Origin of the sequence: Pseudomonas sp. M20, from assembly GCF_045037865.1 — a bacterium.
GTDB lineage: Bacteria > Pseudomonadota > Gammaproteobacteria > Pseudomonadales > Pseudomonadaceae > Aquipseudomonas.
In genome coordinates this window covers 1,038,090-1,499,462 of record NZ_CP173611.1, presented here as the reverse complement: position 1 = coordinate 1,499,462, position 461,373 = coordinate 1,038,090, and the positions used below count along the sequence as shown (strand labels likewise).

General features: G+C 58.9%; 402 protein-coding genes, 6 tRNA genes, 3 rRNA genes and 6 pseudogenes (2 of these 417 running past the window's edge). 198 read left to right on the top strand and 219 right to left on the bottom strand.

The window, feature by feature from the left end:
- From ACI514_RS06780 to ACI514_RS06770, 3 genes are all read left to right on the top strand, one after another.
- Positions 1-4,156 carry the 3' portion of an RHS repeat-associated core domain-containing protein gene (locus ACI514_RS06780; RefSeq protein WP_405123338.1) on the top strand. It extends 698 nt beyond the left edge of the window, so the window shows 4,156 of its 4,854 coding nt (coding positions 699-4,854); its start codon lies off the left edge, out of view; it ends in the stop codon at positions 4,154-4,156.
- Positions 4,153-4,539: a hypothetical protein gene (locus ACI514_RS06775; protein ID WP_405123337.1), complete on the top strand. Its 387-nt coding sequence runs from the start codon at positions 4,153-4,155 to the stop codon at positions 4,537-4,539. The genes ACI514_RS06780 and ACI514_RS06775 overlap by 4 nt, the downstream gene beginning before the upstream one ends.
- 557 nt (positions 4,540-5,096) lie before the next feature.
- Positions 5,097-5,426, top strand: coding sequence for a hypothetical protein (locus ACI514_RS06770; protein WP_405123336.1), 330 nt, complete (start codon positions 5,097-5,099; stop codon positions 5,424-5,426).
- Between the two features lie 513 nt (positions 5,427-5,939).
- Here the strand turns inward: ACI514_RS06770 and ACI514_RS06765 are convergent.
- The 3 genes and pseudogenes from ACI514_RS06765 to ACI514_RS06755 form a co-directional block, all read right to left on the bottom strand.
- Positions 5,940-6,941: pseudogene (locus ACI514_RS06765) on the bottom strand (chitinase); the annotation flags it as partial.
- Positions 6,942-6,984: 43 nt separating this feature from the next.
- A complete protein-coding gene (locus ACI514_RS06760; RefSeq protein WP_405123335.1) occupies positions 6,985-7,620 on the bottom strand; it encodes a lytic polysaccharide monooxygenase auxiliary activity family 9 protein in 636 nt (211 codons plus the stop codon).
- Between the two features lie 221 nt (positions 7,621-7,841).
- Positions 7,842-8,279 carry a hemerythrin domain-containing protein gene (locus ACI514_RS06755; protein ID WP_160058602.1) on the bottom strand — a complete coding sequence of 146 codons (438 nt, stop codon included), beginning with the start codon at positions 8,277-8,279 and terminating at the stop codon, positions 7,842-7,844.
- Positions 8,280-8,427: 148 nt separating this feature from the next.
- On the opposite strand from ACI514_RS06755, the gene ACI514_RS06750 reads away from it, so the two are divergent.
- Positions 8,428-8,853 carry a GNAT family N-acetyltransferase gene (locus ACI514_RS06750; RefSeq protein WP_160058603.1) on the top strand — a complete coding sequence of 142 codons (426 nt, stop codon included), beginning with the start codon at positions 8,428-8,430 and terminating at the stop codon, positions 8,851-8,853.
- Positions 8,854-8,969: 116 nt separating this feature from the next.
- Here the strand turns inward: ACI514_RS06750 and ACI514_RS06745 are convergent, their stop codons facing one another.
- Positions 8,970-9,320 (bottom strand): hypothetical protein, encoded by a 351-nt coding sequence (locus ACI514_RS06745; RefSeq protein WP_077573583.1) that lies wholly within the window; start codon positions 9,318-9,320, stop codon positions 8,970-8,972.
- Positions 9,321-9,454: 134 nt separating this feature from the next.
- Here ACI514_RS06745 and ACI514_RS06740 point away from each other — a divergent pair, with 134 nt between their 5' ends.
- The 8 genes from ACI514_RS06740 (at position 9,455) to ACI514_RS06705 (ending at position 14,153) form a co-directional block, all read left to right on the top strand.
- Entirely contained in the window at positions 9,455-9,784 is a 330-nt protein-coding gene (locus ACI514_RS06740; RefSeq protein ID WP_405123334.1) for a DUF6388 family protein, read from the top strand.
- Positions 9,785-9,809: 25 nt separating this feature from the next.
- Positions 9,810-10,514: a YoaK family protein gene (locus ACI514_RS06735; RefSeq protein ID WP_160058606.1), complete on the top strand. Its 705-nt coding sequence runs from the start codon at positions 9,810-9,812 to the stop codon at positions 10,512-10,514.
- A 172-nt stretch (positions 10,515-10,686) separates the two neighbouring features.
- Positions 10,687-11,079 carry a sulfurtransferase complex subunit TusD gene (gene tusD, locus ACI514_RS06730; protein ID WP_160058607.1) on the top strand — a complete coding sequence of 131 codons (393 nt, stop codon included), beginning with the start codon at positions 10,687-10,689 and terminating at the stop codon, positions 11,077-11,079.
- 1 nt (position 11,080) lies between these two features.
- A complete protein-coding gene (gene tusC, locus ACI514_RS06725) occupies positions 11,081-11,437 on the top strand; it encodes a sulfurtransferase complex subunit TusC (protein WP_160058608.1) in 357 nt (118 codons plus the stop codon).
- On the top strand, positions 11,437-11,730 hold the full coding sequence (gene tusB / locus ACI514_RS06720) for a sulfurtransferase complex subunit TusB (protein ID WP_160058609.1): 294 nt from the start codon (positions 11,437-11,439) through the stop codon (positions 11,728-11,730). The genes tusC and tusB overlap by 1 nt, the downstream gene beginning before the upstream one ends.
- On the top strand, positions 11,727-12,062 hold the full coding sequence (locus ACI514_RS06715) for a TusE/DsrC/DsvC family sulfur relay protein (RefSeq protein WP_160058610.1): 336 nt from the start codon (positions 11,727-11,729) through the stop codon (positions 12,060-12,062). Before tusB ends, ACI514_RS06715 begins: the two co-directional genes overlap by 4 nt.
- Complete coding sequence (locus tag ACI514_RS06710; RefSeq protein ID WP_160058611.1) at positions 12,059-13,060, top strand: glycosyl transferase family protein; 1,002 nt, start codon at positions 12,059-12,061, stop codon at positions 13,058-13,060. The genes ACI514_RS06715 and ACI514_RS06710 overlap by 4 nt, the downstream gene beginning before the upstream one ends.
- Before the next feature lie 91 nt (positions 13,061-13,151).
- Positions 13,152-14,153, top strand: a complete 1,002-nt coding sequence (locus ACI514_RS06705; RefSeq protein ID WP_405123333.1) for a glutathione S-transferase family protein — start codon at positions 13,152-13,154, stop codon at positions 14,151-14,153.
- 117 nt (positions 14,154-14,270) lie between these two features.
- On the opposite strand, the gene cysG is transcribed toward ACI514_RS06705, so the two are convergent.
- From cysG to ACI514_RS06675, 6 genes are all read right to left on the bottom strand, one after another.
- Positions 14,271-15,665, bottom strand: coding sequence for a siroheme synthase CysG (gene cysG / locus ACI514_RS06700; protein ID WP_405123332.1), 1,395 nt, complete (start codon positions 15,663-15,665; stop codon positions 14,271-14,273).
- On the bottom strand, positions 15,666-16,946 hold the full coding sequence (serS, locus tag ACI514_RS06695) for a serine--tRNA ligase (protein WP_007908080.1): 1,281 nt from the start codon (positions 16,944-16,946) through the stop codon (positions 15,666-15,668).
- Between the two features lie 15 nt (positions 16,947-16,961).
- A complete protein-coding gene (gene crcB, locus ACI514_RS06690) occupies positions 16,962-17,336 on the bottom strand; it encodes a fluoride efflux transporter CrcB (protein ID WP_160058614.1) in 375 nt (124 codons plus the stop codon).
- Positions 17,336-18,658 carry a replication-associated recombination protein A gene (locus tag ACI514_RS06685; protein ID WP_034155144.1) on the bottom strand — a complete coding sequence of 441 codons (1,323 nt, stop codon included), beginning with the start codon at positions 18,656-18,658 and terminating at the stop codon, positions 17,336-17,338. The genes crcB and ACI514_RS06685 overlap by 1 nt, the downstream gene beginning before the upstream one ends.
- Before the next feature lie 137 nt (positions 18,659-18,795).
- Positions 18,796-19,416 carry an outer membrane lipoprotein chaperone LolA gene (lolA, locus tag ACI514_RS06680; protein ID WP_405123331.1) on the bottom strand — a complete coding sequence of 207 codons (621 nt, stop codon included), beginning with the start codon at positions 19,414-19,416 and terminating at the stop codon, positions 18,796-18,798.
- Between the two features lie 67 nt (positions 19,417-19,483).
- Positions 19,484-21,892 (bottom strand): DNA translocase FtsK, encoded by a 2,409-nt coding sequence (locus tag ACI514_RS06675; RefSeq protein ID WP_123594191.1) that lies wholly within the window; start codon positions 21,890-21,892, stop codon positions 19,484-19,486.
- A 297-nt stretch (positions 21,893-22,189) separates the two neighbouring features.
- Between ACI514_RS06675 and trxB the strand changes: the two genes are divergently transcribed.
- From trxB to infA, 4 genes are all read left to right on the top strand, one after another.
- Complete coding sequence (gene trxB / locus ACI514_RS06670) at positions 22,190-23,149, top strand: thioredoxin-disulfide reductase (RefSeq protein ID WP_405123330.1); 960 nt, start codon at positions 22,190-22,192, stop codon at positions 23,147-23,149.
- 63 nt (positions 23,150-23,212) lie between these two features.
- A complete protein-coding gene (gene aat, locus ACI514_RS06665; protein ID WP_160058617.1) occupies positions 23,213-23,893 on the top strand; it encodes a leucyl/phenylalanyl-tRNA--protein transferase in 681 nt (226 codons plus the stop codon).
- Between the two features lie 57 nt (positions 23,894-23,950).
- A complete protein-coding gene (locus tag ACI514_RS06660) occupies positions 23,951-24,658 on the top strand; it encodes an arginyltransferase (protein ID WP_016987044.1) in 708 nt (235 codons plus the stop codon).
- A 112-nt stretch (positions 24,659-24,770) separates the two neighbouring features.
- Positions 24,771-24,989 carry a translation initiation factor IF-1 gene (infA, locus tag ACI514_RS06655; RefSeq protein ID WP_002553999.1) on the top strand — a complete coding sequence of 73 codons (219 nt, stop codon included), beginning with the start codon at positions 24,771-24,773 and terminating at the stop codon, positions 24,987-24,989.
- A 960-nt stretch (positions 24,990-25,949) separates the two neighbouring features.
- Here infA and clpA read toward each other — a convergent pair.
- Positions 25,950-28,220: an ATP-dependent Clp protease ATP-binding subunit ClpA gene (clpA, locus tag ACI514_RS06650; protein ID WP_007920210.1), complete on the bottom strand. Its 2,271-nt coding sequence runs from the start codon at positions 28,218-28,220 to the stop codon at positions 25,950-25,952.
- A gap of 30 nt (positions 28,221-28,250) precedes the next feature.
- Positions 28,251-28,634 carry an ATP-dependent Clp protease adapter ClpS gene (gene clpS / locus ACI514_RS06645; RefSeq protein WP_016987405.1) on the bottom strand — a complete coding sequence of 128 codons (384 nt, stop codon included), beginning with the start codon at positions 28,632-28,634 and terminating at the stop codon, positions 28,251-28,253.
- A 224-nt stretch (positions 28,635-28,858) separates the two neighbouring features.
- Here clpS and ACI514_RS06640 point away from each other — a divergent pair, with 224 nt between their 5' ends.
- The gene (locus tag ACI514_RS06640; RefSeq protein ID WP_405123329.1) at positions 28,859-29,164 is read left to right on the top strand and encodes a cold shock domain-containing protein; all 306 of its coding nucleotides are present in this window, start codon (positions 28,859-28,861) and stop codon (positions 29,162-29,164) included.
- Between the two features lie 86 nt (positions 29,165-29,250).
- Here ACI514_RS06640 and icd read toward each other — a convergent pair whose 3' ends face one another.
- Complete coding sequence (gene icd, locus ACI514_RS06635; RefSeq protein ID WP_007920207.1) at positions 29,251-30,507, bottom strand: NADP-dependent isocitrate dehydrogenase; 1,257 nt, start codon at positions 30,505-30,507, stop codon at positions 29,251-29,253.
- A gap of 481 nt (positions 30,508-30,988) precedes the next feature.
- Between icd and ACI514_RS06630 the strand changes: the two genes are divergently transcribed.
- The 24 genes and pseudogenes from ACI514_RS06630 to ACI514_RS06515 all read left to right on the top strand — a co-directional run bounded on the left by ACI514_RS06630 (position 30,989) and on the right by ACI514_RS06515 (position 59,195).
- On the top strand, positions 30,989-33,214 hold the full coding sequence (locus ACI514_RS06630) for an NADP-dependent isocitrate dehydrogenase (protein ID WP_405123328.1): 2,226 nt from the start codon (positions 30,989-30,991) through the stop codon (positions 33,212-33,214).
- 137 nt (positions 33,215-33,351) lie between these two features.
- Entirely contained in the window at positions 33,352-33,798 is a 447-nt protein-coding gene (locus ACI514_RS06625) for an NUDIX hydrolase (protein WP_160058620.1), read from the top strand.
- Between the two features lie 59 nt (positions 33,799-33,857).
- Entirely contained in the window at positions 33,858-34,982 is a 1,125-nt protein-coding gene (gene mnmA / locus ACI514_RS06620) for a tRNA 2-thiouridine(34) synthase MnmA (protein WP_405123327.1), read from the top strand.
- Positions 34,979-35,602 carry a high frequency lysogenization protein HflD gene (gene hflD, locus ACI514_RS06615; RefSeq protein ID WP_038362633.1) on the top strand — a complete coding sequence of 208 codons (624 nt, stop codon included), beginning with the start codon at positions 34,979-34,981 and terminating at the stop codon, positions 35,600-35,602. Before mnmA ends, hflD begins: the two co-directional genes overlap by 4 nt.
- 127 nt (positions 35,603-35,729) lie before the next feature.
- Entirely contained in the window at positions 35,730-37,100 is a 1,371-nt protein-coding gene (gene purB, locus ACI514_RS06610; protein ID WP_405123326.1) for an adenylosuccinate lyase, read from the top strand.
- Positions 37,101-37,186: 86 nt separating this feature from the next.
- Positions 37,187-38,356, top strand: a complete 1,170-nt coding sequence (locus ACI514_RS06605; RefSeq protein WP_160058623.1) for a cupin domain-containing protein — start codon at positions 37,187-37,189, stop codon at positions 38,354-38,356.
- Positions 38,349-38,774 carry a GNAT family N-acetyltransferase gene (locus ACI514_RS06600; RefSeq protein ID WP_034155132.1) on the top strand — a complete coding sequence of 142 codons (426 nt, stop codon included), beginning with the start codon at positions 38,349-38,351 and terminating at the stop codon, positions 38,772-38,774. The genes ACI514_RS06605 and ACI514_RS06600 overlap by 8 nt, the downstream gene beginning before the upstream one ends.
- A gap of 243 nt (positions 38,775-39,017) precedes the next feature.
- Positions 39,018-39,779, top strand: a complete 762-nt coding sequence (locus ACI514_RS06595; protein ID WP_405123325.1) for a secretin N-terminal domain-containing protein — start codon at positions 39,018-39,020, stop codon at positions 39,777-39,779.
- A gap of 474 nt (positions 39,780-40,253) precedes the next feature.
- Positions 40,254-41,579, top strand: coding sequence for an isocitrate lyase (gene aceA / locus ACI514_RS06590; protein WP_007920195.1), 1,326 nt, complete (start codon positions 40,254-40,256; stop codon positions 41,577-41,579).
- 637 nt (positions 41,580-42,216) lie between these two features.
- On the top strand, positions 42,217-42,630 hold the full coding sequence (locus tag ACI514_RS06585; RefSeq protein ID WP_003223812.1) for an NADH-quinone oxidoreductase subunit A: 414 nt from the start codon (positions 42,217-42,219) through the stop codon (positions 42,628-42,630).
- Positions 42,631-42,640: 10 nt separating this feature from the next.
- Positions 42,641-43,315: an NADH-quinone oxidoreductase subunit B family protein gene (locus tag ACI514_RS06580; RefSeq protein WP_053121628.1), complete on the top strand. Its 675-nt coding sequence runs from the start codon at positions 42,641-42,643 to the stop codon at positions 43,313-43,315.
- Positions 43,316-43,388: 73 nt separating this feature from the next.
- Positions 43,389-45,173, top strand: coding sequence for an NADH-quinone oxidoreductase subunit C/D (gene nuoC, locus ACI514_RS06575; protein ID WP_160058625.1), 1,785 nt, complete (start codon positions 43,389-43,391; stop codon positions 45,171-45,173).
- Positions 45,174-45,175: 2 nt separating this feature from the next.
- Positions 45,176-45,673 carry an NADH-quinone oxidoreductase subunit NuoE gene (gene nuoE, locus ACI514_RS06570; RefSeq protein WP_007920186.1) on the top strand — a complete coding sequence of 166 codons (498 nt, stop codon included), beginning with the start codon at positions 45,176-45,178 and terminating at the stop codon, positions 45,671-45,673.
- Positions 45,670-47,025, top strand: a complete 1,356-nt coding sequence (gene nuoF, locus ACI514_RS06565) for an NADH-quinone oxidoreductase subunit NuoF (protein ID WP_007920184.1) — start codon at positions 45,670-45,672, stop codon at positions 47,023-47,025. Before nuoE ends, nuoF begins: the two co-directional genes overlap by 4 nt.
- Before the next feature lie 136 nt (positions 47,026-47,161).
- Complete coding sequence (gene nuoG, locus ACI514_RS06560; protein ID WP_160058626.1) at positions 47,162-49,876, top strand: NADH-quinone oxidoreductase subunit NuoG; 2,715 nt, start codon at positions 47,162-47,164, stop codon at positions 49,874-49,876.
- Positions 49,873-50,880 carry an NADH-quinone oxidoreductase subunit NuoH gene (nuoH, locus tag ACI514_RS06555; protein WP_007920179.1) on the top strand — a complete coding sequence of 336 codons (1,008 nt, stop codon included), beginning with the start codon at positions 49,873-49,875 and terminating at the stop codon, positions 50,878-50,880. Before nuoG ends, nuoH begins: the two co-directional genes overlap by 4 nt.
- Positions 50,881-50,891: 11 nt before the next feature.
- Positions 50,892-51,440, top strand: coding sequence for an NADH-quinone oxidoreductase subunit NuoI (nuoI, locus tag ACI514_RS06550; RefSeq protein ID WP_007920177.1), 549 nt, complete (start codon positions 50,892-50,894; stop codon positions 51,438-51,440).
- Between the two features lie 9 nt (positions 51,441-51,449).
- Positions 51,450-51,950: an NADH-quinone oxidoreductase subunit J gene (gene nuoJ / locus ACI514_RS06545; RefSeq protein WP_007920176.1), complete on the top strand. Its 501-nt coding sequence runs from the start codon at positions 51,450-51,452 to the stop codon at positions 51,948-51,950.
- A 3-nt stretch (positions 51,951-51,953) separates the two neighbouring features.
- Positions 51,954-52,262, top strand: a complete 309-nt coding sequence (gene nuoK, locus ACI514_RS06540) for an NADH-quinone oxidoreductase subunit NuoK (protein WP_003223790.1) — start codon at positions 51,954-51,956, stop codon at positions 52,260-52,262.
- Positions 52,259-54,112 carry an NADH-quinone oxidoreductase subunit L gene (nuoL, locus tag ACI514_RS06535; protein WP_038362640.1) on the top strand — a complete coding sequence of 618 codons (1,854 nt, stop codon included), beginning with the start codon at positions 52,259-52,261 and terminating at the stop codon, positions 54,110-54,112. Before nuoK ends, nuoL begins: the two co-directional genes overlap by 4 nt.
- 39 nt (positions 54,113-54,151) lie before the next feature.
- The gene (nuoM, locus tag ACI514_RS06530; RefSeq protein WP_160058627.1) at positions 54,152-55,684 is read left to right on the top strand and encodes an NADH-quinone oxidoreductase subunit M; all 1,533 of its coding nucleotides are present in this window, start codon (positions 54,152-54,154) and stop codon (positions 55,682-55,684) included.
- Between the two features lie 7 nt (positions 55,685-55,691).
- A complete protein-coding gene (gene nuoN / locus ACI514_RS06525; protein WP_007920173.1) occupies positions 55,692-57,155 on the top strand; it encodes an NADH-quinone oxidoreductase subunit NuoN in 1,464 nt (487 codons plus the stop codon).
- Positions 57,156-57,344: 189 nt separating this feature from the next.
- Positions 57,345-57,440, top strand: a pseudogene (locus ACI514_RS06520) (transcriptional regulator); the annotation flags it as partial.
- A gap of 426 nt (positions 57,441-57,866) precedes the next feature.
- Positions 57,867-59,195 (top strand): OprD family porin, encoded by a 1,329-nt coding sequence (locus ACI514_RS06515; protein ID WP_405123324.1) that lies wholly within the window; start codon positions 57,867-57,869, stop codon positions 59,193-59,195.
- Between the two features lie 156 nt (positions 59,196-59,351).
- On the opposite strand, the gene ACI514_RS06510 is transcribed toward ACI514_RS06515, so the two are convergent.
- The 8 genes from ACI514_RS06510 to ACI514_RS06475 form a co-directional block, all read right to left on the bottom strand.
- Complete coding sequence (locus tag ACI514_RS06510) at positions 59,352-59,873, bottom strand: hypothetical protein (RefSeq protein WP_160058629.1); 522 nt, start codon at positions 59,871-59,873, stop codon at positions 59,352-59,354.
- Positions 59,831-60,121: a DUF1778 domain-containing protein gene (locus ACI514_RS06505; protein ID WP_041073246.1), complete on the bottom strand. Its 291-nt coding sequence runs from the start codon at positions 60,119-60,121 to the stop codon at positions 59,831-59,833. Before ACI514_RS06505 ends, ACI514_RS06510 begins: the two co-directional genes overlap by 43 nt.
- A 289-nt stretch (positions 60,122-60,410) precedes the next feature.
- The gene (locus ACI514_RS06500) at positions 60,411-60,791 is read right to left on the bottom strand and encodes a DUF6124 family protein (RefSeq protein WP_160058630.1); all 381 of its coding nucleotides are present in this window, start codon (positions 60,789-60,791) and stop codon (positions 60,411-60,413) included.
- A gap of 477 nt (positions 60,792-61,268) precedes the next feature.
- The gene (locus tag ACI514_RS06495; RefSeq protein WP_405123323.1) at positions 61,269-61,601 is read right to left on the bottom strand and encodes a DUF2790 domain-containing protein; all 333 of its coding nucleotides are present in this window, start codon (positions 61,599-61,601) and stop codon (positions 61,269-61,271) included.
- Positions 61,602-61,681: 80 nt separating this feature from the next.
- Positions 61,682-61,885, bottom strand: coding sequence for a co-regulatory protein PtrA N-terminal domain-containing protein (locus ACI514_RS06490; RefSeq protein WP_160058632.1), 204 nt, complete (start codon positions 61,883-61,885; stop codon positions 61,682-61,684).
- Positions 61,886-62,108: 223 nt separating this feature from the next.
- A complete protein-coding gene (locus ACI514_RS06485) occupies positions 62,109-65,258 on the bottom strand; it encodes a CusA/CzcA family heavy metal efflux RND transporter (RefSeq protein ID WP_405123322.1) in 3,150 nt (1,049 codons plus the stop codon).
- Between the two features lie 14 nt (positions 65,259-65,272).
- Positions 65,273-66,460 (bottom strand): efflux RND transporter periplasmic adaptor subunit, encoded by a 1,188-nt coding sequence (locus ACI514_RS06480; protein ID WP_405123321.1) that lies wholly within the window; start codon positions 66,458-66,460, stop codon positions 65,273-65,275.
- Positions 66,461-66,509: 49 nt separating this feature from the next.
- The gene (locus ACI514_RS06475) at positions 66,510-67,757 is read right to left on the bottom strand and encodes a TolC family protein (RefSeq protein WP_160058635.1); all 1,248 of its coding nucleotides are present in this window, start codon (positions 67,755-67,757) and stop codon (positions 66,510-66,512) included.
- A gap of 535 nt (positions 67,758-68,292) precedes the next feature.
- Here ACI514_RS06475 and ACI514_RS06470 point away from each other — a divergent pair.
- The 4 genes from ACI514_RS06470 (at position 68,293) to ACI514_RS06455 (ending at position 71,342) form a co-directional block, all read left to right on the top strand.
- Entirely contained in the window at positions 68,293-68,967 is a 675-nt protein-coding gene (locus ACI514_RS06470; RefSeq protein WP_007920164.1) for a heavy metal response regulator transcription factor, read from the top strand.
- Positions 68,964-70,397 carry a heavy metal sensor histidine kinase gene (locus tag ACI514_RS06465; protein WP_405123320.1) on the top strand — a complete coding sequence of 478 codons (1,434 nt, stop codon included), beginning with the start codon at positions 68,964-68,966 and terminating at the stop codon, positions 70,395-70,397. The genes ACI514_RS06470 and ACI514_RS06465 overlap by 4 nt, the downstream gene beginning before the upstream one ends.
- A 232-nt stretch (positions 70,398-70,629) precedes the next feature.
- Complete coding sequence (locus tag ACI514_RS06460) at positions 70,630-70,968, top strand: type II toxin-antitoxin system Phd/YefM family antitoxin (RefSeq protein ID WP_224790125.1); 339 nt, start codon at positions 70,630-70,632, stop codon at positions 70,966-70,968.
- Complete coding sequence (locus ACI514_RS06455) at positions 70,965-71,342, top strand: type II toxin-antitoxin system VapC family toxin (RefSeq protein ID WP_102901289.1); 378 nt, start codon at positions 70,965-70,967, stop codon at positions 71,340-71,342. The genes ACI514_RS06460 and ACI514_RS06455 overlap by 4 nt, the downstream gene beginning before the upstream one ends.
- Positions 71,343-71,576: 234 nt before the next feature.
- Here the strand turns inward: ACI514_RS06455 and ACI514_RS06450 are convergent, their stop codons facing one another.
- The 6 genes from ACI514_RS06450 to ACI514_RS06425 are packed head-to-tail and all read right to left on the bottom strand — an operon-like array spanning position 71,577 to position 77,526.
- On the bottom strand, positions 71,577-73,319 hold the full coding sequence (locus tag ACI514_RS06450) for an ABC transporter substrate-binding protein (RefSeq protein WP_123376407.1): 1,743 nt from the start codon (positions 73,317-73,319) through the stop codon (positions 71,577-71,579).
- Positions 73,320-73,366: 47 nt separating this feature from the next.
- The gene (locus ACI514_RS06445; RefSeq protein WP_007912485.1) at positions 73,367-73,639 is read right to left on the bottom strand and encodes a DUF2160 domain-containing protein; all 273 of its coding nucleotides are present in this window, start codon (positions 73,637-73,639) and stop codon (positions 73,367-73,369) included.
- 10 nt (positions 73,640-73,649) lie between these two features.
- Positions 73,650-74,450 (bottom strand): carbohydrate ABC transporter permease, encoded by an 801-nt coding sequence (locus ACI514_RS06440; RefSeq protein ID WP_090284391.1) that lies wholly within the window; start codon positions 74,448-74,450, stop codon positions 73,650-73,652.
- 9 nt (positions 74,451-74,459) lie between these two features.
- Complete coding sequence (locus ACI514_RS06435; RefSeq protein ID WP_007912484.1) at positions 74,460-75,326, bottom strand: carbohydrate ABC transporter permease; 867 nt, start codon at positions 75,324-75,326, stop codon at positions 74,460-74,462.
- Positions 75,323-76,432 carry an ABC transporter ATP-binding protein gene (locus ACI514_RS06430; RefSeq protein ID WP_137219214.1) on the bottom strand — a complete coding sequence of 370 codons (1,110 nt, stop codon included), beginning with the start codon at positions 76,430-76,432 and terminating at the stop codon, positions 75,323-75,325. Before ACI514_RS06430 ends, ACI514_RS06435 begins: the two co-directional genes overlap by 4 nt.
- A complete protein-coding gene (locus tag ACI514_RS06425) occupies positions 76,432-77,526 on the bottom strand; it encodes an ABC transporter ATP-binding protein (RefSeq protein WP_123450812.1) in 1,095 nt (364 codons plus the stop codon). The genes ACI514_RS06430 and ACI514_RS06425 overlap by 1 nt, the downstream gene beginning before the upstream one ends.
- 380 nt (positions 77,527-77,906) lie before the next feature.
- Here ACI514_RS06425 and ACI514_RS06420 point away from each other — a divergent pair, with 380 nt between their 5' ends.
- The gene (locus ACI514_RS06420) at positions 77,907-79,745 is read left to right on the top strand and encodes a sigma-54-dependent Fis family transcriptional regulator (RefSeq protein ID WP_405123319.1); all 1,839 of its coding nucleotides are present in this window, start codon (positions 77,907-77,909) and stop codon (positions 79,743-79,745) included.
- 175 nt (positions 79,746-79,920) lie between these two features.
- Here the strand turns inward: ACI514_RS06420 and ACI514_RS06415 are convergent, their stop codons facing one another.
- The 3 genes from ACI514_RS06415 to ACI514_RS06405 form a co-directional block, all read right to left on the bottom strand.
- The gene (locus tag ACI514_RS06415) at positions 79,921-81,138 is read right to left on the bottom strand and encodes an MFS transporter (RefSeq protein ID WP_405123318.1); all 1,218 of its coding nucleotides are present in this window, start codon (positions 81,136-81,138) and stop codon (positions 79,921-79,923) included.
- Between the two features lie 495 nt (positions 81,139-81,633).
- Complete coding sequence (gene cysS, locus ACI514_RS06410) at positions 81,634-83,016, bottom strand: cysteine--tRNA ligase (RefSeq protein WP_405123317.1); 1,383 nt, start codon at positions 83,014-83,016, stop codon at positions 81,634-81,636.
- Positions 83,017-83,037: 21 nt separating this feature from the next.
- Positions 83,038-84,735 carry a glutamine--tRNA ligase/YqeY domain fusion protein gene (locus ACI514_RS06405; protein WP_405123316.1) on the bottom strand — a complete coding sequence of 566 codons (1,698 nt, stop codon included), beginning with the start codon at positions 84,733-84,735 and terminating at the stop codon, positions 83,038-83,040.
- 250 nt (positions 84,736-84,985) lie between these two features.
- On the opposite strand from ACI514_RS06405, the gene ACI514_RS06400 reads away from it, so the two are divergent.
- Positions 84,986-85,492: a peptidylprolyl isomerase gene (locus ACI514_RS06400; protein WP_095118204.1), complete on the top strand. Its 507-nt coding sequence runs from the start codon at positions 84,986-84,988 to the stop codon at positions 85,490-85,492.
- Positions 85,489-86,235 (top strand): UDP-2,3-diacylglucosamine diphosphatase, encoded by a 747-nt coding sequence (gene lpxH / locus ACI514_RS06395; RefSeq protein ID WP_405123315.1) that lies wholly within the window; start codon positions 85,489-85,491, stop codon positions 86,233-86,235. The genes ACI514_RS06400 and lpxH overlap by 4 nt, the downstream gene beginning before the upstream one ends.
- A gap of 179 nt (positions 86,236-86,414) precedes the next feature.
- On the opposite strand, the gene ACI514_RS06390 is transcribed toward lpxH, so the two are convergent.
- The 5 genes from ACI514_RS06390 to ACI514_RS06370 form a co-directional block, all read right to left on the bottom strand.
- A complete protein-coding gene (locus tag ACI514_RS06390; RefSeq protein WP_016986555.1) occupies positions 86,415-87,944 on the bottom strand; it encodes a DHA2 family efflux MFS transporter permease subunit in 1,530 nt (509 codons plus the stop codon).
- 138 nt (positions 87,945-88,082) lie between these two features.
- Complete coding sequence (locus ACI514_RS06385; RefSeq protein WP_150774797.1) at positions 88,083-89,285, bottom strand: efflux RND transporter periplasmic adaptor subunit; 1,203 nt, start codon at positions 89,283-89,285, stop codon at positions 88,083-88,085.
- A 15-nt stretch (positions 89,286-89,300) separates the two neighbouring features.
- Positions 89,301-90,770: an efflux transporter outer membrane subunit gene (locus ACI514_RS06380; RefSeq protein ID WP_405123314.1), complete on the bottom strand. Its 1,470-nt coding sequence runs from the start codon at positions 90,768-90,770 to the stop codon at positions 89,301-89,303.
- Entirely contained in the window at positions 90,760-91,242 is a 483-nt protein-coding gene (locus tag ACI514_RS06375) for a MarR family winged helix-turn-helix transcriptional regulator (RefSeq protein ID WP_077573642.1), read from the bottom strand. The genes ACI514_RS06380 and ACI514_RS06375 overlap by 11 nt, the downstream gene beginning before the upstream one ends.
- Before the next feature lie 229 nt (positions 91,243-91,471).
- On the bottom strand, positions 91,472-92,791 hold the full coding sequence (locus tag ACI514_RS06370) for a hypothetical protein (RefSeq protein WP_405123313.1): 1,320 nt from the start codon (positions 92,789-92,791) through the stop codon (positions 91,472-91,474).
- A 179-nt stretch (positions 92,792-92,970) separates the two neighbouring features.
- Here ACI514_RS06370 and ACI514_RS06365 point away from each other — a divergent pair, with 179 nt between their 5' ends.
- From ACI514_RS06365 to ACI514_RS06330, 8 genes are all read left to right on the top strand, one after another.
- Positions 92,971-93,942 carry a fimbrial protein gene (locus ACI514_RS06365; protein ID WP_405123312.1) on the top strand — a complete coding sequence of 324 codons (972 nt, stop codon included), beginning with the start codon at positions 92,971-92,973 and terminating at the stop codon, positions 93,940-93,942.
- A gap of 54 nt (positions 93,943-93,996) precedes the next feature.
- On the top strand, positions 93,997-96,798 hold the full coding sequence (locus ACI514_RS06360) for an ATP-binding protein (protein WP_405123311.1): 2,802 nt from the start codon (positions 93,997-93,999) through the stop codon (positions 96,796-96,798).
- Positions 96,785-97,972 carry an EAL domain-containing protein gene (locus ACI514_RS06355; protein WP_405123310.1) on the top strand — a complete coding sequence of 396 codons (1,188 nt, stop codon included), beginning with the start codon at positions 96,785-96,787 and terminating at the stop codon, positions 97,970-97,972. Before ACI514_RS06360 ends, ACI514_RS06355 begins: the two co-directional genes overlap by 14 nt.
- An 86-nt stretch (positions 97,973-98,058) precedes the next feature.
- The gene (locus ACI514_RS06350; RefSeq protein ID WP_405123309.1) at positions 98,059-101,223 is read left to right on the top strand and encodes an ATP-binding protein; all 3,165 of its coding nucleotides are present in this window, start codon (positions 98,059-98,061) and stop codon (positions 101,221-101,223) included.
- A gap of 22 nt (positions 101,224-101,245) precedes the next feature.
- Positions 101,246-101,893: a response regulator gene (locus tag ACI514_RS06345; protein WP_405123308.1), complete on the top strand. Its 648-nt coding sequence runs from the start codon at positions 101,246-101,248 to the stop codon at positions 101,891-101,893.
- A gap of 110 nt (positions 101,894-102,003) precedes the next feature.
- On the top strand, positions 102,004-102,597 hold the full coding sequence (locus ACI514_RS06340) for a fimbrial protein (RefSeq protein ID WP_095189889.1): 594 nt from the start codon (positions 102,004-102,006) through the stop codon (positions 102,595-102,597).
- 72 nt (positions 102,598-102,669) lie between these two features.
- On the top strand, positions 102,670-103,419 hold the full coding sequence (locus ACI514_RS06335; RefSeq protein WP_405123307.1) for a molecular chaperone: 750 nt from the start codon (positions 102,670-102,672) through the stop codon (positions 103,417-103,419).
- Positions 103,420-103,503: 84 nt separating this feature from the next.
- Entirely contained in the window at positions 103,504-105,996 is a 2,493-nt protein-coding gene (locus tag ACI514_RS06330) for a fimbria/pilus outer membrane usher protein (RefSeq protein ID WP_405123306.1), read from the top strand.
- A gap of 130 nt (positions 105,997-106,126) precedes the next feature.
- Here the strand turns inward: ACI514_RS06330 and ACI514_RS06325 are convergent, their stop codons facing one another.
- The 3 genes from ACI514_RS06325 to ACI514_RS06315 all read right to left on the bottom strand — a co-directional run bounded on the left by ACI514_RS06325 (position 106,127) and on the right by ACI514_RS06315 (position 112,242).
- Positions 106,127-109,801, bottom strand: a complete 3,675-nt coding sequence (locus tag ACI514_RS06325; RefSeq protein WP_405123305.1) for a translocation/assembly module TamB domain-containing protein — start codon at positions 109,799-109,801, stop codon at positions 106,127-106,129.
- Positions 109,798-111,525 carry an autotransporter assembly complex family protein gene (locus ACI514_RS06320; protein ID WP_405123304.1) on the bottom strand — a complete coding sequence of 576 codons (1,728 nt, stop codon included), beginning with the start codon at positions 111,523-111,525 and terminating at the stop codon, positions 109,798-109,800. Before ACI514_RS06320 ends, ACI514_RS06325 begins: the two co-directional genes overlap by 4 nt.
- A gap of 66 nt (positions 111,526-111,591) precedes the next feature.
- Positions 111,592-112,242 carry a GNAT family N-acetyltransferase gene (locus ACI514_RS06315; RefSeq protein WP_405123303.1) on the bottom strand — a complete coding sequence of 217 codons (651 nt, stop codon included), beginning with the start codon at positions 112,240-112,242 and terminating at the stop codon, positions 111,592-111,594.
- A 302-nt stretch (positions 112,243-112,544) separates the two neighbouring features.
- Here ACI514_RS06315 and xthA point away from each other — a divergent pair, with 302 nt between their 5' ends.
- A complete protein-coding gene (xthA, locus tag ACI514_RS06310) occupies positions 112,545-113,357 on the top strand; it encodes an exodeoxyribonuclease III (RefSeq protein ID WP_105704880.1) in 813 nt (270 codons plus the stop codon).
- Between the two features lie 187 nt (positions 113,358-113,544).
- Positions 113,545-114,879 (top strand): substrate-binding domain-containing protein, encoded by a 1,335-nt coding sequence (locus ACI514_RS06305; RefSeq protein ID WP_405123302.1) that lies wholly within the window; start codon positions 113,545-113,547, stop codon positions 114,877-114,879.
- 130 nt (positions 114,880-115,009) lie between these two features.
- Here ACI514_RS06305 and ACI514_RS06300 read toward each other — a convergent pair whose 3' ends face one another.
- Complete coding sequence (locus ACI514_RS06300; RefSeq protein WP_405123301.1) at positions 115,010-116,239, bottom strand: acyl-CoA dehydrogenase; 1,230 nt, start codon at positions 116,237-116,239, stop codon at positions 115,010-115,012.
- A gap of 171 nt (positions 116,240-116,410) precedes the next feature.
- On the opposite strand from ACI514_RS06300, the gene ACI514_RS06295 reads away from it, so the two are divergent.
- The 3 genes from ACI514_RS06295 (at position 116,411) to ACI514_RS06285 (ending at position 118,845) form a co-directional block, all read left to right on the top strand.
- The gene (locus ACI514_RS06295; RefSeq protein ID WP_405123300.1) at positions 116,411-117,346 is read left to right on the top strand and encodes a LysR family transcriptional regulator; all 936 of its coding nucleotides are present in this window, start codon (positions 116,411-116,413) and stop codon (positions 117,344-117,346) included.
- A gap of 142 nt (positions 117,347-117,488) precedes the next feature.
- Complete coding sequence (locus ACI514_RS06290; RefSeq protein ID WP_160058652.1) at positions 117,489-117,890, top strand: MerR family DNA-binding transcriptional regulator; 402 nt, start codon at positions 117,489-117,491, stop codon at positions 117,888-117,890.
- A 55-nt stretch (positions 117,891-117,945) separates the two neighbouring features.
- Positions 117,946-118,845, top strand: coding sequence for a hydroxymethylglutaryl-CoA lyase (locus ACI514_RS06285; RefSeq protein WP_160058653.1), 900 nt, complete (start codon positions 117,946-117,948; stop codon positions 118,843-118,845).
- A 686-nt stretch (positions 118,846-119,531) separates the two neighbouring features.
- Here ACI514_RS06285 and ACI514_RS06280 read toward each other — a convergent pair.
- Complete coding sequence (locus tag ACI514_RS06280) at positions 119,532-121,229, bottom strand: AMP-binding protein (RefSeq protein ID WP_405123299.1); 1,698 nt, start codon at positions 121,227-121,229, stop codon at positions 119,532-119,534.
- A 296-nt stretch (positions 121,230-121,525) separates the two neighbouring features.
- On the opposite strand from ACI514_RS06280, the gene ACI514_RS06275 reads away from it, so the two are divergent.
- The 4 genes from ACI514_RS06275 (at position 121,526) to ACI514_RS06260 (ending at position 127,169) form a co-directional block, all read left to right on the top strand.
- Entirely contained in the window at positions 121,526-122,689 is a 1,164-nt protein-coding gene (locus tag ACI514_RS06275) for an isovaleryl-CoA dehydrogenase (protein ID WP_405123298.1), read from the top strand.
- Positions 122,690-122,786: 97 nt separating this feature from the next.
- Positions 122,787-124,391, top strand: a complete 1,605-nt coding sequence (locus ACI514_RS06270; protein ID WP_160058656.1) for a carboxyl transferase domain-containing protein — start codon at positions 122,787-122,789, stop codon at positions 124,389-124,391.
- A 13-nt stretch (positions 124,392-124,404) separates the two neighbouring features.
- Positions 124,405-125,220 carry a gamma-carboxygeranoyl-CoA hydratase gene (locus tag ACI514_RS06265; RefSeq protein ID WP_160058657.1) on the top strand — a complete coding sequence of 272 codons (816 nt, stop codon included), beginning with the start codon at positions 124,405-124,407 and terminating at the stop codon, positions 125,218-125,220.
- The gene (locus ACI514_RS06260; protein WP_405123297.1) at positions 125,220-127,169 is read left to right on the top strand and encodes an acetyl/propionyl/methylcrotonyl-CoA carboxylase subunit alpha; all 1,950 of its coding nucleotides are present in this window, start codon (positions 125,220-125,222) and stop codon (positions 127,167-127,169) included. The genes ACI514_RS06265 and ACI514_RS06260 overlap by 1 nt, the downstream gene beginning before the upstream one ends.
- Before the next feature lie 40 nt (positions 127,170-127,209).
- Here ACI514_RS06260 and ACI514_RS06255 read toward each other — a convergent pair whose 3' ends face one another.
- The gene (locus ACI514_RS06255) at positions 127,210-127,869 is read right to left on the bottom strand and encodes a LexA family protein (protein WP_405123296.1); all 660 of its coding nucleotides are present in this window, start codon (positions 127,867-127,869) and stop codon (positions 127,210-127,212) included.
- Between the two features lie 130 nt (positions 127,870-127,999).
- Between ACI514_RS06255 and ACI514_RS06250 the strand changes: the two genes are divergently transcribed.
- A complete protein-coding gene (locus tag ACI514_RS06250; RefSeq protein WP_160058660.1) occupies positions 128,000-128,338 on the top strand; it encodes a DUF6124 family protein in 339 nt (112 codons plus the stop codon).
- A 170-nt stretch (positions 128,339-128,508) separates the two neighbouring features.
- Here ACI514_RS06250 and ACI514_RS06245 read toward each other — a convergent pair whose 3' ends face one another.
- Positions 128,509-128,727: a hypothetical protein gene (locus ACI514_RS06245; protein ID WP_160058661.1), complete on the bottom strand. Its 219-nt coding sequence runs from the start codon at positions 128,725-128,727 to the stop codon at positions 128,509-128,511.
- Positions 128,728-128,823: 96 nt separating this feature from the next.
- Here ACI514_RS06245 and ACI514_RS06240 point away from each other — a divergent pair, with 96 nt between their 5' ends.
- Both ACI514_RS06240 and ACI514_RS06235 read left to right on the top strand, forming a co-directional pair.
- Positions 128,824-129,975, top strand: coding sequence for a M14-type cytosolic carboxypeptidase (locus tag ACI514_RS06240; protein WP_160058662.1), 1,152 nt, complete (start codon positions 128,824-128,826; stop codon positions 129,973-129,975).
- A 148-nt stretch (positions 129,976-130,123) separates the two neighbouring features.
- On the top strand, positions 130,124-131,317 hold the full coding sequence (locus ACI514_RS06235) for an MFS transporter (protein ID WP_405123295.1): 1,194 nt from the start codon (positions 130,124-130,126) through the stop codon (positions 131,315-131,317).
- On the opposite strand, the gene ACI514_RS06230 is transcribed toward ACI514_RS06235, so the two are convergent.
- Together ACI514_RS06230 and ACI514_RS06225 are read right to left on the bottom strand one after the other, a co-directional pair.
- The gene (locus ACI514_RS06230; protein WP_160058664.1) at positions 131,314-131,859 is read right to left on the bottom strand and encodes a cytochrome b; all 546 of its coding nucleotides are present in this window, start codon (positions 131,857-131,859) and stop codon (positions 131,314-131,316) included. The genes ACI514_RS06235 and ACI514_RS06230 overlap by 4 nt on opposite strands.
- Positions 131,856-132,962 (bottom strand): catalase family peroxidase, encoded by a 1,107-nt coding sequence (locus ACI514_RS06225; RefSeq protein ID WP_160058665.1) that lies wholly within the window; start codon positions 132,960-132,962, stop codon positions 131,856-131,858. The genes ACI514_RS06230 and ACI514_RS06225 overlap by 4 nt, the downstream gene beginning before the upstream one ends.
- Before the next feature lie 157 nt (positions 132,963-133,119).
- Here ACI514_RS06225 and ACI514_RS06220 point away from each other — a divergent pair, with 157 nt between their 5' ends.
- Positions 133,120-133,626 (top strand): sigma-70 family RNA polymerase sigma factor, encoded by a 507-nt coding sequence (locus tag ACI514_RS06220; protein WP_038362727.1) that lies wholly within the window; start codon positions 133,120-133,122, stop codon positions 133,624-133,626.
- The gene (locus tag ACI514_RS06215) at positions 133,623-134,378 is read left to right on the top strand and encodes an anti-sigma factor (RefSeq protein ID WP_160058666.1); all 756 of its coding nucleotides are present in this window, start codon (positions 133,623-133,625) and stop codon (positions 134,376-134,378) included. The genes ACI514_RS06220 and ACI514_RS06215 overlap by 4 nt, the downstream gene beginning before the upstream one ends.
- 120 nt (positions 134,379-134,498) lie before the next feature.
- On the opposite strand, the gene ACI514_RS06210 is transcribed toward ACI514_RS06215, so the two are convergent.
- The 7 genes from ACI514_RS06210 to ACI514_RS06180 all read right to left on the bottom strand — a co-directional run bounded on the left by ACI514_RS06210 (position 134,499) and on the right by ACI514_RS06180 (position 140,924).
- Positions 134,499-135,470, bottom strand: a complete 972-nt coding sequence (locus ACI514_RS06210) for a spore coat protein U domain-containing protein (RefSeq protein ID WP_405123294.1) — start codon at positions 135,468-135,470, stop codon at positions 134,499-134,501.
- Positions 135,467-137,824, bottom strand: a complete 2,358-nt coding sequence (locus ACI514_RS06205; RefSeq protein WP_405123293.1) for a fimbria/pilus outer membrane usher protein — start codon at positions 137,822-137,824, stop codon at positions 135,467-135,469. Before ACI514_RS06205 ends, ACI514_RS06210 begins: the two co-directional genes overlap by 4 nt.
- A gap of 79 nt (positions 137,825-137,903) precedes the next feature.
- Complete coding sequence (locus tag ACI514_RS06200) at positions 137,904-138,692, bottom strand: molecular chaperone (RefSeq protein WP_405123292.1); 789 nt, start codon at positions 138,690-138,692, stop codon at positions 137,904-137,906.
- A 33-nt stretch (positions 138,693-138,725) separates the two neighbouring features.
- On the bottom strand, positions 138,726-139,226 hold the full coding sequence (locus ACI514_RS06195; RefSeq protein WP_016983916.1) for a spore coat U domain-containing protein: 501 nt from the start codon (positions 139,224-139,226) through the stop codon (positions 138,726-138,728).
- A gap of 4 nt (positions 139,227-139,230) precedes the next feature.
- The gene (locus tag ACI514_RS06190) at positions 139,231-139,767 is read right to left on the bottom strand and encodes a spore coat U domain-containing protein (RefSeq protein ID WP_405123291.1); all 537 of its coding nucleotides are present in this window, start codon (positions 139,765-139,767) and stop codon (positions 139,231-139,233) included.
- Positions 139,768-139,787: 20 nt separating this feature from the next.
- A complete protein-coding gene (locus ACI514_RS06185) occupies positions 139,788-140,321 on the bottom strand; it encodes a spore coat U domain-containing protein (protein ID WP_160058672.1) in 534 nt (177 codons plus the stop codon).
- Between the two features lie 99 nt (positions 140,322-140,420).
- Positions 140,421-140,924 carry a spore coat U domain-containing protein gene (locus ACI514_RS06180; protein ID WP_405124202.1) on the bottom strand — a complete coding sequence of 168 codons (504 nt, stop codon included), beginning with the start codon at positions 140,922-140,924 and terminating at the stop codon, positions 140,421-140,423.
- A gap of 305 nt (positions 140,925-141,229) precedes the next feature.
- Here ACI514_RS06180 and zapE point away from each other — a divergent pair, with 305 nt between their 5' ends.
- Together zapE and ACI514_RS06170 are read left to right on the top strand one after the other, a co-directional pair.
- On the top strand, positions 141,230-142,360 hold the full coding sequence (zapE, locus tag ACI514_RS06175; RefSeq protein ID WP_405123290.1) for a cell division protein ZapE: 1,131 nt from the start codon (positions 141,230-141,232) through the stop codon (positions 142,358-142,360).
- Positions 142,361-142,575: 215 nt separating this feature from the next.
- Positions 142,576-143,889, top strand: a complete 1,314-nt coding sequence (locus tag ACI514_RS06170; RefSeq protein ID WP_405123289.1) for a leucine-rich repeat-containing protein kinase family protein — start codon at positions 142,576-142,578, stop codon at positions 143,887-143,889.
- 112 nt (positions 143,890-144,001) lie between these two features.
- On the opposite strand, the gene ACI514_RS06165 is transcribed toward ACI514_RS06170, so the two are convergent.
- Positions 144,002-144,706, bottom strand: coding sequence for a YebC/PmpR family DNA-binding transcriptional regulator (locus tag ACI514_RS06165; RefSeq protein WP_160058676.1), 705 nt, complete (start codon positions 144,704-144,706; stop codon positions 144,002-144,004).
- Between the two features lie 221 nt (positions 144,707-144,927).
- Here ACI514_RS06165 and ACI514_RS06160 point away from each other — a divergent pair, with 221 nt between their 5' ends.
- Positions 144,928-146,325, top strand: coding sequence for a type VI secretion system Vgr family protein (locus ACI514_RS06160; protein WP_160058677.1), 1,398 nt, complete (start codon positions 144,928-144,930; stop codon positions 146,323-146,325).
- Positions 146,326-146,351: 26 nt separating this feature from the next.
- Here ACI514_RS06160 and ACI514_RS06155 read toward each other — a convergent pair whose 3' ends face one another.
- Together ACI514_RS06155 and ACI514_RS06150 are read right to left on the bottom strand one after the other, a co-directional pair.
- Entirely contained in the window at positions 146,352-147,743 is a 1,392-nt protein-coding gene (locus ACI514_RS06155) for an FAD-dependent oxidoreductase (RefSeq protein WP_405123288.1), read from the bottom strand.
- A gap of 73 nt (positions 147,744-147,816) precedes the next feature.
- Positions 147,817-149,142 carry an MFS transporter gene (locus ACI514_RS06150; protein WP_095118172.1) on the bottom strand — a complete coding sequence of 442 codons (1,326 nt, stop codon included), beginning with the start codon at positions 149,140-149,142 and terminating at the stop codon, positions 147,817-147,819.
- Positions 149,143-149,423: 281 nt separating this feature from the next.
- Here ACI514_RS06150 and ACI514_RS06145 point away from each other — a divergent pair, with 281 nt between their 5' ends.
- A complete protein-coding gene (locus tag ACI514_RS06145) occupies positions 149,424-150,296 on the top strand; it encodes a LysR family transcriptional regulator (protein ID WP_160058679.1) in 873 nt (290 codons plus the stop codon).
- A gap of 97 nt (positions 150,297-150,393) precedes the next feature.
- On the opposite strand, the gene ACI514_RS06140 is transcribed toward ACI514_RS06145, so the two are convergent.
- Positions 150,394-151,254: a LysR substrate-binding domain-containing protein gene (locus tag ACI514_RS06140; protein WP_160058680.1), complete on the bottom strand. Its 861-nt coding sequence runs from the start codon at positions 151,252-151,254 to the stop codon at positions 150,394-150,396.
- A 112-nt stretch (positions 151,255-151,366) separates the two neighbouring features.
- On the opposite strand from ACI514_RS06140, the gene ACI514_RS06135 reads away from it, so the two are divergent.
- From ACI514_RS06135 to ACI514_RS06125, 3 genes are all read left to right on the top strand, one after another.
- Positions 151,367-152,476 carry a 2-aminoethylphosphonate--pyruvate transaminase gene (locus ACI514_RS06135; RefSeq protein WP_405123287.1) on the top strand — a complete coding sequence of 370 codons (1,110 nt, stop codon included), beginning with the start codon at positions 151,367-151,369 and terminating at the stop codon, positions 152,474-152,476.
- 144 nt (positions 152,477-152,620) lie between these two features.
- A complete protein-coding gene (gene phnX, locus ACI514_RS06130; RefSeq protein WP_405123286.1) occupies positions 152,621-153,448 on the top strand; it encodes a phosphonoacetaldehyde hydrolase in 828 nt (275 codons plus the stop codon).
- A 189-nt stretch (positions 153,449-153,637) separates the two neighbouring features.
- Complete coding sequence (locus tag ACI514_RS06125; RefSeq protein ID WP_038362764.1) at positions 153,638-154,186, top strand: cytochrome b; 549 nt, start codon at positions 153,638-153,640, stop codon at positions 154,184-154,186.
- A gap of 3 nt (positions 154,187-154,189) precedes the next feature.
- On the opposite strand, the gene ACI514_RS06120 is transcribed toward ACI514_RS06125, so the two are convergent.
- On the bottom strand, positions 154,190-155,116 hold the full coding sequence (locus ACI514_RS06120; protein ID WP_405123285.1) for a 1-aminocyclopropane-1-carboxylate deaminase/D-cysteine desulfhydrase: 927 nt from the start codon (positions 155,114-155,116) through the stop codon (positions 154,190-154,192).
- A gap of 225 nt (positions 155,117-155,341) precedes the next feature.
- Positions 155,342-157,381, bottom strand: coding sequence for an FAD-dependent oxidoreductase (locus ACI514_RS06115; protein ID WP_405123284.1), 2,040 nt, complete (start codon positions 157,379-157,381; stop codon positions 155,342-155,344).
- A gap of 208 nt (positions 157,382-157,589) precedes the next feature.
- Between ACI514_RS06115 and ACI514_RS06110 the strand changes: the two genes are divergently transcribed.
- Both ACI514_RS06110 and ACI514_RS06105 read left to right on the top strand, forming a co-directional pair.
- Complete coding sequence (locus tag ACI514_RS06110; protein ID WP_405123283.1) at positions 157,590-158,720, top strand: carbon-nitrogen hydrolase family protein; 1,131 nt, start codon at positions 157,590-157,592, stop codon at positions 158,718-158,720.
- 3 nt (positions 158,721-158,723) lie between these two features.
- Entirely contained in the window at positions 158,724-159,764 is a 1,041-nt protein-coding gene (locus ACI514_RS06105; RefSeq protein ID WP_160058686.1) for an AraC family transcriptional regulator, read from the top strand.
- A 386-nt stretch (positions 159,765-160,150) separates the two neighbouring features.
- Here the strand turns inward: ACI514_RS06105 and ACI514_RS06100 are convergent, their stop codons facing one another.
- Together ACI514_RS06100 and ACI514_RS06095 are read right to left on the bottom strand one after the other, a co-directional pair.
- Positions 160,151-161,005 carry a DUF2242 domain-containing protein gene (locus ACI514_RS06100; protein ID WP_016983898.1) on the bottom strand — a complete coding sequence of 285 codons (855 nt, stop codon included), beginning with the start codon at positions 161,003-161,005 and terminating at the stop codon, positions 160,151-160,153.
- Between the two features lie 92 nt (positions 161,006-161,097).
- The gene (locus ACI514_RS06095) at positions 161,098-161,997 is read right to left on the bottom strand and encodes a LysR family transcriptional regulator (RefSeq protein ID WP_160058687.1); all 900 of its coding nucleotides are present in this window, start codon (positions 161,995-161,997) and stop codon (positions 161,098-161,100) included.
- A 118-nt stretch (positions 161,998-162,115) separates the two neighbouring features.
- Here ACI514_RS06095 and ACI514_RS06090 point away from each other — a divergent pair, with 118 nt between their 5' ends.
- Complete coding sequence (locus tag ACI514_RS06090) at positions 162,116-163,321, top strand: MFS transporter (RefSeq protein ID WP_405123282.1); 1,206 nt, start codon at positions 162,116-162,118, stop codon at positions 163,319-163,321.
- A gap of 632 nt (positions 163,322-163,953) precedes the next feature.
- On the opposite strand, the gene ACI514_RS06085 is transcribed toward ACI514_RS06090, so the two are convergent.
- From ACI514_RS06085 to ACI514_RS06040, 10 genes are all read right to left on the bottom strand, one after another.
- A complete protein-coding gene (locus ACI514_RS06085; protein ID WP_160058689.1) occupies positions 163,954-165,825 on the bottom strand; it encodes a SurA N-terminal domain-containing protein in 1,872 nt (623 codons plus the stop codon).
- A 228-nt stretch (positions 165,826-166,053) separates the two neighbouring features.
- Positions 166,054-166,326 (bottom strand): HU family DNA-binding protein, encoded by a 273-nt coding sequence (locus tag ACI514_RS06080; RefSeq protein ID WP_003183171.1) that lies wholly within the window; start codon positions 166,324-166,326, stop codon positions 166,054-166,056.
- Between the two features lie 148 nt (positions 166,327-166,474).
- On the bottom strand, positions 166,475-168,871 hold the full coding sequence (lon, locus tag ACI514_RS06075) for an endopeptidase La (RefSeq protein WP_160058690.1): 2,397 nt from the start codon (positions 168,869-168,871) through the stop codon (positions 166,475-166,477).
- A 163-nt stretch (positions 168,872-169,034) separates the two neighbouring features.
- A complete protein-coding gene (gene clpX / locus ACI514_RS06070) occupies positions 169,035-170,318 on the bottom strand; it encodes an ATP-dependent Clp protease ATP-binding subunit ClpX (RefSeq protein WP_003223632.1) in 1,284 nt (427 codons plus the stop codon).
- A 112-nt stretch (positions 170,319-170,430) separates the two neighbouring features.
- Complete coding sequence (gene clpP, locus ACI514_RS06065; RefSeq protein WP_007951559.1) at positions 170,431-171,066, bottom strand: ATP-dependent Clp endopeptidase proteolytic subunit ClpP; 636 nt, start codon at positions 171,064-171,066, stop codon at positions 170,431-170,433.
- A 93-nt stretch (positions 171,067-171,159) separates the two neighbouring features.
- Positions 171,160-172,470 carry a trigger factor gene (gene tig, locus ACI514_RS06060; RefSeq protein WP_007917329.1) on the bottom strand — a complete coding sequence of 437 codons (1,311 nt, stop codon included), beginning with the start codon at positions 172,468-172,470 and terminating at the stop codon, positions 171,160-171,162.
- A 400-nt stretch (positions 172,471-172,870) separates the two neighbouring features.
- Positions 172,871-172,946 (bottom strand) — tRNA-His (locus ACI514_RS06055).
- A 77-nt stretch (positions 172,947-173,023) separates the two neighbouring features.
- Positions 173,024-173,108 (bottom strand) — tRNA-Leu (locus ACI514_RS06050).
- 56 nt (positions 173,109-173,164) lie between these two features.
- Positions 173,165-173,240 (bottom strand) — tRNA-His (locus tag ACI514_RS06045).
- A 32-nt stretch (positions 173,241-173,272) separates the two neighbouring features.
- Positions 173,273-173,349 (bottom strand) — tRNA-Arg (locus ACI514_RS06040).
- Positions 173,350-173,624: 275 nt separating this feature from the next.
- On the opposite strand from ACI514_RS06040, the gene folD reads away from it, so the two are divergent.
- Both folD and pbpG read left to right on the top strand, forming a co-directional pair.
- Positions 173,625-174,479, top strand: coding sequence for a bifunctional methylenetetrahydrofolate dehydrogenase/methenyltetrahydrofolate cyclohydrolase FolD (folD, locus tag ACI514_RS06035; protein WP_038362797.1), 855 nt, complete (start codon positions 173,625-173,627; stop codon positions 174,477-174,479).
- A 230-nt stretch (positions 174,480-174,709) separates the two neighbouring features.
- Entirely contained in the window at positions 174,710-175,648 is a 939-nt protein-coding gene (gene pbpG / locus ACI514_RS06030; RefSeq protein ID WP_150693856.1) for a D-alanyl-D-alanine endopeptidase, read from the top strand.
- Positions 175,649-175,701: 53 nt separating this feature from the next.
- Here the strand turns inward: pbpG and ACI514_RS06025 are convergent, their stop codons facing one another.
- From ACI514_RS06025 to ACI514_RS06015, 3 genes are all read right to left on the bottom strand, one after another.
- On the bottom strand, positions 175,702-175,908 hold the full coding sequence (locus ACI514_RS06025; protein WP_160058691.1) for a hypothetical protein: 207 nt from the start codon (positions 175,906-175,908) through the stop codon (positions 175,702-175,704).
- Positions 175,909-175,920: 12 nt separating this feature from the next.
- Positions 175,921-176,127: a DUF6021 family protein gene (locus tag ACI514_RS06020; RefSeq protein WP_077573693.1), complete on the bottom strand. Its 207-nt coding sequence runs from the start codon at positions 176,125-176,127 to the stop codon at positions 175,921-175,923.
- Positions 176,128-176,217: 90 nt separating this feature from the next.
- A complete protein-coding gene (locus tag ACI514_RS06015; RefSeq protein ID WP_160058692.1) occupies positions 176,218-176,889 on the bottom strand; it encodes a peptidase C39 family protein in 672 nt (223 codons plus the stop codon).
- 234 nt (positions 176,890-177,123) lie between these two features.
- Between ACI514_RS06015 and ACI514_RS06010 the strand changes: the two genes are divergently transcribed.
- Complete coding sequence (locus ACI514_RS06010; protein ID WP_174244461.1) at positions 177,124-177,300, top strand: hypothetical protein; 177 nt, start codon at positions 177,124-177,126, stop codon at positions 177,298-177,300.
- Positions 177,301-177,554: 254 nt separating this feature from the next.
- Here the strand turns inward: ACI514_RS06010 and ACI514_RS06005 are convergent, their stop codons facing one another.
- Together ACI514_RS06005 and ACI514_RS06000 are read right to left on the bottom strand one after the other, a co-directional pair.
- Positions 177,555-178,304, bottom strand: coding sequence for a TerC family protein (locus ACI514_RS06005; RefSeq protein WP_016986876.1), 750 nt, complete (start codon positions 178,302-178,304; stop codon positions 177,555-177,557).
- 29 nt (positions 178,305-178,333) lie between these two features.
- Positions 178,334-178,576 (bottom strand): hypothetical protein, encoded by a 243-nt coding sequence (locus ACI514_RS06000; protein ID WP_160058693.1) that lies wholly within the window; start codon positions 178,574-178,576, stop codon positions 178,334-178,336.
- A 133-nt stretch (positions 178,577-178,709) separates the two neighbouring features.
- On the opposite strand from ACI514_RS06000, the gene nhaR reads away from it, so the two are divergent.
- Positions 178,710-179,609, top strand: coding sequence for a transcriptional activator NhaR (nhaR, locus tag ACI514_RS05995; protein ID WP_160058694.1), 900 nt, complete (start codon positions 178,710-178,712; stop codon positions 179,607-179,609).
- Here the strand turns inward: nhaR and ACI514_RS05990 are convergent.
- On the bottom strand, positions 179,604-180,767 hold the full coding sequence (locus ACI514_RS05990) for an MFS transporter (RefSeq protein ID WP_405123280.1): 1,164 nt from the start codon (positions 180,765-180,767) through the stop codon (positions 179,604-179,606). The genes nhaR and ACI514_RS05990 overlap by 6 nt on opposite strands.
- A gap of 338 nt (positions 180,768-181,105) precedes the next feature.
- Between ACI514_RS05990 and sstT the strand changes: the two genes are divergently transcribed.
- A complete protein-coding gene (sstT, locus tag ACI514_RS05985) occupies positions 181,106-182,338 on the top strand; it encodes a serine/threonine transporter SstT (protein WP_160058695.1) in 1,233 nt (410 codons plus the stop codon).
- A gap of 241 nt (positions 182,339-182,579) precedes the next feature.
- Here sstT and ACI514_RS05980 read toward each other — a convergent pair whose 3' ends face one another.
- Positions 182,580-183,089 (bottom strand): DUF1993 family protein, encoded by a 510-nt coding sequence (locus ACI514_RS05980; RefSeq protein ID WP_034154670.1) that lies wholly within the window; start codon positions 183,087-183,089, stop codon positions 182,580-182,582.
- Positions 183,090-183,214: 125 nt separating this feature from the next.
- Here ACI514_RS05980 and ACI514_RS05975 point away from each other — a divergent pair, with 125 nt between their 5' ends.
- A complete protein-coding gene (locus ACI514_RS05975) occupies positions 183,215-183,862 on the top strand; it encodes a YceH family protein (RefSeq protein WP_160058696.1) in 648 nt (215 codons plus the stop codon).
- Between the two features lie 135 nt (positions 183,863-183,997).
- On the opposite strand, the gene ACI514_RS05970 is transcribed toward ACI514_RS05975, so the two are convergent.
- Positions 183,998-184,516 carry a cupin domain-containing protein gene (locus ACI514_RS05970; RefSeq protein ID WP_160058697.1) on the bottom strand — a complete coding sequence of 173 codons (519 nt, stop codon included), beginning with the start codon at positions 184,514-184,516 and terminating at the stop codon, positions 183,998-184,000.
- A gap of 222 nt (positions 184,517-184,738) precedes the next feature.
- The gene (locus ACI514_RS05965) at positions 184,739-185,557 is read right to left on the bottom strand and encodes a shikimate 5-dehydrogenase (protein WP_405123279.1); all 819 of its coding nucleotides are present in this window, start codon (positions 185,555-185,557) and stop codon (positions 184,739-184,741) included.
- A gap of 256 nt (positions 185,558-185,813) precedes the next feature.
- Between ACI514_RS05965 and ACI514_RS05960 the strand changes: the two genes are divergently transcribed.
- From ACI514_RS05960 to ACI514_RS05950, 3 genes are all read left to right on the top strand, one after another.
- Positions 185,814-186,173, top strand: a complete 360-nt coding sequence (locus tag ACI514_RS05960; protein ID WP_007917357.1) for a hypothetical protein — start codon at positions 185,814-185,816, stop codon at positions 186,171-186,173.
- Positions 186,174-186,403: 230 nt separating this feature from the next.
- Complete coding sequence (locus ACI514_RS05955; protein WP_016984641.1) at positions 186,404-186,598, top strand: hypothetical protein; 195 nt, start codon at positions 186,404-186,406, stop codon at positions 186,596-186,598.
- Positions 186,599-186,696: 98 nt separating this feature from the next.
- Complete coding sequence (locus ACI514_RS05950; protein WP_123450964.1) at positions 186,697-186,879, top strand: hypothetical protein; 183 nt, start codon at positions 186,697-186,699, stop codon at positions 186,877-186,879.
- On the opposite strand, the gene ACI514_RS05945 is transcribed toward ACI514_RS05950, so the two are convergent.
- Positions 186,876-187,937, bottom strand: coding sequence for an AI-2E family transporter (locus ACI514_RS05945; protein WP_160058699.1), 1,062 nt, complete (start codon positions 187,935-187,937; stop codon positions 186,876-186,878). The genes ACI514_RS05950 and ACI514_RS05945 overlap by 4 nt on opposite strands.
- A 155-nt stretch (positions 187,938-188,092) precedes the next feature.
- On the opposite strand from ACI514_RS05945, the gene yegQ reads away from it, so the two are divergent.
- Complete coding sequence (gene yegQ, locus ACI514_RS05940) at positions 188,093-189,424, top strand: tRNA 5-hydroxyuridine modification protein YegQ (RefSeq protein WP_405123278.1); 1,332 nt, start codon at positions 188,093-188,095, stop codon at positions 189,422-189,424.
- 282 nt (positions 189,425-189,706) lie between these two features.
- On the opposite strand, the gene ACI514_RS05935 is transcribed toward yegQ, so the two are convergent.
- Positions 189,707-190,573: a LysR family transcriptional regulator gene (locus ACI514_RS05935; protein ID WP_160058701.1), complete on the bottom strand. Its 867-nt coding sequence runs from the start codon at positions 190,571-190,573 to the stop codon at positions 189,707-189,709.
- Positions 190,574-190,674: 101 nt separating this feature from the next.
- On the opposite strand from ACI514_RS05935, the gene ACI514_RS05930 reads away from it, so the two are divergent.
- Positions 190,675-191,571: a DMT family transporter gene (locus tag ACI514_RS05930; protein ID WP_405123277.1), complete on the top strand. Its 897-nt coding sequence runs from the start codon at positions 190,675-190,677 to the stop codon at positions 191,569-191,571.
- A 125-nt stretch (positions 191,572-191,696) separates the two neighbouring features.
- Here the strand turns inward: ACI514_RS05930 and ACI514_RS05925 are convergent, their stop codons facing one another.
- Together ACI514_RS05925 and ACI514_RS05920 are read right to left on the bottom strand one after the other, a co-directional pair.
- On the bottom strand, positions 191,697-191,927 hold the full coding sequence (locus ACI514_RS05925) for a hypothetical protein (RefSeq protein ID WP_160058703.1): 231 nt from the start codon (positions 191,925-191,927) through the stop codon (positions 191,697-191,699).
- Between the two features lie 92 nt (positions 191,928-192,019).
- The gene (locus ACI514_RS05920; RefSeq protein WP_160058704.1) at positions 192,020-192,733 is read right to left on the bottom strand and encodes a FadR/GntR family transcriptional regulator; all 714 of its coding nucleotides are present in this window, start codon (positions 192,731-192,733) and stop codon (positions 192,020-192,022) included.
- A 345-nt stretch (positions 192,734-193,078) separates the two neighbouring features.
- Here ACI514_RS05920 and ACI514_RS05915 point away from each other — a divergent pair, with 345 nt between their 5' ends.
- Both ACI514_RS05915 and gudD read left to right on the top strand, forming a co-directional pair.
- Positions 193,079-194,425, top strand: a complete 1,347-nt coding sequence (locus ACI514_RS05915) for an MFS transporter (protein WP_160058705.1) — start codon at positions 193,079-193,081, stop codon at positions 194,423-194,425.
- Between the two features lie 40 nt (positions 194,426-194,465).
- Positions 194,466-195,809, top strand: coding sequence for a glucarate dehydratase (gene gudD, locus ACI514_RS05910; protein ID WP_405123276.1), 1,344 nt, complete (start codon positions 194,466-194,468; stop codon positions 195,807-195,809).
- A gap of 189 nt (positions 195,810-195,998) precedes the next feature.
- Here gudD and ACI514_RS05905 read toward each other — a convergent pair whose 3' ends face one another.
- Positions 195,999-196,871, bottom strand: coding sequence for a LysR family transcriptional regulator (locus tag ACI514_RS05905; RefSeq protein ID WP_405123275.1), 873 nt, complete (start codon positions 196,869-196,871; stop codon positions 195,999-196,001).
- A gap of 160 nt (positions 196,872-197,031) precedes the next feature.
- On the opposite strand from ACI514_RS05905, the gene ampC reads away from it, so the two are divergent.
- Positions 197,032-198,198 carry a class C beta-lactamase gene (gene ampC / locus ACI514_RS05900; protein ID WP_160058708.1) on the top strand — a complete coding sequence of 389 codons (1,167 nt, stop codon included), beginning with the start codon at positions 197,032-197,034 and terminating at the stop codon, positions 198,196-198,198.
- Positions 198,199-198,290: 92 nt separating this feature from the next.
- On the opposite strand, the gene ACI514_RS05895 is transcribed toward ampC, so the two are convergent.
- Positions 198,291-198,557 (bottom strand): hypothetical protein, encoded by a 267-nt coding sequence (locus tag ACI514_RS05895; RefSeq protein ID WP_160058709.1) that lies wholly within the window; start codon positions 198,555-198,557, stop codon positions 198,291-198,293.
- A 16-nt stretch (positions 198,558-198,573) separates the two neighbouring features.
- Entirely contained in the window at positions 198,574-198,864 is a 291-nt protein-coding gene (locus ACI514_RS05890; RefSeq protein ID WP_016984653.1) for a DUF6124 family protein, read from the bottom strand.
- Between the two features lie 421 nt (positions 198,865-199,285).
- Between ACI514_RS05890 and ACI514_RS05885 the strand changes: the two genes are divergently transcribed.
- Positions 199,286-200,506 (top strand): AAA family ATPase, encoded by a 1,221-nt coding sequence (locus ACI514_RS05885; protein ID WP_238785147.1) that lies wholly within the window; start codon positions 199,286-199,288, stop codon positions 200,504-200,506.
- Positions 200,507-200,682: 176 nt separating this feature from the next.
- Here ACI514_RS05885 and ACI514_RS05880 read toward each other — a convergent pair whose 3' ends face one another.
- Positions 200,683-201,246, bottom strand: coding sequence for a DUF4174 domain-containing protein (locus tag ACI514_RS05880; protein WP_095114544.1), 564 nt, complete (start codon positions 201,244-201,246; stop codon positions 200,683-200,685).
- 208 nt (positions 201,247-201,454) lie between these two features.
- Between ACI514_RS05880 and ACI514_RS05875 the strand changes: the two genes are divergently transcribed.
- Positions 201,455-201,919, top strand: coding sequence for a GNAT family N-acetyltransferase (locus ACI514_RS05875; protein WP_405123274.1), 465 nt, complete (start codon positions 201,455-201,457; stop codon positions 201,917-201,919).
- 54 nt (positions 201,920-201,973) lie between these two features.
- On the opposite strand, the gene ACI514_RS05870 is transcribed toward ACI514_RS05875, so the two are convergent.
- The 3 genes from ACI514_RS05870 to ACI514_RS05860 all read right to left on the bottom strand — a co-directional run bounded on the left by ACI514_RS05870 (position 201,974) and on the right by ACI514_RS05860 (position 205,133).
- A complete protein-coding gene (locus tag ACI514_RS05870; RefSeq protein WP_405123273.1) occupies positions 201,974-202,759 on the bottom strand; it encodes a sulfite exporter TauE/SafE family protein in 786 nt (261 codons plus the stop codon).
- Positions 202,760-202,992: 233 nt separating this feature from the next.
- Positions 202,993-204,207 (bottom strand): MFS transporter, encoded by a 1,215-nt coding sequence (locus ACI514_RS05865; protein WP_405123272.1) that lies wholly within the window; start codon positions 204,205-204,207, stop codon positions 202,993-202,995.
- A gap of 176 nt (positions 204,208-204,383) precedes the next feature.
- Positions 204,384-205,133: a hypothetical protein gene (locus ACI514_RS05860; protein WP_093433963.1), complete on the bottom strand. Its 750-nt coding sequence runs from the start codon at positions 205,131-205,133 to the stop codon at positions 204,384-204,386.
- A gap of 278 nt (positions 205,134-205,411) precedes the next feature.
- Here ACI514_RS05860 and ACI514_RS05855 point away from each other — a divergent pair, with 278 nt between their 5' ends.
- Entirely contained in the window at positions 205,412-206,560 is a 1,149-nt protein-coding gene (locus tag ACI514_RS05855) for an aldose epimerase family protein (protein ID WP_405123271.1), read from the top strand.
- Positions 206,561-206,674: 114 nt separating this feature from the next.
- On the opposite strand, the gene ACI514_RS05850 is transcribed toward ACI514_RS05855, so the two are convergent.
- From ACI514_RS05850 to ACI514_RS05825, 6 genes are all read right to left on the bottom strand, one after another.
- Positions 206,675-207,070 (bottom strand): hypothetical protein, encoded by a 396-nt coding sequence (locus ACI514_RS05850; RefSeq protein ID WP_064117687.1) that lies wholly within the window; start codon positions 207,068-207,070, stop codon positions 206,675-206,677.
- 80 nt (positions 207,071-207,150) lie between these two features.
- A complete protein-coding gene (locus ACI514_RS05845) occupies positions 207,151-207,414 on the bottom strand; it encodes a PAAR domain-containing protein (protein ID WP_007918680.1) in 264 nt (87 codons plus the stop codon).
- 198 nt (positions 207,415-207,612) lie between these two features.
- Entirely contained in the window at positions 207,613-207,930 is a 318-nt protein-coding gene (locus ACI514_RS05840) for a hypothetical protein (protein ID WP_095121164.1), read from the bottom strand.
- Positions 207,927-212,582, bottom strand: coding sequence for an RHS repeat-associated core domain-containing protein (locus tag ACI514_RS05835; protein ID WP_405123270.1), 4,656 nt, complete (start codon positions 212,580-212,582; stop codon positions 207,927-207,929). The genes ACI514_RS05840 and ACI514_RS05835 overlap by 4 nt, the downstream gene beginning before the upstream one ends.
- Positions 212,579-215,485 (bottom strand): type VI secretion system tip protein VgrG, encoded by a 2,907-nt coding sequence (locus ACI514_RS05830; protein WP_405123269.1) that lies wholly within the window; start codon positions 215,483-215,485, stop codon positions 212,579-212,581. Before ACI514_RS05830 ends, ACI514_RS05835 begins: the two co-directional genes overlap by 4 nt.
- A 126-nt stretch (positions 215,486-215,611) precedes the next feature.
- Positions 215,612-216,127 (bottom strand): Hcp family type VI secretion system effector, encoded by a 516-nt coding sequence (locus tag ACI514_RS05825; RefSeq protein WP_007949952.1) that lies wholly within the window; start codon positions 216,125-216,127, stop codon positions 215,612-215,614.
- 432 nt (positions 216,128-216,559) lie between these two features.
- Between ACI514_RS05825 and ACI514_RS05820 the strand changes: the two genes are divergently transcribed.
- Positions 216,560-217,381 carry an aldo/keto reductase gene (locus tag ACI514_RS05820; protein ID WP_405123268.1) on the top strand — a complete coding sequence of 274 codons (822 nt, stop codon included), beginning with the start codon at positions 216,560-216,562 and terminating at the stop codon, positions 217,379-217,381.
- A gap of 25 nt (positions 217,382-217,406) precedes the next feature.
- Positions 217,407-217,877 carry a DUF1810 domain-containing protein gene (locus ACI514_RS05815; protein ID WP_405123267.1) on the top strand — a complete coding sequence of 157 codons (471 nt, stop codon included), beginning with the start codon at positions 217,407-217,409 and terminating at the stop codon, positions 217,875-217,877.
- Here ACI514_RS05815 and ACI514_RS05810 read toward each other — a convergent pair.
- Positions 217,842-220,202: a DNA polymerase II gene (locus ACI514_RS05810; RefSeq protein WP_405123266.1), complete on the bottom strand. Its 2,361-nt coding sequence runs from the start codon at positions 220,200-220,202 to the stop codon at positions 217,842-217,844. The two genes, ACI514_RS05815 and ACI514_RS05810, sit on opposite strands and share 36 nt — an antisense overlap.
- A 198-nt stretch (positions 220,203-220,400) precedes the next feature.
- Between ACI514_RS05810 and ACI514_RS05805 the strand changes: the two genes are divergently transcribed.
- On the top strand, positions 220,401-220,841 hold the full coding sequence (locus tag ACI514_RS05805) for a CBS domain-containing protein (RefSeq protein WP_008084932.1): 441 nt from the start codon (positions 220,401-220,403) through the stop codon (positions 220,839-220,841).
- A 132-nt stretch (positions 220,842-220,973) separates the two neighbouring features.
- On the opposite strand, the gene ACI514_RS05800 is transcribed toward ACI514_RS05805, so the two are convergent.
- Positions 220,974-221,597 (bottom strand): glutathione S-transferase, encoded by a 624-nt coding sequence (locus tag ACI514_RS05800; protein WP_405123265.1) that lies wholly within the window; start codon positions 221,595-221,597, stop codon positions 220,974-220,976.
- A gap of 1,118 nt (positions 221,598-222,715) precedes the next feature.
- On the opposite strand from ACI514_RS05800, the gene ACI514_RS05795 reads away from it, so the two are divergent.
- From ACI514_RS05795 to ACI514_RS05740, 12 genes are all read left to right on the top strand, one after another.
- Positions 222,716-223,540 carry an energy transducer TonB gene (locus tag ACI514_RS05795; protein WP_405123264.1) on the top strand — a complete coding sequence of 275 codons (825 nt, stop codon included), beginning with the start codon at positions 222,716-222,718 and terminating at the stop codon, positions 223,538-223,540.
- Between the two features lie 67 nt (positions 223,541-223,607).
- Positions 223,608-224,294, top strand: coding sequence for a MotA/TolQ/ExbB proton channel family protein (locus ACI514_RS05790; RefSeq protein WP_371857975.1), 687 nt, complete (start codon positions 223,608-223,610; stop codon positions 224,292-224,294).
- The gene (locus ACI514_RS05785) at positions 224,294-224,695 is read left to right on the top strand and encodes a biopolymer transporter ExbD (protein WP_007918272.1); all 402 of its coding nucleotides are present in this window, start codon (positions 224,294-224,296) and stop codon (positions 224,693-224,695) included. Before ACI514_RS05790 ends, ACI514_RS05785 begins: the two co-directional genes overlap by 1 nt.
- Before the next feature lie 207 nt (positions 224,696-224,902).
- Positions 224,903-227,614, top strand: coding sequence for a TonB-dependent receptor (locus ACI514_RS05780; RefSeq protein WP_405123263.1), 2,712 nt, complete (start codon positions 224,903-224,905; stop codon positions 227,612-227,614).
- Between the two features lie 148 nt (positions 227,615-227,762).
- Positions 227,763-229,628, top strand: coding sequence for an extracellular solute-binding protein (locus ACI514_RS05775; protein ID WP_405123262.1), 1,866 nt, complete (start codon positions 227,763-227,765; stop codon positions 229,626-229,628).
- Between the two features lies 1 nt (position 229,629).
- Positions 229,630-230,694: a microcin C ABC transporter permease YejB gene (locus tag ACI514_RS05770; protein ID WP_405123261.1), complete on the top strand. Its 1,065-nt coding sequence runs from the start codon at positions 229,630-229,632 to the stop codon at positions 230,692-230,694.
- Positions 230,694-231,716 carry an ABC transporter permease gene (locus tag ACI514_RS05765; RefSeq protein ID WP_150731467.1) on the top strand — a complete coding sequence of 341 codons (1,023 nt, stop codon included), beginning with the start codon at positions 230,694-230,696 and terminating at the stop codon, positions 231,714-231,716. The genes ACI514_RS05770 and ACI514_RS05765 overlap by 1 nt, the downstream gene beginning before the upstream one ends.
- A gap of 1 nt (position 231,717) precedes the next feature.
- Positions 231,718-233,352 (top strand): ABC transporter ATP-binding protein, encoded by a 1,635-nt coding sequence (locus ACI514_RS05760; RefSeq protein ID WP_405123260.1) that lies wholly within the window; start codon positions 231,718-231,720, stop codon positions 233,350-233,352.
- 170 nt (positions 233,353-233,522) lie between these two features.
- Positions 233,523-234,044 (top strand): DUF3455 domain-containing protein, encoded by a 522-nt coding sequence (locus ACI514_RS05755; RefSeq protein WP_160058724.1) that lies wholly within the window; start codon positions 233,523-233,525, stop codon positions 234,042-234,044.
- Between the two features lie 163 nt (positions 234,045-234,207).
- Positions 234,208-234,741 carry a sigma-70 family RNA polymerase sigma factor gene (locus ACI514_RS05750; RefSeq protein WP_405123259.1) on the top strand — a complete coding sequence of 178 codons (534 nt, stop codon included), beginning with the start codon at positions 234,208-234,210 and terminating at the stop codon, positions 234,739-234,741.
- The gene (locus ACI514_RS05745; RefSeq protein WP_405123258.1) at positions 234,738-235,430 is read left to right on the top strand and encodes an anti-sigma factor domain-containing protein; all 693 of its coding nucleotides are present in this window, start codon (positions 234,738-234,740) and stop codon (positions 235,428-235,430) included. The genes ACI514_RS05750 and ACI514_RS05745 overlap by 4 nt, the downstream gene beginning before the upstream one ends.
- 132 nt (positions 235,431-235,562) lie before the next feature.
- The gene (locus ACI514_RS05740) at positions 235,563-236,003 is read left to right on the top strand and encodes a phage infection protein (RefSeq protein ID WP_160058727.1); all 441 of its coding nucleotides are present in this window, start codon (positions 235,563-235,565) and stop codon (positions 236,001-236,003) included.
- A gap of 70 nt (positions 236,004-236,073) precedes the next feature.
- On the opposite strand, the gene ACI514_RS05735 is transcribed toward ACI514_RS05740, so the two are convergent.
- Positions 236,074-237,165, bottom strand: coding sequence for a DUF1615 domain-containing protein (locus tag ACI514_RS05735; RefSeq protein WP_405123257.1), 1,092 nt, complete (start codon positions 237,163-237,165; stop codon positions 236,074-236,076).
- Between the two features lie 274 nt (positions 237,166-237,439).
- Here ACI514_RS05735 and ACI514_RS05730 point away from each other — a divergent pair, with 274 nt between their 5' ends.
- The 5 genes from ACI514_RS05730 (at position 237,440) to ACI514_RS05710 (ending at position 244,658) form a co-directional block, all read left to right on the top strand.
- Positions 237,440-239,644, top strand: a complete 2,205-nt coding sequence (locus tag ACI514_RS05730) for a TonB-dependent receptor (protein WP_405123256.1) — start codon at positions 237,440-237,442, stop codon at positions 239,642-239,644.
- Between the two features lie 345 nt (positions 239,645-239,989).
- Positions 239,990-241,519, top strand: a complete 1,530-nt coding sequence (locus ACI514_RS05725) for an FAD-dependent oxidoreductase (protein ID WP_160058730.1) — start codon at positions 239,990-239,992, stop codon at positions 241,517-241,519.
- A gap of 132 nt (positions 241,520-241,651) precedes the next feature.
- Positions 241,652-243,382 carry an NUDIX hydrolase gene (locus tag ACI514_RS05720; RefSeq protein WP_405123255.1) on the top strand — a complete coding sequence of 577 codons (1,731 nt, stop codon included), beginning with the start codon at positions 241,652-241,654 and terminating at the stop codon, positions 243,380-243,382.
- Positions 243,379-244,098: a hypothetical protein gene (locus tag ACI514_RS05715; RefSeq protein WP_160058732.1), complete on the top strand. Its 720-nt coding sequence runs from the start codon at positions 243,379-243,381 to the stop codon at positions 244,096-244,098. Before ACI514_RS05720 ends, ACI514_RS05715 begins: the two co-directional genes overlap by 4 nt.
- Positions 244,095-244,658 (top strand): dCTP deaminase domain-containing protein, encoded by a 564-nt coding sequence (locus ACI514_RS05710; protein WP_160058733.1) that lies wholly within the window; start codon positions 244,095-244,097, stop codon positions 244,656-244,658. Before ACI514_RS05715 ends, ACI514_RS05710 begins: the two co-directional genes overlap by 4 nt.
- A gap of 18 nt (positions 244,659-244,676) precedes the next feature.
- On the opposite strand, the gene hemB is transcribed toward ACI514_RS05710, so the two are convergent.
- Positions 244,677-245,651, bottom strand: coding sequence for a porphobilinogen synthase (gene hemB / locus ACI514_RS05705; protein ID WP_160058734.1), 975 nt, complete (start codon positions 245,649-245,651; stop codon positions 244,677-244,679).
- Positions 245,652-245,893: 242 nt separating this feature from the next.
- Positions 245,894-246,592, bottom strand: coding sequence for a glutathione binding-like protein (locus tag ACI514_RS05700; protein WP_160058735.1), 699 nt, complete (start codon positions 246,590-246,592; stop codon positions 245,894-245,896).
- A gap of 316 nt (positions 246,593-246,908) precedes the next feature.
- Between ACI514_RS05700 and ACI514_RS05695 the strand changes: the two genes are divergently transcribed.
- Complete coding sequence (locus ACI514_RS05695) at positions 246,909-247,583, top strand: hypothetical protein (RefSeq protein WP_016985322.1); 675 nt, start codon at positions 246,909-246,911, stop codon at positions 247,581-247,583.
- Between the two features lie 119 nt (positions 247,584-247,702).
- Here the strand turns inward: ACI514_RS05695 and mnmH are convergent, their stop codons facing one another.
- From mnmH to ACI514_RS05680, 3 genes are all read right to left on the bottom strand, one after another.
- Positions 247,703-248,806, bottom strand: coding sequence for a tRNA 2-selenouridine(34) synthase MnmH (gene mnmH, locus ACI514_RS05690; protein WP_405123254.1), 1,104 nt, complete (start codon positions 248,804-248,806; stop codon positions 247,703-247,705).
- Entirely contained in the window at positions 248,806-249,840 is a 1,035-nt protein-coding gene (gene selD, locus ACI514_RS05685; protein WP_150795782.1) for a selenide, water dikinase SelD, read from the bottom strand. Before selD ends, mnmH begins: the two co-directional genes overlap by 1 nt.
- Positions 249,841-250,078: 238 nt before the next feature.
- Positions 250,079-260,602 carry an autotransporter-associated beta strand repeat-containing protein gene (locus ACI514_RS05680; RefSeq protein WP_405123253.1) on the bottom strand — a complete coding sequence of 3,508 codons (10,524 nt, stop codon included), beginning with the start codon at positions 260,600-260,602 and terminating at the stop codon, positions 250,079-250,081.
- Between the two features lie 512 nt (positions 260,603-261,114).
- Here ACI514_RS05680 and ACI514_RS05675 point away from each other — a divergent pair.
- Both ACI514_RS05675 and ACI514_RS05670 read left to right on the top strand, forming a co-directional pair.
- On the top strand, positions 261,115-262,074 hold the full coding sequence (locus tag ACI514_RS05675) for a nucleoside-specific channel-forming protein Tsx (RefSeq protein WP_160058738.1): 960 nt from the start codon (positions 261,115-261,117) through the stop codon (positions 262,072-262,074).
- Positions 262,075-262,089: 15 nt separating this feature from the next.
- A complete protein-coding gene (locus ACI514_RS05670; RefSeq protein WP_405123252.1) occupies positions 262,090-263,112 on the top strand; it encodes a purine-nucleoside phosphorylase in 1,023 nt (340 codons plus the stop codon).
- A gap of 121 nt (positions 263,113-263,233) precedes the next feature.
- On the opposite strand, the gene ACI514_RS05665 is transcribed toward ACI514_RS05670, so the two are convergent.
- From ACI514_RS05665 to ACI514_RS05655, 3 genes are all read right to left on the bottom strand, one after another.
- A complete protein-coding gene (locus tag ACI514_RS05665; protein ID WP_405123251.1) occupies positions 263,234-264,190 on the bottom strand; it encodes a zinc-binding alcohol dehydrogenase family protein in 957 nt (318 codons plus the stop codon).
- A gap of 30 nt (positions 264,191-264,220) precedes the next feature.
- Positions 264,221-264,394, bottom strand: coding sequence for a DUF1427 family protein (locus ACI514_RS05660; protein WP_007969534.1), 174 nt, complete (start codon positions 264,392-264,394; stop codon positions 264,221-264,223).
- 221 nt (positions 264,395-264,615) lie between these two features.
- Positions 264,616-265,398 carry an AraC family transcriptional regulator gene (locus ACI514_RS05655; protein ID WP_405123250.1) on the bottom strand — a complete coding sequence of 261 codons (783 nt, stop codon included), beginning with the start codon at positions 265,396-265,398 and terminating at the stop codon, positions 264,616-264,618.
- A 136-nt stretch (positions 265,399-265,534) separates the two neighbouring features.
- Here ACI514_RS05655 and ACI514_RS05650 point away from each other — a divergent pair, with 136 nt between their 5' ends.
- Complete coding sequence (locus tag ACI514_RS05650) at positions 265,535-265,762, top strand: DUF6555 family protein (protein WP_034154602.1); 228 nt, start codon at positions 265,535-265,537, stop codon at positions 265,760-265,762.
- A 39-nt stretch (positions 265,763-265,801) separates the two neighbouring features.
- The gene (locus ACI514_RS05645; RefSeq protein WP_160058742.1) at positions 265,802-266,074 is read left to right on the top strand and encodes a hypothetical protein; all 273 of its coding nucleotides are present in this window, start codon (positions 265,802-265,804) and stop codon (positions 266,072-266,074) included.
- Positions 266,075-266,099: 25 nt separating this feature from the next.
- Here ACI514_RS05645 and ACI514_RS05640 read toward each other — a convergent pair whose 3' ends face one another.
- The 3 genes from ACI514_RS05640 to ACI514_RS05630 form a co-directional block, all read right to left on the bottom strand.
- Positions 266,100-266,258, bottom strand: a complete 159-nt coding sequence (locus ACI514_RS05640; protein ID WP_160058743.1) for a metallothionein — start codon at positions 266,256-266,258, stop codon at positions 266,100-266,102.
- Positions 266,259-267,195: 937 nt separating this feature from the next.
- The gene (locus ACI514_RS05635) at positions 267,196-267,648 is read right to left on the bottom strand and encodes a DMT family transporter (protein WP_095114263.1); all 453 of its coding nucleotides are present in this window, start codon (positions 267,646-267,648) and stop codon (positions 267,196-267,198) included.
- Positions 267,649-267,651: 3 nt separating this feature from the next.
- A complete protein-coding gene (locus ACI514_RS05630; RefSeq protein ID WP_016987941.1) occupies positions 267,652-268,137 on the bottom strand; it encodes a DMT family transporter in 486 nt (161 codons plus the stop codon).
- Positions 268,138-268,250: 113 nt separating this feature from the next.
- Between ACI514_RS05630 and ACI514_RS05625 the strand changes: the two genes are divergently transcribed.
- Positions 268,251-269,186: a LysR family transcriptional regulator gene (locus ACI514_RS05625; RefSeq protein WP_405123249.1), complete on the top strand. Its 936-nt coding sequence runs from the start codon at positions 268,251-268,253 to the stop codon at positions 269,184-269,186.
- Positions 269,187-269,393: 207 nt separating this feature from the next.
- On the opposite strand, the pseudogene ACI514_RS05620 reads toward ACI514_RS05625, so the two are convergent.
- The 4 genes and pseudogenes from ACI514_RS05620 to ACI514_RS05605 all read right to left on the bottom strand — a co-directional run.
- Positions 269,394-269,987, bottom strand: a pseudogene (locus tag ACI514_RS05620) (methyl-accepting chemotaxis protein); the annotation flags it as partial.
- Between the two features lie 312 nt (positions 269,988-270,299).
- Positions 270,300-271,076: pseudogene (locus ACI514_RS05615) on the bottom strand (cache domain-containing protein); the annotation flags it as partial.
- A 197-nt stretch (positions 271,077-271,273) separates the two neighbouring features.
- Positions 271,274-272,590, bottom strand: a complete 1,317-nt coding sequence (locus ACI514_RS05610) for a Na+/H+ antiporter family protein (protein WP_160058746.1) — start codon at positions 272,588-272,590, stop codon at positions 271,274-271,276.
- Complete coding sequence (locus ACI514_RS05605; RefSeq protein WP_160058747.1) at positions 272,587-272,784, bottom strand: hypothetical protein; 198 nt, start codon at positions 272,782-272,784, stop codon at positions 272,587-272,589. Before ACI514_RS05605 ends, ACI514_RS05610 begins: the two co-directional genes overlap by 4 nt.
- Positions 272,785-272,847: 63 nt before the next feature.
- Here ACI514_RS05605 and ACI514_RS05600 point away from each other — a divergent pair.
- Both ACI514_RS05600 and ACI514_RS05595 read left to right on the top strand, forming a co-directional pair.
- Positions 272,848-274,137: pseudogene (locus ACI514_RS05600) on the top strand (HAMP domain-containing protein); the annotation flags it as partial.
- A 102-nt stretch (positions 274,138-274,239) separates the two neighbouring features.
- Positions 274,240-274,995 carry a methyl-accepting chemotaxis protein gene (locus tag ACI514_RS05595; protein WP_405124201.1) on the top strand — a complete coding sequence of 252 codons (756 nt, stop codon included), beginning with the start codon at positions 274,240-274,242 and terminating at the stop codon, positions 274,993-274,995.
- A 251-nt stretch (positions 274,996-275,246) separates the two neighbouring features.
- Here the strand turns inward: ACI514_RS05595 and ACI514_RS05590 are convergent, their stop codons facing one another.
- From ACI514_RS05590 to ACI514_RS05575, 4 genes are read right to left on the bottom strand one after another with little or no spacing between them, the layout of a single operon-like run.
- Complete coding sequence (locus ACI514_RS05590; protein ID WP_160058749.1) at positions 275,247-276,560, bottom strand: sensor histidine kinase; 1,314 nt, start codon at positions 276,558-276,560, stop codon at positions 275,247-275,249.
- Positions 276,557-277,225 carry a response regulator transcription factor gene (locus ACI514_RS05585; protein WP_038362523.1) on the bottom strand — a complete coding sequence of 223 codons (669 nt, stop codon included), beginning with the start codon at positions 277,223-277,225 and terminating at the stop codon, positions 276,557-276,559. Before ACI514_RS05585 ends, ACI514_RS05590 begins: the two co-directional genes overlap by 4 nt.
- Before the next feature lie 3 nt (positions 277,226-277,228).
- The gene (locus tag ACI514_RS05580) at positions 277,229-277,540 is read right to left on the bottom strand and encodes a PepSY domain-containing protein (protein WP_160058751.1); all 312 of its coding nucleotides are present in this window, start codon (positions 277,538-277,540) and stop codon (positions 277,229-277,231) included.
- Complete coding sequence (locus ACI514_RS05575) at positions 277,540-277,848, bottom strand: PepSY domain-containing protein (RefSeq protein WP_160058752.1); 309 nt, start codon at positions 277,846-277,848, stop codon at positions 277,540-277,542. The genes ACI514_RS05580 and ACI514_RS05575 overlap by 1 nt, the downstream gene beginning before the upstream one ends.
- Positions 277,849-278,095: 247 nt before the next feature.
- On the opposite strand from ACI514_RS05575, the gene ACI514_RS05570 reads away from it, so the two are divergent.
- From ACI514_RS05570 to ACI514_RS05540, 7 genes are all read left to right on the top strand, one after another.
- Positions 278,096-279,175, top strand: coding sequence for a patatin-like phospholipase family protein (locus ACI514_RS05570; protein ID WP_007915589.1), 1,080 nt, complete (start codon positions 278,096-278,098; stop codon positions 279,173-279,175).
- 85 nt (positions 279,176-279,260) lie between these two features.
- Entirely contained in the window at positions 279,261-279,617 is a 357-nt protein-coding gene (queD, locus tag ACI514_RS05565) for a 6-carboxytetrahydropterin synthase QueD (RefSeq protein WP_007915588.1), read from the top strand.
- Between the two features lie 158 nt (positions 279,618-279,775).
- A complete protein-coding gene (locus ACI514_RS05560; RefSeq protein ID WP_405123248.1) occupies positions 279,776-280,588 on the top strand; it encodes an alpha/beta fold hydrolase in 813 nt (270 codons plus the stop codon).
- Between the two features lie 241 nt (positions 280,589-280,829).
- Positions 280,830-282,101, top strand: coding sequence for a cytosine permease (codB, locus tag ACI514_RS05555; protein WP_405123247.1), 1,272 nt, complete (start codon positions 280,830-280,832; stop codon positions 282,099-282,101).
- A gap of 15 nt (positions 282,102-282,116) precedes the next feature.
- Entirely contained in the window at positions 282,117-283,352 is a 1,236-nt protein-coding gene (gene codA / locus ACI514_RS05550; protein WP_400771170.1) for a cytosine deaminase, read from the top strand.
- 196 nt (positions 283,353-283,548) lie between these two features.
- A complete protein-coding gene (locus ACI514_RS05545; RefSeq protein WP_405123246.1) occupies positions 283,549-285,120 on the top strand; it encodes a glucan 1,4-alpha-maltotetraohydrolase domain-containing protein in 1,572 nt (523 codons plus the stop codon).
- Positions 285,121-285,277: 157 nt separating this feature from the next.
- Entirely contained in the window at positions 285,278-285,430 is a 153-nt protein-coding gene (locus ACI514_RS05540; protein ID WP_405123245.1) for a hypothetical protein, read from the top strand.
- Positions 285,431-285,657: 227 nt separating this feature from the next.
- Here ACI514_RS05540 and ACI514_RS05535 read toward each other — a convergent pair whose 3' ends face one another.
- Positions 285,658-286,638, bottom strand: a complete 981-nt coding sequence (locus tag ACI514_RS05535; RefSeq protein ID WP_405123244.1) for a diaminopimelate epimerase — start codon at positions 286,636-286,638, stop codon at positions 285,658-285,660.
- Positions 286,639-286,922: 284 nt separating this feature from the next.
- On the opposite strand from ACI514_RS05535, the gene ACI514_RS05530 reads away from it, so the two are divergent.
- Positions 286,923-288,074 carry an MFS transporter gene (locus ACI514_RS05530; RefSeq protein ID WP_405123243.1) on the top strand — a complete coding sequence of 384 codons (1,152 nt, stop codon included), beginning with the start codon at positions 286,923-286,925 and terminating at the stop codon, positions 288,072-288,074.
- Between the two features lie 85 nt (positions 288,075-288,159).
- On the opposite strand, the gene ACI514_RS05525 is transcribed toward ACI514_RS05530, so the two are convergent.
- The 7 genes from ACI514_RS05525 to ACI514_RS05495 form a co-directional block, all read right to left on the bottom strand.
- Positions 288,160-290,586 carry a TonB-dependent siderophore receptor gene (locus ACI514_RS05525; protein WP_405123242.1) on the bottom strand — a complete coding sequence of 809 codons (2,427 nt, stop codon included), beginning with the start codon at positions 290,584-290,586 and terminating at the stop codon, positions 288,160-288,162.
- Between the two features lie 98 nt (positions 290,587-290,684).
- The gene (locus tag ACI514_RS05520) at positions 290,685-291,668 is read right to left on the bottom strand and encodes a FecR family protein (RefSeq protein WP_160058762.1); all 984 of its coding nucleotides are present in this window, start codon (positions 291,666-291,668) and stop codon (positions 290,685-290,687) included.
- Between the two features lie 88 nt (positions 291,669-291,756).
- On the bottom strand, positions 291,757-292,248 hold the full coding sequence (locus tag ACI514_RS05515) for a sigma-70 family RNA polymerase sigma factor (protein ID WP_160058763.1): 492 nt from the start codon (positions 292,246-292,248) through the stop codon (positions 291,757-291,759).
- 104 nt (positions 292,249-292,352) lie between these two features.
- Complete coding sequence (locus tag ACI514_RS05510) at positions 292,353-292,730, bottom strand: c-type cytochrome (protein ID WP_160058764.1); 378 nt, start codon at positions 292,728-292,730, stop codon at positions 292,353-292,355.
- 193 nt (positions 292,731-292,923) lie between these two features.
- A complete protein-coding gene (locus ACI514_RS05505; protein ID WP_405123241.1) occupies positions 292,924-297,393 on the bottom strand; it encodes a hemagglutinin repeat-containing protein in 4,470 nt (1,489 codons plus the stop codon).
- A 97-nt stretch (positions 297,394-297,490) separates the two neighbouring features.
- Positions 297,491-299,218, bottom strand: a complete 1,728-nt coding sequence (locus ACI514_RS05500) for a ShlB/FhaC/HecB family hemolysin secretion/activation protein (RefSeq protein WP_405123240.1) — start codon at positions 299,216-299,218, stop codon at positions 297,491-297,493.
- A 108-nt stretch (positions 299,219-299,326) separates the two neighbouring features.
- Positions 299,327-300,460, bottom strand: a complete 1,134-nt coding sequence (locus tag ACI514_RS05495; protein WP_405123239.1) for an MFS transporter — start codon at positions 300,458-300,460, stop codon at positions 299,327-299,329.
- Positions 300,461-300,558: 98 nt separating this feature from the next.
- Here ACI514_RS05495 and ACI514_RS05490 point away from each other — a divergent pair, with 98 nt between their 5' ends.
- From ACI514_RS05490 to ACI514_RS05480, 3 genes are all read left to right on the top strand, one after another.
- A complete protein-coding gene (locus ACI514_RS05490; protein ID WP_160060115.1) occupies positions 300,559-301,323 on the top strand; it encodes a helix-turn-helix transcriptional regulator in 765 nt (254 codons plus the stop codon).
- 96 nt (positions 301,324-301,419) lie between these two features.
- Complete coding sequence (locus ACI514_RS05485) at positions 301,420-302,529, top strand: HlyD family secretion protein (protein ID WP_160058768.1); 1,110 nt, start codon at positions 301,420-301,422, stop codon at positions 302,527-302,529.
- Positions 302,526-304,118 carry a DHA2 family efflux MFS transporter permease subunit gene (locus ACI514_RS05480; protein WP_405123238.1) on the top strand — a complete coding sequence of 531 codons (1,593 nt, stop codon included), beginning with the start codon at positions 302,526-302,528 and terminating at the stop codon, positions 304,116-304,118. The genes ACI514_RS05485 and ACI514_RS05480 overlap by 4 nt, the downstream gene beginning before the upstream one ends.
- Before the next feature lie 138 nt (positions 304,119-304,256).
- Here the strand turns inward: ACI514_RS05480 and ACI514_RS05475 are convergent, their stop codons facing one another.
- Positions 304,257-304,697, bottom strand: coding sequence for a carboxymuconolactone decarboxylase family protein (locus tag ACI514_RS05475; protein WP_160058770.1), 441 nt, complete (start codon positions 304,695-304,697; stop codon positions 304,257-304,259).
- 188 nt (positions 304,698-304,885) lie between these two features.
- Between ACI514_RS05475 and ACI514_RS05470 the strand changes: the two genes are divergently transcribed.
- The gene (locus ACI514_RS05470; RefSeq protein WP_077573787.1) at positions 304,886-305,185 is read left to right on the top strand and encodes a hypothetical protein; all 300 of its coding nucleotides are present in this window, start codon (positions 304,886-304,888) and stop codon (positions 305,183-305,185) included.
- A gap of 186 nt (positions 305,186-305,371) precedes the next feature.
- Here ACI514_RS05470 and ACI514_RS05465 read toward each other — a convergent pair whose 3' ends face one another.
- The 3 genes from ACI514_RS05465 to ACI514_RS05455 form a co-directional block, all read right to left on the bottom strand.
- The gene (locus ACI514_RS05465; protein WP_405123237.1) at positions 305,372-306,943 is read right to left on the bottom strand and encodes a diguanylate cyclase; all 1,572 of its coding nucleotides are present in this window, start codon (positions 306,941-306,943) and stop codon (positions 305,372-305,374) included.
- 177 nt (positions 306,944-307,120) lie between these two features.
- Positions 307,121-307,894 (bottom strand): aldolase, encoded by a 774-nt coding sequence (locus ACI514_RS05460; RefSeq protein ID WP_405123236.1) that lies wholly within the window; start codon positions 307,892-307,894, stop codon positions 307,121-307,123.
- A 12-nt stretch (positions 307,895-307,906) separates the two neighbouring features.
- A complete protein-coding gene (locus tag ACI514_RS05455) occupies positions 307,907-308,611 on the bottom strand; it encodes a haloacid dehalogenase type II (protein WP_405123235.1) in 705 nt (234 codons plus the stop codon).
- Between the two features lie 109 nt (positions 308,612-308,720).
- Between ACI514_RS05455 and ACI514_RS05450 the strand changes: the two genes are divergently transcribed.
- Positions 308,721-309,578: a LysR substrate-binding domain-containing protein gene (locus tag ACI514_RS05450; protein WP_405123234.1), complete on the top strand. Its 858-nt coding sequence runs from the start codon at positions 308,721-308,723 to the stop codon at positions 309,576-309,578.
- Positions 309,579-309,595: 17 nt separating this feature from the next.
- Here ACI514_RS05450 and ACI514_RS05445 read toward each other — a convergent pair whose 3' ends face one another.
- The 4 genes from ACI514_RS05445 to ACI514_RS05430 all read right to left on the bottom strand — a co-directional run bounded on the left by ACI514_RS05445 (position 309,596) and on the right by ACI514_RS05430 (position 312,149).
- On the bottom strand, positions 309,596-310,120 hold the full coding sequence (locus ACI514_RS05445; protein WP_160058775.1) for a hypothetical protein: 525 nt from the start codon (positions 310,118-310,120) through the stop codon (positions 309,596-309,598).
- The gene (locus ACI514_RS05440; protein ID WP_405123233.1) at positions 310,113-310,847 is read right to left on the bottom strand and encodes an alpha/beta hydrolase; all 735 of its coding nucleotides are present in this window, start codon (positions 310,845-310,847) and stop codon (positions 310,113-310,115) included. The genes ACI514_RS05445 and ACI514_RS05440 overlap by 8 nt, the downstream gene beginning before the upstream one ends.
- 3 nt (positions 310,848-310,850) lie before the next feature.
- The gene (locus ACI514_RS05435) at positions 310,851-311,348 is read right to left on the bottom strand and encodes a PAAR domain-containing protein (RefSeq protein ID WP_150811783.1); all 498 of its coding nucleotides are present in this window, start codon (positions 311,346-311,348) and stop codon (positions 310,851-310,853) included.
- Positions 311,349-311,483: 135 nt separating this feature from the next.
- A complete protein-coding gene (locus ACI514_RS05430) occupies positions 311,484-312,149 on the bottom strand; it encodes a ribonuclease T2 (protein WP_160058777.1) in 666 nt (221 codons plus the stop codon).
- A 165-nt stretch (positions 312,150-312,314) separates the two neighbouring features.
- On the opposite strand from ACI514_RS05430, the gene ACI514_RS05425 reads away from it, so the two are divergent.
- Positions 312,315-312,785, top strand: coding sequence for a hypothetical protein (locus ACI514_RS05425; RefSeq protein WP_160058778.1), 471 nt, complete (start codon positions 312,315-312,317; stop codon positions 312,783-312,785).
- A gap of 6 nt (positions 312,786-312,791) precedes the next feature.
- On the opposite strand, the gene ACI514_RS05420 is transcribed toward ACI514_RS05425, so the two are convergent.
- Positions 312,792-313,646 (bottom strand): LysR family transcriptional regulator, encoded by an 855-nt coding sequence (locus ACI514_RS05420; RefSeq protein ID WP_405123232.1) that lies wholly within the window; start codon positions 313,644-313,646, stop codon positions 312,792-312,794.
- A gap of 99 nt (positions 313,647-313,745) precedes the next feature.
- Here ACI514_RS05420 and ACI514_RS05415 point away from each other — a divergent pair, with 99 nt between their 5' ends.
- Together ACI514_RS05415 and ACI514_RS05410 are read left to right on the top strand one after the other, a co-directional pair.
- Positions 313,746-314,393, top strand: coding sequence for an FMN-dependent NADH-azoreductase (locus tag ACI514_RS05415; RefSeq protein WP_160058780.1), 648 nt, complete (start codon positions 313,746-313,748; stop codon positions 314,391-314,393).
- A 58-nt stretch (positions 314,394-314,451) separates the two neighbouring features.
- Entirely contained in the window at positions 314,452-315,243 is a 792-nt protein-coding gene (locus tag ACI514_RS05410; RefSeq protein WP_405123231.1) for a transporter substrate-binding domain-containing protein, read from the top strand.
- A 3-nt stretch (positions 315,244-315,246) separates the two neighbouring features.
- Here ACI514_RS05410 and ACI514_RS05405 read toward each other — a convergent pair whose 3' ends face one another.
- Positions 315,247-315,456 (bottom strand): hypothetical protein, encoded by a 210-nt coding sequence (locus tag ACI514_RS05405; RefSeq protein WP_160058782.1) that lies wholly within the window; start codon positions 315,454-315,456, stop codon positions 315,247-315,249.
- 134 nt (positions 315,457-315,590) lie between these two features.
- Here ACI514_RS05405 and pseH point away from each other — a divergent pair, with 134 nt between their 5' ends.
- Positions 315,591-316,142, top strand: a complete 552-nt coding sequence (gene pseH, locus ACI514_RS05400) for a UDP-4-amino-4,6-dideoxy-N-acetyl-beta-L-altrosamine N-acetyltransferase (protein WP_405123230.1) — start codon at positions 315,591-315,593, stop codon at positions 316,140-316,142.
- A 6-nt stretch (positions 316,143-316,148) separates the two neighbouring features.
- Here pseH and ACI514_RS05395 read toward each other — a convergent pair whose 3' ends face one another.
- The 4 genes and pseudogenes from ACI514_RS05395 to ACI514_RS05380 form a co-directional block, all read right to left on the bottom strand.
- Entirely contained in the window at positions 316,149-316,928 is a 780-nt protein-coding gene (locus ACI514_RS05395; RefSeq protein WP_160058784.1) for an EAL domain-containing protein, read from the bottom strand.
- A 144-nt stretch (positions 316,929-317,072) separates the two neighbouring features.
- Positions 317,073-317,852: a methyl-accepting chemotaxis protein gene (locus ACI514_RS05390; RefSeq protein WP_405124200.1), complete on the bottom strand. Its 780-nt coding sequence runs from the start codon at positions 317,850-317,852 to the stop codon at positions 317,073-317,075.
- Positions 317,853-317,930: 78 nt separating this feature from the next.
- Positions 317,931-319,007: pseudogene (locus ACI514_RS05385) on the bottom strand (methyl-accepting chemotaxis protein); the annotation flags it as partial.
- A 413-nt stretch (positions 319,008-319,420) separates the two neighbouring features.
- Positions 319,421-319,921: an Lrp/AsnC family transcriptional regulator gene (locus tag ACI514_RS05380; protein ID WP_405123229.1), complete on the bottom strand. Its 501-nt coding sequence runs from the start codon at positions 319,919-319,921 to the stop codon at positions 319,421-319,423.
- A 119-nt stretch (positions 319,922-320,040) separates the two neighbouring features.
- Here ACI514_RS05380 and ACI514_RS05375 point away from each other — a divergent pair, with 119 nt between their 5' ends.
- From ACI514_RS05375 to ACI514_RS05365, 3 genes are all read left to right on the top strand, one after another.
- Positions 320,041-321,075, top strand: coding sequence for a histone deacetylase family protein (locus ACI514_RS05375; RefSeq protein WP_405123228.1), 1,035 nt, complete (start codon positions 320,041-320,043; stop codon positions 321,073-321,075).
- A gap of 50 nt (positions 321,076-321,125) precedes the next feature.
- A complete protein-coding gene (locus tag ACI514_RS05370; RefSeq protein WP_405123227.1) occupies positions 321,126-322,178 on the top strand; it encodes an ornithine cyclodeaminase in 1,053 nt (350 codons plus the stop codon).
- Between the two features lie 127 nt (positions 322,179-322,305).
- On the top strand, positions 322,306-323,721 hold the full coding sequence (locus ACI514_RS05365) for an amino acid permease (RefSeq protein ID WP_405123226.1): 1,416 nt from the start codon (positions 322,306-322,308) through the stop codon (positions 323,719-323,721).
- Between the two features lie 86 nt (positions 323,722-323,807).
- Here the strand turns inward: ACI514_RS05365 and ACI514_RS05360 are convergent, their stop codons facing one another.
- Entirely contained in the window at positions 323,808-324,170 is a 363-nt protein-coding gene (locus ACI514_RS05360; RefSeq protein ID WP_095050540.1) for a DUF6124 family protein, read from the bottom strand.
- Between the two features lie 719 nt (positions 324,171-324,889).
- Between ACI514_RS05360 and ACI514_RS05355 the strand changes: the two genes are divergently transcribed.
- The 7 genes from ACI514_RS05355 to ACI514_RS05325 all read left to right on the top strand — a co-directional run bounded on the left by ACI514_RS05355 (position 324,890) and on the right by ACI514_RS05325 (position 334,868).
- Positions 324,890-326,611, top strand: a complete 1,722-nt coding sequence (locus ACI514_RS05355; protein ID WP_405123225.1) for a DUF6119 family protein — start codon at positions 324,890-324,892, stop codon at positions 326,609-326,611.
- 158 nt (positions 326,612-326,769) lie between these two features.
- The gene (locus ACI514_RS05350) at positions 326,770-327,444 is read left to right on the top strand and encodes a hypothetical protein (RefSeq protein ID WP_405123224.1); all 675 of its coding nucleotides are present in this window, start codon (positions 326,770-326,772) and stop codon (positions 327,442-327,444) included.
- A gap of 1,129 nt (positions 327,445-328,573) precedes the next feature.
- Positions 328,574-328,789, top strand: coding sequence for a hypothetical protein (locus ACI514_RS05345; RefSeq protein ID WP_405123223.1), 216 nt, complete (start codon positions 328,574-328,576; stop codon positions 328,787-328,789).
- Positions 328,790-329,065: 276 nt separating this feature from the next.
- Positions 329,066-329,632 carry a hypothetical protein gene (locus tag ACI514_RS05340; protein ID WP_405123222.1) on the top strand — a complete coding sequence of 189 codons (567 nt, stop codon included), beginning with the start codon at positions 329,066-329,068 and terminating at the stop codon, positions 329,630-329,632.
- 1 nt (position 329,633) lies between these two features.
- Positions 329,634-331,769 carry a hypothetical protein gene (locus tag ACI514_RS05335; RefSeq protein WP_405123221.1) on the top strand — a complete coding sequence of 712 codons (2,136 nt, stop codon included), beginning with the start codon at positions 329,634-329,636 and terminating at the stop codon, positions 331,767-331,769.
- Positions 331,770-332,652: 883 nt separating this feature from the next.
- A complete protein-coding gene (locus ACI514_RS05330) occupies positions 332,653-333,804 on the top strand; it encodes a DNA cytosine methyltransferase (RefSeq protein ID WP_405123220.1) in 1,152 nt (383 codons plus the stop codon).
- Positions 333,805-334,034: 230 nt separating this feature from the next.
- Positions 334,035-334,868 carry an HNH endonuclease gene (locus ACI514_RS05325; protein ID WP_405123219.1) on the top strand — a complete coding sequence of 278 codons (834 nt, stop codon included), beginning with the start codon at positions 334,035-334,037 and terminating at the stop codon, positions 334,866-334,868.
- A 21-nt stretch (positions 334,869-334,889) separates the two neighbouring features.
- Here ACI514_RS05325 and ACI514_RS05320 read toward each other — a convergent pair whose 3' ends face one another.
- The 24 genes from ACI514_RS05320 to ACI514_RS05205 form a co-directional block, all read right to left on the bottom strand.
- Complete coding sequence (locus ACI514_RS05320; protein ID WP_405123218.1) at positions 334,890-335,861, bottom strand: hypothetical protein; 972 nt, start codon at positions 335,859-335,861, stop codon at positions 334,890-334,892.
- Positions 335,834-336,538, bottom strand: a complete 705-nt coding sequence (locus tag ACI514_RS05315; RefSeq protein ID WP_405123217.1) for a hypothetical protein — start codon at positions 336,536-336,538, stop codon at positions 335,834-335,836. Before ACI514_RS05315 ends, ACI514_RS05320 begins: the two co-directional genes overlap by 28 nt.
- The gene (locus ACI514_RS05310) at positions 336,535-337,083 is read right to left on the bottom strand and encodes a DNA-binding protein (protein WP_405123216.1); all 549 of its coding nucleotides are present in this window, start codon (positions 337,081-337,083) and stop codon (positions 336,535-336,537) included. Before ACI514_RS05310 ends, ACI514_RS05315 begins: the two co-directional genes overlap by 4 nt.
- Positions 337,080-338,003, bottom strand: coding sequence for a hypothetical protein (locus ACI514_RS05305; RefSeq protein ID WP_405123215.1), 924 nt, complete (start codon positions 338,001-338,003; stop codon positions 337,080-337,082). The genes ACI514_RS05310 and ACI514_RS05305 overlap by 4 nt, the downstream gene beginning before the upstream one ends.
- Entirely contained in the window at positions 338,000-338,707 is a 708-nt protein-coding gene (locus ACI514_RS05300; RefSeq protein ID WP_405123214.1) for a hypothetical protein, read from the bottom strand. The genes ACI514_RS05305 and ACI514_RS05300 overlap by 4 nt, the downstream gene beginning before the upstream one ends.
- An 8-nt stretch (positions 338,708-338,715) precedes the next feature.
- Entirely contained in the window at positions 338,716-340,410 is a 1,695-nt protein-coding gene (locus tag ACI514_RS05295) for a phage tail protein (protein WP_405123213.1), read from the bottom strand.
- Between the two features lie 9 nt (positions 340,411-340,419).
- Complete coding sequence (locus ACI514_RS05290) at positions 340,420-340,944, bottom strand: phage tail protein (protein WP_122698986.1); 525 nt, start codon at positions 340,942-340,944, stop codon at positions 340,420-340,422.
- A complete protein-coding gene (locus ACI514_RS05285) occupies positions 340,941-342,116 on the bottom strand; it encodes a baseplate J/gp47 family protein (RefSeq protein WP_405123212.1) in 1,176 nt (391 codons plus the stop codon). The genes ACI514_RS05290 and ACI514_RS05285 overlap by 4 nt, the downstream gene beginning before the upstream one ends.
- Entirely contained in the window at positions 342,113-342,430 is a 318-nt protein-coding gene (locus ACI514_RS05280) for a DUF2590 family protein (RefSeq protein WP_071173502.1), read from the bottom strand. Before ACI514_RS05280 ends, ACI514_RS05285 begins: the two co-directional genes overlap by 4 nt.
- Positions 342,427-344,412: a phage tail tape measure protein gene (locus ACI514_RS05275; RefSeq protein WP_405123211.1), complete on the bottom strand. Its 1,986-nt coding sequence runs from the start codon at positions 344,410-344,412 to the stop codon at positions 342,427-342,429. Before ACI514_RS05275 ends, ACI514_RS05280 begins: the two co-directional genes overlap by 4 nt.
- Before the next feature lie 5 nt (positions 344,413-344,417).
- Positions 344,418-344,558 (bottom strand): DUF6890 family protein, encoded by a 141-nt coding sequence (locus ACI514_RS05270; RefSeq protein ID WP_039013052.1) that lies wholly within the window; start codon positions 344,556-344,558, stop codon positions 344,418-344,420.
- A 23-nt stretch (positions 344,559-344,581) separates the two neighbouring features.
- On the bottom strand, positions 344,582-344,875 hold the full coding sequence (locus tag ACI514_RS05265) for a putative phage tail assembly chaperone (protein ID WP_039756535.1): 294 nt from the start codon (positions 344,873-344,875) through the stop codon (positions 344,582-344,584).
- Positions 344,872-345,399: a lysis system i-spanin subunit Rz gene (locus ACI514_RS05260; RefSeq protein ID WP_405123210.1), complete on the bottom strand. Its 528-nt coding sequence runs from the start codon at positions 345,397-345,399 to the stop codon at positions 344,872-344,874. Before ACI514_RS05260 ends, ACI514_RS05265 begins: the two co-directional genes overlap by 4 nt.
- A complete protein-coding gene (locus ACI514_RS05255) occupies positions 345,396-345,923 on the bottom strand; it encodes a lysozyme (protein WP_405123209.1) in 528 nt (175 codons plus the stop codon). Before ACI514_RS05255 ends, ACI514_RS05260 begins: the two co-directional genes overlap by 4 nt.
- On the bottom strand, positions 345,920-346,216 hold the full coding sequence (locus ACI514_RS05250) for a hypothetical protein (protein WP_039756531.1): 297 nt from the start codon (positions 346,214-346,216) through the stop codon (positions 345,920-345,922). Before ACI514_RS05250 ends, ACI514_RS05255 begins: the two co-directional genes overlap by 4 nt.
- Entirely contained in the window at positions 346,216-346,425 is a 210-nt protein-coding gene (locus ACI514_RS05245; RefSeq protein ID WP_039756528.1) for a TraR/DksA family transcriptional regulator, read from the bottom strand. Before ACI514_RS05245 ends, ACI514_RS05250 begins: the two co-directional genes overlap by 1 nt.
- A complete protein-coding gene (locus ACI514_RS05240; RefSeq protein ID WP_405123208.1) occupies positions 346,425-346,877 on the bottom strand; it encodes a phage protein in 453 nt (150 codons plus the stop codon). The genes ACI514_RS05245 and ACI514_RS05240 overlap by 1 nt, the downstream gene beginning before the upstream one ends.
- A gap of 6 nt (positions 346,878-346,883) precedes the next feature.
- Entirely contained in the window at positions 346,884-347,999 is a 1,116-nt protein-coding gene (locus ACI514_RS05235; RefSeq protein WP_405123207.1) for a DUF2586 domain-containing protein, read from the bottom strand.
- 11 nt (positions 348,000-348,010) lie between these two features.
- Positions 348,011-348,694, bottom strand: coding sequence for a phage virion morphogenesis protein (locus ACI514_RS05230; protein ID WP_071173509.1), 684 nt, complete (start codon positions 348,692-348,694; stop codon positions 348,011-348,013).
- Positions 348,681-349,133, bottom strand: a complete 453-nt coding sequence (locus tag ACI514_RS05225; RefSeq protein ID WP_405123206.1) for a phage tail protein — start codon at positions 349,131-349,133, stop codon at positions 348,681-348,683. The genes ACI514_RS05230 and ACI514_RS05225 overlap by 14 nt, the downstream gene beginning before the upstream one ends.
- Positions 349,130-349,591, bottom strand: a complete 462-nt coding sequence (locus ACI514_RS05220; protein ID WP_405124199.1) for a head completion/stabilization protein — start codon at positions 349,589-349,591, stop codon at positions 349,130-349,132. The genes ACI514_RS05225 and ACI514_RS05220 overlap by 4 nt, the downstream gene beginning before the upstream one ends.
- Before the next feature lie 97 nt (positions 349,592-349,688).
- Positions 349,689-350,411, bottom strand: coding sequence for a phage terminase small subunit (gpM, locus tag ACI514_RS05215; RefSeq protein WP_110645157.1), 723 nt, complete (start codon positions 350,409-350,411; stop codon positions 349,689-349,691).
- Complete coding sequence (locus tag ACI514_RS05210) at positions 350,408-351,427, bottom strand: phage major capsid protein, P2 family (protein WP_064392744.1); 1,020 nt, start codon at positions 351,425-351,427, stop codon at positions 350,408-350,410. The genes gpM and ACI514_RS05210 overlap by 4 nt, the downstream gene beginning before the upstream one ends.
- A gap of 1 nt (position 351,428) precedes the next feature.
- The gene (locus tag ACI514_RS05205; RefSeq protein WP_405123205.1) at positions 351,429-352,355 is read right to left on the bottom strand and encodes a GPO family capsid scaffolding protein; all 927 of its coding nucleotides are present in this window, start codon (positions 352,353-352,355) and stop codon (positions 351,429-351,431) included.
- A gap of 162 nt (positions 352,356-352,517) precedes the next feature.
- Between ACI514_RS05205 and ACI514_RS05200 the strand changes: the two genes are divergently transcribed.
- From ACI514_RS05200 to ACI514_RS05190, 3 genes are all read left to right on the top strand, one after another.
- Complete coding sequence (locus ACI514_RS05200; protein ID WP_405123204.1) at positions 352,518-354,557, top strand: terminase large subunit domain-containing protein; 2,040 nt, start codon at positions 352,518-352,520, stop codon at positions 354,555-354,557.
- On the top strand, positions 354,469-355,338 hold the full coding sequence (locus ACI514_RS05195) for a phage portal protein (RefSeq protein ID WP_405124198.1): 870 nt from the start codon (positions 354,469-354,471) through the stop codon (positions 355,336-355,338). Before ACI514_RS05200 ends, ACI514_RS05195 begins: the two co-directional genes overlap by 89 nt.
- 75 nt (positions 355,339-355,413) lie before the next feature.
- A complete protein-coding gene (locus ACI514_RS05190) occupies positions 355,414-355,671 on the top strand; it encodes an ogr/Delta-like zinc finger family protein (RefSeq protein WP_064392752.1) in 258 nt (85 codons plus the stop codon).
- Between the two features lie 55 nt (positions 355,672-355,726).
- On the opposite strand, the gene ACI514_RS05185 is transcribed toward ACI514_RS05190, so the two are convergent.
- Both ACI514_RS05185 and ACI514_RS05180 read right to left on the bottom strand, forming a co-directional pair.
- On the bottom strand, positions 355,727-355,912 hold the full coding sequence (locus ACI514_RS05185; protein ID WP_405123203.1) for a hypothetical protein: 186 nt from the start codon (positions 355,910-355,912) through the stop codon (positions 355,727-355,729).
- Between the two features lie 102 nt (positions 355,913-356,014).
- Positions 356,015-356,362 carry a helix-turn-helix domain-containing protein gene (locus ACI514_RS05180; RefSeq protein ID WP_177409285.1) on the bottom strand — a complete coding sequence of 116 codons (348 nt, stop codon included), beginning with the start codon at positions 356,360-356,362 and terminating at the stop codon, positions 356,015-356,017.
- Between the two features lie 92 nt (positions 356,363-356,454).
- Between ACI514_RS05180 and ACI514_RS05175 the strand changes: the two genes are divergently transcribed.
- The 8 genes from ACI514_RS05175 (at position 356,455) to ACI514_RS05140 (ending at position 361,576) form a co-directional block, all read left to right on the top strand.
- Complete coding sequence (locus tag ACI514_RS05175; RefSeq protein ID WP_095050509.1) at positions 356,455-356,655, top strand: DNA-binding protein; 201 nt, start codon at positions 356,455-356,457, stop codon at positions 356,653-356,655.
- A 29-nt stretch (positions 356,656-356,684) separates the two neighbouring features.
- The gene (locus ACI514_RS05170) at positions 356,685-357,158 is read left to right on the top strand and encodes a YmfL family putative regulatory protein (protein ID WP_405123202.1); all 474 of its coding nucleotides are present in this window, start codon (positions 356,685-356,687) and stop codon (positions 357,156-357,158) included.
- The gene (locus ACI514_RS05165) at positions 357,155-357,520 is read left to right on the top strand and encodes a hypothetical protein (protein ID WP_405123201.1); all 366 of its coding nucleotides are present in this window, start codon (positions 357,155-357,157) and stop codon (positions 357,518-357,520) included. Before ACI514_RS05170 ends, ACI514_RS05165 begins: the two co-directional genes overlap by 4 nt.
- Before the next feature lie 76 nt (positions 357,521-357,596).
- On the top strand, positions 357,597-357,830 hold the full coding sequence (locus tag ACI514_RS05160) for a hypothetical protein (protein WP_405123200.1): 234 nt from the start codon (positions 357,597-357,599) through the stop codon (positions 357,828-357,830).
- 2 nt (positions 357,831-357,832) lie between these two features.
- Entirely contained in the window at positions 357,833-360,631 is a 2,799-nt protein-coding gene (locus ACI514_RS05155) for a toprim domain-containing protein (protein ID WP_405123199.1), read from the top strand.
- Positions 360,632-360,647: 16 nt separating this feature from the next.
- Positions 360,648-360,941 (top strand): hypothetical protein, encoded by a 294-nt coding sequence (locus ACI514_RS05150; protein WP_141127440.1) that lies wholly within the window; start codon positions 360,648-360,650, stop codon positions 360,939-360,941.
- A 66-nt stretch (positions 360,942-361,007) separates the two neighbouring features.
- The gene (locus tag ACI514_RS05145; protein ID WP_405123198.1) at positions 361,008-361,304 is read left to right on the top strand and encodes a hypothetical protein; all 297 of its coding nucleotides are present in this window, start codon (positions 361,008-361,010) and stop codon (positions 361,302-361,304) included.
- Entirely contained in the window at positions 361,301-361,576 is a 276-nt protein-coding gene (locus ACI514_RS05140; RefSeq protein WP_064392767.1) for a pyocin activator PrtN family protein, read from the top strand. The genes ACI514_RS05145 and ACI514_RS05140 overlap by 4 nt, the downstream gene beginning before the upstream one ends.
- Position 361,577: 1 nt before the next feature.
- Here ACI514_RS05140 and ACI514_RS05135 read toward each other — a convergent pair whose 3' ends face one another.
- Positions 361,578-362,702, bottom strand: coding sequence for a tyrosine-type recombinase/integrase (locus ACI514_RS05135; protein ID WP_405124197.1), 1,125 nt, complete (start codon positions 362,700-362,702; stop codon positions 361,578-361,580).
- 102 nt (positions 362,703-362,804) lie between these two features.
- On the opposite strand from ACI514_RS05135, the gene dusA reads away from it, so the two are divergent.
- Together dusA and ACI514_RS05125 are read left to right on the top strand one after the other, a co-directional pair.
- Entirely contained in the window at positions 362,805-363,815 is a 1,011-nt protein-coding gene (gene dusA / locus ACI514_RS05130) for a tRNA dihydrouridine(20/20a) synthase DusA (RefSeq protein WP_405123197.1), read from the top strand.
- A gap of 27 nt (positions 363,816-363,842) precedes the next feature.
- On the top strand, positions 363,843-364,262 hold the full coding sequence (locus ACI514_RS05125) for a DUF2388 domain-containing protein (protein WP_405123196.1): 420 nt from the start codon (positions 363,843-363,845) through the stop codon (positions 364,260-364,262).
- Here ACI514_RS05125 and ACI514_RS05120 read toward each other — a convergent pair whose 3' ends face one another.
- Entirely contained in the window at positions 364,263-365,096 is an 834-nt protein-coding gene (locus tag ACI514_RS05120) for an undecaprenyl-diphosphate phosphatase (RefSeq protein ID WP_371042655.1), read from the bottom strand.
- A gap of 505 nt (positions 365,097-365,601) precedes the next feature.
- On the opposite strand from ACI514_RS05120, the gene ACI514_RS05115 reads away from it, so the two are divergent.
- The 3 genes from ACI514_RS05115 (at position 365,602) to ACI514_RS05105 (ending at position 369,039) form a co-directional block, all read left to right on the top strand.
- On the top strand, positions 365,602-366,342 hold the full coding sequence (locus ACI514_RS05115) for a winged helix-turn-helix domain-containing protein (RefSeq protein ID WP_160058793.1): 741 nt from the start codon (positions 365,602-365,604) through the stop codon (positions 366,340-366,342).
- 279 nt (positions 366,343-366,621) lie between these two features.
- Positions 366,622-367,254 (top strand): transcriptional regulator, encoded by a 633-nt coding sequence (locus ACI514_RS05110; RefSeq protein ID WP_405123195.1) that lies wholly within the window; start codon positions 366,622-366,624, stop codon positions 367,252-367,254.
- Positions 367,255-367,644: 390 nt separating this feature from the next.
- Positions 367,645-369,039 carry an undecaprenyl-phosphate glucose phosphotransferase gene (locus ACI514_RS05105; RefSeq protein WP_160058795.1) on the top strand — a complete coding sequence of 465 codons (1,395 nt, stop codon included), beginning with the start codon at positions 367,645-367,647 and terminating at the stop codon, positions 369,037-369,039.
- Positions 369,040-369,520: 481 nt separating this feature from the next.
- On the opposite strand, the gene ACI514_RS05100 is transcribed toward ACI514_RS05105, so the two are convergent.
- The 6 genes from ACI514_RS05100 to galE form a co-directional block, all read right to left on the bottom strand.
- The gene (locus ACI514_RS05100) at positions 369,521-371,599 is read right to left on the bottom strand and encodes a YjbH domain-containing protein (protein ID WP_405123194.1); all 2,079 of its coding nucleotides are present in this window, start codon (positions 371,597-371,599) and stop codon (positions 369,521-369,523) included.
- On the bottom strand, positions 371,596-372,354 hold the full coding sequence (locus ACI514_RS05095) for a capsule biosynthesis GfcC family protein (protein ID WP_405123193.1): 759 nt from the start codon (positions 372,352-372,354) through the stop codon (positions 371,596-371,598). Before ACI514_RS05095 ends, ACI514_RS05100 begins: the two co-directional genes overlap by 4 nt.
- Complete coding sequence (locus ACI514_RS05090) at positions 372,354-373,019, bottom strand: YjbF family lipoprotein (protein ID WP_405123192.1); 666 nt, start codon at positions 373,017-373,019, stop codon at positions 372,354-372,356. Before ACI514_RS05090 ends, ACI514_RS05095 begins: the two co-directional genes overlap by 1 nt.
- An 11-nt stretch (positions 373,020-373,030) precedes the next feature.
- Positions 373,031-374,092 carry a polysaccharide biosynthesis/export family protein gene (locus tag ACI514_RS05085; RefSeq protein WP_052178248.1) on the bottom strand — a complete coding sequence of 354 codons (1,062 nt, stop codon included), beginning with the start codon at positions 374,090-374,092 and terminating at the stop codon, positions 373,031-373,033.
- Between the two features lie 144 nt (positions 374,093-374,236).
- Positions 374,237-374,473, bottom strand: coding sequence for a hypothetical protein (locus ACI514_RS05080; protein ID WP_007910552.1), 237 nt, complete (start codon positions 374,471-374,473; stop codon positions 374,237-374,239).
- A gap of 230 nt (positions 374,474-374,703) precedes the next feature.
- Positions 374,704-375,720, bottom strand: a complete 1,017-nt coding sequence (gene galE / locus ACI514_RS05075) for a UDP-glucose 4-epimerase GalE (RefSeq protein ID WP_160058798.1) — start codon at positions 375,718-375,720, stop codon at positions 374,704-374,706.
- Positions 375,721-376,111: 391 nt separating this feature from the next.
- On the opposite strand from galE, the gene galU reads away from it, so the two are divergent.
- A complete protein-coding gene (gene galU / locus ACI514_RS05070; protein ID WP_007910549.1) occupies positions 376,112-376,945 on the top strand; it encodes a UTP--glucose-1-phosphate uridylyltransferase GalU in 834 nt (277 codons plus the stop codon).
- Between the two features lie 29 nt (positions 376,946-376,974).
- Complete coding sequence (locus ACI514_RS05065) at positions 376,975-377,379, top strand: mannose-1-phosphate guanylyltransferase (RefSeq protein WP_405123191.1); 405 nt, start codon at positions 376,975-376,977, stop codon at positions 377,377-377,379.
- A 109-nt stretch (positions 377,380-377,488) separates the two neighbouring features.
- Here ACI514_RS05065 and ACI514_RS05060 read toward each other — a convergent pair whose 3' ends face one another.
- The 8 genes from ACI514_RS05060 to ACI514_RS05025 all read right to left on the bottom strand — a co-directional run bounded on the left by ACI514_RS05060 (position 377,489) and on the right by ACI514_RS05025 (position 387,180).
- A complete protein-coding gene (locus ACI514_RS05060; protein ID WP_405123190.1) occupies positions 377,489-378,619 on the bottom strand; it encodes an SGNH/GDSL hydrolase family protein in 1,131 nt (376 codons plus the stop codon).
- Between the two features lie 219 nt (positions 378,620-378,838).
- A complete protein-coding gene (locus ACI514_RS05055; RefSeq protein ID WP_405123189.1) occupies positions 378,839-379,885 on the bottom strand; it encodes an acyltransferase family protein in 1,047 nt (348 codons plus the stop codon).
- A gap of 12 nt (positions 379,886-379,897) precedes the next feature.
- A complete protein-coding gene (locus ACI514_RS05050) occupies positions 379,898-381,001 on the bottom strand; it encodes a hypothetical protein (RefSeq protein ID WP_160058802.1) in 1,104 nt (367 codons plus the stop codon).
- Positions 380,992-382,224: a phosphoribosylaminoimidazole carboxylase gene (locus tag ACI514_RS05045; RefSeq protein WP_405123188.1), complete on the bottom strand. Its 1,233-nt coding sequence runs from the start codon at positions 382,222-382,224 to the stop codon at positions 380,992-380,994. Before ACI514_RS05045 ends, ACI514_RS05050 begins: the two co-directional genes overlap by 10 nt.
- Positions 382,221-383,333: a polysaccharide pyruvyl transferase family protein gene (locus tag ACI514_RS05040; protein WP_095121071.1), complete on the bottom strand. Its 1,113-nt coding sequence runs from the start codon at positions 383,331-383,333 to the stop codon at positions 382,221-382,223. Before ACI514_RS05040 ends, ACI514_RS05045 begins: the two co-directional genes overlap by 4 nt.
- 15 nt (positions 383,334-383,348) lie before the next feature.
- Positions 383,349-384,431 (bottom strand): glycosyltransferase, encoded by a 1,083-nt coding sequence (locus ACI514_RS05035; RefSeq protein WP_405123187.1) that lies wholly within the window; start codon positions 384,429-384,431, stop codon positions 383,349-383,351.
- Positions 384,432-384,471: 40 nt separating this feature from the next.
- Positions 384,472-386,700: a polysaccharide biosynthesis tyrosine autokinase gene (locus ACI514_RS05030; RefSeq protein ID WP_405123186.1), complete on the bottom strand. Its 2,229-nt coding sequence runs from the start codon at positions 386,698-386,700 to the stop codon at positions 384,472-384,474.
- Between the two features lie 39 nt (positions 386,701-386,739).
- Positions 386,740-387,180, bottom strand: a complete 441-nt coding sequence (locus ACI514_RS05025) for a low molecular weight protein-tyrosine-phosphatase (protein ID WP_064117874.1) — start codon at positions 387,178-387,180, stop codon at positions 386,740-386,742.
- 294 nt (positions 387,181-387,474) lie between these two features.
- On the opposite strand from ACI514_RS05025, the gene ACI514_RS05020 reads away from it, so the two are divergent.
- Positions 387,475-388,431, top strand: coding sequence for a cellulase family glycosylhydrolase (locus tag ACI514_RS05020; protein ID WP_405123185.1), 957 nt, complete (start codon positions 387,475-387,477; stop codon positions 388,429-388,431).
- 202 nt (positions 388,432-388,633) lie between these two features.
- Entirely contained in the window at positions 388,634-389,560 is a 927-nt protein-coding gene (gene tal, locus ACI514_RS05015; protein ID WP_160058807.1) for a transaldolase, read from the top strand.
- Positions 389,561-389,762: 202 nt separating this feature from the next.
- Here tal and rssC read toward each other — a convergent pair whose 3' ends face one another.
- Both rssC and rssB read right to left on the bottom strand, forming a co-directional pair.
- Positions 389,763-390,245 carry an anti-sigma factor antagonist RssC gene (gene rssC / locus ACI514_RS05010; protein WP_003226553.1) on the bottom strand — a complete coding sequence of 161 codons (483 nt, stop codon included), beginning with the start codon at positions 390,243-390,245 and terminating at the stop codon, positions 389,763-389,765.
- Positions 390,245-391,426, bottom strand: coding sequence for a two-component system response regulator RssB (rssB, locus tag ACI514_RS05005; RefSeq protein WP_150651528.1), 1,182 nt, complete (start codon positions 391,424-391,426; stop codon positions 390,245-390,247). The genes rssC and rssB overlap by 1 nt, the downstream gene beginning before the upstream one ends.
- Positions 391,427-391,701: 275 nt before the next feature.
- Between rssB and ACI514_RS05000 the strand changes: the two genes are divergently transcribed.
- Complete coding sequence (locus ACI514_RS05000; RefSeq protein WP_160058808.1) at positions 391,702-392,001, top strand: PilZ domain-containing protein; 300 nt, start codon at positions 391,702-391,704, stop codon at positions 391,999-392,001.
- A gap of 53 nt (positions 392,002-392,054) precedes the next feature.
- On the opposite strand, the gene ACI514_RS04995 is transcribed toward ACI514_RS05000, so the two are convergent.
- The gene (locus ACI514_RS04995) at positions 392,055-392,744 is read right to left on the bottom strand and encodes a VacJ family lipoprotein (protein ID WP_038362262.1); all 690 of its coding nucleotides are present in this window, start codon (positions 392,742-392,744) and stop codon (positions 392,055-392,057) included.
- Positions 392,745-392,942: 198 nt separating this feature from the next.
- On the opposite strand from ACI514_RS04995, the gene ACI514_RS04990 reads away from it, so the two are divergent.
- Both ACI514_RS04990 and ACI514_RS04985 read left to right on the top strand, forming a co-directional pair.
- Positions 392,943-393,563: an HAD family phosphatase gene (locus ACI514_RS04990; protein ID WP_405123184.1), complete on the top strand. Its 621-nt coding sequence runs from the start codon at positions 392,943-392,945 to the stop codon at positions 393,561-393,563.
- Positions 393,564-393,671: 108 nt separating this feature from the next.
- The gene (locus ACI514_RS04985; RefSeq protein ID WP_405123183.1) at positions 393,672-393,935 is read left to right on the top strand and encodes a DUF4404 family protein; all 264 of its coding nucleotides are present in this window, start codon (positions 393,672-393,674) and stop codon (positions 393,933-393,935) included.
- Positions 393,936-394,124: 189 nt separating this feature from the next.
- Here the strand turns inward: ACI514_RS04985 and queF are convergent, their stop codons facing one another.
- Complete coding sequence (gene queF, locus ACI514_RS04980) at positions 394,125-394,955, bottom strand: NADPH-dependent 7-cyano-7-deazaguanine reductase QueF (RefSeq protein ID WP_405123182.1); 831 nt, start codon at positions 394,953-394,955, stop codon at positions 394,125-394,127.
- Between the two features lie 61 nt (positions 394,956-395,016).
- Positions 395,017-395,550 carry a plastocyanin/azurin family copper-binding protein gene (locus ACI514_RS04975; protein WP_405123181.1) on the bottom strand — a complete coding sequence of 178 codons (534 nt, stop codon included), beginning with the start codon at positions 395,548-395,550 and terminating at the stop codon, positions 395,017-395,019.
- A gap of 163 nt (positions 395,551-395,713) precedes the next feature.
- On the opposite strand from ACI514_RS04975, the gene ACI514_RS04970 reads away from it, so the two are divergent.
- Together ACI514_RS04970 and ACI514_RS04965 are read left to right on the top strand one after the other, a co-directional pair.
- Complete coding sequence (locus ACI514_RS04970; protein WP_405123180.1) at positions 395,714-396,394, top strand: heavy metal response regulator transcription factor; 681 nt, start codon at positions 395,714-395,716, stop codon at positions 396,392-396,394.
- Positions 396,394-397,743: a heavy metal sensor histidine kinase gene (locus ACI514_RS04965; protein WP_405123179.1), complete on the top strand. Its 1,350-nt coding sequence runs from the start codon at positions 396,394-396,396 to the stop codon at positions 397,741-397,743. Before ACI514_RS04970 ends, ACI514_RS04965 begins: the two co-directional genes overlap by 1 nt.
- Before the next feature lie 108 nt (positions 397,744-397,851).
- Here the strand turns inward: ACI514_RS04965 and ACI514_RS04960 are convergent, their stop codons facing one another.
- The 3 genes from ACI514_RS04960 to ACI514_RS04950 all read right to left on the bottom strand — a co-directional run bounded on the left by ACI514_RS04960 (position 397,852) and on the right by ACI514_RS04950 (position 401,101).
- Positions 397,852-399,096 (bottom strand): lipoprotein-releasing ABC transporter permease subunit, encoded by a 1,245-nt coding sequence (locus ACI514_RS04960; RefSeq protein WP_102902248.1) that lies wholly within the window; start codon positions 399,094-399,096, stop codon positions 397,852-397,854.
- 63 nt (positions 399,097-399,159) lie between these two features.
- Entirely contained in the window at positions 399,160-399,843 is a 684-nt protein-coding gene (lolD, locus tag ACI514_RS04955) for a lipoprotein-releasing ABC transporter ATP-binding protein LolD (protein WP_405123178.1), read from the bottom strand.
- Positions 399,844-399,850: 7 nt separating this feature from the next.
- Positions 399,851-401,101 (bottom strand): lipoprotein-releasing ABC transporter permease subunit, encoded by a 1,251-nt coding sequence (locus ACI514_RS04950; RefSeq protein ID WP_034156426.1) that lies wholly within the window; start codon positions 401,099-401,101, stop codon positions 399,851-399,853.
- Between the two features lie 94 nt (positions 401,102-401,195).
- On the opposite strand from ACI514_RS04950, the gene ACI514_RS04945 reads away from it, so the two are divergent.
- Together ACI514_RS04945 and ACI514_RS04940 are read left to right on the top strand one after the other, a co-directional pair.
- Complete coding sequence (locus ACI514_RS04945) at positions 401,196-401,777, top strand: PilZ domain-containing protein (RefSeq protein ID WP_016986736.1); 582 nt, start codon at positions 401,196-401,198, stop codon at positions 401,775-401,777.
- Between the two features lie 14 nt (positions 401,778-401,791).
- The gene (locus ACI514_RS04940; protein WP_016986737.1) at positions 401,792-402,514 is read left to right on the top strand and encodes a glycerophosphodiester phosphodiesterase; all 723 of its coding nucleotides are present in this window, start codon (positions 401,792-401,794) and stop codon (positions 402,512-402,514) included.
- A gap of 42 nt (positions 402,515-402,556) precedes the next feature.
- Here ACI514_RS04940 and sthA read toward each other — a convergent pair whose 3' ends face one another.
- Positions 402,557-403,951, bottom strand: a complete 1,395-nt coding sequence (gene sthA / locus ACI514_RS04935; protein ID WP_007984277.1) for a Si-specific NAD(P)(+) transhydrogenase — start codon at positions 403,949-403,951, stop codon at positions 402,557-402,559.
- A 197-nt stretch (positions 403,952-404,148) separates the two neighbouring features.
- Positions 404,149-405,165, bottom strand: coding sequence for an FAD:protein FMN transferase (locus ACI514_RS04930; RefSeq protein ID WP_405123177.1), 1,017 nt, complete (start codon positions 405,163-405,165; stop codon positions 404,149-404,151).
- 90 nt (positions 405,166-405,255) lie between these two features.
- Between ACI514_RS04930 and ACI514_RS04925 the strand changes: the two genes are divergently transcribed.
- Positions 405,256-406,557, top strand: coding sequence for an MFS transporter (locus ACI514_RS04925; RefSeq protein WP_405123176.1), 1,302 nt, complete (start codon positions 405,256-405,258; stop codon positions 406,555-406,557).
- A gap of 170 nt (positions 406,558-406,727) precedes the next feature.
- Here the strand turns inward: ACI514_RS04925 and ACI514_RS04920 are convergent, their stop codons facing one another.
- The gene (locus ACI514_RS04920) at positions 406,728-408,191 is read right to left on the bottom strand and encodes a glyceraldehyde-3-phosphate dehydrogenase (RefSeq protein WP_016986741.1); all 1,464 of its coding nucleotides are present in this window, start codon (positions 408,189-408,191) and stop codon (positions 406,728-406,730) included.
- Between the two features lie 354 nt (positions 408,192-408,545).
- Here ACI514_RS04920 and mfd point away from each other — a divergent pair, with 354 nt between their 5' ends.
- Genes mfd through ACI514_RS04905 form a run of 3 tightly spaced genes read left to right on the top strand, consistent with a single transcriptional unit; the run spans position 408,546 to position 415,274 of the window.
- A complete protein-coding gene (gene mfd, locus ACI514_RS04915) occupies positions 408,546-411,995 on the top strand; it encodes a transcription-repair coupling factor (protein WP_160058817.1) in 3,450 nt (1,149 codons plus the stop codon).
- Between the two features lie 10 nt (positions 411,996-412,005).
- Complete coding sequence (locus tag ACI514_RS04910) at positions 412,006-412,572, top strand: CsiV family protein (protein WP_160058818.1); 567 nt, start codon at positions 412,006-412,008, stop codon at positions 412,570-412,572.
- 11 nt (positions 412,573-412,583) lie between these two features.
- Complete coding sequence (locus ACI514_RS04905; protein ID WP_405123175.1) at positions 412,584-415,274, top strand: DEAD/DEAH box helicase; 2,691 nt, start codon at positions 412,584-412,586, stop codon at positions 415,272-415,274.
- Positions 415,275-415,422: 148 nt separating this feature from the next.
- Here ACI514_RS04905 and ACI514_RS04900 read toward each other — a convergent pair whose 3' ends face one another.
- From ACI514_RS04900 to ACI514_RS04885, 4 genes are all read right to left on the bottom strand, one after another.
- The gene (locus tag ACI514_RS04900; protein WP_405123174.1) at positions 415,423-418,716 is read right to left on the bottom strand and encodes an SNF2-related protein; all 3,294 of its coding nucleotides are present in this window, start codon (positions 418,714-418,716) and stop codon (positions 415,423-415,425) included.
- Between the two features lie 9 nt (positions 418,717-418,725).
- Positions 418,726-419,463, bottom strand: coding sequence for an S-methyl-5'-thioinosine phosphorylase (locus ACI514_RS04895; protein WP_016986745.1), 738 nt, complete (start codon positions 419,461-419,463; stop codon positions 418,726-418,728).
- A gap of 12 nt (positions 419,464-419,475) precedes the next feature.
- On the bottom strand, positions 419,476-420,486 hold the full coding sequence (nagZ, locus tag ACI514_RS04890; RefSeq protein ID WP_405123173.1) for a beta-N-acetylhexosaminidase: 1,011 nt from the start codon (positions 420,484-420,486) through the stop codon (positions 419,476-419,478).
- Positions 420,487-420,644: 158 nt separating this feature from the next.
- Complete coding sequence (locus ACI514_RS04885) at positions 420,645-421,352, bottom strand: TetR/AcrR family transcriptional regulator (RefSeq protein ID WP_160058821.1); 708 nt, start codon at positions 421,350-421,352, stop codon at positions 420,645-420,647.
- 229 nt (positions 421,353-421,581) lie between these two features.
- Here ACI514_RS04885 and lexA point away from each other — a divergent pair, with 229 nt between their 5' ends.
- Together lexA and sulA are read left to right on the top strand one after the other, a co-directional pair.
- Positions 421,582-422,190, top strand: a complete 609-nt coding sequence (gene lexA / locus ACI514_RS04880) for a transcriptional repressor LexA (protein WP_003226590.1) — start codon at positions 421,582-421,584, stop codon at positions 422,188-422,190.
- Between the two features lie 10 nt (positions 422,191-422,200).
- Positions 422,201-422,674, top strand: a complete 474-nt coding sequence (sulA, locus tag ACI514_RS04875; RefSeq protein ID WP_116030904.1) for an SOS-induced cell division inhibitor SulA — start codon at positions 422,201-422,203, stop codon at positions 422,672-422,674.
- A gap of 94 nt (positions 422,675-422,768) precedes the next feature.
- Here the strand turns inward: sulA and ACI514_RS04870 are convergent, their stop codons facing one another.
- From ACI514_RS04870 to ACI514_RS04840, 7 genes are all read right to left on the bottom strand, one after another.
- On the bottom strand, positions 422,769-423,002 hold the full coding sequence (locus ACI514_RS04870) for a hypothetical protein (RefSeq protein WP_003226592.1): 234 nt from the start codon (positions 423,000-423,002) through the stop codon (positions 422,769-422,771).
- 106 nt (positions 423,003-423,108) lie between these two features.
- Positions 423,109-423,633 (bottom strand): DUF6586 family protein, encoded by a 525-nt coding sequence (locus ACI514_RS04865; RefSeq protein WP_007910470.1) that lies wholly within the window; start codon positions 423,631-423,633, stop codon positions 423,109-423,111.
- Between the two features lie 143 nt (positions 423,634-423,776).
- The gene (gene topA, locus ACI514_RS04860) at positions 423,777-426,407 is read right to left on the bottom strand and encodes a type I DNA topoisomerase (protein ID WP_127929155.1); all 2,631 of its coding nucleotides are present in this window, start codon (positions 426,405-426,407) and stop codon (positions 423,777-423,779) included.
- Between the two features lie 114 nt (positions 426,408-426,521).
- Complete coding sequence (locus tag ACI514_RS04855; protein ID WP_150651510.1) at positions 426,522-426,758, bottom strand: DUF1653 domain-containing protein; 237 nt, start codon at positions 426,756-426,758, stop codon at positions 426,522-426,524.
- Positions 426,759-426,856: 98 nt separating this feature from the next.
- Positions 426,857-428,032 (bottom strand): acetyl-CoA C-acyltransferase FadA, encoded by a 1,176-nt coding sequence (fadA, locus tag ACI514_RS04850; protein WP_007910465.1) that lies wholly within the window; start codon positions 428,030-428,032, stop codon positions 426,857-426,859.
- Between the two features lie 32 nt (positions 428,033-428,064).
- Positions 428,065-430,212 (bottom strand): fatty acid oxidation complex subunit alpha FadB, encoded by a 2,148-nt coding sequence (fadB, locus tag ACI514_RS04845; RefSeq protein WP_034156439.1) that lies wholly within the window; start codon positions 430,210-430,212, stop codon positions 428,065-428,067.
- A gap of 518 nt (positions 430,213-430,730) precedes the next feature.
- Positions 430,731-431,168, bottom strand: coding sequence for a hypothetical protein (locus ACI514_RS04840; protein ID WP_077573838.1), 438 nt, complete (start codon positions 431,166-431,168; stop codon positions 430,731-430,733).
- A gap of 103 nt (positions 431,169-431,271) precedes the next feature.
- Here ACI514_RS04840 and ACI514_RS04835 point away from each other — a divergent pair, with 103 nt between their 5' ends.
- Entirely contained in the window at positions 431,272-431,709 is a 438-nt protein-coding gene (locus ACI514_RS04835) for a universal stress protein (RefSeq protein WP_150708091.1), read from the top strand.
- Positions 431,710-431,881: 172 nt separating this feature from the next.
- On the opposite strand, the gene ACI514_RS04830 is transcribed toward ACI514_RS04835, so the two are convergent.
- Complete coding sequence (locus ACI514_RS04830) at positions 431,882-433,804, bottom strand: ATP-binding cassette domain-containing protein (RefSeq protein WP_160058823.1); 1,923 nt, start codon at positions 433,802-433,804, stop codon at positions 431,882-431,884.
- A gap of 214 nt (positions 433,805-434,018) precedes the next feature.
- Between ACI514_RS04830 and ACI514_RS04825 the strand changes: the two genes are divergently transcribed.
- Positions 434,019-435,947, top strand: a complete 1,929-nt coding sequence (locus tag ACI514_RS04825; RefSeq protein WP_160058824.1) for a transglycosylase SLT domain-containing protein — start codon at positions 434,019-434,021, stop codon at positions 435,945-435,947.
- Between the two features lie 82 nt (positions 435,948-436,029).
- Here the strand turns inward: ACI514_RS04825 and ACI514_RS04820 are convergent, their stop codons facing one another.
- Positions 436,030-437,835, bottom strand: coding sequence for an ABC transporter transmembrane domain-containing protein (locus ACI514_RS04820; protein WP_405123172.1), 1,806 nt, complete (start codon positions 437,833-437,835; stop codon positions 436,030-436,032).
- Between the two features lie 254 nt (positions 437,836-438,089).
- Between ACI514_RS04820 and ACI514_RS04815 the strand changes: the two genes are divergently transcribed.
- Positions 438,090-438,269: a PA1571 family protein gene (locus ACI514_RS04815; RefSeq protein ID WP_405123171.1), complete on the top strand. Its 180-nt coding sequence runs from the start codon at positions 438,090-438,092 to the stop codon at positions 438,267-438,269.
- 166 nt (positions 438,270-438,435) lie between these two features.
- Here ACI514_RS04815 and pdxB read toward each other — a convergent pair whose 3' ends face one another.
- Positions 438,436-439,578, bottom strand: coding sequence for a 4-phosphoerythronate dehydrogenase PdxB (pdxB, locus tag ACI514_RS04810; RefSeq protein WP_405123170.1), 1,143 nt, complete (start codon positions 439,576-439,578; stop codon positions 438,436-438,438).
- A 159-nt stretch (positions 439,579-439,737) separates the two neighbouring features.
- Here pdxB and ACI514_RS04805 point away from each other — a divergent pair, with 159 nt between their 5' ends.
- Entirely contained in the window at positions 439,738-441,147 is a 1,410-nt protein-coding gene (locus ACI514_RS04805) for an MATE family efflux transporter (protein ID WP_405123169.1), read from the top strand.
- 137 nt (positions 441,148-441,284) lie between these two features.
- On the opposite strand, the gene tusA is transcribed toward ACI514_RS04805, so the two are convergent.
- A complete protein-coding gene (tusA, locus tag ACI514_RS04800) occupies positions 441,285-441,536 on the bottom strand; it encodes a sulfurtransferase TusA (protein ID WP_025111044.1) in 252 nt (83 codons plus the stop codon).
- Positions 441,537-441,701: 165 nt separating this feature from the next.
- Complete coding sequence (rlmM, locus tag ACI514_RS04795; RefSeq protein ID WP_160058829.1) at positions 441,702-442,775, bottom strand: 23S rRNA (cytidine(2498)-2'-O)-methyltransferase RlmM; 1,074 nt, start codon at positions 442,773-442,775, stop codon at positions 441,702-441,704.
- A gap of 222 nt (positions 442,776-442,997) precedes the next feature.
- Here rlmM and acnA point away from each other — a divergent pair, with 222 nt between their 5' ends.
- Complete coding sequence (acnA, locus tag ACI514_RS04790) at positions 442,998-445,739, top strand: aconitate hydratase AcnA (protein ID WP_405123168.1); 2,742 nt, start codon at positions 442,998-443,000, stop codon at positions 445,737-445,739.
- Positions 445,740-446,064: 325 nt separating this feature from the next.
- Here acnA and ACI514_RS04785 read toward each other — a convergent pair whose 3' ends face one another.
- Together ACI514_RS04785 and ACI514_RS04780 are read right to left on the bottom strand one after the other, a co-directional pair.
- Complete coding sequence (locus ACI514_RS04785; RefSeq protein ID WP_405123167.1) at positions 446,065-446,880, bottom strand: aminoglycoside phosphotransferase family protein; 816 nt, start codon at positions 446,878-446,880, stop codon at positions 446,065-446,067.
- Positions 446,867-447,355 carry an SRPBCC family protein gene (locus ACI514_RS04780; RefSeq protein WP_160058831.1) on the bottom strand — a complete coding sequence of 163 codons (489 nt, stop codon included), beginning with the start codon at positions 447,353-447,355 and terminating at the stop codon, positions 446,867-446,869. The genes ACI514_RS04785 and ACI514_RS04780 overlap by 14 nt, the downstream gene beginning before the upstream one ends.
- A 195-nt stretch (positions 447,356-447,550) precedes the next feature.
- Here ACI514_RS04780 and ACI514_RS04775 point away from each other — a divergent pair, with 195 nt between their 5' ends.
- Both ACI514_RS04775 and ACI514_RS04770 read left to right on the top strand, forming a co-directional pair.
- A complete protein-coding gene (locus ACI514_RS04775; protein WP_160058832.1) occupies positions 447,551-448,471 on the top strand; it encodes an ADP-ribosylglycohydrolase family protein in 921 nt (306 codons plus the stop codon).
- 56 nt (positions 448,472-448,527) lie between these two features.
- Positions 448,528-448,932 (top strand): lysozyme inhibitor LprI family protein, encoded by a 405-nt coding sequence (locus tag ACI514_RS04770; protein WP_160058833.1) that lies wholly within the window; start codon positions 448,528-448,530, stop codon positions 448,930-448,932.
- A gap of 74 nt (positions 448,933-449,006) precedes the next feature.
- Here the strand turns inward: ACI514_RS04770 and ACI514_RS04765 are convergent, their stop codons facing one another.
- On the bottom strand, positions 449,007-449,192 hold the full coding sequence (locus ACI514_RS04765) for a hypothetical protein (RefSeq protein WP_405123166.1): 186 nt from the start codon (positions 449,190-449,192) through the stop codon (positions 449,007-449,009).
- A 23-nt stretch (positions 449,193-449,215) separates the two neighbouring features.
- A complete protein-coding gene (locus ACI514_RS04760; RefSeq protein ID WP_405123165.1) occupies positions 449,216-449,446 on the bottom strand; it encodes a MerR family transcriptional regulator in 231 nt (76 codons plus the stop codon).
- A gap of 113 nt (positions 449,447-449,559) precedes the next feature.
- On the opposite strand from ACI514_RS04760, the gene ACI514_RS04755 reads away from it, so the two are divergent.
- The 4 genes from ACI514_RS04755 to ACI514_RS04740 all read left to right on the top strand — a co-directional run bounded on the left by ACI514_RS04755 (position 449,560) and on the right by ACI514_RS04740 (position 452,083).
- Positions 449,560-450,198 (top strand): NAD(P)H-dependent oxidoreductase, encoded by a 639-nt coding sequence (locus ACI514_RS04755; RefSeq protein ID WP_160058835.1) that lies wholly within the window; start codon positions 449,560-449,562, stop codon positions 450,196-450,198.
- 306 nt (positions 450,199-450,504) lie between these two features.
- Positions 450,505-451,110 carry a hypothetical protein gene (locus ACI514_RS04750; RefSeq protein ID WP_160058836.1) on the top strand — a complete coding sequence of 202 codons (606 nt, stop codon included), beginning with the start codon at positions 450,505-450,507 and terminating at the stop codon, positions 451,108-451,110.
- A 9-nt stretch (positions 451,111-451,119) separates the two neighbouring features.
- A complete protein-coding gene (locus ACI514_RS04745) occupies positions 451,120-451,326 on the top strand; it encodes a helix-turn-helix transcriptional regulator (protein ID WP_007910409.1) in 207 nt (68 codons plus the stop codon).
- 85 nt (positions 451,327-451,411) lie between these two features.
- The gene (locus ACI514_RS04740; protein ID WP_405123164.1) at positions 451,412-452,083 is read left to right on the top strand and encodes a hypothetical protein; all 672 of its coding nucleotides are present in this window, start codon (positions 451,412-451,414) and stop codon (positions 452,081-452,083) included.
- Between the two features lie 66 nt (positions 452,084-452,149).
- Here the strand turns inward: ACI514_RS04740 and mrdA are convergent, their stop codons facing one another.
- From mrdA to ACI514_RS04710, 6 genes are all read right to left on the bottom strand, one after another.
- Positions 452,150-454,042 carry a penicillin-binding protein 2 gene (mrdA, locus tag ACI514_RS04735; protein ID WP_160058838.1) on the bottom strand — a complete coding sequence of 631 codons (1,893 nt, stop codon included), beginning with the start codon at positions 454,040-454,042 and terminating at the stop codon, positions 452,150-452,152.
- 222 nt (positions 454,043-454,264) lie between these two features.
- A 5S ribosomal RNA gene (gene rrf / locus ACI514_RS04730) occupies positions 454,265-454,380 on the bottom strand.
- Between the two features lie 156 nt (positions 454,381-454,536).
- Positions 454,537-457,430 (bottom strand): 23S ribosomal RNA (locus ACI514_RS04725).
- 247 nt (positions 457,431-457,677) lie between these two features.
- Positions 457,678-457,753: transfer RNA gene (locus ACI514_RS04720), tRNA-Ala, on the bottom strand.
- A gap of 30 nt (positions 457,754-457,783) precedes the next feature.
- Positions 457,784-457,860: transfer RNA gene (locus ACI514_RS04715), tRNA-Ile, on the bottom strand.
- 81 nt (positions 457,861-457,941) lie between these two features.
- Positions 457,942-459,478 (bottom strand): 16S ribosomal RNA (locus tag ACI514_RS04710).
- Together the 16S, 23S and 5S rRNA genes with 2 tRNA genes alongside form the textbook arrangement of a ribosomal RNA operon.
- 612 nt (positions 459,479-460,090) lie before the next feature.
- Here ACI514_RS04710 and rhtA point away from each other — a divergent pair.
- Positions 460,091-460,978 (top strand): threonine/homoserine exporter RhtA, encoded by an 888-nt coding sequence (rhtA, locus tag ACI514_RS04705; RefSeq protein ID WP_160058839.1) that lies wholly within the window; start codon positions 460,091-460,093, stop codon positions 460,976-460,978.
- 168 nt (positions 460,979-461,146) lie between these two features.
- Positions 461,147-461,373, top strand: partial view of a hypothetical protein gene (locus ACI514_RS04700; protein WP_095120409.1) — the 5' portion only. It continues 55 nt past the right edge of the window; 227 of the gene's 282 nt are visible here — the first part of the coding sequence; its start codon is at positions 461,147-461,149; the stop codon falls past the right edge of the window.

Genomic DNA, 461,373 nt, shown 5'->3' with positions numbered 1-461,373 from the left:
CCTGCTCGCCGACTTGCAGGCCAACAGTGAAAAACTGCTTGAGTACCTCAGCGAGGCTGAACTTGAAGCGCTGCTGCAAGCGTCCAGCGATGCCATTGCCAACGGCTTGCTGATCCTCAGTGACGAGCCTTTGCTGTTCATTCATCTGGCCGCGTTCACCAGTTGGCTGAAGATGCTGCCGCCGCAGTATGTAGCTGAAGTGGTAGCCGAGGTGCGGGTCGAACTGCTGATCAGTTTTCTGCTGATGGGGTTGTCGGGCGGCGTCGGCGTGCCGGTGCGCTTGAGCAACAAAGTGCTGGCGAAGATCAAGTCGCCTCGCGCTCGGGAATGGCTGGCGGCCTCTGCGTTGCGCTTGGCCGAACTGACGTCCTCCGCGGATTTGACGCGGCATGCCAGCGTTTTGAAGCCGCTGATGCTCAATGTGCGTGACGTTGAGTTGAAACCGACACCGTCGATACCGCTGAACATTCGTCAGGCCGATTCTGTGGTGTTGACGGTGCCGAATCCGGCGCCTGTTGTGCGGGACAAGTCTGGCGGTTCGAGCCGGATCGAGCGACATGAGCCGCATGACGACTCGCCGGATCAGGCGAAAAATCCCAACGGTGACAGCGCCGATTGTGTGCCGCGTACCTGCACCAACGGTTGCCCGGTGTCGATGGTCACCGGTGAAGAACTGCTGACCCTGACTGATGCTGTGCTCGATGGTGTATTGCCGTTTGAGTTCACGCGGTTGTATCGCAGCAGTGCCGCTGAGATCGATGTTGGGTTGGGTTTTGGCTGGAGCCATTCGCTGGCGCATCGGCTGGAGTTTTTCGCTGATGAGGTTGTTTGGGTCGATCACGAAAACCGCCGCACCCGTTTTCCGTTGCCGAGTATTGAACGGCCGGCGATTCACAACAGCCTGTCGCGGGCGGCGATCTTTCTGGGCGATGAACCGGAAGAGCTGATTCTCGCGCTGGCCGGGGACGCGGCGCGGTTTTATCACTTTCGCGCGGGACGGCTGACGGCGATCAGCGATGCCTATGGCAATCGTCTGACGGTGCAGCGCGATCGCTCTGACCGGGTGCAGCGCCTGGACAACGGCGCCGGGCGTTCGCTGCTGTTGCGCTATGACCGCGCGCAGTTGGTTGGTGTTGATTACCAGGTGATTCGCGACGGTGCCTGGAGTACCGAACAGGCACTGGTCAGTTACCGCTACGACGCTTACCAGCATCTGATCGAAGCGACCAACGCCGTCGGTGACAGCGAGCGTTACGACTACGACGACGCTCACGTGATCCTGCAGCGGCAACTGGCTGGGGGCGCGAGTTTCTTCTGGGAGTGGGAACGTTCGGGCAAGGCTTCTCGCTGTGTCAGGCATTGGGCCTCGTTTTCGCAGATGGACACGCGTTACGTCTGGAACGACGACGGCAGTGTCGCGGTGCATTACGTCGATGGCACCGAAGAAACGTACGTCCACGACGAGCGTGCGCGGCTGGTGCGTAAAGTCTCGGCGGATGGTGGCGAGCAGCTCAAGGCCTATGACTCATCGGGGCGGTTGATCGCCGAGCAGGATGCCTTGGGGGCGGTCACCGAATACCGCTACGACGAGGTCGGACGGCTGATCGCGCTGATTCCGCCGGACGAGGCGCCCACGTCCTACGAGTATCGCAACGGTTTCCTGTACCGGCGTTCACGCGGCGAGGCGGTGTGGATCTGCCGGCGCAATGCCGAGGGCGATGTCACCGAAGCGGTCGACCCCGATGGTCAGGTCACCCATTACTACTACGACACCTGGGGTCAGTTGCTGTCGATCCGTTATCCGGACAGCAGCCGCCATCGCTTGGTCTGGAACAACCTCGGCCAGTTGACCGAGGAAACCCTGCCCGACGGTGGCGTGCGGCGTTTTTCCTACGATGCACTGGGGCGCCGGACCACAACCGCAGACGAACACGGTGCGGTCACCCGCCAGCATTGGGACGCCGTTGGCCGACTGATTCAGACGACTTTTCCTACCGGCAGCACTCGCGCCTACAGCTACGGCGCCTACGGTCAGGTCATTGCCGAGCGCGATGAACTGGGGCGCATCACCCGTTATGAGTATGACGACGACCTGCACCTGGTTTCGCGGCGAATCAACCCCGACGGCACGCGAATTCAGTACCGCTACGACCATGCACAACTGCTGCTCACCGAAATCGAAAACGAGTCCGGGGAAAAGTATCGGCTGGATTACACGCCGACCGGGCTGATTCGCCAGGAAAGCGGTTTTGATGGCCGGCGCACGGCGTATGCCTATGACCTCAACGGCCATCTGCTGGAGAAAACCGAGTTCGGCGATGACGGCTCTTGTCTGCTCACCGCTTATGAGCGCGATGCCGCTGGCCGGCTGTTAGTCAAAACCCTGCCCGATGGGATCAAGGTCACCTACCAATACGATCGCCTCGGCCGACTGGTCAGCGTCGACGATGGCCAGAACCATCCGCTCGCCTTCGAGTACGACCGCCAGGACCGCTTGATCACCGAGCATCAGGGCTGGGGCACTCTGCGTTACCGCTACGACGCCTGCGGTCAGCTCAAGCGCCTGCGTCTACCGGACAACAGCGTGCTCGATTACCGCCACGCCAAGGGCGGCGCGCTGACCGACATCGACCTTAACGGCACGCCGCTGACCCGTCACGTCTATCAGTCCGGCCGCGAAAGGCAACGTCAGCAAGGTCTGCTGCTCAGCGAATATACCTACGACGACCAGGGACGATTACTCGCCCACGCCGTAGGCCATCAGCGCGATGCGTTGTATCGCCGCGATTATGCCTACAACGCCAACGGCAATCTCGCGCACATTGCCGACAGCCGCCACGGCCAGCGCACCTACGGCTACGACGCCCTCGACCGCCTCATCCGCGTACGCCACTCACGCGACGAACTGCCGGAATCCTTCGCCCACGACCCGGCCGGCAACCTGCTGATGCAGGACCGCCCCGGCCCGAGCCAGATCAAGGGCAACCGCCTGCTGATGCAGGGAGACCGCCACTATGACTACGACGCCTTCGGCAACCTGATCCGCGAACGTCGCGGCCGCGCGCAAACTCTCGTCACTGCATACCGCTACGACAGCCAGCACCGCCTGATCGGCCTGACCCGCCCCGACGGCCAGACCGCCAGTTACCGCTACGACGCCTTCGGCCGACGCATCCGCAAAACCGTCGGCGACGACACCACCGAGTTCTTCTGGCAAGGCGACCATCTCGTCGCCGAAAGCAGCGAACACGAATACCGCAGCTACGTCTACGAACCCGGCACCTTCCGCCCGCTCGCGCTGCTCGACGGCAAAGGCCCGAAAAAGGCCTGCCCGTTCTACTACCAACTCGATCATCTCGGCACCCCGCAGGAACTCACCGACTACAGCGGCGACATCGTCTGGTCCGCGCAATACGACGCCTACGGCAAAGTCGCCACGCTGACCCTGGCCGGCGACGACTACCTGAATCAGCCGCTGCGCTTTCAGGGGCAGTATTTCGACGGGGAAAGCGGCCTGCATTACAACCGGCACCGGTATTACGACCCGCGGCTGGGACGATATCTGACGCCGGATCCGATCAAGTTGGCGGGTGGGCTGAATCAGTACCAGTACGTGCCGAATCCGACGGGGTGGGTGGATCCTTTGGGGTTGAGCTCTAACTGCCCGCCGCCGAATAAGCCGGGGTGTGAGGTGCCGGGTGGGGTTGGTGGAGCTAAGGTAGATGAAGGAGAGCCCGAGCACCCTACGCCGAAAAGCAAACAAGAGTATCTGTACCGTGGAGACTTGAGAGACCCCTCGGATATCTTCGCGAATGGTTTCAAAAGCAAGGGAGATAGCATGGATCTGCTGCTTCATTCAATTGACAGCGACTTCCCACCAAGCGGCTTCATCAGTACTTCCCCCTCCAGAGATGTGGGAATAGAGTTCGCTACAGGTTTTTTCACAAGAACTGGCTTCCTTTACACCCTCAGAAAAGTCTCAGGACACGACCTAAAAAAAGAACTCGGTTCCAGTTACAAGTTTGGTAGAGAGCAAGAGATTGCTATCCCCCGAATAATCAAAAATGAAGACATCTTGGGCGCCACCATCATCACTGACGAAGGCAAAGAGTTCGGCTACTCCATCCCTAACCCACACAGGAAAATATACAAATGATTGCAAAATTCGAAATAACCATCAGCACTGGAAACACAACAAAAAAAACCGAACTAATTTGCGACGACGAGGCGATATCGATAACCGCAACCTTAGAAGACGATAGCCCCCGAACCTACATTGAAAGCAATTTTTACAAATGCTTCGGACTACTGCGTAAAGCCAACCCCCACATAACATTTTTTTGTAAGGGTGCGAAAATCAATGTTCACCCCTCAAGCATGTCCGCGCAAATGACTTTGGGCATGAAGGCATACGAACTAGAAGCAGGTAAGAAGCCGTCCCTTGCCGACTTAGTTTTCATATTTGATTATGAGGAACAACAATTGACTAACGACCCGGAGGAGCAGCGCGCTTTCTACTTGAACTGGATAAAATCTTAAACCGAGAAATAAACCCTGAAAGGATTGTGGGAGTTTTTGTCAATCAACAACAAAGGTCACGCATGAAAACGATATCTATTGAGATCGTTATAGATCTGAAGCGAGAAACAGGCAATATTGTGATAGAACGAAAAACAAAAAGACTTACCTTCACTATGAAAGACGGTAAAACCAGCACACGCAGTGCTGCCGACTTGTATATTTGCTTCGGCCTAATCAGGGCAGACTTCCTCGACATCAATTTTCTATGCAAAGGCGCCAAAATAAATGCTCACCCTTCGCGTATGACATCACAAATGTCCACTGGCTTGGTCGCATACGAACTCACTTATGGCCAGCCCACCCAAGAGTCTGACATTGTTCGCATCTTCGATTACGAGGACAACAATTTAACGAATGATCTTGAGATTCAAAAAGCCTTTTACTTTCGATGGATTAAATCTTTAAAGACTTAAAAGAGAAGTTCAACCCCGACACACATACCTGCACCGAATACTTAACACCTACCAAGAAATATACCACAGGCCTTTTTAACACGCCCCTAAGAGAGAGAAATAATGGAGTACAGAAAAATATCACTTATCGTCGATAGCGCTAGAGAAGAGACCACAATCTATTACGACTCGATAAAAAGCACTATAAATTTCTCCATGCAAAATGGCTTCACCAAGACCTACGAGTCGACTGACCTATATTTATGCCTAGCAAAAACAAGACAGGATCACCCTGATGCTATTTTTATGTGCAAGGGAGCAAAACTAAATGTAACGCCCTCAAGTATGTGTTCACAAATGAGTGGCGGCGTGATCGCTTACGAGCTTAAAAATGGTAAGCCCGCAACCTTTGAAGACATTGTCCAAATATTTGATTACGAAGAAAAAACTTAGCAAAAAGCCTGAAGAAGCAGCGAGAGTTTTACTACAAATGGTTAAACTCCCCTTTTGATCGTTCTGATTCACAAACAATACCGGAAGCTTTTGTAAAATAAGCAGCTCAAATCACGCCCCTTAATTTTGATAAATACATCGGTACCAAAATAAATTAAAACGCTCCGTCCCTCTCACCCTCATCCTTTTCATACTCCGTATCCGCCTCATCCGAATCACGCATAGGCACCGTCGCATCATCCATCAGCGACCCCGGATCCTTGCTCCCCGAATCATTGATAAACGACAGCCAACTCGGGACTATCTCTTCCTTGCCTTCAGTTTTCAGGTGTCACGGCAACCCTCATCATTTCCAAGGGATGCAAACGTTCAAAAATCCCCAACAGCCAATAGTTTCAGCGTCTGACCGAAAAATAAGAAAAGCCCGGCAGCGCTACCGGGCTTCTTTATTTGCAACTACCGAGCGATGAGCGAACGCGTGTCATCGATAGCCTGCTCGGCGAAAGAGACCCCGTGAATCAACGGCCCATAACGCCGACTGAATTCCCAGTTGTACGGCACGCCATCCTTGCTGGTGCCGTTGTCCCAGTTCACCGACCAGGTCATCAAGCCTTTGATCGGTATCCCCTTGATCGCCAGACGCTTGAGGACATTCCCGATCACGGTCTTATCGATCACATAACCGGTGGCCGCCGCATCGTTGTTGGCCGGCAGGCCGATGACGAACTTGTCCGCCGGAATTCTGGTAAAGCCGCGAGTACCGGTCACGAGGCTTTCGGTCAGGTAGAAAAGGAAATCCTCCTTCAGCGCATCGTTGTTCTGCGCAATCCACGCACCTGCGCCGTTGTTGGCTTCCGGCACCCAGACCCCATCACCACCCTGGTTGTAGAACTGCGGGGCGATGAAGTCGTAGTAGCCTTCCAGTGCCTGCAAATAGCTCACGTACTTGCCGGTGCTGGTCAGGTATGGAAACTCCGGGGCCATGCTGATGATGAAATGCTTGCCCTGGCCTGCGTAGTGATCCTTGACTCGTTTCAGCGCGGCCGGCAGGACGGTCTTGTTGGCAGCGAAATCAATCGCGCTCTGTTCAAGATCGATGTCCAGTCCGTCGAAGCCATAGGTTTCCACCAGACGGATGATTTCATTGGCCAGTGGCTGTTCCTGGCCGCTGCGCAACTCGATGTGCGCGTCGGCACCGCCGAGGGAAATCAGCACGGCCCGACCCTGACTGTTGAGCACGCCGACCTGGCGGCGGAACTCGGCATCGGACACGTTGAACGGCTTGAAGGTCGGAATGCCGCTGCCCTTCATGAAGGCTACTGCAACGACGTTGTACTCCTTGGGCACTTCCTCCAGCGAGAGGCTGGCAAAGCGACCCTGGCGATAACCATCGCTCGGCCCCGCTGGCCAGTTGTGCCAGAAGCCCATAAGGATTTTTTTGCCGGCAATGCTCGGCATCAGCGAGGCGGCATCGCTCGCCGGATTTTGCATTAAAGAAAAGTCGATGTTTGACATGTTCTAATCCTTCAGAACGTGTGGGTTTGACGACGATGCGCCGTTATTTGAAGTCGACGTCGAAGGCCTGATAGAAGGCGTTGCCGGTGTTGGCGACGATCCACATCAGCACGATCACGTGATGGCCTTTTTTGTTGGCTGGCAGTTTCACCGCGTGATTGACCTTGGCCTTCAGCTCATTCGGGTAGCTGTAATAAGGCACCTGAGTGTAGAAGTCCTCGAAGAACGGTTGCGCTTCAAGTTGCGCGCGGCTGATGCGTTGTTTCGGGTCCCAGCCATCCTTGGTGATCAGCCAGCGGTAACCACGGGTGGTGTGCGGCGCGGTGTATTCCCATTTGATTTCGAGGGTCTGCCCCGGGGTGACATTGAGCAGCGGCCAGGTGAACGGACGAGCGAGTTTTTTGCTCATTTCGTCATTGGTGAAGTTAACGCAATCACGGGCATCGCTCTTGCCACCGCTAAGAATGTAGCCATCGGCCGGTGGCGTGACACTGTCCGAATCACTCTGGTAAGGCGCCGGAAACGGCCCCGCTGCCAGTGCCGGGAAATTCTTCCCGCCTTCCATTTCGTTGACCTGCCAAGCGCCGAGCAATCCTTGCTCGATCGCTACCGCACCGCGGCTTGCAGGGGAAATGACACGACCGTGTCGCAGTTGGGTTTGGGTTTGTGGTTGATTCATTTTTTTCACTCCGTTGATTTAAGAACTCTCCATTCCGAGGAGAGGCCTTCAAGCTAACGGAGACGGATTTTTTGTCCATCGGCGGTTTTGTCGCAGTCGGCGGCTTCAAAACGTGAAAACACCGCAAATACTGGATGGATATACAGTCAATTACGATAACGCCCACCCGAGACGACGCCAAAAGATTACACGCCAATGCTGCAAAAACTGCCATTCAGTACTCATGGCAACTGTGCCTGGAACTCCTTTTCGTATTGTCCGGCGAGTTGTACTTTCTGTTTTTCGTTGAGCAATTTGCCGGCCATCTGGAAGAACTTCTGCTCTTCTTCTTTCAAATGATGATGAACCTTGTCCGACAGCTTCTTCGCGGTTGCCAACCACGCCGGACTGGACATCTCGGTCTCGTCGAGTTCTTCCATCATCTCGTCCATTTCATGGTGTTCCGAGATGGCATGGCGGCTCAGATCGACACCGTCATCAAGCTCCATCAACGGAATGTAGAAGTGACGCTCTTCGGCCGTTTCGTGGGCCTGCAATTCGGCTTTCAACAACTTATAAGCCTCAACCCGCTCCGGGGTGTCACCGCTGGTCTTGATCAGGTTTTCGGCGTAAGTACGCTGGCGGTCATGGCTTTCGCGAAGGGCTTCGAAAATATTCATGGGGGATCCTCATCAACCGCGTGCTGGAATGACGCTGTAAAGGCTAGACCCCGACGTGAGAGCGGCAGTTCCACCGGGTTGAGGCAGGGCTTGGAAGACAGGCGTCGGGCAGGATAGGCTGCGGATTCAAACCACAAGGAAGTCCTGCATGAACTTGCGCATCGAGCTCTCGCAACATTCCACAGAAGAAGAACGCCAGGCCATTCTGGCGCCCCTGCATGCCTATAACGTGGCCAAGGCCGGGATCGCGGTATCAGAGCCGCTCACCCTGCTGGTGCGCGATGATCACGACAAGATTCTGGGCGGACTTTATGGCCGACTGGTCTGCCAGTGGTTGTTCATTGATTTACTGTCAGTGCCTGAAGCAGGCCGGGGCCAGGGAATTGGCTCGAAGCTGATGCACATGGCCGAAGAGCTGGCGCGGGAAAAAGGCTGCATTGGCGCATGGCTCGACACGTTCGACTTTCAGGCGCCAGAGTTCTACAAGAAGCTGGGGTATAGCCAGTTTGGGGAAATCGTCGATTATCCGCCGGGGCACAAACGGCATTTTTTCCAGAAGCGACTTTTAGGTTGAATGTACCGGCCCCTTCGCGAGCAGGCTCGCTCCCACATTTGGAATGCATTCCACTGTAGGAGTGTGCCTGCTCCGGGCGGCGTTCCGACGATGCCGACAGCCGCGTCAACACATGATCAGAGGCAGGTCGCCAACGCCGCCAACCGGCGCTTGGCGACAAAGTCATCCTTCTGCGCGTAGTAATTCAGCGTCGTGCCGGAAGCTTCAGTGATCACGTCGACAAACGACTCCGCCGAACGGGTATACACCGTCGTCCCGCCCGATTTGCGCGGTTCCAGATATGCTGCCGCATCCACGCCGAACACCGCTTCGTCCTGCCAGCCGAACTGCACACACTGGGCGACGACTTTCTCGGCTTTGTCCGAAGTCAGTACTTTATAGGGGGCTTTGGTGCGAGCATCGTCCATCACCGAACCGGCGCAACCGGCCAGCAGCGTCGCTGCCAGCGCTACCATCAGAATTCGCATTGCATTCGCTCATTCAGAAAAAAGCGGACTGTATCATCGCAGCAGCAGAAATCGTTCTGCTTTACTGCATTTATAGCGCGACACGCGCAGGCCGCTGCGGCAACCTAAGCTCATCAGCCTCACAAGGAAACCCCATGGCGCCTTCCGACCAGCGACATGAAAATGCCCTGAAAATATTTCTCGACGCGCGCCCAGAACTGCGCGAGACCCTCGACCATCTCAACCCGTTACTGGCCCAGGCCAAAGGCGAAACTCAGGCGCAGTATCGCGAAGAACGACTGCATGAAGCGTTTGAGGCCGAGGCAGAAAGTCTCGGGTTGTTCGCCTGGGAGTTGACCTTGCAACTGACCGCTGATTCACCTGAGGAGTATCAGGCGCAGCGCTTGGACGTACATCGTGAAGTCGCGGAGATGGCCGGAATGGATTGGCTGGAATATTGCGATCTGTATGGCATAGAACCGTAACCGCCGCGAAAGGACACCGCCACTCATGCTCCCATCCGCCTCGACTCACCGCGCCAGCCCCGGCCATCTGCACACGCAAAAGTGGCGTGGACGGGTGGGTCTGGCGCTGGTTGCCAGCCTCTCGGTACTGGCCGGGATGACCGACGCCATCGGCTTTATGGCCAGCGGCGACTTCGTCTCGTTCATGAGCGGCAATACCACCCGACTCGCCGTGGCGATCAGCGATGGCGACGTCGGGTTGACCGCACGTCTGTTGATCCTCGTCGCGACTTTTATCGTCGGTAATGCCCTGGGAGTCGTTGTCGCACGTTTCGGTGGAAGACGAGCGCTGCCGCTGCTGCTGTGTATCGCCACCCTGCTGTGCGCGGCGGCTGTCTGGCCATTCGACACACAACTGCCAGCGCTGATGGCGGCAATCATTGCGATGGGCATGCTCAACGCGGCGGTCGAAGAAGTGAATGGCTTGCCGGTCGGGCTGACTTACGTGACTGGCGCGTTGTCGCGGTTCGGCCGTGGATTGGGTCGCTGGATGCTCGGCGAGCGGCGCAGCGGCTGGCGAGTGCAACTGGTGCCCTGGAGCGGGATGTTTATCGGCGCGATTCTGGGGGCGGTGCTGGAACATCATTTGGGACTGAAGGCGATGTTTGTCAGCGGGTTTCTGGCGGCGATGATCGGGCTGCTCTCGCTGAAAATCCCGCGGCGCTGGCAACTGGGCTATATGCCGCGCTAACCGAGGACAACAAAAGTCTCTCAAGGAGCGAGCCTGCTCGCGAAGGCGCCGGCACATACTTCATCTTCACCAGCTGACAGACCGCTATCGCGAGCAGGCGAAGGCCTACAAGGTTTCGCGGCTGTCGCGATAAAGCTTTATCATGGCCGCAGTTTTGCTGATCGAGTCCGTCATGAAGTTCGCCATCGCGCTGTTTTCCGCCGCCCATGCGCCCTCCTCGCGCCGCGCCCTGCTGTTTGCGCAGGCTGCGCTGGCCGGCGGGCATGAGATTGTCCGGCTGTTTTTCTATCAGGATGGCGTTTATAACGCTTCCGATGCGGTGGTCACGCCGCAGGACGAACTCGACCTGCCCAAACAATGGCGCACCTTCATCAGCGAACAGAAGCTGGACGGTGTGGTGTGCATAGCTGCGGCCCTGCGCCGTGGTGCGCTGAATGCTGAAGAAGCCAAGCGCTATCAGCGTGACGCCGTCTCCGTCAGTGCGCCGTGGGAATTGTCCGGTCTCGGCCAGTTGCATGACGCAGTACAAGATGCCGATCGCCTGATCTGCTTCGGAGGTGCGTGAGATGGCTAAATCCCTGTTGCTCATCAGCCGCCAATCGCCATGGTCTGGCCCCGGTGCCCGCGAAGCACTGGACATTGTGCTGGCCGGCGGCGCGTTCGATCTACCGATCGGTTTGCTGTTTCTCGATGACGGCGTGCTGCAACTCAGCGCCGGGCAAAACGCCAAGGCCCTGCAGCAGAAAGACCTCAGCGCCAACCTGCAGGCGCTGCCGATGTTTGGGGTCGAAGAGCTGTTCTATTGCGCCGACAGCGCCAGCACTCGCGGACTGAACAATCTGTCGCTGGACGAAGCGCAGCCGCTCGCCGCCGAGCAAATCATCGCCCTTATCGACCGTTACGACCAGGTGATCACCCTCTGATGTCGACTTTGCATGTGTTGTCTCACTCCCCTTTTGGCGACGATCGTCTGACCAGTTGCCTGCGCCTGATCGGCAGTACTGATGCCTTGCTGCTGTCCGGCGACGCGGTCTATGCATTGCAAGCGGGCACCGCACCGTTTAGCGCTTTGCAAAGCCGCCAGATCAAATTGTTCGTTCTGGTCGAAGATGCACAGGCGCGCGCCATCGCAGTGCCGGACTGGGTCGAGGCCATTGATTATCCGGCCTTCGTCGAACTGTCGATCCACCACGACAAGGTCAACAGCTGGCTATGAACTCCATGACCGTCGGCGCCCGCGCCATCGAACTGGACAAGGACGGCTTTCTCGTCGATCTGAGTGACTGGTCGGCTGATGTCGCCAGCGCCCTCGCCGCCGCCGAAGGCATCGATTTGACGCCCGAACACTGGGAAGTCCTCGAACTGCTGCGCAGCTTCTACGCCGAATTCCAGTTGTCCCCGGCCACCCGCCCGTTGATCAAGTACACCGCGTTGAAACTCGGCCCGGACAAAGGCAACAGCCTGCACCTGAACCGACTGTTCAAAGGCACCCCTGCCAAACTCGCCGCGAAACTGGCGGGCCTGCCCAAACCGACGAATTGCTTATGACCGACTTTCCAGCGCTGACCCTCGAAACACCTGCTGAACACCCGTTCGCTCAATTCGTGCGCATTCTCGGCAAGGGCAAACGCGGCGCGCGCGACCTGACCCGCGAGGAGGCCCGCGAAGCCATGGGCCTGGTGCTCGACGACAAGGTTGAGGACACCCAGCTCGGCGCGTTCCTGATGTTGCTGCGGCACAAGGAAGAAAGCGCCGAGGAGATGGCCGGTTTCACCGAAGCGCTGCGCGAACGCTTGCAGGCACCGGCGCTGAACGTCGATCTGGACTGGCCGACCTATGCCGGCAAGAAGCGCCATCTACCGTGGTATCTGCTGGCAGCCAAATGCCTGGCGCAAAATGGCATGCGCATCTTCATGCACGGCGGCGGCGCACACACGGCCGGGCGTCTGTACAGCGAGCAATTGCTCGTCGAGTTGAACATTCCGTTGTGCCGCACCTGGCAACAGGTCGGCACGGCACTGGACAACGGCGGGCTGGCGTTCATGCCGCTGGTGGACTGGGCTCCGCAACTGCAAAAGATGATCGACCTGCGCAACACCCTCGGCCTGCGTTCGCCGATTCATTCGCTGGCACGGATTCTCAATCCATTGGGCGCGCGTTGTGGGCTGCAGAGCATTTTCCATCCTGGCTATCAGGCAGTGCATCGCGATGCCAGTGGTTTGCTTGGCGACACGGCGATTGTGGTCAAGGGCGACGGCGGCGAAATCGAGATCAACCCGGATGCCGACAGTCACCTCTACGGCACCACCGGTGGCGAGAGCTGGGACGAGGAATGGCCTCAGTTGTCGGCGCAGCGCCACGTCAAACCCGCGACCTTGAACGTTGAACATCTGAAAGCCGTGTGGCGTGGCGAGGTGGTTGACAGTTACCCGCAAATGGCCCTGATTGCGACCATGGCGCTGGCCTTGCGCGGCCTAGGTCAAAACCGTGAGCAAGCTTTCACAACCGCCGAGCAGTACTGGGCCGCGCGGAACAAATCGATTTAACCGATCATTCACGCCCGATCTTTGCGCTTTTTGTTCGAACTCATCGGAATAGACTCGACTCCAAAGATTATTGGTTTACGGAGTCTTGATCATGGGTTTACTCGTCGATGGCCACTGGCAGGACAAGTGGTACGAAAGCAGCAAGGACGGCGCGTTCCAGCGTGAACAGGCAAAACGCCGCAACTGGGTCACCGCTGATGGCCAGCCTGGCCCGAGCGGTGAAGGCGGTTATGCCGCGGAAGCCGGACGCTATCACCTCTACGTTTCTCTCGCCTGTCCATGGGCGCATCGCACGCTGATCCTGCGCAAGCTCAAAGGTCTGGAAAATCTGATCGACGTTTCGGTGGTCAGTTGGTTGATGCTGGAGAACGGCTGGACCTTCGACAGAGCACTTGGCTCGACGGGCGACAAGCTTGATGGCTTTGAATTCATGCATCAGCGCTACACCGCCGACACTGCCGATTACACCGGGCGCGTCACCGTGCCGGTGCTGTGGGACAAGAAGCTCAAGCGCATCGTCAGTAATGAATCGGCGGAAATCATCCGCATGTTCAACAGCGCCTTTGATGATCTGACCGGCAATGATCTGGATTTCTACCCGGCGCCGTTACGTGGCGAGATCGATGCGCTGAACGAGCGGATTTATCCGGCCGTGAACAACGGCGTGTATCGCGCTGGTTTTGCGACTTCGCAACAGGCTTATGAGGAAGCGTTCGATGAGGTGTTTGCCGAACTCGATCACCTTGAGCGCGTTTTGGGCGCCAACCGTTATCTGAGCGGGGAATACCTGACTGAGGCGGACATCCGCCTGTTCACCACGATGATTCGTTTCGACGCGGTGTATCACGGGCACTTCAAGTGCAACCTGCGGCGGATTGCCGATTACCCGAATCTGTCGAACTGGCTGCGTGAGGTGTATCAGTTCCCGGGAATTGCCGAGACGGTGGATTTCCAGCACATCAAGAACCACTACTACGGCAGTCACAAGACGATCAACCCGACGGGTGTTGTGCCGAAGGGGCCGGCGCAGGATTTCACTGTGGCCCATGATCGAGCGCGGTTGAGCGGCAAAGGGGTTTGGCGAAAAGGTTGAGAGTTATAGGGTTTTGGAAGGCCTCTTCGCGAGCAAGCTCGCTCCCACACTGGATATGTGTCGTTCACAAATCCCCTGTGGGAGCGAGCTTGCTCGCGAATGGGGCGACTCGGTTTTTCAGACCTGCGCCTGAGCCCCTTCGAACCACGCCAGTTTCTCGCGCAGTTGCACCACTTCTCCCACGATCACCAGTGTCGGCGCATGCACTTCGTGCTCCGCCACCAGTCGTGGCAGATCGGCCAGCGTGCCGGTAAAGACGCGCTGATTGACCGTGGTGCCCTGCTGAATCAACGCCGCCGGAGTATCCGCTGAACGACCGTGCTTGATCAGTTGCTCGCAAATGACCGGCAAGCCGACCAGGCCCATGTAGAACACCAGCGTCTGCGCCGGCGCGACAAGGTCGGCCCATGGCAGATCGGTGGAACCGTCCTTCAAATGCCCGGTGACAAACCGCACCGACTGCGCATGATCGCGATGGGTCAGCGGAATCCCGGCATACGCCGCGCAACCGCTGGCCGCCGTAATTCCCGGCACCACCTGAAACGGAATGCCGTGAGCGGCCAGTTCTTCGATCTCTTCGCCACCACGGCCGAAGATGAACGGATCGCCGCCCTTCAACCGCACCACGCGCTTGCCGGCCTTGGCCAGATCGACCAGTTGCTGGTTGATCTGATCCTGCGGCACGGCGTGATCAGCACGACGCTTGCCAACGTAGACCCGCTCGGCATCACGACGGCACAGTTCAAGAATCGCTGGCGCGACCAAGCGGTCGTACAACACCACGTCGGCTTGCTGCATCAGACGCAACGCCTTGAAGGTCAGCAGATCCGGATCGCCCGGGCCCGCGCCAACCAGATACACCTCGCCGGTGGTGACCATGGCTTCGCCATCAATTTTGGCCTGCAACAGACGCTCGGCTTCAGCGCCCTGCCCGGCAAGCTGGCGATCAGCAATCGGCCCCTGAAACACGTCTTCCCAGAAACCACGACGCTGCTGCACATCCGGAAACAGGCTTTTCACCTGATTACGGAAACGCGCGGCGAGTCCGGCCAACTGACCGTAAGTCGAGGGAATCCATGTTTCGATCTTGGCCCGGATCAAACGCGCCAGCACCGGCGCATCGCCGCCGCTGGACACCGCAATGATCAGCGGCGAGCGATCGACGATCGCCGGGAAGATCACGCTGCACAAGGCCGGCGCGTCGACCACGTTGACCGGCACGCAACGCTTGTGAGCATCGGTGGAGACTTGTGCGTTCAGCATCTCATCGTCGGTAGCGGCAATAATCAGCCCGCAACCGTCGAGATCCGCTTCAACGTAACCGCGTAACAGGCATTCACCGCCAGAGGCGACGACCAGTTCACGCAGTTGCGATTCGATTTCAGGTGCGACCACCCGCAGCAGCGCACCGGCATCGGCCAGCAGGCGGGATTTGCGCAAGGCAATTTCCCCCCCACCGACGACCAACACACGACTGCCGCGCAGGTTGTGAAACAGCGGCAGATATTTCATTTAGCCGATGACCTCAAGGCCACCCATGTACGGTTTGAGCACGTCCGGCACCCGGATCGAACCGTCGGCCTGCTGGTAGTTTTCCAGCACGGCCACCAGAGTGCGGCCGACGGCCAGACCGGAACCGTTCAGGGTGTGCACCAGCTCAGGTTTACCGGTTTCCGGGTTACGGAAACGCGCTTGCATACGACGGGCCTGGAAGTCGCCACAGTTCGAGCACGACGAGATCTCGCGGTACTTGTCCTGGCTCGGGATCCACACTTCCAGATCGTAGGTCTTGACCGCGCTGAAGCCCATGTCGCCGGTGCACAGCGCCAGGGTGCGATAAGGCAGACCGAGCAGTTGCAGAACCTTTTCGGCGTTGGCGGTCAGACCTTCCAGCGCTTCCATCGAGGTCGACGGCTCGACGATCTGCACCATTTCAACTTTGTCGAACTGGTGCTGACGGATCATGCCGCGCGTGTCGCGACCCGACGCACCGGCTTCGCTGCGGAAGCACGGCGTGTGGGCGACGAACTTGATCGGCAGCAGTTTCGAATCGACGATTTCGCCAGCAACGATGTTGGTCAGCGACACTTCAGCGGTCGGGATCAGGTACAGATCGGCTTCGCCTTCGCGGGCGATCTTGAACAGGTCTTCTTCGAACTTCGGTAGTTGACCGGTGCCTTGCAGCGCCGGGGCCTGAACCAGATAAGGCGTGTACGCCTCTTCGTAGCCGTGCTCGTTGACGTGCAGATTGATCATGAACTGCGCCAGTGCGCGATGCAGACGCGCGATCGGGCCACGCAACAGGGCGAAACGCGCGCCGGAAAGTTTGGCGGCGGTTTCAAAGTCCAGCCAGCCGAACTTCTCGCCCAGCGCCACGTGGTCTTTCACTTCGAAGTCGAAAGCGGTCGGCGTGCCCCAGCGGCGCACTTCGACGTTGTCGTCTTCGTCTTTGCCGACCGGCACGGATTCGTGTGGCAGGTTCGGGATGCCGAGCAGGATCGAATCCAGTTCGGTCTGGATCGCATCCAGCTCGACTTTACCGGCACTCAGTTCGCCCGCCATGCGCTCGACGTCCGCCATCAACGGCGCGATGTCTTCGCCGCGCTGCTTGGCCTGACCGATGGATTTGGAACGCGCGTTACGCTCAGCCTGCAGTGCTTCGGTGCGGGTCTGGACGGTCTTGCGCTGTTCTTCCAGCGCTTCGATGCGCGCGGTATCCAGGGCAAAGCCACGGGAAGCCAGGCGGTCCGCTACGTCCTGAAGGTTGCTACGTAACAGTTTGGAATCGAGCATGTCGGTTTCTCGTTATCAAAGTTTGGTCAAAGACAGGCCAGCCCACGTCGCGAGCAGCCCGCCGAATACGCTGAGCGCCGCGTAGCCCAGGGCCAGCGGAACTTGCCCGCTTTCCAGCAGGCGCACCGTATCCAGTGAAAAGGATGAAAAAGTCGTCAGCCCCCCGAGGAAGCCAACCATCAACCCGGCACGTACCTCGATCGGCACCTCCGGGCGTATCAAAAACAGGCCGTACAACACGCCAATCAACAGACAGCCCACGATATTAACGGCCAGCGTCGCGGTATAGAAGTGCCGCGGCCAATTGGCGTTGATCCAATTGCCGGTGGCGAAGCGCAACAAGGTGCCGGCCATGCCGCCGACGGAGACCGCAATGATCAGTGGAACCATTATTTTCTCCGCTGCCGAGGGCTTAAACGGTCGAGTTGGGCGAGATGGTTGAGCTTCTCGCCGATCTTCAACTCCAGGCCGCGCGGCACCGGTTGGTAGAACGGGATTGGGTCGAGCTCTTCCGGGAAATAGTCTTCGCCGGCGGCGTAAGCGTCCGGCTCATCATGGGCGTAGCGGTACTCGTCGCCGTAGCCCAATTGTTTCATCAGTTTGGTCGGTGCGTTGCGCAAGTGCAGCGGTACTTCCAGCGAGCCGTTTTCTGCAGCGGCGCGCAAGGCGGTTTTGAAACCCATGTACACGGCGTTACTTTTCGGCGCGCAGGCCAGATAGGTGATGGCCTGCGCCACCGCCAGCTCGCCTTCCGGGCTGCCGAGACGTTCCTGCACTTCCCACGCCGCGAGGCAAAGACTGAGGGCGCGCGGGTCGGCGTTGCCGATGTCTTCGCTGGCCATGCGTACCACGCGTCGGGCCAGGTACAGCGGATCGCAACCACCGTCGATCATCCGCGCAAACCAGTACAGCGCGCCGTCAGGGTTGGAGCCACGCACCGATTTGTGCAGTGCAGATATCTGGTCGTAAAACGCTTCGCCACCCTTGTCGAAACGTCGACGGGTATCGCCGAGCAGACTTTGCAGCAACTCGGTGCCGATTTCGCTGTTGTCTTCAGCCAGATCCGAGGCGTTTTCCAGCAGATTGAGCAGACGCCGGCCATCGCCATCGGCGGCGGACAGCAACATCTGGAAGCCTTCGTCGTTCAGCGTCAGGTTGCGCTTGCCCAAACCACGTTCTTCGGTGAGCGCACGGTGCACCAGCTTACGCAGCGCCGCTTCATCGAGGCTTTTCAGCACGTAGACGCGGGCACGCGACAACAAGGCGTTGTTGAGTTCGAACGAAGGGTTTTCGGTGGTGGCGCCGATGAAGATCAGCGTGCCGTCTTCAACGTACGGCAGAAACGCATCCTGCTGAGACTTATTGAAACGATGCACTTCATCGACGAACAGAATCGTGCGCTTGCCGTACTGGCCGGCCTGCTGCTTGGCGATTTCAACGGCCTGACGGATTTCCTTGACCCCGGCGAGCACCGCCGAGACCGTTTCGAAATGCGCATCGGAGACTTCCGCGAGTAACCGCGCGAGGGTGGTTTTACCCACGCCCGGCGGCCCCCAGAAGATCATCGAATGCAGGGCACCCTGCTCCAGCGCCTCACGCAGAGGCTTGCCGCGAGCGAGCACGTGCTCCTGACCGACGTACTCATCCAGATTGGTCGCCCGCAAACGCGCGGCCAGTGGCTGGGCAATCGGTGCACTGCGAAACAGATCCATCACTACCTATGAAACCTCACTGGGGACAACAATCCCTGTGGGAGCGAGCCTGCTCGCGAATGCAATGGTCCATTCAACATTAATGGTGACTGATACACCGCATTCGCGAGCAGGCTCGCTCCCACAGGTTATTGCGTTTATTCCTGGATCACGTCGGCACCCTTGGGGATGTCGAACTTGAACTTGGACGGCGACACCGGCTCGTTGGCCTTGACCCCGGTAAACAGGATGTTGGTGCGCTGGCCGACGCTGTCGATCAGTTGCATATCGTTAAGCAGACCGTTGCGGAACGACAGACGCAGGCTGTCGAACAAGGTGTCCTTGGTTTTCGGCTTGAGGGTGAAGTCGATCACACCGCCCGCCTCTTTCGCGCTGATGGCGAAGCTCTGGCTGATCTTCGATACATCACCGGACAGCAGCAGCGCCGGGGTCTGGGTCAGACGCTCGTCGAGTTTCTTGATCGTGGCCTGTTCCAGATCCGGGTCCCACAGGGTGACTTTCTTGCCATCGGAAACCATGGTCTGCTCGGCTGGCGCATTGGTGTGCCAGTAGAACAGGCCCGGACGCTGCAGGGTCATGTCGCCGGTGGTTTCCTGCAACTGTGTGCCGCCGCCGTCGAGGGTCAGCTGCGAGAAGTTCGCGCTCAGGGTCTTGGATGTTTCCAGCAATTGGGTCAGACGCGCCACGTCCTTGTCATCGGCGTGGGCCGTGAGAGTGGTCAGCGCCAGTACTGGCAGCAGCATGCGGATAAGACGCATGGGAGTCCTCTTGAATACTCGTTGGGAGAGCGGCGGCACATCATTGTCCCGCCTCTTGCGTTTGCAATCAGTCGCGTACCGGGCCCGGGGCCAGGACTTCACGGGAACCGTTGGTGTTCATCGAGGTGACGACCCCGGCCATTTCCATGGCTTCGATCATCCGTGCGGCGCGGTTGTAGCCGATTTTCAGCTTGCGCTGTACCGCAGAAATCGAGGCACGACGGCTTTCGAGTACGAACTGTACCGCTTCGTCATACAGCGCGTCGGCTTCCGGATCATCGCCGTCGCCGCCACCGCTGCTACCTTCAAAACCGCTGCCGGCTTCTTCGACACCGTTGAGGATGTCATCGTTGTATTCCGGAGCGCCGCGCAGTTTCCACGCTTCGACCACACGGTGTACTTCATCGTCGGATACGAACGCACCGTGAACCCGGATCGGCAGGCTGGTGCCCGGCGGCATGTAGAGCATGTCACCGTGGCCGAGCAGTTGTTCAGCGCCGCCCTGGTCGATGATGGTTCGCGAGTCGATCTTGCTCGACACCTGGAACGCCATACGCGTCGGGATGTTGGCCTTGATCAGACCGGTGATCACGTCCACCGACGGCCGCTGGGTCGCAAGGATCAAGTGAATACCCGCCGCACGCGCCTTCTGCGCAATACGGGCGATCAGCTCTTCAACTTTCTTGCCGACGATCATCATCATGTCGGCGAATTCGTCGACCACCACGACGATGGTCGGCAGCTTCTGCAGCAGCGGCGCTTCATCGTGAATGCTTTCGCGCTTGTACAGCGGATCGCTCAACGGCTCGCCGGCGTCCTGCGCCTCCTTGACCTTGGCGTTGAAGCCAGACAGGTTGCGCACGCCCATTTTCGCCATCAGCTTGTAGCGGCGCTCCATCTCGGCGACGCTCCAGCGCAGGGCGTTGGCGGCGTCCTTCATGTCGGTCACGACCGGGCACAGCAGGTGCGGAATGCCTTCGTAAATCGACAGTTCCAGCATCTTCGGGTCGATCATGATCAGCTTGGCGTCTTCCGGGCCGGACTTGAACAGGATCGACAGGATCATCGCGTTCACACCCACCGACTTACCGGAACCGGTCGTACCGGCCACCAGCAGGTGCGGCATCTTCGCCAGGTCAGTAATCACTGGCTTACCGCCGATGTCGTGACCGAGTGCCAGGGTGACCGGCGATTTGAAGTTGTCGTACTCGGGCGTCGACAGCACTTCGGAGAAGCGCACGATCTGCCGGTCTTCGTTGGGAATCTCTATACCGACGGTGGTCTTGCCCGGAATCACTTCTACCACCCGCACACTGGTCACGGCCAGCGAACGCGCGAGGTCTTTCGCCAGGTTGGCGATGCGGCTGACTTTGACGCCGGCGGCAGGCTGAATTTCGTAACGGGTAATCACCGGACCCGGGTGAATCGAATCCACCGTGACTTCGACGCCGAACTCCTTGAGCTTGATCTCCAGCAAATGGCCGACCGCCGCCAGGGATTCCGGTGAGTAATTGAGTTGTTTCTTTTCCGCAGGATCAAGAATCGAGATCGGCGGCAAGGTGCCTTCCACGGCGCTGTCGACGAACAACGGCACCTGCTTCTCTTTCTGCACGCGTTTGCTTGGCTCAGGCGCTTTGGCCGGTGCAGGAGCGATGACTGGCGGAACCTGTTTCTCGCGATCGGACATGTGCTTGCTCAGGGCTTGCTCACGTTCGATCAGGCGTTCTTTGACTTTGGCTTGCTCACGTTTGTCGGTGACCGTCGGCGCGACCACGTCATGCACGCGATCGTCGACTTCACGCAGTTGCGCAACCAGTTGCTTGCGCTCGGTACGCGCCGCCCACCAGCGATTGAGCGCACCCTGGAACAGCTCGAACAGGTCGAGGGTGATCTTGCCGGTGATGTCCATCACTTTGAACCACGACAGGTCGGTGAACACCGTCAGGCCAAACAGGAACAACGCAATGAACAACAGCGTGCTGCCCTGAATGTTCAGCGCGTTCTTCGCCAGATTGCCGAGGCTCTCGCCCAGTGCACCACCGGCACCCGCCGGCAGACCCGAAGCCGCGTGAAAGTGCAGATGCGCCAGCGCAGCGCCGGACAGCACCAGAAACACCAGACCGATCAGGCGCCAGGAAAACAGCCAGCCGCTCCACTGCCACGGCTCATGACGCTGACGGAAGATCTGGTAGGCCTTGACCGCCAGCAACAACGGGAAGATGTAGGCGAAGTAACCCAGCACCATGAACAGGATGTCGGCGCTGTAGGAGCCCGCCGGGCCGCCGAAATTCTGTACGTCGTCGATCTTGCTGTTGTGGCTCCAGCCGGGATCGTCCTTGCCGTAGGTCAGCAAAGCCATCATCAGGAACAGGCACAAGGCGCCGATGGCGATCAGTGCACCTTCCTTGAGCCGGTAGTGCAATTGTTGACGCCAGAGCGGAACGACTGTTTTTGGTGCTTCGGTGGATTTCTTCAAAACGCTTCTTTTCCTGCGCCCGAGGCGCGTCCATCTATTGAATGACGATAAAAAACTGCCCAATCCAGGCAGGTAAAAAAGTGAACGAGCGCAACTGAGACTACTTTTAACACTGCGTCGCGCTTTTTATAAACACAGCGCACCGCGAATATTCTGTAACAGCCCGGCATTGTACGGGTTTGTGCGTCTGATGCCATGCTTCAAACCCCAAGACTGAGCATAGTCAAGCACACAGAACCCGCGACTCAATTTGAGCATGCATTACCTTTTGTGACAAAGGCTTATGAGGTGTATTTGATGAACGTAGCGAAGCATTCACGCCTGATCATCCTCGGCTCCGGTCCGGCCGGCTACAGTGCTGCCGTGTATGCCGCCCGCGCCAACCTCAAACCCGTGGTCATTACCGGCCTGCAGGCAGGTGGCCAGCTCACCACCACCGTTGAAGTCGACAACTGGCCCGGCGACGTCGAAGGCCTCACTGGCCCGGTGTTGATGGAGCGCATGCAGAAGCACGCCGAACGCTTTGCTACAGAGATCGTTTACGACCACATCCACACCGCCAAGTTGCAGCATCGCCCGTTCGAGCTTGTCGGCGACAGCGGCACTTACACCTGCGATGCGCTGATCATTGCCACCGGCGCCTCGGCGCAATACCTGGGGCTGCCCTCGGAAGAAGCCTTCGCTGGGAAAGGTGTTTCCGCCTGCGCGACCTGTGACGGCTTTTTCTATCGCAATCAGGTGGTGGCGGTAGTCGGCGGCGGCAATACGGCGGTTGAGGAAGCTCTGTACCTGTCGAACATCGCCAAGGAGGTGCACCTGATCCACCGCCGCGACAAGCTGCGCTCGGAGAAAATCCTTCAGGACAAACTGTTCGAGAAAGCCGCCAACGGCAACGTGCGCCTGCACTGGAACCAGAATCTCGACGAAGTGCTGGGCGATGCCAGCGGCGTCACCGGCGCGCGACTGCGCGACAGCCACACCGGCGAAACCGCTGAACTGGCGCTGGCCGGCGTATTCATTGCCATTGGTCACAAGCCCAACACTGATCTGTTTCAAGGACAGCTGCCAATGCGCGATGGGTACTTGCTGGTCAAGGGTGGCAGCGACGGTGACGCTACGTCCACCGAGATTCCCGGGGTGTTCGCCGCCGGCGACGTGGCCGACCACGTTTACCGCCAGGCGGTGACGTCAGCAGGTGCCGGCTGCATGGCCGCGCTCGATGCCGAGAAGTATCTGGACGACATTCCTGTCATTTAACGGCACACTTTATCGCGGGCTAAAAAGCCCGCACCGCCCTCCCCTTCTGCAAGCCTGGATGCCATGCTGACTTGGTTACAACGTAATTCCCTGACTTTTCCGCCCCTGGAAAAGGCCATGCGCGACCCTAACGGATTACTCGCCGCCGGTGGCGACCTGTCGGCTGATCGTTTGATCCAGGCTTACCGCCATGGCTGCTTTCCGTGGTTTTCCGAGGGCCAACCGATTCTCTGGTGGTCGCCGGATCCGCGCACTGTGTTGTTTCCCGACGAACTGCATGTCTCGCGCAGCCTCGGCAAATTGCTGCGCCAGGAACGCTATCAAGTGACCTTCGATCAGGACTTCGACGCCGTGATCCGCGCCTGCGCCGCGCCCAGGGATTACGCCGACGGCACCTGGATCACCGAAGCCATGCAGGACGCCTACATTGAACTGCATCGTCGCGGCTTCGCCCATTCCGTGGAAGTCTGGGATCAGGGCGAACTGGTCGGCGGCCTGTACGGCCTGGCGATGGGCCAACTGTTTTTCGGCGAATCGATGTTCAGCCGCGCCGACAACGCCTCCAAATTCGGCTTTGCCACCCTGGTGCGCCATCTGCAAGACTCGGGATTCGTGCTGATCGATTGCCAGATGCCGACCGATCATCTGCACAGCCTCGGCGCGCGGGCGATTCCTCGCCAGCAATTCGCCGACTATCTGGCAAATCACCTGGATCAACCCAATCGTGCCACCTGGGTTTGCTGAGCGACTTTTGCGCGCGTGGCTTACACTTAATTCACCAGCTTATCCCGAGGGTTGATCATGACCGAGTTGGCGCGCTTGAAGTTCTATGCCACTCAGCCTCACTCTTGCAGTTATCTGCCCGAGGAGCAGGCCACGACCCTGTTTCTCGATCCGAGTCAGCCCATGGATGTGCATGTCTACGCAGACCTGTCGGAAATGGGCTTTCGCCGCAGTGGCGATCATCTGTATCGCCCGCATTGCCAGAACTGCAATGCGTGCGTGCCTGCGCGCATTCCGGTGGCGCAGTTCACACCTAATCGTCAGCAGAAGCGGATTTTCAAGCGCAACGCGGATTTGCAGGTGCGCCCGGCCAAACCGCAGTTCAGCGAAGAATATTTCGATCTGTACCAGCGCTACATCGAACAACGCCACGCTGACGGCGATATGTACCCGCCGAGTCGTGATCAATTCTCGACTTTTCTGGTACGCGATCTGCCCTTCTCGCGTTTTTACGAGTTCCGACTCGACGGACGGTTGCTCGCCGTGGCGGTGACCGATTTGCTGCCGAACGGTTTGTCGGCGGTTTACACCTTTTACGAACCCGACGAAGAGCGCCGCAGTCTTGGCCGATTTGCCATCCTCTGGCAAATCGCCGAGGCACAGCGTCTCGGGCTTGAGGCGGTGTACCTTGGTTATTGGATCAAGAACTGCAAAAAGATGAACTACAAGACGCAATATCGGCCCATCGAATTGCTGATTAATCAGCGCTGGGTCATCCTCAACTAAACCCAAGCCGTAAACCCCTTGGCGTAAACCCCATTTTTCGGGCACAATGCACGCCGCTTTTGCCTGGCGCAGTTGCACCGGGCCATTCATTGGATACCGAGGGCTTTACTGCATGTCGAAAGAAGACAGCTTCGAAATGGAAGGCACTGTCGTCGACACCCTGCCCAACACCATGTTTCGTGTGGAGTTGGAAAATGGGCACGTCGTAACCGCGCATATTTCCGGCAAGATGCGCAAGAACTACATTCGTATTCTTACCGGTGACAAAGTGCGCGTCGAGCTGACGCCCTATGACTTGAGCAAAGGGCGCATTACTTACCGCGCTCGTTAATCAAGTCAATACAGAACGCCCGGTTTATGCCGGGCGTTTTTGTATCTGCGTTTTGGGGTTTGGGTTTGGGATTTGGGATTTGGGGGCATATCCGTTGCTGCGGTTATGGCTGCTTAGGGTTCCGCCCTTACGGCGGGTCACTTTTTCCAAACGCCGAAAAAGTAACCAAAAAGGCTCGCCCCGGCGTACGGCACTTCGCTGAGGCTCAGTGTTCCCTCGCTACGGTGTCCATCCGGGGGCATCGCCTACGGTTTGCTTCGCTGCACCTCCTCTCGATGAATGCGGCTTCGCCGCACGGCGCTGCGCGCCTACCCCCGGATGAACACCTACGCTCGGCCTGCCGAAGGGGCAATAAATCAAAAGCCACGTCAAAAGCCAAAGCCAGATCAAGAGCCCCTCACCCTAGCCCTCTCCCGGAGGGAGAGGGGACTGACCGAAGTGTTTGAGAGATGTACGCCGACGTGAAATACCGAGTTGAACGCAAATTTTGAGATGCCCACCATCGGCTCCCTCTCCCTCGGGAGAGGGCTGGGGTGAGGGGCAGCTCCAACGCAAATCCAAAGCCGACCACGCTGTGCCCCTCACCACTCAACAGGATGAGCGTTAGCTCGGCTGCAGCTTTTGATCTTTAAGGCGACATCGGAAGGCTGAGTGGAGGGATTGATCCGGGCGTGGGAGCGCAGCGACCGTTTGGCGCAGCCAAACACAGCGAGAGGAGGTGCAGCGCAGCAAACCGTAGGCGCTGCGCCCGGATCGATCCCGCAGCGAAGGAACCCCGAGCCCCAGCGAGCGGGCCGCACGTAGGAGCAAGCGTTTTTTGCTTACTTTTTTTGGCGTTTGAAAAAAAGTGAGTCGCCGTAAGGGCGAAACCGTAATAAGCCATCACCGCAGCAACGGATATTCACCAAAAAACCCAGACAACAAAAAGGCGCCCGAAGGCGCCCTCTTGATCCCAGGCCGTCAGGCCATTTCTGCGGTAGTCTCGAAGTCAAACGTCAACTCACCATCCTTGATGTCGATGTGCACCACACCGCCATGCTCGGCCAGCTCGCCAAACAGAATCTCCTCCGCCAACGGACGCTTGATCTTGTCCTGGATCAGACGCGCCATCGGACGTGCGCCCATCGCCGAGTCATAACCACCCGCCGCCAGCCAACTGCGCGCCGCGTCGGTGACCTCAAGCAGCACACGCTTGTCTTCTAGCTGCGCCTGAAGCTCGGTAAGGAACTTGTCCACCACGCTTTTGATGACCTCATGACTGAGGCGACCAAACTGGATAATGGTGTCCAGACGGTTGCGGAACTCCGGCGTGAAGCTCTTCTTGATCACTTCCATCGCATCAGACGAGTGGTCCTGATGGGTGAAACCGATCGAAGCACGCGCCGCCGTTTCGGCACCAGCGTTGGTGGTCATGATCACAATCACGTTGCGGAAGTCCGCCTTGCGCCCGTTGTTGTCGGTCAGCGTACCGTGGTCCATCACCTGCAGCAGCAGGTTGAAGACTTCCGGATGCGCCTTCTCGATTTCATCGAGGAGCAATACGCAGTGCGGCTGTTTGGTGATCGCTTCGGTCAACAGACCGCCCTGATCGAAACCAACATACCCAGGAGGCGCACCGATCAGACGAGATACGGTGTGACGCTCCATGTACTCGGACATGTCGAAGCGAACCAGTTCGATCCCCAACGCCTTGGCCAGTTGCCGCGCGGCCTCGGTTTTACCGACACCGGTCGGACCTGCGAACAAGAACGAACCGACTGGTTTGTCAGGCGATTTCAGGCCGGCACGCGATAGTTTGATCGCAGTCGACAGCGAATCGATCGCCGCGTCCTGACCAAACACCGTCAGTTTCAGGTCACGCTCCAGGTTACGCAGCAGCTCTTTGTCGGAGCTGGTGACGTGCTTAGGCGGAATCCGCGCGATTTTCGCGACGATGTCTTCGACGTGCGGCACTTCGATACGCTTGGCGCGCTTCTCGACCGGTTGCAGGCGCTGATACGCGCCCGCCTCGTCAATAACGTCAATGGCTTTATCCGGCATGTGTCGGTCATTGATATAGCGCGATGCCAGTTCAGCAGCGGCACGCAGCGCTTCGTCGCTGTATTCGATGTTGTGGTGTTGTTCGAAACGCCCTTTCAGGCCGCGCAGGATACCAATGGTGTCTTCCACCGATGGCTCGACGACATCGACCTTCTGGAAGCGGCGCGCCAAGGCACGATCCTTCTCGAAGATGCCGCGAAACTCCTGGAACGTGGTCGAACCGATGCAACGAATGTCGCCAGACGACAGCAGCGGCTTAAGCAGATTCGAAGCGTCCATGACCCCGCCCGACGCAGCACCCGCACCAATAATGGTGTGGATCTCGTCGATGAACAGAATGGCTTGCGGACGCTTTTTCAGTTCATTGAGCAGCGCTTTGAAACGCTTCTCGAAATCACCGCGATACTTGGTACCCGCGAGCAGAGCACCGAGATCAAGCGAATAAACAACACTGCCGGCCAGCAGATCCGGAACCTGATTGTCGACAATGCGCTTGGCCAGACCTTCGGCAATCGCGGTTTTACCCACGCCTGCTTCACCGACCAGCAGCGGATTGTTTTTGCGCCGACGCGCGAGAATCTGCGCGACACGCTCGACTTCCGACTCACGGCCGACCAGCGGATCTATTCGACCCTGACGCGCGAGTTCGTTGAGGTTGCTGGCATAAGCATCCAGAGGATTGCCTGAAGAAGAAGACTCACCGCCCTCGTCGTCCTGCATATCTTGTTCACCTTCAGAGTGATCGCCATGCCCCGGCACTTTGGAAATGCCGTGAGCGATGTAGTTGACGACATCGATGCGCGCAACGCTCTGCTGTTTCAGCAGGAACACTGCCTGACTCTCTTGCTCACTGAAGATGGCAACCAGCACGTTGGCGCCGGTTACTTCGCGTTTGCCCGAGCTCTGTACGTGGAAAACAGCACGTTGCAGTACACGCTGGAAGCCCAGTGTTGGCTGGGTTTCGCGATCTTCGTCATGAACGGGGATCAATGGCGTGGTGGAGTCGATGAACTCCTGCAGGTCATGCTTGAGTTTGTCGAGGTTTGCGCCGCAGGCACGCAAAACGGTGGCGGCAGCCTCATTGTCCAATAGGGCCAGCAAAAGGTGTTCGACGGTCATGAATTCATGACGTTTCGAACGAGCCTCCTTGAAGGCTAGATTGAGGGTGACTTCGAGCTCGCGGTTTAACATAGCTTCACCTCATACCCAAGTGGTCGGCGATTAACCGTCCTTCTCGATTTCACAGAGTAGCGGATGCTGGCTTTCCCTGGCGTACTGGTTGACCTGCATGGCCTTTGTCTCGGCGATGTCGCGGGTAAACACTCCACATACTGCCCGTCCTTCTGTGTGAACGGCCAGCATGACCTTGGTCGCCAGCTCGCGATTCAGGTTAAAAAACACCTCGAGCACTTCGACGACGAAATCCATCGGTGTGTAGTCATCATTAAACAAAACCACCTTGTACATCGGCGGCGCCTGTAACGCAGGCTTTGCTTCCTGAACAGCAACGCCTGCCGAATCGTCGTCGTGCTCCTCTGGAAGATCCTTTTGGAGAAGCGGGCGATCCTGATTGAATGTTAGTCGAATCTGGCTGATTGCATGCATGGAAAGAAAGGTTCGTCAGTTGTGCAAATACAGTGGTGGGGGCGGTTGTCCACGTTTTCAACTCCGACTGCCCGGTCACCTTGACTATCGGGAAAACGGTGTTACAACCAATAGAACCCACAGTGGGTAAAAAAGATCCGCGGAGTCAATTCTTTTAACGAATAAGATTGCGGATGAATTGGATGATACTCCAGCGATGGAGTCTGTTGCAGAGGGATTTGAGCATGGCTGTCGGCAAGGTGAAATGGTTCAACAATGCCAAGGGATTCGGCTTTATCAATACCGACGCCCGCGAAGGCCGCGATGAGGATGACAAAGAGATCGATTTCTTTGCGCACTACTCCGCCATTGAGATGGACGGGTATAAAACCCTCAAGGCTGGACAACTGGTGAGTTTTGAGATTGTTCAAGGCCCCAAGGGGCTGCATGCCCTAAAAATCACAAACGTCATCATTGAACCATCCAGCCCCGCTGAGAGTGCTGCTTTTGGCGCTGCCGCTGCCGCTGCCGCCGCAACTGCCAAAGCGTGAGCTGACTGATCTTCACCTGAATATCCCAAGCAATAAAAAACCGCCTGACTCAATGAAGAATCAGGCGGTTTTTATGTGCCCGCGTTTTACATATGCGAAATCAGCGCATCGCCAAAGCCCGAAGACGAAACCAGCTTGGCCCCGTCCATCAGACGTTCGAAGTCATAGGTCACAGTCTTGGCCGAAATAGCGCCGTTGGTGCCCTTGATGATCAGATCCGCCGCTTCGGTCCAGCCCATATGGCGGAGCATCATCTCAGCCGAGAGAATCAGCGAACCCGGGTTGACCTGATCCTTGCCGGCGTACTTCGGCGCAGTACCGTGGGTCGCTTCGAACATCGCCACGGTGTCGGACAGGTTGGCGCCCGGCGCGATGCCGATACCGCCCACTTCCGCAGCCAAAGCGTCGGAGAGGTAGTCGCCGTTGAGGTTCAGGGTCGCAATCACATCGTACTCGGCCGGGCGCAACAGGATCTGCTGGAGCATGGCGTCAGCGATAGCGTCCTTGACCACAACGTTCTTGCCGGTTTTCGGGTTCTTGAACTGCATCCACGGACCGCCGTCGAGCAGGGTCGCGCCGAATTCTTCGGCGGCCACTTCGTAGGCCCACTCTTTGAAGGCACCTTCGGTGAACTTCATGATGTTGCCTTTGTGCACGATGGTCAGCGAATCGCGGTCGTTATCGACCACATATTGCAAAGCCTTGCGTGCCAGACGCTTGGTGCCTTCCAGCGAAACCGGCTTGACGCCGATGCCGCAGTTTTCGTCGAAACGGATCTTGGTGACGCCCATTTCTTCTTTAAGGAATTTGATGACTTTGGTGGCTTCCGGCGAACCGGCCTTCCACTCGATGCCCGCGTAGATGTCTTCGGAGTTCTCGCGAAAAATGGTCATGTCCACATCGCCAGGCTTTTTCACCGGGCTCGGCACGCCTTCGAACCAGCGCACCGGGCGCAGGCAGACGTACAGGTCGAGTTGCTGACGCAGGGCCACGTTCAGCGAGCGGATGCCACCACCGACCGGGGTGGTCAGCGGGCCTTTGATGGAAACCACGTAATCCTTGACTGCATCGAGGGTTTCCTGAGGCAGCCAGGTGTCCTGATCGTAAACCTGAGTGGCTTTTTCCCCGGCGTAGACTTCCATCCAGGAAATCTTGCGTTTACCGCCGTATGCCTTTTGAACTGCAGCATCGACAACCTTGATCATCACCGGACTGATGTCGACACCAATGCCGTCACCTTCGATGAAGGGGATGATCGGGTTATCAGGAACATTGAGAGAATGGTCTGCATTGACGGTGATTTTGTCGCCGACGGCTGGAACCTGAATCTTCTTGTAACCCATGCTGAACTCCATTGTTTGGATTGAACATCTGGCTTGGTTCGAGCGTAACCCAGTTAAATCAACACGCAAACCCTCTGTTCGTGGCGCAGCTACATCTCGTTTCGTACAAGCCTGAAAGCAAAGGGAAAAGCGCCAAACTCAAGCATTCGCGACGACTCTACGCGCCACCCTGCCCTGCGACCTTTAGACCAATGGACGAGAATCGTTGCATATGAACCATCGGCAGATTGCCAGCTACCTATGTATAATGCCGCCCGCTGACCACAGGGTCACGACGGCTGGCCTCTCTAGAACGAGACTTTCCGCCTGATTGGTCGGGTTGTTACCGCAGCCTGACTGCTTGACGCTCTACTGATGCACCCAACATCACCGCGAAGAATCTCGACATTCGGTTCATGGATGACTTTGAACGAACGCGCTTACCCGGCGCCCCTCGAGTTTCTGCGCACGCTTTAGCAAAGAAGAGAGAGTTAATCCGAATATGCCCACCCGCTCGAAGATCATCTATACCTTCACCGACGAAGCTCCAGCCCTCGCCACCTATTCCCTGCTGCCGATCATCGAGGCGTACACCGCTTCGGCCGATATCGCCGTGGAAACCCGCGATATCTCTCTTGCAGCACGTATTCTGGCCAGCTTCCCCGAGCAACTGGGCGACAAAGCCGTAGCCGACCACCTCGCCGAACTGGGCGACCTGGCCGTTACGCCTGAAGCCAACATCATCAAGCTGCCGAACATCAGCGCTTCGGTGCCACAGCTGCAAGCCGCGATCAAAGAGCTGCAAGCTCAGGGTTACAACCTGCCGGACTACCCGGAAACCGTAACCAGCGACGCCGACAAAGACGCCAAGGCGCGTTACGACAAGGTCAAGGGCAGCGCCGTGAACCCGGTTCTGCGTGAAGGCAACTCCGACCGTCGCGCACCGCTGTCGGTGAAGAACTATGCGCGCAAGCACCCGCACAAAATGGGCGCCTGGGCCAAAGACTCCAAGTCCCACGTCGCTCACATGAGCACCGGCGATTTCTACGGCAGCGAAAAAGCTGCCCTGATCGACGCCGCTGACGCCGTGAAGATCGAGCTGATCGCCAAAGACGGCACCGCGACCGTTCTGAAAGAAAAAACCACCGTTCAGGCTGGCGAGATCCTCGACTGCGCCGTGATGAGCAAAAACGCCCTGCGCGCGTTCATCGCTGCTGAAATCGAAAGCGCCAAGGCGCAAGGCGTGCTGCTCTCGGTGCACCTGAAAGCGACCATGATGAAGGTCTCCGACCCGATCATGTTCGGCCAGATCGTTGCCGAGTTCTACAAAGACGCACTGACCAAGCACGCTGACGTGCTGGCCGAGATCGGCTTCAACCTGAACAACGGCATCGGCGATCTGTACGCGCGCATCAAAGCCTTGCCGGCTGAGCAGCAAGCACAGATCGAAGCTGACATGGCCGCCGTCTACGCTGCTCGCCCATCGCTGGCGATGGTCAACTCCGACAAAGGCATCACCAACCTGCACGTGCCGAGCGACGTTATCGTCGACGCCTCGATGCCAGCAATGATCCGTGACTCCGGCAAGATGTGGGGCACCGACGGTCAGCTGCACGACACCAAGGCTGTGATCCCGGATCGTTGCTACGCGACCATCTACCAGGCCGTGATCGAAGATTGCAAAGCCAATGGCGCTTTCGACCCGACCACCATGGGCAGCGTGCCAAACGTTGGCTTGATGGCGAAGAAAGCCGAAGAGTACGGCTCGCACGACAAGACTTTCCAGATCAAGGCTGATGGCGTGGTTCGCGTCACCGACAGCAAGGGCAACCTGCTGATGGAACAGGCTGTTGAAGCCGGCGACATCTTCCGCATGTGCCAGACCAAAGACGCGCCGATCCAGGATTGGGTCAAACTGGCCGTCAACCGTGCTCGCGCAAGCGCAACTCCAGCGATCTTCTGGCTGGACCCAATGCGCGCTCACGATGGCGTAGTGATCGAGAAGGTTCAGGCTTACCTGAAGGATCACGACACCACCGGTCTGGACATCCAGATCATGGCGCCGGTCGACGCGATGAAGTACACCCTGCAGCGCACCCGCGAAGGCAAGGACACCATTTCGGTGACCGGCAACGTACTGCGCGACTACCTGACCGACCTGTTCCCGATCATGGAACTGGGCACCAGCGCCAAGATGCTGTCGATCGTGCCGCTGATGAACGGCGGTGGCCTGTTCGAAACCGGCGCCGGCGGTTCGGCTCCTAAGCACGTGCAGCAACTGGTTGAAGAGAACTTCCTGCGCTGGGATTCGCTGGGCGAGTTCCTCGCACTGGCAGCATCCCTCGAGCATCTGGGTGTGAACTACAACAACCCGAAAGCGCTGGTGCTGTCGAAGACTCTGGATCAGGCCACTGGTCAGTTCCTCGACAACAACAAGTCGCCATCGCGCAAAGTCGGCAACATCGACAACCGCGGCAGCCACTTCTATCTGGCGATGTACTGGGCTCAGGCCCTGGCTGCCCAGACTGAAGACGCTGCACTGCAAGCGCAGTTCGCGACTCTGGCAAAAACCCTGACCGAGAACGAAGCAACCATCGTTGCCGAACTCAACGCCGTTCAGGGCAAGCCAGTCGACATCGGCGGTTACTACCACGCCAATGCCGAGCTGATCAGCAAGGCCATGCGCCCAAGCGCAACCCTCAACGCGGCGATTGCTGCGCTGGTTTAAGGTTGTAGCGCTGTAAACGAACCCCGGCCCTGTGCCGGGGTTTGTGTTTCCAGAGCTCACACAATTCCCCTGTGGGAGCGAGCCTGCTCGCTCCCACAGGGGGGATTGGATTTCAATTCTATATTTGAGGACATCCTATGGAATGGCTCCCCCACATCACCGTCGCCACTATCGTCGAGGACAACGGTCGCTTCCTGATGGTCGAGGAACACAAGGCCGGGCGCAATGTGCTCAACCAGCCCGCCGGACATCTCGACCCGGACGAAACCCTGATCGACGCCGCCGTACGCGAAACCCTCGAAGAAACCGGCTGGGACGTCGAACCCATCGGCGTTATCGGCATTTACCTGTACACCGCGCCGAGCAACGGCGTGACCTACCAACGCGTGTGTTTCAGCGCCAAAGCCATCAAACATCATCCGGATTACCAGCTCGACGACGGCATCGTCCGCGCCAAGTGGCTGACCCGTGACGAATTAATGACTCAGCGCGACAACTGGCGCAGTGAGCTGATCATCCGTTGCATCGACGATTATCTGGCCGGTCATCACTTCAGCCTCGAACTGATCCGCCCTTCTCTTTAGCCTTGAGGCCGCGAGCCTGCTAGAATCGCGTCCTTTTTCAAGACACTCATTGAATCCCTATGCGTGATCCAGCCCCTTCTGACACATCCAAGAAGCGCGTCATTGTCGGCATGTCCGGCGGCGTGGACTCTTCCGTTTCCGCTCTCCTGCTGATCGAGCAGGGCTATGAAGTGGAAGGCCTGTTCATGAAGAACTGGGAAGAAGACGACGGAACGGAATACTGCACCGCCATGGACGACCTGGCGGATGCCCAGGCTGTCTGCGACAAGATTGGCATCAAGCTGCACACCGCCAACTTCGCCGCCGAGTACTGGGACAACGTGTTCGAGCACTTCCTGGCCGAATACAAGGCCGGTCGCACGCCGAACCCGGACATCCTCTGCAACCGCGAGATCAAGTTCAAGGCGTTCCTCGACTACGCCATGATGCTCGGCGCCGACCTGATCGCCACCGGCCACTACGTGCGCCGCCGCGACATCGATGGCCGCACCGAACTGCTCAAAGGCCTCGATCCGAACAAGGATCAGAGCTACTTCCTGCACGCCGTAGGCGGCGAACAGATCGCCAAGACCCTGTTCCCGGTCGGTGAACTGGAAAAGCCGGAAGTGCGCGCAATTGCCGAGAAATACGAGCTGGCCACCGCGAAGAAGAAGGATTCCACCGGGATCTGCTTCATCGGCGAGCGTCGCTTCAGCGACTTCCTCAAGCAATACCTGCCGGCGCAACCGGGCGAAATCAAGACCACCGAAGGCGAGGTCATCGGCCGTCACCACGGTTTGATGTATCACACCATCGGTCAGCGCCAGGGCCTCGGCATCGGCGGCTTGAAAGACGCCGGCGACGAGCCGTGGTACGTGCTGCGCAAGGATCTCGACACCAACGAGTTGATCGTCGGCCAGGGCAACAACCATCCGTGGCTGTTCTCCGGCGCCCTGCTCGCTTCGGAAATCTATTGGGTCAACCCGATCAACCTGAGCCAGCCGCTGCACCTGACCGCCAAAGTGCGTTATCGCCAGAGCGATCAGGCCTGCACCCTGGAAAAAACCGCCAACGGCTACCGCGCCGTGTTCGACGAACCGCAACGCGCGGTGACGCCGGGCCAGTCCGTGGTGTTCTACGACGGTGAAATCTGCCTCGGTGGCGGCGTGATCGAAGTCGCCGAGCCATGGAGCGGCCAGGCATGAGCCCGACTCAGGAGCAACTGACGGCCCTCGGCGGGGTGTTTCTCGCCGCCGTGCTGGTCGACCGGATCGCCAAAACCGGCCAGACCAGCGAGGCCGGTCTGACCTGCATGCTCGGCAGTCTGCTGGTGCGCGACCCGAAGGACACGCTGGACGTGTACGGCGGCGATGACCTTAATCTGCGCGAGGGCTACCGCGCACTGATCGGCGCCCTCGAACGCGACCCGAGCACGTTGCAGCGCGAGCCGTTGCGTTATGCGCTGTCGATGCTGGGTTTGGAGCGTCAACTGGCCAAGCGCAACGACATGCTCGACACCATCGGCAAGCGCTTGCCGCAGATTCAGTCGCAAGTCGAGCATTTCGGCCCGGCCCACGAAAACGTGGTCGCGGCTTGCGGCGCCCTGTATCAGGACACCCTGAGCACCCTGCGCCAGCGCATTCAGGTGCATGGCGACATGCGCAATCTGCAACAGCCGAGCAATGCCTCGAAGATCCGTGCCCTGCTGCTCGCCGGCATTCGTTCAGCGCGCCTGTGGCGACAGCTCGGCGGCCATCGCTGGCAGTTGGTGATCAGCCGGCGCAAGCTGCTCAAAGAGCTGTATCCGTTGATGCGCAGCGAGTAATTCGCCCTGCAATAAAAGCTTTGTAGTCTGTAACGCGTAATACGCCGGTCAGTTGGCAACGGACCGGCGGATTTTTTCATGTATGATACGCGCCCCATTTCGTTGCCCGACTGTCCGAGAACACCCCATGCAGCTTTCTTCGCTCACTGCGGTTTCCCCTGTTGACGGCCGCTACGCCGGCAAAACCCAGGCCCTGCGCCCGATTTTCAGCGAGTACGGTCTGATCCGTGCCCGCGTTCTGGTTGAAGTGCGCTGGCTCCAGCGCCTGGCCGCCCACACTGGCATCCCAGAAGTGCCAGCCTTCTCCGCCGAGGCCAACGCCGTTCTCAATGAACTGGCTGAAAACTTCTCGCTGGAGCACGCCGAGCGCGTCAAAGAGATCGAGCGCACCACCAACCACGACGTCAAAGCGATCGAATACCTGCTCAAAGAGCAGGCGGCCAAGCTGCCGGAGCTGGCCAAGGTCAGCGAGTTCATCCACTTTGCCTGCACCAGCGAAGACATCAACAACCTGTCCCACGCCCTGATGCTGCGCGAAGGCCGTGACGACGTGATGCTGCCGCTGATGCGCCAGACCGCCAACGCGATCCGCGAACTGGCCATCCGTTTCGCTGATGTGCCAATGCTGTCGCGCACCCACGGTCAACCGGCCTCCCCGACTACTTTGGGTAAAGAGCTGGCGAACGTGGTTTACCGTCTCGAGCGTCAGATCGCTCAGGTCGCTGCCGTGCCGCTGCTGGGCAAGATCAACGGCGCCGTCGGCAACTACAACGCGCACCTGTCGGCCTACCCGCAGATCGACTGGGAAGCCAACGCCCGCGCCTTCATCGAAGACGAGCTGGGTCTGGGTTTCAACCCGTACACCACGCAGATCGAACCGCACGACTACATCGCCGAGCTGTTCGACGCGATCGCGCGCTTCAACACCATCCTGATCGACTTCGACCGTGATATCTGGGGCTACATCTCCCTGGGTTATTTCAAACAGCGCACCATCGCTGGCGAAATCGGTTCGTCGACCATGCCGCACAAGGTCAACCCGATCGACTTCGAAAACTCCGAAGGCAACCTCGGTATCGCCAACGCACTGTTCCAGCACCTGGCGAGCAAACTGCCGATCTCCCGCTGGCAGCGCGACCTGACCGACTCCACCGTCCTGCGCAACCTCGGTGTCGGCTTCGCCCACAGCGTGATCGCCTACGAAGCCAGCCTTAAAGGCATCAGCAAACTGGAGCTCAACGAGCAGAAGATTGCCGCTGACCTCGACGCTTGCTGGGAAGTGCTGGCTGAGCCGATCCAGACCGTGATGCGCCGCTACAACATCGAAAACCCGTACGAGAAGCTGAAAGAACTGACTCGCGGCAAGGGCATCAGCCCTGAAGCGTTGCAGACTTTCATCGACGGCCTGGACATGCCAGCGCAAGCGAAAGCCGAGCTCAAGCAACTGACCCCGGCCAACTACATCGGCAACGCTGTAGCGCAAGCCAAACGCATCTGATCGACCGCTTGATCCGTTTGAGACGCCCGGCCGCGCCGGGCGTTTTTATTCCCGTATGAAAAGTGCTTTTTTTCAATAGGTTACATATGAATCCCGATATTCCTCTTCAACTTCTGGGTGGCATCACGGCGCGCGAGTTCCTGCGCGACTACTGGCAGAAAAAGCCACTGCTGATCCGCCAGGCGATTCCTGACTTCGAAAGCCCGATCGACGCCGACGAACTGGCCGGCCTGGCTCTGGAAGAAGAAGTCGAGTCGCGCCTGGTGATCGAGCACGGCGAGCGTCCATGGGAACTGCGTCGGGGCCCGTTCGCTGAAGACGAATTCAGCAAGTTGCCGGAAAAAGAGTGGACCCTGCTGGTTCAAGCCGTCGACCAATTCGTACCGGAAGTCAGCGAGCTGCTGGAAAACTTCCGTTTCCTGCCGAGCTGGCGCGTCGACGACGTGATGATCAGCTTCGCCGCTCCGGGTGGCAGCGTCGGTCCGCACTTCGATAACTACGACGTGTTCCTGCTGCAAGGCCACGGCAAGCGCAACTGGAAAATCGGCCAGATGTGCGATTCCGAAAGCCCGCTGCTGCAACACGCCGATCTGCGCATCCTCGCTGAATTTCACGAGAGCGAAGAGTGGGTCCTGGAGCCGGGCGACATGCTCTACCTGCCGCCGCGTCTGGCCCATTGCGGTGTCGCGGTCGACAACTGCATGACTTACTCGGTTGGCTTCCGTGCGCCGAGCGCTTCCGAAGTACTGACCCACTTCACCGACTTCCTCAGCCAGTTCCTGACTGACGAAGAGCGCTACACCGATGCCGACGCACAGCCAGCAGCCGATCCACACCAGATTCAACACGATGCACTGGATCGCCTGAAAGCGCTGCTCGCCGAACACATGAGCGACGAGCGCCTGCTGCTGACCTGGTTCGGCCAGTACATGACCGAGCCGCGCTACCCGGAACTGGTGGCCGGCCCGGAAGAAATCGAAGAAGAAGACTTCCTCGCCGCCCTGCAGGATGGCGCCGTACTGATCCGCAACCCGAGCGCGCGCCTGGCCTGGTCGGAAGTCGATGACGACCTGCTGCTGTTCGCCAGCGGCCAGAGCCGTTATCTGCCGGGCAAGCTGCGCGAGCTGTTGAAGCTGATCTGCGCCGCCGACGCCCTGCACACCGACAACCTCGGTGAGTGGCTGAACGACGAAGACGCTTGTGGCCTGCTGTGCCAGCTGGTCAAGCAAGGGAGCCTGGGGTTCGCCGATGAATAAGATTCGCGTACGTGTCGCAGACTGGCAGAAGGACATCGCCGAGATCCGGCGCATTCGTGAAACGGTGTTCATCGCCGAACAATCGGTGCCACCTGAGTTGGAATGGGACGCGGACGACGCGACCGCCGTGCATTTTCTGGCGTTTGAAGGCGACTTTCCGATTGGTACTGCGCGCCTGTTGCCCGATGGGCACATTGGCCGGGTTTCAGTACTGAAAGACTGGCGCGGGATGAAGGTCGGTGATGCGCTGATGCAAGCGGTCATTGCTGAAGCTGAAGAACGTGGGTTGAAGCAGCAAATGCTCAGTGCTCAGGTGCAAGCCACGGCGTTTTATGAACGCTTGGGTTTCAGCCTGGTCAGCGAGGAATTCCTCGAAGCCGGGATTCCGCATGTCGATATGGTTCGGCATTCGGCATAAAACCGCGGCGCGGCCTTCGCGAGCAGGCTCGCTCCCACAGGGGATCTCCAGCGGACACGATATTTGTGTCAGACAGAGATTTAATGTGGGAGCGAGCCTGCTCGCGAAGAGGCCAGCAAGCACACCACAAAACGCCCCGACATCAACCGATGCCGGGGCGTTTTGCTGTCTACGATTCAACTTGCCCCACCCAAGGCCGACAAACTGGCAATATCAAGCCTTTCGAAAGCGGAGATAACGGACATGTCCCTACGCACCCTGCTCACCACCCTGCTGCTCGGCTGCAGTTTTTCGGTGATGGCAGCCACAGAAATCGTGCCTCTCAATTACCGCACCAGCACCGACATGCTGCCGATGGCGCAAGACTTCCTCGGCAAGGACGGTCAGGTCAGCGCCTACGGCAACCAACTGATCATCAAGGCCGAACCGGACAAGATTCAGGAACTCAAGGCACTGATTACCCAACTCGACACCGCGCCCAAGCGCCTGCTGATCAGCGTCGACACCAACGAAAACAATGGTCGGGGCGACGAGGGTTATTCGGTCAATGGCGCCCAGCCAAGTCAAACCCGCATCATCAGCCGCAGCACCATCAGCCGTGAAGGCGGCGTGCAACAGGTGCAAGCCACCGATGGCATGCCGGCGCTGATTCAAGTCGGGCAAAGTGTGCCAATCACCAATGTTCAGAGCGATTCCTACGGCGGTTACAACAGCCAGACGCAATACCGCAACGTCACCCAAGGTTTCTACGTCACCGCCAGCGTCACCGGCGACATCGTTCACCTGGCGATCAGTACCAACCGTGACCGCATGAGCCAGGAACGTCCCGATGTAGTGAACGTGCAAAGCACCGACACAACTGTCAGCGGGCGCCTCGGCGAGTGGATCACCCTCGCCGGCGTCAATCGCCAGACCCAGGCCGATAAACAGGGCCTGACCCGCAGCTACTCGACTCAAGGCCGGGATGACATGACCTTGCGAGTGAAAGTCGACGCATTGGACTAAAGCACCGAAAACTGACTGATTAGTCGTATTAGACGAAAGATGTAGTGCTTTAAAAAAAGCACTACAAAACGTTTGACGGGGTAAAAAAGCGAAGGCATGATGGCCTCGCTCCCGCTAATCAGAGGCCCTGGCAAGGGCCTTCGAAGCGATGTTCGCACCTACCCCGCGAACCGCTTCGTGTCTGTACCGCCCACAAGGTGTGTTTGACGAGGTTGCCGACTGGAACGAAGTTGTCCCGAGGGACGGAAGCGTATTTAGGTAACCCGGCTTCACACTGTAGAACGTATAGAGGCCCACGACGCCCGAATGCGCCCACAGTCCGCCACTACCTGCTCACTTCCCCTCGAGCCCATCGTTCATCCCGTCGCCTACCCCGCCGAATCCGACTTGACCACCTAAGCTTCTGGTCAGCGAGCGCAGGAATTTTCCACCGCAGAACAACTTTTCATAAAAGACGCGACGAGGTTTATCTCCATGGCACTGACACGCGAACAGCAAATTGCAGCCCTCGAAAAAGACTGGGCTGAAAACCCGCGCTGGAAAGGCGTGACACGCACTTACTCCGCTGCTGACGTCGTCCGTCTGCGTGGCTCGGTTCAACCTGAGCACACCTTTGCAAAAATGGGCGCCGACAAGCTGTGGAACCTGGTCACCCAGGGTGCCAAGCCGTCCTTCCGTCCTGAGAAAGATTTCGTCAACTGCATGGGCGCCCTGACTGGCGGCCAGGCTGTTCAGCAGGTTAAAGCCGGTATCCAGGCGATCTACCTGTCGGGCTGGCAAGTGGCTGCGGACAACAACTCCGCAGAATCCATGTACCCGGACCAGTCGCTGTACCCGGTGGATTCGGTTCCAACCGTGGTCAAGCGCATCAACAACTCGTTCCGTCGTGCTGACCAGATCCAGTGGAAAGCCGGCAAGAACCCGGGCGACGATGGCTACATCGACTACTTCGCGCCGATCGTGGCTGACGCCGAAGCCGGTTTCGGCGGCGTGCTGAACGCCTACGAGCTGATGAAGAGCATGATCGAAGCAGGCGCCGCCGGCGTTCACTTCGAAGACCAACTGGCTTCCGTGAAAAAATGCGGTCACATGGGCGGTAAAGTACTGGTTCCTACTCAGGAAGCCGTACAGAAGCTGACCGCTGCTCGTCTGGCTGCTGACGTTGCCGGTACCCCGACCATCATTCTGGCCCGTACCGACGCCAACGCTGCTGACCTGCTGACTTCCGATTGCGACCCGTACGACCAGCCGTTCGTGACTGGCGAGCGCACTCAGGAAGGTTTCTACAAGGTCCGCGCCGGCCTGGATCAAGCCATTGCTCGTGGCCTGGCTTACGCGCCATACGCCGACTTGATCTGGTGCGAAACCGCCAAGCCGGATCTGGACGAGGCTCGTCGTTTCGCCGAAGCGATCAAAAAGGAATACCCGGACCAACTGCTGTCGTACAACTGCTCGCCGTCCTTCAACTGGAAGAAAAACCTCGACGACGCGACCATCGCCAAGTTCCAGCGCGAACTGTCCGCCATGGGTTACAAGCACCAGTTCATCACCCTGGCCGGCATTCACAACATGTGGCACAGCATGTTCAACCTGGCGCATGACTACGCCCGCAACGACATGACTGCCTACGTGAAACTGCAGGAGCAGGAATTCGCTGACGCCGCCAAGGGTTACACCTTCGTGGCGCACCAGCAGGAAGTGGGCACCGGCTACTTCGACGACATGACCACCGTGATTCAAGGTGGCTCGTCCTCGGTAACCGCACTGACCGGTTCGACTGAAGAAGAACAGTTCCACTGATTCGGCTTCGCTGAGCAAACGGCCTCTGCGGATCGTATAGAAAGCTAACCGCAGAGCCGCAAAACTGACGCCCCGACTGGTTCGGGGCGTTTTTTTTGCCCCGATTTAATGAACACCAAAAATCCCTGTAGGAGTGAGCCTGCTCGCGATAGCCGTGGGTCAGTTTGCGCAGCGGTGACTGAACCACCGCTATCGCGAGCAGGCTCACTCCTACAGGGATCGGCGTCGTTCGGAGAAAACATTGATCCAGCGCGGTACATCCGTCAGAAAAATCCGCTAAAACGGGCGCCGTCGCTACTTGCAGTAACGCGCAAGTAAGACAACTTCCCAACTAACGACCCGCTCAACAGTTGCAAATACACTTCAAACGATATCAATTATCATTTAGCCACAACTATGTTCGTTACATTCCCTACAAAACATTATTTGCATAAACCCGCCTAATGCCCGCAACGCATGGGCTGCAGGGCATTGGAGATGCGCTATGTCCTTATTCCAATAAATAATTTCGCTATAGGAATTTTACTTGCAGGGTGTTTAGCCATAAAATCAGCGCGATTGATTGCTGCGACATATCGTCACTGCCTATTTCTTTATCAAGCTCAGAGACCTTTGCTCTCTGTTAAGGATTACCAGCATGCCCGAAGCGACAGGACTCATGGCCCACAACTGGGGCTTTGCCATTTTCCTTCTGGGTGTCGTCGGCCTGTGTGCCTTCATGCTTGGCGTCTCCAGCCTCCTCGGGTCAAAAGCCTGGGGTCGCAGCAAAAACGAACCGTTCGAGTCCGGCATGCTACCTACCGGTGGCGCCCGCTTGCGGCTCTCAGCCAAATTCTATCTGGTCGCGATGCTGTTCGTGATCTTCGATATCGAAGCCCTCTTTCTCTTTGCATGGTCTGTGTCCGTCCGCGAAAGCGGCTGGACCGGATTCGTCGAAGCTCTCGTTTTCATAGCAATTCTGTTGGCAGGTCTTGTCTACCTGTTCCGAGTGGGCGCCCTTGACTGGGCTCCGGAAGCTCGTCGCAAGCGGCAGGCGAAGCTGAAACAATGAGGCTTTGGCAATGCAATACAATCTCACCAGGATCGACCCCGATGCTCCTAACGAGCAGTATCCGATTGGCGAACGGGAAACCGTTTCCGATCCGTTAGAAGATCAAGTCCACAAAAACATTTTCATGGGCAAGCTGGAAGACGTGCTGAGTGGCGCGGTCAACTGGGGACGCAAGAACTCCCTGTGGCCGTACAACTTCGGCTTGTCGTGCTGCTACGTGGAAATGACCACCGCCTTCACGGCGCCCCACGACATCGCGCGCTTTGGCGCCGAAGTTATCCGGGCATCGCCGCGTCAGGCCGACTTCATGGTTATCGCCGGCACCTGCTTCATCAAGATGGCGCCGATCATCCAGCGTCTCTACGAGCAGATGCTCGAACCGAAGTGGGTTATCTCCATGGGTTCGTGCGCTAACTCCGGTGGCATGTACGACATCTACTCTGTGGTTCAAGGGGTGGACAAGTTCCTGCCCGTGGACGTCTACGTACCTGGCTGCCCTCCTCGTCCGGAAGCATTTCTGCAAGGCTTGATGCTGTTGCAGGAATCGATCGGCAAGGAGCGTCGTCCGCTTTCCTGGGTCGTTGGTGATCAAGGCGTTTATCGCGCCGACATGCCTTCGCAGAAGGAACAGCGCCGCGAACAGCGAATCGCAGTCACCAACCTGCGCAGCCCTGACGAAGTCTGATCCAGATCTGTTCTGAAAAAGAAACGAGAAGCTGGCTTCATTCTTTACGTTGACCGAAAGCGAAAAAATAACCATGACTACAGGCAGCGCTCTGTACATCCCGCCTTATAAGGCAGACGACCAGGATGTGGTCGTTGAATTGAACAACCGTTTTGGCGCCGAAGCGTTCACCGCTCAGCCGACCCGCACCGGCATGCCGGTGCTGTGGGTGGCGCGTGCCAGACTCGTCGAGGTCCTGACCTTCCTGCGTAACCTGCCCAAGCCGTACGTCATGCTCTATGACCTGCACGGCGTGGACGAGCGTCTGCGCACCAAGCGTCAAGGGCTGCCGAGCGACGCCGAGTTCACCGTGTTCTATCACCTCATGTCGCTGGAGCGTAATAGTGACGTGATGATCAAGGTCGCCTTGTCCGAGAGCGACCTCAGCTTGCCGACCGTCACCAGCATCTGGCCGAACGCCAACTGGTACGAGCGTGAAGTCTGGGACATGTTCGGTATCGACTTCAAAGGTCACCCGCACCTGTCGCGCATCATGATGCCGCCGACCTGGGAAGGTCACCCGTTGCGCAAGGACTTCCCGGCGCGCGCCACCGAATTCGATCCGTACAGCCTCAACCTCGCCAAGCAACAGCTCGAGGAAGAAGCCGCGCGTTTCCGTCCGGAAGACTGGGGCATGAAGCGTTCCGGCCCGAACGAGGACTACATGTTCCTCAACCTCGGCCCGAACCACCCTTCGGCGCACGGTGCATTCCGCATCATTCTGCAACTGGACGGTGAAGAGATCGTCGACTGCGTGCCGGACATCGGTTACCACCACCGTGGTGCCGAGAAGATGGCCGAGCGTCAGTCGTGGCACAGTTTCATCCCGTACACCGACCGTATCGACTACCTCGGCGGCGTGATGAACAACCTGCCGTACGTGCTCTCGGTCGAGAAGCTGGCCGGCATCAAAGTGCCTGAGAAGGTCGACGTCATCCGCATCATGATGGCCGAGTTCTTCCGAATCACCAGCCACCTGCTGTTCCTCGGGACTTACATCCAGGACGTTGGTGCGATGACCCCGGTGTTCTTCACCTTCACCGACCGCCAGAAGGCGTACACGGTGATTGAAGCCATTACCGGTTTCCGTCTGCACCCGGCCTGGTACCGCATCGGTGGTGTTGCCCACGACCTGCCGCGCGGCTGGGAAAAACTGGTGAAAGACTTCGTTGAATGGCTGCCAAAACGCCTCGACGAATACACCAAGGCTGCCCTGCAGAACAGCATCCTCAAGGGTCGTACCATCGGCGTCGCCCAGTACAACACCAAAGAAGCCCTGGAATGGGGTGTCACCGGTGCTGGCCTGCGTTCGACCGGTTGCGATTTCGACCTGCGTAAAGCGCGTCCGTACTCCGGCTACGAGAACTTCGAGTTCGAAGTGCCGCTGGCCGCCAATGGCGATGCCTACGACCGCTGCATGGTTCGCGTCGAAGAGATGCGCCAGAGCATCAAGATCATCGACCAATGCATGCGCAACATGCCGGAAGGCCCGTACAAGGCGGATCACCCGCTGACCACGCCGCCGCCGAAAGAGCGCACGCTGCAGCACATCGAAACCTTGATCACGCACTTCCTGCAAGTTTCGTGGGGCCCGGTGATGCCGGCCAACGAATCCTTCCAGATGATCGAAGCGACCAAGGGCATCAACAGTTATTACCTGACGAGCGACGGCGGCACCATGAGCTACCGTACCCGGATCCGCACTCCAAGCTTCCCGCATCTGCAACAGATCCCTTCGGTGATCAAAGGCAGCATGGTCGCGGACATGATTGCGTACCTGGGTAGTATCGATTTCGTTATGGCCGACGTGGACCGCTAAGCATGAACAGCACGCTTATCCAGACAGACCGTTTCACCCTCAGTGAAACCGAGCGCTCGGCCATCGAGCACGAGCTGCATCACTACGAAGACCCGCGCGCGGCGTCGATCGAAGCCCTGAAGATCGTTCAGAAAGAACGCGGCTGGGTGCCGGATGGCGCCTTGTACGCGATCGGCGAGATCCTTGGCATCCCGGCCAGCGACGTTGAAGGTGTGGCGACGTTCTATAGCCAGATTTTCCGTCAGCCGGTTGGCCGTCACATCATTCGCGTCTGCGACAGCATGGTCTGCTACATCGGCGGCCACGAGTCGGTGGTCAGCGAAATCCAGAACAATCTGGGCATCGGCCTGGGTCAGACCACCACCGACGGTCGTTTCACCCTGCTGCCTGTCTGCTGCCTCGGTAACTGCGACAAGGCACCGGCGCTGATGATCGACGACGACACCTTTGGTGATGTGCAGCCTGCTGGCGTCGCCAAACTGCTCGAGGGCTACGTATGACCCTGACATCTTTCGGTCCTGCCAACCGCATTCAGCGTTCGGCCGAGACTCACCCGCTGACCTGGCGTCTGCGCGATGACGGCGAAGCCGTGTGGCTCGACGAGTACCAGGCCAAGAACGGTTACGCTGCGGCGCGCAAAGCCTTCGCCGACATGGATCAGGACGCTATCGTCCAGACCGTGAAAGACGCCGGCCTCAAAGGTCGCGGCGGTGCAGGTTTCCCCACTGGCGTGAAGTGGGGCCTGATGCCCAAAGACGAATCCATCAACATCCGCTACCTGCTGTGCAACGCGGACGAGATGGAGCCGAACACCTGGAAAGACCGCATGCTGATGGAGCAACTGCCCCATCTGCTGATCGAAGGCATGCTGATCAGTGCGCGCGCACTGAAAACCTACCGTGGCTACATCTTCCTGCGTGGCGAATACACCACCGCCGCCAAGCACCTCAACCGTGCCGTGGAAGAAGCCAAGGCTGCTGGCCTGCTGGGCAAAAACATTCTGGGCAGCGGCTTCGATTTCGAGTTGTTCGTCCACACCGGCGCCGGGCGCTACATCTGCGGTGAAGAAACCGCGCTGATCAACTCCCTCGAAGGCCGCCGCGCCAACCCGCGCTCAAAGCCGCCCTTCCCTGCCGCCGTCGGCGTGTGGGGCAAGCCGACCTGCGTGAACAACGTCGAAACCCTGTGCAACGTGCCGGCGATCATTGCCGACGGTGTTGACTGGTACAAATCGTTGGCCCGCGAAGGCAGCGAAGACATGGGCACCAAGCTCATGGGCTTCTCCGGCAAAGTCAAAAACCCGGGCCTGTGGGAACTGCCATTCGGCGTCACCGGTCGCGAGTTGTTCGAAGACTACGCCGGCGGCATGCGCGACGGTTTCAAACTCAAGGCCTGGCAGCCAGGTGGCGCCGGTACCGGTTTCCTCCTGCCTGAACACCTCGACGCACAAATGTACGCCGGCGGCATCGCCAAAGTGGGCACCCGTATGGGTACCGGCCTGGCCATGGCGGTGGACGACAGCGTCAACATGGTCTCCTTGCTGCGCAACATGGAGCAGTTCTTCGCTCGCGAGTCGTGCGGTTTCTGCACCCCGTGCCGTGATGGTCTGCCATGGAGCGTCAAGCTCTTGATGGCCATCGAACAAGGCCGCGGTCAGCCAGGCGACATCGAGACCCTGCTGGGTCTGGTCAACTTCCTCGGCCCGGGCAAAACCTTCTGTGCCCACGCACCGGGTGCCGTGGAGCCGTTGGGCAGCGCCATCAAATACTTCCGTCCAGAGTTCGAAGCCGGTATCGCGCCAGTCAGCGCCGCCGTCCCGCCTCTGGCAAGGCCGATCGTAATCGGCGCGTAAACGCTTAAAAAGGCGAAGGGTCCGTGCCCTTCGCCTTTCGTCCGATGACGCCTTTCGGGGCTGACTGGATTCGGACGGATAACAAGATTCCATTAGCCACGCCCGCTGACACCGGGCCAACGAAGACCTTTGAACCATGGCCACTATCCACGTAGACGGCAAAGCGCTCGAAGTCGACGGGGCAGACAACCTGTTACAGGCATGTCTGTCGCTGGGCCTCGACATCCCTTATTTCTGCTGGCACCCCGCGCTTGGTAGCGTCGGGGCCTGCCGCCAGTGCGCGGTCAAGCAGTACACCGACGAGAACGACACCCGTGGTCGCATCGTCATGTCCTGCATGACCCCGGCCACCGACAACACCTGGATCTCCATCGAAGATGAAGAATCCAAGGCGTTCCGCGCCAGTGTTGTTGAATGGCTGATGACCAACCACCCGCACGACTGCCCTGTGTGCGAAGAAGGCGGTCATTGCCACCTGCAAGACATGACAGTGATGACCGGCCACAACGAGCGCCGTTATCGCTTCACCAAACGCACCCACCAGAACCAGCAACTGGGGCCGTTCATTTCCCACGAAATGAACCGCTGCATCGCTTGCTATCGCTGCGTGCGCTTCTACAAGGATTACGCTGGCGGCACCGACCTCGGTGTGTTCGGCGCCCACGACAACGTGTACTTCGGTCGCGTTGAAGACGGCACCCTCGAAAGCGAGTTCTCCGGCAACCTCACCGAGGTCTGCCCAACCGGTGTGTTCACCGACAAGACTCACTCCGAGCGTTACAACCGCAAGTGGGACATGCAATTCGCGCCGAGCATCTGCCACGGCTGCTCGAGCGGTTGCAACATCTCCCCGGGCGAGCGTTACGGTGAGCTGCGTCGCATCGAAAACCGTTTCAACGGTTCGGTGAACCAGTACTTCCTGTGCGACCGTGGCCGTTTCGGTTATGGCTACGTCAACCGCACCGACCGTCCACGTCAGCCGCTGCTGGCCGACGGCACCAAGCTCGGTCTGGATGCCGCGCTGGATAAAGCCGCTGACCTGCTGCGCGGTCGCAACATCGTCGGTATCGGTTCGCCGCGCGCCAGCCTCGAAAGCAACTATGCGTTGCGCGAACTGGTTGGCGCCGAGCACTTCTACTCGGGTATCGAAGCGTCCGAACTGGAGCGCATCCGTCTGGTCCTGCAAGTGCTGAAAGACAGCCCGTTGCCAGTGCCGAACATGCGCGACATCGAAGACCACGACGCGATTTTCGTCCTCGGTGAAGACCTGACCCAGACCGCCGCCCGTGTGGCGCTGTCCCTGCGTCAGTCGGTCAAAGGTAAAGCTGAAGACATGGCCGAAGCCATGCGCGTTCAGCCTTGGCTCGACGCTGCGGTGAAGAACATCGGTCAGCACGCGCTGAACCCGCTGTTCATCGCCAGCCTGGCTGAAACCAAGCTCGACGACATCGCTGAAGAATGCGTACACGCTGCTCCGGATGACTTGGCACGCATCGGTTTCGCCGTTGCTCACGCACTGGACGCCAGCGCGCCGGCCGTTGAAGGTCTGGACGCCGAAGCACTGGAACTGGCTCAGCGTATTGCTGACGCCCTGCTCGCTGCCAAACGTCCGCTGATCATCGCCGGTACTTCGCTGGGCTCCAAAGCCTTGATCGAAGCCGCCGCGAACATCGCCAAGGCGCTGAAGCTGCGCGAGAAGAACGGTTCGATCAGCCTGATCGTGCCGGAAGCCAACAGCCTTGGTCTGGCCATGCTCGGTGGCGAATCGGTGGATGCGGCGCTGCAAGCCGTCATCGACGGTAAGGCTGACGCGATCGTTGTGCTGGAAAACGATCTGTACACCCGCACCGCCAAAGACAAGGTCGATGCTGCACTGAACGCTGCGCAAGTGGTGATCGTTGCTGACCATCAGAAGACGGCTACCAGCGACCGCGCGCACCTGGTGCTGCCAGCCGCAAGCTTCGCTGAAGGCGACGGTACTTTGGTCAGCCAGGAAGGTCGCGCCCAGCGCTTCTTCCAGGTTTTCGACCCACAATACATGGATGCGAGCATCCTGGTTCACGAAGGCTGGCGCTGGCTGCACGCCCTGCGCGCGACCCTGCTGAACCAACCGATCGACTGGACGCAACTCGACCACGTCACCGCTGCCGTTGCTTCGAGCACCGAGCAACTGGCGCGTATCGTCGACGCTGCACCATCGGCGGCGTTCCGCATCAAGGGTCTGAAACTGGCGCGTGAGCCGCTGCGTTATTCCGGTCGCACCGCGATGCGCGCCGACATCAGCGTTCACGAACCACGCACCCCGCAAGACAAAGACACCGCGTTCGCCTTCTCCATGGAAGGTTACTCGGGCTCTGCCGAACCGCGTCAGCAGGTGCCATTTGCATGGTCGCCGGGCTGGAACTCGCCACAAGCGTGGAACAAGTTCCAGGACGAAGTCGGCGGTCACATCCGTGCTGGCGACCCGGGCACCCGCCTGATCGAAAGCACTGGCGATTCGCTGAACTGGTTCGCTGCAGCACCGCGCGCATTCAACCCGGCGCCGGGCACCTGGCAAGCCGTGCCGTTCTTCCACCTGTTCGGCAGCGAAGAAAACTCTTCGAAAGCCGCACCGGTTCAAGAGCGCATTCCGGCTCCGTACGTGGCTCTGGCCAAGTCGGAAGCGGATCGTCTGGGCGTCAATGACGGTGCCCTGCTGAGCCTGAACGTGGCCGGTCAGACCCTGCGTCTGCCGCTGCGTATCAATGAAGAACTGGGCGCAGGTCTGGTGGCATTGCCTGCGGGCATCGCCGGCATTCCACCGGCATTCGCCGGCGTATCCGTCGACGGTCTGCAGGAGGCAGCGCAATGACCTGGTTCACCCCTGAAGTGATCGATGTGATCCTCTCGGTCGTCAAAGCCATCGTGATTTTGCTGGCCGTTGTGGTGGCAGGCGCGTTGCTCAGCTTTGTCGAACGTCGCCTGCTGGGCTGGTGGCAGGACCGTTACGGTCCGAACCGCGTTGGCCCGTTTGGTATGTTCCAGATCGCCGCCGACATGCTGAAGATGTTCTTCAAGGAAGACTGGACCCCGCCTTTTGCCGACAAAGTGATCTTCACTTTGGCGCCGGTGGTGGCCATGTCCGCCCTGCTGATCGCCTTTGCGATCATCCCGATCACCCCGACCTGGGGTGTCGCGGATCTGAACATCGGCCTGCTGTTCTTCTTCGCCATGGCCGGTCTGTCGGTCTACGCGGTGTTGTTCGCCGGCTGGTCGAGTAACAACAAGTTCGCCCTGCTCGGCAGCTTGCGTGCGTCGGCGCAGACCGTGTCCTACGAAGTGTTCATGGGCCTGGCCCTGATGGGCATCGTGGTGCAGGTCGGCTCGTTCAACATGCGCGACATCGTCGAGTACCAGGCGCAGAACCTGTGGTTCATCATTCCGCAGTTCTTCGGCTTCTGTACCTTCTTCATCGCTGGCGTCGCCGTGACTCACCGTCACCCGTTCGACCAGCCGGAAGCGGAACAGGAACTGGCCGACGGTTACCACATTGAATACGCCGGTATGAAATGGGGCATGTTCTTCGTCGGTGAATACATCGGCATCATCCTGATCTCGGCGCTGCTGGTCACCCTGTTCTTCGGTGGCTGGCACGGTCCGTTCGGCATCTTGCCGCAACTGGCGTTCGTCTGGTTCGCACTGAAGACCGCGTTCTTCATCATGCTGTTCATCCTGCTGCGCGCTTCCATCCCGCGTCCGCGTTATGACCAGGTGATGGATTTCAGCTGGAAATTCTGCCTGCCACTGACCCTGATCAATTTGCTGGTGACCGCTGCGGTCGTGTTGTGGAACACGCCTGCAGTCGCGGTTCAGTGAGGATTTGACCCATGTTCAAATATATTGGCGACATCGTTAAGGGTACTGGTACCCAGTTGCGCAGCCTGGTCATGGTCTTCGGCCATGGCTTTCGCAAGCGCGACACCCTGCAATACCCGGAAGAAGCGGTCTACCTGCCACCACGCTACCGCGGTCGCATCGTCCTGACCCGTGACCCCGATGGCGAAGAGCGTTGCGTAGCCTGCAACCTGTGCGCCGTGGCTTGCCCGGTGGGTTGCATCTCGCTGCAGAAAGCTGAAACCGAAGACGGTCGCTGGTACCCGGACTTCTTCCGTATCAACTTCTCGCGCTGCATTTTCTGCGGTCTCTGCGAGGAAGCCTGTCCGACCACCGCGATCCAGCTGACACCGGATTTCGAGATGGCCGAGTTCAAACGTCAGGACCTGGTGTACGAGAAAGAAGATCTGCTGATCTCCGGCCCCGGCAAAAACCCTGATTACAACTTCTATCGTGTTGCAGGTATGGCAATCGCTGGCAAGCCGAAAGGCTCCGCGCAGAACGAAGCCGAACCGATCAACGTGAAGAGCTTGCTGCCTTAAGGAAGAACGATGGAATTCGCTTTCTATTTCGCATCGGGTATCGCTGTTGTGTCCACGCTTCGCGTAGTCACCAACACCAACCCTGTGCACGCCCTGCTCTACCTGATCATCTCGTTGATCGCCGTGGCCATGACCTTCTTCGCACTCGGCGCACCGTTCGCCGGCGTGCTGGAAGTGATCGCTTACGCCGGCGCCATCATGGTGCTGTTCGTGTTCGTGGTGATGATGCTGAACCTGGGTCCCGCCTCGGTTCAGCAAGAACGCGTCTGGCTCAAGCCCGGCATCTGGGCCGGTCCGGTGATTCTCGCCGCGCTGCTGCTGGCCGAACTGCTGTATGTGCTGTTCGCTCACCAGAGCGGCCAGGCCATCGGCCACACCACCGTAGACGCGAAAGCCGTGGGCATCAGCCTGTTCGGTCCGTACCTGCTGGTGGTCGAACTCGCCTCGATGCTGCTGCTTGCCGCAGCCGTCACGGCGTTCCATTTGGGCCGTAACGAGGCGAAGGAGTAAGACATGCCTGCTATCCCTCTCGAACATGGTCTGGCAGTTGCCGGCATCCTGTTCTGCCTTGGTCTGGTCGGCCTGATGGTCCGCCGCAACATTTTGTTCGTGTTGATGAGTCTGGAAGTGATGATGAACGCCTCTGCATTGGCGTTCATCGTTGCTGGCGCCCGTTGGGGCCAGCCGGATGGACAGATCATGTTCATCCTGGTGATCAGCCTTGCAGCCGCCGAGGCCAGTATTGGTCTGGCGATCCTGCTGCAACTGTATCGCCGCTTCCACACGCTCGATATCGACGCTGCCAGTGAGATGCGCGGATGAACCTGATCTTTCTGACTTTCGTATTCCCTCTGATCGGTTTCCTGCTGCTGTCGTTCTCCCGTGGACGCTGGTCGGAAAACCTCTCGGCGCTGATCGGCGTGGGTTCCATTGGCTTGTCGGCGATTGTCGCCGCCTACGTCATCTGGCAATTCAACGTCGCACCACCCGAAGGCGGTCACTACACCCTGGTGCTGTGGAAGTGGATGGCGGTCGAAGGCTTCAAGCCTGACTTCGCCCTCTACGTCGACGGCCTGTCGATCACCATGCTTGGCGTGGTCGTTGGCGTGGGTTTCCTGATCCACCTGTTCGCGTCCTGGTACATGCGCGGTGAAGCGGGCTACTCGCGCTTCTTCTCGTACACCAACCTGTTTATCGCCAGCATGCTGTTCCTGGTGCTCGGCGATAACCTGTTGTTCCTGTACTTCGGCTGGGAAGGCGTGGGCCTGTGCTCGTACCTGTTGATCGGTTTCTACTACAGCAACCGCAACAACGGTAACGCCGCACTCAAGGCTTTCATCGTGACCCGGATCGGCGACGTGTTCATGGCCATCGGCCTGTTCATCCTGTTCCAGCAAGTGGGCACGTTGAATATCCAGGAACTGCTGGTGCTGGCACCGCAGAAATTCCAGGTCGGCGACTTCTGGATCACGCTGGCAACGCTGATGCTGCTGGGTGGTGCGGTCGGTAAATCGGCACAACTGCCGCTGCAAACCTGGCTCGCGGACGCGATGGCCGGCCCGACCCCGGTGTCGGCACTGATCCACGCCGCAACCATGGTTACTGCCGGTGTTTACCTGATCGCCCGTACCCACGGTCTGTTCACCCTGGCGCCGGAAATCCTGCACTTGGTCGGCATCGTTGGTGGTGTGACGCTGGTGCTCGCTGGTTTCGCCGCTCTGGTTCAGACCGACATCAAACGTATCCTCGCCTACTCGACCATGAGCCAGATCGGCTACATGTTCCTGGCGCTGGGCGTTGGTGCATGGGATGGCGCGATTTTCCACCTGATGACCCACGCCTTCTTCAAGGCCTTGCTGTTCCTTGCTTCCGGTGCGGTGATCGTTGCCTGCCACCACGAGCAGAACATCTTCAAGATGGGCGGTCTGTGGAAAAAACTGCCACTGGCCTACGCCAGCTTCATCGTCGGCGGCGCGGCACTGGCTGCTCTGCCTCTGGTCACCGCCGGCTTCTACTCCAAGGACGAAATCCTTTGGGAAGCGTTCGCCAGCGGCAACCACGGTCTGCTTTACGCAGGTCTGGTCGGCGCGTTCATGACGTCGCTGTACACCTTCCGCCTGATCTTCATCACGTTCCACGGTGAAGCCAAGACCGAAGCCCACGCCGGTCACGGCATCGCTCACTGGCTGCCGTTGTCGGTGCTGATCGTATTGTCCACCGCCATTGGCGCGATGATCGTTCCGCCACTGCACGGCGTGCTGCCAGAAAGCGTTGGCCATGCCGGTGGCGAAGCCAAGCACAGTCTGGAAATCGCCTCGGGCGCCATCGCCCTGGCCGGTATCCTGCTGGCAGCGCTGCTGTTCCTCGGCAAGCGTCGCTTCGTCACGGCCATCGCCAACAGCGGCATCGGCCGTTTCCTTTCGGCCTGGTGGTTCGCTGCCTGGGGCTTCGACTGGATCTACGACAAACTGTTCGTCAAGCCTTACCTGGCGATCAGCCACGTACTGCGCAAAGACCCGCTCGACCAGACCATCGGTCTGATCCCGCGTATGGCCAAGGGTGGTCACACCGCCCTGAGCCGCACCGAGACCGGTCAACTGCGTTGGTACGCTGCTTCGATGGCTGCTGGTGCCGTGCTGGTCATTGGCGCCATCGTGCTGGTAGCGGTCTGATATGAACCTTGCGAATTTGCGAAAGGAAACGAGCCCGTCATGATTCTGCCTTGGCTAATCCTGATCCCCTTCATCGGCGGCCTGCTGTGCTGGATGGGTGAGCGCTTCGGCGCTACCCTCCCCCGCTGGATTGCGCTGTTGACCATGACCCTGGAACTCGCCCTCGGCCTCTGGCTGTGGGCCCACGGTGACTATTCATTTGCCCCGGCGCCTGGCGCCGATCCGACCTGGGCGCTTGAGTTCAAGCATGTCTGGATCCAGCGCTTCGGCATCAACGTGCACCTGGCCCTCGACGGCCTGTCGCTGTTGATGATCCTGCTGACCGGTCTGCTGGGTATCCTCTCGGTACTCTGCTCGTGGAAAGAGATTCAACGTCACGTTGGCTTCTTCCACCTGAACCTGATGTGGATCCTCGGCGGCGTGGTCGGCGTGTTCCTCGCCCTCGACCTGTTCATGTTCTTCTTCTTCTGGGAAATGATGCTGGTGCCGATGTACTTCCTCATCGCGCTCTGGGGTCACAGTTCTTCGGACGGCAAGAAAACCCGGATCTACGCAGCGACCAAGTTCTTCATCTTCACTCAGGCTTCCGGTCTGATCATGCTGGTGGCGATCCTCGGTCTGGTGCTGGTCAACTTCAACAACACTGGCGTGATTACCTTCAACTACGCCGACCTGTTGAAAACCAAGATGTCGATGACCACCGAGTACATCCTGATGCTCGGCTTCTTCATCGCCTTCGCGGTCAAGCTGCCGGTTGTACCGTTCCACTCGTGGTTGCCTGATGCCCACGCCCAGGCGCCGACTGCCGGTTCCGTCGACCTCGCCGGTATCTTGCTGAAAACCGCTGCCTACGGTCTGCTGCGTTTCGCCCTGCCATTGTTCCCGAACGCTTCGGCCGAGTTTGCGCCGATCGCCATGACCCTCGGTCTGGTCGGGATCTTCTACGGTGCGTTCCTCGCTTTCGCACAAACCGACATCAAGCGTCTGATCGCCTTCTCGTCCGTTTCCCACATGGGTTTCGTGTTGATCGGCATCTACTCCGGCAGCCAACTGGCCCTGCAAGGTGCAGTGATCCAGATGCTCGCGCACGGTGTGTCGGCGGCGGCACTGTTTATCCTCAGCGGTCAGTTGTACGAGCGTTTGCACACTCGTGACATGCGTGAGATGGGCGGTGTGTGGTCGCGTATCGCTTACCTGCCAGCAATCAGCCTGTTCTTTGCAGCCGCTTCGCTGGGTCTGCCAGGTACCGGTAACTTTGTCGGTGAGTTCCTGATCCTGATCGGCTCCTTCGCCAGCTGGCCGTGGATCACTGCGATTGCCACCTCCGGTCTGGTGTTCGGTTCGGTCTACTCGCTGATCATGATCCACCGTGCCTACTTCGGTCCGGCGAAATCGGATTCGATCCTGCACGGTATGGACGCTCGCGAACTGATCATGGTGCTGGGCCTTGCGGTGTTGCTGATCTACATCGGCGTCTACCCGCAACCGTTCCTCGACACTTCTGCCGCCACGATGCATGGCGTTCAGCAGTGGCTCGGCACCGCCTTCACTCAACTCGCTTCGGCCCGGTAAGAGCGCTATGGAATTCACGATTCAACACTTTATTGCGCTTGCGCCACTGTTGATCACCAGCCTCACCATTATCGTGGTGATGCTGGCAATCGCCTGGCGCCGCAACCACTCGCAGACTTTCCTGATCTCGGTCGCCGGTCTGAACCTGGCCTTGCTGTCGATCCTCCCAGCCCTGAAAGTCGCGCCTCTGGCCGTGACTCCACTGCTGCAAATCGACACGTTCGCTTGCCTGTACATGGCGCTGATCCTGGTCGCCACCCTCGCCTGTGTCACCCTCGCCCACGCCTATCTGGGCGATGGCGGTTCGGGTTACCCGGGCAACCGTGAAGAACTCTACCTGCTGATCCTGATGGCCGCCGCCGGTGGTCTGGTTCTGGTCAGCGCGCAGCACCTGGCCGGTTTGTTCATCGGTCTGGAACTGCTCTCGGTACCGGTCTACGGTCTGGTGGCTTACGCCTTCTTCAACAAGCGTTCGCTGGAAGCCGGCATCAAATACATGGTGCTGTCGGCCGCTGGCTCCGCGTTCCTGTTGTTCGGTATGGCGCTGCTGTACGCCGACTCGGGTTCGCTGAGCTTCGTCGGTATCGGTCAGGCTCTGGCTGCGACTGGCCTGCCTAGCTCGCTGGCGCAACTGGGTCTGGGCATGATGCTGATCGGTCTGGCGTTCAAGCTCTCGCTGGTACCGTTCCACCTGTGGACGCCGGATGTCTACGAAGGTGCTCCGGCACCGGTGGCGGCGTTCCTCGCGACCGCTTCCAAGGTTGCGGTGTTTGCAGTGATGGTGCGTCTGTTCCAGATCTCCCCTGCCGCCAGCAGTGGCGTACTGAGCGACGTGCTGACCGTCATCGCCATCGCCTCGATCCTGTTCGGTAACCTGCTGGCCCTGACCCAGAGCAACCTCAAGCGTCTGCTCGGTTACTCGTCCATCGCGCACTTCGGCTACCTGCTGATCGCGCTGGTGGCGAGCAAGGGTCTGGCGGTGGAAGCCATCGGCGTGTACCTGGTGACTTATGTGATCACCAGCCTCGGCGCCTTCGGCGTGATCACCCTGATGTCCTCGCCGTACAACGGCCGTGACGCGGATGCCCTGTACGAATACCGCGGCCTGTTCTGGCGCCGTCCGTACCTGACCGCCGTGCTGACCGTGATGATGCTGTCGCTGGCCGGTATCCCGCTGACTGCAGGCTTCATCGGCAAGTTCTACATCATCGCTACCGGTGTTGAATCGCATCAATGGTGGCTGGTCGGCTCGCTGGTGCTGGGCAGCGCCATCGGCGTCTTCTACTACCTGCGCGTGATGGTCACTCTCTACCTGATCGAGCCAAACCTGCGTCGCCACGACGCGCAGCTGCACTGGGAACAGAAGGCAGGCGGCGTGATGCTGCTGGCCATCGCCCTGGTCGCGTTCTTCCTGGGTGTGTACCCGCAGCCATTGCTGACACTGGTTCAGCAGGCGGGTCTGGCGGGCTGATAGCTTGGCTGGCTAGAAATGAAAACGGCACCTTCGGGTGCCGTTTTTGTTTTTGTGCGATCTTTTGACTTACTACGCTCCCCCCTTTTTAGGAATTTGCCTGCAAACCCGTGAGCAACGGCTGACATTCCGTAGAAGACATTTGTAGTTACATTTGAGGATCACCTATCAAGTGGAGATCCACGAACCATGAAGCGGGATATTTTTTCAGAGTTGATGGATGGCATTGGTGCGATAGCCAGAGAACGCCAAGGCAAAATCACATTGAAGAAGACGCGTGTAAAACGGATCGGCGACACGAAGGGCAAACTCATACTTCCCGCCGAAACTGATGCCTCTCTATCACACGGTTTGCTGGATACCTTCGAACGATAAAAAGCCACATCTGCACTCATGCGACCTATCAGACTCACTCAGACTACTGTGGGAGTGAGCCTGCTCGCGATGGCGTAGGCACTTTCAACATCTTGATTGGCTGACACTCCGCTTTCGTCGGAACGCCGCCCGGAGCAGGCTCGCTCCCACAGTTTTGTGTGGCGTTCACTCAATTCATATAACCACATGACGAAATTGTAATTCCCTCATCACCTTGGCGTTATCCGCAGCTTGCAACGATGTCACCCGGCGACCATGCCGGCGGGCCCTGCCCCGTCGAACAATAAAACCCACGCCGAAGCACGTTCCCGTTCTGCCGAACCCAAGGAGTGTTTGATGGTTAACCCTACAAAAATATCGATGGCCGCTTTAGCGGTGGTGGTGGTCGGCGCCGGGCCGTCCATGGTGTTTGCAGAAGACAAACCCGAGGGCTTTGTCGAAGGCAGTAGCCTGACGGTGCTCAACCGCAACTTTTACTTCAATCGTGATCATCGCAACGGCCAGTCCAGCCCCACCGGCAACGGTTATTCCGAAGCCTGGTCGCATGCGGTGATCAGCAAGTTCGAATCCGGTTTCACCCAGGGCACCGTCGGCGTCGGTGTTGATGCGTTTGCGATGATCGGGCTGAAGCTCGATACCGGTGACGGGCGAAACGGCGGGCGCAGTTCGTTTGATGTGTTGCCGGTTAACAGTGATGGCGAGGCGCGAGACGAATACACCAAGGTCGGTGGCGCCGCGAAAATTCGTGCGTTCGATACGGTGGTCAGGGTCGGTGATGTGTTCCCGGTCAATCCGATGGTGGCGGCCGGTGATTCGCGCTTGTTGCCGGAAAGCTTTCGCGGGGTGACAGCGAGCAACACCAGCATTGAAGGTCTGTCGGTGCAGGGCGGTCGATTGCATGCGATGAGCCAGCCGGCGTCCAGCGACATGCGCGAGAACTTCGCCACGTTCTACGCTGGCCCGGTCAATTCGCCGTGGATCGCTTACGGTGGCGGCGATTACGCATTGAACAAGAACCTCAGTTTCAGTCTGTATTCCAGCCGTCTCAAGGATGCGTGGAATCAGTACTACGCTGGCACTGCCTGGACTTATCCGCTCTCGGACGACCTGTCGCTGTTCGGTGGCCTGAACTATTACAAAGCCGTCGATGAAGGCAAACAACTGCTCGGCGAGTTCGACAACAACATCTGGAGCGGCCGTGTCGGCGTAAAACTCGGCGCCCATTCGGTCGCCCTCTCCCACCAACGCAATAACGGCAATGACGACTTCGATTACCTGCGCCAGTCCGACTCGATCTTCCTCGACAACTCGATCCAGTACAGCGATTTCAACTCGCCGAAAGAACGCTCGTGGATGGTGCGTTATGACCTCGACATGAGCACTTATGGCGTACCCGGTTTGTCGTTCATGACCCGTTACGCGCGCGGCACCGACGCCGACTATTCCAACGCCAACGCCGTGTACATGCGCCGCGATGCCGAGGGCAATCCGCTGACCGATCAGAAACGTTGGGAGCGCGACATCGAAGTCAAATACTTGGTGCAAAGCGGTTCGATGAAAGACCTGTCACTGCGCTTGCGCCAGGCGACGACACGCGCCACGGCGTTCGAGTCGGATCTGGATGAAGTGCGGGTGATTGTCGAGTATCCGTTGGCGATTCTTTGATTGCGCGGTTGATGCAAATTCACCTTTAGAAGCTCCTTGCTCCTTTGGTAAGAGGTGAATCTTTTGGCGTCCTTCGGGGCGCCTTTTTTTGCGCTGCGGTCGCGACATAATCAACCCGCTATCAAGACAACCTAGCGGGTAGCTGAAAGCCAAGCTTTAGCGTAGAGGCAGCATCAGGGTTATAGGGGAAATGTCGGGGCACGGAATGAATCCCGCGTACTTGATATAAAAGCTCGACAGCCGATCATTCAAGGGATGAACAATTATTGCGCTGGATCCGATCGACTGAGACGCGTTGAGGGCTCTTTCAATCGCATCTTGCAGTAAATCGACAGCGAAACCTTGGCCCTGAGCTTCGCGCGTTACCCCCATACGCCCCAATAGAGTTACCGGATGGACACTGGGCGAATTGCGTTGACTGCTCTTCGGCATGACGCTGGCACGGGCGACTGATCCGCTGGAGAGAGTGTAATAGGCCATCACATTCGACGTGCCTTTGAGGCAACTGACGTACACAACAGCCTGCTTGGTGGATTGGGCTTTTCGCGCCTTCCTCTGCAGGTAATGGTCAATGGTCACCTCACCAGAATCGAAAGCATTGAGCTCGTGTAGGTCGTTGAGCTTCTCGGGGGCGGTCAACTCCAACGTTTTGGACGTGCGAGCAGTTGGTGCAGGCATTCGTTACCTCGAGCCGGATTGGCTTCAATAGCCTGTTCGAATGCGTCAAATGCGCTGTCGTCGAGAAGGAACAGTCGTTTATCCAGAATCACCTCTTCAGCTTTTTGGCAGGCAGCTTCCAGGATAAAACTTGTGCGATCACGACCAGACATGGCGGCTGCCAAATCGATCAGATTACGTTTCTTTTCGTCCGCTCTCATGTTGATTGGAACGGGTTTGGATTTTTCAACGCTTTCAGTTGTGGACATTTGTTCTGTTTCCCATCTGGGTAGGTGATGTTGGAACTGGAGCCTCCTTATGGCGTTAGCACATCAGCTTTTGTTTACTTTTCATTTTCTGACTCCTTGAGTGGCCCGGAGAGGTTTAGGCCATGCTCTTAACGTGAGATCTAACGTTTGAGGTGCGAAGCCATGTGAGCAGCTTCGGAGTCGATTCTATACCGACCGTGTAGCTAATGCATATACGCGTATAGCTTTCAGATACACGGTCATTTTATTTAGTCTGGCGAGAAAGAGATCCTCGCCAAAGGACCTTTGCCTACGTCGTGACCTCCACGTTATCCAGCGCTTTGTTCACCGCCAGTTCACCGAGCATGACCACCTGCGCGATACCCAGCAGGGTCTTGCGATGGGTGCCGCCCAGCAATGCGGCGAAGTCACCGAGCATCACCGTGGCCGAGGCCAGGGATTCGCTGGCGTTGGCCAGTAGTGATTCGGTGTCGGCTTTGGGATTGACCAGGAACATCTGGTTGGGGATGTACGGTGCGGACATGATGGCGGCTGAGGGTTTGAGGTAGAAGTCGAGGGCGCGGTCGGCGGCTTCGTGGAGTTTTCGGGTGTCGACGGAGGCGTAGGGGGATGTTGAGTTGGCGTCGGGGATTGCGTCTGCTTCGGGGGGATTTGGGGTTGGCTTTTTCATAAGGTTCATCTTCTGTTCTGAAAGTGGAGCTGGCCCATTCGGTTCCAATCGAAAGGGTGGCAGCTGTACGCAGGTTGGAACCCGGGGAACAGAAAACCCGACAGACTCGAAGTCTCCCGCGCACAGCTGCCATAACGAACTGCATACCATCAAAGGTGTGCAAGCATACGTCATGAAAAGTGCTTTCGCTTTCTGTAAAGCCACGGGGTTCCAATCCCGATCGCTGAATTGGCAGCGACCCCCACAGGCTAGAGAGCTGACGTCCGACGGACAACCTGAAAACATTGTGGGAAGGTTCCGCACTTCCCACACAACCTTTAAACATCACGAATTGAAATACGCATCGTGATATTGAAATTCGACCCCTGTAGGAGCTGCCGAAGGCTGCGATCTTTTGATCTTGATCTTTAGAATCAAAGTCAAAAGATCGCAGCCTTCGGCAGCTCCTACACGGGGCCGCGTTCTGGCGTGGCGGATTCAGCTCCCGCCGTTCCGACACACGCCCATCACGCTGTACTTGATGGTGTTGAGCTGACCTTTGGAGTCCTCATATGTCATGGCGGTGGGCACCACTTTGCACGCAGGCTGCGGCTTCACCACACTCACCACTTTGACCACGTCCAGCTTCATTCCGTATTCGTAATCCTTCACCGCCGGCGGCGCTTTGCCCTGGTTGGCGGCGTACTGTTCCATGGCTTTGCTGTTGGCGCTGAGCGCGCGTTCAAAGGTGCGGTCACCACCGCCTTCGGCCAGCACATTCGCAGACATCGCCATTACGCCGACGAACGCGATCCACTTGAGCATGTTCATATCCATTTCCTTCCCGTCCGGGCTTGAAAAAAAAGCCCGGCATCGATGCGCGATGAAGGGCTTGTTCAGGTGCAGCAGGCTTACAGATCGCGGGTCTTGTCGTCCTTCTTGTCGTTGACGACCACCGGGTTGCCGGCGGCTTTTTCCTTGGCGACGAACAACTCCATGGAGCGGTCGTTGCTGGTCATCATCCGCTCGAATGTGCGGTCGCCACCGCCTTCGGCCAAGGCCACGGAAGAGATCGCCAACGCCACAACAAAAGTACCCATCTGTACGATTTTCATCTTTGATTCCTCGTTTAAGTAACTGACGGGATCAAGGTAACAATCCGAACCTATCGTCACGGTGGCGGGGAAATTACATATCCGTTATCTCCCGGACACACTTCTGAAGTCGAACACAAAACCTGTAGGAGTGAGCCTGCTCGCGATAGCGGTGGGTCAGTCAATGTAGATCTGCCTGATAGACCGCTATCGCGATCAGGCTCACTCCTACAGAGGGGATTACCTATTTAGTTGGAACGGTGTCTTCTTCCCGGCGATGGGCGAGTTGGTAGAGCGCCGGCAAGATCAGCAGCGTGAGGATCGTGGAGGACAGGATTCCGCCGATCACCACGGTTGCCAGTGGTCGCTGCACCTCCGCACCTGTGCCGGTCGCAAGCGCCATCGGAATAAAGCCCAGCGAAGCCACCAACGCCGTCATCAACACAGGTCGCAAACGCGTCAGCGCACCTTCGTGAATGGCATCCGAAAGCGACCGCCCCTCCTCGCGCAAATTACGAATAAACGCAATCATCACCAAGCCGTTCAACACCGCCACCCCGGACAACGCGATAAAACCGACCCCCGCCGAAATCGACAGCGGAATATCCCGCAACCACAACGCCATGACCCCACCGGTCAAGGCAAACGGAATCCCGGTAAACACCAGCAAGCCGTCCTTGAGGTTGTTGAACATCATGAACAACAAGCCGAACACCAGCAGCAGCGCCACTGGCACGACAATCTGCAAACGCTTGGCCGCCGATTGCAGTTGTTCAAACTGGCCGCCCCAACTGGTCCAGTAACCGGCCGGGACTTGCACATCACGCTCGATCACCTCACCGGCCTCGCTGACAAACGAACCAATGTCACGCCCACGCACGTTGGCGCTGACGATCACCAGACGCTTGCCGTTCTCACGGCTGACCTGATTCGGGCCGAGCACCAGGTCGAGGCTGGCGACGTCTTGCAGCGCGATGAAGCCGATCTGATTCGCAGCGCCACTCAGTGCCGGCACCGGGATCAGCAGTGCCGACAAGCCGTCGATGTCCTTGCGCATGGCATCGGACAACCGCACAACCATATCGAAACGCCGGTCGCCCTCATACAACGTCCCGGCCTGACGCCCGCCCACTGCCACGGCAATGGTGTCCTGCACATCACCGACGTTGAGCCCGTAGCGCGCGGCTTTATCGCGATCAATGTTGATAGTCAGCACCGGCAGCCCGGTAGTTTGCTCGACCTTCACTTCGGATGCGCCGTTGACCTTTTGCATGGCAGCAGCGATTTTCGCAGCGGTGGCATTGAGCACGTCCATGTCATCACCGAACACCTTCACCGCGACATCACTGCGCACGCCGGAAATCAGTTCGTTGAAGCGCAGTTGAATCGGCTGCGACAGTTCATAGTTGCTGCCCGGCAACGTCGCGGCGGAAGCTTGCAGTTCGGCCATCAGGGTTTCGCGGGACTTGCCTGGATCCGGCCACTGTTCCTTGGGTTTGAGCATCACGTAGCTGTCGGAGATATTCGGCGGCATCGGGTCGGAGGCGATTTCGGCGGTGCCGGTGCGAGCAAAAACACGTTCGACTTCCGGCACTTTCGCCAAAATCAACGTCTCCAACCGCTGCTGCATATCCACCGATTGCGTCAGGCTGGTACCCGGCACACGCAACGCTTGCAAAGCAAAATCACCTTCGCTGAGGCTCGGTACAAACTCGCTGCCCATGCGGCTAGTAAGCACGCCGCTAAGCACGATCACGCCCAACGCCGCGCCCACTGCGATTGCGCGATGGGACATGACCCAGGCCAGCGCCGGCGCATACACGCGACGTGCGCCACGCATCACCGCGCCCTCTTCTTCCTTGACCTTGCCCGTGACGAACAACGCAATCGCCGCTGGCACGAACGTGACGGAAAGCAACATCGCGCCAAGCAAAGCAATCACCACGGTAAACGCCATCGGGTGAAACATTTTCCCTTCGACGCCACTCAAGGCGAAAATCGGCAGGTACACGACCATGATGATCAACTGCCCGAAAATCAGTGGTCTCCGCGCCTCTTTCGCCGCGGCAAAGACTTCCTTGAAACGCTCGGCACGGGTCAGCAAACGGCCGTGATGCTGCTGCGCATGGGCCAGTCGACGCAGGGTGTTTTCAACGATCACCACCGCACCGTCGACGATGATGCCGAAGTCCAGCGCGCCGAGGCTCATCAAGTTGGCGCTGACCTTGTTGCTGAACATCCCGGTGAAGGTGAACAGCATCGACAGCGGAATCACCATCGCGGTAATCAGCGCCGCGCGGATGTTGCCGAGGAACAGAAACAGAATCGCGATCACCAGAATCGCGCCTTCGATGAGGTTCTTTTTCACCGTGGCAATGGCTTTGTCGACCAGGTGCGTGCGGTCGTACACAGGCACCGCGATCACGCCTTGCGGCAAGGATTTGTTGATCTGTTCGAGCTTGCTGGCGACCGCTTGCGAAACTGTGCGGCTGTTCTCGCCGATCAGCATGAACACCGTGCCGAGCACTACTTCGCGGCCGTTTTCCGTGGCCGCGCCACTGCGCAATTCGCGGCCGATTTCCACGCTGGCGACGTTCTTCACCCGGATCGGCGTGCCGTCAACGTTGGCCATGACAATGTTGGCGATGTCCTCGGTGCTCGCCACTTGGCCCGGCGCGCGAATCAGCAATTGCTCGCCGCTGCGCTCGATGTAACCGGCGCCGACGTTGGCGTTGTTGCGCTCCAGCGCGGTGACCAGATCGGTGAGGGTCAGCTTGTATCCGGCCAGGCGTTTCGGGTCCGGAGCGATCTGATATTCCTTGGCGAAACCGCCGATAGTGTTGATCTCGGCGACACCGGGCACGTTGCGCAATTGCGGCTTGATGATCCAGTCCTGAATCACCCGCAGGTCGGTCGGCGTGTAGGCTGTGCCGTCGTCCTTGAGTGCGCCCTCCTTGGCTTCCACTGTCCATAAAAAGATCTCGCCGAGGCCGGTGGAAATCGGCCCCATCACCGCTTCCGCGCCTTCGGGCAATTGCTCCTTGGCGATCTGCAAACGCTCGCTGACCAATTGGCGGGCGAAGAACAGGTCAGTGCCGTCCTTGAAGATCACCGTGACCTGCGACAGCCCCGAGCGCGACAGCGAACGGGTCTGCTCCAGTGCCGGCAAACCGGCCATCGCGGTTTCAATCGGAAAGGTGATGCGCTGCTCGGTTTCCAGCGGCGAGAACCCGGCGGCGCCGGTGTTGATTTGCACCTGGACGTTGGTGATGTCCGGCACGGCGTCGATCGGCAGTTTTTGATAACTGGCGATGCCGAGGCCGGCCATGAGCAGAACGGCGAGCAGCACAATGATGCGCTGCTCGATGGCAAACTGGATCAGGCGTTCGAACATGGGAGTCTTCCGGATCAGTGGCTGTGCTCGGCTGAGGCTTTGCCCAGTTCCGACTTGAGGACGAAGCTGCCGGCGCTGGCGACTTGCGCGCCCGGTTCCAGCCCTTGAGTGATTTCCACATGGCCGGCGGCGCGGCTGCCCAGCTCAACCGCGCGGGCTTCGAAGCCATCGTCGGTACGCACGAAAACCGTGGGTTTGTCCTCGACGGTCTGGATCGCGGATTCCGGCACGGCGACTCTCGCTTCGCGGCTGTCGGTCGCCACCAGCGCGGTGACGAACAGACCGGGGCGCCACGAGCCTTGGGGGTTTTCCAGAGTGACGCGAACGGTTGCCGTGCGGGTCTGTTCGCCGAGCAAGCTGCCGACGTAAGCCACGCTGCCGACCACTTCTGCGTTGAGTTCCGGGGCGCTGACGGTGACCGCTTTGCCTACTTGAACCTTGTTCAGATCCTTCGGTGAAACGCCGAACGTTACCCACACTCGCGACAGATCCGAGAGGGTGAACGCCGCTGTGCTTTCATCAACGACCTCGCCCGGCGTCAGGTGTTTTTCCACCACCACGCCATCGAACGGCGCGCGCAATTCGTAGCGATTGCCGCCGGTGGCGACCACGCTGCCGCTGAGCACGCTGATCTTTTGCCGCGCATTGCTCACGGCGATTTCCGCCTCTTGCAGTGCCTGGCGCGCCTGGAGGAAATCCTGCTCGGCGGAAATCTTGTCCTGCCAGAGCTTTTTCTCACGCTCGTAGGTGGTGCGCGCCAACGCCAGGCGACGCTGCGCGGCGGCTTGTTCGCTGCGTTGATCGGAGATCTGCTGACTGGCGATCACCGCCAGTAACTGACCCTTCTTCACCGTTTGCCCGAGGTTGATCGCCACCGTCTCGACCACGCCCGGAACGCGCGGTACAACGTGGGCGGTGCGGTCTTCGTCGAAGCGCACTTCGCCGGGGAACGGCAGGCCAAGACTGATGTTTTGCGGCTTTGCTTCGGCAAGTTGAATGCCGGCGGCAGTGATTTGCTCGGCACTCAATTCGATGTGGCCTTCTTCGGCATGTTCAGCCGCTGCACCTTCTTCGGCGTGATCGGCATGCTCAGAAGTCTCGTCGGCATGCGCGTCGATGCTTGCGTTACCTGACCACTGCGAGCCGATACCAATGCCCAGCGCCAACGTCGCCACCGCGACAATCATCAATTTTTTATCCATGGAAACTCCTCTGCGCCGAGCCATCGCGCAGTTGTCTGAAAAGTGAAATTCAACGGCCGACGCTGAGGTCGCCGAAGATCCGTTCGATGCGTACGCGGGCGTCGGTGGCTTCGCTGACGGCCTGGATGTACTGGCTACGAGCGCTGATCAATGTTCGTTGCGCATCGAGCACATCGAGGAAGCCGAACTTGCCCATTTCGAATCCGCGTGTGGCGCTGTCGACCGCACTTTGCGCGGCGGGCAGGATGGTCTGGTTGAACGCAGTGACTTCGCCGTTGGCGGTCTGCCATTGCTCAAGGCTGGTCTGGACTTCCGTGCGCAATCGCAGCTCGGTGGCGTTGCGCAGATCCCGCGCCTGATCGGTGCGGCGCGCGGCCGCGAGCACATTGCCCTGATTGCGGTTGAACAGCGGAATCGGCATCGACAGCCCGACGACGTTGACGCGTTCGCGCTCGGTTTCGCTGTATTGGCTGCCGATGCTCACGGTGAGGTCGGGAATGCGCTGGGACTTTTCCAGGCCCAACGATGCTTCACGCTGATCGATCTGCAGTTTGGCCAGACGCAGTTCGGCGGTCTCGTTCAAGCGCTCGAGCAATCGTGTCGGTGGAGGAACGGCCGGCATGCTTTGCGTGGGTGCCTGCACCTTGGCCGACGTCGGCAACGGTGCGCCCATGACCTGCGCCAACTGCTGATAGGCAGTGGCCTGATCGCGTTCGGCGCGGCTCAGCTCCAAGCGCACTTCCGAAAGTTGCACTTGTGCTCGAGTACCTTCGACCGGCGACGACTTACCCGCCTCGATTCGCCCCTGCGCCACACGCAAACCGTGCTCGGCCAATTGCAGGGATTGCCGGGACAGCTGCAAGCGTTGCTGCGCGGTTTGGGCGCTGTTGAACGCCTGAATCACATCGGCGCGCAATGCATTGCGTTTGCGCTCCAGTTCGATGCCGGCAGCATCCTGCGCACGGCTGGCGACATCGATGCGTGCGCCGCGTTTGCCGCCCAGTTCGATCGGCTGACTGAGCATGACCGTGGTGGTGCGTGAGTCACGGCGGGTGTCTTCGGCTTCCCACGACACTTCAGGGTTGGGGATCAGGCCGGCCTGTTGGCGGTCACCTTCGGCGATGCCGATTTCCCACTGCGCAGCGGCCAGTTCCGGGTTGCCGGTGAAGGCGCTTTGCAGGGCTTGGTCCAGCGTCAGGGTCGATGCGTTTGCAAGGCCGGCGCTGGCCAACAACACCAGGCCGCTGACTGTTTTTTTCAGGCGTGATTGCGCCGTCAGTTTTATTAAACCGGGCAATGGAAGACTTCCTTTATTCAAGAATCTCGGATGCCGCCACGGTAGGGTTTTGAACTTATCGACAAGGTGACTGGAACATTACAAATCCGTTATCCACGGTTTGCCGAAGTTGTTTTGTTCTAGGATGCGAAGTGCTGGCGGCGTTATCGAAATACATCGAAACAAATGCGCGTTAGTTATCTGCTGAATTGCACTTGTGTGAATCGAAGTCATGGGATTTTTGTGGCTCGCGCTGCGACCGACTGTCGCAGATCACTGGTTTAGAGCGTTTGATTGTTGACCCTGTAGCCGCTACAACCTTTATTGTGCCGCCTCCCCTCACCCCAGCCCTCTCCCGGAGGGAGAGGGAGCCGACCGAGGTGTCTGACACTTTCCATCGACCTGTTACATCAAATCGATTATGGATTCAGTGAGGTTTTTTCACGTCGGCGTAGTTCCGAAATATCCCACGCTCAGTCCCCTCTCCTTCTGGGAGAGGGTTAGGGTGAGGGGCCGCCTTAATTAAATACCCATTAAATAAAAGTGGTGAAAGATCATGCGAATCCTTGTCGTCGAGGACGAGCTTAAAGCTGCCGAATACTTGCATCAGGGTTTGACCGAAAGTGGCTATGTCGTTGACCACGCCGCCACCGGCGCCGATGGTTTGCACTTGGCGCAACAGCAGGCCTATGACCTGATTATTCTCGACGTGAACCTGCCGGAACTCGATGGTTGGGGCGTGCTGGAACAACTGCGTCGCACCCACTCCACACGGGTGATGATGCTCACCGCGCGCGGGCGTCTGGCCGACAAGATTCGTGGCCTCGATCTGGGCGCCGACGATTATCTGGTCAAGCCGTTCGAGTTTCCCGAACTGCTGGCGCGGGTGCGCACCTTGATGCGTCGTAGCGAAAACATCCCGGTGCCGCAGGTCCTGAAAGTCGCTGATCTGGAACTCGATCCGGGCCGCCATCGCGCGTTTCGCGGCGCGCAGCGTATTGACCTGACCACCAAGGAGTTCGCCCTGCTGCATTTGCTGATGCGCCAGTCCGGCGAAGTGCTGACGCGCACGCAGATCATCTCGCTGGTGTGGGACATGAATTTCGACTGCGACACCAACGTGGTCGAAGTGTCGATCCGCCGTTTGCGGGCGAAGATCGACGACCCGTTCGACAGCAAACTGATTCACACCCTGCGCGGTGTCGGCTATGTGCTGGAGGCACGGGAATGAAGCCCTCCAGCCTGTCGATGCGCCTTGGTTTGACGGTGAGTATTCTCGGCGCACTGTTGGTGGTGTTTCTGGCGATCCTCGCCTACTTCGCTCTGACCCATGAACTGAATGCGCTATCTCGAGACAGCCTGGAAAAGAAGATGGCGCAGGTGGAGCACAGCCTGTCGCTGTACATCGATGCCAATGAAATCAGTGGCAAGCCGCATATTCTGCTCGATCAGGTGATGGGCCATGACAACCTGACGTTGACGATTTATGACCGCTTGAACCTGCGCTCGCCGCTGCTTAAATCCGGCAGCGGTTTGACTGATCCACGGGTTGAATTGAAAGCAGTGCGGGCAACCACTGATCAATTGACTTACTCCGACAGCATTGATGCCGAAGGGGCGAAATTCCTCACCGTGTCCAAGCTGATTCGTCTCAAGGACGGCAACAGCGTGCCGGTGCTGCTGTCGATGGACAACGCCCATGATCAGGCGTTGCTCAGCGCGTATCTGCGCTCGACGCTGATTGCCTTGCCGTTGTTGCTGGTGTTTATCGGCCTGAGCGCGTGGGGCGCGGTGCAGCGTGGTTTGGCGCCGCTGCGCGAGTTTCGCAAAGTGGCGGCGATGGTCTCTACCCAGGATCTGGAACACAGGCTGTCGGTGGTAAACATGCCGCAGGAGTTGAGTGAACTGGCGCAGGGCATCAACTTCATGCTGCATCGGCTGGATGCCGGGGTGCAGCAGTTGTCGCAGTTCTCTGATGACTTGGCGCATGAGCTGCGTACGCCGATCAATAACCTGATGGGCAAGGCGCAGGTGACCCTTTCGCGCGAGCGCTCGGTGGATGAGTACAAAGATGTGTTGGTGTCATGCACCGAGGAACTGGAGCGCGTGGCGCGGATTGTTTCGGACATGCTGTTTCTGGCGCAGGTCAGTCATCCGTCGGCGCTGGCACCGTTTGAAGCGGTGGCGCTGGAGGTTGAAGTCGCGAAAGTGGCCGAGATGTTTTCGTTGTCGGCGCAGGATAAGAACATTCATTTGAATGTCGTTGGCAGTGCGACGGTGATGGGCGATCGGCTGATGATTCAGCGGGCGATTTCCAATCTGCTGTCCAACGCGCTGCGCCATTGCCCGAACGGAAAAACCGTGACGCTGCTGATTGAACAGAGTGCGACGCAGGCCTCCCTGCTGGTCAGCAACCCCGGCGCCGGGATTGAAGCGCAGCATTTGCCACATCTGTTCGACCGCTTCTACCGCGTCGACAGCAGCCGCTCGCGCTCGCAGGGCAGCACCGGGTTGGGACTGGCGATCGTGCGCTCGATCATGAGCCTGCATCAGGGTGTGGCGGAGGTTAAGAGCTTGCCGGGGGCGATGACCGTGTTCCGGCTCGGGTTTCCTGCGGTGCCGACAATGGCCCCTTCGCTTGCAGGCAAGCTCCCACAGTGATTTGCGGGGTACTCAGGTTTTGTGGGCACCACTGAAACCTGCAGGCCTTCGCCCGCTTGCGATGGCGGTGGGTCAGTCGACATTTTTGTACGATTTTTTACCGATTTGCTCCCGTCCCCACACAAACGCCGAAAGCTCTCGCCGCAACCTCCGTTTTGTCCTACAGCCAGTTTTGAGTAGATAGCTCTATGGTGGAGGCCTTGGCAGATGGAATACCGACGAGAGGCTAAAAATGAACAGGGATATCGTTTGCGAATGGGCTGAAGAAGTCTATGGTTTGGCAGCGTTGAAATATTCTGGCTATATTTGTCCAGAATACAGGGGTGAGCTGATGATCATCGTTCCGCTGGCTGAAGCCAAAAACAATTTATCCAAACTCGTCGATGATGCCGCTGCTGGCCAAGTCATCACGATTGCCAAGCATGGGCGGGCGATGGCTCGCCTCGTTCCCGTAGGAAAACCCAGCGCTCAGCGTATTGGCGCAATGAAAGGCAAACTGGTGTTGCCCGACGATTTCGACTCACCACTGCCCGATGACATGCTTGATACATTTGAGGGCACTCAAGCATGAGGCTTCTGCTCGACACGCACATTTTGCTCTGGACGCTCAGTGATGACGCCAGATTGTCCGGCAAAGCCAGAAAATTGATTGAGAACGCCGCCGAAATCTACATCAGCGCCGCCACTTTCTGGGAAATGGCAATCAAGGTCGGGCTCGGCAAGCTGAATGTTGATCTGGAAGAAGTCCGCCAATATTGTCTCGACAGTGGCTTTATCGAACTGCCAGTGACTGCAGAGCACGCCATCGCCGTGAAGGATCTTGAGCACCATCATCGCGATCCGTTTGACCGCATTATCATCGCCACAGCAATGACCGAGCCGATGAAGTTGCTCACGGCTGATGCTTTGGTTGCTCGTTACACAGATCTGGCTGTTCTGGTCTGATCAAGACACATCCAGTACCGGCACACATCAATGCTGGCGGCGGGTCGGTCGATATCTTTTTCGTCTGACACACCGCTATCGCGAGCAGGCTCACTCCTACAGGTTTTTGTGTCGTTCACAGATGCGGTGTACGCCGCGAACCTCTGTGGGAGTGAGCCTGCTCGCGATAGCAATCGCAGCGGCACCAACAAAAACGGCACCTTCCGGTGCCGTTCGCCTTTCACAGTTCCCCTATCACTTACGCGCATCCGCCCAGGATTTCAGCAGTTCGTTGTAGCTCACGGTCTCGCCTTTCGGCTTCTCGTTGGCCAGTTTCGGTTTCGGTGCGCCCGGTTGATCAAACCAGTACTGGGCATCGCGCTCCGGATTCATCTTCGGTGCACAAACAGCCTGGGCCTTGGAGCGTTCGAGGCGGGTCATTATCGCGTCCTGATCCTTGGCCAAACCATCGAGCGCCTGTTGCGGGGTCTTCTCGCCGCTAGCCGCTTCGGCGATGTGGCTCCACCATAGTTGCGCCAGACGCGGATAGTCCGGCACGTTGGTGCCGGTCGGGGTCCATTGCACGCGGGCCGGGCTGCGGTAGAACTCGACCAGACCACCGAGCTTCGGCGCCAGATCGGTCATCGCTTGCGAGTTGATGTCCGACTCGCGAATCGGCGTCAGGCCGACGATGGTTTTCTTCAACGAGACAGTTTTCGAGGTCACAAACTGCGCATACAGCCACGCTGCCAGTTTCTGTTTCTCAGGCGTGGACTTCATAAACGTCCACGAACCCACGTCCTGATACCCAAGCTTCATGCCCTCTTCCCAATACGGCCCGCGCGGCGATGGCGCCATGCGCCATTTCGGTGTGCCGTCGGCGTTGACCACCGGCAGGCCCGGTTTGGTCATGTCGGCGGTGAACGCGGTGTACCAGAAGATTTGCTGCGCAATGTTGCCCTGCGACGGCACCGGGCCGGACTCGGAGAAGGTCATGCCCGCCGCTTCCGGTGGCGCGTACTTCTTCAACCAGTCGACATATTTGGTGGTGGCGAACACCGCCGCCGGGCCGTTGGTGTCACCGCCTCGGGTCACGCTGGAGCCGACCGGGTGGCAGTCCTCGACGCGAATCCCCCACTCGTCCACCGGCAAGCCATTCGGAATGCCTTTGTCGCCGCCACCGGCCATGGAGAACCAGGCATCGGTGAAGCGCCAGCCCAGCGACGGGTCTTTCTTGCCGTAATCCATGTGCCCGTAAACGCGTTTACCGTCGATTTCCTTGACGTCTTCGCTGAAGAATTTGGCGATGTCTTCATAGGCTGACCAGTTCACCGGCACGCCCAATTCGTAGCCGTACTTTTCCTTGAACTTGGCTTTTAGATCGGCACGTTCGAACCAGTCAGCGCGGAACCAGTACAGGTTGGCGAATTGCTGGTCGGGCAGTTGATAGATCTTGCCGTCCGGCGCGGTGGTGAAGGAGATGCCGATAAAGTCCTTGATGTCGAGGGTTGGCGAGGTGAAGTTCTTGCCTTCGTTGGCCATCAGGTCGGTGATCGATTCGGTTTTTCCGTAGCGAAAGTGCGTACCGATCAGGTCCGAGTCATTGACCCACCCGTCATAAATATTCTTGTCGGACTGCATCACCGTCTGCATTTTCTCGACCACGTCGCCTTCTTGCAGCAGGTCGTGGGTGAGCTTGATCCCGGTGATTTCGCTGAACGCCTTGGCCAGTACTTTCGACTCGTATTCGTGGGTGGTCAGGGTCTCGGAAACGACCTTGATGTCCATGCCGCGAAACGGCTCGGCCGCTTTGATGAACCACTTCAACTCTTCGAGTTGCTGCTCGGCCGTCAGGGTCGACGGTTTGAATTCACTGCCGATCCATTTTTTCGCCGCGTCTTCGTAGGCATCCGCCCACGCGGCGGCGCTCAAACCGCTGAGTGCCAGCATGGCTGCCAATGAAATGCTATGTCGCAGCTTATTGTTTTTGTCGAACATAGAGACCTCCTGTTTAAGTTGTGGAGCCGCGTTGCCGAACGACTCGACTAGCCCCAACGCATCACAGCCAACAGCCACACCAGGGACAACGCGGACGCTACCCAGATGCTCCAGTCGGTGGCGCCGATCACCAGCAAATGCAGGTAGGCGCTGCCGAGAAGACCGATAAACAAACGATCGCCACGGGTGGTGGCAATCGGCAGAAAACCTCGCCGCAGGATGCTCGGCGAGCGCAATTCCCACGTCGTCATGCCGACCAGAATCAGGCCGATGACGATGAAGAATGCGGCTGTCGGGGTGGTCCAACTCATCCATTCCATCATCAGCTCCTCAGACCCGACCGAGGGCAAAGCCCTTGGCCACGTGGTTGCGAACAAACCAGATCACCAGCATGCCCGGCAGAATGGTCAACACCCCCGCCGCCGCCAGCACGCCCCAATCAATACCCGAAGCGGATACCGTGCGCGTCATCACCGCCGCGATCGGCTTGGCGTTTACCGAGGTCAACGTGCGCGCGAGCAGCAGTTCGACCCAGGAAAACATGAAGCAGAAAAACGCCGTGACGCCGATACCCGAGCCGATCAGCGGGATGAAAATCTTCACGAAGAACTTGGGGAAACTGTAGCCGTCGATGTAGGCAGTTTCGTCGATTTCTTTCGGCACGCCGGACATAAATCCTTCGAGAATCCACACCGCTAGCGGCACGTTAAACAGGCAATGCGCCAAAGCCACGGCGATATGCGTGTCGAACAGGCCAATCGACGAATACAACTGAAAGAACGGCAGCAGAAACACCGCTGGCGGCGCCATGCGGTTGGTCAGCAGCCAGAAGAACAGGTGCTTGTCGCCGAGAAAGCGATAACGCGAAAACGCATAGGCCGCCGGCAGCGCCACGCTCAGCGAGATCACCGTGTTCAGGCTGACGTAATACAGCGAGTTCAGATAACCGGTGTACCAGCTCGGATCGGTAAAGATCACTTTGTAGTTCGCCAGCGTAAAGGCCTGTGGGAAAAGCGTCAGACCGCCGAGGATTTCGGTGTTGCTCTTGAACGACATGTTCAGCAGCCAGTAGATCGGCACCAGTAGGAAAAGGATGTACACCAGCAGCGGAATCAGCTTTCTTTTGCTCATGGCCGGGCCTCAGCGGTTGGCGTCGGAGTGCGTCATGGCGGTGTAGAACAGCCAGGACACCAACAGGATGATCAGGAAGTACACCAGCGAAAACGCCGCTGCCGGACCGAGGTCGAATTGCCCTACGGCCATCTGGGTCAACGTCTGACTCAAGAAGGTCGTGGCGTTACCCGGCCCGCCGCCGGTGAGCACGAACGGCTCGGTGTAGATCATGAAACTGTCCATGAAGCGCAGCATCACCGCGATCAGCAGCACGCTCTTCAGCTTGGGCAACTGAATGTGCCTGAACACCGCCCAGGCTGAGGCCCGATCGATGCGCGCCGCTTGGTAATACACGTCGGGAATCGCGCGCAAACCGGAGAAGCACAGCAGCGCCACCAATGAAGTCCAGTGCCAGACGTCCATCACCAGCACCGTCACCCAGGCGTCCATGGTGTTGGCCGCGTAGTTGTAGCTGATGCCCATTGCGTTAAGGCTGGAACCGAGCAGACCAATGTCGGCACGGCCGAAAATCTGCCAGATGGTGCCGACCACGTTCCATGGGATCAGCAGCGGAATCGCCAGAATGATCAGCACCACCGACGACCAGCGGCCCTTGGTCGGCATGGTCAGCGCGACGGCAATGCCCAAAGGAATTTCGATCAGCAACACGCAGGCCGAGTAGATGAACTGACGCAGCAATGAATCGTGCAGACGTGGATCGAGCAGCACTTGTTTGTACCAGTCAGCGCCGACAAAGTAGCGGCTGGACTGGTCGAAGATGTCCTGCACCGAATAGTTGACCACGGTCATCATCGGGATCACCGCACTGAACGCCACCAGCAGGAACACCGGCAACACCAGCCACCAGGCCTTGTTGTTCTGCACCTTGTTCATGGCTGCACCTCATCGTCGGCTTCGAGCAGAAACTCATCGGCATAGACCATCAGCCACTGCGCCGGGAAACTGATGTACGCGATGCCCTGTGGCACCGGTTTGTCTTCCGCCAAACGTACTTTCAACGGTGCGCCGTCGAGGTCGAGGGTCATGATCTTGTAGGTGCCGAGGTCTTCGACGTGTACGACCCTGGCCTGCATCGCGTCATCAAACGGCTCGTCCCACACATGAATAAACTCCGGGCGGATGCCGACCTTCAGATTCTTCCACTGACCGTGTTCGATATGGCGCTGCATGGCGTCGGACAGCGGCAGGTGCGTCGAGGCGAAACCGACGCCACCGGGTTGCGGCTGCACGTCGATCAGGTTCATCCCGGGGCTGCCGATGAAATAGCCGACAAAGGTGTGGCTCGGCCGCTCGAACAATTCCCGTGGCGTGCCGAACTGGACGATCTGGCCGCCGTACATCACCGCGATTTTGTCGGCGAAGGTCGAGGCCTCGAGTTGATCGTGGGTCACGTAGACCATGGTGATGTTGAACTGCTCGTGGATCTGCTTGAGCTTGCGCCGCAGTTTCCACTTCAGGTGCGGGTCGATCACCGTCAGCGGCTCGTCGAACAGAATCGCCGAAACATCGTCACGGACCAGACCACGGCCCATCGAGACTTTCTGTTTTTCATCGGCGGTGAGGTTGCGCGCCTTTTTGCTGAGGAGGTTTTGCAGGTCGAGGACTTCGGCAATTTCCTGCACCTTGCTGTGCACTTTCGCCTCGGCCATGCCCTGATTTCGCAGGGGGAAAGCGAGGTTGTCGAACACGGTCATGGTGTCGTACACCACCGGAAACTGGAAAACCTGGGCGATGTTGCGCTTCTCCGGCGTCAGGTCGTTGACCGCTTTGCCGTCGAACAACACGTGGCCCTGCGAGGGGCTGAGCAGGCCGGAAATGATGTTGAGCAAAGTCGACTTGCCACAACCCGACGGCCCGAGCAAGGCGTAGGCACCGCCCTGCTCCCAGACGTGATCCATCTCGCGAATCGCGTAATCCTCCGCGCCGCTCGGGGTTTTGCTGTAGCTGTGGGCGAGGTGCTGCAAACGGATTTCGGCCATCAGGCAACCCTCGCGACACGCCGGCCCGGTGCCTGCACCAGACGGCCCTGCGCATCGAAAACGAACAGTTTGTGGGTCGGGATGTAAATGCGGATCGGCGCATCGACGTCGTATTCGTGAACGCCGGGCAGGTGCAGCACCAACAGGAAATGCTCGTTGCGCACATGCAGGAAGGTTTCCGAACCGCTGATCTCGGCGACTTCGACGGTGACTGCCAACTCCAGATCGTCATCGTTGCTCGGCACCAGCGAGATATGGCTGGGGCGCACGCCAAAACGAAACTCGCCCTCACCCACCGGGCGCAGATCAACGTTCAACGGGAAGTGTACGAAGTTGGCAAAACTCACTTCGTTGCCGGCGATGCGCCCGGGCATCAGGTTGATCGGTGGCTCGGAGAATAATTCGGCAGCGAGCACGCTTTGCGGCTGGTGATACACCGAGGTCGACGGGCCGCTCTGAATCACCCGGCCCTCGTGAAGAATGGTCGTGGTGCCGCCGAGTGCCAGCGCTTCGTTGGGTTCGGTGGTGGCGTAGATCGCGATGGTGTGGCGCGCCTTGAACAGCTCGCGCATTTCCTGGCGCAGCTCTTCGCGCAGTTTGTAGTCGAGGTTGACCAGCGGCTCATCGAAGAGGATCAGCTCGGCGTCCTTGACCAGCGCACGGGCCATGGCGGTGCGTTGCTGTTGACCGCCGGACAGCTCCAGCGGATAGCGCTGCAGAAACTTCTCGATGCGCAGCATCTTCGCGGTTTCTTGCACTTTGCTGTGGATGATCTCTTTCGAGACACCGGCCTGACGCAGTGGCGAGGCGATGTTCTCGAACACGGTCATGGTCGGGTAATTGATGAACTGCTGATAGACCATCGACACGTTGCGCAACCGCACCGGGCGCTGGGTGACGTCGACGCCGTTCATCAGGATGCGGCCGCTGTCAGGCTTATCGAGCCCGGCCATTAATCGCATGAGACTGGTTTTGCCGGACAGGGTCCGCCCGAGCAAAACGTTGAACGAACCGGGTTCGAATTTCAGGCACGCATCGTCGATCCAGGTCTGGCCCTCGACGGTGCGGCTGACGTGCTCCAGGGTGAGTGACATGGCTCGGCCTTTTTATTATTGGAGTCAAGCGACCTGTGCACGGGAGCGAGTTTCGTGCCAGAAATGGCAAGTGGTTGATTTGGCGTGAAAATCGTTGAAACAGTGGGGAACAGGCGTTCATTGCTGAACACATTTGAACAGTCGGGCGATTGACAATGAACAATAGTGAACAACACTCTATGAACGCTTTTTCCCCGACCTCATGGACGCCGAAGATCCCTGTAGGAGTGAGCCTGCTCGCGATAGCGGTGTGTCAGTCAATGCAATTTTGTCTGATAGACCGCTATCGCGAGCAGGCTCACTCCTACAGGGATCTGTGTTGGTTTCAAAGATCGGGTTCATAACAACAATAAAAATCGCTGCATCAGAGGCCCACTGCCATGGCCGCACCTGCCCCGCCGCTGTCCCACGACGCGATCGTCCAGACTTCCTGGCAACGTTGCCGCGCGTTCGGTCTCGACCACCAAAGCACGCCGGCCTTCGATCAACTGCCCCCCGCTAGCATCGCGCAGCTGCTCGACAGTCATCATTCGCTGGTGCAGACCACGCACCAGGAAGTCCTGCCCTATTACGAAAACATCCTCAGCAACTCCAACTGCCTGATCATGCTCGCCGACAATCAGGGCCAGGTCCTGACCTCGTGGGGCACGCAACGCTTTATCGAGCCGAATCTGGCGCGGGGGTTTCAGGCCGGTGCGAGTTGGGTCGAGCGCACCAGCGGCACCAACGCGATCGGCACGGCGCTGGCGTGTGAACAAGCGGTGCACATCGAACACGATGAACACTTTCTCAAGGCCAACCGTTTCATGACCGGTTCCGCCGCGCCGATTTTCGACGCCGAGCGCAAAGTCATCGCGGTGCTTGATGTGTCCAGCGACAGCTATCTGCCGCCCTCGCACACTTTGGGCATGGTCAAGATGATGAGCCAGACCGTGGAGAACCGGCTGATCCTCAACCTGTTCCATGGCCAGCATTTTCAACTGACCTTCAACACCGGGTTGAACAACCTCGACAGTCAGTGGGCCGGGTTGTTGATTTTCGATGAGAGTGGGCAGGTGTTGTCGGCCAACCGCCGGGCGGACAATCTGCTCGGTGTGCGTTTGTCGCGGGTAAGCGTTGAGAGCCTGTTCAAAGTGTCGCTGCTGGAGTTGATCAACCAGCCGGACGGGTTGCCGTTTGCCTTGCAGACGTCCGGGCGTAACCGTTTTCAGTGTTTGTTGAAGCGGCCGAAGCAGGCGTCGGTTCAGCCGCGCGTTTTTGCTGCTGAACCTAAAACCGCCGCGCCCACTGCCATCAGTCTCAACACCCTGCACTTCGGCGACAGTCGCGTGGAAAAAGCCGTGCGTCAGGCTGAGCGGTTACTGGAGAAAGACATTCCGCTGCTGATCCATGGCGAAACCGGGGTCGGCAAGGAAGTTTTCGTCAAAGCCCTGCATCAGGCCAGTTCACGTAGCAAACAGGCGTTCATTGCCGTCAACTGCGCGGCGATCCCCGCCGAACTTGTCGAATCCGAGTTATTTGGCTACGAGAAAGGTGCGTTCACCGGCGCGAATCAGAAAGGCAGTATCGGGCTGATTCGCAAGGCGGATAAAGGCACGCTGTTTCTCGACGAGATTGGCGATATGCCATTGCCGACTCAGGCGCGGTTGTTGCGGGTGTTGCAGGAGCGTTGCGTGCAACCGGTGGGCAGTAGCGAGTTGTTCCCGGTGGATTTGCGGATTATCTCGGCGACTAACCGTTCCTTGCGCGAACAAGTGCAATTGGGACGGTTTCGTGAGGATTTGTATTACCGCATTGGTGGACTGACGCTGGAGCTGCCGCCGCTGCGGGAGCGCAGTGATAAGGAGGCGTTGTTCAAGCGGTTGTGGGAGCAGCATCGTGAACCGACGCAGTGGGCGGGGTTGAGCCAGGAGGTGCTGGAGTTGTTCAGCCGTCATCCTTGGCCGGGGAATTTGCGTCAGGTGAGTAGCGTGATGCAGGTGGCGTTGGCGATGGCTGAGGAGCAGCCGGTGAGGCTTGAGCATTTGCCGGATGATTTTTTTGTTGATCTGGAGATGGAGCCGGTGGAGAGCGCGGCGCCGTTGGCGGTTGATTTGAATGATGTGGAGGCGTTGAACCGGGAGTTGAAGGCTTCCGGGGGGAATATTTCGCATTTGGCTCGGCGGTTGGGGGTGAGTCGGAATACGCTTTATAAGCGGTTGCGGCAGATTGAAGGTTGAGTGAATCCCGTTCCCCTCACCCCAGCCCTCTCCCCCAGGAGAGGGAGCCGACCGAGGTGTCTGGCGCTGGACATCGACCTGAAAAAACCAGTCGATTATGGATTCAGAGCATCACGTTCAAGTCGGTGTATCTCTCGAACATCCCCCATTCAGTCCCCTCTCCTGGGGGAGAGGGCTAGGGTGAGGGCGAAAATTCCGGCTCAACATGCGCAACCGAAGCCGCCTCCAATGTGCGCAGCCCCACCAGTACAACAACCACCATCATGATCCCAGCGCCAATCGCCACACCGAACCCGGCCCGTGCACCCCAGCCATCAATGACCAACCCCGCGAGCATGCCGCCCAGCGCAACGCCGATGCTGATACCCGTGGTCATCCACGTCAGCCCTTCGGTGATCCGCGATGGCGGGATGATGATCGTTCCCAGCTTCATGACCACGACCATCGTTGGCGCAAACGAAATCCCGGCAATAAACAGCGTCGCTGACAGGACATAAACGTCCGCTGCAAAAATCGGCAACACGCCGGTGAACGCCGTGACCAGGATCCCGATCAGGAACTGTTTTTCGATCGCCAGCAAAACCCTCATTGCACCGAAGGTCAGGCCCGCGACCAGTGAGCCAAACGCATAGGCGGCGAGGATGAAGGTTGCGGAGGCTGGCCAGCCTTGCGCATTGGCGAACGCCACGACGGCGACATCGATTGCTCCGCCAATGACCCCCATCGCCAACAACGCGAGGACAATGGTGCGAACGCCGGGAATCAGCAGAGTTGAACCACTGTGGCTGGCGTGGCCCACGACAACTTTAGGTTCAGTCTGGCGTTGCAGGAGAAACGCCGTCACCCCGAAGGCCAACAGCCCGACTGCAACCAGTGGCCCGGCTTCGGCAAAGAAACTCACGCTCAAACCGATCGCCAGTGGCGGGCCGACGATGTAGGCCATTTCGGTGAGGACCGTGTCCAGCGAGAACGCCGTGTGCAACTGCGGCTTGCCCCGGAACAATTGCGTCCACCGCGCACGGATCATCGACGGCATGCTCGGCATCGTCCCCGCCAATGCCGCCAGAACAAACAGCAGTGCGGCCGGTGCCCGCATGTAGACCGCGAGGATCAGGGCCAGCAACATGGCAATGCTGAACGCCGTGACGACGGGTAGCACGCGGCTCTGGCCATGTTGATCGACCAGTCTGGAGATGTACGGGCCGAGCAGTGCATTGGCCAGGGTGAACGTCCCGGCGACGGTGCCGGCCAGCCAGTACACACCGGTTTGCTGGACCAGCATGGTGATGATGCCGATGCCGATCATTGCTTGCGGTAATCGCGCGATAGAGCTCGCGAGCACTAACCCCGTGGCACCTGGGGTTGTCAGCAGTTCGCGATAGTGATTAGCCATGGTGTCTCCATTCCATAATCGTCGCCGCTCAGCATCCGGCTGAACGCGTTGCCGACATCAAGACCTACGCGAACGTCAAAAGCAACCCTCACCCCAGCCCTCTCCCAGAGGGAGAGGGAGCTGACCGAGGTGTCTGGCGTTGTGCATCGACCTGAAAAAACCAGTCGATTATGGATTCGAAGCAGGTTCAAGTCGGCGTATCTCTTTGACACGCACCCCTCACCCCAGCCCTCTCCCGGAGGTAGAGGGAGCTGACCGAGGTGTCTGGCGTTGTGCATCGACCTGAAAAACCGAGTTGATTATGGATTCGGCAAACATCGCTCAGGTCGGCGTATTTCTTGAGCATCCCCCATTTAGTCCCCTCTCCCTCTGGGAGAGGGTTAGGGTGAGGGGCTCTTCTTCGCAGCCAAACAAAAACCCGCACACGGCGGGTTTTGTTGATCGTTCCCACGCTCCGCGTGGGAATGCAGCCCGGGACGCTCCGCGTCCCTGATCTCAATCAGCCAGACGCCAGGTAGTCCCACCCTTGCCGTCTTCCAGCACAACGCCCATCGCCGTGAGCTGATCACGAATCCGATCCGACTCAGCCCAATCCTTACCCGCACGTGCCGCCAGACGCGCCGCAATCAGCGCATCAACCTCAGCCGCATCGACACGCCCTTCAGCGCCCGCCTGCAAAAAGTCATCGGCTTCGAGCTGCAAAACACCCAACACACTCGCCAGCTCTTTCAGACGTGCCGCCAGACCCGCCGCTGCATCGAGATCGCTCTCACGCAGACGGTTGATCTCACGCACCATCTCGAACAGCACAGCGCAGGCTTCCGGCGTGCCGAAGTCGTCGTTCATCACCGTGGTGAAACGCTCGACGAAGGCTTCGCCGCCCGCCGGCGCCACAGTCGGCAAACCTTTCAACGCGTGGTAGAAACGCTCGAGGGCGCCTTTGGCGTCCTTGAGGTTGTCTTCCGAGTAGTTGATCGCGCTGCGGTAGTGGCTCGACACCAGCAGGTAACGCACGACTTCCGGGTGGTACTTTTCCAGCACGTCGCGAATGGTGAAGAAGTTGTTCAAGGACTTGGACATCTTCTCGCCATTGATGCGAATCATGCCGCAATGCATCCACGCGTTGGCGTAGGTCTTGCCGGTGGCCGCTTCGCTCTGGGCGATTTCGTTTTCGTGGTGCGGGAACTCCAGATCGCTGCCGCCGCCATGAATGTCGAAAGTCTCGCCGAGGCAGCAGGTAGACATCACCGAGCATTCGATGTGCCAGCCCGGACGCCCGGCGCCCCATGGCGATGCCCAGCTCGGCTCACCCGGTTTGGCGGCTTTCCACAGCACGAAGTCGAGCGGGTCCTGTTTCGACTCGTCGACTTCGATCCGCGCGCCGATGCGCAGGTCTTCAATCTTCTTGCGCGACAGCTTGCCGTAGCCCATGAACTTGGCGACGCGGTAGTACACGTCGCCATTGCCCGGGGCGTAGGCGTAACCCTTGTCGATCAAGGTCTGGATCATCGCGTGCATACCCGGAATGTGATCCGTGGCGCGCGGTTCCATGTCCGGCTTCTTGATGTTCAGGCGCGCTTCGTCTTCGTGCATCGCGGCGATCATGCGTTCGGTCAACGCTTCGAACGACTCGCCGTTCTCGTTGGCCCGGTTGATGATCTTGTCGTCGATGTCGGTGATGTTGCGCACGTAAGTCAGGTCGTAACCGCTGAACCGCAACCAGCGGGTCACCAGGTCGAACGCGACCATGCTGCGGCCGTGGCCAAGGTGGCAGTAGTCGTACACGGTCATCCCGCAGACGTACATGCGCACCTTGTTGCCATCCAGCGGCTTGAAAACTTCTTTGCTCTTGGTGAGCGTGTTGTAGATCGTTAGCACGTTATTTCCCTTGACGCTGAATCACTGGCCCCACGAATCACGCAGGGTCACGGTACGGTTGAATACCGGCTGACCTGGTTTCGAGTCCTTCAAATCGGCGACGAAGTAACCTTCGCGCTCGAACTGGAAACGGTCTTCCGGCTGTGCATTGCCAAGCGATGGCTCCGCACGACAACCGGTGAGTACCTGCAGCGAATCAGGGTTGATGTTGTCGAGGAAACTCGCGCTGTCTTCGGCCTTCTCTGGGTTGGCCGAACGGAACAGGCGATCGTACAGACGCACTTCGCACTCAACGCTGGCAGCAGCCGGCACCCAGTGGATCACGCCTTTGACCTTGCGGCCTTCAGGGTTCTTGCCCAGGGTTTCCGGATCGTACGAGCAACGCAGTTCGACGATGTTGCCGTCGGCGTCCTTGATCGCTTCGTCGGCACGGATCACGTAGCTGCCGCGCAGACGCACTTCACCGGCCGGTTCCAGGCGCTTGTAGCCCTTCGGCGGCTCTTCCATGAAGTCGTCACGGTCGATGTAGATTTCCCGAGCGAATGGCAGCGCGCGCACGCCCATGTCTTCTTTCGGGTGGCGCGGCAGTTCGAGGTTTTCGACCTGGCCTTCCGGGTAGTTGGTGATGACGACTTTCAGCGGACGCAGCACGCACATGGCGCGCGGTGCGCTGTGGTCGAGGTCGTCACGGATGCTGAATTCGAGCATGCCGAAGTCGACCACGCCGTCGGAACGGTTGGTGCCGACCATTTCGCAGAAGTTGCGGATCGATTTCGGCGTGTAGCCACGGCGGCGGAAGCCCGACAGCGTGGACATGCGCGGATCGTCCCAGCCATGCACGTGCTTTTCATCGACCAGCTGTTTGAGCTTGCGCTTGCTGGTGATGGTGTAGTTGAGGTTCAGACGGCTGAACTCGTACTGACGCGGGTGCGCAGGCACTGGCAATGCGTCGAGGAACCACTCGTACAGCGGACGATGGCTTTCGAACTCGAGGGTGCAGATCGAGTGGGTGATGCCTTCGATGGCGTCCGACTGACCGTGGGTGAAGTCGTAGTTCGGATAGATGCACCACTTGTCGCCGGTCTGGTGGTGATGCGCGTGGCGAATGCGATACATGATCGGGTCGCGCAGGTTCATGTTCGGCGAAGCCATGTCGATCTTCGCGCGCAGCACGCGGGCGCCGTCCGGGAATTCACCGGCGCGCATCCGGGCGAACCAGTCGAGGTTCTCTTCAACCGAACGGTCGCGGAACGGGCTGTTCTTGCCCGGCTCGGTCAGGCTGCCACGGTATTCCTTGGCTTGCTCTGGGGTCAGGTCGTCAACGTAGGCCTTGCCGGCCTTGATCAGCTCGACGGCCCAGTCGTGCAACTGGTCAAAATACTGTGAGGCGTAGCGCACTTCGCCGGACCATTCGAAGCCCAGCCATTTGACGTCGCTTTCGATCGCGTCGATGTATTCCTGGTCTTCCTTGGCCGGGTTGGTGTCGTCGAAACGCAAGTGCGTGACGCCGCCGAACTCCTGCGCCAGGCCGAAGTTCACGCAGATCGACTTGGCGTGACCGATGTGCAGGTAGCCGTTGGGCTCAGGCGGGAAACGGGTAACGATCTGGGTGTGCTTGCCCGAGTCCAGGTCTGCCTGGATGATCGGCCGCAGGAAATTGACCGGCACGGCAGGGCCGGACTTGGCATTCGAGGTAGGGTCGACAGTGGGCTTGCTCATAGGATCCTTGACTTACATGTGCGCGGCCGCAGAGGGGGCCAGACAAAACAAAGCCGCTATCATAGCCGATGCTGTCAAGGGGCTGACAGAGCACGGCCTATAAAGGAGCGCATTTAATCGCAGGGATTTGGAAAAACAGCCTCGAAATTCGCGCCTGTCACGCTAAACTGCGCACCTTGGCCCACGGGCTGAACCGGTAACGGGCGCAAATGTCCCATTGCCCACGAATTCCTTATAAAGAGTAGCGATCATGACTCAAGTTAAATTGACCACCAATCATGGCGACATCGTCATCGAACTGAACGCTGAAAAGGCGCCGATCACCGTCGCCAACTTCATCGAGTACGTCAACGCCGGTCACTACGAAAACACCGTTTTCCACCGCGTCATCGGTAACTTCATGATCCAGGGCGGCGGTTTCGAGCCAGGCATGAAGGAAAAGAAAGACAAGCGTCCAAGCATCCAGAACGAAGCCGACAACGGTCTTTCCAACGAGAAATACACCGTTGCCATGGCCCGCACCATGGAGCCGCATTCGGCGTCCGCGCAGTTCTTCATCAACGTTGCCGACAACACTTTCCTTAACCACAGCGGCAAGAACGTGCAAGGCTGGGGCTACGCAGTATTCGGTAAAGTGACCGCCGGTACCGACGTTGTCGACAAGATCAAAGGCGTGTCGACCACTTCCAAGGCCGGCCACCAGGACGTACCAGCAGACGACGTGATCATCGAGAAAGCCGAGATCATCGAAGCGTGATATTGCTGATTTCAGACTTGCATCTGGAAGAGGAGCGCCCGGACATTACCCGGGCGTTTCTGGATTTGCTCGCCGGACGCGCCCGCTCGGCGAGTGCGTTGTACATCCTTGGCGACTTCTTCGAAGCGTGGATTGGCGACGACGCCATGACGCCCTTCCAGCGTTCCATCTGCCAGGCCCTGCGCGAATTGAGCGACAGCGGCACGGCGATTTTTCTGATGCACGGCAATCGCGACTTCATGCTCGGCAAGGCCTTCTGCAAGCAGGCCGGCTGTACGTTGTTGAAGGACCCGAGTGTCGTGCAGTTTTACGGCGAGCCGGTGCTGTTGATGCACGGCGACAGCCTGTGCACCCGCGATGTCGGCTATATGAAGCTGCGGCGTTATCTGCGCAATCCGGTCACGCTGTTTATCCTGCGGCATCTGCCACTGCGCACCCGCCATAAACTGGCGCGCAAGTTGCGCAGCGAGAGCAAGGCGCAGACGCGGATGAAGGCTAATGACATTGTCGATGTCACGCCGGAGGAGATTCCGCGAATCATGCAGGAATATGGCGTGAAAACCCTGATTCACGGACACACTCACCGCCCGGCGATTCACAAGTTGCAGCTCGGTGAGCAAGCGGCGAAGCGGATTGTGCTGGGGGATTGGGATCGTCAGGGGTGGGCGTTGCAGGTGGATGAGAGCGGCTACGCGTTGGCGCCGTTCGACTTCGCCCCGCCGCTGGCTTTGCCGCACGGCTGAAGATCGTTACCCCCTCACCCCAGCCCTCTCCCCCAGGGGGGCGAGGGGGAAAGGGAGCTGACCGCATGCAGTTCAAAACCTGAGTTCAACTCGGTATCGCAAGTCGGTGTACCTCAAACAGTCAACTCGGTCAGTCCCCTCTCCCTCCGGGAGAGGGCTAGGGTGAGGGGCTCTTGACCTTAATGCCCGGAAGCAGCAGGCCCTGCCTTCGCGGCAAACGGCGGCTTCGCCAGCCACACAATCAGAATCAAACCCATAAAACCCCAGCCCAACAGCGTGAAGTAATCCACGGTGGAGAGCATGTACGCCTGGCTCGTCAAAATCTGATCCATCTGCGCATACGCCGACTGGCTCGCCCCGCCCAAATGATTCAAAGTCTCGCGCGTCGCCGGCTCAAAGGTACTGATGCTCTCACTCATATACGCATGATGCTGATCGGCCCGACGAATCCAGATCCACGTGGTCAGCGATGCCGCAAAGCTACCGCCCAGCGTCCGCAAGAATGTGGCAAGACCGGCACCATCGGCAATCTGGCTCGGCGGCAGGTCCGACATGAGGATGCTCAAGGTCGGCATAAAGAACAGCGCCACACCAATACCCATGAACAACTGCACCAGCGCGATGTGCTGGAAATCGACTTCATTGGTGAATCCCGCCCGCATGAAGCAACTCAGACCAATCGCCAGAAACGCCAGCCCGGCCAGCAAGCGCAGGTCGAACTTGTTCGCGTACTTGCCGACAAACGGCGACAGCAGCACCGGCAGAATGCCGATCGGCGCCACGGCCAAGCCGGCCCAGGTCGCGGTGTAACCCATCTGCGTCTGCAACCATTGCGGGAGGATTAGGTTGATGCCGAAGAATCCGGCGTAACCCAGCACCAACACCAGCGTGCCGATGCGGAAGTTGCGATAGGCAAACAGCCGCAGATTCACCACCGGATGCTGGTCGGTCATTTCCCAGATGACAAACACCGCCAGCGCGATCACCGAAATCGCCGCGCCGATGATGATGAAGTTCGACTCAAACCAATCCAGGTCATTGCCTTTGTCGAGGATCACCTGCAACGCGCCGACGCCAATGATCAGCGTGATCAGGCCGACGTAATCCATCGGTTGACGGCTGGTTTCCACCGGACGTTTGGCCAGTTGCGAACGCACCACCATCACCGCAAAAATCCCGATCGGCACGTTGATGAAGAAGATCCACGGCCAGCTGTAGCTGTCGGTAATCCAGCCACCGAGAATCGGCCCGGCAATCGGCGCGACCACCGTGACCATCGCCAGTAACGCCAGGGCCATGCCTCGCCTGGCGGGCGGATAAACCGCGATCAACAGGGTTTGCGTCATCGGGTACAGCGGCCCGGCGACCAGACCTTGCAGCACACGGAAGCCGATCAGTTCCGGCATCGACGTGGAGATACCGCAGAGAAACGAGGCCAGCACAAACAGAATGGTGGCCCAGAGAAACAGCTTCACCTCACCGAAACGGCGGCTGAGCCAACCGGTCAGCGGCAGCGCAATCGCGTTGCTCACGGCGAACGAGGTAATCACCCAAGTGCCCTGCTCCGAACTCACCCCGAGGTTGCCGGATATGGTCGGCAGCGCCACGTTGGCGATGGTGGTGTCGAGCACTTGCATGAACGTCGCCAGCGACAGGCCGATGGTGCTGAGCAACAGGCTGGGCGGCGTGAAAGAGGCGTTATTGCTCATTGTGAATCCTATGAAACCTGATGGTCGCCGCAGCCCTGTAGGAGTGAGCCTGCTCGCGATAGCGGTGTGTCAGACCCAATTTCCTCGACAGATACACCGTTATCGCGAGCAGACTCACTCCTACAAGGTCAGTGCAGGTCAGCGTTGCGCGGTTTTGCTCACCGCAGCGCTGTTGTCGTGGATCAGCTGCGCAATCATCGCGTCGGCTTCGGCCAGTTGGCGGTCGTAGACGTTGGTGCTGAACGACGCTTTCTGCGGTGGCTGCTGTGCGAGCACCGGGCCGCTCTGGTCATGCAGATTCACTTCAACGTTGGTCGACAGGCCAACGCGCAGCGGATGCTTGGCCAGTTCTTCGGCGTTGATGTGAATGCGCACCGGCACTCGCTGGACGATCTTGATCCAGTTGCCGGTGGCGTTCTGCGCTGGCAGCAAGGCAAACGCACTACCGGTGCCGGCGCCGAGGCTGTCGACGGTGCCGCTGTATTTCACGTCGCTGCCGTAGATATCGGATTCGATATCGACCGGCTGACCGATGCGCATGTCACGCAGTTGGGTTTCTTTGAAATTGGCGTCGATCCACAGCTGATCCAGCGGAATCACCGCCATCAACGCCGTGCCCGGCTGCACACGCTGACCGAGTTGCACGGTGCGCTTGGCCACGTAACCGGTAACCGGCGCGATCAAGGTGCTGCGGGCATTGGTCAGGTACGCCTGACGCAGGTCGGCAGCGGCCGACATCACGTCTGGATGCGACGAGACCACGGTGTCATCGACCAGTGCGCTGGTGGTTTTCAGTTGCTGTTTGGCGTTGGCCAGGGCGTTTTGCGCCGAGGTCAGGTCGTCGCGAGCGTGGGACAGTTCTTCCTGGGAAATCGCCCCGCCCTGCGCGAGGTTTTTCCGGCGGTTGTAGTTGTCCTGGGCTTTCTGCACTTCGGCCTGTTGCGCATTGACCTGGGCTTTCATGCCATCAACGTTGCTGTACAAGCCGCGCACCTGACGCACAGTGCGCGCCAGTTTCGCCTGGGCGCTTTGCAGACCGACTTCGGCATCGTTGGGGTCGAAGTTGATCAGCACCTGACCTTCGTGAACCAGATCACCATCGTCAGCACCGATGCTGACCACCGTGCCGGTGACCAACGGGGTGATTTCGACGACGTTACCGTTGACGTAGGCGTCGTCGGTGCTTTCGTTAAAGCGCCCGATGAACTCGTGATACGCCCAGACGCCGGCGCAGGCGAGTGCAACGACAACGGCGAGCAGCAACAGCATGACTTTGCGCTTGCGCGGGTTGCCGGTATCCGGGGTGTTGCCTTGAGCTTGGGTGTTTTCGGCAGTGGCCATGACAAGTACCTTGAATTAGTTGTGCGGCGTGGCTGGAGTGGCGTTGGCTGCGGTCAGGGTTTGCCCCTGGAAGCCGCCGCCCAGCGCTTGCATCAGTTGAATCGACAGGTCGATCTGCTCGGCATTGAGGTTGGCCAGTTGACGCTGGGCCTGCAGCAATTGCTGCTCAATGCTGAGCACGTCCAGGTAGTTACCGATGCCGGAACCGTAACGCTGGACGACGGTGTTGTAAGAATCCTGAGCAATGTCGGTGGCGTGTTGCTGCGCACCGATCTGCCGGCCGATGTCACGCAACTGGTTGATCGTGTCACTGACATCGCCCAGGGCTTTCACCAGACTTTTGTTGTACTGCGCCACCGCCAGATCGTAATCGGCGTCACGCGCATCGAGGTTGGCGCGCAGGCGTCCGCCGTCGAAGATCGGCACGGAAATGGTCGGGGCAATGTTGAAGAAGCGACTGGCCGAACCGAACATCGCATCACCCAACAAGGACTCGGCGCCGGCCGAGGCCGAGAGGTTCAAGTTGGGATAGAAGCGGGTTTTCGCCGAGTCGATATCCTTGCTCGCCGCTTCAACGCGCCAGCGCGCAGCGACCAGATCCGGGCGCCGACCGAGCAGTTCCGCCGGCAGCACCGACGGCACGGCGACAGCGCTGGCTTGCAGGACTTTCGGTCGGGCAATTTCGCTGCCGCGATCCGGGCCTTTGCCGAGCAACACGGCCAGGGCGATTTTGGCGCTGTTCAGGCGCTTTTCTGCGTCGATCAGGCTGGCTTCGGAACTGGCTTCCAGACTCTGGGTTTGCTGGAACTGGTACTGGCTGTCGATGCCAGAACTCAACCGACGCTGGCTCAGATCGAGCATCTGCCTGGTGCGTTTGAGGTCTTCATTCGCGAGGTCATAAACGATGTGCGCCTGACCGAGATCGCTGTAGGCACGAGCGACATCGGCAGCAAGCGTCAACTGCGCAGCCTGACGATCAACTTCAGCGGCGCGGGCCTGACCGAGTGCGGCTTCCCAGGCATCACGCTGACCGCCCCACAGGTCGAAGTTGTAATTGAAACCGGCGCTGACGTTCCGCACGGTGGCGTAGGCATCGCCCTGCCCTCGCGGGTCTTGATCCTTGGCCAGACGCGAACGGCTGATGCCGGCGCTGGCGTCGAGGGTCGGATAACGTTCGGCATCGGCGGCATACGCGGCGGCGCTGGCCTGATGGGCGCGCGCTGCGGCGATCTGCATGTCCGGGCTGTCGTGCAGCGCTTCACGAATCAGACCGTCGAGTTGCGGATCGCCAAGGCTGGTCCACCAATCGCTTTTCGGCCATGCGGCTGGCGACAGGGTCACGCCGGTGAGGGATTGGCCGACTTTGAGGTTCTTCGCATCAAGGCTCGCGCCCGACGTGTCGAGGCCGCTGTAGTTGGCGCAACCGGCGAGGATCATCGCCGACAGCACCAGCGTCAGGCTGCTGCGCAAGGTTTTACCGCTCATTGTGTTCACCTAAGCGCTGGATGGTGATCGGGTCACCGGCTGCCAGCAGAATTTTCTTGAGGATGTATTCCAGGGTCTTCAACTCGTCCGGAGTGACGGCGCCGGCCAGTTCATTCATCGCATCGGCGCCGATGTGCGGCAGGCGATCGGCCAGTTGCTGGCCTTGCTCGGTCAGCTTGAGTTGCACCTGACGGCGATCGCCTTCGCTGCGCTGGCGAGCCAGAAAGCCTTTCTGCTCCAGACGATCGAGCATGCGTGTCATCGAACCGCTGTCCAGCGACAGGTGCCGGCACAGCTCGGCCGGGGTGTCGACGCCGAACTGGGCCATGATGATCAACACCTTGAACTGCGCGGCGGTGATGCCGTGGGGTTCCATGTGAGTATCGATGATCCGGTCCTTGAGCAGCGCTGCACGGCCAAGCAACAGGCCGAGATGGCAGTGTTTGAATTCGTCCGGGGTGAAATGCTTCATTTGCTCACCTAATAACTGCCTAGGCAGTGAATGTATGTCGAGATGTTACTGCCTAGGCAGCGAATGTCAACGCAATAGTTAGGTTGCTTTGCAATTAGTTGACCAATGGGCTGGGTTTTTGTGTTGCACAGGCGGACGCCATCGCGAGCAGGCTCACTCCTACAAGGGAACGCATTTCAAATGTAGGAGTGAGCCTGCTCGCGATTGGAGCGACTCGGTGTGAAGTCGGTCAGGAATCGTCGCAAGGATGTACAGGCGGCGGCTGCACAGGATGCACCGCACGCCCCCGCAAGGCAGTGGCCACATACCCAAATGCCCGCTTGCTCACCGCATAAATGCTGTGCCAGCCCGGCGGTGCCGGTTCGATGGCAGCATGCAACGCTCGCGCATAATCAAGCACCAGTCCGGGCGTCCACGCCATCGCCTCTGCCCGTTTGCGCACTTGCGCGGCAACCCAGAACTCGGGGCTGAAAATGACCCGGGCGAAATCCAGCATGCTCGAATGCCCCCGGTTCATCGCCCCTTCCAAGGCCGCTTCGAGGCTATGGGCGACGGCGCTGGAACAGTTGCGACTGGTCAGGTTGTACGTGCTGTTCTGCCGATACTCCGTCCAGAACGCATGCAGGCGCCGGGCGTCGTAATGGGCAAAACTGACCTGCACCGAAGACGGACACCAGTCAGCCACCTCCCCCGCATAATCCGGCAAAAACCTGCCGGCAACATCGTTGTTCGGCGTCGCCCGCAGCAAGCGCACGAAATCCCCGGCCGAACGATCGATGTCGTCCTGTGGGTAATGGCTGATGTAAATGTCCGGGCCGCATTCCAGCGCCGCATGGCCGGCGGAAATCACGCCGTTGATGTCGACCGCCGCGATGTAGCGGTTGAGTAGCCGATTGCGCACCAGGGTGTCGTCGACGGTGCCGCTGGGAGTCCAGACGTGAATCACCAACGCATCGCTGCTGGCCGGCGCACTGACCGACAAAGGGCTTGTCAGCGGCGGCTGGTTTTTGAAGCGCACGGCTTGCCGCAACAAGGCACAACCGGTCAGGAAAAGGCTCATGCCAATGCAGAACGGCACCGTGCCCTTGTACAGCGTCGGATACGGCTCAAGGATAAACACGCCAAAGCCGATTTCGAACAACCCCGCCAGCAGCGACACTTGCCAACCGACAAAGCGCACCACCAGCGCCGCCGCCAACCGAAAACCGCCATCGAGCAAAAAAGCCCCGCCAAACAGCACAGCCAGAATCAGCCCGGCAGCGTGTTGCCGGTCGACGATCAGCAGCCCCAGCAAGAGAAAAGCCAGTCCGCGCGCTCTGCGCAGGGCCGCTGCGGTCCCGGCTTGCGGTGCCGGCACCAGCAGCAGGATCAGCGCTTCGAGCAGCAACAGATAGCCGAAGAGATGCAGCGGGAAATACAGCACACCGTCCAGCGCATCAATGAAGATGCCCACCCCGGCCGCGCCCCAGACAATGCCGGTCAGCGCCAGCGCGGACCAACGCTTGCGGACAAATTCGTGACCGAGCAAGACCATACTCAAGCGGACCATATGACCTCTCTGGTGAACCGGGGGCCGCACAACCTGCACGGTTTTCAGGCTTCGGTGAGTTTAATGCATCGCCGCGATTGCGCAGGCGCGGGAGCGTGTTCTAAGAATCGCCTGATGTCCATCGGCAAACCGCGCGTTTAACGTACGCCGCTCTTTGGCCGACACGTATAGCCCTCTTCATGAAGCGAATAACTCTGCAGCGCCCCCTGCTCACCCTTGTCGCGGCGACGTTGCTGGCCTGCGCAGCGGACGCGATGGCGGCGAATTGCAGCTTCAACAGTTCCCCTTCAACGCAAACGCTCAGCTACGGTGCCAGCCTGGCCAATGGTGGCCTGACCATCCCCGCCGACACACCGGATGGCACTGTGGTTTATCAGGAAACCGCGCAGCAATCGAACTCACACAGTTGGTCGTGCAATGCGAGCTCGTTCTATGGAATCGCTGTCAATCCCGCGTTTGGTACCCCGACCGGTACCGTAACGACCTTCCCGCTGGGCAAGACCGGGTTGTCGTTCCGTATCTGGATGGGCGTGCTGAATCGCTATGAGCCCTCTCTCTTCTCGACCGCCCCAAAAGGCTACGGCGTGGCGTCAGGCTCGATCCGCCTGGAAATCGTCAAGTCAGGCCCATTGGCGGCGCAGATCACGATACCGGCCGGCAACCTGGCCAGCCTGAAAGCCGGCGAGCTGATTCTGAATAACTTCAATCTGGCCAATGCGCTGGTGTTGAATGCGGCGTCCTGCCAGACCCCTTCCGTCCCGGTCGCCATGGGCGATGACTATCAACTCCTGGAGTTTAGCGACGCGGGCGCCAAACCCCGCACCGTGCGCTTCGACATTGCCCTGAATCAGTGCCAGACCGGCATCAAGAAAGTCACCTATTCATTCAAAGCCACCACGCCCGTCATCGACGCGACCAAGGGCATCGTCGCGCTCAATAGCACCTCCACCGCCAGCGGCATCGGCCTGCAATTGATGAACGATGTCGGGCAGCCGATCGCCTTCGATACCACCTACCCGTTCAACGCCTTCACCACCACCGGCACCGATTTCAAGATCCCGTTAACCGCCGCGTACTACCGTCTGCCCACGGGCGAACTCAAGGCCGGCAGCGCCAACACCGAAGTCACCTTCATCGTCAACTACCTCTAGCACTCTAAGGATCGTCTGATTCTCCCCGCTCCCGGCCCTCCCTAGAGTGCCGGGATGAGATTGAAGAACTACCTCCATCAGATCAGCCCGCTCCTGTCCTCGCCCGATGCGGCGCGGCGCCTGCTGCGCATTTTTGCCCTGGTGCTGCTGGTGGGCATTCTCGGCGGCGTCTACAGCTTCCTGCTGTTTACCTTCAACAATGAGATTTCTCAGCGGCGCAGCTACATGAGCAGCGCCATCGCCGAAGCGCATACGTTTTTCACCACCCGCGAAGCGCTGCTGGAAAGCCTGAGCCTGTCGGCCACACGCAAGGCGAAAATAAACGTGCCGGTGTCCGAGGAGGAAATCCGTCTGCTGCTGGGGCAAACGCCGGGCAAGCAATGGAGCATCTGGCTGACCCAACGCATGCGCGATTACCTGAAAGCCAAGCAGCTCAATCTGCTGTATGTCAGCAGCGGCGGTCATATATTGCGGCTATACAACGCGACACCGCTGGTCGTCGGTTTGCCACAGGCCACGCTGGATCAACTGGAGTCGCTCAATCTCACGGCGACATTATCGGAACTGTGGCTGACCCATGCCGCAGACGGGCACTCGCAGTTGTACATCTTCATTCGCCTGGATGAACGCGACGTCCACTCCGGCTGGCTTGGTCTGGAAATGGACGACCGTGAAGTCTCCAGAGCCTTGAACGACCACAGCGCCGGCGAGTTCACCATGTTCAACTCACAAGGCAAACCGCTGTTCAGCAACAGCCACAAACCACCGCCCGAACAGAACCTGCCATTGCTGCGACAACAGGATTTCTTCGGCTTCGTCGGCAATGGCTGGCTGCCCGAGCAATTGGTGTTGCGCAAGCAACTGAAATCGTCGGACTGGCAGCTCACCTACTCCATCGACTTGCTGGCGGTGCTGCGCGCCCTGTGGCCACAAATGCTCGGCGCGCTGCTGTTCTGCGGGTTGAGTATCAGCCTGGTGTGCCTGTTGGTCCGTCGTCTGGAGCATCGTTTCATCACCCCGGCGATCCAGCGCATTCAGGCGCTGGTGGAAAGCGAACTGTTCAGCCGCGACGTGATTCAGACTGCACCTGTGGCCCTGTGCGTGCTGCGCCGAAGTGACGGTCAAGTGGTGCTGGACAACACCCTCGCGCGGCAATGGCTGGGCCAGTGCAGCGAGCAACTGGGGGCTGGCTGGATCCGCGATGCGTTTGACGAAAACACGCCGTGCCTGACCGATTACTTCGAGACTGCCGACGGTCGTCACCTGTACCTGAGCTGTGCGCCGACCCGCTACAAAGGTGAAGACGTCTTGCTCTGTGCGTTCAGTGACATCAGCGCTCGGCGACAGATCGAAGCAGCGCTGGAACAGGCGCGCCAATCGGCCGATGCCGCCAACGAAGCCAAGACCCTGTTTCTGGCAACCATGAGCCATGAAATCCGCACCCCGCTCTACGGTGTGCTGGGCACGCTGGAACTGCTCGCGCGAACACAGTTGGACACTCAGCAGAAAAGTTACCTGCGGGCGATCGAGGGATCATCGGCGACGTTGCTGCAGTTGATTTGCGACGTGCTCGATGTATCGAAGATCGAGGCCGGGCAACTGGCGCTGGAGCTGAGCGAGTTTTCCGTCCCGGCACTGGTACACGAAGTGGTGCAGGGTTACGCCGCTGCCGCGCAAAGCAAAGGCCTGCAACTCTATGCCTGCCTCGATCCGCAACTGCCCGAGTGCCTACTGGGCGATGTCAGTCGAGTGCGGCAGATCCTCAACAACCTGCTCAGCAATGCCGTCAAGTTCACCGATTCCGGGCGCGTGGTGTTGCGGGTCAGACTGCTCGCTCGCGAAGGCGAACGCGTGTGTCTGCAATGGCAGGTTTCCGACACCGGCAAAGGCATCGCCCATGACGATCAGGCGTTCATTTTCGAGCCGTTCTACCAGACCGCCGGCAACACCAATGTGGTTGCCGGCACCGGCCTGGGGTTGCCGATCTGCCTGCGGCTAACGCACTTGATGAATGGCACCCTGCGCATGGTCAGCGAGCCGGGCCTGGGCAGCAGTTTTTCCCTCAGCGTGCCGTTGGAACAACGCGCCTGCAACACACCAACTGCCGCCTTACCGCCATTGGCAGCGGACCTCGTCTACGTCGTTTCGCCGGTCCGCGAACTAGCCGACAGCATCAGTGGCTGGTTGCGTCGTTGGGGCGCCCGCGCGCATATCGGCGCACCGGACGGCATCGAGCCTGATGCGACGGCGGTGCTGCTGGAGTTGTATCCCGCAGCCTTCGGACAGCGCCCGCACCTGGCATGGCGTGGACCGCGCGTATTGGCCAGCGGCGATGGCGCGCACGAGCCGCAATGTACCGGCGACGGCTGGCAGGTCAATCTGAATGATCTGCTGGCGATTCAACGGGCCGTTCGCCAGGCCCAGAGCGGCCAGATCATCCACCGTCCGCCAGACACTGAAGCCCATGCGCTGCGCCCGTTGCGCCTGCATATTCTGGTGGCCGAAGACAACGTCATCAATCAGTTGATCCTGCGCGATCAGCTCGAAGAACTGGGCTGCACGGTGGCGCTGGCCAGCGATGGCGAAGAGGCCTTGGCGCTGTGGCCCGACGCTGCGTTCGACATCGTCCTGACCGACGTCAACATGCCCCGCCTCAACGGTTACGAACTGGCCAAAGCGCTGCGGCGCCTCGGTTGCAGCATCCCGATCATCGGCGCGACCGCCAACGCCCTGCGTGGTGAGGATGCGCTGTGTCTGGCTGCGGGCATGAATCACTGCCTGGTCAAACCTTTTACGCTACGAGCCTTGTTCGCTGTCCTGGCTCCCTACGAACGAGTCGCCCATGAAGCCCTGTAGCATTCTGATTGTCGAAGACCATCCCTTCCAGCACCTGTACTTGCAGAACCTGTTCAGCGAGTTGGGCGACTTCGATCTGGCGTGCGCCAGGGACGGCGAAGAAGCACTGGACTGCCTGAAACAACGTGATTTCGATCTGGTGCTCACCGATTTGCTGATGCCGGGCATGGACGGCGTGCAATTCATTCAGGGCCTTGCCGCCCAACGCTCACGTCCGGCACTGGCGATCATGAGCGCCGCCTCACGACGGATGCTGATGGGCGCCAGTCTGGTCGCGAGCAACCTGCAAGTGAAAGTCATCGGACTGATTTCGAAACCGGTGAATGCGGCCGCCCTGCGCTGCCTGATCGATCAATTGCAGGCGCTGCGCCAGAGCGTCCCGGCGGCAACCCATCCCGGCATCGATCGCCAGAGTATCTGCAATGCCCTCGACAACGGTGAACTGCAAGCCTGGTTTCAACCGAAGAAGGCCTTGAACAATGGCCGGATCGTCGCCGCCGAAGCACTGGTGCGCTGGAATCATCCTGAACATGGCACGCTGTTGCCCGGAGTGTTTTTGCCGGCGTTGATTGCATTCGGTCTCGAGGAACCGTTGCTCTGGTGCGTGCTGAAACAGGCGATCGCCGCCCAGGCTACGTGGCGCGAACAGGGCTATGACATTCCGGTTTCGGTCAACCTGCCCACGCACCTGCTCAACAGCCACGACCTGCCCGACCGCATCCTCGCTTTCGTGCTTGCCCATCAAGGCTTGCCCGCGCGGATCTGTTTCGAGTTGATGGAGTGCTCGGTGCCCGATGACATCAGCAATTTCTACGCCGGCGCGTGCCGTCTGCGGATCAAGGGTTTCGGTCTGTCGCAGGATGATTTCGGCAAGGGCTATAGCTCGTACATGAACCTGGTGTCGGCGCCGTTCACCGAACTGAAAATCGACCGCGCGCTGGTGCAAGGCTGCAACGCCAACGCCGAACTCGCGCAGGCGCTGACCAGCATTGTCAGCCTCGGTCGCCAGTTGGGCCTGACGGTGGTGGCCGAAGGTGTGGAAACCGCACAAGAACTTGCTCTGTTGCGTAAAATCGACTGCACTCAGGTTCAGGGTTTCCTGATCTCCCATGCCGTTTCAGCCGATCAGTTCCAGCACTTGCTGACCCACGACGGGCCGGCGACTGCCTATTGAGCGGCACGTGGCTGTTGTTGAACGTCGCTCGCTACCGAGGTCACTGTGTCCCAAGGCTGCCCCATCACCGCTGGTCAGGCGCTGTAATGCCGCATACCAATGCATTTCTGGACAAACTGGCCAGCAGTTCGCTGCGTTTGAACAAAACTCTGCTGCTGCTCGGCGCACTGGTGTTGCTGCTGTTGGGCATCAGCTATGTGGGGGTGCTGCGCATGCTCGAAGAGCAGCGCGACACCTTGCAGTTTCACTTCGCCCGGTTGATGGAAAATATCCATGAGCAGGAAGTGTTTCTGCGCGATATCTCCCAGGCCAGTGCCAAGGGCCAATATTTTCCTTTGGTGGTGTTGCCCACTTATTCGCAAAAACCCCTGCCCGAGGAAGGCCCGAATGTCTATGAGGGCCGTGGCTTGCCGTTCTCACTGCCGTTCAGTGTAAAGATCGACCCGCAGAGAATCGCCGCCGACCAATACCCCAAGGTTTTCGCGCTGGGCAGTTATCTGGCCGCCTACTACAGCGCGTTCTGGGCGGCCTCGCACTATCAGTCGCCGCAAGTGATCCTGCTCAATGGCCCCGACAACTTCGACGTGGCCGTGCCCTCCGCCGGGCGCTTGCGCGGTGCAGGCCCGATGCAGATCGGCGCGTTTGCCCAAGTCATGAGCCAGGTGAACCAGCATGCACGCGAGCAGTCATCAGTCGCTGATCATCAAGTGCATTGGGTGCCCTACCCATCTACTCAGGACAACGAGGCAACACCGACGCTGCTGGCCTACGTCAGGATCAATCTGCTGCAGCCAACGCTGACCATCGAGGGCGCCGATTCCTGGGTGGTGCTCGGCACGTTGCTGAAACTGTCTCAGGTCAACAACATCGAGCGATTGATGGAGTGGTCGATTTACGATGACTTCACCTTGATCACCCCGGTCGGCGTGGTCTTGACCGGCGCACACAGGCCCGACCAGGTACTGGATGAGGGGATCAATTTCAGCCGCGACGGTCTGGTGTTCAAGCTCAGCAGCCCCGGCGCACAGCACTGGACCGCGATCTACGTCATCAGCCTGCGCAGTTTTCTCAGCTATGCGTTGTGGCCATTGCTGTGCCTCGTGGCGGTGGTGCTGGCGTTGCTTGGTTGCGGTCGGGTCATCAATCGCTGGTACACCGCGCGCGTGATCATCCCCGCGCAAAGTGCGCACGCGAGCATCGCCGAAAGCGAGGCGTTCAGCCGTGCGGTGATCGACACCGCACCGACCGGCCTCTGTGTGATTCGCCGCAGCGATCACCACGTGCTCCTGGAAAACCAGCGCGCCCAGCAATGGCACGACAGCAGTCGTTTGATGAGCCTGCTCAAGTCACACAGCAAGTCCGGCCATGCCGATCTCGAGATCGACGGGCGTCATCTGCATCTGGCTTTCGTCTCGACGCGTTATCAGGGCCAGGATGCCTGGTTGTGTGCGTTGCATGACGTGACCCGGCATATCGAAGACGCCGCCGCCCTGGAGGAAGCCCGTCAGGCCGCCGACTCGGCCAACCAGGCCAAGAGCCGCTTCCTCGCCACCATGAGCCATGAAATTCGTACCCCGCTCTACGGCGTGATGGGCACCCTCGAATTGCTCGGCCTGACGCCACTCGCCCCGCGCCAGCAGGATTATCTGGACACCATCCAGCGTTCCTCCGCCAGCCTGTTCAAGCTGATCAGCGATGTGCTGGATGTGTCGAAGATCGAGGCCGGGCAAATGACCCTTGAGCTTCAGGACTTCTGCCCGCTGGAGCTGACTGAAGATGTCGTGCGTACTTACAGCGCATTCGCCCGCGCCAAAGGCCTGCAACTGTATGCCTGCATCGATTCGACGTTGCCGGATCGACTGCGCGGTGACCCGCTGCGCATCCGCCAGATCCTCAACAACCTGCTGAGCAACGCGATCAAGTTCACCGACAACGGTCGCGTGGTGCTGCGCGTGCGCGTTGTGCAAAACATTGCTGGCAGCGCCGAGGTGCAATGGCAGGTCAGCGACTCGGGAGTGGGGATTTCCCCGGCGCAGCAACAGCAATTGTTCGACCCGTTCTATCAGGTTAACGATGCCGACAGTCAGGCCGGCGCGGGTCTGGGCCTGGCCATTTGCAAATGGCTGTGTGAGTTGATGCACGGTCAGTTGAACGTGGTCAGTGAACCGGGGTTGGGCAGCAGTTTTACCCTGCAACTCACGCTGGAGAACGTGCCGGGCGCATTGGCCGACTGCCCCGCCTTCGTGGCCGGCAGCCCCGCCGTTTATGTACGTGCCCCCGTCAGTGAACTGGCGCAGCACCTAATTGCCTGGCTCAAGCGTTTTGGTCTGGATTGCCGCTTGGTGACGACCGAGATGCCACCATCCTCGGCGCTGCTGGTGGACCTCACGCCTCTCGACAACGCTCCGCACTGGAGCGGGCCACGGATCGTCGCCATTGCGGGCGGCCCCAATCCGGCGCAGCCAAGCGGTGCAGACTGGGCGGTCGATGCCGACGATGTGCGCGCGATTGCCTGGGCTATTTATCTGGCACAACACGGCGCCAATGCGCAGCGCCCAGCCGCGTTGCAGGCAAAGACCCGACCGTTGAATCTGCAAGTGCTGGTGGCCGAAGACAACGTCATCAATGCGGCGATCATCAAGGAGCAACTGGAAGCCCTCGGCTGCTCGGTGATCGTCGCTGCGAATGGCGAACAAGCCCTGGCGCAGTGGGCGCCCGGCCGCTTCGATCTGCTGCTGACCGACGTCAACATGCCGGTCATGAATGGTTACCGACTCGCCGAGGCTGTACGCCAGCAGGACTCGACGCTGCCGATCATCGGCGTCACCGCCAACGCCCTGCGCGAAGAAGGCGAACGCTGCGCCGCCGTCGGCATGAACGCGTGGATGGTCAAGCCGCTGAACCTCGCTACCCTGCGCACGCAACTTGAGCAACATTGCAAAATCGCTGTGGCCCCCGTTATCGATGCCCCGCCGCCGCTATCAGCAAAAATGCGCGAGTTGTTTGTCACCACCCTGCGCCAGGATATTCAGACCACCCTGGCAGCACTGGATGCGGCCGACGCCAACAGCGTGGCGCAGCAACTGCACAGCATGGCGGGAGCGCTGGGTGCGGTGCAGATCAATGCCTTGGCCAGCGCGTTTGTCGAGCTGGAATACCGCTTGACCGGCATGGCAGTGACCCCCGCTCTGGCCGTGGCGGTGCGACAAAATCTGACGCGGCTGCAAGATCTGCTCGACTCCCTCGAATAACTTCACTCTGGATAAATCACTCATGGAAACCTTCAACGTTGTCATTGCCGATGATCATCCCATCGTGCTGCTGGGGGTACGGGAACTGGTCGAGCGCGACCAACGCTTTCGCGTGGTGGGCGAAGCCGTTGGCTCCGATGAGCTGATCCAGCTGCTGGAGACCAAGCCCGTAGATTTGTTGATCACCGACTTCAACATGCCTGCCGATTCGACCTATGGTGACGGCCTGAAACTGGTGGAATACCTGATAAGGCACTTTCCCAAGGTTCGAGTGCTGGTACTGACCATGATTTCCAATCCATTGATCCTGACGCGCCTGCAGGAACTGGGTGTGCTGGCAGTCATTCAGAAAAACCAGTTGCACGACGAAATCGAGACCGCCCTCAAAGCGATTGCCAAGGGCAGCCCGGTGCGCTGGCAGGCCCCCGCGCCGACATCGGTGGTGAACGACGGCGCCGATCTGGATGAACGTTTTTCCCGCCTGTCGCCCAAGGAACATGAAATCCTGCGTTTGTTCGTTCAGGGCCAAGGCGTCAACGACATTGCCCGGCACTTGAACAGAAGTGCTAAAACCATCAGTACGCAAAAAATATCGGCAATGCGCAAACTTGAAGTCGGCAGTGATCAGGAACTATTGACTTATTGCATAGAACGCAACTTGTTCAGCTGATAACACCGGACACTTTTCGGCAACTTCCGCACATCTAGGAATCGTCTGATGTTCCATCGGTAAAACGAGTTTTATTGTGTTGCTTTAACCCCACCAATGGAAAAAGCAACATGAAAAAGTTGTCCCGAACGCTTCTCGCCCTTTCAATCTTCGCTGCGGCCGGCAATGTCCTGGCAGCCGACCCACCGGTTACGCCAACCAAGGCGGGCAGCGGCACCATCAACTTCACCGGCACCATCAACAATGACGCCTGTTCGGTTGAAAGCGCCGGCAAGGACAAGACCATTTCGGTCGCCATGGGTGAAGTGTCGATCAAGGACATGGGCACCGCCACCGCACCTAAAGGCAACGGCACCTTGAGCGTCGAAAACTTCGACATGAAGATCAACTGCAACGCCGGCACCAAGGTTGCGATGCTCTTCGAACCGACCAAAGGCGCCGGTTCGGGCATCGAACCTGGCACTAAAGTGCTGCGACTGATCAGCGGCCTGGGGGCTGCAAAAGGCATCGGTATCGCCTTGCTCGACGCCAATGGCGCCGTGATCGACTTGAGCTCGCCAGCCACCGCGAAGATCGAAAACACCCTGCAGGACAGCAATACCACGCTGAAATTTTCGGCCGCCTATGTCACCACGGTTGACCCGAAACTGGCTGTTGCCGGTCGCGGCGACGCCACCCTGCCGTTCACCCTGCAATACGAATAACCCGCGCGAATACTCGAGCCCAGTGCGGGGCCGCCCGGCCCCGCGCTTTCAATCACTTGCGCGGTAACCATCATGTTTTATCGTCACTTACTGTCCTTTTGTGCAGGCCTGCTCGGCCTGTTCGTGGTCAATCAGGCCACGGCCGGCATTTCCCTGAGCAGCACCCGCCTGGTCTTCGACGGCCAGCACAAGGAAGCCGGCATCACCGTGCGTAACAGCGGTGCAGATGTCCTGGTCCAGTCGTGGATCGACACCGACGCCAGCGAATCCGCTTCCGTGCCGTTTGCGGTCACACCGCCGTTAGTGCGCGTCAGCGGCGACGAACAGCAAATACTGCGGGTCATCTACGAAGGCACCGGCATGCCGACCGACCGCGAATCGGTGGTCTGGTTGAACGTGCAGGAAATCCCCCAGACCGCGAAGACCCAGAACACCTTGCAGCTCGCCGTACGTCAGCGCATCAAGGTGTTCTTCCGCCCCGCGGGCCTGAAAAACAACGCCTACCTTGCACCCGGTGAGTTGACCTGGCGCCTGGCCGAGCGCGCCGGCAAAAGCGTGCTGGTGGTGAACAACCCCGGCCTGTATCACGTGTCGATTGCCGATATCACCCTGCAATCCGGTGCACTGAGCGAGCATCCGTTTGATTCGCTGATGATCGCGCCTGGCGAACACAAAGAGTTCGCGCTTAAACAACTTCACTCGACTAATGCAACAAGTTTGTTGTTCAGCAGCATTAATGACTACGGCGCACAAGATCGTTTTACCGCGCAACTTTCCAACAGCGCCGAAACCCGCGCTCGCCCAAAGAACGAATATCCATAACTCGCGAATCGCTCTGATCGCACACTTTCACTGTATTTCTCTTCGCTCCGTTAGTTCGTATCGGAGGTGATATAGGGTTCCTGCATGTTTTTACTCAAACGCGACGGTTTGACGTCGTTGTTGATCGCCTCGGCCATCAGCACGGCGTGCCAGGCTGACGGCGATGAACAGTTCAATACGTCGTTTCTGCAAGGTGCCGCGTCGACTGTCGATGTGCAATCGCTGCTCGCCAGCAACAGCGTGCTGCCCGGCAACTACCGGGTTGACCTCTACAGCAACGACACGCTGGTCGGTCGTCGCGACATCGACTTCCGCCGTCACCCCGGCAACGGCAAGATCCAGGCCTGCCTGACCCTGGAAATGGTCCAGCAGTTGGGCGTCGACATCGCCAAGTTGCAGGCCAGCGGCAAACTTGACGCTGACGACCCGAGCGCCTGCCTCGACCTGCCCGCATTGATCGAGCATGCCAGCGTGCGTTACGACGTACCGCGCTTGCGCCTGCTGGTCAGCGTGCCGCAAAGCGCCATGGAACGTGGCCGACGTGGTTACGTTGACCCGGCCCTGTGGGACGAAGGCGTGCCTGCGGCGTTTATCAACTATCAGCTGAGCAGCAGCCGTAACAGCACGCAGACCGCCGACACCATTTCCAATAACGTCGGCCTGCGCAACGGCATCAACCTCGGTGGCTGGCGCTTGCGCAACGAGTCCAACTTCAACAGCAGCACCGGCCAGCCGAGCACCTTCAAAAGCAACCGCAGCTATCTGCAACATGACCTGACCGCGTTGAAAGGCCAGTTCAGTGCCGGGGATATTTTCTCCGACGCCGACCTGTTCGACAGCGTGCGTTATCGCGGCCTGAAACTGGCCTCCGATGACGGCATGCGCGCCGACAGCGAGCGCGGCTATGCGCCAGTGATTCGCGGAATTGCTCAGTCCAGCGCGACCGTGGAAATTCGTCAGAACAATTACATGCTCTACAGCACCAACGTGCCGCCGGGCCCTTTCGAGATCAGCGATATCTATCCGAGCGGTTCCAACGGCGATCTGGAAATCACGATTATCGAGGCCGACGGTCAGCGCCGGGTGACAGTGCAGGCATTTTCCAGCCTGCCGATCATGGTGCGCCAGGGGCAGTTGAAGTACAGCGTCTCGGCCGGCCGCTACAACAGCAACAGCGATGATCAGCAATCGCCGCAGTTCGTCAGCAGCACACTGGCCTACGGCATCAGCAGCAACTTGTCCGGCATCGTCGGCGTGCAGGCGACCGAGAATTTTCAGGCGCTGTCCGTGGGCGCCGGGCGCAATACGCCGATCGGCGCCGTGTCACTGGACGTGACCCATTCCGCCAGTCACACCTTTGGCCAAGTGGTCAAGGGCAACAGCTTGCGGGCGCTGTACGCCAAGACATTCACCGGCACCGACACCAGCTTTACCCTCGCCGCCTATCGCTATTCGACCGAGGGCTATCGCACCCTCACCGACCACGTCGAGGAACTGAGCCACGAGGGCGAAAAACGCACGGGCAACTCGAAAACCCGTACCGACCTGACCGTCAACCAGAGCCTGGGACGTGATCAGCAATATGGCAGCATCTACCTCAACGCCAGTGACCAACGCTATTGGGGGCGCGGCGGTTCGCAAAGCCTGTCGGCGGGTTACAGCAACTATTGGGGCGAAGTCAGTTACAACCTGGGCGCCACCTACACCAAGGATATCGGCAACTATGGGCCGGCGAACAACGACACCCTGGTCAACCTGTCACTGTCTTTCCCGCTGGGTTCAAAACCGCGCGCGCCGAGGGCGTTCGTCTCCGCCAGTACACAGAAAGCCACCGATAGTGCTCAGGTCGGAATCAACGGTTACCTGACGGAAGACAGCGACACTTATTACTCGGTGCAAGGCGGCAACAGCAGCACTGGTGGCAGCAGCGGTTCGGCCAATATCAGCACGCGAACATCGGTGATGGACATCAGCGCCGGTTACAGTCAGGGCCGTGGATACAATTCGCAGAATCTCAATCTGGCCGGCTCGATCGTCGGCCACAGCGGCGGGATCAACCTCGGGCAAACCGTCGGTGAGACATTTGCGCTGGCGCAGGTCGAAGGCGTTTCCGGGGTGAAAATCGGCAGCTTCTCCGGGGCGAAAACCGGACGTAACGGCTATGCCGTGGTGCCCAATGCGCAACCCTATCGGGTCAACTGGATCAACCTCGACACCCGCGATCTGGGCGCCGATATCGAAATCGATAACGCGACCCGGCAAGTGGTGCCGCGCCGCGGTGCAGTGGTGCTGGCGCGCTACGCGAGCAAAACCGGACGCAGGGTGCAATTCGCCTTGTTCGATGCGCAGCACCAGCCGATTCCCTTCGGTGCGTCGCTGGAAGATGCCGCCGGCAAGCAGCTGGCGATTTCCGACCCGAGTGGCAAGGCACTGGCGCTGGTCGAGGACGACGCAGGTACCCTGACCATCAACTGGCAAGGCCAGCGCTGCGAGGCGTCGTATGCACTGCCCGAGCGGGACAAGGCGTTGAACTACGAGCGGGCCTCCCTGGTGTGCCGCGCGCCAGTGGCTGACTGAGAAGACGCCATCGCTGGCAAGCCAGCTCCCACAAAGTCCTTGGCGCACACAACAATCATGTACGCCACAGAAGCTTGTGGGAGCTGGCTTGCCAGCGATTGAAGCGACTCGGTTCAGGAGAAAGCGCGATCTAGAAATCGCGCTTGTAGAAAATATCCAGCGAACTGGCCACGCCACTGGCCGCTTCGACGTAAACCTTCTTGCTCAGCTTATAGCGCAGCGCAATGGTGCTGGCCGGTTCAAACACGCCAACGCCATAACGCAAACTGAGCTTCTCGGTAATATTGCCGCTGGCCACCACGCTGGTGGCATCGCCGCTGCCCGCCGTGTCGAGCTGGAAGTCCTGAATCCCCAGATCCTTGGCCAGGCTGCTGGTGACCCCGGAACTGCCCATCAAGCCGAGACCCAACGCCGCTTGCGCGAGCATGTTGTTGTCTTCGCCATTGGTGCTCAGCGGTCGGCCGAGGACCAGATAGGAAAGCGCCTGCTCCTGACTCATCGCCGGCTCGGAGAAGATCTGTGTGGTCGGCTGCTCGGCGCTGCCGCTCAGGCGAATACCGGCGATCACGTCGTCGGTCTGGCGGATCGCTTCGATATCCAGATACGGCTGATCGAGGGGGCCGGCGAACAGCAGACGCGCACGGCGCACTTGCAGGCGCTGGCCGTAGGCACTGTAGCGGCCGTCGTTGAGCCACAGTTCACCACGGGTGTCCATGTTGTCGCCGATGTGCACATGGCCTTGCACGTTGGCGGTCAGGCCAAAACCGGCGAAGGCCAGTTTGTCTTCACCGACCACCACGTCGATGTCCATTTTCATCGCCATCGGCGGCTTGCCCTCTTCGGTCTGCGCACCGACGATGATTGTGTCATCGGAGACTTTTACCGTTGATGGCGGCAATTCGCGCACGGTGATTTCACCTTTGGGCACCTGCACTTTGCCGGCGATTTTCAGCTCGTCGCCAGCCATGGAAATCTTCAGGTCCGGCGCCACTTCCAACTTGGCATAAGGCTCGACGGTGACCGGCAACTGCGTGCCTTTCAACGCCAGATCGACCACCAGCGCCTGACCCCAGGCGACGTTACCGTTCAGGCTGCCCTGCCCGCTCTTGCCGCTTTTCCAGCCGCCGTCGAGGCGTACCGATTCGCCGGCAATCAGGGCGGTGAGTTGCAGGTTCTGCAGCTCCATCGGCAACTCGGCGCCGGACACTTCGCCGTCGCTGAGCTGCACCGTGCCGTTGACCAGCGGCGCCAGCAAACCACCGGAAATCGTCCCGCTGCCGTTCAGGCGTCCGGTGAGTTTTTCGACCATCGGCACAAACGGCCGCGCCACCGACAAATCCAGGCCTGTGAGACGGAACGAGCCGCTCAGCGGTTTGTTCTTCGGCAATGGGTTGAGCTGCGCCTGCACCATCAGTTCGCCGAGCTTGCCGCCGACGAAGTTGAGTTCGGTGTCGACGCGCTTGGGCGTGAGTTTGCTGGTCAGTTTGAGTGTCTGGTACGGGAAGTCCAGCCACTGATCCTTTTCCTTCATGCGCAAGGTACCGCCGCTGGCGTCGATGCTGACCACGCCGTTGGGGCCGCTGGCTGGCAGATCCAATTGCAGGTCGGCGTTGAGTTTGCCTTGCCAGGCGAAGTCTTTCGGCAACCATTGCGCGAGGCTTTCGATCGGGAATTGCTTGAGGTGATAGCGCAGTTTCGGCTCCGGCATCAGCCGCTGATCTTCACCGCACAGGCTGGCATTGCCGGACATCCAGCAATGCGCGCCGAAGTTGATCTTGCCATCAGCCAGACGTTCTAGCTTGGCCGGGCTTTGCAGTTTCCAGTCCTGGCCGCCGGCCTGAATGTCGCCACTGGCCAAACGGCCGCGCCAGTTGCCCTTGTCCAGATTGCCATCCAGACCGAGGGCCAGTTTCAGTTTCGGCCCGATCAGGTCGAGGTTGAGTTTCTGGTTCTTGATGTCGCCTTGGGCGCTGGCGGTCAACACGCCCAGGTTGGTGTCGCCGGCCTGAATGCCGCTGCCCTTCAGATCGATCTTCGCCCGCTGCGCACTGTCGAGGGTCGCATCGAGGTTGAGGCTTTGCAGGCGATTGTCCTGGAACGCCAGTTGCGAACCTTGCAGGTCGAGCTTGCCCTGCGGCGCCTTCAACGTACCGGCCACATTGACCTGCCCGTTGACCTGCCCGCGCAGTTGCGGCCAGAGCTGAGCCAGACGCGACAGCTTGATATCGATCTGCCCGGTGAGTTTCTGTTGCAGGCTGCCCTTGCCGTTGATGCTGTTGTCGCCGAGGCGGATTTGCAGGGCGTTGAGATTCCACTGTTCGCCGGCGCCGTCAGCCTTGGCCTGGAGGATCGCCGGTTGCCCGCGCAGTTTGCCTTTCAAGTCGAGATCGGCGGTCAGGCTCAGCCGTTCGTTCTTCATTTCGCCTTGGCTTTTCAGCGGCCCGGCCAACGTGCCCGGCAACTCGGCGACCCAGTACGCCGGGTTAAGCGCCGACAGCTCCAGCGCCGTGTCCCAGGCGATGCCATCGGCGAATTGCACATTGACGTGACCTTCAGCCTTGCCCTGCCCGGCTTGCATTTTCAATTGTGGCAAAGCGATCTGTTTAAGGCTGCCGCTGAACGGACTGCTAAGGGTAAACGCGCCGGCCGGACCATCCAGTGCGGCGGCGAAGTTGCCGAGGTACTGACCGTCGGTGTAAGAGACTTCGCCAGTAAACGTACGCAAGGCGACTTGTGGCTCGTCGATTTCGTTATAGAGCCGATGCCACGGAAAGTCCTGCCAGTTGATATTGGCTTGGGCGCTGAGGCCTTTGCTCCAGTCGACGCTGCCCGTGAGTTTCAGGCTTTGCTTGTCGTTGGCCGTCAGGTCGAGGCCGGCGATCTGCGCGCCGCTGGCGTCGACTTTACCTTTGAGCAACAGCGCCACCGGGCCTTTGTCGGCGGGCAGCGTGGCGTTGCCGTTGAGTTGGTAACCGTTCTTCAGGTCGCCTTCGCCGGTCAGCACCAGTTGATTGAGTTGCAGGGTGTCCGGCAAATCGGTGCTCGGTTTGAACGCCTCGGAGGTGATGCGCACCTTGGCCGGCAGGTTTTCCGCCAGCGGTTGCAACTCGCCGCTCAACTGGCCGTCAAGATAACCACGGCTGTCGGCGTGCAGATTGAGGGTTTTCAGCAGGTCGCCGTCAATCTTCAACGCTAGTGTCCACGGTCCCGTGCCCGGCGATGGAAGCGTCAGGTCTCCAGCGATGTTCAGCGGCCAGTTGCCGGTCGGCGTGAGTGTGCCGGACAGGTTCAGGCTGAGGTCGTCGCGCTGCAATTTCACGCTGTCGATCTGCATGCCTTGGGCGGTCCAGTGCGCCGCCAGTTGCAAGCCCTTGAGCTGTTCGCTGCCGTTGAACAGCAGGCTGCCGACCTGCACGTCGCCCAGTTCGATGGCCACCGGCAATTGCAGATCCGGCAGTTTGATCGGGCCGCTCTCGGTGGTTTCTTCGCTCGGCGGGAATTGCAGAATCACCTGATCAGCCTTGAGCTGTTCGATGCACAAAGTCATGCGCGTCAGGCACAGCGGTGACCAGGCGAAGATTGCCTTGTTCAGCTCGACGCGACTGCTGTCCTGCTGCCACAGCAGATGATCGGCGCTCCACTGCCCGCCGAGGCGGCCCTGGAAATTTTCCACGCTCAAGCCCGGCACGAGGCCCAGCATCCAGCGGCTGCCGGCTGCCGTGCCGAGTACGGCGGTGACGCTCAATACGATCAACAACAGCAGCGCCAACAACGCCAGCGCCGTAATTTTCAAACCACGCTTCACAGCTCAGGCCCCATGGAAAAGTGCAGCCGGATGCCGCCATCGTCGTCGAGTGCGTGGGCCAGATCGAGGCGGATCGGCCCGACCGGCGAGACCCAGCGCACACCAATACCGACCCCGGTCTTGAGGTTCGGCAGTTCGAGTTTGTTGAAGGAATTGCCCTGATCGACGAAAGTCGCGACGCGCCATTTTTCGGCGATCGAGTATTGATACTCGACGCTGCCGGCGACCATGTAGCGGCCACCGATGCGATCGCCATCGGAGTTTTTCGGCGACAGGCTCTGGTAGTCGTAACCGCGCACGCTCTGATCGCCACCGGCGAAGAAACGCAGCGACGGCGGAATCGAGTTGTAGCCGTTGGTGGCGCTGCCGCCGACCTGCACGCGACCGAGCAAGCGATGTTTGTCGAACACCGTGGTCAAGCCTTTGACCAGCGCGGTGCCATATAAAAGGTTGTTGTCCGAGCCGAGGCCTTCCTTCGCCACTTTGCTTTCGAAGCTCAGGCGATAGCCATTGTGCGGGTCGATGCGGTTGTCGCTTTTCAGATACGAGTAACTGATGCCAGGCATCAGCAAGGTGCTCAGGCCCGAATCGTCGCCGAGTTCATATTCTTCGCGCTGCCATTTCAGCGAGATCACCCGCTGCCAGCCGCTCGGTAATTTGCTGTGCCATTCCGGGCCGAAGGTCAGCAGCTTGCTGAGCGTGTCGGAACCGTCGATGTCTTCGAATTGATAGCCGCCGGCCCAACGCAATTTATCGGTCAGTGGCGGGTCGAGCGGGATGTCATAGAACAAGCCGACGTTTTGCCGTGGCGCCGACAGCTCGGCTTCCCAACCATAACTGTCGCCTTGCGGGTTGACCCAGTGGCGGGTCCAGTTGGCTTTGATGCGCGGGCCGACGTCGGTCGAGTAACCGAGGCCCAGGCCCATGGTGCGCGGCTTGCGCGTGTCGAGTTTGACGTCGACCGGGATCACGTCATTTTTCGCCGTGGTCGGTGCGGCATCGACGCGTACGCCCTCGAAATAACCGCTCGATTGCAGGTCGCGGTTGAGCTCGGCGATCAGCTCGGAGTCATACGGTTCGCCTTCCTTGAACGGCACCATGCGTTGCAGCAGGTCTTCGTCGAACGGCGTGTCGCCTTCGAATTTTACTTTGCCCAGCGCATAACGCGGGCCGCTTTCGTAGATCAGTTCGATGTCGGCGACCCCGGCGCGCGGGTCGACCATGAGTTTTTGACTAGTGAAGTGGCCACTGAAAAAACCGAAGCGCGAGGCCTGATTCTGAATAAGTCTTTTGGCGTCTTCGTAACGCCCATGGTTGAGCACCGCGCCGGACTTGAGCGCGTCGCTTTTCGGCACTCGAAAGGATTTGAGGGAGGCAGCCGGGCCGTCGACACGAATGGTGACGTTGCGCAGATGAATCGGCTCGCCGGGATCGATGTTCAACACCAGGCGCGGCTTGTCGCCGCCCTTGACGTCACTTTCGATCTGCGGCTGGTAGTAGCCCAACGCCTGAGCCGCTTTGCGCGCCTGCTCTTCGGCACCGCGACTGAAGCGCTGCAGGGCTTCTTCGTCACGATCGCCGAGGCTGCCGATATAGCCTTCTATATTGGCCTTGAGTTCATCGTTGGACGGTTTGATCCGCACATCCAATTCACTTTGCGCCAGCGCCGCGCAGCTGGTTAACAGCACGAGCACGCCACTGGTAAATCTTCCTGGAAACTTCATAGGCGCGGATGCTATCACGGGCTTGGGAGCGTGATAGAACAGGAAATTTCCCAAGAAGTTCGATTGTCATGCTGTTGCAGTTTGTAACACCTGCGGATTGGCGTGGAAAAACACGTGTTCGCGCACCGGCCCGACGGCAACCTCGCCGATCTCCTCATAACCCTGCCGTTTATAGAATTCCAGATAGCGTGGGTTGCCGGTGTCGAGCACCACGCCTTGCGAGGTTTCGTCCACCGCGCACCAGTTGTGTACGGCGGTCAGCAGTTGCTCGCCAAAGTGCTTGCCCTGAAATTGTGGGTGGATGCCCAGCAGCGGCAGCATGTGTACCGAATCACTGGGCACACACGCGGCGACGGCGTCGTGGTAATCGAGATAGCGGCGGGTGCAGCGGAATCCGGTGCTGAGCACCATGCGCAAACGCCACGCCCAGCTTTCGGTGATGCCCAGACGGCGTTGTGGCGGCGCGATCAGGGCGATGCCGATCAGACGGTCGTTGACCAGCAGGCCGATGGCCGGCAGATCCTGCAGAAAGTGTTGTTTGACCAGTTCGCGCACCGTCGCCCGCACGCGCTGTTCGTAGCCGGGGCGCTCGGCTTCGAACAGGTAAGCGAAGGTCGGCTCATGGCGATAAGCCTGATAGAGCAGCGATCGAGCTTCGCGGGAGTAGCCACGGTCGAGCATATGAATGTCGGCGATGGCGGTCTGGGTTTCAGGCATGACGGTGATTCTCCCCAGGGCGCGTTCAAATGGCGGCGCTCTTGTTGGTACGAACCTTTTGCGGGTGGCGTGGTTCCCCACAGGTATAGACCAAGTCGGGATCTTCATCGACTGGGCGACCGCTATCGCGAGCAGGCTCACTCCTACATTTGGAATGCGTTCCCCCTGTAGGAGTGAGCCTGCTCGCGATGGCGCCATTGCTGACAACACAAATCCCACAGACAAAAGTGATTTCTCCCACCCCACGCTGGCCCATCTCCCCCATGTCAGCTAGCATCGCCCTTTTGCCAGGACTGCCGACCATGAAGATCGTTTCCTTCAACATCAACGGACTGCGCGCCCGTCCGCATCAGCTGGCAGCGCTGATCGAAAAACACCAGCCGGACGTGATCGGCCTGCAGGAAACCAAGGTCCACGACGACCAGTTCCCGCTCGAAGAAGTCCGCGCCCTCGGCTACCACGTGTATTTCCACGGCCAGAAAGGCCATTACGGCGTGGCCATGCTCTCGCGCAAGGAACCGATCGCCATTCATAAAGGTTTCGCCACTGACGAAGAAGACGCCCAGCGCCGCTTTATCTGGGGCACCTTCGCCGACGCCAATGGCGTGCCGGTGACGATCATGAACGGCTATTTCCCCCAGGGCGAAAGCCGCGACCATCCAACCAAATTCCCCGCCAAGCAGCGTTTCTACAGCGATCTGCAAGCGCTGCTGGAAAGCCAGTTTCACAATGAACAGCCCGTGGTGGTGATGGGCGATGTGAACATTTCCCCGGAAGACTGTGACATTGGCATCGGCCCGGACAACATGAAGCGCTGGCTGAAAACCGGTAAATGCAGCTTCCTGCCGGAAGAGCGCGAGTGGATGGCACGCCTGAAGAACTGGGGTTTGACCGACAGCTATCGTCACCTGAACCCGGACGTGACGGACATGTTCAGCTGGTTCGATTACCGCAGCCGTGGGTTTGAGGATGAACCGAAGCGTGGCCTGCGCATTGATGTGATTCTGGCGTCACATGGTTTGTTGCCGCGGGTGAAAGCGGCGGGTGTCGACTATGAATTGCGCGGGATGGAAAAACCGTCCGATCATGCGCCGATCTGGCTTGAACTCAGCTGATCCCCAGTCTTACGCAATACCTGTAGGAGTGAGCCTGCTCGCGATAGCGGTGAATCAGTCAACGTAAATTTGACCGGTACACTGCTATCGCGAGCAGGCTCACTCCTACATTGGTTAGTTGTCATCTTTTGGTCATGCGCCTGACTTAATCTCCCCGGCAATCCCCTTGGCTTGATTCGGTGCCGGCATGACCCTGCGTGTTCTGTGCGTATTTCTCTTGAGTGCGTGGCTGACGGTTTCGGCCGCTGCCCTGCCCCTTCCTGAAAACGGCCCGGCGCTGCGTATTCAAGGCTCCAACACCATCGGCGCCGAACTCGGCCCGGCGCTGGTCGAAGGGTTGCTGCAAGAGCAGGGTTTGCTGAAAATCCACCGCGAAACCCCGGACACGGCCAACGAACTGCGCATCGTCGGCCAGACCGCCCAAGGCAAACGCGTGGTCGTGGAAGTGGCCGCGCACGGTTCCAGCACCGGTTTTACCGCGTTGAAAAACGCCAGCGCCGACCTGGCCGCGTCTTCCCGCGAGATCAAGGACAGTGAGTTGCAGACCCTGCAATCACTGGGCGATCTGAAAAGCCCCGCCGCCGAACAAGTCATCGCCATCGATGGCCTGGCGATCATTCTTCATCCCGACAATCCCCTCCAACAACTGGACACCGAGCAACTGGCGCGGATCTTCAGTGGCGAAGTGAAAACCTGGGAAGACCTTGGCGGGCGTGGCGGTGCGATTCATTTATATGCGCGCGATGATCAATCCGGCACCTACGACACGTTTAAAGAACTGGTCCTCAGCCGTCGTGGGAAAAGTCTGAGCAGCAACGCGAAAAGGTTTGAGTCCAGCGAGCAACTGTCCGACGCCGTCAGCGCGGATCCACAGGGCATCGGCTTCATCGGTTTGCCCTACGTGCGTCAGGCCAAAGCCGTGGCCATCGCCGATGGCGCATCGCAATCGATGTTGCCTCTGAACAGTCTGATCGCCACCGAGGACTATCCACTGTCGCGGCGCTTGTTCTTCTATCTGCCACCCGACAGTAACAATCCTTGGGCGAAGGCGTTGGTGACATTTGCGCAAAGTCGTCAGGGTCAGGCGATTGTCGCCGCCAACGGTTTTATCAGCCAGACCGTGCACGCTATGAGCGTCGCGCCGAACGCGTTGATGCCCGAGGGTTATCAATCACTCAGCCGCCACGCCCAGCGTCTGACGGTGAACTTCCGTTTTGAAGAAGGCAGCGCGAGTCTGGATAACAAAGCGCGTCAGGATCTGGCGCGGGTGATCGACTATATAAAGCGGCGAGACAAAACTGAACGCGCGGTGACATTGGTCGGGTTTGGTGATGCCAAGGATGACCCCGCACGCGCGGACCTGCTGTCGAAGCTGCGCGCGATGGCGGTGCGCCGGGAGCTGGTGAAGAACGGCGTGGTGCTGCGTGAGGTTCGCGGCTTTGGCGCGTTGATGCCGGTGGCGGCGAACAATGTGGATGAGGGCAGGATCAAGAATCGGCGGGTTGAGGTTTGGGTGTATTGAGCCTGATGGTTATGTACTGAATGGGCCGGCCCCTTCGCGAGCAAGCTCGCTCCCACAGGGATCGCATTCTTCCATTTGGAACGCGCTTTAATGTGGGAGCGAGCTTGCTCGCGAAGCAGGCGACGCGGTCTTAATGACCGCTACGCAGCATTTCCTTCGGCACATACTTGCCGATCTCGAACTTGCCGACCGCTGCGCGGTGCACCTCGTCCGGGCCGTCGGCCAGGCGCAGGGTGCGTTGCATGGCGTACATGTACGCCAGCGGGAAATCGTTCGATACCCCGGCGCCGCCATGCATCTGGATCGCCCGATCGATCACTCGCAGCGCGACGTTCGGCGCGACTACCTTGATCTGCGCAATCTCGCTTTTCGCCACTTTGTTACCGACGGTGTCCATCATGTATGCCGCTTTCAACGTCAGCAGGCGCGCCATGTCGATCTCCATCCGCGAGTCGGCGATCTTGTCGACGTTACCGCCCAGACGCGCCAGCGGTTTGCCGAATGCCGTGCGGCTCACCGAGCGTTTGCACATCAATTCCAATGCACGTTCGGCCATGCCGATCGAACGCATGCAGTGGTGAATCCGGCCTGGGCCAAGACGACCCTGGGCAATTTCAAAGCCGCGTCCTTCACCCAACAGGACGTTTTCATACGGCACGCGCACGTTGTCGAACAGTACTTCGGCGTGGCCGTGTGGCGCATCGTCGTAACCGAACACCGGCAACGGACGGACAATCTTCACGCCGGGGGTGTCGACTGGCACAAGGATCATCGAGTGCTGCGCATGACGCGGTGCATCGGGATTGCTCAGGCCCATGAAGATGAGGATCTTGCAGCGCGGATCGCAAGCACCGGAGGTCCACCATTTTTTGCCGTTGATCACCCACTCGTCACCATTGCGCTCGGCGCGAGCGGCCATGTTGGTGGCGTCGGACGAGGCTACGTCAGGTTCGGTCATGGCGAACGCCGAGCGGATCTCGCCGCGCAGCAGTGGTTCGAGCCAGCGTTGTTTCTGTTCTTCGTTGGCGTAGCGCACCAGCACTTCCATGTTGCCGGTGTCCGGCGCCGAGCAGTTGAACGGCTCGGGGCCGAGCAGCGAGCGGCCCATGATTTCCGCGAGCGGCGCGTATTCAAGGTTGGTCAGACCGGCACCGAGCTCCGATTCCGGCAGAAACAGATTCCACAGGCCTTCGGCCTTGGCCTTGGCTTTGAGCTCTTCCATGATCGCCGTCGGCTGCCACCGATCGCCTTCGGCAACCTGGCGCTCGAACACGGCTTCGGCCGGGTAAACGTAAGTGTCCATGAACGCGGTCACGCGCTCACGCAGTTCTTGCACCTTGGGCGAATAAGCGAAATCCATGATCAATTACCTTCTTGGGCAGAGGTTGTTTAAGTCATGCAATCGATGCTAGAACAGCGTTGATAATTTACCTAGCCTATTCTCGGCGTGTATAAACATTCATCACCGATATATGATCGGCTGATTGCCAGCCCCTAAAACACCGCCCTAAATAACAAGAGAAGCCGCGTTATGAATCTGAGTAAGGTCGACCTCAACCTTTTCATCGTCTTCGACGCGATCTATACCGAAGCCAACCTGACCCGCGCCGGGCAGATTGTCGGCATCACTCAGCCGGCGGTGTCCAACGCCTTGGCGCGGTTGCGCGAGACCTTCAACGACCCGCTGTTCGTGCGTACCGCTCAGGGCATGGTGCCGACGCCGATGGCGCAGAACATCATCGGCCCGGTGCGCAACGCTTTGTCGCTGCTGCGTGTGTCGGTTCAGGAAAGCCGCATTTTCAACCCGGCGCAGGCGGTCAAGACCTACCGCATCAGCATGACCGACCTCACCGAAGCGGTAATTCTGCCGCCGCTGTTCCAGCGCCTGCGCCGCTTGGCGCCGACCGTGATCATCGAAAGTTTTCTGTCAAAACGTCGGGAGACCACCAAGGAACTGGCGGCCGGGCGTCTGGATTTTGCCGTGGATGCGCCACTTAACACCGACCCGCAGGTGCGTCATGTCAAGCTGATGGAAGACCGTTACGTGTGTGCGATGCGCAAGGGTCATCCGATGGCGGGCAAGGAAAAGCTCTCGCTGGATGATTATTTGTCGCTGACGCATATCCACATTTCCAGCCGCCGCAGTGGTCTGGGTTATGTCGATCTGGCGCTGGGCAAAATGGGTATTCAGCGCAAGATTGCCCTGCGTTCGCAGCATTACTTGATGGCGTCACAGGTGATGCAGCAGACCGACATGGTCATGACCGTGCCGGAGCGCTTTGCCCGTCGACATGAGTTGCAGGCGTTTAATTTGCCGGTGAATGATGTGCCGCCCGTGGAGACGCACCTGTATTGGCATGAAAGCACTGACCAGGATCCGGCGAATCGCTGGATGCGCGAGCAAATGATCGAGTTGTGCCAGCAGGTGACGGCACAGGAGAAGAAGCTCGATAAGCAGGTGGAGTAAGGAAAGATCAAAAGATCGCAGCCTGCGGGAGCTCCTACAGAGATCGGTGTAGGAGCTGCCGCAGGCTACGATCTTTTTCTTGCTTGACGTAAACGTCAACCTGCCATTAGCTTAGCGCCAAGACCTTTTTCCGAGCGCTTCCATGAGCAGCCAGACTTACAGCATCTCCGACCTCGCCCGCGAGCTGGACATCACCACCCGGGCGATCCGCTTTTATGAAGAGCAAGGCCTGCTCAGTCCTGAGCGCCGTGGCCAGGAACGTATCTATTCGCCACGCGACAAGGTCAGCCTGAAGCTGATCCTGCGTGGCAAACGCATCGGCTTCTCGCTGGCCGAATGCCGCGAACTGATCGAGCTTTATGACCCGTCCAGCGGTAACACCAAGCAGCTCAACAGCATGCTGGCGAAAATCGCCGAGCGCCGCGAGCAGCTGGAGCAGCAGTTGCTGGATATCGAACAGATGAAGCTGGAACTCGATACCGCTGAAGAGCGCTGCGTGCAGGCGTTGGAGCAGACGCTCAAGAGCCAGCAGGCCATTCAGTAACAACCCCACAGGGGGATATCCGCAGATTTCAGATAACTACAACAGGTCAACCGCCATGTCCCTCCCCTCCCAAGTACGCCTGATCGAAGTCGGCCCGCGCGATGGCCTGCAGAACGAAGCCCAACCGATCAGCGTTGCCGACAAGGTGCAACTGGTCGACGCCCTCAGCGCCGCCGGTCTCGGCTATATAGAAGTCGGCAGTTTCGTTTCGCCGAAATGGGTACCGCAAATGGCCGGTTCTGCCGAGGTGTTCGCACAAATCCAGCGCAAACCCGGCGTGACCTACGGTGCACTGGCGCCAAACCTGCGCGGCTTCGAAGACGCCATAGCCGCTGGGGTCAGGGAAGTCGCGGTGTTCGCCGCGGCCTCCGAAGCCTTCTCGCAACGCAACATCAACTGCTCGATCAGCGAAAGCCTGGCGCGCTTTGCGCCGATCATGGAAGCGGCGAAACAGCACGGCGTTACCGTGCGCGGTTACGTGTCCTGCGTGCTCGGTTGCCCGTACGAAGGCACGGTCGCGCCGGAGAAAGTGGCGATGGTCGCGCGCGAGTTGTATGCGATGGGCTGCTATGAAGTCTCGCTGGGCGACACCATCGGCACTGGCACTGCGGGCGCGACTCGCCGCTTGTTTGAAGTGGTTTCGGCGCAGGTGCCACGGGACAAGCTCGCCGGGCATTTCCACGACACTTACGGCCAGGCCATGGCCAATATCTATGCCAGCCTGCTCGAAGGCATTTCGGTGTTCGACAGCTCTATCGCGGGCCTCGGCGGCTGCCCGTACGCCAAAGGCGCGAGCGGTAACGTTGCTACCGAAGATGTGGTGTACCTGCTCAACGGCCTCGGCATCGAGACCGGTATCGACCTGGACGCCTTGATTGCTGCGGGTCAGCAGATCAGCGCGGTGCTCGGCCGCCCGAGCGGTTCGCGCGTGGCCAAGGCTCGCAGCGCACAGTGAGGGAACAAGGTGTTACCGCTGTGTCCGGAATGTGGGTTTAAGCGAGTAACACGGAAACAAATTGTCTGGTTTCGCTGGAGTGAAAATTTACTGAAATTTCCAAATCATTGATTTATAAGGATTTTTAAAAGTTGGCACGGCTTCTGCTATCTCTATGGCATAACAAGAATAAAAAGCAGCAAACCAATAAAAATAAGACGTACCGACTCTGACATAACAAAAACAACACGGCAGAGACGCAGCTAACAGATTTTTTTGGAGAAGGTGTGCTTTTCAGGGTGCTCTCAGGAGTGACCCGCAACCGGGCAGAGAACAATAAAACTACCTTCAGGTAGCTCCCGAATCGGTTGGATCGCTTAGCGAGAAAGCAGATCAGCGCTCAAAAAAATACGTTTGCTCTTGACCCCGGATGGGGGTCGCCAAAAACAGCGGTAAAGGGCCACGGTTGCCAAAAACAACAACAGACCGACCCTCAATAATAAAAAAGAGCACGCGACGACAAAATTAAAGGGGAGCTTCGGCTCCCCTTTGTGCTTTCTGTGATTCCTCTTTCCAACACCGCTAATCCCTGTGGGAGCGAGCCTGCTCGCGAAAGCGGTGTATCAGACACATCTGCGCTGAATGACACACTGCATTCGCGAGCAGGCTCGCTCCCACATTAGATTGTCATCACATTAAGTTTTGTGTCAGGCCTGCTTTTCGCGCAGCTCTTCGATACTGATCTCACGCATCCTGAATTTCTGAATCTTGCCCGTGACCGTCATCGGAAACTCTTCAACGAATTTGAAGTGCCGTGGCGTCTTGAAGTGCGCGATGCGCTCCTTGCACCAGGTTTGCAGCTCCAGTTCGGAAGCGTTGTGACCAGGGTGGAATTTGATCCAGGCGACAATCTCCTCGCCGTAACGCGAGCACGGAATGCCAATCACCTGAACGTCCGCCACCGCCGGATGGGTGAAGAAAAACTCTTCCAGCTCACGCGGATAAATGTTCTCGCCACCACGGATGATCATGTCTTTGTTACGCCCGGCGATGTTGACGTAACCCTCCTCGTTCATGCTCGCCAGGTCGCCGGTGTGCATCCAGCCCGCCTCATCGATGGCTTCAGCGGTGGCCTGCGGATTGCTCCAGTAGCCGAGCATCACGCTGTAGCCACGGGTGCACAGTTCGCCGATGGTGCCGCGCAGCACGAGGTTGCCGGCCTCATCGATGATCTTGCTTTCCAGCTGTGGCTGGGTGCGGCCGACGGTGGTCACGCGTAACTCCAGCTCATCGTTCGGACCGGTTTGCAGCGACACCGGGCTGGTTTCGGTCATGCCGTAGGCGATCTGCACTTCGCTCATGTGCATCTCGCTGATGACCCGACGCATCACTTCGATCGGGCACGTAGCGCCCGCCATGATTCCGGTGCGCAGGCTCGACAGATCGAATTCGCCGCGCTGTGGCTGGTCGAGCATGGCGATGAACATGGTCGGTACGCCATAAAGGCCGGTGGCTTTTTCTTCGGCGACGGTTTGCAGGGTCAGCAATGGATCGAACGCGTCGTTGGGGTAAATCATCGTGCTGCCGTGGGTGATGCAGCCGAGGTTGCCCATGACCATGCCGAAGCAGTGGTACAGCGGCACCGGGATCACCAGACGATCGCGCGGGGTCAAGCCGATGCTTTCACCGACCATGTAGCCGTTATTGAGGATGTTGTAGTGGCTGAGGGTCGCGCCCTTGGGGAAACCGGTGGTGCCGGAGGTGTACTGGATGTTCACCGGCTGATCGAAGTGCAGACTGTCGCTGCATTCGTGTAGTTGATCGGGAGAGATTCTGGTGGCCAGATCGGCCAGTTGCGACCACGGCAGAAAACCTGACGGTGGTTGCGCGTCAAGGCTGATTACCCCACGCAGTTCGGGGAGGCGTTCGCTGCGCAATTGGCCGATGGGTTGCTCGGCCAGTTCCGGCACCAGTCCCTGCAACATGCCGTGGTAATTGGAGGACTTGAACGCCCCGGCGCAGACCAGCCATTGGCAGCCGGATTGTTTGAGTACGTATTCGAGTTCAGAGCTGCGATAGGCCGGGTTGACGTTAACCAGTATCACGCCGATTTTCGCCGTGGCGAATTGAGTGATGCACCACTGCGCGCAGTTCGGCGCCCAGATACCGAGGCGATCGCCGACCTGCAAACCCAAAGCCAGCAGCGCTCTGGCGTGCAGATCGACTGCGTCGGCCAGTTGTCGCCAGGAATAGCGCAGCTGCTGATGGCGCACCACCAGCGCTTCACCGTCGGGGTATTGCGCGGCCGTGTGATCGAACTTCTGCCCGATGGTCATCGCCAGCAAAGCTTTGTCCTGTGAACCACGGGTGTAGCTGCGCTGCGGGTTTGCACTGGGTTGATCCATGACGACCCCTATTGTCTTTATTAGTGGGTTTTGCCGGATTTAACCCTGTGGGAACGAGCCTGCTCGCGAAGAGGCCAGCGGATTCAACATCCATGTTGCCTGATCTGACGCTTTCGCGAGCAGGCTCGCTCCCACAAGGCCTGCTCCGTTTCAATCTTGAACGGCCCCTACTCTCGCTCAAGTTGACGTTAACGTAAAGGGCGATTGACAGCCATCCGTCACAGGCTTACGTTAACGTAAAGGTGAGAGCCAAGTGACTGCCCTCCCCACCCTACAAAAAAGCCAAAAGGTGACCCATGAGCTACCCATCCCTGAACTTCGCCCTCGGTGAAACCATCGACATGCTGCGCGATCAGGTTCAGTCCTTTGTCGCCAAGGAGATCGCTCCGCGCGCCGCGCAGATCGACAGCGACAACCTGTTCCCTGCCGACATGTGGCGCAAGTTCGGTGACATGGGCCTGCTCGGCATCACCGTGCCGGAAGAGTACGGCGGCGCGGGCCTGGGTTACCTGGCACACGTCGTGGCGATGGAAGAAATCAGCCGCGGTTCGGCCTCGGTGGCGCTGTCCTACGGTGCGCATTCCAACCTCTGCGTCAACCAGATCAACCGCAACGGCAATCACGAACAGAAATCCAAGTACCTGCCGAAGCTGATCAGCGGCGAGCACGTTGGCGCACTGGCGATGAGCGAACCGAACGCCGGTTCCGATGTGGTTTCAATGAAACTGCGCGCCGACAAACGCGGCGACCGCTTCGTCCTCAACGGCAGCAAAACCTGGATCACCAACGGCCCAGACGCCAACACCTACGTGATCTACGCCAAGACCGATCTGGAAAAAGGCGCGCACGGCATCACCGCCTTCATCGTCGAGCGCGACTGGAAAGGCTTCAGCCGCAGCAACAAGTTCGACAAGCTCGGCATGCGCGGCTCCAACACCTGCGAACTGTTCTTCGATGACGTCGAAGTGCCGGAAGAAAACATCCTCGGCGTGCTCAACGGCGGCGTGAAAGTGCTGATGAGCGGCCTCGATTACGAGCGCGTGGTTCTCTCCGGCGGCCCGACCGGGATCATGCAGTCGTGCATGGACCTGATCGTGCCGTACATCCATGACCGCAAGCAGTTCGGCCAAAGCATCGGTGAATTCCAGCTGATCCAGGGCAAAGTCGCAGACATGTACACCCAACTCAACGCCAGCCGCGCCTACCTCTACGCCGTCGCCCAAGCCTGTGAGCGTGGCGAAACCACCCGTAAAGACGCCGCCGGGGTGATCCTCTACACCGCCGAGCGCGCCACACAAATGGCCCTTGACGCGATCCAGATTCTCGGCGGTAACGGTTACATCAATGAATTCCCGGCTGGCCGCTTGCTGCGTGACGCCAAGCTGTACGAAATCGGCGCCGGCACCAGTGAGATCCGTCGCATGCTGATCGGTCGCGAACTGTTCAACGAAACGAAATGAATTTCGTCAGCTGCGAGCTGCAAGTTTCAAGCTGCAAGAGAACAGCTTTAACTTGCCGCTCCAAGCTTGCAACTCGTAGCTGCTTACGGAGTAAGCCATGATTCTGCACACTCAGCTCAATCCCCGTTCAGCGGAGTTCGCCGCCAACAGCGCAGCGATGCTCAAACAGGTCGACGCCCTGCACACCCTGCTCGCCCAAGTGGCGCAGGGTGGCGGCGCGAAAGCTCAGGAACGTCACACCTCGCGCGGCAAATTGCTGCCGCGTGAGCGCATCAATCGCTTGCTCGATCCGGGCTCGCCGTTTCTCGAAATCAGCCAACTTGCCGCCCACGCCGTATATGGCGAAGACGTGCCGGCTGCCGGTGTGATTGCCGGGATCGGTCGGGTAGAAGGCGTCGAATGCATGATCGTCGCCAACGATGCGACGGTTAAGGGTGGTTCGTATTATCCGCTGACCGTGAAGAAACACCTGCGCGCACAAACCATCGCTCAGCAGAATCGTCTGCCATGTATTTATCTGGTGGACTCCGGCGGCGCCAACCTGCCGCGTCAGGACGAAGTGTTTCCGGATCGCGAGCATTTCGGGCGGATCTTCTTCAACCAGGCCAACATGAGCGCAATGGGCATTCCGCAGATTGCCGTGGTCATGGGCTCTTGCACTGCGGGTGGTGCTTATGTGCCGGCGATGGCCGACGAAGCAATCATGGTGCGCAATCAGGCGACGATTTTCCTCGCCGGCCCGCCGCTGGTGAAAGCTGCGACCGGCGAAGTGGTCAGCGCCGAAGATCTGGGCGGCGCCGATGTGCACTGCAAGATTTCCGGGGTCGCCGACCATTACGCCGAGAGCGACGAACATGCCCTCGCCCTCGCCCGCCGCAGCGTCGCCAACCTCAACTGGCGCAAGCTCGGTGAAGTGCAGCAACGTACGCCGATTGCGCCGCTGTACGCCGCTGACGAGTTATATGGCGTGGTTTCCGCCGATGCCAAGCAGCCGTTCGATGTGCGCGAAGTGATTGCGCGACTGGTCGACGGTTCGGTGTTCGATGAATTCAAGGCTTTGTTCGGCACCACGCTGGTGTGTGGCTTTGCGCATCTGCACGGTTACCCGATCGCGATTCTGGCGAACAACGGCATTCTCTTCGCCGAAGCCGCACAGAAAGGTGCGCACTTTATCGAACTGGCCTGCCAGCGCGGTATTCCGCTGCTGTTTTTGCAGAACATCACCGGTTTCATGGTCGGCCAGAAATACGAGGCCGGCGGTATCGCAAAACATGGCGCCAAACTGGTAACCGCCGTGGCTTGCGCGAAAGTGCCGAAATTCACCGTGATCATCGGCGGCAGCTTTGGTGCCGGGAACTACGGCATGTGCGGGCGCGCATACGATCCGCGTTTCCTGTGGATGTGGCCAAACGCGCGAATCGGCGTGATGGGTGCCGAACAGGCGGCGGGCGTGTTGGTGCAGGTCAAGCGTGAACAGGCTGAACGCAGTGGCCAAAACTTCAGTGCCGAGCAAGAAACAGAGATCAAACAACCGATCCTCGACCAGTACGAAGAGCAGGGTCACCCCTACTATTCCAGCGCTCGGCTGTGGGACGACGGCGTCATCGACCCGGCGCAGACCCGCGATGTGCTGGCCCTGGCCTTGTCTGCGTCGCTGAACGCGCCAATCGAACCGAGCCGCTTCGGCGTGTTCCGGATGTGATCGGGAGAATCTCATGAGTGATTTCAACACCCTCGAACTGCAAAACGACCCACGGGGTTTCGCGACGCTGTGGCTCAACCGCGCGGAAAAGAACAACGCGTTCAACGCCGAGATGATCCGCGAGCTGATCCTCGCACTCGACAAGGTCGCCAGTGATGCCAGCCTGCGTTTCCTGCTGGTGCGTGGCCGTGGCAAGCACTTCAGTGCCGGCGCCGATCTGGCGTGGATGCAGCAATCGGCCGAACTCGATTACCACACCAACCTCGACGACGCCCGCGAACTCGCGGAGCTGATGTACAACCTCGCCAAACTGAAAATCCCGACCGTGGCCGTCGTTCAAGGCGCAGCATTCGGTGGCGCGCTGGGGTTGATCAGTTGCTGCGACATGGCGATTGGCGCCGATGATGCGCAATTCTGCCTGTCGGAAGTGCGAATTGGTCTGGCGCCGGCAGTCATCAGTCCGTTTGTGGTGCAAGCGATTGGCGAGCGCGCTGCGCGGCGTTATGCGCTGACCGCCGAACGTTTTGGCGGTCAGCGTGCGCGGGAAATCGGTTTGTTGTCCGACAGCTATCCGGCCGCTGAACTGGATCAGCAAGTCGAACAGTGGACCAACAACCTGCTGCTCAACAGCCCCGCCGCGATGCGCGCCAGCAAGGATTTGCTGCGTGAAGTCGGCAACGGCGCGCTGACCCCGGCGCTGCGCCGCTACACCGAGAACGCCATCGCCCGCATCCGCGTCAGCCCGGAAGGCCAGGAAGGTCTGCGCGCTTTTCTGCAAAAACGTCCGCCGAGCTGGCAAGCCGCAACCACCACCAAGGAGCCGCGTTGATGAGCGCACCTGTTATCACCACTCTGCTGGTGGCCAACCGTGGCGAAATTGCTTGCCGCGTAATGCGCACCGCCAAAGCGCTGGGCCTGACCACGGTCGCCGTGCACAGCGCCACCGACCGTGAAGCGCGGCACAGCCGTGAAGCGGACGTTCGCGTCGATCTCGGTGGTAGCAAAGCGGCCGACAGTTATCTGCAAATCGACAAACTGATCGCGGCGGCCAAGGCCAGTGGCGCGCAGGCGATTCATCCGGGTTACGGGTTTCTCTCGGAAAATGCCGGATTCGCTCGCGCCATTGAAGCGGCCGGTTTGATTTTCCTCGGCCCGCCGGCCTCGGCCATTGATGCGATGGGCAGCAAGTCCGCCGCCAAAGCGCTGATGGAAACTGCCGGCGTGCCACTGGTGCCGGGTTATCACGGCGAAGCCCAGGATCTCGAGACCTTCCGCGATGCCTGCGAACGCATCGGTTATCCGGTGCTGCTCAAAGCCACGGCCGGCGGTGGCGGCAAGGGCATGAAAGTCGTCGAGGACGTCAGCCAATTGGCCGAAGCCCTCGCCTCGGCCCAGCGTGAAGCGCAGTCGTCGTTTGGCGATTCGCGGATGCTGGTGGAAAAATATCTGCTGAAACCGCGTCATGTGGAAATTCAGGTGTTCGCCGATCAGCATGGCAACTGCTTGTATCTGAATGAGCGTGACTGCTCGATTCAGCGCCGTCACCAGAAAGTCGTCGAAGAAGCGCCGGCACCGGGCCTGTCCCCGGAACTGCGTCGGGCGATGGGCGAAGCGGCGGTGCGTTCGGCGCAGGCAATCGGTTATGTCGGCGCCGGTACGGTGGAGTTTTTGCTGGATGCGCGGGGCGAATTCTTCTTTATGGAGATGAACACGCGCCTGCAGGTGGAGCACCCGGTGACCGAGGCCATCACCGGCCTGGATCTGGTTGCTTGGCAAATCCGCGTTGCCCGCGGTGAAGCGTTGCCGATCACTCAGGAACAGGTGCCGCTTAACGGCCATGCAATTGAAGTGCGCTTGTATGCCGAAGATCCTTCAAATGACTTTCTGCCGGCAACCGGACGTTTGGATTTGTATCGCGAGTCCGATGAAGGGCCCGGGCGTCGAGTCGATAGCGGGGTTGAGGAAGGCGATGAGATTTCGCCGTTCTACGACCCGATGCTCGGCAAGCTGATTGCCTGGGGCGAGGATCGCGAACAGGCCCGGTTGCGCTTGTTGAGCATGCTCGACGAGTTTGCGATTGGCGGATTGAAAACCAACATCAACTTCTTGCGGCGGATCATCGCGCACCCGGCGTTTGCGGCAGCGGAACTGGATACCGGGTTTATTCCGCGTTATCAGGAGCAATTGCTGCCTGCTCCGGGCACGTTGAGCGATGCGTTCTGGAACGCGGCGGCGCAGGCCGTGGCGCAGAGTCTGGCGCAATTGGCGCGTCAGGATGATCCTGCTTCACCATGGTCTGTCAACACCGGACTGCGTGCGGGTCTGCCACGAGAAATCACCCTGCATTTGAGCTGCGAGGGGCAGGATCGAGCGCTGACGCTGAGTACCGATGATCAGACCAGACTGTCCGGCGAAGCACTCATCGTCGAACACGACGGCGTTCGTCGTACGTTACGTGCCATCCGCCAGGGCGATTCTCTGTACCTGCAATGGGAAGGCGAGTTGCGGCGCATCGAAACGTACGACCCGATCAGCGCCGTCGAAGCCAGTCACAGCCATCAGGGCGGACTGACCGCGCCAATGAACGGCAGCATTGTCCGTGTGCTGGTCGAGGCTGGGCAATCGGTCGAGGCCGGTGCACAACTGGTGGTGCTGGAAGCAATGAAGATGGAACACAGCATCCGTGCGCCGCATGCCGGGGTGATCAAAGCGCTGTATTGCCAGGAAGGCGAAATGGTCGGCGAAGGCAGCGCTTTGGTTGAACTGGAAGCCGTGTGAACGGGAGGATCGATCCTACGCCAGGCGCGGATCGATCTGACTAGTAACGCGCCGTTGCCTGAACCACAACACCGATGATTCGACACTCATCGGTCAGTAGGGCTTTCGGCCAGGTCGGATTGAGCGGCACCAGGTAACGCTGGCCGCCCTCTTCGTCGAGTTTGCGAAAAATCGCCTCAGCGCTGTCGGGCCACTGGGCGATCACCAATTTGCCGGGCACCGCTTCGGCCGACGGGTCGACCAGAATCAGCATGCCTTCGGCGATGCTCTGGCCACTGGGAGCGGTCATCGAATCGCCCGTCACCGTCAGCCAGAACGCCGGGCCTCGCGCGTGGTAATCCGTCAGTTCGAAACGCTGCTTGCCTGATGCCTTCGTGTAGGACGCCGGATCGCTTTCGCGAACCTCGCAGGTCGTTTGCCAATCGCTGACCGGGTAACGGAAGTACGGGTTGTACTTCTGCGCCAGCGGCATGTCGTCGTCAGGTGTTATTTGCGGTTCCCGGATCACCAACACCACTTCAAGGAAATCCATGCCCAGCGCCTGCAGCACGCGGTTCATTTCAGTGATGCCGGGTTCGCGACGCTTGTTCAGCCAATGGCCGATCCCGCCCTGGGACATGCCGACGCGCTCTCCGAGCTCTGTTTGAGTGATTTTGAGCTCACTCATCTTGGCCTTGACCAACTCAATCCATTTATCCATGTGCAGCACCTTACGTCGACGCCTTCGGCCAGCAAAACACATATTGTAGTATTTAAATTCTGGTCACAACTACACAGAGTACTATTCTGAAAGCACGGATTTTCAATCGCCCAAGGAGTGCTTCTTCATCATGAATATCAGCAGCAAAGACTTGCCCGACCTGCAAATGGACACCAACTTCACCTCTCCCCAGGGCAATGCGGCAGCGCAGCGAGCTCTGGACTATTACTTGAAACCAGCTGTGTCAGAACCGGAGGTCGACGAGCGTTTTTTCGATGTCAGGCGCCATCTCAGTGGCGAAGAAGCTCTGGTGCACGCCTCGGACCTGCTGCGCTGTGCGGCAGCCACTGCGTTCAAGGCAGCCGAAAACCTGCAAGGCGCGAGTCGCGATCTGGCATTTTCAGTGGTGCACATGGTGGATATGGCGCGGGCGATGGTTGACCATTCGCTCGATGGCAATGAAGCCTGAGAGGAACGCGAGCGCGGGCGGGCGGGCGGGAAAGAATTTCCCCATCGCGCAGATAAAAACATTTGACTTGCAAATGATAATGATTATTATTGCATGCAGCTGGTCGCGAGATCAGTCGATGGACCAGAGACCTTAGGTCGGTCTTCTGGACTATCTCCTCATCAGGCTAATCACGGTTTTTGACCCGGCTTTTTGCCGGGTCTTTTTTTGCCCGTTTTTCGGGCTTGTGTCTTCAGGCTAATGAAGTCTTTAAGTGCTGCAAATTCGATGGCGCGGATAATATCAAAAGAATATCGCTTGGCAAGCCGGGCCCCGCCACATTGGGGCAAACTAATGACAATTAGCACTTGAGAATCAATCGCACAGTCTCTAAGCTGCTTGCGCGTCATGGAGGACGCCCCCCGCCACACCCCGCAATTCCCCTCGGTTTCAGCCCTGCCTGCGTGTAAAGTAACGGCCATAAAAATCATATTCAGGAATCGATTATGACCGTGGCCAAATCTTCGTTCGACATCAGCGCCAACTTCGACAGCGGCAACATCCAAGTCATCGACATCAGCAACCCGCTCAATCCGGTCCTGGCCATTCGCCCGGACACCCGCAGCGCCCATTTTCAGTGGTTCCACTTCAAGGCCAGCGGTCTGCATGTTCATCAGGAGCACTGGTTTCGCCTGGTCAACGCGAGTCAATCTTCCTATAACAAAGCCTGGACTGGCTATCAGGCGGTCGCCTCCTACGACCACGTCAACTGGTTCCGCATTCCAACCAGCTTTGAAGGTGACAGCCTGCGCTTTTGCCTCGAAGCCGAGCAAACCCACGCCTGGTTCGCCTACTTCGAACCCTATAGCCGTGGCCGTCACGACTGGCTGATCGACCAGGCCCTGAGCAAGGCCGGCACCGAATTGCTGGCGACCGGCAAGAGTATCGAAGGTCGCGATATTCAGTTGCTGCGTAAAGGCAGCGGCGCCGAAGGCCAGCGCAAAGTCTGGATCATTGCTCAACAGCATCCGGGCGAACACATGGCCGAATGGTTTATGGAAGGCGTGATCGAACGCTTGGAAAGACACGACGATCCTGTGCTGAACAAACTGCTGGCAAGCGCTGATTTGTACCTGGTGCCGAACATGAATCCCGACGGTGCGTTCCATGGACACTTGCGCACCAACGCGATGGGCCAGGACTTGAATCGCGCCTGGCAGAACGCCAGTCAGGACATCAGCCCCGAGGTACTTTTCGTACAACAGCAGATGGAAAAGTATGGCGTCGATCTGTTCCTCGACGTACATGGTGACGAAGAAATCCCCCACGTGTTCACCGCCGGTTGCGAAGGCAATCCGGGTTACACGCCGCGTATCGAAAAGCTCGAAGAGCATTTCCGCAGCCACTTGAAACACACCACCAAAGACTTCCAGACCAAGCACGGCTACACCCGCGACGAACCGGGCCAGGCCAACATGACCCTGGCGTGCAACAGCGTCGGGCAGAAATACGACTGCCTGTCGTTGACTCTGGAGATGCCGTTCAAGGATCACGACGACCATCCCGACAAAGTAACCGGGTGGTCGGGCAAGCGCTCAAAACAGTTGGGCAAAGATGTGCTGACGACCATCGCTGACATGGTCGATACCCTGCGCTGATAACCTCCTCCGTCCCTGAAAAGATCGCAGCTTGTCTGCGATCTTTTGCTTTCTGCCATTCGTACTTTCGCGCAAACAGGTTGCAAAATAAAACCTGAATCAATACCGTGATCGAGGTTTTATTTTGAAACCTAAAAGGATGCGGGATATGAAACCTCTCAAAAGCAGCGCCGTTTTGCTTTTCTCTGTGGCCTGCGGTCTGGCCGTAGGCAATGTGTATTACGCACAGCCATTGCTGGACGCCATGGCCGAGGCGTTTGCGATGTCGCCGGCGACCATCGGCATCGTCATCACCCTGACGCAAATCGGTTACGGCATCGGTTTGGTGCTACTGGTGCCCCTCGGCGACCTGCTCAACCGACGCAAATTGATCGTCACTCAAACCCTGCTGTCCGCAGCGGCGCTATTGATGATTGCACTAGCGTCCAGCAGTTTCTGGCTGCTGCTTGGCATGACATTGACGGGGCTGCTCGCGGTGGTGACGCAGGTGTTGGTGGCTTACGCCGCCACACTGGCGATCCCTACACAACGCGGGCGCGTGGTCGGTGTGGTCACCAGCGGTATCGTCGTCGGCATCTTGCTGGCACGCACGGTCGCCGGCGGCATGGCCGATCTGGCCGGATGGCGAGCGATCTACTTTCTATCAGCCGGGCTGAGCCTGGTGATGGCGTTGCTGCTGTTTCGAGTTCTACCCAAGCATGAATCGCCACAACCGGCGACTGGCTACATTGCACTGATCGCCTCGGTTTTCAGTTTGTTCAAAGAAGAACCAGTGCTGCGCCATCGCGCAATCCTTGCCCTGCTGACCTTCGCCAGCGCGATGGTGCTGTGGACGCCGATGGTGTTGCCGCTGGCCGCGCCGCCACTGTCCTTGTCGCACAGTGAAATCGGACTGTTCGGGCTGGCCGGTGCCGCCGGTGCGCTGGCCGCCGCACGGGCCGGGCATCTGGCGGATCGCGGTCTCGGGCAATGGGTCAGCGGTCTTTCGCTGTTGCTGATGCTCGCCTCGTGGCTGCCGATCGCCCTCACTCAATCCTCGCTGTGGGCCTTGCTGCTCGGCGTGATAACCCTCGATCTGGGTTTGCAAGCCGTGCACGTCACCAGCCAGAGCATGATCTACAGCGTGCGTCCCGAAGCGCAAAGCCGTCTCACCGCCGGTTACATGCTGTTCTACTCGATCGGCAGCGCACTCGGCTCCATCGGCTCGACCGCGATTTACGCGTGGGCCGGCTGGATCGGCGTGTGTCTGCTCGGCGCCAGCATCAACGCAGTGGCGCTGGCGTACTGGTGGCTGACCCTGAAAAGCGGCGCACCGGCTCGATGCGCCACGCAAACGGGTTAGCCGCGATCGCGACCGCGCAACATGCTGTCGAGCACCTCGTCGCGGCGAATCCAGCCATGAAACAGCGCCGCCGCCAGATGCAACAGCACCGTCAGGAACAACAGATAGGCCAGATACCCGTGAGCCTTGCGCAGAAACGCGAATAGCTGCGCGTCGGCCGGAACGATCGATGGCAACTGCAACGATGTGCTGAGCATCACCGGTTCACCCGAAGCGCTGATCATCGCCCAGCCCAGCAACGGCAACACCAGCATCAACGCATACAACAGCAGATGCGAAGCCTTGGCCGCCAGCACCTGCCAGCCCGGGAGATCCGCTGGCAACGGTGGCTGGCGCGTGGTCAGCCGCACGAGCAAACGCACAATCACCAGCGCCAGTATCGCGATGCCCAGCGGTTTGTGTAGATGGATCAGCCATTCATGCCGCTCGGAAACCGAGGTGACCATGCCGGCACCGATAAACAGCATGGCAATGATCATCAGTGCCATCAGCCAATGCAGCAGCCGCGCCAACAGGGCGAAATGCGTCGGTTGGGTTCTCATGGACGAGCCTCCTGTTTGGCAGCGGGCAACTGGCTGACTTCGCTGGTGCGACGCAGATAGGAATCGGCGTAACCGGCGGAACGGGCCGCGAGTAACGGGTCGTCGGAGCCTTGAATCCCGGCCGGCAACACCAACGGGTCGTAGTTGATATCACGGCATTCGCCGCTCAGTTGCGGCTGGGTTTTCTCCAGCACCAGCGTGCCGGCGTTCAACACTCTGCGCCCGGCTGGCCAGGTCTTGCTGGCGTCGTTCACCGGATCCTCAGGGTTGGCCAGGGTGATATTCAACTGAAAACGCAGCGGCGCGGACGCCAATCGTTGCACCAGATCCTTCTCGAGAAAATCGCCGCCCTCAGGTGCACTGGCGCCCGCAGCGTCCCTTGCCAACGGCGTCATGCTCCAGCGTACGGCCTGTTTTTTACCGCTGGCGTCGACCAGATAAAACGCATTGACGCTGTTGTAAGTTTCAGTGGCATAACTGGCCGAGGGTTTGGCGGTTTTCACCCAGGTCAGAAACGGCACGGCTTCCGGGTGCGAGGCAAAGAATGCCGGGACCTTGCTCGGATCAGGTTTACCAGTGGCCGGATCCGGCGACTGCGCCTGCTGCAATTGATAAAACGCCTCAGGCGTACCGACCGGGAACACCGGCATGCTGTTCATCCCGGTGCGCCACTGCTGCCCATTGGCCTGGGTGAAACGCAGCGCCAGACTGCGAATCGGCACGCTGCTGTCCGGCGCATAGGGATTGCCCGCGGGCAGCGCAAAGCGCCCGACCACCGGAGTTTGCGGCTCGTTGAACACCTGCGCAGTGGAAAACACCCGCGCCTCACCACTGCTCTCGAAATGCCCGATCACGCACACGCCTTTGGCGTGGTTGCGGCGAAACCCGGGATGCACGCCGTTGTTCTTCTCCAGCACATCGACCAGCGCTTTTGGCGTCAGCCGTTGTGGGTCAAAGCTACCGTGAACGTAGGCAAACGCCCCGGCCACAGCAGCGACTACCACGGCAATGCCGCCCAGACGCAGAATCAGGCTCGCCGCACTCAGTGGCGGGCGCTGCGGCCCGCCGGGCGTTGCCGAATCGGGTGATGAACGATCAACCATGAAAAACTCCAGGGCCATCGGCCACAAGTAGGAAGAATCAGCAAGACGCGCCTCGTCCGGGTTTATTCCACACGACGGTATTTATTTTTCCGAACGTGGAATAACCTCCAACGGCGGGCGTCTCCCTAGTCCACAGCGTAGTGACTAGCAGAATTTCATGAGCGAATTCGACGAACAGTTGAGAGAAATCATTCCCAGATTGCGCCGCTTTGCCGTGTCACTGACACGCAACAGCAGCAGCGCCGACGATCTGGTGCAGGCCAGCCTTGAGCGGGCGCTGTCGAGTTGGGGTGATAAACGCGCCGACGGCGACTTGCGCGCCTGGCTGTTTGCGATCCTCTATCGACAGTTTCTCGACGCCCATCGCCGCTCGCGACGCTATGCGCGCATGCTCGAGTTTTTCACCGGTCGCGACGATGCCGAACCTTCGGTGGAGCGTACCGTCATCGCCCAGTCGACCCTGCAAGCCTTCGACCGTCTGCCCAGCGAACAGCGCGCCCTGCTGCTGATGGTTTCGGTGGAAGGCCTTTCCTATAAAGAGGTCGCCGAGATTCTCGGCGCCCCGATCGGCACCGTGATGTCGCGCCTGTCCCGTGCCCGTCAGGCCTTGCGCCAACTCAGCGACGGCGAAATCAGCAGCCCTTCTTTGCGGATACTCAAATGATCAGCCTGCCTCCCAACGAGCGTGACCTGCACGCCTATGTCGACCACCAGCTCAGCGACGCCGACCGGCGTGTGCTGGAGACCTGGTTGGCCAGTCACCCGGATGAAGCGGCGCAGGTTCGCGCCTGGCAACAGGATGCCCAGCAATTGCGCGCGGCACTAAGCGGCGCGTTGCAGCAACCGGCCAATCCAGCGCTTGATCCGGCGATGATCCGCCAGCGCCGCCAGCGTCAGTCACGTCGTCATCTGGCCAGCGCCGCGGTGTTGCTGATCGCGGTCAGCGTCGGCGGCTTCAGTGGCTGGCAGGTGCGGGAAATGACCCTCGTGCGCTCGACAATGCTGCCGATGACCGACGCCTTGCAGGCTTATCGCTTGATTGCTCAGCAAGGCATGCTGCCAGCGGATTACAAAGTCGACAGCGACGGCGACATGCAACGCTGGCTCGACCGCTATTTCACCCGGGCCAGTCGCTTGCCTGATCTGAAGGCGGCCGGGTATGAACCGGTCAGCGGCCGTCTGCTCAGCACTGACGAAGGTCCGGCGGCGATGGTCATGTATGAAGATGGCAGCGGGCACAAAGTGAGTTTCTATGTGCGCCCGCCGGGACCGAAGAACACCTTTTTGCCACGCGGCAGCCGCAGTGATGGCGACTTGCAGGCCGAATACTGGTCGGGCGGTGGCTACAACTATGCGATGGTCAGCCCGGTTGATACGCCGGCGGCGCAACAGCTCAAGCAATCGCTGCAATTCTGAGAACACCGCTGTTCTATGTAGCTGCTGCACGCTGCGATCTTTTGATCTTGTTCTTAAGGGCAAGATCAAAAGATCGCAGCCTCGTTTCACTCGACAGCTCCTACAAAGGATAGTGTCAGCTCAGAAACCCACGTCGAGCACCACATTGTCCAGATAAGTGCCCGCCGGCGGCGTGGTCTGGTCGGTGTAGATTTTCGCGTTGTAGTTGAAAATCTGGCTGCCCGTGCCCAACCCGTTACCCGGATTGACCTCGGCATCGGTACTCGCCCGCCGTGCCGTGCCGACACTGCCCCAGCGCGTGGTACCGGCGCTTTTGAAAATATCGTAGGCCAGATAATTGCTCCCGGAAATCATCCGTCGCCGCCCGCCGACACTCACCGCGTTCTGCCCGTCGCTCAATCCCACGGTGTAAGCGCTGCCCTTGGTGCAGGCCAGATTGATCGTCTGTCCGGTCACCGGCGTAAAAGCGCTGACCACCGGCGCGCTGCCGAAGGCAATGTTCGGCGCGGTAATCGTGCAGTCGTTGGACACCGTCAGATTCACCGTCAGCGAGGTCGTGCCGTTGGCAATATCGCGCCCGAGGCAGATGGCACCGATGCCGATCCCCGAACAGTAATTCCAGCTCCAGAAAATGCTCAGGGTCTCGGTATACACCCCGGCGGCGACGTTGCTGCCAATGGTTGTACCGAGATAGAGCGGCACGGTTTTCGGCGTCGTACCGTTGAGCAGGCCCAGAGCATCGATGATGCCGTTGCGCGCAAAGTCATAGGCCGTGCCGCGCGTCAGCGGGTAACTGGTGCTGTTGTTGGCGTAGATCGTGTAATTGATGACATCGCCGGTCGGCCCGACCAGCCCGCCTTGAGTCGAAGAAACAGTGCCCCAGAAGTGGTCGTTACTGGTCAGCAGGGACAGCAGCGAGCCGGTGCAACTCAAACCCGCGTTCAGCGTGGAACTGGGCTGTGAAGTCGTGCGCACGGCGATCGAACTGAGCATACCGAACGCCGCCGGCGTGGTGCTGACTACCGAACACGCAGCCTGCACCGCCGCCGGCAACATCAGCGCCAGCAACAGAAGCAAGCGCGCGCGGATCATTGACACACCAGCGGGCCAATCAACGGCACCTGATCCTGATTCAGATCGACACTGAACTGCGCCTGACAGGTTTTGCCGTCGGCCAGCGTCACTTGCAGCGAGTTCTGCGCCTGCAGGTTTTCCAGATAGACCAGCCCGTCCCAGCCAACCACCGTCCGCGCGCCACTTTGCTCGTGCAGCACGCCCGCGCCCAGTGGCAACTCGCGCTGCTGCGCATCGACCAGAACGATGCTCGCGGCAATCACCCGACTCAGCGGAAACTCCAGCAGATAACCGCTGCCTCGGCGCACGGCAATGCGTTGTTCGACGTTGGGGCTGCGCACGTTGGCCGGCAGATTAAGGGGATCGATTTCATACTTGCCGCGGTAATAAGCGCTGCTCCACGGCACCAGCAAATGCCCGTTCTTGTCGGTCTGGCCGACCTGCTGGTTTTCGTAGCGCACCGGAATGTCGGCAAAGCCATCGGTGCTGACTACCACAAAGGCGTCGTCGATGCGGTTGGCAGCAAACACCTGACGGTCCATCCACACCAGCGAACCACTGGCATCGGCCCAACGGGTTTCGGCGTCGGAAGTGCCGTAGACACCGGCCTGCAACTGGACGGATTGCAGACGCCAGGTGACGTCAGCCTGACGATAATCAGCGCCGTCACCCTTGGCGTAACCCAGATTGAAACCCACGCCGCCCTCAGTCGGCACCGCGCGGCTGTAGTTGACCCGCTGCTGGCTCTGCCCGGTTTTACTGCGATCACTGCTGATCGCCAGACTGCCGCGCAAGTCGAACGGAATCACCAGTTGCGCCTGCACGGCCCAGTTGCTGTCGCCGATCTCGCGGTTGGCCGAGAGGTAGAAACTGCTGTTGCGCCACAGCGGTTTGCTCCAGCTCAGGTTGAGCAGCCGCGTGCGCGAATCGTCCGCCGCGCGCACATCGAAATAGCCCGCGCCGAGGCTGCCCCAGCGATCGAGATTGAGGCTCAGGGTCGCCTGTTCGCTGCGCCGGCTCAGGCTGATGTACGGGCTGTCGACCACGCTCAGGTCGGCGTATTGATCGTGGCGTTGCAAGCGTTGGTAGGAAAAGCTGAAACGCTGGTTACTGTACTGATAACCCAGGCTGACCTGATGACCGCCCTCGCCGTCGAAACGGCTTTGGCTCAACGCACTGTTGAGCACGCCAAAATTGCCCAGTTGCAGGTTGCCACCGAGCCCGCCCAGTGTCAGCGAATCGGCCGCTTCGGCATGGCTTTCCAGGGTGAAACTGTCGCTGAAGCCATAGCGCAGGCTGCCGGAGGTGACTCCCGGGCCGTAGTTGAAATCCTTCAAACCATAGTCGCGGCGCAGCGTACCGGCGGCCACGGAAAAATCGCTCAAGCCTTTTTGCAGCAAAGTGCTGGTGACATAGAACGGCACCGTGGTCGAGACCTGCCGACCGAGCGCATCAGTGGTCACTACGACGGCTTCGCCCGCACCGTTGATGAACGGAATATTGGTCAGCGTGTACGGTCCGGGCTGCAAATCTGCGCTGCTGGACTTGTAGCCATTGATGAACAGATCCACCGAGGACGGCACCGCCGCTTCACCGGCAAATTGCGGTAATGGATAGGTCACCAGATCCGGGCGTACGGCAAAGTCCCGAGAAAACTGCACGCCGCCCAGACGCACCGAACTGCTCCACGGCAAAGCACCGCTGATGACGTCACCGGCCTCGTAGGTGAGCATTCGCTCGTCGTCGGAGTAACGCCAGGTGGTGTCGTATCGCAAGTAGCCGTTGTCCAGCGTGTTGAGTGAATCACTGGACAAGGTTTGCCGGTATTGCCCGGTGTTGGACAGCGTGCCCCAACTGTCGAACAGCCGCACTTCGTTCCACGCCGCCAGATAAGTGCCGGCATCGTCGGTGTCATTGAGGTACAGGTCATAGTTGAACAGCGCGCCGAAACTGCTCAGCGCCGGGGTGCGCGGGTAAGCCTGACGATTGCCGATGAATTGTTCCGGCAGCCAGTCCGGCGGCACGTCCAGCAGCAAGCGTTGACCAACACTGTCGTAGTCACTGTGCAGCCCCGCCAGACTGTCGAGATCGACCTCGGCGCCGAGGCTGTCAGGCAGTTTCATGCCGGTTTCGCGCAACGCCGTCGCTGGCAAAAACAAGCGCCCGTCGCGCTGCTGCACCGCCACTACGCGCCCGGTATTCATCTGGTTGACCACCAATTCCAGAAACAACTGTGCATCACTCACGGCCTCCATGCCGCTGGGTGGCGGCGGCAGATCACCGGCCCCGGATGGTTGAATGAACATCAGGCAACACGCGCCGGTGATGAGCCACAACGGACGCTGAATACGGCGAACCCGTCCTGGGTTCATACGCGTTTTACGTCCGTCAATGGACTGAATCCTCCTGATACCGCTTGCGTCGACGCCAGATGCCCGCGCTACGACTCACTCACTTGGCGGGCGTGATGCTCTGCACCTGTGCCGCGCCATTTACTCGTACCTGCAACGCCGAATCACCGGCCAACGGCCCCGGTGCCGGCCAGCGCATCACCGCGCCGGGCAGCACATAACCCAACAACCCTTCGGCCAATGGCTTGCTCTGCCCGGCCTGCTTGATCGCCACGTCGGTCAACCGCGCATGCACCGCGCCCTGATTGCGCACTTCGATATAAGGCTTGCCATCCACTGCCACCGTGCGCCAGCTCAACTGCGGCAGGCCAACGCCCTTGGGATCACGCGCACGGCTGCTGTCCTCTTTGCTCCATAACCCGGCGCCATAGGCAAACAGCGGCACCGAATAACGCATCTGGAAGCGGATCGCTGCGGCGGTTTTGCCGCCGTCAGCGGTCGCGGGTTGTGCGGAAGGAATTTCGTCGATGATGATCCGGTAGGCCAGTTCCTGGCCCGGCGGTACGTCCTTGGTGCGGGTCAGACGCACCAGTTGTTTCTGTCCCGGTTCGATTTTCGCCACCGGTGGGCTGCCGATCACGTCGCGCTGGTTCTGGTATTGCTCGGCGAAACCACTCTGGCTCCAGCCGAACACGCGGATCTGCAGATTGGCGGTTTCGCTGCCGCGGTTTTCCAGCCACAGCGCACTGGCCTGTTGATCAGCCTCCAGCACCGGATCGATCGGCCAGATCAGCACCGAACTCGCCGCGTGTGCCTGGCTTGCCCCAAGCATGACCATCGTCCACATCACACAGCGCACGAAAGAATGCCGTGACGTCACTGCCCCCATAAAACTGCTCCTTGTCGGCCATTCAACTTCGCCTTACCACGACAGTTGCACCTGCAACACGTCGCTGTACGTCCCCCCAGGCTGATTGCCCGGCAATTGCACCTGACCGTAAATCGGCAGGCTGATGTTGTTCGCGTCGCTGTAAGCCACCGCCACACTCTGGCCAATGCCCAGGCTCTGGCTGTACGCCGCATCGCGAAACAGTGCATACGCCACCCGCGCGCTGCCGCTGTTGACCTGCATGTGCCGGCCGCTGCTGTTGTACTGGCCGCCATCGACGCTCATGTTCAGCGTCACCCCCGGCGTGCATTGCAATTGCACCCCACCGGTCAGCGCGACCTGGACGGTGCCGGTGGCCAATGCCGAACGCGAACCGAAATTCAGCCCGCCATAGTTCGACACCCCGCCCACCACCAGACACCCGGCAGTGACCGTGGCGCTGACCTGAAAGCTCTGGCTCGTCGCTGCGGTCAGCGGCAGCGGCGCACTGCCGGCACAGAGCAGGAGCAGCGCGGCACAGCCATGACGGCGCATGGCATCAGAACGTCAGTTCAACAGCGACGGTGTCGGTGTAAGTCCCCGCCGGCAAACCGGCCTTGCCCACCGCCTGACCGTAGATGTTCACCGTCTGCGCAACACCGGTGCTGGCGGCGAGATTGATCGTCCCGTCGATCGCCAGCAGTTGCGAGTGCCCGGCATCGGTGTACAAGTCGTACGGCACGTAATTGGCCACCCCGTCGTACAACGCTCGGGTGCCGCCCGGTGACATGCCGTCATGGGAACCGGCGCGCACCTTGACCGTCGGCGTAGTGCCGCTGGAGCAGAGAATCGACAGCGCCCCGCCACCACCGCCCAACACTTGCCCGGTGGCCGTGGTGAACAGGCTGTTGGCGGTGCCGAAGTTCAACGCACCGAAGTTCAGCCCGGTGGAACCGCCAGCGCCGTTGACCTGACAACTGCTGATCAGAATCAGGCTGGAGGTGATCTGGCCAGTGACCGTGGTGGCGGCGTTGGCACTGGAAACCAGCGCCAGGCCAAGCAACGACAAACCTATCCTTGATGCAAACGTATGCATGGTGTCCGTCCTCTACGGGTTTACCAGTCGAGCGTCACCGTCAGGGTGTCGGTATAGACCCCTGCCGACACCGCGCGGGTATTCGCCACCACCGAGCCGAATACCGGAATGGGTATCTGCGCAGCGCTGGTGACAGCGAAATTGTGTTGCTGGCCGATGCTGTAGCTCCGAGCGCCGGAGGGATCGACAAACAGCTGATAGGGAATGGTCTGGCGGCCGTTGCTCAGGCGCCGGGTGTTGCCGTCACCGTGGGCGCCGCCGTCAATGGTGACGGTGAAGCCGGTGACCGAAGGGTTGCAGGCGACATTGAGTTTGCCGCTGCTGTCGCCATCCAGACTGGCCTTGATCGGCGCGTTCCAGGTGGGTCCCTGAAGGCCAAAATCGAGGGTGCCGAGGGCGCTGACCGGGCTGTCGGGGGTGCTGGTGTTGGTGACTTCGCAGCCTGCAATCAGGATCAGCCGCGCGTTGATCTGCCCACTGACCGCCGCTTGCGCCTCGTCTGCGAGCAATGCCAGCGTACCTGCCGCCACTACCATCCAGTGTTTGCCTGTCATTGCGCCCGTCCCTGCTCCTTCGCGTTGACTTGATCTCCGCGCTCATCATCGAACGCCTTCCTTGCACACCCGCGTCCATCGGCTGCCTTGAAACCACGATCACCAGGTGACCGTCACCTTGACCAGATCCGAATATCGGCTGACTCGCGGCACCTCAGCCAATCGCTCGATGCGCGCGTACAGCGGTAATTCCACCGTGCCGCTGTCCGGCACCCGCCCGCTGACCGGCACATCCACCACCAGCGGCACCCGGCGCGCCGCGTCCTGATACAAGCGATACGGAATCGGTTTGCTGCCGACCGAACCGGTCATGTAGCGGACTTCACCGACACCGCCATGCAAACCGCCATCAACACGCATCTGGTACGGCGTGTCGGGGTTGCACTCCAGCCGTGGCAGGCGCTGATTGGTCAACGCGGCAGCCAACGGCCCGGCGGGATCATCGAGGCGTGCGGTGCTGCCAAAGTCGAGCACACCCAGTTGCTCAATGCCGGCGCCACGCTGCTGGCCGATCAACTGGCAGCCGCGTTGCACATCGACGCGCACTTCGACTTGAAGATCTGCCGCATGAACAGGTGCAAAGAGTGCTCCCAGCAGGCCCATGACCACATGTACATTCACTGCGCCGTTCCTTGTCAGTGATCACTTGCGACGTCGTTTCTGTGATTGAGGTTAGCAACGGTCGACGATTCCGCCAGTCGATTGGATCCAGGGATCGCCCGGGATATGTTTCGAAAGGTTGGCAAGTGGTCGGGCCAAGTCGCTAAAAATAGCTGTACGTGCCGTACGATTTTGTCCAATAACCGCCCACTGTCGAATCGTCACGGTGGCTGGCCAGGTCGGCGTCTGGTTACACTACTTCGCCGCGCTCCCGGGAGCCGGTCTTGACGAACACGGAGACCCCCACAGTGCCTGCCCACCTGCCGAAACGATCGCGACTGATCCAGCGCTGGCCGGCGTTGCGCCGTTGGTTGGGCAAGGGTTTGCCGGCCAGCGCCGGGCATGACGCCAGTGCCCAGTCGATCCATGATTACTTCCGGCACAAGGCCAGTGGTCAGGGTTACACCCTTAGTCACAGCCAGCAGCGCGTCATCGATTGCATGGCGCAGCTGGCCAGCCTGTTGTTTGGCGCAAGCGGCCGAACAGCGCCGAGTCTGTATCTGTTCGGCGCCGTAGGGCGCGGCAAGAGCTGGTTGCTCGATGGTTTCTTTCAGGCCTTGCCGATCACCCAGAAGAGGCGTGTGCATTTCCACCAGTTCTTCGCGCAATTGCATCAAGGCATGTTCAACCATCGGGAGCAGGACGATGCCCTCGAAGTGACCCTCGACGAATTGCTGGAGGATTGTCGGGTGCTGTGTTTCGACGAGTTTCATGTGCATGACATCGGCGATGCCATGCTCATCACCCGGCTGTTCAAAGCATTGTTCAAACGGCGGATTCTGCTGCTGGTGACCTCCAACTATGCGCCGGAAGGCCTGCTGCCCAATCCGCTCTATCACGCCCGCTTCAAACCGGTGATCGAGCTGATCAATACGCACATGCAGGTGATGGAAGTCGGCGGGCCGCACGATTACCGCAGTCACACGCGCCACTCTGCGCAGCAGATATTCACTCAGGGGCATTACGTGTGGCCAGCCACGCCAGCGCAACGTGCCACTCTGGAGCTGCCGCCTGCGGATGCTCCGGGCGTTGCACTAACCGTCGGCACCCGGCAGATTCGGGCTCGCTGGTATAAAGAGCGAAGTGTCGGTTTTACCTTCAACGATCTGTGTGAACAGCCAACGGCGGTCATGGATTATCTGGAGCTGTGCCGACGTTTCGACCGCTGGATCATTGACGATCTACCGGAACTGGCGGAGTGCTCAATCGCCGCGCAACAACGCTTCATCAACCTGATCGACGTGCTGTACGACCAGGACAAGCACCTGACGTTGATTGGTCGCCTGCCCTTGCGCGAAAGCCTCGACGGCCACGCCATTGACCTGGCACGTACGCGCAGCCGATTGGGGCAGTTGCAAGAGATGCACAACGACGACTGACCACACTGCCCCTGTGGGAGCGAGCTTGCTCGCGAAAGCGCCCTATCAGTCAAAACATCAGCTTCTGACACTCCGCCTTCGCGAGCAGGCTCGCTCCCACCAAGGGCAACTGAAGTTTCGCCGCCTATACAATTCAATCCCGGGCTTTGCCGTTATCATGTCGCCCATTCCCAGCGCCCCAGCGGCGCGCCCCTGATCAATAGCGAACACCCAACATGCACACCCTTGCTCAATTGCGCGCCGGCGAGTTGTCGGGCATCACGCGGCTGGATCTGTCCTGTGGACTGACCGAGTTCCCGGTCGAGATTTTCCAGCTGGCCGATACTCTGGAAATCCTCAACCTCAGCGGCAATGCCCTGAGTAGCCTACCGGATGACTTGCACCGTCTGACACGCCTGCGCGTGCTGTTCTGCTCCGACAACCCGTTCACCGAACTGCCGGCCTGCCTCGGCCAGTGCGCTGCCCTGACGATGATCGGCTTCAAGGCCAACCGCATCGTCAACGTACCCGGCAGCGCTCTGCCACCCGCGTTGCGCTGGCTGATCCTGACCGACAACTGCATCGAAAGCCTGCCGAGCGAACTCGGTGAGCGCCCGGCCCTGCAAAAGCTCATGCTCTCCGGCAATCGTCTGCAAGCGCTGCCGCCTTCACTGAGCAACTGCCATCGACTTGAGTTGCTGCGCATTTCCGCCAACCGCCTGACCGAACTGCCGCAGTGGCTGCTCGCGCTGCCGAGCCTGACCTGGCTGGCCTACGCCGGTAACCCGCTGGAAACCGAGGCAGACGCCGCCGCGCTGGAGGCGACGCCGCAAATCCTTTGGTCGGCACTGCGTCTGGAACAGCGGTTGGGTGAAGGTGCCTCGGGAGTGATTTCCCGGGCGAGCTGGCAACGCGACGATGGCTCAGTGACGTCGGTTGCGGTGAAGTTGTACAAAGGTGAAATGACCAGCGATGGCTCGCCGCTGCACGAAATGAATGCCTGTATCACCGCCGGCCTGCATCCCAATCTGATCCGCATCGAGGGGCGCATCAGTGGCCATCCCGACGGCCAGCAAGGCTTGGTGATGCAACTGATCGATCCGTCCTTCCATAACCTCGCCGACCTGCCAAGCCTGGCGTCCTGCTCGCGCGATGTGTACGCCGATGATTGCCGATTCGGCGCCGAGGTTGCGCTGAACATTGCCAAAGGCATCGCTTCGGCAGCGGAGCATCTGCATCAGCAAGGCATCACCCACGGTGATCTCTACGGGCACAACATCCTGTTGAACGAGCGCGGCGATTGCCTGCTTGGGGATTTTGGCGGGGCTTCGTTCCATGCGATTGCCGACACGGCGCAAACGCGCGCGCTGCAACGTATCGAAGTACGTGCGTTCGGGATTCTGCTGGGTGAGTTGCTGGCGCGCATCGACTCGGGGTTGAGTGATGAACTGCGTGCGGTGCTTGAAGAGCTGGAGCGGCGTTGCTGCCAGGCGGAGGTGCTGGCGCGGCCGGGATTCGGAGAGGTCATGAAGCAACTTGAAGATCTGTGACCGCTGCGCGGTCAATCGCTAGCAGGCTAGCTCCCACACTGGATCTGTGGCGTTCACAAATCCCCTGTGGGATCTAGCCTGCTAGCAATGAGGCCATCACTGACGCAGCCGATCAGCCCGCCAGGCCGACAAACATGTCCTGCACGTCATCATGGTTGTCGAGGCCTTCGAGGAACGCTTCAACCTCAGCCATTTGCTCGTCGCTCAAACCGCTGACCGGGTTCTTCGGCTGGTAGCCGAGTTTCGCCGACAGCACGGTGAAGCCTTGCTCTGGCAGCGCTTTCTGCACCGCATCCAGATCGGTAGGATCGGTCAGGAACAGCGTTGCGCCGTCTTCGCCCGGCTCGAAATCCTGAGCACCGGCTTCGATGGCGGCCATTTCCGGATCGGCGGCCGGGGTGTCCGGCGAAGCTTCGATCATGCCGACGTGGTTGAAGTCCCAGGCCACGGAGCCGGAAGCCCCCAGTTGGCCTTTACGGAACGCCACGCGGATTTCGGCGACGGTACGGTTGATGTTGTCGGTCACGCACTCGACGATCAGCGGCACCTGGTGCGGGGCGAACCCTTCGTAGGTCACGCGATGGTATTGCACGGTTTCACCCAGCAGACCGGCGCCTTTCTTGATCGCGCGATCCAGGGTTTCTTTTGGCATCGAGGCTTTCTTGGCCTGTTCGACCACCAGACGCAGGTGTGCGTTGGTGGTGGTATCGGCACCGTTGCGGGCAGCGATGGTGATTTCCTTCACCAGTTTGCCGAAGATCTTGCCCTTGGCGTTGGCTGCCGCTTCTTTGTGTTTAACCTTCCACTGTGCGCCCATTACTCACTCTCTTGATCTGTGGCGCCGAGACATCTATTGGCCGACGCGTGGCGCCAAGTTTATACGGCCTAAAGTCGGCAATCGACCAAAAAAACACAATGCAGAATCGACATCTTCACCAGTGCTTGTAGGGGGATTCTGAAAAACACCTTTGACATGACCATTCAGCGCTGTGGTTTCGTACCCTCTCAGGCCCGTATTGCCTGACAGAGCCTGTTCGAATGCTCAATGACAAGGAAAGTCCTTTTACCCTGACCCTGACCGACAGCGGCCTGTGCCTGCCGGTGGTGCGTTTTCATGGCGAGGAAGCACTCAACCAGCCCTACCGTTTCGACATCGAACTGATCGGCCTGGCCCCCGCCGTGGCGCCGGGCACCTTCCTGCATCAACCGGCATTTCTTCGCCTGGACGACCAGCATGGGATTCACGGCGTGATCGACAGTGTCAGTTGCGAACATCGCGGCACGCATCGGATCGGCTATCGACTGACCGTAGTGCCACGTCTGCAAAAGCTCGCCCAGCCGAACAAGCGCCGCGTGTTTGTGCAACGCAGCGTGCCGCAGATTCTCCAGCAATTGCTCAAGGGAAATGCCCTGCCCGTTGATAGCTACCGGATTGAAATGAGCGTCGGGCAATACCCGATCCGGCCGTTTTGCATTCAGTACGAAGAAAGTGATCTGGCGCTGCTGCACAGGCTTTGCGAGGAGGAAGGCATCCACTATCACTTCGAACACCGAATGGACGGCCACGTTGTCGTGTTTGCCGATGACAGCCTGAGCCTGCCACAAGTGCCGGTGCTACTTGCGTTCAAGGCCGGCGAACAAACGCCCTCACCCAGCGTCAGTGCGCTGTACCAGCATCACCACGCAGCCCCCATCGCCACGCTGCATGCCGTGCGTAATCGAGGGCAACAGGCGATCAGCGTCGATGCCGCCAACCACATCACGGTAAATCCCCTGCCGCCAATACCTTCTCTCGAGCAACGTCACCACGAACAACGCAGCCGTCGGCATTTGGAACGGCAACGCTGCCAGCACCGCACGATAAATGGCCGCAGTGATCGGGTCGGTTTGCTCAGTGGCCATCTGCTGCAAGTGTCGGCGCATCCGATCAGCCACTTCAACGAACAATGGCGGCTCACGTCGATCCGCCATCACGGCGAGCATCCGTCGATTCTTGACCCGAACCCTGCCCTGCACCGCTACCACAACGATTTCACTGCCCAGCCCTGGTCAACCGATTTTCGTCCCGCGCTTAGACAAACCCGCCCCGGCATTGCCGGATATCACCTGGCGCAGGTGTTCGGGCCTGCCGGGCAACCGGCACAACTCGATGAGCAGGGTCGAGTCGCCGTCAGGCTGTGGCCTTCGGAACACCCGCAAACACTTGATGACGACGCGATCTGGTTACCCATCGCCATGACGCGAGCCAATGGTCGAATCGCACTGGATGAACTGCCCTGCGCCGGCAGCGAAGTGTGGGTGAGTTTCCTCGACAGCGACCCGGATCGACCGATCCTGTGTCTGGGCAACTCGCGCAACCCCACGCCTCGCGAACCACCGCCTGCACGCGATAGCAGCTTGTTGCTCGACTGGCTGCTCAACAGCGACGCCCGCTGATCCCTTTGTACATCAGCAAAAAGCGCTCAGGCTTTGTCGGCCTTACCCGCCGCGGCGGCGAATTTGGCCAGGCGCACGTCGAGATGCCGAGGTCGTCGCCCATGATCCTCGGCGCGCTCCTTGCGGCGGATAGCGTTGCGCACCATCAGTGAACCGAGGTAGCGGATCGGCTCCGGCGGGAAATAGCCCAGCGGCCCGTTGACCAGCGGCGAGCGCGTCCACGGGTTGTCCAGGCCTTGCACCAGTGAAGCGAGAGTCTGCCCGCCCATGTGGCACGGGCCGACGCCGCTGCCCGAATAGCCGAAACCGTAAAACACATTGCCGGCGCTGCTCATCTGGCCAAAGAACGGCAAGCCGGTGACCGAACGATCCGACGGCCCGTTCCAGGTGGCATCGACTTTCACATCGGCAAACGCCGGAAAAAAGTCCGCGAGGCTGTTTTTCAGCAGGCCGGCATACGGCGATGGCTGATCGAACACCGGCAGCATGCGCCCGCCAAACGCGAAGGTATTGCCACCTTTTCCGAGCATGATCCGACCGTCCGGGGTGTTGTGGTAGTAGTGCACGAAAATCCGCGAATCGAGCACTGTCACGCCGCTGGTCAAACCGATTTCCTGCAACAGCTCCGGGCGCGGTTCGGTGATCAGCATGTCGCTGGAGACAATCGCCACGCTGCGTTCGAACTGCGGAAAAGCACGGGCCATCCAGGCATTCATCGCCAGCACCACGCGATCGGCGATCACCGTGCCAGTCGGCGTCTGCAAGCGTGCCGGACGCCCTTCTTCCAGCCCGGTCATCGCGGTGTTTTCGTGAATGTTCACACCCAGTTGCAGCGCCACCCGACGCAGGCCACGCACCAGTTTGCCCGGCTGCACACTCGCCGCTGCCGGCGAGAACCAGCCTTCCAGATGCTTGCTCGAACCAGCCATGCGCTGTACATCAGCGACTGGACGCTGAGTGAACGAGTTGATGCCATTACGTTCCAGTGCGGCAATCACCGCATCGGTCGAGCCGACTTGCGCGCGGTTGGTCGCGGTGTACAGCGTGCCGTCGAGGCGGTAGTCGGCGTCGACGCCGTACTGCTCACAGAACTCGCCGATCGCATGGATGCTGCGCTCCGACTCCTTGACCAGACGTACCGCTTCCTCGACGCCAAACAGGCGCTCAAGGGTGAAATACTTCGCCGACCACGACAGCGCACAACCACCGTTGCGCCCACTGGCGCCGGCGCCGCAGATGTCCGCCTCGATCAGCAACACATCAAGTTCGGGGTTCTGTTGCTTGAGCATGATTGCCGTCCACAACCCGGTGTAGCCGCCGCCAACGATGCACACGTCGGTGCGGATTTCGCCGTGCAGCGGCGGGCAGGTTTGCGAGTTGTCGGCCTGCAAGGCCTGCTCCAGCCAAAACGGTCTCATGGGGTTTCTCCAAGTCAGATGGCCACGACCCAGCCTGCCGCGAGCGCCGCAGCAGGCCGCGAGGCAAAGGGTTTCAGGAACGCAGGGGTTTGATCGTCAGCGGGCAATTGGGGATCGAGGCACGCGGTTCCATCACGCCAACCGGACGGCTGTTCCAGTGCGGAATCAGCACCAGCGCCGAGAACAGCGCGCAACCGGCGAAGACGATGAACACCGTCACCGAATCGAAGTAACCCGGCAGCAAACCACCGAGTACCGCGCCGACCGAGCCACAGCCGTTGACGAAACCAGCCGCCGTGGCACCGGCCTTGGCTTTGCCGAAGTCGATCGCGGCGGCACCGCTGATCATTGAATCCGGGCCGTACAGGGTCAGGCCCATGACAAACAACAATGCGACCACCAGCAACACACTGCCGCTCTGCAACGCCGCCATGAACAGCGCCAGCGTCACGGTCAGCGCCAACAGGCTCAATACGCAGGCCGGCATGCGCCGGGCACCGAAGAGTTTGTCCGAGGCCAGGCCAATCAGGATCGGCCCGAGCAACCCGGCCAGTTCGAAGGACGTGGGAATGATCGCCGCGCCGACCTTGCCGACACTCGGCATCTGTTCAAAGACAATCACCGGCCCCCACAACAGAATCGCGTAACGCGCCGGTTTCAACATGAAATACGCCAGGCCCAACACCAGCACCGTGCGGTTACGCAGGATTTCCTTCAAGGGCTCCCAGACGCTGAGCTTGCTGTTGGCTTCGGTTTCTTCCGCCGTCAATTCAGGTTCCGGCTCGACCGCCGGCAAGCCGACGTCTTCCGGCTTGTTGCGCTGGAAGATAAAGAACAACACCGCGACCACGGCAACCACCACGGCGCTGGAAATGAACGCCGCGTGCCAGGTTCCCATCAAGGTATACGCCCACCAGCCGGCAAATGGCGACGCCACCAGACCACCAAACGCGTAGCAGGAACTCCATAGGCCAAGCACCCGCCCGCGCTGCTGGGAGGGGAAGAAACTGCCAAGGTTTTTGCACAATCCCGACCATCCGGTGGACTGCGCCAGGCCCTGAATCAACATGCACGTAGCGAAGATCGGCAACGTGGCGTAACTGCCCATCACCAACGCCGCGGCTGCGGAAATCAACAAACCACCGAGCACTACAACTCGCGGGCCAAAGCGGTCGGCAAGCATGCCCCAGGTGAATTGACCGAGGGCATAAGCCGCCAGATAGATCGCATCGAGGTTGGCCATGGCCATCTTGTCGAGCATGAAGGTGGGATCTTCGGCGATGCCCAGTTTGGCCACCGAAAACGCTTTGCGGGTGAAGTAGAAAGCGGCGTACGCCAGCCAGGTAATCGCGAAAATCTGCACGCGCCAACGCGCAATGGTGCCGATGTGCTTGTTCATGGTGGTTCTGACCTCAGGGTGTGAGTGTGCCGGCAGAATCGTTAAGCAAAACGCCTGTGTTTTTATTGTTGAGCACTGCGATATCACCCCGTCCCTACGGCGATATCGGTCAGATGAGTCCTGTTGTTGCACGCTCAGGCTCATGGCCACCGTGCTGCCCGAGCGGGCAGTCAGCGATGGCGTGAGCCGATCAAAGCAATTACTGTTTAATAAATAAAATCGATTTATCGTATTTCACACATAAGCTCAGCTTGTTACTGACTTATCGATCAGGTGACTTCATGTCGGTGTCTCACGCCCAACTCAAAGCCTTCCACGCCGTGGCCGTGCATGGAAGCTTCACCAAAGCCGCCGAGCGCCTTTTTCTCACGCAACCGGCGATATCCGACCAAGTGCGCAAACTCGAAGAGCGTTTCGGCGTTTTGCTGTTTCACCGCAATAAACGTTCCGTGCGCCTGACTGACTTGGGCGAGCGCTTGCTGGCGATCACCCAGCGTCTGTTTGTGATTGAAGCCGAAGCGCAGGAGTTGCTGCAGGAATCTCAGGCCTTGCAGACCGGCAGCCTGATTCTGGCAGTGGATGCGCCAGTGCACGTGCTGCCGCAGATCGCGCGGTTCTGCGAGCGCTATCCGGGGATCAGCGTGAAGATCGAAACCGGTAATACCGATGAATCGCTGTTTCGCCTGTTCAACTATCAGGCGGATTTGGCCCTGCTCGGGCGTGATGTCAGTGATGAACGCTTGCTCTGTGTGCCGCTGCGCAATGATCCGATGGTGGCGTTCGTTTCGCGCAATCATCCATGGGCCAAGCGTGAATCGATTTGCCTGCAAGACCTGGATGACACGCCGCTGGTGTTGCGTGAACACGGCTCGGTGACAAGGCAGACGCTGGAAGAGGAAATGGCCCGGGCCGGATTTCGCATTCGCCCGGCGATTCAGGTCGAGGGCCGGGAAGCGGCGCGTGAGGCGGTGGTGGTCGGGATTGGTGTCGGTGTTGTTTCGGCAGCAGAGTTTGGCGCGGATTCACGGGTGTGTGCGTTGCCGATTGTCGACTGCACACGACGGCTGACGGAGACGCTGGTGTGTTTGCGTGAACAGAGTTCGCGGCGGGTGGTGGCGACGTTTCTCGATATGGTTCGCCAGAGTCTTGTGTGAACCGTGATGGCCCCTTCGCGAGCAAGCTCGCTCCCACATTTGGAATGCATATCCCCTGTGGGAGCGAGCCTGCTCGCGAATGGAGCGCCACGGTGTATCAGACCGGCGCCAGGCCAAAGAATGCCTGAATCAAGCGCAACTCCCGACGCCGCTCCATGCAGCCGATCATGTGCCGATTGACCAACCCTGCCCCGGCGATCGGAATTGCCACCACCCGCGGGTCATGGCTGACCTCAACCGATGACACCACACCAACACCCAACTCGGCCGCGACGGCCTCGGTCACCGCCTCACGGCTGTCCAGTTCCAGCAACACGCGCGGATGGATCGACGCCTGCTCACAGGCGTCATCAAACGTACGCCGGGTGATCGAACTCGGCTCACGCAAGACCATGATCACTTGATCGAGCTCCTTGAGCTTCACTTCCCCGGCACGCACTGCCCAAGGGTGCCCCGCCGGCACCAACGCGCAGATCCGCGATTCGCTCAGTGCTTGCAGATGCAGGCCTTTGCGCGGCTCCACTTCGGTCAACACCGCCACATCCGCGTGTTCCGACAACAACGCCGCCAGGGTTTCCTGGGCATTGCCCAAGCGCAGATTCACCGTGATCCCCGGATACCGCACGCGCAGGCTGGCGAGCATCGGCATGACCATGTGCGGCCCGTCCGCCGCCACTTCCAGCCGTCCGGTCAACAGTTGCCGGTTGGCCTCGAGCATCGTCTGCGCCTCTTCCGCCAGGCCAAACATCGCGCGGGTGATCGCCGCGAGTCTGGTGCCCTCCTCGGTCAGTTCCACCCGTCGTGCGGTGCGCCGCAACAGGGTGATCTGGTAGTGCTCTTCCAACGACTTGATATGCCCGGTGACTGCCGGCTGACTGATGAACAAGCGCGCGGCGGCGCGGGTGAAGCTGCCTTCACGGGCCACGGCGTCGAACGCGCGGAGCTGAAACAGGTTCATGAATAACTCTCACTGATGGCTGGCATAACAACAAACAATTTGATTGATGCAACGGCGAATTGCAACGTATGCCCCGTAGCTTCATCCCACAGCGCAATCCGAGGACACACGAATGAGTATCGCCGAACCCATCCTGCTCACTCCCGGCCCGTTGACCACTTCGGCCCGCACCCGCCAGGCGATGATGGTCGACTGGGGGTCATGGGATGACCGTTTCAATCAACTGACCACCAGCCTTTGCGAACAATTGCTGGCGATCCTCAACGGCGCCGCCACTCACCACTGCGTGCCATTGCAGGGCAGCGGCACCTTCGCCGTTGAAGCGGCGATCGGCACCTTGGTGCCACGTGACGGCAAAGTGCTGGTGCTGATCAACGGCGCCTACGGCAAGCGTCTGGCGAAGATCTGCGAAGTACTCGGCCGCTCGTTCAGCACCTTCGAAACCGCTGAAGACGAACCGACCACCGCCGCTGACGTCGATCGTTTGTTGCGCGCCGATAGCAACATTACCCACGTTGCGCTGATTCATTGCGAGACCAGCACCGGCATTCTTAACCCGCTGGCGGAGATTGCTCAGGTCGTTGAGCAACACGGAAAACGCTTGATCATCGACGCCATGAGTTCCTTCGGCGCCTTGCCAGTGGATGCGCAGAAAGTGCCGTTCGACGCACTGATCGCCGCTTCCGGCAAGTGTCTGGAAGGCGTACCGGGGATGGGCTTCGTGTTTGCTCGCAAAGAGTCATTGGCCGCTGCCGCCGGTAATTCGCATTCGTTGGCAATGGACCTTTTCGACCAGCACGCCTATATGATGAAAACCGGGCAATGGCGCTTCACCCCGCCGACCCACGTGGTCGCGGCGCTGCACGAAGCGCTGCTGCAATACAACGAAGAAGGTGGCTTGCCCGCGCGGCATGCGCGTTATGCCGCCAACTGTCAGGCGTTGATGGAAGAGATGGGCAAACTCGGGTTGCGCAGCTTCCTGCCGGCAGCGATTCAGGCACCGATCATTGCCACGTTCCATGCGCCGCAAGATCCGCGTTATCAGTTCAAGGATTTCTACGAACGGGTCAAGGCCAAGGGTTACATCCTCTATCCGGGCAAATTGACCCAGGTCGAGACCTTCCGCGTCGGCTGCATCGGCCATGTCAGCCCGGACGAAATGCGCCAGGCCGTGGCGGCGGTCGGCGAAGTGCTGCGCGAGATGGAAGTCCTCGAAATCTAAGCCCAAACACAAATCCCCTGTAGGAGTGAGCCTGCTCGCGATGAGGCCGTGCCAGTCAACAAAGATGTTGAATGATCAACCGCTATCGCGAGCAGGCTCACTCCTACAGTTTGAATTGCATTTCAACTCAGGAATTTGATTGCCATGAACTACATCAATCCAAACAAGCTGCAAGCCGCGATCCTCGACTGGGCCGGCACCGTGGTCGATTTCGGCTCGTTCGCGCCGACGCAGATTTTCGTCGAAGCCTTCGCCGAATTCGACGTGCAGGTCTCTATCGAAGAAGCCCGTGGCCCGATGGGCATGGGCAAGTGGGACCACATCCGCACCCTCTGCGATCAGCCACAAGTGGCCGAGCGTTATCGCAAGGCGTTCGGCCGCACGCCGACCGATGACGACGTCACCGCGATCTACAACCGCTTCATGCCGCTGCAGATCGAGAAGATCGCTGAGCATTCGGCGCTGATTCCCGGCGCCTTGGAAACCATCGCCAACCTGCGCCAGCAAGGGATCAAGATCGGTTCCTGCTCCGGTTATCCGAAACAGGTGATGGACAAGGTCGTCGAGCTGGCCGCCACCAACGGCTACGTCGCTGACCATGTGGTCGCCACCGACGAAGTGCCGAATGGTCGCCCATGGCCGGCGCAGGCGCTGGCCAACGTGATCGCGCTGGGCATTGACGATGTCGCGGCGTGCGTGAAGATCGACGATACCGTGCCGGGCATTCTCGAAGGCCGCCGCGCCGGCATGTGGACGGTGGCGCTGATCTGCTCGGGCAACGCGCTGGGCCTGGATTACGCCGGTTTCCGCGCCCTGGGCAGCGATGAGCTGGCCAGCGAACGCAAGCGTATTCACGCGCTGTTCGAAGGCTCGCGCCCGCACTACATGATCGACACCATCACTGATCTGCCGGAAGTGATCGCCGACATCAACAAACGCCTGGCCAATGGTGAGATGCCGCAATCGAGCTGATCCCTGCCGCTTGCTGCCAACAAAAACGCCAGCGTCTGCACGACGCTGGCGTTTTTTATTGGCAAAGCCCTGATTCAGAGCGTTGAAAGTCCGATCAGCCTCAGGCAAATCCGCCAAAGCGGATTACAGTTAAAGCATGCCGTCGCACAAGAACGGCCGTTTTGACCCTGATCTGTGAGGAAACACCGTATGCCGTGGACAAGTTCCGAATCACGCTACAGCACCGTATCGGTCCTGCTGCACTGGCTGATGTTGGTCCTGCTGGTACTGGTCTACGCCAGCATGGAATTGCGCGGCCTCTTTCCCAAAGGCAGTGGCGGGCGCACGCTGATCCGCGAAGTGCACTACATGCTCGGCCTGACCGTGTTTGTGCTGGTATGGTTTCGCCTGCTCGCGCGCAGCATTGGCCCGGCGCCGAAAATCTTTCCCGCCTCACCGCAATGGCAAACCGTACTGGCGCGGCTGATGCACTGGGCGTTGTACCTGTTCATGATCAGCATGCCGATTCTCGGCTGGCTGATTACCAGTGCCGAAGGGCATCAGGTGATGTTCTATGGCTTTGATCTGCCGCTGCTGGTTGCGGAGAACAAGGATTTCGCCAAACAGGTTGAGGGCTGGCATGTGCTCATTGCCACGATCGGCTACTGGTTGATCGGCCTGCATGCGCTGGCGGGGATCTATCACCATTATGTTGTGCGCGATAACACGCTGCTGCGGATGATGCCCAAGCGCGGTTGATCGTCAGGGGCTGGCGATAAAACCGCGTCGGCCCTGCAAGCCGCCGGTATGAATGACGATCAGCCGCGTGCCGGATGTGAACTTGCCTGCCTCGACCTGCTGTTTGAGCGCCAGCAACGCTTTGCCGGTGTACAGCGGCTCCAGAGGAATGCCGCTGGTCTGCTCGGTTTGTTCGATGAACGCAAGCAACGTCGGATCAACCTTGGCAAAACCGCCACGGCTGGCGTCGATCAGTTCATAGCCGGCAGTGGCCAGTCCGGCTTCCTGAACAATCGACTCGACCTGCGTCGCCACGCCGTGATCCTCTGGTACCGCCAACGCACCATAGACCGGATGCGCACCGGCCTCGGCGAGAACCAGCCCGGCGAGTGTCGTTCCGGTGCCACAAGCCAGCCACCATCCGTGATAGTCGCTCCAACCGAGCGTGGGCAATTGCGCTTGCACCTGTTCCTTGATCGCGGCACAACCGAGCGCACCCGGTAAACCACCACCGCCCTCGGGCACGGCATGCAGTTGCGGATACAACTCGTGCCATGGCTCCCAGAACCCCGGCTCGTTTCGCGCGCGATAACCGCCATAACCCAACCAGTGCAATTGCATGCCGAACGCCTGCAGATCCCGCACCGTCGGTGTGTCCAGCGCATGTCCGCGCAACAGGCCCACGGTTTTGAACCCCAACCGTTTCCCCGCTGCCGCCAACGCGTGCAGATGATTGGAATGCGCACCGCCGAGGCTGATGATGCCTTCGGCACCCGCACGATCGGCGGCTTTGAGGTGTTCGACGAGTTTGAACCATTTGTTGCCACTGATCAGCGGGTCGATCTGATCGAGGCGCAGGATGGCGACTTCAATACCGGCGGCGGTCAGCCAGTCCAGATGGAGGTATTCGAGGGGGGCCTGGGGTAGCCAATCGGAGGGAGACAAAAGCATGGGCGGCGATTCGATCTGGACAGAGCCAGCATTCTAGTCGCTCACAAGCCGCCATCGCGAGCAGGCTCACTCCTACATTGGTTTGTGGTGCTCACCGAATCTGTGAACAACACAACCCTTGTGGGAGCGAGCCTGCTCGCGAAGGCGTCGTGTCAGTCGACATGTGTATTGGCTGACACTGCGCTTTCGCGAGCAGGCTCGCTCCCACAGGTTAAGCGGCGTTTTTTATAGCTCAGCCGCCAAGCGCGAGCCTTGGTTGATCGCACGCTTGGCATCCAGTTCGGCCGCGACATCGGCACCACCGATCAGGTGCACATTCTGCCCCGCTTCAACCAGACCATCATGCAGTTCGCGCAGCGGATCCTGCCCCGCACAAATCACGATGTTGTCCACCACCAGCACTTGCGGCTCGCCGGTTTCGCCGATGCGGATGTGCAGGCCTTGGTCATCGATGCTCAGATATTCGACGCTGTTGAGCATCTGCACCTGCTTGTTCTTCAGACCGGTCCGATGAATCCAGCCGGTGGTTTTGCCCAAGCCATCGCCAACCTTGGTTTTCTTGCGCTGCAACAGGAATACTTCGCGGGCCGGTGCATGCGGTGCGGCTTTGATCCCGGCAACGCCACCGCGTGCTTCCAGTTGCGTATCGATGCCCCACTCTTTCCAGAACGCGGCACGATCCTGACTGGTCGCTACGCCTTGGTGAACGAGGAATTCCGAGACGTCGAAACCGATGCCGCCGGCGCCGATTACCGCCACGCGTTTGCCAACCGGTTTGCGCTCAAGGATCACGTCGATGTAGCTCAACACCTTGGCGTTCTCTACGCCCGGAATCGCCGGCAGACGCGGCGCAATGCCGGTGGCGAGGATGATTTCGTCGTAACCGCCGTCAACCAGTTTCGCCACATCGACGCGGGTGTTCAGGCACACCTCAACGTGAGTGGTCTGCAGTTTGCGTTTGAAGTAACGCAGGGTTTCGAAGAATTCTTCCTTGCCAGGCACGCGTTTGGCGATGTTGAACTGACCGCCGATTTCGCTGGCCGAATCGAACAACGTCACCTGATGGCCACGTTCGGCAGCCACGGTCGCAGCAGACAAACCGGCAGGGCCGGCGCCAACCACAGCGATTTTCTTGATCTGCTGCACCGGCAGATAATTGAGTTCGGTTTCGTGGCAGGCACGCGGGTTGACCAGGCAACTGGTCAGCTTGCCGCCGAAGGTGTGATCGAGGCACGCCTGATTGCAACCGATGCAGGTGTTGATTTCGTCAGCGCGACCTTCGGCAGCCTTGTTGACGAAGTCCGGGTCGGCGAGGAACGGCCGCGCCATCGAAACCATGTCGGCATCGCCTTCGGCAAGAATCTGCTCGGCGATTTCCGGGGTGTTGATGCGGTTGGTGGTGATCAACGGGATCTTCACCGAGCCACGCAACTTGGCCGTGACCTTGCTGAACGCCGCGCGCGGTACTTTGGTGGCGATGGTTGGAATTCGCGCTTCGTGCCAGCCGATACCGGTGTTGATGATGGTCGCACCGGCCTGCTCGATGGCTTTGGCCAGGGTGACGATCTCGTCCCAGGTGCTGCCGCCCTCGACCAGATCGAGCATCGACAGACGGAAAATGATGATGAAGTTCGGGCCGACCGCTTCGCGAACGCGACGAACGATTTCCACCGGCAGGCGCATGCGGTTTTCGTAGCTGCCGCCCCAACGGTCGGTGCGGTGGTTGGTGTGCGCAGCGAGGAACTGGTTAATGAAATAACCTTCCGAACCCATGATCTCGACGCCGTCATACTCGGCGGTCTGCGCCAGTACCGAACAGGTAACGAAATCGCTGATCTGCTTCTCGATGCCTTCCTCGTCCAGCTCTTTGGGCTTGAACGGATTGATCGGTGCCTGAATCGCACTCGGTGCGACCTGTTTCGGGCTGTAGGCATAACGCCCGGCGTGAAGGATCTGCATGCAAATCTTGCCGCCCGCCTCGTGCACCGCGCGGGTAACGATGCGGTGCTTGAGCGCCTCTTCCTCGGTGGTCAGCTTGGCCGCGCCAGAGTACACGCCACCCTCGTCATTCGGGCCGATACCGCCGGTGACCATCAGACCGACACCACCACGCGCACGTTCGGCGAAGTACGCCGCCATCCGCTCGAAACCGCCCGGTTTTTCTTCCAGGCCCGTGTGCATCGAGCCCATCAGGGTACGGTTGCGCAGCGTGGTGAAACCCAGGTCCAGCGGGGCCAACAGGTGCGGGTAATGAGCGGCGGTCATCGGTAACTCCACAACGAGCAATCACGGAAAAGTTGCGGGCGCTCTGCGGCCCCCGTCAGTCATGTGCCACAGACTAAGAGTCGCATCGCTGTCACTCAATGACCGTAACTGACAACTTATTGATCCAAATGCGCAGTGCCCCTTGGCAACCCGGTCCATGGGCCCTACCCTAGTCGCCATACCCTGTACCCGGTAGTTGTTGGTTTTCATGCGCAAACTTTTGTACCTGTTCTTTTCCATGGCCCTCGTCGCCGCCCTGACCACCTACGCCATGTGGGCGGCGGACCGGCCGGCGGGGCATTACCTGTCAGACTTACGTATAAACGTGGCAGTTGATCAGGGCACGCCCGGCGACCGTGGCAATCTGCTGGGCATCCAGCCCGAACTGTTCCCCACTGACTATCAAAGCCCCGAACGCTTGCACCGCAAACTCGCGGCGTATTTGCAGCAGGCCCAGGATCAAGGTCTGCTGAGTGAGAAAACCGTGGTGGTGTTGCCAGAGAACGTCGGCACCTGGTTGCTGCTCAGCGGCGAGAAAGACGAGTTGTACCAGGCGCCGTCCCTCGCCGAGGCGATGAACTGGCTGGCGGCGAGCAATCCGTTGTTGTTCGCCCGTGCCTGGCTCTGCGCCAACGGCAGCGACCGCCTCAACGACGCGTACCTGCGCATGAAATCCAAGGCGATGGCCAAGGATTACCAGACACTGTTCGGTGGTCTGGCCAAGGAGTTTCACGTGACGCTGGTGGCCGGCTCAATCGTGCTGCCGGAGCCGAGCATCCGCGATGGCCAACTCAAACCCGGCAGCGGTGCGCTGTTCAACAGCAGCGTGGTGTTTGGCCGTGACGGCGTGCCGCTTGGCCAGCCGCAGCGGCAGATGCACCCGGTGTTTGATCAGCGTGAAGTGATCGAAGGCGCGGATAAACACCAGATCAACGTGGTCGACACCCCGGCCGGACGCCTCGGCGTGCTGATTGGCAGTGACAGTTGGTATCCGGACAACTACCGCACACTCGACGAGCAAGACGCCCAATTGGTCGCGGTGCCGGCGCAAGTGTTCGGCCAGGGTGCGTGGAATCAACCGTGGCGCGGCTATAAAGGTTCAAGTACACCGGGCTCGATCAGCCTCAAACCCGGTGAAGTCACCGAAGGACAGGCCTGGCATCGGCTGACGCTGACTGCACAACCGCCGAGCAGTCGAGCGATTGCCGGCGTCAGTGTGTTCTTGCGCGGGCAGTTCTGGGACAAGGCCAGTTCCGGTCAGAGTTTCCTCAGCAGCAACGGTCAGCAGTTCGCCGATGGCGAGGCCCGTGGCGCGCGTTTGCTGAACATCTGGTTGTAAGCCATGAAGCCGCTGCCGATGCGCCTTGGGGATTTGTCGGTGGGCTTTGTGCACAGCCTCGCCGATGCGGTGCGCAGTCATGCCGCCGATCCGCAGCCACTGCTGGAGCAATATGGCCTGGACGCTGCACGGTTGGCTGAGGCCGGGGCACGCTTGTCGATTCCGCGCTACATGCGTCTGGGCCACGCGGCGATTCAGTTGACCGGCAATTCGGCGCTGGGCTTGCGCATGGGCCAGCTCAGCCGCCTGAGCCAGGCCGGGCTGGCCGGTGTCACTGCAGCACAAGCGCCGACCGTGCGCGAAGCCGCGCGCTGTCTGATCCGTTTCGAGGCGCTGTACGGCTCCAACTACCGTGGCCAGTCCAGTTTTCACGAAGATGCCAATGGCGCGTGGCTGCGGTTCTATTCGATCAGCCCGTACAACGCCTATAACCGCTTCGTCGTGGACTCGATCATCGCCGGGTGGCTGCATCAGCTCTCCAGTGTCAGCCGCGAGCCGTTGCGCGCCGAACGCATCGATATCGAATTCGAAGCGCCGGATTACCGTGAGGCTTACAGCGTACTGGGGGATTGCCCGATCCAGTTCGGCGCCGAACGCAATCAGCTGCGCCTGAACCTCGACAGCCTCGCACAGCGTAATCCCGAGCATTGCCCGAGTACCTGGCGGCATCTGCTGCAACTGTGTGAACGGGAGCTGGAACAATTGACCCGAACCCGCAGCCTGCGTGAACGCATCACTCAGCTGTTGGGGCCGTTGCTCAATGGTGGCCGGGAACCCGACCTGGAAGAAGTGGCGGCACGTCTGAAGCTGCCGACCTGGACGTTGCGGCGCAAACTGGCCGAGGAAGGCACGCAATTTCGCGCGATCCTCAACGACACGCGTCGGGACTTGGCGATGACCTACATCCGCGATACTGAACTGGCCTTCGGCGAAATCGCCTACTTGCTGGGCTTTGCTTCAGCCGAAGCGTTCCAGCGAGCCTTCAAACGCTGGAGCGGTCAGACGCCCGGCGAATTCCGTCGCAGCCATCGTAAATCCGCCTGACGCTTACAGCTCGGTGGCGTCTTCGGCGGGCTCCAGAGGATCCAGCTCAAAGGCGTGGTATTCGAGCAGCTCTTCTTGATATTCATCCATCGCGTAATCCCCCTGCTGCTCTCTTGAATGGGCCTGAGCAAATGCCCAGTGCCTCGAGCTTAACGTGCTCGTGTGAAGGAAAAGTGAAACCCGGCCTTCATGAATAAAACGTAGCAGACGGTCAGGAATTTATCGCGGGACTTTTGTCCGGGGAATGTAACGAAATTTGAGGCAACCCATAAACCACTGTGGGAGCGAGCCGGCTCGCGAAGGCGTCGGACCATTCAGCACACAGGTGACTGAAAGTCCGTCTTCGCGAGCAGGCTCGCTCCCACAGGGGCGGCGTTGAGGCTGGTTTACTGGCCGGACGCTGGCATCGCCGGAATCGGCTCGGATGGCGGCGGGATGTCCGGATTGGCCGGTGGCGTGATGGTTTCGGTCGCGGGTGCAGGTTCTGCGCTCGGCGCCGGGGTGATCGGCGCGGCCTCTGCCGGTGGAGCGACCGGTTCCGACGTTACTGGCGCGGTCTCGGCAGGTGCTGGCGCCGGTTCTGCAGCCGGGGCCGGCGTTGCTGCAGGTTCGGCCGCCGGAGTCGGCGTTGGCGCCAGCGCTGCCGGCGCAGCCTTCACCTCAGGCACACCCAGGTCAGCTTTCGGTTTCTCTTCGATATGCGCGGCTTTCTTCGCATCTGCCGGCAGGAACTGCTCGACCAGGGTAAAGAAACGCTCATAGAACTTCTGCGCGGTCACCGTCTCGCTGGCCACCTTGACCATCGAATCGTCCGACGAGCCGATCGGCATCGACACCGAACCCAATACACCCACGCCGAGGCTGGCCGAGTTGTTGGTCTTCTTCAGCGCGTAACGATCCTGCAAGGCGTTGGCAAACATCGTCGCATGGTGCCCGGCGCTGCCGTCATCGGCGCAAACCACGTTGAAGCTGATCTCCATGTGGGTGTCGCCGGTTTGCTGGAAACTCTTGTGACCGCTGACCAGTTTCGGGTCGCTGCTGGTGATGATGTAGCCCTGGCTGAGCAACGCACGGCGAGCCGCTTCGCAACTGACCGAATCGGTCACCGGGTAATTGCGCGAAAACGTACCGGAGTCATCGAAGTTCTCATGCTCATACATCGGCTTGTCTTTCGAACAGCCGGCAACAGCGGTCAACAACAGCGCCAACCCGACTACACGCATGGGAGTGGAAATCAACATTGAACATCCTGAGAGAAAACAGTCCGGGGCGTATTGTGCAACAGATCGCTGCCGCGCTGCGCATGGATTAGTGTCTTAAAGCAGTTACAACTCTATCGACCGTCAGTTGCGGGAAAAAGTCGCAACGCCAGATGATCGATGAACACCCGCAATTTCGCCGTGGCGTGACGACTCGATGGCCATAGGACCCAGAACTGACCGGTGTGTTCAAGATGTGTATCAAGCACGCGACGCAAGCGGCCTTGCGCCTCGGCCTCACGGGTCATGAAATCCGGCAGACAGGCAATGCCCATGCCGGCCAGCGCCGCGTGGCTTACCGCCTCAATCGACGTACTGACCAACCGCGTCGGCAACGTCGGCTCTGCGGCACTCTCCGCGCGAATCAGCGGCCAGGTTTCCAGTTTGCCGGTGGCATGAAACGTATGCCGAAGGCACGCATGATCCGCCAGATCGGCGGGCGTCTGCGGCACACCGCGTTGCGCCAGATAAGCCGGACTGGCTACCAGCACCATGTGAAACTCGCCCAACGCTCGCGCCATCAGTCGCGAATCCCGTGGCTTGCCGGTGCGGATCACCGCGTCGAAACCTTCTTCAACCACGTCGACCATGCGATCGGTCAAATCCAGATCCAGCTCGATCTGCGGGTACAAGGCCATGAACTCGTTCATGACCGGCATCACCAGGCCATGCACCTGCGGCAGACTGATACGCAACTTACCATGGGGTTTCGCAGCCGCGTCACATAACTCGAACTCTGCCGCCTCGACCTCCGCGAGAATTTTGCGACAGCGCTCCAGAAACAGCGCCCCTTCACTGGTCAGCGTGACACTGCGAGTGGTGCGCTGAAACAGGCGCACGCCGAGTCGCGCTTCCAGCCGCGCAATACTTTTGCCCACCGCCGACGATGACACCCCTTGCAGTCGGCCAGCCTCAGTGAAACTGCGCGTCTCGGCCACCTGCACAAACACCGAAATACTGCCAAGGCTATCCATACCAACCTCCCATTGCTGACATCCGTGTCCGATATGTTCGGAACCTTAACCCGTTTTTCACCGATGTGCAGCGCCATATCCTGTGCTCTTCGTCAACATTGCACATGGATGCCGGCTCATGAATGACACACAACTCAGTTGCCTCACAGTTGAACACCCCGTCTCTCACCGCGAACAGTTACCCCTCGGTGCGCTGCTGGCACTGGCCACCGCCGGATTCATTACGGTCATGACCGAAGCCATGCCCGCCGGCCTGTTACCGCAGATGAGCAGCGGCCTGAATGTGTCCCAGGCACTGATCGGGCAATTGGTCACGCTGTATGCGATCGGCTCGATCCTCGCGGCGATACCGCTGACAATCGCCACTCGAGGCTGGCGACGCCGACCGCTGTTGCTTTCCGCTATCGGCGGCTTTGCCATCGCCAACAGCATCACCGCCCTGTCGGAGTGGTACTGGCTCACCCTGATCGCACGCTTTATCGCCGGGATATTTGCTGGTTTGCTTTGGGCTCTGCTGGCGGGATACGCAAGCCGTATGGTCGCCCCGCACCTGCAGGGCCGCGCCATCACCGTAGCCATGCTCGGCGCGCCACTGGCGCTGTCGCTGGGAATCCCCGCAGGCACCCTGCTCGGCACCCTGGTCGGCTGGCGCCTGAGCTTCGCCATCATGACCGGACTGACCGTTGCGCTGGTGATCTGGGTGCGCTTGCAAGTACCGGACTTCGCCGGCGAACGCGTGGGAAACCGCATGCCGCTGCGTCAGGTATTGACCTTGCCCGGCGTGCGATCGGTATTGTTCGTCACCCTCACCTACGTCGTTGCGCACAACTTGCTGTACACCTACATCGCGCCGTTCCTGCAGCCTTCCGGACTTGATGCCAACGTCGACCGCGTGCTGCTGGTATTCGGCCTCGCTTCAGTGCTGAGCCTGTGGATCGTCGGCAGCCTGATTGACCGCTGGCTGCGCGAACTGGTGTTGATCAGTGCCGGACTGTTCCTGCTGTCCGCAATAGCACTGGGCCTGTGGCGCGAATCGCCGAGCGTGGTGTACATCGCCACCGCTGTGTGGGGACTCGCGTTTGGTGCAATGCCATCGCTGCTGCAAACCGCCTCGGCGAAAACCGCGAAAGAGGCTGCCGATACGGCGCAATCGATGTTGGTTACGCTGTGGAATGTCGGGATTGCAGGTGGTGGATTGGTGGGAGGTTTGTTGCTGGGGAACCTTGGGGTGGGAGCTTTTCCGTGGATTGTTGCAGGATTGCTGGGACTGACCCTGTCAGTAGCGATCAAAGCTCGGAGACATGGTTTTCCAAGAGCCGAATGAGACCGAGTGCGCTGTTGGATTGAGGCCAGACGGCTGGAAACCGGTCGATTGACAGGCCGCCATCGCGAGCAGGCTCGCTCCCACAATTGGATTGAGTACATCTGACAGAAGGTTGGTCGGCTGTCAGGCCGCCTTCGCGAGAAGGCTCGCTCCCACGTTTTAATTTGTGTGCGGCCCACGCGGCAAAGCCGCCCCACTCAACAGGATGAGCGTTAGCTCGGCTGCTGCTCTTGATCTTGATCTGAAGGCCCGTCGGCAGGCTGAGTGGAGGGATTGATCCGGGGGTGGGAGCGCAGCGACCGTTCGACGAAGTCGAACACATCGAGAGGAGGTGCAGCGAAGCAAACCGTAGGCGATGCCCCCCCGGATCAATCCCGGAGCGAAGGAACCCCGAGCCCCAGCGAGCGGGCCGAACGTCAGGGCAAGCCTTTTTGGTTACTTTTTCGGCGTCTGGAAAAAGTGACCCGCCGTAAGGGCGGAACCCTGATCAGCAACACCCGCAGCAACGGATATCCCCCCAAAACCCCAAGCACATGGTCGGCCCAAAGGCCGCCACGCCCCGGCGCCCAACGCCAAAAAAAAAGCCCCGACCTATACAGGCCGGGGCTTTCACATGACAACTCAATCAGACATCAAAAACGCTTGATCTCAGCCTGAGCTTCCAACTGCTTGCGATACGCCGCAAAGTCCTGCTGCCCCTCACGCGAAGCAAGGAAGCGACGGTACTGAACCTTCTCTTCATCCGTCGGCGCAGCCGCTTCGTTAACGCCGTTCAGACGCACGATCATCAAACTACCGTCCGGCAGGGTCACGCTGGTGAACGTCGGCTTGTCCTTGGCAGCCGGCTTCGGCATACGGAACAACGCTTGCAGCACCGCCGGATCAACACCTTCCTGACCACGGGTGGCCGCTTCAGTGGTTTTCCAGTTCTGACCCTCAACTGCCTTGTCCAACGGCGCCTTGCCATCACGCAGATCAGCAATCAGCTTCTCCGCCTTGGTCTTGGCAGCCGCGCTGGCGTGCTCTTTGGTCAGCTGAGTGCGGATCGCCGCATTCACGCTTTCCAGCGGCAGTTGCGCAGGTTTCAGGTGCTCCTTGGAACGCAGCACGATCACGGTTTCCGGATCCAGCTCGATGGCGGTGCTGTTGGCACCTTCGTCGATCACTTCAGTGCTGAACGCAGCGGTCACTACGGCACGGTTGGCCGCGACACCTTCGCCACCTTCACGGCCGAACGGCTTGGAAGTGTGCACGGTCAGTTTCAGATCCGCCGCTGGCTGAGCCAGGTCAGACGCTTCGAACGCCGAGTCTTCCAGTTGCTTGGTCGCCTCGACAAAACGCTGCTCGACCTGCGCGGCTTTCAGCTCGCGGGTGAGCTTGTCTTTCAGGCTGGCCAGGGTCGGCACTTCAGGCGCTTCGACACCCAACAGCTTGATCAAGTGGTAACCGAAGTCAGTACGAATCGGCTCGGACACCTGGTCTTTCGACAGCGAGTACAGGGCTTTTTCGAACGCAGGGTCGTAAACGCCAGGACCTGCGTAACCGAGATCACCGCCATTGTTGGCCGAACCCGGATCCTGCGAGAACTCTTTGGCCAGCGCTTCGAACTTCTCGCCCTTGGCCAGACGCGCCTGGACTTCGTCGATCTTCGCTTTGGCCTGAGCCTCGGTGGTCTTGTCGTTCACTTCGATCAGAATGTGCGCGGCACGACGCTGTTCCGACAGATTGGCGATCTCTTTCTGATACGCCGCCTGCAGGTCTTCGTCTTTCACGGCAACCTGATCGAAGAACGAAGACTTCTTCAGCTCTACGTAATCGATGATCACTTGGTCCGGAGTCATGAACTCCTTGGCGTGTTCGTCGTAGTAAGCCTTGACCTCTTCGTCGGTCAGTTTGACCGCAGCCGGATCAGCCTTGACGTTCAAGGTGGCGAAATCGCGGGTCTGTTTTTCCAGACGGGCAAATGCCAGCACTTCGGCGTCGGTGACGAAACCGCTGCCCGCCACACCGGCGCGCAGTTGGCCGATGAGCATTTCCTGAACCAGCATCTGGCGGAATTGCATACGGCTGTAACCCAGTTGACGGATTACCTGGTCGAAACGCTCGGAGCTGAACTTGCCGTCCACCTGGAATTCAGGAGTCTGCAGGATCACTTGATCCAGTGCACCTTCGGAGAAAGCGAACTTCGCTTGTTCGGCGCCTTGCAGCAGCAGCTTGCGATCGATCAGACCCTTGAGGGCCGATTCGCGCAGCATTTTCTCGTCGAGCAAGGAAGCATCGAAGTCCTTGCCCAGCTGTTGCATCAGCTGACGGCGTTGCATGTCAACGGCCTGGCTCAGCTCGTTCTGGCTGATTTCATCACCGTTGACCTTGGCCGCCTCATTCTTGTGAGTCGTGGCCTGGAAAATGGCGTCGAAACCGGTCAGAGCCATCAGTGCAACGATGACCCCGATAATGGTCTTGGCAATCCAGCCTTGTGAATTGTCCCTGATATTCTGCAGCATGCGTCCCCCAGAAACGGTTGAACTTCAAAATTAGGCAACCGTGGAGCGTGGGTAGAATCCGGATAGAAGAAAGGCGCATCCGAGGATGCGCCTTCTCGTAACTGGCGGAGCGGACAGGGCTCGAACCCTCGATCCCGGCGTTACAGGCCACTGTTTCAGCGACCTGCTCTACCGCTCCGCTGCCAAGTCAGGCATGACCCCGACCCGGATGGGTAAAAACCTGAAAACTTAGTTAACAGCTTCTTTCAGTGCTTTACCGGCTTTGAAACCTGGCTTCTTGGCAGCCGGGATTTCCAGAGTCTTGCCGGTCTGCGGGTTACGACCAGTACGAGCCGGACGATCCGTCACGGAGAAAGTACCGAAACCAACCAGAACAACGGAGTCGCCAGCCTTCAGAGCGCCAGTGACGGATTCGATTACAGCGTCCAGCGCACGGCCAGCAGCAGCTTTCGGGATATCAGCGGATGCAGCGATAGCATCAATCAGTTCCGACTTGTTCACTCTAAGTCCCCTTATATCTATTTTGAGATGATTCTAAGTTTTTTGGTGAAAGCAAAAACGAGTGCTGAATGGCCTACAGACACTTAAGAGCCGCTTTATAACAAGGGCTCTAAAAAACTGTCAAGGAAGCCCCCCAGGCAAAAGCGTATTAATGCGTGCTAATTCTTTCCTTAGAGTCAGACTCACGTTTTTCTTCCTTGGCAACTATCTCCGGGGCCACATCCGGCAAGGGCTCCGGCGCGTATTGCAGCGCAATTTGCAGGACCTCGTCAATCCATTTAACCGGTTTAATCTGCAGATCCTGCTTGATATTGTCAGGAATCTCCTTCAGATCACGCACGTTCTCTTCCGGAATAATCACGATCTTGATTCCGCCGCGGTGAGCCGCCAGCAGTTTTTCCTTCAGACCGCCAATCGCCAGCACCTGACCACGCAAAGTAATTTCGCCAGTCATGGCCACATCAGCGCGCACCGGAATACCGGTCAATGCCGACACTAGCGCCGTGCACATGCCCACACCAGCGCTAGGGCCGTCCTTCGGGGTCGCCCCTTCCGGCATGTGGATGTGCGTGTCGCGCTTCTCGTGGAAGTCCAGGGGAATACCCAGGCTCTTCGCACGACTGCGGACAACGGTCAGTGCGGCAGTGATCGATTCGACCATCACGTCGCCCAGCGAACCGGTCTTGATCAATTGCCCTTTGCCCGGCACAACAGCGGCTTCGATGGTCAGCAATTCACCACCAACCTGAGTCCAGGCAAGGCCGGTCACCTGACCGATCTGATCCTGTTGCTCGGCCAGACCGTAGCGGAATTTGCGCACACCGAGGAAGTGTTCCAGCAAGTCAGCTGTCACTTTCACCGAGAAGCGTTTTTCCAGCGCATGCTCTTTAACGGCCTTGCGGCAGACCTTGGCGATCTGACGTTCGAGGCCACGCACACCGGCTTCACGGGTGTAGTAACGGATGATGTCGCGGATCGCTTCAGCGTCGAATTCCAGCTCGCCTTTCTTCAGACCATTGGCGGCGATCTGTTTTGGCGAGAGGTATTTGACGGCGATGTTGATCTTCTCGTCTTCGGTGTAGCCCGGCAGACGGATGACTTCCATCCGGTCGAGCAGTGCCGGCGGAATGTTCATCGAGTTCGAGGTGCACAGGAACATCACATCGGAAAGGTCGTAATCGACTTCCAGATAGTGGTCGTTGAAGTTGTGGTTCTGCTCTGGATCGAGCACTTCCAGCAACGCCGACGCCGGGTCACCACGCATGTCGCTGCCCATTTTGTCGATTTCATCGAGCAGGAACAGCGGGTTGCGCACACCCACTTTTGTCATCTTTTGAATCAATCTTCCCGGCATCGAACCGATGTAAGTCCGACGGTGACCGCGAATTTCCGCTTCATCACGCACGCCACCGAGGGCCATGCGCACGAATTTGCGGTTGGTAGCATGTGCGATCGACTCTGCCAGCGAGGTTTTACCTACGCCCGGAGGACCGACCAGGCACAACACCGGGCCACGGATTTTCTTCACGCGTTTTTGCACGGCGAGGTATTCAAGGATACGTTCCTTGACCTCTTCGAGACCGTAGTGATCGGCATCGAGAATGTCTTCTGCACGCGCCAGGTCCAGACGTACCTTGCTCTGCGCCTTCCACGGCACCTGCACCAGCCAGTCGATGTACGAGCGCACCACGGTGGCCTCAGCGGACATCGGCGACATTTGCTTGAGCTTGTTCAGCTCGGCCGTGGCTTTGGCCAACGCGTCTTTCGGCAGACCGGCAGCGTCGATACGCTTTTTCAGGTCTTCGATTTCGTTGTGGCCTTCGTCGCTGTCGCCGAGTTCTTTCTGAATGGCCTTCATCTGCTCATTCAGGTAGTACTCGCGCTGACTGCGCTCCATTTGCTTTTTGACACGACCACGAATGCGTTTTTCAACTTGCAGCAGGTCGATCTCGGCATCCAGCAACGCCAGAACGTGCTCGACACGAGCCGACAGGTCGATGATTTCGAGAATTTCCTGCTTCTGCTCGATTTTCAGCGCCATGTGCGCCGCCATGGTGTCGACCAGGCGGCCCGGCTCATCGATGCTGTTGAGCGACGACAGGACTTCAGCCGGGACTTTTTTGCCCAGCTGTACATATTGTTCGAATTGCGACAGCAGTGTGCGCACGAACACTTCAGATTCGCGCTCGGCGGCATCGACTTCTTCGATCAGCGACACTTCGGCACGGCAGTGGCCGTCAACTTCGCTGAAGCGCTCGACGGTGCCGCGCTGCTCACCCTCGACCAGAACCTTGACGGTGCCGTCAGGCAGCTTCAGAAGCTGTAGAACAGTAGCGATGGTACCTACGCGATAGAGAGCGTCTTCACCGGGATCATCGTCAGCCGGGTTTCTCTGGGCCAGCAGCAAGATCTGCTTGTCGCCCGTCATCGCGGCCTCGAGGGCTTCGATGGATTTCTCGCGCCCCACGAACAGCGGGATAACCATGTGCGGATAAACCACGACATCACGCAATGGCAGGAGAGGCAATTCGATGGTTGTCTTCATGATTTCGCCTCTACGGCGGCCATATGGCCGTAATCAGATGGAATTGAGCTTGAAACCAAGATGGGGGCTGCCTTGAAAAAAAACAAGCGCAAAGCGGATGTAAAAAATGACATAAAAAAAAAGAGGCCCGAAGGCCCCTTCTTTATTCCAGCAGACTGGACACTTACGCGTCCGGCGCTGCCTTGGCTGTCGGCTCACTGTTTTCGTAGATATACAGTGGCTTGGACTTGCCTTCGATCACGCTTTCATCGATCACGACTTTGCTCACCTCGGACTGCGAGGGGATTTCATACATCGTATCGAGCAGCACACCTTCGAGAATCGAGCGCAGGCCACGGGCACCGGTTTTACGTTCCAGGGCACGCTTGGCGACCGATTTCAGCGCGTCTGTGCGAAACTCCAGATCCACGCCTTCCATCTCGAACAGCTTGGCATACTGTTTGGTCAGAGCATTTTTCGGCTCGGTGAGAATCTGCATCAGCGCAGCCTCATCCAGCTCGTCCAGCGTCGCGAGGACCGGCAGACGACCGACGAACTCCGGGATCAGACCGAACTTGACCAGATCGTCAGGCTCGACTTCACGCAGGGATTCACCGACTTTCTTGCCTTCTTCCTTGCTGCGCACTTCTGCGTTGAAGCCGATGCCGCCCTTGGTGGAACGGTTTTGAATAACCTTTTCCAGACCGGAGAACGCACCACCGCAGATGAACAGGATGTTACGGGTGTCGACCTGCAGGAATTCCTGCTGCGGGTGCTTGCGACCACCTTGCGGCGGTACGGAAGCGACCGTGCCTTCGATCAACTTCAGCAAGGCCTGTTGCACGCCTTCACCGGAAACGTCCCGGGTGATCGACGGGTTGTCGGACTTGCGGGAAATCTTGTCGATTTCATCGATGTAGACAATACCCATCTGGGCTTTTTCTACGTCGTAATCGCACTTCTGCAGCAGCTTCTGAATGATGTTCTCGACATCTTCACCCACGTAACCTGCCTCGGTGAGGGTGGTTGCGTCGGCAATGGTGAACGGAACGTTCAGCAAGCGGGCCAGTGTTTCGGCCAGCAGGGTTTTACCGGAGCCTGTCGGGCCGATCAGCAGGATGTTGCTTTTGCCGAGTTCGACGTCGTCAGCCTTTTTGTCACGCTGGTTCAGGCGTTTGTAGTGGTTGTACACCGCTACGGCCAAAACCTTTTTCGCACGCTCCTGACCAATCACGTACTGGTCAAGGATGCCGCTGATTTCTTTAGGCGAAGGCAATTTATGCGCGCTGCTTTCGGCCTGGGCTTCCTGCACCTCCTCACGGATGATGTCATTGCACAGGTCGACGCACTCGTCGCAGATAAAGACCGAGGGGCCGGCAATCAATTTGCGCACTTCATGCTGGCTTTTGCCACAGAAGGAGCAATAGAGCAGCTTGCCGTTGTCCTCGCCGTTGCGGGTGTCAGTCATTCGTTCGATCCAAATCCGATAGGCTTGCAACACAAGATGAAGGCTATTGCGGGCTTTTTCAAGCCCGCCGCTGATCAGACAAGCCGACCAAGCCTATTTTGAGCTGCTTATTTTAAGCTGGGCGCTGGTTGATCACTTCGTCGATCAGGCCATATTCCTTCGCAGCTTCTGCACTCATGAAGTTGTCGCGATTGGTATCGCGCTCGATTTCTTCCAGAGTACGCCCGCTGTGCTTGGCCATCAGCGTGTTCAGACGCTCGCGAATGAAGAGGATTTCCTTGGCGTGGATTTCGATGTCCGACGCCTGGCCCTGAAAACCGCCCAGTGGCTGGTGAATCATCACGCGCGAGTTCGGCAGGCAGAAACGCTTGCCCGGGGCACCTGCGGTCAGCAGGAATGCACCCATGCTGCAGGCCTGGCCGATGCAGGTGGTCGACACGTTCGGTTTGATGAACTGCATGGTGTCGTAGATCGACATGCCTGCAGTCACCGAACCGCCCGGAGAGTTGATATAGAGATGGATGTCCTTGTCCGGGTTTTCCGCTTCAAGGAACAGCAGTTGCGCGCAGATCAGGTTGGCCATGTAGTCCTCTACCGGACCAACCAGAAAGATCACTCGCTCCTTGAGCAGGCGCGAATAGATGTCATAGGCGCGTTCGCCACGAGCAGATTGCTCGACAACCATCGGGACCAGGCCGCCGGCGGCCTGGATATCAGAGTTCTGCTGAATATAAGAATTACGGAACATGCTCTGCAGTCGCTCCCAAATAGTTATGTCTTGAATACGCATAAGCCAGCTCGAGAGCTGGCTTATGGTGTGTACTTCTTAACGCAAAATCAATCAGTCGGCTGTTGGTGCTTCTACCGGCTTGACTGCTTCTTCGTAAGAGACCGCTTTGTCGGTCACACTAGCTTTCTGCAGAACAGTATCCACAACTTGTTCTTCCAGCACAACCGAACGCACTTCGTTCAGTTGCTGCTCGTTTTTGTAGTACCACGACACAACCTGCTCAGGCTCTTGATAAGCCGAAGCCATTTCCTGAATCATTTCGCGAACGCGAGCTTCGTCAGGCTTCAGGTCGAATTGCTTGACCACTTCAGCAACGATCAGACCCAGCACAACGCGGCGCTTGGCTTGCTCTTCGAACAGCTCGGCCGGCAGTTGATCAGGCTTGATGTTGCCGCCGAACTGCTGAACAGCCTGCACGCGCAGACGGTCAACTTCGTTGGACAGCAGGGCCTTAGGCACTTCGATCGGGTTGGTGGCCAGCAGACCGTCCATTACCTGATTTTTGACCTTGGATTTGATCGCCTGACGCAGTTCACGCTCCATGTTCTTGCGAACTTCGGTGCGGAAACCGTCGATGCCGCTTTCCTTGATACCGAATTGAGCGAAGAACTCTTCGTTCAGCTCTGGCAGCTTAGGCTCGGAAACAGTGTTGACGGTCACGGTGAACTCAGCGGTTTTGCCAGCCAGGTCCAGGTTCTGATAGTCCTCTGGGAAGGTCAGGTTCAGAACGCGCTCTTCACCGGCTTTAGCGCCAACCAGGCCTTCTTCGAAGCCCGGGATCATGCGGCCGGAACCCAGTACCAGCTGAGTGCCTTTGGCGGAGCCGCCAGCGAATACTTCGCCGTCAACCTTGCCAACGAAATCGATGTTCAGTTGGTCTTCGTTCTGGGCAGCGCGATCGGCCACTTCAAAACGGGTGTTCTGCTTGCGCAGGATGTCGAGCATTTTATCCAGGTCAGCGTCAGCCACGTCAGCGCTCAGGCGCTCAACGGTGATGCCGTCGAAACCGGCAACGGTGAACTCAGGGAACACTTCGAATACGGCAACATATTCCAGGTCTTTGCCAGCTTCGAGCGACTTAGGCTCGATCGAAGGCGAACCAGCCGGGTTCAGCTTCTGCTCAACCACAGCTTCGTAGAAGGAGGACTGGATCACGTCGCCTACAGCTTCCTGACGAGCATCAGCACCGAAACGGCGCTTGATTTCGCTCATTGGCACTTTGCCTGGACGGAAGCCAGCAATCTTGGCCTTTTGGGCGGTCTGCTGCAGACGCTTGTTGACCTGAGTCTCGATGCGCTCAGCCGGCACGGTGACGCTCATGCGGCGCTCGAGAGCAGTAGTATTTTCAACAGAAACTTGCATGGATATTCCTCGTTGCACAGACGTTAGCCGGCCGTTTCCGACCCCAGAATCAAGGGCATGCATTCTAGTGGGTCAAACTCAAGAAGTCACCCTACTGAAAACGGGTAAAAAAACAGCAGGCATTTTATCGGGGCCGCTACACCAATGCAGCGCGCCCCACAGGCGAATACAACCAATCACGCCAGGGCTCTGCGCCAACCGCTTCTATATATAGAAGAGACTGCCAATCACTCCCTGACGGCCGTTCTTGCAAGCAAGCCCGGCGAGCAGTGCAGCATCATCGAGCAACATAAATACGACGAAGCGCCCTACTCCTGCGTCCGGAAACCGGCCATGCCGGTTTTCAAAACCGCAAAACAAAAAAGGCGCCAGACTGTTAAATCTGGCGCCTTTCGAAATATGGGGTGGACGATGGGGATCGAACCCACGACAACGGGAGTCACAATCCCGTGCTCTACCAACTGAGCTACGCCCACCATATTGCGTAACAAAAAAGCCAAACAACTTCTTTGTTGAAACCCCACCAGCCCGAAGACATGAATGAAGCTTTAATTGGTGCGGATGAAGAGACTCGAACTCTTACGCCTCGCGGCGCTGGAACCTAAATCCAGTGTGTCTACCAATTCCACCACATCCGCAGGTGAAGCTTTAAAGCAAAGGCGCCAGATTGTCACATCTGGCGCCTTTCGAAATATGGGGTGGACGATGGGGATCGAACCCACGACAACGGGAGTCACAATCCCGTGCTCTACCAACTGAGCTACGCCCACCATATCGCGTTACTTGTGCCAAAGCTGCCTAATGGCGCACCCGGCAGGACTCGAACCTGCGACCATCCGCTTAGAAGGCGGATGCTCTATCCAGCTGAGCTACGGGCGCCTTATTAATCTGTACTCTTAAAGGACTACAAACTAAGTGCTTTCCAGTGTTGCAGAACCTTGATTCCGCTTCACCTTCTTAACCAGTGCTAGGCTGTGCCCGACAAGTGCGACGAATAGTATAGAGCGCTCCAAAGGTCGTCAAATCCTTTTTGAAAAAAATTCATTTAATTAAAGGAGTTAGAAGAATTTGCTGACCAAGCGCCTTTGCCCTCACCGCTCGACATGCGAGAATGCGTTCTCATTTTTTCCCCTCTCGATGGTTAATCACGCGCAATGACTGCACAACTAATCGACGGCAAATCGATCGCCGCCAGCCTGCGCCAGCAGATCGCCCAACGAGTTGCCGAGCGTCGCCAGCAAGGCCTGCGCACCCCCGGCCTCGCGGTGATCCTGGTCGGCAGCGATCCTGCCTCTCAGGTTTATGTCTCGCACAAGCGTAAAGACTGTGAAGAGGTTGGCTTCCTCTCTCAAGCCTACGACCTGCCCTCCGACACCACGCAAGACGCGCTGACCGATCTGATCGATCGCCTCAACGACGACCCTGCAATCGACGGCATCCTGCTTCAACTGCCGTTGCCCGAGCATCTGGACGCCTCCAAACTGCTGGAGCGTATCCGCCCGGACAAAGATGTCGACGGTTTCCACCCTTATAACGTCGGCCGCCTGGCCCAGCGCATTCCGCTACTGCGTCCATGCACCCCCAAAGGCATCATGACGCTGCTGGAAAGCACTGGCGCTGATCTTTACGGTATGGACGCAGTGGTTGTCGGCGCCTCCAACATCGTCGGTCGCCCGATGGCGATGGAACTGCTGCTGGCCGGTTGCACCGTGACCGTGACTCACCGCTTCACCAAGGATCTGGCCGGCCATGTCGGTCGTGCCGATCTGGTGGTGGTGGCCGCCGGCAAGCCGGGTCTGGTCAAAGGCGAGTGGATCAAGGAAGGCGCGATCGTGATCGACGTCGGTATCAACCGTCAGGACGACGGCAAACTGGTCGGTGACGTTGTTTACGAAACCGCCCTGCCCCGCGCTGGCTGGATCACTCCAGTGCCGGGTGGCGTCGGTCCGATGACCCGCGCTTGCCTGCTGGAAAACACCCTGTATGCGGCGGAAACCCTGCACGCCTGATCGGTACTTTCAGCAATAAGAAAAACCCGCCTTGCGCGGGTTTTTTCATGCCTGAGAAAAAACTGTAACCGTTCGCCGGAAACCCCTCTTTTTACAGGCCTTTTCACGAGATTTTCAGGTCACTCAAACAACCATCGACAGATCTTCAGCCATACTCCTAGAATGCGACGCTTTGAAGAAATAACCCGTTACAAACTAACGGAATATCCAACTTTTATGAGTTCGCCCGCGTGAAAATTCGTCTTTCGATTCTGAGCCTGTTTTTTGCAGTTTCAGGCACTTTCATCACGCCAACGATCAACGCTGCGGAAACCACCGCTGCCCCACGTGACGCTTCGAGCCTGAAGATCGCCTCCGGCAGCGCCCTGCTCATGGATATGCAGACCAACAAAGTCATCTACTCCAGCAACCCTGACGTGATCGTGCCGATCGCTTCTGTCAGCAAGTTGATGACCGGACTGGTAGTGGTTGAAGCCCGGCAGAACATGGACGAATGGATCAATGTCGATATCAGTAACACACCGGAAATGCGCGGTGTGTTCTCCCGAGTCAAACTGAAAAGTGAGCTGCCGCGCCGCGAGATGCTGCTGATCGCCCTGATGTCCTCGGAAAACCGCGCCGCCGCCAGCCTCGCGCATCACTATCCGGGTGGCTACGCAGCCTTTATCGCGGCGATGAACGCCAAGGCCAAAGCGCTGGGCATGACCAGCACGCACTTCGTCGAGCCGACAGGCCTCTCGGAGCGTAACGTTTCCACCGCCCGCGACCTGAGCAAGCTGCTGGTGGCCGCGCATAAGTATCCGCTTCTCAGCGAACTCACCACCACCAAGGAAAAGACCGTGTCGTTCCGCAAACCCAACTACACCCTGGGTTTCCGTAATACCGATCACTTGGTCAATAAAGCCGACTGGGACATCAAGATCACCAAAACCGGCTTCACCAACCCCGCCGGGCATTGCCTGGTGCTGGTGACGAAAATGGGCAATCGCCCGGTTGCTTTGGTGATTCTCGACGCGTTCGGCAAGTACACCCACTTTGCCGATGCCAGCCGTATTCGCAGCTGGGTGGAAACTGGCAGGAGTGCCAACGTTCCTGCAGTGGCTCAGCAATACAAGGCCGAGAAAAACCTCAAGTCGCGCCAGAGCGGCGTGGTTGAAGCCTCCAAGTAACCCGTCGCACAAGAAAAAGCCCCGAATCCTCGGGGCTTTTTTTCATCTGCGGATCAGTCATTGGGCAGCGGCATCTTGTCGTCATCGGGAATGCCATCGCCTGCACTCGGATCCCGTGCAGGCTCGGGTGTCAGCACATTAGGCCGAGCCATCGGGTCACGCAGCGGGCTGTCCGGGTCCAGCACCGGATCAACCTCTGGCTCCGCCGTCGTAGGTACGCTGTCCGGTTTTTGGTCATCGAAGCTTGAATCGGTACTCATACGCACCTCACATCAAGGTTTCAGATTGGCTAACGGGTCATACGGCTTGGCCGGTTGCTTGTCGTCTTCGCCGGGCTTCACGTCTTTGGGGGCTTTCGCAGGGCCGACGGGATCGACTTGCGGATCATCAAGATCCGGCGAATCCGGATCAAAGCCCAGATCATGACCCGAAGAGTGCTCGGAAGAATGTGGGCCTTTCGGGGATTGGGGATCTGTCATGTTCGCCTCCTGATTCACCCGCAAACGACGGGCTATAAAGGTAAGAGGCGTGCCGGGCGAAGTCGTGCCCGGCAAATGACGAACGGAGACTCAGTGGGCGGCCAGCGCTTTCTTCGCCTGCGCCGCTTCGTTTTCCTGACCGGCCTGGGCCAGTTCATCGGCCGCTTTGAGCCAGCGTTGCCGGTCGACGGCAGCAGGAATCTGCGACGGTTTCTGAATCAGCACGGCCCAGCCACCAGACTTTTCCAGCGCCGACTCAAAGGAACTGAAACTCATCAATTCGCGGCGGTTCATGCCGGCGCGCAGCAGAACCTTCTGTTTGTTGCGGTCATAACCGGACAGGATCGCGTAACGCGGCTCGGCCCAGAATGCCGAGCCCTCGCTGAACCGGACCATCACCGGATAACCCGCCGCCACTTGGGTCAACAGCGCTGGCAGGTTGCTGTCCAGCGGATAAACCACCATGCCGTACTCACGGGCAAGGTTCTGCAGGTTCTGCTGTAATTTGTCCTCGGCACCCGGCAGATGCAGTGGTTTTTCCAGCAAGCCCGGGGTGATCACGATGCCCTGCTGCGAAAGCAGGCTGGCCAGTACTTGCGGTCCGCTCTGGTTGGCTTCTCCGCGATAGAACGTGCCGCTGAGTTCGACCCGCTCCGGCAGACGCTTGACCTCAGGCGCGACACTGCCTGCACACCCGGCCAACATGGCCGCGCACCCGGCCAGCAGCAGCGCCACACGAATTCGAGAAAATACCTGCACCATCGTTACTCTCTGTTCAGACGCCGGTCATCGTGTTCCGGCAACGCCTGCGATCATAGGGCCGCGCCAGGCTGCGGTATAGCCTTAAGCGGCAGACCCATCAATTGCATAGAGCAAACTGATTGGTCACCAGCGACCTTTGGTCAATAGCCTGAAACACCCCATTGTCTAGACTGTCACTGAAACAGAGCGAATTGAAAAAGTGGGCGCCCGATGCAGGGCGAAGAGGAGGCACTGATGAGCCTGACCATGACTATTGTGATGTTGATTGCCGGCTGGCTGGCCGTGGCTGCCGCCATGTTGTGGGGGGTGCTGCGGATTTCGCGGCGCCACCATCACCATTCGGTGCAGCCTGCTGCGGTTGAGAAAGCCGAGGAGCACCGGGTACGCCACGCGACTGCGCATTCGCATTGAGGATTAACGTCAAAAGCGAAAAGCCCCTCACCCTAGCCCTCTCCCAGAGGGAGAGGGGACTGATCAGGTTGTCTTTTCGAGTTACGCCGACCTGAAATATCGAGCCGAACTCAGGTTCGAAAACTACACAGATCGGCTCCCTCTCCCTCGGCAGAGGGCTGGGGTGAGGGGCTGGTTTTACCGGATATAGAAAACCCGAAATGAAAAAAGGCCGCTTGAACTGAGTTCAAGCGGCCTTTTTGGCTTACTGGCGGTTACACCTGCTCAGCCAGCTTCTTCTGCTTCGCCCGACGCGACATCATGTTCAGGACTTCAATCGAAGCCGAGAACGCCATCGCCGCATACACATAACCTTTCGGTACGTGGGCGCCAAAGCCTTCAGCGATCAAGGTCATACCAATCATGATCAGGAAGCCCAGGGCCAGCATCACCACAGTCGGGTTGTCGTTGATGAACTTGGCGAGCGGCTCAGCAGCGAACAGCATCACCAGTACCGACACCACCACCGCGATGATCATGATCGGCAAGTGTTCAGTCATGCCGACCGCGGTAATGATGCTGTCGATCGAGAACACCATGTCGAGCATCAGGATCTGGCCAATGGCAGCGGCAAAACCGAGGGTAACCGTCGAGGTCGCCGACTTTGGATCTTCCGGTGCCGGATCCATGCTGTGATGGATCTCGGTCGTGGCTTTCCAGACCAGGAACAGACCACCGGCAATCAGGATCATGTCCTTCCAGGAGAACGCCTGACCCAGGATTTCGATCACCGGCGCAGTCAGTTGCACGATGAAGGCGATGGTGCTCAACAGCGCTAGACGCAGGATCAACGCCATGCCGATACCGATGCGGCGCGCCTTCTGCTGATATTGCTTAGGCAGCTTGTTGGTCAGGATCGAGATAAAGATCAGGTTATCGATGCCGAGCACGATTTCCATCACCACCAATGTGGCCAAAGCAACCCAAGCGGTGGGGCTGGCGGCGAGCTGTAACAGATATTCCATGGGTCAGTCCTGACTCTGTGTAAGACGAATTAGATGGTCTTGGAGGAAGATTCGGATTGTTCCGAGTCTTTTTCCGGTGTTTCTTTTTTCTCGATCAGTCCGCCAGTGGCATCACTCAGGGCTTGTTCGGCGGCCTTGTGCGTGTCGTCGATAGCTTGCTTGGCGCTTTCGGCCGCTTTGCCCATCAATTGCTGGGCGCTTTTCTCGGCCTGATCGCAACCGGCCAAAAGCAGTAAAGACGTAAACATCAATGCTGGGATTGTGTATTTCATAAGGTTTCCTTCGAATGAACAGACAGGCTCACAGACCGGCCGTCGATGGCTGGGCATTCTAGGGAGATCAACACTTCAGGAAAATTCGTATTTTTAGCGGCTATACTTCGGTTTTCACGAACTGTAGACCGTCATGCTCAATTACCGACAACTGCATTACTTCTGGGTCGTAGCCAAGACCGGCAGCATCGTGCGCGCCTGCGAGCAACTGAATCTGACCCCACAAACCATCAGCGGGCAGATTTCCCTGCTCGAACAGACGTATGGCATCGAGTTATTCAGACGAGTCGGCCGGCAACTGGAATTGACCGAGGCTGGCCGACAAGCCCTACCCTACGCCGAGCAGATGTTCCAGCTCGGCGGCGAACTGGAACTGATGCTGCGCGCACAACCCAATGAACAGCAGATCCTGTTCCGCGTCGGCGTCGCCGACGTAGTGCCGAAATCCATCGTCTATCGCCTGATCGCGCCGACCATGGAGCTGAATGAACCGCTGCGCATCACCTGCCGCGAAGACAAACTGGAACGGTTGCTCGCCGATCTGGCCATCCAGCGTCTGGACCTGGTGATCTCCGACAGCCCGATGCCCTCGCACCTCGACATCAAAGGCTACAGCCAGAAGCTCGGCGAATGCGGGATCAGTTTCTTCGCCACCCCGGAACTGGCAGCCAGATACGGTCAGGATTTCCCGCGCAGCCTGCACGGCGCGCCACTATTGATTCCCGGCGCGGAAACCGTGGTACGCAGTCGCTTGCAGCGCTGGTTTGCCGAACAGCAGATTCAGCCGCAAATCGTCGGCGAGTTTGATGACAGTGCGTTGATGCAGGCCTTCGGCCAATCCGGCAGCGGGATTTTTATTGGCCCGAGCGTGATTGCCGATGAAGTGAGGCGCCAGTACGGCGTCGAGCTGATTGGTCAGACCGATGCGGTGACCGAGTCGTTCTATGCCATTTCGGTGGAGCGCAAGGTCAAGCACCCCGGCATCGTTGCGATTACCGAAGGTGCCCGACGCGAGCTGTTTACCGCGTTATGAGGCCTCGGCGCAGATTTCGCGCGGCTTGAGCGTCATCAGCACCATGGCGAGGAACACCGAGAGCAAGATGAATCCGGCGGCGGCAAAGCCGAGGAAGCCCAGACCCGCGCTGTCGATGACCCGGCCTCCGACGATAGCGCCCAGACCGATGCCCAGATTGGCCCCAGCGATGTTCAACGAGGCGGCAAACGCCGGCGCTTCGGGCGCGGCTTTCATCAGCCGCACGTGGCTGACCAGGAACAACGCAGCCTGGGTAATGCCCCAGATCCCCATCGCCACTGCCAGCCCCAGCGGTGAGTGAATATTCGGTACCAGCGAGACCATGCCGGCAATCATGAACGCACAGAACAACACCGACGCCCCCAGCGGATGGCGGTCCACCGCACGACCGCCCAGCGAGTTGCCGATCAGCCCGACCGCACCGAAGGCCATCAGGCACCAACCCACCACAGTGCCGTTGAAACCGGCGAGGCGCTCAAGAATGTCGGCCAGATAGGTGTAAGCGGTGAACATACCGCTGAACACCAGAATCGACAGCAGGATATGGCCAATCATCAACGGGCTGCGCAGGATCTTGAATTGCGAACGGAAGCTGACCTGATGCTGGTGCAGACTGGTTTTCGGCAGGTAAACAAATAGCAGCAAGGCTTTGGCAAAAGCGATGACCGCAAGAATGCCAAAGGCACTGCGCCAGCCGAACGCGTCAGAAATCAGCGTGCCGACCGGGATGCCAAACACCGTCGCACAGACGATGCCGAAACCGATTTTGGCGATCGCGCGGCCGGCGAAATCCGGACCGACGATGTCCACTGCCGTTTCACTGGCCAAAGCCCAGAACACCGGCAGACCGAGCGCCGGGATCAACCGGGCAATCGCCATCACCCAGATGTTTGGCGCCAGCGCCGCCACGGTATTGGCCAGACCAAACATGATCAGGATGCTGATAAACAGCTTGCGCCGCTCGAAGCGGGCGAAATATGCGGTCAGGAAAGGCCCGAACATGGCCACGGTAAAAGCGAATAGAGTCACCAGCAACCCGGCCTGCGGAATGGTGACTTCAAGGTCTCGGGCAATCGCCGGCAACAGGCCGACGATAACGAATTCCGTGGTCAGCACCGTGAACCCGGCAGCGGACAACAGAAGAATGGGCAACAGCATGCGCAACTCCAGCAAAACGACGACACCAGCGTTGACCCGGAGGCCCGCTGGCGAAATTTGAAAATAAGGATGCGCAATCTTAACAGAGTGTGTCCGGGCTGACTTGCCCAAACCTGTCTATCTTGCCGACAACTCCGGTGGCAGATCGTCACAGGCCTGAAGGATAAGGCCTACGCTGTGATAAAGTCCCCGCCCTGAAAAACGTACAACCTGTTCAGCGGCCGGTTTAATGGCGTTGATGTCGCCTCAACACTTTCGGTGCGTGGCGGTGGTCTGCCCCCGTTTTGCCATCGCTATCACGCAACCCCTGCACCCTATAAAAAATCAGAGATGCCGCTATGACTGCTTCATCCCCTTCTCTACTGCACCGCCTCAAGAACCTGAGCCTGGTCACACAGATCCTCATCGGCCTGATCGCCGGTATTGCCTTGGCGATGTTTGCCCCGCAACTGGCAAAAGACACCGCGTTCATCGGCAAAGTGTTCGTGTCGGCGTTGAAAGCTGTCGCACCGATCCTGGTGTTCGTGCTGGTGATGGCTTCCATTGCCAACCACAAACACGGCCAGGAAACCCACATCCGCCCGATTCTGTTCCTCTATCTGCTGGGCACCTTCGCCGCAGCAGTGGTGGCCGTGGTCGCGAGCATGGCGTTCCCGTCGCATCTGGTGCTGTCCACCGATAACGTCGCGGTGACCGCACCAGGGGGCATTGCCGAAGTGTTGCAGAGCCTGTTGCTGAGCGTCGTGGATAACCCGGTGAATGCACTCATCAACGCCAACTTCATTGGCATTCTGGCGTGGGCAATCGGCATGGGCGTCGCGATTCGCCATGCTGGCGACACCACCCGCGAAGTGCTCGGTGATCTGTCCAACGGCGTGACCTTGATCGTGCGCGTGGTGATTCGCTTTGCACCGCTGGGCATTTTCGGCCTGGTGGCATCGACGCTGGCCACCTCCGGTTTCGGCGCGCTGATCGGTTACGCGCATCTGCTGGCCGTGCTGCTCGGCTGCATGCTGTTCGTGGCGCTGGTGATGAACCCGCTGATCGTGTTCTGGAAGCTGCGTCGCAACCCGTACCCGCTGACCCTCAAGTGCCTGCGTGAAAGCGGCATCACCGCGTTCTTCACCCGCAGTTCGGCAGCGAATATTCCGGTGAATCTGGAATTGAGCAAACGCCTGGGTCTGCATGAAGACACCTATTCGGTGTCGATCCCGCTGGGCGCGACCATCAACATGGCCGGTGCGGCGATCACCATTACCGTATTGACGCTGGCTGCCGTGCACACATTGGGTATTGCCGTGGACATTCCTACCGCGATTCTGCTCAGCGTTGTCGCCGCGATTTGTGCCTGTGGCGCTTCGGGTGTGGCCGGTGGTTCGTTGCTGTTGATTCCCTTGGCGTGCAGCCTGTTTGGCATTCCGAGCGAGATTGCCATGCAGGTGGTGGCGGTCGGTTTCATTATTGGGGTGCTGCAGGATTCGGCAGAGACGGCGCTGAACTCGTCGACTGATGTGTTGTTTACCGCAGCGGCGTGCCTGGGGGAAGAAGCAAAAGCCCAGCGCACTGCGTAACAATTGCTGCAATGAAAAGCCCGCCGAGGTGTGAACCCGGGCGGGCTTTTTTGTGGCTGAGATCTTTCCCCCCTCACCCCAACCCTCTCCCCCCAAGGGGGGCGAGGGGGAAAGGGAGCCGATCTTCGTCGCCTTCAAGTCTTGAGTTCGACTCGATAGATCAGGTCAGCGTATCCCGAACCAACAACGCGGTCAGTCCCCTCTCCCTCTGGGAGAGGGCTAGGGTGAGGGCTTTGACTTTTTAGAACGCGCCCATGTAATCACGCTTGCCCACTTCAACACCGTTATGACGCAGCAACGCATAAGTGGTGGTGACGTGGAAGAAGAACTGCGGCAGACCGTAAGTCAGCAGGTAAGCCTGACCGCTGAAGCGTTTTTCCTTTGGGGTGCCCGGACGAGTAACGATTTCGATGCCTTCCTTGCCATCGATCTGCTCTGGCTTGATCTCGCCAATGTAGGCCAGCACCTTGGCAATCAGGGCTTGCAGCTCGGCGAAGGTGGTTTCGGTATCGTCGTACTTCGGCACTTCGACTTCAGCCAGACGCGAGGAAACGCCTTTAGCGAAGTCCACGGCGATCTGTACCTGACGGGTCAGCGGGAACATGTCCGGGTACAGACGAGCCTGCAGGAACGCGTTCGGGTCGATGTTTTTCTCGGTGGCGTGGGCTTCAGCCTTTTTCAGTACATCGCTCAAAGCGTTGAGCATTTGTTGAAAAACCGGGACGGATGCGGCGTACAGGGAAATGGTCATGGCAGTCTCGTGTGGTGGCTGGGTGGAACAAGGAGGCGATTATAGCCATGCTTGATGACCACACGGCTTGCCTTTTGTTTGGCAAGGATTAGGCTAGGCGCCTTCGACTGCAGAGGGAACGCGCGATGACCACAGAACCAGAATCCACCTTCGACGAGCCACGGCTCAACGCCGCGGAAATCCGCATCCTCGGCTCGTTGATCGAGAAACAGGCGACCAGCCCGGAAACCTATCCGCTGACCCTAAATGCACTGGTCACGGCGTGCAATCAGAAAACCAGCCGCGAACCGGTGATGAACCTGACTCAGGGTCAGGTCGGCCAGAGTTTGCGCGCGCTCGAAGGTCGCGGTTTCGCCAAGCTGGTGATGGGCAGTCGCGCCGACCGCTGGGAGCACAAGGTCGACAAGGCGCTGGAGCTGGTGCCGGCGCAGGTGATTCTCAGCGGATTGATGTTTCTGCGCGGCCCGCAGACCATCAATGAACTGCTGACCCGCAGTGGGCGCATGCATGAATTTGAAGACACCGAGCAGGTGGTGCATCAGCTTGAGCGTTTGATTGCGCGGGGGTTGGCCGTGTTGATTCCGCGCCAGGCCGGGCAACGTGAAGATCGTTACACCCATGCGCTGGGTGATCCGGCGGATATCGAGGTGATCATGGCGGCGCGGCAGAATCCTTCGGATCGCGGTGCAAGCAGTGGCGTTTCGGTTGAACGCATCGAAGAGCTGGAGGCGCGGATCGCGGCACTGGAAGAACGCCTGGCCCGTCTGGAATAGCCACCACCGTTTTATTGTGGGAGCGAGCTTGCTCGCGAATGCGGTGTGTCATCCAACGATGATGTAACTGACACGGCCTATTCGCGAGCAAGCTCGCCCCCACAGGGGTTATTCATCAGGTTTCAGATCCTGGGGTTATTCACCATCCCAGTAATCAACGCCATCCTTCTGCCGCGCCACAGCGACAAAGCCTGAAGTATTACCTTCGGCATCCACCTGAAAGTTATCCATCACCGCGTACTTGTTCGAATCCGGGTATTCGCAAATTTCCGGCTGCTGCTGTGTACTCACGGCCAGATATCGCAATTCGCCCGAGCTGGTATTGATGATCTGATGCGCCTGCTCCGGCCCACCCGGCGGGCAAGCGATCACGTCACCTTGGCGAATCGGAAAACGCTCGGCGCCAAGACGCACCTCGCCCTCCCCGGCCACCACGTAGAACATCTCCTCATTGACCCGATGGCTGTGAAACGGGCTGCCACGCATGCCCGGTGGTAGCGCATATAGGCGATAACCGAGTTTTTGCGATCCCAATTGCTGGCCGATACGGGCCATGCGCTGCTGATAGCGCCCGGCGGTTTCGCCTTCCGGGGCCAGGGCTTCGGGCAGGGGTTCGAGTTCGACCTGATGCAGGTTGAGAATAGGTGGGTGCATGGGGAGCCTCGGTCACGGTTTTTGTGGTGGGCAAGTCTGTGCTTGCTGGGGAGGCAGTATAGGCATTGATGGCCGGCGTGAAACCGCGTCGCATCCTTCGCGAGCAGGCTCGCTCCCACAGGGAATCTACAGCGAACACACAATCTGTGTATGACAAAAATTCAACTGTGGGAGCGAGCTTGCTCGCGAAGAGGCCCGCCAGATCAACGCAAAAACAAAGAATCAGCTCCGGGCAAACGCTACCGCCGCCGCAAACTGCTCTTCATTCGGCCGAACGCCTGTGTACAGCACAAACTGCTCCAGCGCCTGGATCGCGATGACTTCCAGCCCGGTAATCACCTTTTTACCTTCGGCCCGAGCGCGCACGATCAGCGGAGTTTCCGACGGAATCGCCACCACATCAAAAACCGTCTCGGCCGCTGCAATAACTTCAGGCGCAAACGCCAACTGCCCCGCCTCCGGCCCCCCGTCCATACCCACCGGCGTCACATTGATCAGCATCTGCGGGCGCTCCTCGCCCAGTTCCGCCTGCCAGCGATAACCCAGCGAATCCGCCAATGCACGCCCGGCGCGCTCGTTACGGGCGACGATCGAACCGTTTTTATAACCGCCATCGCGCAAGGCGCTGGCCACCGCTTTGGCCATGCCGCCGCTGCCACGCAGGGCGAAGGTCGACTCCTTGGGCACCGCGTGGGTTTTCAGCAACTGCTCGATGGCAATGTAATCGGTGTTGTAAGCCTTGAGATGGCCGTTGGTGTTGACGATGGTGTTGATCGACTGGATCGCCGCCGCCGACGCATCCAGTTCATCGACCAGCGCAATGCACGCTTCCTTGAACGGCATCGACACGCCGCAACCACGAATGCCCAAGGCGCGAATGCCGCCGACTGCGCCGGTCAGGTCCTGGCTGCTGAACGCCTTGTAGTAGAAATTCAGGCCCAACTGCTCATACAAATGGTTATGAAAACGCAGACCGAAATTGCCTGGCCGCCCTGACAGGGACATGCACAGCTGGGTGTCTTTGTTCGGGTTCATCTGCATGAAACTTCTCCTTCAAACGCACTTTCGGATAGACGGGATTAGCCAGCCCATCGGGTTCTGAACGATCATAGAGGCCTGTTTTAAACGTGTTCTGTGGCCCTTGCACGGCCCGGTAAAGAAGCCGGTACAGACCTTACACAAAATTTACCCAGCGGCTGTGCTGATTTTCAGAATTTCGCTGTCTTAGAAGTATCCCCGCGACAACTGTGGGCCTGGTGCAGGCCCTGCCGCCGGGTCGAAGAACCGAGGACTTATCATGATTCGTAAACTCCCCATTCTGGCCTTGTTGATTGGCGCACTCGCTGTCACAGGTCAGGCAGAAGCCGGTGGTGGCCACGGCTGGCAAGGCCCTGCGGTGTTTGGCGCGATCGTCGGCTCGGCCATCATCGGCTCGGCACTGATCAATCAGGATCGGCCGGTGTATGTGCAACAACAGCCGGTTTATGTTCAGCCGCAACCGGTCTACGTGCAGCAGCCGCCACCACCGGTCTACTACCAGCCGGCACCGGTGTATGTGCAGCAACCGGTTTACATTCAACAGGCCCCCGTCTACTACGGCCCGCCTCGCGGTTATTACGGCCGGCCACATGGCTACTACGGTGGCCCACGCTGGTAACCGAAACACAGAGCCCCGCTTTTATAGCGGGGCTTTTTTATGACCGTTGGTCGGCCAACGTCTGAAAAAATCTCGCCAAGGTCGCTGTGAGGACAGTTTCACCGGCTAAAGTCGGCATGATTGATTGACCGTAATGTACTTTTCCATAAAACGGTCATTTATTTGTCATGACGGAACCGCAATCTGAATCCGTCCGTAAACAACAGGTTGATAACAACAAGGACGACTGTATGCCAACACAAAACCCGCACCGCATTGTCGGTCTGTGCACCTCCAGCAAGGTGTACAGCGCGCTGACCGAACTCAAGCACCTGGAAGGCCATCGCTGCGCCAAGTTTCTTTCGCTGCTGGCGGAGAATCTGGTGCACAAAGGTTTGCTCAACGAACGCGAAGTCATGCACATGCTCGATCAAGTGGTCGACTGAAGCCTCAATGGCATCAATGACCACTATCGAAAGCGTTGATTGTCCGTAGAAGCGACGAATCTCTAAGGTAGCTCCATTGTTAGATGGAGGTACTCGTCATGGCTCAGGTTCAAATCATGTCCGTTATCGGTAGCGCTGTTCCCGCCTCGCTCAGGGCATCGGGCTTGCTCGCCTGCTGGTATCTGATGCGCGACGGCGAAGCCATCAGCGGCCCGCTGACCTCATTGCCCGCCGCGCAGGCACTGTCGCAAAAACTCGTCAGCGAGCCTTTTCACGCTTAAGGCAGTTGCACCTTGGGCTTGGTCTCGGCGAACAGCGCCCAACTCGACATGAACAGCGCGGCGATCAGCGGCCCGATCACAAAGCCATTCAGGCCGAATACCGCCAGACCACCCAGGGTCGAGATCAGAATCAGGTAATCGGGCATTTTGGTGTCCTTGCCCACCAGAATCGGCCGTAGCACGTTGTCCACCAGCCCAATCACAAATACCCCGAACAGGCCCAGCACCACGCCTTGCCAGATCATCCCGCTGAGCAGGAAATACACCGCCACCGGCGCCCAGACGATCCCCGCGCCGACCGCTGGCAGCAACGACAGAAACCCCATCAAGACCGCCCACAGCAATGCGCTGGGGATGTCGAGAAACCAGAAAATCGCTCCGCCCAGCGCGCCTTGAGTCACCGCGACTACGAGATTGCCCTTCACCGTCGCCCGTACCACGCGGTTGAACTTCAACTGCAAGCGCCGCTTGTGACCTTCCTCCAGTGGCACGGCAGTGCGCACCTTGCGCGCCAGTTCGGCGCCGTCACGCAGAAAGAAAAACAGCAAATACAGCATGATGAAAAAACTCACCACGAATTCGAATGTGCCCTGACCAAAACTGAATGCCTGGCTGGCCAGCACCTGGCTGCCCTGCATTGCCGATTTGACGATTTTCTCGCGCAGGCCATTGAGTTCGCCCATGCCGAAGCGGTCAAGCAAGTGCTGAAAGTACGGCGGCAAGCTGTGCTTGAACTGCGCCAGGTACGCGGCAATGTCCAGCTCACCACTTTCGATATTCTTGTAAACCGTCGCCCCTTCCTGCACCAGCAACACGCTGACGATGATCACCGGCAGAATCGCGATGACCAGACAGATGCTCAACGTGCACAGCGAGGTCAGGTTGCGTTGCCAGCCGAATTTCGCCTGCAACTTGCGTTGCATCGGCGCAAACAGGATGCCAAGGATCACCGCCCAGAACACCGCACCGTAGAACGGTAACAGGATCCAGATGAAGGCCACCGTGACCAGCACCAGCAGCACGGTCAGGGATTTGAATTGAAGACTCTTTTCGTTCATGTCCGGTCCATGTCAGTCAGGCGTCATGCACGCCCCGCTCCTTAGTCAGCCGCGGCGTGCACGAGTGCCATCTTTATTCATGGAGCATAGATCCAGATCAACAAACCCTCGCCGCATCTGACTTACCTTGCCGCGCTTTTGCGACCGACACCGCCATGACCTTGATCCTCACCGCACCCGAATTGCTCGCCCCCGCCGGTACCCTGAAAAACATGCGCTACGCCTTCGCCTATGGCGCCGATGCGGTCTACGCGGGCCAGCCGCGTTATAGCCTGCGGGTGCGCAACAACGAGTTCGATCACGCCAACCTCGCGCTGGGCATTGGTGAGGCCCAGGCAAAGGGCAAGCGCTTCTACGTGGTGGTCAACATCGCGCCGCACAACGCCAAGCTGAAGACTTTCCTCAAGGATCTGGCGCCGGTCATCGGGATGGCGCCGGATGCGCTGATCATGTCCGACCCGGGGCTGATCATGCTGGTGCGTCGGCACTTTCCGCAGATGCCGATTCACCTCTCGGTGCAGGCCAATACGGTGAACTGGGCGAGTGTCGAGTTCTGGCAGCAGCAGGGTGTGAGCCGGATCATCCTGTCGCGGGAATTGTCGCTGGAAGAAATCGGCGAGATCCGCGAACAGGTGCCGGACATGGAGCTGGAAGTGTTCGTTCACGGCGCGCTGTGCATGGCCTATTCCGGGCGCTGTCTGCTCTCGGGCTATATGAACAAGCGCGATGCCAATCAGGGCACCTGCACCAACGCCTGTCGCTGGAAATACTCGGCGCAAGAGGCCACGGAAAATCAGCTAGGCGAAATCGTTCAGACCTTTCAGCCCGAGCCGACCCTGGGCCTCGGCGCGCCGACCGATCAGGTGTTCCTGTTACAGGAAGCCAACCGCCCCGATGAATTGATGCCCGCTTTCGAAGACGAGCACGGCACCTACATCATGAACGCCAAGGACCTGCGCGCGGTGCAACACGTCGAGCGCCTGACGCGCATGGGCGTGCATTCATTGAAGATCGAGGGCCGAACCAAATCGCACTTCTATTGCGCACGCACCACGCAGGTGTATCGAAGGGCGATAGATGATGCTGTGGCCGGGCGTGAGTTTGATCGCAGCCTGATGACGGACTTGGAGTCACTTGCGCAGCGTGGCTACACCGAGGGTTTTCTGCGTCGGCATGTGCATGACGAGTATCAGAATTATCAGAATGGCAGCTCGGTTTCGGAGCGTCAGCAGTTCGTGGGTGAGCTGACGGGGGAGCGACGGGATCGGCTGGCTGAGGTCAAGGTGAAGAATCGCTTTGCACTGGGTGATCATCTGGAATTGATGACGCCCGCAGGCAATTTTCATTTTGATTTGCATGAGTTGCAGAGCCTCAAGGGTGAGGCGATCGAGGTGGCGCCGGGGGATGGGCATACGGTTTATGTGCCGATTCCGGAGGGGGTGGATTTGCGGTTTGGGTTGTTGATGCGGGATCTGCGGGGTGCCTGAGAAGCCCCTCACCCTAGACCTCTCCCAGAGGGAGAGGGGACTGATTGGGGGATATTGGAGAGATCCACCGACCTGAACGTACTGCGCCGAATCCATAATGAACTCTTCCGATCAAGCACACTGGACTTGGCTGAATCCATAATCGACTCGGTCGTACAGCTTGGCTGAATCCATAATCGACTCGATTGTTCAGGTCGGCGTATAACCCGAGACACCTCGGTCGGCCCCCTCTCCCTTTGGGAGAGGGCTGGGCGGGCGGCGTTCCGATGAGGGTAGCCTTTGTCAAGCAACAAACTCCTCCCGCAACATCGCCACAAACGCCTCCCGCGCCGGATGCACCCCGGCGTTTTCATGCCAGTAAAACAAGTTGTCGACGGCCGTCAGCTCCGGGAATTCATACCCCACACACCCGGCCCCTTTCGCGTACTGCTCAAACACGCCCTTGGGCACCAGTGCCACCCCCGCCCCGGCACTCACACACCCGACAATCGCGCCATAACTGGCCAGACTGACAATCGGCAACGCCTGGCCCTGACGCAACAACCAATGCTCCAGCGCCGCGCGATACGGACAACCCTGCGGCCACATGAACACGGTTTTGTCCTGCAGATCATCGATGCCGCGTACCGGCCCAAACGAGGTCGACGCGATCAACAACAGCTCTTCGCGATACATCGGCGTGCGCTTGAGCTGCGAACGCTCGACATCCACCGCGACAATCGCCCCGTCGAGACGATGGCTGACGGTGTCGTCGAGCAATTGCCCCCAAGTGCCCGTGGTGAGTTCCAGCGCCACCTGCGGATAGCGCTGGTGAAATTTCGCCAGCAAGCGCGGCAAGCGCCCGGTCGCCGAGGATTCGATCGCGCCGATACGCAACGGCCCGGACGGCTCGGCCGAAGGATCGACTGCGCGTTTGGCCTCGACGGTCAGCGCCAGAATCTTTTCCGCATAGACCAGAAACGTCTGCCCCGCCGGGCTGATGCGCAACCCGCGACCCTCACGCAGAAACAGTGCAACGCCCAACTCGGCCTCAAGTGCCTTGATCCGCGCGGTGATGTTCGACGGCACGCAGAACAGCTTTTCCGCCGCCCGGGCGATGCTGCCGACCTCGGCCACAGTCTTGAACATACGGATTTGTGCCAGTTCCATACCAATCACTCTGAGTGAGCATTCAGCGCAGTATAAGTCAGTTGTGGCGAATGATCGGGCGCCCGGATACTCGGCGTATCAACACCACCGAGCGCCCGATCATGCCGCACCCTTCCCCGTTGAAAATCCTCCTGGCGATGGCATTTGTCGTCGGTTGCTGGGCCTATTCACCGACCGGCATTCACATTGGTCTGCAAGCCTACGTTCCCGGACATCTGGCGTTGCTGCGGTTTCTGTTGGCCTCGCTGTTCATGGCGCTGATTGCTGCCTTCAAAGGCGTTCGCCTGCCACACCTGCGTGATGTGCCGCTGTTGTTCGCTTTGGGTTTCTTCGCCGTGAGCCTGCATCATGTCGCGCTGAACATCGGCCAGCAAAGCGTCAGTGCCGGGGCTTCCAGTGTGTTGGCGCAATCGAGTCCGCTGTTCAGCACGCTGCTGGCGCGGTTCGTGTTCAAGGATCAGGTCAGCGCCTGGCGTTGGGGTTGTGTGTTGCTCGGTTTTGTTGGCGTGGTGATCGTAGTCAGCGGCGACAAGGGCTTGGGCGACATTGATGCGCATGCCCTGCTGATCCTGTTGGCGGCGGTGTCATGGAGCGTTTACTTCGCCCTGCAAAAACATCATGCGCGGCGATACGACGGCTTCAGCCTGGCCTGTTATGCGGTGTGGTCGGGGACGTTGATGCTGCTGATCTATCTGCCTGGGCTGGGTCAAGCTGTGCTGAATGCGCCGCTGCGGGCGCAAGGGGCGGTGTTGGCATTGGGCGTATTTCCCAGTGCGCTGGCCTATCTGGCCTGGGGCTTTGTGCTCAAGCATGTGGATCTGAGTCGGGCGACAATGACGTTGTATCTGATACCGCCGACGGCGATGGCGATTGCGTCGGTTGGTTTGGCTGAGCGGCCGACGTTACTGGTGCTGGTGGGCTCCGTGGTGGTGTTGATCAGTGTGTTGGCGTTGAATCTGGAGCGGCGGGTTGGGGTGGTTAGGGCTGCCGGGGTCTGATCTGAAATCTGTTCTGAAGCGTATGCCGTCTTCGCGAGCAGGCTCGCTCCCACAGGGAAATGCGTTCCAATGTGGGAGCGAGCCTGCTCGCGAAAGGGCCGGTAAATCCAGCGAAAAACCAAGGTTCAGCGCCGATCATCGGACAACGGCGTCGGCTCATCCGCCGGCGGTACATCGTCATCAGCCGCCGGATCCTGCCAGTCTTCGGGACGATCAGCATCGCTCAGCGGATCACGCCCGGGGGGCATTCCCATCGGTGCATCGTGATCGGCCAAGGTCGGTTCATCGGTACCAGGCAGCGGCCGGGTCGGATCGGTCGGCAGCACACCGCCCTGAAACAGCAAATCATTAGCCATGACACACCTCACCAAGGAGGTCCGGAAAACCCGGGCCGTACAACTTGGAATCAGGCCGGTTGGCGGCGTGCTATCGAACAGACGAGCGGCGCTCAACCCCGCGCGGAAAAGCGGTCGCGGCTGTTGGTCAGGTGCAGCCACATTGCAGCGCGCGCGGCATCCGCATCCTGACGCTTGATCGCGTTCAGAATCGCCTCGTGCTCCAGATGGGCCAGTTGCCCGAGCTTGCTCAAATCCGCCGCGCCACGTTCAGCAGCATTGATCCGGTTACGCGGGATCATCGCACTGCCCAGGTGCTGCATGATCTCGCTGAAACAGACGTTACCCGTGGCTTCTGCAATCAGCAGATGAAAGCGTCGATCCGCCTCGACACAACTGTCGTTGTTATCCAGCAGACTTTGATAGTCGTCGAGCGCCTGACGCATTTGCAGCAATTGCGGCTCCGTGCGACGTTGCGCTGCCAACGCCGCCGCTTGGGTTTCCAGGCCCAGACGCAATTCCAGAATGCTGCGCACGCCGAGCGCGGTATCGACATTCAGGCGCAAGCCCTGCTCCGGCGCGCGCTCGATGACGAACGTGCCGATGCCGTGGCGCGTCTCCACCAGTCCCGAAGCCTGCAATTTGGAAATCGCCTCACGCACCACCGTGCGGCTGACGCCGTGTTCCTGAACGATGGAATTTTCCGAGGGCAGTTTATCGCCGGGCGTCAGCTGACCGAGCAGGATGCTCTGGGTGAGCTTCTCCACCAAGTCATGGGCGAGGTTGTGCGCACGTTTGCGAGCAGGAGCGTCGATATCTTCTTGCATGGTCGGTTCCGGTGATCGGGGCTTGTCGATCGTAGCATTGCGAGGCTGGCTGACGGGACTGATTCTAGCGCCTTAACTTGTATGACAACATTCAAATAAATCGGAAAAGATCAGGACTCCTTGAAAATTACTCGTGCGCAGCAGGGGAAATTTATCGCGCTCCCCAAAGTATAAAACCCAATAAGCGCGAGGCTAGAATACCAAAAAGCATAAGAAACCGACCTTCCAGATAAAATTAATCGGCCCTCCCCACTTGTAGGACAAAAAATCTCAGTTGTATGATGTCTATCAACAACGCAGCACCCGCCCTACCCCGCATAAAAATAATCAGTGGGAGAAAACCAAGTGAAAACCTCCGTCTCCGGGATGAACGAGGGCGTCGATTCGACACTCGCGTCGGCCATCTCGAAAGTGAAACGCCACGTCCTGCCGCTCTTTGTGATCATGTTCATCGTCAATTACATTGACCGGGTGAACATCGGTTTCGTCCGCACCCACATGGAACACGACCTCGGCATCGGTGCCGCCGCATACGGCTTCGGCGCCGGTCTGTTCTTCATCGGTTACGCACTGTTCGAAGTCCCGTCGAACATGCTGCTGCAGAAAGTCGGCGCACGCATCTGGCTGACCCGCATCATGTTCACCTGGGGCCTGGTCGCCGCCGGCATGGCGTTCATCCAGAACGAAACCCACTTCTACGTATTGCGCTTTTTGCTCGGCGTGGCCGAGGCCGGGTTCTTTCCCGGGGTGATCTACTACTTCACCCGTTGGCTGCCCGGCGCCGAACGCGGCAAAGCGATTGCGATCTTCCTCAGCGGCTCCGCCGTGGCTTCGTTGATCTCCGGCCCGTTGTCCGGCCTGCTCCTGCAGATCAACGGGCTGGGCATGCACGGCTGGCAATGGATGTACTTCATTGAAGGGATGTTCTCGGTGGGCCTGTGCGTGTTCGTCTGGTTCTGGCTCGACGCCAAACCCCACGACGCGAAATGGCTGAGCCGCGCCGAGCAGGACGCACTGGTCAATGCCATCGACGCGGAACAGAAAGCCCGCGAAGCCGCGACACCGATCCGGCCATCGATGGGCAAACTGCTCAAAGATCGCCAGATCATCCTGTTCTGCCTGATCTACTTCTTCATTCAACTGACCATCTACGCCGCTACATTCTGGCTGCCGAGCATCATCAAAAAAATGGGTGAGATGAGCGACTTCCAGGTCGGTTTGTTCAACTCGATTCCGTGGTTGCTGTCGATCATCGGCATGTACGCCTTCGCCTCGTTCTCGGCCAAGTGGAAACACCAGCAGGCGTGGGTCGCCACCGCCCTGTTGATCGCCGCTGCGGGGATGTTCATGTCCACCACCGGCGGGCCGATCTTCGCCTTCGTTGCGATCTGTTTTGCCGCGCTGGGCTTCAAATCCGCTTCGTCACTGTTCTGGCCGATTCCGCAGGCCTATCTGGATGCGCGCATCGCTGCGGCGGTGATCGCGCTGATCAACTCGGTGGGCAACCTAGGCGGCTTCGTCGCGCCGACCACGTTTGGTTTGCTCGAAGAACACACCGGCTCGATTCAGGGCGGCCTCTATGGCCTGGCCGCGACCTCAATCATCGCCGCGATCATCGTCTTCTTCGCACGCACCACACCGAAACCTGCTGCTGATATCGCCGTGGCCGATGCCGCGCCAAAGCACGCCTGACGTCCATTTTTAAAGATTGCGAATAAGAAGGATAAAAACCATGACTGCACACGACATCGCCAAAGCTCCGATCATCACCGATATGCAAGTCATCCCGGTGGCCGGTCACGACGGCATGCTGCTCAACCTGAGCGGCGCCCACGGGCCGTTTTTCACCCGCAACATCGTTATTCTCAAAGACAACGCCGGCCATACCGGCGTCGGTGAAGTGCCCGGTGGCGAACGTATTCGCCAGACGTTGGAAGATGCACGCAGCCTGGTGGTCGGCAGCCCGATCGGCACCTGGCAGAAGATTCTCAATCAAGTCCGCCAGACCTTCGCTGACCGCGATGCCGGCGGTCGTGGCCTGCAGACTTTTGACCTGCGCATCACCATTCACGCGGTCACCGGTCTTGAAGCCGCGCTGCTCGATCTGCTCGGTCAGCATCTCGATGTACCGGTGGCGGCGCTGCTTGGCGAAGGTCAGCAACGCGATGAAGTGAAGATGCTCGGCTATCTGTTTTACGTCGGTGATCAGCGCGAAACCGACCTCGCCTACCGCAGCGAACCAGACGCCGACAACGACTGGTTCCGCGTACGTCACGAGAAGGCCATGACCGCCGAAGCCGTGGTGCGCCTCGCCGAAGCGGCCCACGCGAAATACGGTTTCAAGGACTTCAAACTCAAGGGCGGCGTGCTCAGCGGCGATGCCGAAATCGAAGCCGTCACAGCGCTGGCCGAGCGCTTTCCCGAGGCGCGCATCACCCTTGATCCGAACGGTGCGTGGTCACTCAAAGAAGCTATTCGTTTGTGCCGCGACCAGCATCAGGTGCTCGCCTACGCCGAAGACCCGTGTGGTGCGGAAAACGGTTATTCCGGTCGCGAAGTGATGGCTGAGTTCCGCCGCGCCACCGGGCTGAAAACCGCCACCAACATGATCGCCACGGACTGGCGCGAAATGGGTCATGCGATCCAGTTGCAGTCGGTAGACATTCCACTGGCCGACCCGCACTTCTGGACCATGCAGGGTTCGGTGCGCGTGGCGCAGATGTGCCATGAATGGGGCCTGACCTGGGGTTCGCATTCCAACAATCACTTCGATATTTCCTTGGCGATGTTCACCCATGTCGCCGCTGCTGCGCCGGGGGAGATCACCGCGATCGACACTCATTGGATCTGGCAGGACGGACAGCGCCTGACCAAAGCACCGCTGCAAATTGTCGACGGTCTGGTCCAAGTGCCGAAAAAACCGGGGCTGGGTGTCGAGCTGGATATGGATCAGGTGGCCAAGGCTCACGAGCTATATAAAGGCATGGGCCTCGGCGCACGCGATGACAGCGTGGCGATGCAGTTTCTGATTCCTGGGTGGAAGTTCGATAACAAGCGGCCGTGTCTGGTGCGCTGATCATTAGTCCAACCCGATACCCCCACAGGCTCATCTTTACTGGGAATAGGGGTTGAATTGGGGTATCTGGTTCAACAGATGATCCTGTGGGAGCTGGCTTGCCAGCGATTGCGGTGGGTCTGCCTGCATAGATGCTCGCCATGCCGGCCCCATCGCTGGCAAGCCAGCTCCCACAGGGGATGATGTGAGTCAGGCAGAGAGTTGCAGCAGCCAGTTTTTGAACGCCATCATCGCCGCCGTTTCCGGGCGTGACTGCAACCGCGTCAGCCAGTAACTCCCCGTGGTGATCTCAACCGCAAACGGCTGACAAATCGCCTCCGCCGCCAGTTGCCGGGCGAACATCAGCGGTGGCGCCAGTGCCACCCCACTGCCCTGCAACGCCGCCTCCATCATCGCCAACGACGAATCAAACACAATGCTTTGCGGCGGCGCCGCATGCGTTGCCAACCCGGCGGCCTGAAACCACTGCGGCCATTCATCGGTGCGATAGGAACGCAGCAGGGTTTGCTGCAACAAGTCCCCCGGCGAATGCAATTGCCGAGCGATCTCCGGCACACACAACACCGACAGCGGCGCATCAAGCAAACGCGTCGCCTCAATGCCATGCCACGCCCCGGCGCCAAAGCGGATCGCGTAATCCAGCCCTTCTGCCGCGACATCCACGCGATTGTTGTTGGTCGACAGGCGCAAATCTATGAGCGGATGTTTCGAACGGAAGTCCGCCAGCCTCGGCAACAGCCAGCCCACGGCGAACGTACCCACCGCGCCAACGGTCAGCATTTCGCGATACTGTCCGCCAGCGAGGCGTTCGAGGATCTGCGCGATGTGATCGAACGACGTGCTCAGTACCGGCAACAAAGTTTCGCCCTCGCTGGTCAGCATCAGCCCACGGGGCAGGCGTTTGAACAGGGTGACGTTGAGTTGCGCTTCCAGGCTTTTGACCTGATGGCTGACGGCAGCCTGGGTGACGCACAGCTCCACGGCCGCGCGAGTGAAGCTCAAATGGCGCGCGGAGGCTTCAAAGGCGCGCAGTGCGTTGAGCGGCAATTGCGGTCGAATCATGCCCAGTCCCAAATTTTTCTAATGGCTCGTGCGAGTTTTCGTCGTTTGTCGATTGGCATCGAGCTGACTAAATTGGCGGCGCTGATCAGTCGCCCAACACAGAAATCGCCCGTAGTGTAGCGGGATAACGCTATCAACACTCATGGAGAGTGGTTCATTCATGCCATCCATTCAATCGAGCAAAGTCATTTCCTGCGCCGCTTTCGGCCTGTTTTTCGGTGCCACATCCTGCCTAGCCGCTGCGCCCGACGCTGTGCAGCTGCAAGCATTGGTCAACAACGCGGTAACGCCCGTGATGCAGCAGCAGAACATTCCCGGCCTGAGCGTTGCGCTGACCATCAACGGCAAGGCGCATTACTTTAACTACGGCGTCGCCAGCCAAGACACCGGGCAAAAAGTCAGCGAAAACACCCTGTTCGAAATCGGCTCGGTGAGCAAGACCTTCACCGCTACCCTCGCCGGGTACGCCCAGGCGACTGGCAAACTCGATCTGTCGGCCAAGGCCAGCCAACTCTGGCCTGATCTGAAAGGCAGCGCCTTCGACAACATCAGCGTGCTGCAATTGGGCACCTACAGTGCCGGCGGTTTGCCGCTGCAATTCCCGGACGACTCGGATTCGTCTGACAAGATGCTCGGCTATTTCCAACAGTGGAAACTGGTATATCCCGCCGGCAGCCATCGCCAGTACTCCAACCCGAGTCTGGGCCTGTTCGGTTATCTGGCCGCGAAAAGCCTCGGCCAACCGTTTGATCAGGCGATGACACAAACTCTGCTGCCTAAACTCGGTTTGCAGCACACCTACCTCAGCGTGCCTGCCGCGCAAATGGAGCTGTATGCGCAGGGCTATGACAAAAACGGCAAACCGGTGCGCGTCACGCCCGGCGCGCTGGACGCACAAGCCTATGGCGTGAAAACCAGCGCGGTGGACATGCTGCGTTACGTACAGGCCAACCTGAAACCTGAAACGCTTGAAGCGTCCCTGCAAAAAACCATCGCCAACACCCACACCGGTTACTACACCGTCGGCGACATGACCCAAGGCCTGGGTTGGGAAATGTACCGCTACCCGATCAGCCTCGATCGTTTGCTGGCGGGCAACTCGACGGAAATGGCCATGCAGGCACACAAGGTGCAGTGGCTGAATCCGCCGCAACCGCAACCGCATGACGTGTTGATCAACAAGACTGGCTCTACCGGTGGTTTCGGGACTTACGTGGCGTTTGTGCCGAGCCAAGACATTGGCATCGTGATCATGGCCAACAAGAACTTCCCGATTCCTGAGCGGGTGAAGATCGCCCACAACATTCTTAGCGCTGTTGCTGACTGAAAATCAAAAGATCGCAGCCTGCGGCAGCTCCTACATTGACCGAGTGAAAACCCGATCCTGTAGGAGCTGCCGCAGGCTGCGATCTTTTGTCTTTAAAGCTGTGCCTGCAACTTCCAGCCGATGACATCCATCAAGTCGCAACTGTCACGCAACGGAATCGCCATCACCCGGGCGAAATCCTGCAGCAGCAAGGCGTCATGGCCCTTGCCATCCCCCAGCGTCAGTGTCTCCATCAACTGCGTCACACAGCGCAAACGGTAAGCCGCCGTGCCATGCAGCACATCCACCGGTGCTTCGCGGTCGATCAGCAGGCAGGGAATGGTGCAGTCGATGCCGGTTATGGGTATGTATCGAGCCATGTTTGAACCTCCCTGTTTAATGTTGCGTCGCCGCTGGTGGGTCGAGATTGTCCAGCGCGCGGTTGACCAGCAACTCGCCGAGGATTGCCAACTGCTGAATCGACAAGGCGAGACTGCGCGGTGAACCCTGCAGTTCTGCGGCCAGATCGGTGGTCAGGACGTTCAGTGAAGCGAGGGTTTCACAAGCGTGGCAGAGCAGCGTGGGCGTATCGATATCGGGGAGGATGGTGAAGAGGTGGCTGATGGGATCGGGGTGATGGGGGTTGCGTAAGCGAGGGTTGTTGGCGTCGAAGGACCCAGAATCCATGGGGGATTCGGGGGGACTTGGAGTGTGTTTTTTCATTAGTAAATCCTCGGGACATTTAGAGAAAAAACTGCCGAACTCACTTCCACGAGAGGGTGGCAGCTTTGCGCAGGTGTGGAAGTCCGGGGAAACCCGAGGAACCCGGTGCACTCGAGAGTGCTCCTGCGCATCGCTGCCATAAGCAAACAATGTTGGCATAAAAACCACCAACATGTGTTTACAGGCGCAATGCGCTCTCGGGAATCACCGGACTTCCACACCCGACCACTGTGTTTTGCAGCGGCCAAAGAAGACTATCCCTCCTCCCCCAAACCCACCAGTTCACCACCGCCGCCGCGACTTGCAGGAAAAATCTGCGGGGTCTGAAGGAGCTTTGTGTAAGACATTTCGGCCGGCATATGCTGCAACGACTTTGTGCTAGCGAATGAATTTGTTGTATCTACACTGCATCGAGTCAATCTTTGGACGAGGATGGCGTCGGGCAAAAAACAGCCATTCGAAGGGCGCAATGATGGAAATCAAAAGTTTGAAGCTTGCGGATGTCGGACACTTTGGCGACATGGATATTCAGTTTGCCCCTACCCTGACACACCGCTCGAACATCACGGTGCTGGTGGGAAACAACGGCAGCGGAAAAACCACCATTCTGAAATCCCTGAATATTTGTCTGAGCTGGCTGATCGCAAAAATTCGCTCCAATAAAGGCAATGGCAAATACCTTGTCGATGAAGATATTCGCAACGGCGCCTCAGGAGCCGTCCTTTCGATTGGCATCAACGACGTTTCGCACCCGCGCGCTGTTGACAGTGATGCGGGTTCCGAAAACGAATTGTTCGTATGGGGCGCTGCCCGAAGTCGCCAGGAAGGTGCTGTCTCGGGCCGTGAATATTTAAACGACGTCAGACTGCTTGCAGACCACTACCGCACTCAACTCACCGCCGACGATAGCGCCTCACTCCCGCTGATCGCTTATTACCCGGCCGAACGTTGCGTTGTAGAAGTCCCGCTGAAAATCAGCAGCAAACAAGCCGTCGATCAACTCGACGGCTACGACACCAATTTTCACGGGGGTGCCGATTTTCGCAGTTTTTTCGAATGGTTCCGTGAACGCGAGGACAGCGAAAACGAAGGCGGGATTTCCGATACCGCACTGGCCGAAATGGCGGAAAAATTCGGTACTGACAGCGACGTATGGAAAACCCTGGCCAATGTGAAAGCCTCCACTCGCGATCGCCAATTGACTGCCGTTCGTTCGGCTCTGACTGCGTTCATGCCGGATTTCACTAACCTGCGCGTGCAACGCAAGCCGCATCTGCATATGGCAATCGAAAAGCATGGCGCGACATTCAATGTCACTCAGCTCTCGCTTGGCGAAAAGTCGATGATTGCGTTGGTGGGTGACATGGCCAGGCGTCTGGCGATGATGAATCCATCGATGGACAACCCGCTGCATGGTGACGGCATTGTTCTGATCGACGAGGTGGAATTGCGCATGGATCCGCAATGGCAGCTCGGTCTGATTGCGCAATTAAGCACGACCTTTCCCAATTGCCAGTTCGTGTTGACCACGCATTCTCCACTGGTCGTAGGTGATACCAAAGGTGTGCTGGTTTACCTGCTTGATGAGGGCGATAGCCGTGGGTAGACAAGTTGGGGTGAGGGCGTCGGTGTCCGCAAATCTGCTGGCAACGCAATAAACATTGTAGGAGTGAGCCTGCTCGCGATAGCGGTGTATCAGTCAACGCTGATGGTGACTGATACACCGCTATCGCGAGCAGGCTCACTCCTACAGGGGACGCGTTTTATTCAGTGAGTGTGCGATCAGTCATCCGGCATTTCTGGCGGCTTGGCTGGTTTTGCAGGCTTGGTGGGTTTGGCGTTCTTCGCGCCTTTTGCTGGTTCCGGCGTAGCAGCAACTGGCGCTTGAGCCGCAGCGGCCGCTTCCTTCTCAGCCATCGGCATGGCATCGATGGTGTCGAAGATCTTCTTCAAGTCCACTGCCTTCGCTTCATCCCCCGAAGCGGAAAGCTTGGTCTCGCCGTCCTTGCCCACCAGGAACACTTTCGGATAGGCCCCGGCGCCCAGCTTCAGCGAGCGCAGCAGCGCCATGGTGTCTTGCTGGCCCATGTCCTTGCCGTCGAGCTGGCCGGACATGTTGAGGATGGTGTAGACCTTGATATTGCGGTCGGTAACGCCCTTTTTGTTGGCGGGATCCTCCAACGACTTTTTCAGAGCCACCCACACGGGGTCGACCGTGCTTTGTGCGATCACGATCAGCGGTCGGGCGCGGCCCATGTCCCCGGCGATGGGCGAATCGTTGTCAGCGGCGAACAAGGGGCCGGCAATCGCCAGCAAGAGTGTCAGGGTCAGTGACCTGATGAGCATGCGCATCTCCTTTTGATATCCACGCTCTAATGATTGCGCATCGTGGCGATTGTTCCGGGACAACCCGGCAAATATCTTCCGCCTAGTCAGAAGCTTAGGACAGGCGCGACATTGCGCAACCTATCCGAGCTGATCGCAACGCGGATTTGATTACCTTTTATGACCGCATTAGGGTGGTGGTTCTGCCCATGAAATGGAGTTCACCCGCATGCACATCGATTACCTGTGCGATCACCCCGAATTGATTGAAGAACTGGCCACACTCAACTTCAAGGAGTGGGGCGAGTTTCGTCCCGGGCAAACCGTCGAGGACCGTATCGAACACATGCGCGAATCCTGCGGCAAAGGCGCAGTGCCCAGCGTGGTGGTGGCGCTTGAGGATTCGCGACTGCTGGGCGGTGCGCTGCTGATCGAAAATGATCTGAAGCTTCGACCGAACCTGACGCCATGGCTGGCTGGCGTTTATGTGAAGGCTGAGGAACGTGGGCGCGGGATTGCTTCGCAACTGGTCAATCGAGTGGTTGCAGAAGCGGCGGCGCTGGGTGTGCCTGAGTTGTATTTGTACACCGACACATCGCAGTCGCTGTATGCGCGACTGGGTTGGGAAGTGGTTGAGGATCTGGTGTACGACGATTTACCGGTGACGGTGATGAAGTTTGTGATCCAACACTAACCTTTGTGGCGAGGGAGCAAGCTCCCTCAACACAGGTTTTGTTCCAGTCCCGGATCAGAACGCCAGTTTGTAGCCGATCAGCACCAGCATCGTCGCCAGGCACGGGCGCAGCACTTCATCGGAGATGCGTCCGGTCAGGTGGCTGCCGAGCCAGATGCCTGGCAGCGAGCCGACCAGCAAGAAGCCGAGCACACCCCAATCCATGTTGCCCATGCTCGCGTGGCCGAGGCCCGCAACCAGCGTGAGCGGCACGGCGTGAGCGATTTCAGTGCCGACCAGTCGGCGAGTCGGCAGCAGCGGATAGAGGATGAACAATGCGACAGTGCCCAGGGCGCCAGCGCCGATCGATGTCAGCGCGACCATGGTGCCAAGAACCAGACCGGTGATCACGGTCATCACGTTCAGCCGCGGTCCGCTCGGGTTGTAGTTGCCACCGGCGCGTTTGTGGGCGAACTCGAGCAAGCGTTTCTTGAAGAAGATCGCCAGCGCCGTGGCGAACAAGACGAAGCCCAGCGCTTGCTTGATGATGGCATTCATCGCGTCCGGCGCGGTGTGCAGGGTGCTGAGGAACCACAGGGTCATCGCCACCGCAGGCACGCTGCCGAGGGTCAGCCAGCCAGTGATGGCCCAGTCGATGTTCTTGTTTTTGCGATGAACGAGGACGCCGCTGGATTTGGTAATGGCGGCATACAGCAAGTCAGTGCCCACTGCCGTTGCCGGGTTGATGCCGAACCACAGCAGAATCGGCGTCATTAACGAACCACCGCCGACACCGGTCATGCCGACAATAAAACCCACCACCAGCCCGGCAATCACCAGGCCGAAATTTGCCAATTCCATTAAACCGTCCAGAAAAACGACAGGAAAAATCTGGCCCGCAGCATAGCGATTTTTCTTATAACCACATATATCGATGCGGTCTATCGTTATGCCATATCGAAATCACCACGATTACCTCCCTGTGGGAGCGAGCCTGCTCGCGAATGCGCTGGGTCATCCGACACATTTATCGACTGACACAACGTCTTCGCGAGCAGGCTCGCTCCCACAGGGTGAAGCGGTGGTTTCCAGATTCAGTGCACCCTTCGGCCCGGTTTGAAGCTGTGGTTTTTGTTGATCCACACCGTAGCCAGCGCGATCAGCGACAAAATCAGCAACGCCCACGGAAACGACATCGCCCCTGCGCGATCCAGCAACAACCCGCCAAACAAACCACCCCCGGCGATCGCCACGTTCCACGAAGTGGTGAGCATTGCCTGCACCACATCAACGTGATCACCGGCCGAGTCCGCCGCCGAGGTCAGCAGCAAGGTGGCCGAGCCGCCAAACGACAGGCCCCACACCGCCATGCAGGCGTAAATGACCAGCGGTGACGGCGCCGCCAGCGCCAAGACCAATGCCGTCAGCGCAAACACCGCAAGGCTGATCAGCGTCAGCCAGCGCAACCAGCGATCCACCAGCATGCCGATGATCCAGATCCCCACCAGCGAACACAGGCCAAACACCAGCAGCACCAGATCGACCCGGTCCGCCAGCCCGGCCTGCATCAGAAACGGCGCGATGTAGGTGTAGAGAATGTTGTGTCCGAGCATCCACGTCAGTACCACGAACAACACCGGCCGCACGCCCGGCAGACGCATCGACTCGAGCAGCGGCAGACGCTCATCACTGGCCTGCCCCGGACGATCCGGCACCGCAATGACAATCCACGCCGCCAACACCAGGGCCAGCGCCGACATGATCCCGAACGACGCACGCCAGCCGATCAGATTGCCCAGCCACGTCCCCGCCGGTGTGCCCAGCGACAGCGCCACCGGGGTGCCAAGCATGGCAATCGCCAGCGCGCGACCTTGTTGATGCACCGGCACGATTCCGCGCGCGTAGCCAGCCATGATCCCCCACGACAACCCCGCCGCCATCCCGGCGAGAAAACGCGAAGCCAGGGTCAGACCGTAATGGCTGGAGAATGTGGTGACAGTGTTGAATATCAGAAACCCGCCGACCGTCATCAACAACACCCGCCGCCGAGGCCAACCGCGCGTGGCGACGGTCAGCGGGATCGCCGCGACAATCGAACCCAGCGCGTACAGCGTCACCAGTTGCCCGGCGAGCACTTCGCTGACATCGAGCCCGGCGCCGATCTGCGGCAGCAGCCCGGCGGGCAGGGTTTCGGTGAGGATGGCGATGAACCCGGTCATGGCGAACGCCAGCAACGCGGCGTAGGGCAGTTTGTCCGCACGGGCGGTGCGGTCGACGCGAGTGAAATCGGCGCTTGCGGGGTCGGTCATGACAGGGGCAGCTCCTTTTTGATCAATAGTGGCGACGGATTGTATACAAAAATCACCTGCACTATTGATTCAATGTGGGAGCGAGCCTGCTCGCGAATGCGGTCTTTCAGGTACTGAAGTGTTGATTGATCCACCGCTTTCGCGAGCAGGCTCGCTCCCACATTGGATCTCTGCACTCACTGCACCGGAAGGAAATTCAGGAACAACAAACTCTGCGCGTAGTTAAGGCCGATCCGCCGGTAACGCTCATCAAGCATCTGCGTGATCAGGTCCAGTCGCGCAACGATCTTGCCGAACTCGGTGGCAAAGCTCAGGTTACTGCCCTCCTCCGAGATCTCATTGGAAAACAACAGCGGCTGGCCTTCCTTGTTCTGTCGCTGGGACAAAATCCACGTGGCTTTTTCGATATTGCGTGCAGCGTTGTGAACGAACGTCGGGTTGATCGCGTCCGTCATATAGAACTCGGTGCGATTGCCATGGGCGGTGACCAGCATGCTGCCGATCGCATAGATGAATGCGCCGACGCGGTCACCAAGAAACTCCGGGCTCATCGCATAGCTCAGCGCCGCCAGATCCTTGCGACCACCCAGCACCGGCAGCGGCTGTTGCTGCTCGACGGCCATCCGCACCTGTTTCACCGCAGCATGGATGTTGAGAAACCCTGACTTGCGCAGCTCGTCCGGGTTGCGCAGGTACAGCTTGGCTTGCAAGCGGTAAAGACTGCTGAGGTTGTCGCGCATCGCCAGCGTGGCCATGCGGTCGACGCTGGTCTGCAGGAACTCCTGCGGCTTCCCTTCACGCATCTGGTTGAAGAAGCCGTTGCCGTCCTGGTGACTGCAACCGCTGAACAGCAGCGACGACAAACACGCCAGCAACAGGCACGGGCGGCGGAAAAAAGCAGCGATCAGGGCAAAAACTCTCGGCATGAAATCTCGAACAGGCACATTCCTGTGCGGCGGGAGTCACCGCATCCTGGCCATGGATAGAGCCGCCGATTGCGAAAAAGTGCAGTGCGCCGAATGCCCGGTCGTCCTTCCACCCACTACGACCTGCAATTTAGTCTGTCTTTATTGTTGAAATAAACGATTAATCAGCTATAAATTTTCACTTGATGAGTATTTAGTATGACTACTTTGTTTTTTCGGTGATTAACATACCGATAGAACGCCGCTTTCAAAAACAACAACAAAAAGGAAGGTCTACCATGCTTCAATCCCGTCACCTGCTCTCCGGCCTCGGACTGTCCCTGATGATCGCCACCCTTTCCGCCAACGCGGCCGGCCTCAGCGCCGAACACAAAGCTTTCGGCAAAACCAACGACGGCACGCCCGTCGAGCAATACATCCTGCGCAACAGCCACGGCATGCAAGCCACCGTCATCACCTACGGCGCGACCCTGCAATCGCTGAAAGTGGCGGACAAGCACGGCAAATTCGACGACGTCGTGCTCGGCTTCGATGATGTGCAGGGCTACCAGAAAGGCACCGCCTACTTCGGCGCGACCATCGGCCGCTTCGGCAATCGTCTCGCCGAAGGTGCGTTCAAACTGGACGGCAAGCGCTATCAAGTGCCGCAAAACGACAAGACCAACGCGCTGCACGGCGGCACATTGGGCTTCGACAAAAAAGTCTGGAAAGCGCAGGAAACCAAAGACAAGGATTCCGTCGGCGTGACCCTGACCTATCTGTCGGCGGACGGTGAAATGGGCTTCCCCGGCAACCTCACCACCGAAGTGACCTATCGCCTCACCGACAACAACGAGTTGCGCATCGACTACAAGGCCAGCACCGACAAACCGACCGTGCTCAACCTGACCAACCACAGCTACTTCAACCTCGCCGGCGCCGGCAATGGCGACATCCTCAAACAGGTCGCCACCCTGCACGCCAGCCATTACACCCCGGTCACCGCCAAACTGATCCCGACCGGCGAACTGGCGCCCGTGGCCGGCACGCCGATGGACTTCAGCAAGCCGACCGCAATCGGCACACACATCAAAGCTGATCATCCGCAGTTGAAATTTGCCGAGCCGAAACAGGGTGGGTTCGATTTCAACTGGGCGTTGGATACCAAGGGTGATATCGGCAAAGTTGCGACTGAGGTGAGTGACCCGCAGTCCGGTCGCGTGCTGCAGTTGTTCACCACGGAACCGGGTGTGCAGTTCTATACCAGCAACTTCCTCGACGGCACGGTCAAGGGCAAGGGTGGCAAGGTGTATCCGCACTGGGGCGCGTTTACCCTGGAAACTCAGCATTATCCGGATTCACCGAATCAGCCGGACTTCCCGAGTACTCGGCTTGATCCGGGGCAGACCTACAGCCACAGCGTGGTGTTGAAGTTTTCCGCGAAATAACCTGCCCGTTGCACCTGATCGTTCCCACGCGCAGCAAAGGCATGCAGCCCGGGACGCTCTGCGTCCCTTGAGGCATGCCTTTGCTGCGCGTGGGAACGATCAACCATCAAGGGATTAAAGACCCACACGCTCCAATCCCTGACGCATGCCTTGATCCGCCTGCTCGCACCATTGCTTGAGCGTCAGACTCGGCGGCAGATTGGCCTCCAGGGTTTTGTATTGACCATCGTCCAATACCTCACCCTTGCGACCATGGGCCTCGTTCTTATCGCCGTCGCTCTTGTCCATCTGCCCTGGAATACCTGCAACAAACGCCACCATTTTATTGGCGTTCACTGTGCTTTCAGCTTTCAGGAAACCTTTGTCGACGCAATGGTTAATCAGCCCGGACATGTTGCGCCCAGTGTCGTACATCCCTTTCAACGTAGCGGCGTCCGGTCCTTCTGCGTGAGCAACATTGACGGTGCCGAGAGTGGCGGTCAGTGCGAGGATCAAAGCGGTGTTCTTCATGTTTATTCCTTTAATGGATAAAGCCAGGTTGTTTACTTGCAGTATTCATGAGGGCGAACGAAGAGCTCACCCTCGCGGATTCAACTGACCACCGCTCCTTTCGGGCCACTGGCAATCAGCGCGGCCCCGCAGGCGGTTTTCATGCCGTCCAGCGCGATGGGCGTGCCATCGACGGTGTAAGTGCTGCTGCCTTCGGCAATTGGAAAAATGCCTTTGCACAGAGGACAGCTGACCTTGTGACCCACCCCGGCGATGGGCTTGCCGTTTAGGTCGGTCTGGGAAAAGGCTTCGAGGACTTTGCCACCGTGAGTGGTGGAGTCGCCCAAGCGAATGGCGTCTTTCATGTTGTCATTCCTTTGACTACGAGGGTTGACTGCAGCCTCGATCAATTTCGCGGCTTTCGGCCACCAATGGCAGAGAGTTTTATCAGAGGCAGGTTGCGTTTAATCAACCTTCAAAAACGTGGCCTGCCCCTGATATATTTCATAAATTTTTAGAGATTAAAAAGTGGCTATTCGGCTGCAATTTGACCGAGAGTCAACCTACACGCGGAAGACCTCATTTAAACCAACCTCTTCATCCTCGTCCCCATCTTCAAGACACCTGAAATTTCTTCCATTGAGTGCTGTTTTAAGTAGGGCGTACAGTTCTGCTGATTGGAAATTCACTTGGAGCCACAGGGATTCATCATCCCCATAAATGAGACGAGTATCGTAAGCCCCACTGCTATTCAACGAGTGATCCTTCAAATAAAGATCACCGTCGCCCGAGCGAACACAAGCACTACTAGCTTTAACAATGTCGATGACATGCTGAGCTGTAGAGTTGTCGTCAAACACCAATTTGTATTCATAACTCATGATCCGTGTGGTCTCCCTCGGACAGCTGGTAAATCGGCAGGATTACGAATGCCAATGTGAGTTTTATTAGGATCGGTGGAAACTTTACCCTCATCATCCAGTTGATGATTGGACGGATCCTGTTTATGGATGTGTGCATTGTTGCCAGATTTGTGAGGGCAGGCATTCAAGTTTCCGTACTTGTGAACCCTGACCTCTGAACCGTCTGCATGCTTCCAGGTTTCGTTAACCCCATTGTCTTTGGTTTTCGAAAATCCGGCGCTGTTCAACGTTCTACCGGCGCGAGGAATACTCGTACCTTTCATCCGAGGTAGATCAGAAGAGGCGGAAAGGCCAAGTGGATCAATCCACTCCAGCGGGTTAGGTACGTAATGATAAAGGTTCAGTCCACCAGCCAGCCCAATCGGGTCCTGTGAAATGAAACGCCCTACCTCAGAATCGTAGTATCGGTAGCGATTGTAATGCAGCCCCGTCTCGTGATCGTGATACTGCCCCTGGAACCGTATCGGGTTCATCACGCCATGCTGCTGCGCCCACTCCGAGCGCTGCTCCGTCACCTGTCCCCACGCGTTGTATTGCGCGGTCCAGGCCATGTTGCCGTGCGAGTCCGTCAATTCCTGCGGCGTGCCGAGGTGATCACACTGATACCAGGCCAACGCATCAAACGGTAAAGCCGTTGCCTTGTGACTCCACACCGGGTCGTCATCGAGGCTATATTCACCGCTGTAATCCGGCAGCCCAATCAGATCGATCGGCGCGTGCCGCACAGCCTGTGCCACAGGGACAAAAGTGCCCGGTTCGAAGACGTAGTGCACCGTGCGACCGGGTTCGCCATCGCTTTGTGCCGGGCTGCTTTCCCAGGCGAGGTTGTCGCCATCCCAACCGTACAAGGTGAAGCCGCAGCCGAGTTCGCGCTGTTTGCGCGCGTGTTCGTTTCTGTTCCAGAGAGAGCCTGCTTCCGGGCGCTGTTTGTAGTGCGCGCGGGAGTTCTTGTGCAGGCGGCGTCCCAGTGCGTCGTAGGCGAATTCGACGGACAGGCGCGGGTCTTCGAAATGCACCAGTCGATCAAACAAATCCCACTGTAGGTCGCTGCGTTGGCCGTTGTGCCAGCGCTGGATCTGGTTGCCGCGTTCGTCGTAGTCGAAGTGGGTGCCGGCGTATTCGCGCAGCAGGTTGTCGACCAGTTTGCTGCGCGGTGGGGTCAGGTCCAGTGGGCGGCGAATTTCTGTCGCCTTGTCGTCGAGCAGGTTGCCGGCCGGGTCGAAGGCGAAGGTTTCCACGCCTTGACGTGTGGTGGCGCTGAGCAATCGGCCGACGGGATCGTAGCGATAGGCGAGCGGGCCGCGACGGCTGTCGTTGATGTCGGTCAGTTGGCCGGCGGCGTCGTAGCTGTATTCGCGTTTGAGCAGCGTAGATTTGTCGTCGCTGCGTCCCAGCAGTTGTTCCTGCAAACGGCCGGCCGGGTCCCAGCTTTGGGTTTGCAGCAGGTGGTTGCCTTGATGGCGAGCGACTTCGCGGTGCAGGTCGTCACGCTCGTAGCCGATCAGTTCGTGTTCATCCAGGCGCAGGCCGAGCAGGTGGCCGCTGCCGTAAGTCAGCCAACTGACGCGGTGGCCGTCGGGGCGCACGCTGGCGACTCGTTGGTTGAGCACGTCGTACTCGTGCTGCCAGATCGCGACGGTGGGTTTTTCCAGGCCGAGGTAATGCTGGTGCTCGCGCAGCAAATTGCCGGCCGGGTCGTGGAACCATTGCAGGCGGCTGTCGGCGTTGTCGGCCAACACCAGGTTGCCGTTGCCGTCATAGGCGAAGCTCTCGCTTTGCGACTGATCGCCCAAGGTGGCGCGACGTTCAGTCAAACGGCCCATCGGGTCGAAGCTCAGCGAGATGACGCGCTGGCCATTGATCGATTGGGCGAGGCGTCCGGTGAGCGGGTCGTACTGATAGCGCGTGCTGCGCCCATCAAAGCCGCGCTCTTCGAGCAGGCGTCCGACCGGGTCGTAGTGGAAGTGCGCACGTTGTTCGTTTTCGTTTTCCAGGGCCGTTAGCCGTCCGAGACGGTCCCAGCGATAGCGCAGGGTCTGCTCGGCAGCATCGACACGTTCGGCGATCAAACCGGCAGCGCTGTAGCTCCAGGTGGTGCAGCGATCGAGTCCATCAACGTGCGCCAACAACCGACCTTCGGCATCACGATCAAAGCGCTCTTCGGTCTTGTCCGAGTGCTTGATCAGCACCGGTTGGCCGGCCTTGTATTCGTATTCGGTGGCGTTGCCGGCGGCGTCGGTGAAGCAGATCATCTGCCCCAGTTCGTTGTACTCCCACGCGCTGGTTTGGCCCGAGCAATCGACGTACTCCACCAGTTGCCCGGCGTCGTTGTAGTCCAGGGTCTTTTCGTTGCCGTTGGCGTCCTTGATCGCGGTGGGCTGGCCGGATTTGTTGTAGGCGTATTCGGTTTTGTTGCCCAGCGGATCCAGCGCTTCGACCAGATTGCCTTGGTCGTCATAGGCGCGCTGCCACTGACCGCCCTCGGCGTCGCTGATCTTGATCAGCAGATCCTGATCATCGTAGGCGTAATGCATCACCGTGTGATCGGCGCGGATGTGTTCGAGCAGGTTGCTGCGTTCATCGTAGCTGTAGCGATCGGTGCTGCCGTCGGCATTGACGCGGCGCACGATATTCTTGGCCTCGTCGCGGAAGAACCATTCCGAACGCTCGTCGGCATAGCGAATGCGGTAGGTGTAGCCAAGGATGTCGTAGTAGTGCCAGGTTTCGTTGCCGAGCGCGTCGGTGACGTAGGTCAGACGAATGTTTTCGTCCCATTCCAGACGCGTGTCGAAGCTGCCGTCATCGGCCCATTCGCGCACGGCTTTGGCCTTGGCGCTTGATCCGTCCCACTGCAGGTTCATGCCGCGCCCGGTGCGGTCGGTGTAGCGGGTGATCAGGTGGTGCTGGAACTGATACGACCAGACTGCACCGTTCTCGTCCTGCGCCTGAATCAGGTCGCCATAGGCGTCGTACTGATAGGCGCAGAGCTGGCGCAGTGGTTCGCCGTCAACGATCTGCCAAAGGCCGATAAACCGGCCGTGCTCGTCGATCATCGTGCCGAGGTGCAAATGGACTTTGGTGAAATCGTTTTCCTGATAGGTGATCAGGTCGGAGAGCAGCGAGTGTTCGCCGTGTCGGTGCTCGTAATGCAGCATGATCCCGGCGCCGTTGCGCAGCGAAATATTGCTCAGCACAAAGCGCTGGCCACGGCGGACGTAAGTTTCCTTGCGTTCGAAACCACGGCAAAGCAACAACTGGTCATCGCTGTTGCGGACCAGGGTGATGTCTTCGATGGCGTCGTAGTGGAACAGGCCGATTTTAGGCAACGGATAACTGTGGTCGCGGCCATCAGCGCCGTAGAAGGTCAGGCCATCGTCCACGCAATCAAAACGTGTGGTGAATTCGTTGATCCAGCGCGCGCCGAGTTCGCTCTGATCGTAGGCGTCGAGGCGCGAGTTGTAGGTGCGTGTCCAATCGATCGGGAAGGGGCCGGGCAGGCTGAAATCGGTATGGCTGAGGCTTTCAGAGCCTATGGCGAAATTGATACTGCGCCCCGTGCTGGCGCAGGCGCAGTTTTTTTTCGGCTCGGGTGCGTGAGTCGCCGGAGCCTGTTGGCCGTTAGAGGCCAACTGCCCCTCGGATGCCGTACGCTTCGCCTGACCGGTCTTGTCCGGGTGGACCGCGGCGTTCTGCCCATGGGCATTACGCTTGCGCCACAAGGTCACGGCACTGGAGAGGATCAGCAGCAACCAGCCGATCGAGTTCTGCACCGACTCATCGTCGAGCTTGCTCAACTGCGTGCGCAGTTCCGGCCCCATCGCCCGCAGTTTTTTGGTTTCGTCGGAAACGGTTTTTTTGAAGTCGTCGGGGACGAGGTTTTGCGCCACGCTGTTGGCCAGGCCTTTGCCTGCCGACTTCAGGGCGCTGTTGGCAGCCCCAAAAACATTGCTGAATGACGCCAGCGGATCATTCTTGAATTGATCGGCTGCGGCGCTCGCCTGGGCGCTGGCTGCATTCAGATCACCTTTGGCATCCAGATTGCCGAACGCCACCGCTTCGATGCCTATTGCAATCTGATCAATGATTTCTTCGCCGAGCTTGCCAGCGTCCGCCAAAATGCCCGGTAACTTGCCTTTGGCTTGCTCAACAAAATCATCAAGCGTGCCGATAATCGAGGCGTTCAGGTGACCGACCAGCACCTCGATCACGGAAGTGCTGAGCAACACCTTGCTGCTGGCCCTCATTTCCTGACGCACCAGAAACAGCGTCGGGCGCAGGGTCATCCGCGCCGCGGCCATCGACGGCGGCAACGGCAAGACGCCGATCAGGTTGATGCCAAGACTGGCCCAAGCGAGCAAGTCGCGTTGCTTGGCGTTCGACAGGGTGACGATGTCACCCAGCGCATCGACCAGCGCCATGATGTTGCCCACCACCGGCAGGAAGCCGGCGTAGTTCTTGATTCGATCAAGCGTGACCACGCCATCCGTAGCCGATTGCAGCCAAGCATCGAAGGTTGCCGCACTGCTGGCGACGTCCTGAATGTCGATGGCGTTCAGTGGAACGATGGCAACCTGAGGTTCACGTTTTACAGCAGCTACTTCATTAGTCATGACAGCATCTCACCCGCCAACAGGCCCGGGGTTTTCAAGGAAGGTTTTGGCAGACTCGGTGCAGGCAGGCTCGGCAACTTGCCCGCCTTACCCGCCGCCCCCAAAATCCCCGACGCACTCGGCAACGCCGCACTCGCCAATTTCGGCAACCCGGCCACGCCGCCCTGCACCACACCTTTCACTTGCTGCGCCGTTTGCATCGCACCTTGCGCCGTCTGCATCGCACTCATCCCTGTCTGCGCCATGTCCTTGCCCTTCTCCAACATCTCCCAACTCTTGCTCGGCAACACCTGCGCGACCATGGCTTGCACCTGACTCGGCACGTCTTCAGCCCCCGGCGGATTCAACGGCCACTCCGGTTTGCCGATGTAGCTGCCGTCGCTCCAGGTGTCCGCCGGATCCTTGCCAAACAGCACCCGCGCCGGCCCCGGTGCAGCGCCGGCGACGCTGGCGAAACCTTTGCCATCGAGCTTGCCCTTGATGCTTTTGCCCAGCGCATCGATGACTTCGTAATCGCCGTCCTTGATGCCCTGACGCCCGGCATACTGGTTGAACAATTCCAGGTTGCCCTTGCCCGGTTTCGGTGGTTCCGGGAATACCCCGGCGAGGCTTTTCGCGCCGGTGTAGGCGAAGTTCGCCGCGTGCGCGGTGTACGGGCCGCTGGTGGCGTGGGTGATGCCGCCGGCGTTGTAGGTCGTGGCGCTGCCGCCGCCCTGAATCACCAGTTCGGTCTTGGCGGTGATGGTGATGCGGTCGGCGTTGGCGGTGATGTTGAGTTTGGCCAGCAGGTTGATGCTGTCCTTCAGCGCGCGCACGTCGATATCGCCGGAGGCCGCGACCAGCCGCCATCCCATGCTTTGCACGAACAGGCGCATACCACGACTGGCGCTGGCCAGCAGGCGTTTGCCGATCGACAGGCTGGTGTGACCGGTACTGCTCAGCGCCAGGTGTTCGCCGGTGGCGATGTGGCTGGAGCGCGGCGTGGTCAGGGCGATGCCGGCCGGGCTGGCGAGGACCAGATGCGGTTCGGTGAACTCAGGGAATTCGTTGGCGGTGAGGTTGGCCGGACCCGAGCCGAGCACGCCTTGATGCTGGGCATGCAGCGCTTTGGCGACGTCGTCCTGATCGCCAGCCTCTTGGGCCTGTAACTCTTTGGCTTGAACAGCGAAGCCATCCTGCTGATCGCTGGCCGTGGCGAGACGCTCGGCAGTTTCCGGCAGATCCTTGTGGTGCTTGGATTCGTTCGGCCGTGGTTCGGTGGTGATGAGCAGACCGGCCGCCGCACGCACGGCGCCGTGGCGATCGGTTCTCAACTCAAAACCTTCACCACGCGGCTGACCACCGCTCGGGCGCGGATGGGTCAGGTAACCGAGGTTGATCGCACTCGCACCGTGGTCACTGCGCAGCGCTATGCTGATCTCGCTGGTGGTGTCGTCGATGCGTAATTCGTTGGCGCGGCTGCCCTTGTATTCCTTGCTCTTGACCGTGGCCAGGGTCTTGAAATCCGGCAGTTTGTACGGCGGCAGATTGGCGCCGTGGTACAGGCACCCGGTGATCAGCGGTTGATCGGGATCGCCTTCAAGGAAGGTGATCAACACCTCCATGCCGACCCGTGGGATGTTGATCGAACCGAAGGTTTCCGCGGCCCAGCTCGACGCGACACGCATCCAGCAACTGGTCATGTCGTCGTGCTTGCCTTCGCGGTCCCAGAAGAACTGCACCTTCACCCGGCCGTACTGGTCGCAATAGATCTCTTCGCCTTCAGGGCCGCAAACCACCGCGCTTTGTGTGCCGAGGACTTTTGGTTTCGGGTGGTCGAGCGGCGGACGGTAAGGCACGTCCCACGGGATCGCGCTGAAGCGGTTGCGGTAGCCCTGGTGGAAATCGTCCTTGAGGTCGGTGGTGTCGCTGGTCACCGACTCTTCCAGCACCTGCGGCTGTTTACCTTCGTGGAAGATTTCGGTGAGCAGCCACAGGTCGTTCCAGGTCGGGTTGGAGTGTTCGGTCAGGGCGAGGAAATGCCCGCTGACCAGGATCGGCTGATCGCTGTTGCCCTCGGCCAGACGGTAGTCGCTGCGATGGCGTTCCAGTGCACGATTGGCCAGGTGTTTACCGCGCTCGCGATCGACGAAACGGCCCGGGTAATCGTAGTCTTCGAGGTCTGGCTGAGCCGAACTCTTGGCGTCGCTTTCCAGCTCGATTTTCGGTTTGACGAAGTCGTAATCGCGGCGCGTGGTGCGGCTGGTGCGCGTGGCCAGACGCAGGCCAAAACGCTTGACCACCGGTTTGTCGGCGACCAGCCCGGAGTCCTGCTGATAGGCCACTGGCGCGAGTTTCGGGAACACCGTCTGGTCATCGCCGAAGGTCAGTTTGTGGCCGCTGGACGTGTGCTGGAAGTGGTAGTGAATGCCCTCTTCTTCACACAGGCGCTGGATGAAATCCAGGTCCGACTCGTCGTACTGCACGCAGTAAATGCGTTCGGGATAAATCGCGCTGAGCTGGAAGTGGTAATCGCTGGCAAGGATGCCGTGTTCTTCCAGCACCTGACTGATGATCTGCTGCACGGTCATCTGCTGGAAAATGCGCTGATTGACCCGGTGCGCGAGGTACGCCAGTTGTGGGCGCAGGGAAATCTTGTAGCGGGTCAGACGTTTGCCCGCCTCGCCCTGGGCGATGCTGTAGACCAGCCCGTGAATGCCAGTGCCGCTTGGCGACAGCTGCAAAAACGCCAGTTTGTGCAGCACGCTTTCGAGGTTGATCGAAGCCTTTTCGCTGACCAGTTCCAGCTCGAATTCGAACGGCGTGTTAAGGGCCTCACGACCGGTGAACGACAGCACCTGGAAGTCGCTGTCGATGCCATCGACGGTCAGATTGAAATGAGGCTGGTTGGCCGGTGAGAACATCCCTTGTTCCTCGCGCAGTGCTGCGACGCGCAACAGCCCGCTGCGGGGCTATTGGCAAAAATTCTTTAAAAGTGAGTGCGCCCCGACCAGCGATGCCGGCCGGGGCGGTGCAACTGTCAGCCGCGATTAAACGACTGGAGCACGCCAGTCATCGGAACCCGAAGTACCGGATACTTCGTGGGTCCAGGTGATTTTGCGGTAGGTGAACTGCACTTCTTCCAGGTGAGTGAAGTGCGCGTTGCCTGGATCCTGGCAGTTGTGCATTTTGTTGTTGATGGCGACGATGATCGCGTCTTCCAGTTTGGTGGTGTAGTAGTGCTCTTGAGTACCTTGCGCCGAAGTGCGGTACCACTGGATAACGATTTCGCTCATGCGCTCGCCGGAGGTCAGCGCCGCTTGCAGCAGCGGCGAAGCCTTGTCGTAGACCTTGGTGATGACCACTGGCTTGTGCACGCGCTGACCGGTTGGCTGACCGGACTGTGGGTCACGCGGGATGATCACGTCGTGGGTGAAAGCCTGCACCATGACCTGGTCTTCATGGCCTTCCTGGTAGGTGTTGCCAACGGAGTCGGCGGTGAATGCGCCGGCAGTGATCAGACCTTGTTTTTCGCCGGTAACCGACATGTACGCTGGTGTTGCCATGGGGATGCTCTCCTTGCTCAAAAAGACGTACCCGGTGGGCACCATTGCTCACCGGAGTGGCCTTGAGCCATCAAAGTTCATGCCAGCTTTCATGCAACCCATACAGATCAAGGCTTTGCGGCCATCGATTCACTTTTCTTGACGCTAAACCGATGAAAAACCAAGAGAAGTGCGCAACTTCTTGCGCAGTGGTGTGCAAGAAGTTGCGCACTTGGCTACAGATCACGAACGACGTGGCCTCCAGCGACATCGACGGACAAAACCGCGCAAGCACTGCGCAACTTCTTGCGCACTTGCGAATGACTTCAAAAATCCTCGAACCAACAACGCTTCGCCATAAATGACTCGACACTCCGGCACTGCTCATTCGGAACCCCTGCGCTATCCTGCTGCCCACTAAAAGGTATCGACACATTCAGCAAGGAGGTTTGCATGCGTACCCTCGAACTGGCCGGCGTCCAGGTTCCGATCATTGGCCAGGGCACCTGGCGCATGGGCGAAGACCGCTTGGCGCACAAGCGTGAAGTGGCAGCACTGCGCAGCGGTATCGAGCTGGGCATGAGCCTGATCGACACGGCGGAAATGTACGCCGAGGGCGGCGCCGAATCGGTCGTTGGCGAAGCCATTGCCGGCCTGCGCGATGAGGTGTTTCTGGTGAGCAAGGTCTACCCGCACAACGCCAGCCGCAAAGGCATCCCGCAGGCCTGCGAGCGCAGTCTGCGTCGGCTCGACACCGACTACATCGACCTCTATCTGCTGCACTGGCGCGGCCAGTATCCGCTGGAAGAAACCGTCGAAGCCTTCGAACGTCTGCGCGAGGACGGCAAGATCGGCCGTTGGGGTGTGTCGAATTTCGATGTCGACGATCTCGAAGAACTCTCCAGTTCCGCCTGCGCGACCAATCAGGTGCTGTACAACCTGGAAGAGCGCGGCATCGAGTTCGATCTGTTGCCGTGGTGCCAACACCAGCGCATGCCACTGATGGCCTACTGTCCGATTGGCCAGGGCGGCGCGATGCTGGCTGAACCGCTGCTGAATGAGATTGCCGCTCGTCATGGCGTGACCCCCGCACAGGTTTCGCTGGCGTGGATTCTGCGTCAGGATGGGGTGATTGCGATTCCCAAGGCTGTACGGCCGGAACACGTGCAACTCAATGCACAAGCCGCGCAACTGCAACTGGAGGCCGGGGATCTGGCGGCGCTGGACCAGGCGTTTCAAGCGCCACAACGCAAGCAGCGGCTGGCCATGGTTTGAGCCAGCGGCTGGCGAGGGCTTCGCGATGAGAAGCACTGATCAGTACGACCCGTTCAACCTGCAACGTTTTGTCCAGGCCCAGGACCCTGTGTTCGAGCGCGTGCAACGCGAGCTCGATGAGGGCCGCAAGCGCAGCCACTGGATGTGGTTTGTGTTCCCGCAGTTCGCGGGTCTGGGCGGCAGTGAAATGTCCCGGCGCTACGCCATCGGTTCAGCCGAGGAAGCCCGCGCTTATCTGGCGCATGAGTTGCTCGGCGCACGCCTGCGCACCTGCACGCAGTTAGTGCTGAAGGTGCAACAGCGTTCTATCGCGGAGATTTTCGGCCATCCCGATGACCTGAAATTCCATTCCTCGATGACCCTGTTCGCCCAATTTGCCGCTGAAGACAGCGTGTTCAATCAGGCGCTGGAACGCTACTTCCACGGCATTCTCGATGAATGGACGCTGCAACTGCTCGACTCAAAACAGGCCCAGTTGCCCCCCGATCAGGGTTGAAAAGTCGTCGTCGACAAACGGCAGAATCGCATCCGCCACCGGTTGCAATTGCCGAGTGATGTAGTGGTCGTAGTCGATGGCGGCGCGGCGCACCTCCAGCGGCTCGGGACCGGCCAGGGTGATGACATAGCTGATCCAGCCACCGTTCTGGTATTGCCGTGGGCGGCCGTGCTGGGCGTTGTAGTCATCGGCCAACCGCGCCGCGCGCACGTGCGGCGGCACGTTGCGCTCGTAATCGTCGAGGGTGCGACGCAGGCGCTTGCGGTAGACCAGTCGATCATCGAATTCACCGGCGAGGGTTTTGCGCACGTAGTCGCGCACATAATCCTGATACGGCTTGCGCTGGAAAATCCGCTCGTAGAGTTCCTGCTGGAATTGCCGAGCCAGCAGCGACCAGTCGGTGCGCACGGTTTCCAGGCCCTTGTAGATCATTTCATCGCTGCCGTCGGCACGGGTGACGAGGCCGGCGTAGCGTTTCTTGCTCCCCTCCTCGGCGCCGCGAATGGTCGGCATCAGGAAGCGTTTGTAGTGAATTTCGAATTGCAGTTCGAGGGCGCTTTCCAGGCCATATTCATCACGCACATGCTCGCGCCACCAATCGTTGACGTGTTTGACCAGCGCATGACCGATGCTCGCCGCTTCTTCCTGGCCGTGCGGGCGACGCAGCCAGACGAACGTCGAGTCGGTGTCGCCGTAGATCACCGCGTGGCCCTGCTCTTCGATCAGCTTGCGCGTGCGCAGCATGATCTCGTGACCGCGCAGGGTGATCGATGAGGCCAGCCGCGTATCGAAGAAGCGGCAGCCGCTGGAGCCAAGCACGCCGTAGAAGGCGTTCATGATGATCTTCAGTGCCTGCGACAGCGGTGCGTTGTGCTCACGTTTGGCGGTCTCACGACCCTCGGCGACCCGCGAGACGATCGACGGCAGACAATGTCGGGTACGCGAGAACCGCGCACCACGGAAACCCGGCACCGAATCGGCATCATCCGGGTGTTGCAAGCCTTCGATCAGGCCCACCGGGTCAATCAGAAAGGTGCGAATGATCGACGGATACAGGCTCTTGTAATCGAGCACCAACACCGATTCGTACAGCCCAGGTTGCGAGTCCATGACAAAACCGCCAGGGCTGGCCTGCGGTGGATTGGTGCCGAGGTTCGGCGCAACAAAACCCTGGCGGTGCATCAACGGCATATACAAGTGCGTGAACGCCGCCACCGAGCCGCCGCTGCGATCCGCCGGCAGCCCGGTGACGCTGGCGCGTTCGAGCAAAAAGGTCAGCAGTTCGGTCTTGGCGAAGATCCGCGTGACCAGTTCGCAGTCCTTGAGGTTGTACTTGGCCAGCGCCGGTTTGTCTTCGGCGAACATGCAGTTGATCTCGTCCATGCGCTGGTACGGGTTGTCGATCGACTTGCCTTCGCCGAGCAGGGTCTGCGCGACGTTCTCGAGGCTGAACGAGGGGAAACTCCACGTTGCCGAGCGCAGGGACTCGATACCGTCGATGATCAACCGCCCCGCCGCCGAGGCGAAGTAGTGATTGCGACTGCCGTGTTCGCGCCATTGCATCTCTTCGCCGCCACGGCCGATCTTCAACGGCACACCGAGCCGCCGTGCGTGTTCGTGGAGAATGCGCAGATCGAATTGCACGACGTTCCAGCCAATAATCGCATCGGGGTCGTGGCGGGCGAACCAGTCGTTGAGTTTCTTCAGGATGACGGTGCGCGAGTCGCAATATTCAAGGTCGAAGTCGACGATGCTGGCGTCGCCGTTCGGCGCACCGAGCATGTACACCTGACGTTCGCCGCAGCCTTCGAGGGCGATGGAATACAACTCGCCGGTTTCGGTGGTCTCGATGTCGAGCGAGACCAGCCGTAGTTTCGGTCGGTAATCGGGGTCGGGTTTGAGCTGGGCGTTGAGCAACACGCCGTCGGCATCGGGCGTGCCGCTGAACCGCACCGGCGCGGTGATGAAACGCTCCATCAGATAGCGTTCTGGTGGACGCACGTCAGCTTCGAATACGTCGACACCGTTGCGATTGAGGGCGGTTTCCAGGCGCATCAACTGGCCGTGTTGCTGGCAATACAGACCGAGCACCGGGCGGTGCTCGAAATCCTGCAGGGCCAGCGGGCGCAGTTCGACGTTCTTTTCGTCGTGCAGCAGACGTTCGGCGGCAGCGCGCTGCTCGGCGGGTATGAACGCCACTGACGGCTGATGCGGCAAGCGCACACGGCGCGGCCCGGCGTCGGTTGCCAGCCAGAACTCGACTTCGGTGCCGGCCGGGGTATCGCGCCAATGCCGGGTCAGGACGAAGCCCTGCGGTAAATCCACCACTGCAACCTCAGGAATTGAAACAGAGGGTCATTCTACGCGGCATTGCGTGGGATGACCTTGGCGATAAATCGGCGCCAACCCCGGAAAAACCCGGCAAATGACGTTTTTTGCGTGTTATCTGCCGCTTTGCCACCTTGCCCTGCGCGCTTGCGTCTACGATGCTTGGATAACAACGACAACACCTGAGTAACCACCATGAAGACCGTCGCCCAACTGCTCAAGCTCAAAGATCAGAAAAATCAGGAAGTGCACCAGATCAAACCTGATCACATGGTGCTCGAAGCGCTGATGAAGATGGCCGAGAAAAACGTCGGCGCCTTGCTGGTGGTCGAAGACGATAAGGTGGTCGGCATCATCAGCGAGCGGGACTACGCGCGCAAACTGGTGCTGCATGGCCGCTCATCCGTGGGCACACCGGTGCGCGACATCATGGTGGCGAACGTGATCACCGTGGACACTCATCAAACCGTCGACACCTGCCTGGGCATCATGTCCGACAAACGCCTGCGGCACTTGCCGGTCGTGGAGAACGGCAAGCTGATCGGCTTGCTGTCGATCGGTGACCTGGTCAAGGAAGCGATTGCCGAACAGGCGGAGCTGATCAAACAGCTGGAGCAGTACATTCGCGGGGAATAAATCCCAAAGACACCACCGCCCCCCCTGTAGGAGTGAGCCTGCTCGCGATAGCGTTCTGTCAGCTAAAAACAAGGTGGCTGACAAACCGCTATCGCGAGCAGGCTCACTCCTACATTTGAATCTGTGGTGTGTTCAGGACGGCCAGTGCCGGGCAAACACCGGTGCCAGCACCGGATGCCGGTCAATCCGTTGCAACCACGCATAAAACCCCGGCCGCGTCTGGCGCAAATGCTCGCGGCTGCCCGCCCAGCGCGTCACCACCGCCGCCAGCACATCCAGCGCCCCCGGCGTTTCGTCATCCAGATACAACTCGGCGGAAAACTGGTCGGCAAACACCTCCCAATTCCAGTGCAAACGCTCACGCGCGCCGGCGACCAGATTCTGCCGCGAGGCGTCATCGGGCATCAGCAGCCAGCGCTCCGGATAATCGATGACGCCGATCGCCGCGTAACAGTTGCTGACGATGTAGACCAGACCGCGAATCGCCTGATCACGATCATTCGCCTTGGCTGGCAGCAGGCCGGACTTGGGAAACGTCAGGCCCAGATGAATCAGGATTGCCGCGCTTTCGGTGATGGCGCTGCCGTCGGGCAGTTGCAAGGTCGGTATCTGCTTGAGTGGATTGAGTTGCGCCAGCGCCTCGGCGGCTTCGGTGCTGGCTTCGATGTCAATGAAGCGGTAAGCGATCTGGCACAGTTCCAGCGCCGCTTCGATGGCGGCTGCGCCTGAATTTCTGTGCCCGTAGAGCTGGTACATATCCAATCCCCCCGAAAAGGCCATTGCCACAGGGTAGATGGCTGTAGCGCGGGTGTAGAAAAATTCTGTCTGTGTATCGGTTTTGGCACGTTTTTCCCATGCACTCGCGACTTGCGAATTCAAACCTCGCAAAACAGCGCTGGCGGTGCCCATCCCGCACCAAGAGCAATCATCGAACGCTATCCGCGTTCTTGTAAGGTGCGATACCGAACCAAAAGTTCGCGTATCCGAGCTGGCAACAAGGAGTTCACCGCGTGAATCTTCAAACGCTCTGCCGCATCACAGCCTCTTTGCATTTATCCGTTCGCCACCGAGTTCATCCGAACAGTCCCGGTTGCCTTCACACTTACTTTATTACCTGACACCTTCGACAGCGCACTGCGTTCGCCAATGAGTTATTGGCCGACGGCAGCGTGCTATTTATTTTTTAAATAAGACTCGGGCAGTTACTGCACAAATGCAGTGTGCATTGAACGAAAGCAGGATTGTCGAACAATAACTTTCGGCGCCATTACAAGTGCACCAAAACTGCTCCACCGGGTTGAACTATTCAGTACTTCAAACATTGATTTCATTTAAACAAGAACAAGGAACATACCCCGTGACCCGCTAAAACATTGGCCCGCACCAAATCAGTCCGCCGCGCACCAGCAAGTGCACCGGCCGCCAGCCAAGCCGCCGCTCTACCCCGCCGATCAGCGTGATAGCGCGTCTAGCCTGACTCGCCTTTGAAAAAGCTCCGTCAGGTGGAGTAACGGGTATCTCTGTGCCAGCGAAAAATCACCGCAAGGGCAAAACTTATATAAATGCGACATGGGTAACACTCATGAAATACGCACTCTACATTTCAGCAACATCTGGCACAGCCGTTGCTATGTGTAACAAGCATGAGACAGCGACCGATGTCTTACGCAATAGAAGAACAACCAGGGAATGGCCAATGAACACTCGAAGTCGATGGCGCTAAGCCAGTAAGTTTGCACAAGCCTTGGTAACTGGATAGTTAAACTAACTATCGGCTTCTGCTCACCTTGAAGAAAGTTGCATCCACTCACTCGAACATCAGCCAAATGTTCGGACGGCACCTTATTGCCCTTCATCCACCCGAGGGAGCTTTAATGAACGATGCGGTAAAGCACAGAACCCTGCCGGGGTCGTTGCGGGAAGCGCCAATTCCGCCGCCTCCGGGCAGGCCGGCGTTTAAAGCCAACACTTCGCAACCCGGCGGTCTGAATAAACAGCAGATGGTGTTGCTGATCGCTGTGTCGGCACTGATACATGGCGGCGCCTGGTGGTTTCTCCAGCAATCCAAAGCAGAGCCATTGCCAACGCCACCGCAGATTCCGGAAATGACCGTCGAGCTGACCAGCCCGACGCCACCCGCACCGCCCACACCGGAACCGCCACCACCGCCTCCCCCACCACCGCCTCCCGAACCGGAGCAACCGGTGGAAGACGAGGACGCGGTCAAGCCACCGCCGAAACCGGTGGAGAAACCCAAGCCGATCGAAAAACCAAAACCGGTCGAGAAGCCGAAACCGGTGAAAAAGGTCGAGCCACCGAAAGCGCCACCGGCGCCGGCACAACCGGCGGCTCCTGCTGCCCCGGCCACCCCGAGCGCGCCACCGGCTCCTGCCGCCGCGCCGGGTCCGGTCAAGGAGTCGGCAGCGATTTCCGGTCTCGCCAGCCTTGGCAATCCGCCGCCGGAATACCCGTCGCTGGCGCTGCGGCGCAACTGGGAAGGCAGCGTGGTGCTGCGCATTCAGGTGCTGGCCAACGGTCGCGCCGGCTCGGTGACGGTGACCAAGTCCAGCGGCAAGCCGCAACTGGATGACGCCGCCGTCGCTGCGGTGAAGAACTGGAAATTCATTCCGGCCAAACGCGGTGACACGCCGATCGACGGCTTCGCCACGCAGACCATTGATTTCAAATTGCCGCAATAACCGAACGCTCAATCAACGCACAACCGAATAACGCAAGCGAGGTGTCACCATGAACGATTTGTCTTCGATGATTGTCCCCGGCGTGCTCTGGGGTCTGGTGCTGTTTTCCGTGGTCAGCTGGGCGATCCTGCTGGTCAAGTCGGCGCAGTACCTGCGGCAGAAAGCGCAGAACAAACAATTCACAAAAGCGTTCTGGGGCGCGCCGGATCTGCTCACTGCCGCCGAGCACGCCAGTCAATATCCGGGTTCGCTGGCGCGCATCGCCAGCAGCGGTTTCGAGGCGCTGCTGGTGGAAGATTCGCCGCGCACCACGCAGCAATTGGCGCACACCATCAACCGTTCGGATCGCCTCGAGCGCAACCTGCGCCAACAGATCCAGAAGGAACGCCGCTCGCTAGAAAACGGCCAGGCAATCCTCGCCAGTATCGGCAGCACCGCGCCGTTCATTGGCCTGTTCGGCACCGTGTGGGGAATCATGGAAGCGCTGAAAAGCATCGGCGAAACCGGTTCGGCCAGCCTTGAAGCGGTCGCCGGGCCGATCGGCCACGCGCTGATCGCCACCGGTGTCGGCATCGCCGTCGCGGTGCCGGCGGTGCTGATTTACAACTTCTTCCTGCGTCGCCTGAAACTCGCTTCGGCAGACATGGATGACTTCGCCCACGACTTCGACGCCCTCGCCTCGCGCAGTGCGTTTTCCATCAGCCGTCAGGCGATCGCCAGCAAAACCACAGCCGCCGTGCGGGAGGCCAGCTGATGTCTTTTTCTACTCAGGACAGCGATGAAGTGCTCAGCGAAATGAACGTCACGCCGCTGGTCGACGTGATGCTCGTGCTGCTAGTGGTGTTCATCGTCACCGCACCGCTGATGACCAACGCGATCAAGGTCAACCTGCCGAAAACCGACGCCGTCGCCCCCGCCGAAAAGAAGGATCCGGTGGTGGTCAGCGTCGATCAGGACGGCAAGTTCTATCTGGCCAAGACCGAGCTGGCCCCGGAATCGCTGGAGGCCAGCCTCAAGGAGGTCAAGGCCAAGGACGCCGAAGTCCGCGTGCAGTTGCAGGCCGACTCCGCCGTCAATTACGGCCAGGTGGCCAAGGCCATGGCGTCGATCGAACGCTCGGGCATCACCAAAATATCGGTGATGACCACCCACTGAGTGCGGTGCCGGGCGCGCCTTGAGAGACGCACCCGGCACCGCTCGCTGACTCCCGTCGCAATCAGCCGACCGAAAAAACGCCATGCGTCTTCGGAGGGGATCGGCTTGCTTGAAGAAAGTGGTTTTCCGCACGCGGTATCACCGATAGCGGAGCAATGAGGGGCTCACAAGGCCAATTCGATAACGTCTAAAAAGTCGGAAATAACCATGCTGATGAACACTCCACGCTTCACGCTCAAACCCTTGGTGGCAACGATTTCTCGCCACCGTTTTGTTCCGTTGTATCTGGTGGCCATGGGGATGGGCGCCGGGACTGTGCAGGCGGCCGAGGACGACAACACCGGCGTCCCGGCGGCTGCGGCGGTGGTTGCGCCGACCACGCAACTGCAACGGGTGGAAGTGACGGGTTCGGCGATTCGCCGGGTCGATGCGGAAACGGCGGTGCCGATCACCATTCTCAAGGCCGATGAGCTGCGCAAACAAGGCGTGACCACCACCGCCGAACTGGTGCAGCGCATCACTGGCAGCCAGTCGATCAACAACAGCGCAGGCTCCGTGGGCGCAGCGACTGGCGGCGCCTCGTTCGCCGACATGCGCGGCATCGGCGCGAACAAGACGCTGGTGCTGCTCAACGGTCGACGTCTGGCCAACAACGCCTTGTCGGGGACCAACTCCGCCGGCGGCGCGGTGGATCTGAACATGATCCCGTTTGCCGCCATCGAGCGCGTCGAAGTGCTGCGCGACGGCGCCTCGGCCCTGTACGGCACCGACGCCATCGGCGGCGTGATCAACTTCATCACCAAGAAATCCCTGACCGACGGCCAGTTGACCCTCGGCGGCGAAACCCCGACCCACAGCGGTGGCGGTGCAACCAAAGACATGAGTGCCAGTTGGGGCTACGGCGATCTGGAGGAGGACCGCTTCAACGTCCTCGGCGTGTTCAACTACAACAAGCAGCAGAACCTCGACGCCAACGACCGCTCGTTCGCCACCGACTACGCCCCCGGTCGCGGCCTCGATCAGACCTCCGGCACCGCGTTCCCCGGTAACTACAGCCAGAACGGCAACGCCACCAACCCGTTGGCCAACAGCAATTGCAACGGCCCCAACCTGATCGCCCGCGACGGCTTGTGCCGCTTCAGCACCCGTGAATTTATCGATCTGGTGCCGCAAACCGAGAAGACTTCGTTCTTTGGCAAAACCACCGGCAAGCTCGGCGACGATCACAACGTCAACCTCGAATACTTCTGGTCGCGCAACAACAACGCCGTCGCCGTCGGCCCTGCGCCGCTGACCGGGCTGAGTCTCGATTCCTCGTCACCCTACTACCCCGGCAACGGCATCACCCCGGCGCCGACCGATTTCGCCCTCGACCCGACGCAACCGGTCGATGTGAACTGGCGCGAAACCGCTGCCGGCCCGCGTGAATCGAAAGACCAGAATACCAGCCAGCGCTTCCTGCTCAGTTTCGATGGTCTGGTCGGCGGTTGGGATTACAACGTCGGCGCCTCGTACAACCAGAACAAAATCGTCTCCAGCGTCACCAGTGGCTATGTCAGCGATCAGGCAATGATCGACGGTCTGGCCAGCGGTTTGCTCAACCCGTTCGGCCCGCAGTCGGCCGCTGGTCAGCAGTACATCGACAACGCGGCATATCACGGCGCCTATTCGACTGCTGTGGGCCGTGTAGCCGGTTTCGATGGTCGTATCAGTCGTGAAATCGGCGACTGGTTCGGTGCCGGCCCGTCCGGTCTGGCGCTGGGTGGCGAGTACCGCAAGGAGAAATTCCATCAGGACTTCGAGTCGTTCGCCGGCGACATCCAGAGCCTCGGCATCGACCCGGCCGGCAGCGTCGAAGGCGACCGCAGCGTGAAAGCCGCCTACGCAGAAATCAACGTGCCGGTGCTCGACAGCCTCGAACTGTCCGCCGCCGTGCGTCACGACAAATACAGCGACTTCGGCAGCACCACCAACCCGAAATATTCGTTCCGTTATCAGCCGTTGAAAGAGCTGGTGGTGCGTGGCGCCTACAGCGAGGGTTTCCGTGCGCCGTCGCTGTACGAGCTGTACTCGCCGCGCAGCATCACCTTCACCCAGGGCTTCTACAACGACCCGGTGCTGTGTACCGGCGGTGTGGTGCAACCGGGCGGCAACGGTGGCCGCGATTGCGGTCAGCAGTTCCTCAACCAGATTGGCGGCAACGAAGATCTGGCCCCGGAGAAGGCGCGCAACGTGACCCTCGGCTTCGTCTATCAGCCGATCAACAACCTGTCGGTGGGTCTGGATTTCTGGTGGATTCACATCTCCAACCAGATCCAGCCGTTCCCGGAATCCACCGTGTTTGATCAGGCCGGCTCCTACCCGGACCGCTTCGTGCGCAACGCCGACGGCACGCTCAATTACATCGTCACCGGCAACGCCAACCTCGGCATCGTCGAAACCAACGGTGTCGATGTGTCACTGGATTACCGCTTCCCGAACACGCCGTACGGTCAGTTCGGTCTGGGCCTGCAAGGCACCTATGTTGACGAGTACGACTTCCAGAGCACCATCAAAGGCCCGTTCACCGACAAGGTCGGCGACTTCGAGGGTGACGGCGTGATCGCGCGCTGGAAGCACAACCTCACCGGCAGCTGGACCTTCGGCGCGGCGCGGGCGGCGCTGACCAACCGCTTCACCACCGGTTACAACGACTACGACCGCGATACTCATGCGCGCGTGGCGTCGTATTCGGTGTGGGATCTGTCGGCCGGTTACACCTTCAACAAGGTGCTGGATGTCGATGCCGGGATGAAGAACGTGTTCGACCGCAACCCGCCGTTCTCCAACCAGGCCTACAACTTCCAGAGCGGCTATGACCCGCGCTACACCGACCCGCTGGGCCGCACCTTGTTTGCGCGCATGACTTACCACTTCTAACCAAGAGCACCGCAACTCCTGTAGGAGTGAGCCTGCTCGCGATAGCGTTTTTTCAGTCAACCTTGCAGGGTCTGACTTGGCCTCATCGCGAGCAGGCTCACTCCTACAGTTTTGATCTGTGTGCATTCAGGAATTGAGGAGTGATTGCATGAGTTTTTTGCGCAACATGGCGGGCCTGCTTCTGGGCAGTGCGCTGCTGTGCTCCGGGGCATCGGCGCTGGCCGCTGGCAGTTATGCGCTGACGGTGTACGGCGAGGCGCCGAAGTATCCGCCGGGTTTCCAGCATTTCGATTTCGTCGATCCGCACGCGCCCAAGGGCGGTTCGCTCAGCCGTGCGTCGATGGAAATCGGCCAGTACAACTACATCAGCCCCTATGCCGATCAGGGCATTTCCGTGGTGCAGGTCAACGACTGGGTGTATGCGCCGCTGGCGTTCCGTTCGCTCGACGAGCCCTACACCGTTTACGCATTGGTCGCGCAACAGATCGAGCGCGATCCCGATGGACTCTGGGTGCGCTTCACCCTCAATCCAAAAGCACGCTTCGCCGACGGCACGCCGATTACCGCCGAAGACGTGCGCTACACGTACAACTTGCTGATGACAAAGGGCAGCCTGAGTTATCGCCAGCAATACGCCGACGTACAGGACGTGTTGATCGAAGGCCCACGGCAGGTGCGCTTCACCTTCAAGAACAACCTCAACCGCACCCTCGCGCTGGACTTGGCGACGATGCGCATCGTCCCCGAGCATTGGTGGCAAACCCGCGACTTCGCCAACGGCGGCGGTTTCGAGCCACCGCTGGGCAGCGGCCCGTACCGGGTGAGCAAGGTCGACGCCGGGCGCAGCATCAGTTTCCAGCGCGATCCGGACTGGTGGGGCAAGGACCTGCCGGTCAGTCGCGGCATGTACAACTTCGACACCCTCACGGTGAATTTCTACGGTGACACCGACGTCGCCCGCCAGTTGTTGCAGGCCGGCGCGTTCGACTACAACCGCGAGTTTTCCTCCTCCGGCTACGTGGTCGGCTACGACAGCCCGGCGTTGCGCGACGGGCGCTTGCAGCAGTCGATTCTGGCCCCGGAAAAACCCACCGCCGCCCAAGGCTTCGTGTTCAACCTGCAAAACCCGATCTTCCAGGATCGCCGCGTGCGTCAGGCGATCAGCCTGCTGTGGGATTTCGAGTGGACCAACAAACAGATGATGCGCGGCTTCTACGTACGTCAGAACAGCTTCTGGCCGAAGAGCGAAATGGCCGCCACCGCGCTACCTGATGCCGAAGAATTGAAGATTCTCGAACCGCTACGCGGGCAGATCCCTGACGAGGTCTTCACTGAGGTTTATCAGGCACCGAAAACCGATGGCAGCGGCTACATCCGCGACAAGCAACTGCAAGCACTGAAGCTGCTCGCCGAGGCAGGCTGGACGCCGCAACACAATCGTCTGGTCAACGCTGCTGGCGAGCCGCTGGAGTTCACCTTTCTCGACGGTCAGGGCGGCTTCGATCGCATGCTGCTGCCGTTCAAACGCACCCTCGCGCAGATCGGCATCACCCTCAATCTGCGCCGCATCGATTCGGCGCAATACGTCAACCGTCTCAACGCCCGCGACTACGACATGATCGTCACCAGTTTCCCGCGCAGCGGCGATCCGATCGTATCGCCCGGCCGCGAGTTGTACAGCCTGTACGCCTCGCAAAGTGCCACGCAAGTTGGCAGTTCCAACTCGATGGTGCTGGCCAATCCGGCGGTCGATCAACTGATCGACGGGCTGGTCCAGGCCAACACCCGCGAAGCCATGGTGCATTACGCCCGCGCCCTCGATCGGGTGCTGCAATGGGGTTACTACATGATTCCCAACTACTACTCCAAAGGCACGCCGACGGTGTATCAGAACCGCTTCGGCATGCCGCCGGTGCAACCGGCGTACGACGAAGGCCTCAACACTTGGTGGGAAGTGTCGGCCAAGGCGCTGACCACGCAACAGATGCACAGCCAACTCGCGGGGGGCCAGTGACATGCTGCGTTATCTGAGTCGACGTTTGCTGCTGATCATCCCCACGCTGCTGTGCATTCTGGTGGTCAATTTCCTCATCGTGCAGGCCGCGCCGGGTGGCCCGGTCGAGCAAGCCATCGCACGCTTGCAAGGCTTTGGCGGGCACAGCATGGGCGGTGGTGGCGAGGTCGCCGCGATTGGCGGCGCCGGACGCAGCAGCCGTGGTCTCGACCCGGCGCTGATCGAGGAAATCAAACACCATTACGGCTTCGACAAACCGCTGCACGAACGCCTGTGGCTGATGCTGAAAAACTACGCGCAGCTGGATCTGGGCAGCAGTTTCTTTCGCGGCGCCAAGGTCACCGATCTGATTGTGCAGAAGTTGCCGGTGTCGCTGTCGCTGGGTTTGTGGGCGACGTTGATCACCTACCTGATTTCGATCCCGCTGGGCATTCGCAAAGCGATCAAGAACGGCAGTGCGTTTGATGTCTGGAGCAGCACGGCGATCATCATCGGCTACGCGATGCCAGCGTTCCTCTTCGCGATTCTGTTGATCGTGGTGTTTGCCGGTGGCAGCTCCGTTAACTGGTTTCCGGTGCAGGGGCTGGTGTCGGATAACTTCGACAGCCTGAGCACGCTGGGCAAGGTCGGCGACTACCTCTGGCACCTGGTGTTGCCGGTGACGGCGCTGGTGATCGGTGGCTTCGCCACGCTGACGATCCTGACCAAGAACAGCTTCCTCAACGAGATCAGCCGCCAGTACGTGATCACCGCGCGGGCCAAGGGTCTGACCGAGCGGCGCGTGCTCTACGGCCATGTGTTTCGCAACGCCATGTTGTTGGTGGTGGCCGGCGTGCCGTCGGCGCTGATCGAGGTGTTTTTCGCCGGCTCCCTGCTGATCGAAACCATCTTCAATCTCGATGGTTTGGGGCGCATGAGCTACGAGGCGGCGGTGTCGCGCGACTATCCGGTGGTGTTCGGTGCGCTGTTTCTGTTCACCCTGTTCGGCCTGTTGATCAAGCTGATCGGCGACCTCTGCTACACCCTGCTCGACCCGCGCATCGACTTCTCGGCGAGGACTGCCTGATGTTCACTCTTTCCCCTCTCGGCCAGCGCCGTGTCGCGCAGTTCAAGGCCAATCGGCGTGGGCGCTGGTCGTTGTGGCTGTTTATCGGTCTGTGCCTGATTTGTCTGGGCGGTGAATTGATCGCCAACGACAAGCCGTTGGTGATCCGCTACCACGACGCTTTCTACTTCCCGATCCTCAGCGATTACCTGGAAACCGATTTCGGCGGGGAGCTGCCGTTTCAGCCGGATTACGCCAGCAATTACGTGCATAAACTGATCGAGGATCAGGGCGGCTGGATGCTCTTTCCGCCGATCCCGTTCAGCTACGACACAGTCAATTACGACCTCAGCGAACCGGCGCCGAGTCCGCCATCATCGAGCAATTGGCTGGGCACCGATGATCAGGCGCGCGACGTGTTGGCGCGGGTGATTTTCGGCACGCGGATTTCGATTCTGTTTGCGCTGATCCTTACCGGCATCAGTGCGCTGATCGGCATCGTCGCCGGGGCGTTGCAGGGTTATTACGGCGGCTGGGTCGACTTGCTCGGGCAACGGGTGCTGGAGATCTGGTCGGGGCTGCCGGTGCTGTACCTGCTGATCATTTTGTCCGGGTTTGTCTCGCCGAGTTTCTGGTGGTTGCTGGGGATCATGGCGCTGTTTTCCTGGCTGGCGCTGGTTGATGTGGTGCGTGCCGAGTTCTTGCGTGGACGCAATCTGGAATACGTCAAAGCCGCACGCGCACTGGGCCTGACCGACAACGAACTGATGTGCCGGCACATCCTGCCCAACGCCATGACCTCCACTCTCACCTACCTGCCGTTCATTCTCACTGGCGCCATCGCCACGCTGACTGCACTGGATTTTCTCGGCTTTGGCATGCCGGCCGGCACTGCGTCGCTGGGCGAATTGATCGGTCAGGCCAAACGCAATCTGCAAGCGCCGTGGCTGGGGCTGACGGCGTTTTTTGCCTTGGCGCTGATTTTGTCTTTGTTGGTTTTCATCGGTGAGGCTTGCCGTGATGCGTTTGATCCAAGGAGCTGAGATGAACGACAACCTGATTGAAATTCGCGATCTGCGCGTGGCCTTCGCCGGGCAGGAAGTGGTGCACGGTTTGAACCTCGATATTCGCCGTCGCGAATGTCTGGCACTGGTCGGTGAATCCGGCTCGGGCAAGTCGGTGACGGCGCATTCGATTCTGCGTTTGTTGCCGGGCAAGAACGTCAGTAGTAGCGGCGCGATCCGCTACAACGGCGTCGACTTGCTGCACGCCAGCGAGCAGCAGATGCGCGGCTTGCGCGGCAACCGCATTGCGATGATTTTCCAGGAGCCAATGACCTCGCTGAACCCGTTGCACACGGTGGAAAAGCAGGTCAGCGAAGTGCTGGAGATTCACAAAGGTCTCAAGGGCCGCGCCGCACGCGAACGGACATTGGAGCTGCTGGAACTGGTCGGCATTCGCCAACCTTTGCAGCGTTTGAAAGCCTATCCGCATCAGCTCTCCGGCGGTCAGCGGCAACGGGTGATGATCGCCATGGCGCTGGCCAACGAGCCGGAACTGTTGATCGCCGATGAGCCGACCACGGCGCTGGATGTCACGGTTCAGCAGAAGATTCTTGAGCTGCTGATCGAGTTGCAGCAACGCCTTGGCATGTCGCTGTTGCTGATCAGCCATGACCTCAATCTGGTGCGACGTATCGCGCAACGGGTGTGCGTGATGCGTCAGGGCGAGATCGTCGAGGAGGCCGATTGCGAAGCGTTGTTTCGGACGCCGCAGCATCCTTACAGTCGTTTGTTGATCGAAGCGGAACCCAGCGGCGCGCCGGTGCCCAGTGAGTACGATCACAACCTGCTTGAAGTCGATGATTTAAAGGTGTGGTTCCCGTTGCCCAAGGCGTTGTTCAGTCGCCAGCAGGATTACATCAAAGCGGTGGACGGCGTGAGTTTCACCCTGCAACGGGGCAAGACTTTGGGGATTGTTGGCGAGTCGGGTTCGGGTAAATCGACGCTGGGTCAGGCGATCCTGCGGTTGGTCGAGTCTGAGGGCAATATCCGTTTTGGCAACAAGCAACTGAGCCTGCTCAATCAGCGCTTGATGCGCCCGTTGCGGCGGCAGATTCAAGTGGTGTTTCAGGATCCGTTCGGCAGCCTCAGCCCACGGATGTCGGTGCAGCAGATCATTGCCGAGGGGTTGCTGACCCATGGCATCGGCACTGAAGCCGAGCGTGAGGCGGCGGTGATTCGCGTATTGGAGGAAGTCGGCCTCGATCCGCAGAGCCGACATCGTTATCCCCACGAGTTTTCCGGTGGCCAGCGCCAACGCATTTCCATCGCCCGCGCACTGGTGCTGGAACCGGCGCTGATTCTGCTCGATGAGCCGACTTCGGCGCTGGATCGCACAGTGCAGAAGCAGGTGGTGGAGTTGTTGCGGCAACTACAAATCAAACATGGGCTGACCTATTTGTTTATCAGCCATGATCTGGCGGTGGTGCATGCGTTGGCGCATGACTTGATGGTGATCAAGGATGGCAAGGTGGTTGAACAGGGTTCGTCGCGGGAAATCTTTGCCGCGCCCAAACACCCATACACCCAGGAACTCCTGAACGCCTCCGGCCTCAAGCCCGACACAAAACCCTGTAGGAGTGAGCCTGCTCGCGATAGCGGTATTCCAGTGACATAAGTTTTGACTGACCCACCGCCATCGCGAGCAGGCTCACTCCTACAAGGGATTGGGGTGGGTCATTGAAATATTTTTCATAGGCACTGCATCCAAACGCCTCCGCCACGGGTAGTCCCTGTAACAGCCCTCTTCGGCTGCCAGCGATCTACCCTTTTCGGAGAAACATACTGATGAACATCACCCAGTTGATCTGCCTCACCGGTTTGCTCACCGCCAGCGCCTCAACCTTCGCCCAAAGCAGCTATCCCGACGCGATCAAAGTCCCGGACGGCCACAAGATCGCTATGGAGACCACCGGGGTCGGCGAGATCACCTACGAATGCCGTGACAAAGCCAATACTCCAGGACAGACCGAGTGGACCTTCGTCGGCCCGAAAGCGGTGCTCAATGATCGCAGCGGCAAACAGGTCGGCACTTACTTCGGCCCGCCGGCCACCTGGCAGGCCAAGGACGGTTCGAAGGTCACCGGCACACAATTGGCCGTCGCGCCGTCGACTCCGGGCAACCTGCCCTATCAACTGGTCAAGGCCAATCCGGCCGAGGGTAAAGGCGCTATGAGCGGCGTGAGCTACATCCAGCGCGTCGCACTCAAGGGCGGCGTGGCGCCGGGCAGCGAATGCACAGCGGCGAACAAGGGCAAGCAGGAAGTGGTGAAGTATCAGGCTGATTACATTTTCTGGGCGGCGAACTGATCTCCGGAACACCACAAATCCCCTGTAGGAGTGAGCCTGCTCGCGATAGCGGTGTATCAGTGAAGAATATGCTGCTGACACACCGCTATCGCGAGCAGGCTCACTCCTACAAGGGGAATTATGTGTTCTGGATGTTTGCGGAATGTGAGCTAGATTGCACGACATGCCTTTAGCCGAATCCGTTTTCGATTACGAAGCCCGCCTCGCTGCCTGTGCCCGTGGCGAGCGGTCGGCCCTGCGCGATTTGTATGTGCAGGAAGGCCCGCGTCTGCTCGGTGTGGCCAAGCGCCTGGTGCGCGACACGGCGCTGGCGGAGGACGTTGTCCATGAAGCATTTATCAAGATCTGGAACGGTGCGGCAGGGTTTGACCCTGCGCGCGGTTCGGCGCGTGGCTGGATATTCAGCGTGACCCGGCATCTGGCGCTGAATCTGCTGCGTGATCACCGTCGTGAAACGTCGCTCGGCGTTGAACACGAAACAGTCGGGGATGCTGACGAATTCGATGCCCATGCGCATTCGGCACGCATTCATCGTTGCCTCGAACAACTCGAGCCACAACGCCGCCACTGCATCCTGCATGCCTATGTCGACGGCTACAGCCACGCGCAAATTGCCGCGCGCCTCGACACGCCGCTGGGCACGGTCAAGGCGTGGATCAAGCGCAGCCTCAATGCGTTGCGGGAGTGCATGGGATGACCAGCGAATCGGCGCAGGAACGTGATGAACTGGCTGGCGAATATGTGCTCGGCACATTGACTGCCGAGCAGCGCATCGAGGTGCAACGGCGCTTGCCGAATGAGCCCGAATTGCGTGCAGCGGTGGATGCCTGGGAACGGCGTCTGCTGGAGTTGACCGATCTGGCGCCCGCGCAACAACCCTCGGCGCTGTTGTGGCCACGGATCGAACGCAGCCTCGAACGGCTCACGCTAAAAGCGCCGTCGACCTCATGGTGGAATCTGCTGCCGCTCTGGCGCGGGCTGAGTGCGGCTGGACTGGCCGCCACATTGATTTTGGGCTCGATCCTGCTGACCCAGACCACGCCGAAACCAAGCTTTCTGGTGGTGCTGGTCGCGCCGCAGGACAAGGCCCCGGGCTGGGTGATTCAGGCGAGCAATTCGCGGGAGATTCAGTTGATTCCGCTCGGTGTGGTCGAAGTACCGGCGGACAAGGCGCTGGAATTCTGGACCAAGGCTGAAGGCTGGCAGGGGCCGGTGTCGCTGGGGCTGGTCAAGCCAGGCGAGGCTTTATCGGTGCCGCTGGACAAGTTGCCGCCGCTGCAACCCAATCAGCTGTTCGAGCTGACACTTGAGGGCGCCAATGGCTCGCCGATTGGCAAACCGACCGGGCCGATTCAGGCGATCGGGCGCGCTGTGAAGGTGCTGTAAGGCTCTGCTCTGCGGCTCCTGGCTACCATCATCGGCATCGATGTTCACCATCACGGCAATGAAGTTCTCATAAAAAATCCCGGGCGTAACATCTGCTCCATACCAACCAACAACACCCCGGAGCACACCATCATGAAACGCCAGACTCTTCTCGGTATCGCTTTCTCGGTCTTCGCTATCAACGCTTTCGCCGCTACCCCGGCCCACACCATGATCGCCGAAGGCGGCTCGGACAAACTGATCGAAAGCCGTGTGGCTGAAGGTGGTTCGGATCGTCTGCTCGAACGTCGCGTTGCTGAAGGTGGTTCGGATCGTCTGATCGAACGTCGCGTTGCTGAAGGTGGTTCGGATCGTCTGATCGAACGTCGCGTTGCTGAAGGTGGTTCGGATCGTCTGATCGAACGTCGCGTGGCTGAAGGTGGTTCGGATCGTCTGCTGGAACGTCGCGTTGCTGAAGGTGGTTCGGATCGTCTGATCGAACGTCGCGTTGCCGAAGGTGGTTCGGATCGTCTGATCGAACGTCGCGTTGCCGAAGGTGGCTCGGATCGTCTGATCGAACGTCGCGTTGCCTGATGATTGGCTGTAAGCGCAACACCCCAGAGAAACCCGGCTCCCTCAGCCGGGTTTTTTATGTCTGTGTGTTTTATCCCGCCTTGGCCATGCAGCGTTTGTAGCGCTCGTCCACACGCTTGGCGAACCACGCTGTGGTGAGTTTGCGAGTGATCTTCGGACTCTGCAGCACGATCCCCGGCAACACCGCACGCGGCAGCTTCTTCCCCTCCGCTTGCTCTGCCAGTTCGAACACCCGCTGATAGAGCTTGGTCTCTTCGAACTCCAGGGTTTTGCCCTTCTCCAGTTGATCGCGAATGGTCGGGTTGCGCATGCCCAATGACTTGCCGAGGGTACGCACCGCCAGTTCCGTGCCGCCGGGCATGATCGAGTCGTAGCGGATCAGATCGCCATCCAGCGCCAGCGGAATGCCCGAGGCGCGACTCACGGCATTCTGAAACGCAGCATTGCGGCTCGCGTACCAACCGGCATTGAAATCAGCAAACCGATACAGCGGCTCGCGATAACTCACCGGATAACCGAGCAGATGCGCGATACCGAAATACATGCCACCACGGCGACTGAACACCTCACGGCGGATCGTGCCGTCCACCGGGTACGGATAATCTTTGGCGTGCTGTTCGGCAAATTCGATGCTGACCTGCATCGGCCCGCCGGTGTGCACCGGGTTGAAGCCGCCGAACAGCGTGCGACCCATCGGCACCCGGCCGATGAAGTCGTCGAAAATACCACTGAGTTCTTTTTCACTGCGCGCCGCATTCAGGCGTTCGCTGTAGGTCTTGCCGTTGGTTGAACGCACTTGCAATGCGCCGCTGACCAACAGGCTGGGGATATGCACTTTCGCGGCGCGACGGTCGATTTCGTCGCGGGCGATCTTGCCCAGGCCGGGCACGGTGGGGTCGGCCTGGAAGGTGGATTCCTGTTCGGCAACGGCCAGCACCGAGCACAGGTTTTGCGTGGTCGGGCTGATGCTCTGCGCGGCAAACGCGGCGTAGATATCGGTGGCCCAGCCTTGCCGGTCAGCAGTCTTGGCCGGCATCAGCCGCACGATCTCGGCCTTCACTTCAGCAGGCGCACGCGGCACCGGTTCCTGGCTGCGCTGCCCCGCGCAACCGGCGAGCACCAGCAATGCGGCGAGCGTGATCGGTAATCGAGGGTTGTGCATGTTGCTCCATCCAGTCCAATAAGCCAGAACCACCATACACAATCCGTGTAGGAGCTGCCGCAGGCTGCGATCTTTTGACTTTAAAAAACAAGATCAAAAGATCGCAGCCTCCGGCAGCTCCTACAGAGGAATATGGGTTTTGAAGAGGTGATGACAAACCGATTGCAAACCGTTACTGAGAAAACCTATCATTTGCACCTGGAGTCGCATTTGCGCAAGGAGTTCCCGCGCCGCCCTTATTTTTCTCACCGGCCGTGCGCCTCCAGGTACATACATGCCCGCTCCAGCTCGACTCGCCGTCCCGTTTCGCCCGACGTTTCTCGCCCTGCTGTGCTCCCTGACTGTCACCGCTCACGCCGCTGAAGGCGATGCCAAAGCGCTGGTGCTGGACGACGTCAACGTCAATGCTCAAGCCCCGACGCCCAACGCCTTGCCCCCGGTTTACGCGGGTGGTCAGGTTGCCCGGGGTGGCCAGCTCGGCGTGCTCGGCAATCAGGACATGATGGACGTACCATTCAGCGCCGCCTCTTATACCGAACAACTGATCCAGGATCAGCAGGCCGAAAACGTCGCCGACGTGCTGCTCAACGATTCGTCGGTACGTCAGGCCTCCGGTTTCTCCAACCAGGCGCAGGTCTTCATGATTCGCGGACTGCCGCTCAACGGCGACGATATTTCCTATAACGGTCTCTACGGTGTGCTGCCACGGCAGATCATTTCCACCGACGCCTTGGAGCGCGTGGAAGTGTTCAAAGGCCCGAACGCCTTTATCAATGGCGTGACCCCGACCGGTTCCGGCATCGGCGGTGGCGTCAACCTGCAACCGAAGCGCGCCGGCGACGTGCCGCTGCGGCGTTACACCACCGACATCAACAGCGAAGGCCGTATCGGTCATCACTTCGACATCGGCCAGCGCTTCGGTGAAGACAACCGCTTTGGCGCCCGGATCAACCTGGCCCAGCGTGAAGGTGACACCGGTATCGATCACGAGAATCAACGCTCGAAACTGTTCGCCATCGGCCTCGACTATCGCGGCGACGCCCTGCGCGTCTCCGGCGACTTCGCCTACCAGAAAGAGCGCGTCAACGGTGGCCGCAGCTCGGTCAACCTCGGCACCGCCACACACATTCCGGATGCGCCATCGGCCGACACCAACTACGCGCCGAAGTGGGGCTACACCGACATCGAAGACACCTTCGGCATGCTTCGCGCCGAGTACGACCTGAACGACAACTGGACCGCCTACGCGGCCGGCGGCGCCAAGCACACCCGCGAAGTCGGGCGTTACAACTCGACCACTTTGGTTGGCAACAGCGGCGCGTCGTTTACCACGGGTTCGTTCGTCCCCCACGATGAAGACAACACCAGCGTCATGGCCGGCCTCAACGGCAAATTCAATACCGGCGCGATCAGCCACAAGCTCAACTTCGGCCTGACCGGAATCTGGGCCGAGCAGCGCAGCGCCTATGATTTCGACCTGACCCAATACGCCAACAACATCTACCACCCGGTGCAGACGCCGTCGCCTGTGGGCAACTTTGCCGGTGGCGACTTGAATGATCCGGGCATCACCGGAAAGACCTTCAACCGCAGCATCGCGCTTTCCGCCACCCTCGGTTTCTTCGATGATCGCCTGCTGGTCACCGCCGGCCTGCGTCGCCAGCAACTGGTGGTGCAAGGCTACAACTACGCCAGCTGGGGCAGCGGCGATCGCAAGTCGAGCTACGACGAGTCGATCACCACGCCGGTGTATGGCGTGGTGTTCAAGCCATGGGAACATGTGTCGTTCTACGCCAACCACATCGAAGGCCTGGCTCAGGGCCCGACCTCGCCGACCAGCACCGGCGGCTTCCGCGTGACCAACGGCAACGAAGTCTATGCGCCGAAACGCTCCAAGCAGACCGAAGTCGGGGTGAAAGTCGACATGGGCACTTACGGCGCGAGCCTGGGTGTCTATCGCATCGAGCAACCAAGCGATGGTTACTGCGAAATCAACAGCCCCACCACCTGCACCTACGTGCGTGAAGGCGAGCAGGTCAACAAAGGCGTGGAAATGAACGTGTTCGGCGAGCCGATCCAGGGCCTGCGCCTGATCAGCGGCCTGACCCTGATGGACACCGAACTGAAGAACACCCTCAACGGCGCCAACGACGGCAACCGTGCGATCGGGGTGCCGACCTTCCAGTTCAACGCTGGTGCGGATTGGGACGTGCCGGGCCTGCAAGGCGTAGCGCTGAATGCGCGGATGCTGCGCACCGGCGGTCAATACGCCGATGCGGCGAACAATCTGAGCCTGCCGACCTGGAACCGCTTCGATGCGGGTGCGCGTTATGCGTTCAAGGTGTCGGAGAAGAACGTGACCGTGCGGCTGGGTGTAGAGAATCTGGCGAACAAGAAGTATTGGGAATCGGCTCAGGGTGGGTATCTGACTCAGGGTGAGCCACGAGTGGCGAAGTTGTCCGGCACTATTGATTTCTAAGGCTGAAAAGCCCCTCATCGGAACGCCGCCCGCCTAACCCTCTCCCGGAGGGAGAGGGGACTGATTGCGGTGTTCTTTCGAAGTACACCGACGTGTGCCATCGAGTCGAACTCAGGTTCTGAAAAGCCCCCAAATCGGCTCCCTTTCCCCCTCGCCCCCTTGGGGGCGGTCCGACGTTTCGGGAGGGCTGGGGTGAGGGGGTAAATTTCACTACCGCCAAAACCTTCCCGCCGAACACCTGAAAACAGGCCTCACTACTACGGGGCCTTTTTCCGTCTGGCCGATCCACTGGCCACCCTCGCCTGCTGATCCATACTTGCTGCACAGCAAACGGAGGACAGGCCCATGAACCGCAGCGACGTCCTGATCATCGGCGCCGGCCCGACCGGGCTGGTACTGGCCCTGTGGCTGAGCAAACTCGGCGTGCGCGTGCGCATCATCGATAAAACCTCCGCACCCGGCACCACATCGCGGGCCCTGGCGGTGCAGGCGCGCACCCTCGAGTTGTACCGGCAACTGGACCTCGCCGACACAGTGGTGCGCAACGGCCATCGGGTCGCGGCGGCGACTTTCTGGGTCAACGGCAAACCGGTCGCGCAGTTGCCACTGAACCGCATCGGCGCAGGCCTGACGCCCTACGCGTTCGTCGAAATCTTCCCGCAGGATCAACACGAACGGCTGCTGATCGAGCGTCTCGAGGACTACGGCGTCACGGTCGAGCGCGACACCACACTGGAAAGCTTCGAAGAAACCGGCGACGGCCTCACCGCGCATTTGCGCCTGCCCGATGGCGAGCAGGAAATCTGCCAGGCCTGTTATCTGGCCGGCTGTGACGGCGCCCGCTCAGTCGTGCGCAAAACCCTCGACACCGGTTTCCCCGGCGGAACTTATCAGCAGATTTTCTACGTGGCCGACGTCAAGGCCAGCGGCCCGGCAATGAACGGCGAATTGCACCTGGATCTGGATGAAGCGGACTTTCTCGCCGTGTTTCCTCTCGCCGGCGAAGGCCGCGCAAGGCTAATCGGCACCGTGCGTGATGAACGTGCGGATCGCGCCGAAACCCTGGAATTTTCCGATGTCAGCAGCCGTGCCATCGATCACTTGAAAGTGCATATCGAAGATGTGCACTGGTTCTCGACCTACCGCGTGCATCACCGCGTGGCCGAGCATTTTCGCAGTGGTCGCGCGTTTCTTCTCGGCGATGCCGCGCATGTGCACAGCCCGGCGGGCGGTCAGGGCATGAACACCGGCATCGGCGACGCGATCAATCTGGCGTGGAAACTTGCCGCTGTGCTCAGCGGCGCCGCCGAGCCGAGCCTGCTCGACAGCTACGAAACCGAACGCATTGCCTTCGCCCGCCGATTAGTGTCGACCACCGATAAAGTCTTCAGCTTCGTCACCGCCGAGGGGCGCATGGCTGACTTGCTGCGCATGCGCGTGGCACCGTTTCTGATCCCGAAAATGGCCTCGTTCGAGGCCAGTCGCGAGTTCCTTTTTCGCACTGTGTCGCAAGTCACCCTCAACTATCGCGGTATGCCGCTGAGCCAGGGCGCAGCCGGCCACGTGCACGGCGGTGACCGTTTGCCGTGGGCGCATGATGGTGAGGGGGATAATTACGAATCGCTCAGACAGCCGTGCTGGCAGGTGCATGTCTACGGCGACACCAGCGACGAAATGATTGCCTGGTGCCACGAACATCACTTGCCGCTGCATGTGTTCGACTGGCGGCCGGCGTTTGACACGGCGGGGTTGGGGCGAAACGGTTTTTACCTGCTGCGCCCGGATACCTATGTGGCGATTGCCGATAACAGTGCGGATCCGAAGGTGATCGAACGCTACTTTCGGGAGCATGGTGTCCGACCTTACTTTCCTTGAACTCGATGGCGTATTCAGCATGACACTTCAGCATGCCAGCATTATGCTACCGTCTACCGCCGTTCACTCCCGCGATGTTGCCTGATTGAAAAATCGTAGAACCGCAAAATACATCCTTATAAGGACTGATACATGCTAGGGATTTTGGTATATCTCGTCGCTGCAGTATTGATTTTATTTTTCTACGTTCTGGTATTTCCAACACAGGACTTCTTCTATCAACTGATTGGCGCGTTGATTGTTAGTCTTCTGGTCTGGGACATGACCACCAAGCGATACCTGCTAAAAATCAGCAGAATCTTCGCCATCCAATGGGAACGGCAAACCGAGCAGTTTTTCTGCGCCCCCAGCGAAACGAAACTGACAAAGCTGAAGCTTTTTCGACGTAAAAGAAACGACGAAATCACACCTGTCTATATCGAGAAGCTCTCCGTTAAATCTTCTGCAGCCATGATAGTCACGCTGCAGGGTGAAAAGAACGTCAAGCAGGCCGCGACTCTTGGCTTTCAACATTTCAAAGTCCTCGCGCAAAAAGCCGCCAAATGGCAGGCTTATCGCCAGTATCTTCTCAGGGAGGCCACCGTGGACTTCCCACTGATACACAAAATTGCCGACACACTTGCTCCTCCCTCAGAATACGTGACCGGCGACGACCTTAAACTCACCTCCGACAACGATTTCCTCAAGAGACTGGCAACAACCAGTAAAGAGGTCGTGCACATATTCACCACAACGTCGCAGCTCTCCTCGGACTTCATCACCACCGTTGCCAATCACAAGAAAGATATAAAAACCCTGCACTTTTATATTTGCAGTCCTTATATCCAGAGTCATAAGTCTCTGCTCGACCTGACGCAAGAATATGAAAATCCTGCCTTCACCCGGCAGAAGGGACAATTCGTATGCAACGACGATGACAGCGTTCATGTCGAAGCCGATATGGTTCGCCGCATGATCAAGATTCTCGGCGCGATTCGCGAACTTGCCAGGCTGACGAACCAAGTCAACATCGAACTACACTTCTTCACTCAGCGTTATCCGGGCGTCAAGATCAAGGCACTGGAGCAAAAAGGCTACGCGCAGATACAACCAGGTCCTCTTTCCTACGCCAACAACCTTTATCGGTTTGCCGTTGATGTGAAGGAGTCTGAACATAACCAGTTACTGCAAAAAGACCTGGCAGCCTTCCGCCAGAGTGGCAAGATCGAGACCATTGAGTTGAAGGCTTCGTCAGGCAAACCCGTTGGCGAGCAAGCCGTCAAAGAAATGTGCCAATGGCTTTGCAGCCGGGGCATGACGGAGAAGAAACTGCAAGCAATGCATTCGCGAATCAAGGACATTGCCAAAGACGCTGACTCGGACAAGATCATCAACGACATCTTTCTCAGGCTTGAAAAGGTAACCGACGTTCTTGCGCAAGGTGATCAGGTCTGTGAAGTGCTTGCGCCCGATGGTTCGGTGACTCATTTCTCCACAGGATTGATCATTGAAAAAGACGACAAGTTGCTGCTGATAAAAAAGGCTGACCCCTTCTACAAAGAAAAATACAGCATTGTCGCCGGACACGTGAACCGCCATGAGACGCCTGTAGAAGCGATCAAACGGGAAGTTTATGAAGAGCTGGGATTAACCCTGAGTAACCCGCGACTGATCACGCCAGCCTTCGAACTCAACGATGCCTGCCGTCATAACGCGGACCGACACCTCTGGTTTGTCTTCAAGGCCGATTTACCGGATGGTGACTATCAACTCGACAGCAGCGAAATCAGCAAGACCAAACTTGTCCCTATAGCCGACCTCAAGGCAGACCTTCTGACCCCAGGTGCACTTGGCGTAATGAAGAAATTGAGTTATATGCCATGACGATCGTCATCAAATTGCCCGGTGCAGGCATGATCAAGAAGGGGCCGTCGACCTCGAGTATCGACTGGCTAAGCTACCGCGATTATCGGATCGACGCCGACTTTTACCGTGATCTTCTCAAACTGATTTCATCTCAGGATAACACTCAACAATGGGTGATCGTTTCCGGCGGAGTGGGCTCGCACCTGCAGACCAACTTCGCCAGAGAAATGCATGCCAGCGCTGACGAGCTGAAAGCGATTGGTACCGATCACGTGCGAACGCTGCAGAAAGTCTTCCTCTCGTACTGCAGCAGATCTGGCGCCAGCGTGCATGAAGTACTGGTGCCCGTCACCGAGCTGAATGCTGTTATGGCGGACAGCCGCGCAACGATCTTCTTTGTCGATCCAGACATTCGTTATGCCTCCACCGATACTTTGGCAGCCGCAGCAGCTCAAGCCATCGCGGCAGACAAGTTGATCGTCTTCAAAGCCAAGGTTCCGGTTTTCTCAGCCGGGTTCCCCACTCCGACTCGCATCGAAAAATGGCCGATAGCCGATCTCGGAGCGCGCGCAGAATCATTCGAAGCACAGAACCCTGGGCATTACATCATGGACAGCGCATCGGTGCAGATCATCCGCAGCGCTGGAATTTCGACCTGGCTGCTTGCCCCGGATAACTATATAGCCCTGTTTGATCCCGAGCAGTGCGAGAGTGCCACGGAGATAGTGCTATGAGTGTCTGGAGCGATACCGACATCCTCAACGGGCATAATGGTGAAGATTTGCAGATAGTTGACTTCAATCCTGATTGTCTGCGCTCTTCCAGCTATCTGTTGCGCTTGCACGACCGAATGCTGGTTCGACAATCGACCGCTGTCACCATCGATAGCCGTTCGACTGACACCGCCGCGTTATTCACCGAAGTCCAAATACCGCCAGAAGGGTATGTACTCGAGCCGGGGGTGCTTTACCTCGCCTCGTCCGTGGAAAGACTGCGGCTGGGGAACAACGTATGTGCCGAGATGGGTCTGTTGTCCTGCTATGCACGCATTGGCATGAATCTGAACTTTGGCTCCAACTTTATCGCCGCGACCTTCGGCGAGCGCGAGCCCTCGAGATTGACACTCGAGATCATTAATCTGTCGCGAGATAACATTCGCCTGTATCCCGGTGTCAAGCTCTGTCACCTGCGTGTGCATCAGCAACGCTCCCCCAGCCGCACTACCTACTCAGGGATTTATGCAGCCGGGGAGCAGACACTACCGACAAACTTCAACCTCAAGCCAGCCCGCTAGGTGCTGGCGGCGGGCTATCTAGATCCCGGCCAGCGCCAGATCCATCGCAAAGTAAGTGAAGATCAGATCTGCACCCGCGCGCTTGATCGCGCCGAGGCTTTCACGGACCACGCGATCCTCATCGATCGCCCCGGCCTGTGCGCCGAACTTGATCATCGCGTACTCACCACTGACCTGATACGCCGCCAGCGGCAGGTTCGAGGCTTCGCGGATGTCGCGGATGATGTCGAGGTACGCGCCAGCCGGTTTGACCATCAGCGCGTCGGCACCTTCTTGCTCGTCGAGCAGTGATTCGCGCAAGGCTTCGCGGCGGTTCATCGGGTTCATCTGATAGCTTTTGCGGTCGCCTTTCAGCGCGCTGCCACCGGCTTCGCGGAACGGGCCGTACAGTGCCGAAGCAAATTTGGTCGAGTAGGCCATGATCGGAATCTGGGTGAAGCCGGCCGCGTCCAGTGCCTGGCGAATCGCCCGCACCTGACCGTCCATCGCCGCCGACGGCGCGATCACATCAGCACCGGCACGCGCCGCTGCCACGGCTTGTTTGCCGAGGTTGATCAGGGTCTGGTCATTGTCGACTTCATGGTTGTGCATCACGCCGCAGTGGCCGTGATCGGTGTATTCGCAGAAGCAGGTGTCGGACATCACGATCATCTCCGGCACGGCATCCTTGGCAATGCGCGACATGCGCGAGACCAGACCATCGTCGCGCCAGGTGTCGCTGCCGTTGCTGTCCAGATGGTGGGACACGCCGAAGGTCATCACCGACTTGACGCCGGCACGGGCATAACGCTCGATTTCGCTGGCCAGTTTGCGCTCGGGAATACGCATTACCCCGGGCATGCTTTTGATCGGCACGAAGTCGTCGATTTCTTCTTCGACGAAAATCGGCAGCACCAGATCGTTCAGGCTGAATTCGGTTTCCTGGAACAGGCTGCGCAGGCTCGCATTGCGGCGCAGACGGCGTGGACGTGCTTCGGGGAACTGACTGGACATGAGGGCCTTTCCTGAAAACGGCAGATGAGACGAAAGTCGTAGGGGGCGAAGCTTATGCCTTGCGGGGGTTGGGGTACAAACCTGGATCAATCAAGAGTGCATTACTGGGGGTGTAATAATCGCTGTGACACAACAAATCCCCTGTAGGAGCTGCCGAAGGCTGCGATCTTTTGATCTTGCTTTTAAAAATCAACATCAAAAGATCGCAGCCTTCGGCAGCTCCTACAGGGGGATGTGTGGTGTCAGGAAGGGATGGTCAGGCCGCGAATGACCGCCGGACGCGCGAGGAATCGCTCAAGCACCCGGGTGACATTCGGGAAGTTGCTGATGCCAACCAGATCACCGGCCTCGTAAAACCCGATCAAATTACGCACCCATGGGAACGTGGCGATATCGGCGATGGTGTAGCGCTCGCCCATGATCCAGTCACGGCCCTCGAGCCGACCGTCGAGCACTTTGAGCAGACGTTTGCTTTCGTCGACATAACGATCACGCGGACGCTTGTCTTCGTAGTCCTTGCCGGCAAATTTGTTGAAGAAGCCGAGCTGGCCGAACATCGGGCCGATGCCGCCCATCTGGAACATCAACCACTGGATGGTTTCGTAACGCTGCGCGCCTTCCTGGGCGAGCAACTGGCCGCTTTTGTCGGCCAGGTAAATCAGGATCGCACCGGACTCGAACAGCGGCAGCGGCTTATCTTCGGGACCATGGGGATCGAGGATCGCCGGGATCTTGTTGTTCGGGTTCAGCGACAGGAACTCGGCGGACAGCTGATCATTGCTGTCGAAAGCAACCTTGTGCGGCTCGTACGGCAGGCCGATTTCTTCGAGCATGATCGAGACTTTGACGCCGTTGGGCGTCGGCAAGGAATAGAGCTGAATCCAGTCAGGGTACTGCGCCGGCCACTTCTGGGTGATCGGGAACGCGGACAGATCGGTCATGGGAAGCATCCAGTCACAAATTAAAGTCCTGAGCATAATCCAGGATCACACGCTCTAGCGCGGGTTCTTTTTGCCAGCGTCGTTGCACCTACTTAAATCCGCAACATCCTGTCGCTAACCTGCCACCAGGCCGCTAAACGGAGCCGTTAGAGTGCTGCGCACTCGGACGATCGAACCAAACGGCCCTCAGGGGACTCTGAGCTATGCCTTTGTTGCAGAGGAAGCCGTTCATGACAGGGAAAACACCCGGTGCTGGGAGCCCGTGGTGTAAAGGTTTGTCAGCCTTAATTGAATCTGCTGAAGAACTTTCTATTTCATGACGAACCTTATGCGATTCGCCAAACGCTTCAAACACCGTGCGTATGTGGCCCTGCCTTCCCTGCTGGCCGTCAGTGCGCTGTTTCTGTCGCTTGAGTCCAGCGAAAGCCGCGCGCAACCGGCGGATGGCACCCAGACCCTGGTGTTCCTGCGCCACGCAGAAAAACCCGAGGGCGGTCTCGGCCAGCTCAACTGCCAGGGCCTGAACCGCGCCATCGACCTGTCGACGCTGCTGCCGGAAAAATTCGGCAAGGCCGATTACGTGTTCGCCGCCAACCCGACACGCAATGTCGAGGAAGGTGAGCTGGACAACTCCTACAGCTACATTCGCCCGCTGATGACCATCAGCCCTGCCGCGATCAAGCTCGGTCTGCCGGTGAACATCGAGTTCTCGGCCAACGACACCAGCGATCTGGCCCGCGAGCTGCTGGAAGACAAGTATCACAACTCGACGATTTACACCGCGTGGTCCCACGGCTATCTGCCGGAGTTGATCAACAAGGTGGCTGGCAAAGCGGTCGGCGAGAAACAGAACATCACTGAGGACTGGGCGGGCAACGATTTTGACTCGCTGTATGTACTGACCCTGACCTGGCACAACGGCAAGGCCAGTCTGCAGAGCCACAGCTACAAGCAGGGGCTGGATCATGGCAAGGAAACCTGCCCGACCTGATTCTTGTGTGGTCTGACCCGGCCCCTTCGCGAGCAGGCTCGCTCCCACATTGGATCTGCGTGAAATACAAATCCCCTGTCGGAGCGAGCCTGCTCGCGAAGAGGCCAGCCGCTACAAACTCAACCTTTCTGGCTCAGCCGCTCACGCAAATACTCAAGCACCGCCCCACGCTCCCCGGCAAACTCGATCCGCCCGCCCTTCTTCTCGCGCTGAAACACATACATCGGGTCGTAATACTCACGCAGCAACCCTTCGATCCAGCCGCGATGCAAGTCCACCGCCCCGCTACGCCCCTGCGCCGCCAACGCGTCTTCCATCAAAATCAGCAAGCGTCGATGGCGCTCGCCACCCAAGCGCTTCTGCACGTTGTTGAGGCTTTCCAGCAGACGTTCAGAAAACAGCGTAAAGCCCTCCTCGCCATGCACCGTAGAGAACTCCGCCGACAGATCGACCACATAATCGCGCAGGATCCGCTCCACACGATCCTCAAAACTGTCTTCCAGCCAGACCATCGGGTACTGCTGCATGCCCTGATACAACGGCAGCGGCAAGGCGCAACTGCCGACCACCCGGCTCTCGTCCTCCAGCACAAACTGCGTGATACCCGCGTCGCGCTTCTTGAGAATGTCGATGGCCAGACGGTTTTCAAAGTCGATGTTCGACGGCTGCCCGGTGGCGCGCTTGCCGAAGCTGGAGCCGCGATGATTGGCGTGCCCTTCAAGGTCCAGGCCGTTTTGCAGTTGCACCAGCACTTCGGTCTTGCCGGTGCCGGTCATGCCGCCGAGCAGTACGAAATCACATTGCGCGATGGCCTGCTCAAGGGTGTCGATAAGGAAGTTGCGCATTGCCTTGTAGCCGCCGCCGACACGCGGATAGTCAATGCCGGCTTCGTCACGCAGCCACTGCTGGGTGATCTGCGAGCGCAGGCCACCACGAAAACAATAGAGATAACCGTCAGGATGGGCGCGGGCAAAATCGGCCCAAGCCTCGATACGCTCGGCTTTCACCGCGCCCGACACCAATTGATGGCCCAACTCGATGGCAGCCTGCTGACCGCGCTGTTTATAGCAGGTGCCGATCTTCTGCCGTTCGACGTCGTTCATCAGCGGCAGGTTGATCACACCGGGGAACGCGCCCTTGTGAAACTCGACCGGCGCGCGGGCATCCATCAGCGGCCGGTCGTTGAGGAAAATGTCTCGGTAGTCAGTGCAGTCGCGGAGCATCAAATCACCTCGACTGCGTTCGTCTGTCGCTCAACCAGTTCGCCGATTGGCGCCAGGTTCAGACCCAGTTCGGCGGCGACGGCGAGGAATTCTTCATTGCCTTCAGGCGTCACCGCGATCAACAGACCACCGCTGGTTTGTGGGTCGCAGAGCACGCGCTTATGCAGCTCCTGCACGCGGCCGACCTTGCTGGCATAGCTGTCGAAATTACGCAGCGTACCGCCGGGCACACAGCCCTGATCGAGGTAGTACTCGACGCTGTCCAGACGCGGCACCCGGTCGTAGGCGATGCGCGCGGTGAGCTTGCTGCCATCGGCCATTTCCACCAGATGCCCGAGCAGACCAAAACCGGTGACGTCGGTCATCGCCGTAACGCCGGCGAGTTTGCCGAAGCGGCTGCCGGGTTTGTTCAAGGTGCACATCCAGTCGCGGGCCACGCCGACGTCGGCGGCGCGCAATTTGCCCTTTTTCTCGGCGGTGGTGAGGATGCCGATGCCCAGCGGTTTGGTCAGGTACAACAGGCAACCGGCGGTGGCGGTGTCGTTGCGCTTCATGTGGCGCTTCTCGACCAGACCGGTGACCGCGAGGCCGAAGATCGGCTCCGGCGCATCGATCGAATGCCCGCCCGCCAGTGGAATGCCCGCCGCGTCGCAAACCGCACGGCCACCGCGAATCACTTCACGCGCCACTTCCGGGGCCAGCACATTGACCGGCCAGCCGAGAATCGCGATGGCCATCAGCGGATCACCGCCCATCGCGTAGATATCGCTGATCGCGTTGGTCGCGGCGATGCGGCCGAAGTCGAACGGGTCATCGACGATCGGCATGAAAAAGTCCGTGGTCGAGACCACACCGCGCTCGGCATCGATCTCGTATACCGCCGCGTCATCCCGCGAGGCGTTGCCGACCCACAGTTTCGGATCAAGGTTCTGCGCACCGCTGCCGGCCAGAATCACTTCCAGCACCTGCGGGGAAATCTTGCAGCCGCAACCGGCGCCGTGGCTGTATTGGGTCAGACGAATCGGCTCGCTCATGGGGGAGTCTCAGGCTGTTGATGGGGCGGATTCTAGCAGAGCACGGCCCAGCAGTTTTTTGCACTGACTGAGCGGCCCCTTCGCGAGTAGGCTCGCTCCCACATTTGCACCGCATTCCCCTGTGTGCGAGCCTGCTCGCGAAGGCAATCGAACAGTCACCACACGCATCGGGTTGCCAAAGAATTTACAGGCAAAAAAAACCGCCCTTACGGGCGGCTAAAAGTGCTTCGACCCTAAATCAGAAGCCCAGGCTGAAGCTGATGGTCATCGCATGGTCATTGCTGTCGTTCGACAGTTGCCCCGAATAGCCAACCCCGAGTTTGCCGGTCGGGCTGATCTGGAAGTCGACCCCCGCTTCAACAATCGCGCTGTCCTTGGCGATCGGCACGCCTTGGGTGCTGAACGACGCGCCGCCGTCGATGAAGGTCAGATCAGCGTCAGGCTTGGTGTCACCAAAGGCATGGCGCCAGCCGATGGCCGCGCGCGGGGTGAATTGCCCGCCGTTGGCCAGGGTGATGACTTTGCCGGCGCGTACACCGAGGGTCGAGAAGGTGATGTCTTGATCGGCATCCGCTTCCAGGCGCCCTACTCCGCCTTTCTCCTTGGCTTTGTCAGTGTCGTAGTTGACGTAGGCGAGCCCTGCGAACGGCTCAAGGGCAATGCCGCCCGCGTCGATGGCGTAACCGACTTCACCGAACACCTGGGCGCTGCGTGCGTCGTAGTTGGCTTTCAGACGATCGTTGTAGCTGCCGACGCTGACGTTGCGTTTGGTTTCGATGTCGTGCCAGCTGTAAGCCGCGCCGAGGCGCACCGCCAGGGCATCGAACTGCGAGTTGAGGTACGCCGCCAGGTGGTAGCTTTCGACGGTGGCATCCGAGCGACGATCATGCGCATCGAGATCGCTGCGGGTGTAACCGGCGGCCATACCCACGCGCCACTGGTCATCGAGTTGCTTGTCGGTGCCGAGCATGAAGCCGCTGAGGTTGCGATCAAGTTTCGCCGCATTGCTGTCGCCATCCGACTCGCCCCAGGCGCCGAGTGCCCGCGCCCAGCCGACCATTTCGCCGTGGCAACCGTTGCTGCTCAATTGGTTGTCACTTGGCGCCAGGGCTCGGCGTGGATCATCCGCCGCGCTGCATGATGGTTGGCGCATGCGATCGTTGACTGCGTCACGCACATAACGCGAATCCTCGAGAATCGCACTGGCGGTGCTGGCGTGGATCTCACCCGACAGACTGTCGAAGGCATTACGCGCACCGGCGACACTGAGGTTGACGATCTCGTTCTGCAACGCCGCGCCCGCCGGGCCGTTGTTCGACAGCGCGGTGGCGGTTCGGAACTGGTTGCCGGTGGCAGCGACATCGGCGAAGGAATTGCCGTTGCGGCTGACCACCAGGTTCACCGCATTAGCGTCATACACCAGCGCGCTGTTAAGGAACGCGTATTGCGGCAGGTCCGCAGCGCTGAAGGTGCCGTTCACGCCACCGCCCGCCGTGATCAGCGAATACGTGGTGTTGCCGGTGAACGGTGCCAGCGAGTTGACTTGCAAGGCGCCGCCCAACGCCGCGGTGCCCCCGACTGCCAATGGTGTTGCGGTTGGCGAGCTGACCGTCAGTGCCAGCACACCGTCGGATGCGTTGGTCAGGTTACCGGCCACGCTCAGGGTTCCAGCCTCGGCGCCAGAAGCCACCACACCGTGGTTGACCACCGAGCCGACGCTGCCGTTACCGCTCAACCCCGCCCCATTGGCCACGGTGACTTGCCCGCCCAGCGAAGCCCGCGCCGCACGGCTGCCGACTTGCAGCACGCCTTGATCGACCGCGACCGTGCCGCTGAAGGGGTTATCACCGGCCAACAGCAAGGTGCCAGTACCGCTTTTGAGCATCGCGCCAAGTCCGCTCAGCGATCCGTTGAACAGACCATTGACGTTCTGTTGGAACACCAGCGAAGCGTTGTTGAGAATGTTGCCCTGCAAGCTGGTGGTATTACCGATCAACGTACCGCCGCTGACGGTGGTGCCTCCGCTGTAAGTGTTGGCGCCGCTCAATACCAACGTGCCGGAATCAAGTTTCTCGATGCCGCCCGTGCCCACCAGTGGCGTAGAGATTTCCGCACTCCCACCGGCATTGACCCGCACTGGCGCGAGGCTGCCGTCCGTGCCGTTGACCGGCGTCAGCGTACCGCCAGCCCCCGGAACCAGGCTATAGCCGCCGGAGAGAAATTGCAGACCGGTAAAGTTCTGATTGCCCTGCACGGTCACCGTACCGGCCTGGCCACCGAACACCGCGAACTGACCATTTGAAGCCAAGGCCTGGGTACCGCTCGGATCGGTCCAGTTAGTGCCTGGGCCCCATACACCGCTACCGCCGCCGATGCTGCCATCGGGATTGGTGGTGCCACCGTTCCAGAACTGCACCTCACCCGGCGTGCCTTGCACCAGCAGATTGATCTGATTGGCGATGGCGGTTTGCAGGGTCAGATTGGCCGCCGACACCGGCAGGCTGCCATACACCAGACCGTTGTCGGTGAGGCTGCCGCCGTAGCTGAACAGTTGATAAACCCCAGTGCCGAAACCGCCGGCGTTGCTGATGTTCAGCGTACCGTCGAGGGTCAGGTTGCCGGCGACGTTGACCACGGTGGTCGAACTGGCCGCCGAGCCGAGACTGAAGTCCAGATTGGTTCCCGAGGACAACGCCAGCGAACCGACCGACAACGGCGTCGCCGTGCCACCGCCAGCCAGCGTCGCACCGCTGGCCAGTTGCACGGCGCCGCCGAGTTGGCCGCCACCGCCGATGCTCGCGCCGCTGGCAACGTTGACGCTGGCGCTGTTGAGCACACCGTTGACGATCAGGTTGCCAGCCTGCACCGAGGTGTTGCCGGTGAAGGTGTTGTTGCCGGCCAGCAGAAGCTCACCGGTGCCGGCTTTGTTCAGCGTACCGGCGCCGGTGAGGTTGCCGGTGTAGCTGCCGTCAGCGTTCTGCTCGAAGGTCAGCGTTGCGTTGTTGACGATCGCCCCTTGCAGGCTGCTGGTGTCACCGCGCGTCGTGCCGCCGTTCAGTGTGGTGCCGCCGCTGTAGGTGTTGGCGCCACTGAGGACGAGATCGCCGCTACCGTTTTTCAGCAGACTGCCGGTGCCGGTCACCGCACCGATCAACGTGGTGTTCTGATTACCGGCCAGGGTCAGTTGAGCGCCAAGGTTGACGGCGTTGGCCAGTTGCAGCGCCGAGGTGCTGTCGAGGGTGCCGTTGCCGGTCACGTTGAGCGCGGCGCTGCTGAGTGCACTGTTGTTGCCGAGGATCAGCGTACCGCCGGCGAATTGAGTACCACCGCTGTAAGTGTTGCTGCCGTTGAGGGTCAGGCTCGATGCGCCGGCCTTGATCAGGCTGCCGCTGCCGCTGACCACGCCGCCGAGGGTCAAGGCGTTGGAGCCGGCAACGGTCAAACCACCATTGACGACCACGTCGTTGCCCAGACTGACGGCCGCGTTGCTGTCCAGCGCCGTGCCGTCAGCAGCGGTCAACACACCAGTGCCGAGCGCCGCGTTGTTGCCAACCACGATTTTGCCGCCATTGAGCGCCGTGCCGCCGGTGTAGCCGTTGGCCGCGTTGAGCACCAGCGTACCGCTGTCGTATTTGCCCAGCGTGCCGCTGCCATTGAGCGCCACACCGAGGGTTGCCGTGGCGTTCGGGTCAACCCGCACCGTGGCATTGCCCAGCGAACCGTTGACCAGATTCAGCGAGCCCGCCGTGCCGTTCACCAGGCTGTAGCCATCGGTGACGAACTGCATGCCGGTGATGGTTTGCGCGCCATTGACGGTCACCGTACCGGCCGCGCCCTGAAACACCGCAAAGTTGTTGGTCCAGGCCTGATTGGTGGTGCCGTTGACGTCGGTCCAGTTGGTGGTGCCAGTGTTCCAAGTGCCGCTGCCGCCTTCGACCGAACCGTTGGCCAGCAGTTGGTTGCCGTCCCAGAACTGCACGGTGACGCCCGGTGCGGTGACCAGCAGGTTGATCTGATTGGCCAGAGCGGTTTGCAGGGTCAGATCGCCCGGGCTGACGCTGCCCGGCAGTGTGCCGAAGAGCATGCCGTTGTCGGTCAGGCCGCCGGTGTAGTCGATCAGGCGATAGACACCGCTGCCGAAACCACCGATGTCGCTGACATTGAGGGTGCCGTCGAGTGTCAGATTACCGCCGACGCTGACCAGCGCATTGCCGCCACCGGACACCGGGGTGCCGAGGCCGACGTCGAAGTTTGAATTGCCGTTGAACAGCAGCGTACTCACGTTCAGCGTACTGCCGGTGACGCCCGCCAGATGACCGCCATCGGCCACCGTCACGGCACCGGTCAAGGTGCCGCTGCCACCGAGCGTGCCGCCGTTATTGACCAGCACGTTACCGCTGGCCAGCGAACCGTTGACCTGCAGGGTGCCGGCGTTGACGTTGGTATCGCCGGTGAGGTCGCTGATGCCGCTGAGGGTCAGGGTGCCGCTGCCGAGTTTGCTCAGGCTGCCGTCACCGCTGAGGATGCCGGCGAAGGTGCTGCTGACATTGTTGCCGCCAAGGCTCAACGTATTGCCCGTGCCGATCAGCGCAGTGCCGCTGCCAGTGAGGCTGGCAAGGCTGCCCGAAGCACCGAGATTCAGCGCCGCGCCGCTCGCGAGATTAACCGTGGCGTTGTTGCCCAGTGCCGCGCCACTCAACGTGGTCAGGCTGCCGGCGAGCACATCGAAGGTGCCGCTGAAGGTGTTGCTGCCACTCAGTGTCACGTCGGCCAGACCGTTTTTGCTCAGCGTACCGGCGCCGGCGATGACACCGCCGAGTGTCAGGTTGTTGTTGCCGGCCAGGGCCAGATTGGCATTGACGTTGAGGTTGTTGGCCAGCACCAGTGGCGCGGAATTGTCGAGGGTCGAAGCGCCGGCCACGGTCAGCGCGCCGCTGCCCAGAGAGCTGCCCGTACCAAGGGTCAGCGTGCCGGCATTCAGCGTGGTACCGCCGGAGTAAGTATTGATGCCGTTGAGTGTCAGGTTCGACGCGCCGTTCTTGATCAAGCCACCCGCGCCGCTGACAACGCCGGCGAGGGTCAGGTTGTTGCTGCCGGTGTTGCTCAGGTTGGCGTTGAGCACCACGTTGTTGCCCAGGCTCAGCGCGCTGTTGCTGTCGAGCGCCGAGGCGCCAGCTACGGTGAGATTGCCCAGACCCAGTGCCGAGTTGCTGCCAGCGGTCAGGGTGCCGGCGTTCAGGGTGGTGCCGCCGAGGAAGTTGTTATTGCCGCTGAGGGTCAGGTTGGCTGCGCCGTTTTTGCTCAGGCTGCCAGCGCCGTTGACCGTGCCGGCCAGGGTCAGATCCGCCGTACCACCGATGCCGAGGTTGCCGGCCAGATTCACCGCATTGTTCAGCGAAACCGCTGTGCTCGCATCCAGCGTGGTGCCGCCCGCCGCGTTCAACGTGCCAGAACCCAGCGCCGAGTTCGACGCCAGAATCAGTCCGCCGGCGTTCAAGGCAACCGGGCCAAGGAAGGCATTGTTACCGCCGAGGGTCAGGTTCGCCGTGCCGGTTTTGATCAGACCACCCGTGCCGCCAATCACGCCGTTGAGGGTCAGTGCATTGCTGCCGACCACGGTGAGGTTGCCGTTCAGCGTCGCGGCGTTGGCCAGTGTCACCGCCGCGTTGCTGTCCAGTTGCGTGCCGGCATTCGCCGTCAACGTGCCGGTGCCGAGCGCGGTGTTACTGCCGACGATGATCTTGCCGCCGTCCAGTTGCGTGCCGCCGGTATAAGTGTTGGCACCACCCAGCACCAGGGTGCCGGCGTCGAGTTTATTAAGGATGCCGCTGCCATCGATATTGGCATTGATGGTCGCCGTCACGCCCGGATCAACGCGCAACGAAGTAGTGCCGCCGGTGCCGTTGACCGCTGTGAGTTGCCCCGCTGCACCGTTGATTACGTTGTAGCCGTCGGTGAGGAACTGCATGCCAGTGAATGCCTGCGTGCCGTTTACCGTCACCGTGCCGGCGGTGCCCTGGAACACCGCGAAATCACCCGCCCACGGCTGGTTGACCAGACCGTTGGCATCGGTCCAGTTGGTGCCGACCGCATTCCACGTGCCGCTACCGCCATCGACCACACCGTTGGCGATGGTCTGGCTGCCGTCCCAGTAACGGATGTTGCTGTTCGGCGCGGAGACTTGAATGTTGATCTGATTGGCCACGCCGGTCTGTACCAGCAGATCGCCGAGACCATAACCGACCGGCACGCTGGCGACATCGAGGCCCAGATTGGTCAGGGCGCCGGTGTAGTTGAACAGGCGATACACGCCGACGCCAAAACCGCCGGCATCGGTGACGTTGAGATTGCCGTCGAGGGTGAGGTTGCCGCCGACGTTCATCAGCGAAGTGGTCGACGGCGTGCCCAACGCCACATCGACATTGCTGCCGGCCGCGAGGGTCAGCGCACCGGCGGACAGTTGATTGCCCGACGCCAACGCCAGATGCCCGCCGCTGTTGACGTTGACGCTACCAAGCGCCGAACCGGTGCCGGTCAGCGTACCGCCGGTATTGACGTTGACCTGTGCACTGGCCAGCGAACCGCTGAGATCCACGGTGCCGCCATTGATCGCGGTGTTGCCGGTAATGCCGTTGATGCCAGTGAGGTTCAAGGTGCCGGTACCGACTTTGACCAGGCCGCCGCTGCCGCTGAGATCACCGTCAAAGGTACTGGTGACGTTGCCACCGCCGACGGTCAGGGTGTTGCTGCCGGTCAGTTGCACACTGCCGCTGCCGGTCAGCGCGCCGAGGCTGGCGTCGCTGCCCAGATTGAGCCCGGCGCCGGCGCTGATGTTGACCCCGGAAGTGCTGCCCAGCGCATTGCTGTTGAGGGTGGTGACGCTGCCCGAGATGATGTTCAGTGCGCCGGTAAAAGTGTTATTGCCGGCGAGGGTCAGATCCGACAGACCGTTTTTGGTCAGGCTGCCAGCGCCGTCGATGATGCCGTTCAAGCTCAGATCGTTGTTGCCGGCGACGGTCAGTCCGGCATTCAGCGTAATGGCGTTGCCGATGCCGAACGAGGCGCTGTTATCCAGCGTCGCCGCACCGCCGACGATCAATCCGCCACTGCCGAGGCCGTTGGCATTGCCCAAGGTCAGCGTACCGGCATTGAGCGTGGTGCCGCCGCTGAAGGTGTTGTTGCCATTGAGGGTGAGATTGGCCGCGCCGTCCTTGATCAACTGGCCAGTGCCGCTGGTGACACCGCCGAGGGTGAGGTTCTGCGTGCCGCCAACGCTAAGCGCCGCATTCAGGGCGACGGCGTTGTTGAGGCTGACCAGTGGAGAATTGCTGTCCAGCGTTGCCGCGCCAGCGACGGTCAGCGCACCGGAACCGAGCGCCGAACTGTTGCCGACGGTCAGGGTGCCGGCGTTCAGCGTGGTGCCGCCGAGGTAATTGTTGGCCGCATTGAGAATCAGATTGGCCGCGCCGTCTTTCACCAGACTGCCGGCGCCGCTGACCAGACCGGTCAGGGTCATATTCGCCGTGCCGCCGATATTCAAGGCACCGGCGAGTGCCACGGCATTGCTCAGACTGACGGCGGTGTTGGCGTCCAGCGTGGTGTTGGCGGCCGCGTTCAACGTACCGGAACCCAGCGCGGTGTTGCTACCGACAATCAGTTTGCCGGTGTTCAACGCGGTGTTGCCAAAATAAGTGTTGGCGCCATTGAGGGTGAGGTCGGCAGCGCCGTTCTTGGTCAGCCCACCGATACCGGCGACCACGCCGCCCAAGGTCAGCGCATTGCTGCCGCCCAAGGTCAGGGTGCCGCCGAGGTTGACGTTGTTGGCCAGCGTTGCCGCAGTGCTGGCATCAAGGGTGGTGCCGTTCGAGGCGTTCAGTGTGCCGGTGCCGAGGGCCGTGCTGGAGCCGACCACCAGCGAACCGGCATTCAGCGCGGTGGTGCCGGTGTAGGTGTTGTTGCCGTTGAGGGTCAGGCTCGATGCGCCGGTCTTGATCAAACCGTTGCCGCCACTGATCACCCCGCCGAGGGTCAGTGCGTTGGCGCCGCCAGCGGTAAGGTTGGCGTTGAGAATCACGTTGTTGTTCAGGGTCACGGCCGAACTGCTGTTGAGCGTGCCCGCACCTTCCACCGACAACGCGCCAGTGCCCAGTGCGGCGCCGTTGCCGACGGTGAGGCTGCCAGCATTCAGCGTGGTGCCGCCGCTGTAGGTGTTGGTGCCGTTAAGAGTGAGATTGGCGGCGCCGTTTTTCACCAGTTGGCTGGCGCCACTGATCACCCCGCCGAGGGTCAGCGCGTTACTACCACCGATCCCCAGGCTGTTGTTGAGAATGACCGCGTTGTTCAGCGTCACCGCCGCATTGCTGTCGAGGGTGGCCACGCCGCCAACGGTGATATTGCCGCTGCCGAGCGCCGCGTTGGCACCCGCCGTAATCGTGCCCGCGTTCAACGCGACCGCACCGAGGAAGGTGTTGGCGCCGTTGAGAACCAGGTTGGCCGCGCCGTTCTTGGTCAGCCCGCCGCTGCCGCTGACAATTCCGCCCAGGGTCAGGTTGGCGCTGCCGCCGACATTGAGGTTGCCGCCGAGGGAGACCGCGTTGGTCAGCGCCACTGCCGTGCTGGCGTCGAGCGTAGTACCCGCCGCCGTGGCCAAGGCGCCAGTGCCCAGCGCAGTATTGGAACCGACAATCAACGTGCCGGCATTCAGCGCAGTACCGCCGGAGAAGGTGTTGTTGCCGCTGAGACTCAGGTTGGCGGTGCCGTTTTTGATTAGATTGCCGGCACCACTGACGACACCACTCAGGCCCAATGCTTGCGTGCCACCAACGGTCAGCCCCCCCGCGAGCGCGACGGCATTGGCCAGGGTCACCGCCGTGGTCGCATCCAGCGTGGTGCCCGCCGCCGCATTCAGCGCGCCGGTCCCCAGCGCGGTGTTGCTGCCCACCAACAGGCTGCCGGCATTGAGCAACGTGTTGCCGCTGTTGCTGTTGTTGCCGGTCAACGTCAGGCTGGCACTGCCGGACTTGGTGATGCCGCCGGTGCCGGACAATACGCCGCCAAGGGTCAGGGCATTGCTGCCGAGCACGTTGAGCGCGCCGGTCATGCCGATGTTATTCGCCAGCGTTACGTTGGCGGTGCTATCGAGACTGGTACCGGCGGCCGTGTTGAGCGCGCCGCTACCGAGCGAGTTGTTATTGGTCACCAGCAGGCTGCCGGCGCTGAGAGTGGTGGTGCCAGTGAAACCTGTATTGGCGCCACTGACGGTCAGGCTGCCAGTACCGGTTTTGGTCAGGCCGCTGCTGCCGCTGATCAAACCGCCGAGGGTCAGTGCGCCAGTGCCGCCGGCGGTCAAGGTGCCGCCGAGGCTGATGGCGTTGGCCAGGCTGATCGTGCCCGGTGCGCTCAGCGTTGTCGCGCCGGTCACATTGAGCGTGCCGGTGCTGAACGCCTGATTGTTGCCCAACTGCACCGTGCCGCCATTGAGCGTGGTGTTACCCAGATAGGTATTGGCGGCGCTAAGGTTTAGCTGACCGGTACCGGCCTTGGTGAAACCGCCGCTGCCGGAAATCACCCCGCTCAGGGTGGTGGCGTTGCCGCCTTGTACCGTAACGCCGCCGGCACCGAGGGAAATCAGATTGCTGATGTTCAACCCGGCATTGCTGGCTTGCAGAATCCCGCCGTTGGAGGTGATGACGCCGCTGCCGAAGGTGGCGTTGTTGTTGAAATTCGCGATACCGCCATTGAGCGTGGTCGCGCCGCTGACCAGTGGCCCCTGCAAGGTCCAGGTGCCGCTGTTGAGGGTCAGGTTGTTGAAGTTGATGTAGGTGGCGCTCGATGCCGTGCCAGTCCCGGTGATACCGCCGCCGACGCCAGCCGGGTTTTGCAGGATCAGGCTGTTGGTGCCGCCCGCACCGCCATCCACCGTACCGGTTGGGGCGAAGGTCAGGTTGATGCCGATCAAACCGCCAAGGCCGACGCTGATCTGTACACCGTCACCGACGTTGACGCTGGAGCCGGTCACCGCGGTGAAGGTGTTGGTGCTCGCCGCGCCCATCGACACGCCGCCGGTAATCGCACCGGCGTTGGTGAAGGTGTTGCCTGCCGCCGAGGTCTCGAAGGCGATCCGGCCATTGATGACACCGGTGCTGCTGTTGGTCATGTTGACCTGCGAGCCGCCGTAAACGCCGATCACCGGGGTGTCGGCCAGGGTGATGCCGCCGATCGAGAGTCCGGTCGAGGTGATGGTGCCGTTGTTGGTGATGCTGGTGGTGCCGGCCGCGGCGTTGTTCACGCCAATGGCCAGGCCGTCGATGCTGGTCAGGTTGAGCCCGAGCAGCATCCCCGTACCACGGATGATCCCGCTGGCGTTGTTGAGCACACTGACCGTGCTCGTCGCGCCAGTGCCGATGAATGCACCGCCGCTCAATACCGAGACCAGGCCGAGCAGCGCCGGGTCGATAGTGCCGGAGTTGTTCAGGGAGATGTTCACCCCGGTCAGGTCCATCACATGGCCGCCGAGGGTCGCGTTCATCTGCGCGCCGCTGTTGACGTTGACCGTCAAACCACTGGTGGCGCTGGAGAAGTTGTTGAGAAACAGCGGCAGGCTGGGCACGCCGGTACAGGTCACCGTTGAACCCGCCGTGGAGCACGTGGCCAGCGCAGGTGCGCTGACGCCGCCGAACAACAGTCCGGCGACGCTCAGATGCACAGCAAGGGAAAGAGGGGAAAAGCGCGAAACGAGGGCGACACCAAACCTTGCTTCCACGGGCTACTCCTTGTCGTGGCCAATTTCTTCCTTGAGCGCGCGAAGAGCCGTGCTTATTCCACACGCGAATCAAGACTGCGACGGTCATCACAAAACCGCGTTATTGGGGACAAAGCTAGTAGACGCCCGGCAATGGGGCACGGATTAAATGGTGTTAATACTTTAATACTAGAGGGGGTCTGGCATCAGCGTTTCAGCCCGCAGTCATTGACTGTGAAGAGGTTAAAAACTGTGGGAGCGAGCTTGCTCGCGAATGCGTTGTCAGCTTGCGGATACTTTTCTGATACCCCGCCTTCGCGAGCAAGCTCGCTCCCACAGGGAACTGTAGGGTCTGCAAACCCGCGCCTGACCGATCCATCAGGAAATACTGAAAAAGGACAGATTTTTCAGCCCATTGAAGGTTTTGGTACGCCTTATGCAAACGTTTGCGTAACGTCAATCCCAAGGTTTTCGTAACAAAACCGTACAAGCCCACGGAACACGGGCCTCGAATCCGCAAAAAAGGACTTTGAATGCACGCCGCCTCGCCTTTTCGCGCACCTTTTGCGCGCACGCTTGCTGTTTCCCTGCTACTGACCGGCGTTACCGGAGTTCTCAGCCACAGCGCTTTGGCGCAACCGCCGGCCAAGGAAGAATCCGCCCAGGGCGAAGCGCTCAGCCCGGAAGCCAGCCCGCCGAAAAAAGGTGCCTATCTGTCTGACTGGTACAACCAGGACTTGATGTTGATTGGCAGCAAAGACATCAGCTTCGGCCCGCAACCGGCCGATGACATCTATCTGGAATACGAGTACTTCGGCCGCAAAGGTCCGTTCGAACTGTACGGCTACGTTGACATCCCGAAGATCTTCAACATCGGCAACAGCCATGACAAAGGCGTGTGGGATCACGGCTCACCGGTGTTCATGGAGCACGAACCGCGCATCTCCATCGATTACCTCGCCGGCCGCAGCCTGGCCATCGGCCCGTTCAAGGAATGGTATGTAGCGTTCGACTGGATCTACGACCACGGCAGCCGCAAAGAGAACCGCGCCAACACCCTCTACAGCGGTTTCGGCACCGACATCGATACGCACTCGCGGGTCAACCTTTCGGCCAACCTCTACGGTCGCTATCAGTGGGAAAACTACGGCGCCAGCAATGAATATTCCTGGGACGGCTACCGCGCGCAGCTCAAGTACATCGTGCCGATCGACAAATTCAGCAACGGTGCCTCACTGACCTACATCGGTTTCACCAACTTCGATTTCGGTTCGGACATCCACAAGGACAACCCCGCTCGCACGGCCAACGCGACGGTGGCGACCAACGTGTTGCTCTACTCGTTCACCCACTTGCGCTTCACCCTGGTCGGCCGTTATTTCCACAACGGCGGCAACTGGGAAGACGGCAGCGAGCTGAATTTTGGCGACGGCAATTTCCGTGCGCGTTCCAACGGCTGGGGTTACTACGCCGGCGTCGGTTATCAGTTCTGAATCAAGGAGTTTTCCATGCAAGCAATGATGCGTTTGACCCTGGCCGGCGCGGCCCTGCTCTCCTCTACCGCGTGGGCCGCCGAAGCACCGATTCAACCGAAAGTCATGCTGATCACCATGTTCGCCCCCGAGGCACAAAACTGGATTGATCGCCTGGAGTTGAAGCAGGAAATCCGCGTGCAGGGCCTGTCCGCCGAGTACCCGAGCATCCGCTGCAACGCGCAGCAGGTCTGCCTGTTGACCACCGGCATGGGTCAAACCAACGCCGCCGCTTCGACATTGGCGTTGGCGCTGTCGCCGAAATTCGACCTGCGCAAAAGTTACTTCCTGATCGCTGGCATTGCCGGGATCAGCCCGAAACACGGGACCATCGGCACCGCTGCGTGGGCGCATTATCTGGTGGAATTCGGCACGCAATGGGAGATCGATTCGCGCGATGCGCCATCGAGCTGGCCGACCGGGTATCTGGGCATCAACACCAAAGGGCCGAACGAAAAACCGCCGCTGGACTACAAGACCGAAGTCTTTGAACTCAACCCGAAACTGCAGGCCAAGGCCTTCGCCCTGAGCCATAAAGTCGAGCTGAGCGAGAGCAAGGAATCGGCGGCGTGGCGCCTGAAATATCCGTCGGCCCCGGCCAATCAACCACCGGTGGTGACGCGCTGCGACACGTTGGCCGGCAACACCTGGTTTTCCGGCACGCGCCTGAGCGAACGGGCCGAGGTCTGGACCAAACTGCTGACCGACAACAAGGGCGAATACTGCACGACACAGCAGGAAGACAACTCCACCTATGAGGCCCTGCTGCGTGCCAGTCGCGAAGGTCTGGTCGACGTGCAACGCCTCGCCGTGGTGCGCGCCGGCTCAGATTTCGACCGCCCGGAGCCGGGCGGCAGCGAAGTGGACAACCTGCTCAAGTACGCCGATCAGGGCGGTTTTGTGCCGGCGCTGGAGAACCTCTATCGCACGGGTAATCCGCTGGTGCAGGACATCCTGAAAAACTGGTCGGCGTGGGAAAACGGCGTCCCGCAATCCTGAGCCCGACACCCATCTAATGTAGGAGTGAGCCTGCTCGCGATAGCGGTGTGTCAGTTTAATCATGAGTGACTGATACACCGCTATCGCGAGCAGGCTCACTCCTACACGGGTTTGCGGTGGGTCAGGGAATTAGGATGACCTTGTCGCCGCTGCCCTGATTGACGTCGGCGTAGCGCGCCAAGCCTTCGGCCAACGGCGCCTCGACCAACTCTTGCGGCAACGGCAACAAGGCTTCATCAAAGAACCGCCCGAACTGCTCCAGCATCGCCGCACAGGCTGCAACGCCATACAGCAGCGAATTGATCCCGACCACCGAGCCGCCCTTGCGATACAGGGCCAGCGCCGGCAGTTGCACATGCCCATCCACCGGAGCCGCGATGATCGCGATCCGGCCGAAGGTAGCCAATGCCGCCACCGACGCCGGCAGCCAGAAACCAGTGGTGTCGAAGATCACATCGGCGCCTCCGCGATACACCGCGTTGACCTGTGCACCGAGGTCTTCGGGCTTATCCAGCTGAATCGTCTGATAACCCTGAGCCTGCAAATCCGCCACCTGCTCCGGGCGCCGCGCCGCCGCCAGCAACTGCGCGCCACGCACTTTCGCCAGGGCCAATGCTGCGGTCGCTACCGCCCCACCGCCGATCACCAGCAAACGGGTTTCAGCCGTTACCAGACTGCGTTCCAAAGCATCCCACGCCGTCGTGTACGGCACGCCGAGGCTGGCGGCCTGGGTGAAACTCAAGTGCGAGGGTTTGTGTGCCACACCATTGGCCGGCAGTTTGACGAACTCGGCGTGCGAGCCATCGGCAAAAAAGCCCAGCTCACGGCCAGTGCCCCAGACTTCCTGACCGATCAACCCCTGCGGCCCTTCGACGACGACACCGGCGAAATCGCGGCCAGGAATCCGTGGCAGCGTGGTGTACGGAAAACGGCCGAGGACGTTTTTCACATCGCTGGGGTTGAGGCCAGCCGCCTTGATCTGCACCAGCACTTCGTCAGCGCCGGGCACCGGGGTCGGCACCTCGATATAGCGCAGGGCAGACAGGTCGCCGGTTTTATCGAATTGCAGTGCTTTCATGAGGACATCCACCGAAGGAAAAGAGGAAATTCAGGACAACCAACCCGCGACCAGTTGCCGGCCCATCGGCCACAACTGCTCACCGGCGAGCATGCCGAGCAAACCGACCAGGGCGATGGCCGGGGGCGCCGGAGAACGGAAATCCAGCGCGCCGTACAACAGGCCGACGCCCAGACCGATGGCCAGCGAAATCAGGTAGTTCATGGGAGTAACTCCGCCGCTTGAAGGGAATGGGCAGAGTTTAGGGAACCGGCGGGGATAGCATCGGCCAAGGACTTCTGAATTTCGGACAAGTATCGAATGCACACCACAGAACCCTGTGGGAGCGAGCCTGCTCGCGAAAGCGGTGTGTCAGTGAAGGATGAGTAAGCTGATCTACGGCACTCGCGAGCAGGCTCGCACACATTGGATCTGCGCTGGTTTGATTAATCCTGTTCCACTATGAATTGCGAGGGGGCGACACCCAATTCGCGACGAAACATGTCACTGAAACTACTGGGTGAATAGCCGAGCTCCCGGGCAATCACACTCACCGCCACGCCCTGAATCAACTCCGCCACCGCCGTCGCCAGTTGCACCTGCCGCCGCCACTCGGCGAAGCCCATGCCGAGGCTGTCCTTGAACAACCGCGCCAGCGTGCGCACGCTGGCCCCGGCATTTTCCGCATGCTGCTCTAATGGAATCTCCAGCGACGGCGCCGCCATCACCGCCTGACACAGATTCATCAAGCGCCGGTCGGAGTCGTCCGGCATCGGGATCTTCAACTGCGAACGCCTTGCGCGTTTCAGCTCCAGCAACGCCAACCCGACCAGTGCCTCGTAATACGCCGGATCACCACTGTCGCCCTGCTCCACCAGCCCGACAATCAACTCGCGCAGCAACCCACCGACCTCGATCACCTGCACCGTCTGATCCAGCGTCGCCGCCAGCGCCGGGCGCAGGTAGATATTGCGCATCTGCAAATCCGACACCACCCGAATCCCGTGCGGCACCCCCGGCGGCAACCACACCGCGCGCTGCGGCGGTACCACCAGCGCTTCGTGCGGCGTCTCGACCCACATCACCCCGCTCATCGCATACAGCAACTGTCCCCAGACATGCTCGTGCGGCTCGATAAACAGCCCACGCGGATACGTGCGTGCCAGCGGTTGCACGGGCACATCGGTATCGCTGAGATCGGGCGGTGCGGCAAGGGCCATGGCGAGCATTCATTGGGCTTGGTGGAAGCGCCATGGTAACCAGTGCGAAACGGCGTCGCCAAGGATAGATACCGTCGGACAATCCGAGTGAATTTTCCCGGTGCGCCGCGATCCCTCTATTACCACAGGGAGGAATACGGGCTTTATGAACAACGCAAAACTCTATGTCATCGACTACACCCTTCACGGCACGCCCAAGTCGTTCATTATCCGCTCGGACAAGATGGACAACGCCGAGGCGTGGCACTGGGCGAGCTGCGACGCCGGGGTCGGTCGCATTCCGCGCTTTGGTCGGGAAAAGGTGCAGAAGACCAGCAAGCCGATGGCGGAAAAATTCGGCGTGGAAAACGTTGTGTGGCGACCGACCAGCTAAGCTCGGCCTGGCGATCGGCATCATTCGGGGGAATGCACCATGAGCAACATCATCAGCCCGGCGCATCTGGACTACGGCCTCGATACGCTGTTCGGGCGGATCACCAAAAGCGTGGACTGCCGCGTTGGGCTGGAGGCGGTCGAAGATGATCCGTTTCGCTTCGCGTTGCGAGTGCCGGCACCGCTGCCGGAAGACCTTGATCAGGCGAAAACTGTGGTGGTCAGGGTTGAGGGGCGAAGGCTGCAGGGCACGGTGCGTCATACCGAACGGATGGACGATGAAAGTCTGAAACTGGAAGTGGAGCCTGATTAGGCTCCACTTTTTTATGCGTCGTTCGTCATCCGTGGGCGCATTTACAGCCCTTGGTTGAACATTCCGCACCGTTCTCATGATGATGGGCGCAAGCCTCGCAGCAAAAATGCTTGCCATGACGCACGACCGGATGCTCGCCGAGCTTGCAATTGCATTTAGGGCAGTCACAGGTTTTATCAGGCATGGGACAGACTCCTTGGGTGGTGGTTGTCTGGGGCTTGAAGGGCAAGCCGTAATATCCAGTGTAGGAGCTGCCGCAGGCGGCGATCTTTTGATTTTGTTGGGGATTGGGGATTGGGGGCATATCCGTTGCTGCGGGTGTTGCCACTGGCGGTTTCGCTCTTACAGCGACTCACTTTTCCAAACGCCGAAAAGTAAGCAAAAGGCTTTGCCCCTGGCGTACGGCACTTCGCTTAGGCTCAGTGTTCCCTCGCTACGGTGTCCATCCGGGGGCATCGCCTACGGTTTGCTTCGCTGCACCTCCTCTCGATGTGTGCGGCTGCGCCGCACGGCGCTGCGCGCCTAACCCCCGGGATGAACACATACGCTCGGCCTGCCGATGGGGCAAAAGATCAAAAGCCGAAGCAAGATCAAGAGCCAGATCAAGAGCCCCTCACCCTAGCCCTCTCCCAGAGGGAGAGGGGACTGATCGAGGTGTTTGGTAGAGGTACGCCGACGTGCAATACCGCGTTGAACTCAGGTTTTGAAACGCCCGAAAATCGGCTCCCTCTCCCTCGGGAGAGGGCTGGGGTGAGGGGCAGCAACAACGCAAATCAAAAGCCGAACGCGCCCCGCTCCTCACCACTCAATAGGCCGAGTGTCAGCTCGCCTGCTCTTGATCTGTAAGGCGACATCGGAAGGCTGAGTGGAGGGATTGATCCGGGCGTGGGAGCGCAGCGACCGTTTGGCGAAGCCAAACACAGCGAGAGGAGGTGCAGCGAAGCAAACCGTAGACGCTGCGCCCGGATCGATCCCGCAGCGAAGGAACCCCGAGCCCCAGCGAGCGGGCCGCACGTAGGAGCAAGCCTTTTTGGTTACTTTTTCGGCGTCTGGAAAAAGTGACCCGCCGTAAGGGCGGAACCCTAATCAGCAACACCCGCAGCAACGGATATGCACTCAACTCACCCAGCCTGACGCGAACTCCTGTACATAAACACCAAAGCCACCCCCAAACACACCATCGCCAAAATCCGCGAACCAGACAGCTCAATCGCCGGATTCCCCAACCAGCCAAAATTATCAATCAACATCCCCATCCCCAACTGCCCGACAATCACCGCCACCGTCGCCACAGCCGTCCCCACCACCGGCACCGCCCCGACCATCACCATCATGTACACCACGCCAAACAGCGCCCCGGTCAACTGCCACTTCGGCACATCCAACAAGCTCACCGCATGCGCCGGCTCAAAAAACAAAATCAACAACCCGGTCGAAACCGCACCGACAACGAATGTCAGCAGACTACTGCGCAACACCCCGACGCTCTCACCCAAACGCCCATTGATCGCCGCTTGTACACTCAACACCGCACCGGCCAACACCACCACCGCCAACAAAATAACCAGACTCATCACTCACCCCCGCGCAATCAAAACCAAAGCCACCACAATCAACCCCAACGCCAGCCACCGCTCGGCATTGACCTTCTTGCGCGTCGCCCCGAACCAGCCGAAATGGTCAATCAACACACTCTTGCCCACCTGACCCGACAGAATCGCGATCATGGTCATGGCAATACCGATATGCGGCGTCGCCAGGGTCAGCACCACCACATACATCGGCCCCAGAAACCCGCCAATCAACTGCCAGCGCGGCAGATCCGTCAGCGCCGGCCCCTTCTGCGGCCCCGCAAACAACAGCAGCAAAAACAGAATCGCCGAGCCCACACCAAAGATGCTCAAGGTCGCCCAAAGATGCCCCACCTGAACACCCAACGGCCCGAGCAATCCCGCCTCCACCGACAAACCCATGCCCGCGAGAATCACCAGCGGCAGCAACAACAAGCGCAATCCGGATTTCGTCGCCGGCGCGCTAACGCTCACCTCATCCAACGTTTGCATAAACAACATTCCACTCAAGTAAACGATGGCGCGGATTATCGGCTGGCGAAGCTTTGCGATAAATGGGAGCATCCGGACAACACTTTTGCGCAATTCGCACAGCAGGACGCATCATGCACGGGCTCAACGAACTCGGATTCAAGGCACTCAGGCTATTTGTGGCCGTGCTCGATCACGGCAGTTTTTCCGAAGTCGCTCGCCGTGAAGGCGTGGCGCCCTCCTCTATCTCGCGGCAGATTCAATTGATGGAGCAGGCGCTGAACCAGCAATTGCTCTACCGCCACACTCGCGCAGTGACGCCCACCGAAGCCGGGCGCATGCTCGGTCACCACGCGCGGTTGGTACTGGTGCAACTGGAGGAAGCCGAACAGGCGTTGCAAGAACAGCAAAGCGAACCCACAGGCCTGGTGCGCATCAACGCCCCCGTGGTGTTCGGCCAGCGCCATCTGACGCCGTGGCTGGGCAAGTTATGTGCGCGTTATCCGAAGCTGCAACTGGATATCCAGCAGACTGACCGTTACGTCGACCCGCTTCAGGAGGGTGCGGATTTACTGTTCCGCATCGGCCCGCTGCACGACTCGAGCATGCAGGCGCGGATTCTGGCGCCGCATCGCTTTCAGGTCGCGGCCAGCCCGGCGTATCTCAAACTTCATGGCTCCCCGCAGAAACCTGAAGATCTCGCGCAACACCAGTGCCTGGCCTACAAAGGCGCGACCGGCCAGCAGCGCTGGTTTTTCCGCCGCGATGGTGAGGACTGGACGCCCTATTCGGTGAAAGGCCCGATCACCGGCAACCACGCCGACACCCTCACCCAGGCCTCTGAACAGGGTTTGGGGCTGGTGATGTTTCCGTCGTGGTTGATTGGTGAAGCGGTGCGCGATGGCACGCTGGTGCCGGTGCTGGGGGACTATCAGGTGTCGAACAGCCTGGAGCCGCAGCAGATTGCGGTGTTGTGGCCGGGGAGCCGGAGGTTGTCGGTGAAGGTGCGGACGGTGATTGATTTCTTTGTCGAATGCTTTGGTGAAGTGCCGTACTGGGATCGTCCCTGAAATCTGAAGATCAAGAGCCCCTCACCCTAGCCCTCTCCCGGGGGGAGAGGGGACTGACCGAGGTGTCTCGGGTCATCCATCGACCTGAAAGATTGAGTCGATTATGGATTCGGTAAAGCTGCTTCAGGTCGGCGGAGTTCCACAGCATCCCCCAATCAGTCCCCTCTCCCTCCGGGAGAGGGCTAGGGTGAGGGGCTTTTCAGGCTGTCAGATCCGGAACTGGCCGACGAGTTTGCCCAGCCGCTGCCCAAGCTCCGCCAAACTACGCGAAGTCTGCGCACCCAACTGCGTTTCATCGGCCACGCTGTCCACCGCCACCGCAATCTGATGCACGCTGCGGTTGATCTCTTCGGCCACCGCCGTCTGCTCTTCCGCCGCGCTGGCAATCTGCGCGTTCATCGAGTTGATCGTCGCAATCAACGATGCCATCGCGTCGAGAGAAGCGCCGGCCTGATTGGCTTGCTGTGAAGTGCCGTCACCCGCCTCGCTGGATCGGCGCATCGCTTCCACCGCCTGCTGCGTACCCGCCTGCAAACGATCGATCATGCCCTGAATTTCCTGGGTACTGATCTGCGTGCGACTGGCCAATGCACGCACCTCATCCGCCACCACGGCAAAGCCGCGTCCGGCCTCGCCAGCGCGCGCCGCTTCGATCGCCGCGTTCAGCGCCAGCAGGTTGGTCTGCTCGGCGATCGAACGAATCACCCCGAGCACGCCGACAATCGACGTCACGTCCTGCTGCAGGCTGTCGAGCGACACGCCGCTGCTGCGAATGTCATCGACCAACGCATGAATCTGCTTGATGCTGCCGGCCACCACACGCTTGGCGCTCTGGCCTTCTTCATCGGTCTGCTGAGCGGCGACGGCGGCGTTCTGCGCGCTCTTGGCGACTTCCTGCGCGGCGGCAGACATCTCGTTGATCGCCGTGGCGACCTGATCGGTCTCATGGCGCTGACGCTCCATCGCCTGATCGGAACGCTGGGCCTGATCGGATACCTGCGTCACCAGCCCGGTGAGTTGCGTGGTCATCTCGGTGATCTGTCGCACTAGGCCATGGATCTTGTCGACGAAGCGGTTGAACGAACCGGCCAGTTCACCCAGTTCATCCTGGCTGGTGATATTCAGTCGACGGGTCAGATCGCCCTCGCCTGCCGCGATGTCATCGAGGTTGGCTTTCATCAGGGTCAACGGACGCAAAATGGTATTGGCCAGCAGCATTCCCGCCACCGCGATCACCAACAGCACCACCACCGCCACGCCAACGATGCTCAGCACCACGCCTTGCATGCGTTCCTGCACCTGCGCTTCGACCAACGCGACTTGCGCTTCGATGCCGTCGAGGTTGACCGAGGTACCGACGGCCATGTCCCACTTCGCCAGGTATTCGGTGTAGCCGAGTTTCGGCACCAACACCTGCGCATTGCCCGGCAACGGCGAGCTGTATTGCAGATAATGCGTGCCGTCCTTCGCCACACTCACTAGGCCACGGTTGACGTAAACGCCGTTCGGGTCACGGTTGTCCTTGAAACTTTTGCCCACGCCTTCAGGGTCATTGGCCTTGAACAGGCGCACGGTCTCGGAGTCGTAGCCGAAGAAGTAGCCGTCCTTGCCATAGCGAATGCCCGACAGCAGTTTGATCGCCTGCGCCCGCGCATCAACGTCACCGGCAGCGGCGGCGTCGTACAACGGTTTGATCGTGGTCATGGCCACGGCGACATAACTTTGCAGGGTGGCTTTGGCATCGCCGAGCAGGCGCTCGCGGGTCTGTTCGACCTCTTTGTGCGCCTGTTCCTGGAGGATGAACAGCGTGGTCAGGCTGATGACCAGCGCAAAGAGCAACACCGGGAGAACGGCGAGGGACAGGACTTTAGCCTTGAGGCTCAGGCGCATTGTGGGAGCTCACTCTTTTGGTTTTATTGGCGTGGTTAAAGGCTTTAACGGCACGCGCAAGCAAAAGTTGAGTCCGTGGTCACCCCATCCCCTGTAGGAGTGAGCCTGCTCGCGATAGCGGTGTATCTGTCAGTACATCTGCCAACTGATACACCGCTATCGCGAGCAGGCTCACTCCTACAGGGGAGACGTGGGGTTTAAAGAACCATCGCGGCCACCCAGCCGAACGCCAGCAGCGGCAGGTTGTAGTGCAGGAACGTCGGCACCACGGTGTCCCAGATGTGATGATGCTGACCGTCGATATTCAGGCCCGAGGTCGGGCCCAGCGTCGAATCCGAAGCCGGCGAACCGGCGTCACCCAATGCGCCAGCGGTGCCGACGATGCACACGATCGCAATCGGGCTGAAGCCTAGTTGCACGCACAGCGGCACGAAAATCGCCGCCAGAATCGGCACGGTGGAAAACGACGAACCGATGCCCATGGTCACCAGCAACCCGACCAGCAGCATCAATAGTGCACCGATGCCCTTGCTGTGATTGATCCACGACGCCGAGGATTCAACCAGCGTCTGCACCTCTCCGGTGGCCTTCATCACTTCAGCAAATCCGGACGCGGCGATCATGATGAAACCGATCATCGCCATCATCTTCATGCCCTCGGTGAAGAGGTCATCGGTCTCACGCCACTTGACGATGCCCGATGCCGAGAAGATCAGAAAACCGACCAGCGCCCCGATAATCATCGAGTCCAGCAGCAACTGCACAATGAACGCGGCGGCAATCGCCACACCGGCAATCATCAGGCTCAGCGGGTTGTACTGCACCGCAACTTGCTCGACCTGCTCGATCTTCGCCAGGTCGTACACGCGCCGTTTGCGATAAGTGATGAACGCCATCGCCAGGCCGAAGACCATGCCCAGCGCCGGAATGCCCATGGCGTGGGTAACGTTGATGCCGCTGATGTCGACGCCGCTGCGCGCAACATTCGCCAACAGAATTTCATTAAGGAAGATGTTACCGAAGCCCACCGGCAGGAACATGTACGGCGTGATCAGACCGAACGTCATCACGCAGGCGATCAAGCGGCGGTCGAGTTGCAGCTTGGTCAGTACATAAAGAAGCGGCGGCACCAGCAGCGGAATGAACGCAATGTGGATCGGCAGAATGTTCTGCGAGGCAATCGCCACCACCCACAACAGGCCGATCAGCAGCCATTTGACGCTGCCACCGCCGGTTGCGTGCTGACGGTCGACCATCGCCAACGCCTTGTCGGCCAGCGCATGGGCCAGGCCGGACTTGGCAATCGCCACAGCGAAAGCGCCGAGCAACGCGTAGGACAACGCCACCGTTGCGCCGCCGCCAAGGCCGCTGTTGAACGCCTTGAGCGTGGCCTCGATGCCCAGACCACCGGTCAGGCCGCCAACCAGCGCGCCAACGATCAAAGCGATCACCACATGCACGCGGGACAGGCTGAGCACCAGCATGACGCCGACTGCCGCTATGACTGCATTCATTTCACTTCCTCGAAAAACACTGCGGTGGAAAACCGACCGCCAGACAGAATGAGTCCGCCAAAGCTTAACCGGCGGATTTGCAAAGAGGGTCTTATTAGAAGGGCGCGCACTGTGAATGAAGCAGCGGCAAGCTGCAAGTCACAAGCGGCAAGCTTTTGCGTTTTTTCACTTGCAGCTTGCGGCTGGAAGCTCAAGAAAGCTGCTCTTGGGCCGTTACAGTGCAAAGTCTCAGATATTTATCGAATAAGGACGTCTCCATGTCGCTCAGACAACTTTCCATCCAATGGAAAATCACTTTGCTCGCCGGCCTCTGCCTGGCCGGTATCGTGACCCTGTTGGTCGGTCTTTCGCTGTATCGCATGGAGCACAGTTCTGCACTGGTGAAAGCTTCGAGCATGGAAATGCTCACCGAGTCGGCGCAAGCGCGCATCGAGTCGCAAGGTGAAGTGCAGGCTGCTGGCATTCGCCAGCAGTTCATGGACGCCTATCAATACGGCCACGGCTTCTCGCGGCAGGTGCTGTTCCTGCGCGAGCAGGCCGAGAAGCGTTTTCTTGATGCCTTCGACCTGCGCGAAGACATGACTCGCCAGGTCAAATCGGCGCTACAAGCCAACCCGGAGCTGCTCGGCCTGTCGCTGGTGTTCGAAGCCAACGCGCTGGACGGCAAGGATGAACTGTTCGCCGGTCAGGCTGAACTGGGCAGCAACGACAAGGGCCGTTTCGCCCTGTACTGGTCGCAACCAACGCCAGGCAAAGTCACCTCAATGGCCCTGCCGGAAAGCGACATGGCCGACACCAGCACCGGCCCCAGCGGTCAAGCCGCGAACGCCTGGTTCACCTGCCCGCGCGCTACGCTCAAACCGTGCGTGATCGAACCCTACTTCTATGTGATCGACGGCCAGAACGTGCTGATGACCAGCATCGTCTTCCCGCTGATGGTCAACGGTAAAGTCATCGCCTCGCTGTCGGTCGACATCAACCTCAACAGCCTGCAAGCGATCAGCCAGGGCGCGAGCAAAAAGCTCTATGACGGCCAGACCGCCGTGAGCATCATCAGCCCCGCCGGCCTGCTCGCCGGTTACAGCCCGGATGCCGGCAAACTCAGTCAGCGTCTGGATGCCGTCGACAAAATCAGCGGCGCCGAACTGCTGAGCAAACTTGCCTCCACCAGCAGCGTCAGCAGCCTGCACAGCAACGGCCAGTTGAAAGTGCTGTCACCGTTCCCGCCGATTCCCGGCGGCCCGGCGTGGGGCGTGTTGCTCGACGTACCGGAAAAGGTCCTGGTCAGCCGCGCCGAAGCGCTCAAGCAACAACTGGACGCGAGCAATAATTCCGGCACATTGATCGAACTGAGCCTTGGCGTGCTGGCGGCGTTGATCGGCTTGCTGCTGGTGTGGCTGATGGCGCGCAGCGTGACCAAACCGATCCTCGGCGTGGCACACATGCTCGAAGACATCGCCAGCGGCGAAGGCGACCTGACCCGGCGTCTGGCCTATGACAAAAAGGACGAACTCGGTCAGTTGGCCGGTTGGTTCAACAAGTTCCTCGACAAGTTGCAGCCGATCATCGCGGAAGTGAAACGCTCGGTGCAGGATGCGCGCAACACCGCCGATCAGTCCTCAGCGATTGCGACCCAGACCAGCGCCGGTATGGAACAGCAATACCGTCAGGTTGATCAGGTCGCCACTGCGTCCCACGAAATGAGCGCCACTGCGCAAGACGTCGCCCGCAGCGCTGCACAAGCTGCCGAAGCGGCCAAGGATGCTGATCGCGCTACCCGTCAGGGCCTGACGGTGATCGACCGCACTACCGCGAGCATCGACACCCTCGCCGCTGACATGAGCGCAGCGATGGTGCAGGTCGAAGGCCTTTCCGCCAACAGCGAGAAAATCGGCGCGGTGCTGGAAACAATCCGCGCCATCGCCGAGCAGACCAACCTGTTGGCGCTCAACGCCGCGATCGAAGCGGCCCGTGCCGGTGAGGCTGGCCGTGGTTTTGCCGTGGTCGCTGACGAGGTACGCAACCTCGCTCGCCGCACACAAGAATCCGTGGAAGAAACCCGTCAGGTCATCGAGCAGTTGCAGAGCGGTACACAGGATGTGGTCGGGGCGATGGGCAACAGCCATCGTCAGGCTCAGGGCAGTGTCGAACAGGTTGGCCAAGCCGTGACCGCGCTGCGCCAGATCGGCGATGCGGTGACGGTGATCAGCGACATGAACCTGCAGATTGCCAGTGCCGCTGAAGAGCAGAGTGCGGTGGCCGAGGAGATCAATAACAACGTGGCGACGATTCGTGACGTGACGGAGTCGTTGTCCGGGCAGGCGAATGAGTCGGCGCGGGTGAGTCAGTCGCTCAATAGCCTGGCGAATCAGCAGCAGAGTTTGATGGATCAGTTTCGGGTTTGATTTGAAGGTTGTGGGGTGTCAGCTGGATTACCCCCTCACCCCAGCCCTCTCCCCCAAGGGGGCGAGGGGGAAAGGGAGCTGATCTTCATGTCATTCAAAACCTGAGTTCGACTCGATATTTTCAGGTCACGTTGATGCTTTCAAAAACCTGAGTTCGGCTCGGTGTTTCAGGTCGGTGTAACTCGAACATACACCTCGGTCAGTCCCCTCTCCCTCCGGGAGAGGGTTGGGGTGAGGGGCTTCTAAAAGGCTCACCGCCGAGGCAACTCGATCACCACTTTCAACCCGCCCCACTCACTCTCGCCCAACACCAGCAACCCGCCCCAGGTCTCGACAATATCGCGGACAATCCCTAGCCCCAGGCCATGCCCATGGGTCTGTTCATCCAGCCGCGTGCCACGACTGAATACCTGAGCGCGCTGTTCTTCGGGAATCCCCGGGCCGTCATCTTCCACGCTCAGCGCAAAGCCATCCGTACGTTCGATCACACTCAAACGCACCTCGGCATCCGCCCACTTGCAGGCGTTGTCCAGCAGATTGCCGAGCAACTCGAGCAAATCCTCCCGATCCCACGGCAGTTGCAACCCCGCCGGCGCAACATAACTCAACGCCAAATGCTCGCCGTGAATCATGTTTAACGTCGCCAGCAACCCTGGCAGTTCTGCATCACAATCGAACAACGCACCGGGCAGCGCATCACCAGACAACCGTGCCCGATTGAGCTCGCGATTGAGCCGCTGCTGCACCTGCTCCAGCTGTTCCTTGAGCACCTTGCGCAACTCGGGATGGGCATCGAGTTTTTCGCTGGAGGCCAGGCTCAACAACACCGCCAACGGCGTTTTCAACGCATGCCCTAGGTTGCCCAGGGCATTGCGTGAACGCTTGAGGCTGTCTTCGGTGTGCGCGAGCAAATGGTTGATCTGCGCCACCAGCGGTTCCAGCTCCACCGGCACCTGCTCATCGAGTTGTGAACGCTGGCCCTGCTGCAATTGCGCGATCTGCTCGCGAGCCTTCTCCAGCGGTTTCAAGGCGCGGCGCACGGTCAAGCGCTGCAAGAACAGAATCAGAAGCAACGCCGCCAGCCCCAAGCCCAGACCGATCTGGCGCATGCGCTGAAAACTCTCGCGCACCGGCGTGTAATCCTGCGCGACGCTGATCGAAATCGATTGGCCCAGACGTCGATAATCTGAACGCAGCACCAGCAATTGCTGACCGTCCGGGCCCAGTTGCAGATTGCTGTGCAGACCGGGATGGTCGAGCAGCGGCAGATCCTGATCCCACAACGAACGCGAGCGCCAATGGCTGTCGGCAAAGTCGATCCGGAAATAATGCCCGGAAAACGGTCGCTGATAGGCCGGCGACAGATGCCGCTCATCCAGTTGCAGGCCTTGCGGGCCCCGCACCAATGCCACTAGCAGACTTTCGCTGTCGTTGCGCAGACCGGCTTCGAGATAACGCTGTAAACCCACTTCGAACAACCACAGGCTGGTTTGCGCGACCACCACACCGACGACCACCATTACGCTGATCAAACCCAGGCTCAAGCGGCGCTGGATCGACCTCACGAAGCCTGCCCGCCGAACAGGTAACCCTGGCCGCGACGGGTTTCGATCACGCTTTTGCCGAGCTTGCGCCGCAGATGATTGACGTGCACTTCGAGAACGTTGGAATCGCGCTCGGTTTCACCGTCGTAGAGGTGTTCGGCGAGGTGGCTTTTGGAAAGGATCTGTTCCGGGTGCAGCATGAAATAGCGCAGCAGGCGGAATTCGGCAGCGGTCAGTTGAATGTCGGCGCCGTCGCGCACCACGCACTGGCGACCTTCGTCCAGATGCAGCCCGGCAGCCTGCAAGGTCGGCTGATTGGCCTGACCTTTGGAGCGGCGCAGCAACGACTGAATGCGCAGCTGCAGCTCTTCGGGGTGGAACGGTTTGGTCAGGTAATCGTCGGCACCGGCTTTCAGACCTTCGATGCGCTCGGCCCAGGAATCGCGCGCCGTGAGGATCAACACCGGTATCGCCAAACCACCGGCGCGCCACTGCGCCAGCACTTCAAGCCCCGGCACGCCTGGCAGGCCGAGGTCGAGAATGATCAGGTCATATGGCTCGCTGCTGCCCTGATACAGTGCATCACGACCGTCGGCCAGCCAATCCACCGCGTAACCTTGTCGCTGCAGGCTGGCGAGCAATTCGTCGGCCAACGGTACGTGGTCTTCCACCAATAGCAAACGCATCGATCAATCTTCCTTGTCTTTCACAAGTTCACCGGTATCGGCCTTCAAGTGCAGCTCACGGGCGACACCTTCGACGGTGAGCAACTCGACTTCATAAATGTAGACGTCGTGTTTTTCTTCCAGCTCGACTTCCAGCAGTTTGGCGCCGGGATAGCGATCCATCGCCTGCTGCAGCACTTGCTCCAGCGGCAGGATCACGCCCTGCTTGCGCAGATTCAGGGCTTCGTCCGGACCGAGGTCGCGGGCCATGGCCGTCGAGCAACACATCACCAGCGCCAACGCCGTGCGGCAGGTGGCGCGAACATTAACCTTCATTACGTATCCTGATGATCCTTGAGAACCTGCCCAGTCACCGCGTCTAATTCCAGATCCCACTCCAGCCCCTGCGGATCGCGCATTTCGATCTGGTAGATGTACTTGCCGTACTGCTCTTCCAGCTCAGTGTCGGTGATCGTCGAACCCGGGTGTTTGGCCAGCGCAGTGGCGTTGAGCTTCTCGAAGGAGACGATAGTACCAGCGTCGCGCAGGCGCAGGGCTTCGTCAGGGCCGAGATCGCGGGCGTGAACAGTGTTGGCAGTGAGGCCGATGATCGCGGCAATGGACAGGGCAGTCAGGGTTTTCATGGTGTCTCCGTATTTTTATGTGTTGCTTAACGGTGGGCACCTTAACGGGATGAACTTAACTGAAACTGAATTGCCATCATTGCTCCAGCTCAATACATATCCCCTTGTAGGAGTGAGCCTGCTCGCGATAGCGGTGTATCAGACAGATCATTATTCAATGACACACCGCTATCGCGAGCAGGCTCACTCCTACAAGGTTTTGTAACATGTGCTTATAATTGTTCGCTTGCTAACGATCGAGACCGGTATGACCGCCATCCACATCAAATTCCCCGCCCTCACCCTCAAGGCCGGCCCGCGTGCCATGGCGCGTATTCGTGCGCAAGGCCTGAACGCCGCCGACGTCGGTACCCTGCCCGGTGCCGCCGGTGGGCCGAAGGCGTTGGGGATTCAGGGGCTGGATCTGGCGTTGTTTGGCGAATGGCTGCCGAGCGCACCGCGTGAGCGTTCGCTGATCGGCGCCTCGGTCGGTTCCTGGCGCTTCGCCAGCGCCTGTCTGCCGGACGCCGCCGAAGGCATCCGCCGCCTCGGTCATCTGTACGCCGAGCAGAACTTCAACAAAGGCGTGACCATGGCCGAGATCAGTCAGAGCTCGCAGCGCATGCTCAACGACCTGCTCGACGGCCGCGACGCGAGCATCCTCGACAACGCGCATTACCGCTTGAACATCATGGTGGTGAAAAGTCAGGGACGTCTGGCCGATGACCATCGCGGTCGCCTCGGTCTGGCATTGGGCTCGGTGATCGCCGACAACTTGCGCGGCCGCGCGCGGCTGTCGCGACACTTCGAACGGCTGATCATCCACGACCCGCGCCTCGCCCCGCCGGTGAATGCGCTGAACGATTTCCCGTCGCGCTTCGTCGCGCTGAATGCCGGTAATCTGCGCCAAGCGCTGCTGGCTTCGGGTTCGATCCCGATGGTCATGGAAGGCGTGCGCGATCTGCCCGGCGCCGGTGCCGGCACTTTCCGCGACGGCGGCCTGCTCGACTATCACCTCGACCTGCCCTACAGCGGTGACGGCATCGTCCTCTATCCGCACTTCACTGATCGGGTGATTCCCGGCTGGTTCGACAAGACCCTGCCGTGGCGCAAGGCCTCGGTGGAGCGCCTGCAGGACGTGCTGTTGCTCGCCCCCTCGAAGGAATATCTGGCGCGCCTGCCCTACGGCAAACTGCCCGACCGCAACGACTTCAAACGCTTTATGGGCGATGCGCCGAGCCGGCAGAAATACTGGCACGCGGCAATGGACGAAAGCCGCCGCCTCGGTGACGAATTCCTTGAACTGACTGCCAATGGTCGCCTCGCCGAGCGCTTGCTGACCCTTTAGTCAGCACGGCCAAACACAAGCTGGTAAACTCGCCGCCTGCCCGAATCGCTGCGGCGAACGCCATCTGAACAGAGCTGAAAATACTGTGGAAATCTTCAAGGAATTTACTTTCGAATCCGCCCACCGCTTGCCGCACGTCCCGGACGGCCACAAGTGCGGACGTCTGCACGGTCACTCGTTCAAAGTGGCGCTTCACCTCAGCGGCGACCTCGATCCGCACACTGGCTGGATTCGCGATTTCTCCGAGATAAAAGCAATCTTCAAGCCGCTGTACGAGCGTCTCGATCACAACTACCTGAACGACATTCCCGGTCTGGAAAACCCGACCAGTGAAGTGCTGGCCAAATTCATCTGGAATGAAATGAAGCCGTTGCTGCCGGAACTGAGCGCGATCCGTATTCACGAGACCTGCACCAGCGGTTGCATTTATCGCGGTGAGTAACCTGACGTAGATCCCCCTCGTAGGAGCTGCCGAAGGCTCGGGCCTTCGGCAGCTCCTACAGGGGGATTGGTGTTTTGTCTGGGAAATAGAGAACAGCCTTCGCGGCTGTTTTTTTACGCCTATGCTTTTTGGCTCCCACCCGCCAAGAGGACAGGCCCATGACGAACTGGCTGCTGGATCAGGTCTTTGACTTCAACGGCCGACAGGTGCGCTACGCCGTACACGGCGACGGCCCGCCGCTGGTGTTCGTGCATGGCACGCCGTTTTCGTCGTACGTGTGGCATCGGATTGCACCGCACTTTTTCACGACTCATCGCGTGTATTACTTCGATCTGCTCGGCTACGGGCGCTCCGAACAACCCGACGCCGACGTCTCCCTCGGTGTGCAAAATCAACTCTTGGCGCAGTTGCTCGACCACTGGAATCTGCAACGCCCGGATGTCGTGGCTCACGACTTCGGCGGCGCCACGGTGCTGCGCGCACATCTGCTCGACGGCAAGGATTACCGCAGCCTGACCCTTATTGATCCGGTCGCACTGACGCCATGGGGTTCGCCGTTCGTGCAACATGTCCGCCAGCATGAAGCAGCGTTCAGTGGCCTGCCCGATTACATCCAGCGCGCCATCGTACCGACCTATATTCGCGGGGCGATCCACCGAGAGATTGCCGATCACGAACTGGCACCCTACGTTCAACCGTGGTTCGGTGATCCGGGGCAGGCGGCGTTCTATCGGCAGATCGCGCAGATGGACGAACGCTACACGCTGGAAGCGCAACCGCTGTACCCGACGATCCGCTGCCCGGTGCAGATTCTCTGGGGTGAAGACGATCAGTGGATTCCCATCGAGCGTGGCCGCGCATTGCACCAAATGATCCCCGGCGCGCAATTCCACGCCATCGTCAACGCCGGCCACCTCGTGCAGGAAGACGCCCCCGAAGCCATCGTTGCCGCCCTGCTGCGCTTCCTCTGAGCCAACACCTATCCACCTGTAAGAGCTGCCGAAGGCTGCGATCTTTTGATTTTGCTTTTTAAAACAAGATCAAAAGATCGCAGCCTTCGGCAGCTCCTACATTGGGGCTCCGGTGTATTCAGGTGCACTGTTTTCGTGCCGAACGACGCGGCTCGTCTATACATAACCCGCGCCACCCGGCATTTGGCACGACCACTGCAACCCTCCCCCGCGTCTCCTCTCTTCCAGCAAGGACCGCCCCATGACGCAGAACGATCCCGGCAACGATTACCCCCTCAGCGAAGTGCCGATGCATGCACGTAAAGGCCTCGCCTCCACGGCGATGGTGTTACTGGGCTTCACGTTTTTCACCGCGACCATGTTCGCCGGCGGCAAGCTCGGTGTGGCGTTCAGTTTCGGCGAGATGATGGCGGTGATCGTCGTCGGCAACCTGCTGCTCGGCCTGTATGCAGCGGGCCTGGGTTATATCGCCTTCAAAAGCGGCCTCAACTCAGTGCTGATGGGCCGTTTCTGCTTCGGCGAAGTCGGCAGCAAGCTCAGCGACCTGATTCTCGGTTTCACCCAGATCGGCTGGTACGCCTGGGGCACGGCGACGGCTGCCGTCGTGATCGGTAAATATTTCGATCTCGACGAAGGCACGGTGCTCGGCTTGATGGTGCTGTTCGGCCTGATGTTCTGCGCCACCGCTTACGTCGGTTATCGCGGGCTGGAAATCCTTTCGTACATCGCCGTGCCAGCGATGATGTTGTTGCTCATGCTGTCGATGTGGGTGGCGACGGTGAAAGTTGGCGGTTTCGAGAGTTTGCTCAGCGTCGTACCAAGCGGTTCGCTGGACTGGTCGACGGCGATTACTCTGGTGTTCGGTACCTTCGTCAGCGGCGCAACGCAAGCGACCAACTGGACACGTTTCTCGCGTTCGGCGCGGGTCGCGGTGCTAGCCAGCCTGATCGGTTTTTTCATCGGCAACGGCCTGATGGTGCTGATCGGCGCGTACGGCGCGATCGTCTATCAGCAACCGGACGTGGTTGAAGTGCTGCTGTTGCAAGGTTTCGCCATGGCCGCGATGGCCATGCTGTTGCTGAACATCTGGAGCACCCAGGACAACACCATCTACAACTTCGCTGTCGCTGGTTGCAACCTGCTGCGCACCGGCCGACGCAAAACCGTGACCCTCGCCGGTGCAGTGATCGGCACCCTGCTCGCCCTGCTCGGTATGTACGACATGCTGGTGCCCTATCTGATTCTGCTCGGCACGGTGATCCCGCCGATTGGCGGGGTGATCATGGCGGACTTTTTCTACCGCTGGCGCGGGCACTATCCACGTCTGGCCGACGCACGGTTGCCTGCGTTCAACTGGCCGGGGCTCGGGGCTTACGCGGTCGGCACCGTCGCCGCGTTCAGTTCGCCGTGGGTCGCGCCGCTGGTAGGCATCGCTGCTGCCGCGCTAACGTATGTCATCGTTACCGGCGTGCTCGGCGCTCGCAGCGCGACCGCGCCACTACAAGACCTATAAAAAAGGATTCGCCTGATGCACATCATCAACGCCCGTTTGCGCAACCAGGAAGGTTTGCACGAATTGCATCTTGAAGACGGTCTGATCCGCAGCATCGCCCGCCAGACCGAAGCGCCCACTCTCGGCCCGGACGACCTCGACGCCGGCGGCAATCTGGTGGTGCCGCCCTTCGTCGAACCGCACATTCATCTCGACGCCACTCTCACCGCCGGCGAGCCGCGCTGGAACATGAGCGGCACGCTGTTCGAAGGCATCGAATGCTGGGGCGAGCGCAAGGTCACCATCACCGAAGAAGACACCAAGACCCGCGCGAAGAAAACCATTCAGACGCTGGCCGCCCACGGCATCCAGCACGTGCGCACCCACGTCGACGTCACCGACCCGCAACTCACCGCGCTCAAAGCCATGCTCGAAGTGCGCGAGGAAAGCCGCCACCTCATCGATCTGCAAATCGTCGCGTTTCCGCAGGAGGGCATCGAGTCGTTCCGCAACGGTCGCGAGTTGATGGAAGAGTCGATTCGCATGGGCGCGGACGTGGTCGGCGGCATTCCGCATTTCGAGTACACCCGTGATCAGGGCGTCAGTTCGGTGAAGTTCCTGATGGACCTGGCCGAGCGCACCGGTTGCCTGGTCGACGTGCATTGCGACGAAACCGACGACCCGCATTCGCGCTTCCTCGAAGTGCTCGCCGAAGAAGCACGCAGCCGCGACATGGGCGCCCTCGTCACCGCCAGCCACACCACGGCGATGGGCTCTTACGACAACGCCTACTGCGCGAAACTGTTCCGCCTGCTCGGGCATTCCGGGATCAGTTTTGTCTCCTGCCCGACCGAAAGCATTCACCTGCAAGGACGCTTCGACAACTTCCCGAAACGCCGTGGCGTCACTCGTGTTAATGAGTTGCTCGAAGCGGGGATGAACGTGTGTTTCGGCCAGGATTCCATCGTCGATCCGTGGTATCCGCTGGGTAACGGCAACATCCTGCGCGTACTTGAGGCAGGACTGCACATCTGCCACATGCTCGGTTACCGCAACCTGCAAAGTGCGCTGGATCTGGTCACCGACAACAGCGCCAAAGCCATGCACCTGGGTGAGCGTTATGGCCTGGAACAGGGCCGTCCGGCGAATCTGTTGATTCTGTCGGCGGACAGCGATTACGAGGTGATCCGCAGTCAGGGCTTGCCGTTGTATTCGATTCGCGGCGGCAAGGTGTTGATGAAGCGGCAGATGCCGGTGGTGGAGTTCGTCTGAGGTCCCGACATCGGCGTCCCTGGGGCGCCGACTGGCACTCTTCAATAAAGAACACTTGATCGATCGTGTGCCAGGTTATGGTTGGCGAGACTTTTATCGCCAAATAATCGAGCAAACCTGTCAGATCTGACAGGCGACACACGCTACGAACAGACTCACAGTGTCCTCTGGAATCAACAGATTCAGGAGGACAACCATGAAGCGCCTTTTCCTGTTCACCCAGGTTTTATGGCTTTGCATGACGCTAAATGTGACCTTCGCGACGAACGCCACGATGCGAAATGGCAGCGGCGAAGAAATCATGCTCCAGGGCTTTCACTGGAATTCCAGCCGTAATGCCGTAGCGTGGTACTCCGTTCTTGCACAACACGCGTCCACGATCAGCGGCGACGGGTTCACGCTGATCTGGTTGCCACCCGTCTGGACTGACACCTCCAGCTGGAGAGAACCGACTGGCAAATCCGGTGGTGGCGAGGGCTATTTTTGGAGCGGCTTCGACAAAAACAGCCGTTATGGCAGCGATCAACAACTCAAACAGGCCGCGGCGGCACTCAACACAGCCGGTGTTAAAGTCGTGTACGACGTGGTGCCCAATCACATGAATGACGATAGGGTCAACCAGTCCATGTTTCCCCGAGGGCGCAATGAATGGCGCCATGATTGCCTCCAGTGTGATGAGGGCGATGCATTCATGGATGGCGCGGCAGACCTGAATACCGCCGACCCCAAGGTTTTCGATGCGTTCAAGAACGAATTCATCAATCTGCGTGACAACTATGGTGCCCAGGGCCTGCGCTTCGATTTCGTTCGAGGTTACGCCCCGGAGACAATCGACCGCTGGATGAACGCTTTTGGCAGCCAGCAGTTCTGCGTCGGGGAAAACTGGAAAGGCCCCGACGAATATCCGCAAGGTGACTGGCGCCGTTCCGCCAGTTGGCAGGATGTACTCAAGGACTGGTCTGATCGTTCGCACTGCGCGGTGTTCGATTTTGCTCTCAAGGAACGCATGCAAAATGGCTCAATCGCCCAATGGCGTCACGGCCTGAATGGCAATCCGGACCCTGCCTGGCGTGCGATTGCGGTAACGTTCGTTGACAATCATGACACCGGCTATTCGCCCGGCGCCAATGGCGGCCAACATCATTGGGCGCTGCCCGATCCGCTGGTCAATCTGGCTTACGCCTATATCCTCAGCAGCCCCGGAACGCCGACGGTCTATTGGCCGCATATGTACGATTGGCAGCGCGACCAGCTGATCCGTCAACTCATCAAACTTCGCAAACATGCTGCTATCCGGGCCGACTCGCCTATCCGCTTCAACACCCAGTATTCGGGGCTGGTGGGGACCACTTCAGGATCGCGTGGCACGCTGGTGATAGCGCTCAAATCCGACCTGCAACGATTGCCCGAAGGCATGGGGGTACCGACGCTGACCTGGGACAACGGTGATATTCGCATCTGGAGCACACCCGTGCAGTCTGCAGCAGTCAACATTAGCCTTCATTGCGACAATGCTAACCCGCAATCCGGTGAAGGGGTTTACGCCGTTGGCTCATCACTGGAGCTGGGGGCGTGGGATCCGCTGCACGGGATTGCGCTGACTTCCGCCGGCAATCGCTGGAGCACGAACATCGAAGTACCAGGGCAGCAGGCGCTCGAATGGAAATGCGTTGTGCGCGGACAGAATGGTTCGCCGGTCTACTGGCAACCCGGCCCGAACAATTCGTTCACCAGCGGCGATGTCAGCGACACAGCCGGACGTTTTTGATTAAGACTTGTCGGCGCTCACCCGCACACGCTGGCAAGGTACTCGCCTCCGAATACTGATCGGGCATCGACACAGCTGGAGTCTTTGCGATTGAACTCCCCCTTTTAAGTGCAATTCGGGCATCCGTAAACTGTAAGAACTAGCGGTCAAACGCCAGTTGAAACATGCGGGGCGACTGGCGGTGCAGGCCAGTTCGGCGCAATCGGTGCTGGTTGAATGCTTTGAGGATGCACCGTCGCCACTGGCACTGCTACGGTTGACGGTACAGGGTGATCAGGTGATGTCGGTGACTTTGTTCAAGGCTCACTGACGGGCTAACTCTGAGGGCATCATCGCTGGCAAGCCAGGCTCCCACAGGGTTTTGTGTGAACACATTATTCGTGCCCACCTGAATCCAATGTGGGAGCGAGACTGCTCGCGAAGAGGTCGGCACATTCGGCATCATCGCGTCAGACAGACCGCTTTCGCGAGCAGGCTCACTCCTACAGGGTTATGTGTTTGAACATACTATTTGTGCCAGCGATGGCGGTTTTGAATTCAGTCCATCAACCGCGCCGTACCGAACAGTCTGACGCGCAGCAATTCTCCGTGCGCTTCTTCGAGCAAAATCGGCGCCGTGCCGCCGGGCATGACCACCTGCACTTGTCCCGCCACAACCCAACCCACTCGCCACGCCGCCGACGCCACAGCACTGGCGCTGGTGCCGGATGACGCCGTCGGCCCTTCGCCGCGTTCGAACACTCGGGCGAGGATTTTCTGTGGTGATTCCAGCACCGCCCATTGCAGATTGACGCCCGCCGAGCATGGATCTCCGGCTCCGACGGGTATGGCGTAGGCAATTGCGGTCAATCCCTCGTTCAAGGGTGATTCACGCATCTGCTCGTTGCTCGGTAACGCGGTTGCATCACCGAGCAGCGTCACGCAATGCGGATTGCCAATGCGCACGAATTGGCTGTGCGCCCAGTCGGGATCAAGTTGTGCCAAGGGCTGGACGTGGCTCACGTCCCGAGCATTGAACTCAATGCCTTGAACAGTCTGCGCAGCGACCGCATCCGGCCCGAAACCGGGTTGGCCGAGATCGAGCCAGAAACCTTGAACGCCTTCGACTTCAGCCGGTTTCACCGAGGTTTCCACCGCGTCCCCCTTGTCGTGATGCACGCGCAACAACGCGCCCTCCTCTGGCATCAAGCCTTGCTCGGTCAGCGCCTGCGAGAAAATCGTCAGGCCATTGCCACTGCGCTCGGCGAGAGTACCGTCGGTGTTGACGATCAATACGTCGAACGGCGGCGACTTCTGGAACGGGCCGATCAGCAGGCCGTCGCTGCGGTGGGGTTTGCTGGTCGCCGGGCGTTGGTCTTCGGGCCAGTCGCAGCAGAGTTTGATTGCCGCTGCGCTCCAGGACTGACGCGACGAGGCGCATTCGGTGGCGCTGGCGGGCAAGGCAATGCCCGCGTCGCGCAGTGCCTGCGGCGCAATCACCCCGTAAATATTGCCCCGTGCATCGTAGAACTGCGTCATCAGTGTTTGTCCCCTGTTGCCGAAGAAGGCCACTGTAAAACGCAATCCCTTGTGGGAGCGAGCCTGCTCGCGAATGCAGTGTGTCAGTCGATATATTTTTCAGCTGACACTGCGCCTTCGCGAGCAGGCTCGCTCCCACAGGGAGATGTGCATGACCGCATATTGGTGAGCCTCCGTTCCCACAGGGTAGGATGTTGCCTGTACTTCCCCGAATGGCCGGCGATCGAACCTCGTCACTGAATCACTGTCCTTCGGGGACGCGAAGTTTTTTGCCAAGGATCGATATGACCAGCCTCAACCCCCAAGACACCTTCGTCCCCGGACGCCTGCAACAGATGTCCACGCGCATCGCCTTTTTCATCGCCGGCCTCGGCATTGCCGCGTGGGCGCCGCTGGTGCCGTATGCCAAGACGCGGGCCGGACTCGACGAAGGCACACTCGGTTTGCTGTTGTTGTGCCTCGGCGTCGGTTCGATTCTGGCGATGCCGCTGGCGGGGATTCTGGCCACCCGCTTCGGCTGTCGGCGTGTCGCCACCGGCGGCACCTTGCTGATCTGCGCGGCGTTGCCGTTGCTGGCCACGGTGTCGTCGATACCAGCGTTGATCGCCACACTGTTCATGTTCGGCGCCGGCCTGGGCACGGTGGATTCCACCGTGAACCTGCAAGCGGTGATCGTCGAGCGCGCCAGCGGCAAGAACATGATGTCGGGTTTCCACGGCTTGTTCAGTCTGGGCGGGATTGTCGGCGCAGCGGGTGTCAGTGCCTTGCTCGGCCTTGGTTTGACGCCACTGGCCGCGATGCTGGTGGTGGTCGTGGTGTTGATCGCGGCTCTGTTCAAATGCGTGCCGCACATGTTGCCCTACGGCAGTGAAAGCTCGGGCCCGGCATTTGCTATCCCGCACGGTATCGTGCTGTTTATCGGCGGGATGTGCTTCATCGTATTCCTGACCGAAGGCGCGGCACTGGACTGGAGTGCAGTGTTTCTGGCGCAGGAACGCGGGATCGACACGGCGTACGCGGGGTTGGGTTATGCGGCGTTTGCATTGACCATGACGGCTGGACGCTTGATGGGTGACCGCATTGTGCGGATTGTCGGTGCCACGCAGATCATTTTGTTTGGTGGTCTGCTGGCGGCGGCCGGTTTGTTTCTGGCGACATTTGCACCGAGCTGGGAAGCGGCGCTGGTCGGTTATGCGCTGGTCGGCGCTGGCTGCTCGAATATCGTGCCGGTGCTGTACACGGCGGTGGGCAAGCAGACCGTCATGCCGGAAAGCATCGCGGTGCCGGCGATTACCACTTTGGGGTATGCAGGGATTCTGGCCGGTCCGGCGGTGATCGGTTTTGTCGCGCATGCCAGCAGTCTGAGTTTTGCTTTTGGCTTGATGGCGGTGCTGCTGGTGGCGGTGGCCATTGGCGGCAAAGTCCTTAAAGTCTAAAAGCTTCGCGAGCAGGCTCGCTCCCACAGGATCTCAGTGATCCATGTGGGAGCGAGCCTGCTCGCGAAGAAGTTGATGCGGTCTATCAGAAACCAACGCTAGCCTGCACAAAGAACGTACGCGGTGCGCCGACATACATCCCCGAGTTGTTGTCGCTGGAGCGGGTGAAGTACTGCTTGTCGAAGACGTTCTTCACCCCGGCGCCCAGTTTCAAATTCGACACCTGCGGCCCGAAGTCATAACCCCCACGCACGTTCCAGGTCACGTAACCCGGAATGTCGCCATACTGCCCGTCCGCTGTGCCTTCGGTGATGTAGTTGCCGTTGAAACTGCCGTCGGCATTCACACCGGTACCCGGCGAGCGCTGTTTGGACTGGGCGAAACCGTCGAGGTTGTAGGTCCAGCGGTTAATGTCGTAACGCAAACCGACGGTTGCCACCTGTCGCGAATAGAACGGCAGATCACGGCCCTTGAAGCCCGGAATCTCGCCTTCATAAGTCGCGCGGGTGTAAGTGAAACCGGCGTTGGCGGTCAAGCCATCGAGACGCGGATCCAGTGCCGCCATGTCGTAGTGCACCGAGGCTTCGATGCCCTGGTGCTTGGTCGCGCCAAGGTTGGTCCAGCCCACGTCATTGCTGATGTATTGCAGCTCGTCGTCGAAGTCGATGTAGAACAGCGTCACTTCCCCGCCCCACACGTCATCGTTGTAGCGCGTGCCGATCTCGTAGGTCTTGGCCTTTTCCGGCTCCAGACCGTTGGCGGTCTGATCACCCGAGCCGCCCTGGCCGAGCTGGAAATACTGCAGGCTGCCGAACGAGGTTTCGTAGTTGGCGAACAGTTTCCAGGCGTCCGACAGGTGATACATCACGCTCAGCGCCGGCAACGGTTCGTTGCTCTCGATGCTGCGGTTTTTCGCCTGCACCGGTTTGCCGGCCGTGTCGAGCACAGCGCGGTCATGCCAGTCGGTGCTGATGTGTTCGAAGCGAATGCCCGGGGTGATGGTCCAGTTGCCGACGTCGACTTTGTTGTCGATGTAGACCGAGTTGGCCTCGGTGCCGCCCGTGCGATCCTGAAACACATGGCCGTCGGAGGTCGGCGTGAGCACTGGCTGGTTGTTGACCAGCGCCACACGGCTCGACGACTCGTGCATCGCCTCTTTCAGGTAGCGATAACCGACGCTGACTTCCTGCGTGGTCGGGCCGACATCGAAAACCCGCGACACCCGTGGCTCGATGCCCAACGTGTAATACGAACGCGGGTAGGAGCTGAGGGTTTTCTGGTCGCGAGCGGCGATGGTGCTGCCACGGAAGCTGTCGGTGTAATACGTCAGAATTTCCGCTTGCGTGCGCTCGTCGATCTGGCGGATCCACTTGAACGACACGTCTTTGCGCCGCCCGGTGAACTGATCGTAGTCACGCACCGAGTCATACGGTTTGTCGTCGTACTGCTTTTGCGTCAGGCCGCCGGGCATGTCGGCTGTGGCGTCGTAGTAGTGGAAGTTGAGACTGAAATCGTCCTGATCGGTCGGCGCCCAGTGCGTCTTGAGCAGCACGTCGTCGATGTCGTTGCCGTTGTTGCGCTCGCGGTAACCGTTACCGTTGACGCCGGAATACAGCAACGCCACGCCAATGCCGTTGTCGGCGGTGCCGCCGAGGAACGCGGTGTCGATGTGCTTCCAGCCACCGTACCGGGTGGTTTCCAGCGTAGTGCCGATTTCACCGGTGGCTTTTTCCGGGATCGCGCGGGTGACGAAGTTGATCACCCCGCCAACGTTCTGCGGCCCATAACGCACCGAACCGGCGCCGCGCACCACGTCGATGCTGTCGAGGTTGCCCGAGGAAATCGGCGCCATCGACAGTTGCGGCTGACCGTACGGGGCGAACGCTGCCGGTACACCATCGATCAACACGGTGGAGCGCGGCGACAGACGCGAGGTCAGACCGCGTACGCCGACGTTGAGGGAAATATCGCTGCCGCCGGTGCCGTTGGAATCCTGCACCTGCACACCCGGCACACGCTTGAGCACGTCGCTGACGTTCATCGCGCCCTGCTCGACCATCGCTTCGCGGCGGATCACCGTACGTGCGCCCGGATGGTTCTGCACCACGGCGGCGTTGGCATCACCGAGCCAGTCGCCGACCACCTTGATGTCGGTCACGCCCAGTTCCAGCGGGCCGTTTCCGGCGGCGGAAGTTGCGGCCGGCGACAGCGTCACCGAGCCTTCGTTGATCTGATAATCCAGACCACTGCCTTGCAGCAATTGGCGCAAGGCCTGCTCCGGGGAGATATCACCGTCGACCGCCGGGGCCTGTTTGCCGGCGACCAGGTCCGGGCTGAAAAACACTTGCAGCGCAGTTTGCTGGCCCAGTTCACTCAGGGCCTGACCCAACGGCTGCGCACGGATATGAATGGCTTCACCGGCAAACGCCAGCGGCACGGCAGCATTGACCGCCAACGCGAGAGCCAGCGGCAACCAAGGGGATTTTTTGTTGTTGGCAGGGGTGTTTTTCACGTCGTACGTATTCCTGTGGATCGCAAGAGTGTGCGGCTGTTAATGCAAACCAGTTGCAGTTGAACAGGAAGACGATGAACTCGAAAAAAACCTGAATTTTATTTTGCGATTATTTCCTGACTGCCATCGGCGAGGCTGCGAACGGCCACCGGCAGGATGCTCGGCAAGGCTTTGAGCAAGGCGTCGGTGTTGTCGGATTTGAACACGCTGGTCAGGCGCAGACTGGCCACGGCAGGGTTGGCAACGGTCAGCGGTTTATCGCGATAGCGCGACACTTCGGCTGCTACTTCACTGAGGCTGGCATTATTGAAGACCAGTTTGCCGCTGCGCCACGCCGTCAGTTCCGTCGGGTTGACTGCATAGGCTGCGGCGACTTTGCCTTGCGCATCGACATGAGTGCCGAGGCCCGCGGTCAGGCTGATGAACTGATTATCCGCTGCATCACGCCCCTGCACTTTCACTGTGCCCTGCTCAACTGCCACACGGGTTTGCGTGACATCGCGGCGCACATCGAAACGCGTGCCGGTGACTGTGACTTTGCCGCTGCCCGCCTCGACCACGAACGGTCGCGCGGCATCGTGCGCGACGCTGAACATCGCCTCGCCTTCGCTCAACTCGATGAGCCGACGATCCTTTTCATAGCGCACCTGCAAACGGCTGCGGCTGTTCAGATCGATCACCGAACCGTCCGGCAGCGCCACATGTTTACGCTCGCCCAACGCTGTGGCGAATTCGGCACGGTAACCGCCCGGATGATTCAAACCGCTGAACAGTCCCAGCCCGAGCGCCACCGCCAGCACACTGGCGGCCACGGCATAACGCAACATCGGACGGCGCTCGCGGCGGGTTGGCGGTGTTTCAACGAGGGCTTTGAGACGTGGCGTCGGGAGCAGATCGGCCGCCGACCACAAGCCTTGCAGCAACTGAAATTCGTCACGATGCTGCGGATGTTGATTCAGCCAGGCATCGAAGCGCTGCTGTTCGTCGGCATCAATGGCCGGCTCCTGCAAACGCACAAACCAGCGAGCCGCGTCATCGCGCACCGTTGTTTGCCCGCACGCGCAATCACGCGTATCCATCATGGAATGTCCTGTTTGGCCGGGAATATAAAGACACACAGCCCTCTGTAGGAGCTGCCGAAGGCTGCGATCTTTTTGCCATGCCGCACGTTCACGATTGCAACCCGTCGAGGCGATCGCGCAGATGCCGCAGGGTGCGGATCATATACTTTTCGACCATGTTCTTGGACAGGCCCAGGCGCTCGGCGATTTCGGCCTGGGTCAGGCCTTCGATTTTCTGCCAGACAAAAATCTTCCGGCAATTGACCGGCAACTCGGCGAGCGCCCGTTCGATGGAGTCGGCCAGCTGGATCGCCTGCATGTAATGCTCCGGGTCGCCGATCGACGACTCACTGTGATCGATGGCCTGCGACTCCATGGCGCCGCGCCGGTCCTCACGCCGATAACCGTCGACCGCAATATTGCGCGCGGTCTGGTGCAAATACGCCCGTGGCTGCTGCACCGCCGCCGAATCCGACTCAAGCACCCGCACAAAGGTGTCGTGCGCCAGATCCTCGGCCTGCGCGCGATTGCGCAGGCGACGAGTCCAGGTGCCGATCAACTCTTCGTAATGCTCGAAAAAGCCGGGTCTGCGGGGACGCATGGGGGTATGGGTGGCGTGCTGAGGAAAGGGGCGTGAATAGTAATGGTTACCATTAAGCCGAAGCAATGGATTCCTCGACCGACTGTCCGGGTCACCTCTGCAGCTCAGCGTTTTATCGAAATCACACCGCTCATGTATTCATGCAGATCGCGCAGATCCTTAACGCTCCAGGCATGCGGCGGTATTTTTACCCCGTTCTCCTGCAACGTTTTCGGAATCAGGTTGCCGTTCGGCCGAAGGATGATCGACGACACAATCACGCCCGGATATTCATTCAGGCGTTTTTTGAACGCGGACGTTGTCAGGTCAGGTGTGGGCGGATTGCTTTTGTGCGCCAGTGGCCCGGTGCCCTTTATATCGGCGCCGTGGCATACAGCGCAGCGCTGCACATAGAGGTTTTTGCCGTTGCTGTTATCCGCGAAGGACACGGATGGTTGAGTGATCAACAAAGCACCGAGTACAGCGATGAATGTTGTTTTCATTGTTTGCCTCCCTGGCGTTTTTAAGGTCGCGCATGATGCGCGAGATTTAGCGCCTGGCGCAAAACAATGTGGGAGCGAGCCTGCTCGCGAAGGCGGTACATCAGTCACTTAATGCATTGACTGATCGGACGCTTTCGCGAGCAGGGTTGGGTGGTGAATGCAGGTTCAAGTGCATCCACCACTGGCCATTGGATCAGCCTTTTTCGTCCATCCCGGCTTGCAGGGTCTGGGTGTCCAGATGCCCGCTCAGGGTGACAGGGCCGACTTTCAGGTTGCCGTTTTCCAGGGAAACCTTCGGTGCGTTTTCCTCGGCTTTATGCGGCAGATCAAGGCCCGCGTTCACGCCGTAGTCCCGGTTGCTCAAATCAGTGCTGCTGACCTTCGAACCACCCAGATCGACCTTCCCTTGTGTCGCCGAAATCCGCGCACCGGTCAGTTGTGTCGCGCCGCCAACGGTAAGGTTTACACCTTGGCTGGCACTGATCCCGGACGCCTGCGCAACGCTGTCCTTGTGTGCGTACTCACCCTGCGCTTTCAGTGTCGGTTTGTAATCAGTGCCGGCGAGCTTATCTTTGTCGTTCGGTGGATTCTTCTTAGCGGTCAGGCCCAGATCGACATCGACCTTGGCGTGGTTGCTCGAGTCCTGACGGCTCTCCACGGTCAGATCACCTGCGACTTTGCCGCTGACATCTTTAGCGTCGATCCGCGCGCCCGCCAGTTGTGCATCACCAGCGCTGTTCAACACCACACTGTCAGCCTTGATCTGGCTGTTCTGCTGCGTGCTGCCTTGCAGGTAATCGACACCGACTTTCGCCCCAGCATTGAAACCGTGATCGCTGCTGGCCTTCTCATCAGCGGCGGTCGGGGTTTTGCTGCTCAGGTTGCCACCGGCATTCAGCGCGACATTCCAGTTATTGCGGTGGTCAGTGGACTGCGCCGACTCCTGCACGTAACCGCCCTTCTGCGCATCAATGCTGACGTTCGGTGCGCTGACTTGCGTGCCTTGCAGATGAATCGAATCACCGCTCACGACAATGCCGCTCTGACTGTTGAGCTGGCCACCGCTGAGGGTTTTCGAATCCTCATTGACCCGACCGATATTGAAATTGCCGCTCAGATTGCCGCCCTGATCACGGCTCTTCTCGCTACTGGTTTTGCTGCCGCCGCCCTTCAAGCCGCCGCCGAGGTTGCTGCCGGTGGCGGTGTGGGTGTCTGTGGCGGCTTGCAGATCGAGCTTGCCGTCGGCGTGCAAATCGATGGCGCCAGCGCTGTCGATCTTCGTGCCTTGCTGCACTTGGTTGCCGCCGCTGCTCAACCGCACCGGACCATTACCAGTGATGCTCGCGACGTGGGCCTGCGTGTCAGTGCTTTGTTTGCCGGTGTGATCGAGTTGGAAACCGGCGCCGAGATCGACGTTGGTGCCATCGGTGCCCGGCAAGGTGCCAACCGTCAACGAGCCATTGCCGCGCAGGCTGCTGTCATTGCTGGTCTGCCGGTCGTTGGCCTGATTCAGCGCCAGATCACCACCCGTCTTGATGCTCACACCGCCCTGCCCGCCATCGAAACGACTGCCTGCGAACTGCGCATCGCCGCCGACCTTGATGTTCACACCCTGGCTGCCGGCATAGGCGCCGACCACGGCGGTGGAACTGTCCTTGCTCGAAGCACTGCTGCCTCCCGCGCCGCTGCCGGCAACGTTCACGTCTTCGCCGGTCTTGGTGTAGACGCGCACGTCGACCTTGGCATCCACCGCGTTAGCACTGCTGTTGTGCGTGTTGCTCGCAGCGTCGGCAAGCAGTTTGTCAGCGCTGATGTTCACTTGGCCGGCGCTGGCGTTGTATTGCGTGCCTTGGTCGTGCAGCGTGCCGCTGGTTTTCACATCGACAGTGCCGCCATCAAAATGGCTGACAACAGTGTTGTTGTTTTGCTCGGTTTTGCTGGCGCTGCCATGACCTACTGCAACGTCGATCCCGACATTCGGCTGACCGAGCTTGGCCAGTGAGTCCTTGTCCGGCACCTTGCCGTTGAGCACGTCCTTGACCGCGCCGGCGATCGGCCGGGCGATGTCCTTGTACTCGACGTTGGCGCCGATGTCCGCCGACCAGTTGCTCTCGCTATGCGTGCTGCTGTCAGTGTTGCTGGCCGCGCGATTGTCGACTTCGCTGACGGCAATATTCAGGCCGGTGCCAGCCTTGAGTTGCGCGCCTTCAGTGGCGAGTTTGTCGGCATTGATCGTCAGGCTGCCGCTGCTCTGTACGTTGCTGGTTTGCGCGGTGGTTTTACTGGTCGAATCCTGCGCCGTGCTGTGGGCGAAATCGACGCCACTGCCGGCACGGTCGAGGCCGCCGGTGTAGTAGAAACCGCCGCCGGTGCTGGAGGTGTCGGTGGTGGTTTTGTGACTGTCAGCTTCGGCCAGCAACGACACGTTTTTACCGCTCAACGTCGTGTCGCCAGCAGTGGATTTCACCTCCGCGCCTTTGAGCGTGACATCACCGCCCGCCTTCACCTGCACACTGCCGCCGCTGAGGCTGGAGCCTTGTTGAGTGACGTCGTTGCTAGTGACGGTTTGCTGTTTGTCTTCGTAGTGAATCCCGGCGCGATACTGCTCCGGCGTTTGCTCTTTGGCGTAGGCATCGAAGCCACGGGTTTGCGTAGTGTCAGTGCTGTCGTGAGTATTCTGCGCCGAATGCACATTGACGTCGCCTGCCGCGTCGGCCGTCAGCGCACCGCCAGCCTTGACCGTCGAGCCCGCCACTTCGATATCCTTGGCGCTCTTGAGCTTGAGGTTGCTGTCGGACACCAGCTCACTGCGCACGGTGCTGCTGTCTTTGCTGTTCTGCCGCGACTCGTCCTTGCTGATGCCAAAGAACTTGCTGTCCTTGTCGTGGTTGTTGCTGTGCGAGGTGTCCTGCACACCGTCGATCACCAGCGAACCCTTGTCGCTGATCACGCTGGCGTCGGTACCGCCACGTACCTGACTGCCGCTGATGCGCACGTCGTCAGCCTTGACGATCAGTTTGCCGCTGGCGTTGACCTTGCTGCCCTGATGCTGGGTCTTGCCCTTGTCGGCATCGCCGGTCTTGCCGAAGAAACCACCGCCAACCAAATCACCGGAGTAACGGTTGTCGCTGCTGCGATTGGTCCGTGTGGCGGTGGTGATTTCCACCTGTTTGCCGGCCAGTTGCACGTCGCCGGCGCTGCTCAACTCTGCGCCTTCGGAGCGCAACAGCGCGGCGGTTTGCAGCGCAATGTTACCGGCCTTCAATTGGCTGGTGACGCTGCGCTGCTCTTCGCTGCTGCTGTTCCAATCGGCTTTCCACAGGTGTTTGCGGTGGTTGCCCTGATCGGTTTGCGTATGGCTTTCAGTGGCGGCGGTCAAGCGCAGATCACCGCCGCTTTGCACATCGAGAGTCTTCGCCGCTTCGACCTTGGCGGCTTTCAGCTCGGTGTCTTTACCGGACGACAACTTGGCATCGCGGCTAGCGATGATCTGGCTGCCGTGCTGGCGCGATTCACTGTCGGTCTGGGTGCGGTCGTAGGTTTCCCAAGTGATGCCGATGGTGCTGTTGTTCCAGTTTTCGCGCTTTTCCTGAAGCTTGCGGCTTTCGACCGTGGATAGGGTCAGGTTGCGTTTCGCGTCAACGGCGACGTCGCGAGCACTGACATCAGTCGCGGCCAACGTAAGGTCCTTGCCGCTGTGCAAAGCGACATCGCCCTGACTGCTGCGAATACCGGCGCGGGTCACGTCGAGGCTGTTGGCCACGGCTTCACCGCTGACACTGAGGTCACCGGCAGAACGAATCTGCACGCCGTCACGCCCGGCCACTTGCACCGCGCCCACCCGCACGCCTGCGCCTTCGGCGGTGCTGACAATATTGATGCGTCCGGCCTGCATCGCGCCGAACAGGCTGGCATCAATGCGTTGATCGCCGGTGTTGCCGGCGGGGTCGACGGTTTTCACCTGACCACTGGTGTAATCGACCTGATTGCGCCCGACCGTAAGGTTCAATTGATCGCGCGCATTGATCGCGCCCTGGCTGTCGATGCGCGGCGCAATCAGGTTGATCGAGCCCTCGCCGTTGCGCAGCCCACCGCTTTGAATCTGCAACTGACCACTGGCGTCGCGGGTATTCAGGCTTTGCAGTTTGCCGTCATTCAATTCCGGGCGACCGACCAGCAGATTGGCGTTCGGCGTGTTGATGAAACTGCCGCCATTGACCGAGATGCCGTTAGGGTTGGCCAGCACATAATCGGCGGACCGGCCGAAAATTTCCTGCGCGCCATTGATCGCGGAAGGATTGCGGCTGATCACTTCATTGAGGATCACGCTCGCCGCCTGGCCTTGCAGTTGCGGGTTGGCCGCCAGTTGCCCGGCCAGTTGCGATTGCCCGGCCTGCAAGGCGTTGTTCAGCACCAGGCCCTGACGGTCGACGTTGTAGTCGAGGAACTGGTTGTGCGACAGGCCCGAACCGTTGGGCGCGACGATGTTGACGATGGGCACACCGGCCTGGGTCTGCAATTGCGCGGTGCCGCCGGGTCCCGGTGCGACCACTACACCACCGGCGAGCGCGCTCGGCAGGTGCACGGCGAAGAACAGGCTGGCAATCGCCCAGCGCAATTTGCCCCGAGGCGAAAGATGAAATGCAAAGGTGTGTGCTGGCATAAAAACGTCTCCATGTGAGTACGGCATCACGTTGCGCGTTTAGTCTTGGCCGTGGCTGACGCGCTCAGATCCGACGGCTGTTTGTTCACTGCGTTGCTCAGATTTGCAGGCCCACGCGCATCAGCCAGGTCTCTGGCTCGTGCTGCAGACCGTTCGGGGTGTTGAGGGCGCGCTGGTAATCGACGTCGACTTGCAGATTCTTCCAGCCCAGATTCAGGCCGACACTGGCGCCACTCAGGCGTTGGCCCTGCGCGCCGTGATCGGCCTTGATCCAGCCGTGGTCGAGGCCCACTCGCGGGGTGATCTGCAGCGGCCACTCACTGCGCAGCGGCAGGCGCAAGGTGTTGCGCCAGATCGCGCCGCTGGCGCCGGAGGCACTGCTGACGCGATAGCCACGCACCGCCGAATCGTCGGTGCCGAGCAATTGTTCGATGGCCGGCAACGGGTCCGGGCTGTACTGCAAATTGAGTTGGCTCTGCCACTGCCAGGCCTGCGCACCGAGTTGACCGTTGCGCCATTGGCTGAGGCCGGCGCGGTACTTGCGGAACTGCGCCTTGGGCAGATTGTTGATCTGCTGCTGAGAATCGTCGTCGGCGCCAAACCAGCGCAGGCCCTGGGCGTAATTGACGTCGAGGTTCCACACCGCGCGGTCGAGCCAGAACAGATTGAGCCCGGCCTCGGCCACCGTCAGGGTCGGGCTCTGAATACCGAGGCGAACGTCTTGCAGATAGCTGTCGACATCCTTGTGCGCCAGTTGCAGGTTGGCACTGAGCTGACGGCTCTGGTCGCGCCATAGCACACGGTCGGCGCGCAGGCTGACCTGGTCGGTGATGCCGGTGCTGTGCAAGGTCACGCTCGGCAGTTTGAATGGCGCGCGATATTCGGCGTGGCTGGCGAACACGCTGTAGGTCCAGTAGCCGTAGGGAATCGCGTAATACAGGCTGGCGTTGCGGCTGTAGCGGTCGCCCTGATTGAGGGTGTCGCTGGCACTGATGCTCAACAAATCGTTGAGTTGCAGCGGGCTGTCGAGACTCAGGCTGACGGTGTCGCGGTCGCGTCCGGTGCTGGCGCTGCCGAGGTTGTCGATCCCGGCGTTCAAGGCCCAGCGTGACGGCGCAGCGCTGCGCGAGCGCAGGATGATTCGCGAGGCGCCGGGCTGGCTGCCGGGGGCGATGTCGGCGGTGAGATCGATCGAGCGCAAGCGATTGAGTTGATCGAGGCCCTGCTCCAGATCACGCAGGTTCAACGGCTCGCCGAGCATTCCCGGGAAAGCGCCACCCAACGAAACCGGCAGACTTTGATCGGCCAGTTCAATCGACTCGATGTAGCCTTCGTCAACGCGGATATCCAGCGACTGCCCCGCTGCCGGTGCGCTGAGCAGATACGGGCGGCTGGCGATGTAGCCCTTGTCGACGTAGCTCGAAGTGATAGTCGCGAGCAGATGATTGATCTGGCCGACACCCATGCACGGCGCCAGCAGCGGTTTGATCCGTGCGTTGAGTTTGTCGCTGTCGATCAGCGTGACACCGCCGATGCGCGTGCCGCTCAGCGGCCAGCAACGTTCATCGGGGGCGACCGTTTGCGGGAGCGCCGGGGTGACCGGCGCCGGACCGAATGCGCCGCGCTCCAATTGCCGCTTTCTTTGCTCAAGCTGCAGTTGTTGCAGATCGCGCTGTTGCTGTTGTTGCTGGCGCAGCACTTCCTGACCCGGTGCAACAGGTTCGGCCGCTTCAGTCGAGGAGGCACAGACACTCAACACAAAGGCCGACAGCAGCGGGCAAAGCGCGGAACTACGACGAAAAACAGCGTGAAACGGATATGGCACGCGACATCCTTGCGATCATAAAATGGCGTAATGCCATGTCATCAATGATCGTGATAGTCGGAGCCCTCCTACACAAATGCAAGACGCTTCCTACAGCGCTTACATTTCTTAAACAATTGCTTTGCCTGGCTTTATTGTCAGCAGCAAGGCCACGGCGCTGCACACTATCAGGGTTTCCCCGAGAGCTTGAAACCAGCCCGCAAGCATCAGCCCTGTGCCGATCAGCAGGTAATACAGCAAGCCCAATAACGCCCCGGCGGTGCCCAATCGATCAGCGTAATCGGCCAGTGCCGAACCGAGAACATTGGGGATCGCCAAGCCAAACGCCAACACCACCAGCAACATCGGCAGGACGAACGCGACACTGTTCTGCAGCGACCACACGCCCACACCACCGAGCAACGCGATGCCACCCGCGAGGCGAATCAACTGCAATACCTTGAACCCTGCCGTCAATAAACGCCGGTTGAGCCATGCTCCAAAACCTGAGCCCAGCGCGAGGATCACGCCGCTGTAACCGAACACACTGGCGTCCACCCCCAGCCGCTGAAACATGAACGGAGCGAGGCTGTAATAGCTGAACAGCGCCACGTTGAACGACGCGATCCACAGCGCCGAACGCCAGATACCCAAGTCACGCAACATGCGCCCAAGGGTTTCGAACAAACCGACATGGCCGGTTGGCGCTGTCCGGGTTTCCACCAGGGTGTACCAACTCCACAGCCACAGCAGCGTTGCCAGCAACAGCAACGCGCCAAGCACACCGCGATAACCGAAAACCTGAACCAGACTGGCGCCGCTGAACAAACCAATCGCCGGACTGGCCGCCAGCGCGATGCCCACCAACGAAAACACCTGCGCAAGTTCGGCGCCTTTGAAGCGGTCGCGCAACACGGTTTGCGTGACCACCGAGCCCACCGCCGCACCGAACGCCGCCAACATCTGCGCCAGTAACAAGCCGTTGAAACTGCTGACCCGCAGGCCGAAAAGCGTGGCAATTGCATAGATTGCCAAGCCCGCGAGCATTGCCGGGCGCCGACCAATGCGATCACACAAACGCCCCCACACCACCACCCCGACGGCAAACGCGAGGAAATACACCGACAACGTCTGCGCCACCGCTTGCGGGCCAACATTAAACACCCGCCCGATATCACCGAGCGCCGGGCTGTAAAGGGTTTGTGCGATCTGCGGAAACATCAGCAGCGCAATCGCTAGCCACAGGAAATGTCTGTTGTTCATTCTTCATCACTCCTCACATAAATCGCCGAGGAGTTTAAGAATCGGTGAGTGGCGTATTATCCGAACCCTGCCAACTAATCGCTGAAATCGGACAACCCATGGCCTGGCTCGACGCCCACGCAACCTTCGACGCTGATCGCTTTCAGGCACCGGTGATTGGCCTCGCCTCGACTTTGGGTGATCACGATTCCGGCCTGCACCGTCATCAACGCGGGCAACTGCTGTACACGCGACAAGGCTGCACGCGGATCACCCTGGCGCAGCAATTGTGTCTGCTGCCGCCGTCGCGGGCGGCGTGGATTCCGCCGGGTGTCAGCCATCGCGCGGTGATGCAGCAGAGTGTCGATTACCGCTCCATCTACTTGATCCCCGAACTGTGCGCTGCACTGCCGCAGCAGGTCTGCGTGATTGAAGTCAGCCCGTTGTTGCGTGCGGTGCTGGAACCGATGGCGCTGGCCGATTTCGCCAGCGATTGGCAGCAAGGCAAATTCGTCCATCTGCTCGGCCTGTGCCTGAGCGAAATCGCCGAAGCGGCGCAGCAACCGATGCTGTTACCGTTACCTCAGGACAAGCGCCTGGCGCCACTGCTGAAAACGCCCGAACAACTGCCTCCGGAACTGCAAGTGCTGGAACAGCAGATCGGCGCCAGCAACCGTACCATCGGGCGGATCTTCCAGCGCGAAACCGGCATGAGTTATCAGCAATGGCGCCAGCAGTGGCGCTTGATGCGCGCGATGGAATTGCTCGCCACAGGGCGCAGCCTGAGTTACTGCGCTTTCGAAACGGGTTTTGCCAGCGACAGCGCCTTCATCGCCTTCTTCAAATCCATGACCGGCAGTACACCGGGCCATTGGCTCAAGTGAGCAACTGACGATCGGCGCCAGAAATCATTTGCGACTAAATATTACCTGCGTCATATTACAGCCGTAATAACGACCCGTTTACGCAGGTAACCCGCCATGACCAGCATGCCCACCCTCGAACCTGTTGTGGTGAAGACCAAGCCGCCCCTGCTTAAACGCTTGCTGCTTCCCGGCGCCGGATTGCTCGCGTTGATCTTCGCCGGGGTCTACGCCGTGCATTGGTGGGGCGCCGGGCGTTTTCTCGAAGAAACCGACGATGCCTATATTGGTGGCGATGTCACGGTGATCGGGCCGAAAGTCGCCGGTTACATCGACGAAGTGCTGGTCAGCGACAATCAGCATGTGAAGGCCGGCGATGTGTTGATCCGCCTCGACGCCCGCGACTATCGCGCCAACCTCGCCAAAGCTGAAGGCGCCGTTGCCGCCGAAGAAGCGCTGCTGGCCAACCTCGACGCCACCGAACAACTGCAACAAGCGGTGATCGGCCAAGCCCGCGCCGGCATCGATGCCGCCGGTGCGGAAACCGCGCGCTCGCGGGATGACAACGCACGCTACAAACGCTTGGTGACCACCAACGCCGTGTCCGTGGAAAGCGCACAACGTGCCGACGCCACCTTCAAAACTGCGCAAGCCCTCAGCGCCCGCGCGCAGGCCGAACTGCTGGCCGCGCAACGCCAACTGGCGGTGATCGACACCCAGAAACAACAGGCCCGCGCCGCCCTTCAACAAGCCCGCGCCGAACGTGATCTGGCGCAACTGAACCTCGGCTACACCGAACTGCGCGCACCGGTCGATGGGGTGATCGGCAACCGGCGCGCACGGGTTGGCGCCTACGCTCAGGCCGGTTCGCAACAGTTGTCGGTGGTACCGGCCAGCGGTTTGTGGGTCGACGCCAACTTCAAGGAAGACCAACTGGCGCGGATGAAACCCGGGCAGCGCGTTAGCATCCGTGCTGACGTGCTTTCCGGTCAGGAATTCCACGGTCGCCTCGACAGCCTCGCCCCCGCCACCGGCTCGCTATTCAGTGTGCTGCCGCCGGAAAACGCCACTGGCAACTTCACCAAAATCGTCCAGCGCGTGCCAGTGCGCATCCTCCTTGATCCAGCTGACGGCGTGCTCGGTCACTTGCGCCCGGGCCTGTCGGTAACAGCGGAAGTCGACACCCGCGTGCAACCGGAAACCAGCGCCGTGGCCGTCGCGCCATGAGCACCACCCTCGCCGCCCCTGCACAGCCATTCAACGCGGCGGACATGGCGACCGCGACCAAGGTGTTCGCCTTCGCGACCATGTGCATCGGCATGTTCATCGCGTTGCTCGACATCCAGATCGTCTCGGCGTCGCTGCGCGATATCGGCGGCGGACTGTCTGCCGGCACCGACGAAACCGCGTGGGTGCAGACCAGTTACCTGATCGCCGAAATTATCGTGATTCCGCTGTCCGGCTGGCTGTCGCGAGTGTTCTCCACGCGCTGGTTGTTCTGCGCTTCGGCGGTCGGTTTTACCTTGGCGAGCTTACTCTGCGGCATTGCCTGGAATATCCAGAGCATGATTGCCTTTCGCGCGCTGCAAGGTTTTCTCGGTGGTTCGATGATCCCGCTGGTGTTCACCACGGCGTTCTTTTTCTTCACCGGCAAACAACGGGTAATCGCCGCCGCGACCATCGGCGCGGTCGCGTCATTGGCGCCGACACTGGGGCCGGTGATCGGTGGCTGGATCACTGATATTTCCTCGTGGCACTGGTTGTTCTACATCAACCTGGTACCGGGGATTTTCGTTGCCGTAGCGGTGCCGATGCTGGTGAAAATCGACCAGCCGGAATTGTCCCTGCTCAAAGGCGCGGACTATCTGAGCATGGTGTTTCTTGCGCTGTTTCTCGGCTGCCTGGAATACACCCTCGAAGAAGGTCCGCGCTGGAACTGGTTCAGCGACCAGACCATTCTGACCACCGCGTGGATCAGCGGTCTCGCCGGGTTAGCTTTCATTGGCCGCACCTTGCATGTGGCCAATCCGATCGTTGATCTGCGCGCACTCAAGGATCGCAATTTTGCCCTCGGCTGCTTCTTCTCGTTCGTCACTGGCATCGGCCTGTTCGCGACGATTTACCTGACGCCGCTGTTCCTCGGCCGCGTACGCGGCTACAGCGCGCTGGACATTGGTCTGGCGGTTTTCTCCACCGGCGTGTTCCAGATCATGGCGATTCCGCTGTATGCCTTTCTGGCCAATCGCATGGACCTGCGCTGGATCATGATGATCGGTCTGGGTCTGTTCGCGATATCGATGTGGGAGTTCAGCCCGATCACCCACGACTGGGGCGCCGGCGAGTTGATGCTGCCGCAAGCGTTGCGCGGGATTGCCCAGCAACTGGCGGTGCCGCCAGCGGTGACGTTGACCTTGGGAGGGTTGGCACCGGCACGCCTCAAGCATGCGTCGGGGCTGTTCAATCTGATGCGCAATCTCGGCGGGGCGATTGGTATTGCGGCGTGCGCGACCATTCTCAATGACCGCACCAATCTGCACTTCACCCGGTTGGCCGAGCATCTGAACAGCAGCAATGAAGCGATGAATCAGTGGCTGTCGCAGGTCGGCGGCAACCTTGCAACGCTGGGCCAGAGCGGCGACGTCGGCGTCACCGCCAGCCTGCGCCAGTTGTGGTTGCTCACTTACCGTGAGGCGCAGACGCAGACCTACGGCGACACCTTTTTGATGATCGGGGCGTGCTTCGTCATCGCCACCGCGATGGTGCCCTTGATGCGCAAGGTGCAACCACCGGCAGCGCCGAGCGCGGATGGGCATTGATGCCTATTTTTGCAGACATCCACTTCCTCCTGTAGGAGTGAGCCTGCTCGCGATAGCGGTGTGTTAGCGAAGCAAATGTCGACTGACACATCGCCATCGCGAGCAGGCTCACTCCTACAGGGATTTGTGTGTGTTTACTCAGGCTTGTGGGATTTTGCGGAAACCTACGGCCAAACGATTCCAGCTGTTGATGGTGCTGATCGCCACGGTCAAATCGACCATTTCTTTCGGTGTGAACTGCGCGGCGACCACGTCGTAATCCTCGTCCGGGGCATGGGTCAGGCTCAGTTGGGTCAGCGATTCGGTCCACAGCAACGCGGCGCGTTCACGGTCGCTGAAGAACGGCGCTTCACGCCAAGCGGTGACCGCGAACAAACGGCGCGGGGTTTCGCCGCCCTTGATCGCATCAGTGGTGTGCATGTCGATGCAGAACGCGCAGCCATTGATCTGCGAAGCGCGCAGTTTGACCAGCTCGATCAGGGTCTTTTCCAGCGGCAGCTTCGAAACCGCAGTCTCCAGGGCGATCATCGCTTTCAGTGCGTCTGGCGATGCGGTGTAGAAATCGGTACGAGGTTTCATGGTAGCTCCGGGCAGCAAGTGAATGTGTGGCTACGTTAGTCCCCGCACCCGGTTCGGCAAATAGCCAATATTCCAGAAGATCAGGAGGCCACTTCGGTTTTCACGGCTGACCACTCGTCAGTCAATCGGCACCAAGGGTTCTGCGCGTCAGACCAATATCAGGTACATCCCCTTTCTGGAGACGGATCATGATCACGCGCAAACTCACCTCGTTATTGCTCGCCGGCCTGCTGGCCACGGCATCGGCCGCCAGCTTCGCCGCCAATGATGGCGCTGACGCCACCGGCACCAAATCCGGTGGCCCGACCAGCACAACCACGCCGCCAGACAACACCCCGGGCGCGCCGTCGGGTGGTAGCGGTTCTTCGGGTATGGGATCCGGAACTGGCACCAATGGCGGGGCCAGCGGTTCCGGTTCCGGGGCTGGCGGCGGCACCGGTTCGGCGGGTGGCGGGACTGGCGGCGCGGGCGGTGGCACTGGCGGCTGAACGAACAAGAGCCATCCATGGTGAAAACCCTCGGTTGTATGGGTATTCACATAATCTTGGCTTAATGAAAATCCCTGTGGGAGCGAACTTGCTCGCGAAGGCGTTAGATCAGTCAACATCTTCATCGCCTGACACTGCGCTTTCGCGAGCAAGCTCGCTCCCACAGGGTTGGTGTCAGCGTTTGAGTTAGCGGTCCGAGCGCATCAACTCGGCCAGACCGCTGTCCAGTGACAACACCGCTGCGCGATTGCGCCCGGCATTTTTCGCCTGATACAACGCCGCATCGGCGCGCTGGATAAACACTTCCAGGCTGTCATTGCCGCTCGGAATAAACGAGTAACAGCCCAGACTCACCGTCAGATACCCGGTCGGCGAGCCGCTGTGGGTGATGTGCTTGTCGATCACGCTGCGGCGGATCTGCCCGGCAATTGCCAGCGCACCGTTGATATCGGTGTCCGGCAGCAGCACTGCAAATTCCTCACCGCCGTAGCGCACCGCCAGATCAGACTTGCGCTGGCAGCAGGCCCTCAGCACCTGAGCAACCTGAGTCAGGCAATGATCCCCCGCCACATGCCCATAAGCATCGTTGTAGCGCTTGAAAAAATCGATATCGAGCATGATCAGGCTGACTGGACTGACCTGCCGCGCGCCACGGGCAAATTCGACCTCCAGCGAACGCTCGAACAAGCGTCGATTGGCCAACCCGGTCAGGCTATCGTGGGTCGCAATCTGCTCCAGCGTGCGCTGGGCCTTGCGCAGGTTTTTCTCGATCCGTTCGCCGTCGCGCACCTGATGAATGAACACCCAGCCAAACAGGCCGATGCCGAGAATCACCAAGGCGACGATCACACTCGACTGGAATGCGCGTGCGTACCAGCCCTCGAGAATCGTGTCGCGCGAGGTCGCCGCCGACACCACTAACGGATACGCCGACAAACGTCGATAACCGTACAAACGCACGACGCCATCGACCACCGAATCGATCATTGCAGTGCCGGCCGCCGCCTCAGGCAGCAACGTGCGATAAATCCGCCCTTGCGCCAGCGACGTTCCGATCAGGTTTTCATCAAACGGACGGCGGGCGAGCAACGTGCCGTCGCTCAGGCCGAGAAACATGATGCCTTGGTCATCGAGACTGAAACTTTCGAAGAAGCGATCAAAGTACGACATCTTGATCCCGGCCAGCAGCACACCCTGGAAATTGCCGGCGTGATCATTGATGCGCTTGGAGATCGGGATGATCCACTCACCGTTCTCGCGGCTGCGAATCGCCGGGCCGATGTGCGCCAGCGTCGAGGCGTTCTGCTGGTGAAACTTGAAGTACTCGCGATCGGCCACGCCATGACCACGGGGCAGATCGGCGAACGAGGTAATCACCCACTGGCCCTGCGTGTCGAAGAGAAACATGCCGTGCAACTGATCAAGTTGCTGCACGCGCCGGGCGAAGGTTTTCTGCAGCCGTGGTTTTTGCGCTGCGCCGTAACCGTCGTCCTGAATCCAGTCAACCAGGCTGGTTATCACCAGGTCCGCCGCCAGAAAGGTGTCCTCGGCCTGCTGCGCCATGGCCCGGGTCAGGTTGCTCGACGCCACTTTCGCCACCGCCAGATCCTGCCGTCGCGACTGCTCCAGTTGCAGGTACAGCAAACCGGACAGACACAACCCCACCGCAACGATAAACAGCACCGCCGCTTTGCGCAGCGGCAGGCGTTTAAGGGTGCCTCCGGGGGCCTGATGCGGATCGTGAATAGGGATAGGCAAAAGCAAGTCCTGGGCAGGTACGACAAGGGCGCCAGCGGGGAAGCCCTTATGTTTGTGAGCGTAGCCCACCGGAATCTACGGGGCAAACGCCCCGGTCCCGCCCAGGTATATCGGCGCACAACGAGTTTGGATGATCGCTGTTCGCCGATTTATTTTCGATTGCCTCTTTAGGGTTAGTCAGTTGTGAAGGGCCAGGCGCCGCATCGCACTGTGCAAGTGGGCCTGCGCACTTTGCGCATCGCCCTCGCGCATCTGCTCATAGGCCCGTTGCGCGATGGCGTGGGGTACCGGTTTCAGCTCGCGTTGCGTGGCCATCGCAAGCAGTTGCACGTGGGCGGCGCGCTCCAGGTAATAGAGGTCGTCCCAGGCTTCGGCGATGGTCGGCGCGGCGACGATCACGCCGTGGTTTTTCAGGAACAGAATGTCGGCGTCGCCCATGACCCCGGCGATACGGTCGCCTTCGGACGCGTCCAACGCCAGGCCGTTGTAGTCCTCGTCCACCGCCGTGCGCCCGTAGAACTTCAGCGCGGTCTGCCCCAGCCACAACAGCGGCGGCCCTTGCAGCAGGCACAACGCCGTGGCGTGAGGCATGTGGGTGTGGAACGCGACTTTCACTCGCGGCAGTTGTTTGTGCAGGCGCGCGTGGATATAGAATGCCGTGGCTTCCGGATGGCCTTCGCCTTCAACCACATTGCCGTCGAAGTCGCAAACCAGCAGATTCTGCGCGGTGACTTCGGCGAAGGCGTAGCCATAGGGATTGACCAGAAACAGATCATCATGCCCCGGCAGCATCGCCGAAAAATGATTGCAGATGCCCTCCTCCAACCCATGCAGCGCGGCCAGTTGAAAGCACGCTGCGAGTTCGTTGCGCGCGGTGATGATCGCTTCGGTGTCGAGGTTCAGCGCTGTCGGGCGTGCGGCCGGCGCACTGGCAGTCAGGGTGTGAGCCATGACGATTCTCCGTTACCAACCAAGGGATTTGAACAGCGGCAACACTTGATCGAGGCGGTTGAGGATCGCGTCGGGGCGATAGTCCGCCAGCAACTGGCGGCCGGTGCCGCGATCGATCCACACGCAGCGAAAGCCCATGTCCCGCGCCGCCGTGTGGTCGAGCATCGGGCTGGCGCAGATGTGCACCACCTCTGCGCAGGTGACGCCCAACTGCTCATGAGCGTAGTCGAACAGCCGTGGTGCCGGTTTGTAGGCGCCGGCCTGTTGCGCGGTGATCACCTGGTCGATGTGGCCGCCGAGTTGCGCGACGTTGCCGGCAATGATGTCGTCGTCGGTGTTGGAGACGATGCACAGTTTGAAACCCATGGCTTTCAATTCACGCAGGGTCTCGATCACCTCGGCAAACGGCGGCATTTTCGGGATCGCGGCGGCCAGACGCTGGCTGTCTTCGGGCAGGCTGGGCAAGCCCAATTCTTCCAGGGCCAATTGCAGGCCGAGGGTGCTTAGCTCGCGGAACGAACGGTGCGGTGGGGTCTGTTCGAGGCGATGTTCATGGCGGTCATAGACGTCAATCAGGTGCCCGACGTCGATCTGATGCTCGCCCTTCTCGCTGAGGATTTCGCCGACCACAGCTTTCAGGCCTTCGTCCCATTGAATCAACGTGCCGTAGCAATCGAAGGTCAGCCACTGCGGGCGCGGGGTGTGGATGAGTGTCATTGGTCGAATCCTCCGTCGTGAGGACTTCAGCTTATGAGCACCCGGTGATAGTGTGAAATTAAATAAATAGCCAATCGTCAGTTGAAAAACCACTATCGAGAGCATCGCCATGCTGGACCTGGAATTGCTGAAAACCTTTGTCTGCGTGGTCGACGAAGGCAGCTTCACCCGCGCCGCCGAGCGCGTGCACCGCACCCAATCGACGGTCAGCCAGCAGGTGCGCAAACTCGAGGAGTTGGTCGGCCATGCCCTGCTGCTGCGCGACCGTACCGGGCTGAATGTCGCCGTCACCGAGCACGGCGAATTGTTGATTCACTACGCGCGCCGTTTGCTCGCGCTGTCCGCCGAAGCCACTGAAGCCTTGGCCAGCGACCTCGACCTGGAAATCCTCCGTATCGGCATGCCGGAAGACTTCGACGCGCGGCGCATGGCGCTGATTCTCGCCGGCTTCACCCGCAGCCATCCGCAAGCGCGGCTGGAAACCCTCAGCGGCATGAGCCTCGATCTGCGCCAGCGCCTCGATGCCGGCGACATCGACATCGCCCTGATCAAACGCGAACCCGACAGCGGCCCGGCGTGGGCGACCTGGCCGGAACGACTGGTGTGGGTCAAAGGTGCGGAGTTTGATTCTTCCACTGGCGTGCTGCCGTTGGCGTTGTTTCCTCAGGGCTGCCTGTATCGGCAGCGCGCCATTCGTTTGCTCGATGTTGCTAAGCGACCTTGGCGGGTGGCGTTCGGCAGCCACAGCCTGACCGGGATTCAAGCGGCAGTGGCGTCGGGGTTGGGGGTGTCGGTGCTGCCAGTGTCGGCGGTGTTGCCTGAGCATCAGGTGTGTATGGATTTGCCGGAACTGGCGCCGACGGAATTGGCGTTGGTTAGCCGTGAGGGGGTTTTGAGCGGGTTGCAGCGCGGTCTGGTGGAGTTTTTGCGTGGGGAGTTGGGCGTGGATGCGGGGGGATTTGCCTGAAATCCCCCTTTGTTCTGTTATCGGGGTGTGTTGATTTCCCGCAGCAGATCCGCGACGGGTATGTTCATGGTGTTGGAGTAGTAGGGTTTGTAGCCGTAGGCGGTGACGACGACTTTGCAGGGGATTTGTTGTTTGTTGGATAGGAGCTGGTTTAGTTCTGACGCTGACAAGTCTCGCTGCGAACCCCCACCGTTTGAAAGTTCACTCATGAATGTACGGGTCAAGTAGGAGAACCCCATTTTACTGCTGACGTCTTTTTCGGGTTGTATTACACCAAATGCAGTAAATCGCATAAATTTCTTAATAGAAAAATCTTGGTCATCCGACAAAGCGCACTCGAGCATGCCTGAAGCCATACCCACCCTTTCTCCTCGATCAAAAAGATTAAGGACATCGACATCCGAGTGATACCGAATGACATACAAAAGCGAACTATCATCCCTCTCAACAGAACGGAAGACCAAGTTCGCAGGTGGTTTTATATGATCTTTAGCACACCCGGAACAAATACATAGAAATACGCAAAGTAAAAACTTATTCACCCGGAAACTCCTTCATGATGGATTCAAACAAGAAGTCGCTCGCCGATTTCCTGCCTGCTATGGGCGCATTGAATAGCCCGAATGCATTGGCATGGTTCGTATCAACACTGACATTCACCGAGGGACCGCATGAAACAAGCCATTTCTCGCCAAAGTCAGCCACCCCATCTGACGGGTCTCTCTGAGTGGGTGCAGCCTTGATATTTATCCAGTCATTGGTAATTGGCTCAGGTCGCTCGCGATAAATATCCGACCCCAGCCAAACCAAAGCCCCCTCTCCTACCGGATCAAGAGTGATCAGCATCTGAACCCGGTAGCCCCATTCCGACATGATTTTTGTCAGATGAGCGCCATTCCATCCACCGAGGCTATGTCCGACGATATAAACAGGACAACTCTTGTAAGGAATAAGGCTCAAGACATGACGCTGAATATCCTGTTTACCTCTGACCTCGTTGTAGCCCAACCAATCTGACTTATATCTACCCTGCTCTTGCAACTTTCGGGTGCGGTCATCAAATGTCACCCATGCCTCTCGGATATTTTTATACGGTCCGGAAAAGTAATAACTCTCTTTGTCGCCAGCCCCACCAACAAATAGAACAATCGCCTTGGTACTCTCCACCGGCACAGGCTTGTCACTGACATCCTTCTTGTCCGTCAGCGCATGTTCCTTGTGCAGTCTGTAATTGTTGCCCTTCGCGCACGTTACCGTTTCAGCAGCCATGCCTCACTCCTCCAAAAACAACTTGATGGTTTCAGGCAGATGCGAGCTGACTTGGTGAGTAAATCCGTTCGCGTCAGACACCCCATGTTCCAGACGCCCGTCAGCGCGCTGAATAACGTAAGGATGATCAGGCATGGGCTCACCGGTCACGTCATTGACCAGTTTCAACCTGTCAGTGAAATGCACCGGCATCGGCAGCAAACCACTGAAGGGAGCCGACGTCACCGTGTCACCGATGATGACCGTGCCTGAACCGCCGATGACGACGTTGCCGTGCCCACCGGTGCTGTCCAGTGTCGCGGCGTTCAAACCGTTGATGAACACCGTCGACGCAACAGCGCCGGTAATCGGGCTACCGCAGGCGGATTTGTCAGTCATCCGCGCAGCCGCCAAGCCGTCGAAATTCACATTCGGGGAGCCACTGACAATAGGATTGGTGCCATGTCCCGGCAATGGACAGGCGGTTGGATCGGTGACGCGGGCGGCGGGTTTTCCGCTCATGAACAGCTCCTTGCGATGTAACGTGGTCATCCTTTCGGGGGCGCAAGCATGCGGGAGTTCGCCGGGTACTTCAAACCTTCAGACCAAAAAAGGCGCCCGATCGGGCGCCTTTTTGATACGTGGAAACCGCTCAGGTTAGCGCGACGGCGGCACCCGGATATCCCCCGCGCGGCATTGGGTTTTCACGCCCTTGCCACAGGCGCCGAACTGCAAATCCTTGCCCATGCACACGCGCACTTCCGACAACTCCGGGCCGCTGCAAATGACCGCGATGCCATCGGCCGGAATCCCCGGGTTGGCCTTGCGGAACAGGTCGGCAATTTCCTGGGCTTCGAAGTAATAGGAACTGCTGAACGGTTGCAGCTCATCGGGGATTTTCACCGCCGCCACGGCTTTGTCCGCTTCATCCAGATAGCCCATTGCGCCGAGGCCGCTGCAGGTGCCGTGCTTGGACCATTCGTGGTCGAGCAGTTTTTTGGTCGGGAACAGCATCAGGCCCTGGCTGGTTTGCGCCGCGTTCAGCGTGGTCAGCGGTGGGCAGGATTCCGGCCAGCCACCCTTGGCGTATTGCGGCCACAAACCGTGCAGCACGAAGCCATAGCCCTTGCCCGTGCACTGCGAGTCATCTTTATGCGTAAGGCAAAAGGTCGGCGACCAGGACAGCGCCAGCAGGTAGTAATCGAACACCCCCGCCACTGATTCCGCCTGCGCTTTGCTCGACTGCGATTGGCGCGCCGAACTCAAACCGATGCTACCGACCGTCAGCGCAATCACTGCCAAAATTGTAAACAGCTTTTTCATCTACCCGCTCCTTGGGACGCCTGCGTCCGTGGTTTTCGATCCTGACCAGACTTGGCCAGCGCTGATTTCGACACGCTTGTGTTGCAAGCGCATGACGCAAGGCAACACCGTACGCCGTTGAAAGGTCTACGATTATCAGGCAGACATCAAACCAAGGGATCCGAAATGAGTAAAGCAGACGAACTCGCCGCCAAACTCAAGCAAACCCGGCACACGCATGCGGATGCCGCGCTGGAGATCGATTGCTGGCCGAAGCAGGTAGACAGCCTGTTCCACCGTATCGAAGAGTGGCTGAAACCGGTGATCGAAGTCGGCCTGAAGATTCGCCGCAATCCGACCCACGTTTGCGAAACCTCACCCGATGGTGAATCCCACGATTACGCCATCGACCAACTGGTGATCGAAGCCAATCATCAAACCCTGACATTCGATCCCATTGCGCGGTTTACCGAGGATGGCGCCGGACGCGTGCAAATCATCCCGTCAGCCACGGACACCTATCTGCTGCGTACCGTGGATGAGCATGGTGAAAGCCATTGGTGGGTGCAGTCGATTGAAACAGGCCAGCAACTGGATGCCATCGCGCTGACCGAAAACAATCTTTTGCTCGCGGTGCAGGAAGGCCTCGGCCTCTAGCCGCGATTACTGCCGCCGCGCCGAGCAAAACTCGACGATCACCTGCGATAGCGCATCGATCATCTGCGGCTCAGCGTGAGGCGCGACAAACAAGCGGAACTGCGCATCCGGTAACACCGGCAAGCCCTGTTCCGCGCCGAGCGCCGTCAACCCCTGCCCCAACTGACTCGCCGGCACCGGCGCCACGGCAAATCCGGACAATGCCGCCGCGCGCAACCCGGCGGTGCTCGAACACAGCATCGCGGTACGCTGAGCAATGCCCGCCTGAGCCAAACGCGTCAGCGCCGCCTCACGATACGGACACGGCTCAGGAAACAGCGCCAGCGGCAATGGCGTCGGCAGTTGAATCACGGGTTGTGCGGCCCACGCCCACACCAGCGGTTCTTGCCAAAGTAAACGCCCCGATGCGCCGGTTTCGCACTGCGAGCCGATGACCATCTCCAGATCGCCCTGCTGCATCTGGCCCAGCAGCGTTCCCGGAATATTCACCTGCACATCGAGCTCCATGCCTGGATGCTGCGCCGCGCAATCCTGCAACGCGCGCAACAAACGCGCCTCGACAAAATCCTCGGACAGGCCAATCCGCATCCGCCCCTGAAACGGTGTGCCCGTGAGCTGCGCCCAGGCATCGCGATTCAACGCCAGAATCGTCCGCGCATAGGCGATCAGGCGTTCGCCATCAGCGGTGAGTTGCTGAGAACGAGTGGTGCGCTTGAGCAGCGGTTTGCCGACTTGTTCTTCGAGTCGGCGCAGATGACCGCTGACCGCCGACTGGGTCAGATGCAGTTTTTCCGCCGCACGACTGAAGCCGTCCTCATCGACAACGGTGACAAAGGTCTTGAGCAACAGGGCGTCAAACATAGTGAGATACGTGATCAATGGCCGATTTATTCACGATTTATAGTTTGAAGCGCGCTATGTTGCAATGCCTCGCATTCCCCCCGACTGCCGAGGCTTATCGTGACCACCCTTCTGCACATTGAATGCTCACCGCGCAAACAACGCTCCGCGTCACTGCAAGTGGCCCGCAGCTTTATCGATCGCTATCTGCAGCATCATCCGCAGACACACGTCGAAACCCTCGACCTGTGGGGCATGCCACTGCCGGAGTTCGGCGAAGAGGCGATGAACGCCAAGTACGCAGGACTCAACGGAATAGCGCGAACACCAGCCCAACAAACGGTCTGGGAAGAACTCGAGGCACTCGCCGCCCACCTGCACCGTGCCGACATTCTGGTGATGTCAGTACCGCTGTGGAATTACAGCATTCCTTACAAACTCAAGCACTACATCGACCTGGTGTCACAGAAGGACATCCTCTTCAGCTTCGACCCGCAGCTTGGCCCGCAAGGGTTGCTGCACGGAAAAACCGCTGTGGTTGCCTATGCCCGCGGCCTGGATTTTTCCGCGCAATCGACCACGCCCGCCGGGCGGTTCGACTTTCAGAAACCCTACATGCAAGCGTGGCTCGAATTTGTCGGGATCACTGATGTGCACGCGCTGATCGTCGAAAAGACCATTCTCGGGGAAGACCTCGACCGCAACTCGCGGCTGCTGGCCTCACAACAGGCGCGGGATCTGGCAGATCGCCTGGTGCGGGCTGGGTGACACCGACGAAAGCGTTTCACTACACTGGGCCACCTTCCTTGTCGGAAACCCGATCTCAATGACAATTCTAAAAAGCACGATGATCCTTTGCGGTGCGCTCACATTCGCCTCCGCCGTTCAAGCGCAGGAAAACACGTCGCACCTCGACAGCATCCAGCAAAAAGGCCAGTTGCGCGTGTGCACCACCGGCGACTATAAGCCCTACACCTTCAAACGCCCCGACGGCGACTTCGAAGGCATCGACATCGCCATGGCCCGTTCGCTGGCCGACAGCCTCGGGGTCAAAGTGCAATGGGTGCAAACCACCTGGAAAACCCTGATGCCGGACATGCAGGCCGGCAAGTGCGACATCGGCATGGGCGGCATCTCGGTGACGCTCGAACGGCAGAAAAAAGCCTACTTCAGCAACACCCTCGACACCGACGGCAAGATCCCGCTGGTGCGCTGCGCTGATGTCAGCAAGTACCAGACGGTCGAACAGATCAACCAGCCCAACGTGCGCCTGGTCGAACCCGCCGGCGGCACCAACGAAGCCTTCGTCCACGCCTTCCTGCCCAAAGCGCAACTGGCCCTGCACGACAACGTGACGATCTTCCAGCAACTGCTCGACAACCAGGCCGACGTGATGATCACCGACGCCTCGGAAGCGCTGTATCAGCAGAAACTCAAACCGGGCTTGTGCGCGGTGAATCCGCATCAGTACATGCAATATGGCGAAAAGGCTTACTTGCTGCCGCGCGATGACATCAGCTGGAAACTGTATGTCGATCAGTGGCTGCACTTGAGCAAAGTCACCGGCAAATATCAGCAAACCCTGAGCGAGTGGATTGCCGTACCTGCCGCGCAGTAATCCTCAATCGTCATGCAACATTCCGGAGCTGTACTGATTGAGACTGCTGCCGATACTGTTGCCACCAAACTTCAACGTATTGGCGTTGCGCCCCTCCGGCGACTGACAGTCGCTGGAGAAACAACTGGTGGTGGTCAAGCCACCCGCGCCCGAACAGGCACTCAACACCGACACAGCAACAATCAACAGCACTTTGACGACATTGGCGCTCATGGCACGATTCCCCTCGGGATGAACAGCGACGATCTTGTGCCAACATCCTAGGCCTGCGCCGCACGCGGCAAGATGAAACTTTGCTGATCGACAGCGCCGGTTCAAAATCGCTACCCGCCGACAAGGACATCCCCATGCAATTCCTGCCCCTCACCGACGCCAGTCCCGCCATCCAGGCCCACGTGCGCACCCTGCGCAACCAGCCGGACGTGCGCAAATTCATGTACACCTCGCATGAAATCAGCGAAGCGGAACATGCCAACTGGCTGGACTCGTTGCAGGGCAACCCACGCCAGCAAGTGTTTGTGGTGATCAGGGATGAGCAGGCCGTCGGGGTTGTTTCGTTGAATGCGATCAACGTTTTGCACAAGAGCGCGGATTGGGCGTTTTATCTGGACGTCGGGTTGCAGGGTAAGGGCCTGGGCAGTGTGGTCGAGTTCTGGATGCTCGATTACGCGTTTGGCGTGGCGGGGCTGGAAAAGCTGAATTGCGAAGTGTTGGCGATGAATGCGGCAGTGGTGAAGATGCACCAGAAGTTCGGGTTTGAGATTGAAGGTGTTCGGCGGCAGAACGTGGTGAAGGATGGGGTTCGGGTCGATGTGGTGTTGTTGGGGATTACCAACTCTGAATGGCGCAACAAACGTCCAACGCTGGTCCCCGTTATCGAGCGGATCAGTGCGAGCTGAAAGCGATCATCTCTTCTGCCACGCACTTGTCGGGATCTGCGCCAGCGATTTGAAAGCGGGCTTGGCGAACCAGTACCCCTGCATCAAATAGATGCCGCAGTCGGCGAGAAAATCTCGTTCCTCGGCAACTTCTATGCCCTCGGCGATCACCTCCACGCCCAACTCGGTACACATGTTCACCACGTTACGCACAATGGTCTGGCGAACTCGGTCACGGTGAATATCGCGGATCAGCGCCATATCCAGCTTGATCAGATCCGGCTGGAAATCCGCCAATAAGTTAAGGCCGGAATAGCCTGCGCCAAAGTCGTCGATCGCCGTCTTGAAACCAAACTCACGATACTCGCGCAAGATATTCATCAAATGCTTGTTGCTCTCAACATGCTCGCCCTCCACCGCCTCGAAGATCAGCCGCTCCAGTGGGAAGCCGTGAGCACGCGCCGCTTCCAGCGTGCTGCGAATGCACATTTCCGGACGGTAAACGGCATTCGGCAAAAAGTTGATCGACAAGAACTGCGTCATCCCTAACTCAGCCGCCGTGGAAATCGCCCGTACTCGACACAGTTGATCAAATCGGTAACGGTTTTGATCGTCGACCTGCTCCAGCACTGACAAGGCGCCCTCGCCTTTCAGGCCGCGAACCAAGGCCTCATGGGCAAAAATCGTTTGATCACGCACATCCACAATGGGCTGAAAAGCGAAGGCGAAATCCATGTCCGGCACGCTTTTGTCCTTACAGCCCTCGCAGCCTCCGCGTGACGTGAATGATTCTGGAAATTCGGTCATGACACCCCCTGATAACGGGTTGTAACCTTCCCTGACTATAGGTAAAAAACTGCTGTTGAACCGAGTCACCTGCTCACCACGCCCCAACGCTAGCCCTGCGACGCTTGAATATTCGAAATCGCTGCAGATTCATCGTTCCAAAAATCAAGTGCGAAAATGCGCCGTCATTCGCTGCAAGTCCTGCCCCAGTGACGCCAACTCAACCGTCGCAGCCGCACTCTCTTCACTGGCAACCGCCGACTGGTCAGCCACATCCCGTACGCTGACGATGCTGCGATTGATTTCGTCGGCCACGGCACTTTGCTGCTCGGCAGCGGCCGAGATCTGCAGGCTCATCTCCTGGATCGTACCAATGGACTGATTGATCTCGGTAATCGCCAACTCGGCCTTCTGCGCCAACACCACCGTATCGAGGGTGCGCTCGCGGCTGGAGGCCATCAGGGTCGAGGCCGCTTGCGCGCCTTGTTGCAGGGTGACGATCAGCGCTTCGATTTCCTTGGTCGAGTCCTGCGTGCGTTGAGCCAGCGAGCGCACCTCGTCTGCCACCACAGCGAAACCACGCCCCTGCTCTCCCGCCCGTGCGGCTTCGATAGCGGCATTCAACGCGAGCAGATTGGTCTGCTCGGCGACGGCTTTGATGACATCGATCACTTTGCCGATCTGCTCGCTGTCCTGAGACAGCACGCTCATCGCGCCGCCCAGTTCTTCGATGGCCACAGCGAGTTCACTGATCTGCAACGTCGCCTGCCTCACCACCGTACTGCCGTGGCGAGCCTGTTGATCGGCCAACGTCGCGGCGGCGGACGCATCGGTCGTGTTACGCGCAACTTCCTGCACCGTCGAAGCCATTTCGTGCATCGCCGTGGCGACTTGATCCACTTCGCTTTTTTGCTGACGCACACCGGCACTGGTCTGCTCGCTCATGGCCGAGAGCTTTTGCGCAGAAGTGGAAATATGCGTGACTCCGTTGCCGATACCTTGCACCAGCGTGTTCAGGTTTTGCGCCATGTCCTGCATCGCATTTTGCAGATCGCCCAACTCGTCTTTGCGGTTTGATTTGGCCTGTACCGTCAAGTCGCCCTTGGCAATACGTCGAGCCAGTTCAACCGTCAGCGCCAGGGGCGAAGTGATCTGGCGCGAGATGACCAGCGAAGCAAACAGCCCGATCACCAGCGCCAACACGGTCAATACGGCGATCTGAACAAAGGCTGAGTGTTGATCTTCACGCGCCAGGCGCTGCTGGGTGTCCATCAGGCCATTCATGATCTTGTCCATCGCCTTGCTTTCCAGGTCGACCTGCTCGCGCATGTTCTGCTTCTGCTCAAACAGCCCGGCCACTTCCACCAATACTTCGCGATAACGACGCATGCCGGCATGCGCTTCTTCCAGTTGACTCGACAGGGTCGCCGGCAGGCTGGTACGCGCCTTGGCGATATCACTCAAGAAGGTATCGATGGTCTCCATCAGCAGGTTTTTGTTCGCCTCGTTAGGCACCGCAATGTAACGACGCAACATCAGGCGAAACGTGGTCATGCCATTGCGCAAATCGGCCACCGTGCGCAGATCCCGAACGCGTTCGCCATCGGCAGACGCCAGCGCACTGGTCGTGGTGCCTTCAAGCATGCCGGCAAAAGTTTGCGCGTACTTGTCCGACAGCGCACTCAAGGGCTTCAGAGCATCGGTGGTCGACTTATCGGCAGCGATCAACCGTTTGACCTTCTGGTCGTAGGCGACAATCGTCGTTTGCAAGGCCTTCAAGGCTTGCTGGTTTTCAGCGCGGGTCAACGTTTCCAGGGCCTTGCTGACAAGGCCCTGCAAGACATTCAACTGAGCGTTATAGGCGTCGGCGAACGCTGCATCAGCGGCGGCTTCGTACTGTTTCTCGGAAAGACGCATCTCTTGCGTCGCGTCATTCAACGTGCCGATCAGACGCGTCGTACTCAAGCGATCAACCAGCACGCTGTTGCTGTTATAGCCAATGAAGGCAACCGCCAAAACAGCCAGCAGAAGAATGCCGAAGCCGGTTCCCAGCTTGCGGGAAACTTTGATGTCACCCAGGAAATTCGATGCAACTGCCATATTCAGCCTCAACGCCCTGACGCGAAACGCCAGGCACAAAAAATTGATCTCCGGTAACCACAGTCACCGTCCAGACATTCGGGGGTCGTCATCCAAGGCGTAATACGGGACGCTCCAGCTGTCCCGAAAATGCAAAATGCAGATGCTGTCGAAGCGTCGAGAAGAAACCCGACGCGAGCATCGGCAGACAAACCCATCACGTCGCAAACAGAGGGTCTGCACGCTGGATTTATCGTTTCAGCAAAGGTGTCTGGAGGGATGCTAGTAATTTTGCGAAAACTTGTACAACTTTATATTTTTGTACAATCGTTGAACTTTTACAGCTGCATGATGACGCATTGCCATCACGCTTTGTGGCACATCGCTACTGATGTAAAACGGAGCTGAAAATGCTGATCCAGATGCCTGTCCGCTCAGTCCTTTGCCGGCTTGGGAATCGCAATCCGGCTACCGGTCTTGATCTCGCGCAACGCCAGGCTGGACTGGATCGACGCAATCCCCACCTGACGCCGGAGCACCTGCTCGATGAAATCGCTGTAGCTATCAAGATCCTCCGCCAACACCTGCAATACATAGTCGGCATCGCCGGTGATCTTGTGACAGGCCAACACCTCGGGCAATTGCGCAATCACCGCCTCGAAAGCGTCCGGTGCGTGGTCGGCGTGGGTGGAAAAACGAATGTGCACGAACGCCATGATATCCAGCCCGAGCATTCGCCGATCAAGATTGGCCTGATAGCCCTTGATGACCCCCGCCTCCTCCATGCGCTTGCGCCGCCGCCAGCACGGCGTAAGGCTCAGCGACAGCCGCTCACTGAGTTCAGCATTGGAAATACTGGCGTCTTCCTGCAACAACTCAAGAATCGCCAGGTCGGTCTCGTCGAGGCTGATGCGTTTGGATATTTTTTTCTGCATGACGCCATTCCTGAGTAAAAACGCCCGATTAATCCACAAAACCACGAACACAAAGCAAAGAAAGCGCAGCCCAGCCGGAACAGAATATTTGCACTGGCTAACAATAACGGATGCGCAGAATGTTTACAGTTTTCAGTGATTCCCACCGTTTGCACCACGGCACCGAATTGAAAGACGGCGTGCTCAAACCTTCTTTCGAGCAACCGAGTCGCGCCGACACCGTGCACAACCGAGTCAAACAGGTCGGCCTCGGGCAGATCGTCGAACCGCGCGCGTTTGATCGCTCGTGCTACGTCAACGCGCACAGCGAGCGCTACGTCAGTTTTCTCGAAAGTGCCTGGAGCGAATGGTGCGCAACCGGTCGCACGCACGACGCCTTGCCGCTGGTGTGGCCGGTGCGCGATCTGGCCGGCGAAGAGGTGCCGACGTTCATCGACGGCAAGCTCGGCTTCTATGCCATGGATGCCGGTTCGCCGATCACCGCGACGACCTGGCAAGCGGTGAAAACCAGCGCCGATATTGCCCTCACTGGTCTGGCCCTGCTCGATGAAGGCCACGACAGCGCCTTCGCCCTGTGCCGCCCGCCCGGCCATCACGCCGCACGCGAATACATGGGCGGTTATTGCTACCTCAATAACGCCGCCATTGCCGCGCAACAAGCCATCACCCAAGGCGCCAAACGTGTCGCAGTGCTGGACGTCGACTTCCACCACGGCAACGGCACCCAGAACATTTTTTACCAGCGCAGCGACGTCATGTTCGTCTCGTTGCACGGCGAACCGGCGGTGTCCTATCCGTACTTCTCGGGGTACAGCCACGAAGTCGGCGCGGGTGTCGGCGAGGGTTACAACCTCAACTATCCCCTGCCGAAAAACACCACCTGGGAAAGCTATCGCAACGCCCTGGTCCACGCCTGCAAAAAACTCCAGCAATTCACCCCTGAAGTGCTGGTGATTTCCCTCGGTGTCGACACGTTCAAGGACGACCCCATCAGCCACTTCCTGCTGGAAAGCGAGGACTTCATCGGCATCGGCGAACTGATCGCCAACGTCGGCTGCCCGACCCTGTTCGTCATGGAGGGCGGCTACATGGTCGATGAGATCGGCATCAATGCCGTCAACGTGCTGCACGGTTTCGAGAGCAAACGCAGCTGAGCCAGCCCGCGCTCTACAGCCTTTCAATGTCTGGATCGGAGAATAAAAACATGACGCTTTTTATAGATGTCGATGATGCTGCACGCCTGTTCACTCAAGTCGGTATTCGCCGCGCCATCCGCGAAATGGCCGGCTATATCGAAGCGGATTACGCACGCTGGACGCAGTTTGATAAATCACCGCGCACGGCCAATCACTCGGCAGACGGCGTGATCGAGCTGATGCCCACCGACGACGGCCAGCAGTACTCGTTCAAATACGTCAACGGCCACCCGAACAACGGCCAGCAGAATTTGCTCACGGTCATGGCCTTCGGTCTTCTGGCGGATGTGCAGAGTGGCTATCCGACGCTGCTCAGCGAACTGACCCTGACCACCGCCGTGCGCACCGCAGCCACCTCGGCGCTGGTCGCGCAATCGCTGGCTCGCCCGGGTGCGACCTCAATGGCCCTGATCGGCAACGGTGCGCAGAGTGAATTTCAGGCGCTGGCCTTTCACGAAATGTTGGGCATCAACGAAATCCGTATCTTCGATATCGATCGCGACGCCTCCCTCAAGTTGAAGCACAACCTCGCGGCGTTCCCGGACATTGACGTGATTCTGGCCGGCTCTGTGAAGGACGCGGTCAAGGGCGCCGACATCGTCACCACGGTCACCGCCGACAAAGCCTACGCAACCATTCTGACCTCCGAAATGATCGAGCCCGGCATGCACATCAATGCGGTCGGCGGTGACTGCCCGGGTAAAACCGAACTGCACGCCGACATCCTGCGCACCGCTCGGGTCATCGTCGAATTCGAACCGCAAACGCGCATTGAAGGCGACATTCAGCAACTGGACGCCGACTCCCCGGTGATCGAGTTTTTCCGCATTGTGCAGGGTGAAGTGGCCGGACGCGAAAACGATGCGCAGGTGACGGTGTTCGATTCGGTGGGTTTTGCCCTGGAAGACTTTTCCTCACTGCGTTACCTCAACGACCTGGCGCAGGCACAGCAAATCGGCCAGCGCATCCACTTGGTGCCGACGCCGGCCAACATCAAAAACCTCTTCCAACTGCTCGATCCGCAACCGGCCAAAGCCTCGCGTCTGCGCACCGTCAGTTGATCGCTAACCGCCGCCCCCAAGCCACAGGGGGCGATTCACCTTGTGATCAGCCGCTGCACCTCTAACAAGAACGCTCGACACCTACTTTCTGCCAAAACTCAAAAACATAAAATCAAGAGGTTTTGCAATGAAATCGACCCCTTCCGGGCTGTCTGAACAGCCCGCGCTGCAGCGCACGCTCAGCAATCGTCACATCCAGTTAATGGCCATGGGCGGTGCCATCGGTACCGGCCTGTTCATGGGCTCCGGGAAGATCATCGCCCTCTCCGGCACGTCGATCATCCTCATCTACATGATCATCGGTCTGTTCGTGTTTTTCGTCATGCGCGCCATGGGCGAAATGCTCCTGTCCAACCTCAACTTCAAAACCTTCGCCGACTTCGCCGGCGCCTACCTCGGCCCGCGCGCGGCATTCTTCCTCGGCTGGTCGTACTGGCTGAGCTGGAGCGTGGCGGTGATCGGCGACGCCGTCGTGGTCGGCGGATTCTTCCAGTACTGGTTCCCCGACGTACCGGCGTGGATACCCGCCGTCGGCATGCTGGCAACCCTGTTCGCCCTCAACGTGCTGACCGTCAGGCTGTTCGGTGAAGTGGAATTCTGGTTCGCGATCATCAAGATCATTGCCGTCGTGACCCTGATCGGCGTCAGCACCGTGCTGATTGCCAGCTCCTTCGTCTCGCCCAGTGGCGTCACCGCGTCCCTGAGTCACCTGGTGGACAAACAGGCAGCGTTCCCCAACGGCTTGTTCGGCTTCTTCGCCGGATTTCAAATGGCGATCTTCTCCTTCGCCGGCACCGAACTGATCGGCACCGCCGCCGCCGAAACCCGCTCGCCGGAGAAGACCCTGCCCAAAGCGATCAACTCGATTCCGCTGCGGATCATCCTGTTCTACGTACTCGCGCTGACCTGCATTATCGCCGTGACCTCGTGGCAACAGGTTTCCCCCGTCAAAAGTCCCTTCGTCGAACTGTTCCTCGTCGCTGGATTTCCCGCAGCGGCCGGCATCGTCAACTTCGTCGTCCTGACCTCCGCGGCATCATCGGCCAACAGCGGCGTGTTCTCCTCGAGCCGCATGCTGTTCGGACTGGCCAATCAAGACAACGCTCCGGGTATATTCCGGCGACTGTCGAGCAACAGCGTGCCGCTGCTGAGCCTGGCGTTCACCACGCTGTTAATGCTGGTGGGTGTGCTGGTGCTGTTCATCGTGCCGGAAGTCATGACCGCGTTCACCATCGTCTCCACCGTGTCGGCGATTCTGGTGATTTTCACCTGGTCGACCATTCTTGCGTCTTACATCGCCTACCGGAAAAAACGTCCGGATCTGCATGCGAAGTCGGCTTACAAGATGCCCGGCGGTGTGCCGATGGCTTGGTTCTCGTTGGCGTTTTTGGGGTTTGTGCTGGGGTTGCTGGCGTTGCGGCCTGATACGCGGATTGCGTTGATGGTGATGCCGGGGTGGTTTGTTTGGCTGGCGATTGCTTATCAGCTGACGCGGTTGAGGAAGCCGAAAACTGCGGTTAAGTCGGCTAGTCAGTTTGGCTAGATCTGCAAGAAAAAGCCGTCACCTGGAAGTGACGGCTTTTTATTATCAGTGAACGAGCACTTCACCTGCCCATGGCGGGACAGGCTTTACGCCTTCACCTCAACGTTATCCAACGCCTGATTCACCGCCAACTCCCCCAACATCACCACCTGCGCAATGCCCAGCGCGGTTTTGCGGTGTGAGGGGTCGAGTGCTGCGGCGAAGTTGTTGAGCATTTCCGAGGCAGAACTCAGCGTCTCACTGGCATTGGCCAGCAGGGATTCCGAGTCGTACTTCGGATTGGCTAGGTACATGCGCTCGGGCTCGTTGACGCTGGCCATGATGTGGCCGGCGGGAAGGAGGTAGTGATCGAGCGCGCGCTCGGCGGCTTCGTGGAGTTTTTTGGAGTTGAGGGATTCGTAGGGGGATGCGGGATCGGTTTCTGGTGGGTTGGGCGTTACTTTGAACATAGATGGAACTCCAGCACTAAAAAATGGGAGCCATCCACTCTCGCTACCAAACGAAGGGTGGTGACCATACACAGGTTGGTAGACCGGAGCACTGGAACCGGCGCTTCCGAAGAAGCCCTGAGCATGGCCACCATAATCCAGGCGCAAAAATGCGACTGCATGAGGTGACGCGATGCATCAGTGCTGCGGGTCTACCAAACCCGATCACTGGATTTCAGTGACCCAGGAACGATAGAACCCGCTAGCTAGACGCACAAGCCGGCGGATTCTGTCTTAGATGTAGGGGGTGGCGCAAGGGAGTGTAGGGCCAAAGGCGTATTAGATAGCTTCGTTTAAACACACGCAGACTTTTGCTGTTTAAATTGATGTGGCTAGGTAGATTCTGTGCAAAAAGTCGGGGCGGTTATGATCACCTTGCCCTGCAGCCCGTTTTATATGTAGAAGTACTTTCTTACAAAACCTAGCAACTGCAGGCTCAACCACCTCTTTCCGCTTATCCTCCTGAAAACCGATAGCCCCTCTCGTATCGTCAATAATCCGTCAACCAGCGCATCAGTTTGGTGGCAGCATCGGATCCACCCCTCTCCTGGAAAAAATACGTTTTCTGGCCCATAGTCATGCTGGCCCACTGGTGGCCTAACCCGTGCACGGGCCCGAGGATGAGCCTCGGGCGCATACCAGATCTCCTTCCATGATCAGCTTGCTTCAGGAGTGCTACCTTGCCCAATCCGGAGAAAGTTAGGACGCTTTCCGTACGGTTACTGCGTAGTGAGTTCGGAACCGACGAAGCTCTCAAGGAAGAATACGCAGCGGGAGGGCAGCGCAATCGGCTCATACGTAGTGACTGGACGGGGATCGACGGCGCAGAGTTTTTGATAGGCCAGATCTTCACCAGCAGGCCTGGCTGGATTTCCTTCGTAGAGGAACAAGCAGGTGCACAGCCTGACAACCTCATCGCTAGCGGCGCCGGTGCCGTGCTGTTTCTGCCAGTCCATGATCGGATCTTCGCGATCTGCTTTGGGCACATCCACATGGCGTTGGAAGATGAAGCGTTTGAGCGCCAGTTCGGCCTGAAAGTCACGCTGAACTCGGTGCCGCGCGATGGATTGCGCACTCTTGATCTAGCGACCCCTGACGCAGTGACGTTCCAGAAGCGTGTACAGGCCAGCAAGGACAGCGATATTCAAGACTTTGGGGTCGATGTGCTGAGGGATCTTGCACGCGTTGCTGGGGGCACCCCTAGCGACGCAAGTTTTGCGAAATTCGTTGCTGGTCGTGACAGCCTTTCTATCACCTGCAAGCTGGCTTCTGATGATCTGCTAAGCAAATGCGAACAGATTCTGCAGGTCTATCTCACCAACACCTACAAGCAGCGCTTTCCTTGGATCGACAATATGCAGGTTGTCAGGGACAGGGGCACCTTGAACGCCCTTGATCGCAGACTGTTCGCTGCGTTAAACGCGTTGCGTGATGGAGGGGACAGCGAGCTGCATATGGCGCCTCCAGAGATCGTGGATTACCAAGAAGGATGCCTACTTCACTACAACGGTTTCGGCAGCAGCGGGACTGATTTTCACAGTCTGTCGATCGAAGACTACGTTACCGAGCTCGATCGCTGCGACTTCGACGGCACCATTGATGACATCCGGGACCGTCATTACATCAAAGCCAAGGCGCCTGACTCAGAGCTCTTCAAAGTCCAGTGGCGTGTCTACCATTGCTTCACTTTTGAGACGAGCATCCGAAATGCGGGTGTCATCAACAGCTACGTCCTGTTCTCGGGACAATGGTACTGCGTCGAGCGCAATTTCAAGCGCCAGGTGGAGGCTCGTTTCCAAGCCATTCCGAGGGTGGCGATTATCGGGCCGACGCATTGCCGGAATGAGCGAGAGCTCATTGCTCATCTCGAGGAAAGTCGGGCTGACCTGCTGTGCCTGGATCAGGTGAAGATCAATCCTCAAGGGGTCCGGTACGCAAACATTGAGCCGTGTGACTTCCTGTCAAATGCCAGGCAGTTCATTCATTTGAAGGACGGACATTCGTCAGGCCCTATCAGCCATTTATGGTCGCAAGGCGTCGTCAGTGCTGAAGCGCTGGTCAGTGACGCGGATTTCCGCAAGAAGTTACGCAGAGTCGTGAGTACTCGCAGAAGGCCGGCCTTGGCGCTGTTGCCTGCCATCAATGGTCGCGTGGCTCGGGCTGATTACACCGTTGTGTATGGTGTGATGCGCAAACCCTATAGAAACGGCGATCTGGATCTTCCTTTTTTCAGTAAAGTCAGTCTGCAGGCTGCGGTGGATCGAACAGAGCAACTGGACATTCCTGTAGCGCTGGAAATCATCGCAAAACCTGCGCATGAGCAGGATGAGCCAGGCATAGCTGGCGAGGAGGAAGGCAACGAGGTTGAGAACACCAATGCAGAGCTCGGAGAGGAGGAGTAGGTAAAACCGCCGCAACTCTCCCTCACCATCATTCAGCAAGCCTAATAAGACAAAATGAGAAAAACATACAACAACGGGGACGTATCTACTAACTGCCACAACATGTAAAAAACAAAGTACATCATCAAAATAGGACATTAAAAAAAGGAAATACCAAATTGGACGACAGCTCAGACAAATTACGCCGCAACGTCATGCTTATCGGCGCCGTTATCATCTCCACAATTTTATTTGACTTTTCATTAAAAACATCAGGCTCAATCCTCGGCCTCATCGAAATTCGCGAAATCAGCCAGCTGAAAACATGGCTTTGCTTATCGATCCTCCTCATATATTTTTTTCTACGATACGTTTTCTCAGACCAAGTCACTGAGGACCGAAAAAAAATGAAAACAGGGATTACGAATTTACGCATAAAGGCAGCTTACAACTTATTGAACAAGCAAATAAGCATTTATCTGAAGAAAGATAAAAAACCTTCATGCATCACATCGCGCCTTCCCCCACTGGGCTTGAATGACAAATACCTCCGAACGACCCCACTTAAATTCAAGGTCACAATAGACGCGCTTGAAGAAAATTGCGGCACTGGCGTCATTACAATAAAACACCAGAGAACTGAAACCACGAAAACGAGCAGCTCCACAGTGGAACATAAGAACCTTATTTTCAAACTTACTAAATATCAAAAAATCAAAATACTGATCAGCACATTAATTCGCACACTGACACTTTCAAAAAGCGCAGTAGACTATATCGCCCCACTAACTATCTCTTTCGCCAGTTTATTAGCATGCACATATAAAATCGTAACACTCATAACCCCGACTTAACACACCAACTAGCACACACCTGAAGGAGCTAACAACATATGCCCTACGTCCAGTTCTCCGACGAAACACACCTTGAGATCATTAGTTCATTTGGCGGACCTCAAGCTCACCTTGCAAACACTGCCGAAATACCAACTTGGGATATTCGATGGAAATTATTTGCGGCGAAGTTTACAAACTCTTTAGTCCCCTTCGAATGTACCGAAAGGTGGGAAGATCAATCAGGTAAATTCCCAACAGAGTAACTATGAGCTTCCCAAGCTGATAACGACGTTTCGATCCACCTCCCACGCTCCACTACGCAATCATCCAATGATGATTTGGTCGATCCGTCTCGCCTCATCCGCGAGCAAGGGCACGTATTAACGACTTGTAAGCCTCCGTCCTATCCCAATCCTGATAAACTTCCCCAACCTTCACCCCTCTGATCCAGATCCCCCCAATGCCTCTACAACCCGCCCCACTCTCCCGCCGCTTCTCCGTCGCCCCGATGATGGATCGGACTGACCTCTCTCCTAGCTCCCACAAATAAAGGCCCAAACCCCTCCCCGCAGAACCGCGTACCAGCTGCGTACCAGTTTTGTCTCCCCCCCCTCTTCCTTACATTTCTTCTGCCGACGGCTGTAGCAAATTTTAAGCATCGGTTTTCGGGTCCAATCCGGGCACTGTTCATCGTGGCAGCAGGCGACTTCGTGCGCGTTACTCCAAGCGCATGGAAGGCTAGCCAACGTCACCGTCTGTGCTTGACCCCGTTTTTTTGGTTGACCCATGGGGAAAAGGTAATATTGGTAATGTCCTCTTTAGTTTCAGAAAAAACCTAATAAATACAGCGAGTTACAGGTGACTCACAAAGGTAATAATAGGGTAAGGAAAAGGTTAGAAAATTACCTTTAGGGGTAGTAATTTCAGCTGTCTATCAAACCCAATAAAATCAGCTACTTGGCGAAATATTACCTCCAGCCTTACCAAATATTACCTTCGAAGGTAATACGGCAAAGCCACGACCTGTAAGGGCTACAGCCCATTTCCCGCATCGGCTTACCTAAATTACCTTTTTCCCAGCATTGAACTGGAATCAGCCCCCTCGGCGCCCTGCTATGCTTCCCGCTTTCCGAATGGAGTCGAATGCATGGCCAGCGAATATTCCCTTACCGTCATCCTTGAAAAAATGTATGAAAATCAACTGGGCCTCGAAGCTGCGTTGATGGAATTGGTACTGTTAGTGGAGCAGCAAGGAAACGAGATCGTTGGAGAGAATGCCCGCGTTGCACTTGAGCGAATTGGGGAGAACGCGGGGTTTATCAACCAGGGCCTGGCACGACTACGAAACCTGGAAAACGAATAGTTTTTGCTCGGTGTTCTCAATGGCTGCTAGCGGTCTGAGTAGGCTCCAAGCTCAATCTCAGGCCCGTTCGGCTTTTTGGAGAGCCTTCCCATAGACTGTTGTCTGTGGATTTGATAGCGTTTGGCCATATTTTGAATCCAGAAATGCAAATTTTGCGATCTGACTTCACTCTAAATATTTTCACGAAATCAAGGACGTAGACGAGTGATAACAGCAAATTTATTCATTGACTGGGACTCGGCCTCTAGAGTGACGCGAATAAGGCCGAACAGTGACATGCCACTGCCTATGAGACTTTCCTGCACTCAACAAGCATTCACAGAATTGCAAGACAGAATAATAAGCAAATTAGCAGAAATTGAACCGAAATCACCCATTAAGATATTAAAGTCTAGAATCTATCATGGCTGGCATAGAGGTAAGACACCTTCTGCGGACAAGGTTGTTTGGGATCAACTTAGAACTCAATTAAAAGCCGTATCCAGAAACGGGATTTCCTATCTACCCGATATTGAATTTGGCAATGAGCTAATATGCAGAGGAGCACGAAGTCCTATTTTTGATACTTTGCGGCCGGATCGAAGCAACCCTGGATCTTCAAGCCAGAAAATGGTGGACACCGCTTTAGTTTCCGATCTCCTAAGCTTCTGTCGCTCTGAAAGTGGCAGTTTCAGAAGAAACGAAAAACCTACCACCTTGGCCATAGTAGTAGGTGATGATGATGATCTTTTGCCAGGTGTATTTGTTGCTGAGGCGTGGGGGTTACCGACATACGTATTTCGGATCACACGTGACCACGACAATAAGCATTTAAGTACAAACGGAATAATTCATAGGATTTGAAATGAGCATAGCACAAGCAATCGAAGACATTAAATTATTCTGCGACCCGTTTACTGAGATCGCTCAAAAGCCTGTGGCCGGAAAGAAAAGAATCATATTAATCCGAAACGGCAGAGAGCTAACTTTCGACCTAGACGTAGAAACAGGCAGAATCTCGGCAAAGCATAAAAAAGCCGAATACAAAGATATTAAAACACTTATTGCATCAAGTGAATTTTCGGACATAAAAAGATTCGCAGAAACTCAAAAAAGATTCTTTTCCCAAACAAAAGAGAAACCAGTAATAGAGTCAGAAATAAGCTATGGCGGAAACGACATACTTGCAAAAGACCTTGACAGCAATATAAAAATCACAGATGGCAAGGTGACTTTGGTTTTGCTAGACGGCCCGGCGGGAGTAGGCAAAACCTTCCAAATTACTGAATTAGCAAAAGCACAATACAATAAGTTCCTCTCAGATAATCTTAGCCCTCCAGTAATCATCATATCTAGTAGCGGGCGCCGGCTATCTAACTTCAAGGACGTACTTGCAGCCACAACTCAAGACATGGGAGCCTCCTTCACGGGGGCACACGTACCTATGCTTGTTAGGCACGGATTGTTGATTGCAGCAATTGATGGATTTGACGAACTCGTGGATGCTGATGGGTATGAGGACTCGTGGCGTGCTCTAAAGGATTTCATTGAAGAAATTGGTAATTCTGGCAAGGTCATACTTGCTGCGCGAGACACTTTTCTCGATGAGCAGGAACTGATATCTCGCATTAGCACCGAAAACAAAGGCGCTATTGATCTAAAGCTTGCACACATAAAACTTGCAACAATTGAAACCGCAGTTAAGTACCTATCGAACTCTAAGTGGAAACCTACCGACCTAGGCCAAGAAATAACAGCTGATATATTCTCGAGTAACAGCTACGCCTTACGCCCCTTTTTTCTTAGTGTGTTAAGGGATGCCGGTGGATGGTCAAGCGTGAACTCGGAAGGCTTCCGCTCATTCCTAGTAAACAATCTTATTGAGCGTGAATCCAAAATACTTTCAAAAACTTTCGGCAATTTGAACAGTGAGGATATTGCACCAAACCTGAACACTCTCTTTGAAGAGGTCGCTTTAGAAATGGCCACAAGGGAGAATAATTTAATTGAAATAGACCACCTAGCTTTTCTGACAGACTATTGTTTTGGCGAATTACTGGATGATAACTCTCGCCGAAAACTTACTCACAAGGCCGGCAGCATTTCCCTCCTAGAGACCTCTGACGTTAAGGACAAAAGGAAATTCCCTCATACAGAGGTACAATATTATTTCCTAGGGAACGCGTTAGTAGCGCAATTAGCCAAAAAATCCATCCCTAGCGTGCTTCGCAGAACCATTCTAAGTGCGGAGCATCTAGAAGTGTTCGCGGAGGTTTTCACGCGAGCAGAACAAACAGCAAAAATAGCAATGGACTATCTATATGCGACAATCAACGGAGATTCATCCAACGATGGTCTAGCATCAAACGGAGGGGCGATGGTATTACTGAGCTTTGCCATGGGCCTTACTGACCGAATCGATTACCTTGTAGTAAATGATGCAACTTTCGCGGGCGGCTCTCCAAGCGGTGCACTTCAAGATGTCACGATAAGTCGACTAGACATTTGTGGCAGCGATGTTTCCAATGTGAATTTTGAGAAAGTCAAAATTGGAACTCTTGTAGTTAATGAATTCACTATGTTCGGCAGCAGCGTACCGAGCCTGGACGCGCTAGAGATTCGAGGTGAGAATCCGCGCACCGAAAGAGAACCAAGTGAAATTGAAGCGTTCATTCGTAATCACTTTGCTGATACGGACATAGGAAAACTCAGAGAGCATCCTGCGGTTTATCTATTAGAGAAAGTTGCTCGTAGATCGGTAAGATATTGCTACCTCCGAGATGGAGACGATGACGAGGGATCATTCATGCTGCGTGATGAACACTGGCCTCAAGTTAAAAGTGTTCTACTTGAGCATGGCCGAATGGAAGTCAAAAAAGGTAAGCCTATGCATGGCAGGCCAGCCGCGCTGATGAGAGTTAAGCGCCCCATTGAACTACTCGACTTTAAGTCTCCGGAGACTCTGGCGATCATAGATCAGCTCACTAAGGAAGGTGCGTAGCTTCATTGCTGATCTCAGGGTCGATTCTCACCAATAGCTGTCAGCCGCGAGCGGCAGCTATTGGCCGGTTGTAACCACGTGAACATGCCCTGTCTCATTGACCAACTGTGAAATGCATTAAAAGCTATGGAAGCCAACTGACCCGGGCTTTTGAGTCGATTCCTCCAGCTCCGGGAAATTTCCCAAATTGGTTCTGAGGCGAACTATTGAGAAAACAAAAACTCAATAGAACACGCTTTTTAAAACCTCATCCCGCGTAAGCATTGGCTTAGAAAGGTCAGCTACCGACTTGACCTGAGCAAGGCGCTGCGCGACTCAACTTCACTTCTTTGCAAAACCTTTCACTCCCTGAAATCTCGATGAGCCTCGGGCCTAAGGCAGCGGGCTTGGGCGGGGCCATCGTTTGCATTGCCAACGTCTTTGCACAAATGAAGGATAAGAAGCCCGTCGGCGGGAGGGGGATAAGTGCTTTTCCAACAATATTTTCTTGGCCGCATGCCCCTTTCGGCCGGTTGCTCTCGCATGCCCACGGTCATTCAAGCCTGACATCCTCATTAAGCCTCCACGCTCGTGCAGATTACGGATACTGTTCTTCGAAACGTGATTGCTGATTTTAGAAAAGCAAGGGTTGTTGGCGGGGCGAGTTGAGCTACGATCGCTGCTTTCATGAACGCAAGAGATGTTTCATTGGTCGGAGAGACAGGCTACCCATCGCGGATTCGCTTACCCTTCGCTACCATTGCACGTTGACTCAATGCACACGCAAAATGTACTGTCTATACATACAGCTTTCAGAGGCATTGATGGATGCTGCTCCAGAAAGTTCTGCATGAAGGAAAACTGAGGATTTCTGTTACCTTCTGCTCCGATTGGGTCGGTCTTGATGGTTTTGCTCAAGACGCCTGCCCTATACTCTGGCTATGAAAAAATTATCAGCATGCATATCAATATGACACCTAGTAAATTCCGTGTAATCGACCTTTTTTCCGGTGCTGGCGGCATGACGCTGGGCTTTACAGATGAAAGATTTTGTGGTGGGTTCGAGTGCGTTTTGTCGGTAGACAATGATGCTGCTGCAATGAGAACGCATGAGCAGGCATATGCAGCTCCGGGCGTGGTCGGTAATATTGAGGATTGGCTGCAAACAAATCCCGACATCCCCCCTGCGGATGTCGTCATCGGTGGTCCGCCTTGTCAAGGCTTTAGCCTTCTCAACAAAAACAGGACAGGGGATGGCCGTCGAGCTTTGTGGGAACCATATATGGACGTCGTGGAGCAGTGTGGCGCCAAGATGTTCGTTATGGAGAACGTACCTGAGTTACTTCGATCCACCGAGTTTTTAGATATTCAGTCTCGGGCAACGTCGATGGGTTTCGAGACGATCTTCGATGTGGTGAACACTGCCGATTACGGTGTGGCACAAACTCGAAAACGGTTGATTATCATCGGGTGGAAAAAGGGGTTAATTGAAGCGCCTGAGTTTCCGGTTAAGACCCATTCCAAGAACGCAGATGACCGACTGCTCCCTCCGTGGAGAACGGTCAAAGATGTGATAGGAGACTTACCGGATCCTGCTGGCGTTCAAATTCGAGAATGCGCTCCGCCTTTGAATTTACATTTCGGCCGCACCCCAACAGAGAAAAGCCTCGCTCGGTACAAGGCTGTACCTCCTGGCGGCAACCGATTTGACTTACAGCGAAATGCACCCGAGATTACTCCTGCATGCTGGATCCGGAAGACGTCGGGTGGAACCGATCTTTTTGGGCGCCTTTGGTGGGACAGACCGAGCGTAACTATCAGAACTGAGTTTTTTAAACCAGAGAAAGGCCGCTATTTACATCCAGAAAAACATCGTCCGATAACTCACCGCGAAGCGGCAAGAATTATGGGATTTCCAGATGATTTTCCTTTTCAGGGCACGAAAATTGAGATTGCCCGGCAGATCGGGAACGCTGTCCCACCACTTCTCGCTGGTGCCATAGCGAAAGTCGTATACAAAGTTTTGAATATAAAGTTAGAAAGCAAGGCAGCTTAGGATAAGCGGCAACTGACATTTGCCTTTTAACAATTGCTGAAGTCGAATGGCACTCTAATAGTGCTTTTACTTTTTAGTATATATCAGTTGCCTCAAATTTCATGGGAGATGATGAGTTGGCAAGGCGGTCAGGGAAACTGCAGGATGATCCAGAAAGCTTGCGACTTCGGTTGTTGGAGCTCATTAAGAACTTCGGACATGAATTGAGTCATGGAGACCTACGGGCCCGAGTGATTTCATTGGTCCCAACCTTTCATGCGCTAAGAGACTTAGGTAGTTCTCTGATTCCGAAAACAAGTGCTGCGTCCGCGAGGGACCGCATAATCCTTTATCTGGTCACCTACCCTCGCAAGGTCATAAAGGGCGATGAGTTGATGGTGGTTGCGGGTATTGGTGAATGGGCAAGGCGGGTCCGTGAGCTTCGCGTTGAGCAAGGCTGGAGTATTGTTACAGGCGTTACAGCGGAAGAAATGGTTAAAGCTGGAGACCTAGACTTAGCCGTATTGGGTGTCGACTCATTAATGGTTGATGACTACGTACTGCTAGATGAGAAACAAGATCGAGATGCAGCATTTCGTTGGAACAGTGCAAACACGATTCGTAAAAAGAAACTTGCGGTGAAAGATAAGCTGCTGGAGTTCTTGCAAGTGAATGTGGGGCGAGCTGTTACAGGTGAAGAGCTTCGTTACGTCGCTGACGGCTCAACTGAATGGGCACGGAGAGTAAGGGAGCTGAGGACAGAAGAAGGATGGTCTATCGCGACCAGGACAACAGGACGCCCAGATTTACCGATTGGTGCTTATGTCCTTGAGGACATGAATCAAACGCCACCACATGATCGAAAAATACCCGATGATGTTCGAGGTGAAGTCCTCGTTAGAGACGGGTATTCCTGTCAGCATTGCAGATGGACTCATTCGATGTGGAACGCCTCAGATCCTAGGCATCTGGAGTTGCACCATGTTCTTCACCACGCCAAAGGTGGGAAAAACTCCGTGGATAATCTCATTACACTGTGTACTATCTGTCATCATAAAGTGCACAGGAAAGAAAAGTTTGAGTGATCAACGGTCAGGTTTGCTGCATTATTGCGTTATCAATTTCAATTTCGCTCCAAGCTGATTCGCGCTAACTGCAGCAGCTTTGAACACGCTAGCATTTCCCGGCGGAGGTGTCGGGCCATGTACATGCGCAGCAAGTTGAATGTTCATCTCCTGCAGTAAATCGAGCGTCTCACACACGACTTTGAATAAGTTTACATCCTGTGAACCGATCCAACTTTTCGGTGCCTGCATCCGCTGGCTAATTCCCGCCATGCTTTGGCGCAATCCCTCAATCCGCTCCTGCATATCGCCACCCACCGTGGAGTTGTGCTTCTGACCCACAACCAAGTTCAGATCCCGGCCGGTAGCTTGGTGCAGATCGTCCACCGCCGCCAGGCTCGCTGATCCGCCCGACATCAGTTTGAGCGCGCCCAGCGCCTCGATCGTTTTCACACCACCCACTGTCTCGGTCGAGTGGTCATCGATCGTCTGCGTGTGGCTCTGGAACTGCTCGCGGTTGTCCAGAGCTTCAACCTCGCGCTCTATCGCCTGATCACGGATCTTGCCATCGGTCTGACGTAGCCAGTTGCCGTCGGCGTCAACGCGCTGCTGGGCGGCTTCACTGTGCTGCCACACCTGATCTCCTTTCGGCACCTTCGGCATACTCAGGCCGTGCGGCAAGATCGATTGAATGTAGGGCTTGTTCGGCAGGCCGTAAGCAAAGCAAACCACGACCCGCGTGCCTTCCTCCGGAAAGGCGTAAATGCCCATTTCCTCGCCACCGGTGGGCAGTGGTAACGGAACGCCAGTGAGCGGCGGCATGGCCGGGTCTGGTTCATCGTCGGCGCCGAGTACTTCGATGTCCACGGCGTAGCGCGGACGGAAGTCGTCGCACAGTCCTGCGTCCGCCGGCGCGTCGGCCACGGCGACCACCCGGGCAAATCGCGGAAGGTGATAACCACCGGTGAGTTCGGGGAATTGTCGCTCTACAGCGCGGCGGATTGCGTCTTCCATCGGATAGCCATCTGGTCGTTGGTCAGCATCACCGTGGTGATGCGCTCGCCGTTGTTGATCGTTGCACCTGGTCGCACGCCGGGAAGGGCCGCGACCATTGCGCTCTGGTTGCCCTGGTAGCCGTCAAACAGCTCCGTGGGGATTTGCAGCGGCGCACGGGCGCCGAAAAAACTGTCGGCCCAGCTGCCGGCGAACACTTCACCGTTGCCCAGCTGGTGCCAGGTGAAGTCCGGAATGCTAAACACCCGGGCGAGACTGTCCATCGCCTGGTAACCGGCGGCAAGGCTGTAGAAATACGGCGCCTTCACGCTGGCATAAGGCCGATCGGGAACACGAAAGCGCAGCCCGGTCTGTTCGCTGACCTGGGCCAACACGGCGCGCAGATCCACGTGACGCAGATTCAACGGCAACGGGTTGGCCAGCACGGCGGCCAGCTCACGGCAGAACAGCACCTGTTCGACCGCATTGGCGGCCGTGCAGCGCTCGACGTAGCCGATAAAGTGCCGTTGCAGCGTGCCCTCGTTGTAGCCGATATCCAGCGTCACCAGGCCTTTCAGCGGCACAGAGGATTGAACTGTGAAGTTCGCCCGGCCGGGGCTGGTAGCGTCCAGCCTGACGTCCTCCTTGATGAGAGCGATCGGGGCGCCGTTGATGGAAAATATCTTGTGCAGTTTCACGTCTGCTCACTCCCGCCCAGCCACTTTTCCACACGTCCCAGCACTTTTTCAAAGCCGCTCAGCGCGGGGTTGTCGCTGGTTGCGTCACCGGCACCGCCTTCGCCGACCGCACTGCCCGGGGCGCCTTGAGCGTCTACCTTGTTGCCAGCGCGCCGGCCTTCGACTTTCTCCGGGTTCGATTCGCGTTCGCTCAGCGTGAATTGCACAAGCCAGGCTTTCAGGGTGTCCGCTTCCCGCGCACTGACGCCGTCGGAAAACTCCACCTGACGCACGCCGAAAGTTTCGGCAGTGTCGTTCACGATCCGATACAGATGCAACTGACCACCGCCGGCCGTGGCTTCAGCCATGCGCAACAGATCCGTCAGTTGGGTTTTATCCACAAAGGGAATCATCAGCGAGACGGCCAGCGTCTTGGGCTTAAAACCTTTGTGGGCCTTGTCGGTGTTGCTCGTCTGGCCGGACATGTCGCCGCTTTCGATGCGCAGATTGGCCGTGACCTTGAGGTTCTTGCCCTGGACTTTTTGCCCGTCGAGTAACAGCGTCATAGGCCCACCAGCTCCCGCACAAAACTCAGACCTTCTTTGCTGCCGACAAGAAGCAGGCCCGCGCATTGAATCCATTCATGGCCCGGCGCATCGCCGGCCAACAACTCGCGGCGTAATTCGCCGGCAGTGCCTGGGCCAATCATCCGCGCGCGCATGCTGACGTCAGGGTTGCCACCGGCCAGCAGGTCTTTCAGGTCAGCCAATTGTTTATCTCGCCCCTGCTGCTGGGCGCTCTTGCGAGCTGCCAGCGCTGCCAGATCGGCCAACGGCGAGCTGTCAGCGGCGTAGCCTTCCAGCACGGCTATCTGCCCCGCCATCGACTGTTTGGCAGCTTTGACCACCGTGCATCGCTCCAGCGGCAAACCCTGCCAGCGCGGTAGAGTTCCGGCACCGGGGATCTCCCACTTTTCGCTCTCCAGTTTCACCAGGTGTTGTGCCCGGCGCTCGGTACGCACCAGGTCGGGGATCGGCAGCAGAGCATTGAATCGCGCCAAGCTGCTGGCCAACTGCTCCAGCCGCGTGCCCAGGAACAGGATCGACAGCGCGTATTGCGGCCCGGTTGGGCGCCCGCTGTCGCTGGCGTCTTCCAGTTTCTTGACGAGATGTTCCAGCGCGTTGGGCGCAGACAGAAAGCGCTGATAGCCCACGCCCTGGCCAACTCCGCTTTGAAACGGTGTCACAACCAGGCACGCCGGCACCTGGCCCAACTGCTCGGCGAGCGCGGCGCGTCCGGCGGCGATCGCGTTTTTGGCAGCATCACCGACCGGCCCCGGGTTGGTGTTGGCCAGGCCACTCAGGCCAGCCAAGCGCTGGGCGGTGCTGACCAGCTCGCCGCCGGCCAGATCCTTAGCCGCTGACAGCCCGCTCATCCACTGCGTGGCCTGCTCCGGCCAGCGCATCGTCACCGGTGCCCAGGTCATGCCGGCGGCGTCCAGGTAATGGCTTTCATTACCTTCAGATTTTTGTCTTTCTGCGCCTTTGCCACAGCCTGGCGCAGAGTTTCCGCATGCTGCTGCGCCGCTTGCCGGAAGCGCACCAGGTCAAGGCTGACTTTCTGCAATTGTTCGATGGTGTGCGGCCGGAAAGTCATTACCTGATGAGCGTCATAACATGGGTAAACATCGTCCATGCCCAGCAGCACCTGGCCATTCAAGTTCACCTGGTCATCGATTGCGCTGCCGTAACGGTATGGCTCACCCAAGGCGCTAGAGTTAAAACCGCCGGCGATGTACGCCGCGCATTCGTTGGCGATCGCTTGTAGTTTTTTGTCCCGGAGTGCAGCCAGTACGGCTTCAATGTCGTCAGCCCATTCGCCGTCCTTCCAGACTTGGTTCGGCCCGGGTTTCTTCATGGTGAAGCCCGCAGGCACTGCTTCGAAACCTTCTAACGCTCGCGGCTCGCCGGTGTCCGTGCTGTACACCACGACGCCGCCGAAGTAGTCCACCAACTGCCAGGCCTTGCCATTCCACCATGCGGCTTTGTGTTCCGGGATCGCGGGCGGCTCCGCTTCGACGCATCCACCAGGAATCAGATAAACGCCCGCCTCCAGCGGCGATTCATCTGCTGTCACAGCGCCAATGAAAATGCCGAGGTAGTCGGTCTGATAAACGAGTTTTCCAGTCATGCTCGATCTCAATACTTGATGCAGTAGAAAAGGGCCAAGTTTCTAGGGCGTGTTTCGATGCCGCCGGCAGCGGCTACTGTTACGCCGTGGCTGTGGTTACCTGCCCAGTTAACCCCGACGTTGTGCGCATGGTGACCAGCGGCGGCAATGCCGACGTTGTGTGCGTGGTTGCCTTGGTAGTCGGTTCGCATTGGTTGGTTATCTGCGTTAAGCCCGCCGGGCATTTCAAGATCGACGATGCTGCCGCCACCCGCGGGGTATCCGACAGAAATACCCTGCCCTGAGGCCGCGATGCGCCATCCGTGGTCATGGTTGCCTTGAGCATCTGTCCATACGCTATGCACGTGGTTACCTTGCGCATCTGTCCAGGCCGTGTGCACGTGGTCGCCTCCAGCAGCAGCCGAGGCGCCGTGCGCGTGCGAGTGGATCATCATGTCCTGATAGACGCCGAACGCTCGGCCAGGATCCAGCCCGCGCCCGTCATCCCAGCCGCGAGGGAACAAGCCGCGCATATCGGGCAAATTGAAAGTGGTTGAACCATCGCCGGCGCCGTAGTGCGTCCCAAGCCAAGCGAAAAGTTGCGCAAATGTGGTACGGGAAACCGCCGCACCGTTGCACTTCAGCCATCCCGTCGGGGCAGCTGTCATTGCAAACGCTGCCACCATGCCAGTCATCGAATCGCCAACCTGCTTTTGTAGCTTGTTCAGGGCGGCGGTCGACGCCACGATCGTGCTGCTGTTGGTTGCTGGATCGTCGCTGATTGCGTTGGGCAGATTGCCCAGTCCAACGTCTTCTTTGGTGGTTGCCCGGGCGCGCAACTCCGCGTAATCCCCTTTACGCGCCGCCAAATGTTTAATGAGTGCGCCGGCGATCGGCTCAGGCTCACGGGCGTCATAAATCTCTGTAGGAGATGCGTAATAAGCGATCGGCACGCAGTAATGTCGAACCCCGGCAGCGTCGGTATAGTCGCCTTGCTGTCCGAAAATCACTTTCCACGTCGCGACCCGATCGCTTAATTGCCGCTCCAGGCAAACGTCCAGTGTCACCGTTCCCACGGCAACGCCAGTTAACGGGACAGGCTTCTCCATAAAAACCCGGATGCCTTCGATGTAGGCGGTGCCGGCGCCCAACTGGAAACCATTTTCGCCCTTCCCGAATGCCAAGGAGTTACCGAAAAAGCAGGCGCGGCCGTACACCTCACGGTTGCTCAGGCGCTCTCGCTCATCAATGCCGGCAAGGCGCACCGTAAAGTCATGCTGCCAGGTGCTGGCATCGATCTTGATGCCGGTCAGTTTCATGGCGCCGTCGAAGGCCACCAGAAAATTGCGGGTGACGTTGTTGCCGATCTGCTCCGGCGGAATATTTCTACGCTTTTGTTGCAGTGGCACCGACGACGCGGCGAACAAGATGCCATCGGCGTCCTCGAGGCCGACCCAATTAAAATCCCAGTCGCCAACGTCAGACCCCAGCTGTGCGCTGTACACCACTTGGTTCGGATTCACGAAACCCGCGTTCTTTTCCGGAATGGTGTAGACGTGAACGATCTGCGCAGCCGGTGGCTTGCCAGCAGCGCGATCGAGCGGCACGGTCGGATCAAGCCCGGGCACATTCGCAAAGATGAATCGGCTGACGATCAGCGGCTTTTGCTGGCTTTGTTTAAGGGCGATTTGGCTTTCGCCGGCCAAGGTAATACTGGCGCTCACGGTGAGCTCCTAAAGGCTGGCAACCAGCGTTTGCTGGTCGTCGTTGAAGTCGATCAGGGCGATTTGCAGCCCCACAGGGGTGATGGTGACGAAGTCGTAGCGCCGGCAGGTTCGGCCATATTGCTGAATCAGCACGCGCAAAAGTTCGGGATTGAGCGACAGTTGAGCGTTGCTGAACTTCAGCAGCACGACGTCCCAATCCCGGTCGGGCTGGCGTTCCTCGATCTCGACGTAACCCACACCGAGACGCTCAAAAATGCGCTTCAGGCCGGCAGTGCTACCGGCGTCGACCGAGTTGATAAACGCGTATTTCACGCGCAGTCGAAACAAGGACTCGGGTTCGCCCTTGAAACGTGTCACGTCCCGCTGCCAGGCCCACAGTTCAAGGATGCTCATGTGACAGGTGTCAGGATCGATCTGCGAGTAGGGCCAGCGCAGCCACCCGGTCACGGTTTCCCACCACGCCTGTGCAGCCGCGACCAGTTTTGAAAGCTCGGTACCGCCAAGCCAGAACGGCAGTTTCAGTTTGTTCATTGCACGTTCACCTTCAGCGACGTCAGGCGCGGGATGTCCAATCCGCTGGTGATGTCGACGCCCGGGGTAAATCGCAGTGAGGCGATATCGGAAAACTGCTGGTGCAGTTCCTCAGCTAGTCGACTAAAGCTGAAGCGCGACTGGGGATAAGTCAGCGTCGGCTGATAATCGCGGGGCGTGCTTTCCCGAAACGCGGCCCGGATGAATAGCTCGATCTCACTTTTCAGCGTGTCGATCTGCTCGACGCTCAGATTCGGTTGCGGCCAAAGCGTCATCGCAACGGTCACGGGCACTTCGGGCATGACCATGGCCAGCAGATCATCGCCGTGGCCATGGTTGCCCTGGTCGCGGATGTGCGAATTGATTTGCTCCAGGTAAGTCGCCGCCGGCACGCCCGCATCAAACAACACAAAGGCATTCGCGCTGCCCGGGCCACGCGGTGCGCCATGTTCGAAGTAAACGCCGTCCGGACGCACGCCCGGAAAGGCCGAGATCATGGCGCGATACACCGCGTCGGTGTGCCACTGATTCACGGCCGAGAACTGGTTGCGCACGCGCAAACGCAGCTGGTCGTTCGGTTCCGGATCCGCACCTGGTGATTCCAGCCAACCGTCCTTGTTCACTACCTGAACAATGCCGGGGATGGGCACCGGCAGAATGGCGTAGTAACCCGGGGCGAGGTTGAAACCACTGCCTGATTCGATCGCCTCCACCGGGACTTCCAGCTGCAGCTGGCCCGCGACGAACGCCGCTGGCGCCGTGGTAATCAATTGGTACACGTTGCCGTTGATGGCGGCCGACTGCACCACAATGCCTTTTTCCAGCTCCATAACGCCGTCCGGTAAGGCGCGGGTGAACAGCAATTTACCGCGGGCCTTGGTGGCGCCTTTACGCTCGACGTTGACCGCCCAGGCGAGCATGTCCAGCCAGGCGTCCACCGCCGTTTTCACAAAGAAGTTCGGCAGCACCGTCAGGCAGAGAAAGTCCAACAGCCACAACACCGGTTTGGTCACCAGCGCGGTCATCACCCGCCAGAACGGCGAATAACTGCTGGTGTTGGCCACCTTCGCGCCCCGGGCTTCAACCTCCTTTTCCCACGCCGCCTTCAAACCGGCCTCGGTGGTCGGGATGCCGGCGTCGGCGATCACCTTTTTAAAATCGACCTGGCTCACAGACTTACCTCAATCGAACCGAATTTCAGGGTTTTCGCAGTGACCAGGTACACACCTGGTTCCTGCTGGGTGATGCGTGCCGTGCCCGGCACCAGGCGCTGGTCGTCCTCCACCAACAGTTCCAGTTGCTGGATGCAGTCGCGCTGCCGCAGCCGATCGCGCTCGGCCACCAGCGTCACCAGCAACCCGCTATCGCGGATCATGTGAGCGATGTCCTGGGCGATGCAGGCGCGATCATCGACCAGCAGCGGCTGGTGTGACGGGTCGAGTGCCAGGTCGTTGTTGACGATCAACAGGTCTACGTACTCGCTCATCCGCCGACCGCCATCGCGACCATGTTTTCCACCTCCAGCGGGTTCATTGGTTTGCTGGTGTGAATGTTCACGTTCTCCACATGCGTGCCCTTGTTCTGGCTGCTGTTGTTGTTCTGGATACTGGTCAGCAAGCCGCCGGGCGGCACCGCCGAAGGGCGTGCCGGCGAAAGGCTGGGGATTGCCGCATTGATGGTTTGCTGGGCTTTCTGTGCGGCGTTGGCGGTGTCGGCGGCATTGGTCGCGGCATCGACGCCAGGCACTTCAGGCATACCGCCGAAGCGCGCTTCGATATTCACGCCCGGGATGCTGTTCAGCAGCTCGATCACGCCGTTTACGGCCTTGGTGAAAATGCCGACGATGCTGTCCCATGCGGCTTTGGCCATGCCTGACCAGCCGCCCATTGAGTTAAACCAGTCGGATAGCTTCTGCAGCTTGTCCGCGACGAACTGGAACGCGGCCGTGTTCATCAGGGCGGACGTCCATTCGTCCCAGTAGTAGACCGCCGCGACAATGACGGCCACCAGGGCGAGAACACCCACCACAATCCACACCATCGGGTTGGCCAACAGCGCCGCGTTGACCAGCCAGATCGCGCCCTGCCAAAGCAGCATGGCGCCGCGCACCAGGGCAAGGCCGGCGCTGAGCGTGTAGATCACGGCCATGTAAGCCAGGATCGCCAGTTTCTGCAGGACGAAGCCGGCGACCGTGCGCAGGTTGAGCAACTGAACCACCTTCCACACCGACACCAGGCCAAGCCAGGTCATCCGCGCAACGCCGACAACGACGGTCAACAACGACATGGCGCCGACGATGGCCATGATGGTCAGTGCGGTGATGCCGATCACCCGGGTGATGTTGGGAAACAGCTGCGACCAACGCACCAGGGTTTTGCCGATGTCGACCATCTTGTTCATGAACGGCGTCAGCACCGGGATCAGCACTTGGCCAAACACCACACGCATGACCTCGACCAGAGACGCCCACTGCTGCCACGGATCGACCATCGCCCTGGCCATCTGCTCGGCATTTTCCAGACCGCGCACCTTGCCCAGCTGCTCGATGCCGTTACGCAGTCGATCGGTGTCCTTGGCCAGCGCGCCGATCACCTGGGCACCTTCGCCGCCGAAGGCCTCCATTAACTTGGCGCCGGCCGAGGCGCTGGTCAAATCACCGAACTTTGCCTGCAGCTTGTCCAGAATCGCCATCATCGGCAGGACTTTGCCCTGTTGGTCGGTGAACTGCATGCCGAGCTTTTCCGATGCGGCACCGATGTTCTCGAAAAACGCTTTGTAGCGTCCGCCGGCGTCGCCGCCCTCCATGGTGCTGCTCAGCGTGCCAATCACCGCCATCTGTTCGGCAAGGTCGACGCCGGATGTGGTGGCGATCGCGCCGGCCTCCTTGAAGGCGTCTTTCATCGCGGCACCGCTGGTGCGGAACAACTGCACAGCCAGCGCCGTTTGCCCGCCAAGTTTTTCCACCCATGCACCCTTCCCCATCGCATCCGCTTGGGACTTCTGCAGGTTGTAGAGCGTGCCGACGTATTCGCCCATGGTTTCGGCGTCGGACTTGGTAGCTTTCGCCAGCAAGTTGCTAGTGTTGGTGAACGTGGCGAGCTGGTTACCGGCAAGCCCCTTGATGGCGCCCTCGATCAGGTAGGCCGAGGCGACAAAATCCTTGGCGTTCTCGCCGTAGCTCACCGCGAATTGCAGCGACTTGGCATTGAGTGCCGACAACGCATCCTCGGCCACGCCCAACGATCGGACGTCGCCCAGGGCGCGATTGACCTCCAGCGCCGGTTCCATGGACTCACGGATCCCGACCACAGCAGCGGTCACGCCGCCCAGGCCAAGCCCGATCGTCTTTATGTGTTTTTCACTCTGATCGGCAAGCTCGGAAAACCCCATTTTCACCTTGCCCAGAGGCGCGGTGACCTTGTCCTGCAAGCTGAGAATGAAAGCCAGGCTGGCGCTACGGTCTGCCAAAGTCGTTACCCGTTCAGCGCAAGAGCAATGCCGTTAGCCACGGCAAACTCCATGCGTCTCCAGTGTTCGTCCTCCAGCCACTTGGCCGTCCCCATCGCCTCGGGCGTGGGTTCGGCACCAGGTAGCCAGCGGTTCGTCAGGGCCATCAACTGGCCCAATCCGTTTTCGCTTAAGCGCTCAGCGTGCTCGAGCGCTTTTTTACGATCACCTCAACGTTCGGCGCGTACTCCTCGAGCAGCGCGCCGGCGATCTGCATCACCATCACCGGGTTGCCCAGCAGCGGTTTCAGCACGGTTTTTTGTTCCTGCAGCACAGTGGTCATCAACAGGTTGTTGCCCGGGGCGACCTTGTTGGTTTGGGTCAGAGCGTTGAAATACTTGGTGACGTCGGCCGGGGTCAGGTTGAAGGTGAATTCCTGTTCGCCGACTTCCAGGGTGATTTCGGTGTTGTTCTGTTGGCTCATTGGGTAGATCTCTTGTTGAGGTTGGGAAAAGTGGTGTCCTGGTGCGCTGGCGATCGCTGGCACACGCCACGGACGTATTGCTGCAGTCCGAGAATCATTTGCCGGCTTAAGGCGAGCTGATTACGGAGGGTGAAATAATCCGGTCGAGCGTCTGCTGCGAGTTCGGCGCGTCCTGCATCAGCCATGCGGGCGGTGCCGGCGGTGGCGGGCACAGATCCGGTGGCGGGACAAGTGGCGCGGACGAGCAACCGGCCAGAGCCATCGCTAACAGCGCGGCGCAGGCGCTCGTTTTCAGTGAGTACATCGGTCAATTCCTGGGTGTTTCGTTGGTCTATCGCGTCCCGCTCGGCGAGCATTTCGCCGCTGATTCGGGCCGCTTCACGCAGGCCGCCCGCTTCCCATTGCGCGCTGTCGCGCTCGCGCCTGGCGTCGTCGCGCTGATCGGTTACCTGATCGAACGCCATCCACACCAGCAGGGCGACCAGCAATAGGAAAGGTGCCAGGCGCAACGGGGAAAGGCTCATTGCAGGCACAGCTCCATTTCAGCCAGCCGACGGTTGTGCAGGCCTTGAACGAAGCGCTTGCGGCCCTGCGCGTCGGTCACATACGCCCATACCGGTGTCTTGCCGTCCGGTGCCCAAGCCAACGCCCTGCAGCCGTCAGCAATGCGGCCGGCGTTGATCAACGCCACCGCCCGACTGGCGCAAGTGCTGGGCGCACCGACGTTGTGGCCATGGCTGGTCAGCGCGTCGAAAGTGTTCTGGCTCACGTCCGGGTTGGTGATGCAGTCGGCCAGCTGCAGCTGGGTTTTGCGGATCACCAACTGCTCCACCTCCGCGCAACGATCGGGCGACCAGTAGTCACCGACTACCACCGGGAACGGGCTGGTGTGCCGGGTGATGCCCTTGCAGACAGTGGGCAGTCCGCTGGCCAACTTGTCGGCATAAACGGTGTTCTGGCCACGGCCTTCCCAAGTGCCCAGGAAGATCACCAACGGAGCGCTGGCCAGCGCAATCACACCGGCTTGAATCCTGCCGCGCAGGCTCATGGGAACCACACCCGCAACAGTGCCGGCACAACCATCTGCAGCACAGAAGCGACCACCGTGAGAATGGTCAGCAAGCGGCCGACCTTGGCGCCGATGTCATTCACCGCGACCGTCAGGGTCTGCTGGCCAGCGTTCAGTTCCGATAGCTGCCCGGCCATGTGTTCGAACCCCTGTTCCAACTTGGTCACGCGGGTAGGCACGGTTTCGTGGCGGTCTTCCAACTCGCTCAGCCGGTGTTCAAATACGGCGAATCTCTGCTCCAGCGTTCCGAGGCGTGCGGCGTCAGTCGTCATCAGCGTTTACTCTGCTCAAAGCCCGTCTGGCACGGGACACACCGCGTTTTACCGCCCAGTGCCTGGCGCGCCGGCGGGATCTCGTTGTCGCAGTCCTCGCAATGGGTCAGGCTTGGCCCGACCGGCACAGGCGTCAGCAGCTGGGCCTTGATCGCCTGGTCACGTTGGCGTTGCTCCAGCTCCTGGGCGCGGTCGAACCAGTCCACCATTAACGGATCCCCTCGATCTCGGTAGCGTCGAGGTACGGAACGCCGTTGATGTGAATGAAGTCCGGACTGGTGACGTCAAACGGCACCTTGTGTTTGGTCTTCTCGCCACCTTTCGGGTCGATCGACAACAGGCTGGAGATCTTCACCTTGCAGCCGAAGGCTTCCACGCGCAGTTCCTCGTCTTCGCCGGCCTTGGCGAAGAACACTGCGTCAAACGGCTTGAGCTTGCGGAAGCTGCCCGCCGATCGCGCCGCATCGATCAGCAACTGAAAGTTGGTGCTGTCCAGTTCCAGTTCGCCGGCCGCAGCCACGTCGCCCTCCACGTAGCCGTCAGGCACACCACGCGTCTGCGCCACGGCCGAGTTATCGGTGATGTCCAGGGTGCAGCTCTCGACGTGCAGCGATAGATCGCCCAGGCTCACGTCGAAGTTCTTGCCGCCAATTTTTGCCATGGGGCGTTACTCCGCTTTGTCAGTGGAAAGATCCAAGGCGATGTTCGCCGTGAGGTCTTTCGGGCAGTTGAGGGGTTTGAGCTTGATGTAGGCCGCAACCTTGGTTTTGCTGAGCCATTCCAGCACCAGGTCACCGTCTTTCGGCGGCTCGATGTCACCGGGGAACACCTCGCCGTTGAACTTGATGGACTTGGCCATGGCACGCAGAGGCGCCATCAGTTGGTTGGTGTTCACCGCCATGCTGTTGGGGGTACTGTTCAAGCGGCGATCGGCTACACGGCGGATAAGCAGCGGGCGAATCAGGCGAGCGGCTTTGTCGGTGATGCGCAGGTATTCCACGACCTGAAAGTCACTGCCCGGGGTGTCCAACATGTTGCAGTCACCCCAGTACACGCCCGGGTAGTCGGGGTAGGTCTGGGTGACGGAGAACCGCGCCCGATCCAGTTCACTGCGCACAGCGGACGGCAGCGGGATCAGCTCCATATCGATAGGCACGTCGCCAAGTCCCAGCACCGGGCCGGTGGCCACGCGCATCGGACTATCAGCGATGCTGACTGCCGAATTGGCCAAGCGGCCAGCCAGCACGCCCAAGTCATTACCGTGCAGTTGCGGCACCGGTGAAACGCGCGGCGCTGCCAGACCCGCTACCAACGCTTTTTGCTCGCTCAGATACTGTGCCCAGGTTTGGTCGACGGCGATGCCGGCGGTGCTTGCCAGAAAGAAAACACGACGGCCGTAGGTGTTGTTCAGGGCGACGGCCGCGTCATTCATGGCCGATAATTCGTCACCCTTGGTGACAGGCTTGGTGACGATTACCGCTTCCACCGACACCCCTTGTTGCTGGGTTTTCTCCAGAGCGGTGGCCCAGTCGCCTTCGGGGCCGATCGGGGCCGCCATGCAGGCCCAGCGCTGGCCACCGTTCAAACGTGCGGCGGTGATTTGGGTTTTCAGATCGCTCGCTGGGACGCCCAGGGCGGCGTCCAGATCGCTGTCGGTGTTCAACGGAATGATCTGGCCGACGTTTTTGGCGGCGGGACCGATGAAAAGAAAGTAACGCTCAACCTCTGTCACGGCGCCCTGGCCTAGATTGAGATTGTCGACGGTGACTTGACCGAGTGCCATGCAGTGCCTCGTTAGCGGGGTGAAGTTAGGATTTGTTGCAACACCTGGTTAATTAGGAGATTGGTTTCGCGCTCAGTTTCGGCGCCGATGAACTGGCGTTTCGGCAGCGTGATTTCCCAGCTCTGCGCGCCGGTGCTTTCGCTGCGCTGGTCGTCTAGGATCCGGATCAGCAAACCGGCTTTGGCGTAGTTCACATGCTCCTGAATCCACGCCACAGACGGCCGGGTCAGCGTCTTTTTGCCTGCTTGGCGCACACGGAAGCCCAACCGCCGCAAGCGCTTGGCTTGCTTGTCGGTTGCTGCCAAACCCGGTGGGGTCTTGTTCCATCGGCGCATCTGTTGGGCGGTGCGGCGCTCACTGACGCCGTTGTGCTGCTGCGCGGCGACCCATCGGGTCAGGGCGTTTTTCCAGCCCAATTCCGCTTCATCAGCAGACACCCGGGTGACCACCATCAACTTGGCCAGGCCGGCTTCCATCTTCTTTTTGCCCTTGGTGTCGCCCTTGCGTGGGGCGAAGGGTGTGCCGTCCAGGTTCTTCTGCTCACGCACTCGCTTGCGGCTCATCGTCCGCACGCGTTTGGTTACCTGGTTCAGCAAGCGGCGGCGCAATTGCGGCGGCAGGCTAAGCAACGCCAGTTGTTCGCGTACGCCCAAGCGACCCCGAATGTCGAGTTCGAACGTGCTACGCCCGGCCATCGGTGGCCACCTCGCCGCGCTCTGCAATCCACAGATCAAACGGGACAAAGGCCCAGGTCTTGCCGAAGGCTTCGATCTCGCCGGCAGGGTCTTCGGCCAGATACTGCGGCTCGACAAACTCCAGCGTGATTTCCACGTCGAACAGATCGTTATCCAGAGGCTCGACAAGGAACTCCGGCGCCGGCAGTTCTTGGCGGTCACGGTTGGCGTCGTGGTTTTCCAGCCAACTGCCTACCAACGCCATCATGCGAGCCGGATTGGCGGCGAAACGCTCCAGGACAATCACGGCGCGATAGTGCATATCGGCAAAGTGCATGCCGTCGACGTCGGGTTTCCAGATCAGCGAAAGCTTTACCTGCTCCGTCCAGCTGTCGAGTTGTTCAGGCTCGACCAGGCGACGCTCCAACAGATACGCGGTCAGTGTCTGCAGCTTGGTCATACGATTGCCGCCGTGATTCGGCCGCGCCCCTGCAGCGAGCGAACCGCCTGCTGGCTGAACTGCAGAAACGTCTCGCCGCGTTCGGGCATTTCTTTGCCGGTGTTTTCGGCGCTTTCACGGCGGCTTACCGTGGCGAACTGCGTCAGCAAGCTGGCCTTGGCTCGGCAATACACGGCGCGCTTGTACGTCGCTACGTGAAATGTGGCGTCAGGCAGCACCTTAGGGTCACCAGATTCCACGGAGGTGATGCCCACGCTCTGCCATTGGCCTTTGCGTTTGGACAAATCGCGATTGATCTCAATCATCGCGGTAGTCAAATCAGAGACCAGCATGTCAACCAGGTACTCCGCCGGCAGGCGGTAGCCCTTCTGAAACTCGGACACGGAGAGGTTCGGCCAGAAGCCGTCGTTCTCAATCGCCTGTTCCACAAAGGTGGTGGGTTTCCCGGAAAAGCTCATTGCTGGCCGCTCGAATAGGGCGGGGATACTGTTTTTCGTGGGGCTGGCCATGAATGGCAGACACACGTCCACAGTTCCCCGCTGGGGGGGTAGTCGGTTATTGGGCGCCGGTCACGGCGGGGGTTTGTTTGGCGATCGCCTTGCGGCATTTCGCAATGCGCGTCTCATTGCCGGCTTTCGCGTACAGCTCGGTGGAGCGTTCCAGATGCTGGAGCGCGGTTTCCCACTGCTCGGCCTCCATGGCGCGCATGCCGATCAACTTGTGGTACTTGCTGGGGATCTGTTCGGTCAGCTCCCATTCACCGTCGACACGCGGCAGCAGATCGGACAGGTACGGCTCCGGGCTGCGTTGCGCGTTGTATTCGGCGTAAGCCCAATCGATCACTGCGTCCGCAACGAAGGTTTGCACGTCGCGGCGCTTAAACCGCTCGGGCATCTCCTGGCCCTGCCCGATCGCAAAGTCCGCGAGTGCCAGGCCGTCTTCGAACTGCTCGGTGTCGAACAGCCAGACCATCACCTGCACCAGAACGCGGTTCGGCATCACCAGACCCGAGTCCATGTAGCGCTGAATGAAATCCTGGTACTTGGGCAACAGCTCCTCGCGCTTGAGTGCCTGACGCCCGGCTAAGCCCTTGATATCGCTCAGGCGCTGCAGATCCTGATCCAGAGAGGCTTCCATCAGCAGCAGGTGCTTTTTCGCGTTGGCCGGGCTGCTCAGGGCTTCCGCCGGCGAATACGCCAGCGGTGCGGCGGCTGCAGCGATTACTGCAGCAGTTCCCTGTGCCAAAGTACGGCGCTTGTGGGCAAGGGCCAGGCTCATGCGGCCAACTCAACGTTTTCAGTAAACGCGATCTTTTCCAGCTGCTCGATCACGTAGCCTTCGTTGCGGCTGTTGTAATCCTCGACACGGGAGCGTTTCGGGTTGTCTACGGTTTGCTTGCGCCAGCTGGAGTCCTGGAAGTAGATCGACAGATTGTCCCAACTGGTGACCAGCACGCCGTTGACCGGGAAGAACGGCACGCTGAAGCTCGGGAGGCCACCGTACGTGGCGATCACCTGGGCGTCCTCGATGCGCTCTTTCTCGGTCGGTGTATCACCTTGCTTGGCGTACAGCTTGGCCTTGTCAGCCGCTAACAGGTCGGTGCCGATAATGGCGATCAGGTCGCCGCCATCGCGCAGGCGTTCGTCCACCATTTGCTTAGTGTCATGCACCAGGGCGTCCAGGTTGGCGTAATCACCGCCCTGCCCCAAGATTACTTTGCCAGCGGTTTTGCCTTCCTTGAGTACCTGTTGTGGGGCTTGCTCGCGCAATTGTTGCAGCCAGCCTTTGTTCACGTCCTGCAGCATTGGGTAAGCGGCAATATCGGTCTGCGCAGCGGCTTTCAGGCCGTGGAAACCGACCATGATGCGGTCCAGAGCGATCTGTTTCTGCACAGCCGCCGAGTAGCGCTGATGAAAGTCCGGAAACTTGGCCCAGGCGTCGATTTTCGCGTACGGCAACCCCACGTCCGACTCGGTGGACGAGAGTTCGTAGGTGGTGTTGTCCAGCTCGGAGGCGTCTTTCGCTTCGCGATCGGTGGTCTTGGTGTTAGTACGGCCAGTCACCGGGCCGGAAACACCGATGAACACCTTCTCGCCCTTGATTTCGCTCACGCCAATGACGTTGATGCGCGAAAGGAAGTCCGACTTGGCGGTGATGGCGTCGTTCAGTTCCTGGGTGATGGACGGCTCAACGCTGAACATCTTGCTGGACAGCTCGACGCCGTAAGTTTCGGCCATGGCCAGTTGCATGGCTGCATACATCTTGGCGCCGTAGGCGCTCAGGGAACGGGCCATATCAGAGTACCCGCGCTTTGGTTTTGTCGGCTGCGCCGGTGGAGCGCGGCAGCTGACGACCGGTGGCAGTGTTCTGCAACGTGGTGAACTGTTGCTGCAAACTCGTCAGAGCTGCCAGCACGGCCTTGTTCGAAGTGCCGCCGGTACGTTTGAATTCGCGTTCTTCTTCGGCGGTGGTGACGATCTCGTCGACTGCCGCGCTGACGTCATCGATCGGGGCTTGATCGGGTTCAGGTGCGTCTTCGGCAGCAGGCTCAATCACGGCCTGAATGCCGGCAGCGACGACCAGCAGCTGGGCCAGCAGGGCTTTCAGAGCCGTTGCGGTAGCTTCATCCATTGGGGGTTTGCTCTCGGTTGGGGTTTGCGGAGTGGTTTCGGCGGCGGTGTCGTCAATGCCGAAACGCTTGAACAGGCGGGTGAACATGCCGACAAGACGGCCAATCTCGCCCTGCGCTTCGGTTTCGCGTAGAGGGCCGAGTTCTTGGGATGCGGCGTAGTACGCATCGCGGCTGGTGCGACTGGAGAAGTAGAGTTCCTGCGTGCCGACGCTGGCGGGTTCGTCGGTGACGGCGATACCGGTCATGTAGGCTTTGCCACGGCCCCGGAAATTCGGCTTGATCTCGATGCTGGTGAACAGCTTTTCGCCGGCGTCGTTCAGGCGCAGCAGCTTGTCGTTTGGCTTCAATTGCGCTTCAAGGGCGACTTGGCCAGGTTCCAGATCGTCCCCCTCCTCGACCAGGCGCACAGCAAAAACCGTCCCGTGAGATCCGAACCAGCGTTCGTGTTCACACCAGATAACAGCGGTGTACAAAGTTGGCGTGTAGGTCTCAGCGATGTCGCGCAGTTCCTGGGGAAGGATCTCGCGACCATCGACGGTTGGGCCGCTGGTGGCTACACGTTTCCAGTAGGAGACAAGGGAACGGGGCATGAGTGGTGACTGCGCTCAATCGTTGAATGAGCCGCCACGATAGGGAGCCATTACCCGCCAAACAAACGGTTGAAATTCAGGGTTCTCCTATTTTCGAGAGATAGGCGGATCGCAGCATTTAACCCCGCGTTTCCGGGGTTTTCGCCGCATAGACTGCGGCCCATGAACTACCCGACCGAAGTTAAAGAAGCTGCAAAACGCCTCTACCTGCGCCGCTGTTCGGTGAAGGAAATACAGGCGCATTTGAAGCTGCCCAACATCCGAATCGTTTACTACTGGATCCGCCAAGGCGGCTGGGACGAAATGCTCACGGATGAAGAACCGTTGAGCGCGGTCAACCGGCGAATCACCCTGATCCTGGAAAAGATCGATCCGCTGACGAAAGCCGAACTGGACGAACTGGAGCAACTGACGGGCCTACTTGAGCGGCTGAAAAAACTTGCGGCCAAGCCTGCACAGGCAGCGCCAACGAACTCACCGGACGAGCCGCGCGAACGCCAGCCTGGTCAACGTCGTGAACGAGGCGAAGGCGGCAAGAAGCGCGAAAAGAAGGCGAAAAACGACGTCAGTGGCCTGACCGAACTGGACTTCCTCGATAAATTCATTTCGAAGATGTACGGCTACCAGAAAGAGCTGTTCGAAGCGAAACAGAACCCGCTGACTCGCCGTGTCCGGAACATCCTCAAAAGCCGTCAGGTCGGTCTGACTTACTACTTCGCCGGCGAAGCGTTCATGGACGCCGTGCTGAGCGGTGACAATCAGGTGTTTCTGTCTGCCAGCCGATCGCAGTCCGAGATCTTCCGCAGCTACATCATCCAGTTCGCCAAGCAGTGGTTTGATATTGAGCTGACCGGCAACCCGATCACGCTCAGCAACGGCGCCGAACTGCGCTTTCTCAGCACCAACAGCAGCACTGCCCAGGGCTATCACGGCCACGTCTACGTGGACGAATACTTCTGGATCCGCGACTTCGAAAAACTCAGCACCGTGGCCAGCGCCATGGGCACCCACAAGAAGTGGCGAAAAACCTATTTCTCGACGCCCAGCGCGGTGTCGCACCAGGCGTATCCGTTCTGGTCGGGCGAGGAATTTCGCAACAGCAAACGCGGCAAGAAGGCTGGTGGTGTGTGGCCGAGCGAAGCGGCCTACACGCAGGGAGCGCTGTGTCCGGACGGCCAGTGGCGCAAGACGATCACCCTGGACGATGCGATCGCCGGCGGCTGCGATCTGTTCGACCTGGAGCAGCTGCAGCTGGAGTACGACGAAGACAAATTTCAGCAGCTGTTCTACTGCAAGTTCATCGACAGCACCCAAAGCGCATTCAGCCTCAAGGATCTGGAACGCTGCTACTCGGATCTGTCGTTGTGGGAGGACTACAACCCGGAGCTGGATCGGCCATTCGGTAACAGTCCGGTCTGGCTGGGCTACGACCCGAGCCGCACCCGCGACGACGCCACCTGTGTGGTCATCGCGCCACCGCTCGAACCCGGGGCGAAGTTCAGGATTCTGGAGAAGCACAGCTGGCGTGGCCACTCGTTCACCTACCAGGCTGCACAGGTCAAGAAGCTGACCGAGCGCTTCAACGTCCAGCACATCGGCATTGACGTCACCGGCGTGGGTTACGGCGTGTTCGATCTGGTGCGCGACTTCTACGCCAAGGCGACACCGATTCACTACAGCCTTGAGGCGAAAAACGCCCTGGTGCTCAAAGCCCAGGACACGATCCAGGGCAGTCGCATCGAGTGGGACGCCGGCTGGACCGATATCGCCCAGGCCTTCCTGACCATCAAGCGCGGCGCCACCAACAGTGGCCAGATCACCTACAGCGCATCGCGTACCGAAGCCACCGGTCACGCCGACATTGCTTGGGCGGTGATGCACGCCCTGTCCAACGAACCTTTGAACACCAACAAGCGGCGTCGCAGCCGCTACGTCACGAGTAACCAGAGCAGCCATGGCCAACCGCAAGCGCAGAAAGCAACACGTAGCCCAACCAACGCAGCAGCCGATGCGCTCATTTACGTTCGGGGAACCGGAACAAGTGCTGTCCGGCAACATCGGCGAGTACGTGGGCGTGTTTCCCAGCGACGACGGCAAAATCTACAAGCCTCCGGTGTCACGGGCTGGTCTGGCCAAGCTGCTGCGCGCCAACGCGCACCACGGCGCCATTCCAAAATTCAAACGCAACCTGCTGTTGCGTGAGTTCATCCCTTCGGCCGGCTGCAGCACTGAGACGATGGGGCGCGCCGGGCTGGACTATATGGTGTTTGGCGAATCGTACTTCTACAACGACACCAACGCGTTCGGCCAGGTGCTGGAGCTGCAGCACCTTCCGGCCATCAACATGCGGGTAAAGGTCGACGGCGGTTTCGTCATGCTGCTGCCCGACAACAAGGAAATGGAGTTCGAACAGCACGAGATCTCCCACGTCCTGGACTACGACGTGGAACAGAACATTTACGGGATCCCGGACTACTTGGGCGGGCTGCAGGCGCTGCTGCTCAATGAAGCGGCCACCCTCTTCCGCCGTAGGTACTACAGCAACGGCGCGCACGCCGGCTACATCTTCTACACCAATGATCCTGACCTGACTGAAGAGGACGAAGACGAGCTGCGCGCACAGATCAGCGCCAGCAAAGGCGTAGGCAACTTCCGCTCGATGTTCGTGAACATCCCCAACGGCAAGGAGAACGCGATTCAGATCATCCCCGTGGGTGACTTCCAGGCGAAAGACGAGCTGGAGAAGGTGAAGAACATCACCCGAAACGACGTTATCGCCGCTTGGCGTATGAACCCGGCACTGGCCGGCATCATCCCGGAAAACACCGGTGGTTTCGGAGACATCGAAAAGATCGATCGCGTGTACACCAGCAACGAGATCCGGCCGATCTGCCAGTTGTTCAACCAACTGAATGACAAGCTGCGAGAAGACAGGCGCTTTAGCTGGAAGCCTATTCCTGAAGCAGTGGATACCACTGCATGAACAACCATACGGAGAGAAAGCCACCACATATTGTGGCAATATGGTGGCGATCAGCTGCCCCTGGGGAGGGACACAATGAGAGTTGTATGCAATTGCGGACACAAGGGCCGGATTGCCTCGCGGGAAGAGGTAACCAGAGCCTTTGTAAAACTGTACTGCCAGTGCCTCGACGCAAAGTGCGGGCACACATGGGTGGCAAATCTGACGTTCTCGCACACGCTCAGTCCGTCATCGCAGACATTCGAGCGGATGTTGATCGATCGCTTGCGGGAAATGCCCCGAGCGAAGCAGCGGGAGCTTTTCGAGCAACTGGGATCGCAGGCGGTTGCGTAGCTACAAACCGCCAACGCCTTAGCGCCAGCGATCGGGATCATTCAAGGAATGACGGTCAGCCCTCTACTTTCTCCTTTGGGTTGATTGCCAGTATCTCGGCCACGCGACGAACCTGTTGCTGTTCAATGCGGCTCAGCCGGCGATACAGATCGATCAGTCGACGCTCAATGTCCGTGAGTACGGTAGTTTCCGACCCGGCGTGTTCGAGGTTGATGTGATTGTTCTTCTTGCGATCCAACATGCTAACTACTCCATAAAGTGCATTGCTGAATGGACTTTATGGGGGGTGCGCAACTGCATTGGAATAAGAGATACCCCAATGACTGTGCGGGATTGTTGCGAGTTAAGACCGGTGCCGGGCGGCGTCGTCGGCCATTGCTTCAAGGAAACGACGAATCGCCTTCTGATCATCATCAGGGATCGACCTGAATTGCATGATCATCTGTTCTTCCGAGGGGCTAAAAAGTTGGCCCAACGGTGTCGCATGACGTCCCGTAAGCACGTAAGCCGCATCTACCCCCTTCTCTTCCAGGGCCGTGACGTAACGAAGGTCAAGGGAGCTGGCTCCCAGTTCGTAGTTCTTTTGCGTTCCCCTACTGACTCCCAGTAGGACTCCAAACTCTGTTTGATTTAACCCCAAGCGCTCGCGCTCTTCCCTGAGGCGTTCACCTACTCGATCCGCTATGAGCATTTTTTTAGTCACCACCATTGACTTGATCATTTTTTTGACCAAGAATCACCACAGACAAACGCAAACAAACACAAATGAACAGAGGGAACACTATGCCCGCCACCATTACGCACGAGCAAGCCCGGGCGGCTCTCGATCGAAAGGGACTAAGTATCGCGGAGTTCAGTCGCAAGCATGGGCTGAACAAAAATTTGGTCAGCGACCTTTTGAACGGTCGGATCAAAGGTCGCCGAGGGGAGGCACATCGCGCCGCCGTGTTGCTAGGCATCAAAGACGGCGTAATTGAACAGTAATCGCGGCGCTCCACAGGGAAAAGTAGAAGTTGAAAAGTCCAATCCTAGACACTCGCAAAGAAGTCATGAGCGAGATCATCCGCAGTTACGCTGGTGGACGCGAAGCCGCTGCTGCGCGCCTGGGTCTGAAGCTCAAAAAATTCGACAACCATGCCTACGAAAATGCTGGTTGCAGTCCCCTCAACGACTTACAAGTTTTCATGCTCGAGCAGGACTGTGGAACTCAGCACTTCCCTACTTACGTCGCCTCGATGTATGGGGGACTGTTCGTACCGGTGGCCGATCCTGAAACGCTCGACAATGTCGAACTCTACAAACGCTCCGTGCAGGTTTCTGCAAAGCGAGGGTGTGTTGATCAAGCAATTGCCGCCGCTCTTGAAGACGGTTCGATCAGTGATGAAGAAGCCGAATTCATCATGGACGCGCATAACCTCCACGTAGCAGCAAGGCACGCAGAAGTGCTGGCTGCTATCGCTCTCTACCGCGCAGGAAAAGCTCAATGAACAATTTGTCTGCGGTACGGGAATACCAGGATGTCCTGCAGAGCGCCGCGCTGTCGTTTCTTGAGCGTCACCACTGCGAACACCTAAGCGACGATCAGCAACTGTTCAGCCGGGCTGTTCAACACCTGGTTGCAGACTACGACGTGCAAACGCAGGTCGCTGAAAAAATCGTTCACCTGGCAGGCACCACCATGGTCGCCGTTCGCGATCGGCAACGCCTGAACATCCAGAGCAGCACGTCGACGCACACCGTGATCGTTGATCCGGTCACCGGCCGACAATGGGCCGTACCGGTCAGCCTCATCTATGAGCGAATCATCAACGCGCCAGACATTGGTCGCCTTCGCTTAGCCAACTCGTAACACCACTCCCTCAAACAAACGCCTGCCCCGCACTCCGTGGGTTTGGGTGAGCTGCGCCCGAAATCGAGGTTTCAAGATGGGAAAAGCCGTAATTGTGACCACCCAGCTGCCACCTGCAGAGGCCGAAGCACTTCTGGCTGCGATGCGTGAGCAGTACCGCTTGAGCCTCAACGACTACTGGTACGCGGATGAATACCGGTATGTCCCGCAAGAAAAACGGCACAGCTCGATTCTCGAAAAAACTCCGGTGATGGCCGCCCAGAAACGCCTGATGGCCGCCCTATCCCTCAGCCTCAAAGCAGTGAAGTAATCATGAAAGAAGATCTCCGCCAAGACGTGTTGCAACGCCTCCAGTTCGACTTCGGATTGAAGCACCGCGTAGGCACCGATTATATGCGCGGTGGCACCTGCCCCAAGTGCAAGAAAAAGGAGCTGTATTCCCGGTTCGATACGCCATGGATGGTGATCTGTGGTCGCCCGGAAAAGTGCGGTCATACTCTTCACGTAAAGGAGCTGTACGACGATCTGTTTGAGGACTGGAGCAAGCGAGCGCCGGCTACGGACCAGCACCCCATCGCCACTGCACGGGCTTATCTGGAGTTCGCCCGGGGTTTTCGATTTGAACTGATCCAGGGTTGGTTCACTCAGGAAAGCTTCTACTCGCCCGAACACAACGCCGGCAGCGCCACCGTGCGTTTCGCCCTGGAAAAAGGCGGCTGGTGGGAACGGCTGATCGATCAGCCGCACCGTTTCGGCAAGATGAAGGCGCGCTTCAAATCCAAGGACAGCTATCGCGGCGTCTGGTGGTGCCCCCCTTGCGTCGACCTGCTCGAGGTAAAGGAAATCTGGATTGTCGAAGGGATCTTTGACGCCATCGCTCTGGTACACAACGACATCGCGGCCGTATCGGCCATGTCGTCCAACGCGTTCCCCGGGGACTCGCTCAAGGCCCTGATCAAAACCCGTGAAGGCGGCAAGCTGCCCAAGTTGGTTTGGGCGCTGGACAACGAACCTAGCGCCAACGCCTACACCCGGCGCTGGGTCCGCGAAGCCCGTGCCCTGGGTTTCGTCTGCGAATCAGCACAGATCCCGCAACGCGATGGCCGCAAGTCTGATTGGAACGACCTGCACCAGCGCTGGAGCTTCATTCAGGACGATGCCAAGCGCGCCGAACAGATCGCTTCGGACCTTAAGCAGGCCCGCCATCAGGGCGCCCTGCTGCTGGCAGAAAGCGCAGCGGAAAAGGCATTGCTCATGTACGACTGGAACAAGCGCGGGGAATTTCACCTGGGTTTTGGCAGCCGTCTGTACTGGTTCAAGCTGGACATGGAGAAATTCAACCGGGCCATGTCCGACATCGAGGACAGCGAGAACCACGACGACCAGTTGCTTAACCAGGCGCAACAGCGCGAGAAGGCGCTGCAGCAGTCCGGTAGCGTTGTGGAGATTGCCAACTGCTACCCGCAAGCCTTGTACTTTCAGCGCAACGAAGTCACCGACGAGTCCTGGTATTACCTGCGCGTGGACTTCCCGCACGACTCCGAAAGCGTGAAAAACACGTTCACCAGCGGCCAGCTGTCCGCCGCGAGTGAATTCAAAAAGCGCCTGCTCGGCATGGCCGCCGGCGCCATGTTCACGGGTAGCGGTCAGCAGCTCGACAAGCTGATGAAGGACCAACTGTTCGGCATCAAAACCGTGTCGACCATCGACTACGTCGGCTACAGCAAGGAATACGCCTGCTACGTCTATGGAGACATCGCAATCAAGGATGGCACCACCTACAAGGTCAACAGTGAAGACTATTTCGAGTTCGGCAAGCTGCGCCTGAAAACCCTGCAGAAAGGTGTCCCGATCAAGCTGCAGCGGGAGGGCAAAGACTTCAACGAGCAGTGGGTGCAGTTGTTGTGGACCTGCTTCGGCGCCCAGGGCTTCGTAGCGCTGGTGTTCTTTTTCGGCTCGCTGTTCTGCGAGCAGATCCGCGCGCGTTACCAGTCCTTCCCGTTTCTGGAGGCCACCGGTGAAGCCGGTGCCGGCAAAACCACCCTGCTCAACTTGCTGTGGAAGCTGCTCGGACGCGAAGGCTATGAAGGCTTCGACCCGATGAAATCGACCAAAGCCGGACGCTCGCGCCTGATGGGCCAGGTCTCCGGCATGCCGGTGGTGTTTCTTGAGGCCGATCGTCACAGCGACGATCGGGCACACGCGAAAACCTTCGAATGGGATGAGCTGAAAGACTTCTACGGCGGCGGCACGCTGGCCACCAAAGGCGTCAAGACGGCGGGCAACGAGACCTACGAACCGCCCTTTCGCGGAACCATCGCCATCAGCCAGAACGCGGCGGTGATTGCCCACGAAGCGATCATGACGCGCATCGTCAAGCTGCACTTTGTACGCCCGACGGTCACCCCGGAAAGCCGTGCGGCTGCTGACCAGTTGAACGCACTGGACGGCGGCACCCTCAGCCACTTCCTGTTGCGCGCCGTGGGTAAGGAGTCCGCGGTACTGGATCTGTTCGCCCAGCGCATGCCCGAACACGAAGCGAAGCTGCGCCGCCTGCACACGCATTGTTTTGCCTGCAGCACAGCCTATGTCAGCGACCAGGGCAACTGCACCAGTTGTGGTTATGACCTGCGCGGCTACATCCGCGTGGAGCGCATCAGCAAGAACCACGCTCAGTTGCTTTCTTTACTCGATGCACTGCGCCTGATTCTGAAACTGGATGAGCCTCAAATAGCCGCGACCCAGCGCCAAATCGTCCGCATGGCGATTGAGCGCCAGGCTTCGATCAGCTCCGACCACCCGGCCGTTGCTGAATTCTGGGAAGTCTACGACTACCTCGAATCTCTCAACGATGACCCCTTGGTTGATCACAGCAGTGACCCGAGCGTCATCGCGATCAACCTCAACGAATTCAGCGAAAGAGCTGCTGAACACAAACAGAAACTGGCGGACGTGGCCACCCTGCGCGACCTACTGAAAGAGTCCCGCTCGCACAAGTTTCTGGAAGCAAACAAGGCCGTACATAGCGCAGTCCGAGCAGCCATGAACAGCAGGACACCCTTGGCGCCGGGTCGCCCTACCACGGTCAAGTGCTGGATCTTCAAAGCGTGAAAAGGAGGCTACACCGATGCAAATCCAAATCTTTATGGGCAATGCCGGCGACGGCAACACAAGCAAGCTGCAGGAGATCCAGAACCGGTTGGAAGGGATCGGCGAAAGCCAGCCGGTCATTCAGGCCGGTGCTTATGGGGTGGACGGACTGCTGCAGATTCTTGAGGTTCGTGCCGCAGGTGGCCAACGTGAAATCCTGGTGGACGCGTGCAGCCCACAGCAGATTTTGAGCGTAATCGAATGGCAGTCCTGCACTGAGGAAGATCCGAAGTACGCCGACCTGATCATTCACCTAGCCCGCCAGGACTGACGGAATAAAGAAGCGATGTCGAGGAGTTGCACCTCCCCGACATCAACCACCACCGAGGGCAACACCATGGAAGTACAGCACCAAAGCAGCAGTGATTCGAAGGCTAACACACTCATCAACGGTGACCCGCATGCTCGGCATCTGATGGCTATCAGAATCGTCGGTACAGCACTGTTTGATTACCAGGTGCGGAAAACCGAGGTAGCGCGGATCCGTCTCGAATGCCTTACCACTTTCGCCAAGGAGTTGGGCGACATCGACGCGGCAGAGTTCGCTGTTGTCGCTCAACTACTGTCTGGCAGCTCAACAGCCAACCTAACCCCAATTGATCGACCTAACTCACTCGAAGGAATCGCACTATGAAAACGTTGTTTGTACTGATGGCTCAATACAATGGCCAAGTGGTAATTCCGCTGGATCGAGTGTGTCAGGATTATTTCACGCACCTGACAACAGACATGTTCCAACGCAAAGTGGGGGCTGGCCAGATAAAGCTCCCTATCACTCGCATGGAGCCGAGTCAGAAAAGCGCGAAAGGTATTCATATTGCAGACCTGTCGGCTTACCTGGATGAGCAGCGCGCTGCAGCAGTCAAAGAAAGTAACCAACTGAATAGCGCGCCGCGCAGCAGTTAACTCACTTCAACGTTTTGGCGCCCAGCTTTACGGGCGCCTGCAGGATGCGCTCGAACCACTCCCAAGTTGCATAAACATCCCCTCGCCCACGCAGGTGGGTATAACGGCGCATCGAGTTCCAATCTCGATGTCCCGACACACTCGCCACTCGCGGAATATCCCAGTCCATTTCGAAAAGCCGGCTGACGCCTTCATGGCGCAGATCGTGAAAGTGCAGATCTGCGATGCCCAGGATTTTGCAGGCTCTTGTCCACGACGTGGACACGGATTCAGCGCTGTAAGGAAAAATCTCAGGCAACACTTTAGGCATGGTCTGAAGTATCGCCCATGCTTCTGGCGGCAAATGACACCAGACGTCGTTACCGATCTTCTGGCCTGGATTCTTCATGTCACGAACCAGCACCCGCTGGCCAGCTTCGTCCAAGTCATCCCATAGGATCCGAGTGATCTCTTCTTGCCTACGCGTGGAAAACAACGCGAAACCCGTCAGCTTAAGCATGTTGATAGAAGTTGGACGACGGGTTTGGATATCCCGGAAGTGTGTAAGCAGCTTGTCGAGTTCGTCTAGTGCGGGCCGGCGATCGCGTTCGCGGCTTTTCATGTTGTAACCGAGCTTTTTTAATACTCGGCGCGCATCCACCATTGCATGCGGATCCACCTCATAACCCCAAGCGGGTCGAGCGATCGAGAGAACCGCGCCCAGGTGTGCGAGATCGTTGCCAGCGGTCTGAGGCTGAACGCCCCCACCCTCCTTGCCCATGCGCCATAACGCATACTCGACCAGGTGCTGGCTGCTTATATCTCTGTCGTTCAACTTTCCCAGGTAGCACTCGCTAATTGCCTTCAACGTACCGAGCTTCGTTTTCCCGAGAGGGCGCGCCTTGGTCATTTCAGCCAAGTAGCGATCGATCATTTCCTTGATCGTCGCACCAGGTCGGTTCGCCCGCTCGATCGCGCCTGGTTCGTCCAGCTCGGTTTCTCTTTTACGCACCCAAGCCTGTGCAGCCTGTTTTCGGGCGAAGGTCTGACTCTCTTGGTAAACTTGCACCCCATCGCGAAACAGGCGTATCTGTGCCGTGTAACTGGTGCTGCCGTCGGTGCGTTTCCGTGCTCTGATCGTGGCCATAGTCAACTGGTACAATTGGAAAAGTGATTGGTACATTGTACCAACCGACCTCAGAAAACGCCTATTTACCCCCTGAAATCGGCCTAGAACACGTAGAGCAAAATGGTACATAAATCAGCTACATACTCAACAAACACCGGCTCTACGCTGTCTAGAAGGTTCTCCGTTGCGCCCATGATGGATTGGACTGACCGCCACTGCCGTTTCTTCCTACGCCTCCTGTCGAAGAATGCCCTGCTCTACACCGAAATGGTCACCACCGGTGCGCTCCTAAATGGCGATCACGAACGTTTCCTCCGTCACAACGAAGCCGAGCACCCTCTCGCCTTGCAGTTAGGTGGTAGCGTTCCGTTGGATCTGGCCGCCTGCGCCCGCATGGCTCAGGAACACGGCTACGACGAGGTGAATCTAAACGTCGGCTGCCCAAGCGATCGTGTGCAAAACAACATGATCGGCGCGTGCCTGATGGGTCACCCGCAATTAGTGGCGGATTGTGTGAAGGCGATGCAAGACGCCGTGTCGATTCCAGTGACGGTAAAGCACCGCATCGGCATCAATGGCCGGGACAGTTACGCGGAGCTGTGTGATTTCGTCGGCACGGTTCGCGATGCCGGGTGCACCAGTTTTACCGTGCATGCGCGGATTGCGATTCTGGAGGGGTTGTCGCCGAAGGAGAATCGTGACATTCCGCCGTTGCGCTATGACGTGGCGGCGCAGCTGAAGGCGGATTTTCCGGAGTTGGAGATTGTGCTGAATGGCGGGATCAAGACGATGGAGGCTTGTCACGAGCATTTGCAGACGTTTGACGGTGTGATGTTGGGGCGTGAGGCTTATCACAATCCGTATTTGCTGGCGGAGGTGGATCAGCAGTTGTTCGGCAGTTCGGCGCCGGTGATCAGCCGGGCTGAGGCGTTGGCGCAGTTGCGTCCTTATATAGCCGAGCATTTGCTGGCCGGTGGTGCGATGCATCACATCACGCGCCATGTGCTGGGCCTGGGTACGGGTTTCCCGGGGGCGCGGAAATTCCGTCAGTTGTTGTCGGTGGATATTCACAAGGCCAAGGATCCGCTGGCGTTGCTGGATCAGGCGGCTGAGTTGCTTGAAGGTCGTTGATTGATGGTTTGAGTGTGCGGGTGACACATGAGCGTTGCCCGCTGTTTTGATGTACTGACAGGATGTCTTTCGTTTATGCCCGCGTTTAGTTTTTCTGCTTTCAAGCGTTTCACCCTCCTTGCCTTGTTCAGCTTCACTTCCGACGGTTATGCGCACTGCGATGGCTTTTGCATGGGCCGGACCGATACGCCGTGGGAGGTGACGCAGTTTTCCGGCTTCACTTTGGTGTCTTTAATCCTTGCACCTATTTCGTCTAGCCAGGAAACGACCGACAGTCACAAGCGTGTTTACTCTGCTGAAGAACAGGAAGACGCGCGACTCTATCTGGCCAGCGACGGCATGCTGCAGGCCGCGTATTTCACGTCGGCCTTGCAGCGCTTTCGCCAGGAGTCGTCAGATTCGACGTTAAACGATCTCGCCGTTGCGGCGTTGATCAGCGCTCAGTGATCAGGCGGCCGCTGCTGCGGTCCAGTTGACCCAGCCAAACAGCCATGTTGCCAGAATCAACAAACCAAACGCGATCCGATACCAGGCGAACGCGGCGTAGCTGTGGTTGGCGATAAACTTGAGCAGGCCGCGTACGGCGATCATCGCGAAAATGAACGCGGTGACGAAGCCGAGGGCGAAGACTGGCAGGTCGTTGGGCTGGAACAGGTCGCGGTATTTGTAGCCGGAGTACACGGCGGCGCCGACCATGGTGGGCATGGCGAGGAAGAACGAGAACTCGGTGGCGGCTTTGCGCGACAGGCCGAAGAGCAGGCCGCCGATGATGGTCGAGCCGGAGCGTGAGGTGCCGGGAATCATCGCCAGGCATTGTACGAATCCGACTTTCAGTGCGTGAGACCAGCGCATGTCGTCGACGTGTTCGACGCTGATCACATGGCTGCGCTGTTCGGCCCACAGCATGATGATGCCGCCGACGACCAGTGCCACGGCGACAGTGATCGGGTTGAACAGGTATTCGTGAATTGCGTCGGCGAACAACACGCCCAAGACCACGGCGGGCAGAAAGGCGATCAGCAAATTGAGGGTGAAACGTTGTGCATTGCGTTGAGTTGGCAGGCCTTTGATGATGTCGAAGATCTTCGGTCGAAACTCCCAGACGACGGCAAGAATGGCACCCAGTTGAATAATGATGTTGAAGGCCATGGCGCGTTCGCCGCCGAATTCCAGCAAGTCGGCGACGATGATCTGGTGGCCGGTACTCGAGATCGGCAAGAACTCGGTCAGGCCTTCTACCGCACCTAATATCAACACCTGGAAAAGGGTCCAGAAATCCATTAATCCTCCGTCAGAGCGCTCTTGGCGAGCGATCGGGTAATAACACTCAGGGGTTGAGTATCTGCAGTGAGACCATTGACATACATAAACGCAAAAGTTCATCAGCCATAAAGATTACGTCTTATTAAAAGACACACTCAAGCCATGTTAGTAATCGTCGGCCGACGAACTACGCAGAAAATATTTAGGCCTTTTTGCAGAAAAAAGTTGCTCTGACAATAAAGTGTGATCAATATCACATTATTCAGAGATGGCCAGACAGTGGCAATTAGACATGGACATGGCTATCGCAATAAGCTCAAAATAGTGGCACCATTGCATATCGCCACCATCTAAGCAGTAGTTCACCCCTTCGAGAAAATCAACTAAAAGCTTGAAAAGCTTAATTATTGTTAGAAAACTCGGGAGCCACGTCTAAAAATCGCGTGAATGTTACCAATTGTCAGTCACAGATGAGAACCGGTGCTTTAACATCCCGATGTCAGCACTTAATTCGAGTCAATGCATGATGCTCTCAGGGAACTTAGCGACTAGAAGTCCGCGCCCGACAAACGACGAACCCGGTGTTCTTACTCTGGGTCGTACCCGTGGCGTGGCTGAACATTTCAAAGCGCTAGTCGCCCAGCATTTACGCACTGATGTGGCGCTCGAAGCCGATGCGTACACTAGTTCATATCAGTTGAATGAACAGTCTGGTTCGTATCGAGCGATATTCCTGGTTATCGACAGCCCACAGGCCCTCGAAGACAATCTTGCGCTGGTCGAGAACCTGCGCAGCGACAACTTGAAGCCGATCATTTGCGCGGTCATCACCGGTCGCGGCGCCTTCAACAAGATCAAATATTATCTGGCTGGCGCGGATGTTTGTATCAAGCTCAATACCCTTTCCGACGATGGCGCCGAGTTGCTGGGCGAGTTCTTCAATAGTGAAGAATGGCAACGCGATATCGATCTGACGCTTGATCCGACCCGTATCTGCCTGATGGGCACCAGCAAGAAACTCGATATCTCGTTTGCCGAAATGAAGATCCTCGAAGCCTTTGCGCAAACCGGTAATCACATTCTGAGCCATGATGAAATCGCCAGCATCATGGGCCTCAATACCAATTTCTACGACCCTCGCGCACTGGAGAAATCAATCAGTCGCTTGCGTGGAAAAATCAAGGACATGTATGGTACAAACGCGATTCAGAGCATTCGCGGCTATGGCTATCGCCTGCTGCGGGGTCTGATATCGACTGCCTGACTCTCGGGCAGCCATCCCTTTTGCATACGTACGAAGGATCGTCTGATGCAACCATATCGTTCCAATTCTGCTTCACGCCTGTTTGAAATCAAGCAATTGAATGAGCGCGACAACACGACCCATAACAATAAAACTCCATAACATAGCAGCAGATCGAGTGGAATTTATCGAGGGCCATTCTTGGGCCCAGACCCTGCCTATCGATTACTTCCGAGGAAGTCATTGCTCGCCTGCCGATTTTTCTTTTAGCCAATTTTGGTGTGTATTTAGGAGAGAGACATGGAAACTAGTACAACCCTCCCAAGGAAATATTTTGTTGTCGTGACTCACAGTACAACGTCGCAACGTGAATTGGAGAGCATGCTGTCCAGTCAACGTTTCAATTCGTTTGAAGGGGTTGATTCGCCCTCTTCCGCTCCAATGGTGATGGAGTTCACATATCCAGGCATCAGTCGCAAAAATGCCCCGCGCAGTATCGAACATGATACTCAGCGGATATTGGCCACACTTGAGTCCGAATGGCGGGCAACGCAATCGGCCAATCCCTTCCAGAATGTCCCGGCGATAAGCGCGGAAACCCGCAACATGCCGCCTGCCGTTGAAGGTGATATGCCCGGCAATGAAACCTGGCATCTCCACCCTGATCAGGGCGCACTGGTCAAAGAAGGTGTTGAAATCAGCCTGACTGGCCTGGAAACAGCATTGGTCAGGAAAATGCTCAGCCATGAAGAGCGTGTTGTCAGTCGTGACGAGCTGATCCTCAGCATCGGTCGAGAACCGGAACAATATCGCGGTCTGGAAATGTGCCTGAGTCGCCTGCAAGACAAATTCAAAAGCGCCAGTAATGGTGAGCGACTGTTTCGTGCCGTCAGAAACCGCGGTTATTGCCTGATCCAGGAAGTCGTCGCGTAACCCTCAAGACACTTACGAACAGAACAAACAGAAAAAGTGCGATTACAAAAACAACAAGAGCACTCTGTTTGGCTTCATTTCCCTCCTTGAATTAAAAACTCCCTGCCTCCACCCCTCCAACAGTAACAAATACAACATCATTTATTCACCCCTTCCTCTACGACCTTTTCTAACACCCTTCTATTTAATTATTAAAAAGTTGGCACTATGCCATCTTGTTAGAACTCGTCAGACACCATTCCAGCCAATAACTTAGTCTATTGACTGACGACAGTTCGGCATATCGACGTTGTTACCTCAGGACACTCGCTAGAACAAAAACAATAAGTCTGCATAACAACTCGGATTTCAACTGTTGAAACCTGAATGGACGTCTTTTGGGGATACCGTATGGATCTTTCTTTAAGTATCAATCGAAGCACAGGCCTCAAGGGACTGACCTTTTGGGGCCAATGGGCGCTGGCACAAGGCTTTGTGGTGACGCTGTTGTTCATACTCGCCGAGCAGCACACCGGGACGGTCGCGTTCTACTACCGGATGTGTGCAACGCTGGCAGTACTGGCGTCGGTGCCGGCTTATACGTTTAGCGGTGTTTATCGCAAACGTGACAACTACCTGACCGGTCTCGGTCGACTGTTCATGGGTTGGTCGATGACCATGGCGGCGCTGGCGTGCATCGCCTTTGTCTGCCAGGCCGATGAGCTGTTTTCGCGGCAGGTGATTCTGAGCTGGGCGGTGTATGGCTTCCTCGGTCAGGCGTTTCTTTACGCTCCGCTGCATGCGTTTTCCAAGTACTACCAGCGCTCGCGTAAAAGCGAACACAAGACGCTGATCGTCGGTACCGGCGAACTGGCGTTGGGTCTGGCGAAGAAGCTCAGCCAACTGGAAAACCTGCCATTGGTAGGTTTGGTCAGCAATGGCGATGTGTCTGTGCTGGGTTCGGATGCACCGCGCGTTGTTGGCGATCAGGAACAGTTGCTGGAGCTGATCGAAGCGCATGACATCCGTCGTTTGTACATCACCCTGCCGTTGTCTGAAGCCGCGAAAATCGAAGCGATTTATGGTGACTTGCTAGGGGCCAACGTTGATGTGGTGTGGGTGCCGGACTTGAACAGTCTGACGCTGCTCAATCACTCGGTGAAGGTTGTGGACGGTCTGCCGGCGATCTACTTGAACGAGAGCCCTCTGACCAGCCGCCCTACTGCTGCTTTGAGCAAGAGTCTGGTCGAGAAAACCGTGGCGTTTCTGGCGATCATCGCGCTGAGTCCGATCCTGCTGATCATTGCGTTGGCGGTGAAGATCAACTCGCCCGGCCCGGTGTTCTTTAAACAGGATCGCCATGGTTGGAATGGCAAGGTGATCAAGGTCTGGAAGTTCCGCTCGATGCGTGTTCACGATGACCGTGATGTAAAGCAGGCCAGCCGTAATGACTCGCGCATTACCGCAGTCGGCCGCTTTATCCGCCGCACTTCGCTCGATGAATTGCCGCAACTGTTCAACGTACTGCAAGGGCATATGGCACTGGTCGGCCCTCGCCCGCACGCCGTCGCACACAACAACTACTATTCGGGGAAAATCCTCGCGTACATGGCGCGTCACCGGATTAAACCGGGGATCACCGGACTGGCCCAGATCAGCGGCTGCCGCGGTGAGACAGACACCATCGACAAGATGCAGAAGCGTGTCGAGATTGACCTGCAGTACATCAACAGCTGGTCGTTGTGGCTGGATCTGAAGATCCTGGTGAAGACGCCGTTTACGTTGCTGTCGAAAGATATTTACTGAGGTTCGAAGCTGGATACCGCAAGGGGACGAAAGTCCCCTTTTTTGTGCGTGGGATTTGGGAGCGGCGCTGGATTGCGGGTGAATGCAAAAACTGTGGGAGCGAACCTGCTCGCGAAAGCGGTGGGTCAGGTAACGGGGATGTCGACTGTGCTGACGCCTTCGCGAGCAGGCTCGCTCCCACAGGGGTTTATGGACGGCTCACGCTCTGTGGCGTAGCAAATATTCAATGTAGGAGTGAGCCTGCTCGCGATGTCGGTGGGTCAGGTAACAGCGATGTCGACTGTATGGACGCTATCGCGAGCAGGCTCACTCCTACAGGGGATTTGTGGTTGGCTTGGGATTTGTGGTGTGACAAATAGCCAATGTGGGAGTGAGCCTGCTCGCGATGGCAGCGGATCAGGCAACAGAGATGTCGGCCGGTCGGACGCTATCGCGAGCAGGCTCACTCCTACAGGTTTTCGGGTGTTCGGGAGATCTACGCTTACTCCGTGATCTTCTCGAAATTCCGATAAAACATGTCCCCTTCCCGGCTATCGGTCATCGAGTGCAGTTGGTAGCTGCGACTCAGTCGCGCACCGCCGTCACGGGTCAGTGGGGCCCAGACCAGGTTGGCGCGGCGCATGGTCGACATACTCATCATTTCGTCGAACGGGATCGACAGGTAGATGCCTTTGTCGAAACTACCTTCGCCGTACTCGGCGCTGCCCGCCGTGGTGATCGTCGCCCACGCACCGAAACGCACGCCATTGAAAAACTCGCGCGAGATGTCCAGTGTGCCGCCCCAGTCCCCGGCCAGATAACGCCCGACGCTCACCGCCGCCAACGTATCGAACGGCAAATCGGTGTACGCCGTGACATGCCCGGTCACCACCGAGTAATCGCGCAGGGCAAAACCCTGATCAAAATCGCGCTGACGCACCCAGTTCAGGTCCGCGCCCACCGACCAGCGCTCACCGGTCGGGCGGAACAACACCTCACCGCCGACACCGGCAAACATCGACTCCAGATAACCGCCATAGACCATGCCATACAGGTCTTTATCCAACTGCTCGGCATGGCTGACCTGGAACAACGGCATGGTGGTGTTAGACGTGGTCAGGTACTGACGCAAATCCGTGCGCACACGCGGCAAACCGCTCGGCGCGTCGTAGGTGAATTTGTCGAAGTTGTTGGCCAGGTTGGCGCTGAGCAAACCGCTCCACCAGGTGTTGCGGTTGAAGCGATATTCGGCGTCGGCATCGGCACTCAATTGATAGAGCAAGCCATCCGGACCACCAACGTTCTGCTTGAAGCCCAGCCCCACGCCATAGCTGAAATGCTGCGGTGCTTCGGTGTAGAGGGTTTTCTCGTTGTGCGGCATCGCCGGGTTGATCTCGGTGGTGCGGTGCAGCGATTCAAGTGGCTCTTCGTTGTTGATCACTTCGCGGAAGGTCTGGCGCGGCAAACTGGTTTCTTCCAACGGCAAGTCGTAGCGCTTGTTGACCACGGTGAACCAGTCGATATCGTCGTTGACGCTGTTGTCGAGAATCCGGCTCGCCCGGCCCACAGCCTTGGACGAATGGAAATAACGCTGCTGCTCGCCATAGACGATCAGCTCGGAATCACGCTGGGTGATGCGCTCGACCTTGTAGCCGGCGTTCTGCTGCAAACGCTGCGAGACGTTGGCCCAGTTGACCTGGTCCATCGCTGTGTTCGGTGCCTTCGCCGGCAGCGGTTCCGGGGTCGGATCGTAAGTCTTCGCCGGTGCCTTGCGGCTGACGAAATTGGTGTGGAAGGTCACGCCGAACATCGCCGTATTACCGCGCTCCCACGCCGCACTGACATCGACCGAATCAGTCACCTTGAATACCGCGCCAAGGTTGATCGGCGAGTCCTGTTTGATCTCGTTGTCCTTCGGCTCGTGCTTGTAGTCGTTGCCTTCGAATTCGAGTTTCAGGCTGAGGCGATCCCACGGCGTCTGATAGCTCACGCCGCCGAAAAACGACGGCCGGCCACGAAAGTACGAACCCGAGTTGACATCACCGGTGCCTTCGAGCGCGGGACGGGTATCGAAGCGATCGCTGATGTAGCCCAACGGGTTGTCGATATCGCCGCGATTACCGAGGTAACCCCAGGCAATCCCGGCACTGAAATCGAAGTTGTCGTAGCGCTTGTTGGCGACGAAAAATTCACTGGAGAACAAACCGGTACCACCGATATCTCGGAAGCCCAGCGCCACATCGGGCAGCCAGTGACTTTCCTGCCACAGCCGGACTTTGACGTCGACCGCCTTGTCCTTATAGCTTTGACTACCGCTGAGGGCCTCCGAGCCGTATGGCCGGTTAGTGATCGCGGTGTAGCGAAACGAGCCTTCGAGCCAGTCCAGCGGCTGCAACGACACGCTGTAGCGGCTGTACGGATCGGTGCGGTTGGCGTTGACGCTCAACTCGCCGGCCGGGGCCATGCGCGCGGTCGGCGTCTGCAACAGACCGGTGCCACCGAAGTCATTCTGGGTGAAGCGCGGCTCGGCATGGGCCAGACCGCAGGGCAATAACAACACAGCTGCAAAACGTAACTTCAACGAACCACCTCGGCCAGCTGCGTGGCAATGAATTCGGCCAACTGCTGATTCAGTTCAGGTAGAGGCGGATCAAGATCATCATTTTTCAACGGCACCAGAATCTTGCTGCCGGCCACGGGAAAGTGCCCGCTCTCGCGATTCCAATGGGCGATGCCGACACGTTGCGACGCGCCGTTGGGCTGGATCAGCCACAGGTAATCGGCTTCGGCATCGGCCAGAATCGAGCAGCCTTGCAGGTATTCACGGGCCTCCTGCAACGGCTGATACGGCAAGTGACAAGGCTCGGCGACGGCACCGAGCACTTGCACTTCATCGACGCGTTTCGGGTAGATCAGACGATCGCCGTCATTGAGGCGAATGTTGCGCGCGAAGCCAACCTCCAACGCGACCGGATCGAGGTCGGCGATCTGCCGTCCAGTCACCGGCATCTGCCGCACTTCTTCGGCAATGCGCTGCGCCAGCGCCGCCCGACTCGGCCGGTCAAACAGCATCGACATGCGTTGCAGCACATCCAGATCAAACAGCACGCCGACCTTGAGCCGCGTCTGCTCCTCGATCAGCGACTGCCGCAGCAAGCCGCCCGCCAGCCAATAGCCTTCGGCATTCGGCACGGCTTCGCTGATCACGTCGAGCAAGCGCCCGCCGGGTGGCAGCGGGATTGGTCCGGGATTAGCGACATCACCCGACACCGTAACGGCCGCCTGACTCACACTCGCGACCAGCATCAAGCCCGCCGACAACATTTTCAGGCGCATCACGGCAGGTGCCTGCGATCTGGGGTGAGCTGCACAACCTTGACGCGCAACTGCGACGTCAGTTGCTGCTCGCTCTGCAAGATGAAACCGTCACGCGGGTCGACCCAGTAACGATTGGTCGCGCTCAGGCCGATGGCCGGGGCGTCAATGTGCTCATCGACACGCAGCACGGTGTATTCCTTGTCGAGAATCTGCAGGGTCTGTTCCGAGCGGCGGGAGAAGCGGCTGTTGACGATCACCCCGACTTCCTGACCCTTGTAGAGGTCGATCCAGCGCCGCGTGGTGAAACCGTCCGCGACGTGGTGCAGGCCTTGCTTGAACGGCGAGTCATCGGCCAGCCGCGTGCCATCGAGATCGCCTTCCAGGCCCAGGCCAATGGTGCGCACGGCGAGGCCATTGCGCAGCAGCAGCACCTGTTTGCCGGAAGCGACCCAGAACTGCAGGTCTTCGCGCTCGCGCACCAGCGCCAGCACCCCGGAGCCGGACGGCGTGGTCAGTTTCATTTGCGGATAATTGACCCCGGCCACTTCAGCCGCCGACACGTCGACTTCATCCGGGCCGACGACCGCCGCTTTAAGGTTATTCAACGAAGCACTCATCAGCGGGTTACAGCCGCACAGCAACGAGGCCGCCATCAGGCACAGGCCAACTTTCAAAATGTTCAAAGTCGGCGACCTTATTTGCTGTTGTTACTGTATTCGCTCCAGTTCTTCGCAGCGGAAGCGCCAGTGCCGACAATCGATGCCGACGGCACCAACTGGCTGATCAAGCGATTCCAGCGAGTCACGTTGGCAGGCCCGACATACACCACGTCCTGCGGGCGGACTTCGAAGTGCGAAGCGAGCGCCATGGCGGTCGGCGATTCGGCTTCCAGCTGGTAGATCTTGGCCGGTTCGACATCGAGGTTTTCCACGCCACGAATGACGTACACCGCGTTGCCGTTGGAGGTGGTCTGGGCCAGGCCGCCGACCGAACCGAGCACGTCGGTGAGGTTCATCGTCGCGGTCTTGAAACTCAGCGCACGCGGCTGATTGACCTCGCCCATCACGTAGATGCGCTTGTTGTCGTTGTACGGCAGATACAGCTGATCGCCACCCTTGAGGTAGACGTTCTGCAACTCGGAATCCTGCTGATTGAGCGAGTCGAGATTGAGCGGATAAGTGCGACCTTTGCGCGTCAGCAGCAGCCCGGACAAATCGGCGTTGTTGGTATCGATGCCGGCCGAACCGAGGGCTTCGACCACGCTCAGCGGATTGGTGGAAATCGCTTGCGGACCGGCCTTGGTTACCGCACCGGTGACCACGACTTTCTGGCTGGCGAAACGCAACACCGCGACATCCACTTGCGGCTCGGCGATGAATGCCGACAGCCGTTGTTCAATGTCCGAGCGCAGTTGCTGGATGGTCCGGCCGGTGGCCTGGACTTCCTTGATGAACGGGTAATAGAGCGTGCCATCGGAGCGCACCAGACGGCCGTTGGCATCGATCTGTTGTTGCGCGCCGGACGGGGCCGTCAGCTCAGGGTGATCCCACACGGTGATGTACAGAACATCGTTGTTGCCGATGCGGTATTCGGCCGGGGTCGCCAACAGTTCCGGCGGCAGCGACTCACGCTTTTGCGTGGCGCGGTTCATGGCAATCAGCTTGGGCGTGATCGGGATCAGCTCGACCCGGCTGCTTTCGCTGGCACCCTGGCGGGTGATGTCACTGGTGCTGAGGTATTGACCGGGGGAAAACATGCAACCTTGCAGAGCGAGACTTGCCAACATTAAAAGATAAACACTACGAGTCATAATGGCACTACGCTATTCAAGGGCGAATCCAAAAACAAAGTCACCCGACTTGCGTCGGGCGACCCTGTACTGCACTAACAGAACTTCCTGTTAGTTATGCGTGCCGGTTGTACCGGTGGTACCCGTCGTACCGGTGGTACCGCCGTTGGCACTGCCACCGCTGTTAGACGCCGCTACAGCACTGGCAACCATTGCAGTACTGGCTGCGGGCGCTTGAGAAGCCGCCACGTTGCCACCTACATTGGTTACCGCTGTCAGCGGTGCTTCAGCGGCGGCAGCCCAGTTGCTCAACATCGTCAACAGGGCAACTGCCATCACTTTTTTCATATCAACTCCTTTCTAACATTCGACCTGTTAAAAAACCGGCCTGAGTTAGCGGTGGTGAGTTCAAGTCCGCAAAAAGCGCGAACAAGATCCGTTGTTCTTTCACAGTCTTACCCAACTGATAAAAGTCGAACGGCAGGTTTATATCTACGGACTTGCAAAAGGCATTGCCAGTGTAATTTCCCGACGTTATCTAACAACCTGACTGAAGATAACATTGGGTTAAATGGCCATCATCGCAAGTAACCTTTGGGATGGTTCGATTGCCAGCGCCAAGTGTCGGTGACCATGTCCTGCAAGTTGCGCGTGGCTTTCCAGCCAAGTTCCTTCGCAGCCTTGGAAGCATCGGCCCAGCTCTCGGCGATATCCCCGGAACGGCGCGGCATCATCCGATACGGCACCGGTTGCCCGCAGGCCTGTTCGAAGGCGTGGAGCACTTGCAGCACGCTGTAGCCATCGCCGGTGCCGAGGTTCCAGGTATGAATGCCGGTACGCTCTGAGATCGACTGCAGCGCCTTCAAGTGGCCGTCGGCCAGATCGACGACGTGGATGTAGTCGCGCACGCCAGTGCCATCGATGGTCGGGTAATCGTTGCCGAAGATCGACAGCTCTTGCAGGCTGCCGACCGCGACCTGGCTGATGTAAGGCACCAGATTATTCGGGATACCGTTGGGGTCTTCGCCCATATGGCCGCTATGGTGGGCGCCGATCGGGTTGAAGTAACGCAGCAAGGCGATGCTCCAGCGCGGCTCGGCCTGACTCAGGTCGCGCAGGACATTCTCGACGATCAGCTTGGATTGGCCGTAGGGATTGGTTGGATTGCCGGTGGGAAAATCCTCGCGGATCGGCATCTGCTCAGGCTCGCCGTACACCGTGGCCGACGAACTGAACACCAGCCGGAACACCCCCGCCGCCGCCATTGCCTGGCACAGATTGATGCTGCCGCTGACGTTGGTCTCGTAGTACTCGAGCGGCTTGCGCACGCTCTCGCCGACCGCTTTCAGGCCGGCAAAATGCAGCACCGCTTCGATGTTGTGCTCGCGGAAAATCCGGTCGAGCAGTGCCCGGTCACAGACATCACCACGGATCATCCAGGCACTCTTGCCGCAGATGCCCTCAACGGCGTGCAACGCGGCTTCACTGCTGTTGCAAAGATTATCCAGTACAACAACTTCATAACCTGCTTCAAGCAATGCAAGTGTGGTATGCGAGCCGATATAGCCGGCACCACCCGTTACCAGAATCTTCATAGTGCTATCCGTCTTTGGATGAGTGACAAGTAGCGTGTCAAGCCTGATTTATTGAAGATGTGTCACAATCCACACAAACAGGCGACAACAACCGAAAACAAAACTAGTTCAATGACTGGCAATAAATATTTTTGCAGGTCACACTGTATTGCTTGGTACTTATTAGCACTCCCTGTGCACTCATCACTATCAACAGATACCGACTAAAAATAACTAACAACGCACTTACCGACATCTCATAACATTGTCGTGTTTTACCGTCACTCGCATTTGCCATTAATAACCTGACTCAGGTATTAAAGTAAGCCTTCAATCCAACATTGAAACTTATACGCCCTTTATTAGTGCGCGCATCTGTCGCCTGTGTTCCATGACTGTCCAGGATACTTTTATGATTCGTAAATGTTTGTTCCCCGCTGCCGGCTATGGCACGCGTTTCCTGCCGGCCACCAAAGCCATGCCGAAAGAAATGCTGCCGATCGTCAACAAGCCGTTGATCGAGTACGCCGTTGAAGAAGCGCGCGACGCCGGCCTGCAACACATGGCCATCGTCACCGGTCGCGGCAAGCGTGCGCTGGAAGACCATTTCGACATCAGCTACGAGCTCGAACACCAGATCCGTGGTACCGAGAAAGAGAAATTCCTCGCCGGCACCCGCGAGCTGATCGACACCTGCACCTTCTCCTACACCCGTCAGGTGGAAATGAAAGGCTTGGGCCACGCAATTCTCAGCGGTCGCCCGTTGATCGGCGATGAGCCGTTTGCCGTGGTGCTGGCTGATGACCTGTGTCTGAACCTCGAAGGTGACGGCGTGCTCACCCAGATGATTGAGCTGTACAAGAAATTCCGCTGCTCGATCGTCGCCATCCAGGAAGTCCCGGCCGACCAGACCCACAAGTACGGGGTGATCGCCGGCGAACTGATGTCCGACGGCATCTACCGGGTCAACAACATGGTGGAAAAACCGGCCCCGCAAGACGCGCCGTCGAACCTGGCGATCATCGGTCGCTACATCCTCACTCCAGACATCTTCGACCTGATCGCCGACACCCAACCGGGCAAGGGCGGCGAAATCCAGATCACCGACGCGCTGATGAAACAGGCGCAGAACGGTTGCGTGCTGGCCTACAAATTCAAAGGCTTGCGGTTTGACTGCGGTGACGCCGAGGGTTACTTGCAGGCGACCAATTTCTGCTACGAAAACGTTTATCTCAAGGGCCGCTGAGACGACTCCCTTCACCCAACGAGGCCACCATGAACATTGCACAACATTCCGTAGAGATTGAACGCGAGGTGGGTAACCTCGGGGTGATGAGCTGGCTGTCGCGCCATCAACCGTTGCCCAGCGCCAACGAAACCTGGCTGGGCACGATTCTGCTGGTGGAGCGGATTGGCGTATTTCCGGCGTCCGGTGATATTCGCCGGCCGTTGCGCGATCCGTATCCGCTGCTCGCGCATTTGAAAAAGCTGTATGGCGAGCAGGCGTTGGAAATGGATGACCAGGATGGTCTGAAGGTGATCTTCAGCGACTGGCGCTTTCGCGTGCGGATTTGCTGCAACGATCCGGCGATCATCATTAACGTCGAAACCCGGTGCGATACGCGCTTGATGCCGCAGAAACTCTCGGAGCTGCTGAGCCAGATAGAACAATTCGAATAAACACACTTCCCTGTAGGAGCTGCCGCAGACTGCGATCTTTTGATGTTGCTGTTAAAAACAAGATCAAAAGATCGCAGCCTTCGGCAGCTCCTACATTTGGGTTTTGTGGTTATTTCGGGAGGCCGTCGCAACGGTCCTTGGCGCCGGTAATCCAGCCGTAAAAGTAATCAGCAATCACCTTCCCGCCCGTGGCCGGCACCGGATGAATCTTGTCCGGGCCGATCATCGCCGCCGCGTAGCGTTTGACGTCGGGCCCGAACGCGCATTGCAGATTGGCATATCCCAGATGCTGCTCCCGCGCCCACGGCTCAAGCACCTGCGCGTACGCCGACATCGGATACGCACTGGAGCGCGTGGTGTCCTGACGCATGATCAGGTTGATACTCGCCTGCGGCTGAATCTCGCGCAGCATGCCCACCAGCCCCTGAACGTTCTGCAAGTACTGTGCAGGCTTGACGCCGAACCCTTGATCGTTACCGCCGAGCATGATCAGGTAAACATCAGCGGGGATCTTCGACACCGCAGCTTTCCACTGCACCTGCCATTGCGGATCCTTGTGATAGAAGTCCGCAGAGGCCGCACCCGATGCCGCCAGTTTCGAGACCCGCACGCCGTTCTGCTCGTTGCTCATCCACAGGCCGAACAACGTCGGCGCGCCCTTCACCACTTCCAGTTTGAAGGACCAGTCTTTCGCTGCCGAAAGGCCTGTCAGCGCGACTTCCTGAACGCCCGAACCTTCAAGCTTCAGGGGTTGCCAGTCTTGCGCGGGAGACCAGCGATAGCGGAGCTCGCTGGATTCACCGTTGCCCAGATAAAGCAGTTTCGCCTGAGTGACCGCCGTATCAATGCGCGGCGAAGGACTGGCATCCACTTGCAACCATGCGCCGGGCCGGCCTGTTACCGTGCGATTGTCCGGACTCGCCTGGCCCAGGTCTGAAACCTTCCAGTCGCCGCCGAAGTACTTGTCACTGCTGCGGGTGTATTTGAAATGCGTGCCGCCCAGCGCCGCGCCGTGGTTGAAACCGACGTAACCCGGCCCGGCAAAACCCACCTCCCCGGCCACGCGCTGCACCAGCTTATTCAGGTAGAAATCCTGTCCGGCGCTGTAGCTGTCGCCGATCACCGAGACCGACAACACCTTGCCGGCCTTGCCTTCACGCCACTGCGCGAATCGCTCGCGGGCGTCGCCCACCTGAACCACCGAGGCCGCCACGGGTTGCGCATCATCTACTGCCAACATGCAAAATTTTCCTTCAGTCTGGAATGGCCCACTGAATGCTTGGGTGTACAGAGATCAACTGTAGGAGTGAGCCTGCTCGCGATAGCGGTCTATCCAATACAAATGCATTGACTGACACAACGCTATCGCGAGCAGGCTCACTCCTACATTTATCGCGGTCATCCGCTAAATCTGTGTACACCAAGAAAATTTGTGGGAGCGAGCTTGCTCGCGAAGCTTTTAGCTGTTTTGCGTCTGCACCACAGGGACGATGGGCGCCACCGGTTTCTTCTTCGCCACGCGCTCGCCGAGGAACAGCACCGAAGTGAAATTGAACCGACTGAAAACCATCGACAACACCACCGGCCCCAGCAAGCCAAAGCTCAGCCCACCGAGCACCAGCAAGCTCTCATCCTTCACCCCCAACCGTCCCAGCACAAATCGCGACGTCGCCGCGAACAACACATGAAACAGGAAAATCGCATAGGAATAACCGCCCAACCAGGTCAGCGCCTTCGACCGTACATCACTCGACAGCAGCGCGATGCAGGACACGCAACCCACGGTCAAACCAATCAGACTGCGACGATCAACAATCAACTCACGATCAATCGCCGCGACATACAACAACGTCAGCGAGATCAACACCAACACCAGCGGCCCGATCACTTTGAACGTCTGCTTCAACCGGTCGACATTCTCCTGGCCAATCATCCCTGCCACGAAAAACGGCAGCAGATAAATCGCGCCGTTGATCCCGAACGCATCGAACTTGAACGGCGGCAACAAAAACAACACTGCCGCAAACGCCAACAGCCCATACAACCGCGTCGCCGAACGCAGCATCCCGCGCCACTCCAGCAGCCCGACGAACATGAAAATGATGAACACCGCCTGCAGGAACCAGAAGTGGTTGATCGGCACCCAGAACGACAACAACGCGTCGATCACCCCGACGTCCTTGTTCACCCCCGGCCCCACTGCTTGCAACACCGAGAACGGCACGCCGACGCAAAACAGCGGCACGATCAAGCGCCGAACCTTGCCGCTGAAGAACGCGGAAAAGTCATTGCCGCGAATTTTGTAGATCGAATAGATGTACCCGGAGATGAACGTGAACAGCGGCATACGCACGTACACCATCGAATCGGCGATCACCCGGAACGGTGAGCCGATGTCGATTTTCAACCCGCCGCCCAACGGCCCGATGACGTGATAGAGCACCAGCAACAGGCACGCTAGACCACGCAGGGTTTCAATCTCCAGGGACTTTTTCTTGCTCGACATAAAGCACCTGCCTCAATTCAGAATTCTTGATTCAACCTGCACCGGTTTGTTCGCCCGCAGCATCAAGCCCAGGCCGACAAACAACACCGGCACCACCATCGAGAAGTGCCGGGCGAAGGAACCGAAGTCCGGCTCGAACAGCCCTTGCACCAGCAGAAACGCCAGCGGAATCGCGATCAGTTCCTTGGGTTTGGTCTGGATCGGCGCGCCTTTGTAATCGGTCGAGGTGATGACTTTGAACAGCAGCAACGCGGTCATGATCATCAACGCGACGAAGATCACCTGACCCGGGCCGGACAGCAGAATCAGCTCCACCGGGAACGACAGGCGGAAGAAGATGATCATCGAGTCCAGCGCCTGCGAAACAAAATCGCTGCCCGTGAGCCACGAGACAATCAATGACTTCGAGCCCTCCTCGCCCGCCGTGCGCAACTCGTTGTTGCTGGCGCGAATCGACGACACCGGAAAGCCCAAAGCGAGCTGAATCGACATGGCCACCGCGAGGTAGAACAGGAACAACATCAGGAAGAAAGTCGTGCGTGACACGTACTTTTTCATCACACAGACGCCCACCCACGACAGCGAAAACAGAATCCAGTAAGGCCGGATCAGTACGCCGTAAATCACCGCCGAGAGGAAGAAACCGCCACGATACTTGCGCGTCAGCGAGCTGAGCAGAATGCTCAACACCGCCACCGACACAATGATTTCCTTGGTCAGGTTCTCCAGGAAAAACGAGCGCACGATGCCCCACAGACACAGGGTGCCGAAGATCGCCAACGGCATGCGCCGAAACACCACCACCGGTATCGCCGTGAGGAAAAAATTGCAGAACATGCCGTAGGCCCAGGCATTGGTCAGGTTGATCCCGGTGGGCCGCAGCAGGAACGCCGAGCACTCGTAAGATGAGCGATCCGGTGAGAACGGGTTCCAGAAATTGCAGTTGTCGGCACGGGCGTAGGACGACCACAAGGTCATCGCATCCGGGCCCGGATCACGCGGGATCAACAGCGGCATCGCCACCGACAGAAACAGCCCGGTGAACAGGATCAGGAATGAGATCGACGAATCGAGTCGCTTGCCACGAAACTCGATGCACGGCAGCTTCAGGCCCATGACAACGCAGCCTTCTTCGCAGCGGTTGCGCGGGTCAGCACAGCAATCACCAAAAGCTGCACGATGATCGCGAAGACGTTGCCCCACGCCGCGCCGTAGATCGAATAGTGCTTGATCAACACATAGCTGACCGGCACCGAAATCAACAAACAAATGGCAGCGCTGGCCAGTGACACTCGACTGTTTTTCGAGGCAATCAAACCACCCCAGACGATGTCGCCAATCGCGCGCAGGGCGAAGGAGAAAATCAGTACGCCGAGGATCGCATTGTCCGGACGCGGCACGCTGGTGGCGACGTAATCGAGCACCACGTTGAAAAACACATAGATCGCCACCGCCACCGCCGCCGATACCAGCAGCGAGCGCATCACCCACTTGTTGATGAACAGTTGCTTGACTGTGAACGCCTGTTGCTCGGCTTGGAAACGCTTGGCCAGCACCGGAATCCCGACTACCGCCACCACGGCGTACGACAGCGCCTGCAAAGTGTTCGCCGCCGACCACGCGTACACGTATTTACCGAGGCTGGCGTAGGGTTCCAGATCGATGATCAGAAAGCGCTCGGCGTACTGACTCAATGCGATCAATCCAGTGCCGAGGTAAAACGGCAATCCGGCCTTCCACACCGTGCCCGTGGCCAACGTCTCAGCGACCCGGCCCTTGTGCACGTTCACCACGATCAGGTAACCGGCGATGATCACCAGCACGTTCGCGGCGACCCACAGCCACAACACACTGGCGATGCCCGACACCCAGTCGAGCATCATCCCGCCCACCGCCAATACCGCCCACAGGCCGGTCTTGACGAAGAACAGCAACGCGCCCGCCGTGGCTTTCTGCGCGGAAAACACGAACGAGTTGATCTCGAACGACAGGTGTTCGGTGAGCAATACCAGCGTCACGCAAAGGATCAGCGCAGTCGTCGCTTCAACTGTCTGGAACAGTGAATAGATCAGCACCGTCGCTACCGACAACAACAGCCCCACCGCCAGATACAGCAGCAGGACTTTATCGACCACGCGGCGCGAACTGCCGCCGACGCTGATCACCCGATTGATCTCGGAACTGAAACCGACGCTGTAGAACTTCGACGCAATCAGCGATGCCGCGACCACCACGCCGTAAAAGCCCAGCGCCTCATATCCGAGGTAATGGGTGATCGCCAACACCAGCAAAAACTTCGCGCCTAACGCTCCGCCGCGAAGCAGCAGCCGAAATATCATCGAACGACACCCTTGATGATGTCATCCATGGCCACGGTTTTCGCTTCGATTTCACGGCAGGTATCCGTCAGGCGTTTGCCGAAGTTCGACAGCGCATTCGGCGCGTAAACCGTGTCGATGATGGTGTCGACATTGATGTCGCCGCCGTTGATCACCCAGTCTTCCACACCCATGTCCTGATAGGCGCCAAAGCCTTTGCGTTCATAGCTGATGTGGTACGCCGGCACGCCGGAAAGCAGCGACTCGATAGCCCCGTGCAAGCGTACGGAAATCACCAGATCCGGCTGATATTTGGCAATCGTAGCCTTCAGCGACAACAGGTCTTCAGTGATGCCCAGCTCGCGATAAAAAGCACCGTCATCGTTGCCGCGCACCGCGCTCTGTACGGCGCAGACCACTTTGCTTTTGTTCTTCAGGCGCTGCAGCAGCACTTTCAGATTGGCCACGTAAGCGACTTTCTTTTCCTTGCTCCACTCCGGCGGCTTGCGCAGCACTACGCAGACCGTGGCTGGCGAAGACGCGCAGCGGGTGAACTTCGCTTGCTGGAGGATTTTGCTCGCCAGCGACTGCACTGCCAGGTCCGGTGCGCGGTAGACGTTTGCACAGGCATCGAAAATCGCCGAGGAGCGATTGTCGCGCACGAACACCGCATCGGCGCTGGCGTAGTGTTCGACGATCTTGCTGCTCTCGCCATGGAACGGGCCGATGCTTTGCGGCAGGTACACCGACGGCACTTTGCTGAGGATCGCGGTTTCCAGTTGTTTGGCGTGGCCGAGTTTCAGCTTGATGTGTTCGAAAGCGCTTTTCGAGCGCATGTAGCCGCCGCCGACGCCGACGATCAGATCGGTTTTCTTCAGCAGATCCGCCAGCCCGGCGTAGGACTGATTAAGGAACACCGCTTGCTTGACCCGGCCCAAACCCTTGGCCGCCATCACTGGCGCGTCAAAACGCGGGTGCGGCAAGTAGCTGAAAGAATCCGGATCGGAAGCGACAACACTGATCGCGGTGTCTTCACCAAAGTTGCGTTGCACAAGGGCAATGGCCAGATCGACGAGCAAGCCGTCACCGGAGTTGGAGGCACTGTAGCCATGCAAAATCGTTACGTTCATATGCTTGAGTTCTACTTAAAAAGTGGGAGCGCGGTACAAGTCGTAGGTCTGGCGAATCATCAACGCGGCGCTGAAACGCTCGCGGACGATGCTCCGACCTTCATTGCCGAGGTCGAGCAGGCGCGGCTTCTGGATGATCGTCAGCACGTCGGTCAATGCCTGGTGATCACCGGACGGGAAGACATAACCGGAGACTTCGTTGGTGACCAGTTCAGGCAGCGACGTGCAGTTGCTGGCAATCACCGGTAAACCCATGGCCATGCCTTCCAGCGGCACCATGGCGAAACCTTCCCAGCGACTTGGCACAATTAGCGCATCGGCTTTCTGGTACAGCGCCTGCACTTCGCTCGGCGTTACCCATGGCAGGTATTCAACAGAGTCCATCGGTGGGCACTCCACCGCGTCCTCGTTCACCGCGCTGCCGACCACAGTCAGCTTCAAGTCTTTGCGCTGCACATTGGCGAAGGCCTTGAGCAGCACGTCGAAGCCTTTCTGATAATCGAGGCGACCAACGAAAAGCAGATGAATCGGCTCGGGACTCGCCGCTTTCGGCGCGTCATCCTTGCGATGAATGCCGTTGTAGATCAGCTTCATGCGCTTGCGCTCGATGCCGAAGCGCGCGGCTTTGTCGAGTTCGTACTGGCTGACGCAAATGATCACGTCGGTGACTTTCTGCAGCACCCGCTCGATCCACGCATAGACTTTCTGCTTGGTCGGCGAGCTTTCCATCAAGAACGAAAACGCGTGCGGGCAGTAGACGATTTTCGGCTTGCGCCACGGTCGCAACAGCACACAAACACATCGCCCGATCACGCCGGAAAAGGTGCTGTGCAAATGCACCACATCGGGTTTTTCCTTGAGCATCACCTGGGTCAGGCGCCAGGCAAAACGCAACAGCGACGGCACATTGCGCCCGGTACGCGGGAAGGTGCGGATCTGTTTCGCGCCGATGCCGTGCAACTCCTTGGCCTGATCATCCGGGACGAGATACACCAGCTCGTAGTTCGCCGCATCGCCTTCAGGCGAAGCCGAAATCGTCCGGATCACCGTCGCGACGCCACCTTTGATCGTCTCTGCCACGTGCAGTATTTTCTTCACAAATCACCCACTTCAAACAGGAAAAAACAGTCGCTGACAGTCAGGATTTGTCGGACGCGTATTCGTAGTTGTAATAACCGTTGCCGCCGTTGCCGTAGTAACTGGCGGCACGCTTCTCGACGCCGTTGAACACCGCGCCTTTCAACTCGATGCCGTTCTGCGCGAAGCGGCGGATGGTCAGTTCGATCTCTTTGGCCGGGTTCACCCCGAAGCGCGTGACGATCAGGCTGATCCCGGCTTCACGGCCGACGATGGCCGCATCAGTCACCGCCAGCAGCGGCGGCGTATCGATGATCACCAGGTCGTAGCGCTCACTCAGTTCGGCGAGCAAATCGCGGAAGTTGGCGTGCATCAGCAGCTCGGAGGGATTGGGCGGTACCTGGCCGCGACTGATGAAGTGCAGGTTGTCGATTTCGACCTTGTTGATCGCCTGATCGATGCTGCAGCGCTTGACCAGCAGATCGGACAAGCCGTTGGTGATCGGTGTGTTGAGGGTTTTGTGCAGGTGACCTTTGCGCATGTCGGCATCGATCAGCACCACGCGCTGACCGCTCAAAGCCATGACCGCGGCGAGGTTGGACGAGACAAAGGTCTTGCCGACCTGCGGGCTCGGCCCGGAAATCATGATGCGGTTGTTGGTCGAATCGAGCCCGGCGAAATGCAGGCAGGTACGCAGGCTGCGGATCGACTCAATGGAAAGATCGGTCGGGTTACGCAGGGCCAACAGGTACGCCGGTTTGTCGACACCGTCGCGGGCGCGTCCTTTTTTGTTGTCTTCTTCATCCTGCAAGGCGCTGTACGGAATCGACGCGTACACCGGCAAACCGAGTTGTTCGATGGCTTCCGGGCCTTCCAGACCACGGCTCAGGGATTTGCGCAGCAACACCAGAGCTACACCGACAAAGGCACCGAGGAAGGTAGCAATCAGCACAATCAGGGCTTTTTTCGGTTTGACCGGGCTGGTCAGGTCGACATCCGCCGCGTCGACCAGACGCACGTTACCCACGGCACCGGCGCGGACGATGTCCAGCTCCTGGGATTTGTTCAGCAACTGCGTGTAGATCTGCGAGGCCACTTCGACATCGCGGGTCAGGTTGAGCAGCTCTTGTTGCGTGGCAGGCAGATCGCCGACCTTGCCTTCCAGCGACTTCTGTTGCTGGGTCAGTTCGCCGATCTGGCTCATCAGCGCGCGATAGGCCGGGTGCTGTTTGGTGAACTTGCGGTCCATCTCCGCCTGCTGCATTTTCAGCTCGGAGATCCGTGTTTCCAGCGCTACCGACTGACCGAGTACCGACTGGGTTTCCAGCGAGATGTTCACGGTCTTGCCGTGGGTCTGATAGGCGTTCAGCGCATCGCTGGCCTTGGCCAGATCACGTTTGACCTGCGGCAACTGGCTCTGCAGAAAAGCCAGACTCTGCGCCGCTTCCGCCGAGGTGCGGCGCACGTTCTGATCGACGTACAGCGCGGCGATCTTGTTGAGGATCTTCACCGCTTCGCCGGCGTCGCTGCTGGCCAGTGCCAGTTTGATAATCCCCGATTCCTTGCCCTGCTCGGAGATATCCAGCGCGTCCTGATAACCCTGAATCGTCACGATCCGCGGGTTGCGCACTACTTCGAAACGCGTGCCAGGGTTGGCCAGCAACTGGCTGATCTGCCCTTCTACACCATCCTGCGCAAACGCTTCGCCGGCGATACCTTCTACCAGCAGGTTGTCGTTGTCATCGAGTAACCGGAAGTGCTTCTGTTCACCCGCAATCAGGGTGAGCTTCTTGCCCAGCAGTTCTTTCGGCAGATTGAGCCGGGCGAACTCCAGACGCTCACCACCCCAGGCGTAACTGTTCAGGCCGAAACGCGGCGCAGCAACGCTGGTTTCGGTCTCGCCGCGATAACGCCGGGCGAGAAAGCCGCCAATCATCGGGAAGGTGTTGGGGGTGACATCAATGTCCAGACGCAGGTCGTCGACGGTTTTGCCGATCACCGCGCGGGATTTGATGATGCCGATTTCGGTCACCGAAGGCGATTGCCCACCGAGCATGCTGTTGAGGTCGGAGAAACCGAGCATGTCGTTCTTTTTCGGCTCGACCTGCACCAGCGCATTCGCCAGGTACACGGGCGTGGCCAACACTGCGTAGGCCACACCGGTGACCATAAACGCGCCGGTGAGCGCGCCGATCAACCATTTCTGGTCGATCAAACTGCCGAATATGCCGAGAAGATCAATACTGTCTTGATCATTGTCGCGGGTGCCGATGACGGACGGTAACTGCATAAGTCTGTTCTTACCATTCATTGATCTGAAGAATATTCATCAACGCGCGAGGCGTTGTGCCCATGAGCTGACAGCATCTTCAATCAATGCATGGGCATGAATAAAAGCGGCCTTGCCTTGACGATACGGATCTTGTATTTCACGCTCGCTCTGCCACTTGCCGAGCAGAAATACTTTGCCCCTCGCATGAGAGGCAATCTTCAATACTTGATTAACATGCTGTTTTTCCATGACCAGAATCAGGTCTGATTCATTGACTATGTCCGCGGTCAATTGGCGTGCTGTGAAGCCTTCGGCGCTATGCCCATGGTCTTCGAGCACTTGCCGGGCGGACGCCTCTACGCCCTCGCCCACCCGCGCCGACAGGCCTGCGGAGGAGACAGTGATCGCTGAAGGAGCGAGCGCGTTACGCAGCATCAGTTCTGCCGTCGGACTACGGCATATATTGCCCACGCAAACGACAAGGATCTTTCTGAACAAGGTTTTACTTTCCTGTGTAATGTCAAACGGCCAACATCTCGAGAGCAATTTAATGAACCCTCAAGATCTTTCTTCACTCGGAAATAGATTCGCCCTGTTAGTACCGAAGCATTAAGTACCACAGCGTTTAAAAGCCCCCCAACCACAATTAGCGGACTAAAAATAACTGTGATTTTCGGCTGATTGTTTTCCGACAAAAAATAACATTCGCGCACTAAGTGCCATCACCTCACTCGAAAATCGAGTAACGAGATAAAACATTCGTAGTTGTCACTTCTCTTCGGGAGAGCAGACATGAAATCAACACATCTCAAAAGACTCAGCGCGCTGGCGCTGACAGTGCTGAGTGCAACGACTCAGGTGCACGCCAGCGAGACGTTTCCCAACCTTCCGGCCAAGAACATCGGTGTTCAGGTAAAGATCCAGAACTTCTCCGCCGCTGACGCCGCACAGATCAAATCGGCAGGCTTCGGTTTTGTCCGCTTCGGTGTGTGGAGCGACAGCCTGACGGCCAAGGCTTATCAGAAACAGGTCAGCGATGCCTTTGCGGCCGCCCAGTCTGCGGGCTTGGCGGTGTTGCTGACGGTCCGCGCGATCAAGGCGCTGCCCGCGACATCGAGCGCCGAGCTAACCACTGCCGGTGAACGCTTCGGCAACGCCGTGACCGGGCTGCAACAGTCATACGGCAAGCAACTGGTGGCGATCGAGCTATGGAATGAGCCGGACCTGGAAACCTATTGGCCGACTCGCAATTTCGACACGACGTTTGTGCCGTTCATGAGCGGCGTGTGCAAGGCGCTGCAGGATCAACCGCCATCAACGCCGGTGATCGGCTACGGCTTCGCCCGGCCGCCCAGCGCCGGTTCTGCTTCAACGGTGGCGCTGAACCGCATCGTCAGCGAATACCCGAAATGCCTGAGCGCGGTGTCCTATCACCCGTATGGCATGACGGCCACGCAGATCAGCAACGCGCAAAACTTCATTCAGCAGAACTTCCATCTGCCGGGGGTCATCAGTGAATGGGGCATCTCGGCGCTTGCCTCCAACGGCGGGCCTGAAGGCCAGGCGAGCAAGATCAACGCGTTTATCGGCGATGTTAAAAAACTCAAGATTCCACTGACATCCATCTATGAATGGAAAAACAGTGATTCCGGCAGTAACGATCGCGAGAAGAACTTCGGCCTGCTGACTTCCGACGGTCAGCCGAAACCGGCGCGAATGTCGGTCGAAGCCTTGTTGAACGCCGAGTAACCCCTGCGCGACCGACCTGCACGCAGGTCGGTTGCTTTGAACCTGTTGGCCGTTTTGGCATCGTATTCATCGATAGCCCGCCCCGCCTTTCAAACAATTGTTTTCAGGTTGTTGCCGCAGGGGCCATCGATACACATACACGCCCTTGAGTGACTGTCAGCGCTCGGGTAATGTCATCAGACCCATAGGATAGAGCACGCCCATGACTTCCAAGCTGGAACAACTCAAACAATTCACCACCGTTGTGGCCGATACCGGCGACTTCGAAGCGATCTCCCGGGTCAAACCGGTCGACGCCACCACCAACCCTTCCCTGCTGCTCAAAGCGGCGGCCATTCCGGCCTACGCCGAGCTGCTGAACGCTTGCGTCAGCGACTGCAAGGGCGATGTCGGCCTGGCCAGCGACCGTTTCGGCGTCGCGGTCGGCCAGGAAATTCTCAAAGTCATTCCGGGCCGTATCTCCACTGAAGTGGATGCGCGCCTGTCGTTCGACAAGGATGCCGTGCTGAAACGCGCGCATCGCTTGATCGAGCTGTACGACAAAGCCGGCATTGGCCGTGATCGCGTACTGATCAAGATCGCCTCGACCTGGGAAGGCATCCGCGCCGCGGAAGTGCTGGAGAAGGAAGGCATCCAGACCAACCTGACCCTGCTGTTCTCCTTCGCCCAGGCCGCCGCTTGCGCCGACGCTGGCGTGTTTCTGATTTCGCCATTCGTGGGCCGTATCTACGACTGGTACAAGAAAGCCAACGGCAACGACTACACCGGCGCCGATGATCCGGGCGTACAGTCGGTCACCCGCATCTACAACTACTACAAGTCCAATGACTACAAGACCGTGGTCATGGGCGCGAGCTTCCGTAACCTCAACCAGATCGAGCAACTGGCCGGCTGCGACCGTCTGACCATCAGCCCGGACCTGATCGACAAGCTGGCAGCCGATAACGGCAAGCTGGAGCGCAAACTGGCCCCGGGCAACGCCGGTGAAGCCCGTCTGAGCCTCAACGAAGCGCAATTCCGCTGGCTGTCCAACGAAGACGCAATGGCCACCGAGAAACTGGCTGAGGGCATCCGTCAGTTTGCTCGCGACCAGGAGAAGCTTGAGGCGCTGTTGCAGGCCAAGCTGTGATTTGAGTTAGGGAAATGCAAAAAGGGCGAACCCGTTAAGGTTCGCCCTTTTTTATTCAGTCAGCCATGGAAAATGTATCGTCTGATCTGACGCCTTCGCGAGCAAGCTCGCTCCCACAAGGGGATTAATGAACGACGCTGATCCAGTGTGGGAGCGAGCTTGCTCGCGAAGAGGCCGGCCCAGACAACATCACTTCATCAGATCAGTGTCTTTCGAGGGCATTCACCAGGTCATGGAACGCTTCACGATTGGAATCGTTGAGGCCCATGAGGATCTTGTGCGCTTCGAGCACCTTGATCCGCACCACTTCTTCCGACTGGTCCTGATCCGGCAGGTCGTCCAGGCACTCCGGGCATGGCACCGGGTGGTTGACGATGTTGAACACCTGCTCGAACCCCATCGATTGCAGCAGACGGGTAATGTCTTCGTGGGTGGTGACGACAGTCGGCAGCAGGCCGACCTTCTGCCGCGACAGGATCGACAGTTTGGCCAACAGACCCAACGTCGTGCTGTCGATGCTGCGGGTTTCGGTCAAATCGATCACGATCGCGTTGAAATTCAGCGCGGTGAAGATTTTCTCAATAGTCGCATCCAACGCCGAACACAGGGTCAGGCGAACTTCACCGACGAACTTCAGGACGAAGGTGCCGTCCTGCTCGGCGAACTGGATTCTACCGGTACTCATTAAAGATTCCTGCTCAACACCAACAGGGCGATATCATCCGGCATCTCCCCTAGCGTGGCCAATCCAAACACTTGCCGCAGACCATCCAGGCTGCCGCCCGCCGACTTCACCCGTTGAGGCAAAGCGGCTTCTTTTTCTTTGAGCGTAGGTTCTGGCAAAAGATCCAGAATGCCATCGGACATCAGCGTCAGGCTGAACGTCGGCGGCAGCTCAAGCACGTGGTCTTCGTAGGTGGCTTCATTGAAGAGCCCCACCGGCAGACCACGCCCTTCGAGATAACGAACACTGTCAGGCGTGTACAACACAGGCAACGGCAGATGGCCGCCGATGCTATAGGTCAACAAACCGGTCTCCTCGTCGATGACTCCACCGACCATTGTGACGTGTTTACCCAGCTTACAACTGATCAGCCCCCGGTTGATATGACCAAGGACTTCGGAAGGCTTGAATTCCGGCAATGTGCCGTTGCGCTTGGATTCGAACAGCAGGCGCGTGGTCATGAACTTCAGCAGCACGGTGACAAAGGCTGAAGAGGCGCCATGACCGGAGACATCCGCCAGGTAAAACGCGACCCGGCGCTCGTCGACACGGAAATAGTCGACAAAATCACCCGACAGGTACAACGACGGGATGATCTGGTGGGCAAACCTGAACTCGTCGATGCTCCATGGGCTTTCCGGCAGCATGTTCATCTGCACCTGGCGACCGGCGTTCTGGTCTTCCTGGAGCAGGTTCAGGCTGGCCTCAAGCTCGCGGTTGGCCTTTTCCAGCTTCTCGCGGTAGCGCTGGTTTTCCAGCAGCAGGCGCGCACGATCCAGGGCCCGGCGCACAGAGTGCTCGAGCACAGCCAGATCTTCGAGAGGCTTGATCAGGTAGTCCGCGGCGCCCAGGCGCAAAGCCTCGACCGCGTCGTTCATCACGCCGGCACCCGAGACCACGATCACCGGCGTCTGCGGTGACCGCTCGGTGACCTGACGGATCAGTTCGAGACCGCCCATCTGCGGCATGCGCAGATCGCAGATGACCAGGTCGGGCGTGTCTTGCTCGAATACCTGAAGACCCTGTTGGCCGTTGCTGGCCTGCAGGACGCTGAAACCACTGTCTTCCAAATAGGCCGCGAGGCTCGCGCGCACTACTTCGTCATCATCGATTATCAGCAGCGTGGCACTGGTTTTTGGCATGTGGGCAAACGGCGCCAGAATTAGGTTGGCGTAGTTGGCGAGGCATTTGGCCCTGCGCAGACTACTGGATTCGCTTTCTAGCCTCTCTACTGCACCGCTTTCGAGCATTGGCTGCAAACGCGGTTACACCAGAGGTGCCCTTCTAAGGCGCAGACGGTACTCCCATCCGCAGAGCGTTTCAAGCATGCGCCGATGGTCGCTTGACGACTTTACTTGTCAAATCACCGAGAGTTATAAGAACAGCTCAAACCGTAACCCAATGGAAGGACGCACCTATGAGTCAAACCAGTCGGGACTACAGCGAAAAGCGCGATTTCATCCGCATGCGGGTCGATGCCGATGTCGTGTTGATTCATGAAGGAGATGAGGTTTCAGGGGTGTGCATCGACCTCTCCAGCAGTGGCATGCAGGTCGAAGCACCGCGCCTGTTCGCGGTCGGCGACCGCCTGAGCGTGCGCATCGACTCTGAACATGCCGCACTCAGCGGCCTTGAAGCCGAGACCGAAGTGGTCTGGGTCAGGGCACAGGATGGCGGCGGCCAGAAGCTCGGTCTGACCATTCTTAAAATGAAATAGGTACAGACAAAAAAGGCGACCCTGAGGTCGCCTTTGTTTTTTACCGGCCGAGATTAAAAATCGTCTTCGACCTGGCCATCCTTCACCTTGAACTCGCGGTTCTGCAAGTAAGCGTTGCGGATGAAGGTGTACTTGTCGCCACTGATCAACTTCTCGCTCGACAGCAGACTGGCGCGGGTGTCGACGATGTTCAGACCGAAGATCGAGTTACGCGTAGGCACGTGGTCGATGTAGCGGTACATACCGGTGTAGCTGTCGACGTACTTGGAAGGCGCATCACGCAAAGTGCTCGGTCCCATCAGCGGCAGCATCACGTACGGACCGCTGCCCACGCCCCAGTAACCGAGGGTCTGACCGAAGTCTTCGTCGCTGCGGTTCAGGCCCATCTTGGTGCCGACATCGAAGAAACCGAGCAGACCGAAAGTGGTGTTGAAGATCAGGCGAGCGGTGTCGACGCCCGCAGCAGCCGGTTTGGCTTGCAGGATGTTGTTGGCAAGGTTGGTGACGTCACCGACGTTGCGGAACATGTTGTGGATGCCGTCTTCAAGGAACTGCGGCGTGACGAACTCATAGCCCTGGGCCAGTGGCTTCAGCGCGTAAGTGTCAACAAAGTCGTTGAACTGGAAAATCGGGCGATTGACGCTTTCCCAAGGGTCTTCTTCCGTTGCGGCCTGAGTGGCGAACGGCGCCAGCAACAGGCCGGCACATACACTTAGCTGAGCGAGCGGATAGCTCCAGCGCATAGAAAAACTCCTTGGATGTGTACTGTCGCGGACATCGGGGCCCGGGCATTAAGGCCGCTAGTATAAGCGCAAAAGCCCGTTTGGGCAGTCGGCCAATTGTGCAAAGTTGTAGGACGCCTCCCACGCCGCGTTTCACATAGCCGTCACGCAACTGTCACCTGGAATGACTAGCCTTATCGCTATTTCAGGGACGTTGCCATGACACACGCCGAAACCTTGCCCGTCGCCGCGTCCAGCCTGACCGCCGTACTGTTTGGACTCAGCGGTTGTCTGGTGGATTTCGGTGCTCGCGCCCGCCAACAGGCGATCGCCCTGCCCGAGCATGCCGAAGCCACAACGGGCGCGCTCGACAGTCTGCACAGTTTGCAGCGCCAGCAGATTCCCTGCGCCTGGCTGGATGAACTGCCCCCTGCCCTCGCCCAATCGTTATCAACCTCGTTACCGGCCTGGATCAAACCCGCGCAATACTCGGCAACAATCAATCCATGGCCTGCGCCGAACGCTTGCTGGCAGGCCCTGATGGACCTGAACGTCAGCAGTCTGGATGGTTGCGTATTGGTCAGCGGTGAGCCGCGTATGCTGCAATCGGGCCTTAACGCAGGGCTGTGGACCATCGGTCTCGCCTCCTGCGGCTCGCTGTGCGGCCTGGCGCCGGGTGAATGGCAAGCGCTGAGCCAGAAAGAACGCGAACAACTGCGTGGCAAGGCGACGATGCAGTTATTCGGCCTCGGCGTGCACTCGGTGATCGATCATCTGGGCGAACTCGACACTTGCCTCGCCGACATCAGCCTGCGCCGCCTCAAAGGCGAAAAGCCCTGATCGGGATCATGCAGGTTTGCCGGGAGTGGATTAATCTAAAGGTCAGCCATAGACCTTTGGCGCGCGGCTGCGGTCAATGCCAGTGCCTATTGATAAAAGGAAAACACCATGCCGGCCCAAGAACTGCAAAAACAGCTCGATACCCTGCGCGAGCAGCTGGAGCAGAATCCGCCGCTGTCGGAAGTTGAGCGTGAGGATTTGCATGCGCTGATGGCGCAGATTGAATCGAAAATCAAGCTGGAGACCGCCACGCAAGACGCTAGCATCGCTGACGGCGTCAATCTGGCGGTTGATCGCTTTGAACTCGAACACCCGGCGATTGCCGGCACCCTGCGCAACATCGTCAATGCGCTGGGCAGCATGGGGATCTGATTCCCACGCCATACAAAAAAGCCCTGCCATCACTGGCAGGGCTTTTTCATTTCTACAACTTGCAACACCGTCTCCTGTGGGAGCGAGCCTGCTCGCGAAGGCGTCGTGTCAGTCGACATCAACGTTGAATGACACACCGCATTCGCGAGCAGGCTCGCTCCCACGTTGGATATCGCACATTCCGGATCTTTATTGACGCACCAGCCGGTGATTCGGTAACTGTACGCTTTCAGTGCTGCGATACGGGTTGATATCCAGACCGCCGCGACGCACGTAACGTGCGAATACGGTCAGTTTCTCGGGTTTCAACAAACGCTGCAGATCAAGGAAAATCCGCTCCACACACTGCTCATGGAAGTCCGAATGCTGACGGAAGCTGACGATGTATTCGAGCAGACTGGCATGATCCAGCGCCGAGCCACGATATTCCACCACCACAGTGCCCCAGTCCGGCTGACTGGTCACCGGGCAATTGGATTTGAGCAGATGGCTATACACCGTCTCTTCAACAACCCGCGATTCATCGCAGCGCAGCAGTTCCGGGCGCGGATGCTCATAGTTGCTGACGCTGATATCCAGATCATCGATGCACACGCCCGGCAACGCCACAACGCCTTCTGCTTCAACGTCCTTCAGACTGCGAACCCGCACGCCGACCGGTTTGCCGGCGGCGGCCGACAAATCCTTGATCAGCGTCGCTTCCAGTGCGGCAACGTCGGCAAACGCCGTCTGGTTCAGCGAGTTCAGGTACAGCTTGAACGACTTCGACTCGATGATGTTCGGCGAATCCGCCGGAATGCTGAACTCGCCGATCGCCACCACCGGCTTACCCGACGGCAACAGCCACGACAGCTCGAAGCAGTTCCAGAAATCCACACCTTTATACGGCAGGGTGTCGGCGGTCAGACCCAGCTCGGCCCATTTCGCGGTGCGCGGAATCGGGAATAGCAGGGACGGCGTGTACGTGGCGATGTATTCGCTGGATTTGCCCAGCGGCGAATGTTCGGCTGCGGGATGCATGGCGGAAACCTGACTGAAGAATCAGCGGATTCTACCAGCCTTTGCCCGCGCCTTTGAGTGCTTACTGACTGACAGTCAGTTTGCCAACCATGCCCGCCTGATAATGCCCGGGAATATTGCAGGCAAATTCCAGACTGGTGGCCTTGCTGAAGGTCCAGGTCAGCTCGGCAGTCTTGCCCGGCTCGACCAGCACGCTGTTCGGGTCGTCGTGCTTCATGCCGTGGCCCATCGCTGCGTGATCCATGCCGGCCATATCGTGGGACATTTCCTTCATGCCGGTAGGCGTGAGCATGCCGCTTTGTTGCATCTGCAACATTTCCTGCTGGTGTCTGGCGTGCATCGCTGCATCGCCGAGGTTGAATTCGTGCAGCAGCTGGCCTTTATTCACCAGCACAAAACGAACCGTCTCACCGGCCTTGACCTGAATCGCCTTGGGGTCGAACGACATGTCGTTCAGCACCACTTCAATGCTGCGCGTGGCTTTGGCGGCAGGCGCTGGCTGGCCGAAGTCGTAGGTGTGCGCGGGGGCCGCCCATACCGGCGAACTCAGCGCCAGCAGACAGGCGGCCAATGTCACGGATTTACGTAAAAACATGGTCGTTCTCCAACAAGATAAGGTTCAGCCTGTGGGAAACTTTAGCCGGCCTGCGCTGGCATCTACCTGACAGGCAGATTACAACTTTGTCAGGTTGGCGTTTATCGCCTGCCCTCAAGGTATAACGCGTTCATTTCTACACCCCGAATCCACTGAGTCGCCCATGAAACTGTTGATCGTCGAAGACCAAGCGAAAACCGGCCAATACCTGCGCCAGGGCCTGACCGAGGCCGGGTTCAATACGGAACTGGTGGCCGATGGCAACAGCGGTCAGCAACTGGCTTTGAGCGGTGATTACGCGTTGCTGATCCTCGATGTGATGCTGCCGGGGCGCAGCGGCTGGCAGATTTTGCAAGCGGTGCGCAGCGCCGGGCTGGATACGCCGGTACTTTTTCTGACGGCCAGAGACGCCGTAGAGGACAGAGTGCATGGCCTCGAACTGGGTGCCGACGATTACCTGGTCAAACCGTTCGCCTTCTCCGAACTGCTCGCGCGGGTGCGCAGCCTGTTGCGTCGCGGCAGTGCCACAGCGCAGGAAACCAGTCTGCAACTGGCCGACCTGCGTCTGGATCTGATCCGCCGCCGCGTGGAGCGCAGCGGCCAGCGTATCGACCTGACCGCCAAGGAGTTTGCCCTTCTGGAAATGCTCCTTCGCCGTCAGGGTGAGGTGCTGCCAAAATCGCTGATCGCCTCACAGGTCTGGGACATGAATTTCGACAGCGACACCAATGTCATCGAAGTGGCGATCCGCCGATTGCGCCTGAAGATCGACGACGAATTCCCCAACAAACTGATCCACACCGTGCGCGGCATGGGTTATGTGCTCGAAGAGCGTGGCGCCTGATGCGCCGGTTGTCCCTCAGTTCGCGTCTGGCCTTGTTGTTTGCTGCGTGCACCGCCGTGGTTTCACTGTTCGCCGGCGTGTTGTTCGACCGCGCCAGCGAGGCGCACTTTATCGAACTCGACCAGCAACAACTGGACGGCAAGCTGATCGGCCTGCGCCGCGCCTTGCAGGATCTTCAACCCGGCCAACGTGAAGCACGACTGGCGGATGAACTGAGCCGTCAGGCCGATCTGTCGCTGCGCATCACTGGCAGTGACGGCCAACGCTGGTACGACAGTTCGACGCAGATCCCCAAGGACTTGCCGGCACAACCCGGCCTGTCGACCGTGAGTCACGACGGTACGGACTATCGCGTACTCAACGCCCCGCTCTACCCGGAAAAACCCGATTCGCCGCAATTGACCTTGCTGCTGGACATCACCCATCACCAGCACTTCCTGCAGCGCATGCAACATCTGATCTGGCTGACCGTCGGCCTCTCGGCGCTTGCCACTGCTTTGCTCGGTGCCTGGGCCGCACGCAGCGGCTTGCGGCCATTGCGGCGCATGAGCGCCGTAGCCCGTGGGATTTCCGCACAATCGCTCAACGCCCGACTGCCAGAAGCGCAAATGCCGCCCGAGCTTGCGGAAATGGCCCACAGCTTCAACGCCATGCTCGCACGCCTCGACGACTCGTTTCAGCGGCTCTCGGCGTTTTCCGCCGACATCGCCCATGAACTGCGCACGCCGCTGTCGAACCTGCTCACTCACACCCAAGTCACCCTCACCCGCCCACGGCCGATCGAAGATTATCGCGAAGCCCTGCACAGCAATCTCGAAGAACTGCAATGGATGGCGCAACTGGTCAACGACATGTTGTATCTGGCCAAGGCTGATCACGGTTTGCTGATGCCCAAGCGCGAAGCGCTGGAACTGGCGGACGAGACCGATGTGTTGCTGGAGTTTTTTGCGCCGCTGGCGGAGGACGCCGGGGTCAGGCTGAGCCGTGAGGGCAATGCGCGGATCGCAGGTGATCGCAGTATGTTGCGCCGGGCCTTGTCGAATTTGCTGGATAACGCGCTGCGGTTTACCCCGGCTGAGGGCTATGTGAGCGTGCGGATAGTTGATCAAGCGAGCGCTGTGCGTATTTCAGTCGAAAACAGTGGCGAGGGGATTTCAGCGCAGTTGCTACCACGCTTGTTCGACCGCTTTTATCGGGCTGATCCGGCGCGGCAGGAAGGTAGCAGTGAGCATGCAGGGCTGGGGCTGGCGATTACTCAATCCATCGTCCGCGCCCATGGCGGGCAGATTCATTGCGAATCCGAAGCGGGATGGACGCGGTTTGTGATTGAGTTGCCAAAGGGAGATTGAGGCCAGCAGCTCCGGCCCCTTCGCGAGCAGGCTCGCTCCCACATTGGATCTGCGTCGTTCACAAATCCCCTGTGGGAGCGAGCCTGCTCGCGAAAGCGGTCTAAAGGATTACGAATATCTCAGGGCGTGAGCCGGTTCGATCTTCGCCGCTCGCCACGCCGGATAGACCGTCGCCAGGAAGCTCAGAATAAAGCCCGCCGAGCAGATCAAAAGCACGTCCCCACCCTGCAATTCCGATGGCAGATTGCTGACGAAATACACATCCGAACTGAAGATATGCTGCCCGCTGACTCGCTCGATCCAGCCCACGATCTGACTGACATTCAGCGCGGCGATCACACCCAACACGCCGCCAATGATCGTGCCGACAATGCCGATCACCGTGCCCTGCACCATGAAGATCGCCATGATCTGCCGTGGCGTGGCGCCGATGGTACGCAAAATCGCGATGTCCGCGCCCTTGTCGTTCACCACCATGATCAGCGTCGCGATGATGTTGAATGCCGCCACCGCGACGATCATCAGCAACAGCAGGCCGATCATGGTTTTTTCCATTTTCATCGCGCTGAACAGACTACCCTGGGTGTGGGTCCAGTCGTCAGCCTTGAACTCCGCGCCCAAACCAGCGGCGATGTCCGAGGAGACTTTCGGTGCGGCGTACAGGTCTTTGACCGCCAGACGCACGCTCTGCACCTGATTCGGCTCCCAGTGTTGCATGGTCGCGGCGTCAGCGACATGGATCAGGCCCATCGAGCCGTCCAGTTCAGCGCCAACCTTGAACACGCCGACCACGTTCAAGCGCTGCATGCGCGGTGTGATGCCGCCCGGTGCGGTGCTGACTTCCGGGACGATCAGGGTGATCTTGTCGCCGACATTGAGGCGGAAACGTCGTGCGGTGATTTCACCGATCACCACACCGAACTCGCCCGGCTTCAAGGCATCCAGACGCCCCTGCACAATGTGCTGGGCAACGATGGAGACCTTGCCTTCCTGCGCCGGATCGACGCCGCTGATCTGGATCGGCTGCATCAGGCCCTTGTAGGAGAGCATGCCTTCCATCTCGGTGAACGGCACGGCGGCAGTCACTTCAGGATTCTTCATCGCGGCCGCAGCCACCGGCTGCCAGTCATCGATCGGCTTTACGCCAACGATGGTCGCGTGCGGCACCATGCCGAGGATGCGCGAGCTCATTTCGCGCTGGAAGCCGTTCATCACCGACAACACCACGATCATCGCCAGCACGCCGAGGGCGAGGCCGATCATCGAAGTCATCGAAATGAACGAAACAAAGCGATTGCGGCGCTTGGCGCGGGTATAGCGCGTGCCGATAAAGATCGATAACGGTCTGAACATTCGCTGGGGCACCGTATAAAAATAAAAGACCCGACGCCTTTTCAGGCGTCAGGTTTCAGCCAATCAGATGGGCGTGAGGCAACCTTCTTGCAGGTGCAGCACACGGTCCATCTGGCGCGCCAGGTTCATGTCGTGAGTCACCACCAGGAACGCCGTGCGCATCGAGGTGCTGAGCTCCAGCATCAAATCCTGAATGCCTTGCGCGGTGTGGGAGTCGAGGTTGCCGGTTGGCTCATCGAGCATCACCAGGCCTGGCTTGTTGACCAAGGCGCGGGCAATCGCCACACGCTGACGCTCACCACCGGAGAGTTCCGCCGGTTTGTGCTCCAGACGATGGCCGAGGCCGACGCGCTCCAGCAATGCCGTGGCGCGCTGACGGGCTTCCGGGATCGGCGTCTTGCCGATCAACAGCGGCATGCAGACGTTCTCCAGCGCGGTGAATTCCGGCAGCAAGTGGTGGAACTGGTAAACGAAACCGAGCGCACGGTTACGCAGCAGGCCCCGCTTCTTCTCGCTCAGTGCCGACAGCTCTTCGCCGTCGAGCCAGACGCTGCCCTTGGTCGGTGTGTCCAGACCACCGAGCAGGTTGAGCAAAGTACTTTTGCCCGAACCCGAGGTGCCGACAATCGCCACACGCTCGCCCGGAAGCAACTCCAGTTGCAGCCCGGCCAGCACTTCCACCGATTCCGGGCCTTCCTCGTAGGATTTGCCCAGGTTGCGGCAGCTCAAGATTGCTTTTTCACTCATGCCCGACTCACTCATAACGTAGCGCCTCCGCCGGCTGGGTGCGCGCGGCACGCCAGGCCGGATACAGGGTGGCGAGGAAACTCAGAACCAACGCCGCCGCGCAGACCATGACCACGTCCTGGCTCTGCACCTGCGACGGAAGATAATCAATGAAATACACGTCAGCATTAAGGAATTTGTGGCCGATCAGGCCTTCCAGTGCCGAGATCGCCGCGCTGACGTTCAGCGCCGCGAAAATGCCGACCACCGCACCAATCGCCGTGCCGACCACACCGATCACCGTGCCTTGCACCATGAACGTGCGCATGATCGTGCCCGGCGTCGCGCCCAAGGTGCGCAGAATGGCGATGTCGCCCTTCTTGTCGTTGACGACCATCACCAGCGTGGAAATGATGTTGAACGCGGCCACGGCGACGATCAGCAACAACAGCAGGCCGATCATGGCTTTTTCCATGCGGATCGCCTGATACAGATTGCCGTGGGTACGGGTCCAGTCACGGGCGTAGTAATGGTCTTCGCCGAGCTGCTGGGCGATGTTCCATGCCACACGCGGTGCCTGGAACAGGTCGTCGAACTTCAGGCGGATGCCTTGCACCTGATCCGGCTTCCAGCGGTGCATCTTCGCCAGATCCTGCAGGTTGGTGACGCCCAGATAGCCGTCGAGCTCACCGGCGCCGACATGGAAAATGCCGACCACGGTGAAGCGCTTCATGCGCGGGAACATCCCGGCCGGGGTCACGCTGACCTCCGGCGCAACAAAGGTGACCTTGTCACCGATGCCCACACCCAGCTTGGTCGCGGCCTTGTCGCCGATGACGATGCCGAAGCTGCCCGGCGTCAAATCGTCGAGTTTGCCCTGCTTCATGAAGTTGTCGATGATCGACACGTTGCGCTCGAGCGCCGGGTCGATGGCATTGAGCAACACCTTGGACACCTGACCGTTATTGGTCAGCAGGCCCTGCATCTGGGTGAACGGCGCAACCGCCGTCACCTGCGGGTTCTGCTTGACCTGGGTCGCCAGGCTTTGCCAATCGTTGATCGGCTCAGTGGATTCAATGGTCGCGTGGGGCACCATGCCCAGCACGCGGGTGCGCATCTCATGATCGAAGCCATTCATCACCGACAGCACGACGATCATAACCACCACGCCAAGGGCGAGCCCGATCATCGAAGTCAGGGAAATGAATGACACAAAATGATTGCGACGCTTTGCACGGGTATAACGCGTGCCGATAAATACGAAGAGAGGTCTGAACATGTCGGGGCTTGTTCGGAGGGAAAAGGAACGTCCTTGTGGCGGGGGTCGATAACCAGCTTTACACTCAGACCACCGCCGCTACCATGGGTTCGCCATGTCGACATTAGATGAAGAAGATCGCCGCGAATACTACCGTATCGAGGACACGATCGCACTGGAAATTCGGCCCCTGTCCGCTCCCGAAGCCGCAGGCCAGGAAGTGTTGCAGGATGCTTCCCCACTCTTCAACCTGCTCAGCGAACTGCACCTGAGCGAATTCGAGTCGCAGCACCTGTTGCGCCAGATCAGCGAGCGCGACCGGGCCATCGCTGCGTTCCTGAAATCCCAGAACAAGCGCATCGACCTGCTTAGCCAGGTGGTCGCCCTGACCGTGCTCGGCCATATCGGCGAGCCGCAACCGGTGATCATCTCCGAAGGCGGGATCGACTTTCAGTATCCGACGCCGATTGCCACCGGTGCACACCTGTCGGTGAAACTGGTGCTGATGCCGCAAGCGCTGGGCCTGCTGCTGCGCGCACGTGTCACCCATTGCGACCGCAAGGGCGAAGGTTATGACGTCGGCACCGAGTTCGAACACTTGACCGATGCCCAGCGCCAGTTGCTCGCCCGCTATATCTTGCAGAAGCAGGCACAGGAACGACGTCTGGCCCGCGAACAGAACGAATCAGGCATTTAATTTAAGGAAGAACCGTGACTCTCATCTACGGCCACCGCGGCGCCAAGGGCGAAGCACCGGAAAACACCCTGAGCAGTTTTCAGGAATGTCTCAAGCACGGCGTGCGCCGCTGCGAACTGGATCTGCACCTGTCCAAGGACGGTGAGTTGATGGTCATCCACGACCCGACCCTCAAGCGCACCACGGAGCGGCGCGGCAAAGTTGTCGAGCACAGCGCCGCCGAACTGGTCACTTACGACGCGCGCAAGGGTGGCCCGGGCTGGATCAAGCCGTGCCCGATTCCGACGCTGGAAGAGTTGTTCGAAAAGTGCGATTTCGAGCACTGGCAACTGGAAGTCAAAAGCGCTTCACGCACTCGCGCGGCAACCACGGTGCTGGCGATTCGTGAAATGGCCCAACGGCATGGCCTGCTCGACAAGGTGACGATCACCTCGAGTTCGCGGGAAGTGTTGAAAGCGGCGCTGGATCTGGTGCCGGATGTGTCGCGCGGACTGGTCGCCGAATACGCCTGGCTCGACCCGTTGAAGGTCGCGGCCAGTTATGGCTGTGAGATTCTTGCGCTGAACTGGACGCTGTGTACGCCGGAACGCTTGCAGAAGGCGCAGCGTCAGGGGCTGCATGTGTCGGTGTGGACCGTCAACGAGCCTGCACTGATGCGCAGACTCGCCGACTTCGGCGTTGACAGCCTGATTACAGACTTTCCCGGTTTGGCCACTGCCACCCTCGAGAATTGCTGAAATCGGTCTCCCCGGCCGGCTCAGGCCACCGGCCGGAGCCCGTCAAAAAAGCCGGTTGAGGCCGTCGTACGCCGCTACCCGATAGGCTTCGGCCATGGTCGGGTAATTGAACGTGGTGTTGACGAAGTACTTCAGGGTGTTGAGTTCGCCCGGCTGGTTCATGATCGCCTGACCGATGTGGACGATCTCCGATGCCTGATAACCGAAGCAGTGCACGCCCAGCACTTCCAGGGTTTCACGGTGGAACAGGATCTTCAGCATGCCTTGCGGCTCGCCGGCGATCTGCGCACGCGCCATGCTCTTGAAGAACGCCTTGCCCACTTCATACGGCACTTTGGCCTGGGTCAGCTCCTGCTCGTTCTTGCCGATCGAGCTGATCTCCGGAATGGTGTAGATGCCGGTCGGCACGTCATTCACAAAGCGCCAGCTACCGTTATCAACGATGCTGCCAGCAGCCGAACGACCCTGGTCGTGGGCGGCACTGGCCAGGCTCGGCCAGCCAATCACGTCACCGGCGCCGTAGATGTTCGGCACGCAGGTGCGGTAAGCCTCGTCGACTTCGATCTGGCCACGGCTGTTGACCTTGACGCCGATGTTTTCCAGACCGAGCTGGTCGGTGTTACCGGTACGGCCGTTGCACCAGAGCAAGGCGTCGGCCTTGATCTTCTTGCCGGATTTCAGGTGCAGGATCACGCCGTTATCGACGCCTTCAACGCGATCGTAATCTTCGTTGTGGCGCACGGTGATGTTGTTGTTGCTGAAGTGATAGCTCAACGCCTGGGAGATTTCCGAGTCGAGGAAGCTCAGCAACTGACCACGGTTATCGACCAGCTCAACCAGTACACCCAGACCACTGAAGATCGACGCGTATTCGCAACCGATCACGCCGGCGCCGTAAACGATCAGTTTACGCGGGGTGTGGCCGAGGCTGAGGATGGTGTCGCTATCGTAGATACGCGGGTGGTGGAAATCGATGTCCGCCGGGCGATAAGGACGCGAGCCGGTGGCGATGATGATGTGCTTGGCCACCAGTTTTTCGACCACACCGTTGGCGCAGACCACTTCGATGGTTTGCTCGTCGGCGAAGCTGCCGGTGCCGAAGAACACGTCGACGCGGTTACGGGCGTAGTAGCCAGTACGCGAAGCGACTTGTTTGGAAATAACCTTTTCGGCACTTTTCAACACGTCCGGGAAGGAGAACCAGCGTGGCTCGCCGATCGCCCGAAACATGGGATTGGTGTTGAACTGCATGATCTGCCGCACCGAGTGACGCAGTGCCTTGGACGGGATGGTACCGAGGTGGGTGCAGTTGCCGCCGACCTGGCGACGGCTGTCGACCATCGCGACCTTGCGCCCTGCTTTGGCGGCGTTCATTGCCGCGCCTTCTCCCGCCGGGCCAGAACCCAGTACCACCACGTCGTAGTTGTAGACAGCCATGCGTACTCCTCAGAACAGGCCGCGGTGCCAGCAGCACCGGCGGCTAAATCACGCCGAACGGCGGCGCGAAGGAACAATTGGGGGTCAATCAAGAACCCGGACACAGTCTATAGAAGCGTCAACGCCGCGCACATTAACCCTTGGTCGCGTCGTAGGCTACTTTTGCCTGCACTACAACGCCAGCTTTCGTATTGTTCTCAGTCAGTTTTCTTGCCACTGAGGCGTTCGAAAGCCGTGTTGGTGCGGACGACAAAACCTGTATCGGCACGAATCACAAAGAATGCACCAATGTCATGTTTTTCGGCATAGTCCCACGCCCTTTCCGGGCCGAGAATCAGCAACAGCGTCGATAGTCCATCGGCCATCAGCGCTGAAGGATGAATCACCGTGACTGACGCCAGGTCGTGTAGGACCGGTGCACCAGTCCGTGCATCGAAGGTGTGGGAATAACGCCGGCCGCCCTGCAGGAAATAGTTACGGTAGTCGCCGGAGGTGGAAACGCCATAGCCGTCGACATCGATGATGCGCTCGGCGACCTGTTGATCGTCACGGGGCTCTTCCAAGGCGATGCGCCAGGGTGAGCCATCGAGCTTTCGACCCTTTGCCTTTAACTCACCCGTGGCTTCAGCGAGGTAGTCGTGGATGCCCATGGCATCGAGCCTTACCGCGATGGTGTCGACGGCATAACCGGCGGCGATGCTGTTGAAATCGACTTCGACGGCGGCGTCCTTGCACAACTGATCGCCATTGATATGCAGATGATGGTGGCCAACCCGTTGCATTACTTCAGCCAGCGCAGCGACATCAGGGACTTTCTCTTCGCGGCCTTGTGGGCCAAAGCCCCAGAGGTTCATCAGCGGTTCAACGGTCAGGTCGTAGGAGCCTTCGCTTTGCGCTGAGAGCTGTTCGCCTGTGCGGACCAATTCGAGTATCGACCCAGGCATTTTCTGGCAGCTGTTGGCGGGCAAAGCGTTGAAGCGCTCGATGTCCGAGTCATTGCGATAGGTGGACAACTGCCGGTCGACTTCGCGGAGGATGCCCTCCACTTCACTGCGAACCTGCGTCGCGTCAGGCATGCCAGCGTGACGCACGTACTTGATCGAATACGTGCTGCCCATGGTCGGCCCGCCGAAGCGTTCCATGGACTCGCCATTACCGCAGCCAGCCAATACGCCAGCCAGAATCACAAGCCCAAACAAGCGTCCAGTGAACAATTATTCATCTCTCCGTAAAACCGCGGCGGCCATTATGAATTAAAGGATCTGCAACATCTTTATACAAAATCCAATAGTGAGTACCTGAACATGTCCTCCATCACGGGCAAAGGCAAAGCGATCTTTCGCGTTGTCAGCGGCAACTTTCTCGAAATGTTCGACTTCATGGTCTATGGCTTTTACGCCACGGCCATCGCCAAAACCTTCTTCCCCACCGACAGTGCCTTCGCTTCGCTGATGCTTTCGCTGGCTACTTTTGGTGCCGGTTTCCTGATGCGTCCGCTGGGGGCGATTTTCCTCGGCGCCTACATTGACCGCCATGGTCGTCGCCAAGGACTGATCATCACGCTGGCGTTGATGGCTGCCGGTACGGTGCTGATTGCCTGCGTGCCGGGCTACGCCACCCTCGGCGTCGCCGCACCGCTGCTCGTACTGTTTGGCCGCTTGTTGCAAGGTTTCTCAGCCGGCGTGGAACTGGGTGGTGTGTCTGTCTATTTGGCCGAGATTGCCACACCGGGCCGCAAGGGCTTCTTCGTCAGTTGGCAGTCTGCGAGTCAGCAAGCGGCGGTGGTCTTCGCCGGCTTGCTCGGCGTCGGCCTCAACCACTGGCTGAGTCCGGAACAAATGGGTGACTGGGGCTGGCGCGTGCCGTTTCTGATCGGTTGCATGATTGTGCCGGTGATCTTCGTCATTCGTCGCTCGTTGGAGGAAACCCCAGAGTTCCAGGCCAGAAAACACCGCCCTACCCTGCGGGAAATCGTCCGCTCGATCGGTCAGAACTTTGGCATCGTCATCGCTGGCATGGCGCTGGTGGTGATGACCACGGTTTCTTTCTACCTGATCACCGCGTACACCCCGACGTTCGGCAAGGCTGAGCTGCACCTGTCGGACTTCGACGCGTTACTGGTGACGGTATGTATCGGTCTGTCGAACTTCTTCTGGTTGCCGGTGATGGGTTCAGTGTCCGACAGGATCGGACGTAAACCCCTACTGCTGGCGGCGACGATTCTGGCAATTCTGACGGCCTACCCTGCCCTGTCGTGGCTGGTGGCGAACCCGAGCTTCAGCCATTTGCTGATCGTCGAGTTGTGGTTGTCGTTCCTGTACGGCTCGTACAACGGCGCGATGGTGGTGGCGCTGACCGAGATCATGCCGGTGGAAGTGCGTACGACCGGGTTCTCGCTGGCTTACAGCCTGGCGACAGCGACGTTCGGCGGGTTTACCCCGGCGGCGTGTACGTATCTGATTCATGTGCTGGATAACAAGGCTGCGCCGGGGATCTGGCTCAGTGGTGCGGCGGTGTTGGGGTTGATTGCGACGCTGGTGTTGTTTCGTGGCAATAAGCATGAGTTACGCACCGCGCAAGCGGCCATACCCGGCGGCGCTCGTTAAATAGCTATCGCGAGCAGGCTCACTCCTACATTGGATCTGTGTCGTTCACAAATCCCCATGTAGGAGTGAGCCTGCTCGCGATGAGGCCGGTACTGACAACACACTTCTAAAAGGCACACAAACAAAAACGCCCCGACCAAAGTCGGGGCGTTTTCATGTGCAGCTATCGCTTAGCGCGGGAACGCTGGCGGATTCACATCAGCCATGTCTTCCATCACGCGGATAACCTGGCAGCTGTAACCGAACTCGTTGTCGTACCAGACGTACAGAACAACGCGGTTGTCCTGAACGATGGTCGCTTCAGCATCGACTACACCGGCGTGGCGCGAGCCCACGAAGTCGGTCGAAACCACTTCCTGCGAATTGACGAAGTCGATTTGCTTGTGCAGATCGGAGTGCAGCGCCATGTAGCGCAGGTACTCGTTCATCTCTTCACGGGTGGCGGCTTTCTCAAGGTTGAGGTTGAGAATGGCCATCGACACGTTTGGCGTCGGAACACGGATCGCGTTACCGGTCAGCTTGCCGGCCAGCTCAGGCAGGGCCTTGGCAGCAGCGGTGGCAGCACCGGTCTCGGTGATGACCATGTTCAGCGCGGCGCTACGACCACGGCGATCGCCCTTGTGGAAGTTGTCGATCAGGTTCTGGTCGTTGGTGTACGAGTGAACGGTTTCGACGTGACCGTTGATGATGCCGAACTTGTCGTTTACTGCTTTCAGCACCGGCACGATGGCGTTGGTGGTGCAGGAAGCGGCGGACACGATCTTGTCATCAGCGGTGATTTCACCGTGGTTGATGCCGTGAACGATGTTCTTCAGCTTGCCTTTGCCAGGCGCGGTCAGAACAACGCGGTCGATACCCGGGCACTGCAAGTGCTGGCCCAGGCCATCAGCGTCACGCCATACACCGGTGTTGTCCACCAGCAGCGCGTCTTTGATGCCGTACTGGGTGTAATCCACCTCGGTCGGGTTCTTCGCGTAGATCACCTGGATCAGGTTACCGTTGGCGGTGATGGTGTTGTTTTCTTCGTCGATGGTAATGGTGCCGTTGAACGAACCGTGTACCGAGTCGCGACGCAGCAGGCTGGCGCGTTTGGTCAGATCGTTTTCGGCGCCTTTGCGCACGACGATGGCACGCAGACGCAGGCCGTCGCCACCACCGGTTTTTTCGATCAGGATGCGCGCCAGCAGACGGCCGATACGACCGAAGCCGTACAGCACAACGTCGGTGCCTTTACGTGCGGAAGCGTTTTGCTGGCCAACCACGTCAGCCATCTCTTCACGAACGAATTGCTCGGCGCTGCGGCCATTGCCTTCGTTACGGAATTTGAACGCCAACTTGCCCAGATCTACCGAAGCCGCGCCGAGCTTGAGCTCGCTCATGGCTTTGAGCAGTGGGAATGTTTCGTGGACGGAGAGTTCGCTGTCGTCGGAAGAACGGTGGCGCGCAAAGCGGTGAGCTTTGAGAATCGCGATGACAGACTGGTTGATCAGGCTGCGGCCATAGATCGAGCTCACCACGTTGTTATTGCGGTAGAGCTGACCGATAAGCGGAATCATCGCTTCTGCGAGTGCTTCACGGTCGATCCATTCACCAAGACACTGGTCGGGCTTCTGAGTCACGGTAACCTTCCACATGTAGGGGCAGAAAAAAGGGGCTACATTATGCCGCCGACAACCTCATTCAGCAATGCGCGCTTGTCGCGAAATCGGTAACAACATTCCGTTCAAAAAAATTACGCCCCTCTAAAGCCCAGTAAAACCGGGGCTTCCAGCGCAGTCAATTTTTCGACGACTGTTAGACGATGTCTGTAACCCTCCGTAACACCACCCGGTTTCGGCACTACATAATCGCTAAAAAACGGCTGGTTTTTATGGTTACCACTACATTTCGTCCAAACAACGAAGATAGACGTAGTCTGCAACTGACAGGCGGCACCGGACGCCGCTACAATTACCGACTTTGTCGCAAAGCCTGGAGCTCAACCTTCCGTGCCCGTTCTGCGTCTACCGCTACTCCCTGCCGAGGCAGGTAAACAGCATTGGGGCAATCTGCCCGGTGCTGCCCTCAGCCTGGCGATTGCCGAGGCTGCCAGCGCTGCCAAGCGCTTCACCCTGCTACTGACCGCCGACAGCCAGAGTGCTGAACGACTGGAACAGGAGCTGAGTTTCTTCGCCCCGGATTTGCCCGTGCTGCATTTCCCCGACTGGGAAACCCTGCCGTACGACCTGTTCTCGCCGCACCAGGACATCATTTCCCAGCGCATCGCCAGCTTATACAGGCTGCCGGAGCTGGCGCATGGCGTACTGGTGGTGCCGATTACCACGGCGTTGCACCGCTTGGCGCCGACCAAGTTCCTGCTCGGCAGCAGTCTGGTACTGGATGTCGGCCAGAAGCTCGACGTTGAACAGATGCGTGCGCGCCTCGAAGCCAGTGGCTATCGCTACGTCGACACCGTTTATGAGCACGGCGAGTTCACCGTACGCGGCGCGCTGATCGATCTGTTCCCGATGGGCAGTAAACTGCCCTACCGCATCGACCTGTTCGATGACGAAATCGAGACCCTGCGCACCTTCGACCCGGAAAACCAGCGTTCCATCGACAAGGTCGATTCGGTCAAGCTGCTGCCGGCCCGTGAGTTTCCGCTGCAGAAAGACGCGGTCACCCGTTTCAAGGCACGCTTCCGCGAGCGTTTCGACGTCGACTTCCGGCGCTGCCCGATCTTTCAGGATCTGAGCAGCGGGATTACCCCGGCCGGTATCGAGTACTACCTGCCGCTGTTCTTCGACGAAACCTCGACGCTGTTCGATTACCTGCCGCAAGACACGCAAGTGTTCTCGCTGCCAGGCATCGAGCAAGCGGCGGAGAATTTCTGGAACGACGTGCGCAATCGTTATGAAGAGCGCCGCGTAGATCCATCGCGTCCTTTATTGCCACCCGCCGAATTGTTCCTGCCGGTGGAAGACTGCTTCGCCCGCCTGAAGAGCTGGCCGCGTGTGGTCGCCAGCCAGCAAGACGTGGAAAGCGGCGTCGGCCGCGAGCGCTTCCCCGCGCAGGCACTGCCGAATCTGGCGATTGAAGCCAAAGCCACGCAACCGCTGGCAGCGCTGTCGGCATTTCTCGATGAATTCCCCGGTCGCGTGCTGTTCACCGCCGAATCCGCCGGCCGTCGCGAAGTGCTGCTGGAGTTGCTCGAACGTCTGAAGCTGCGCCCGAAAACCGTCGATAGCTGGCCGGACTTTGTCGCGAGCAAGGATCGTCTGGCGATCACCATTGCCCCGCTCGACGAAGGCCTGATGCTCGATGACCCGGCGCTGGCACTGGTCGCGGAAAGTCCGCTGTTCGGCCAACGCGTGATGCAACGTCGTCGCCGCGAGAAACGCAGCGACGTCAGCAATGATGCGGTGATCAAGAACCTCACCGAGCTGCGCGAAGGTGCGCCGGTGGTGCACATCGACCACGGCGTCGGCCGCTATCTGGGCCTGACGATTCTGGAAATCGACAATCAGGCGGCCGAATTCCTCACCCTCGAATACGCCGAGAACGCCAAGCTTTACGTGCCGGTGGCCAACCTGCATTTGATTGCGCGCTACACCGGCAGCGACGATGCCCTGGCCCCGCTGCACCGCCTCGGCTCCGAGGTTTGGCAGAAAGCCAAACGCAAAGCCGCCGAACAGGTGCGCGACGTTGCCGCTGAATTGCTCGACATCTATGCCCGCCGCGCTGCTCGCGAAGGCTACGCATTTGCCGACCCGAAAGCCGATTACGCGACGTTCAGCGCCGGTTTCCCGTTCGAAGAAACCCCGGATCAACAGTCGACCATCGAAGCCGTGCGCGAGGACATGCTCGCGCCGAAACCGATGGATCGACTGGTCTGCGGCGACGTCGGTTTCGGCAAGACCGAAGTGGCCATGCGTGCAGCGTTCATCGCCGTACACGGTGGCCGTCAAGTGGCGATTCTGGTGCCGACCACCCTCCTCGCCCAGCAGCATTACAACAGCTTCCGCGACCGCTTCGCCGATTGGCCGGTGACCGTCGAAGTGATGAGCCGCTTCAAGTCGGCCAAGGAAGTGAACGCGGCGATCGCCGATCTGGCCGAAGGCAAGATCGACATCGTCATCGGCACGCACAAGCTGCTGTCCGACGACGTCAAAATCAAAAACCTCGGGCTGGTGATCATCGACGAGGAGCACCGTTTCGGTGTCCGTCAGAAAGAACAGCTCAAGGCCCTGCGCAGTGAAGTCGACATTCTCACGCTGACCGCCACGCCGATTCCGCGCACGCTGAACATGGCGGTGTCGGGTATGCGCGACCTGTCGATCATCGCCACGCCGCCGGCGCGACGTCTGTCAGTGCGCACCTTCGTCATGGAGCAGAACAAGAGCACGGTCAAAGAGGCCCTGCTCCGCGAATTGCTGCGTGGCGGTCAGGTTTACTACCTGCACAACGATGTGAAAACCATCGAGAAATGCGCTGCTGACCTCGCCGAGCTGGTACCGGAAGCACGCATCGGCATCGGTCACGGACAGATGCGCGAGCGCGAACTCGAACAGGTGATGAGCGACTTCTATCACAAGCGTTTCAACGTGCTGATAGCCTCGACCATCATCGAGACCGGTATCGACGTGCCGAGCGCCAACACCATCATCATCGAACGCGCTGACAAGTTCGGTCTGGCGCAACTGCACCAGTTGCGTGGTCGTGTCGGCCGAAGTCACCACCAGGCTTACGCTTACCTGCTGACGCCGCCGCGCCAGCAAATCACTTCGGACGCGGAAAAGCGTCTGGAGGCGATCGCCAACACTCAGGATCTCGGTGCCGGTTTCGTCCTGGCGACCAACGACCTGGAAATCCGTGGCGCTGGCGAACTGCTTGGCGATGGTCAAAGCGGACAAATTCAGGCTGTGGGCTTCACGCTGTATATGGAGATGCTGGAACGCGCGGTGAAATCGATCCGTAAGGGCGAGCAACCGAACCTCGACCAGCCGCTCGGCGGCGGCCCGGAAGTCAACCTGCGGGTGCCGGCGCTGATTCCGGAAGACTATCTGCCGGACGTTCACGCGCGGCTGATCCTGTACAAGCGCATCGCTTCGGCCACCGACGAGGAAGGTCTGAAGGATCTGCAAGTCGAGATGATCGACCGTTTCGGCTTGTTGCCGGAACCGACGAAAAATCTGGTGCGCATCACGGCGCTGAAGTTGCAGGCCGAGCAGTTGGGCATCAAGAAGGTCGACGGCGGGCCGCAAGGTGGGCGCATCGAGTTCGAAGCGCAGACGCCGGTCGATCCGATGACGCTGATCAAACTGATCCAGAGCCAGCCAAAACGCTACAAATTCGAAGGCGCGACGATGTTCAAGTTCCAGGTACCAATGGAACGCCCGGAAGAGCGCTTTAATACTGTAGAGGCGCTGTTTGAGCGCCTCCTCCCGAAATCTGTTTGAAGGACGCCCAATGCGCCTGTTTCGTTCGCTGACTTTGCTACTGACCTTCGTAGCACCTATGGCGTTTGCCGATGACCTGTATCAGGTCGAAATGATTCTGGTGCGCCAGAACGCTGTGCCGGCCATCGTCAGCCGTGCCGCGCCGGAAGACTGGGCCGCTGGCGCTCTGCGCCTGGGTGAGGACAGCAAACGCACACCTGCGCTGAATGACGTGGTGACCAAACTCACCGCCAGCGGCGATTACAGCGTGCTGATGCACAAGGCCTGGCAGCAAACCCTCGGCGAAGCGCCGGCGAAAGTCGCGGTCAGCGACGGCCAGGAGCAGTTCGGCCAGTTCCCGATCGAAGGCACGCTGGAGATGAAGCTCGGGCGCTTCACCGACGTGACTGCCGACTTCTGGGTCAATCAGATCGACGCCAATGGCCTGGTCACTGCCAGCGAGCGCCTGAAACAGGACAGCCACACCAAGAATGGCCAGCTCAACTATCTCGACAACGGCCATCTGGCCCTGCTGATCAAGATCACTTCTCTGACCGCGCCTGCGCCACGGGAAGCACCTGAAGCGATTCCGGACTGATCGAAGTCCTTATGAACCCGCCGCTGAGTAAACCGTTGGCGCCCTCCTGGGTCAGCCGATTCAAGGAACAGAGCCTGGAGCGTGGCCGTCGCTACGCCCTGGAAAACCGGGTACGCATCGCCCAAGTCGGCGATGCAACGATCACCGCCAGTTGCGAAGGCTCTGGCGGTAACGTGTACCGTCAGACCATTCACCTGCGCGAGTCAGCCAAAGGCACCTTGCTGCTGGTCGATGCCGGCTGTACCTGCCCGGTTCGCAGCAACTGCAAACATTGCGCAGCGGTGCTGCTGAAAGTGCAGGAAACACTCGATTACCCCGCCGCAGCCAAAGACGCCGAGCTGTTGGAGAAACTTCAAGCCGTGCTGGAAAACCGTGGCCCGAAAGCGCCGCCGCAAGTGCTGGTCGATAACGTGCAGCCGTTGCCACGCCTGTGGCTGGCCAGTGTCGAGTTCAGCGCTTTCGAACCGCGCAACGGCAAGATGCAGCGCTACATTCAGCATCGCGCGGCGCTGTCATTCAGCTATCTGGATGAATATGTCAGCGGACAAAAGAACAGCGATATCCTGATTCGTCAGGAAAGTCAGACGCTACGTGTCAAACGTCACCCGGATGTCGAGCAGTCCTACCGCGAACAGTTGCGCATCCTCGGCTTTCGCATCGCCACCCGCCAGAGTAAAGCCCTGCCGGAAAGCGCCGGCGAGCTATACGAGATGGTCAACGACAGCGCCTGGTTGACCTTCACCCTCAACGACCTGCCGAAACTGCGCAGCCAAGGTTGGGAGCTGCAGATCGATGAGGAATTCGGCTTCGATCTGACCGCCGTGGATGATTGGTATGCCACCGTAGAGCAGGTGCCGGATCGCGACTGGTTTGATCTGGAACTGGGGATCATCGTCAACGGTGAGCGCCTGAGCCTGCTGCCGATTTTGCTCAACCTGATGCGCTCGCACGCGGAAATCCTCAACCCGGAACGCCTCGCGCGCCGTCGCGATGACGAGCTGATTCTGGTCAACGTCCCGCAACGCAATATTGAGCACGGGCCACTGCAGGTGGCGTTGCCTCTGGGCCGGTTGAAACCAGTGCTGATGACGCTCGGCGAGTTTTATTTGCAGGAGCCGGGCGAAACCACCCTGCGCCTGAGCAAGGCCGACGCCACTCGCCTCAACTCTCTGGAAGGCCTGCCGCTGCTGTGGGAGGGTGGCGAGCAGATCCGCACGTTCGCGCAACGCCTGCGCGATATTCGTGATTTCAGCGTTGAAGCGCCGCAAGGCCTGAATGCGACACTGCGCCCGTATCAACTTGAAGGCTTGAGCTGGATGCAGTCGCTGCGGCAACTGGAGGTCGGCGGGATTCTTGCGGATGATATGGGGTTGGGTAAAACCCTACAGACCCTGGCGCATATTCTCAGCGAGAAAAACGCCGGGCGTCTGGATCGGCCGTGCATGGTGGTGATGCCAACCAGCCTGATTCCGAACTGGCTCGATGAGGCGGCGCACTTTACGCCACAACTGAAAGTGGTCGCGCTGTACGGCGCCACGCGCAAGAAGCACTTCGACAATCTGGGCGATTTTGACCTGATCCTCACCACTTACGCACTACTGCCCAAAGACGTCGAACGTCTGGCCAGGCAGCCGCTGCATGTGTTGGTGCTGGATGAAGCGCAGTACATCAAGAATCCCAACAGCAAAGCCGCACAGGCCGCCCGAGAGCTGAACGCACGCCAGCGCCTGTGCCTGAGCGGTACGCCGTTGGAAAACCACTTGGGCGAGTTGTGGTCACTGTTCCATTTCCTGCTGCCGGGCTGGCTCGGCGACGTGAAAAGCTTCAACGCCGATTACCGCGTGCCGATTGAAAAGCGCGGTAGCGAAGTCAGACTTCAGCACTTGAACGGTAGGATAAAACCGTTTCTGCTGCGCCGGACCAAGGAACAGGTTGCCACCGAGTTACCGCCGAAAACCGAGATCATCCATTGGGTCGACCTCAACGAAGCGCAACGCGATGTGTATGAAACCATGCGCCTGGCGATGGACAAGAAAGTCCGCGACGAGATCACCCGCAAAGGCGTGGCGCGCAGCCAGATCATCATTCTTGAGGCGCTGCTCAAATTGCGCCAGGTCTGCTGTGATCTGCGTCTGGTCAACGACGCCACCCTGCCCGCTCGCGGCAGCACCTCGGGCAAGCTCGACAGCCTGATGGAAATGCTCGATGAGTTGTTCGAAGAAGGACGGCGGATTCTACTGTTCTCGCAATTCACCTCGATGCTGTCCTTGATCGAGGAAGAGCTGAAAAAACGCAACGTGTCCTACGCGCTACTGACCGGCCAGACCCGTGATCGACGTACGCCGGTGAAAGAATTCCAGAGCGGTAAGCGTCAGATTTTTCTGATCAGTCTGAAGGCTGGTGGCGTGGGCTTGAACCTGACGGAAGCGGATACGGTGATTCACTACGACCCGTGGTGGAACCCGGCGACCGAAAATCAGGCGACGGATCGGGCGTACCGGATTGGTCAGGAGAAACCGGTGTTCGTTTACAAGATGATTGCCCGGGGCACTGTGGAAGAGAAGATTCAGCACCTGCAAAAGGAAAAATCCGACTTGGCGGCAGGCGTGCTGGATGGGCGCAAGGCCGGGGACTGGAAGTTGCAGAGTGATGATATCGAAGCGCTGTTTGCGCCGTTGCCGGATAAGGCCGACAAGCGTTGATATCTGCGTGGCCTGTTAGATAGCTATCGCTGGCAAGCCAGCTCCCACAGGTATCGAGTTGGAACACAGTTTTGTGTACGACTCAAAACCCTGTGGGAGCTGGCTTGCCAGCGATGGGGCCATCAGATATTGCTCTATTACTTAGGGCTCAACCCTTGGCAACAGGCAACGGCGCAAACAGCGCCTCAATGTCACTCTGCTCCAGCTTCCAGCCACCCGTCGTTCCACCTTCAAGCACCGCCCCGGCCAACGCGGCTTTCTCCTGCTGCAACGCCTGTATTTTTTCCTCTACAGTGCCGCGAGCGATCAGCTTGTAAACAAACACCGGATTATTTTGCCCGATTCGATAGGCACGATCGGTTGCCTGATTCTCCACCGCCGGGTTCCACCAAGGGTCGAAGTGGATCACCGTGTCCGCAGCGGTCAGGTTCAAACCGGTACCCCCGGCCTTCAGACTGATCAGAAACAGCGGCACCTTGCCGCCCTGAAAATCCTTCACCGGCGTGCGCCGATCCGTGGTATCACCGGTCAGCAGCGAATAGGCAATGTCACGTTGCTGCAATTCTTCCTCGATCAAGGCGAGCATCGAGGTGAACTGCGAAAAGAGCAGGATTCTGCGACCTTCACCGAGCAGTTCTTCGAGCATCTCCATCAAGCTGACCAGCTTGCCACTGCCGGAGCGCAGTGCCTTTGCTGTTATCGGCATGTTGATCAGGCGCAAGTCGCAACAGACCTGCCGCAGCTTGAGCAATGCATCAAGAATGATGATCTGACTGCGCGCCACGCCACTGCGGGCAATTTCGTCGCGCACTTTTTTGTCCATAGCCACGCGAACCGTTTCATAGACATCACGCTGGCCGTCGCTGAGATCCACCCAATGAACAATCTCGGTTTTCGGCGGCAACTCGGTGGCGACCTGATCCTTTTTGCGGCGCAGTAAAAACGGCTTGATGCGCGCTGTCAGATGTTGCATGCGCTGAACATTGCCGTGCTTTTCGATTGGCGTGCGGTAATCGCGATTGAAGGACTTGCTATCGCCAAGCCAACCCGGCATGAGGAAATGAAACTGCGACCAAAGCTCGCCCAAGTGGTTTTCCAAAGGCGTGCCGCTCAGGCACAAGCGCTGGCGGGCCTGCAGGTCACGGGCCGCTTGCGCGGCTTTGCTGAGCGGGTTCTTGATGTTCTGCGCTTCGTCGAGAATCAGTACGCTCCACAGCTGCGGCTGCAAGGTCTCCAAATCCCTTGGCAGCAACGCGTAAGTGGTCAGCACCAGATCGTACTCAGCCAGATTAGCGAAATCCTTTTGCCGCCCCGTGCCGTGCAGCGCCAATACTTTCAACTGGGGGGTGAAACGCTCGGCCTCGTCGAGCCAGTTGGGAATCAGGCTGGTCGGCATCACCGCCAGAGCCGGACAATCAAGACGACCGGCGTGTTTTTCCGTGAGCAGATGCGCCAAGGTTTGCAGCGTTTTGCCCAGCCCCATGTCATCGCCCAGAATGCCGCCGACCTCAAGCTCGCGCAGGGTCTGCATCCAGTTCAGGCCTTCGAGCTGATAGGGGCGCAGTTGCGCGTTAAGGCCGGCCGGTGCAGCGACCTGGGTGTGACTGGAATTCTGCAAGCGCTTGGCGAAGGTGCGCAGCCGCTCGCCACCCTGCCAATCCAGCGGTACGCCATCGAGCATACTCAAGCGCGCGGCATCCGGAACACTCAAGCGCAGTGCATCGCCCTGATGACCGCCCAGGTACAACTCGCCCAGCGTGGCCATCAGCGGCTTGACGCGACTCAGCGGCAGCGCGACCTTGGCGCCTGAAGGGTCGCCAAAACCGCTGGGTTTCAGTTCGATCAGGAGTTTTTCGTCATCGCTGCGTTGTGCCAGATTGACCGGGTCAAGCAAGCGCGGCTGGGTGCGCAACAAGTGCAGAAGGATTGGTAGCAAACTATAGCGCTGGCCATTGACGACGATACCCAACTGCAAATCAAACCACTGATGCCCAGCCTCTTCTTCGACCTCGGCGTACCAATGCTCAACCGGATGCACATTGAAATGAAAGCCGGGACTCATCTCCACTTCCCAGTTCGAGGCGCGCAACGTGGCAAGCCCTTCGTGCATAAACCCGAGCCAGGCGGAATCATCCGGCAACGTGAACATCTCGCCGGGACGATCCAGCGAGCTCTTGCGCGTGGCTTTCTTGAAGCCGAGCCTTTGCAGGATCTGGCGCAGTTTCTTTTCCACCGCAGGCTGGCGTTGGATGCGCTGGGTTTCGGTACCGTTGAGGATCATCACTTCCGGGTTGCGATCCACCGTCGGCTGGCCGTTGTAGGTAAACACCAGAGCGGCGCGGTGCTCAAGAATGTATTCCCAGCGCGAGCGCTCCCGACCGCTGACGAGGGTGAGTTGCGGCTGCGGAAGTACGTCGTCGATGACTCGTTCGGTCAGTTGGTGGGGCGGCGGGATTCTCGTCGCGGCGCTCATGCGATGGCTGAACTGCATGGCCTGACGCGCCGGAATGTCCGGCGCCAGAGTCAAATGACTGGCCAGCTTTTCTTCCAGTTCATTGAACAGAGGGCCAATCTGCCGCTGTTCACGATCCAGGTAATAAAGCGGCTCCAGCGCCAGCACAGTTTCCTGCGCAGCCTCGGCACTGCTCCACTGCGCACGGAAACCGCCGTCGGCCTGCTCGGCCCAGGCGAACTGGCCGATGCGTTTCGCGCCAGACTCCAACGGTTGCAGATCCTCGAAATCGAGGAACAGCCGCGAGGTGCGCAGGAGCATTTCCAGCAATTCGGCGCCGCTGCTGCCTTCCAGCGGATAACCGCTGTAATAGGCGTGGTGGGAGTGCATGGCAACCAGCAGCCTGGCGACGCGCAGATCCAGCTCGGACAGGTAGCCGGGCTGACGCATGAGCATTTCCGCCAGCGAATACATCGGTTTGACTTCGCGTAACTCGCCGCTCTTGAGCTGGGAAACCTTGAAAATATCGAGCAGCCACTTGCCGCTCACTGACGTTGGCTTGAGCTTGTAAAACAGGCGCGCGCCTGCGGTTTGCGCGCCTTCTTCGGCGGGCTTGGCCGGCACGGGAATGGTCGAAAGCCAATGCTCCAGCGCCCGCCCCAAAGGGATCTGTGCGTCACTTTCAGACGCATCATCTGCACTGCCCTGCAGGTGATAGAGCACCGCAGCGCAGTGCTTGCAGTCGATTACGACAGGACAGCTGCACAGACAACGCAAGTTGACGGAACCCAGCCGATCTTCGGACAAGTAAATGCTTTGTTCATACGCCTGACTTTCCGAACCGACGCAGAACGCCTCGATCTTTTTGTCATTGATCTCGATGATCTCTACCCGGTCATCGGCAGCATAAGCGCGAGCCTTGGCCAGCGCCTTGCTACTGAATGCCTGAGTCCAGGCCAACGACTTGAGCCGTTCGATGAGAATACTCATGAACAGCCCTTAGCCGGCCAACACCCGCGCCAATGCCGACTTAACCTTGCCCATGCCGTCATGCAAGGCCTGCTCGATCTCGGCCATGGTGATTACTTCGGTGGTTTTTCCCGCTGCCGGGTTAACCACCAGCGCCAGACAGGCGTAATCCAGATCCAGCTCCCGGGCCAGTGCAGCTTCCGGCATGCCGGTCATACCGACGATGTCGCAGCCATCGCGCTCAAGACGCACGATCTCGGCGACCGTTTCCAGACGCGGGCCCTGGGTGCAGGCGTAAACGCCTTGATCACTGTATTCGCAACCTTCGGCAGCCACGGCGGCGATCAATTGCTGACGCAACGGCTCGCTGTAGGGAAAGCTGAAGTCGATGTGGGTGACGTGCTCCAGATCATCGGCGAAAAAGGTGTGCTCGCGGCCGCTGGTGTAGTCGACGATCTGATGGGGCACGCAGAAATGACCCGTGCCCATCGCTGGATGAATACCACCCACCGCGTTAACGGCAATGATCGCTTCGGCACCGGCCTGCTTCAACGCCCACAGGTTGGCGCGGTAGTTGACCTTGTGCGGCGGGAAGCGATGCGGGTGGCCATGACGGGCGAGGAACAACACTTCCTTGCCAGCGTATTCGCCAATTTGCACGTCGGCCGATGGCGCGCCGTAGGGCGTGTCTACCGCCAGCGATTGGCGAATGGTCAGGCCTTCCAGTTGGGTCAGGCCGGTGCCACCGATGATTGCGTAAACCGTCATAGCGAAAAATCCTTAATCGATCAGTTGAGCGTCTTTGAGCGCGCCGATGGCGGTGAGCCAGCGCGGATCCTGACGGTAATCGGTGCTGGCGAATGCCTGACCGCGCATGCGGGCGATGCGCGCAGACGGCTTGACCTTCATGCGTTGTGCGGCGCTCAGGGCCAGTTCGGCAGCGGCGCGGTCGTTGCACACCAGGCCCATGTCGCAACCGGCTGTGAAAGCGGCTTCGATGCGGCTGGCGGCATCGCCAACCACGTGAGCACCGGCCATCGACAGGTCATCGCTGAAGATCACGCCGTCAAACTGCAATTCGCCGCGCAGGATGTCCTGTAACCAGCGGCGGGAGAAGCCGGCAGGCTGCGAATCGACTTGCGGATAGATGACGTGCGCCGGCATGATCGCGGCCAATTGTTTGCTGAGTTTTGCGAAGGGTACGAGATCGTTGGCGCGGATCTCGTCGAGGCTGCGCTCGTCGTTCGGGATCGCGACATGAGAGTCGGCTTCGGCCCAGCCGTGACCGGGGAAATGCTTGCCGGTGGCGGCCATGCCTGCGCTGTTCATGCCACGAATGAATGCACCGGCGAGTAGTGCCGCGCGCTCGGGATCACCTTCGAACGAACGGGTGCCAACGACGGCGCTGCGCTGGTAATCCAGATCGAGCACCGGGGCGAAGCTCAGGTCGAGCCCGACCGCCAGCACTTCGGTGGCCATGATCCAGCCGCATTGCTCGGCCAGGTATTCAGCATTCGGGTTGTCGGCGATGGCACGCATGGCCGGCAGACGCACGAAGCCCTGACGCAGACGCTGCACGCGACCGCCCTCTTGATCCACCGCCAGCAGCAGATCCGGACGAATCGCGCGAATCGATGCGCTGAGTTCACGCACCTGGCGTGGATGCTCGATGTTGCGCGCGAAAATGATCAGGCCGCCCACTTCGGGCTGACGCAACAATTGGCGATCTTCAGCCGTCAGCCAGGTACCGGCGACGTCCACCATCAACGAGCCTTGCAGGCCAGCAGTCATAGAGATTCCTTGAAAACGAAAAACCCGATCTGCAGGAAATCGCTACCGTGAGCAATGCTCGGCAGGTCGGCAATTTCTATGAGGATCGGGTTCAGAACGAGAGTCGGCATGGGCGGCTAGCTTAGCGGATACAAGCTGCCGCGCCCACCCGTGCGCGGTTAAACCTTGGCGGCGACCGGCGTTGATTTGCTGCGTGGACGCAGCTGTGCAGTGGCCATTGCCGCGTCGGTGACACCGGTTTCGGCACGCATGCCTGCTGCGAGGAACGGTACCATCAGGCGCATGACTTGCTCAATGGAGGTATTGACGCCGAAATCAGTCTCGGCGATCGCGCGCAAAGCCTTGATGCCGGACATGCTGAACGCGGCAGCACCGAGCATGAAGTGCACGCGCCAGAACAGCTCAATCGGCGGAATGCGTGGCGCTGCTTCGTTGACCAGCATCATGTAGCGGCGGAACACCTTGCCGTACATGTCTTCCAGATAACGGCGCAAGTGGCCTTGGCTTTGGCTGAATGCCAGGCCGAGCAAACGCATGAAGATCGACAGGTCGTTGCCGCTGCGCGGCTGAACCACGAGGGCTTGCTCGACGAGGATTTCCAGCAGTTCTTCGAGCGTCGGCTTGTTTTCAGGCTTGGCCTGACGCCGCTCCAGCTCTTTATCGAGGCTGATGCAGAACGGCCCGAGGAAGCGCGAAAAAACCGCCTGGATCAGGGCTTTTTTCGAACCGAAGTGATAGTTCACCGCTGCCAGATTGACGCCAGCCTTGCTGGTGATCAAACGCAATGAGGTTTCAGCGAAACCTTTCTCCGCGAACAACTGCTCGGCAGCATCAAGAATGCGTTCAACGGTTTCCGACTGGGCCATGGCTACTCCGCCTGACAAACACTTGTTTGAAACATACGTTTCAGCCTGTGCCTTGTCAAGCCTGCCGGTTCGTTTTGGGAATGGTCGGTCAGTTATTTAACCACACAAGCCCAACTCATCAATAAGCACGAATGCCGACCGTCTGGCGGCCTGCAAAAAAACGGGCATTGCCAAGGGCGCTTCACTGTATATAATCCCAGTCACTGTATAAAAAGACAGAGCGATCAATATGCTAAAGCTGACGCCACGCCAAGCCGAGATTCTGGCCTTTATCAAACGCTGCCTCGAAGACAACGGCTACCCGCCAACCCGCGCGGAAATCGCTCAGGAACTGGGCTTCAAGTCGCCAAACGCGGCTGAAGAGCATCTCAAGGCACTGGCCCGAAAAGGCGCCATCGAGATGACTCCCGGCGCTTCTCGCGGTATTCGCATTCCCGGCTTCGAAGCCAAGGCCGACGACTCTACCCTGCCGATCATTGGCCGGGTCGCTGCCGGCGCGCCGATCCTCGCCCAGCAGCACATCGAAGAATCCTGCAACATCAATCCGGCCTTCTTCCATCCACGCGCCGACTATTTGTTGCGCGTGCACGGCATGAGCATGAAGGACATCGGCATTTTCGACGGTGACCTCCTCGCCGTGCACACCACCCGCGAGGCGCGTAATGGCCAGGTTGTCGTCGCCCGCATCGGCGATGAAGTGACCGTCAAACGCTTCAAGCGTGAAGGCAGCAAGGTCTGGCTGATTGCCGAAAACCCTGAGTTCGCCCCTATCGAAGTCGACCTGAAAGATCAGGAACTGGTGATCGAAGGCTTGAGTGTCGGCGTGATTCGCCGCTAAAGGAGGCTTTATGCAGTTCCCACACACCCCTCAGCAAACACAACTGCCTTTATTCGAAGCGTTTCTGGCACAACCGATGGCGCCGATCCTCAAAGAGGTCGTCGAGCGCCCGTGGATTGCCGAACCTGAAGTATTCAGCGAGCTGTCACTGCGCGGTGCTACCGGGAACTGCCTGAACCTGCTTGCCCCGATCCTTCGCGAACTCAGTGAAGATCAGGACGCGCGCTGGCTGACACTGATCGCACCACCTGCCAGCCTTACCCAAACCTGGCTGCGGGATGCCGGGCTGAATCGCGAACGCATTCTGCTGCTGCAACCAAGGGGCGCTCAAAGCGCTCAACAACTGGCGTGCGAAGCTCTGAAGCTGGGTCGCAGTCACACCGTAGTCACTTGGCTCAACCCGCTGAACGCAAATTCACGGCAACAACTGATCAACGCCGCACGCACGGGCGATGCTCAGAGCCTGAATATTCGTTTGGGTTAATTGGTGGTTATACGCGCTGTGTGAAGCGCAGGGCTTCTCCAGGGACAGAGAAGCCGATCTGAAGCGGTAACGTCAAAAAGTAAAAAGACGGGGATCAATGAAGAACCCGCGGCCCTTCTTCCTTATCAAATTCGCCTTCGACCATTCGACCGGCCATTTGCACGCCGACGCTTAACATCGCCTTGGCGATCTCCACATGCTGACCTTGCAGGAACGCCTTGGCATCCTCGGAGAAATCCAGCGTCACCAGAGAACCCTCGTCCTCGGCCCTGCGCAGCTCGATTCGGCCGTCGGGTAACTCGACAATTTCTAGAAAGGACGTTGGCATATAGGTCTGTTCTCCACGAAAGGCAGGGATTATATAGACATCATTCAGGCTTCGCTCGGGATCTTGACCAGCAGCATGTTTCAGATTGCCACCGTGTCAATCGCCCTCAGCACTCGTTCAAGCCTTCGCGGAAACGTATCGCCAGACCTTTCAAGTTCTGCCGCCAGCTCTCCAGCTCCTCTCGACTCAACTCTTCTGGCGCTTCTTCTTCGTCCAGATTAATCGCCTGAATCAACGGTTGCGTCACATCACCCTTCGGCTTGTGCGGCACTCGTGGCGGTTGAAACAGCGCCGAATGCGCTGCCAGCAGTTTTGCCAACCAGGTTTCCGAATTGCCCGCCAACTCAACCATTTCGGCCAGTTCGGGAATTGCGATCGACTCCAGCACTTCACGCGTCAGCAGCATCTCGGCCCGCGGCGCATTGGCCTGCGGCAGACGATAGAAGCCCGCGATCTCATGACAAAGCCCCAGCAAGGCGCCGTACAGGTGAAACAGCGCCGATTCACGCCCAGCCTGAATCAGCGCCAGAGAATTCATCGCACGCCCTTCTTCAGCACGAGCCAAGGCTTCGAGCGACAGGCCGGCGAAATAGATCTTCTGATTGGTGCGGGTATAGAGTTCGTGAGCCATGACGGCGCTCTCCACAACGAAATAATTGCTTCACACAGGCCGGACAGTGTCGTGGATCAGCCGATCCCACCGCAAGCACAAAACAAAAAGGCCGCCTGAAAACCCAAGGGTTCTCATGCGGCCTTTCAGTATCAGGCTAATGCTTATTCAGCTTTGGCCTTCGTACGCTTGTCTTCAACCGTCCACTTGCCGCCGTCGAAGTACGCTTTCCAACCGGTAGGCTTGCCGTCGACTTCGGTCTGCACGTATTGCTCCTTGGTCTTGCGGCTGTAGCGGATGACCGCTGGCAGACCATCAGGATCCTTCTTCGGCGCGTCGCAGAGGAAGTGGTACTTCGGATCGATTTCGTCCTTGTGCGGCACAATCTCGATCACCAGCGGAGCTCGGGTCTCACGGTTTTTCGGGAACTGGCTGGCGGCCAGGAACAGACCAGAGGCACCGTCACGGAGGATGTAGGTGTCGTTGACCTTTTCGCATTTCAGCTCAGGCATCTTCACCGGATCCATCTTCGGCGGCGCCGCGTCACCGCTTTTCAGCAGTTTGCGGGTGTTCTTGCACTCAGGGTTGGTGCAACCGAAGAACTTGCCGAAACGGCCGGTCTTGAGCTGCATCTCGCTGCCGCACTTGTCGCATTCCAGGCTCGGACCTTCGTAGCCCTTGATGCGATAGCTGCCCTCTTCGATTTCGTAGCCCGCGCAATCCGGGTTGTTACCGCAGATGTGCAGCTTGCGCTTCTCGTCGAGCAGATAAGCGTCCATCGCCGTGCTGCAGATCGGGCAGCGATGCTTGCCGCGCAGAACCAGCGATTCCGACTCACCTTCGTCGTCCGCAGCGATCTCGTCGCCCGGCACCAGGTTGACGGTGGCTTTGCAGCGTTCTTTTGGCGGCAGGCTGTAGCCTGAGCAACCGAGGAACACGCCGGTCGACGCAGTACGGATCTGCATCGGACGACCACAGGTCGTGCACGGGATGTCGGTCATGACCGGCTGGTTGGCGCGCATGCCGCTTTCAGGGTTTTCGGCTACTTCGAGTTTCTTTTTGAAATCGCCGTAGAACTCGTCCAGCACGCTTTTCCAGTCACGCTCGCCCTGCGCCACGTCATCGAGGTTCTCTTCCATGCCGGCAGTGAAGCCGTAGTCCATGAGGTTGGAGAAGCTTTCCGACAGACGCTCGGTGACGATGTCGCCCATCTTTTCCGAGTAGAAACGACGGTTGTGCAGGGTCACGTAGCCGCGATCCTGAATGGTCGAAATGATCGCAGCGTAAGTCGAAGGACGACCGATGCCACGTTTTTCCATTTCTTTAACCAGGCTGGCTTCCGAGTAACGCGCCGGCGGCTTGGTGAAGTGCTGCGATGGATCAAGCTTGATCAGCTTCATAACGTCGCCCTGCGCCATATCAGGCAGAACGTCATCGTCGCCTGGCTTGGCAATCTGCGGCATGACGCGGGTGTAACCGTCGAATTTGAGGATACGGCCCTTGGCGCGCAGCTCGAAATCGCCAGCGCCGACGCTGACAGTGGTCGACAGGTATTGAGCTGGCAGCATCTGGCAAGCGAGGAACTGGCGCCAGATCAGCTCGTAGAGGCGTTCAGCGTCACGCTCCATGCCTGCGAGCTTGCTCGGCGTGGTGTTTGCGTCGGAAGGACGGATCGCTTCGTGAGCCTCTTGCGCGCCTTCTTTGCTGCTGTAGACGTTTGGCGTTTCCGGCAGGTACTTCTTGCCGAACTCGTCTTCAATGTAAGTGCGCGCCATGGCCACGGCATCGGCCGAGAGGTTGGTCGAGTCGGTACGCATGTAAGTGATGTAGCCAGCTTCGTACAGACGCTGGGCCATCATCATGGTTTTCTTCACGCCGAAGCCCAGACGGTTACTCGCAGCCTGTTGCAAAGTGGACGTGATGAATGGCGCCGAAGGCTTGCTGCTGGTCGGCTTGTCTTCGCGTTTGACGATGCTGTAGCTGGAAGACTTGAGTTTCTCCAGCGCGGCCATGGCCTGAGCTTCGTTGAGCGGCTTGAAGGCTTCGCCTTTCTCGCGAGCTACTTCGAAACGCACGGTCGAGCCTTTGGCGGTGCCGAGGTCGGCATGCACTTCCCAGTACTCTTCCGGGTTGAACGCACGAATTTCGCGCTCACGCTCGACCACCAGCTTCACGGCAACCGATTGCACACGGCCAGCGGACAGGCCACGGGCAATCTTTGCCCACAGCAGCGGCGAAACCATGTAGCCGACAACGCGGTCGAGGAAACGACGCGCCTGCTGAGCGTTGACACGATCGATGTCCAGCTCGCCCGGTTCCGAGAAGGCTTCCTGAATCGCCTTCTTGGTGATTTCGTTGAACACCACGCGTTTGTAGCGGCTGTCGTCACCACCGATGGCTTCGCGCAGGTGCCAGGCAATGGCTTCCCCCTCGCGATCCAAGTCGGTTGCGAGATAGATGGTGTCAGCATCTTTGGCGAGCCGGCGCAGCTCTTCGATGACCTTCTCTTTACCCGGGAGGATCTCGTACTTGGCTTTCCAGCCATGATCGGGATCGACACCCATACGCGAGACCAGTTGCTTGCGCGCTTTCTCTTTCGGCGAGAGCACCGGACCTTCGCCCGCGGCAGCCTTGCCGCGCTTGGCGGCTGGCTCTTTGCTGGCGCTAGCCGAACCGCTGGTGGGCAGGTCTCGGATATGGCCGATACTCGACTTCACCACGTATTGGTTACCCAGATACTTGTTGATGGTCTTGGCCTTAGCCGGGGATTCCACAATGACCAGCGATTTGCCCATGGATCAGAAAATTCCTGAATTCTAGAAGTGAAAGGCGGTTGGCGCCTGACGCGGCACCGCTATATATAGTTGATACAAGGTGAGGTCAAGCACAGGGTTCTGTGCGCGCTCGCCTTATACCTTGGAAAAAAGGCTTGGTTCGGCTTGCACCAAAGCAAAGCGTGGCACCTGCTCGCCGTCAACCTCGACTGACTCGAGAAACATGCTCAGAGGGCGCACCCAAAAGCCGTAATCGCCATACAGGGCTTGGTAAAAGACCACTTCTTCTTCGGTCTCGGAATGCCGCGCAACACTGAATACGCGGTACTGCGGACCTTTGTAATGTTGGTAGAGCCCAGGTTGTATCGGCATGGTTTGGCCCTCACTCAAATTTTTTCAAAATAAAAACAAAATAAATCCACAAAAACAAAAACCGGGGCACTTGGCCCCGGCTTCCATCGACGAGACGCTTAAACGCGTTCGAAGACGGTAGAGATACCTTGGCCGAGACCAATGCACATAGTGGCCACCCCGAAGGTGCCGCTATTCTGCTTCATCACGTTCAGCAAGGTGCCGGAAATACGGGCACCGGAGCAACCGAACGGGTGACCCAAGGCGATCGCGCCGCCGTGCAGGTTAACCTTCTCGTTCATCTTGTCGAGCACTTTCAGATCTTTCAGCACTGGCAGGGCCTGTGCGGCGAAAGCTTCGTTGAGCTCGAAGAAGTCGATATCGTTGATGCCAAGGCCCGCACGTTTCAGGGCTTTTTGTGTCGCCGGAACTGGACCATAGCCCATGATCGCCGGATCCACACCCGCCACTGCCATCGAACGGATAACCGCCATTGGCTGGATACCCAGGTCCTGTGCACGTTGCGCCGACATCACGATCATGCAGGAAGCACCATCGGTGATCTGCGACGAAGTACCGGCAGTCACGGTGCCGCCCTTTGGATTGAAGGCAGGCTTGAGGGCCGCCAGACTTTCCAGGGTGGTTTCCGGACGAATGGTTTCGTCGTAGTCGAACAGTTTCAGGAAACCGTTCTCGTCGTAGCCCTGCATCGGGATGATTTCGTCTTTGAACTTGCCTTCCACGGTTGCCTTGTGGGCCAACTGGTGGGAACGCACGCCGAAGGCGTCTTGCTGCTCGCGAGTGATGCCGTGCATTTTGCCGAGCATTTCCGCGGTCAGGCCCATCATGCCCGAGGCTTTCGCCGCGTACAGCGACATGTGCGGGTTCGGATCGACACCGTGCATCATGCTCACGTGGCCCATATGCTCGACGCCGCCAACCACGAACACGTCACCGTTGCCGGTCATGATCGCTTGCGCAGCGGTGTGCAGCGCGCTCATCGACGAGCCACACAGACGGCTGACAGTCTGGCCGGCCGAGGTGTGCGGGATCTGGGTCATCAGCGACGCCATGCGCGCGATGTTCCAGCCCTGCTCCAGGGTCTGGTTGACGCAGCCCCAGATCACGTCCTCGACTTCAGCAGGATCGACCTTGGCGTTGCGTTCCAGCAGTTTGCTGATCAGGTGCGCCGACATGTCTTCGGCGCGGGTGTTGCGGTGCATGCCGCCCTTGGAGCGGCCCATCGGAGTACGACCGAAGTCGACAATCACGACGTCTCTTGGATTCAAGCTCATAAAATTTCACTCTCGCTCAAAAGTTGGGACGCTTAACCGAAGAACCGTTGGCCGGTTTTGGCCATTTCACGCAGTTTCGCGGTCGGGTGGTACAGCGCGCCCAAATCAGCGTACTGGTCAGCCAGGGCAACGAACTCGGCAACACCGATCGAATCGATGTAGCGCAGTGCACCGCCACGGAATGGAGGGAAACCGATACCGTAGACCAGACCCATGTCGGCTTCGGCGGCAGTTTCAACGATGCCGTCTTCCAGGCAACGCACGGTTTCCAGGCAAAGCGGGATCATCATCCAGTTGATGATGTCTTCGTCAGTGACTTCGCGCTGCTCGTAAACGATCGGCTTGAGCACTTCCAGTACCGATGGATCGGCGACTTTCTTCTGCTTGCCTTTCTTGTCGGCCTCGTAGGCGTAGAAGCCCTTGCCGTTTTTCTGACCCAGGCGCTTGGCTTCGTACAGCACGTCGATGGCCGAACGACGGTCATCCTTCATGCGATCCGGGAAACCTTCAGCCATGACGTCACGACCGTGGTGACCGGTGTCGATGCCGACCACGTCCATCAGGTACGCCGGGCCCATCGGCCAGCCGAATTTTTCCATGACCTTGTCGATACGGACGAAGTCCACACCGGCGCTGACCAGCTTGGCGAAACCGCCGAAGTACGGGAACAGCACGCGGTTGACCAGGAAGCCCGGGCAGTCGTTGACGACGATCGGGTTCTTGCCCATTTTCTTGGCGTAGGCAACGGTGGTGGCAACCGCCAGCTCACTCGACTTCTCGCCACGGATGACTTCCACTAGCGGCATCATGTGCACCGGGTTGAAGAAGTGCATGCCGACGAAGTTTTCCGGACGCTTGAGGGCCTTGGCCAGCAGGCTGATGGAAATGGTCGAGGTGTTGGACGCGAGGATGGTGTCCTCTTTGACCTGGCCTTCGACTTCAGCCAGTACGGCTTGCTTGACCTTCGGGTTCTCGACCACAGCTTCGACGACCAGATCGACGTGACCGAAGTCGCCGTAGGACAGGGTCGGACGAATGGCGTTGAGCACTTCAGCCATTTTCGCAGCCGTCATGCGACCTTTATCAACGCGGCCAACCAGCAGCTTGGCGGCTTCAGCCAGACCTTGCTCGATGCCGTGCTCGTTGATGTCCTTCATCAGGATCGGCGTACCTTTGGAGGCCGACTGATAAGCGATACCGCCACCCATGATGCCGGCGCCGAGTACAGCGGCCTGCTTCACGTCTTTGGCGATTTCGTCGTAGGCCTTGGCCTTTTTCTTGAGTTCCTGATCGTTCAGGAACAGACCGATCAAGCTCTGCGCGGCAGAGGTCTTGGCCAGTTTGACGAAACCGGCGGCTTCGACTTCCAGCGCTTTGTCACGACCGAAGTTCGCGGCTTTCTGGATGGTTTTGATTGCTTCAACCGGCGCCGGGTAGTTCGGGCCAGCCTGGCCTGCCACGAAACCCTTGGCGGTTTCGAAAGCCATCATTTGTTCAATGGCGTTCAGCTTGAGTTTTTCAAGTTTCGGCTGACGCTTGGCCTTGAAGTCGAACTCGCCGGAAATGGCGCGCTTGATCAGTTCAAGAGCCGCTTCCTGCAGCTTCTCCGGTGCAACCACGGCGTCGACGGCGCTGACTTTCAGGGCGTCTTCAGGACGGTTTTCCTTACCGGAGGCAATCCATTCGATGGCGTTGTCGACACCGATCAGGCGCGGCAGACGCACGGTACCGCCGAAGCCCGGGTAGATGCCCAGCTTGACTTCCGGCAGACCGATCTTGGCCTTGGTCGACATGACGCGATAGTCAGCCGCCAGGCACATTTCCAGACCGCCGCCCAGTGCGATGCCATTAATGGCCACTACGGTTGGGACGTTGAGGTCTTCGAAATCGCTGAAGATCTTGTTGGCTTCGAGATTGCCAGCAACCAGCTCGGCATCCGGCAGCTTGAAGTTGTCGACAAATTCGGTGATGTCGGCGCCGACGATGAACACGTCCTTGCCACTGCTGACGATCACGCCCTTGATCGAAGCATCTGCCTTGATGGTGTCCACCGCCTGACGCAGTTCGTTCAGGGTTAGACGGTTGAACTTGTTGACGGACTCACCCTTGAGGTCGAATTTCAATTCGACGATGCCACTTTCAAGAGCTTTAACCGTGATGGCTTTACCTTCGTAAATCATCAACTGATCTCCACGATATGGAAGCTGAACAGTACACGTCGGACGCAGGCGAATGGCTCGGCAGGACGCTTTTTCGTCGATGCTAACGCCAATCCACCCGGCACACCCGCCAACGCGATAGTCGGGATTCTGTAGGAGCAGTCTGTAAGACAAACGCTCAATTCATACGCCCGTTTGATTTGGGTACGTCACCTTCACGGAATTTCCGACAATTGTCAATCGCCCAAAATACGGGTTGAAAAGCGACTTTGCGGTCATTTCTGTAAGACGAAGACCCGCAACACGCATCTGCATGTGAAGTCATTCATAGAATCAATAGTTAGAAAAGTCGCCCTAATTCGCCGCAGCCATTGTTTAAAGGGCTACGCTGGAGTGACTGCACGGAGATGTCGCTGACCGAGTCAACATCAAAAGAGTTTCCGGCCTGCCTGGCCAACCCCGCCCGATGAATCATGTCGGGCTTTTTATTGCTCGTCTGCCGGACGCTCCCCACCGTTGCAGTGGGAAAAGTCCGCGCGTCACGCCAGCGCTTTCAGAGTGGCATCGATATCCAGCAAAACCGTGGCGTCGCCCTTCTCGCCCCAATACAAGGCGATCATCTGCTTGTCTGCCTCGACTTTGAAAACATTGCCCGGCAACTTTTCGAAATGATTGAGCAGCGCGCGATCTTCGCAGACTTCCTGCCACTGATTAACCCAGATACCCGGCGTTTTCTGCCAGTAAGTCCAGCAGGCAGGCGACTTGCCACGGCGCGGCCGATGATACTGCGCGCACGGGTTTGGTGGCTCTTGCGCCAGCCAGTGCGGCCATTCCTGAGGCGCCAGCTGCATGGCCAGGCCAATGCGCCGCGCCTCCATGCGCAGGGCGATGCGACCGCTTTGCGCGCGCGATGGGCGCAACCACGCCAGCGGACTTAAAACCACCAGCAGGATTGACACCACCAACCAGACCGTCATATCTCTATTCCCAATTCTCGGTGAGCGCATTGTGTCACTTTGGAACCAATGCGCTTGAAACCAGCCATACTTAACAATATTGAAACCTCACGAGGAGCACCTCATGCCCTACCACCACATCCTGGTCGCCGTAGATCTGACCGAAGAGTGCGACCCTGTGATTCACCGCGCCCGAGAGCTGTCGGTGAGCAATGGCGCCAAGCTTTCGCTGGTGCATATCGTCGAACCTATGGCCATGGCGTTCGGCGGCGACGTACCGATGGATCTGTCACAACTGCAACAACAGCAGTTCGATCAGGCCAAGGAACGCCTTGAGCGTTTGAAACAAAAGTACACTGAGCTTGAAGGCGCCAACTGCCACCTGACCTACGGCCAGCCACGCCAGGAAATCCATCATTTCGCCAAAGAACAAACGTGCGATCTGATCGTGGTCGGCAGCCATGGCCGACATGGTCTGGCGCTGTTGCTCGGCTCGACCGCGAATGACGTGCTGCACGGCGCGCCATGTGACGTCCTCGCCGTCCACCTGGTCAAACGCTGAAACACTGATCATTGTGGGAGCGAGCCTGCTCGCGAAGGCGTCGGCACACAGCATTAATGCCGCCTGACACACCGCATTCGCGAGCAGGCTCGCTCCCACATTGGGTCTCCACCCGAATATGAAAAGCCCGGCGTTCATCACTGAACGCCGGGCTTTTTCACATCCGGATCAATCAGGCATCCAGCTCGGCCCAACGTTCCATCAACGCATCCAGCTCAGCCTGCAACTGCTCCAGCGAAGCAATCACCTTGGCTGTTTCAGCCGGTGGACGCTGATAGAAACCGCCGTCAGCCATCTCGGCCTCCACTGCGGCAATCTGCTGTTCCTTGGCGTCGATATCGCCCGGCAACGCTTCCAGCTCACGCTGCAGTTTGTAGCTCAGCTTTTTCTTCGCCGCCGGAGCAGCTGCCGCAGGCGCTGCGACCACTGCGGGCTCTGCAGTAACCACCGCCGAATTCAGATCAGCCTTACCCGACTTGCTTTCAGTTACGCCCAACAGACGCGGCGAACCACCCTGACGGATCCAGTCCTGATAGCCGCCGACGTATTCACGCACCTTGCCTTCACCTTCGAAGACCAAGGTACTGGTGACCACGTTGTCGAGGAATGCCCGGTCGTGGCTGACCATCAGCACGGTGCCGTTGAAAGTCAGCAGCACTTCTTCGAGCAGCTCGAGGGTTTCCACATCAAGGTCGTTGGTCGGTTCGTCGAGCACCAGCAGGTTCGCCGGTTTACTGAACAGTTTGGCCAGCAACAGACGCGCACGCTCACCACCCGACAACGCCTTGACCGGCGTGCGGGCACGCTGCGGGCTGAACAGGAAGTCGCCGAGGTAGCTCAGCACGTGACGGCTCTGGCCGTCGATATCGATGAAGTCGCGACCTTCGGCGACGTTGTCGATCACGGTCTTTTCCAGATCCAGCTGATGACGCAACTGGTCGAAGTAGGCCACGTCGATCCGCGTGCCCTCTTCCACTTTGCCGCTGGTCGGCTGCAGACCACTGAGCATCAGTTTCAGCAGAGTGGTCTTGCCGGTACCGTTGGCGCCGAGCAGACCGATACGGTCGCCGCGCGTCAGCACCATCGAGAAGTCCTTGATCAGGAACGGGCCGCCCGGGTGAGCGAAACTCACGTTCTCGAGGACCATCACCTGCTTGCCGGACTTGTCGGCAGTGTCCAGCTGAATGTTGGCCTTGCCAGTGCGCTCGCGACGCTCGCTGCGCTCAACGCGCAGGGCTTTCAGGGCGCGGACGCGGCCTTCGTTACGGGTGCGGCGCGCCTTGATGCCCTGACGGATCCAGACCTCTTCCTGGGCCAGTTTCTTGTCGAACAGCGCGTTGGCGGTCTCTTCAGCGGCCAGCGCGGCTTCTTTGTGCACGAGGAAACTGGCGTAGTCGCCGTTCCAGTCGATCAGGCCGCCGCGATCCAGTTCGAGGATGCGCGTGGCGAGGTTTTGCAGGAAGGAACGGTCGTGCGTGATGAACAGCACGGCGCCCTGGAAATCTTTCAGCGCTTCTTCGAGCCAGGCAATCGCACCGATGTCCAGGTGGTTGGTCGGTTCGTCGAGCAGCAGCAGATCCGGCTCGGACACCAGCGCCTGCGCCAGCAGCACGCGACGACGCCAGCCGCCGGACAACTGGGCGAGGGTCTTGTCAGCCGGCAGTTGCAGACGGCTCAAGGTGCTTTCGACCAGAGTCTGCAAACGCCAGCCATCACGGGCTTCGAGGTCCTGCTGAACGTGCATCAGCTTGTTCAGGTCATCTTCAGTGACGCAGTTCTGCGCGAGGTGATGGTACTCGGCGAGCAACGCACCCACGCCATCAAGGCCTTCAGCGACCACGTCGAACACCGTCCGATCGTCGGCCACCGGAAGTTCTTGCGGCAATTCGCCGATTTTCAGACCGGGGGCACGCCACACCGAGCCTTCATCGGGCTTCTGGTCGCCCTTGACCAGTTTCATCATGCTGGACTTGCCAGTGCCGTTGCGGCCGATGATGCACACCCGCTCACCACGGGCGATCTGCCAGGACACCTTGTCCAACAACGGCATAGCGCCGAACGCAAGGGACACATCGCTGAATTTGAGCAGGGTCATGAGCTTCTCCAAAAACCGGGCGCGCATTCTACCTGAGTTAGGACCTCAGCAGGCCGGCAATTTGTCTGTCGAAGCACTCTGCACAACATTTGTTGCGAACTTGTGCTGCGAGGCCCGCAAAGCTTTCGCCGCTTGCTGGCAAAAGGCTAAGCTACAGACAATTCAGTGCTGATTCGTGTCGGCACTTGTCATGATTTCTCTGCCCGGATGTCTCATGCGCAGTCGCCTTTTCAGTGTTTTGTCCTGTTTGCTACTTACCGCCGCTGCCGCTCAATCCGCCCAGGCGGTGGACCTGTCCACCCAACGCCAGTATTACGATGAAGCCAAGCGCGCGCTGGCCAAGGGCGATACCGGCCCGTACTTCCGCTACAGCCAGGCGCTGGCCGATTACCCGCTGGAACCGTACCTGGCCTACGACGAACTGACCGCGCGCCTGAAAACCGCGAGCAATGCGGAAATCGAAAAATTCCTCGCCGAACACGGCGATCTGCCCCAGGCCAACTGGATGAAACTGCGCTGGTTGCGCTGGCTCGCCGACCGTGGCGACTGGGCGACCTTCGTCAAGTATTACGATCCGAAACTCAACTTCACCGAACTGGACTGCCTCAACGCGCAGTACCAGATCACCCACGACAAAAAAGCCGAAGGCTATGCCAACGCCGACAAACTGTGGCTGACCGGCAAATCGCAGCCTGCCGCCTGTGACGGACTGTTCGGCATCTGGGCTGCCGACGGCCAGCTCACCGAGCAGAAGCGCTGGGAGCGCACCAAACTCGCCGCTCAGGCTCGCAACTATCCGCTGGCCAACAGCCTGGTCAACGGCCTGACCACCCTCGCCCCGCGCGGCCGATTACTGGTCGACGTCGCGCAGAAACCCGAGCTGCTCAATCAGACTTCGCGTTTCACCCCGGCCGATGAGCCGATGTCCGATGTGGTCAGCCTCGGTCTGCGCCGGTTGGCGCGTCAGGATCCAGACAAGGCCATGGCCCTGCTCGACGGCTACGCCAGCAGCATGCATTTCTCCCGCGATGAAAAAGTCGCGATCGCCCGGGAAATCGGCCTGACCCTCGCTCGACGTTTCGACAGCCGCGCGCTGGATGTGATGACCAAGTACGACCCCGAACTGCGCGACAACACCGTTTCCGAATGGCGTTTGCGCCTGCTGTTGCGTCTGGCTCGTTGGGACGACGCCTATCAGTTGACCCGCCGTCTGCCGCAGGATCTGGCCACCACCAACCGCTGGCGCTACTGGCAGGCGCGCAGTCTGGAACTGGCCCAGCCGCAGAACCCGGAAGCGCAAACGCTGTACAAAAACCTTGCGCGCGAACGTGACTTTTATGGTTTCCTCGCCGCCGACCGCTCGCAATCGCCCTACTCGCTGAACAACAAGCCACTGGTGCTTAGCCAGGCGCTGATCAACAAGGTGCGCAACACCCCGGGCGTACGCCGCGCGCTGGAATTCCATGCTCGTGGTCAGATCGTCGACGGTCGTCGCGAGTGGTATCACGTCAGCCGCCATTTCAACCGCGATGAGATGGTTGCCCAAGCGAAACTGGCTTACGACCTGAAATGGTACTTTCCGGCGATCCGCACCATCAGTCAGGCGCAGTACTGGGACGATCTGGATATCCGCTTCCCGATGGCCCACCGCGAAACGCTCGTGCGTGAAGCCAAGGTGCGTGGTCTGCATTCGAGCTGGGTGTTTGCCATCACCCGCCAGGAAAGCGCCTTCATGGACGACGCGCGCTCCGGCGTCGGCGCCAGCGGCCTGATGCAACTGATGCCCGGCACCGCCAAGGAAACCGCGCGCAAGTTCAGCATCCCGCTGGCCTCTCCGCAGCAGGTGCTGGATCCGGACAAAAACATCCAGCTCGGCGCCGCTTACCTGAGCCAGGTGCACAGCCAGTTCAACGGCAACCGCGTCCTCGCCTCCGCCGCCTACAACGCCGGACCGGGTCGCGTGCGCCAATGGCTGCGCGGCGCCGATCACTTGAGTTTCGACGTCTGGGTCGAAAGCATCCCGTTCGACGAAACCCGTCAATACGTGCAGAACGTGCTGTCGTACTCGGTGATCTACGGCCAGAAGCTCAACTCACCGCAGCCGCTGGTGGATTGGCATGAGCGCTACTTCGACGATCAGTGATCACCTGACTGACGCCGACTAACGAAAAATGCCCGTATCGCGAGATACGGGCATTTTTTATGGGCACAACCTGAGCGGCTATTTAGTGAATGGCAGGATCGGTGACAGGATTCGTTGACGCGCTCTTGCCATCATTGAACTGCAACGCTGCCAACCGCGCATACAGCGGATTGCTGGCAATCAGCTCCTGATGAGTACCAATAGCCACAAGTTTGCCCTGATCCATCACTGCAATCCGGTCAGCGTTTTTCACCGTGGCCAGTCGATGCGCAATCACCAGCGTGGTGCGGTTCTGCATCAGACTCGGCAGGGCTTCCTGAATCAGGTGTTCGCTCTGCGCATCGAGGGCGCTGGTGGCTTCGTCCAGCAGCAGGATTGGCGCGTCGACCAGTAACGCCCGGGCGATCGCCAGACGCTGACGCTGGCCACCGGAGAGGCCGAGGCCACCATCGCCGAGATGAGTCTGGTAACCGTTGGGCATTTTCTCGATGAAGTCGTGGGCGTGTGCGATTTTCGCCGCTTCCTTCACCTGCTCCAGCGTCGCCCCCGGATTGCCATAACGAATATTCTCTTCAACGCTGCCGAAAAACAGCGCCGGCGACTGCGAGACCAAGGCGAAGTGGCGGCGCAGGTCCAGCGGATCGAGGCTGGTCAGCGGTACGCCATCAATCAGGATCCGACCTTCCACAGGGTCATAAAAGCGCAATAGCAAATCGTATACCGTGGACTTGCCGGCGCCGGATGGCCCCACCAGCGCCAGCGTCTCACCGGCCCGAATGGTCAGGTTCAAGCCATTGACGGCATAGCTGTCAGGACGCGACGGATAGGAAAAACGTACTTCCTGTAATTGCAGTTCACCCCGGACGCGCTGCGGCAAGGTCACCAGCCCGGTGGTGGGCGGCTGGATGATGTTTTCTGACCCCAGCAGTTCGGCGATGCGCTCGGCGGCACCTGCCGCGCGTTGCAATTCGCCAATCACCTCACTCAGGGTGCCGATCGCGCTGCCGACAATCAGACTGTAGAAAACAAACGCCGCCAGTTCACCACCGGTGATGCGCCCGGCAATCACGTCCATGCCGCCGACCCACAACATCACCGCCACCGCGCCGAGCACCAGCACGATCACCATGGTGATCATCCATGAACGCTGAAAGATGCGTTTGCGCGCCGTGTCGAACGCGTCCTCGACGGTTGTCGCAAAACGGCGCTCATCCTGCACCTGATGGTTGTAGGCCTGCACGGTTTTGATCTGGCCGAGGGTTTCCGACACATAGCTGCCGATATCGGCCACCCGGTCCTGGCTCAATCGCGACAGATTGCGCACGCGCCGGCCGAAGATCAGGATCGGTGCCACCACGAACGGCAAGGCAATCACCACGATGCTGGTGAGTTTCGCGTTGGTCACGAACAACAGAATGACACCGCCGATGACCATCAGCAGGTTGCGCAGGAACATCGACAGCGATGAGCCGATCACCGACTGCAGCAGCGTTGTATCGGCGGTCAGCCGCGACTGGATCTCCGAACTGCGGTTGTTCTCATAGAAGCCGGGGTGCAGATAAACCAGATGGTTGAACACCTCGCGGCGAATATCGGCCACGCAACGCTCGCCGATCCACGACACCCAGTAAAACCGCGCGAACGTGCCGACAGCCAGCCCCAGTACCATCAGCATGAAGATGCCGATGCTCTGGTTGAGCTGATGCGGCGACTGGGTCATGAAGCCGCGGTCGACCAACAGTTTGATTCCCTGCCCCATCGACAGCGTGACGGCAGCGGTAACGATCAACGCCAGCAGCGCACCGATGACCTGCCAGCGATAAGGGGCCAGAAATCGGCTGGTCAGACGCAGGGCGCGCCGGTGCCGGGAAGAAAGCTTCGGGGTCATTCAGGTACACATCCGTGTTGATGAAAGGGCTAGCCTAAACCTTCTTGGGGCGGAACTCTGTAAATCACAATGAGTCAGGTTAAATATGCCCCCAAAGACTAGGCCATAGTTACTATTGGTCTAAAGTCCCGGTTGAGACGAGCGGTCGTTTCTGTTTGAGTGGAGATGCCCCACTGACAGACCGCAGGGAGTTGTCACAGCCCGGTCACGTGGCGGTTTTACCCTAGGCACACAACCTGATGAGGAGACAGGCCATGTCCTTGCAACACAGCAGCGAAGACAAAATTGAAGTGATCCGCACCAAGCCCGGCCAGACTCTGGGTTGCTCGATTATCGATAAGGATGGGCGTGAAGTACCGATCACTGAAGACATGATCCAGGACGCGTGCCGCGAACTGGACAAGCGATTGGTCAAGCCTGCCAAACAAAAGTGATATAGCCACCGTCTTCATGACCCGGTCCTTTTGACCGGGTTTTTTCTGTCTGCAGATCCGGCATTTGTGGCGCCCCCTTCGCGAGCAGGCTCGCTCCCACATGGACCTCTATTCGCTGAGATCTCCTGTGGGAGCGAGCCTGCTCGCGAAAGGGCCGACCCGGTTTCTAGACAGCCACCGCGCCGAGCGCCGCCACGATCTTCGCCAACTCTGGCGACGCCCCTTCAATCCGCACCTTCAGCCCTTCAATCTCACGCCGCACCGGATATTGCTTGCGCAACACATCGAACGCCGCCCGCTGCTCGCCGACGTTGCCTACGAGGCTGCGGCGAAAATCCGCATCATCGCGGCGCGGGTCGTACACACCACGGCACAACATCGCCAGCGCCCAGGCCGGATCGCTGTCAGCATGCAGGGTCACTTCAGACAACCACGGTGCCGGCAACAGATCACTGAGTTGGATAATTGCCGGTTGGCCGCTGAATGCGCAATACGCCTGATAAATCTGCGCCGTTCCGCGCTGTTTGCCGTCGAGGCTGTAACCGGCAATGTGCGGGGTCGCCAGCACGCAGAGTTCGGCCAACGCCACATCAACCTCCGGTTCGGCCTCCCAGACGTCGAGAACGGCTTGCAGGTCTTCACGCTCCAGCAACACTTCGCGCAGGGCAAGGTTATCCACCACGGGACCACGGGCCGCGTTGATCAGCCATGCGCCGGGCTTGAGCTGCTGCAAACGTTGCTGATCGAACAGATGCCAGGTCGCGCCGTCACCTCTGCGGGTCAACGGCGTGTGCAGACTGATCACGTCGCACTGTTCGATGATCGCTTCAAGGCTGACGTAATCGCCGCCCTCGGCAGCCTGACGCGGCGGATCGCAGACTTTGACATTCCAGCCAAAGCCCTTCAGGACCTTGATCAGACGACCGCCCACTTCACCGGCACCGACGACACCATAGGTCCGTTGAGCAAGATCGACGCCTTCGATTTCGGCAAGCGTCATCAGGCTACCCAGCACGTAATCAACCACGCCACGGGCATTGCAGCCAGGCGCACTCGACCAGGTGATGCCGACCTCATTGAAGTAATCGAGATCCAGATGATCCGTACCGATGGTGCAAGTGCCGACAAAACGTACCTTGCTGCCTTCAAGCAACGCACGGTTGACGTTGGTCACCGAACGTACGAGCAACACGTCGGCCTGCTCGACCGTCGCACGGTCGATGGAACGGCCCGGCACCCGGCGGATCTCGCCGAAACCGGCAAAAAAGGCATCGAGCAGCGGGATATTTTCGTCGGCAACAATCAGCATGGCGGGCTCCTTTGGCGGATCGGCAGTTTAGGTGCAGATCGGTCGCCGGGCCAGCAGGCTTTGCGCTTACAAATCCGCAACAGAGGATTTTTCCTGACCAAGGCGTCAGCGGCGTAGAATGCGGCGCCTTGCGCATCAACACCTGTGGACGCTTTGCCTGTGAATTCTGTAACTGACCAACCTGTCGCCGTCTCCCTGACCCGCCCCGCGCGGATTCGCCTGGAGTTCAAGAACCTTCTCGCCCTCGCGTTGCCGATCATCATCGCGCAACTGGCGACCACAGCCATGGGCTTCGTCGATGCAGTGATGGCCGGGCGCGTCGGGCCGAAAGATCTGGCGGCGGTGGCGCTGGGCAACTCGATCTGGGTGCCGGTGTTTCTGCTGATGACCGGCACTCTGCTGGCAACCACGCCGAAAGTCGCCCAGCGTTTTGGGGCTGGCACCCATAGCGAAATCGGCCCGCTCGTGCGTCAGGCGCTGTGGCTGGCGCTGGTGGTCGGACTGATCGCGACCGCGATGCTGGTTGCCGCCGAGCCGGTACTGCACCTGATGAAAGTCGATCCCGAGTTGATCGGCCCGTGCATGCAATACCTGCACGGCATCGCCAGCGGTCTGCCGGCGGTGGCGTTCTATCACGTACTGCGTTGCACCAGTGACGGCATCGGTCGAACCCGTCCGGCAATGGTGCTGGGCCTGTGCGGTCTGGCGCTGAACATTCCGCTGAACTACGTCTTCATCTATGGCGACTTCGGCGTGCCGGCCATGGGCGGCGTTGGCTGCGGCTGGGCCACGGCCATCGTGATGTGGGTGATGGCGCTGGGGCTTGCTGGGTATGAGCGCTGGGCGCCGGCCTATCGTTCGAGCGAGATTTTCAGCCGTTTCGACTGGCCGCAATGGGCAGTGATCAAGCGTCTGCTGGCAATTGGTCTGCCGATCGGCATCGCCGTGTTTGCCGAGTCGAGCATTTTTGCCGTAATCGCGCTGTTGATCGGCAGCCTCGGCGCTACCGTGGTGGCCGGGCATCAGATTGCGCTGAACGTCAGTTCGCTGGTGTTCATGATTCCGTATTCGCTGGGCATGGCTGTAACCGTGCGTGTCGGTCAGGCGCTGGGCCGAGAAGAACCTCGCGAGGCACGTTTTGCTGCCGGCGTCGGTATGGGCACCGCGCTGGCCTACGCCTGTCTGTCGGCGAGCATGATGCTGTTGCTGCGCGAGCCGATTGCGGCGATCTACACCGCTGACCCGACGGTGATTCACATTGCAGCGATGCTGATTGTGTATTCGGCGCTGTTCCAGTTTTCCGACGCGATCCAGGTGACCGCTGCCGGCGCACTGCGCGGTTATCAGGACACGCGGGTGACGATGATCCTGACCCTGTTCGCCTATTGGGGCATTGGTTTGCCGGTGGGCTATGCCCTCGGTCTGACCGACTGGCTCGGCGAACCACGCGGCCCGAGCGGTTTGTGGCAGGGTCTGATCGTTGGCTTGAGCTGTGCGGCGTTGATGCTGTCGATTCGGTTGACGCGTAGCGCGCGCAAACGTATTCGGATCAGTCGCTCGGCGGGCTAAACCCTTTAAACCGGGACAAAAAATGTGGGAGCCAGCCTGCTCGCGAATGCGCTGTATCAGTCGCCATCAATAGTGACTGAGATACCGCTTTCGCGAGCAGGCTCGCTCCCACATTTGGTTTTGTGTTCGCCTAGTATTCAGGCGTGTTTCTTGCGGATCCAGTACAGGTAAGTACCGGCCTCTTCGTGCTGGCCCACCAGTTCGTGGTCGAGAAACACACAGAACTTGGGAATGTCGCGTCGAGTCGATGGATCGGTGGCAATCACCTTGAGCAGGCCGCCGGGTACCAGGTCACGGATGTGCTGGTGCAGCATCATCACCGGTTCCGGGCAATTGAGGCCGGTGGCGTCGAGGGTGCCGTCGACCGGGGTATCGATCATTTCACTCATGATTCACTCCTGAAACTGGCCGGCATTGTCGCGCATTGCCGGGTATTCGGTCATCTGTGGTGTTACGCCACACCCTATGTAGGCGCTGCCGAAGGCTGCGATCTTTGCTTTTTAAGATCAAAAGATCGCAGCCTGCGGCAGCTCCTACAGGGGTTTTGCGGTGTTTCAGCGAGCTTTGGTTTTCTTCACGTCATGCCTGCGCAGGTGGCAGGTCACTTCTTCGCGGTCGTGATACAGCTGTTTGCAGCCGATATCGACCTTGATCCCGCGCGCCTTGAAACCATCGGCAATGCGTTCGAGCAAGCGCTTCACTTCGGCGTAACGCTGCTTCATCGGCAACTTCAGGTTGACCACCGCCTCGCGGCAATGCCCTTCGCCGATCCACTCTTCAAGCATCGCGGCGTTGCGCGCCGGTTTCTCGACGATGTCGCAGACCATCCAGTCCACCGGTTGCTTGGGCTTGAAGGTGAAACCGTCGGCCATCAAATGCTGGACCAGACCGGTGTCCATCAGGCTCTCAGCCATCGGGCCGTTGTCGATGGCGGTCACCAGCATGCCGCGGTTGACCAGTTGCCAGGTCCAGCCGCCTGGCGCGGCACCGAGGTCGACGCCGGTCATGTCGCTGTGCAGGCGATCTTCCCACTGATCACGCGGGATGAAGTGGTGCCATGCCTCTTCCAGCTTCAGCGTCGAACGGCTTGGCGCCTCACGCGGGAACTTCAGGCGCGGAATACCCATCGGCCACATCGCCGAGTTACCGGCATCAGCCATCCCCAGAAACACTTCACGACCGCTCTTGAAGGTCAGCAACAGACGCGGCTTGCTGGCGTCCTCCACCAGTTTGCCGGCGCCGGTCAGCGCCTTGCGCAACGGGCCTTCAAATTTTTTGCAAAAGTTCGACAGTTCCTTGCCGTCGTTGGTGTCGACGACTTCCAGCCACAGGCTGCCGCAAACCGGGAATTCGGCCACGTGCGCGAGAATCACGCTGATGCGGTCGGTTTCCGGCAGATCGATGAATACCCCGCGCGCCCATTGGCGCGGGAAGATCAATTCGGCGAAACGCTGGCCGCGCATCAGGCGCTCGGCGCCGTCTTCTTCGGTGCAGACAAACTCGGCGAAGGCGGTGGCCGCTTTGGCCTTGGCGTAGCCGGCCACGTTGAGTTGCGCGGCGAGGTCGGAAATCTCCGAACAGACTTCGCCTTCGAAGCCTGGCCGGCAATGCATGAATAGGGTGTTCATTCTTACTCCTGGGCAGTGGGCGTTCATTCGGCCACTGCGCGATGTCCAGACCTTGCGTTGCAGCAAAGCCTGTCACGAAAACCGGCGCATGATAGCCGATGTCGGAACCTTGGTTCCGCTCATAGAGTCCAGTTATTAGCCAGCTAATGAAAACAGGGCTACGTTGGTAGCTCTGCCCGTCCCCTCAATCCGTAGCCGTGCGGATTCAAAGGAGTGATCGTAATGCCGTCCCTCGATAGCCTGAAGACCCTTAAAACACTGCAAATCGACGACAAGACCTACCACTATTTCAGCTTGCCGGATGCCGCCAAAAGCCTGGGCGATCTCGACAAGTTACCGATGTCACTGAAAGTCCTGCTGGAAAACCTGCTGCGCTGGGAAGATGAAAAAACTGTCACCGGCGCCGACCTCAAGGCGATTGCGGCGTGGCTCAAGGAGCGTCGCTCCGATCGTGAAATCCAGTACCGCCCGGCCCGCGTCTTGATGCAGGATTTTACCGGCGTACCCGCCGTGGTTGATCTCGCCGCGATGCGTGCGGCGATGGCCAAGGCCGGTGGCGATCCACAGCGAATCAATCCGCTGTCGCCGGTGGATCTGGTGATCGACCACTCGGTGATGGTCGACAAATTCGCCACGCCTAGCGCGTTCGAGCAGAACGTCGACATCGAAATGCAGCGCAACGGCGAACGTTATGCCTTCCTGCGTTGGGGCCAGAGCGCTTTTGACAACTTCAGCGTGGTGCCGCCGGGCACCGGCATCTGCCATCAGGTCAATCTCGAATACCTCGGCCGCACCGTGTGGACCAAGGATGAAGACGGCCGCACCTACGCGTTCCCCGACACGCTGGTCGGTACCGACTCGCACACCACCATGATCAACGGCCTCGGCGTACTCGGCTGGGGCGTCGGCGGGATCGAAGCGGAAGCGGCGATGCTCGGGCAACCGGTGTCGATGCTGATTCCGGAAGTGATCGGTTTCAAACTGACCGGCAAACTCAAGGAAGGCATCACGGCCACCGACCTGGTGCTGACGGTGACGCAGATGCTGCGTAAGAAAGGCGTAGTGGGCAAGTTCGTCGAGTTCTACGGTGACGGCCTCGCCGACCTGCCGCTGGCCGACCGTGCAACCATCGCTAACATGGCCCCGGAATACGGCGCGACGTGCGGTTTTTTCCCTGTCGACGACGTGACGCTTGAATACCTGCGCCTGTCGGGTCGGCCGCCAGAAACGGTGAAACTGGTCGAGGCGTACACCAAGGCTCAGGGGTTGTGGCGTCTGCCCGGTCAGGAGCCGGTGTTCACCGACAGCTTGGCGCTGGACATGGGCAGCGTCGAAGCGAGCCTGGCCGGACCGAAACGTCCACAGGATCGCGTCTCGCTGCCGAATGTACCGCAAGCCTTCAGCGACTTCATCGACCTGCAATTCAAACCCACCAGCAAGGAAGAAGGACGTCTGGAGAGTGAGGGCGGTGGTGGCGTCGCCGTGGGCAATGCAGATCTGGTCGGCGAAACCGATTACGAATACGAAGGCCACACCTATCGCCTGAAAAACGGTGCGGTGGTCATCGCCGCAATTACCTCCTGCACCAACACCTCCAACCCGAGCGTGATGATGGCCGCCGGGTTGTTGGCGAAGAAAGCCGTGGAGAAAGGCCTGACCCGCAAACCGTGGGTGAAGAGTTCGCTGGCGCCGGGTTCGAAAGTGGTCACCGACTACTACAAGGCGGCGGGGCTAACGCAGTATCTCGACCGGCTCGGGTTTTCCCTGGTCGGCTATGGCTGCACCACCTGCATCGGCAACTCCGGACCGCTGCCGGAACCGATCGAGAATGCCATCCAGAAAGCCGACCTCACCGTGGCATCCGTGCTGTCCGGTAACCGCAACTTCGAAGGCCGCGTGCATCCACTGGTAAAAACCAACTGGCTGGCCTCGCCACCGCTGGTGGTCGCCTATGCCTTGGCCGGCAGTGTGCGCAGCGATATCAGCAGCGAACCGCTGGGCGAGGACCAGCAAGGCAATCCGGTGTACCTGCGCGATATCTGGCCATCGAGTAAAGAGATCGCCGATGCGGTCAATCAGGTCAACACGGCGATGTTCCATAAGGAATACGCCGAAGTGTTTGCCGGTGATGAGCAGTGGCAGGCCATCGAGGTTCCGCAAGCGGCGACTTACGTGTGGCAGGACGATTCGACCTACATCCAGCACCCGCCTTTCTTCGACGATATCTCCGGCCCACTGCCGGACATCAAGGACGTCAAAGGTGCACGAGTATTGGCCCTGCTCGGCGACTCGGTAACCACCGATCATATTTCCCCCGCCGGCAACATCAAGGCTGACAGCCCGGCCGGGCGTTATCTGCGCGAAAAAGGCGTGGAGCCACGGGACTTCAACTCTTACGGCTCACGGCGCGGCAATCATGAAGTGATGATGCGCGGCACCTTCGCCAACATCCGTATTCGCAATGAAATGCTCGGCGGTGAAGAAGGTGGCAACACGATCTACATTCCGACCGGCGAGAAACTGGCGATCTACGATGCGGCGATGAAGTACCAGGCTTCGGGCACACCGCTGGTGGTGATTGCCGGGCAAGAGTACGGCACCGGTTCCAGCCGTGACTGGGCGGCCAAGGGCACCAATTTGCTCGGCGTGAAAGCGGTGATCGCGGAAAGCTTCGAGCGGATCCACCGTTCCAATCTGGTGGGCATGGGTGTGCTGCCGCTGCAGTTCAAGCTTGATCAGAACCGCAAGAGCCTAAACCTGACCGGCAAGGAAACCTTCGAGATTCTGGGCCTCACCGGCGTCGAGCTGACACCGCGAATGAATCTGCCGCTGGTGATTACCCGTGAGGACGGGCGCCAAGAGAAGATCGAGGTGTTGTGCCGGATCGATACGTTGAATGAGGTGGAATACTTCAAATCGGGCGGGATTTTGCATTACGTCCTGCGCCAATTGATCGCCTCGTAACGCACAAACCAAAGTAGGAGCTGCCGCAGGCTGCGATCTTTTGATCTTGCTTTTAAAAGCCAAAGTCAAAAGATCGCAGCCTGCGGCAGCTCCTACATACAGGCGAAAAAAAACCCGCCGAAGCGGGTTTTTCCCAAGACCATTATCGACTCCCTGTCGGCAGCGATCCTTGCAAATGGTCGATCATCCGTGATCCTGAAACACTCCCTGTGTCTCAGTTGATGTGTGTAGATTACGCAGTGGATCCAATCAGCAATAGTCGTAAAAGCTACCAGTGCGTGTAAGACATTCGCCATAGCAACCCTTCCGAAAACCCCTAGCTGTGTCAGGCATCAAGCATGGAAGCCGCGATCTGCGCGACTTTCAGCTGCCCAGAGGCTTGCCCCAACGCGTCATCCTCCAAAAACCAGGCTGCCGACAAACCGGCGAACGCCAGCACCCATTGCAGCAGCCTGCGGCGATCAAGCATGGCAGCTTGGACAATCACATCCAGCTGCCGGCGAAAGCGCTGGCGATCGGTGGCCGTTGGCAAGTCCGGGTTGCAAATCAGGTTGGCGTAATCAAAACCACGCTCGCCTCTGACCCGTTTCGGATCGATTGCCAGCCAGCCACGCGATTGGAAATCCAGCACATTGTCGTGATGCATGTCGCCGTGCAGCACCACCACTTCCTGTGGGTCGGCGAGCAGGGCTTCGGCGGTTTGCAGGCTCAGGGCGTAGAGACCGCCATGTTGTGCAGCCGCGATGCGCAGCGAAGCAAACCATGGCCCTAACTCCACCAGCGGCGGAGACGGCGTTTCACGCGGTGCATGCAATCGCGCCAGCGCCGAACAGAGAATCCGGCTCGCCTCGTCGTCTTCGCCATTCATTGCCATGTGCATCAGCGAGCGGCTGCCCATGGCGCGCTCCATCAACAGGCCATCCTCGTGATGCGCCAAGACTTGCGCAGCGCCGTCACCGTCCCACCAGGTCATCAGCCGATTGCCGTACTTCTCGTCGACATCCAGCGCTACCTTGAGCATGGCCGGAATGTCGTTCAGGCGTACCGGCAACAAACGGCTGCCTTGCGTGATGATCGGCACGCCGTCCGTGACCAATCCCCAGCGCTTGAGCCAAGGTTGGAAAATATCAGCCACTGTCACGCTCGCGGGCCTTGGCGCTCTCGGCAAGAAACTGTTCGAGGCGGCTCAACTGCTCCTCCCAGCCACGGCTGTCCATGTAATACGCCTCTTTCTGGCGAATGTCGGGAATGTGCGCGAAGCCCGATTCGGACACTTTCAGCAACGTGCCACTCTCGAAGTCTTCCAGCTCGAACCTGACCAGCGTTGTCGGCTCCTGGGAATAGTCGATCTTCGGATTGACCGCATACGGATGCCAGCGAAACGAAAACAACTGCTGCGGCTCGACCCGTTCGATCAGCACATTCCACAACACGTGTTCATAACCCGGATACGTGACCTGCCCTTGCGTCCACTCACCGGCAATAAACCGCCGGCCCTCAAGCGCCACCCCAAACCACTGGCCAAACGCCTCGGCATCGACCAATGCACGCCAGACATGCGAACGCGGCGCCTTGAGCGTGATTTTGCGTTCGAAACTATTGGGTACTGGTTTCATACGTCACCTCCTGTTCTGAACACTAGGCTTGTATGACCACATGTCCAATGTGAAGTTGTATCAGAGCGGTGCAGTCATTCACCTGCAAGGACACATCAAGCTGCACTTTTTGACCGGTGCTGTGATGAATCCAGGCACCCTCCGCCTAACGAAACTGTTACCTTTTCCAGCGAATTTGAATCTACAAGGACGCTCATGCCGCCATCCCTCGCTGAACGTTACCGCGGTGCCCTGCTCGGTCTGGCGTGCGGCGACGCTGTCGGTACTACGGTTGAGTTCAAACCACGGGGATCATTCCAACCGTTGACCGATATGGTTGGTGCTGGCCCATTCCACCTCAAGCCCGGGCAATGGACCGATGACACCTCGATGGCGCTGTGTCTGGCGGAAAGCTTGCTGAACAAAAATGGATTCAATGCCGCTGATCAGATGGGCCGCTACCTCAACTGGTGGCAATGGGGCTATCTCAGCTCGACCGGTGAGTGTTTCGATATAGGCATGACCGTCAGTCAGGCGCTGGCGCAATATCAACAAACCGCTGATCCCTTCGCCGGCTCGACCGACCCGTACAGCGCCGGCAACGGTTCGCTGATGCGTCTGGTGCCAGTGGTGCTGTTCTACTTTCCCGACGCCCGGAAAATCCAGAGCTTCGCCGCCGACAGTTCCCGAACCACCCACGCAGCACCTGAAGCCATCGAATGCTGCCAATTGCTGGCCGGGTTGATCGCCTGCGCGCTTGAAGGCGCGAGCAAAGCCGAACTGCGTCAGCTGCCACTCGCCAGCTTCTCGCAACCCAAGGTTGCTTCCATTGGGCGTGGCGATTTCCTCGGTCTGTCCGAGGCAGACATCAAAGGTAGTGGCTACAGCGTGCAGTCGCTGGAAGCGGCGTTGTGGTGCTTTCACCACACGGACAGCTTCGAAGCGGCCATTTTGCGGGCGGCCAACCTGGGCGATGACGCCGATACCACTGCCGCGATCACCGGCCAATTGGCCGGCGCCTATTACGGCGTGCGGGGGATTCCTGAACACTGGCTGGAAAAGCTGCACGACGGTGAAGAGATTGCGGCGACCGCCGACCGTTTGCTCGCGGCTTCCCGAATGCGCGCACCTGAATAAGCGCGACGCAGCCGCTACACTGCTCGGCACTTACTTTGATACAGCGAGATTTGACTATGTCCCCACGCCTGCTTCTGGCCTTGACGCCCTTCCTGTTCACCCCCCTCGCTCACGCTGCGGTCGACTGCGCCAACGCCAGCGATCAGGCGACGATGAATCAGTGCGCCGGGCAGGACTTCAAAGCGGCGGACAAAGAACTGAACACGGTGTACCAGCAGATCACCGGGCGTTTGAAGGACAACCCGGATGGCAAGAAGCTGTTGGTCAGTGCGCAACGGGCGTGGCTCGGGTTTCGGGATGCCGAGTGCAAGTTTTCATCGTCCGGGGTAACTGGCGGGAGCGTTTATCCGTGGGTTTACAGCAGTTGCCTGACCGGCGTGACCAAGGTCCGGGTTGAGGCGCTGAAACAGTATTTGAAGTGTGAAGAAGGTGACATGAGCTGCCCGGTGCCCGGGGCCTGATTTTTTTCCGGCGGTTTTGAGGGATCTTTCGCGAGCAGGCTCGCTCCCACATTGGAACGCATTTCAAATGTGGGTCAACGCCCGTGCAATGCGTTGCGCGTGATCATGTTCTGCTCAGGCCGATACGACTCGGCCCTGTGCACACTCGCGCACACGACAGGAGCACCACTGCGCAAACTTTCCTCAAGCACATGCCGCAGCCGCAACAATCCCTCACGTTGCATCGCCAGGTTGGCCTCGATCTGGCGTATCTCATCCATACGGATATCGATTTGCTCGATGGTCAGCGATTTCGAACAACTGCCATCCTGCAAGAACAGACGCGAATGGTCTCAAGAGAAAAACCAAGCCGTTGCGCATCGCGCACCAGTATCAATCGCGCAACAGCCGCCTCGGCGTAGTGGCGATATCCATTGGCGTCACGGGTAGAAGGCTCCAGTAACCCTTGCTCCTCGTAATAGCGAATGGCCGAAGCGGCAACACCAGTGCGCTTGGAAACCTCTCCAATCTTCATAAAAACTGCTTGACCTTCAAGTTGGCTTTAATCGTTAGCATAAGCCCAGGTTCAGCACGACAGCCAGTCGTTATGACCGACCTGAACATCTTTCACCTTTATGGAATTTGATGATGAGCACACTGACAGACCTGCTGAAATGGCGCTATGCAACGAAAAAGTACGACCCTTCCCGGACGGTGCCCGATGAAAAAATCGAGCGCATTCTGGAAGCGGTGCGTTTAACGCCGACATCAAGCGGACTGCAGCCTTTTGAATTGCTCGTAGTGACCAATGCAGAGATTCGCGAAAAGATCAAAGCCGTCAGTTGGAACCAGCAGCAGGTTACCGACTGCTCTCACTTGTTGGTGTTCGCCGCATGGGACGACATCACTGCGGAGCGGGTCAACATGATGTTCGACCTGACCAACGAAGTTCGCGGGACCGTTAACGAAGGATGGGAAAATTACCGCCAGATGCTCTTGGGCATCGTTGCTGGACGTGGCAAAGAGGCTAATTATCAAGCGGCCGCACGGCAGGCTTATATTGGTCTTGGCTCGGCTCTGATCGCTGCGGCATTTGAAGAAGTCGACGCGACACCGATGGAAGGTTTCGACCCGGCAGCCATCGATGAAATCCTCGGACTCTCGGCTCGCAACTTGCGCAGTGTGGTGATTCTGCCGTTGGGCCATCGAGCTGCTGAGGGAGACTGGTTGGTTAACTTGAAAAAGGTTCGCCGATCGCGGGAAAACTTCGTTACCGAGATCAAGTAAGCGCTACAGGAGCGGGCGACTGAGCATGCCTGTGGCGTGTGTCCCCGCTCTAATCAATCCCTGCCCCCATCATCGATACCAGCGGCCACCGAGTGGATCGCGTCCCTCCCCTGCTCTCGACTTGATTCGAATTCGAGAGCCTATCGACATTGAAATCCCCCCAAAAGCGAATGAAATGAAGATGATGCCGTGGTCTGGCATCCCGTTTCAAAAGCGCTCTTAACAAAACAAGAACAATTTATTATTGCCATTCGATAATTTAACATCGAGAATTAGTCATTCCCAATGACACCGCAAGGATTTTTCATGAGTAATCGTAACAACGGATTGGCACTGCAGCGTATGCATTGGGTCGGACTACTGGCAGCGATTCTTGTCTGGGTTTTAGGGATGACCGAGGTCGGTGGCAACGCTTCGATCTGGTTGTTTAAAACAGATGAAATGCTCGCGGCTTTGCTCTACGCCTTCGCCGAAAACTCGCCGCAATTACTTGATCCATTTGTCGAAGGTGCGTTGCTTGCCCCCGACACATGGCTCTCACCATTGGTTACGGCGCTGCTCGTCGTTTTGGATTTTCTGCCCGTTCTGCTTTCAACTTACGTGCTCTGGCTGACAGGGTTGTTTTTCCTGCGCTTGTCCCGCGGCGAAACCTGGACCGAGCGTAATATCAAGGTGCTGTGGCGAGTGGGGATTCTGTGCATCATTTCTCCGGCCGCCTACCCGCTGATAGAGACCTTGCAAGGTTTGGCACTGTCTATTGATCTGCCTCCTGGGGATCGCATCTTTCAATTCTCGATTGGCCTGTCTTCCTCTTCTGCCTATGAGATTGTCAAAGGCGTATTGCTCTGTTTATTTTCAATTATCATGCGCGATGCAAAAGTACTCAGCGATGAGCAAAGTCAATACATATAGAACAATACAATGACCATTATCGTCCGCCTTGACGTTGTCATGGCCACGCAAAAAATTCGCTCGAAAGAGTTGGCCAGCCTGCTGGGCATCACCGAGGCCAATCTGTCATTACTGAAGAATGGCAAGGTCAAGGGCGTGAAGATGGCCACCCTGGACAAGCTGTGCGCAGCACTCGATTGCCAGCCAGGCGACTTGCTGGAATACCAGAAAGACTGAGCCTTGCGCAGGCGCGCCAGTTAATTTTCGCCAGTCCACACCGTTTAACTCTTATTCAATCCTTAGTTTGTAAGGCGGCTTTGTCATGACCCGGTTTTTACTTTGCGCGCTGTTTTTACTGACAGCGTTGATCAGCGGCTGCGCCACGCAAATGGACGTAGCGCTAAATGCCACACCTGATCCGGAGTATCATTTTGACCGAAAGGCGACTGTGCTGGTGACGTCTGCGAGTGGCAGCGACGAAAACGCTCTTAATGCCCGCTATTATCTTCGCGACATGGTTAACGCGCTGAAAGACAGGGGTTTTCAGGAGGTCTATACCGACGCCAGTCTGCCAAAGAACCACGCGCCGATAAAAATGACTGTCAGCCTCGATATTGGCAGTCGACAGGTGACTTACCGCTATACCGCCACCGACTATGGGCAAGTGCCGACCAGCACCTCTACCGTGTGCAAGAACAGCAAGAAAAAAGACGACCGAATGACCTGCACGAGTAAACCAAACACCACCTACGGCCCGATAGGTACTTCTGAGCGCACCGGTTACACCACGCTTAGTACCTTTATTGCCACCGCACGCGATGAAGTCAGTAAGCGACCGGTCTACCTGCTTCGCGCTTCGTCTTACAACGAAGACTGCCAAGCCTCCAAGGTCGAAGAATTTCTAGTGGAGCAAGGCTTGCAGAACCTGAACTTCGAGGACCGTGTGCAGCGCAACTACTCCGTCACGATGCCCGAGGGTTACCGCTGCAAATAGGCTTTGCAGGGGACGCTCACAACATCGGCTCAGCTTGCGTGAACCGGTGCTGTGAGCTGTTGAAGGTTAAACGTGCGGGTCACCCGGCGCTTTCGTCGGCGCGGCGTATTGCGGCTTGAGATGGCCGTCCTGATCGAGTAACCAGGCGTCCATGATCTGCCGCACTACAGGGCCTGCGACACGACCACCGGCCTCGCCGTTTTCGATCATCACCGAAATCGCGATCTTCGGATGCTCGGCCGGGGCGAAGCCAACGAACAAGGCGTTGTCGCGGTGGCGTTCGAGGGTTTTCTCACGGTTGTAGCGTTCGCCCTGCTTGATAGCCACCACTTGCGCCGTACCACTCTTGCCAGCGATGCGGTATTGCGCGCCTGCCGCCGCCGCACGCGCGATTCCGCGGGCATCATGCATCACCATCTGCATACCGTGGTTGACCTGTTCCCAGTCACGCGGATCCTTTAGCAGGATGTTCGGCATCGGATGCTCGTCGACCGGAGCGACACCATCGACGGTCTTGGCCAGGTGCGGACGATTCCATACCCCTTTGTTGGCGATCAACGCCGTGGCTTGAGCCAGCTGTAGCGGCGTCACCTGCATGTAGCCCTGGCCAATGCCAAGGATGACGGTTTCGCCAGGGAACCAGGCTTGCCGGCGGGTCGCGCGCTTCCAGGCCTGCGACGGCATCAAACCGGGCGACTCTTCAAACATGTCCAGCGAGACTTTCTCACCGAGGCCGAACATGGCCATGTAATCGTGCAGACGATCGATGCCGAGCTTATGCGCGAGGTCGTAGAAATAGGTGTCATTGGAACGCATGATCGCCGCGTCCATGTCCACCCAGCCGTCGCCGCTGTGGTTCCAGTTGCGGTACTTGTGATCGAAGTCCGGGAGTTGGTAATAACCGGGGTCGAAGACGCGGGTCTGCGGCGTCACAACACCAGCGTCAAGTCCGGCGATGGCCACCTCTGGCTTGATCGTCGAGCCCGGCGCGTAGAGCCCGCGCAGTACGCGGTTGAACAGCGGACGGTCGATCGAATCTCGCAGCGCCGAGTATTCCTTGGAACTGATACCGGTGACGAACAGATTCGGATCGAAGCTGGGATTGCTGACCATGGCCAACACTTCGCCGGTCGACGGATCGAGCGCTACCACGGAACCACGACGATCACCCAGCGCGGCTTCGGCAGCTTCCTGAAGTTTGATGTCGAGGCTCAGGACGATGTTCTGGCCGGGAACCGGGTCGGTGTGTTTGAGCACACGGAGTACGCGCCCCTGGGCGTTGGTTTCCACCTCTTCATAACCGACATGGCCGTGCAACTGCGCTTCGTAGAAACGCTCGATACCCGTTTTGCCAATGGATTGGGTACCACGGTATTCAACCGAGTCGAGGCTTTTGGATTCTTTTTCGTTGATCCGGCCAACGTAACCGATCGAGTGGGCGAAATGTGCGCCGAGTGGGTAGTGGCGGACAAACTGCGGCTCGACATCGAGGCCGGGAAGACGGAACTCGTTGACGGCCAGTACGGCAATTTGCTCTTCCGTCAGCTCATAGAACAGCGTCACCGGCGTGAACGGGTGGCGGGACTGCTTCATGGCCTTGTCGAAGACGGTGCGATCTTCTGCTGGCAGGTGCAGAAGATTGATGACCTCGTCCAGTTCTTGATTGACGTCATTGGCGCGTTCGCGGGTGATGGTCAGGTTGAAACTAGGGCGGTTATCGGCAAGCAGCACGCCATTGCGGTCGTAGATCAAACCGCGCGTCGGCGGGATCGGCAAGACGTGGACGCGGTTGTTTTCGGAGATGGTCGAGTGGTAGTCGAACTCCACCACTTGCAGAATGTACAGGCGCACGACCAAGGCGCAGCTGATGGCAAAGACAAACAAGGCGCAGGCGATCAACCGTTTGTTGACCAGGCGCGTCTCTTTTTCGTGATCCTTGATCGGGATGGGTTCAGGCATTTCTACAGCAACTCTTTGACATAAATGAGTGCCGATCCGTGGGCATGACATCAGTCCGTTAAAAAACGAGCTGCACCATACCAAAAACTGTCCGGTCACTTCAGAAGGAATTTCCCCAATGGCCACTCTTGCGACGGTTGGGGCGGCTCAGTGCGTTGGAAAACTTTTCTGCAGGCAAAACAAAACCCCAACTGCTTTCGCAATTGGGGTTTCGGAATTTAATCTTGACGATGACCTACTCTCACATGGGGAAACCCCACACTACCATCGGCGATGCATCGTTTCACTGCTGAGTTCGGGATGGGATCAGGTGGTTCCAACGCTCTATGGTCGTCAAGAAATTCGGGTACTGAGTCGTGACCAGAGGGCCTCGCTTCAGCAAATTGGGTATGTGACAGCTTTCGGTGTTTTGTGAACATCAAACTTTCGGTTCGTTTCGTCTTCACACACCGCAATCTGGTCTCTCTCGAGTTCACAAATTGCTTGGGTGTTATATGGTCAAGCCTCACGGGCAATTAGTATTGGTTAGCTCAACGCCTCACAGCGCTTACACACCCAACCTATCAACGTCGTAGTCTTCGACGGCCCTTCAGGGAACTCAAGGTTCCAGTGAGATCTCATCTTGAGGCAAGTTTCCCGCTTAGATGCTTTCAGCGGTTATCTTTCCCGAACATAGCTACCCGGCAATGCCACTGGCGTGACAACCGGAACACCAGAGGTTCGTCCACTCCGGTCCTCTCGTACTAGGAGCAGCCCCTCTCAAATCTCAAACGTCCACGGCAGATAGGGACCGAACTGTCTCACGACGTTCTAAACCCAGCTCGCGTACCACTTTAAATGGCGAACAGCCATACCCTTGGGACCGGCTTCAGCCCCAGGATGTGATGAGCCGACATCGAGGTGCCAAACACCGCCGTCGATATGAACTCTTGGGCGGTATCAGCCTGTTATCCCCGGAGTACCTTTTATCCGTTGAGCGATGGCCCTTCCATACAGAACCACCGGATCACTAAGACCTACTTTCGTACCTGCTCGACGTGTCTGTCTCGCAGTCAAGCGCGCTTTTGCCTTTATACTCTACGACCGATTTCCGACCGGTCTGAGCGCACCTTCGTACTCCTCCGTTACTCTTTAGGAGGAGACCGCCCCAGTCAAACTACCCACCATACACTGTCCTCGATCCGGATAACGGACCTGAGTTAGAACCTCAAAGTTGCCAGGGTGGTATTTCAAGGATGGCTCCACGCGAACTGGCGTCCACGCTTCAAAGCCTCCCACCTATCCTACACAAGCAAATTCAAAGTCCAGTGCAAAGCTATAGTAAAGGTTCACGGGGTCTTTCCGTCTAGCCGCGGATACACTGCATCTTCACAGCGATTTCAATTTCACTGAGTCTCGGGTGGAGACAGCGCCGCCATCGTTACGCCATTCGTGCAGGTCGGAACTTACCCGACAAGGAATTTCGCTACCTTAGGACCGTTATAGTTACGGCCGCCGTTTACCGGGGCTTCGATCAAGAGCTTCGCGTTAGCTAACCCCATCAATTAACCTTCCGGCACCGGGCAGGCGTCACACCCTATACGTCCACTTTCGTGTTTGCAGAGTGCTGTGTTTTTAATAAACAGTCGCAGCGGCCTGGTATCTTCGACCGGCATGAGCTTACGGAGCAAGTCCTTCACCCTCACCGGCGCACCTTCTCCCGAAGTTACGGTGCCATTTTGCCTAGTTCCTTCACCCGAGTTCTCTCAAGCGCCTTGGTATTCTCTACCCAACCACCTGTGTCGGTTTGGGGTACGGTTCCTGGTTACCTGAAGCTTAGAAGCTTTTCTTGGAAGCATGGCATCAACCACTTCGTGTTCTAAAAGAACACTCGTCATCAGCTCTCGGCCTTAAGATCCCGGATTTACCTAAGATCTCAGCCTACCACCTTAAACTTGGACAACCAACGCCAAGCTGGCCTAGCCTTCTCCGTCCCTCCATCGCAATAACCAGAAGTACAGGAATATTAACCTGTTTTCCATCGACTACGCTTTTCAGCCTCGCCTTAGGGACCGACTAACCCTGCGTCGATTAACGTTGCGCAGGAAACCTTGGTCTTTCGGCGTGGGTGTTTTTCACACCCATTGTCGTTACTCATGTCAGCATTCGCACTTCTGATACCTCCAGCAAGCTTCTCAACTCACCTTCACAGGCTTACAGAACGCTCCTCTACCGCATCATCCGAAGATGATACCCGTAGCTTCGGTGTATGGTTTGAGCCCCGTTACATCTTCCGCGCAGGCCGACTCGACTAGTGAGCTATTACGCTTTCTTTAAAGGGTGGCTGCTTCTAAGCCAACCTCCTAGCTGTCTAAGCCTTCCCACATCGTTTCCCACTTAACCATAACTTTGGGACCTTAGCTGACGGTCTGGGTTGTTTCCCTTTTCACGACGGACGTTAGCACCCGCCGTGTGTCTCCCATGCTCGGCACTTGTAGGTATTCGGAGTTTGCATCGGTTTGGTAAGTCGGGATGACCCCCTAGCCGAAACAGTGCTCTACCCCCTACAGTGATACATGAGGCGCTACCTAAATAGCTTTCGAGGAGAACCAGCTATCTCCGAGCTTGATTAGCCTTTCACTCCGATCCACAGGTCATCCGCTAACTTTTCAACGGTAGTCGGTTCGGTCCTCCAGTTAGTGTTACCCAACCTTCAACCTGCCCATGGATAGATCGCCCGGTTTCGGGTCTATTCCCAGCGACTAGACGCCCTATTAAGACTCGCTTTCGCTACGCCTCCCCTATTCGGTTAAGCTCGCCACTGAAAATAAGTCGCTGACCCATTATACAAAAGGTACGCAGTCACCCAACAAAGTGGGCTCCCACTGCTTGTACGCATACGGTTTCAGGATCTATTTCACTCCCCTCTCCGGGGTTCTTTTCGCCTTTCCCTCACGGTACTAGTTCACTATCGGTCAGTCAGTAGTATTTAGCCTTGGAGGATGGTCCCCCCATATTCAGACAAAGTTTCTCGTGCTCCGTCCTACTCGATTTCATGACTAAGAGATTTTCGCGTACAGGGCTATCACCCACTATGGCCGCACTTTCCAGAGCGTTCCGCTAATCTCAAAGCCACTTAAGGGCTAGTCCCCGTTCGCTCGCCACTACTAAGGGAATCTCGGTTGATTTCTTTTCCTCAGGGTACTTAGATGTTTCAGTTCCCCTGGTTCGCCTCTTGCACCTATGTATTCAGTACAAGATAACCATCTTATGATGGCTGGGTTCCCCCATTCAGACATCTCCGGATCAAAGTCTGTTTGCCGACTCCCCGAAGCTTTTCGCAGGCTACCACGTCTTTCATCGCCTCTGACTGCCAAGGCATCCACCGTATGCGCTTCTTCACTTGACCATATAACCCCAAGCAATCTGGTTATACTGTGAAGACGACATTCGCCGAAAATTCGAATTTCTCAACTAAGAGAACTCACAAATTTTACCTTAGCCTGATCCGTTACCAGTGAAAGTAACGTTCAGTCTATCTTTCTATCACATACCCAAATTTTTAAAGAACGAACTAGTCAAAGACTAGAAATCAACATTCATCATCACAACGATGGAATGCTCATTTCTAAGCTTTCAAACTTTAGAAGCAGTAGTGGTGGAGCCAAACGGGATCGAACCGTTGACCTCCTGCGTGCAAGGCAGGCGCTCTCCCAGCTGAGCTATGGCCCCGTATTTCTACAGGCGTTTCCCACACAAAATTGGTGGGTCTGGGCAGATTCGAACTGCCGACCTCACCCTTATCAGGGGTGCGCTCTAACCAACTGAGCTACAGACCCAATTTCGGGCTGCTTCTTTCGTCTTCTTCAATGAATCAAGCAATTCGTGTGGGAACTTATGGAGCAGCTGATGTCGTCGATTAAGGAGGTGATCCAGCCGCAGGTTCCCCTACGGCTACCTTGTTACGACTTCACCCCAGTCATGAATCACACCGTGGTAACCGTCCTCCCGAAGGTTAGACTAGCTACTTCTGGTGCAACCCACTCCCATGGTGTGACGGGCGGTGTGTACAAGGCCCGGGAACGTATTCACCGTGACATTCTGATTCACGATTACTAGCGATTCCGACTTCACGCAGTCGAGTTGCAGACTGCGATCCGGACTACGATCGGTTTTATGGGATTAGCTCCACCTCGCGGCTTGGCAACCCTTTGTACCGACCATTGTAGCACGTGTGTAGCCCAGGCCGTAAGGGCCATGATGACTTGACGTCATCCCCACCTTCCTCCGGTTTGTCACCGGCAGTCTCCTTAGAGTGCCCACCATTACGTGCTGGTAACTAAGGACAAGGGTTGCGCTCGTTACGGGACTTAACCCAACATCTCACGACACGAGCTGACGACAGCCATGCAGCACCTGTCTCAATGTTCCCGAAGGCACCAATCCATCTCTGGAAAGTTCATTGGATGTCAAGGCCTGGTAAGGTTCTTCGCGTTGCTTCGAATTAAACCACATGCTCCACCGCTTGTGCGGGCCCCCGTCAATTCATTTGAGTTTTAACCTTGCGGCCGTACTCCCCAGGCGGTCAACTTAATGCGTTAGCTGCGCCACTAAGAGCTCAAGGCTCCCAACGGCTAGTTGACATCGTTTACGGCGTGGACTACCAGGGTATCTAATCCTGTTTGCTCCCCACGCTTTCGCACCTCAGTGTCAGTATCAGTCCAGGTGGTCGCCTTCGCCACTGGTGTTCCTTCCTATATCTACGCATTTCACCGCTACACAGGAAATTCCACCACCCTCTACCATACTCTAGCTCGACAGTTTTGAATGCAGTTCCCAGGTTGAGCCCGGGGATTTCACATCCAACTTAACGAACCACCTACGCGCGCTTTACGCCCAGTAATTCCGATTAACGCTTGCACCCTCTGTATTACCGCGGCTGCTGGCACAGAGTTAGCCGGTGCTTATTCTGTCGGTAACGTCAAAATTGCAGAGTATTAATCTACAACCCTTCCTCCCAACTTAAAGTGCTTTACAATCCGAAGACCTTCTTCACACACGCGGCATGGCTGGATCAGGCTTTCGCCCATTGTCCAATATTCCCCACTGCTGCCTCCCGTAGGAGTCTGGACCGTGTCTCAGTTCCAGTGTGACTGATCATCCTCTCAGACCAGTTACGGATCGTCGCCTTGGTGAGCCATTACCTCACCAACTAGCTAATCCGACCTAGGCTCATCTGATAGCGCAAGGCCCGAAGGTCCCCTGCTTTCTCCCGTAGGACGTATGCGGTATTAGCGTTCCTTTCGAAACGTTGTCCCCCACTACCAGGCAGATTCCTAGGCATTACTCACCCGTCCGCCGCTGAATCCAGGAGCAAGCTCCTCTCATCCGCTCGACTTGCATGTGTTAGGCCTGCCGCCAGCGTTCAATCTGAGCCATGATCAAACTCTTCAGTTCAAACATCTTTGGGTTTTTAAGAAACCCTAAACTTGGCTCAGCAATCGTTGGTTACATCTTTGATTTCTCGCGGAGTAACTTGTGATGCTGATAATCTTGTTGACTATCAGTCTGACTCCACAAGCACCCACACGAATTGCTTGATTCAGTTGTTAAAGAGCGGTTGGTTAAGATCTTTCGCCTCAACCGAGGCGCGCATTCTACAGCAGCCTCATTTGCTGTCAAGTGATTATTTTCAGAAGTTTTCGAAGATTTCTTCAACAACTTCAACCACTTGCGCTTCCGATCTCTCGTCAGCGGGAGGCGAATTCTACAGCGTTACACGCTGCTGTCAACACCTCTTTTTCAACTTCCTTTTGACTTCGATTAACTGAAGCAACCTGCCGCCGAAACCTACATAACTCATTGATTCTCAAGGAGTTTTCCGTTTCGACTGCGCCGGAAGTGGGGCGAATTATAGACATCTGAAATCTGCCGTCAACTGTTAATTGTGCTTTTCTATCGATCAGTTGAAAAAGGCCTCTTCTATATAGACGCAACTCGATTGAGTGCGCAGTATATTGCCCAACACCAACAATAAAGCCTTGCTCTCACCTTGGACGATGCCACGTAATGAATGACCAGCCACGCTCCCTTGCCTCAATGCTGTTCCCGGTTGGCCTGCTATTAATAGCCATGGCGTCGATCCAGTCCGGCGCCTCTCTGGCCAAAAGCATGTTCCCCATCGTTGGCGCCCAGGGAACCACCACGCTGCGCCTGATCTTCGCCAGCATGATCATGCTGCTAATACTGCGTCCATGGCGTGCGAGGCTGACCGCCAAATCACTGCGCACAGTCCTCGTCTACGGCATGGCATTGGGCGGCATGAACTTCCTCTTCTATATGTCATTGCGCACGGTGCCATTGGGAATTGCCGTCGCCCTCGAATTTACCGGGCCACTGGCCGTAGCCATCTATGCCTCCCGCCGTGCCATCGACTTTCTCTGGATAGCCCTGGCCGCCGCCGGCTTGATGTTGCTGATTCCAACAGGTGCAACCAGCGCCGGAATCGATCTGGTAGGCGCCGGGTATGCACTGGGAGCAGGTATCTGCTGGGCGCTATACATTCTGTTCGGTCAGAAGGCCGGGGCCGATAACGGTGTGACGACTGCGGCGCTAGGGGTAATGATCGCGGCACTGTTCGTCGCCCCTATCGGCATCGTGCATGCAGGTGCAGCCCTTTTGACCCCTTCGCTGATCCCGATTGCCATTGGCGTCGCCATCCTGTCCACCGCCCTGCCCTACACACTGGAGATGGTCGCCCTCACCCGCCTCCCGGCACGCACTTTCGGCACATTGATGAGTATCGAACCGGCCTTCGGAGCGTTATCGGGCCTTCTGTTTCTGCATGAATTCCTCACGCTGTCACAATGGATGGCGATCCTGTGCATTATTCTGGCATCCGTCGGCGCCACCATGACCATGGGTAGCGCTGCGAAACCCGCCATCGCGGCTGATTGAAAGAGGTTTTTACGAAGGTCTGGCAATTGGCGCGCATTTAGGCCATGTTTAGACCCGTAACCCAATGCCAGACATGGATTTTTTCGGACAGGGATTTCAAAACGCTTAAAGCGCAAGCGAACACAGGCAAACCCGAGCGTCAGACTCGTGGCCGCTATAAGGACGGTAATGAAACGAATTTTGATACTGATCGCCATACTGGCTGTTGCGGGTTGTGCGGCGACTTCGGAAACTCAGGTAAAACGCGGAAAAAAAGGGCTGCACATCAACTGCTCCGGGCTATCGTCCTCCTGGGACAAGTGCTACGCCAGTGCCGCCAGTGCCTGCTTGCCGAAAGGCTACAAGGTCATCGCCAAATCCGGTGACGCCGTGGAAGAACCCGGCGACTACCCGTT

Bases quoted from the DNA above. Each gene is read 5' to 3' on its own strand.
- ACI514_RS06775 (WP_405123337.1), top strand. From the start codon at position 4,153: ATGATTGCAAAATTCGAAATAACCATCAGCACTGGAAACACAACAAAA.
- ACI514_RS06770 (WP_405123336.1), top strand. From the start codon at position 5,097: ATGGAGTACAGAAAAATATCACTTATCGTCGATAGCGCTAGAGAAGAG.
- ACI514_RS06760 (WP_405123335.1), bottom strand. From the start codon at position 7,620: ATGAATCAACCACAAACCCAAACCCAACTGCGACACGGTCGTGTCATT.
- ACI514_RS06755 (WP_160058602.1), bottom strand. From the start codon at position 8,279: ATGAATATTTTCGAAGCCCTTCGCGAAAGCCATGACCGCCAGCGTACT.
- ACI514_RS06750 (WP_160058603.1), top strand. From the start codon at position 8,428: ATGAACTTGCGCATCGAGCTCTCGCAACATTCCACAGAAGAAGAACGC.
- ACI514_RS06745 (WP_077573583.1), bottom strand. From the start codon at position 9,320: ATGCGAATTCTGATGGTAGCGCTGGCAGCGACGCTGCTGGCCGGTTGC.
- ACI514_RS06740 (WP_405123334.1), top strand. From the start codon at position 9,455: ATGGCGCCTTCCGACCAGCGACATGAAAATGCCCTGAAAATATTTCTC.
- ACI514_RS06735 (WP_160058606.1), top strand. From the start codon at position 9,810: ATGCTCCCATCCGCCTCGACTCACCGCGCCAGCCCCGGCCATCTGCAC.
- tusD (WP_160058607.1), top strand. From the start codon at position 10,687: ATGAAGTTCGCCATCGCGCTGTTTTCCGCCGCCCATGCGCCCTCCTCG.
- tusC (WP_160058608.1), top strand. From the start codon at position 11,081: ATGGCTAAATCCCTGTTGCTCATCAGCCGCCAATCGCCATGGTCTGGC.
- tusB (WP_160058609.1), top strand. From the start codon at position 11,437: ATGTCGACTTTGCATGTGTTGTCTCACTCCCCTTTTGGCGACGATCGT.
- ACI514_RS06715 (WP_160058610.1), top strand. From the start codon at position 11,727: ATGAACTCCATGACCGTCGGCGCCCGCGCCATCGAACTGGACAAGGAC.
- ACI514_RS06710 (WP_160058611.1), top strand. From the start codon at position 12,059: ATGACCGACTTTCCAGCGCTGACCCTCGAAACACCTGCTGAACACCCG.
- ACI514_RS06705 (WP_405123333.1), top strand. From the start codon at position 13,152: ATGGGTTTACTCGTCGATGGCCACTGGCAGGACAAGTGGTACGAAAGC.
- cysG (WP_405123332.1), bottom strand. From the start codon at position 15,665: ATGAAATATCTGCCGCTGTTTCACAACCTGCGCGGCAGTCGTGTGTTG.
- serS (WP_007908080.1), bottom strand. From the start codon at position 16,946: ATGCTCGATTCCAAACTGTTACGTAGCAACCTTCAGGACGTAGCGGAC.
- crcB (WP_160058614.1), bottom strand. From the start codon at position 17,336: ATGGTTCCACTGATCATTGCGGTCTCCGTCGGCGGCATGGCCGGCACC.
- ACI514_RS06685 (WP_034155144.1), bottom strand. From the start codon at position 18,658: ATGGATCTGTTTCGCAGTGCACCGATTGCCCAGCCACTGGCCGCGCGT.
- lolA (WP_405123331.1), bottom strand. From the start codon at position 19,416: ATGCGTCTTATCCGCATGCTGCTGCCAGTACTGGCGCTGACCACTCTC.
- trxB (WP_405123330.1), top strand. From the start codon at position 22,190: ATGAACGTAGCGAAGCATTCACGCCTGATCATCCTCGGCTCCGGTCCG.
- aat (WP_160058617.1), top strand. From the start codon at position 23,213: ATGCTGACTTGGTTACAACGTAATTCCCTGACTTTTCCGCCCCTGGAA.
- ACI514_RS06660 (WP_016987044.1), top strand. From the start codon at position 23,951: ATGACCGAGTTGGCGCGCTTGAAGTTCTATGCCACTCAGCCTCACTCT.
- infA (WP_002553999.1), top strand. From the start codon at position 24,771: ATGTCGAAAGAAGACAGCTTCGAAATGGAAGGCACTGTCGTCGACACC.
- clpA (WP_007920210.1), bottom strand. From the start codon at position 28,220: ATGTTAAACCGCGAGCTCGAAGTCACCCTCAATCTAGCCTTCAAGGAG.
- clpS (WP_016987405.1), bottom strand. From the start codon at position 28,634: ATGCATGCAATCAGCCAGATTCGACTAACATTCAATCAGGATCGCCCG.
- ACI514_RS06640 (WP_405123329.1), top strand. From the start codon at position 28,859: ATGGCTGTCGGCAAGGTGAAATGGTTCAACAATGCCAAGGGATTCGGC.
- icd (WP_007920207.1), bottom strand. From the start codon at position 30,507: ATGGGTTACAAGAAGATTCAGGTTCCAGCCGTCGGCGACAAAATCACC.
- ACI514_RS06630 (WP_405123328.1), top strand. From the start codon at position 30,989: ATGCCCACCCGCTCGAAGATCATCTATACCTTCACCGACGAAGCTCCA.
- ACI514_RS06625 (WP_160058620.1), top strand. From the start codon at position 33,352: ATGGAATGGCTCCCCCACATCACCGTCGCCACTATCGTCGAGGACAAC.
- mnmA (WP_405123327.1), top strand. From the start codon at position 33,858: ATGCGTGATCCAGCCCCTTCTGACACATCCAAGAAGCGCGTCATTGTC.
- hflD (WP_038362633.1), top strand. From the start codon at position 34,979: ATGAGCCCGACTCAGGAGCAACTGACGGCCCTCGGCGGGGTGTTTCTC.
- purB (WP_405123326.1), top strand. From the start codon at position 35,730: ATGCAGCTTTCTTCGCTCACTGCGGTTTCCCCTGTTGACGGCCGCTAC.
- ACI514_RS06605 (WP_160058623.1), top strand. From the start codon at position 37,187: ATGAATCCCGATATTCCTCTTCAACTTCTGGGTGGCATCACGGCGCGC.
- ACI514_RS06600 (WP_034155132.1), top strand. From the start codon at position 38,349: ATGAATAAGATTCGCGTACGTGTCGCAGACTGGCAGAAGGACATCGCC.
- ACI514_RS06595 (WP_405123325.1), top strand. From the start codon at position 39,018: ATGTCCCTACGCACCCTGCTCACCACCCTGCTGCTCGGCTGCAGTTTT.
- aceA (WP_007920195.1), top strand. From the start codon at position 40,254: ATGGCACTGACACGCGAACAGCAAATTGCAGCCCTCGAAAAAGACTGG.
- ACI514_RS06585 (WP_003223812.1), top strand. From the start codon at position 42,217: ATGCCCGAAGCGACAGGACTCATGGCCCACAACTGGGGCTTTGCCATT.
- ACI514_RS06580 (WP_053121628.1), top strand. From the start codon at position 42,641: ATGCAATACAATCTCACCAGGATCGACCCCGATGCTCCTAACGAGCAG.
- nuoC (WP_160058625.1), top strand. From the start codon at position 43,389: ATGACTACAGGCAGCGCTCTGTACATCCCGCCTTATAAGGCAGACGAC.
- nuoE (WP_007920186.1), top strand. From the start codon at position 45,176: ATGAACAGCACGCTTATCCAGACAGACCGTTTCACCCTCAGTGAAACC.
- nuoF (WP_007920184.1), top strand. From the start codon at position 45,670: ATGACCCTGACATCTTTCGGTCCTGCCAACCGCATTCAGCGTTCGGCC.
- nuoG (WP_160058626.1), top strand. From the start codon at position 47,162: ATGGCCACTATCCACGTAGACGGCAAAGCGCTCGAAGTCGACGGGGCA.
- nuoH (WP_007920179.1), top strand. From the start codon at position 49,873: ATGACCTGGTTCACCCCTGAAGTGATCGATGTGATCCTCTCGGTCGTC.
- nuoI (WP_007920177.1), top strand. From the start codon at position 50,892: ATGTTCAAATATATTGGCGACATCGTTAAGGGTACTGGTACCCAGTTG.
- nuoJ (WP_007920176.1), top strand. From the start codon at position 51,450: ATGGAATTCGCTTTCTATTTCGCATCGGGTATCGCTGTTGTGTCCACG.
- nuoK (WP_003223790.1), top strand. From the start codon at position 51,954: ATGCCTGCTATCCCTCTCGAACATGGTCTGGCAGTTGCCGGCATCCTG.
- nuoL (WP_038362640.1), top strand. From the start codon at position 52,259: ATGAACCTGATCTTTCTGACTTTCGTATTCCCTCTGATCGGTTTCCTG.
- nuoM (WP_160058627.1), top strand. From the start codon at position 54,152: ATGATTCTGCCTTGGCTAATCCTGATCCCCTTCATCGGCGGCCTGCTG.
- nuoN (WP_007920173.1), top strand. From the start codon at position 55,692: ATGGAATTCACGATTCAACACTTTATTGCGCTTGCGCCACTGTTGATC.
- ACI514_RS06515 (WP_405123324.1), top strand. From the start codon at position 57,867: ATGGTTAACCCTACAAAAATATCGATGGCCGCTTTAGCGGTGGTGGTG.
- ACI514_RS06510 (WP_160058629.1), bottom strand. From the start codon at position 59,873: ATGCCTGCACCAACTGCTCGCACGTCCAAAACGTTGGAGTTGACCGCC.
- ACI514_RS06505 (WP_041073246.1), bottom strand. From the start codon at position 60,121: ATGTCCACAACTGAAAGCGTTGAAAAATCCAAACCCGTTCCAATCAAC.
- ACI514_RS06500 (WP_160058630.1), bottom strand. From the start codon at position 60,791: ATGAAAAAGCCAACCCCAAATCCCCCCGAAGCAGACGCAATCCCCGAC.
- ACI514_RS06495 (WP_405123323.1), bottom strand. From the start codon at position 61,601: ATGAACATGCTCAAGTGGATCGCGTTCGTCGGCGTAATGGCGATGTCT.
- ACI514_RS06490 (WP_160058632.1), bottom strand. From the start codon at position 61,885: ATGAAAATCGTACAGATGGGTACTTTTGTTGTGGCGTTGGCGATCTCT.
- ACI514_RS06485 (WP_405123322.1), bottom strand. From the start codon at position 65,258: ATGTTCGAACGCCTGATCCAGTTTGCCATCGAGCAGCGCATCATTGTG.
- ACI514_RS06480 (WP_405123321.1), bottom strand. From the start codon at position 66,460: ATGGATAAAAAATTGATGATTGTCGCGGTGGCGACGTTGGCGCTGGGC.
- ACI514_RS06470 (WP_007920164.1), top strand. From the start codon at position 68,293: ATGCGAATCCTTGTCGTCGAGGACGAGCTTAAAGCTGCCGAATACTTG.
- ACI514_RS06465 (WP_405123320.1), top strand. From the start codon at position 68,964: ATGAAGCCCTCCAGCCTGTCGATGCGCCTTGGTTTGACGGTGAGTATT.
- ACI514_RS06460 (WP_224790125.1), top strand. From the start codon at position 70,630: ATGAACAGGGATATCGTTTGCGAATGGGCTGAAGAAGTCTATGGTTTG.
- ACI514_RS06455 (WP_102901289.1), top strand. From the start codon at position 70,965: ATGAGGCTTCTGCTCGACACGCACATTTTGCTCTGGACGCTCAGTGAT.
- ACI514_RS06450 (WP_123376407.1), bottom strand. From the start codon at position 73,319: ATGTTCGACAAAAACAATAAGCTGCGACATAGCATTTCATTGGCAGCC.
- ACI514_RS06445 (WP_007912485.1), bottom strand. From the start codon at position 73,639: ATGGAATGGATGAGTTGGACCACCCCGACAGCCGCATTCTTCATCGTC.
- ACI514_RS06440 (WP_090284391.1), bottom strand. From the start codon at position 74,450: ATGAGCAAAAGAAAGCTGATTCCGCTGCTGGTGTACATCCTTTTCCTA.
- ACI514_RS06435 (WP_007912484.1), bottom strand. From the start codon at position 75,326: ATGAACAAGGTGCAGAACAACAAGGCCTGGTGGCTGGTGTTGCCGGTG.
- ACI514_RS06430 (WP_137219214.1), bottom strand. From the start codon at position 76,432: ATGGCCGAAATCCGTTTGCAGCACCTCGCCCACAGCTACAGCAAAACC.
- ACI514_RS06425 (WP_123450812.1), bottom strand. From the start codon at position 77,526: ATGTCACTCACCCTGGAGCACGTCAGCCGCACCGTCGAGGGCCAGACC.
- ACI514_RS06420 (WP_405123319.1), top strand. From the start codon at position 77,907: ATGGCCGCACCTGCCCCGCCGCTGTCCCACGACGCGATCGTCCAGACT.
- ACI514_RS06415 (WP_405123318.1), bottom strand. From the start codon at position 81,138: ATGGCTAATCACTATCGCGAACTGCTGACAACCCCAGGTGCCACGGGG.
- ACI514_RS06405 (WP_405123316.1), bottom strand. From the start codon at position 84,735: ATGAGCAAGCCCACTGTCGACCCTACCTCGAATGCCAAGTCCGGCCCT.
- ACI514_RS06400 (WP_095118204.1), top strand. From the start codon at position 84,986: ATGACTCAAGTTAAATTGACCACCAATCATGGCGACATCGTCATCGAA.
- ACI514_RS06390 (WP_016986555.1), bottom strand. From the start codon at position 87,944: ATGAGCAATAACGCCTCTTTCACGCCGCCCAGCCTGTTGCTCAGCACC.
- ACI514_RS06385 (WP_150774797.1), bottom strand. From the start codon at position 89,285: ATGGCCACTGCCGAAAACACCCAAGCTCAAGGCAACACCCCGGATACC.
- ACI514_RS06380 (WP_405123314.1), bottom strand. From the start codon at position 90,770: ATGAGCGGTAAAACCTTGCGCAGCAGCCTGACGCTGGTGCTGTCGGCG.
- ACI514_RS06375 (WP_077573642.1), bottom strand. From the start codon at position 91,242: ATGAAGCATTTCACCCCGGACGAATTCAAACACTGCCATCTCGGCCTG.
- ACI514_RS06370 (WP_405123313.1), bottom strand. From the start codon at position 92,791: ATGGTCCGCTTGAGTATGGTCTTGCTCGGTCACGAATTTGTCCGCAAG.
- ACI514_RS06365 (WP_405123312.1), top strand. From the start codon at position 92,971: ATGAAGCGAATAACTCTGCAGCGCCCCCTGCTCACCCTTGTCGCGGCG.
- ACI514_RS06360 (WP_405123311.1), top strand. From the start codon at position 93,997: ATGAGATTGAAGAACTACCTCCATCAGATCAGCCCGCTCCTGTCCTCG.
- ACI514_RS06355 (WP_405123310.1), top strand. From the start codon at position 96,785: ATGAAGCCCTGTAGCATTCTGATTGTCGAAGACCATCCCTTCCAGCAC.
- ACI514_RS06350 (WP_405123309.1), top strand. From the start codon at position 98,059: ATGCCGCATACCAATGCATTTCTGGACAAACTGGCCAGCAGTTCGCTG.
- ACI514_RS06345 (WP_405123308.1), top strand. From the start codon at position 101,246: ATGGAAACCTTCAACGTTGTCATTGCCGATGATCATCCCATCGTGCTG.
- ACI514_RS06340 (WP_095189889.1), top strand. From the start codon at position 102,004: ATGAAAAAGTTGTCCCGAACGCTTCTCGCCCTTTCAATCTTCGCTGCG.
- ACI514_RS06335 (WP_405123307.1), top strand. From the start codon at position 102,670: ATGTTTTATCGTCACTTACTGTCCTTTTGTGCAGGCCTGCTCGGCCTG.
- ACI514_RS06330 (WP_405123306.1), top strand. From the start codon at position 103,504: ATGTTTTTACTCAAACGCGACGGTTTGACGTCGTTGTTGATCGCCTCG.
- ACI514_RS06320 (WP_405123304.1), bottom strand. From the start codon at position 111,525: ATGAAGTTTCCAGGAAGATTTACCAGTGGCGTGCTCGTGCTGTTAACC.
- ACI514_RS06315 (WP_405123303.1), bottom strand. From the start codon at position 112,242: ATGCCTGAAACCCAGACCGCCATCGCCGACATTCATATGCTCGACCGT.
- xthA (WP_105704880.1), top strand. From the start codon at position 112,545: ATGAAGATCGTTTCCTTCAACATCAACGGACTGCGCGCCCGTCCGCAT.
- ACI514_RS06305 (WP_405123302.1), top strand. From the start codon at position 113,545: ATGACCCTGCGTGTTCTGTGCGTATTTCTCTTGAGTGCGTGGCTGACG.
- ACI514_RS06300 (WP_405123301.1), bottom strand. From the start codon at position 116,239: ATGGATTTCGCTTATTCGCCCAAGGTGCAAGAACTGCGTGAGCGCGTG.
- ACI514_RS06295 (WP_405123300.1), top strand. From the start codon at position 116,411: ATGAATCTGAGTAAGGTCGACCTCAACCTTTTCATCGTCTTCGACGCG.
- ACI514_RS06290 (WP_160058652.1), top strand. From the start codon at position 117,489: ATGAGCAGCCAGACTTACAGCATCTCCGACCTCGCCCGCGAGCTGGAC.
- ACI514_RS06285 (WP_160058653.1), top strand. From the start codon at position 117,946: ATGTCCCTCCCCTCCCAAGTACGCCTGATCGAAGTCGGCCCGCGCGAT.
- ACI514_RS06280 (WP_405123299.1), bottom strand. From the start codon at position 121,229: ATGGATCAACCCAGTGCAAACCCGCAGCGCAGCTACACCCGTGGTTCA.
- ACI514_RS06275 (WP_405123298.1), top strand. From the start codon at position 121,526: ATGAGCTACCCATCCCTGAACTTCGCCCTCGGTGAAACCATCGACATG.
- ACI514_RS06270 (WP_160058656.1), top strand. From the start codon at position 122,787: ATGATTCTGCACACTCAGCTCAATCCCCGTTCAGCGGAGTTCGCCGCC.
- ACI514_RS06265 (WP_160058657.1), top strand. From the start codon at position 124,405: ATGAGTGATTTCAACACCCTCGAACTGCAAAACGACCCACGGGGTTTC.
- ACI514_RS06260 (WP_405123297.1), top strand. From the start codon at position 125,220: ATGAGCGCACCTGTTATCACCACTCTGCTGGTGGCCAACCGTGGCGAA.
- ACI514_RS06255 (WP_405123296.1), bottom strand. From the start codon at position 127,869: ATGGATAAATGGATTGAGTTGGTCAAGGCCAAGATGAGTGAGCTCAAA.
- ACI514_RS06250 (WP_160058660.1), top strand. From the start codon at position 128,000: ATGAATATCAGCAGCAAAGACTTGCCCGACCTGCAAATGGACACCAAC.
- ACI514_RS06245 (WP_160058661.1), bottom strand. From the start codon at position 128,727: ATGACGCGCAAGCAGCTTAGAGACTGTGCGATTGATTCTCAAGTGCTA.
- ACI514_RS06240 (WP_160058662.1), top strand. From the start codon at position 128,824: ATGACCGTGGCCAAATCTTCGTTCGACATCAGCGCCAACTTCGACAGC.
- ACI514_RS06235 (WP_405123295.1), top strand. From the start codon at position 130,124: ATGAAACCTCTCAAAAGCAGCGCCGTTTTGCTTTTCTCTGTGGCCTGC.
- ACI514_RS06230 (WP_160058664.1), bottom strand. From the start codon at position 131,859: ATGAGAACCCAACCGACGCATTTCGCCCTGTTGGCGCGGCTGCTGCAT.
- ACI514_RS06225 (WP_160058665.1), bottom strand. From the start codon at position 132,962: ATGGTTGATCGTTCATCACCCGATTCGGCAACGCCCGGCGGGCCGCAG.
- ACI514_RS06220 (WP_038362727.1), top strand. From the start codon at position 133,120: ATGAGCGAATTCGACGAACAGTTGAGAGAAATCATTCCCAGATTGCGC.
- ACI514_RS06215 (WP_160058666.1), top strand. From the start codon at position 133,623: ATGATCAGCCTGCCTCCCAACGAGCGTGACCTGCACGCCTATGTCGAC.
- ACI514_RS06210 (WP_405123294.1), bottom strand. From the start codon at position 135,470: ATGATCCGCGCGCGCTTGCTTCTGTTGCTGGCGCTGATGTTGCCGGCG.
- ACI514_RS06205 (WP_405123293.1), bottom strand. From the start codon at position 137,824: ATGAACCCAGGACGGGTTCGCCGTATTCAGCGTCCGTTGTGGCTCATC.
- ACI514_RS06200 (WP_405123292.1), bottom strand. From the start codon at position 138,692: ATGGGGGCAGTGACGTCACGGCATTCTTTCGTGCGCTGTGTGATGTGG.
- ACI514_RS06195 (WP_016983916.1), bottom strand. From the start codon at position 139,226: ATGCGCCGTCATGGCTGTGCCGCGCTGCTCCTGCTCTGTGCCGGCAGT.
- ACI514_RS06190 (WP_405123291.1), bottom strand. From the start codon at position 139,767: ATGCATACGTTTGCATCAAGGATAGGTTTGTCGTTGCTTGGCCTGGCG.
- ACI514_RS06185 (WP_160058672.1), bottom strand. From the start codon at position 140,321: ATGACAGGCAAACACTGGATGGTAGTGGCGGCAGGTACGCTGGCATTG.
- ACI514_RS06180 (WP_405124202.1), bottom strand. From the start codon at position 140,924: ATGGGCCTGCTGGGAGCACTCTTTGCACCTGTTCATGCGGCAGATCTT.
- ACI514_RS06170 (WP_405123289.1), top strand. From the start codon at position 142,576: ATGCACACCCTTGCTCAATTGCGCGCCGGCGAGTTGTCGGGCATCACG.
- ACI514_RS06165 (WP_160058676.1), bottom strand. From the start codon at position 144,706: ATGGGCGCACAGTGGAAGGTTAAACACAAAGAAGCGGCAGCCAACGCC.
- ACI514_RS06160 (WP_160058677.1), top strand. From the start codon at position 144,928: ATGCTCAATGACAAGGAAAGTCCTTTTACCCTGACCCTGACCGACAGC.
- ACI514_RS06155 (WP_405123288.1), bottom strand. From the start codon at position 147,743: ATGAGACCGTTTTGGCTGGAGCAGGCCTTGCAGGCCGACAACTCGCAA.
- ACI514_RS06150 (WP_095118172.1), bottom strand. From the start codon at position 149,142: ATGAACAAGCACATCGGCACCATTGCGCGTTGGCGCGTGCAGATTTTC.
- ACI514_RS06145 (WP_160058679.1), top strand. From the start codon at position 149,424: ATGTCGGTGTCTCACGCCCAACTCAAAGCCTTCCACGCCGTGGCCGTG.
- ACI514_RS06140 (WP_160058680.1), bottom strand. From the start codon at position 151,254: ATGAACCTGTTTCAGCTCCGCGCGTTCGACGCCGTGGCCCGTGAAGGC.
- ACI514_RS06135 (WP_405123287.1), top strand. From the start codon at position 151,367: ATGAGTATCGCCGAACCCATCCTGCTCACTCCCGGCCCGTTGACCACT.
- phnX (WP_405123286.1), top strand. From the start codon at position 152,621: ATGAACTACATCAATCCAAACAAGCTGCAAGCCGCGATCCTCGACTGG.
- ACI514_RS06125 (WP_038362764.1), top strand. From the start codon at position 153,638: ATGCCGTGGACAAGTTCCGAATCACGCTACAGCACCGTATCGGTCCTG.
- ACI514_RS06120 (WP_405123285.1), bottom strand. From the start codon at position 155,116: ATGCTTTTGTCTCCCTCCGATTGGCTACCCCAGGCCCCCCTCGAATAC.
- ACI514_RS06115 (WP_405123284.1), bottom strand. From the start codon at position 157,381: ATGACCGCCGCTCATTACCCGCACCTGTTGGCCCCGCTGGACCTGGGT.
- ACI514_RS06110 (WP_405123283.1), top strand. From the start codon at position 157,590: ATGCGCAAACTTTTGTACCTGTTCTTTTCCATGGCCCTCGTCGCCGCC.
- ACI514_RS06105 (WP_160058686.1), top strand. From the start codon at position 158,724: ATGAAGCCGCTGCCGATGCGCCTTGGGGATTTGTCGGTGGGCTTTGTG.
- ACI514_RS06100 (WP_016983898.1), bottom strand. From the start codon at position 161,005: ATGTTGATTTCCACTCCCATGCGTGTAGTCGGGTTGGCGCTGTTGTTG.
- ACI514_RS06095 (WP_160058687.1), bottom strand. From the start codon at position 161,997: ATGGATAGCCTTGGCAGTATTTCGGTGTTTGTGCAGGTGGCCGAGACG.
- ACI514_RS06090 (WP_405123282.1), top strand. From the start codon at position 162,116: ATGAATGACACACAACTCAGTTGCCTCACAGTTGAACACCCCGTCTCT.
- ACI514_RS06085 (WP_160058689.1), bottom strand. From the start codon at position 165,825: ATGCTGCAGAATATCAGGGACAATTCACAAGGCTGGATTGCCAAGACC.
- lon (WP_160058690.1), bottom strand. From the start codon at position 168,871: ATGAAGACAACCATCGAATTGCCTCTCCTGCCATTGCGTGATGTCGTG.
- clpX (WP_003223632.1), bottom strand. From the start codon at position 170,318: ATGACTGACACCCGCAACGGCGAGGACAACGGCAAGCTGCTCTATTGC.
- clpP (WP_007951559.1), bottom strand. From the start codon at position 171,066: ATGTTCCGTAATTCTTATATTCAGCAGAACTCTGATATCCAGGCCGCC.
- tig (WP_007917329.1), bottom strand. From the start codon at position 172,470: ATGCAAGTTTCTGTTGAAAATACTACTGCTCTCGAGCGCCGCATGAGC.
- folD (WP_038362797.1), top strand. From the start codon at position 173,625: ATGACTGCACAACTAATCGACGGCAAATCGATCGCCGCCAGCCTGCGC.
- ACI514_RS06025 (WP_160058691.1), bottom strand. From the start codon at position 175,908: ATGAGTACCGATTCAAGCTTCGATGACCAAAAACCGGACAGCGTACCT.
- ACI514_RS06020 (WP_077573693.1), bottom strand. From the start codon at position 176,127: ATGACAGATCCCCAATCCCCGAAAGGCCCACATTCTTCCGAGCACTCT.
- ACI514_RS06015 (WP_160058692.1), bottom strand. From the start codon at position 176,889: ATGGTGCAGGTATTTTCTCGAATTCGTGTGGCGCTGCTGCTGGCCGGG.
- ACI514_RS06010 (WP_174244461.1), top strand. From the start codon at position 177,124: ATGAGCCTGACCATGACTATTGTGATGTTGATTGCCGGCTGGCTGGCC.
- ACI514_RS06005 (WP_016986876.1), bottom strand. From the start codon at position 178,304: ATGGAATATCTGTTACAGCTCGCCGCCAGCCCCACCGCTTGGGTTGCT.
- ACI514_RS06000 (WP_160058693.1), bottom strand. From the start codon at position 178,576: ATGAAATACACAATCCCAGCATTGATGTTTACGTCTTTACTGCTTTTG.
- nhaR (WP_160058694.1), top strand. From the start codon at position 178,710: ATGCTCAATTACCGACAACTGCATTACTTCTGGGTCGTAGCCAAGACC.
- ACI514_RS05990 (WP_405123280.1), bottom strand. From the start codon at position 180,767: ATGCTGTTGCCCATTCTTCTGTTGTCCGCTGCCGGGTTCACGGTGCTG.
- sstT (WP_160058695.1), top strand. From the start codon at position 181,106: ATGACTGCTTCATCCCCTTCTCTACTGCACCGCCTCAAGAACCTGAGC.
- ACI514_RS05980 (WP_034154670.1), bottom strand. From the start codon at position 183,089: ATGACCATTTCCCTGTACGCCGCATCCGTCCCGGTTTTTCAACAAATG.
- ACI514_RS05975 (WP_160058696.1), top strand. From the start codon at position 183,215: ATGACCACAGAACCAGAATCCACCTTCGACGAGCCACGGCTCAACGCC.
- ACI514_RS05970 (WP_160058697.1), bottom strand. From the start codon at position 184,516: ATGCACCCACCTATTCTCAACCTGCATCAGGTCGAACTCGAACCCCTG.
- ACI514_RS05965 (WP_405123279.1), bottom strand. From the start codon at position 185,557: ATGCAGATGAACCCGAACAAAGACACCCAGCTGTGCATGTCCCTGTCA.
- ACI514_RS05960 (WP_007917357.1), top strand. From the start codon at position 185,814: ATGATTCGTAAACTCCCCATTCTGGCCTTGTTGATTGGCGCACTCGCT.
- ACI514_RS05955 (WP_016984641.1), top strand. From the start codon at position 186,404: ATGCCAACACAAAACCCGCACCGCATTGTCGGTCTGTGCACCTCCAGC.
- ACI514_RS05950 (WP_123450964.1), top strand. From the start codon at position 186,697: ATGGCTCAGGTTCAAATCATGTCCGTTATCGGTAGCGCTGTTCCCGCC.
- ACI514_RS05945 (WP_160058699.1), bottom strand. From the start codon at position 187,937: ATGAACGAAAAGAGTCTTCAATTCAAATCCCTGACCGTGCTGCTGGTG.
- yegQ (WP_405123278.1), top strand. From the start codon at position 188,093: ATGACCTTGATCCTCACCGCACCCGAATTGCTCGCCCCCGCCGGTACC.
- ACI514_RS05935 (WP_160058701.1), bottom strand. From the start codon at position 190,573: ATGGAACTGGCACAAATCCGTATGTTCAAGACTGTGGCCGAGGTCGGC.
- ACI514_RS05930 (WP_405123277.1), top strand. From the start codon at position 190,675: ATGCCGCACCCTTCCCCGTTGAAAATCCTCCTGGCGATGGCATTTGTC.
- ACI514_RS05925 (WP_160058703.1), bottom strand. From the start codon at position 191,927: ATGGCTAATGATTTGCTGTTTCAGGGCGGTGTGCTGCCGACCGATCCG.
- ACI514_RS05920 (WP_160058704.1), bottom strand. From the start codon at position 192,733: ATGCAAGAAGATATCGACGCTCCTGCTCGCAAACGTGCGCACAACCTC.
- gudD (WP_405123276.1), top strand. From the start codon at position 194,466: ATGACTGCACACGACATCGCCAAAGCTCCGATCATCACCGATATGCAA.
- ACI514_RS05905 (WP_405123275.1), bottom strand. From the start codon at position 196,871: ATGATTCGACCGCAATTGCCGCTCAACGCACTGCGCGCCTTTGAAGCC.
- ampC (WP_160058708.1), top strand. From the start codon at position 197,032: ATGCCATCCATTCAATCGAGCAAAGTCATTTCCTGCGCCGCTTTCGGC.
- ACI514_RS05895 (WP_160058709.1), bottom strand. From the start codon at position 198,557: ATGGCTCGATACATACCCATAACCGGCATCGACTGCACCATTCCCTGC.
- ACI514_RS05890 (WP_016984653.1), bottom strand. From the start codon at position 198,864: ATGGATTCTGGGTCCTTCGACGCCAACAACCCTCGCTTACGCAACCCC.
- ACI514_RS05885 (WP_238785147.1), top strand. From the start codon at position 199,286: ATGAATTTGTTGTATCTACACTGCATCGAGTCAATCTTTGGACGAGGA.
- ACI514_RS05880 (WP_095114544.1), bottom strand. From the start codon at position 201,246: ATGCTCATCAGGTCACTGACCCTGACACTCTTGCTGGCGATTGCCGGC.
- ACI514_RS05875 (WP_405123274.1), top strand. From the start codon at position 201,455: ATGCACATCGATTACCTGTGCGATCACCCCGAATTGATTGAAGAACTG.
- ACI514_RS05870 (WP_405123273.1), bottom strand. From the start codon at position 202,759: ATGGAATTGGCAAATTTCGGCCTGGTGATTGCCGGGCTGGTGGTGGGT.
- ACI514_RS05865 (WP_405123272.1), bottom strand. From the start codon at position 204,207: ATGACCGACCCCGCAAGCGCCGATTTCACTCGCGTCGACCGCACCGCC.
- ACI514_RS05860 (WP_093433963.1), bottom strand. From the start codon at position 205,133: ATGCCGAGAGTTTTTGCCCTGATCGCTGCTTTTTTCCGCCGCCCGTGC.
- ACI514_RS05855 (WP_405123271.1), top strand. From the start codon at position 205,412: ATGCTTCAATCCCGTCACCTGCTCTCCGGCCTCGGACTGTCCCTGATG.
- ACI514_RS05850 (WP_064117687.1), bottom strand. From the start codon at position 207,070: ATGAAGAACACCGCTTTGATCCTCGCACTGACCGCCACTCTCGGCACC.
- ACI514_RS05845 (WP_007918680.1), bottom strand. From the start codon at position 207,414: ATGAAAGACGCCATTCGCTTGGGCGACTCCACCACTCACGGTGGCAAA.
- ACI514_RS05840 (WP_095121164.1), bottom strand. From the start codon at position 207,930: ATGAGTTATGAATACAAATTGGTGTTTGACGACAACTCTACAGCTCAG.
- ACI514_RS05835 (WP_405123270.1), bottom strand. From the start codon at position 212,582: ATGACTAATGAAGTAGCTGCTGTAAAACGTGAACCTCAGGTTGCCATC.
- ACI514_RS05830 (WP_405123269.1), bottom strand. From the start codon at position 215,485: ATGTTCTCACCGGCCAACCAGCCTCATTTCAATCTGACCGTCGATGGC.
- ACI514_RS05825 (WP_007949952.1), bottom strand. From the start codon at position 216,127: ATGGCAACACCAGCGTACATGTCGGTTACCGGCGAAAAACAAGGTCTG.
- ACI514_RS05820 (WP_405123268.1), top strand. From the start codon at position 216,560: ATGCGTACCCTCGAACTGGCCGGCGTCCAGGTTCCGATCATTGGCCAG.
- ACI514_RS05815 (WP_405123267.1), top strand. From the start codon at position 217,407: ATGAGAAGCACTGATCAGTACGACCCGTTCAACCTGCAACGTTTTGTC.
- ACI514_RS05805 (WP_008084932.1), top strand. From the start codon at position 220,401: ATGAAGACCGTCGCCCAACTGCTCAAGCTCAAAGATCAGAAAAATCAG.
- ACI514_RS05800 (WP_405123265.1), bottom strand. From the start codon at position 221,597: ATGTACCAGCTCTACGGGCACAGAAATTCAGGCGCAGCCGCCATCGAA.
- ACI514_RS05795 (WP_405123264.1), top strand. From the start codon at position 222,716: ATGAACGATGCGGTAAAGCACAGAACCCTGCCGGGGTCGTTGCGGGAA.
- ACI514_RS05790 (WP_371857975.1), top strand. From the start codon at position 223,608: ATGATTGTCCCCGGCGTGCTCTGGGGTCTGGTGCTGTTTTCCGTGGTC.
- ACI514_RS05785 (WP_007918272.1), top strand. From the start codon at position 224,294: ATGTCTTTTTCTACTCAGGACAGCGATGAAGTGCTCAGCGAAATGAAC.
- ACI514_RS05780 (WP_405123263.1), top strand. From the start codon at position 224,903: ATGCTGATGAACACTCCACGCTTCACGCTCAAACCCTTGGTGGCAACG.
- ACI514_RS05775 (WP_405123262.1), top strand. From the start codon at position 227,763: ATGAGTTTTTTGCGCAACATGGCGGGCCTGCTTCTGGGCAGTGCGCTG.
- ACI514_RS05770 (WP_405123261.1), top strand. From the start codon at position 229,630: ATGCTGCGTTATCTGAGTCGACGTTTGCTGCTGATCATCCCCACGCTG.
- ACI514_RS05765 (WP_150731467.1), top strand. From the start codon at position 230,694: ATGTTCACTCTTTCCCCTCTCGGCCAGCGCCGTGTCGCGCAGTTCAAG.
- ACI514_RS05760 (WP_405123260.1), top strand. From the start codon at position 231,718: ATGAACGACAACCTGATTGAAATTCGCGATCTGCGCGTGGCCTTCGCC.
- ACI514_RS05755 (WP_160058724.1), top strand. From the start codon at position 233,523: ATGAACATCACCCAGTTGATCTGCCTCACCGGTTTGCTCACCGCCAGC.
- ACI514_RS05750 (WP_405123259.1), top strand. From the start codon at position 234,208: ATGCCTTTAGCCGAATCCGTTTTCGATTACGAAGCCCGCCTCGCTGCC.
- ACI514_RS05745 (WP_405123258.1), top strand. From the start codon at position 234,738: ATGACCAGCGAATCGGCGCAGGAACGTGATGAACTGGCTGGCGAATAT.
- ACI514_RS05740 (WP_160058727.1), top strand. From the start codon at position 235,563: ATGAAACGCCAGACTCTTCTCGGTATCGCTTTCTCGGTCTTCGCTATC.
- ACI514_RS05735 (WP_405123257.1), bottom strand. From the start codon at position 237,165: ATGCACAACCCTCGATTACCGATCACGCTCGCCGCATTGCTGGTGCTC.
- ACI514_RS05730 (WP_405123256.1), top strand. From the start codon at position 237,440: ATGCCCGCTCCAGCTCGACTCGCCGTCCCGTTTCGCCCGACGTTTCTC.
- ACI514_RS05725 (WP_160058730.1), top strand. From the start codon at position 239,990: ATGAACCGCAGCGACGTCCTGATCATCGGCGCCGGCCCGACCGGGCTG.
- ACI514_RS05720 (WP_405123255.1), top strand. From the start codon at position 241,652: ATGCTAGGGATTTTGGTATATCTCGTCGCTGCAGTATTGATTTTATTT.
- ACI514_RS05715 (WP_160058732.1), top strand. From the start codon at position 243,379: ATGACGATCGTCATCAAATTGCCCGGTGCAGGCATGATCAAGAAGGGG.
- ACI514_RS05710 (WP_160058733.1), top strand. From the start codon at position 244,095: ATGAGTGTCTGGAGCGATACCGACATCCTCAACGGGCATAATGGTGAA.
- hemB (WP_160058734.1), bottom strand. From the start codon at position 245,651: ATGTCCAGTCAGTTCCCCGAAGCACGTCCACGCCGTCTGCGCCGCAAT.
- ACI514_RS05700 (WP_160058735.1), bottom strand. From the start codon at position 246,592: ATGACCGATCTGTCCGCGTTCCCGATCACCCAGAAGTGGCCGGCGCAG.
- ACI514_RS05695 (WP_016985322.1), top strand. From the start codon at position 246,909: ATGACGAACCTTATGCGATTCGCCAAACGCTTCAAACACCGTGCGTAT.
- mnmH (WP_405123254.1), bottom strand. From the start codon at position 248,806: ATGCTCCGCGACTGCACTGACTACCGAGACATTTTCCTCAACGACCGG.
- selD (WP_150795782.1), bottom strand. From the start codon at position 249,840: ATGAGCGAGCCGATTCGTCTGACCCAATACAGCCACGGCGCCGGTTGC.
- ACI514_RS05675 (WP_160058738.1), top strand. From the start codon at position 261,115: ATGCACGCCGCCTCGCCTTTTCGCGCACCTTTTGCGCGCACGCTTGCT.
- ACI514_RS05670 (WP_405123252.1), top strand. From the start codon at position 262,090: ATGCAAGCAATGATGCGTTTGACCCTGGCCGGCGCGGCCCTGCTCTCC.
- ACI514_RS05665 (WP_405123251.1), bottom strand. From the start codon at position 264,190: ATGAAAGCACTGCAATTCGATAAAACCGGCGACCTGTCTGCCCTGCGC.
- ACI514_RS05660 (WP_007969534.1), bottom strand. From the start codon at position 264,394: ATGAACTACCTGATTTCGCTGGCCATCGGTCTGGGCGTCGGCCTGTTG.
- ACI514_RS05655 (WP_405123250.1), bottom strand. From the start codon at position 265,398: ATGCTCGCCATGGCCCTTGCCGCACCGCCCGATCTCAGCGATACCGAT.
- ACI514_RS05650 (WP_034154602.1), top strand. From the start codon at position 265,535: ATGAACAACGCAAAACTCTATGTCATCGACTACACCCTTCACGGCACG.
- ACI514_RS05645 (WP_160058742.1), top strand. From the start codon at position 265,802: ATGAGCAACATCATCAGCCCGGCGCATCTGGACTACGGCCTCGATACG.
- ACI514_RS05640 (WP_160058743.1), bottom strand. From the start codon at position 266,258: ATGCCTGATAAAACCTGTGACTGCCCTAAATGCAATTGCAAGCTCGGC.
- ACI514_RS05635 (WP_095114263.1), bottom strand. From the start codon at position 267,648: ATGAGTCTGGTTATTTTGTTGGCGGTGGTGGTGTTGGCCGGTGCGGTG.
- ACI514_RS05630 (WP_016987941.1), bottom strand. From the start codon at position 268,137: ATGCAAACGTTGGATGAGGTGAGCGTTAGCGCGCCGGCGACGAAATCC.
- ACI514_RS05625 (WP_405123249.1), top strand. From the start codon at position 268,251: ATGCACGGGCTCAACGAACTCGGATTCAAGGCACTCAGGCTATTTGTG.
- ACI514_RS05610 (WP_160058746.1), bottom strand. From the start codon at position 272,590: ATGAATGCAGTCATAGCGGCAGTCGGCGTCATGCTGGTGCTCAGCCTG.
- ACI514_RS05595 (WP_405124201.1), top strand. From the start codon at position 274,240: ATGGAACAGCAATACCGTCAGGTTGATCAGGTCGCCACTGCGTCCCAC.
- ACI514_RS05585 (WP_038362523.1), bottom strand. From the start codon at position 277,225: ATGCGTTTGCTATTGGTGGAAGACCACGTACCGTTGGCCGACGAATTG.
- ACI514_RS05580 (WP_160058751.1), bottom strand. From the start codon at position 277,540: ATGAAGGTTAATGTTCGCGCCACCTGCCGCACGGCGTTGGCGCTGGTG.
- ACI514_RS05575 (WP_160058752.1), bottom strand. From the start codon at position 277,848: ATGAAAACCCTGACTGCCCTGTCCATTGCCGCGATCATCGGCCTCACT.
- ACI514_RS05570 (WP_007915589.1), top strand. From the start codon at position 278,096: ATGACCGCCATCCACATCAAATTCCCCGCCCTCACCCTCAAGGCCGGC.
- ACI514_RS05560 (WP_405123248.1), top strand. From the start codon at position 279,776: ATGACGAACTGGCTGCTGGATCAGGTCTTTGACTTCAACGGCCGACAG.
- codB (WP_405123247.1), top strand. From the start codon at position 280,830: ATGACGCAGAACGATCCCGGCAACGATTACCCCCTCAGCGAAGTGCCG.
- codA (WP_400771170.1), top strand. From the start codon at position 282,117: ATGCACATCATCAACGCCCGTTTGCGCAACCAGGAAGGTTTGCACGAA.
- ACI514_RS05545 (WP_405123246.1), top strand. From the start codon at position 283,549: ATGAAGCGCCTTTTCCTGTTCACCCAGGTTTTATGGCTTTGCATGACG.
- ACI514_RS05535 (WP_405123244.1), bottom strand. From the start codon at position 286,638: ATGACGCAGTTCTACGATGCACGGGGCAATATTTACGGGGTGATTGCG.
- ACI514_RS05530 (WP_405123243.1), top strand. From the start codon at position 286,923: ATGACCAGCCTCAACCCCCAAGACACCTTCGTCCCCGGACGCCTGCAA.
- ACI514_RS05520 (WP_160058762.1), bottom strand. From the start codon at position 291,668: ATGATGGATACGCGTGATTGCGCGTGCGGGCAAACAACGGTGCGCGAT.
- ACI514_RS05515 (WP_160058763.1), bottom strand. From the start codon at position 292,248: ATGCGTCCCCGCAGACCCGGCTTTTTCGAGCATTACGAAGAGTTGATC.
- ACI514_RS05510 (WP_160058764.1), bottom strand. From the start codon at position 292,730: ATGAAAACAACATTCATCGCTGTACTCGGTGCTTTGTTGATCACTCAA.
- ACI514_RS05505 (WP_405123241.1), bottom strand. From the start codon at position 297,393: ATGCCAGCACACACCTTTGCATTTCATCTTTCGCCTCGGGGCAAATTG.
- ACI514_RS05495 (WP_405123239.1), bottom strand. From the start codon at position 300,460: ATGAACAACAGACATTTCCTGTGGCTAGCGATTGCGCTGCTGATGTTT.
- ACI514_RS05490 (WP_160060115.1), top strand. From the start codon at position 300,559: ATGGCCTGGCTCGACGCCCACGCAACCTTCGACGCTGATCGCTTTCAG.
- ACI514_RS05485 (WP_160058768.1), top strand. From the start codon at position 301,420: ATGACCAGCATGCCCACCCTCGAACCTGTTGTGGTGAAGACCAAGCCG.
- ACI514_RS05480 (WP_405123238.1), top strand. From the start codon at position 302,526: ATGAGCACCACCCTCGCCGCCCCTGCACAGCCATTCAACGCGGCGGAC.
- ACI514_RS05475 (WP_160058770.1), bottom strand. From the start codon at position 304,697: ATGAAACCTCGTACCGATTTCTACACCGCATCGCCAGACGCACTGAAA.
- ACI514_RS05470 (WP_077573787.1), top strand. From the start codon at position 304,886: ATGATCACGCGCAAACTCACCTCGTTATTGCTCGCCGGCCTGCTGGCC.
- ACI514_RS05460 (WP_405123236.1), bottom strand. From the start codon at position 307,894: ATGGCTCACACCCTGACTGCCAGTGCGCCGGCCGCACGCCCGACAGCG.
- ACI514_RS05455 (WP_405123235.1), bottom strand. From the start codon at position 308,611: ATGACACTCATCCACACCCCGCGCCCGCAGTGGCTGACCTTCGATTGC.
- ACI514_RS05450 (WP_405123234.1), top strand. From the start codon at position 308,721: ATGCTGGACCTGGAATTGCTGAAAACCTTTGTCTGCGTGGTCGACGAA.
- ACI514_RS05440 (WP_405123233.1), bottom strand. From the start codon at position 310,847: ATGGCTGCTGAAACGGTAACGTGCGCGAAGGGCAACAATTACAGACTG.
- ACI514_RS05435 (WP_150811783.1), bottom strand. From the start codon at position 311,348: ATGAGCGGAAAACCCGCCGCCCGCGTCACCGATCCAACCGCCTGTCCA.
- ACI514_RS05430 (WP_160058777.1), bottom strand. From the start codon at position 312,149: ATGAAAAAGCTGTTTACAATTTTGGCAGTGATTGCGCTGACGGTCGGT.
- ACI514_RS05425 (WP_160058778.1), top strand. From the start codon at position 312,315: ATGAGTAAAGCAGACGAACTCGCCGCCAAACTCAAGCAAACCCGGCAC.
- ACI514_RS05420 (WP_405123232.1), bottom strand. From the start codon at position 313,646: ATGTTTGACGCCCTGTTGCTCAAGACCTTTGTCACCGTTGTCGATGAG.
- ACI514_RS05410 (WP_405123231.1), top strand. From the start codon at position 314,452: ATGACAATTCTAAAAAGCACGATGATCCTTTGCGGTGCGCTCACATTC.
- ACI514_RS05405 (WP_160058782.1), bottom strand. From the start codon at position 315,456: ATGAGCGCCAATGTCGTCAAAGTGCTGTTGATTGTTGCTGTGTCGGTG.
- pseH (WP_405123230.1), top strand. From the start codon at position 315,591: ATGCAATTCCTGCCCCTCACCGACGCCAGTCCCGCCATCCAGGCCCAC.
- ACI514_RS05395 (WP_160058784.1), bottom strand. From the start codon at position 316,928: ATGACCGAATTTCCAGAATCATTCACGTCACGCGGAGGCTGCGAGGGC.
- ACI514_RS05390 (WP_405124200.1), bottom strand. From the start codon at position 317,852: ATGAGCGAGCAGACCAGTGCCGGTGTGCGTCAGCAAAAAAGCGAAGTG.
- ACI514_RS05380 (WP_405123229.1), bottom strand. From the start codon at position 319,921: ATGCAGAAAAAAATATCCAAACGCATCAGCCTCGACGAGACCGACCTG.
- ACI514_RS05375 (WP_405123228.1), top strand. From the start codon at position 320,041: ATGTTTACAGTTTTCAGTGATTCCCACCGTTTGCACCACGGCACCGAA.
- ACI514_RS05370 (WP_405123227.1), top strand. From the start codon at position 321,126: ATGACGCTTTTTATAGATGTCGATGATGCTGCACGCCTGTTCACTCAA.
- ACI514_RS05365 (WP_405123226.1), top strand. From the start codon at position 322,306: ATGAAATCGACCCCTTCCGGGCTGTCTGAACAGCCCGCGCTGCAGCGC.
- ACI514_RS05360 (WP_095050540.1), bottom strand. From the start codon at position 324,170: ATGTTCAAAGTAACGCCCAACCCACCAGAAACCGATCCCGCATCCCCC.
- ACI514_RS05345 (WP_405123223.1), top strand. From the start codon at position 328,574: ATGGCCAGCGAATATTCCCTTACCGTCATCCTTGAAAAAATGTATGAA.
- ACI514_RS05340 (WP_405123222.1), top strand. From the start codon at position 329,066: ATGCCACTGCCTATGAGACTTTCCTGCACTCAACAAGCATTCACAGAA.
- ACI514_RS05335 (WP_405123221.1), top strand. From the start codon at position 329,634: ATGAGCATAGCACAAGCAATCGAAGACATTAAATTATTCTGCGACCCG.
- ACI514_RS05330 (WP_405123220.1), top strand. From the start codon at position 332,653: ATGGTTTTGCTCAAGACGCCTGCCCTATACTCTGGCTATGAAAAAATT.
- ACI514_RS05320 (WP_405123218.1), bottom strand. From the start codon at position 335,861: ATGGAAGACGCAATCCGCCGCGCTGTAGAGCGACAATTCCCCGAACTC.
- ACI514_RS05310 (WP_405123216.1), bottom strand. From the start codon at position 337,083: ATGACGCTGTTACTCGACGGGCAAAAAGTCCAGGGCAAGAACCTCAAG.
- ACI514_RS05305 (WP_405123215.1), bottom strand. From the start codon at position 338,003: ATGACCTGGGCACCGGTGACGATGCGCTGGCCGGAGCAGGCCACGCAG.
- ACI514_RS05300 (WP_405123214.1), bottom strand. From the start codon at position 338,707: ATGACTGGAAAACTCGTTTATCAGACCGACTACCTCGGCATTTTCATT.
- ACI514_RS05290 (WP_122698986.1), bottom strand. From the start codon at position 340,944: ATGAACAAACTGAAACTGCCGTTCTGGCTTGGCGGTACCGAGCTTTCA.
- ACI514_RS05280 (WP_071173502.1), bottom strand. From the start codon at position 342,430: ATGAGCGAGTACGTAGACCTGTTGATCGTCAACAACGACCTGGCACTC.
- ACI514_RS05270 (WP_039013052.1), bottom strand. From the start codon at position 344,558: ATGGCCCTGACGAACCGCTGGCTACCTGGTGCCGAACCCACGCCCGAG.
- ACI514_RS05265 (WP_039756535.1), bottom strand. From the start codon at position 344,875: ATGAGCCAACAGAACAACACCGAAATCACCCTGGAAGTCGGCGAACAG.
- ACI514_RS05260 (WP_405123210.1), bottom strand. From the start codon at position 345,399: ATGAGCCTTTCCCCGTTGCGCCTGGCACCTTTCCTATTGCTGGTCGCC.
- ACI514_RS05255 (WP_405123209.1), bottom strand. From the start codon at position 345,923: ATGAGCCTGCGCGGCAGGATTCAAGCCGGTGTGATTGCGCTGGCCAGC.
- ACI514_RS05250 (WP_039756531.1), bottom strand. From the start codon at position 346,216: ATGACGACTGACGCCGCACGCCTCGGAACGCTGGAGCAGAGATTCGCC.
- ACI514_RS05245 (WP_039756528.1), bottom strand. From the start codon at position 346,425: ATGGTGGACTGGTTCGACCGCGCCCAGGAGCTGGAGCAACGCCAACGT.
- ACI514_RS05240 (WP_405123208.1), bottom strand. From the start codon at position 346,877: ATGGCAAAAATTGGCGGCAAGAACTTCGACGTGAGCCTGGGCGATCTA.
- ACI514_RS05235 (WP_405123207.1), bottom strand. From the start codon at position 347,999: ATGGCACTCGGTCAAGTCACCGTCGACAATCTCAATCTAGGCCAGGGC.
- ACI514_RS05230 (WP_071173509.1), bottom strand. From the start codon at position 348,694: ATGGCCGGGCGTAGCACGTTCGAACTCGACATTCGGGGTCGCTTGGGC.
- ACI514_RS05225 (WP_405123206.1), bottom strand. From the start codon at position 349,133: ATGACCAAGCTGCAGACACTGACCGCGTATCTGTTGGAGCGTCGCCTG.
- ACI514_RS05220 (WP_405124199.1), bottom strand. From the start codon at position 349,591: ATGAGCTTTTCCGGGAAACCCACCACCTTTGTGGAACAGGCGATTGAG.
- gpM (WP_110645157.1), bottom strand. From the start codon at position 350,411: ATGAGCCTGGCCCTTGCCCACAAGCGCCGTACTTTGGCACAGGGAACT.
- ACI514_RS05210 (WP_064392744.1), bottom strand. From the start codon at position 351,427: ATGGCCCGTTCCCTGAGCGCCTACGGCGCCAAGATGTATGCAGCCATG.
- ACI514_RS05205 (WP_405123205.1), bottom strand. From the start codon at position 352,355: ATGCCCCGTTCCCTTGTCTCCTACTGGAAACGTGTAGCCACCAGCGGC.
- ACI514_RS05200 (WP_405123204.1), top strand. From the start codon at position 352,518: ATGAACTACCCGACCGAAGTTAAAGAAGCTGCAAAACGCCTCTACCTG.
- ACI514_RS05190 (WP_064392752.1), top strand. From the start codon at position 355,414: ATGAGAGTTGTATGCAATTGCGGACACAAGGGCCGGATTGCCTCGCGG.
- ACI514_RS05185 (WP_405123203.1), bottom strand. From the start codon at position 355,912: ATGTTGGATCGCAAGAAGAACAATCACATCAACCTCGAACACGCCGGG.
- ACI514_RS05180 (WP_177409285.1), bottom strand. From the start codon at position 356,362: ATGCTCATAGCGGATCGAGTAGGTGAACGCCTCAGGGAAGAGCGCGAG.
- ACI514_RS05175 (WP_095050509.1), top strand. From the start codon at position 356,455: ATGCCCGCCACCATTACGCACGAGCAAGCCCGGGCGGCTCTCGATCGA.
- ACI514_RS05165 (WP_405123201.1), top strand. From the start codon at position 357,155: ATGAACAATTTGTCTGCGGTACGGGAATACCAGGATGTCCTGCAGAGC.
- ACI514_RS05160 (WP_405123200.1), top strand. From the start codon at position 357,597: ATGGGAAAAGCCGTAATTGTGACCACCCAGCTGCCACCTGCAGAGGCC.
- ACI514_RS05155 (WP_405123199.1), top strand. From the start codon at position 357,833: ATGAAAGAAGATCTCCGCCAAGACGTGTTGCAACGCCTCCAGTTCGAC.
- ACI514_RS05150 (WP_141127440.1), top strand. From the start codon at position 360,648: ATGCAAATCCAAATCTTTATGGGCAATGCCGGCGACGGCAACACAAGC.
- ACI514_RS05145 (WP_405123198.1), top strand. From the start codon at position 361,008: ATGGAAGTACAGCACCAAAGCAGCAGTGATTCGAAGGCTAACACACTC.
- ACI514_RS05140 (WP_064392767.1), top strand. From the start codon at position 361,301: ATGAAAACGTTGTTTGTACTGATGGCTCAATACAATGGCCAAGTGGTA.
- ACI514_RS05135 (WP_405124197.1), bottom strand. From the start codon at position 362,702: ATGGCCACGATCAGAGCACGGAAACGCACCGACGGCAGCACCAGTTAC.
- dusA (WP_405123197.1), top strand. From the start codon at position 362,805: ATGGTACATAAATCAGCTACATACTCAACAAACACCGGCTCTACGCTG.
- ACI514_RS05125 (WP_405123196.1), top strand. From the start codon at position 363,843: ATGAGCGTTGCCCGCTGTTTTGATGTACTGACAGGATGTCTTTCGTTT.
- ACI514_RS05120 (WP_371042655.1), bottom strand. From the start codon at position 365,096: ATGGATTTCTGGACCCTTTTCCAGGTGTTGATATTAGGTGCGGTAGAA.
- ACI514_RS05115 (WP_160058793.1), top strand. From the start codon at position 365,602: ATGATGCTCTCAGGGAACTTAGCGACTAGAAGTCCGCGCCCGACAAAC.
- ACI514_RS05110 (WP_405123195.1), top strand. From the start codon at position 366,622: ATGGAAACTAGTACAACCCTCCCAAGGAAATATTTTGTTGTCGTGACT.
- ACI514_RS05105 (WP_160058795.1), top strand. From the start codon at position 367,645: ATGGATCTTTCTTTAAGTATCAATCGAAGCACAGGCCTCAAGGGACTG.
- ACI514_RS05095 (WP_405123193.1), bottom strand. From the start codon at position 372,354: ATGCGCCTGAAAATGTTGTCGGCGGGCTTGATGCTGGTCGCGAGTGTG.
- ACI514_RS05085 (WP_052178248.1), bottom strand. From the start codon at position 374,092: ATGTTTTCCCCCGGTCAATACCTCAGCACCAGTGACATCACCCGCCAG.
- ACI514_RS05080 (WP_007910552.1), bottom strand. From the start codon at position 374,473: ATGAAAAAAGTGATGGCAGTTGCCCTGTTGACGATGTTGAGCAACTGG.
- galE (WP_160058798.1), bottom strand. From the start codon at position 375,720: ATGAAGATTCTGGTAACGGGTGGTGCCGGCTATATCGGCTCGCATACC.
- galU (WP_007910549.1), top strand. From the start codon at position 376,112: ATGATTCGTAAATGTTTGTTCCCCGCTGCCGGCTATGGCACGCGTTTC.
- ACI514_RS05065 (WP_405123191.1), top strand. From the start codon at position 376,975: ATGAACATTGCACAACATTCCGTAGAGATTGAACGCGAGGTGGGTAAC.
- ACI514_RS05060 (WP_405123190.1), bottom strand. From the start codon at position 378,619: ATGTTGGCAGTAGATGATGCGCAACCCGTGGCGGCCTCGGTGGTTCAG.
- ACI514_RS05055 (WP_405123189.1), bottom strand. From the start codon at position 379,885: ATGTCGAGCAAGAAAAAGTCCCTGGAGATTGAAACCCTGCGTGGTCTA.
- ACI514_RS05050 (WP_160058802.1), bottom strand. From the start codon at position 381,001: ATGGGCCTGAAGCTGCCGTGCATCGAGTTTCGTGGCAAGCGACTCGAT.
- ACI514_RS05045 (WP_405123188.1), bottom strand. From the start codon at position 382,224: ATGATATTTCGGCTGCTGCTTCGCGGCGGAGCGTTAGGCGCGAAGTTT.
- ACI514_RS05040 (WP_095121071.1), bottom strand. From the start codon at position 383,333: ATGAACGTAACGATTTTGCATGGCTACAGTGCCTCCAACTCCGGTGAC.
- ACI514_RS05030 (WP_405123186.1), bottom strand. From the start codon at position 386,700: ATGCAGTTACCGTCCGTCATCGGCACCCGCGACAATGATCAAGACAGT.
- ACI514_RS05020 (WP_405123185.1), top strand. From the start codon at position 387,475: ATGAAATCAACACATCTCAAAAGACTCAGCGCGCTGGCGCTGACAGTG.
- tal (WP_160058807.1), top strand. From the start codon at position 388,634: ATGACTTCCAAGCTGGAACAACTCAAACAATTCACCACCGTTGTGGCC.
- rssC (WP_003226553.1), bottom strand. From the start codon at position 390,245: ATGAGTACCGGTAGAATCCAGTTCGCCGAGCAGGACGGCACCTTCGTC.
- rssB (WP_150651528.1), bottom strand. From the start codon at position 391,426: ATGCCAAAAACCAGTGCCACGCTGCTGATAATCGATGATGACGAAGTA.
- ACI514_RS05000 (WP_160058808.1), top strand. From the start codon at position 391,702: ATGAGTCAAACCAGTCGGGACTACAGCGAAAAGCGCGATTTCATCCGC.
- ACI514_RS04995 (WP_038362262.1), bottom strand. From the start codon at position 392,744: ATGCGCTGGAGCTATCCGCTCGCTCAGCTAAGTGTATGTGCCGGCCTG.
- ACI514_RS04990 (WP_405123184.1), top strand. From the start codon at position 392,943: ATGACACACGCCGAAACCTTGCCCGTCGCCGCGTCCAGCCTGACCGCC.
- ACI514_RS04985 (WP_405123183.1), top strand. From the start codon at position 393,672: ATGCCGGCCCAAGAACTGCAAAAACAGCTCGATACCCTGCGCGAGCAG.
- queF (WP_405123182.1), bottom strand. From the start codon at position 394,955: ATGCATCCCGCAGCCGAACATTCGCCGCTGGGCAAATCCAGCGAATAC.
- ACI514_RS04975 (WP_405123181.1), bottom strand. From the start codon at position 395,550: ATGTTTTTACGTAAATCCGTGACATTGGCCGCCTGTCTGCTGGCGCTG.
- ACI514_RS04970 (WP_405123180.1), top strand. From the start codon at position 395,714: ATGAAACTGTTGATCGTCGAAGACCAAGCGAAAACCGGCCAATACCTG.
- ACI514_RS04965 (WP_405123179.1), top strand. From the start codon at position 396,394: ATGCGCCGGTTGTCCCTCAGTTCGCGTCTGGCCTTGTTGTTTGCTGCG.
- ACI514_RS04960 (WP_102902248.1), bottom strand. From the start codon at position 399,096: ATGTTCAGACCGTTATCGATCTTTATCGGCACGCGCTATACCCGCGCC.
- lolD (WP_405123178.1), bottom strand. From the start codon at position 399,843: ATGAGTGAAAAAGCAATCTTGAGCTGCCGCAACCTGGGCAAATCCTAC.
- ACI514_RS04950 (WP_034156426.1), bottom strand. From the start codon at position 401,101: ATGTTCAGACCTCTCTTCGTATTTATCGGCACGCGTTATACCCGTGCA.
- ACI514_RS04945 (WP_016986736.1), top strand. From the start codon at position 401,196: ATGTCGACATTAGATGAAGAAGATCGCCGCGAATACTACCGTATCGAG.
- sthA (WP_007984277.1), bottom strand. From the start codon at position 403,951: ATGGCTGTCTACAACTACGACGTGGTGGTACTGGGTTCTGGCCCGGCG.
- ACI514_RS04925 (WP_405123176.1), top strand. From the start codon at position 405,256: ATGTCCTCCATCACGGGCAAAGGCAAAGCGATCTTTCGCGTTGTCAGC.
- ACI514_RS04920 (WP_016986741.1), bottom strand. From the start codon at position 408,191: ATGTGGAAGGTTACCGTGACTCAGAAGCCCGACCAGTGTCTTGGTGAA.
- ACI514_RS04910 (WP_160058818.1), top strand. From the start codon at position 412,006: ATGCGCCTGTTTCGTTCGCTGACTTTGCTACTGACCTTCGTAGCACCT.
- ACI514_RS04905 (WP_405123175.1), top strand. From the start codon at position 412,584: ATGAACCCGCCGCTGAGTAAACCGTTGGCGCCCTCCTGGGTCAGCCGA.
- ACI514_RS04900 (WP_405123174.1), bottom strand. From the start codon at position 418,716: ATGAGTATTCTCATCGAACGGCTCAAGTCGTTGGCCTGGACTCAGGCA.
- ACI514_RS04895 (WP_016986745.1), bottom strand. From the start codon at position 419,463: ATGACGGTTTACGCAATCATCGGTGGCACCGGCCTGACCCAACTGGAA.
- nagZ (WP_405123173.1), bottom strand. From the start codon at position 420,486: ATGACTGCTGGCCTGCAAGGCTCGTTGATGGTGGACGTCGCCGGTACC.
- ACI514_RS04885 (WP_160058821.1), bottom strand. From the start codon at position 421,352: ATGGCCCAGTCGGAAACCGTTGAACGCATTCTTGATGCTGCCGAGCAG.
- lexA (WP_003226590.1), top strand. From the start codon at position 421,582: ATGCTAAAGCTGACGCCACGCCAAGCCGAGATTCTGGCCTTTATCAAA.
- sulA (WP_116030904.1), top strand. From the start codon at position 422,201: ATGCAGTTCCCACACACCCCTCAGCAAACACAACTGCCTTTATTCGAA.
- ACI514_RS04870 (WP_003226592.1), bottom strand. From the start codon at position 423,002: ATGCCAACGTCCTTTCTAGAAATTGTCGAGTTACCCGACGGCCGAATC.
- ACI514_RS04865 (WP_007910470.1), bottom strand. From the start codon at position 423,633: ATGGCTCACGAACTCTATACCCGCACCAATCAGAAGATCTATTTCGCC.
- topA (WP_127929155.1), bottom strand. From the start codon at position 426,407: ATGGGCAAATCGCTGGTCATTGTGGAATCCCCGGCTAAGGCCAAGACC.
- ACI514_RS04855 (WP_150651510.1), bottom strand. From the start codon at position 426,758: ATGCCGATACAACCTGGGCTCTACCAACATTACAAAGGTCCGCAGTAC.
- fadA (WP_007910465.1), bottom strand. From the start codon at position 428,032: ATGAGCTTGAATCCAAGAGACGTCGTGATTGTCGACTTCGGTCGTACT.
- fadB (WP_034156439.1), bottom strand. From the start codon at position 430,212: ATGATTTACGAAGGTAAAGCCATCACGGTTAAAGCTCTTGAAAGTGGC.
- ACI514_RS04840 (WP_077573838.1), bottom strand. From the start codon at position 431,168: ATGACGGTCTGGTTGGTGGTGTCAATCCTGCTGGTGGTTTTAAGTCCG.
- ACI514_RS04835 (WP_150708091.1), top strand. From the start codon at position 431,272: ATGCCCTACCACCACATCCTGGTCGCCGTAGATCTGACCGAAGAGTGC.
- ACI514_RS04830 (WP_160058823.1), bottom strand. From the start codon at position 433,804: ATGACCCTGCTCAAATTCAGCGATGTGTCCCTTGCGTTCGGCGCTATG.
- ACI514_RS04825 (WP_160058824.1), top strand. From the start codon at position 434,019: ATGCGCAGTCGCCTTTTCAGTGTTTTGTCCTGTTTGCTACTTACCGCC.
- ACI514_RS04820 (WP_405123172.1), bottom strand. From the start codon at position 437,835: ATGACCCCGAAGCTTTCTTCCCGGCACCGGCGCGCCCTGCGTCTGACC.
- ACI514_RS04815 (WP_405123171.1), top strand. From the start codon at position 438,090: ATGTCCTTGCAACACAGCAGCGAAGACAAAATTGAAGTGATCCGCACC.
- pdxB (WP_405123170.1), bottom strand. From the start codon at position 439,578: ATGCTGATTGTTGCCGACGAAAATATCCCGCTGCTCGATGCCTTTTTT.
- tusA (WP_025111044.1), bottom strand. From the start codon at position 441,536: ATGAGTGAAATGATCGATACCCCGGTCGACGGCACCCTCGACGCCACC.
- rlmM (WP_160058829.1), bottom strand. From the start codon at position 442,775: ATGAACACCCTATTCATGCATTGCCGGCCAGGCTTCGAAGGCGAAGTC.
- acnA (WP_405123168.1), top strand. From the start codon at position 442,998: ATGCCGTCCCTCGATAGCCTGAAGACCCTTAAAACACTGCAAATCGAC.
- ACI514_RS04780 (WP_160058831.1), bottom strand. From the start codon at position 447,355: ATGAAACCAGTACCCAATAGTTTCGAACGCAAAATCACGCTCAAGGCG.
- ACI514_RS04775 (WP_160058832.1), top strand. From the start codon at position 447,551: ATGCCGCCATCCCTCGCTGAACGTTACCGCGGTGCCCTGCTCGGTCTG.
- ACI514_RS04770 (WP_160058833.1), top strand. From the start codon at position 448,528: ATGTCCCCACGCCTGCTTCTGGCCTTGACGCCCTTCCTGTTCACCCCC.
- ACI514_RS04765 (WP_405123166.1), bottom strand. From the start codon at position 449,192: ATGGATGAGATACGCCAGATCGAGGCCAACCTGGCGATGCAACGTGAG.
- ACI514_RS04760 (WP_405123165.1), bottom strand. From the start codon at position 449,446: ATGAAGATTGGAGAGGTTTCCAAGCGCACTGGTGTTGCCGCTTCGGCC.
- ACI514_RS04755 (WP_160058835.1), top strand. From the start codon at position 449,560: ATGAGCACACTGACAGACCTGCTGAAATGGCGCTATGCAACGAAAAAG.
- ACI514_RS04750 (WP_160058836.1), top strand. From the start codon at position 450,505: ATGAGTAATCGTAACAACGGATTGGCACTGCAGCGTATGCATTGGGTC.
- ACI514_RS04745 (WP_007910409.1), top strand. From the start codon at position 451,120: ATGACCATTATCGTCCGCCTTGACGTTGTCATGGCCACGCAAAAAATT.
- ACI514_RS04740 (WP_405123164.1), top strand. From the start codon at position 451,412: ATGACCCGGTTTTTACTTTGCGCGCTGTTTTTACTGACAGCGTTGATC.
- mrdA (WP_160058838.1), bottom strand. From the start codon at position 454,042: ATGCCTGAACCCATCCCGATCAAGGATCACGAAAAAGAGACGCGCCTG.
- rhtA (WP_160058839.1), top strand. From the start codon at position 460,091: ATGAATGACCAGCCACGCTCCCTTGCCTCAATGCTGTTCCCGGTTGGC.